Annotated in this window: 332 protein-coding genes, 2 tRNA genes, 1 other RNA gene and 1 pseudogene; 184 read left to right on the forward strand and 152 right to left on the reverse strand. The window is 42.2% G+C overall.

Annotated features, from left to right (window positions below; all coding sequences use genetic code 11):
- The first annotated feature begins 55 nt into the window (after positions 1 to 55).
- Positions 56 to 307 (forward strand): 30S ribosomal protein S20, encoded by a 252-nt coding sequence (gene rpsT / locus DCK90_RS11960; RefSeq protein ID WP_108246453.1) that lies wholly within the window; start codon positions 56 to 58, stop codon positions 305 to 307.
- A gap of 64 nt (positions 308 to 371) precedes the next feature.
- Here the strand turns inward: rpsT and DCK90_RS11965 are convergent, their stop codons facing one another.
- The 4 genes from DCK90_RS11965 to rho all read right to left on the reverse strand — a co-directional run bounded on the left by DCK90_RS11965 (position 372) and on the right by rho (position 4,263).
- Positions 372 to 1,058 (reverse strand): hypothetical protein, encoded by a 687-nt coding sequence (locus DCK90_RS11965; RefSeq protein WP_159075829.1) that lies wholly within the window; start codon positions 1,056 to 1,058, stop codon positions 372 to 374.
- A gap of 113 nt (positions 1,059 to 1,171) precedes the next feature.
- A complete protein-coding gene (locus DCK90_RS11970; RefSeq protein ID WP_159075830.1) occupies positions 1,172 to 1,738 on the reverse strand; it encodes a hypothetical protein in 567 nt (188 codons plus the stop codon).
- A gap of 129 nt (positions 1,739 to 1,867) precedes the next feature.
- Positions 1,868 to 2,521 (reverse strand): hypothetical protein, encoded by a 654-nt coding sequence (locus DCK90_RS11975; protein WP_108246456.1) that lies wholly within the window; start codon positions 2,519 to 2,521, stop codon positions 1,868 to 1,870.
- A gap of 128 nt (positions 2,522 to 2,649) precedes the next feature.
- On the reverse strand, positions 2,650 to 4,263 hold the full coding sequence (gene rho, locus DCK90_RS11980) for a transcription termination factor Rho (RefSeq protein WP_108246457.1): 1,614 nt from the start codon (positions 4,261 to 4,263) through the stop codon (positions 2,650 to 2,652).
- Between the two features lie 190 nt (positions 4,264 to 4,453).
- Between rho and DCK90_RS11985 the strand changes: the two genes are divergently transcribed.
- Positions 4,454 to 4,864, forward strand: a complete 411-nt coding sequence (locus DCK90_RS11985) for a DUF4293 domain-containing protein (protein ID WP_108246458.1) — start codon at positions 4,454 to 4,456, stop codon at positions 4,862 to 4,864.
- A 70-nt stretch (positions 4,865 to 4,934) separates the two neighbouring features.
- Here DCK90_RS11985 and DCK90_RS11990 read toward each other — a convergent pair whose 3' ends face one another.
- A complete protein-coding gene (locus tag DCK90_RS11990; protein ID WP_108246459.1) occupies positions 4,935 to 5,429 on the reverse strand; it encodes a metallophosphoesterase family protein in 495 nt (164 codons plus the stop codon).
- A gap of 88 nt (positions 5,430 to 5,517) precedes the next feature.
- On the opposite strand from DCK90_RS11990, the gene truA reads away from it, so the two are divergent.
- Both truA and DCK90_RS12000 read left to right on the forward strand, forming a co-directional pair.
- Positions 5,518 to 6,273, forward strand: a complete 756-nt coding sequence (truA, locus tag DCK90_RS11995) for a tRNA pseudouridine(38-40) synthase TruA (protein WP_108246460.1) — start codon at positions 5,518 to 5,520, stop codon at positions 6,271 to 6,273.
- On the forward strand, positions 6,257 to 8,029 hold the full coding sequence (locus tag DCK90_RS12000) for an ABC transporter ATP-binding protein (RefSeq protein ID WP_108246461.1): 1,773 nt from the start codon (positions 6,257 to 6,259) through the stop codon (positions 8,027 to 8,029). The genes truA and DCK90_RS12000 overlap by 17 nt, the downstream gene beginning before the upstream one ends.
- Here DCK90_RS12000 and DCK90_RS12005 read toward each other — a convergent pair.
- The 3 genes from DCK90_RS12005 to folP are packed head-to-tail and all read right to left on the reverse strand — an operon-like array spanning position 8,026 to position 10,471.
- The gene (locus DCK90_RS12005) at positions 8,026 to 8,808 is read right to left on the reverse strand and encodes a DUF3667 domain-containing protein (protein ID WP_108246462.1); all 783 of its coding nucleotides are present in this window, start codon (positions 8,806 to 8,808) and stop codon (positions 8,026 to 8,028) included. The two genes, DCK90_RS12000 and DCK90_RS12005, sit on opposite strands and share 4 nt — an antisense overlap.
- A complete protein-coding gene (gene cdaA / locus DCK90_RS12010) occupies positions 8,805 to 9,593 on the reverse strand; it encodes a diadenylate cyclase CdaA (RefSeq protein WP_108246463.1) in 789 nt (262 codons plus the stop codon). The genes DCK90_RS12005 and cdaA overlap by 4 nt, the downstream gene beginning before the upstream one ends.
- Before the next feature lie 44 nt (positions 9,594 to 9,637).
- Positions 9,638 to 10,471, reverse strand: a complete 834-nt coding sequence (gene folP, locus DCK90_RS12015) for a dihydropteroate synthase (protein WP_108246464.1) — start codon at positions 10,469 to 10,471, stop codon at positions 9,638 to 9,640.
- A 95-nt stretch (positions 10,472 to 10,566) separates the two neighbouring features.
- On the opposite strand from folP, the gene DCK90_RS12020 reads away from it, so the two are divergent.
- From DCK90_RS12020 to DCK90_RS12050, 7 genes are all read left to right on the forward strand, one after another.
- Entirely contained in the window at positions 10,567 to 11,109 is a 543-nt protein-coding gene (locus DCK90_RS12020) for a DUF1599 domain-containing protein (RefSeq protein WP_108246465.1), read from the forward strand.
- Positions 11,106 to 12,200, forward strand: a complete 1,095-nt coding sequence (locus tag DCK90_RS12025; RefSeq protein WP_108246466.1) for a BT_3928 family protein — start codon at positions 11,106 to 11,108, stop codon at positions 12,198 to 12,200. Before DCK90_RS12020 ends, DCK90_RS12025 begins: the two co-directional genes overlap by 4 nt.
- Positions 12,201 to 12,260: 60 nt before the next feature.
- Complete coding sequence (tpiA, locus tag DCK90_RS12030; RefSeq protein ID WP_108246467.1) at positions 12,261 to 13,010, forward strand: triose-phosphate isomerase; 750 nt, start codon at positions 12,261 to 12,263, stop codon at positions 13,008 to 13,010.
- Between the two features lie 3 nt (positions 13,011 to 13,013).
- Positions 13,014 to 13,847, forward strand: a complete 834-nt coding sequence (gene prmA, locus DCK90_RS12035; RefSeq protein ID WP_108246468.1) for a 50S ribosomal protein L11 methyltransferase — start codon at positions 13,014 to 13,016, stop codon at positions 13,845 to 13,847.
- Positions 13,848 to 13,871: 24 nt separating this feature from the next.
- A complete protein-coding gene (locus DCK90_RS12040; protein ID WP_108246469.1) occupies positions 13,872 to 14,147 on the forward strand; it encodes an ATP-dependent Clp protease adaptor ClpS in 276 nt (91 codons plus the stop codon).
- 152 nt (positions 14,148 to 14,299) lie between these two features.
- Positions 14,300 to 14,902 (forward strand): hypothetical protein, encoded by a 603-nt coding sequence (locus tag DCK90_RS12045; RefSeq protein ID WP_108246470.1) that lies wholly within the window; start codon positions 14,300 to 14,302, stop codon positions 14,900 to 14,902.
- 53 nt (positions 14,903 to 14,955) lie between these two features.
- Complete coding sequence (locus tag DCK90_RS12050; RefSeq protein ID WP_108246471.1) at positions 14,956 to 15,396, forward strand: DsrE family protein; 441 nt, start codon at positions 14,956 to 14,958, stop codon at positions 15,394 to 15,396.
- A 68-nt stretch (positions 15,397 to 15,464) separates the two neighbouring features.
- On the opposite strand, the gene DCK90_RS12055 is transcribed toward DCK90_RS12050, so the two are convergent.
- A tRNA-Arg gene (locus tag DCK90_RS12055) sits at positions 15,465 to 15,538 on the reverse strand.
- 62 nt (positions 15,539 to 15,600) lie between these two features.
- On the opposite strand from DCK90_RS12055, the gene DCK90_RS12060 reads away from it, so the two are divergent.
- Positions 15,601 to 16,113 carry an adenine phosphoribosyltransferase gene (locus DCK90_RS12060; RefSeq protein ID WP_108246472.1) on the forward strand — a complete coding sequence of 171 codons (513 nt, stop codon included), beginning with the start codon at positions 15,601 to 15,603 and terminating at the stop codon, positions 16,111 to 16,113.
- Here DCK90_RS12060 and DCK90_RS12065 read toward each other — a convergent pair.
- The 3 genes from DCK90_RS12065 to DCK90_RS12075 form a co-directional block, all read right to left on the reverse strand.
- A complete protein-coding gene (locus DCK90_RS12065; RefSeq protein WP_108246473.1) occupies positions 16,110 to 16,253 on the reverse strand; it encodes an SsrA-binding protein in 144 nt (47 codons plus the stop codon). The two genes, DCK90_RS12060 and DCK90_RS12065, sit on opposite strands and share 4 nt — an antisense overlap.
- A 524-nt stretch (positions 16,254 to 16,777) precedes the next feature.
- Positions 16,778 to 18,493, reverse strand: a complete 1,716-nt coding sequence (locus DCK90_RS12070) for a M56 family metallopeptidase (RefSeq protein ID WP_108246474.1) — start codon at positions 18,491 to 18,493, stop codon at positions 16,778 to 16,780.
- Positions 18,493 to 18,852 (reverse strand): BlaI/MecI/CopY family transcriptional regulator, encoded by a 360-nt coding sequence (locus DCK90_RS12075; protein WP_108246475.1) that lies wholly within the window; start codon positions 18,850 to 18,852, stop codon positions 18,493 to 18,495. Before DCK90_RS12075 ends, DCK90_RS12070 begins: the two co-directional genes overlap by 1 nt.
- Positions 18,853 to 19,003: 151 nt before the next feature.
- Here DCK90_RS12075 and DCK90_RS12080 point away from each other — a divergent pair, with 151 nt between their 5' ends.
- Positions 19,004 to 19,942, forward strand: a complete 939-nt coding sequence (locus tag DCK90_RS12080) for a calcium/sodium antiporter (protein ID WP_108246476.1) — start codon at positions 19,004 to 19,006, stop codon at positions 19,940 to 19,942.
- A gap of 64 nt (positions 19,943 to 20,006) precedes the next feature.
- Here the strand turns inward: DCK90_RS12080 and DCK90_RS12085 are convergent, their stop codons facing one another.
- The gene (locus DCK90_RS12085) at positions 20,007 to 21,017 is read right to left on the reverse strand and encodes a glutamine synthetase beta-grasp domain-containing protein (RefSeq protein WP_108246477.1); all 1,011 of its coding nucleotides are present in this window, start codon (positions 21,015 to 21,017) and stop codon (positions 20,007 to 20,009) included.
- 211 nt (positions 21,018 to 21,228) lie between these two features.
- Between DCK90_RS12085 and DCK90_RS12090 the strand changes: the two genes are divergently transcribed.
- The 9 genes from DCK90_RS12090 (at position 21,229) to pyrF (ending at position 30,175) form a co-directional block, all read left to right on the forward strand.
- Positions 21,229 to 23,415, forward strand: coding sequence for a glutamine synthetase III family protein (locus DCK90_RS12090; protein WP_108246478.1), 2,187 nt, complete (start codon positions 21,229 to 21,231; stop codon positions 23,413 to 23,415).
- Between the two features lie 80 nt (positions 23,416 to 23,495).
- Positions 23,496 to 24,674, forward strand: a complete 1,179-nt coding sequence (locus tag DCK90_RS12095; RefSeq protein WP_108246479.1) for an AIR synthase related protein — start codon at positions 23,496 to 23,498, stop codon at positions 24,672 to 24,674.
- Positions 24,675 to 24,722: 48 nt separating this feature from the next.
- The gene (locus DCK90_RS12100; RefSeq protein WP_108246480.1) at positions 24,723 to 25,163 is read left to right on the forward strand and encodes a QcrA and Rieske domain-containing protein; all 441 of its coding nucleotides are present in this window, start codon (positions 24,723 to 24,725) and stop codon (positions 25,161 to 25,163) included.
- A gap of 20 nt (positions 25,164 to 25,183) precedes the next feature.
- Positions 25,184 to 25,621 (forward strand): thioredoxin family protein, encoded by a 438-nt coding sequence (locus DCK90_RS12105; RefSeq protein ID WP_108246481.1) that lies wholly within the window; start codon positions 25,184 to 25,186, stop codon positions 25,619 to 25,621.
- The gene (locus DCK90_RS12110; protein ID WP_108246482.1) at positions 25,618 to 26,613 is read left to right on the forward strand and encodes an FAD:protein FMN transferase; all 996 of its coding nucleotides are present in this window, start codon (positions 25,618 to 25,620) and stop codon (positions 26,611 to 26,613) included. Before DCK90_RS12105 ends, DCK90_RS12110 begins: the two co-directional genes overlap by 4 nt.
- Before the next feature lie 12 nt (positions 26,614 to 26,625).
- Positions 26,626 to 26,835, forward strand: coding sequence for a DUF4266 domain-containing protein (locus DCK90_RS12115; protein WP_108246483.1), 210 nt, complete (start codon positions 26,626 to 26,628; stop codon positions 26,833 to 26,835).
- 34 nt (positions 26,836 to 26,869) lie between these two features.
- A complete protein-coding gene (locus DCK90_RS12120) occupies positions 26,870 to 28,165 on the forward strand; it encodes a DUF3570 domain-containing protein (protein ID WP_108246484.1) in 1,296 nt (431 codons plus the stop codon).
- A 69-nt stretch (positions 28,166 to 28,234) separates the two neighbouring features.
- The gene (prfA, locus tag DCK90_RS12125) at positions 28,235 to 29,311 is read left to right on the forward strand and encodes a peptide chain release factor 1 (RefSeq protein ID WP_108246485.1); all 1,077 of its coding nucleotides are present in this window, start codon (positions 28,235 to 28,237) and stop codon (positions 29,309 to 29,311) included.
- 42 nt (positions 29,312 to 29,353) lie between these two features.
- A complete protein-coding gene (gene pyrF / locus DCK90_RS12130; RefSeq protein ID WP_108246486.1) occupies positions 29,354 to 30,175 on the forward strand; it encodes an orotidine-5'-phosphate decarboxylase in 822 nt (273 codons plus the stop codon).
- 16 nt (positions 30,176 to 30,191) lie between these two features.
- Here the strand turns inward: pyrF and DCK90_RS12135 are convergent, their stop codons facing one another.
- From DCK90_RS12135 to purU, 4 genes are all read right to left on the reverse strand, one after another.
- Positions 30,192 to 30,383, reverse strand: a complete 192-nt coding sequence (locus DCK90_RS12135) for a hypothetical protein (protein ID WP_108246487.1) — start codon at positions 30,381 to 30,383, stop codon at positions 30,192 to 30,194.
- A gap of 531 nt (positions 30,384 to 30,914) precedes the next feature.
- Positions 30,915 to 31,619: a DUF4197 domain-containing protein gene (locus DCK90_RS12140; RefSeq protein ID WP_108246488.1), complete on the reverse strand. Its 705-nt coding sequence runs from the start codon at positions 31,617 to 31,619 to the stop codon at positions 30,915 to 30,917.
- Positions 31,620 to 31,737: 118 nt separating this feature from the next.
- Positions 31,738 to 34,026 (reverse strand): glycoside hydrolase family 65 protein, encoded by a 2,289-nt coding sequence (locus tag DCK90_RS12145; protein WP_108246489.1) that lies wholly within the window; start codon positions 34,024 to 34,026, stop codon positions 31,738 to 31,740.
- Positions 34,027 to 34,091: 65 nt separating this feature from the next.
- A complete protein-coding gene (gene purU, locus DCK90_RS12150; protein ID WP_108246490.1) occupies positions 34,092 to 34,940 on the reverse strand; it encodes a formyltetrahydrofolate deformylase in 849 nt (282 codons plus the stop codon).
- A gap of 142 nt (positions 34,941 to 35,082) precedes the next feature.
- Between purU and DCK90_RS12155 the strand changes: the two genes are divergently transcribed.
- Positions 35,083 to 38,541, forward strand: coding sequence for a methylmalonyl-CoA mutase family protein (locus DCK90_RS12155; protein ID WP_108246491.1), 3,459 nt, complete (start codon positions 35,083 to 35,085; stop codon positions 38,539 to 38,541).
- 5 nt (positions 38,542 to 38,546) lie between these two features.
- On the opposite strand, the gene DCK90_RS12160 is transcribed toward DCK90_RS12155, so the two are convergent.
- Positions 38,547 to 38,948: a hypothetical protein gene (locus DCK90_RS12160; protein ID WP_108246492.1), complete on the reverse strand. Its 402-nt coding sequence runs from the start codon at positions 38,946 to 38,948 to the stop codon at positions 38,547 to 38,549.
- A 122-nt stretch (positions 38,949 to 39,070) separates the two neighbouring features.
- Between DCK90_RS12160 and DCK90_RS12165 the strand changes: the two genes are divergently transcribed.
- The 3 genes from DCK90_RS12165 to DCK90_RS12175 all read left to right on the forward strand — a co-directional run bounded on the left by DCK90_RS12165 (position 39,071) and on the right by DCK90_RS12175 (position 41,707).
- Entirely contained in the window at positions 39,071 to 39,523 is a 453-nt protein-coding gene (locus tag DCK90_RS12165; protein WP_108246493.1) for an Lrp/AsnC family transcriptional regulator, read from the forward strand.
- Positions 39,524 to 39,584: 61 nt separating this feature from the next.
- Positions 39,585 to 41,012 carry an alpha/beta hydrolase gene (locus DCK90_RS12170; protein WP_108246494.1) on the forward strand — a complete coding sequence of 476 codons (1,428 nt, stop codon included), beginning with the start codon at positions 39,585 to 39,587 and terminating at the stop codon, positions 41,010 to 41,012.
- 56 nt (positions 41,013 to 41,068) lie between these two features.
- Positions 41,069 to 41,707 carry a DUF1684 domain-containing protein gene (locus DCK90_RS12175; RefSeq protein ID WP_108246495.1) on the forward strand — a complete coding sequence of 213 codons (639 nt, stop codon included), beginning with the start codon at positions 41,069 to 41,071 and terminating at the stop codon, positions 41,705 to 41,707.
- Between the two features lie 55 nt (positions 41,708 to 41,762).
- On the opposite strand, the gene DCK90_RS12180 is transcribed toward DCK90_RS12175, so the two are convergent.
- The 4 genes from DCK90_RS12180 to crcB form a co-directional block, all read right to left on the reverse strand.
- Positions 41,763 to 42,821, reverse strand: a complete 1,059-nt coding sequence (locus tag DCK90_RS12180) for an outer membrane beta-barrel protein (RefSeq protein WP_108246496.1) — start codon at positions 42,819 to 42,821, stop codon at positions 41,763 to 41,765.
- 155 nt (positions 42,822 to 42,976) lie between these two features.
- Positions 42,977 to 44,257: an ammonium transporter gene (locus tag DCK90_RS12185; RefSeq protein ID WP_108246497.1), complete on the reverse strand. Its 1,281-nt coding sequence runs from the start codon at positions 44,255 to 44,257 to the stop codon at positions 42,977 to 42,979.
- A 34-nt stretch (positions 44,258 to 44,291) separates the two neighbouring features.
- The gene (locus DCK90_RS12190; RefSeq protein ID WP_108246498.1) at positions 44,292 to 44,630 is read right to left on the reverse strand and encodes a P-II family nitrogen regulator; all 339 of its coding nucleotides are present in this window, start codon (positions 44,628 to 44,630) and stop codon (positions 44,292 to 44,294) included.
- A 272-nt stretch (positions 44,631 to 44,902) separates the two neighbouring features.
- On the reverse strand, positions 44,903 to 45,274 hold the full coding sequence (gene crcB / locus DCK90_RS12195) for a fluoride efflux transporter CrcB (RefSeq protein WP_108246499.1): 372 nt from the start codon (positions 45,272 to 45,274) through the stop codon (positions 44,903 to 44,905).
- Positions 45,275 to 45,817: 543 nt separating this feature from the next.
- On the opposite strand from crcB, the gene DCK90_RS12210 reads away from it, so the two are divergent.
- Entirely contained in the window at positions 45,818 to 46,204 is a 387-nt protein-coding gene (locus tag DCK90_RS12210; RefSeq protein ID WP_108246502.1) for a pyrophosphohydrolase domain-containing protein, read from the forward strand.
- Between the two features lie 32 nt (positions 46,205 to 46,236).
- Here DCK90_RS12210 and DCK90_RS12215 read toward each other — a convergent pair whose 3' ends face one another.
- Positions 46,237 to 47,304 carry a branched-chain amino acid aminotransferase gene (locus DCK90_RS12215; protein WP_108246503.1) on the reverse strand — a complete coding sequence of 356 codons (1,068 nt, stop codon included), beginning with the start codon at positions 47,302 to 47,304 and terminating at the stop codon, positions 46,237 to 46,239.
- A 106-nt stretch (positions 47,305 to 47,410) separates the two neighbouring features.
- Between DCK90_RS12215 and DCK90_RS12220 the strand changes: the two genes are divergently transcribed.
- The 10 genes from DCK90_RS12220 to DCK90_RS12265 all read left to right on the forward strand — a co-directional run bounded on the left by DCK90_RS12220 (position 47,411) and on the right by DCK90_RS12265 (position 56,877).
- On the forward strand, positions 47,411 to 47,887 hold the full coding sequence (locus DCK90_RS12220; protein ID WP_108246504.1) for a DUF4920 domain-containing protein: 477 nt from the start codon (positions 47,411 to 47,413) through the stop codon (positions 47,885 to 47,887).
- A complete protein-coding gene (gene mnmD, locus DCK90_RS12225) occupies positions 47,884 to 48,549 on the forward strand; it encodes a tRNA (5-methylaminomethyl-2-thiouridine)(34)-methyltransferase MnmD (RefSeq protein WP_108246505.1) in 666 nt (221 codons plus the stop codon). Before DCK90_RS12220 ends, mnmD begins: the two co-directional genes overlap by 4 nt.
- Positions 48,550 to 48,682: 133 nt before the next feature.
- Positions 48,683 to 49,627, forward strand: coding sequence for a TIGR01777 family oxidoreductase (locus tag DCK90_RS12230; RefSeq protein WP_108246506.1), 945 nt, complete (start codon positions 48,683 to 48,685; stop codon positions 49,625 to 49,627).
- 136 nt (positions 49,628 to 49,763) lie between these two features.
- Positions 49,764 to 50,339 (forward strand): nucleotide exchange factor GrpE, encoded by a 576-nt coding sequence (locus DCK90_RS12235; protein WP_108246507.1) that lies wholly within the window; start codon positions 49,764 to 49,766, stop codon positions 50,337 to 50,339.
- A gap of 6 nt (positions 50,340 to 50,345) precedes the next feature.
- Positions 50,346 to 51,461: a molecular chaperone DnaJ gene (gene dnaJ / locus DCK90_RS12240; RefSeq protein WP_108246508.1), complete on the forward strand. Its 1,116-nt coding sequence runs from the start codon at positions 50,346 to 50,348 to the stop codon at positions 51,459 to 51,461.
- Positions 51,462 to 51,642: 181 nt separating this feature from the next.
- Positions 51,643 to 52,581, forward strand: coding sequence for an ABC transporter ATP-binding protein (locus DCK90_RS12245; protein ID WP_108246509.1), 939 nt, complete (start codon positions 51,643 to 51,645; stop codon positions 52,579 to 52,581).
- On the forward strand, positions 52,571 to 53,905 hold the full coding sequence (locus tag DCK90_RS12250) for an ABC transporter permease (RefSeq protein ID WP_108246510.1): 1,335 nt from the start codon (positions 52,571 to 52,573) through the stop codon (positions 53,903 to 53,905). Before DCK90_RS12245 ends, DCK90_RS12250 begins: the two co-directional genes overlap by 11 nt.
- A 6-nt stretch (positions 53,906 to 53,911) precedes the next feature.
- Positions 53,912 to 54,799, forward strand: coding sequence for a mechanosensitive ion channel family protein (locus DCK90_RS12255; RefSeq protein WP_108246511.1), 888 nt, complete (start codon positions 53,912 to 53,914; stop codon positions 54,797 to 54,799).
- 81 nt (positions 54,800 to 54,880) lie between these two features.
- Positions 54,881 to 55,702, forward strand: coding sequence for a DUF6268 family outer membrane beta-barrel protein (locus tag DCK90_RS12260; RefSeq protein WP_218109544.1), 822 nt, complete (start codon positions 54,881 to 54,883; stop codon positions 55,700 to 55,702).
- An 11-nt stretch (positions 55,703 to 55,713) separates the two neighbouring features.
- Positions 55,714 to 56,877 (forward strand): sigma-54-dependent transcriptional regulator, encoded by a 1,164-nt coding sequence (locus DCK90_RS12265; RefSeq protein ID WP_108246513.1) that lies wholly within the window; start codon positions 55,714 to 55,716, stop codon positions 56,875 to 56,877.
- On the opposite strand, the gene DCK90_RS12270 is transcribed toward DCK90_RS12265, so the two are convergent.
- Positions 56,878 to 57,588 carry a hypothetical protein gene (locus DCK90_RS12270; RefSeq protein ID WP_159075831.1) on the reverse strand — a complete coding sequence of 237 codons (711 nt, stop codon included), beginning with the start codon at positions 57,586 to 57,588 and terminating at the stop codon, positions 56,878 to 56,880. It abuts the gene before it with no gap.
- Between the two features lie 183 nt (positions 57,589 to 57,771).
- Here DCK90_RS12270 and DCK90_RS12275 point away from each other — a divergent pair, with 183 nt between their 5' ends.
- Complete coding sequence (locus DCK90_RS12275) at positions 57,772 to 58,656, forward strand: PPK2 family polyphosphate kinase (RefSeq protein WP_108246515.1); 885 nt, start codon at positions 57,772 to 57,774, stop codon at positions 58,654 to 58,656.
- Positions 58,653 to 60,050 carry a M20/M25/M40 family metallo-hydrolase gene (locus DCK90_RS12280; RefSeq protein ID WP_108246516.1) on the forward strand — a complete coding sequence of 466 codons (1,398 nt, stop codon included), beginning with the start codon at positions 58,653 to 58,655 and terminating at the stop codon, positions 60,048 to 60,050. Before DCK90_RS12275 ends, DCK90_RS12280 begins: the two co-directional genes overlap by 4 nt.
- 63 nt (positions 60,051 to 60,113) lie before the next feature.
- On the opposite strand, the gene DCK90_RS12285 is transcribed toward DCK90_RS12280, so the two are convergent.
- From DCK90_RS12285 to mnmE, 3 genes are all read right to left on the reverse strand, one after another.
- Entirely contained in the window at positions 60,114 to 60,674 is a 561-nt protein-coding gene (locus DCK90_RS12285) for a PepSY domain-containing protein (protein ID WP_199912689.1), read from the reverse strand.
- Between the two features lie 234 nt (positions 60,675 to 60,908).
- Positions 60,909 to 61,241 carry a DUF3291 domain-containing protein gene (locus tag DCK90_RS12290; RefSeq protein WP_108246518.1) on the reverse strand — a complete coding sequence of 111 codons (333 nt, stop codon included), beginning with the start codon at positions 61,239 to 61,241 and terminating at the stop codon, positions 60,909 to 60,911.
- A gap of 131 nt (positions 61,242 to 61,372) precedes the next feature.
- Entirely contained in the window at positions 61,373 to 62,743 is a 1,371-nt protein-coding gene (gene mnmE / locus DCK90_RS12295; protein WP_108246519.1) for a tRNA uridine-5-carboxymethylaminomethyl(34) synthesis GTPase MnmE, read from the reverse strand.
- An 86-nt stretch (positions 62,744 to 62,829) separates the two neighbouring features.
- Between mnmE and DCK90_RS12300 the strand changes: the two genes are divergently transcribed.
- Complete coding sequence (locus DCK90_RS12300; protein ID WP_108246750.1) at positions 62,830 to 63,192, forward strand: DUF4870 domain-containing protein; 363 nt, start codon at positions 62,830 to 62,832, stop codon at positions 63,190 to 63,192.
- A gap of 53 nt (positions 63,193 to 63,245) precedes the next feature.
- Here DCK90_RS12300 and dnaN read toward each other — a convergent pair whose 3' ends face one another.
- The 5 genes from dnaN to DCK90_RS12325 form a co-directional block, all read right to left on the reverse strand.
- The gene (gene dnaN, locus DCK90_RS12305) at positions 63,246 to 64,364 is read right to left on the reverse strand and encodes a DNA polymerase III subunit beta (RefSeq protein ID WP_108246520.1); all 1,119 of its coding nucleotides are present in this window, start codon (positions 64,362 to 64,364) and stop codon (positions 63,246 to 63,248) included.
- Positions 64,365 to 64,484: 120 nt separating this feature from the next.
- Positions 64,485 to 66,149: a gliding motility-associated ABC transporter substrate-binding protein GldG gene (gene gldG, locus DCK90_RS12310; RefSeq protein WP_108246521.1), complete on the reverse strand. Its 1,665-nt coding sequence runs from the start codon at positions 66,147 to 66,149 to the stop codon at positions 64,485 to 64,487.
- Positions 66,149 to 66,880, reverse strand: coding sequence for a gliding motility-associated ABC transporter permease subunit GldF (gene gldF, locus DCK90_RS12315; protein ID WP_108246522.1), 732 nt, complete (start codon positions 66,878 to 66,880; stop codon positions 66,149 to 66,151). The genes gldG and gldF overlap by 1 nt, the downstream gene beginning before the upstream one ends.
- On the reverse strand, positions 66,880 to 67,182 hold the full coding sequence (locus DCK90_RS12320; protein WP_108246523.1) for a putative quinol monooxygenase: 303 nt from the start codon (positions 67,180 to 67,182) through the stop codon (positions 66,880 to 66,882). The genes gldF and DCK90_RS12320 overlap by 1 nt, the downstream gene beginning before the upstream one ends.
- Positions 67,183 to 68,013: an SAM hydrolase/SAM-dependent halogenase family protein gene (locus DCK90_RS12325; protein WP_108246524.1), complete on the reverse strand. Its 831-nt coding sequence runs from the start codon at positions 68,011 to 68,013 to the stop codon at positions 67,183 to 67,185.
- A gap of 119 nt (positions 68,014 to 68,132) precedes the next feature.
- Here DCK90_RS12325 and DCK90_RS12330 point away from each other — a divergent pair, with 119 nt between their 5' ends.
- The 5 genes from DCK90_RS12330 (at position 68,133) to acs (ending at position 74,165) form a co-directional block, all read left to right on the forward strand.
- A complete protein-coding gene (locus DCK90_RS12330; protein ID WP_108246751.1) occupies positions 68,133 to 69,092 on the forward strand; it encodes a PhoH family protein in 960 nt (319 codons plus the stop codon).
- A gap of 12 nt (positions 69,093 to 69,104) precedes the next feature.
- The gene (locus DCK90_RS12335; protein ID WP_108246525.1) at positions 69,105 to 70,052 is read left to right on the forward strand and encodes a phosphoribosylaminoimidazolesuccinocarboxamide synthase; all 948 of its coding nucleotides are present in this window, start codon (positions 69,105 to 69,107) and stop codon (positions 70,050 to 70,052) included.
- A 142-nt stretch (positions 70,053 to 70,194) separates the two neighbouring features.
- Positions 70,195 to 70,458 (forward strand): DUF4212 domain-containing protein, encoded by a 264-nt coding sequence (locus DCK90_RS12340; protein ID WP_108246526.1) that lies wholly within the window; start codon positions 70,195 to 70,197, stop codon positions 70,456 to 70,458.
- Positions 70,459 to 70,477: 19 nt separating this feature from the next.
- Complete coding sequence (locus tag DCK90_RS12345) at positions 70,478 to 72,193, forward strand: sodium:solute symporter family protein (protein WP_108246527.1); 1,716 nt, start codon at positions 70,478 to 70,480, stop codon at positions 72,191 to 72,193.
- A gap of 64 nt (positions 72,194 to 72,257) precedes the next feature.
- Positions 72,258 to 74,165: an acetate--CoA ligase gene (gene acs, locus DCK90_RS12350; RefSeq protein WP_108246528.1), complete on the forward strand. Its 1,908-nt coding sequence runs from the start codon at positions 72,258 to 72,260 to the stop codon at positions 74,163 to 74,165.
- Between the two features lie 30 nt (positions 74,166 to 74,195).
- Here acs and DCK90_RS12355 read toward each other — a convergent pair whose 3' ends face one another.
- Positions 74,196 to 74,846, reverse strand: coding sequence for a 3'-5' exonuclease (locus tag DCK90_RS12355; RefSeq protein ID WP_108246529.1), 651 nt, complete (start codon positions 74,844 to 74,846; stop codon positions 74,196 to 74,198).
- Entirely contained in the window at positions 74,846 to 76,765 is a 1,920-nt protein-coding gene (locus DCK90_RS12360; RefSeq protein ID WP_108246530.1) for a DUF294 nucleotidyltransferase-like domain-containing protein, read from the reverse strand. The genes DCK90_RS12355 and DCK90_RS12360 overlap by 1 nt, the downstream gene beginning before the upstream one ends.
- A gap of 188 nt (positions 76,766 to 76,953) precedes the next feature.
- Between DCK90_RS12360 and DCK90_RS12365 the strand changes: the two genes are divergently transcribed.
- On the forward strand, positions 76,954 to 77,886 hold the full coding sequence (locus tag DCK90_RS12365) for a peptidylprolyl isomerase (RefSeq protein WP_108246531.1): 933 nt from the start codon (positions 76,954 to 76,956) through the stop codon (positions 77,884 to 77,886).
- Positions 77,887 to 78,327: 441 nt separating this feature from the next.
- Here the strand turns inward: DCK90_RS12365 and DCK90_RS12370 are convergent, their stop codons facing one another.
- Positions 78,328 to 78,522 (reverse strand): cold-shock protein, encoded by a 195-nt coding sequence (locus DCK90_RS12370; RefSeq protein ID WP_108246532.1) that lies wholly within the window; start codon positions 78,520 to 78,522, stop codon positions 78,328 to 78,330.
- Positions 78,523 to 78,604: 82 nt separating this feature from the next.
- Positions 78,605 to 79,243, reverse strand: coding sequence for a peroxiredoxin (locus tag DCK90_RS12375; RefSeq protein WP_108246533.1), 639 nt, complete (start codon positions 79,241 to 79,243; stop codon positions 78,605 to 78,607).
- 145 nt (positions 79,244 to 79,388) lie between these two features.
- Here DCK90_RS12375 and DCK90_RS12380 point away from each other — a divergent pair, with 145 nt between their 5' ends.
- Positions 79,389 to 79,931, forward strand: coding sequence for a YfiT family bacillithiol transferase (locus DCK90_RS12380; protein WP_108246534.1), 543 nt, complete (start codon positions 79,389 to 79,391; stop codon positions 79,929 to 79,931).
- Position 79,932: 1 nt separating this feature from the next.
- Here the strand turns inward: DCK90_RS12380 and DCK90_RS12385 are convergent, their stop codons facing one another.
- The 4 genes from DCK90_RS12385 to DCK90_RS12400 form a co-directional block, all read right to left on the reverse strand.
- Positions 79,933 to 80,475 carry a GNAT family N-acetyltransferase gene (locus DCK90_RS12385; RefSeq protein ID WP_108246535.1) on the reverse strand — a complete coding sequence of 181 codons (543 nt, stop codon included), beginning with the start codon at positions 80,473 to 80,475 and terminating at the stop codon, positions 79,933 to 79,935.
- A 6-nt stretch (positions 80,476 to 80,481) separates the two neighbouring features.
- The gene (locus tag DCK90_RS12390) at positions 80,482 to 81,042 is read right to left on the reverse strand and encodes a thioredoxin family protein (RefSeq protein WP_108246536.1); all 561 of its coding nucleotides are present in this window, start codon (positions 81,040 to 81,042) and stop codon (positions 80,482 to 80,484) included.
- 92 nt (positions 81,043 to 81,134) lie between these two features.
- A complete protein-coding gene (locus DCK90_RS12395) occupies positions 81,135 to 81,515 on the reverse strand; it encodes a PUR family DNA/RNA-binding protein (RefSeq protein ID WP_108246537.1) in 381 nt (126 codons plus the stop codon).
- A gap of 75 nt (positions 81,516 to 81,590) precedes the next feature.
- Positions 81,591 to 83,345, reverse strand: coding sequence for an ABC transporter ATP-binding protein (locus tag DCK90_RS12400; RefSeq protein ID WP_108246538.1), 1,755 nt, complete (start codon positions 83,343 to 83,345; stop codon positions 81,591 to 81,593).
- A gap of 181 nt (positions 83,346 to 83,526) precedes the next feature.
- On the opposite strand from DCK90_RS12400, the gene nusB reads away from it, so the two are divergent.
- From nusB to DCK90_RS12420, 4 genes are all read left to right on the forward strand, one after another.
- The gene (gene nusB / locus DCK90_RS12405; RefSeq protein WP_108246539.1) at positions 83,527 to 84,474 is read left to right on the forward strand and encodes a transcription antitermination factor NusB; all 948 of its coding nucleotides are present in this window, start codon (positions 83,527 to 83,529) and stop codon (positions 84,472 to 84,474) included.
- A gap of 38 nt (positions 84,475 to 84,512) precedes the next feature.
- The gene (locus tag DCK90_RS12410) at positions 84,513 to 84,989 is read left to right on the forward strand and encodes a DUF1573 domain-containing protein (RefSeq protein WP_108246540.1); all 477 of its coding nucleotides are present in this window, start codon (positions 84,513 to 84,515) and stop codon (positions 84,987 to 84,989) included.
- 14 nt (positions 84,990 to 85,003) lie between these two features.
- A complete protein-coding gene (gene yajC, locus DCK90_RS12415; protein ID WP_108246541.1) occupies positions 85,004 to 85,294 on the forward strand; it encodes a preprotein translocase subunit YajC in 291 nt (96 codons plus the stop codon).
- Between the two features lie 92 nt (positions 85,295 to 85,386).
- Positions 85,387 to 86,736 carry a Gfo/Idh/MocA family protein gene (locus tag DCK90_RS12420; RefSeq protein ID WP_108246542.1) on the forward strand — a complete coding sequence of 450 codons (1,350 nt, stop codon included), beginning with the start codon at positions 85,387 to 85,389 and terminating at the stop codon, positions 86,734 to 86,736.
- Positions 86,737 to 86,782: 46 nt separating this feature from the next.
- Here DCK90_RS12420 and DCK90_RS12425 read toward each other — a convergent pair whose 3' ends face one another.
- The 5 genes from DCK90_RS12425 to pepT all read right to left on the reverse strand — a co-directional run bounded on the left by DCK90_RS12425 (position 86,783) and on the right by pepT (position 92,458).
- A complete protein-coding gene (locus DCK90_RS12425) occupies positions 86,783 to 87,769 on the reverse strand; it encodes a hypothetical protein (RefSeq protein WP_108246543.1) in 987 nt (328 codons plus the stop codon).
- Positions 87,770 to 87,973: 204 nt separating this feature from the next.
- The gene (locus tag DCK90_RS12430; protein WP_108246544.1) at positions 87,974 to 89,689 is read right to left on the reverse strand and encodes a serine hydrolase domain-containing protein; all 1,716 of its coding nucleotides are present in this window, start codon (positions 89,687 to 89,689) and stop codon (positions 87,974 to 87,976) included.
- Positions 89,690 to 89,753: 64 nt separating this feature from the next.
- Positions 89,754 to 90,566: a helix-turn-helix transcriptional regulator gene (locus tag DCK90_RS12435; RefSeq protein WP_108246545.1), complete on the reverse strand. Its 813-nt coding sequence runs from the start codon at positions 90,564 to 90,566 to the stop codon at positions 89,754 to 89,756.
- 69 nt (positions 90,567 to 90,635) lie between these two features.
- Positions 90,636 to 91,226, reverse strand: a complete 591-nt coding sequence (locus DCK90_RS12440; RefSeq protein WP_108246546.1) for a YdeI/OmpD-associated family protein — start codon at positions 91,224 to 91,226, stop codon at positions 90,636 to 90,638.
- Between the two features lie 2 nt (positions 91,227 to 91,228).
- On the reverse strand, positions 91,229 to 92,458 hold the full coding sequence (gene pepT / locus DCK90_RS12445) for a peptidase T (protein WP_108246547.1): 1,230 nt from the start codon (positions 92,456 to 92,458) through the stop codon (positions 91,229 to 91,231).
- 160 nt (positions 92,459 to 92,618) lie between these two features.
- On the opposite strand from pepT, the gene DCK90_RS12450 reads away from it, so the two are divergent.
- The 5 genes from DCK90_RS12450 to DCK90_RS12470 all read left to right on the forward strand — a co-directional run bounded on the left by DCK90_RS12450 (position 92,619) and on the right by DCK90_RS12470 (position 96,228).
- The gene (locus DCK90_RS12450) at positions 92,619 to 92,981 is read left to right on the forward strand and encodes a hypothetical protein (RefSeq protein ID WP_159075832.1); all 363 of its coding nucleotides are present in this window, start codon (positions 92,619 to 92,621) and stop codon (positions 92,979 to 92,981) included.
- Positions 92,982 to 93,037: 56 nt separating this feature from the next.
- On the forward strand, positions 93,038 to 94,078 hold the full coding sequence (locus DCK90_RS12455) for a quinone-dependent dihydroorotate dehydrogenase (RefSeq protein ID WP_108246549.1): 1,041 nt from the start codon (positions 93,038 to 93,040) through the stop codon (positions 94,076 to 94,078).
- Between the two features lie 6 nt (positions 94,079 to 94,084).
- The gene (locus tag DCK90_RS12460) at positions 94,085 to 94,741 is read left to right on the forward strand and encodes a LysE family translocator (RefSeq protein WP_108246550.1); all 657 of its coding nucleotides are present in this window, start codon (positions 94,085 to 94,087) and stop codon (positions 94,739 to 94,741) included.
- A gap of 21 nt (positions 94,742 to 94,762) precedes the next feature.
- Positions 94,763 to 95,626 (forward strand): hydroxymethylglutaryl-CoA lyase, encoded by an 864-nt coding sequence (locus DCK90_RS12465; RefSeq protein WP_108246551.1) that lies wholly within the window; start codon positions 94,763 to 94,765, stop codon positions 95,624 to 95,626.
- 83 nt (positions 95,627 to 95,709) lie between these two features.
- Positions 95,710 to 96,228 carry a hypothetical protein gene (locus DCK90_RS12470; protein ID WP_108246552.1) on the forward strand — a complete coding sequence of 173 codons (519 nt, stop codon included), beginning with the start codon at positions 95,710 to 95,712 and terminating at the stop codon, positions 96,226 to 96,228.
- Here DCK90_RS12470 and DCK90_RS12475 read toward each other — a convergent pair.
- On the reverse strand, positions 96,215 to 96,565 hold the full coding sequence (locus DCK90_RS12475; RefSeq protein WP_108246752.1) for a DUF6686 family protein: 351 nt from the start codon (positions 96,563 to 96,565) through the stop codon (positions 96,215 to 96,217). The two genes, DCK90_RS12470 and DCK90_RS12475, sit on opposite strands and share 14 nt — an antisense overlap.
- 152 nt (positions 96,566 to 96,717) lie before the next feature.
- Between DCK90_RS12475 and guaB the strand changes: the two genes are divergently transcribed.
- A complete protein-coding gene (gene guaB, locus DCK90_RS12480) occupies positions 96,718 to 98,190 on the forward strand; it encodes an IMP dehydrogenase (RefSeq protein ID WP_108246553.1) in 1,473 nt (490 codons plus the stop codon).
- Between the two features lie 30 nt (positions 98,191 to 98,220).
- On the opposite strand, the gene DCK90_RS12485 is transcribed toward guaB, so the two are convergent.
- Both DCK90_RS12485 and lysA read right to left on the reverse strand, forming a co-directional pair.
- Positions 98,221 to 98,736: a thioredoxin family protein gene (locus tag DCK90_RS12485; RefSeq protein WP_108246554.1), complete on the reverse strand. Its 516-nt coding sequence runs from the start codon at positions 98,734 to 98,736 to the stop codon at positions 98,221 to 98,223.
- Positions 98,737 to 98,836: 100 nt separating this feature from the next.
- Entirely contained in the window at positions 98,837 to 100,075 is a 1,239-nt protein-coding gene (gene lysA, locus DCK90_RS12490) for a diaminopimelate decarboxylase (RefSeq protein ID WP_108246555.1), read from the reverse strand.
- 161 nt (positions 100,076 to 100,236) lie between these two features.
- Between lysA and DCK90_RS12495 the strand changes: the two genes are divergently transcribed.
- The 6 genes from DCK90_RS12495 (at position 100,237) to DCK90_RS12520 (ending at position 104,859) form a co-directional block, all read left to right on the forward strand.
- Positions 100,237 to 100,875 carry an LON peptidase substrate-binding domain-containing protein gene (locus DCK90_RS12495; protein WP_108246556.1) on the forward strand — a complete coding sequence of 213 codons (639 nt, stop codon included), beginning with the start codon at positions 100,237 to 100,239 and terminating at the stop codon, positions 100,873 to 100,875.
- A 118-nt stretch (positions 100,876 to 100,993) separates the two neighbouring features.
- Positions 100,994 to 102,187 (forward strand): ADP-forming succinate--CoA ligase subunit beta, encoded by a 1,194-nt coding sequence (gene sucC, locus DCK90_RS12500; RefSeq protein WP_108246557.1) that lies wholly within the window; start codon positions 100,994 to 100,996, stop codon positions 102,185 to 102,187.
- Between the two features lie 346 nt (positions 102,188 to 102,533).
- Positions 102,534 to 102,869, forward strand: a complete 336-nt coding sequence (locus tag DCK90_RS12505; RefSeq protein ID WP_108246558.1) for a hypothetical protein — start codon at positions 102,534 to 102,536, stop codon at positions 102,867 to 102,869.
- Positions 102,870 to 102,986: 117 nt separating this feature from the next.
- Positions 102,987 to 103,388 carry a hypothetical protein gene (locus tag DCK90_RS12510; protein WP_108246559.1) on the forward strand — a complete coding sequence of 134 codons (402 nt, stop codon included), beginning with the start codon at positions 102,987 to 102,989 and terminating at the stop codon, positions 103,386 to 103,388.
- Positions 103,389 to 103,504: 116 nt separating this feature from the next.
- Positions 103,505 to 103,930: an Hsp20/alpha crystallin family protein gene (locus DCK90_RS12515; protein WP_108246560.1), complete on the forward strand. Its 426-nt coding sequence runs from the start codon at positions 103,505 to 103,507 to the stop codon at positions 103,928 to 103,930.
- A gap of 158 nt (positions 103,931 to 104,088) precedes the next feature.
- Positions 104,089 to 104,859 carry a hypothetical protein gene (locus DCK90_RS12520; RefSeq protein ID WP_108246561.1) on the forward strand — a complete coding sequence of 257 codons (771 nt, stop codon included), beginning with the start codon at positions 104,089 to 104,091 and terminating at the stop codon, positions 104,857 to 104,859.
- Between the two features lie 42 nt (positions 104,860 to 104,901).
- On the opposite strand, the gene uvrB is transcribed toward DCK90_RS12520, so the two are convergent.
- The 3 genes from uvrB to DCK90_RS12535 all read right to left on the reverse strand — a co-directional run bounded on the left by uvrB (position 104,902) and on the right by DCK90_RS12535 (position 108,697).
- Positions 104,902 to 106,890, reverse strand: coding sequence for an excinuclease ABC subunit UvrB (gene uvrB, locus DCK90_RS12525; protein WP_108246562.1), 1,989 nt, complete (start codon positions 106,888 to 106,890; stop codon positions 104,902 to 104,904).
- Positions 106,891 to 106,955: 65 nt separating this feature from the next.
- Positions 106,956 to 107,789 carry an ABC transporter permease gene (locus DCK90_RS12530; RefSeq protein WP_108246563.1) on the reverse strand — a complete coding sequence of 278 codons (834 nt, stop codon included), beginning with the start codon at positions 107,787 to 107,789 and terminating at the stop codon, positions 106,956 to 106,958.
- 11 nt (positions 107,790 to 107,800) lie between these two features.
- Positions 107,801 to 108,697 (reverse strand): ABC transporter ATP-binding protein, encoded by an 897-nt coding sequence (locus DCK90_RS12535; protein WP_108246564.1) that lies wholly within the window; start codon positions 108,695 to 108,697, stop codon positions 107,801 to 107,803.
- Between the two features lie 77 nt (positions 108,698 to 108,774).
- On the opposite strand from DCK90_RS12535, the gene DCK90_RS12540 reads away from it, so the two are divergent.
- Positions 108,775 to 109,851: a hypothetical protein gene (locus DCK90_RS12540; protein WP_108246565.1), complete on the forward strand. Its 1,077-nt coding sequence runs from the start codon at positions 108,775 to 108,777 to the stop codon at positions 109,849 to 109,851.
- Here DCK90_RS12540 and DCK90_RS12545 read toward each other — a convergent pair.
- From DCK90_RS12545 to DCK90_RS12570, 6 genes are read right to left on the reverse strand one after another with little or no spacing between them, the layout of a single operon-like run.
- Positions 109,848 to 110,906, reverse strand: a complete 1,059-nt coding sequence (locus DCK90_RS12545; protein WP_108246566.1) for a nucleoid-associated protein — start codon at positions 110,904 to 110,906, stop codon at positions 109,848 to 109,850. The two genes, DCK90_RS12540 and DCK90_RS12545, sit on opposite strands and share 4 nt — an antisense overlap.
- Before the next feature lie 46 nt (positions 110,907 to 110,952).
- Complete coding sequence (locus tag DCK90_RS12550; RefSeq protein WP_108246567.1) at positions 110,953 to 111,459, reverse strand: IS1096 element passenger TnpR family protein; 507 nt, start codon at positions 111,457 to 111,459, stop codon at positions 110,953 to 110,955.
- A 43-nt stretch (positions 111,460 to 111,502) separates the two neighbouring features.
- Entirely contained in the window at positions 111,503 to 112,516 is a 1,014-nt protein-coding gene (locus DCK90_RS12555) for a COX15/CtaA family protein (RefSeq protein ID WP_108246568.1), read from the reverse strand.
- On the reverse strand, positions 112,513 to 113,943 hold the full coding sequence (locus DCK90_RS12560; protein ID WP_108246569.1) for a CCA tRNA nucleotidyltransferase: 1,431 nt from the start codon (positions 113,941 to 113,943) through the stop codon (positions 112,513 to 112,515). The genes DCK90_RS12555 and DCK90_RS12560 overlap by 4 nt, the downstream gene beginning before the upstream one ends.
- Before the next feature lie 2 nt (positions 113,944 to 113,945).
- The gene (locus DCK90_RS12565) at positions 113,946 to 114,506 is read right to left on the reverse strand and encodes an L-threonylcarbamoyladenylate synthase (protein ID WP_108246570.1); all 561 of its coding nucleotides are present in this window, start codon (positions 114,504 to 114,506) and stop codon (positions 113,946 to 113,948) included.
- Between the two features lie 4 nt (positions 114,507 to 114,510).
- Positions 114,511 to 115,326, reverse strand: coding sequence for a glycosyltransferase (locus DCK90_RS12570; protein ID WP_108246571.1), 816 nt, complete (start codon positions 115,324 to 115,326; stop codon positions 114,511 to 114,513).
- Positions 115,327 to 115,392: 66 nt separating this feature from the next.
- Here DCK90_RS12570 and DCK90_RS12575 point away from each other — a divergent pair, with 66 nt between their 5' ends.
- Positions 115,393 to 116,226 carry a glycosyltransferase family 2 protein gene (locus tag DCK90_RS12575; protein ID WP_108246572.1) on the forward strand — a complete coding sequence of 278 codons (834 nt, stop codon included), beginning with the start codon at positions 115,393 to 115,395 and terminating at the stop codon, positions 116,224 to 116,226.
- On the opposite strand, the gene DCK90_RS12580 is transcribed toward DCK90_RS12575, so the two are convergent.
- Both DCK90_RS12580 and glf read right to left on the reverse strand, forming a co-directional pair.
- Entirely contained in the window at positions 116,208 to 117,011 is an 804-nt protein-coding gene (locus tag DCK90_RS12580; RefSeq protein ID WP_108246573.1) for a glycosyltransferase family 2 protein, read from the reverse strand. The genes DCK90_RS12575 and DCK90_RS12580 overlap by 19 nt on opposite strands.
- A gap of 187 nt (positions 117,012 to 117,198) precedes the next feature.
- Positions 117,199 to 118,317, reverse strand: a complete 1,119-nt coding sequence (glf, locus tag DCK90_RS12585) for a UDP-galactopyranose mutase (protein ID WP_108246574.1) — start codon at positions 118,315 to 118,317, stop codon at positions 117,199 to 117,201.
- A 97-nt stretch (positions 118,318 to 118,414) separates the two neighbouring features.
- Between glf and DCK90_RS12590 the strand changes: the two genes are divergently transcribed.
- A complete protein-coding gene (locus tag DCK90_RS12590; protein ID WP_108246753.1) occupies positions 118,415 to 119,449 on the forward strand; it encodes a beta-1,6-galactofuranosyltransferase in 1,035 nt (344 codons plus the stop codon).
- A gap of 12 nt (positions 119,450 to 119,461) precedes the next feature.
- Here the strand turns inward: DCK90_RS12590 and DCK90_RS12595 are convergent, their stop codons facing one another.
- Positions 119,462 to 120,277 carry a 2,3,4,5-tetrahydropyridine-2,6-dicarboxylate N-succinyltransferase gene (locus tag DCK90_RS12595; protein ID WP_108246575.1) on the reverse strand — a complete coding sequence of 272 codons (816 nt, stop codon included), beginning with the start codon at positions 120,275 to 120,277 and terminating at the stop codon, positions 119,462 to 119,464.
- Between the two features lie 100 nt (positions 120,278 to 120,377).
- Here DCK90_RS12595 and ruvX point away from each other — a divergent pair, with 100 nt between their 5' ends.
- The 3 genes from ruvX to DCK90_RS12610 are packed head-to-tail and all read left to right on the forward strand — an operon-like array spanning position 120,378 to position 121,884.
- The gene (gene ruvX / locus DCK90_RS12600; protein ID WP_108246576.1) at positions 120,378 to 120,788 is read left to right on the forward strand and encodes a Holliday junction resolvase RuvX; all 411 of its coding nucleotides are present in this window, start codon (positions 120,378 to 120,380) and stop codon (positions 120,786 to 120,788) included.
- Between the two features lie 3 nt (positions 120,789 to 120,791).
- Positions 120,792 to 121,382: a peptide deformylase gene (gene def / locus DCK90_RS12605; RefSeq protein WP_108246577.1), complete on the forward strand. Its 591-nt coding sequence runs from the start codon at positions 120,792 to 120,794 to the stop codon at positions 121,380 to 121,382.
- A 55-nt stretch (positions 121,383 to 121,437) separates the two neighbouring features.
- A complete protein-coding gene (locus DCK90_RS12610) occupies positions 121,438 to 121,884 on the forward strand; it encodes a DUF5606 family protein (protein ID WP_108246578.1) in 447 nt (148 codons plus the stop codon).
- A 3-nt stretch (positions 121,885 to 121,887) separates the two neighbouring features.
- Here the strand turns inward: DCK90_RS12610 and DCK90_RS12615 are convergent, their stop codons facing one another.
- Together DCK90_RS12615 and DCK90_RS12620 are read right to left on the reverse strand one after the other, a co-directional pair.
- Positions 121,888 to 123,423, reverse strand: a complete 1,536-nt coding sequence (locus tag DCK90_RS12615) for a beta-N-acetylhexosaminidase (protein ID WP_199912693.1) — start codon at positions 123,421 to 123,423, stop codon at positions 121,888 to 121,890.
- A gap of 55 nt (positions 123,424 to 123,478) precedes the next feature.
- Positions 123,479 to 124,123, reverse strand: a complete 645-nt coding sequence (locus DCK90_RS12620) for a GDSL-type esterase/lipase family protein (RefSeq protein WP_108246580.1) — start codon at positions 124,121 to 124,123, stop codon at positions 123,479 to 123,481.
- 153 nt (positions 124,124 to 124,276) lie between these two features.
- Between DCK90_RS12620 and mazG the strand changes: the two genes are divergently transcribed.
- The 5 genes from mazG (at position 124,277) to DCK90_RS12645 (ending at position 128,988) form a co-directional block, all read left to right on the forward strand.
- Positions 124,277 to 125,050, forward strand: a complete 774-nt coding sequence (gene mazG / locus DCK90_RS12625) for a nucleoside triphosphate pyrophosphohydrolase (RefSeq protein WP_108246581.1) — start codon at positions 124,277 to 124,279, stop codon at positions 125,048 to 125,050.
- A gap of 83 nt (positions 125,051 to 125,133) precedes the next feature.
- Positions 125,134 to 126,501: an MATE family efflux transporter gene (locus DCK90_RS12630; RefSeq protein WP_108246582.1), complete on the forward strand. Its 1,368-nt coding sequence runs from the start codon at positions 125,134 to 125,136 to the stop codon at positions 126,499 to 126,501.
- 35 nt (positions 126,502 to 126,536) lie between these two features.
- Positions 126,537 to 126,764: a hypothetical protein gene (locus tag DCK90_RS12635; RefSeq protein ID WP_108246583.1), complete on the forward strand. Its 228-nt coding sequence runs from the start codon at positions 126,537 to 126,539 to the stop codon at positions 126,762 to 126,764.
- Entirely contained in the window at positions 126,764 to 127,333 is a 570-nt protein-coding gene (locus tag DCK90_RS12640; protein WP_108246584.1) for a phosphatase PAP2 family protein, read from the forward strand. Before DCK90_RS12635 ends, DCK90_RS12640 begins: the two co-directional genes overlap by 1 nt.
- Positions 127,330 to 128,988: an ArnT family glycosyltransferase gene (locus DCK90_RS12645; RefSeq protein WP_108246585.1), complete on the forward strand. Its 1,659-nt coding sequence runs from the start codon at positions 127,330 to 127,332 to the stop codon at positions 128,986 to 128,988. The genes DCK90_RS12640 and DCK90_RS12645 overlap by 4 nt, the downstream gene beginning before the upstream one ends.
- Here the strand turns inward: DCK90_RS12645 and DCK90_RS12650 are convergent.
- Genes DCK90_RS12650 through meaB form a run of 3 tightly spaced genes read right to left on the reverse strand, consistent with a single transcriptional unit; the run spans position 128,985 to position 131,879 of the window.
- Positions 128,985 to 129,857, reverse strand: coding sequence for a lysylphosphatidylglycerol synthase transmembrane domain-containing protein (locus DCK90_RS12650; RefSeq protein WP_108246586.1), 873 nt, complete (start codon positions 129,855 to 129,857; stop codon positions 128,985 to 128,987). The two genes, DCK90_RS12645 and DCK90_RS12650, sit on opposite strands and share 4 nt — an antisense overlap.
- Positions 129,838 to 130,800: a glycosyltransferase family 2 protein gene (locus DCK90_RS12655; protein WP_108246587.1), complete on the reverse strand. Its 963-nt coding sequence runs from the start codon at positions 130,798 to 130,800 to the stop codon at positions 129,838 to 129,840. The genes DCK90_RS12650 and DCK90_RS12655 overlap by 20 nt, the downstream gene beginning before the upstream one ends.
- A 35-nt stretch (positions 130,801 to 130,835) precedes the next feature.
- Positions 130,836 to 131,879 carry a methylmalonyl Co-A mutase-associated GTPase MeaB gene (gene meaB / locus DCK90_RS12660; RefSeq protein WP_108246588.1) on the reverse strand — a complete coding sequence of 348 codons (1,044 nt, stop codon included), beginning with the start codon at positions 131,877 to 131,879 and terminating at the stop codon, positions 130,836 to 130,838.
- Between the two features lie 210 nt (positions 131,880 to 132,089).
- Between meaB and DCK90_RS12665 the strand changes: the two genes are divergently transcribed.
- The 4 genes from DCK90_RS12665 to DCK90_RS12680 all read left to right on the forward strand — a co-directional run bounded on the left by DCK90_RS12665 (position 132,090) and on the right by DCK90_RS12680 (position 135,224).
- Complete coding sequence (locus tag DCK90_RS12665; protein ID WP_108246589.1) at positions 132,090 to 132,515, forward strand: Ohr family peroxiredoxin; 426 nt, start codon at positions 132,090 to 132,092, stop codon at positions 132,513 to 132,515.
- 151 nt (positions 132,516 to 132,666) lie between these two features.
- Positions 132,667 to 133,203, forward strand: coding sequence for an RNA polymerase sigma factor (locus DCK90_RS12670; protein WP_108246590.1), 537 nt, complete (start codon positions 132,667 to 132,669; stop codon positions 133,201 to 133,203).
- Positions 133,193 to 133,795: a hypothetical protein gene (locus DCK90_RS12675; RefSeq protein ID WP_108246591.1), complete on the forward strand. Its 603-nt coding sequence runs from the start codon at positions 133,193 to 133,195 to the stop codon at positions 133,793 to 133,795. The genes DCK90_RS12670 and DCK90_RS12675 overlap by 11 nt, the downstream gene beginning before the upstream one ends.
- Positions 133,767 to 135,224: a DUF4097 family beta strand repeat-containing protein gene (locus DCK90_RS12680; RefSeq protein WP_108246592.1), complete on the forward strand. Its 1,458-nt coding sequence runs from the start codon at positions 133,767 to 133,769 to the stop codon at positions 135,222 to 135,224. Before DCK90_RS12675 ends, DCK90_RS12680 begins: the two co-directional genes overlap by 29 nt.
- A gap of 82 nt (positions 135,225 to 135,306) precedes the next feature.
- On the opposite strand, the gene msrA is transcribed toward DCK90_RS12680, so the two are convergent.
- Positions 135,307 to 136,002, reverse strand: coding sequence for a peptide-methionine (S)-S-oxide reductase MsrA (msrA, locus tag DCK90_RS12685; protein WP_108246593.1), 696 nt, complete (start codon positions 136,000 to 136,002; stop codon positions 135,307 to 135,309).
- 404 nt (positions 136,003 to 136,406) lie between these two features.
- On the opposite strand from msrA, the gene DCK90_RS12690 reads away from it, so the two are divergent.
- A complete protein-coding gene (locus tag DCK90_RS12690) occupies positions 136,407 to 136,643 on the forward strand; it encodes a hypothetical protein (RefSeq protein WP_108246594.1) in 237 nt (78 codons plus the stop codon).
- A 184-nt stretch (positions 136,644 to 136,827) separates the two neighbouring features.
- Here DCK90_RS12690 and DCK90_RS12695 read toward each other — a convergent pair whose 3' ends face one another.
- The 8 genes from DCK90_RS12695 to DCK90_RS12725 form a co-directional block, all read right to left on the reverse strand.
- The gene (locus tag DCK90_RS12695; protein ID WP_108246595.1) at positions 136,828 to 138,048 is read right to left on the reverse strand and encodes a sensor histidine kinase; all 1,221 of its coding nucleotides are present in this window, start codon (positions 138,046 to 138,048) and stop codon (positions 136,828 to 136,830) included.
- Positions 138,049 to 138,204: 156 nt separating this feature from the next.
- Positions 138,205 to 141,567: a preprotein translocase subunit SecA gene (gene secA / locus DCK90_RS12700; protein WP_108246596.1), complete on the reverse strand. Its 3,363-nt coding sequence runs from the start codon at positions 141,565 to 141,567 to the stop codon at positions 138,205 to 138,207.
- 134 nt (positions 141,568 to 141,701) lie between these two features.
- Entirely contained in the window at positions 141,702 to 141,926 is a 225-nt protein-coding gene (locus DCK90_RS12705) for a DUF2795 domain-containing protein (RefSeq protein ID WP_013551418.1), read from the reverse strand.
- 125 nt (positions 141,927 to 142,051) lie between these two features.
- Complete coding sequence (locus DCK90_RS12710; RefSeq protein ID WP_108246597.1) at positions 142,052 to 142,609, reverse strand: cob(I)yrinic acid a,c-diamide adenosyltransferase; 558 nt, start codon at positions 142,607 to 142,609, stop codon at positions 142,052 to 142,054.
- A 58-nt stretch (positions 142,610 to 142,667) separates the two neighbouring features.
- The gene (locus DCK90_RS17070) at positions 142,668 to 142,829 is read right to left on the reverse strand and encodes a hypothetical protein (RefSeq protein ID WP_199912690.1); all 162 of its coding nucleotides are present in this window, start codon (positions 142,827 to 142,829) and stop codon (positions 142,668 to 142,670) included.
- A gap of 17 nt (positions 142,830 to 142,846) precedes the next feature.
- On the reverse strand, positions 142,847 to 143,347 hold the full coding sequence (locus tag DCK90_RS12715; RefSeq protein WP_108246598.1) for a hypothetical protein: 501 nt from the start codon (positions 143,345 to 143,347) through the stop codon (positions 142,847 to 142,849).
- 2 nt (positions 143,348 to 143,349) lie between these two features.
- A complete protein-coding gene (locus DCK90_RS12720; protein WP_108246599.1) occupies positions 143,350 to 145,221 on the reverse strand; it encodes an ABC-F family ATP-binding cassette domain-containing protein in 1,872 nt (623 codons plus the stop codon).
- A gap of 21 nt (positions 145,222 to 145,242) precedes the next feature.
- Positions 145,243 to 146,412, reverse strand: a complete 1,170-nt coding sequence (locus DCK90_RS12725; RefSeq protein WP_234414753.1) for a lipoprotein N-acyltransferase Lnb domain-containing protein — start codon at positions 146,410 to 146,412, stop codon at positions 145,243 to 145,245.
- A 101-nt stretch (positions 146,413 to 146,513) separates the two neighbouring features.
- Here DCK90_RS12725 and DCK90_RS12730 point away from each other — a divergent pair, with 101 nt between their 5' ends.
- The gene (locus tag DCK90_RS12730) at positions 146,514 to 147,239 is read left to right on the forward strand and encodes a CDP-alcohol phosphatidyltransferase family protein (RefSeq protein ID WP_108246601.1); all 726 of its coding nucleotides are present in this window, start codon (positions 146,514 to 146,516) and stop codon (positions 147,237 to 147,239) included.
- 2 nt (positions 147,240 to 147,241) lie between these two features.
- On the opposite strand, the gene lptB is transcribed toward DCK90_RS12730, so the two are convergent.
- The 4 genes from lptB to DCK90_RS12750 are packed head-to-tail and all read right to left on the reverse strand — an operon-like array spanning position 147,242 to position 150,187.
- On the reverse strand, positions 147,242 to 147,982 hold the full coding sequence (gene lptB, locus DCK90_RS12735; protein ID WP_108246602.1) for an LPS export ABC transporter ATP-binding protein: 741 nt from the start codon (positions 147,980 to 147,982) through the stop codon (positions 147,242 to 147,244).
- Positions 147,983 to 148,039: 57 nt separating this feature from the next.
- Positions 148,040 to 148,390: a carboxymuconolactone decarboxylase family protein gene (locus tag DCK90_RS12740; RefSeq protein ID WP_108246754.1), complete on the reverse strand. Its 351-nt coding sequence runs from the start codon at positions 148,388 to 148,390 to the stop codon at positions 148,040 to 148,042.
- A complete protein-coding gene (gene tatC / locus DCK90_RS12745) occupies positions 148,380 to 149,222 on the reverse strand; it encodes a twin-arginine translocase subunit TatC (RefSeq protein WP_108246603.1) in 843 nt (280 codons plus the stop codon). The genes DCK90_RS12740 and tatC overlap by 11 nt, the downstream gene beginning before the upstream one ends.
- The gene (locus DCK90_RS12750; protein ID WP_108246604.1) at positions 149,222 to 150,187 is read right to left on the reverse strand and encodes a KpsF/GutQ family sugar-phosphate isomerase; all 966 of its coding nucleotides are present in this window, start codon (positions 150,185 to 150,187) and stop codon (positions 149,222 to 149,224) included. Before DCK90_RS12750 ends, tatC begins: the two co-directional genes overlap by 1 nt.
- Before the next feature lie 196 nt (positions 150,188 to 150,383).
- Here DCK90_RS12750 and recQ point away from each other — a divergent pair, with 196 nt between their 5' ends.
- Positions 150,384 to 152,585 (forward strand): DNA helicase RecQ, encoded by a 2,202-nt coding sequence (gene recQ / locus DCK90_RS12755; RefSeq protein WP_108246755.1) that lies wholly within the window; start codon positions 150,384 to 150,386, stop codon positions 152,583 to 152,585.
- Here recQ and DCK90_RS12760 read toward each other — a convergent pair.
- From DCK90_RS12760 to DCK90_RS12770, 3 genes are read right to left on the reverse strand one after another with little or no spacing between them, the layout of a single operon-like run.
- Positions 152,582 to 152,893, reverse strand: a complete 312-nt coding sequence (locus DCK90_RS12760; RefSeq protein ID WP_108246605.1) for a CCC motif membrane protein — start codon at positions 152,891 to 152,893, stop codon at positions 152,582 to 152,584. The genes recQ and DCK90_RS12760 overlap by 4 nt on opposite strands.
- A 9-nt stretch (positions 152,894 to 152,902) precedes the next feature.
- Positions 152,903 to 153,229, reverse strand: a complete 327-nt coding sequence (locus tag DCK90_RS12765) for a CCC motif membrane protein (RefSeq protein WP_108246606.1) — start codon at positions 153,227 to 153,229, stop codon at positions 152,903 to 152,905.
- Between the two features lie 11 nt (positions 153,230 to 153,240).
- Positions 153,241 to 153,561: a DUF2752 domain-containing protein gene (locus tag DCK90_RS12770; RefSeq protein WP_234414754.1), complete on the reverse strand. Its 321-nt coding sequence runs from the start codon at positions 153,559 to 153,561 to the stop codon at positions 153,241 to 153,243.
- A 79-nt stretch (positions 153,562 to 153,640) separates the two neighbouring features.
- Here DCK90_RS12770 and DCK90_RS12775 point away from each other — a divergent pair, with 79 nt between their 5' ends.
- Positions 153,641 to 154,183, forward strand: a complete 543-nt coding sequence (locus DCK90_RS12775; RefSeq protein WP_108246607.1) for a Smr/MutS family protein — start codon at positions 153,641 to 153,643, stop codon at positions 154,181 to 154,183.
- Here the strand turns inward: DCK90_RS12775 and DCK90_RS12780 are convergent.
- Positions 154,180 to 154,701 (reverse strand): hypothetical protein, encoded by a 522-nt coding sequence (locus tag DCK90_RS12780; protein ID WP_108246608.1) that lies wholly within the window; start codon positions 154,699 to 154,701, stop codon positions 154,180 to 154,182. The two genes, DCK90_RS12775 and DCK90_RS12780, sit on opposite strands and share 4 nt — an antisense overlap.
- Before the next feature lie 110 nt (positions 154,702 to 154,811).
- Between DCK90_RS12780 and DCK90_RS12785 the strand changes: the two genes are divergently transcribed.
- Positions 154,812 to 155,960 carry a cysteine desulfurase family protein gene (locus tag DCK90_RS12785; protein ID WP_108246609.1) on the forward strand — a complete coding sequence of 383 codons (1,149 nt, stop codon included), beginning with the start codon at positions 154,812 to 154,814 and terminating at the stop codon, positions 155,958 to 155,960.
- On the opposite strand, the gene DCK90_RS12790 is transcribed toward DCK90_RS12785, so the two are convergent.
- The gene (locus tag DCK90_RS12790) at positions 155,961 to 156,608 is read right to left on the reverse strand and encodes a hypothetical protein (protein WP_108246610.1); all 648 of its coding nucleotides are present in this window, start codon (positions 156,606 to 156,608) and stop codon (positions 155,961 to 155,963) included.
- Positions 156,609 to 156,729: 121 nt separating this feature from the next.
- On the reverse strand, positions 156,730 to 158,421 hold the full coding sequence (locus tag DCK90_RS12795; protein WP_108246757.1) for a M23 family metallopeptidase: 1,692 nt from the start codon (positions 158,419 to 158,421) through the stop codon (positions 156,730 to 156,732).
- A gap of 168 nt (positions 158,422 to 158,589) precedes the next feature.
- Here DCK90_RS12795 and DCK90_RS12800 point away from each other — a divergent pair, with 168 nt between their 5' ends.
- From DCK90_RS12800 to DCK90_RS12820, 5 genes are all read left to right on the forward strand, one after another.
- Positions 158,590 to 158,880 (forward strand): hypothetical protein, encoded by a 291-nt coding sequence (locus tag DCK90_RS12800; RefSeq protein WP_108246611.1) that lies wholly within the window; start codon positions 158,590 to 158,592, stop codon positions 158,878 to 158,880.
- 14 nt (positions 158,881 to 158,894) lie between these two features.
- On the forward strand, positions 158,895 to 159,188 hold the full coding sequence (locus DCK90_RS12805; protein WP_108246612.1) for a cell division protein ZapA: 294 nt from the start codon (positions 158,895 to 158,897) through the stop codon (positions 159,186 to 159,188).
- Between the two features lie 54 nt (positions 159,189 to 159,242).
- Positions 159,243 to 159,352: non-coding RNA, 6S RNA (gene ssrS, locus DCK90_RS12810), on the forward strand.
- Positions 159,353 to 159,406: 54 nt separating this feature from the next.
- Positions 159,407 to 160,978, forward strand: a complete 1,572-nt coding sequence (gene rny / locus DCK90_RS12815; RefSeq protein ID WP_108246613.1) for a ribonuclease Y — start codon at positions 159,407 to 159,409, stop codon at positions 160,976 to 160,978.
- Between the two features lie 75 nt (positions 160,979 to 161,053).
- Positions 161,054 to 161,479 (forward strand): CBS domain-containing protein, encoded by a 426-nt coding sequence (locus DCK90_RS12820; protein ID WP_108246614.1) that lies wholly within the window; start codon positions 161,054 to 161,056, stop codon positions 161,477 to 161,479.
- A 72-nt stretch (positions 161,480 to 161,551) separates the two neighbouring features.
- Here the strand turns inward: DCK90_RS12820 and DCK90_RS12825 are convergent, their stop codons facing one another.
- The 14 genes from DCK90_RS12825 to DCK90_RS12890 all read right to left on the reverse strand — a co-directional run bounded on the left by DCK90_RS12825 (position 161,552) and on the right by DCK90_RS12890 (position 178,031).
- Entirely contained in the window at positions 161,552 to 163,609 is a 2,058-nt protein-coding gene (locus DCK90_RS12825; RefSeq protein WP_108246615.1) for a DUF349 domain-containing protein, read from the reverse strand.
- A gap of 143 nt (positions 163,610 to 163,752) precedes the next feature.
- Positions 163,753 to 164,505, reverse strand: coding sequence for a shikimate dehydrogenase family protein (locus DCK90_RS12830; RefSeq protein WP_199912691.1), 753 nt, complete (start codon positions 164,503 to 164,505; stop codon positions 163,753 to 163,755).
- The gene (locus DCK90_RS12835) at positions 164,459 to 165,496 is read right to left on the reverse strand and encodes a DUF368 domain-containing protein (protein WP_108246617.1); all 1,038 of its coding nucleotides are present in this window, start codon (positions 165,494 to 165,496) and stop codon (positions 164,459 to 164,461) included. The genes DCK90_RS12830 and DCK90_RS12835 overlap by 47 nt, the downstream gene beginning before the upstream one ends.
- A 20-nt stretch (positions 165,497 to 165,516) precedes the next feature.
- Positions 165,517 to 166,434: a DUF368 domain-containing protein gene (locus tag DCK90_RS12840; protein WP_108246618.1), complete on the reverse strand. Its 918-nt coding sequence runs from the start codon at positions 166,432 to 166,434 to the stop codon at positions 165,517 to 165,519.
- A 22-nt stretch (positions 166,435 to 166,456) separates the two neighbouring features.
- A complete protein-coding gene (locus tag DCK90_RS12845) occupies positions 166,457 to 167,857 on the reverse strand; it encodes a tetratricopeptide repeat protein (RefSeq protein WP_108246619.1) in 1,401 nt (466 codons plus the stop codon).
- Between the two features lie 85 nt (positions 167,858 to 167,942).
- Positions 167,943 to 169,139 carry an aspartate aminotransferase family protein gene (locus tag DCK90_RS12850; RefSeq protein ID WP_108246620.1) on the reverse strand — a complete coding sequence of 399 codons (1,197 nt, stop codon included), beginning with the start codon at positions 169,137 to 169,139 and terminating at the stop codon, positions 167,943 to 167,945.
- Complete coding sequence (locus tag DCK90_RS12855) at positions 169,139 to 170,845, reverse strand: OstA-like protein (protein ID WP_108246758.1); 1,707 nt, start codon at positions 170,843 to 170,845, stop codon at positions 169,139 to 169,141. Before DCK90_RS12855 ends, DCK90_RS12850 begins: the two co-directional genes overlap by 1 nt.
- Before the next feature lie 95 nt (positions 170,846 to 170,940).
- Complete coding sequence (locus DCK90_RS12860) at positions 170,941 to 171,381, reverse strand: DinB family protein (RefSeq protein ID WP_108246621.1); 441 nt, start codon at positions 171,379 to 171,381, stop codon at positions 170,941 to 170,943.
- 5 nt (positions 171,382 to 171,386) lie between these two features.
- Positions 171,387 to 171,866, reverse strand: a complete 480-nt coding sequence (locus DCK90_RS12865) for a Dps family protein (protein WP_108246622.1) — start codon at positions 171,864 to 171,866, stop codon at positions 171,387 to 171,389.
- A 101-nt stretch (positions 171,867 to 171,967) separates the two neighbouring features.
- Positions 171,968 to 173,236 (reverse strand): adenylosuccinate synthase, encoded by a 1,269-nt coding sequence (locus DCK90_RS12870; RefSeq protein ID WP_108246623.1) that lies wholly within the window; start codon positions 173,234 to 173,236, stop codon positions 171,968 to 171,970.
- A 12-nt stretch (positions 173,237 to 173,248) separates the two neighbouring features.
- The gene (locus DCK90_RS12875; protein WP_108246624.1) at positions 173,249 to 173,704 is read right to left on the reverse strand and encodes a Fur family transcriptional regulator; all 456 of its coding nucleotides are present in this window, start codon (positions 173,702 to 173,704) and stop codon (positions 173,249 to 173,251) included.
- Positions 173,705 to 173,745: 41 nt separating this feature from the next.
- Positions 173,746 to 175,950 (reverse strand): RelA/SpoT family protein, encoded by a 2,205-nt coding sequence (locus DCK90_RS12880; protein ID WP_108246625.1) that lies wholly within the window; start codon positions 175,948 to 175,950, stop codon positions 173,746 to 173,748.
- 44 nt (positions 175,951 to 175,994) lie between these two features.
- On the reverse strand, positions 175,995 to 177,227 hold the full coding sequence (locus DCK90_RS12885; RefSeq protein WP_108246626.1) for a M48 family metallopeptidase: 1,233 nt from the start codon (positions 177,225 to 177,227) through the stop codon (positions 175,995 to 175,997).
- 3 nt (positions 177,228 to 177,230) lie between these two features.
- Entirely contained in the window at positions 177,231 to 178,031 is an 801-nt protein-coding gene (locus DCK90_RS12890; RefSeq protein WP_394339709.1) for a TrmH family RNA methyltransferase, read from the reverse strand.
- A 70-nt stretch (positions 178,032 to 178,101) separates the two neighbouring features.
- Between DCK90_RS12890 and DCK90_RS12895 the strand changes: the two genes are divergently transcribed.
- Positions 178,102 to 178,905, forward strand: coding sequence for a DUF6503 family protein (locus DCK90_RS12895; RefSeq protein WP_108246759.1), 804 nt, complete (start codon positions 178,102 to 178,104; stop codon positions 178,903 to 178,905).
- A 55-nt stretch (positions 178,906 to 178,960) separates the two neighbouring features.
- Here the strand turns inward: DCK90_RS12895 and DCK90_RS12900 are convergent, their stop codons facing one another.
- The 6 genes from DCK90_RS12900 to DCK90_RS12925 form a co-directional block, all read right to left on the reverse strand.
- The gene (locus DCK90_RS12900) at positions 178,961 to 180,259 is read right to left on the reverse strand and encodes an amidohydrolase family protein (RefSeq protein WP_108246628.1); all 1,299 of its coding nucleotides are present in this window, start codon (positions 180,257 to 180,259) and stop codon (positions 178,961 to 178,963) included.
- A 10-nt stretch (positions 180,260 to 180,269) separates the two neighbouring features.
- Positions 180,270 to 183,215, reverse strand: coding sequence for an amidohydrolase family protein (locus DCK90_RS12905; protein WP_108246629.1), 2,946 nt, complete (start codon positions 183,213 to 183,215; stop codon positions 180,270 to 180,272).
- Between the two features lie 59 nt (positions 183,216 to 183,274).
- Positions 183,275 to 184,348: a DUF3810 domain-containing protein gene (locus DCK90_RS12910; RefSeq protein ID WP_108246630.1), complete on the reverse strand. Its 1,074-nt coding sequence runs from the start codon at positions 184,346 to 184,348 to the stop codon at positions 183,275 to 183,277.
- An 84-nt stretch (positions 184,349 to 184,432) separates the two neighbouring features.
- On the reverse strand, positions 184,433 to 185,536 hold the full coding sequence (locus DCK90_RS12915; RefSeq protein WP_108246631.1) for a peptidylprolyl isomerase: 1,104 nt from the start codon (positions 185,534 to 185,536) through the stop codon (positions 184,433 to 184,435).
- An 11-nt stretch (positions 185,537 to 185,547) separates the two neighbouring features.
- Positions 185,548 to 186,096 carry a gliding motility-associated peptidyl-prolyl isomerase GldI gene (gldI, locus tag DCK90_RS12920; RefSeq protein ID WP_108246632.1) on the reverse strand — a complete coding sequence of 183 codons (549 nt, stop codon included), beginning with the start codon at positions 186,094 to 186,096 and terminating at the stop codon, positions 185,548 to 185,550.
- Positions 186,093 to 187,109 (reverse strand): DHH family phosphoesterase, encoded by a 1,017-nt coding sequence (locus DCK90_RS12925; RefSeq protein ID WP_108246633.1) that lies wholly within the window; start codon positions 187,107 to 187,109, stop codon positions 186,093 to 186,095. Before DCK90_RS12925 ends, gldI begins: the two co-directional genes overlap by 4 nt.
- A 74-nt stretch (positions 187,110 to 187,183) precedes the next feature.
- Between DCK90_RS12925 and DCK90_RS12930 the strand changes: the two genes are divergently transcribed.
- Positions 187,184 to 188,218 carry an alkaline phosphatase D family protein gene (locus DCK90_RS12930; RefSeq protein ID WP_108246634.1) on the forward strand — a complete coding sequence of 345 codons (1,035 nt, stop codon included), beginning with the start codon at positions 187,184 to 187,186 and terminating at the stop codon, positions 188,216 to 188,218.
- Positions 188,219 to 188,266: 48 nt separating this feature from the next.
- A complete protein-coding gene (locus tag DCK90_RS12935; protein ID WP_108246635.1) occupies positions 188,267 to 188,686 on the forward strand; it encodes a nucleoside-diphosphate kinase in 420 nt (139 codons plus the stop codon).
- A gap of 219 nt (positions 188,687 to 188,905) precedes the next feature.
- Here DCK90_RS12935 and DCK90_RS12940 read toward each other — a convergent pair whose 3' ends face one another.
- The 3 genes from DCK90_RS12940 to recF are packed head-to-tail and all read right to left on the reverse strand — an operon-like array spanning position 188,906 to position 190,708.
- Positions 188,906 to 189,202, reverse strand: coding sequence for a DUF721 domain-containing protein (locus DCK90_RS12940; protein ID WP_108246636.1), 297 nt, complete (start codon positions 189,200 to 189,202; stop codon positions 188,906 to 188,908).
- Positions 189,202 to 189,624, reverse strand: a complete 423-nt coding sequence (locus DCK90_RS12945) for a hypothetical protein (RefSeq protein WP_108246637.1) — start codon at positions 189,622 to 189,624, stop codon at positions 189,202 to 189,204. Before DCK90_RS12945 ends, DCK90_RS12940 begins: the two co-directional genes overlap by 1 nt.
- Before the next feature lie 4 nt (positions 189,625 to 189,628).
- Complete coding sequence (recF, locus tag DCK90_RS12950; RefSeq protein ID WP_108246638.1) at positions 189,629 to 190,708, reverse strand: DNA replication/repair protein RecF; 1,080 nt, start codon at positions 190,706 to 190,708, stop codon at positions 189,629 to 189,631.
- Between the two features lie 127 nt (positions 190,709 to 190,835).
- On the opposite strand from recF, the gene DCK90_RS12955 reads away from it, so the two are divergent.
- From DCK90_RS12955 to DCK90_RS12985, 7 genes are all read left to right on the forward strand, one after another.
- Positions 190,836 to 191,597, forward strand: a complete 762-nt coding sequence (locus tag DCK90_RS12955; RefSeq protein WP_108246639.1) for a tetratricopeptide repeat protein — start codon at positions 190,836 to 190,838, stop codon at positions 191,595 to 191,597.
- 3 nt (positions 191,598 to 191,600) lie between these two features.
- Complete coding sequence (ribH, locus tag DCK90_RS12960) at positions 191,601 to 192,083, forward strand: 6,7-dimethyl-8-ribityllumazine synthase (RefSeq protein WP_108246640.1); 483 nt, start codon at positions 191,601 to 191,603, stop codon at positions 192,081 to 192,083.
- 120 nt (positions 192,084 to 192,203) lie between these two features.
- Positions 192,204 to 192,488 carry a riboflavin synthase subunit beta gene (locus tag DCK90_RS12965; RefSeq protein WP_108246641.1) on the forward strand — a complete coding sequence of 95 codons (285 nt, stop codon included), beginning with the start codon at positions 192,204 to 192,206 and terminating at the stop codon, positions 192,486 to 192,488.
- Positions 192,488 to 194,338, forward strand: coding sequence for a DNA mismatch repair endonuclease MutL (gene mutL / locus DCK90_RS12970; RefSeq protein WP_108246642.1), 1,851 nt, complete (start codon positions 192,488 to 192,490; stop codon positions 194,336 to 194,338). Before DCK90_RS12965 ends, mutL begins: the two co-directional genes overlap by 1 nt.
- Positions 194,339 to 195,094, forward strand: coding sequence for a rhomboid family intramembrane serine protease (locus DCK90_RS12975; protein ID WP_108246643.1), 756 nt, complete (start codon positions 194,339 to 194,341; stop codon positions 195,092 to 195,094). It abuts the gene before it with no gap.
- 3 nt (positions 195,095 to 195,097) lie between these two features.
- Positions 195,098 to 195,961 (forward strand): rhomboid family intramembrane serine protease, encoded by an 864-nt coding sequence (locus tag DCK90_RS12980; protein WP_108246644.1) that lies wholly within the window; start codon positions 195,098 to 195,100, stop codon positions 195,959 to 195,961.
- Between the two features lie 3 nt (positions 195,962 to 195,964).
- A complete protein-coding gene (locus DCK90_RS12985; protein WP_108246645.1) occupies positions 195,965 to 197,005 on the forward strand; it encodes an endonuclease/exonuclease/phosphatase family protein in 1,041 nt (346 codons plus the stop codon).
- On the opposite strand, the gene DCK90_RS17115 is transcribed toward DCK90_RS12985, so the two are convergent.
- The 11 genes from DCK90_RS17115 to udk all read right to left on the reverse strand — a co-directional run bounded on the left by DCK90_RS17115 (position 196,994) and on the right by udk (position 207,332).
- Positions 196,994 to 197,302 (reverse strand): DUF6122 family protein, encoded by a 309-nt coding sequence (locus tag DCK90_RS17115; protein ID WP_108246646.1) that lies wholly within the window; start codon positions 197,300 to 197,302, stop codon positions 196,994 to 196,996. The two genes, DCK90_RS12985 and DCK90_RS17115, sit on opposite strands and share 12 nt — an antisense overlap.
- Complete coding sequence (locus DCK90_RS12995; RefSeq protein WP_108246760.1) at positions 197,295 to 197,927, reverse strand: WbqC family protein; 633 nt, start codon at positions 197,925 to 197,927, stop codon at positions 197,295 to 197,297. The genes DCK90_RS17115 and DCK90_RS12995 overlap by 8 nt, the downstream gene beginning before the upstream one ends.
- Positions 197,928 to 197,946: 19 nt before the next feature.
- Complete coding sequence (lepB, locus tag DCK90_RS13000; RefSeq protein WP_108246647.1) at positions 197,947 to 199,689, reverse strand: signal peptidase I; 1,743 nt, start codon at positions 199,687 to 199,689, stop codon at positions 197,947 to 197,949.
- Between the two features lie 50 nt (positions 199,690 to 199,739).
- Positions 199,740 to 200,441 (reverse strand): 4-hydroxy-tetrahydrodipicolinate reductase, encoded by a 702-nt coding sequence (gene dapB, locus DCK90_RS13005; protein ID WP_108246648.1) that lies wholly within the window; start codon positions 200,439 to 200,441, stop codon positions 199,740 to 199,742.
- A gap of 3 nt (positions 200,442 to 200,444) precedes the next feature.
- A complete protein-coding gene (locus DCK90_RS13010; protein WP_234414755.1) occupies positions 200,445 to 201,104 on the reverse strand; it encodes a DUF5683 domain-containing protein in 660 nt (219 codons plus the stop codon).
- Entirely contained in the window at positions 201,097 to 202,002 is a 906-nt protein-coding gene (locus tag DCK90_RS13015) for a ParB/RepB/Spo0J family partition protein (RefSeq protein WP_108246649.1), read from the reverse strand. Before DCK90_RS13015 ends, DCK90_RS13010 begins: the two co-directional genes overlap by 8 nt.
- The gene (locus DCK90_RS13020) at positions 202,003 to 202,776 is read right to left on the reverse strand and encodes a ParA family protein (RefSeq protein WP_108246650.1); all 774 of its coding nucleotides are present in this window, start codon (positions 202,774 to 202,776) and stop codon (positions 202,003 to 202,005) included.
- Between the two features lie 134 nt (positions 202,777 to 202,910).
- Entirely contained in the window at positions 202,911 to 205,019 is a 2,109-nt protein-coding gene (scpA, locus tag DCK90_RS13025) for a methylmalonyl-CoA mutase (RefSeq protein ID WP_108246651.1), read from the reverse strand.
- Positions 205,012 to 206,397, reverse strand: coding sequence for a methylmalonyl-CoA mutase subunit beta (locus DCK90_RS13030; protein WP_108246652.1), 1,386 nt, complete (start codon positions 206,395 to 206,397; stop codon positions 205,012 to 205,014). Before DCK90_RS13030 ends, scpA begins: the two co-directional genes overlap by 8 nt.
- The gene (locus tag DCK90_RS13035) at positions 206,390 to 206,722 is read right to left on the reverse strand and encodes an FtsB family cell division protein (protein ID WP_108246653.1); all 333 of its coding nucleotides are present in this window, start codon (positions 206,720 to 206,722) and stop codon (positions 206,390 to 206,392) included. Before DCK90_RS13035 ends, DCK90_RS13030 begins: the two co-directional genes overlap by 8 nt.
- Position 206,723: 1 nt before the next feature.
- Positions 206,724 to 207,332: a uridine kinase gene (udk, locus tag DCK90_RS13040; RefSeq protein WP_108246654.1), complete on the reverse strand. Its 609-nt coding sequence runs from the start codon at positions 207,330 to 207,332 to the stop codon at positions 206,724 to 206,726.
- A 179-nt stretch (positions 207,333 to 207,511) separates the two neighbouring features.
- On the opposite strand from udk, the gene DCK90_RS13045 reads away from it, so the two are divergent.
- The 3 genes from DCK90_RS13045 to DCK90_RS13055 are packed head-to-tail and all read left to right on the forward strand — an operon-like array spanning position 207,512 to position 211,008.
- Positions 207,512 to 208,012, forward strand: a complete 501-nt coding sequence (locus tag DCK90_RS13045) for an acetyl-CoA carboxylase biotin carboxyl carrier protein subunit (protein WP_234414756.1) — start codon at positions 207,512 to 207,514, stop codon at positions 208,010 to 208,012.
- Positions 208,013 to 208,018: 6 nt separating this feature from the next.
- A complete protein-coding gene (accC, locus tag DCK90_RS13050) occupies positions 208,019 to 209,461 on the forward strand; it encodes an acetyl-CoA carboxylase biotin carboxylase subunit (RefSeq protein ID WP_108246655.1) in 1,443 nt (480 codons plus the stop codon).
- Between the two features lie 5 nt (positions 209,462 to 209,466).
- On the forward strand, positions 209,467 to 211,008 hold the full coding sequence (locus DCK90_RS13055; RefSeq protein WP_108246656.1) for an acyl-CoA carboxylase subunit beta: 1,542 nt from the start codon (positions 209,467 to 209,469) through the stop codon (positions 211,006 to 211,008).
- Between the two features lie 57 nt (positions 211,009 to 211,065).
- Here the strand turns inward: DCK90_RS13055 and DCK90_RS13060 are convergent, their stop codons facing one another.
- Positions 211,066 to 212,127: a Gfo/Idh/MocA family protein gene (locus tag DCK90_RS13060; RefSeq protein ID WP_108246657.1), complete on the reverse strand. Its 1,062-nt coding sequence runs from the start codon at positions 212,125 to 212,127 to the stop codon at positions 211,066 to 211,068.
- Between the two features lie 186 nt (positions 212,128 to 212,313).
- On the opposite strand from DCK90_RS13060, the gene DCK90_RS13065 reads away from it, so the two are divergent.
- Entirely contained in the window at positions 212,314 to 213,528 is a 1,215-nt protein-coding gene (locus DCK90_RS13065) for a multidrug effflux MFS transporter (protein WP_108246658.1), read from the forward strand.
- On the opposite strand, the gene DCK90_RS13070 is transcribed toward DCK90_RS13065, so the two are convergent.
- The 4 genes from DCK90_RS13070 to nagB form a co-directional block, all read right to left on the reverse strand.
- Positions 213,525 to 214,616, reverse strand: coding sequence for an anhydro-N-acetylmuramic acid kinase (locus DCK90_RS13070; protein WP_108246659.1), 1,092 nt, complete (start codon positions 214,614 to 214,616; stop codon positions 213,525 to 213,527). The genes DCK90_RS13065 and DCK90_RS13070 overlap by 4 nt on opposite strands.
- Entirely contained in the window at positions 214,613 to 216,205 is a 1,593-nt protein-coding gene (locus DCK90_RS13075; protein ID WP_108246660.1) for a glycoside hydrolase family 3 protein, read from the reverse strand. Before DCK90_RS13075 ends, DCK90_RS13070 begins: the two co-directional genes overlap by 4 nt.
- A complete protein-coding gene (locus DCK90_RS13080) occupies positions 216,198 to 217,478 on the reverse strand; it encodes an MFS transporter (protein ID WP_108246661.1) in 1,281 nt (426 codons plus the stop codon). Before DCK90_RS13080 ends, DCK90_RS13075 begins: the two co-directional genes overlap by 8 nt.
- A gap of 146 nt (positions 217,479 to 217,624) precedes the next feature.
- Positions 217,625 to 219,565: a glucosamine-6-phosphate deaminase gene (nagB, locus tag DCK90_RS13085; RefSeq protein WP_108246662.1), complete on the reverse strand. Its 1,941-nt coding sequence runs from the start codon at positions 219,563 to 219,565 to the stop codon at positions 217,625 to 217,627.
- Positions 219,566 to 219,735: 170 nt separating this feature from the next.
- Between nagB and DCK90_RS13090 the strand changes: the two genes are divergently transcribed.
- Together DCK90_RS13090 and murQ are read left to right on the forward strand one after the other, a co-directional pair.
- A complete protein-coding gene (locus DCK90_RS13090; RefSeq protein ID WP_108246663.1) occupies positions 219,736 to 220,485 on the forward strand; it encodes a DeoR/GlpR family DNA-binding transcription regulator in 750 nt (249 codons plus the stop codon).
- A 4-nt stretch (positions 220,486 to 220,489) separates the two neighbouring features.
- Complete coding sequence (gene murQ / locus DCK90_RS13095; protein WP_108246664.1) at positions 220,490 to 221,308, forward strand: N-acetylmuramic acid 6-phosphate etherase; 819 nt, start codon at positions 220,490 to 220,492, stop codon at positions 221,306 to 221,308.
- Positions 221,309 to 221,313: 5 nt separating this feature from the next.
- Here the strand turns inward: murQ and DCK90_RS13100 are convergent, their stop codons facing one another.
- Positions 221,314 to 222,432 carry a PQQ-dependent sugar dehydrogenase gene (locus DCK90_RS13100; protein WP_108246665.1) on the reverse strand — a complete coding sequence of 373 codons (1,119 nt, stop codon included), beginning with the start codon at positions 222,430 to 222,432 and terminating at the stop codon, positions 221,314 to 221,316.
- Positions 222,433 to 222,584: 152 nt separating this feature from the next.
- Between DCK90_RS13100 and DCK90_RS13105 the strand changes: the two genes are divergently transcribed.
- The 3 genes from DCK90_RS13105 (at position 222,585) to DCK90_RS13115 (ending at position 232,587) form a co-directional block, all read left to right on the forward strand.
- A complete protein-coding gene (locus DCK90_RS13105; RefSeq protein ID WP_108246666.1) occupies positions 222,585 to 230,903 on the forward strand; it encodes a T9SS type B sorting domain-containing protein in 8,319 nt (2,772 codons plus the stop codon).
- Between the two features lie 113 nt (positions 230,904 to 231,016).
- Positions 231,017 to 231,090, forward strand: a tRNA-Pro gene (locus DCK90_RS13110).
- 222 nt (positions 231,091 to 231,312) lie between these two features.
- On the forward strand, positions 231,313 to 232,587 hold the full coding sequence (locus DCK90_RS13115; RefSeq protein ID WP_108246667.1) for a site-specific integrase: 1,275 nt from the start codon (positions 231,313 to 231,315) through the stop codon (positions 232,585 to 232,587).
- Between the two features lie 237 nt (positions 232,588 to 232,824).
- Here the strand turns inward: DCK90_RS13115 and DCK90_RS13120 are convergent, their stop codons facing one another.
- Both DCK90_RS13120 and DCK90_RS13125 read right to left on the reverse strand, forming a co-directional pair.
- Positions 232,825 to 233,823: a nucleotidyl transferase AbiEii/AbiGii toxin family protein gene (locus DCK90_RS13120; protein WP_108246668.1), complete on the reverse strand. Its 999-nt coding sequence runs from the start codon at positions 233,821 to 233,823 to the stop codon at positions 232,825 to 232,827.
- Positions 233,820 to 234,434 carry a DUF6088 family protein gene (locus DCK90_RS13125; RefSeq protein ID WP_067036133.1) on the reverse strand — a complete coding sequence of 205 codons (615 nt, stop codon included), beginning with the start codon at positions 234,432 to 234,434 and terminating at the stop codon, positions 233,820 to 233,822. The genes DCK90_RS13120 and DCK90_RS13125 overlap by 4 nt, the downstream gene beginning before the upstream one ends.
- Before the next feature lie 600 nt (positions 234,435 to 235,034).
- Between DCK90_RS13125 and DCK90_RS13135 the strand changes: the two genes are divergently transcribed.
- Positions 235,035 to 236,831 carry a ParB/RepB/Spo0J family partition protein gene (locus tag DCK90_RS13135; RefSeq protein ID WP_108246669.1) on the forward strand — a complete coding sequence of 599 codons (1,797 nt, stop codon included), beginning with the start codon at positions 235,035 to 235,037 and terminating at the stop codon, positions 236,829 to 236,831.
- Between the two features lie 558 nt (positions 236,832 to 237,389).
- Positions 237,390 to 238,196 (forward strand): membrane metalloprotease, encoded by an 807-nt coding sequence (locus DCK90_RS13150; RefSeq protein WP_234414757.1) that lies wholly within the window; start codon positions 237,390 to 237,392, stop codon positions 238,194 to 238,196.
- A gap of 61 nt (positions 238,197 to 238,257) precedes the next feature.
- On the opposite strand, the gene DCK90_RS13155 is transcribed toward DCK90_RS13150, so the two are convergent.
- From DCK90_RS13155 to DCK90_RS13205, 11 genes are all read right to left on the reverse strand, one after another.
- Positions 238,258 to 239,211: a DUF4382 domain-containing protein gene (locus DCK90_RS13155; protein ID WP_072882303.1), complete on the reverse strand. Its 954-nt coding sequence runs from the start codon at positions 239,209 to 239,211 to the stop codon at positions 238,258 to 238,260.
- Between the two features lie 444 nt (positions 239,212 to 239,655).
- The gene (locus DCK90_RS13160) at positions 239,656 to 240,477 is read right to left on the reverse strand and encodes an NHL repeat-containing protein (RefSeq protein WP_108246763.1); all 822 of its coding nucleotides are present in this window, start codon (positions 240,475 to 240,477) and stop codon (positions 239,656 to 239,658) included.
- Entirely contained in the window at positions 240,467 to 240,808 is a 342-nt protein-coding gene (locus DCK90_RS13165; RefSeq protein ID WP_159075833.1) for a hypothetical protein, read from the reverse strand. Before DCK90_RS13165 ends, DCK90_RS13160 begins: the two co-directional genes overlap by 11 nt.
- Before the next feature lie 5 nt (positions 240,809 to 240,813).
- The gene (locus tag DCK90_RS13170) at positions 240,814 to 241,299 is read right to left on the reverse strand and encodes a heavy-metal-associated domain-containing protein (RefSeq protein ID WP_108246671.1); all 486 of its coding nucleotides are present in this window, start codon (positions 241,297 to 241,299) and stop codon (positions 240,814 to 240,816) included.
- 28 nt (positions 241,300 to 241,327) lie between these two features.
- Positions 241,328 to 242,185 carry a hypothetical protein gene (locus tag DCK90_RS13175; protein WP_108246672.1) on the reverse strand — a complete coding sequence of 286 codons (858 nt, stop codon included), beginning with the start codon at positions 242,183 to 242,185 and terminating at the stop codon, positions 241,328 to 241,330.
- Between the two features lie 17 nt (positions 242,186 to 242,202).
- Positions 242,203 to 242,472: a thioredoxin family protein gene (locus DCK90_RS13180; RefSeq protein ID WP_108246673.1), complete on the reverse strand. Its 270-nt coding sequence runs from the start codon at positions 242,470 to 242,472 to the stop codon at positions 242,203 to 242,205.
- A gap of 159 nt (positions 242,473 to 242,631) precedes the next feature.
- Positions 242,632 to 242,994: a metal-sensing transcriptional repressor gene (locus tag DCK90_RS13185; protein WP_108246674.1), complete on the reverse strand. Its 363-nt coding sequence runs from the start codon at positions 242,992 to 242,994 to the stop codon at positions 242,632 to 242,634.
- A gap of 59 nt (positions 242,995 to 243,053) precedes the next feature.
- Positions 243,054 to 243,260, reverse strand: a complete 207-nt coding sequence (locus DCK90_RS17120) for a GDCCVxC domain-containing (seleno)protein (RefSeq protein WP_072882309.1) — start codon at positions 243,258 to 243,260, stop codon at positions 243,054 to 243,056.
- A 1-nt stretch (position 243,261) separates the two neighbouring features.
- Entirely contained in the window at positions 243,262 to 243,864 is a 603-nt protein-coding gene (merTP, locus tag DCK90_RS13195; protein WP_072882310.1) for a mercuric transport protein MerTP, read from the reverse strand.
- A gap of 1 nt (position 243,865) precedes the next feature.
- A complete protein-coding gene (locus DCK90_RS13200) occupies positions 243,866 to 244,237 on the reverse strand; it encodes an ArsR/SmtB family transcription factor (protein ID WP_108246675.1) in 372 nt (123 codons plus the stop codon).
- A gap of 246 nt (positions 244,238 to 244,483) precedes the next feature.
- Positions 244,484 to 244,837, reverse strand: a complete 354-nt coding sequence (locus DCK90_RS13205; protein ID WP_159075834.1) for a hypothetical protein — start codon at positions 244,835 to 244,837, stop codon at positions 244,484 to 244,486.
- A 23-nt stretch (positions 244,838 to 244,860) separates the two neighbouring features.
- Here DCK90_RS13205 and DCK90_RS13210 point away from each other — a divergent pair, with 23 nt between their 5' ends.
- The 14 genes from DCK90_RS13210 (at position 244,861) to DCK90_RS13270 (ending at position 259,604) form a co-directional block, all read left to right on the forward strand.
- Positions 244,861 to 245,169, forward strand: a complete 309-nt coding sequence (locus DCK90_RS13210; RefSeq protein ID WP_108246677.1) for a DUF6660 family protein — start codon at positions 244,861 to 244,863, stop codon at positions 245,167 to 245,169.
- 123 nt (positions 245,170 to 245,292) lie between these two features.
- Positions 245,293 to 249,666, forward strand: coding sequence for a CusA/CzcA family heavy metal efflux RND transporter (locus tag DCK90_RS13215; RefSeq protein ID WP_108246678.1), 4,374 nt, complete (start codon positions 245,293 to 245,295; stop codon positions 249,664 to 249,666).
- Positions 249,667 to 249,670: 4 nt separating this feature from the next.
- Entirely contained in the window at positions 249,671 to 250,870 is a 1,200-nt protein-coding gene (locus tag DCK90_RS13220) for an efflux RND transporter periplasmic adaptor subunit (protein WP_108246764.1), read from the forward strand.
- A gap of 15 nt (positions 250,871 to 250,885) precedes the next feature.
- Positions 250,886 to 251,302, forward strand: a complete 417-nt coding sequence (locus tag DCK90_RS13225; RefSeq protein WP_108246765.1) for a Fur family transcriptional regulator — start codon at positions 250,886 to 250,888, stop codon at positions 251,300 to 251,302.
- Between the two features lie 42 nt (positions 251,303 to 251,344).
- Positions 251,345 to 253,312, forward strand: coding sequence for a heavy metal translocating P-type ATPase (locus DCK90_RS13230; RefSeq protein WP_108246679.1), 1,968 nt, complete (start codon positions 251,345 to 251,347; stop codon positions 253,310 to 253,312).
- 322 nt (positions 253,313 to 253,634) lie between these two features.
- Positions 253,635 to 253,964, forward strand: a complete 330-nt coding sequence (locus DCK90_RS13235) for a hypothetical protein (protein ID WP_108246680.1) — start codon at positions 253,635 to 253,637, stop codon at positions 253,962 to 253,964.
- Positions 253,965 to 254,195: 231 nt separating this feature from the next.
- Entirely contained in the window at positions 254,196 to 254,549 is a 354-nt protein-coding gene (locus DCK90_RS13240) for a single-stranded DNA-binding protein (protein ID WP_036385938.1), read from the forward strand.
- Positions 254,550 to 254,610: 61 nt separating this feature from the next.
- Positions 254,611 to 255,060 carry a JAB domain-containing protein gene (locus tag DCK90_RS13245; protein ID WP_108246681.1) on the forward strand — a complete coding sequence of 150 codons (450 nt, stop codon included), beginning with the start codon at positions 254,611 to 254,613 and terminating at the stop codon, positions 255,058 to 255,060.
- A 150-nt stretch (positions 255,061 to 255,210) separates the two neighbouring features.
- On the forward strand, positions 255,211 to 255,432 hold the full coding sequence (locus DCK90_RS13250) for a hypothetical protein (protein ID WP_108246682.1): 222 nt from the start codon (positions 255,211 to 255,213) through the stop codon (positions 255,430 to 255,432).
- 306 nt (positions 255,433 to 255,738) lie between these two features.
- Entirely contained in the window at positions 255,739 to 255,918 is a 180-nt protein-coding gene (locus DCK90_RS13255) for a hypothetical protein (protein WP_108246683.1), read from the forward strand.
- Between the two features lie 256 nt (positions 255,919 to 256,174).
- Entirely contained in the window at positions 256,175 to 256,366 is a 192-nt protein-coding gene (locus tag DCK90_RS17015; protein WP_159075835.1) for a hypothetical protein, read from the forward strand.
- Between the two features lie 24 nt (positions 256,367 to 256,390).
- Positions 256,391 to 256,978, forward strand: coding sequence for a BfmA/BtgA family mobilization protein (locus DCK90_RS13260; RefSeq protein WP_108246684.1), 588 nt, complete (start codon positions 256,391 to 256,393; stop codon positions 256,976 to 256,978).
- 2 nt (positions 256,979 to 256,980) lie between these two features.
- Positions 256,981 to 258,000 (forward strand): MobB family relaxase, encoded by a 1,020-nt coding sequence (mobB, locus tag DCK90_RS13265; RefSeq protein WP_108246685.1) that lies wholly within the window; start codon positions 256,981 to 256,983, stop codon positions 257,998 to 258,000.
- 11 nt (positions 258,001 to 258,011) lie between these two features.
- The gene (locus DCK90_RS13270) at positions 258,012 to 259,604 is read left to right on the forward strand and encodes a type IV secretory system conjugative DNA transfer family protein (protein WP_199912692.1); all 1,593 of its coding nucleotides are present in this window, start codon (positions 258,012 to 258,014) and stop codon (positions 259,602 to 259,604) included.
- A gap of 114 nt (positions 259,605 to 259,718) precedes the next feature.
- On the opposite strand, the gene DCK90_RS13275 is transcribed toward DCK90_RS13270, so the two are convergent.
- Positions 259,719 to 260,255 (reverse strand): RNA polymerase sigma factor, encoded by a 537-nt coding sequence (locus DCK90_RS13275; RefSeq protein ID WP_159075836.1) that lies wholly within the window; start codon positions 260,253 to 260,255, stop codon positions 259,719 to 259,721.
- A 198-nt stretch (positions 260,256 to 260,453) separates the two neighbouring features.
- Here DCK90_RS13275 and DCK90_RS13280 point away from each other — a divergent pair, with 198 nt between their 5' ends.
- The 6 genes and pseudogenes from DCK90_RS13280 (at position 260,454) to DCK90_RS13305 (ending at position 269,651) form a co-directional block, all read left to right on the forward strand.
- The gene (locus DCK90_RS13280) at positions 260,454 to 261,638 is read left to right on the forward strand and encodes a FecR family protein (protein ID WP_108246687.1); all 1,185 of its coding nucleotides are present in this window, start codon (positions 260,454 to 260,456) and stop codon (positions 261,636 to 261,638) included.
- A gap of 162 nt (positions 261,639 to 261,800) precedes the next feature.
- Positions 261,801 to 265,325: a SusC/RagA family TonB-linked outer membrane protein gene (locus DCK90_RS13285; protein ID WP_108246688.1), complete on the forward strand. Its 3,525-nt coding sequence runs from the start codon at positions 261,801 to 261,803 to the stop codon at positions 265,323 to 265,325.
- 16 nt (positions 265,326 to 265,341) lie between these two features.
- Complete coding sequence (locus DCK90_RS13290) at positions 265,342 to 266,691, forward strand: RagB/SusD family nutrient uptake outer membrane protein (RefSeq protein WP_108246689.1); 1,350 nt, start codon at positions 265,342 to 265,344, stop codon at positions 266,689 to 266,691.
- 154 nt (positions 266,692 to 266,845) lie between these two features.
- A complete protein-coding gene (locus DCK90_RS13295) occupies positions 266,846 to 268,138 on the forward strand; it encodes a TlpA family protein disulfide reductase (RefSeq protein WP_108246690.1) in 1,293 nt (430 codons plus the stop codon).
- A gap of 244 nt (positions 268,139 to 268,382) precedes the next feature.
- Positions 268,383 to 269,140: pseudogene (locus DCK90_RS13300) on the forward strand (type IV secretory system conjugative DNA transfer family protein); the annotation flags it as partial.
- Positions 269,141 to 269,360: 220 nt separating this feature from the next.
- Complete coding sequence (locus tag DCK90_RS13305; protein ID WP_159075837.1) at positions 269,361 to 269,651, forward strand: hypothetical protein; 291 nt, start codon at positions 269,361 to 269,363, stop codon at positions 269,649 to 269,651.
- A gap of 64 nt (positions 269,652 to 269,715) precedes the next feature.
- Here DCK90_RS13305 and DCK90_RS13310 read toward each other — a convergent pair whose 3' ends face one another.
- The 7 genes from DCK90_RS13310 to DCK90_RS13340 form a co-directional block, all read right to left on the reverse strand.
- The gene (locus DCK90_RS13310) at positions 269,716 to 270,405 is read right to left on the reverse strand and encodes a hypothetical protein (RefSeq protein ID WP_159075838.1); all 690 of its coding nucleotides are present in this window, start codon (positions 270,403 to 270,405) and stop codon (positions 269,716 to 269,718) included.
- 139 nt (positions 270,406 to 270,544) lie between these two features.
- Positions 270,545 to 271,336: a hypothetical protein gene (locus DCK90_RS13315; protein ID WP_159075839.1), complete on the reverse strand. Its 792-nt coding sequence runs from the start codon at positions 271,334 to 271,336 to the stop codon at positions 270,545 to 270,547.
- A 75-nt stretch (positions 271,337 to 271,411) separates the two neighbouring features.
- Positions 271,412 to 272,224: a competence protein CoiA gene (locus tag DCK90_RS13320; protein ID WP_108246694.1), complete on the reverse strand. Its 813-nt coding sequence runs from the start codon at positions 272,222 to 272,224 to the stop codon at positions 271,412 to 271,414.
- Positions 272,225 to 272,310: 86 nt separating this feature from the next.
- Positions 272,311 to 273,402, reverse strand: a complete 1,092-nt coding sequence (locus DCK90_RS13325; protein WP_159075840.1) for a Shedu anti-phage system protein SduA domain-containing protein — start codon at positions 273,400 to 273,402, stop codon at positions 272,311 to 272,313.
- A 229-nt stretch (positions 273,403 to 273,631) separates the two neighbouring features.
- Positions 273,632 to 274,105: a hypothetical protein gene (locus tag DCK90_RS13330; protein ID WP_159075841.1), complete on the reverse strand. Its 474-nt coding sequence runs from the start codon at positions 274,103 to 274,105 to the stop codon at positions 273,632 to 273,634.
- A gap of 101 nt (positions 274,106 to 274,206) precedes the next feature.
- Positions 274,207 to 275,028, reverse strand: a complete 822-nt coding sequence (locus tag DCK90_RS13335) for a hypothetical protein (RefSeq protein ID WP_108246697.1) — start codon at positions 275,026 to 275,028, stop codon at positions 274,207 to 274,209.
- Positions 275,029 to 275,247: 219 nt separating this feature from the next.
- On the reverse strand, positions 275,248 to 275,679 hold the full coding sequence (locus DCK90_RS13340; RefSeq protein WP_108246698.1) for a helix-turn-helix domain-containing protein: 432 nt from the start codon (positions 275,677 to 275,679) through the stop codon (positions 275,248 to 275,250).
- 760 nt (positions 275,680 to 276,439) lie between these two features.
- Here DCK90_RS13340 and DCK90_RS13350 point away from each other — a divergent pair.
- The 3 genes from DCK90_RS13350 to DCK90_RS13360 are packed head-to-tail and all read left to right on the forward strand — an operon-like array spanning position 276,440 to position 283,279.
- Positions 276,440 to 279,472, forward strand: coding sequence for a SusC/RagA family TonB-linked outer membrane protein (locus DCK90_RS13350; RefSeq protein ID WP_108246767.1), 3,033 nt, complete (start codon positions 276,440 to 276,442; stop codon positions 279,470 to 279,472).
- A gap of 16 nt (positions 279,473 to 279,488) precedes the next feature.
- Positions 279,489 to 280,922, forward strand: a complete 1,434-nt coding sequence (locus DCK90_RS13355) for a RagB/SusD family nutrient uptake outer membrane protein (RefSeq protein ID WP_108246700.1) — start codon at positions 279,489 to 279,491, stop codon at positions 280,920 to 280,922.
- 44 nt (positions 280,923 to 280,966) lie between these two features.
- Positions 280,967 to 283,279, forward strand: a complete 2,313-nt coding sequence (locus tag DCK90_RS13360; protein ID WP_108246701.1) for a zinc-dependent metalloprotease — start codon at positions 280,967 to 280,969, stop codon at positions 283,277 to 283,279.
- A 118-nt stretch (positions 283,280 to 283,397) separates the two neighbouring features.
- Here the strand turns inward: DCK90_RS13360 and DCK90_RS13365 are convergent, their stop codons facing one another.
- The 4 genes from DCK90_RS13365 to DCK90_RS13380 all read right to left on the reverse strand — a co-directional run bounded on the left by DCK90_RS13365 (position 283,398) and on the right by DCK90_RS13380 (position 285,608).
- Complete coding sequence (locus tag DCK90_RS13365) at positions 283,398 to 283,643, reverse strand: DUF6520 family protein (protein WP_090297708.1); 246 nt, start codon at positions 283,641 to 283,643, stop codon at positions 283,398 to 283,400.
- Between the two features lie 60 nt (positions 283,644 to 283,703).
- Positions 283,704 to 284,153 (reverse strand): MauE/DoxX family redox-associated membrane protein, encoded by a 450-nt coding sequence (locus DCK90_RS13370; RefSeq protein ID WP_108246702.1) that lies wholly within the window; start codon positions 284,151 to 284,153, stop codon positions 283,704 to 283,706.
- Positions 284,154 to 284,249: 96 nt separating this feature from the next.
- Positions 284,250 to 285,176, reverse strand: a complete 927-nt coding sequence (locus tag DCK90_RS13375; RefSeq protein WP_108246703.1) for a helix-turn-helix domain-containing protein — start codon at positions 285,174 to 285,176, stop codon at positions 284,250 to 284,252.
- A gap of 57 nt (positions 285,177 to 285,233) precedes the next feature.
- On the reverse strand, positions 285,234 to 285,608 hold the full coding sequence (locus tag DCK90_RS13380) for a DUF7793 family protein (RefSeq protein WP_108246704.1): 375 nt from the start codon (positions 285,606 to 285,608) through the stop codon (positions 285,234 to 285,236).
- Positions 285,609 to 285,805: 197 nt separating this feature from the next.
- Between DCK90_RS13380 and DCK90_RS13385 the strand changes: the two genes are divergently transcribed.
- The 21 genes from DCK90_RS13385 to DCK90_RS13485 all read left to right on the forward strand — a co-directional run bounded on the left by DCK90_RS13385 (position 285,806) and on the right by DCK90_RS13485 (position 307,522).
- Complete coding sequence (locus DCK90_RS13385) at positions 285,806 to 288,211, forward strand: aminotransferase class I/II-fold pyridoxal phosphate-dependent enzyme (protein WP_108246705.1); 2,406 nt, start codon at positions 285,806 to 285,808, stop codon at positions 288,209 to 288,211.
- A gap of 12 nt (positions 288,212 to 288,223) precedes the next feature.
- A complete protein-coding gene (locus DCK90_RS13390) occupies positions 288,224 to 289,063 on the forward strand; it encodes an RteC domain-containing protein (protein ID WP_108246706.1) in 840 nt (279 codons plus the stop codon).
- A gap of 283 nt (positions 289,064 to 289,346) precedes the next feature.
- Entirely contained in the window at positions 289,347 to 289,625 is a 279-nt protein-coding gene (locus DCK90_RS13395) for a helix-turn-helix domain-containing protein (RefSeq protein WP_036379020.1), read from the forward strand.
- Positions 289,576 to 290,166 carry a hypothetical protein gene (locus tag DCK90_RS13400; protein WP_234414758.1) on the forward strand — a complete coding sequence of 197 codons (591 nt, stop codon included), beginning with the start codon at positions 289,576 to 289,578 and terminating at the stop codon, positions 290,164 to 290,166. The genes DCK90_RS13395 and DCK90_RS13400 overlap by 50 nt, the downstream gene beginning before the upstream one ends.
- Positions 290,163 to 290,825, forward strand: coding sequence for an ATPase (locus DCK90_RS13405; protein ID WP_108246707.1), 663 nt, complete (start codon positions 290,163 to 290,165; stop codon positions 290,823 to 290,825). Before DCK90_RS13400 ends, DCK90_RS13405 begins: the two co-directional genes overlap by 4 nt.
- A gap of 291 nt (positions 290,826 to 291,116) precedes the next feature.
- Positions 291,117 to 291,404, forward strand: a complete 288-nt coding sequence (locus DCK90_RS13410) for a hypothetical protein (RefSeq protein WP_108246708.1) — start codon at positions 291,117 to 291,119, stop codon at positions 291,402 to 291,404.
- A complete protein-coding gene (locus DCK90_RS13415) occupies positions 291,404 to 291,682 on the forward strand; it encodes a hypothetical protein (protein WP_108246709.1) in 279 nt (92 codons plus the stop codon). The genes DCK90_RS13410 and DCK90_RS13415 overlap by 1 nt, the downstream gene beginning before the upstream one ends.
- Positions 291,675 to 294,086 (forward strand): TraG family conjugative transposon ATPase, encoded by a 2,412-nt coding sequence (locus DCK90_RS13420; RefSeq protein WP_108246710.1) that lies wholly within the window; start codon positions 291,675 to 291,677, stop codon positions 294,084 to 294,086. The genes DCK90_RS13415 and DCK90_RS13420 overlap by 8 nt, the downstream gene beginning before the upstream one ends.
- Positions 294,083 to 294,688: a conjugal transfer protein gene (locus DCK90_RS13425; RefSeq protein ID WP_108246711.1), complete on the forward strand. Its 606-nt coding sequence runs from the start codon at positions 294,083 to 294,085 to the stop codon at positions 294,686 to 294,688. The genes DCK90_RS13420 and DCK90_RS13425 overlap by 4 nt, the downstream gene beginning before the upstream one ends.
- Positions 294,688 to 295,527 (forward strand): hypothetical protein, encoded by an 840-nt coding sequence (locus DCK90_RS13430; RefSeq protein ID WP_108246712.1) that lies wholly within the window; start codon positions 294,688 to 294,690, stop codon positions 295,525 to 295,527. Before DCK90_RS13425 ends, DCK90_RS13430 begins: the two co-directional genes overlap by 1 nt.
- Before the next feature lie 10 nt (positions 295,528 to 295,537).
- Positions 295,538 to 296,164 carry a conjugal transfer protein TraK gene (locus DCK90_RS13435; RefSeq protein ID WP_108246713.1) on the forward strand — a complete coding sequence of 209 codons (627 nt, stop codon included), beginning with the start codon at positions 295,538 to 295,540 and terminating at the stop codon, positions 296,162 to 296,164.
- The gene (gene traM / locus DCK90_RS13440) at positions 296,145 to 297,077 is read left to right on the forward strand and encodes a conjugative transposon protein TraM (protein ID WP_108246714.1); all 933 of its coding nucleotides are present in this window, start codon (positions 296,145 to 296,147) and stop codon (positions 297,075 to 297,077) included. Before DCK90_RS13435 ends, traM begins: the two co-directional genes overlap by 20 nt.
- Positions 297,074 to 297,859, forward strand: coding sequence for a DUF4138 domain-containing protein (locus DCK90_RS13445; protein ID WP_108246715.1), 786 nt, complete (start codon positions 297,074 to 297,076; stop codon positions 297,857 to 297,859). The genes traM and DCK90_RS13445 overlap by 4 nt, the downstream gene beginning before the upstream one ends.
- A gap of 339 nt (positions 297,860 to 298,198) precedes the next feature.
- Entirely contained in the window at positions 298,199 to 298,873 is a 675-nt protein-coding gene (locus DCK90_RS13450) for a response regulator transcription factor (RefSeq protein ID WP_108246716.1), read from the forward strand.
- Between the two features lie 3 nt (positions 298,874 to 298,876).
- A complete protein-coding gene (locus tag DCK90_RS13455) occupies positions 298,877 to 300,166 on the forward strand; it encodes a sensor histidine kinase (protein ID WP_108246717.1) in 1,290 nt (429 codons plus the stop codon).
- Between the two features lie 52 nt (positions 300,167 to 300,218).
- On the forward strand, positions 300,219 to 302,636 hold the full coding sequence (locus DCK90_RS13460) for an outer membrane beta-barrel protein (protein ID WP_108246718.1): 2,418 nt from the start codon (positions 300,219 to 300,221) through the stop codon (positions 302,634 to 302,636).
- Positions 302,637 to 302,733: 97 nt separating this feature from the next.
- The gene (locus DCK90_RS13465; RefSeq protein ID WP_108246719.1) at positions 302,734 to 303,207 is read left to right on the forward strand and encodes a PepSY-like domain-containing protein; all 474 of its coding nucleotides are present in this window, start codon (positions 302,734 to 302,736) and stop codon (positions 303,205 to 303,207) included.
- Positions 303,208 to 303,362: 155 nt separating this feature from the next.
- Positions 303,363 to 303,881: a hypothetical protein gene (locus DCK90_RS13470; protein WP_159075842.1), complete on the forward strand. Its 519-nt coding sequence runs from the start codon at positions 303,363 to 303,365 to the stop codon at positions 303,879 to 303,881.
- A gap of 73 nt (positions 303,882 to 303,954) precedes the next feature.
- The gene (locus tag DCK90_RS13475) at positions 303,955 to 305,931 is read left to right on the forward strand and encodes an LTA synthase family protein (protein WP_108246721.1); all 1,977 of its coding nucleotides are present in this window, start codon (positions 303,955 to 303,957) and stop codon (positions 305,929 to 305,931) included.
- Entirely contained in the window at positions 305,931 to 306,833 is a 903-nt protein-coding gene (locus DCK90_RS13480; protein WP_108246722.1) for a diacylglycerol/lipid kinase family protein, read from the forward strand. Before DCK90_RS13475 ends, DCK90_RS13480 begins: the two co-directional genes overlap by 1 nt.
- Before the next feature lie 113 nt (positions 306,834 to 306,946).
- Complete coding sequence (locus DCK90_RS13485; RefSeq protein ID WP_108246723.1) at positions 306,947 to 307,522, forward strand: phosphatase PAP2 family protein; 576 nt, start codon at positions 306,947 to 306,949, stop codon at positions 307,520 to 307,522.
- Between the two features lie 311 nt (positions 307,523 to 307,833).
- Here the strand turns inward: DCK90_RS13485 and DCK90_RS13490 are convergent, their stop codons facing one another.
- The 3 genes from DCK90_RS13490 to DCK90_RS13500 all read right to left on the reverse strand — a co-directional run bounded on the left by DCK90_RS13490 (position 307,834) and on the right by DCK90_RS13500 (position 310,829).
- Positions 307,834 to 309,921 carry a copper-translocating P-type ATPase gene (locus tag DCK90_RS13490; protein ID WP_394339713.1) on the reverse strand — a complete coding sequence of 696 codons (2,088 nt, stop codon included), beginning with the start codon at positions 309,919 to 309,921 and terminating at the stop codon, positions 307,834 to 307,836.
- 16 nt (positions 309,922 to 309,937) lie between these two features.
- Positions 309,938 to 310,231 carry a phosphoribosylpyrophosphate synthetase gene (locus tag DCK90_RS13495; protein ID WP_090294862.1) on the reverse strand — a complete coding sequence of 98 codons (294 nt, stop codon included), beginning with the start codon at positions 310,229 to 310,231 and terminating at the stop codon, positions 309,938 to 309,940.
- A 178-nt stretch (positions 310,232 to 310,409) separates the two neighbouring features.
- Complete coding sequence (locus tag DCK90_RS13500; RefSeq protein WP_108246724.1) at positions 310,410 to 310,829, reverse strand: HYC_CC_PP family protein; 420 nt, start codon at positions 310,827 to 310,829, stop codon at positions 310,410 to 310,412.
- A gap of 138 nt (positions 310,830 to 310,967) precedes the next feature.
- On the opposite strand from DCK90_RS13500, the gene DCK90_RS13505 reads away from it, so the two are divergent.
- The 31 genes from DCK90_RS13505 to DCK90_RS13665 all read left to right on the forward strand — a co-directional run.
- Entirely contained in the window at positions 310,968 to 311,207 is a 240-nt protein-coding gene (locus tag DCK90_RS13505; protein WP_159075843.1) for a hypothetical protein, read from the forward strand.
- 192 nt (positions 311,208 to 311,399) lie between these two features.
- A complete protein-coding gene (locus DCK90_RS13510) occupies positions 311,400 to 311,816 on the forward strand; it encodes an HYC_CC_PP family protein (protein ID WP_067035961.1) in 417 nt (138 codons plus the stop codon).
- 104 nt (positions 311,817 to 311,920) lie between these two features.
- Positions 311,921 to 315,757, forward strand: a complete 3,837-nt coding sequence (locus DCK90_RS13515) for an efflux RND transporter permease subunit (protein WP_108246726.1) — start codon at positions 311,921 to 311,923, stop codon at positions 315,755 to 315,757.
- Between the two features lies 1 nt (position 315,758).
- Entirely contained in the window at positions 315,759 to 316,982 is a 1,224-nt protein-coding gene (locus DCK90_RS13520) for a TolC family protein (RefSeq protein WP_108246727.1), read from the forward strand.
- A 4-nt stretch (positions 316,983 to 316,986) separates the two neighbouring features.
- On the forward strand, positions 316,987 to 318,828 hold the full coding sequence (locus tag DCK90_RS13525; RefSeq protein ID WP_108246728.1) for an efflux RND transporter periplasmic adaptor subunit: 1,842 nt from the start codon (positions 316,987 to 316,989) through the stop codon (positions 318,826 to 318,828).
- A 25-nt stretch (positions 318,829 to 318,853) separates the two neighbouring features.
- A complete protein-coding gene (locus tag DCK90_RS13530) occupies positions 318,854 to 321,310 on the forward strand; it encodes a multicopper oxidase domain-containing protein (protein WP_108246729.1) in 2,457 nt (818 codons plus the stop codon).
- Positions 321,311 to 322,618, forward strand: coding sequence for an APC family permease (locus tag DCK90_RS13535; RefSeq protein ID WP_072882339.1), 1,308 nt, complete (start codon positions 321,311 to 321,313; stop codon positions 322,616 to 322,618). It begins immediately after the preceding gene.
- Positions 322,619 to 322,749: 131 nt separating this feature from the next.
- A complete protein-coding gene (locus DCK90_RS13540; RefSeq protein ID WP_072882340.1) occupies positions 322,750 to 323,379 on the forward strand; it encodes a DUF3347 domain-containing protein in 630 nt (209 codons plus the stop codon).
- Positions 323,380 to 323,838, forward strand: a complete 459-nt coding sequence (locus tag DCK90_RS13545) for a heme-binding domain-containing protein (RefSeq protein WP_036385864.1) — start codon at positions 323,380 to 323,382, stop codon at positions 323,836 to 323,838.
- A gap of 340 nt (positions 323,839 to 324,178) precedes the next feature.
- Positions 324,179 to 324,676, forward strand: coding sequence for a YybH family protein (locus DCK90_RS13550; RefSeq protein WP_072882341.1), 498 nt, complete (start codon positions 324,179 to 324,181; stop codon positions 324,674 to 324,676).
- The gene (locus tag DCK90_RS13555; protein ID WP_108246730.1) at positions 324,676 to 325,377 is read left to right on the forward strand and encodes a PepSY domain-containing protein; all 702 of its coding nucleotides are present in this window, start codon (positions 324,676 to 324,678) and stop codon (positions 325,375 to 325,377) included. Before DCK90_RS13550 ends, DCK90_RS13555 begins: the two co-directional genes overlap by 1 nt.
- Positions 325,378 to 325,648: 271 nt before the next feature.
- Positions 325,649 to 326,236, forward strand: coding sequence for a helix-turn-helix domain-containing protein (locus DCK90_RS13565; protein WP_036383511.1), 588 nt, complete (start codon positions 325,649 to 325,651; stop codon positions 326,234 to 326,236).
- A gap of 205 nt (positions 326,237 to 326,441) precedes the next feature.
- The gene (locus DCK90_RS13570) at positions 326,442 to 326,666 is read left to right on the forward strand and encodes a heavy-metal-associated domain-containing protein (protein WP_159075844.1); all 225 of its coding nucleotides are present in this window, start codon (positions 326,442 to 326,444) and stop codon (positions 326,664 to 326,666) included.
- 336 nt (positions 326,667 to 327,002) lie between these two features.
- A complete protein-coding gene (locus DCK90_RS17125; RefSeq protein WP_234414759.1) occupies positions 327,003 to 327,341 on the forward strand; it encodes a DUF305 domain-containing protein in 339 nt (112 codons plus the stop codon).
- Positions 327,342 to 327,638: 297 nt separating this feature from the next.
- Complete coding sequence (locus tag DCK90_RS13580) at positions 327,639 to 329,897, forward strand: heavy metal translocating P-type ATPase (protein ID WP_108246733.1); 2,259 nt, start codon at positions 327,639 to 327,641, stop codon at positions 329,895 to 329,897.
- A gap of 27 nt (positions 329,898 to 329,924) precedes the next feature.
- Positions 329,925 to 330,134 carry a heavy-metal-associated domain-containing protein gene (locus DCK90_RS13585; RefSeq protein ID WP_051947607.1) on the forward strand — a complete coding sequence of 70 codons (210 nt, stop codon included), beginning with the start codon at positions 329,925 to 329,927 and terminating at the stop codon, positions 330,132 to 330,134.
- Between the two features lie 780 nt (positions 330,135 to 330,914).
- Positions 330,915 to 332,138 (forward strand): site-specific integrase, encoded by a 1,224-nt coding sequence (locus tag DCK90_RS13590; protein WP_108246734.1) that lies wholly within the window; start codon positions 330,915 to 330,917, stop codon positions 332,136 to 332,138.
- Between the two features lie 118 nt (positions 332,139 to 332,256).
- Positions 332,257 to 332,991, forward strand: a complete 735-nt coding sequence (locus tag DCK90_RS13595; protein WP_108246735.1) for a helix-turn-helix domain-containing protein — start codon at positions 332,257 to 332,259, stop codon at positions 332,989 to 332,991.
- Between the two features lie 72 nt (positions 332,992 to 333,063).
- Complete coding sequence (locus tag DCK90_RS13600) at positions 333,064 to 333,597, forward strand: dihydrofolate reductase family protein (protein ID WP_108246736.1); 534 nt, start codon at positions 333,064 to 333,066, stop codon at positions 333,595 to 333,597.
- 606 nt (positions 333,598 to 334,203) lie between these two features.
- Positions 334,204 to 334,788: a BfmA/BtgA family mobilization protein gene (locus DCK90_RS13610; RefSeq protein ID WP_159075845.1), complete on the forward strand. Its 585-nt coding sequence runs from the start codon at positions 334,204 to 334,206 to the stop codon at positions 334,786 to 334,788.
- A gap of 5 nt (positions 334,789 to 334,793) precedes the next feature.
- Positions 334,794 to 335,816, forward strand: a complete 1,023-nt coding sequence (mobB, locus tag DCK90_RS13615; RefSeq protein ID WP_108246739.1) for a MobB family relaxase — start codon at positions 334,794 to 334,796, stop codon at positions 335,814 to 335,816.
- Between the two features lie 500 nt (positions 335,817 to 336,316).
- Positions 336,317 to 337,258, forward strand: a complete 942-nt coding sequence (locus DCK90_RS13620; protein ID WP_108246740.1) for a tail fiber protein — start codon at positions 336,317 to 336,319, stop codon at positions 337,256 to 337,258.
- Complete coding sequence (locus DCK90_RS13625) at positions 337,255 to 338,325, forward strand: hypothetical protein (RefSeq protein ID WP_108246741.1); 1,071 nt, start codon at positions 337,255 to 337,257, stop codon at positions 338,323 to 338,325. Before DCK90_RS13620 ends, DCK90_RS13625 begins: the two co-directional genes overlap by 4 nt.
- Positions 338,322 to 339,302 carry a hypothetical protein gene (locus DCK90_RS13630; protein WP_108246742.1) on the forward strand — a complete coding sequence of 327 codons (981 nt, stop codon included), beginning with the start codon at positions 338,322 to 338,324 and terminating at the stop codon, positions 339,300 to 339,302. The genes DCK90_RS13625 and DCK90_RS13630 overlap by 4 nt, the downstream gene beginning before the upstream one ends.
- On the forward strand, positions 339,299 to 340,273 hold the full coding sequence (locus DCK90_RS13635; protein ID WP_108246743.1) for a tail fiber protein: 975 nt from the start codon (positions 339,299 to 339,301) through the stop codon (positions 340,271 to 340,273). The genes DCK90_RS13630 and DCK90_RS13635 overlap by 4 nt, the downstream gene beginning before the upstream one ends.
- Positions 340,263 to 341,198: a tail fiber protein gene (locus DCK90_RS13640; protein WP_108246744.1), complete on the forward strand. Its 936-nt coding sequence runs from the start codon at positions 340,263 to 340,265 to the stop codon at positions 341,196 to 341,198. The genes DCK90_RS13635 and DCK90_RS13640 overlap by 11 nt, the downstream gene beginning before the upstream one ends.
- 6 nt (positions 341,199 to 341,204) lie before the next feature.
- Positions 341,205 to 342,071, forward strand: a complete 867-nt coding sequence (locus tag DCK90_RS13645) for a tail fiber protein (RefSeq protein WP_159075846.1) — start codon at positions 341,205 to 341,207, stop codon at positions 342,069 to 342,071.
- A 2-nt stretch (positions 342,072 to 342,073) separates the two neighbouring features.
- Positions 342,074 to 342,565: a T9SS type A sorting domain-containing protein gene (locus DCK90_RS13650; protein WP_159075847.1), complete on the forward strand. Its 492-nt coding sequence runs from the start codon at positions 342,074 to 342,076 to the stop codon at positions 342,563 to 342,565.
- A gap of 5 nt (positions 342,566 to 342,570) precedes the next feature.
- The gene (locus DCK90_RS13655; protein WP_108246747.1) at positions 342,571 to 349,287 is read left to right on the forward strand and encodes an RHS repeat-associated core domain-containing protein; all 6,717 of its coding nucleotides are present in this window, start codon (positions 342,571 to 342,573) and stop codon (positions 349,285 to 349,287) included.
- Between the two features lie 11 nt (positions 349,288 to 349,298).
- On the forward strand, positions 349,299 to 350,204 hold the full coding sequence (locus DCK90_RS13660) for a pentapeptide repeat-containing protein (RefSeq protein ID WP_108246748.1): 906 nt from the start codon (positions 349,299 to 349,301) through the stop codon (positions 350,202 to 350,204).
- 451 nt (positions 350,205 to 350,655) lie between these two features.
- A partial coding sequence (locus tag DCK90_RS13665) for a site-specific integrase (protein ID WP_108246749.1) occupies positions 350,656 to 351,723 on the forward strand: 1,068 nt, incomplete at its 3' end.

Here is a 351,723-nt window from a genome sequence, read left to right on the forward strand (position 1 = left end):
TTCGATTCCCCTACGGGCTACAAAGAAAGGATTTAGAAAGAATTAATTTTAAGCAATGGCAAACCATAAGTCAGCATTAAAGAGAATCAGAAGAAACGAAGCAGTACGTTTGCGTAACAGGTATCAGCACAAAACTGTGCGTAATGCTATCAAAAAATTGCGTAACGAGGAAGACAAGAAAGCTGCTGAAGCTTTGTTGCCTACTGTAGTTGGTATGATCGATAAATTGGCGAAGAAGAGCATCATTCATAACAATAAGGCTTCAAACCTTAAAAGTAAATTGATGACTCAGGTTGCAGCAATGTAATCGTTGTCCAATCACAATATGTAGAACGCCTCCTTTTAGGGGGCGTTTTTAGTTGGAATAGTTTTTATCTAAAGGCCTTTCTTCTGTGGACAATCACTCCGACCATAAAAGTGCCGTACATGAATAGGATAAAAACCCAAAGAACGCTCCGTAAGTTATAGTTGACCCATATTTTAGGCGCTTCATACCCTATTATTATTAGAAAAGGAAAAATTGAATGGAAAATGGCAAGCCCTAAACTGGTCCAGAACATTAGATTATGTTTGTTGGGATAGGGATTAAATTCAAGTTTCTTTTCCTTATAGTACAACCATATGTTGAATAGCAGAACCATGGATGCCACCAAATCGGCATAATACAGATTGGAATAGAAGGGGTCTTGAAAAAATAGACTTATAACATAGCTCAATAGACTGCTACATGCTCCTATGACAACCCATTTCTTGTGTTTTTCATTTTTTAAAACCTGCCAATATATATGGTAGAAGAACATAAAAGTTATAACAGAGTAAATGTTATATATAATCACATTGTACCAATTGTACTTATTGTCGCTCACCACTTGAAATTCTTCATGAAATTTTATAAAATATCCCAACAACTCTGTTAGTAGTGTATACATAAGGTACATTGGGTAATATTTTAATGGTGTATCAAAATAAGTGCGGTAACAGGCCATGGACACTAACCAAACAATAAGATAAAAAGGAATAATGTAATGTTCTGTGATGAAGGTTAGAATCGTATCCATAATTCTATGGTAACCGTCTAATAGACAGTGCTCTGGTTTCAGTTTGGTTGGACGGCAAAAATAACAAAAAAAGCCTCCCAAAAAGGAAGGCTGTTATGTGTTGTTTTAAAATATCACCTGAATGCCCTCCTTTTGCCGATCAGTAGACCAAAAATGATGAATCCGTACATCAATATTATCGATGTGACCAAGATAGGTTTTAAAAATATCCAGATTCCATATACTGCCTTAATCTTATAAAATGTTAGGATTAAGGGAAATGGAATATAAAATGCCAATAGACCTATAGTTACCCAAAACATCAAATTAAACTTTAATGGATGTGCACTTTCTTCTTTAAGTTTTTCCCGTAGGTACATGAACGTGATCAAAACCATGAGAACCGATCCAAATATATGGGCATAGGTCGTCTGATAAATCAATGGATTAACTAAAATACCATTCGCCAAATATCCGAGCATGCATGCTATGATGAGATAAAAAATAAGCTTTTTGAGCTTATCGCTTTTTAATATTTTTCGATATACATCGAACATGTATACAAAAAATACAACTTGATAAATATTATAGATTACAATATTGTTAGGGGTGTATTTGCTATCCGAAAAAAATTGAAATTGATCGCTATACGTGATGAAATATCCCAAAATCTCATTAAAGAAGGTATACATAATGATCATTGGGAAAAACTTTAGAGGTGTATCAAAAAACCTCCTATACCTGTAGACCGAAATAATCCAAGTCGCCAGATACAGTATCACAAAGATCTGATCCCAAATGAGATTTAAAACTTCTTGTAGGGTCATTCTTTATTGGAAATCCGTGCCAAATGGAGGGGGATAGGAATTTCCATGATTTAAGTTCAAACTTGTACTTCCGCTCTGAAAGAAGGCGGGCGCAAAACTGGCCTGCGAAGTGTTGGGTTCACTTTTTTCTCCGGTTTCCTTGGTGCCAACAACTGCTTTTATTGGTTTGGCCTTACCATCTGAACCTATGTAAAAACCTTCCTCTTTACCGTCAATCATGGTAGTGGGTACAATAAATATGGAATTTTGTCTTGGATGTACCACTTTTTTTCCATCAGGAAAATCAGGTTTGTCCGGATAGTTTGCAAAGTAAATCCTTAAGGATGCAACCTTAACACCTGCCTCATGAGCTTCCTGCTCTACATATTTCATGTATTGTTCCATGTCGGCATAGCTAAAGGACGTAAATCGTGATGGAACAAATTTTTCATCAGTGTTCCGTTCTGCCTCAAATGTTCGTATAATGTCTATCCTGTTCTTGGTGTAATTATCATACAATGCTTTGGACTCTTCCAAAGAAATGATGCCCTCCGGCGGAGCCACTATTTCTTGTCCAGGTTCGGTCGGTTCTTCTTTTTTAGGTGCTTCTTGACAGGCTCCCAGTAGTAATAAAATTGCCCCAAAAGAAGCAATTACGGTGTTTTTGTGATTCTTCATAGTTAAGTATTTAGTTCAGTTTTGAGGAAACCGGAATAAAGATATGTCTTTTCTGTAAATTGACTCAATAAAAAACCCTTCAAAAACTTGAAGGGCTCTAGTGATATCGTAAGAAGTATTGTACGTTTTTACTCGTTCATGGTGAGCAAAAACTCTTCGTTGTTCTTCGTTTGCTTAATACGTTGTTCCATAAATTCCATGGCTTCAACAGGGTTCATGTCCGCTAAGTATTTACGCATAATCCACATACGTTGAATGGTATTTTCGTCCAACAACAAATCGTCTCTTCGAGTAGAGGAAGAAATAAGGTCGATGGCAGGGAAAATCCTCCTGTTGGAAATTCTTCTGTCCAACTGAAGCTCCATGTTGCCGGTACCCTTGAATTCCTCGAAGATAACCTCGTCCATTTTGGAGCCAGTTTCCGTTAAGGCTGTGGCGATAATGGATAAAGAACCTCCATTTTCAATGTTACGTGCCGCACCAAAGAAACGCTTTGGCTTGTGAAGCGCGTTGGCATCTACACCACCACTCAATACCTTACCAGAAGCTGGTTGCACGGTGTTGTAGGCACGAGCCAAACGGGTAATGGAATCCAAAAGGATCACAACATCGTGACCGCATTCCACCAATCTTTTTGCTTTTTCCAATACAATATTGGCAACCCTTACGTGTTCTGTGGCTTCCTTGTCAAAAGTGGAAGCAACAACTTCTCCACGTACGTTACGCTGCATGTCCGTAACCTCTTCAGGGCGTTCATCTATCAAAAGGATGATTTGGTACACTTCAGGGTGGTTGGCTGCAATTGCGTTGGCAATATCCTTCAACAACATGGTCTTACCAGTTTTGGGCTGGGACACAATCATTCCCCTTTGTCCTTTTCCGATAGGAGAGAACAAATCCATGATCCTTGTTGAAATTGTACTTTGCTTTTCCGCCAATTTGAACTTTTCCTTTGGAAACAATGGGGTAAGGTGCTCAAAAGCTACCCTGTCGCGAACCACTTGCGGGTCCAGTCCATTGATTTTGTTCACTTTGATCAGTGGGAAATATTTTTCACCTTCTTTTGGAGGTCGAATGTTTCCTAAAATGGTATCACCGGATTTTAGTCCAAACAGACGTATCTGGGACTGCGATACATAAATATCATCGGGAGAAGAAAGGTAGTTGTAGTCGGATGACCTAAGGAATCCGTAACCATCTTGCATAATGTCCAGGACACCTTCACTCTCGATAATGCTATCGAACTCGAACTCTGGCTCTTTGTACCTGTTTTTCAGGTCCTTGTCAAAGTTGCTGTTCTTTTTGTCGTGATGTGATTTGTTGTTCTGGTTGTTTCTTCTATTGTTGTTCTGATTCTTTTGAGGACTATTGTTGTTGCTATTGCTCTGTGGCTTATTGTCCTTTTTGGGTTGTGGACTTTGACTTTGTCCTTTTGAATCGTCCTTTTTATTTCTGGGTTCCCTTTTTTGAGGGGCTTTATCGCCGCTTTCGTTAACAGTGCTCTTTTCCTCGGTCTTTTTGGGACGAGGAGTTCTGGCCCTTTTTGGTTTGGGTTCAGGTTTTTCTTCGGTAGTCGCTGCTACGGTTTCCTTAACGGCTTTGGGATTGGATGCCTGTAAGTCCAATATTTGGTAGACCAGGTCCAATTTTTTCAATGACTTGAATTTGGGAACATTAAGATCCTTTGCAATTTCTTGCAACTCAGGAAGCTTTTTAGCTTTTAGATCGGAAATCTCGAACATTAAGTAATGGAATAAGTTAAACTTGTGTGATTCTAAATTTGAAGTAAAGTTATTTATGAATGCTACTGGAGAAAGAATTCCTAGGTAGGTGCTTGATAATAACGAGACAATATTACAAATAATTTTTCAAGAATAAGGCCTTAATTCTCAAAAAGACGCCTATTTTTGCCATTCGAAAGCAATTTGTACAATGATTCAACGGATACAAACGTTATTTTTGCTCATAGTAGGCCTTATTTCAGGTGTGCTGCCGTTCTTTTTGAACTTGTGGGTGGAAATAGGTGGAAAAGAGGTGTTTGCCCAAGACGAAGTGTTGGTGAGCCTTGTTTTTTATGCTGTGACCGTTTTGGCAGTTGTATCGATTGTAATGTACAAGAAAAGACAAAATCAATTTGTGGTGAACAGATTGAATATGATATTGAACCTTTTTTTACTAGGATTTTTCGTTTATCGATCGCTAAGCTTATCCGGAGAAACTGTGGTTTCTGAGAAGGGTATTGGGATGCTGATTCCTGTATTTTCTATCGTTTTTCTGGTCCTGGCCAACAGGGCTATCAAAAAGGATGAAGATCTTGTAAAATCTGTTGATCGCTTACGTTGAACCTAACATCTTAGTAGTATTAGTGCGAAAAAACCCTGGCTTTGGCCGGGGTTTTTATGTTGCTGGCTATCTATCGTTTGCCCAGCTCTACAACTTCCAAGTCTGAGATTTTGTCGCCATCAATCACAAATCGCAACATCGTCCGCACTTGATGAAAACCATGTTTGCCACAAGCTCCGGGATTCATGTGTAATAAGTTCAGTTTTTTGTCGTGCATAACTTTTAAGATATGGGAGTGTCCGCAAATAAAAAGTTTAGGTGGGTTGTTTCTGATTTCATCCCGCACCCGAATATTGTAACGGTTGGGATAACCTCCAATGTGGGTAATCCAGACATCTACGCCTTCGCACATAAATCGGTTGTTTTCGGGAAATTCTTTTTGAATCACACGGTCATCAATGTTTCCGTGCACGCCTCTAACCGGCTTTAGGGCTTCCAGTTCATCGGTAACAGATAAGCTTCCAATATCGCCCGCATGCCAAACCTCATCAGCTTGTGCAGCATATTTTAAGATGGTTGGGTCCATATGGCCATGCGTGTCGGAAAGCAACAGGATTTTCTTCATTTCGCTAAAAATATGCTAAAAACCAACAGTCGGATTTATGTTGGAAAGGATTCAATTATCTTTACGGGCTTAAAAGTAATCCATTCCATTGAGATATTTCGTCCAATTTTCTTATTTCGGCAAGGCGTATCATGGTTGGCAGAACCAGCCCAATGCCATCACCGTACAAGAGGTTTTGGAAAAAGCACTGTCCACATTGTTGCGTGAAAAGGTAGAGGTGGTTGGTGCCGGGAGGACCGATGCAGGAGTGCATGCCAAGCAAATGTTCTGCCATATGGATGTTGGTTCAATATCTGATAGCGATGAATTGGTGTATAGGTTGAATGCCTTTTTACCGGATGATATCGCCGTACAAACCATATTTCCTGTTGTTGATAAGGCCCATGCCCGTTTTGATGCTATTGAACGCACTTACGAATATTGGCTGGTCAAGGAAAAGAGTCCCTTTCTGTTTGATTATGCCCATTTGGTACAGCATCCTTTGAATTTGCCAGCGATGAACAGGACGGCTCAATTGATGTTGAATTACACCGATTTTGAATGTTTTTCTAAATCCAATACCGATGTAAAAACGTTCAAATGTGATGTTCGCGAGGCAGTTTGGACTGTAGATAAGGACAAATGGGTCTTTACCATTACGGCCGACCGTTTTTTACGGAACATGGTCCGCGCCGTAGTAGGTACGTTGTTGGATGTGGGGCAGGGTAAAATGTCCCCTGAGGACATTCATAAGGTTATAGCAAGTAAAGATAGGGGAGAGGCGGGTGTCTCCGTCCCGGCAAAAGGATTATATTTGACCAAGGTTTTATATCCAAAAGAAATTTTTGATGAGCAAAAAGGATGATGTAGGAAAAGCGTTTGATTTTCGATTGTTCAAGCGTGTTTTTTCACGGACAAGACCCTATCGAGGCATTTTTTGGCTAGTGGCCATTGTTGCCGTGCTATCTGCGGCATTCGCTATAGGAATACCCCTATTGGTAAAAAATATCATCAACCAGTCTTTGGAAAACAAGGACGCAGGGCAATTGTTGAACAATGTTATGCTCATGCTCGCTTTTTTATTGGGACAGGTGATTACCCAGCTATTGTTCAATTACTACGCAAACCTTTTGGGCGAGTCGGTAATCCGGGACATTAGGGTAGACCTCTTTAAAAAGATGACAGGTTTTAAAATGACCTACTTCGATAATTCCTCAATTGGAGTATTGGTGACAAGGGCGGTTGCGGATATGCAGCGCATTGGAGAAATATTTAGCCAAGGGTTCTTTATGATTGTGGCCGATGCCCTTAAAATGTTGTCCGCAGCTATAATCATGGTGGTGGTCAATTGGAAATTGGCATTGATTGTATTTGCTATTATGCCTATTATCCTGATTGCTACGCGGCTATTTCAACAAGCCATGAAGGTGGCATTTGTGGAAGTTAGGGCACAGGTATCCAATCTTAATTCATTTGTGCAGGAGCGGATAGCCGGAATGAAAATCGTTCAACTCTTCAACCGTGAGGAGATTGAAAAGGAGAAGTTCCGTGTAATCAACGAAAAGCATCAGAATGCCTGGTTAAAGACAGTCTGGTACAACTCCATATTTTTTCCGATTGCCGAGATTTCCAACTCCATTGGTATTGGTTTAGTGGTGTATTTCGGGGTGATTCAAAACATAGAAAACGTGGGGATGGACAACAAGGGGGCCATAGTAGCTTTCTTTTTCTTGATGGATCTATTGTTCCGTCCACTTCGACAGATTGCCGATAAGTTCAATACGCTTCAAATGGGAATGGTAGCTGCCAACCGAGTATTCAAGATTTTGGATACCGATAGCCATATTGATGATAATGGAAAAGTTGAGAAAAAGGACGTTAAGGGCGACATAGAATTCAAGGATGTACATTTTGGCTATGTGCCGGATGAAGAAGTACTCCATGGAATTTCGTTTGATGTGAAGGCAGGTGAAACCGTAGCCATTGTCGGTGCCACAGGTGCGGGAAAATCAACTATCATTAATCTGCTCAACCGATTCTACGAAATCAACTCCGGTAAAATTTTGGTGGACAATGTGTGTTTGGACGACTACACATTAAAGTCGCTCCGTTCACATATCGCTATTGTGCTGCAAGATGTATTCCTGTTTGCAGATACCATTGCGAATAACATTTCACTTCGTGATAAGGATATCACCACGGAACAGATTGAGGCGGCCGCCAAGCAAATTGGAGTGCACGAATTTATTTCGAGCCTTCCAGGTGGGTACCAATATAATGTAAAAGAGCGTGGGACCATGTTGTCCAGTGGTCAACGTCAATTGATTGCCTTTTTAAGGGCCTATGTGAGCAACCCGAGTATTCTTGTTTTGGACGAGGCCACATCATCTGTGGATACCTATTCCGAAATACTGATACAACAGGCCACCGACAAGATTACCGAGGGAAGGACTTCCATTATCATAGCGCACCGTTTGGCAACCATTAAAAAAGCCGATAAGATCATTGTAATGGATGCAGGTAAAATCATTGAGATTGGAACCCACAAACAACTTTTGGAAAAAGGTGGATATTACAGCGATCTTTACAATGCCCAGTTTTTGGCAGAGGAAGTGGCTTAATTATTTGGGGGAGGAGCAAAATCCTGCAAGGTGATTTCTCCAGTCAAGAACATGGCTATGGGGAATAACATGGACATGAATATATAAAGTATCCCAAAAACTATACAAAAGAATATTAATCTTACAATCAAGCGCAATCCTTTGGATTTTGATATTCGAGAAATTACATAACCATTGTAAATAAGCATGGCCATTATTCCTAGAAAAGAGAAGGTCATATAACTTTCCGATGCACATAGAAGTATTAAAATAGTAGGGAAAAAGATTACTGTAGTAAAATGCGACAAGGAGTACATGAAAATAATGGTTCGTTCGGCGAAATTATATTTCTTTTTGTCAAAACATCGCCAAGCGGAAACTGCCATTAGTGGAATGAACATTATGGTAATCAATGATTGAAAATCCATGACGAAAGCCGTTAGCTTCCTCTGAAATTCCATTTGCAATTGATTATCATAAACTGAAAAATCAATTGAATCTATGAACCTTGTCATCAAGAATATTTGAATACCTGAAAGGGTAAGGGCAACTCCTAAATAACTTATAGGGTTCAAGTATTTTCTTCGGAGGCCTTGGATGTAGCCTTCAATGACCACCTCGGGTTTGGTGAACAGATGTACAAAAGTGTTTACGAATGTATTGTCGAGGTTAAAATACCGTTCCAGTATATCGGTCCAGAGGTTTTTAATGGTAATTCTGTTCCGAATCACTTTTCCCCCACAGTTGGGGCAATAAAGAAAATCGGTTCTTAAGGTGTCACCGCAATTCTTGCACGTCATTGCTCCAAGTCCTTTTTAATGCGTTTTGCCAATTCTTCCTTGTTTTTAAAAGGAATAAAGTCGCCATTTTTTATGTAGGATACGGAACCTGTTTCCTCACTGACCACAAGACAGAGTGCATCTGTTTTCTCGGTAATGCCCACGGCTGCTCTGTGGCGTAGGCCAAAACGAAGGGGGATGTTACGGTCATTGGAAACAGGTAAAATCACTCTGGTAGCGGTAATGAAGTTTTCTTGGATTACAATGGCACCATCGTGCAGCGGACTATTTTTGAAAAAGATACTTTCTAAAATAGGCTGTGTTATTTTTATGTCCATCGCATCTCCAGTAGATTTTACAAAATCCAAAGAGTTGTTCCTTTCTATAACGATGAGTGCACCGGTTTTGGATGTGGCCATGCGTTCGCAGGCATTTATGATGGCATCAACATCGGTGGTTGTGGAGACCGCTTCTTGTTTTAAAAACTTAAAACGTCTTAAAAAATTTCTTTTGGAGGCAAAATTAGTGGAGCCGACCATCAACAGAAATTTTCGAATCTCTTGTTGGAATACAATGATTAGGGCGATAAGGCCTATATTCATAAAACCTCCGACCATGCTGCTGATCATTTTCATTTGAAGCAATTCGGTAAGTTTCCAAAGTGCCCAAACAATTACGATACCTATAAAAATATTAATGGCCACCGTTCCTTTTACTAGTTTGTAAATGTAATAGAGGAGTGCGGCCACTAGGACTATGTCGATGACATCCGTAATCTTGAATTCGAGAAAATTTAAAAAATCCAACCGCAGCGTTTTTGTAAAATTAGCAAAAATAGGAGAACCTCAAATTAGAGCGCATTTTCTTTTAAAGCTTCTACAAGTTTAACACATTCTGTAGCTTCATTCACATCGTGTGCCCGAATAATATTGGCGCCTTTTAACAATGCAATGGTATGCAGGGCAGTTGTGCCGTTCAACGCTTCTTTTGGGGATGATTCCAACACCTTGTAAATCATTGATTTTCTGCTCAAACCAATCAAGATGGGCAAACCAAAGGTTTGGAACATATCCAAATGATTCAAGAGCGTGTAGTTTTGTCCCGTTGTCTTGGCAAAGCCAAAACCTGGGTCTAAGATGATGTCGTTGATTTTTTTTGATGTGGTCTCTTTTATCTTTTTGGAAAAATAGAATCGGAGGTCATTGATTAAATCCTCGTACACCGCCTCTTTTTGCATGGATTGAGGAGTACCCTTCATATGCATCATAATATAAGGGACTTGATGCTTGGCTACCGTATCAAACATGGCATCATCCAAATTCCCAGCTGCGATATCGTTGATGATGGCTGCACCGTGTTCAATACTTTCTTCTGCCACTTTGCTTCGGAAGGTGTCCACGGAAATTAAGGTGTTGGGAAACTTTTTAAGGATAAGGTCGATAACGGGAACCATCCGTTTCAACTCCTCATCTTCCGAAACATGTTCCGCACCGGGTCGGGAGCTATAGGCGCCCATATCAATAAAGGTTGCGCCGTGGTTCAGCATATATTCAACTTGATGTAGTATAGATGCTTCACCCTTGTATTTGCCGCCATCAAAAAAAGAATCGGGCGTTAGGTTGAGGATACCCATCACTCTGGGCGTTTTTAAGTCTACAAGCTCACCTTTGCAGTTTATGGTCATAAAAAATATATGCTTTGTTGGGTTTCATTATCTTTGGCAAAGTGCCAATGGGCACAGATAAGTTGGACGAAATTTACGCAAATTAGCAACAATACATGCAGCAGACTTCCCAACAATACGATGAGGTGATACAAACCTGTCGTGAATTGTTTTCAAAAAAGGCCAAGGATTATGGCACGGCATGGCGAATCCTTAGGTTACCTTCCTTAACAGACCAGATTTTTATCAAGGCTCAGCGCATTAGAGGGCTACAACAGAACGATGTCCGAAAAGTGAACGAAGGCGAGCGTTCCGAGTTTATAGGGATTATCAATTATTCCATTATGGCGTTGATTCAGATTAAGAAAGGCGTGGTGGAACAGCCCGACTTGAATGCAGAGGAGGCCATTGCACTTTACGATGAGCAAGTCGCCATAACCAAAAAGCTCATGGAGGATAAAAACCATGATTATGGGGAGGCATGGCGAGATATGCGGGTAAGCTCGCTCACGGATTTGATTTTGCAAAAGGTATTGCGGGTAAAACAAATTGAGAACAATCAAGGAGCTACTTTGGTGAGCGAAGGCGTGGATGCCAACTATCAGGATATGGTTAATTATGCAGTTTTTGCATTGATTCATTTAAAAGAAGAAGAATGAAATATTTGGTCTGGATATCAAGAATTATAGTAGGAGTGTTGTTCATTATCAGCGGACTGATAAAATTGAACGACCCCATGGGTTTTTCATTCAAATTGGAAGAATATTTTAGCCCAGGTGTATTGGACCTACCATTTTTAACCCCTTTGGCTTTGGCCATCTCCATTTTTGTGGTCATTGTTGAGGTCATTTTGGGCATTTTACTTTTGATAGGATTTAAACCCAAATTCACGGTTTGGAGTCTTTTGCTCATGATAGTGTTCTTCACTTTCTTGACTTTTTATTCTGCATATTTCAATAAAGTGACGGATTGTGGCTGTTTTGGTGATGCCGTCAAACTAACGCCTTGGGAATCCTTTACAAAAGATGTGATCCTTCTCGTATTCATTTTAATATTGTTCTTCGGAAGAAAATATATTACACCATTGTTCAGTTCCAAAATTAACTGGATCGTCGGTGGAGTATCTTTATTGGCCTGTGCATTGTTTGCTAATCATGTATTGGCCCATTTGCCTTCGGTGGATTTTAGGCCCTACAAAATTGGCGCGAACATTCAAGAAGGTATGTCAGTGCCCGAAAACGCCCCAAAACCGGTTTATGAGTATGCATGGCGCTTTAAGGTGGGCGGAGAGGAAAAAATTTACGTAACGGAAGGGGACTACCCCACTGTGGATGGCGAATTTATAGATGTGGAGACCACTCAAATCCAAGCAGGGTACGAACCGCCCATTCACGATTTTACCATTGAGCAAGAAGGACAGGACTATGCTGCCGAACTGCTGGAAGAGGACAAATTGGTAATGGTGATTGCCTACGATATGGCTAAAAGTAATCTTGAAGCTTTTGAGGGAGTCGCCGAAGTAACTGCAAAGGCAAAGCAAAATGGTTACAAAGTCATTGGGATGTCTGCTTCGAGCAGCGATATGGCCCAAAAGATAATCAATACCTACGGACTGGATTTTGAATTCTATTTTACAGATGAAACAACTTTAAAGACTATTGTGCGCTCCAATCCAGCTATTTTAGTGCTCAGCAAGGGAACCATTCAACAAAAGGTCCATTACAACGATTTTGAGGAACTTGAGTTCTGATAATGGAATCTAGAACAAGAAAGGACAAACACCAAACAGTATAACATAACAATAAATAACATGAGAACAAAGATTGTGGCAGGAAACTGGAAAATGAACAACAACCTTCAGGAAACGGAGGAACTGTTGGCCGAACTTTCCGCCAAACTACCCGATACCACTGCAGATGTAATTGTGGCCCCAACGTTTGTGAACCTTCAAGCCGCAAAACAGGCATTGCAAGATTCTAAAATACAAGTTGCGGCCCAGAATATGCATTTTGCCGAAAGTGGTGCTTACACCGGTGAAATTTCTGCGGATATGTTGCTGAGCTTGGATGTGGACGTAGTTATTCTTGGACACTCCGAAAGACGCGCTTACTTTGGTGAGGACGATGAACTTTTGGCGAAAAAAGTAAAAACTGCTATTGAGAAGGGGCTAAAAGTAATATTCTGCTTTGGTGAGGAACTGGAGGATAGAAAATCTGACAACCATTTTGCCGTAGTGGAAAGTCAATTAAAGAATGCGTTGTTTGATTTGGATGCGAGCGCTTGGAACAAGATTGTTTTGGCCTACGAGCCCGTTTGGGCCATTGGAACCGGTGAAACTGCTAGTCCGGAACAAGCTCAGGAAATGCATGCTTTTATAAGAAAAACAATTGCGGACGGCTTTAACTCTTCCATTGCCGAAGATGTTTCCATCTTGTACGGAGGAAGTGTTAAGCCCGCCAATGCAGCCGAGATTTTTTCAAAACCAGACGTTGATGGAGGCCTGATTGGAGGAGCTTCATTAAAAGCTGAGGATTTCTCGGATATCATCAAGGCGATTTAAACCATGTCCTTAGTTTACCTCGAATACAATTTTAAAATAAGCCCGCTCCAGCCTGCAACCGATATTCTGATTGCAGAGTTGGGGGAAGTGGGTTTTGAAAGTTTTGTTGAAAACGAAGATGGACTTCTGGCCTATATTCTTAAATCCGATTGGAAAGAAGGTCTGTTGGATGACCTTTTTATAGTGCAGAATCCCAATTTTGACATAACATGGATCAGCAAAGAAATTGCTCAACAGAACTGGAACGAGGAATGGGAGAAAAACTTTCACCCTATTGTTGTTGTTGAAAAATGTATGGTCCGAGCGCCTTTCCATAAAGCCATAGAAGTTGAATACGATATTGTAATCGAACCCAAAATGAGTTTTGGAACAGGTCATCACGAAACCACGCACATGATGTTGCAACATATTCTTGATAATGATTTTGAAGGAAAATCAGTCTTGGATATGGGGTGTGGTACGGGGGTGCTGGCCATTCTGGCCAAAAAGCGTGGCGCCGGTGAGACCGAAGCCATTGATATTGATGAATGGTGCTTTTTAAATACGCAGGAAAATATAGAGCGCAACGACTGCTCCGATATTAAAGCTTTTCAAGGTGACAGTAGTTTGTTGAAAGACAAAAAGTTCGATATCATTCTGGCCAATATCAATCGAAATATATTGTTGGAAGACATCCCCGTTTATGTGGATTGCCTTAAAAAGGGCGGGACACTTTTTTTAAGTGGCTTTTATTTGGAGGATTTGGATGCAATTTCTTCAAAATGTGGCGCCTACGGTTTGGAATTTGAAAAAAATCTTGAGAAGAACAACTGGGTTGCGGCAAAATATGTAAATTAGAAAGAAGTAAACTCCGTTATCAAAATGAGTACTAAAGAAAAAGAGTTGGAAGATGTCCTCGTGGAAGAGGAAACAACAAATGAGCATGAAATAGTTCTTTTCAACGACGATGTCAACACCTTCGACCATGTCATCAATACCCTTATCAATGTTTGTGAGCATACGCCCGAGCAGGCAGAACAATGTTCTCTGATTGTGCATTACAAAGGAAAATGCACAGTAAAAACGGGTGAATATTCTTTTCTTGAACCCAAATGTAGTAAATTGTTACAGGCCGGATTGAGTGCAGAAATCGTTTAGCTAAGCATATTCCAACACATTTTTTTAGAAAACCAATACCTTTTAACAGCAAAGTTTATGAATTTTTTATCCTGACCTAACTCTACTGATTCCCCATTTCTTTACATTTAGCCTAACGACCAAAACCAACCATTAACCGCCCATTTTTAAAAATGAGTGAATTCTTTAAGGCTGAATTGAAAGACCGTTTTTTGGAATATGCTCTCGAGCGTAGCGATTACTTTCAAATTTATACCCTCTACGACGAATTTTTGAAACCCAATTATAGTTTAGAATATGTGCAAAAACTGGTGCGGGAGATTCTGGACTACGATTCCACTCTTTTAGATGTTATGGGAGGGAATGGGCTGGATATATTTATGTTGGCATCCACTTCTGGCACAGAGGACTTTTTGGAGGAAGGCGGATTTATGAATCTGTATGTAAGAGAAGAGGAGAAGTGGGATACTTTCCTTGAACAACTGTCAGGAATGCCAAAACTGACAAAGGAGGAAAAAAAGCAAATCAAAAAAGCTGCTCCCGACTTAAAACGTGAAAAACTGATGCTTATGGGATTGATTTCGGCGGTTGCAGTCAGTTTTTTGTTTACCCTCATCAGTATATTTAATGAAACACTTTTGAAGCCCGAGTATGTTCCTGCGGATGAATTTGAACGTAGGATGGAGCAATTGCGTGAACAGTATATATTGGAGAACCAGAAACTTCAATTCGATTTGAGAGAAGCCCAGCACATTTTGGATTCTATACAGGAATAGATTATTTAAAACAGTAATTGTATTTTTAAAGAGCAACTCAAAAACAGTATAAAATGAAACCATTTCTTTACACCATTATATTAACAATCGTGACCGTTTTTTCAGGTCCTATGCTCGTTGCACAGGAAAAGTTTGATGCAGAAATTGTATCCGACCTACGAAAAACACAGCAGTATGCTTTCGGTGTGAGCGAAGAGCGGCATTTTAAAGGGGTGTTACATTTGTATGATAAACTTTTGGCAAGCGGTGTGGAAATCACGGATTATGAAATTGTTGCAAAGGGAAAGTTCGTGAAGAACCTGGTTAAAGGTTCTGAGTTGGAAGACTTGTATGAAGAGTATAAGGGAAAAGTTCGAGTGAGTGTATGCAGTGTGGCCATGAAAAAATTGGGGGTTTCTGAAGACCAGTTAATTTCGGGTATGGAACCTGTTCCCACATGGACTTTACGGGTACTTCAGTTACAAGCGAAGGGCTATAATGTCCTAACGTACTAATTGTTGAAGTAGAAAATATAGATAACAAAAACGCCGAAGCAAAGCCTCGGCGTTTTTTTATTTGTCTGTGACCGCGGCAGGATTCAAACCTGCAACCTTCTGAGCCGTAATCAGATGCGCTATTCAGTTGCGCCACGCGGCCTTATTTAAGGGCTGCAAATATATTTCTTTTTAACTTTACCACAAAACCCTAGCATACAAAAAATGGATTTTGCACCCTACATTCGAGATATTGAGGATTTCCCCAGGCCGGGAGTCGTTTTTAAGGATATTACTCCACTATTGAAAAACCCATTCGCATTCCAAAAAGCAGGGGAGGCCTTATTGGGTTTTACAAGCAATATGAAAATTGATAAAGTGGTCGGAGTAGATAGTCGTGGATTTATCTTTGCGCCTATGCTGGCCGAAAAACTGGGGGCAGGATTTGTAACTGTTCGTAAGTCCGGAAAGCTTCCGTACAAAACCATTTCGGAGCCTTACGATTTGGAGTATGGGACAGGAACACTCGAAATACATTCGGATGCTATTGAGGCAGGGGAGAGGGTCTTGGTGCACGATGATGTGCTCGCTACCGGAGGTACTGCAAGGGCGGTTTGTAAATTGGTGGAAAAACTGGGAGGCGAAGTGGTCCAGTGCAATTTTTTGATTGAACTAACATTTTTGAACGGAGCGGAAAAAATAAAAGAATATCAGAAAGAAGTATTGCTCCAATATTAATCCAACGCATTTTTGGTAACGTAGTAGCGCCAGCCTATAATGGCCAATTGTAGTTTGGAAGCTTTGGCGAGGTCCAGTCCCTTTTTAGTGTATGAAGGGAGTAAGGCCTTATTGATTTTTGCCAATACCTTGTAAAACATAAGAATACGTTGCTTTTCACAAATATAGGTAAACCAGTTTACAAGAGGATGTGATTAATAACAATGTAGCAACTCTTTACGGCATTAAATAAATATCACCGTTAAGAGTTGCACTAAAAGTGTGATAAAAAACTTTACAATTGCTATCATTTTTTTGATTGATTTTAGGTTTGAAAAAACAGTTATTTTGTTGTTGTTTCTTCGAATATATAATGATAGATGTCATGATTCCAAGCGATTACACAATAAATAATGTAATTGAATACGAGATTGTATCTTTAAAAACGACTTGCTTCTTCAACTGAAATATATGTCCTTGAAAAAAGTTTTAAATTGTAAGGTTAAAGTAATTTTTATATTTAAAAATGTTAGATTTGTAGGGACTTTTTTAACTTTTTTTTGAAAACCTAGGGAGCTTTCATCTATAAATGGGCTGATTTTAGGGTTTTCGTTTGTCCGGATAAAAAAAGAACCGCCTTACTAAGACGGTTCTACTGACAATTCAAAATATGGTTCTAGTTTAATTATTTGCTTTTTTTGGTTGTTATCTCGATAACTCCATTTTTGGCTTTCTTGCCATATTTTTCAATCGCTTTATCGCCTTTTAGCACATTCATATGATCAATGTCTTTGGGGTCAATTTCTTTGATATCCTCTGATTTGGCCTTTTTGCCATCCACATAATATAGTGGCTCCCCTTTGCCGTCATTGTCTATAAAAAAGAAGCTAGAGTTATCGTCCCCGCTTATCACTTCAATGTCCTCATCGTCATCAGAATCCCTGATGACCATAACATGGTTCCCTTTTCCTTTTTTCTCGACTTTTCGGATAGTAACATGCTTGTTTTCCAAGTCAGAATCCTCATCAATAACATGTAAAGATGAGTTACTGCCAATATGAAGTTCTTTAACCTCTTCATCACTCAATTGTTCACCGTCCACAATCACTATTTTTTTATCATCCCTCTTCCTAATGATTATTTTGGTGCTGTCACCGGTGCTAATAGTGCCTGTTCCCTTAATTTTATGGATTTTTACGTTTTTCTTTCTTGCATTCCAAAAAGAAACTGCGTTGCTCTCATGATCAAACAAAACCGTTATGGGGTCGATAGCGTCATCGGAATTGCTACTATAATTGCCGCTAAACGTTTTCCCCTTGGAGTTTTTACCGCTCATTTGTAGGGAAATATCAATAATTTCCTTGTTATCGTTTCTAACGGTCGTGTAGCTAAAATCGATACCATCTTTGGCCAGATCCTTTTTTATTTTGTCCAGTTCGGTATCAGTAGTGTTTTTGTCGATCGTCAACTCCACCGTTTTATCTTTTGGGGCTGTTTCGTTACCGATAACACTATCTATGCTGTCCAGATCTTTATAGAGGAAATTCTCCTCAATATTAAAGCTGACCAACAGCAGCCCTAATAAAGGTGCAACCATTAAAGTTTTGAGCACATTGATTTTTTTGGATTGATTTTGATTTAACATGACTATTCGTTTTTTGATTAATGAATTATAAAATGAATTGGCTAAAGTGTATTCCTGAGTATCTACCGCTTGTTTTAGCATCAGATACTGGTAGGATTTTTTATCGCCTGCGTTTGCAATGGCAAAGTGATCGGCCAAATACTCCAGGTTTTGTTTTACGGCACTCTTGTAAAACCACAATGCAGGGTTGAACCAGAAAAATATTTTTAAAACTTCCAATAATAATATGTCCAAGGTGTGAAGCTGTCGGGCATGTACTTTTTCATGTTCTAGAACCGAGTGCAGCTCGTTGGGTTCAAAAAGACTAGGATTGTAAAAAATGTAATTGAAAAAGGAGAATGGGGAGATTCTCTTTTCCGTTTGCATGTGCAAAAATGGTCTTTCTCTTCTTCGATATGCATTTTGGGCCAGTTTTTTTAGTGAAGCCAGCTTCAAAATAAATCTTGCCATTAAGAATAAACAGACTCCTATGTATAAGGTAAGAAGAATGTTTTCTGGTGAGTACCAAACATTTTCAGAAGCTGTTTGAGCCATTTGGGATAACTGTTCTCCGGTTTCAATGAATATAGGTCGGTCAACCAGAATGTTTCTCTTGATTTTTATCAGAGGAAACAAAAAGGCCAATACCAAACCAGATAAAAGAAACAATCTATTCTCTTTGAAAAGGGTTTCACGTTTTAAGAAAATATGATACACCGCTAAAAAACCTCCAGAGATAACGATGGACTGCAAAAGGTACATGAATATCGGTTCCATTACTTCTTCTTTTCTATTAAGTCAATAATTTCTTTGAGTTCCGAAATGGAAATTTTCTCCTCTTGAGCAAAGTGGGAGACCAAACTTTTAAAAGAGTCGTTGTAATAATCGGCAATGGCAGCGTTCACATACTTTTTTCTATACTCTTCCTTTGTTACTACGGGGAAATATCTATGAGTATTACCGAACGCTTCGTAGTCAACAAACCCTTTTTCCTGTAAATTCCTGACAATGGTAGATAGTGTATTGTAATGCGGTTTTTCACCTTGAATCTCCTCTAGGATTTCCTTAACGAAAGCCTTCTTGAGCTCCCAGAGAATTTTCATGATCTCCTCTTCCTTATTGGTCAATTTTTGCATAATTCTGTACTTATATGATTCAAACCTAATACTAATAATTTAGTTGAACAACTATTTTTATAGTTTATTAACTATTTTTATAGTTTTTATTTTTTAGATAACCTTCTTGGTTGCGGGTTTCTTCCCTTATCTTTGACCGAAAAATTACTTTTTGGGAAATCTACTTTTTATTATTTTGGGGCTGGTGCTGTTGATTGCAGGCGGAAATTGGTTATTGAAATCTGCGGTGGCATTATCTCTTAGAGTGAATATTCCCAAGATTGTAATTGGTATGACGGTGGTCTCTTTTGCCACCTCTGCGCCTGAACTGATAGTTAGTATAAAAGCGGCCCTTGATGGTTTTCCCGACTTGGCACTAGGTAATGTGGTCGGTTCCAACATAGCTAATTTAGGACTGGTTTTGGCCATTACCGTTATATTGGGCAGTATAGATGTAAGAAAGAGCTTCTATACTACGGATTGGCCCGTTATGATGCTTGCTTCTTTGCTCTTTGGTGGTTTTATATATTTTGATGGAGAGCTTCAGCAATACGAAGGAATTATTTTAGTATCCTTTCTATTTGTGTTTTTGGTCTACCTTTTAAGATTTCAGAAAACAGCTGTTGTAGATGAAATGCCCGAGGATGATGTGCCTTTGCCTCTGTATAAGATTGTATTGTTTTTGGGGATAGGAGGAACGGCGCTTTGGGGAGGTTCGGAATTGTTGATAGACGGCTCCGTAGGATTGGCATCCTCATTCGGTGTGAGCGACCGTATAATTGGTATTACAATTGTATCGGTAGGTACAAGTATTCCAGAGTTGGCGGCATCCGTAATCGCAGTGATAAAAAAAGAGAAGGCAATATCTCTTGGGAACTTGATCGGGTCCAACATTTTTAACCTGTTGGCCGTTTTGGGAATAACATCCATCATTACCCCGATTACCGTAATGGACCAAGGTTTATTGTCCAGTGATATTTTTTGGATGTTGGGAATATCCTTTCTAGTTCTTCCTTTGGTTTTCTTTCCTAAAGGATTGCGTTTGGGTTGGAGAGACGGGTTGATTCTCTTGGCTTTTTACGCCACCTTTGTTTATTTTACCATAAAATAAAAACCGCCCCAAAAAGCGGGACGGTTTTCATCTATAATCAACAACTAATTTATATACGTGTTTATTATACTTTTGCGGATTTTACCGTTTTTACGATAACGGCCGCAACCTTGTAAGGATCAGCATTGGAAGCAGGTCTTCTATCTTCCAACCATCCTTTCCAGCCTCTTTCAACCGTCAAAATAGGAATTCTGATGGAAGCGCCCCTGTCGGAAACACCGTAGCTGAAATCGCTAATGGAAGCAGTTTCGTGCTTACCGGTCAATCGTTCATCATTGTACTCACCGTAAACGGCAATGTGCTCTTTGGTCACCGGACGGAAAGCTTCACATACTTTTTCATAAACTTCTTTAGATCCACAAGTTCTCAAGAGATTGTTGGAGAAGTTGGCGTGCATACCAGAACCGTTCCAGTCACCTTTGATAGGTTTTGGATGGTACTCAATATAGTAACCGTAGCTCTCGGTCAATCTTTGTAGCATATAGCGTGCAACCCAAATTTCATCACCGGCTTTCTTGGCACCTTTGGCGAACAATTGGAATTCCCACTGTCCGGCAGCAACCTCTTGGTTGATACCTTCGAACTGAAGACCAGCGTCCAAACAAAGGTCGGCGTGCTCCTCAACTAGGTCTCTGCCCCAAGTGTTTCTTCCACCAACGGAACAGTAGTATAGACCTTGTGGTCCTGGATAACCTCCAACAGGGAAGCCCAATGGCAACTGAGTAGCAGTGTCCATAATAAAGTATTCCTGCTCAAATCCAAACCAGAAGTCATCATCCTCATCATCGATAGTAGCTCTGGAGTTGCTCTCGTGTGGAGTTCCATCAGGATTCAACACCTCGGTCATTACCAAATAACCATTTCTTCTAGCTGGATCAGGGTAAATCGCAACAGGCTTCAACAGGCAGTCAGAGGAACCACCTTCGGCTTGTTTGGTAGAAGAACCATCGAAGGACCACGTAGGGCAGTCTTCCAATTTACCGCTAAAATCTTCCTCAATTCTAGTCTTGCTTCTAATGTTGGCTGTTGGCTCATAACCATCCAACCATAGATACTCTAATTTAGATTTGCTCATAATTCTGGTAGTTAATCGTTCTCAATTTTATGATTAACAAAAATAGTTTTTTCATTTAATTATCAATGTTTTAAGGGGGTAAAATCACAAACTTGCCTTTATTATTTAAATTACCCCTGTTTTTAAAAGGGATCAATGAAAAAAAAGTAATTTTTGAAGTTTAAATTATTAAATTCTTAATTGTAGATTTGAAAATTAAAAATTATTGAATATGCCGAAAACAAGATTTCAAGCTTTGGTCGAAAGCCGCAATAGGGAACATATCAATATTGATGAAACAGGCAAAAGATCGGATCTATTTGCAAAAAATGTTTTCAATGAAGAAAAGATGCTTCAATTTCTTACTGCCGAAGCATTCGAAAAGGTAAAATCAGCTATTTTCCAGGGCACAAAAATAGATAGAAAGATTGCGGACCAAGTAGCTGAGGGTATGAAGGCTTGGGCACTTTCCATGGGAGCTACGCACTATACGCATTGGTTTCAGCCGCTGACAGGTGCAACGGCAGAAAAGCATGATGCATTTTTTGATATTCTGCCCAACGGTAAGGCAATGGAGAAGTTTGGAGGAGCACAATTGGTACAGCAAGAACCTGATGCTTCCAGCTTTCCGAGCGGTGGAATCCGAAATACTTTTGAAGCACGTGGATATACCGCCTGGGACCCCACATCGCCGGCATTTATTTATAAAACTACGCTCTGTATCCCTACCATATTTGTGGCCTATACAGGTGAAGCTTTGGATAACAAAGCCCCTTTGCTTAGAGCTTTGCAGGCTGTAGACCAAGCAGCTACCGGAGTGGCGCAATATTTTGATAAGAATGTAAGAAAGGTTCACGCCACATTAGGGTGGGAGCAGGAATATTTTTTGATAGACAAAGCATTGGTCAATTCCCGATTGGACCTCTCGGTAACCGGCCGTACCTTGGTAGGAAGTTTTTCCGCTAAAGGTCAACAGTTGGATGACCATTATTTTGGTGTGATACCGGCCCGGGTACTGGGCTTTATGAGTGAACTGGAAAAAGAGTGTACCAAACTCGGAATTCCCGTAAAAACCCGCCATAACGAGGTGGCCCCTAACCAGTTTGAACTGGCCCCGGTTTTTGAAGAGGCCAACCTGTCCGTAGATCATAACCTATTGCTTATGGACGTGATGGAAGAGATTGCCGATAAATATAATTTTTCGGTGCTGTTCCATGAAAAGCCATTTGCAGGAATCAACGGTTCGGGCAAGCATAATAACTGGTCTTTGGCCACGGATACAGGGGTCAATTTGTTAAGTCCGGGCTCAACACCCATGAAGAATCTGCAGTTCTTGACGTTTTTCGTGAATACAATCAAAGCGGTGGACACGTATGAAGAATTGTTGAGGGCATCCATTGCCTCCGCAAGCAATGATCATCGGTTGGGGGCCAATGAAGCACCGCCACCGATCATTTCCATATTTATTGGTAAACAACTTAGCGATGTACTCGATGAATTGGAGGGTGTTTCCAAAGGAAAACTTTCTCCACAAGAGAAAACAGAGCTTAAACTGAACGTGGTAGGGAAGATTCCAGAAATTTTATTGGACAACACGGATAGAAACAGGACATCACCGTTCGCTTTTACGGGCAACAAGTTTGAGATGCGTGGCGTGGGCTCCAAGTTGAACTGTGCCAAACCCATGACCATGCTCAATACCATCATGGCCAAACAATTGACCGACTTTAAAAAAGAGGTCGATGTGTTGATTGACAAAAAGAACCTGAAAAAAGATGAAGCCGTTTTCAATGTGCTCCGGGAATATATCAAAACCTCTAAGCGCATCCGTTTTGAAGGCGATGGATACGGTATAGAATGGCAAGAAGAAGCAAGAAGACGAAAACTGAGCTTCAACAAAAATACGCCAGAGGCCCTTCAGGTAATCACGGCAAAGGAGAGTATCGACCTCTTCAGGCAGATGGATGTGATGAACGAAGTAGAACTCAAAGCCCACAAAGAGGTGGAACTGGGAGCATACATCTTCCATATTCAAATAGAGGGTCGGGTATTGGGTGAAATGGTCTACAACCATATCATTCCCGCAGCGGTGAAGTATCAAAATATGCTGTTGGAAAACATTAGTGGGCTTAAAGAGGTCTATGGTGCGGCACATAAAAAAGTCGCCGAGGGGCAATTGAACATTTTGGAACAGATAGGTGAGCACATTGTGGAAATCAAAAGATTGACCGATGAAATGGCCGATGCCCGAAGACGGGCCAATGGCATGTCGGCCGTTGATAAAAAAGCCCAGGCCTATTGCAATAACGTGAGACCGTATTTTGAAAAAATCAGAGAGCATTCCGATGCCTTGGAGAAATTGATTGCCGATGAGTTTTGGCCGTTCACCAAGTATCGCGAAATGCTGTTTTCCAAATAGAACAAACATGAAAAATTGAAAACACGGAAAGCATGTCAATAATTTGATGGCTTTCCGTTATTTTTGCCCAAACCTTTCATATGTCATCGGATACCAGTAAAAGATATGCGCAAAGAGGTGTTTCAGCCTCCAAAGAAGATGTGCACAGCGCCATAAAGAATATTGATAAAGGACTATTCCCGAAAGCGTTCTGCAAAATTGTACCCGATTATTTAACAGGTAGCGACGACCATTGTTTGGTGATGCATGCCGATGGTGCAGGTACCAAATCGTCTTTGGCGTATATGTACTGGAAAGAAACAGGTGATATCTCAGTTTGGAAGGGCATTGCCCAAGATGCACTTATCATGAACGTGGATGATTTGATTTGCGTTGGGGCCACTGATAATATTATGTTGTCCTCAACTATTGGGCGCAACAAGAATTTGATTCCAGGTGAAGTAATTTCGGCCATTATCAACGGTACAGAAGAATTGATTTCCGATTTGGACAAACATGGCATTACCATCCGTTCCACGGGGGGCGAAACTGCCGATGTGGGGGATTTAGTGCGGACCATTATCGTAGATTCCACAGTAACTGCGCGGATGGACCGAAAAAACGTCATCGACAATGCCAATATCAAGGCAGGCGATGTCATTGTAGGGTTGGCTTCTTTCGGACAGGCGAGTTACGAAACTGAATATAACGGAGGAATGGGCAGTAATGGCCTGACTTCCGCACGACATGACGTGTTTTCAAAATACCTCGCCGAAAAATACCCGGAAAGCTTTGATGCATCCGTTCCTGAAGAATTGGTGTATTCGGGCCATACAAAATTGACAGATGAGGTTCAAGGTGCACCCCTTGATGCAGGCAAATTAGTGTTGTCGCCTACACGGACATATGCTCCCATCATTAAAAAAATATTGGACCAATATTCTTCGAGTGAAATCCATGGCATGGTGCATTGCAGTGGTGGTGCCCAGACCAAGATTCTTCATTTTGTGGATAATCTGCACATTGTCAAAAATAACCTGTTCCCGATTCCACCTTTGTTCAAATTGATTCAAGAGCAATCAGGTACGGATTGGAAGGAAATGTACCAAGTCTTCAATTGTGGTCATCGAATGGAATTATATGTAGATGAGCAGGTTGCGGAAGATGTCATTGCTATTTCCCAAAGTTTCAACGTAGATGCACAGATCATCGGGCGAGTGGAATCATCCGAAACCAAAAAACTGACCATCCAAAGCGAGTACGGTAAGTTTGAATACTAGCATACGATTTCTCTCGAAATAGCGTTTTAATATATAAACCTTAATGCTATGGAAAGAAAAGAGTTTCTCCGAAGTTTGGGGGCTGGTGCCGCATTTGCCCTTACATTTCCCTGTTTACAAGGGTGTTCCAAGGATGAAATCGACGGTAATCTGGTCGATGAACCTACAGGAGTCGATTTTACCATTGACCTTACTTCAGCCGAAGCATCGAATCTTTCTGAAAACGGAGGTTATATTTTAAAGGACTTAGTCGTTGTTGCCAGAAACCTACAAGGGGAATATGTGGCAGCAAGCCAAGTCTGTAGTCATCAATCTTATGATCAGGTGCGTTTTGTGGACCAGAACGGAGGTATTTTTTATTGCGACGTACATGGTTCAAGGTTTGGTCAGGATGGAACCCCGCTAAATCAGGTGGATGGAACCCCGGCCAGAGCGCTAACAGTTTACAATACGGAACTCGATGGTTCCATTTTAAGGGTTTATGAATAGTTTTTTGAATCCCAAATCGAATGAAAAAATTAATCTACATTCTACTATTCGCTTGCTGTGGTATGCTTCAGGCACAACAGTGGCAAGAAAGTTTTGATGATGCACTTACCAAAGCGTCTGCAGAGAACAAACCGATTGTTCTGGTTTTCTCAGGGTCGGATTGGTGCGCCCCGTGTATCCGTTTAAAGAAACATATTTTTGATAGTGATGAGTTCAAGGCTTATGCTTTGGAACATTATGTAATGTACGATGCAGATTTTCCCAGAAAAAAGCAGAACCAACTACCCGAGGAGAAACTGAACGTGAATAAATCCCTTGCCGAAATGTATAACCCAAAGGGTTATTTTCCATTAGTGGTGGTGATGGATAAGGACCAGTATGTTCTGGGCACCACAGGTTTTGTGGCCCGGACCAGTCCTGAAAAGTATATAAAGACCCTCAATAAGTTCTTAAAATGAAGACCCTCGTAGCCTTAGCTTGCAGTCTATCTTGCCTGCTGTCGTTCGGGCAGTTAGGGCAAACAGATGTTACCGTTAAAAAGACCCTAAAATTAATGGGTACTCGGTTCGAGATAACCGTGGTGGCGCCAAACGAGGAAATTGGTTATATCAACATAGATGAAGCCGTATCGGAAATAGAACGGATAGAACGGATTATATCATCATGGGACGAAAACTCCGAAACTTCCCTCATCAACAAAAATGCAGGTGTAAAACCCATCAAAGTTAGTCAAGAGCTTTTTGGATTGATTGAGCGAGCCATCAAAATATCTGAAATTACCGATGGCGCTTTTGATATTACTTATGCTTCCATGGACAATATCTGGAAGTTTGATGGAACCATGGATAAGATCCCCAGTGAGGCGGAAATCAAAAATTCTGTGTCAAAAGTGGGATTTAAAAAAATCAAATTGGATGCGGAAAATCAGACCGTGTATCTCCCTGAAAAAGGAATGAGAATCGGATTTGGGGCCATTGGTAAGGGGTACGCTGCCGATAAGGCGAAGGATTTGCTTGTGTCCAAGGATGTAAAAGGAGGAATTATAAACGCTTCTGGGGACCTCACAACGTGGGGCACCAAAGTAACCGGGGAAAAATGGTTGGTAGGGATAGCTAACCCGCTTAGCAAGGATAAAGTTTTCAGTTGGTTGCCGGTTGTGGAATCCTCAGTGGCCACTTCGGGGAATTACGAAAAATACATTACACTCAACGGTGAAAAATATTCGCACATTATCGACCCTAGGTCTGGCTACCCTACCAAGGGCGTTAATAGTGTTTCTATTTTTGCCAAACAAGCGGAATTGTGCGATGCTTTGGCAACGGCCGTTTTTACCATGGGCCGTGATGTTGGTCTGCACATGATCAACCAAATTGATGGGGTAGAGGCTGTGATAGTGGATTTTGAGAACAAAGTTCATCGAAGTTCAGGTATTATGTTCGACACGAATTAGTACATTTATAGTATGGGAAAGCCTATTGCTCTACTGTTTCTTTTGATTTTGGCCAGTTCTTGCGTGGTTGTTCGCGAGTACGATAAAGTGTATGTGAACGCTGAAGAAATGCAACTGAGTGCCAGGCCGTGCGAAAGGTTCGAGACCAATTTTCATATTTATAGGGAGGCGTCCTCCGGTGCCAATGGTGGCAAAACAGGGGGCGGATGCGGATGCAATTGACCAGAAGATTATAGCTTAATCAACTTAAAACCTCATGACGCAGTTGTCCAGATCAGTAAAATCCGTTTGTATAGCCCTTTTCTTTTTCATGACATTATGGTGTTGGTCACAACAAGGGGACAACTCCTATCAACGTAGAGTTTTGGAGACCAGCGAAGTCGATATGCTGTTCAGTTATTACAGTCAAGATGGACAAAATGCTGCCGTAACGGGAGGTGAAGGTACCGAAGAATTGACTGATGCTACCTCCAGCATTGTTTTGCGCATGCCCATGAACGAGGATGACATTTTAACGGTGGATGTTGGTCTTTCTGCCTATACCTCTGCTTCTTCCAGTAATGTGAATCCTTTGGATGGCGGACTCAATGTGACTCCTTTTGATGCTTCTTCGGGGGAATCACGAAAGGATATGTTGGTCTATATCAATCCCTCATATCAGCATAGTTCGGAAGACCGGAATACCATCTGGAGTGCCAATGCCTACTTTTCATCGGAATATGATTATTCTTCAATAGGGTTTGGTGGCAGCTTCACCAAATTGTTCAATGAAAAAAATACGGAAATAACCTTGAGCGGTCGCGTGTTTTTAGATAAATGGAACTCACAGTATCCCATAGAACTACGCGAAGGTTTTTTTGATGACCGAATTACGGGGAACGGGACTTATAACCCGATTTTTATGGAATTTGATAATGAGAACCGAAATTCATACTCGCTATCCCTGAGCTTTTCCCAGATATTGAGCAAAAAATTACAGGGAGCACTTTTTATGGATGTGGTGTCCCAGAATGGATTGTTGAGCACGCCCTTCCAGCGGGTGTATTTTTCGGATTTTGAGGATTTTTATATTGATGAGTTTCAATTGGCGGACAATGTGGAACAATTGCCCGATAGTCGTTTTAAACTACCTGTTGGAGGTAGATTGAATTATTATTTGAACGATGTGGTGATTCTACGGTCGTATTATAGGTTTTATTGGGACGATTGGGGCATAAATTCCCATACGGCCAGTCTGGAAGCTCCTGTTAAGCTATCCGATAAGTTTACCATATATCCTAGTTACCGGTATTACACGCAGACCGCTGCGGATTATTTTTATCCCAAGGAGCAAGCATTGTCAACTTATGAATTTTATACATCGGATTATGATTTGTCCGATTACGATGCCCATCAATATGGGATAGGAGTGCAGTACAAGGATATTTTCACCAGTGCTAAATTGCTCAATTTTGGTTTAAAGACCATCAATCTTCAATTTAGCCAATACGATCGTAGCGATGGCCTTAATGCCTTCATTGTAACCTTCGGTACTACTTTTGTTGGTAATTGACCTCATTTAGTTAGAAAAGAATCCCGCTAAAAAATCGTAAATTCGCATTCCTATTAGGAGGATTGATTTATGCTAGACAAACTCAACATTGTAAAACAGCGTTTTGATGAGGTTTCGGACCTGATCATACAGCCCGATATTATTGCGGACCAAAAAAGGTACGTAAAACTCAACAAGGAGTATAAGGATCTAAAGTTGCTGAGCGACAAAAGGGATGAATACATTACCCTTACCAATAACATCGAGGAGGCAGAGGAAATTATTTCGGATGGTAGTGATGCCGAGATGGTGGAAATGGCCAAAATGCAGTTGGACGAGGCCAAAAGTGCTTTGCCCAAACTGGAAGAGGAAATCAAGTTTCTTTTGATTCCCAAAGACCCGGAGGATGCCAAGAACGTGGTCATGGAAATCCGTGCAGGTACAGGTGGTGATGAGGCCAGTATCTTTGCTGGCGATTTGTTCCGTATGTATACCAAATATTGCGAATCCAAAGGTTGGAAGACCAACGTAATCGACTTGAGCGAGGGAACCAGTGGTGGATATAAGGAGATTCACTTTGAAGTGAACGGAGAGGATGTTTATGGAACTCTAAAGTTTGAGGCAGGGGTGCACCGTGTGCAACGTGTACCGCAGACAGAAACACAAGGTAGGGTACACACCAGTGCCGCAACCGTAATGGTAATTCCCGAAGCGGAGGAATTTGATGTGCAGATAGACCCCAAAGATGTTCGAATCGACTACTTCTGTTCATCAGGACCAGGTGGGCAGTCGGTTAACACGACGTATTCAGCGGTTCGTCTAACACACGAGCCCACGGGAATTGTGGCGCAATGTCAGGATGAAAAATCCCAGCACAAGAATAAGGATAAGGCCTTCAAGGTGCTTCGTGCCCGTTTGTACGATATGGAATTGGCCAAAAAACAGGCAGAGGATGCCGCCAAACGTAATTCACAGGTAAGCAGTGGTGACCGTTCGGCGAAAATCCGTACCTATAATTATCCGCAAGGTAGGGTGACGGACCACAGAATCGGTTTGACCCTTTACGATTTACAGAATATTATAAACGGAGATGTCCAAAAAATAATCGATGAGTTGATGTTGGTGGAAAACACCGAAAAACTCAAAGAGGCATCGGAGATATTTTAATCTTTAGAATAGATTTTTCAGTACTGTCGAGAACACAATCCAATGAAGATAGAAGATTTAATTGCCCAAATTCGTCAAAAAAAATCATTTCTCTGTGTAGGTCTCGACACTGACCTGGATAAAATTCCTGGTCATCTTCTAAAAGAAGAAGACCCCATTTTTGCGTTCAATAAAGCTATTATAGATGCTACACATCAATACTGTGTGGCCTACAAGCCCAATATAGCCTTTTACGAAGCTTATGGTATCAAAGGATGGAGGTCCTTGGAGCGGACTATGGAATACTTGAATGCCAACTATCCTGAGATTTTCACCATTGCCGATGCCAAACGTGGGGATATCGGAAATACATCTACGCGCTATGCGAAGGCCTTTTTTGAGGTTATGGAGTTTGATTCCATTACCATTGCGCCTTATATGGGCAAGGATTCGGTAGAACCTTTTCTGGAATTTGAAGATAGGCATACCATATTGTTGGCATTGACCTCTAATCAGGGAGCATATGATTTTCAGACCAAAACTTTGGATGGGCAGGAATTGTACAAAGAAGTATTGTCCGTTTCCAAAACCTATAAAGGTTCCGAGCGATTGATGTATGTGGTCGGCGCCACAAAGGCCTCTTATTTGGAGGATATTCGAAAAATAGTACCGGAGAGCTTTTTATTAGTGCCTGGCGTGGGAGCGCAGGGAGGTAGTTTGCAGGACGTATGCAAGTATGGAATCACCAAAAATGTAGGTTTATTGGTGAATTCTTCCAGAGGAATTATTTATGCATCAACGGGCAATGACTTTGCTGAAGTCGCTGCGAAAAAGGCATACGAAATCCAGCAAGAAATGCAAATTGAACTGAGTAAAATCAAGTAGAGCATAGCAATGCCGATTATAGGCTCTCTAAAATCTTTTTAATACTCTGTGCCTTTCTTTTGAAAAACTCGTCCAATTGATTCTCTTTTGCGGCAACACTTGCTGCTTTTTCCATAAAATTTTGGTGCATCACCTCCAAAATGGAAGCTGCTTGGCTTAAACCTGTAATCGGTGTTACAGCCCCTACTTTACAATTTTGATTATTCATAGCTCTCAAGATTTGTTAATAACAAAGATACGTTCAAATCGTACTGGTGGACTACATTAGAAAGGGTATACGTCTATAAATCAGGTAATTTATCTAAAATTTAACGTATTTCGCTATTTTTCGCGATTTCGCTAACAATAGTTTTGGATTATATTAACGTATCCTTGTGATGGCTGCAATTTGGTTTAAAATGTAGTAACACGATGATTTTATCGGTTTAACTCTTAACTCAAAAGCGGGGCTAAAATAGTGGTCGATGGTCGTGGTTTTAAAAATGCAAAAAGATAGCTTCAGGTTTTATACTCAAGCAATTATTAGGGGTAGCTGGTAAAGAAAAAAACCGGTGAGGTACACCGGTTTTTAAACTAACTAACTCAAAAAAATGCTAACTCAGATAACTTGTACAAAATTCAAGTTTAACCTCCAGATCAAGGTTAATTTAACTTTAGGAATTTGTTATAATTATACTTAATTATTGAGTTTATAACGCCTTCTTTTTTGAGTTATTGCGTTTTTATCAAAAAATTATGATTAATCTTGAAGTGCAAAGACCTTTTTTAACAAATCTGTTGTTCTGGACGAAACTTTTGTCCTAATTTCCTTTTCCTCTACCGCTATCATAGTATAAACTCCTTCCAGCGCCTGATTGGTGGTATAATCGGTCAAATCTGGATTTACATCGTTGGTCAAGGGCAGGCTGTTGTACTTCGTAATAATATTGCTCCAGATTTGGTCGGCCCCTACTTTTTGGAACGAGTTTTTGATAACCGGATTGAATTTATTGTACAATTGTGTTTTGGTCGCTTGCTGCAAATATTGTGTCGCTGCGTTGTCGTTCCCCAGCAGAATTTGTTTGGCATCATTGAATGTAATCCCTTTAACTGCTTGAATAAAGATGGGGGTGGCTTCGCCCACGGCGTCCTCCGCTGCTCGATTGATAATTCGCAATCCTTCATCGGCCAAGCTTGATAGACCAACATCACGTAAGGTCTTATCCACTTTTTGAAGCTCTTCGGGCAGCAATATTTTTACTAGCTCATTCCTATAGAATCCATTTTCAGTGGTAAGTTTGTTCACCTGCTTTTCAATGCCCATATTGAGGGCTTCGCGCAATCCTTGGGCTATTTGGTCGTTTCCGATACCTGTTGTTCCTTGGGGCAATTGGTTTACAACCTGCTGCAGCTCTGCACAGCCTACAAGTTGAAATACCAATACACATAACAATAATCTTTTCATGGTTAAATTTTTAGATGTTATGAAAATAGCTCGAATCGACCTAAAACTGATTTGTTTTGTCAATTTTTAGCTGAAATGACTTAAATCCATTCATTATCATATTCTTTTCTTTGATGAATTAAGCGGATAATGTAATCGGTTTTTCGTTGACGAGGATTTCTAGAGGTTCGCCGGCATCAATATCAAAATTAGCCCCTTCTTGGGTTATGGTCACCTTTAAAATTCTATCCCTAAAATTAATTTTAAATGAATATTTTTCCCATTGTTCTGGGATTTTTGGGGCAAAGCAAAGTTTTCCATCCTTCACCCTCATACCTCCAAAACCTTCAACAATACTCATCCAAGTACCGGCCATCGAGGTAATGTGCAATCCTTCTTCAACCTCCTTATTGTAATCGTCCAAGTCCAATCTGGACGTACGCAAATAGAACGTATAGGCCTGCTCCATTCGGTTCAATTTAGCGGCCTGAACAGAGTGCACGCAAGGCGACAACGAAGATTCATGAACGGTAAACGGTTCATAAAAATCAAAATGCTTTTCCAATTCATCGACGGTAAAGTGGTCTTCAAAAAAATAGAATCCCTGTAATGTGTCAGCTTGCTTTATATATGGCGAGCGCAAAATCCTATCCCAACTCCAATGTTGGTTAATGGGACGTTCTTTTCTATCCAAATTGGCCACGCGAACCAAATCTTTGTCCAAGAAACCATCTTGCTGCAAATAAACCCCATGCTCTTCGGAGTAAGGGAAATACATATGGGCGGCCACTTTTTTCCAAAGCCCTGTCTCGTCATTGGTCAGCTTTGTCTTTTCAATGATTCTTTTATAGTCGGCAGGGTAGTTCTGTTGCACATGATCCAATTGCTCCAGTGCATATTCTAAACACCATTTTGCGATGTAGTTGGTGTACCAGTTATTATGAACGTTATTTTCATACTCGTTCGGGCCTGTCACACCTAGCATTACATATTTTTTTCTGTTTTCGGACCAGTTGACGCGCTGTTGCCAAAAACGGGCAATTCCGATTAAAACTTCCAATCCCATTTCAGGTACGTAACTGTAATCTTCGGTATAGCGCGTATAATTGTAAATGGCATAGGCAATGGCACCATTTCTATGGATTTCCTCAAAAGTGATTTCCCACTCGTTATGACACTCTTCACCGTTCATGGTTACCATTGGGTAGAGGGCGGCTCCGTTTTTAAAGCCTAGCTTTTCTGCATTCTCGATAGCTTTTTCTAAGTGATTGTACCTGTACTTAAGCAATTTTCTGGCTACTTCTTGATTTTTGGTTGCCATGTAAAATGGAATACAGTACGCTTCGGTGTCCCAATAGGTGCTGCCACCATATTTTTCACCCGTAAATCCTTTGGGACCAATGTTCAATCGAGAATCCGTTCCGGTATAGGTCTGGTTCAATTGAAAAATATTGAAACGTATGCCCTGTTGGGCCTTGATGTCGCCTTCAATAGCAATGTCGCTCATTTCCCAAATCTGGGCCCAAGCTTCTTTTTGTTTTTGGAGCAATCCATGGAAACCGACCATTGTGACCTTGTCCAGAACATTATTTGCTGCTTTTTGCAATTTATCGGCTGGATGGTTTCTGTCTACTGTGTAACCTCCATATTTAACTAGTGTAACTTCTTGCCCCTTTTTGACATCGACCACATAAGAATGGCCAACAGAAAGTTCATCTTTTTTTGATGTTGGGTTTATTTCTGATTTGTTTCCATCCAAAAAAAGTTCCGAATGCATGAAAGTACATACCTTAAAATTGGTCTTCATGGTGTGCGACTCGATAAATGCCCGGTTTTTTTCTGATGTTACCTTTGTAGTGTTCCAAAACTTGTCGTCCCAGTTGCTGTCTTCATTGGTGATTCCAGCATCGATATAGGGTTTAAAAACTACCGAAGCATCAGAATTAATTGGGGTAATCTCAAACTTGATAGCTCCGACTTCATCGTGCGATAAGCTTAAAAATCGTGTGGCGACCACTTCAACCTCTATATTGTTGGGTATGGTGGCCGTAAAGCTTCTTTGATACCAACCCTCTTTCATATTGAGCTCGCGCCTAAAATTTTTGATGTTGGAACAGGTGGCCAAATCCAAAGGAGTACCATTTATCTCAACATCGATACCAATCCAGTTGGGGGCGTTCAAAACCTTGGCAAAATATTCAGGGTACCCATTTTTCCACCATCCCACACGGGTCTTGTCCGGGTAATACACACCTGCGATGTAGCTTCCTTGAAAGGTTGGCCCTGAATAGGATTCTTCAAAATTGGCACGCTGTCCCATAGCTCCGTTGCCTATACTGAACAAGCTTTCGGAGGACTTTACCCGTTCCTTGCCAAACCCTTCTTCGATAAGGCTCCATGGATGTGGTTGTATATAGTCTTGGTTCATTTACTAATGATTGACGTTGTGTTTGTTTGCTTTAAATCGTTGATTAGAAGATACGTAATCTTTGATTAAGAAAAAATAACGGTCTTATTGTTGTAGACCATGGTTTTCCGTGCTACGTGAAGTTGAACGGCCCGGGAAAGTACAATACGTTCCAAATCCCTGCCTTTGGCAATAAAATCTTTTACGGCGTGGGTGTGCGAAACCGTGGTCACGTCTTGCTCTATAATTGGTCCGGCATCCAAATCTTCCGTAACATAATGGCTTGTGGCACCTATAATTTTTACTCCTCTCTCAAAAGCGGCATGATAAGGTTTTGCTCCTGCAAAGGCCGGCAAGAAAGAATGGTGAATATTAATGATTTTTTGAGGGAACACATTAATCACCTTTGGTGATACAATCTGCATATACCTCGCCAAAACAATAAAATCCACTTCATACTGTTTCAAAAGTTCTAGTTGCTTGTCTTCTGCTTCCGCCTTGGTTTCCTTGGTCACTGGAATATGAAAATAAGGGATGTCAAATTGTTTTGCCACATATTCCAAATCCGTATGGTTGCTTAAAATAAAAGGAATGTCCACCGATAGTTCACCAGAGTTGTATCGGCTCAGCAGATCATACAAACAGTGATTGTATTTGGAAACGAATATGGCCATCTTAGGTTTGTAAACGTCAGTATAGGCATCCCATTCCATGTGGAACTTCTCAGCCAATTCCTGTCCAAAGTCCTTCTTAAACTTAGAAAGGTCCAATTCCTGCTCAAATTCACTCTTTAAGCGCATAAAAAATACGCCTGCCTGTTTGTCCACATGCTGGTCCAAATAGACGACATTTCCTTTTTGTTGATGGATAAAAGTGGTAACCGAGCGTATGATTCCCGATTGATCGGGACAGTTGATAAGAATGGACAGTTTCATTAAATACATTTAGGTGGATAAAATTATGGTATTCAAAAAAGGAAGCCCAAAGATTTAATATTTTTTATACAATCTTAATCAAAATCATTTTTCAATTGCATTTTCTGTAAATTGCAGAGCAAAATATGACCCTTTATTGCAGATGGAACAAATTAAACCCTACACCCCTAAACATAAAATTAGAATTGTAACCGCAGCTTCCCTGTTCGATGGGCACGATGTGGCCATCAATATTATGAGGAGAATTATCCAAGCTACTGGGGTAGAGGTTATTCATTTAGGGCATGATAGGAGTGTGGCCGAGGTGGTTGATTGTGCCATTCAAGAGGATGCTAATGCCATTGCAATGACCTCTTATCAAGGCGGGCACAACGAATACTTCCGTTACATGTTCGATTTGTTGAAGGAAAGAGGGGCAGATCATATCAAAATATTTGGCGGCGGCGGCGGTGTCATCCTTCCAGAAGAGATAAAAGAACTGATGGATTATGGTATCGAACGAATCTATTCTCCAGATGATGGTAGGGAAATGGGGCTTCAGGGTATGATTAACGATTTGGTGGAGCGCTGCGATACGGCTGTTCCGGATTTGAATCTTTCCAAAGGAAAAACCTTGGAGAGCGAGTTAGAAGAGAAGCATCCGAACACCTTGGCCCGTTTGATTTCTTTGGCAGAGAACCGTCATGAAGAATTTGAGAAATATCAGTCTGTAATTGAAAAAACAGAAAGCAATGTTCCTGTTTTGGGAATTACTGGAACAGGCGGAGCGGGTAAATCCAGTTTGGTTGATGAGTTGGTGCGTCGATTTTTGATGGATTTCCCGGATAAACACATCGGAATTGTATCCGTAGATCCTTCCAAACGAAAAACAGGAGGTGCCCTTTTGGGGGATAGGATTCGAATGAACGCCATCAACGGCGATAGGTTGTATATGCGCTCTTTGGCCACCCGCCAATCCAATTTGGCGCTGTCCAAACATGTTTCAGAAGCGGTACAGGTCCTAAAAGCGGCCAACTACGATTTGATTATTTTGGAAACCTCTGGAATCGGTCAATCAGATACCGAAATTTTGGAGCACAGTGATGTCTCCCTATACGTGATGACGCCGGAATTTGGAGCGGCAACGCAATTGGAGAAAATCGATATGTTGGACTTTGCCGACATTGTTGCCATCAACAAGTTTGACAAACGAGGGGCTTTGGATGCTATTCGCGATGTCAAAAAGCAATACGCCCGTAACCACGGATTATGGCATACCAACGAAGATGAGCTTCCTATTTTTGGGACCATTGCTTCTCAGTTCAATGATCCAGGGATGAATAGTCTCTATAAAATGGTGATGGATACCTTGGTGGAGAAAGCAGGTTCCACTCTGAATTCAACCATCGAGATTACCCAAGAAATGGCGGATAAAATTTATGTGATACCGCCAGCAAGAACCCGATATCTTTCAGAAATAGCCGAAAACAATAGAGGTTATGATGTTAAGGCAAAGGAAGAAGCAAAAATAGCCCAGAAGCTTTATGGTATCTTTTTAACGCTGACATCAGCCATGGAAATGGAACAGGAACAGGCCGAAGATTTGTTTTTGGATAAATTAGGTTTGAATGAAGAGGAAATTGGGAAGCACATCAAAAATGAGGAATCCAAAGCACTAGTTAATTTGGTCATCAAGGAGTTTGACCGCATAAAGATGCACTTGAATCCGCATCATTGGGAGGCTATTTTAAAATGGAAGGAAAAAGTGGCCCGCTACAAAGCTGACATTTACTCCTTTAAAGTTCGGGACAAAGAAGTCAAAATAAAAACGCATACCGAATCACTTTCGCACAGTCAAATTCCAAAAGTATCCCTGCCCAAATACCAAGCTTGGGGCGATATTTTACACTGGATCTTACAAGAAAATGTACCAGGTGAATTTCCGTATACAGCCGGATTATACCCTTTCAAAAGGGAAGGGGAGGACCCGACCCGAATGTTTGCCGGTGAGGGCGGGCCAGAACGTACCAATCGCAGATTCCATTATGTGAGTATGGATATGCCCGCCAAACGCTTGTCCACTGCTTTCGATTCGGTGACTTTGTATGGAAACGACCCCGGCCACCGACCAGACATCTATGGAAAAATTGGTAATGCTGGAGTTTCTATTTGTTGCTTGGATGATGCTAAAAAGCTGTATTCAGGGTTTGACCTGAGCAGTCCGATGACCTCAGTGAGTATGACCATTAATGGTCCCGCGCCCATGCTCTTGGCCTTTTTTATGAATGCTGCCATTGACCAAAATTGCGAAAAGTATATCAAAGAAAATGGTTTGGAAAAAGAGGTCGCGGACAAAATCAAAACCATTTTTAAGGAGAAAGGGATAGCACAGCCCACGTATTATGGTGAACTTCCTGAAGGAAACAATGGTCTCGGCTTGATGCTCTTGGGAATAACAGGAGACCAAGTGCTTCCCGAAAAGGTATATCAGGAAATAAAGGTAAAGACCTTGAACCAAGTTCGCGGTACGGTACAAGCCGATATTTTAAAAGAGGATCAGGCTCAGAACACCTGTATTTTTTCTACGGAGTTTGCCTTGCGTTTAATGGGGGACGTGCAGGAATATTTTATTGAGCAACAGGTACGTAATTTCTACTCGGTGTCCATATCGGGCTACCATATTGCCGAGGCGGGTGCCAACCCTATAACACAGTTGGCCTTTACCTTATCCAACGGTTTTACTTATGTGGAGTATTATTTGAGCAGAGGCATGGACATCAATAAGTTTGGACCGAATCTCTCATTCTTCTTTTCCAATGGAGTGGACCCGGAATATGCGGTTATCGGTCGTGTTGCGCGTAGAATCTGGTCGAAAGCCTTGAAAGAAAAATATGGAGCCAATCCAAGGGCGCAAATGTTGAAGTATCATATCCAAACCTCTGGACGAAGCTTGCACGCGCAGGAGATTGATTTCAACGATATCCGTACCACGCTTCAGGCCTTGTATGCGATTTATGATAATTGTAACTCACTGCATACCAATGCGTATGACGAAGCTATTACCACCCCGACCGAGGAATCCGTCCGTAGGGCAATGGCCATACAATTGATCATCAATAAAGAATTGGGTCTTGCCAAAAATGAAAATCCAATACAAGGCTCATTCATTATTGAAGAGTTGACCGATTTGGTAGAGGAGGCCGTTTTACTGGAGTTTGATAGAATCACGGAACGAGGTGGCGTATTAGGTGCTATGGAAACGATGTACCAACGCTCCAAAATCCAAGAGGAAAGTCTTCATTATGAAACATTGAAACACTCTGGGGAATATCCGATTATTGGTGTGAATACATTTTTGAGTTCCAAAGGTTCTCCAACGATTTTGCCTGCTGAGGTGATTCGTGCCACCGAAACCGAAAAAGAAAATCAGATTAAGACTTTACAAAATCTTCACAAAAGTGAAGCTACAGAAGCTGAGAAGCAATTGAGTGAATTGCAGGAGGTTGCCATCAACAATGAAAACATTTTTGAAAAATTGATGGAAGCCACAAAATATTGTTCGTTGGGTCAGATTACCGAAGCATTGTTCCAAGTAGGAGGACAGTACCGAAGAAATATGTAGGGAATTTAGTCGTTTTTGTTGATCAAAGACTTTCTCCATTTTTTAAAAGAAACACGGAAAATTCGGATTTCTTTTCTAAGAAGATTGAGGTATTCCTTTTCCTTTACTCCATCACGCTCAAGGCCATTACAATATGCAAGAATATTGCGGGTCATAATATTTACGTAAGAAAGGCTTCTCATGCGCACAGATGGACAATTGCTCAATGCAGCCTGTTCCAGTTCTTTGGTAATCAAGTTGGCATCGGCTAAAAGGGATTGAGAGATATCGTCTCTGAACGAATCGATTTTTCGTAGGGAAAGAATCTCCCTATTTTGGGCAAAATAAGCTGCGACCGCCTCGGTCATGTCGCGAAGGGCCAAAGATCTACGGTATACACCAAGGGAGTTAAGAGAATTCCTCTCCATGTTTTTCTAGCAATTTTGAATTATAAAATTACGCACGAATCAAATTTTTTTACTTTTGTTACGAAAGCTATAATTCGATTTTACTTTCGAAAACAAAAAAATAGAAGTAAATTTCTTTCTATATGAAGATAGATGACTTGAATTGGCAAATTTTGAATCATTTGCAGCAAAATGCACGGGAATCTTTTGCGAATATTGGGAGAAAGATTGGACTGACTCCACCAGCGGTTGCTGAACGCGTAAAGAAAATGGAGGACCTTGGCATAATTGAAAGTTACCGTGCCAACATTTCCTATGTAGAGGCCGGATATCAGTTGAAGGCGATAATCATGTTGCGTGCCTTTATGGGTAAGTTGAAGCCTTTTCTGGACAAGGTGAAAACATTTCAGGAGGTAGAAAATTGCTACCGTATCACTGGTAATGAGAACATTATTATGGAGGTGGTGCTCCGTGATCAATCCCACCTGGAAAAATTTATCGACGAGCTCATTGTATACGGAGAATGTAGAACTCACATTGTGTTGTCCAACGTAGTAGCCAATTCCCCCATTAAAAAAAGTAAACTAGGTAAATAGTTTCTTGTTAAATTGATGATTTAGAAACAGACTTTGGCTAGATTTTTGTTAAAATAGAGTTATGAAAAAAACATATTTGCTATCACTTTTGACCATTATTTGTACACTGTCCGTCTTCTCGCAGCAAATGGTCTTAAAAAAAGGTGAGATTGTTGAAAATCTCCCCATAAACGATTCAACCGAAAATACCTACTCCATTTATATACCTAAGGCCTTTTCCATGGAAAAGAAATGGCCATTAATGGTGGTGTTGGACACCGAGGGTAATGAGGAGAAAGCCCTCTCTATGTTCGTGGTAGCGGCAGAAAATGAGGGGTATGTTCTGGCCGCTCCAAAATTGTTGGACACTGTTTCTTTGACAAAAAATATGGTGGTTGTAAGCCAATCTATTCAAAAGGTTACAAGTATGTTGCCCATACACGGGGATAGAATTTATGCGGCTGGCAGTGAGTCTGGAGGGCAGCTTGCCAGTTTGGTTCCAGTTTTGATTACGGGCGTTAATGGGGCAATGTCCATTGGAGCCTCTTTGGCGAATCGTGAGCTGATAAATACTAAAAACCCTTTTCATTTTATAGGCATTGTGAGTAAGGAGAATTTTAATTACCCATTTATGTTGACCGATGCCAAGTTGTTGGACAGGTATAAGTTCCGCAATCAAGTGTTGCTGTATGACGGCAGCGGGGAATGGCCTGGAGTTTCTTACTTGGAAAAAGGTATGCAACTATTCACTTTGGATGCCATGGGAAGGAAATGGATTCCAAATGACCCTACCTATGTAGAAAAGGCCTATCAAGAAGATTTGGGCAAATTGGAGCAGTTGAAAAGCATTGGTGATTTGTTGTGGGCAGAGCAATACATGACCGAAATGGTGTCCATGTACGGCGCTCTAAAAAATATGAATTCCCTCCGGTCTGTGCAGAAAGATTTGAGGAAGGATAGGGGCTTCAAAGCGATGAAAAGAGCAGAAAATGCTGCCTTTTTAAAAGAATCCTTGCTCAAGGAGGATTACCAATATTATATGGAGGAAGATGTGTACACCCATAATTTCAACAATCTGGGCTGGTGGAACCATCAAATGGGAGAGATTAGCAAGTTTATTTCAGGTTCAAAACTCTATGAAAAGCAGATGGGCCATAGGTTGAAAGGTTTTGTAAATGCCTTGGCGGAAGATAACATCCGAATAATAGCTGCTGAAAAAGTGGTGGATGAAGATGCATTGGCATTTTTGTACATGTTGAAGACTATCCTTGAGCCCGAGAATCATGAATATTACCTCAAGACCATTTCCCTCAGTTCCAAAAATGATGATTTTGGAACATCGCTCTTCTATTTGGAAGAACTTTTGAAAAAAGGGTTCAAGGATAAGGATAAGCTCTACAGTCTGGAACATACAGCCTTGTTCCGCATTACTCCTGAGTTCAACGAAATGGTTACCAAGTATCTGGACGATGCACGTTATGACATCAAACTCGATGAAAATAGACCGTAGACAAAGACTTTAGTTCTTACGGGTTTAAGCTGTATTTTTGTAAAAACAGCTTCAGGATGAAATATGCAATTATATTTTCGGTGGTTTTTTTGATGGCCTGCGGTCAGGGTAAAAAATACCATGACGAAGAGAAATCCGTTGCCGCAAAATCAGATTTGATAGCGGATATTTTGGAATATCAAAAAGAACAGAACGAGAGCTTTAAAGACCCGGATTCATCCCCCTTGCCCGATAAATACCGTAAGGATTTCGAGGGGCTTGATTTTTTTGCGCCCGATACCAACTATATCGTAAAGGCACATTTTGTGCGTACACCCGATGCTGAGCCTTTTTTAATGCCAAGTACTACAGATAGGCAAACGCAAGAAGTGGTCTACGGAATAGCACATTTTAAATTGAACGGGACCGAACACCAGTTAGAGGTATACCAAAGTTTGGATTTGATGGATGATGAGGAATATGAAGATTATTTGTTTTTGCCTTTTTTAGATAATACCAACGGTGAAGAGACGTATGGAGGAGGAAGGTATATTGATTTGACGATTCCCGAAGACGATACGTTGGTGATCGACTTTAACAAGGCATACAATCCTTACTGTGTGTATAACAAAAAGTACTCCTGCCCTCTAGTGCCAAGGCAAAATTATTTGAGAACTAAGGTGAGAGCAGGAGTGAAAAATTTTAACAAGGACTAAAAAAGCCTTAATCCTAATGGAGTAAGGCTTTTTTCGTGTCATATCAATTATATTGTTAGAAAGAGTAAATCGCAGCGAACAATACAGAAGCTAGGCTGGAAGTTGGAGCTAGGTCAGTATCAATGAAAGCATCTTCTGCTGAGCTATCCAATCTGATTTCTGGTTTAAGAATCAAGTTTCCTATTGTTGCACTTCCGGTCAAGGTCAAAGCCAGTACGCTCCCATCTCCATCAACATCGGAACCTATTCCAGATGCATCTCCAAAAAAGTCACCAGTCATAAAGTATTCACCTCTAAGGCCTAGACTAAATGTTTCGGAAACTGAGTACTGAGGATATAGTGCGGCGCCTGTAAAAGACCCACCGTCATCCTCGGCACTAAAATGTGCTGCATTTATTCCCAAGAAAAAGTCATCGGAAAGGTCGAAACCACCGGTATAATCAACTTCAAAACCACCTTGGCTGTACAAGAAGTTCAAGAACTGACCTGAGTAGCCCAATTGAGCACCTACTGCATAATCGCCTGTTGGGTTAAACTCGGTCAAATCAGTTGGGTTCATCACAGCTACCATAGCAGACCATTCATTGCCCAAATCAAAATCAGCCTTTAAACCTGTATGGCTAAACGGACCGTAGGAGAATAAGTAAGATGTACTATAGTTAAAGTTAGCTACTGGCGAAATTACTTCGTACCCTAAAAAGGTGTTGAAATTACCAAAAGTAAGGGTGACGGCATCACTCACATTCCAGTATACATACAGTTGGTTTACAATATCACCGGTTGCAGAATACATGGGAGAAGCAAAAATAGCATCTGTACCCCGTGGTCCAAAAACCAAATCGGCAACAAACCCTACTTTTTCACCTTCGTAAGCGGCAATAAGGTTGGCCATACCCAAAGAGAACCCTGGAAGGTTGGCAAAAGATGATCCAGGGGCAATGGCTTCCTCATCATTTGGAGCAGTGATATTCGCTCTATAATAAGCATCTACAGAACCGCTGAAACTAAACTTTGGAGTTGTTTCTTCTTCCTGCGCAGAGGCTGAAAATGTTACCATTGAAATAATGGCGATAGCCAAAATTTTTCCGAAATTTGTATTTATAATCGTTTTCATATCATAATCGTTTAAAGTTGTCCCATTTCGCGTTTTTAGCGGGGACAGTTAGTTGTAATAATTGTGAGTTTGATTGAAAAGGTTATTAGACGGAGCGTTTGGCAGAACGCTCCGTTCCTTTTTTTACAATCTTGTTGTGAGTTTGAAATACTTTCTTATTTGTCTTGAGAAATATGTTCAGGGTATGCTTCTACGCCATGTTCGTGTAGGTCAAGACCTTCAACTTCCTCTTTTTCAGAAACTCTAAGTCCAATAGTCTTCTTCAAGATGAAAAGTACTATGAAGGATGCAAGGGCTGCCCAAAGAATGTAGGACAATGATCCATAGGTCTGAACCCATAGTAGTTTGGCTCCACCACCGTACAACAATCCGCCATCTAGTGCAAATAGGCCGATAAGTACAGTTCCAATGAATCCACATACTCCGTGAACGGAGATGGCTCCTACTGGGTCGTCAATCTTAAGTTTTTTATCGATAAATTCAATGGAGACTACCACTATAATACCGCAGATTAAACCGATGGCAAGAGCTCCCCAAGCATTCACGGCTCCACATCCGGCAGTAATACCTACCAATCCGGCCAAAGCGCCGTTTAGGGTCATGGAAATATCAGCTTTGCCATATCTAGCCCAAGTAAAGAATAGGGCAGCTATGGCTCCTATCGCGGCGGCTAGGTTTGTATTTATGATAACACTGGTTGCTGCGATGGTATCATCGCCGCCCCAAGCTAATTGGGAGCCTCCGTTGAATCCGAACCATCCCAACCAAAGAATAAATACACCAAGTGCTCCAAAGGCCATGTTATGACCAGGGATCGCCTGTGCTTTTCCATCCACGTATTTTCCGATTCTGGGTCCTACCAAAATGGCGGCAACCAATGCAGCTGCACCTCCAACGGCGTGTACCACGGAAGAACCGGCAAAATCAACAAAGCCAGCCGTGTTCAACCAAGCATCATCATCAAATGGCCAGTACCAGCTACCTGAAATTGGGTAGATAATAGTGGTAAGGATAGCGGAAAAAATCAAATAGGTCGAAAATTTGGTCCTACCTGCAATTGCTCCCGATACAATAGTAGCTGCTGTGGCACAGAAAACTGTTTGGAAGAACAGGTTGTACCAATCATCAGCACTAAAAAAGAAATATCCTTGATCGGAGGGACTGGATCTAAAGAATCCTCCGCCTACAAGGTCGCTACCATACATGATACCGTAGCCTAATGCCCAGAACATGACCGAACCAACGGCCAAGTCCATTACGTTTTTCATAATAATGTTACCGGTGTTCTTGCTACGGGTAAAACCTATTTCCAATAAGGTGAAACCTGCCTGCATAAAAAACACCAATATAGCCGCAAGGGTGATCCAAAGAGCCCCCATGTCACCAGTAATGGCTTCAACGGCTTTGTCTATCGCTTCTTGTTCTTGTACAATCATAATCTAAGTTTTTAAAGTTTTTTGGCTATTAATGTTAGTTGATTCCTGCGCTTCCGCTTTCCTTGGTCCTAATTCTGTAAGCCTCGATAACATCGGAGACGAAAATTTTTCCATCACCTACGTTGCCGGTGCTCGCAGTGTCCAATAAAACGTTTACGGTTTTTTCCAGGAAGTCATCGCTAACTACGATAACCAAATACCTTCGTTGAATATCGCTAGTGCTGTACGATATGCCACGATAGACATGTCCTTGTTTTTCATTTCCAACTCCTGTTACATCCCAGTAACTAAAGAAGTTGACCTCAATTTGATGGAGGGCTTTTTTCACCTCATCAAATTTGGATTTTCTAATAATTGCCTCGACTTTTTTCATAATTAAGTAGTTAATTGATGTCTCAAATATATAAGATAAAAGTCAAGACCATAAAAAAGTATGGGGGGTGTCGGGTATTTTTATGGGTATAAGAAAAATACCCCTTAAATTTTAGGGGTATTTAATTTTATGTTAATATTTGTTGGGTATTTATTGATTTTAAGTTAACATTTAATGTGTTTGAGCTCAGTTTTCATAAGATTGTGCACTTAAAAAGCGATAAATGTTCGTTTTTTAACAAATTTTAACTTAAAAAATACAATTTATAACTACTAAATGTGTTTGGCGATCCATAATCCCAGAACAACGGCCAAAACGCCGATACCAATGCTGGAAATCATGTAGATAGAAAAGTTGAGTAGGTCGCCGTCCTTTAATAAAGAGTGCTTTTCAAAAGCGAAAGCGGAGAAGGTAGTAAAGCCGCCGCAGAATCCTGTGGCAAGAAATAACGTATTGTTGTAGTTCAGTATATTGCCTTTGGCGGACAACCCTAAAAAAAGACCTATCAATAAACACCCAATAATGTTTACCAAGAATGTTCCTAGAAAAAAATTATGGAAAAGAGGGTTGAGCGGTCTTGAAATCAGATAACGTAAAACGCTTCCTAATCCCCCGCCCAAAAAGACAAGTAAGGCTTGTTTCATGCCCTAAAGGTACAAACTAAACCGCTTCTTTGTACTCGGTTTCGACAGTCTCTCGGGGGAAGATTTTGGTGGTTGAGATGTCGGAAATCCGTTGAATCGGTTTTGCAAACCTTTTTTTGGCTCCATTCACGCTGAAAATCAATAGAATTGCATTAACAGCAAGCAAAACAAACAGGATGCTAAAAAATACAGTCATTATAGGTTAGGTGCTTAATTAATGGTAAGACAAAAGTACGATTTTTCTTATCTGAAAGAAATCGGAGCCTTGTTATTGTTGTGAAAGCAGTGATTTTTGTGGCAACTTCAATTAAATTGTTAATTTTTAAGGAAGTGCTTAATTAAAAAGAGGATGATTATGAAAGATATAAAGGAAACCAGTATCCAAATTACACCTCTGTAATTTTTTTTATGCAGTTTTTTGTCCTTTCGGTAGGATGAAGCGATAATGACGACAAAGACAATAAAGAATAGTGCTGCAAAAATTACCTGTCCTGTGCTGAACATATTTTATATTTTTATGCAAAGCTAAATCAAAATTAAGTAATGGAAAGTAAAATTAAGGCTGTGGAACTTTTCCACAATTCATTTGGTCTAGGGGTGTCGCAGAAACCCAAAGCCGATTTAGGAGCAGAAAAGAACAAACTCAGGTTTAATTTGATGGACGAGGAAAACCGTGAATATTTGGAAGCTGCTAACAGCAATGACTTGGTTGAGGTGGCTGACGCCCTTGGTGATATGCTCTATATCTTATGTGGGACCATATTGGAGCATGGTATGCAATATAAGATTGAAGAGGTGTTCGAGGAGATTCAGCGGAGCAATATGAGCAAACTTGGTGCTGATGGAAAACCTATTTATCGGGAAGATGGAAAGGTGTTAAAGGGGCCGAACTATTTTAAACCCGATATTCAAACTATAATTGATAAATAAAAAAGGCGCCAACAGGCGCCTTTTTGTTTGTTCTAGATGACTTCATGTCGCCATCCAAATTTATCTTCTGCTCGGTTGTACTGAATGTCTGTCATTCTTTGTTTCAATAAAGAAGCATAGCTTTCTTCCAACTCTGGCAAATCATAATCTTTTCCGTGATATCCAAAACCTGAAATTGGAGAAACTACCGCTGCGGTGCCTGCACCGAACATTTCTTTTAATGAGCCGTTTTCCGCAGCTTTCACCAATTCATGAACGGATATTTTGCGAACTTCGGTTTTAATGCCTTCATCTTTGGCGATGTCCAAAATACTTTTTCGGGTTATTCCGTCCAAAATACGATCACTGGTAGGGGCGGTCATCAAGGTGTCGTTGATACGTACAAAAACGTTCATTGCGCCAGCTTCTTCGATAAATTCATGGGTATTGTCGTCCGTCCAGATAACTTGTTGGTAACCTTTATCGGCGGCCAACTTTGTTGGATAAAACTGTCCTGCGTAGTTACCACCTGCTTTGGCATAACCAACACCTCCGTTAGCTGCTCGCGAATAGGTTTCTTCGATCAAAACTTTCACTTTTCCGGAAAAATAAGATCCAGATGGAGCACATGCGATTATAAATTTATACTCGTTTGCAGGGGAAGCATGGAATCCGTTTCCTGATGCAAAAATAAACGGTCTAATGTAGAGGGAACTTCCTGGGTTCTGGGGAATCCAATCGCTTTCCACTTGGATGAGTGCATTGAGCCCTTCCATAAAATAAGCTTCGGGAATTTGTGGAATAGCCAACCTTTCAGCAGATTTGTTCAATCTTTTGCAGTTTTCCTCGGGCCTAAAAAGCCACACCTTGCCGTTCTCGTCCTTGTAGGCCTTCATTCCTTCAAAAATAGATTGTCCGTAGTGGAAAATCTTTGCAGATGGGTCTAGGGTAATGGGCTGGTAGGGAACCACCTTGGGGGCGGACCACTCACCATTCTTATAATCACAGACCAACATATGGTCGGAATAAACACTTCCAAAGGAAAGGTTGTCAAAATCCACATCATGAATTTTTGAGCTTTTCGCTCTCTCTATAGCTATCTTATTCGCTAATGTTTCCATATCACTTACATTTACAGGGATAAAATTAGCTATTTATTGTTAGTTTTGGGTGTTTAACAAATCTAAATGTTAGACTTGACACACAATTACTTAAATGTTATCAAAAATGAGAGGTTTTAACACTTTTGCTACAATTATTTTACTGTTTACCGCGCTAGTATCGTGCAAGCAAGAAACCATACAGGGCGATTACTTTGGAGAGGAATTCAAAATCTCTGGGGAGGCTTCCAAAACATCTGCTCCGTTTAACGAAATTTCCGGAAAGGATTCCCTGCAGACCCAAATTGTTGGTGAGATCAAGGAAGTATGTCAAGCCAAAGGGTGTTGGATGAAGGTCGAACTGGAGTCCGATGATGAGGTTTTTGTCCGGTTTAAAGATTACGGTTTCTTTGTGCCCAAGGATGCCGCTGGAAAAAAAGTAGTGATGAACGGTGCAGCATTTTTTGAAGAAATGTCCGTTGAAGACCAAAGGCATTATGCCGAAGATGAAGGCGCATCCGAAGACGAATTGGCGCAAATTACCGCTCCCAAAAAAACCTTGAGGTTTGAAGCGGACGGGGTACTGATCGCCACCCAACCTTGAAGCGAAAAATAATCACCACAGGTGATGGCTCCAAGACCATCCAAATAGAAGATTGGGACGAACAGTACCATTCCAAACATGGTGCGGTTCAAGAAGCCTACCATGTTTTTATAGAGCATGGTCTGCGTTTATTTCAGAATCGAAAAGTCCATTTGCTGGAAATAGGTTTCGGAACAGGACTGAATGCCCTCATTACCCTTCACGAAGCAGTGGGACAAAACCTGCAAATCGATTATGTTGGTGTGGAAGCGTTTCCCGTTTCCATGGAAGAGGTGAATCAGTTGGACTACTGCGAGCAATTGGGTTTTGAAGGATTGGAGCAAATGTTTCAAAAAATGCATAGTTGTCCATGGGAAGAAGTGATTTCGATTACAACCGATTTTTCTCTTTTAAAACAAAAAAAGGATTTTAAGCAAATCGACCAGCAAGATTTGTTCAACCTTATCTATTTTGATGCATTTGGTGCCCGAGTACAGCCAGAACTCTGGACAGAGGAAATCTTTTTAAAAATGTACCAAGCACTTACAATCGATGGCATGTTGGTCACGTATGCTGCCAAAGGTAGTGTGCGAAGGGCTATGCAGGCCGTAGGCTTTACCGTAGAGCGATTGCCCGGACCGCCCGGCAAAAGAGAAATGCTCAGAGCGGTAAAAACCTTATAATTGTCAAAAAGCTGTTAAGTTTTATCCTTTTGGTGTCATAAATAGATCTAAAGTTTAAACAAATATGTTAAACCTAAATTAACGTCTCATAAACAGTCGATTAAACCTATAACTTTGTGCAAAAGGATGATATATGAAGGTGTTGATAACAGGAGCTACTGGACTAGTGGGGCAAGCCATAGTAAAGGTGTTGCACCAAAAAGGCATTCCAGTAAATTATTTGACCACAAGCAAAGATAAGATAGATTCTTCCGAAGATTTCCAAGGATTTTATTGGAATCCGAACAAAGAAGAGATTGATTTGGATTGTTTTCATGATGTTCAGGCCATCATTAATTTGGCCGGAGCAAGTATTGCCAAACGTTGGACTCCCCAACATAAAAAGAGAGTGCTCTCCAGTAGGATCAATAGTCTTCAAACTTTGAAAAAGGGTTTGGAAAAATCTGGTAATAAAGAGGTTGAATGTCTTGTCTCCGCATCTGCGATAGGTATTTATCCGGATTCTCCTTGTGAGTATTTTGATGAGGATACTACCAAAGTAGACGATGGTTTCTTGGGAGATGTAGTGACAAAATGGGAAGCAGAGGCTGATACTTTCAGGGTACTTGGAATCGATGTCACCAAAATAAGAATAGGCCTTGTTCTTTCTTCAGAAGGAGGAGCACTGCCCAAAATGGCCTTTCCCGTAAAAAACTTTATTGGAGCACCGATTGGTACGGGAGATCAATGGCAATCTTGGATTCATATCGAAGATTTAGCACAAATGTTTGTATTTGCCGTAGAGAACAATCTTACCGGTGTTTATAATGCTGTGGCACCAAACCCGGTAACAAACACTAAGCTGACCAAGGAATTGGCAAGAATTTTAGATCGTCCCCTGTGGTTGCCAAATATGCCCGCTTTCATTCTCAAAACATTGTTGGGCGACATGTCCACACTTTTATTGGCTAGCCAAAGGGTGAGCGGTAAAAAAATTGAAGAGGAAGGTTTTGCTTTTCAATATGGTAATATCTGTCAGTCACTTAAAAATTTATATGCTTCACAAGAGGAAGGAATTCCCGCATCCGTTGAAGCTTAGTACGTTTAAATCTCAACACATTTAAATATAGAAAGTCCGCTTAGGCGGCTTTTTTTATGTTTTGCGGTGACATTTTGACATTTTTATACAATTGGCAGTACTTTTGCCACTTCAAATCAGAATAAAACAATACAACATGAGCAATAAAAGTAAGGTTGAGGAAATGGAAGATGAGCCTAAAAAAGGGCAAACCGAAGAGAGTACTGAGCTGAACGAAGAACATATAGAGGCGGAGAACGGAGAACAAAACGAGGAGGAGCTTTCGGAAGAAGAAAAATTACGTGAAGATTTGGCCAAAGAAAAAGAGAAATTTTTGAGGCTTTTCGCGGAATTTGAAAATTATAAGCGAAGAACCTCCAAGGAGCGTATGGATTTGTTCAAGACTGCTGGACAAGAGGTCATGGTGGCCATGCTCCCCATTTTGGACGATTTTGACCGTGCCTTAAAAGAACTTTCCAAATCTGAGGACAAAGAGATGTTCAAAGGTGTGGAACTCATCAGCAATAAATTTAGGGAAACCCTTAAGAACAAGGGTCTTGAGCAGGTTGAAGTAGAGCCAGGGGATACATTTGATGCAGAAGTGCACGATGCCATTACCCAAATACCCGCGCCTGACAAGAAAATGAAAGGGAAGATCATAGATGTGGTGGAAAAGGGGTTTAAACTGGGAGACCGAATCATTAGACATCCTAAAGTTGTTGTTGGAAACTAAAGTTGTATGAAGGAAGATTATTACGAAATATTAGGAGTCTCCAAAGGAGCCTCGGCCGCAGAAATCAAGAAAGCCTACCGAAAAAAGGCCATTGAATATCACCCGGATAAAAATCCAGGAGATACAAAGGCGGAGGAAATGTTCAAGAAATCTGCAGAGGCATATGAGGTGTTGGGCAACCCTGACAAAAGGGCAAAGTATGACCAATTTGGTCATGCCGCCTTCGATGGTAGCGGAGGATTTGGTGGCGGAGGTATGAATATGGACGATATCTTCAGTCAATTCGGTGATATTTTTGGAGGAGCTTTTGGAGGTGGATTCAGCGGATTTGGTGGATTCGGCGGCGGACAGCGTAGAGCCAAGGGCAGTAACTTACGTATTCGCGTAAAGTTGACCTTGGAAGAGGTTGCCAATGGTGTTGAGAAAAAGGTAAAGGTACGTAGAAAGCTTCAAGCAGATGGCGTAACCTATAAAACTTGTCCAACCTGTAATGGAACAGGGCAGATTACAAAAATCACCAATACGATTTTGGGTAGAATGCAGACGGCGACCACTTGTACAACTTGTGGTGGAGCTGGTCAGTCTATCGATAAAAAACCTTCCGATGCCGATGCACAAGGTCTCAAGGTGGTGGAGGAGACCGTGTCCATCAAAATTCCACCAGGTGTTGAGGATGGTATGCAGCTAAAAGTTACCGGAAAGGGGAACGATGCCCCAGGGAACGGTATCGCCGGAGATTTACTTGTGGCCATAGAAACGGTGGAGCACGATACCTTAAAGCGCGAAGGGGACAATTTACATTACGACCTATATATAAGCATTCCAGAAGCGGTTCTAGGTAGCTCCAAGGAAATCGATGCCATAGGAGGAAAAGTCCGTATAAAATTGGAGCCAGGTCTGCAATCCGGAAAAATTTTAAGACTTCGAGGAAAGGGTATCAACAGTTTGAACGGTTATGGTGCCGGTGATTTGCTAGTTCATGTGAATGTATGGACACCAAAGAGCATAAACAAAGAGCAGAGAGAGTTTTTTGAGCGTATGCAGGATGATGAAAACTTTGCCCCAAAACCTGAAAAATCGGACAAATCCTTTTTTGAGAAAGTGAAAGATATGTTCTCTTAAAAGAAAAAAATCTTCTGTTTAAATAAAAAACGTATATTTGGAACTGATGTTGGGTAACCGATATCTAATTTTCTTTTTCATAGCAATTTTTTTCCCATCCTTGATTTTGTTAAGGGTGGGTTTTTGTTTTTATGGGAAAACAGGTAGCTAGCAATTACATATCTTTGAAAAAATAGATTACATGGATCATATCCTTGTTGCCAAAAATGTGACCAAAACATATGGTAATCACACTGCGTTGAGCAACATTTCACTTCAAATCCCGAAGAATTGCATTTACGGACTTTTGGGTCCGAATGGGGCGGGTAAAACCTCTTTTATCAGAATAATCAATCAAATCACGCATCAAGACTCAGGTGAGATTTTGCTTAATGGAGAGCCCTTGGCCTCAAAACATATTGCATCCATAGGATACTTGCCCGAGGAGAGAGGACTGTACAAAAGCATGAAGGTGGGTGAGCAGGCATTGTATTTGGCACAGCTAAAGGGGTTGTCCAAAAGTGAAGCAAAAACAAGGCTCAAATACTGGTTCGACCGTTTGGATATTGGTGATTGGTGGGACAAGAAGATTCAGGAGCTTTCAAAAGGGATGGCCCAGAAAATCCAGTTTATTGTTACCGTACTCCACGAACCCAAATTGTTGATTTTTGATGAACCTTTTAGTGGTTTTGACCCCATAAATGCCAACATCATCAAAGACGAGATTCTTCAATTAAAGGAAAACGGAACCTCCATTATTTTTTCCACGCACCGGATGGAATCCGTGGAGGAGCTTTGTGAGTACATTGCCCTGATTCATAAGTCCGAAAAAATCTTGGATGGGAAATTGTCGGACATCAAAAAAGCATATAAAAACAATATTTTCAATGTTGGAGTTCAGATGCAAGAAGACCCTAGAGACTTTTTGAAATCCTTGGAGGAAAAGTTCAATATCCTTTCCTCGGAAATAGACCCCATTGAAAACCAATTGAATTTTAAAGTACGGTTGACATCAATGCATACAGGTGATATTTTAACGGAACTATCCAAAGTTGCTAACATCAACAGATTTGAAGAGACCATTCCATCTGCTAACGATATATTCATTCAAACCGTAAACAACAAGGACAATGGCAAGTAAACTTGGGTTGATCATAAAAAGAGAATATTTGGCCAAGGTGCGCAACCGTTCCTTTATTGTTATGACTGTTTTGAGCCCACTTTTAATGGTGGGGATGATTGTGCTCATTGCTTTTTTGGCCAAAGTAAATGATGACGAAACTAGGGTAGTGAGTGTTTTGAACAAAAGTTCTTTTTTTCAGAGCGAATTCTATCCTTCCAAAAATATTTCCTACGTGCATATGGATAATTTGACCTTGGAACAGGCAAAAGATTCAACCAATGCATTGGAATACTACGGACTGCTATACATTCCCGAAGGGAAAACGGTGGAAGAAGTATCCCGTTCTGCCTATCTTTTTACCAAGGACAATCCCAATACATCGATTACCAAGGAGCTTGAAGATGTATTTCAAAATCAATTAAGACAAGACCGGTTACAAAAATTAGGAGTTACCTCCGAGCAGTTTTCTACTGTGGAGAAACCTTTCGAAATCAATCTTTCCACTTTTGATGGCGAAAAAAGCATGCGGGGAATCAACGAGATCAAAGCTTTTATCGGAGGTGGATTTGGCTACGCGATTATGATGTTCATTATTATCTATGGTGGGTTTGTGATGCGCAGCGTTATCGAGGAAAAAACGAGTAGAATCATTGAAGTGATAATTTCTTCAGTGAAACCGTTCCAATTAATGCTCGGTAAGATTATTGGAAACTCTTTGGCCGGAATCACCCAGTTTTCCATCTGGATCATCTCGGCTTCAGCCTTACTGTTTATAGCCGTGCTGATTTTTGGCATCGATTTGACCGCACTTTCAAACGATGGTGCAGCGCCCGGGGCAGTAGGTATGTCTCAGTTGGGTGGAATGGACAGTGATATGGTAATGTACGCCAAGGAAATCTATGATATTCCGTGGGGGTTGCTCATCGTATCGTTCTTTATCTATTTTGTGCTGGGTTACCTTATTTATAGCTCTATTTATGCTGCAATCGGAGCTGCTGTTGATAACGAAACAGATACACAACAATTTATCTTTCCTATTATATTACCTTTAATGTTGGCTATTTATGTCGGGTTCTTTTCCGTTTTTAGCAACCCTCATGGTCCAATAGCTGTAGGTTTTTCGTTGTTTCCGTTAACGTCGCCCATTGTTATGTTGATGCGTTTGCCCGGCGGAATCGGTGAAGGTGGAGTGCCTTTGTGGCAGTTTTTGTTGTCCGTTTTTCTTTTGATCGTTACCTTTTTGGGTATCGTATCCTTAGCAGCAAAAATTTACAGGACAGGTATTCTGATGTATGGTAAAAAACCAACCTACAAAGAATTGATAAAATGGTTAAGATATTAGAATAGTATGCAAGACGGTGCAGAAGAAATAAAGGAAATTATCACAGAAGATCTTTGGGGGTCCATAAAGGATTTCTTGAATCTGGGGTTCCATATTGGCCAAGGTGAAAAGTCCATAGATCTTACCATAGGGCTTTTGTTGTTGTTGACCATTACCATTGTGGTAACAAAGTTCTTGTTAAAGTGGTTGCGCCAAATATTTACGCGCAAAATGGAGCAAGAGGACAAGCATAAGTTCACCAGCGTTTTTAAGTTCATTAATTATGTAATTTACCTTATCGCTGTTTTGGTCACGCTCAGTGCGGCTGGGGTGGACATTACCTTGGTAATTACGGCATCCGCAGCACTGTTTGTTGGTTTGGGTCTTGCTTTACAGGAATTGTTCAAGGATATTCTTGGAGGTATTTTTATTATAGTTGATAAGTCCCTACAGGTTGGTGATGTAGTAGAGGTCGATGGTAAAGTAGGCAAGGTGTTCGAGATTAAGCTCCGTACCACACGCGCCATAACCCGGGATGATAAGGTGCTGATCCTTCCAAACCATAAATTTATAAGCGACATTGTTTACAACTATACCCAAAACCATAGGACCACCCGTGAAAAAGTGAGTGTGGGCGTGGCCTATGGCAGCGATGTAGACTTGGTCACCAAAATTTTGGAAGAAGTGGCCAACACACAAAAACAAGTGCTCAAAAATCCTAAGCCATTTGTGTTGTTCGAGGATTTTGGAGACTCTGCCCTAATGTTCTCCATTTACTTTTTTACCAATGATACCTTCCGCGACCCTCGGATAAAAAGTGAAATGCGCTATAAAATCAATTCCAAATTCAAGGAAAACAATGTTAGTATACCATTCCCACAACGCGATATACATATTATTCAGCCAAAACAATAGACAGATATAAAAAACTCAATTTACCATATTGCAATTTGGAAGTGGTTCGCTTTCGTTGTAATACTTTGTAGCCAAGGATTATTGGCGCAAAGCACAGATGTTTTAAGGTTGGAATACCTCAATATACCGGAAAATGAAAGCGGAGTAAAGACGCAACGCTACAAAGCGCTCCTGAATGTTCCCATAAAGCTCAACGAAAAGGATGAATATTTGGCCATAGGCGGTGAATATAACCGTTTTGATATGGGGTATACCGCCGACCTCCCTTTTGATAAGAAAGAGATGATTAGGTTCCATATCATTGATTTCAATTTGGGGTTGATAAAAAAATGGAACGAAGATTGGAACTTGGTGACAATCTTGACCCCGCGCATTGCATCCAATCTGTTGGATGGGATAATTAAGGAAGATTTCTTTATGAATGCCTCGGCTGCCTTTTGGAAAGAGAAACCGAAGGCGGACAAACCTTTCAGGATCGTTTTGGGATTAACCTATAATAGCACTGCAGGAGTTCCAGTGCCATTGCCCCTTATACATTATTATAGAAGGTTTCATCCAGATTGGTCATTTGTACTGGGGGTGCCAAAATCCAACCTAAAATATCATCTGGATAAAACGCACAGTTTTGAGTTGGCATCGTTCTTGGATGGTTATTTTATGAACCTGCAAAACGATATTGTTTTGGATAATGGATTGGTAGCCTCACGGATATCGTTCAATACGTTGGTCGGTAGTTTGGGGTATCAGTATAATGTTACGGAAAGTATTTCCTTTTATGCCATAGCGGGGACCACCCTGATACAAGCGGGAAAATTACGGAACAAAGAAAGAGGAGAAGTATTTTTGTTCAATAAGGATCCAAATTTTTATATTAGGACAGGCTTCAAAATCGGAATCTTTTAAAAAAGCAGCATATGTCAAAAATTTTGGTAATAGAAGATGAATCGGCAATTAGAAGAGTATTGGTTAAAATACTGGCCGAAGAGAACGATAGCTACAATGTGGTCGAAGCAGAGGATGGCCTAGCAGGAATAGATGTTATCAAAAAAGAAGATTTTGATCTTGTACTCTGTGACATCAAAATGCCAAAAATGGATGGGGTAGAAGTTCTCGAAGCTGCCAAAAAAATAAAGCCAGAGATACCTTTTATCATGATATCGGGCCATGGCGACCTGGATACGGCAGTGAATACCATGAGGTTGGGAGCCTACGATTACATCTCCAAACCGCCAGATTTGAACCGATTGCTTACCACCGTAAGGAATGCTTTGGACAGAAAGGAATTGGCAGTCGAGAACAAGGTGCTCAAGAAAAAGATTTCCAAGAATTACGAAATGATCGGAGAGAGCAAGGAAATCGAAGCTATAAAGGAAATGATTGAAAAAGTGGCGCCAACTGATGCACGTGTTTTGATTACAGGTTCCAACGGAACAGGTAAGGAACTGGTGGCACATTGGGTTCACGAAAAAAGCCCACGTTCGTCATCACCTTTTGTAGAGGTAAACTGTGCAGCAATTCCTTCGGAATTAATCGAAAGTGAATTGTTCGGCCATGTAAAAGGTGCATTTACTTCTGCCGTTAAAGATCGTGCAGGTAAATTTGAGGCCGCCAATAAAGGAACCATATTTTTGGACGAGATCGGGGATATGAGCCTTTCCGCACAGGCCAAGGTGCTAAGGGCATTGCAGGAGAACAAGATTTCGCGTGTGGGTTCGGATAAGGATATAAAAGTAGATGTTCGTGTATTGGCCGCGACCAACAAAGATCTAAAAAAGGAAATAGAAGAGGGGAAGTTCCGAGAAGACCTATACCATCGATTGGCAGTTATTTTGATAAAGGTTCCGGCCTTGAACGAAAGACGCAATGACATTCCTCTGCTCATAGAACATTTTTCTACAAAAATCGCTGCAGAACAGGGTACCGGACAAAAGAGTTTTTCCAAAAAAGCCGTGGAATTGCTCAAAAGTTATGATTGGACAGGTAACGTTCGTGAACTTCGTAATGTAGTGGAGCGATTAATCATATTGGGCGGAAAAGAAGTATCGGAAGAGGATGTAAAGCTCTTCGCCAGTAAATGATCAATTACAATTTCCAAGGCTATTCAATGCCTCTTTTGCCAAGATTTTTACCCTTTGGTGATATTCCTTTTTATGTTGTGACAAATTGGTGTTCAACAATGTCAAGCGTGCTTCTTCATAAATATTGGTAACAAATCGGCGGGCATCTTCGCAGTCCACATCGGAGACCACTTTGTCCAAAGAAGATTCAAAGCTCAATAAGCATTGGTGGACTTGTTTTTTTATGGATGCACCTTGGGTGAGCATCATTCCATGGTTAAAATCAAGTACATCTGTAGTGTTCATGACCAATACATTGCTTCCGTAATCGCTGGATGTTTCCTGTTCAAACTCTTTAAGAACATTGATGCCAATAATAGTGCGCTCCAAAGCTTTGTGCAAAACCAATTTCGATTTTGCAAGGACATTGGCTTTGGTAGCTGTTTTTAAGTAGTCCAGTGTTAATTCCAGGCTTTCTATTGCTCCCTCACAGCCACAATCCAAAAAATTATCTTTGGTTTTTTCAATGCCGTTCAAGGCCTTGTAAGCATGATATTTGGCCATGTTCAAATCGTCGGCCATCACCGCATCCTCAATCTTGTTTTTAATGTATTCTATGTTGGAACTTGCGTATTCACATGCATTTGCAGGGGTAGTAAAGGAAGCCATAAGCCATAGACTAAGCAAGCCGATGACAAAGACTATAAGTAGGATAATCTTATTGTTTTTCATAACGCTCTAGGATTTGGGACTTTGCGTATTGATTTCCATAAAGTTACATTTTCATGGTTTTGAAGGGCAAATAGATCGATTAAATAACCATCTTAAGGTATAAGAGGTAAAAGTATCGATGAATTACATCTTTAAGTTATGGTTGGGTTGAATGAGTAGTTAAAATGAATTATATTCAATCCTATGAAAGAAATCAATACAGAGGATTATAGAGTGACCGACACAGTAAAGTTGTCCGAAATTGATACGCACCAAGATTTTAATGAATCGGACAAGAAACTGAAAAAGGAGCTAAAAAGTATCAGAAAGGACCTTGGGGATTTTCAAGATACACTCTATGCCCATGGAAAATATGGTGTCCTCGTGTGTTTGCAGGGAATGGATACTGCGGGCAAGGATAGCTTGATTCGGGAAGTGTTCAAAGATTTCAATGTAAGGGGAGTAGTAGTACATAGCTTCAAAGTGCCATCAACTAAAGAGAAAAAGCACGATTACCTTTGGCGACACTACATTGCTTTGCCCGAAAGGGGAAAATTCTCTGTGTTTAACCGAACACACTATGAGAATGTTTTGGTGACCAAGGTACATCCTGAATATATTTTGGGCGAGAACATTCCAAAGATTGATTCGGTAGAGGATATTGATGATGGGTTTTGGGAAAAACGTTACAATCAAATCAATGATTTTGAAAAGCATATCTCCGAGAACGGCACCATTATATTTAAATTTTTCCTTCACTTATCCAAAGAAGAACAACGACAGCGTCTTTTACGAAGAATCGAATTAAAGCAAAAGAATTGGAAATTCTCTCCGGGAGACTTGGAAGAACGAAAGCTTTGGGGTAAATATCAGGCTTGCTATGAGGAAGTCCTGAACAAAACTTCAAAGGCACATGCACCATGGTTTGTAGTCCCAGCAGACAATAAAAATGCGGCCCGTTTAATTGTGGCCTCCATAATGATGGAAGCGTTAAAAAAGTACAAAGATATAGAGGAACCTGAGCTAGACGATGAAATAAAGGCTAATTTAGAAACCTTTAAACAAGAACTGGAAAAAGAAACTACATGAGAACTGTTCTGATACTGGCCTTTTTGTTGGTCAGCACACCCTTTTTTTCTCAAACTGAAGACGAAAAGCAATTAAAAGCAATCTATGATGAAGCATTGACCAATGGTAAGGCCTACGATTGGCTCAACTATTTGTCCAATCAAATTGGTGGGCGGCTTTCCGGTTCCGTGCAGGCGCAGCAGGCGGTCGACTATACCAAGGCTCAATTGGACTCTTTAGGACTTGACAAGGTTTGGTTACAGCCGGTAATGGTTCCTAAATGGGTAAGGGGAGTTCCTGAGTTTGCATATATCGAAAACAAGCCAGGTTTGACCACCAATGTGCCCATTTGCGCACTTGGAGGTTCTGTGGCAACACCTTCCGGGGGATTAAAAGCCAGTGTAATCGAGGTAAAAGGAATAGAAGACCTTGAGAAACTTGGGAGAGACAAAATCGCAGGAAAAATAGTTTTCTACAATCGCCCAATGGATCCTACCATGATCAATACCTTTTCTGCCTATTCAGGATGTGTGGACCAACGTTATTCGGGTGCAGCTGAGGCTGGAAAATATGGTGCACTTGGTGTTATTGTTCGCTCCATGAACCTTCGTTTGGACGATTATCCGCACACGGGTTCCATGGGATATGGAGATACTCCGGTAGATAAGCGTATACCAGCGGCGGCAATCAGCACCAATGGTGCGGACTTGTTGAGTGCGACCATTAAGTTGAATCCGAATGCCAAGTTTTACTTTAAACAAAACTGTAAACAGTTGGAAGATGTACAATCGTACAATGTTATCGGGGAAATTACAGGCAGTGAATATCCCAAAGAGATTATGGTTGTAGGAGGTCACTTGGATTCTTGGGATTTGGGGGATGGTTCGCACGATGATGGTGCAGGCTGTGTTCAAAGCATGGATGTTCTAAGACTGTTAAAAGAAACAGGCTATAAACCAAAACGTACTTTGCGCGTGGTTTTGTTCATGAACGAGGAAAATGGTATGCGAGGCGGAAATAAGTATGCCGAAGTGGCTCGAAATAAAGGAGAAGATCACATCTTTGCTTTGGAAAGTGATTCAGGAGGGTTTACTCCGAGAGGCTTTTCCATAGATGCCTCCGAAGAAAACCTAAAGCAAATCCAAGGATGGCGAGACTTGTTTGAGCCGTATTTGATTCATATGTTTTATGAAGGAGGTAGCGGTGCGGACATTGGTCCGTTAAAAGAAGAGGGAATGGTCTTGGCCGGACTTAGACCTGATACCCAACGCTATTTTGATCATCACCATGCGGAAAATGATACTTTTGAGCACGTGAACAAGCGCGAATTGGAACTTGGTGCTGCTACCATGGCCAGCCTTGTGTACCTTATCGATAAATACGGTACGGTTCCAGTGAAAAAAATCAAGGGATAAAGGATAAAACTAAAATTAAGCCGTTCAATCACTATGTTTGAACGGTTTTCTTTTTGGTAAGAATTACGCTTTGCTGGCTTTTCTCATTCGTTTTGGTCCGTACCAAAGCCAAAACCCGGTAACGGTAAAAATAAATAGGGAAACGCCCATTACAGTTGTATAAACCAATTTAATGTACCCATCGGTGCCTAGATAATCGTCCACAATAGAGCCATCGTGAACGTTTTCCAAAAAATCAGACCGTCTTTTTCCGATGGAGAGTACATTTCCGTTAGATCCATCCAACTGAACTTCATAGAAGGAGTTTACGAAAATAAATTTTAAGGAGCCTTTTTCTTTTCTAATATCGATACGGTCAACTTCAAAAGTTCTGTCCATAAACTCATTTTGAATTGTATTGATGGCTATGGTATGAAGACTGTCAACGGGCAGCCATTTTTTTAGGTCTGCAGTTGTGCCCTTTTGCGTTTTTGGAAGGATATAACCATTGGAGTTCTTTTTCCATCCCAGAATGAGTCCGGATATGGATATAAAAAAGAAAAAAATGAATAATAATGCTCCTGTGGTTCGGTGTACTTTTCTAAATATGCGTAATACTTTGGCTTGCTTCTTCCTTTTGCCCATTCGTCCTATTAAAAACCCTAAAGATCATTAAAATTTACGGAAAGATAATAGGTGTCTGCCCTTGAATTCAGGGAATAACTTGGTATTTAACATAAATTTTTGAATGTAATGATGCTAAGCTGGAAGAACCATTTAAAAATACTAACTGACAGCAAATGGGGTGGCGAATACACCCACGACCACTTCGGCCCATATATTAAGAAAGAGTAGTGCAAGTCACTTTCCCGTAATTTTTCAAAATTTCCACACTTTTCCTCCTTCAAGCAGTTTTTTTGCTGCAGACCAATCGGGAAGTACCTCGGCATCAATCGTAATGGTACGGATTTCTTTAGCAATCTTTCCGCTGTTTTTCATGGCTTCCAAATGAGCACCGCTACGGGCAAATTCCTTCAACTCCTCTTCTGTGTTCCAGAGCGTCATGGTGTAATGTGTGGTCCAGACCCCCTTTTTTCTGAATTCCTTGCAATGGGTCGATTTTAGTTGTTTCAGAATTTTCAATGCGGTTGCCGATAGTGCAAAGAATTTGAACGGCCCCTTTAATTCAATGGACGTAATGGTTGCTTTCATCAATAGATGTATTACTGTTTGTTAGAACATAGGGGCTACGCAACAACGGTAAATATACATTTTGTTTGAAAATAACGGGCAAACCCTTACAAAGAGGGAAGATTTACTTTTTGTAAAATTGGACGCAAATCCTATTTACCAATACAGAAATTGGAAAAAATGTTACCCAATAAGTCGTCCGTTGTAACACTTCCTGTAATTTCACCCAAATGATACAATGCTTGACGGATATCGATGGCCATCAAATCGCTGGAGAGTTCCATGTCCAAACCTTCTTTCACTTTCTGAATTTCTTCAAGTGCTTTTAATAGCGCATCGTAATGCCGGCTATTGGTGATAATTGTGGTATCCCCGCTCAATGCTCCTGAATCTACCAATGAAAGAAGTTTGTCCTCTAACTCAGAGATACCTTCTTTAAACTTAGCGGACAACAAAAGTACATTGGGAATTTCTTCTTTTATTTTTTCAACTTGTTGTGGACTTAGCAAATCCATTTTATTGCAAATGGGCAACAATTGTTTGTTAGGGTACCTGTTTTGGATTTGTTCCAATTCTGACATGTCAAAATTCATTCCATCAAACAAATAGATAATGAGTCGTGCTTTTTCAATTTTGTCGAAAGTACGCTCGATTCCTATTTTTTCCACTACGTCCACGGTTTCACGGATTCCTGCGGTATCAATAAACCTAAAATTGATGCCTTTGATACTGATATGGTCTTCGACCGTATCTCGGGTTGTACCGGCAATTTCACTTACTATGGCTCTTTCTTCATTGAGCAGAACATTGAGCAAGGTAGATTTTCCCACATTGGGTTGGCCCACAATGGCCACGGGTATTCCATTTTTGATGACATTACCAAGGGCAAAGGAATCAATCAACTTTTTAAGGACTGTACTGATTCGCGTAAGCAACTCATTGAATTGGGTTCTATCGGCAAACTCTACATCTTCTTGTGAGAAATCAAGTTCCAGTTCAATTAATGATGCAAAATTCAACAACTCTTGTCGCAATTCTTGAATTTCGTTGCTGAACCCACCACGCATTTGCTGCATGGCAATATCGTGTGCAGCTTCACTGTCGCTGGCAATAAGGTCGGCCACCGCTTCTGCCTGACTCAAATCCATTTTACCATTGAGGAATGCTCGTAGCGTAAATTCTCCTGCTGAGGCAGAACGACAACCGTTTCTCAGCAATAGTTGAATAATCTGCTGCTGGATAAACGGTGAACCGTGGCAGGATACTTCCACTACATTTTCGCCCGTATAAGAATGCGGGCCTTTAAAAATGGAAACCAAGGCCTCGTCCAAAATCTTGTCACCATCAACAATATTGCCCAAATGGATGGTGTGACTCTTTTGTTCCACCAACTTTTTATTTTTTATGGACTTGAACAATCGGTCCACTAATGTAATGGCATCCGGTCCAGAGACCCTGATTACGGCAATCGCACCTGTTCCTGAAGGTGTTGCCAAGGCTACAATGTTATCTGTATACGACATGGGCACAAAAGTACAAATTCATGCGTGTTTGTAACATTTTTAATGATTTGTATACTAATAAGATGAATCATCAAAATCAATCAAAAATGGAAGTTATAAATCAAAAAGCAGTTAGAACGGACAATACTTTGTTGGCCGTTACCCACCTAACACAACTATTATCGTATGTAACAGGCTTTGGTAGCTTGATAGTTCCCTTGATTATTTGGTTGTCTTCAAAAGATAGGGTTGAGGGCATGAACGAACATGGAAAGGCCATCATCAATTTTCAGATTAGCCTTATCCTTTACATCATTATCAGTGTCCCTGCCATTTTACTTTTGGGCTTGGGTATATTGGGCTTGATAGGGGTGGGAATCATAGGTTTCATTCTACCTATTGTAAATGCCGTAAAGGCTGCAAATGGAGAATCACCGTCGCATTTTATGACGATACGGTTTATAGCATAAAAACAAAAAGCTGGAACATATTGCTCCAGCTTTTTTATGGTTGAATAGTTAGTTTAATTATTCAGCATCACCGGCATTACCAGCATGGTCACGTGCTCGCCCTCGTCCAATCCATCGATTGGGGTAAGGATGCCCGCTCTGTTAGGTAAGCTCATTTCCAAGGAAACTTCATCGGAAGATAAATTGTTCAACATTTCCAAAAGGAACCTAGAGTTGAAACCAATCTGCATATCATCACCTTGGTAAGAACAAGACAATCTTTCTTCGGCCTTGTTGCTATAATCCACATCTTCCGCAGAAATATTAAGTTCGGCACCGGCAACTTTTAAACGTATTTGGTGCGTGGTCTTGTTGGAGAAGATGGAAACCCTGCGCACAGAACTCTGGAATTGATTTCTAGCAATCGTAAGTTTGTTCGGGTTTTCTTTTGGAATCACCGCTTCGTAGTTCGGGTATTTTCCATCAATTAAGCGACAAACCAGTTCAGTATTGTCAAAATAGAATTTGGCATTGCTATCATTGTATTCTATGGTAACTTCAGATTCGGAACCTGCTAGAATACCTTTTAACAAGGTCAACGGTTTTTTGGGCATGATGAATTCCGCCACTTCGGAAGCACTAACATCTTGACGTTGGTACTTAACCAATTTATGGGCATCTGTGGCCACAAAGGTCAAGTTTTCTGGAGAGAATTGGAAAAACACACCGCTCATTACTGGGCGAAGGTCATCGTTTCCGGCTGCGAATATGGTTTTGTTGATGGCCGTGGCCAAAATATCCCCCAATAGGGTAGTGGAGCTCGGGTTGGAGACTTCCACCGCTTTTGGGAATTCAGCGCCATCGGCATAAGCCAAGGCATATTTACCGTGGTTACTACTAATTTCCACAGTATTGTTGTCCTCGACCACAAAGGTCAATGGCTGTTCTGGGAATGTTTTTAGGGTATCCAAAAGTAAACGAGCGGGAACGGCAATGGTTCCTTCGGAATCGGAATCTACTTCTAAAACCGAGCTCATTGTAGTTTCCAAATCTGAAGCGGAAACCGTTAACTTACTTTCTTTAAGATCGAACAAAAAATTGTCCAAGATGGGCAAGGTGTTGCTATTGTTGATAACTCCTCCTAAAACCTGTAACTGTTTCAATAAATATGTGCTGGATACGATAAATTTCATCAACGTAATACTTTAGTAAAGTTGCTTTTTTTGCAATTTATCCCTCTTGGAGGGCCTTTAAAATCAATAAAAACAAATATATCCCAAATGGATTTAGCAGAGAAACAAATTTATCAACACTTAAGCGGTAAACTTGCGTTTTCTGTAGTAACCGAAGAACAGTCCGAACAGTAAGGTCAAAGCCACTGGTAATCCTATGTTTACAAGCTGCCATTTAGTTTTTTGCTCTGCAATTTTTTTCACATCCAATAACGGGATGGTTACTTTCTTGTTTCGAATGTTAATAAGCCCTGTATTATCCAAAAGATAATTTGTGCTGTTCACCAAAAATTCCTTGTTCCCATAGCGGTTATTGGTCCATTTATCGTAACCCAACTCCAACGGTCTGCCATTGCGCAATTGGTTTTTAATAACGTCTCCATCAGAGATGACAATCATCTTATTTTCGGGGCCTTCTTCCGAGGTGTTTTGAAGTTTTAATGGCTTTACCCTGTTCTTATACATTGAGGTAAAGCTTCCTTCAATTAATACGGCCAGGGGCAAACCACCATTATTGTAACTTGCTTCATCAGGTTGTTGGTTGATGATGTCCAAACTTACGATTCTGGGAATTCCATCTGTTTTGGAAAGTGGCGAACTCTGCAACAGTATGGTTTTTTGATAATCGTTTTCCAATACGTCCATCGGACTGGTAAACTGGTATCTTACCGCTTCTATGTTGGTGTTGATAGGGTGATTGTTCTGTGAAAAAACCATGGGGTAATAAAACCAAGGAAGCGGATTATACTGCGAATCGTTTCCTTCTCCGGAGGCCAAAACAATTTGGGTGAAGTAAAGGTCGTTTACTAAAACTGGATTGATGCGAACCCCATATTTAAAGAACAAATCTTTTAAGTTAAGATCTCGTGGTGTAGCGATAGCTTCTCCACCACCAGCGTAAATGCTATCCATTTCCATATTGACCTGATCTATCATCCAAATGGATTTGCCACCTTGAACCATATATTGGTCCATCACATATTTTTCTTGGTCAGTAAAGGCCTCGGTAGGCTTTGCAATTAAGGCCAAGTCAAAGTTTTTTAATTGATTCAATACATTTTGTGGATTGCTTGCTACGGAATCCAATGTTATGGCTCCAATGTTGTAGTAATCCCGAATGGTAGTGAGGTAATCAGCGATATAAATATCATCTAGTTCGCCATTTCCCTTGATAACGGCGATACTCTTTTTTTCTTCAATGCTCAATTTGGTAAATGCATCCGCAAAGGCATATTCCAGTTGTTGTACGGAGTTGTTGATGCGCTCCTCTGCTGTGGCGCCTAATCTATTTTTAAGTAAAGGTACTTTTACCGTCTGGTCGTTGTAGTTGACCATGGCCCAAGGGAATACCAGTTCGTTGGATACTTTTCCGTTTTCCTCAACCGTAACGTTGGCGGGTTGTAATCCCAAGCTTTGCAATTGAGCAACCGTTTCCTGTGGATTCTCACTATCCTCCATGGGGTCTACCAAATTATATTTGATGTTACTGTTCTTGGACCCGAAGGATTCCAATAATTGAATGGTCTCTGTTTTCAATTTGGCAAACTCTGCAGGAATATTTCCATCCAAAAGCACGTCAACAATTACAGGGGCTTCAAATTTTTGGGCTACCGCTACGGCGGGTTCGGAAAGCGTATATCTTTTATCCTCGGTAAGGTCGAACCGGGTGTACACAAAACTGGCCAATAGATTGATGACGACCACTGCCACAATCACTTTTAATATGGACACCAAAAATTTTCTCATTATCGTGGCAATTGTTTTAAACGTTGAAATGTGAGGTACAGAAACAAAAGGGTCAAGGAGATAAAATACACCAAGTCCCTAGTGTCAATCACGCCTCTTGCGATGCTATCGAAATGTGCTTTTGCTCCGAGCGATTGTATGGTTTGTTGTGTTTCTCCATTTGAAAACAAGGAAGCGGCAGCATCAAACCCGTTAAAAATCAGAAAGCAGACCAAAATTCCCACTAAAAATGCAATGATTTGATTATCCGAAAGCGTGGAGGCAAATATTCCGATGGAAACATAGCAGCCCATCAAAAACAATAATCCAAAGTAAGAGCCCAATACCACCCCGAGATCATAATTACCTCCCACCATACCTAATCCAGAGATGGCAAAAACATAAACGATTGTCGGAACTACGGCGATGACACATAGTAGAAATGCGCCCCAAAATTTACCGAGGACCAATTTCCAAACAGAGATAGGCTTGATGAGCAATAATTCCAACGTTCCCATTTTCCGCTCTTCGGAAAAACTCTTCATGGTGATTGCAGGTACCAAAAAGATGAAAATCCAAGGGGCCAGCAAAAAGAAGTTGCTCAAATCGGCAAAGCCGTAATCAAAAATGTTGTATTCGCCCTTGAATACCCAAAGAAAAAGACCGTTAAGCAGTAAAAACGAACCCACGATCAGATAACCGATGGGCGATGTAAAAAAGGACCGTACCTCTCTCTTAAATATTGCGAACATTAAGATGGGTTTGTTGATTGAATTTTATGAACACTCCATGCTTCGGGTTTATCGGCGAACAGCTTTTTAGTATTGCCCCAAACCCCTTTGAAGAAATCGGAATTCCTGTAACTGTTCAGATGTGCTTCCGTATCCCAAAAACTATAGGTGAAAAATATATTTGAATTTGCAATGTCCTGATATAATTCCACCATATTACAGCCTTCAAAAGCGAGAATACCGTTTTTACTTTCTTCAAAGATTCGCTCAAAACTAGCAATATTTTCGGGTTTAAAAGTCAGTTTTACAATGCGTATCAACATTTAGAGGAAATTTATGGTTACCGTGTCCCTATAATTTAGTCCAAGAAGGGAGGAGGCCCCTCCAACGGAGTTCAGGTCACTTTTATAAATAGCAAGTTCTATGTAGCCAGCCGAATTGAACAATGCCAAGGCATCACCAGGGCCTTTGCGCTGGTTCCGTTCCAGATTATAATTTATGATGCCGTTATAGCTCTGGTGCACTTCCCTTATTTTAGTGGTACGTGCGATAATTTCAAAATCACGACCGCTACGATAGGCCTCGAACAAACTTTTTTGGATGTTGGTTACAACGTTACCGTAGTTGTCTATATAAATCACATTACCCGTGATGGTCTTACCCTCATTGGTGATCCGTGGTTCAAAATCACGTAGCTCTTTCAAGCTTTGGAAAGGTCGGCCTATAACTTCCAGTTTTCCGCCGCGAGCAATATGGCAGGCTACCTGAACAAAAATATGGAGCACGGGAAAGGCACCAGCTTCTGCATTGGGCAAATTGATTTCCACAACTTTTTCGGGTTGAACCTCGGAAGTTATCAAGGAAATAACACCGCTGTTGGCACTAACAAAATACTGTCCGTCCACCTGCACCACGATATGCTCGTTTTCGGGTGAAATTTCGGAATCCACCCCGACAACATGTACCGTTCCCTTTGGGAACGAACGATAGGCATTCCTTAGGATATAGGCACATTCCTGAATGTTAAAAGGACTAATGGCGTGCGAAATATCAACAACGTTGCAATCAGGCAGGTTGCTCAGTATGCCCCCTTTAACAGCACCCACAAAGTGATCCTTGTATCCAAAATCGGTAGTTAGGGTTATGATTGGCATACAGTACTGTTGATATGTTTTTCCGCCTTCAAATTGATTTTTAGTTAAGTTTGTTTGTAAAATTAGTCAAAAAAGAAAGAATTAAATTCTTCAAAAACAACTGTAACACCTCACAATTTTTGAACGAACTAATAATTGAACTTACGGAAATCAGTCCTCAGGAATTTTTTGGGCAGCAAAACTCCAATATCGAGTTGCTCAAAAAATATTTTCCAAAGCTAAAAATTGTAGCGAGAGGCAACAAAATCAAGGTATTTGGTGATGAAGAACTTTTGGAAGAGTTCGACAAACGCTTTGATGAACTTACCAGTCAATTTGCCAAGTACAACAAGCTTGACGAAAACATGATCGAGCGGGTACTTACCAGCAGCAGTAAGGAGGAATATACATCTTCCAAAAGTAGCGGTGATGTTTTGGTACATGGTGTTAGCGGTAGGTTGATAAAGGCCCAGACCGCAAACCAGCGTAGATTGGTGGATGCCTGTAAAAAGGACGATATGGTTTTTGCCATAGGTCCTGCGGGTACCGGCAAAACCTATACGGGTGTTGCCTTGGCCGTAAAAGCCTTGAAAGAAAAACAGGTGAGGCGAATTATTTTGACCCGTCCCGCTGTGGAAGCAGGGGAAAATCTTGGTTTTCTTCCGGGAGATCTTAAAGAGAAGCTAGATCCGTATATGCAACCTTTGTACGATGCCCTTCGGGATATGATTCCTTCCGAGAAATTGGAAAAATATATCGAGGACGGTACCATCCAAATTGCACCTATGGCCTTTATGCGCGGTCGTACGCTGGATAATGCCTTTGTGATTTTGGACGAAGCCCAGAATACCACCCATGCCCAAATGAAAATGTTCTTGACCCGTATGGGAAAAAACGCCAAGTTTTTATTAACGGGTGATCCGGGGCAGATTGATTTACCGAGACGTGTGATATCAGGTTTGAAGGAGGCTTTGCTCATTCTGAAAAATGTTGAGGGTATCAGTATCATTTACTTGGATGATAAAGATGTGATACGGCACAAATTGGTGAAAAAGGTGATTGATGCCTATAAAAACATAGAGCACCAAAATCAATACTAGAAAATTATGGGAATGAATACGCTGATGTCCACGGATTTTAACTTTCCTGGGCAAAAATCTATTTACAAAGGTAAAGTAAGGGAAGTTTATACCCTTGAGAATGATGTTTTGGTGATGGTGGCCACAGACCGCCTTTCTGCCTTTGATGTGGTGATGCCCAAAGGAATTCCGTACAAAGGTCAAATCCTAAATCAAATTGCAACCAAAATGATGAAGGATACCGAAGATATCGTGCCCAATTGGTTAATGGCGACACCAGATCCCAATGTGGCTGTAGGTAAGGCTTGTGAGCCGTTCAAAGTAGAAATGGTGATTAGGGGCTATATGTCCGGTCATGCAGCACGCGAGTACAAATCAGGTAAAAGATTGCTCTGCGGGGTTCCTATGCCCGAAGGGATGAAGGAAAACGATAAATTTCCTGAGCCTATCATCACTCCTGCAACCAAAGCGGAAAAAGGAGATCACGACGAAGATATTTCAAAAGAAGATATTTTAAAGCGCGGTATAGTTTCCAAAGAAGATTACGAAGTATTGGAAAAATATACGAGGACCCTTTTCCAAAGAGGAACCGAAATTGCAGCCAAACGAGGATTGATTCTTGTTGATACCAAGTATGAATTTGGTAAAACAAAGGATGGTGAGATTGTATTGATCGATGAAATCCATACCCCAGACTCTTCCCGATATTTCTATGCCGACGGCTATGAAGAACGCCAAGCTAAGGGCGAAGCCCAAAAACAATTGTCCAAAGAGTTTGTGAGACAATGGTTGATTTCCAATGGATTTCAAGGCTTGAAAGGACAATCTGTGCCGGAAATGTCCGATGAATATATTGAATCGGTTTCGAACAGATATATTGAACTTTATGAAAATATCACAGGAGAAAAATTTGTAAAAAGCGATATTTCCAATCTTCAGGAACGTATCCTGTCCAATGTAACGGAGTATTTGGCAAAATAACTATCGCTTACTTGTTATCTAACTAATAATTTAAAGGGAATTCTGTGAATTCCCTTTTTTTATTGCCTCGATAGTAATAAATCTTAAAACTAATTTGATATCTTGACATGGCACAAACAAATTAACTAAACAAACCAACACCATGTCAGAAAAACAAAAAAAAGCTACTGCTTACTGGAAAGAGAACCTCAGGTATTTGGTGATACTTTTGTTCATCTGGTTCTTGGTATCCTACGGAGCGGGCATTCTTTTCAAAGATGAGTTGAACACTATTCGATTGGGTGGATTTAAACTCGGGTTTTGGTTTGCGCAGCAAGGAGCCATTTACGTATTTGTCATTCTGATTTTTGTATATGTTCGTCTGATGAACAAACTCGACAAAAAATACGGCTACAACGAAGATTAACCCACCTTAAAATCGTATCATGAGTGATGTTCAAATTTGGACCTATATATTGGTCGCGCTATCCTTTGGTCTCTACATAGGAATTGCCATTTGGTCCAGGGCAGGTTCCACTAAAGAATTTTATGTGGCAGGCGGAGGAGTTTCGCCGTTGGCCAACGGCATGGCCACAGCAGCAGACTGGATGTCGGCAGCCTCTTTTATTTCCATGGCAGGAATCATTTCGTTTGCTGGTTACGATGGTGCCGTTTACTTAATGGGCTGGACCGGAGGCTACGTACTTTTGGCCTTGTTATTGGCACCTTACCTTAGGAAATTCGGAAAGTTTACGGTACCCGATTTCATCGGAGAAAGATATTATTCCAAAACGGCTCGCGTCGTGGCCGTTATTTGTGCTCTTATCGTTTCGTTTACTTATGTTGCTGGGCAAATGCGTGGTGTGGGAATCGTGTTTTCAAGATATTTGGAAGTTGATATCAATACCGGGGTGGTCATCGGAATGGTGATTGTCTTGTTCTATGCAGTTCTTGGTGGTATGAAAGGAATTACCTATACCCAAGTCGCCCAATATTGTGTTTTGATATTTGCCTTTATGGTGCCCGCTATATTTATTTCAATCCAAATGACGGGTAATCCTGTTCCACAGTTAGGTTTTGGGGATACCTTATCCGATGGCTCCGGAACCTATCTTTTGGACAAACTGGACGGTCTGTCCGAAGAACTGGGTTTTGCCGCATATACCGATGGCTCCAAAAGTACCATTGATGTCTTTGCCATTACCCTCGCATTGATGGTGGGAACAGCTGGATTACCTCACGTGATTGTTCGATTTTTCACGGTAAAACGCGTCCGTGATGCCAGAAAATCGGCGGGATTGGCCCTGTTGTTCATCGCCATACTCTATACCACGGCACCCGCGGTGGCTGTATTTGCGAGAACCAACCTTATTGAAACGGTTAGTGAGAAAGAGTACGAGAGCATGCCGGAATGGTTTAGCCGATGGGAAAAAACCGGTTTGATCGGTCACGAAGATAAAAATGGTGATGGCAAGATTCAATATGGAGCTTCACCTGAAATAAACGAACTTACAGTTGATCGTGACATTATGGTACTGGCCAATCCGGAGATTGCCGACCTTCCTGCTTGGGTCATTGGTTTGATCGCTGCGGGAGGATTGGCTGCAGCACTGTCTACCGCTGCAGGGTTGTTGTTGGTGATATCCTCCTCGGTTTCCCATGATTTGATAAAGAACGTCCTTAAACCTGACCTTTCGGAAAAAGGAGAGCTATGGGCGGCCCGACTTTCGGCTGCAGTTGCCGTTGTAGTAGCGGGATACTTCGGAATTAATCCTCCGGGATTTGTGGCAGCGGTAGTCGCATTGGCTTTTGGCCTGGCAGCGGCATCGTTTTTTCCAGCCATCATACTTGGGATTTTTTATAAAAAAATGAACAGTAAGGGAGCCATTTCTGGAATGGTAGTGGGTCTTTGTCTAATGCTTTTCTATATGTTGAAATTCAAATTTGGCATTTTTGATGGAGGTAAGGACGCGGTGTCCGGGCTTCAGGAAAATTGGTGGTTCGGAGTATCCCCAGAAGGATTTGGGTCTATTGCAATGTTGGTCAACTTCATAGTGGCCATCGTGGTTAATATGTTTACTCCGGAACCTCCCGAAGCTGTACAGGAAATCGTGGAAAACATTCGTGTTCCAAACCAAGCAGGACAAGCAATTGAGCACTGAATCTCCTGTGAAATCACTCCGTTTTTCCGTATTTTTAAGGCAGCTTAAAATTTAATTGAACATAATGAGTAATTACCACATTAAACATCTGGAGGAATATTTTCAGGTGTATCGAAAATCTGTTAGAAACCCTGAAGAATTTTGGGAAGAAGTAGCTGAAGAACACTTTTTTTGGCGAAAAAAATGGGATTCGGTACTGGAATGGGATTTTACAAAGCCAGAGATAAGTTGGTTTAAAGGAGCCAAACTGAACATTACCGAGAATTGTATAGATCGTCATATCCGTATAAGAGGCGATAAGACCGCCATTCTTTTTGAACCTAACGATCCAAACGAAGAAGCTGAACACATCACGTATCGGCAATTACACGAGAGGGTGTGCAAATACGCCAATGTGCTAAAGGATAAAGGTGTGGAGAAAGGGGATAGGGTCGTTATTTATTTACCGATGATTCCCGATTTGGCCATAGCACTTTTGGCCTGTGCCCGCATCGGGGCAATTCACTCGGTGGTTTTTGCAGGATTTTCTTCAACAGCGTTGGCCACTCGAATAAACGACTGCGGTGCCAAAATGGTATTGACGTCCGATGGTTCTTATCGTGGTAAAAAAGAAATAGATTTAAAAGCCATTGTGGATGAGGCTCTTGAAAGTTGCCCCGATGTGGATAGTGTTTTGGTTTCGAAACGTACAGGCGGCAAGGTTACAATGAAAGAAGGCAGGGATGTTTGGGTTCAGCCGTTGTTGGACAAAGCCTATTCCGATTGTGTGCCCGAACTCATGGATGCTGAAGACCCATTGTTCATATTGTATACCTCAGGTTCAACAGGTCGCCCAAAAGGGATGGTCCATACCACGGGAGGGTATATGGTGTACACGGCCTATACTTTTAAAAATGTTTTCCAGTACCGCGAAGAGGATGTGTATTGGTGTACTGCCGATATTGGATGGATTACTGGACACTCTTATATTGTTTATGGGCCATTGGCCAACGGGGCTACAACTGTAATGTTTGAGGGTGTACCATCATACCCCGATTTTGGAAGATTTTGGGATGTGGTTCAAAAACATAAAGTAACCCAGTTCTACACGGCACCCACAGCAATTAGAGCATTGGCCAAGGAGAACTTGGATTTTATTACAGAACATGACCTTTCTAGTCTCAAGGTTTTGGGAACTGTGGGAGAGCCTATCAATGAGGAAGCATGGCACTGGTATAATGATCATGTGGGCGACAAAAAGTGTCCGATAGTAGATACATGGTGGCAAACAGAAACAGGAGGTATACTTATTTCACCAATTCCTTTTTCAACACCAACAAAACCAACTTATGCCACTTTGCCCATGCCAGGTATACAACCTGCACTGATGGATGAAAATGGTAAGGAAATCAAAGGAAACCAAGTTGATGGAAGGCTTTGCATCAAGTATCCATGGCCATCCATTGCAAGAACCATCTGGGGCAATCACCAACGTTATAAAGACACTTATTTCTCTGCATTTGAAGGTAAATATTTCACAGGTGATGGAGCACTCAGGGATGAGGTGGGCTACTATCGAATCACAGGTAGGGTAGACGATGTTATTATTGTTTCAGGACACAATCTGGGCACCGCACCAATTGAAGATGCCATAAACGAGCATCCGGCAGTGGCAGAATCGGCCATTGTAGGATTTCCGCACGATATTAAAGGAAACGCCTTGTATGGCTATGTAATTTTAAAGGAAACAGGAGAAACTCGTAACCGGGATAACCTGAAAAAGGAAATCAACCAATTGATTACGGAACATATTGGTCCGATTGCCAAGCTTGATAAGATTCAGTTTGTAGAGGGGCTTCCAAAAACGCGAAGTGGTAAGATCATGAGGCGAATCCTAAGAAAAATTGCTTCAAAAGATACCAGTAACCTTGGTGATACTTCCACATTGCTGAACCCGGAAGTAGTAGAATCAATTATGAAGGAAAGTCTTTAATTAAATTTTTTGCTTTAAGTAAGGGCCTCTTTATCTAAGGAGGTCCTTTATTTTTTGTGGCTTTAGTTTTTCAATGGTTCTTAAAAAAGCAATTGCCGTAATAAAGGCATCCCCCAAGGCTGTATGCCTATCTTTTCTGGAAATACTGAATTTTTTTGCAAGGTCGTCCAAGGCGTACCGCTCTTTTTTTTGGACCACCGATGACATTAATAAGGTTCTAATATAGAGGGATTCGGTATCCAGCGTTTTATTTTTGAGCTTGGGAAGTCCATTTCTTTTAAGTGCAGCATTCATCATATTGACGTCGAATATCACATGGTGCCCCACCAATATGTGGTTTTTGGCATATTCTAAAAACTGCTTCAGGGCTTCAAGTTCAGAAATAGTACTCTTTTTACTGTGCTTGAGTATCCCATGGATTTCGGCACTCTCCGAATCGTAATGTTCCTGTTGAATGTATACTTCAAAACTTTCTTTAACCACAATGGTGTTGTCCCTCAGTTTCAAAGCACCGATGCAGAGCATTCTGTCCTTGGTCAAACTAAAACCTGTGGTTTCCGTATCCAGTACCACAAACGTATTTTCATGAATACCCTCTGGGAGCTTTTCTTTAAAGTGCTCCTCGTATTCCCACCAAAAATCGGGAAACTCCAATGATTTATTTTTGGAAAACGGCCACATTAGCGCAACAGGTTTTTTACTTGAAACCTAACTTCTATCAAGGATTGAATTTCCTTGACCGTCTTAAAGGTTCTTTTTAGTTTGATTTTTTCTTCCTTGTTCAATTTGTCCAAAGCAATGTATCGGCCCGAATCGTTGTGCAGTAAACCTTGTCTTGTTCTAAATTTGAGCAAAGCCTTGCTTGCGTAAGAACAGGCCAAATAGAGCTCTTTATTGTTGGGTTCCAGTTCCGCAAGTTTCTCATAACGTTCGGCCGTATTATTGATGGATTTGATGGAGTGGGATAAAATAAGCACCCGAGCTGCATCGATAATGGGCATAAGGGCACGTAATTTTAAATCGAAAAAGTCTTTATGTTCACCATCTTGCTCCACCAAAAAATCCCTAAAAAACCCTGAAGGTGATGGGTTTTGCAATGCACCACTTGCCAAATGGGTAAAGAATAATGGATATCCTTGAACATTGTCAAAAATATTTTGGGATAATTCATCGGCCAACGACTTATCTCCATAAGTGACATTATAGTCGAAAAATATGGATGACAATAAGATTTCGTCGGGACCCGGATTATGTATCCAATGAGTGGTCACCTTTTTCCATTCACTTAGGCTGTGGCACCAAGATGGGTTAGAAGCCATCATATCTGCTGGACAATATTCAAAACCAATGGTATTTAGCATTTTGGAAATCCGTTCGCCCAATTTTAGGAAATAGGCTCTGGTGGCTTCCAAATTTTCCACTGGAACATCCTCAAAAATAATCGCGTTGTCTTGATCAGTATTTAATAATTGTTCGCCACGACCTTGACTTCCCATACTCAACCAAGTAAATTTTACAGGAGGTTCTTCTTCCATTTTGGACAAAGCAATTTTTACCACCTGTTTTGTAGAGGCATCATTGAGTTCGGAAATAATTTTGGAAACAAGTCCCAACGGAATATTCTGTTCCAGATAACCTTGAAGCAGATTCATGATTCCATGTCGAATGCCCCGTAACCTTTTTACTTTGGAAGCCCTTTTTATGGCGCGTAAAAGAACAGCAGGGTTGTTTCCCACGGCAACCATAATATCATGTTTGGATAAAATTCCCGCCACCCTTGTGTCCGTAGTGCCATCCTCTGTGAGCACTAAATGACTGATATCGCTCTTCATCATGGCCATTTGCGATTGCGCTAAAGTAAGTCCTTTGGGATAGGTGATAATGGGGGATGACATTATGGATTGGGCGGATGCAGTAATGGGATATAATCCTGTTGCCACTTTTTTCCGGATATCTTTGTCCGTGATGATTCCCACGGGAAGGTCTTCCCGAACCACTAGCATGCAACCTACATTGTGCTTGGTCATTTTGTTGGCAATGGTCTTTACTTGTGTGCCCTCCTTGCAGGTGATGAGCTTGGTGGAATATTTGATGGGCTGCAAATCCAGCATTTTGTCGCTGGAATATGGGTTGGAGTCGATGTTGTCTCCATAGAGCTTGCCACGGTGTTTAATGGAATAGGGGTTTCCGGTGTTGGAGGCAAAACTTTCTATCAAAAAATTCCCGATACGTTTGTTTTCGAGAGCAAGAGGTTTAAAATCTTTAATGGGAATGGCATAGAGGATGGTTTCTTCATAGGCCTTAGCTTCCAATTTATAGCTTTCGTTGGCCAGCAGGGGGCGCAGTCCGAACACATCACCTTCATCACAAATATCCAATATCTGACTCGAACCTGCTTTGGAAAGTGCCACCGCACCTTTGTTTACCACATAAAAACTCTCGTGCGGGCTTTCACCTTGGGAGAAAACAACCGTATTGGTCTCTTTATGGATTATGGTCACCTCAAGGGACAATTGCTCCAATTGTTTAACCTCCATGGCATTAAAAGGCGGGTAGTTTTTTAAAAAGTCGGCAATACGCTCGGATATGGTGTTTTTCATACTACTAATTTAAGCCTTGGTTTCATTTTCTAGAAATTATTGCTCCATAACCTTTTAATGGATGATTCTCTTATATATACTGAGTTTCTCAAAGTGATTGCCGACTTTTTACCTTGCCCATAAACACCTATCTTTGCCCATCGGAAAAACAAGAATCCAATTTTCTAATAATCTATTAATCATATACAATGCAAGACGGAATCTACGCAAAGTTCAATACTTCCAAAGGTGAAATATTGGTGAAGCTTACGCATGATAAAACACCTGGAACGGTTGGCAACTTTGTTGCACTGGCAGAAGGGAATATGGAGAACAGTGCTAAACCACAAGGAAAACCGTATTATGATGGACTAAAGTTCCACAGGGTAATTGCCGATTTTATGGTACAGGGTGGATGTCCATCCGGAACTGGAACCGGAGACCCAGGATATAAGTTCGATGATGAGTTTCATCCAGATTTGGTGCATGATGGACCAGGAGTGCTATCCATGGCCAATGCAGGGCCAGGTACCAATGGGAGTCAATTTTTTATCACCCACGTAGCCACCCCATGGTTGGATAACAAGCATACGGTATTCGGCCATGTTCAAGAAGGTCAGGATATCGTGGATGCCATTTCTCAAGGAGATGCCATCGAAACCTTGGAAATTGTTAGGGTGGGTGAAGAGGCCCAGAAATGGAACGCAATTGAGGCTTTCCGTACATTTGAAGGTGCAAGAGAAAAGCGTATCGCAGAACAAAAGGCTGCTGCAGAGGCCGAGATGGAAAAGTTGGCCGCCGGTTTTGATAAGACCGATAGTGGACTTCGTTATAAGATTATTCAAAAAGGTAGCGGTGCCAAAGCAGAAAAGGGTAAAACTGTATCCGTGCATTATGAAGGAGCTTTGACGAATGGCCAAGTATTCGATTCATCCTATAAAAGAAAGCAACCTATAGATTTTTCATTGGGTATTGGACAAGTAATTCCCGGTTGGGATGAAGGTATCAGCTTGCTGAAAGTAGGTGACAAGGCACGTTTTGTGATTCCTTCTCATTTGGCATATGGAAGTACAGGAGCTGGCGGGGTTATTCCACCAAATGCAACATTGATTTTTGATGTGGAATTGATGAACGTGAAATAAAAAAATCACGTCAAAATATAGAAAGCCTTCAGTAATGGAGGCTTTTTTTATTTGGCCCGGTTTACGCTCAAAAACAATAAACAGGCGTTAAGTGCAAGTAGTGCAACAAGAATGCTTAAAAAAGTTGTCATGGTTGTAACGTGTTTATTAGGTAACAGTTGAACGGTAAAAAACCCTACCTATTGCCCTAATCGATTTTTTTGTTACTTTTTTGAACCATTGACACTCCATACCAATAGCAGGGCATTGACAATCAATAAAAACGAAAGTACTCCGAAAAAGGTATTCATTTATTATTAGGTTTATATGGTTATTGGGGAACAGTGCTTGTTTATTGCTTAGATAGTAAACTTTGGAATGGTTGCGTAGAATTTGAAAAAAAAAGCAAAAAAAAAGTCTGGGCCGCAGCCCAGACTAGTCTAGAAAAAAAGTTTATATAACTTATTCCGCAATTTGTACATTGACGGCGTTCAATCCTTTTTTACCTTGTTGTAGTTCGAATTCTACAACGTCACCTTCTCTAATTTCATCGATTAAACCTGAAATGTGTACGAAGTGATCTGTGTTTGAACCATCTTCAGTGATAAATCCGTAACCTTTAGAATCATTGAAGAATTTTACTGTTCCTTTACTCATAATATAAATTGAAAAAATTAAATTGGCTCCAAAGGTACGTTTAATTTATTGGCAATCAGTTTTTTTCTTCAAATAAAATAAATTAAGCTGTTGGATCGGGCGTCAAACGTAGGTATGGTTTTACTTCTTCTACCCCTTTTGTAAAAATATTTTTCGCTTCTTCCGTAGGTATCGCAGGACTAACTACCACTTTTTCACCGTTTTTCCAGTTTGCGGGAGTCGCTACTTTATGGTTTGCTGTTAGCTGCAATGAATCCACAACTCTGAGCAATTCGTAAAAATTACGTCCGGTAGAGGCAGGATAGGTGAGCGTAAGTTTAATTTTTTTATCTGGATCGATAATGAATACCGAACGAACGGTCAACGTATTGTCTGCATTAGGGTGGATCATATCATAAAGGTCGGATACCTTTCGTTCCACATCAGCAACTATCGGAAAGTTGACTTCAGTGCTTTGTGTTTCGTTGATATCCTTTATCCATTCCAAGTGCGAAGCGGCACCATCGACACTCAAAGCCATCATCTTTACATTTCTTTTGTCAAACTCATCCTTGAATTTGGCCGCGGTACCCAATTCAGTTGTGCAAACGGGTGTAAAATCAGCAGGGTGGGAAAACAGAATTCCCCAACTATCCCCAAGATATTCATAAAAGTTCAAAGTTCCTTCTGAAGTTACCGCAGTAAAATCCGGAGCGGTATCTCCCAATCTTAAAGTTGCCATATATTTTAATTTTTAGGTTTATAAATTAGTACTCTACAAAATTACTAGATTATTTGGTTGTCTAGTTGTAAATCAGTTAAAAGTGTATTAAAATACGGCTTTTTGATGAAGCGTGTTATTGCCAAAAAGTTATTATTTTTAGTTTATGGAAAATGAAACCTTGGAACAACTGCGCTATCCGATAGGAAAATTTGAGATTCCTGATGCTATTACAACCGATGATATAGAAAAATGGATCACTGATTTGGAAACACTCCCTCAAAGGTTAAGCGATTTGGTTGCCCCACTTTCGGAGCAACAACTCGAAACCGCTTATCGCCCTGGAGGTTGGACTGTACGGCAGTTGGTTCATCATATTGCTGACAGCCACCATAACAGCTATATGCGTTTTAAGTGGTCGTTGACAGAGGATACTCCGACCATAAAAGCCTACGATGAAAAAGCTTGGGCGGAGTTGTTCGATACAAGAACTGCTCCAATACTCATGTCGTTGTACCATTTGAGTGCTGTACATGCCAAGTTGGTGTATTTGTTGAAGGGTCTTTCGGAAGAAGACTTGCAGCGCAGTTTTATTCATCCTGATGGAAACCAGAAAACTAGTTTAAAGGAAAATATTGGACGCTATGCGTGGCATGGCAATCATCATTACTCGCATATACAAAAATTGGTTGAACGCAAAGGGTGGTAGGCTAAAGTTTTTTGGTCAAAATATACATGGGCTTCTCTTCTGGTTTTACATGAGGAAGAGTTACTTCGCTCTCCCTTTTGATGATAAAACCATTTTTTTGATAAAATTGTACCGGCTTGCCTTTTTGCATGGCATCCAGCCAGATGATTTTTTTGTTGAGTGTTCGGGCCGTTTCTTCAATTATTTGGATTAGTTGTTTGCCAATACCTTTGCCAGAATGCTCTTTCAAAAGATAGATTTTTTCGGCTTTTAATGCCTCGGCATCCGATATTTCATCAACACCACGGTCTTTTAGCAATTTCAGAATGCCAACAGTATGATCTCCCAAGTTGATGAGAAAATTCAAAGCATTGGGGTCCTGTAGTTCGCGTTCTACAACTTCAGATGTAAAACCATTTGAAATGTAAGGTGTCGGGTCATCATTCTCCCATAAATGAAGGTAATTCTCGCGATAGGATTTTATGCCAATGGTCAAGTAGGTTGTAAGGTTATCGTGGTTGACAGGGACCAATGTTACGGTATTGTCCAAAACAGCACAGTTCATTTATAGTTAGGTGTTTTTCCATTTGATGTTACAGCCCAAGCTCGGTTTTTGGCCTTGGTCGACCTCTTTTCCCTGCAGAATAGCGTCCATTGCTTTTTTGAGATCGGTTCCGGTGAGCGGAACATCGTTTCCGGGTCTGGAGCCATCAAGTTGTCCTCTATAAACTAAGGTTAGCTGGGAATCAAAAAGATAAATATCCGGTGTACAGGCTGCATCGTAGTCTTTGGCGACCTCTTGGGTTTCATCATATAAATATGGAAATGTATACCCTTCTTCCTTTGCTTTTTGTTTCATGAGGTCTGGCGAGTCTTGCGGATAGTTTTCCACATCGTTGCTTGAGATGGCTACAAAGGCAATGCCTTTTTTTTGATACTCCTTGGCCAGTTCAACAATCAGCGGGTTTACATGGATTACAAATGGGCAGTGGTTGCATATGAACATTATAACCGTGCCTTTCTCTCCTTTTGCATTGTTCAACGATATGGATGTACCGGAAACGGTATCCAAGAGTTCAAAATTCGGAGCCTTGGTGCCCAAGGGTAGCATGTTGCTGGGTGTCCTAGCCATTGTTCTGTATTTTTTGTTGCGGAAACGCTATGTAAAAATAAAAAACGACCTGCAAAATACAGGTCGTTTTTTATTATTAAAGGAATTATTTTTTAGATGTCGTCGAAACTCACATCGGTAAAGTTGCTTCCGGTGGCAGTTCCATTCTCACTGAAAGTTTCTTCTTCATCTTCCTTTTTAAAATCTTTTTGATGTCTTTCGGAGATGACCTCGCTCCCTTTTTCGTCAATGATGTAGTCCATCATCTCTTCCATAATCTCACGGAAAGCGCTAAAATCTTCTTTGTACAAGTAAATTTTGTGCTTTTTGTAGTGGAAAGAACCATCGTCGTGAGTAAATTTTTTACTCTCTGTTATGGTAAGGTAATAGTCTCCGGCCTTGGTGCTTCTGACGTCAAAAAAGTAGGTTCTTCTTCCTGCTCTTAAGACTTTCGAATAAATCTCTTCCTGATCCATTGTATCTTTCTGGCCCATATGGTATAGTGTATTTAGTACTATGTTGAATTACGTTACCAAAAATGTAAAAAAAAAGCTAATTCAGCAACTTTTTTATGATTCTTTGCCCGAAAGCTGATTAATGTAAAGGTCTTTATAATACCCATCAGTATTATTCAGTTCTTCATGTGTGCCTTCTTGTATGATACTTCCATTGTCCAATACGATAATTTTATCGGCGTTCTTTGCAGACGATACTCTATGGCTCACAATCAATGTGGTCTTGCTTTTTGAAACTTTTTTCAAATTATTGAGAATTTCTTCCTCTGTTTCGGTATCCACGGCCGAAAGGGAATCATCGAACAAATAGATTTTTGGGTCTTTGAGCAATGCCCGGGCAATGGAGACACGCTGTTTTTGCCCTCCACTCAACGTAATCCCGCGTTCACCCAAAATAGTGTTGTATTTTTTGGCAAAGCCTTCGATGTTCTTATGGACGACTGCTTTTTTTGCGACCGCTACAATTTCATCATGGGTGGCGTTCTCATTACCAAAACGGATATTGTTCTCAATAGTGTCCGAGAATAGAAAAGCATCTTGCGGTACGGCACCGATAGAACTTCGTAAACTGTCCAAATTTAGATTTTGAACGGGTACACCATCAATCAGTACCTCACCTGAAGAGGTGTCGTATAAACGTGCCACCAAATCCAATATGGTCGATTTTCCGGAACCTGTTTTTCCTAAAATGGCTACGGTCTGTCCTGCTTTTACCGAGAACGAAACATTTTTGAGGGCCGTGATATTGGTATCCTCGTAGGTGAAAGTCACATTCTTGAATTCGATATCGCCTTTGATAGGGGTAGGCTCCTTTACCATGTTTTGGATGGAGGGTTCCTCTTTCAAAAATTCGTTGATTCGTTTTTGTGAAGCTTCCGCCCGTTGTACAATGGATGTAAGCCATCCTACAATGGCCACGGGCCATGTGAGCATATTCACATATAATATAAATTCTGCAATGATTCCAATGGTTTCAATTTCCCCATTGATGTATTGGCGACCTCCAATATATATAACGAACAGGTTGCTCACCCCGATCAGTAGTATCATCAAAGGAAAGAACCATGCATTTACTTTGGCCAAGGCCATACTGGTATCTTTTCCCTCTTGGGCCAAATCGCGTAGTTCATTATTGATACGAGGCTCAATACTGTATGCTTTGATTACAGAAATTCCCGAAAAGGATTCTTGGGTAAACGTGGAAAGGGTGGATAGAAATTCCTGCACCTTGGTGCTCCTTTTGTGGATTATCTTGCTGATTTGATAAATCAAAACAGATAAGATGGGTAACGGGAGCAGGGTGTAGGCCGCAAGAGTGGGAGCTTTTATGAACATTAGGGGAATCAAGCAGACAAAAAGGGTCAAGGTCTGTATACCGTACATAATGGCAGGTCCACCGTACAATCGCACCTGGTTGATGTCCTCGCTGATTCGGTTCATTAAATCCCCGATTCGGTTTTTCTTGTAAAAATTAAGACTGAGGAGCTGGTAATGGTCGAACACCTCATTTTTGAGGTCATATTCAATATACCGGGATACATTTATAATGGTCTGGCGCATCAGAAAAGTGAACAATCCTGATAAAAAAGCTGCTCCGACAATAATCAAAATGTACTGGAGCAGTAATCCTTTGGCATCGGACAACGTAATCACATCCGACATAAAATCCTCCACGGCCTGGATGGATTTGTTCACGTAAGAGGGCATTACAAGGGAAAAAATCCGTGCAATTATGGTAATCAATATGCCCAATAGCAGTTTAAGCCAATATTTCTTAAAATATTTATTTAAGTGCTTCAGTTCTTTCATAAGAGGGAGAAAGGTGGTTTTTTAGCTTCGATGTAAGCAGACAATCCCGCAAATATATACCATACCTCACAAAGTAAATGTTATAAAACTGATAAGAAAGTAACTTTGGTAGGTAAGAATCAAATATAAGATTACTTTTGCAGTGTGAAAGCCAAATAATGACTTTAAAAGTTCTTTAAACATGTTAACCAGAAGGCACATTAGGGTAAAAGTAATGCAATGTATTTATGCATTGGTGCAATCCAAGGACGATTCGCTTCAAAAGCAGGAAAAGTTCTTAAGAGTGAGTATAGAAAATATGTACGTTCTATATCTTTTGATTTTAAGCCTTTTGGCAGAACTGCATCGTTTGGCCGAAAAACATGTGAGCCACGCTTCCAAAAAATACGTGGCCACCGAAGAAGATAAATATCCCAATCCAGAAAAATTTATAAAAAACCGATTGCTTTTGCAACTGGTCAATAACGAGGCGTTGAAGAATGAACTCTCCAAGCGTAAACTGGACAATTGGTACTTGAACGATGAATATGTAAAGATCATCTACAAGGAAATCATGGGCAGTGATATTTATAAGCAATATATGCTGAACGGGGCCGATGATTATACTGATGACCGTGATGTGGTACTACAACTGTTCAAAGAGATTATAGCTCCCAATGAGAAAATCTACGATTACTTCGAGGATGATAAGCTTACGTGGGTCGATGATTTCCCTATTGTAAATACTTTTTTGGTCAAACGCCTTAAAAAAGCCAAGCCAGATTCTGGAGACCGTTTCTTTTTACCTGCATTGCTCAAGGATCAACAGGATTTGGATTTTGCCAATGATCTTTTGACCAAAACACTTCTTAACGATGGTAAATGGGAGAAAGAAATTGAGGGGAAAACCCCAAATTGGGACAACGACCGTATTGCTGAGATCGACTCCATTATCCTTAAAATGGCAATATGCGAGTTGCTTAACTTCCCGTCCATTCCAGAAAAAGTAACTTTGAACGAGTACTTGGAAATTGCCAAAGAGTATTCCACACCTAAGAGCAGTATATTTATAAACGGGGTGTTGGATAAGTTGGCAAAAGAGTACAAATCGGACGGAAGACTCCAAAAAATAGGTAGAGGTCTACAATAAACAATAATTCCTTAATTTTGGGAAAACAAATTTTAATCATGAAAAGAATAACAACAATTTTTAGTTTGATAGCAGTGGTTGCCCTAACCAGTGTATCATGTAAGGACAAAGCATCGGAAAAAATCGTTGCCGACAATGTGGAGAGCGCTGTTAGCAGAGATGAGGCCGACAAAAAAGTTCCTGTAATGACGTTTGAAAAAACGGAGCACGATTTCGGTACGATTCAAAGAGGAACTCCTCAAGAAACTGTATTTACTTTCACCAATACAGGTGATGCTCCATTGATCATTACAGATGCTAAAAGTAGCTGTGGTTGTACAGTGCCAAACCCTCCAAAGGAGCCTATTGCACCGGGTGAAAAAGGTGAATTGTTAGTGAAATTCAACGGTTCTGGTCAAAACCAGGTGACAAAAACCATTACGGTAACAGCAAACACCGCCAAAGGTTCTGAAATCGTAAGAATCAAAGCATTTGTACAAGCACCAGAAGCTACACCAGCTGGTCCTGTAAAATAATTTAAAAGACCTAAATGGAAAACTTACAGCAGTTTTTACCGCTGATATTGATTTTTGCCGTGGCGTATTTTTTTATGATTCGCCCGCAAATCAAACGTCAGAAGGATGAGAAAAAATTCGCTTCCGAATTAAAAAAAGGAGACAAGATTATTACCAAGAGTGGTTTGCACGGTAAGATTGTGGAATTGAACGACAAGGATTTTTCCTGTGTCATCGAGACCATGGCAGGCCGATTAAAATTCGACCGCTCCGCCATTTCCATGGAAATGAGCAAAAAATTAAATCCTCCAGCTGAAAAAAAGTAAGCGAAAACAGTATATCTTACACCAAGAGCGTCCCTTAGGAATTACATTTCGAGGGACGTTTTTTTTGTATCTTATTCCAAATTTTGAAAAGTATGGGAACCAGAAGACAGTTTGTAAAGCAAAGCAGTTTGGGCGCGGCAGCCATGGGAGCATCAATGGTATTGCCAACCGAGTTGTTGGCATCGATTAGAAAAACCATCAGTCCAAATGATAAAATTCAGGTTGGCCTTATTGGTTGTAAAGGAATGGGTTTTTCCGATTTGAGTTCCATGCTGCAGAACAGCGAGGTGGAAGTTGTAGCCCTTTGCGATGTGGATGAAAATGTGCTTCGCGAAAAAACTGCCGAGCTGGAAAAAGGAGGAATCAAAAAGCCTAAATGGTATTCTGATTATCGAAAACTGTTGGAAGATAAGGATATTCATATCGCGATTATTGGAACGCCGGACCACTGGCATTGCCTACAACTTACGGATGCCATCGATGCAGGTAAGGATGTATATTGTGAAAAGCCCATAGCCAATTCCGTGGCCGAGAGCGATGCCATGCTCGCCAAGGTAAATGCAAGCGACAGAATGGTGCAGATAGGGCAATGGCAACGCAGCGAGCCCCATTTTGTAGATGCCATCAACTATGTGCATTCCGGTAAGCTGGGACAAATAAGATTGGTGAAAACATGGGCGTACCAAGGGTGGATGTCATCCGTTCCCGTGGAGCCCAATGGCCCTGTACCTGCTGGTGTGGATTATGATATGTGGTTGGGACCTGCGGAGAACAGACCCTTCAACCCAAACAGGTTTCACTTTAATTTTAGATGGTTTTGGGACTATGCAGGAGGATTAATGACGGATTGGGGCGTACACTTGATTGATTACGCTCTTTTTGGAATGAAGGCTTCCACACCCAAATCTGTGATGGCCATGGGTGGTAAGTTTGCCTACCCCAAAGATGCGGCCGAAACTCCTGATACTTTACAAACCATTTACGATTTTGGTGATTTTTCCCTTTTGTGGGAGCATGCTACTGGAATTGACGGTGGCAATTACGGGCGTAACCATGGTATTGCTTTTATCGGGAATAATGGAACTCTAGTACTCGACCGAGGTGGCTGGGAGGTAATCCCGGAACATGATCGTCCACATTGGAGTCAAGATTTGGGGCCAAAAATAGAAGCTGTACCGTTACAGCAGGGTGTTGGCCAAGGTTTGGGATTGCATACACAAAACTTTTTGGAAGCAGTAAAGTCGAGGGACAAATCAATCTTGAAAGCCCCGATAAAAATCGGTTATGATGCCGCGGTGGTGAGCCATATGGGGAATATTGCCTACAAAACAGGAGAACGCTTATTCTGGGATGCGGAAAACCATAAGTTTAACCATTCGGAGGCTGATGCTCTAATATCCAAGCAATACCATAATGGATGGAAGTTCCCGAAGATGGGCTAAAAGACAGATTTTTAGTTGAAATTAACAGTGACTGACGGAGCTCGACTTACCGTTCTGCGTCTGTGGCAACTGTTATTTTTCCATTTTGCCACCCTTTGGGTAGGTGTAGGTTCATTCCAGTTTTATTTTCAATATCAATTAAATCATTTCTAAGGGAGATGGTTCGTAATCCGATAACATTTCTATTGTTATTTGTTGTTTCCAAAGCTGCATCATTCGGAATGACTCCAAGAAATCCATAGGATGTTGATTCATGGTTAGTTAAAGCTGCAGTTCGCCAATCTTCAATTTGGGCTAATTCGTACGGTGATATTTCACCTTGTTTCAGTGCAGCTAATAATTTTGGCCTTAAATGAGCGTAGATGGTATCTTTCGAATTGTAATTTATGGATATTGAATTATGATGACTTAAAATCACGGAGCCCCATAGGTTGTTTCCTGTAAGTCGTTCACCTGGATAACCATACTCTTTTAAAATTTGCTCCAGTTGTTCTAACTGTTGCTCGCTATGAGGGGCAAATTTTTTTTCTGAATACCTCCTTTTGGCTTTTTGTCCAATTCTGAACAATGCCCCAAGTGCTTTTTTCTGGTCCTTTTTGAACATTTCATGGACTTGTTCTTTGAGCTGAGGATTTAGTCCCGATAAGTAGGTTTGGTGGAGGGAATCATATTCGGATAAAAGCTTTGACCATTCCGAAGATTTTTTTAATGACTGTAAATTGTCATTTTTTTTTATGCTTTTCAGTGTCCAACCAGCTTTGATTCCCAGTCTGGTGAACTGTAATCCTGATTGATAATCATTTTGATATGCACTGAGCTCAGTAGCGACTTTGATGTCTCTTAAAAACGAGAAATCAAACTGTTTAAATAGAGAATCAAATGTATCAATCGCAGAAGAGTATTTTCCTTCAGCAATCAGCTGTTCACACTCAATTACTTTGGAATGGTAGTTCAGGTAGTTTTCTTGGGCTTTACTTTTGACAGAAAACAAAAGACAGCCAGTAAAAATAAGGGTCAGTGAAAATTTAGTCATAAAACAAAAGAATGTATTTTGACTGTAAATAGCTGTGAATGAATAGTTAAATGTGGCTTCAAGGTTAAACCTGCAGTTAAGATTAACCAATCCCCTTTTCAGTTGACGGATTCATTTTGGTATGTGCTTTTTTTCCAATAAAGCTATCGCGAAGGGGATATACATTTCTAAGATTTGCCCACTGGTGGACAAATGTATATAGGTCTATTGTATCAATGCAGGTAAGATATGTGTTTTGAGAACATCCCTGGATTGATTCCCTTTACCGTTCCTAAAGTTGCCCGCAGTGATTACAACTACTGTACCCAAATCGGGAAGGATAAAAATAAACTGTCCGCCCGCACCTCTGGCTTCAATAGATTTGATTTCTTTACCGTTTATCTCATAGGTGTCGTGCCACCATAGATAACCATATTCATTTTTATCCTTGGTGTCCTGTAAACGACCATACTTTTTAAAGGATTCCTTTACCCAACTTTCGGAAATAATACGTTTTCCATTCCAAGTTCCTTTATTGAGGTACAATTGACCAAACTTGAGCAGGTCACGGGAAGTCAACAGCATACCACCTCCAAAATAAGGTCTCTGTTGGGTGTCATCTGTCTGGTTGATGTAGTTTGTAATGCCCAATGGCTCAAATAGCTTTTCGTCCATATAGGTCTCCAGAGGAGTTTTTAAATGTTCACTCAAACAAATGCCCAATAAAAACGGGTTTGCGGAACCGTAGTCCAAGTAAGTGCCTGGAGCGCGTACCATCGGTGCCTCTAGGACAGTTTTTAACCAATTATCGGAATTGTTGGGGTTCTGGTAGTAATCCTCCGCAGCTTTATTGTTTACATCCAGCCCGGAGCTCATGGTAAGCAGGTGCTGTAACGTTATGTTGGCCTTCAGGGAATCTTTGGTATATTTATATGCCTCAGGTATAAAATCGTACAATTTTTCTTCTGCACTTTTGATGAGACCATCATCGATAGCAATCCCTATTATGGCAGAAGAAATACTTTTCGATGCGGATCGCAAATCGTGAGGAATATGGGCATTATAGCCTCCAAAATAACTTTCGAACACCAGGTTATTGTTTTTGGCTATAAGGATACTGTGCATATTTATCAACTCACCGGTATTGGATGCATTTATCAGCTCCGCAAGCTTACCTTGGTCAATACCGTATTCATTACTGTTAGCCACTTCCCAACCATCTTTTAATAATGGAGGGGTGTTGGTGCTCTGTGGCTCGGCCCTAGGTTCGGAGAAGTATTCCCACCCATCATCAGTATACGTTAAACGGGTAGAGGTTAACACAGACTGACTCAAAAGGATATCCAAGTCAATATGATCTCCCTGTAGATTGGCCCTAAAATTAAACCCTGTATTACTATCCTTGAAGGTGAGCAAGTTGCCATTTTGTTCAAAATTGCTTGACCATGCTCCTCTAAATCGTTGGTCGCCAAAAAATGGATAGCCCGCTAGGCCATTATCGGTTTCTTCCATGTACAACATAATGTCGGAGCTCTGTAGTCCATCGTTGAACATAAAAGGGTTCCATGTTCCTTTATAAGTATCGTCGTCAGCTTTTTTTAAGATTACATGATACAAAAACCTTCCAGTCTTCAGAAATCCGGTCAGTTCTGTTTCATTATCTTCATACTTTAGATCAAAAAAGAGTCCTTCGCCAACAGTGAAAGCCACATTATCGTGACTTTGCGATACTATTTCCTTGTCAATCAGAATATCTTCGTTAGCAATGATCAAGTTGTAACTGTTGTCTCGTAGTTTTTCCAGCGAAACTTTAAAATTGAAACTAGTTTTTTCCGGTAGATGTCCAATCCATTCGCCTGAGTAGGAATGTTCCTTTCCCTGTGCGCAGCTCAACAGCATATTGCAAAGCAGCGCTGTTGATAGAATCCATTGTTTAAGCATTATATTGATATTTTGAAGACAAATGTACCGCCCCGATTATTCCAAAACTTGTATAAAATTAACATCAGAGCTTAGTCTTCAACCTACCTCTATAGGCTTTTGGAGTCATGTTGAAATGTGATTTGAAAACGCGGTTAAAATGACTCTGGTCTGAAAAACCTGACTGGTATGCGATTTCTGTAAGCGAATAATTGGACTGTATTAACAATGGAATGGCAGCTTTTAATTTGCATTGCCTAATGTATTCTCCTAGGCTGGCATTTAGATATTTTGAAGCTGCCCTTGAAATATGCACGGGATGAACACCTAACTGTTGCGATAGGTATTCCAAGCTCAGGGTGTTTTCATCAAAATGAAGTAACTCTTTTAGTCCATCAACCCATTCGGGCCGTTTCTTTGATTCGACCGATTGCTCGGTTTTGAGGGAATCACATATTTGAATCAAGATGGATTGAATAGTAAGTTCGCTGTAGTTGTCCATCATGCTAAGTTCCCGATACAATTTTGCGAACAGAAAATGTACTTCGGGGTGCTGTACCAATTTACTTCCTTCCAGAACAGTGAAGGTAATATCATGTTTTTGCAGCCATGATTTCTCAAATTCCAGATGAAAGCCAGCTGCGTTGGTAGAGTGTTTGGACCCGTAATGGGTTTCCTGCCAATTATTGAACATTAAGCTGCCGGTAGGGCATAAAGTGGTCGCTTTTTTGTTACAATCCTTCATGTTGCCCTGCAGTACGTACATAAAATAAGGGTTTTCATGATAGTGCCAATCCGTTTGTATTCCGGTGTAACTGTATTTTGAAAGCGTTATTCCGTCATGGCGTAACTCCGAGTTTTTGTTACCATAGTATTCGCCGCTAGATAAGATTTTCATTGATGATTTTTGATTGATGATGCAAATTTACACTCAATATAAGCGAATTATAGATGTAAGCCTATGATTTTAGCGATAAGTATCATTCAACCCAACACCCACTTTAATCATGGGAAGTATTTTTTCCAATCTGCGCAGTTTGGTTTTCTCCTGTTTAGCCTCGGCAATGTACTCGCAGAATTCTTTTTGTTTGTAGGGAGTAAATTTTTCAAAAGCTGTCCTTAGTTCGCGATTTTGGTCCAATTCAGCTTGTAATAATTGGGGAATGGTAACTTTCTTGGTCTTCTCGGCTTGCACTTCCAATCCCTTTTTTTGATTTTCCAAAGCTTCATTCATATAGGCCAGTACATCCTTTTGGTTAATTTCTTCCCAATTGTGGAACTTCCAATGGCGCATACCTTTGGTTTTGCCTTCTTGTGCATTTTCTAGTACGTCTTGCGGATCCTTTAGATATACCCCGTTAAAAAACCAAACACCGAAATAGCTCTTGAACTTTCCAATGCCAAATACATTTTTGCCATCCAATGTATAAACAGGTATACTCCATTTAAAGTCCTCTACGGCTTCTGTTTTTAGGGCAATCTCTCGCAGTAGAGCAATGCCGCCCTTAAACGGATGCTCGCTTTCGTAAAAAGACTCCAGTTTTTCGATTTTATCCACAACTATCTGATTTGACTAGCGGTAAGTTCGCAAATTTTGGCGATAACCAGCACAGCTTTTTCCATGCTTTCCAAGGGAACATACTCGTATTTGCCATGGAAATTGTGCCCACCGGCAAAGATGTTGGGGCAGGGTAGCCCCATAAAACTGAGTTGGGAGCCATCGGTCCCGCCACGGATAGGTTTAATAATGGGTTCTATTTGGAGAGATTTCATGGCTTCTTCCGCTATTTCTACAATATGAAAGACTGGTTCCACCTTCTCTCTCATATTCTTATACTGATCCTCAATGGTCAGGCTGATGAACTCTCCATATTTTTTGTTGAGTTTGTCCTTGATGTCGATTAAAAGGTCTTTTCTTGCCTGAAAATGCACGGCATCGTGGTCACGGATAATCAAATCTATTTCCGCCTTTTCTATTTCGCCCTTTATTTTATGCACATGGAAAAAACCTTCCCTGCCTGTAGTGTGCTCGGGTACTTCGCTCGGAGGCAAATGGGTTAAATAGTCGTTGGCAATCCCAATGGCATTTACCATTTTGTTCTTTGCATAGCCGGGGTGCACACTTTTTCCGGTAAAGGTAATCTTGGCTTTGGCCGCATTGAAGTTTTCGTATTCCAGCTCGCCCACTTGGCTGCCATCCATGGTGTAGGCCCATTCGGCGCCAAATTTTTCCACATCGAATTTGTGGGCGCCTCGTCCAATTTCTTCATCGGGAGTAAAGGCAATCCTAATTTTTCCATGTTTGATCTCAGGATGTTGAATCAAGTATTCCATGGCGGTAATAATTTCGGCAATACCTGCTTTGTCATCGGCCCCCAGTAGGGTTGTACCATCTGTAGTAATAATGGTTTGTCCTTCGTAGGCCTTTAAATCTTCAAAATAGTCGGGAGAGAGCACAATGTTGTTCAGTTTATTGAGCACAATATCTTTTCCGTCATAATTTTCAATGATCTGTGGCTTTACATTTCTGCCCGAAAAATCCGGGGAGGTATCAAAATGTGAAACAAACCCAATGGTTGGCACTTTCTTTTCAGTATTACTGGGTAAGGTTGCCATAATGTAGGCGTTCTCGTCAATGGAGACCTCCTGCATACCGATTTGATGCAATTCCATCACTAATTTCTTCGCAAGGTCCCATTGTTTTTCTGTACTTGGAGTGGTCTTGGAATAGGGGTCGCTTTGTGTGTCAGTGGTTACGTAATCTAAAAATCGGGACAATAACTTTTCCATGGTCGGTGTTGAATTTCATCAAAAATAATGCTTATTCAGACGTAATTTTGCAAATCAAGAGCATTAATAAGTATCTTTCGCAAACGATTAAATTCAACTTCACTTGAAACCGCTAGTATATTTTCTTTTTTTGATTTCTGGGTTTTATGGAACCTCCCAAATGGATTGCATTTTAGGCGTTGGCGGTAGGGATAACGAGACCATTACCAAAGTTTTTGAACTCACGGAAGAGCAAAAGAAGGACTTGAAAAATTGGAGTGCCGAATTAAAAATCAGGAACGATATTTTTAAGGAACGGGCAGAGTACCTAATGAAACAAAATGAGGACAGCTCGCCCGAAGTTCTGATTGAAGTGTCCAAAAAGTACCAATCCTTTATTGATAGCATGGCAAAAAATGTCCATATGATGGATAAAAGACTGCTGGAAAGTTTCACTCAAACACAATATGATAGGTATTTGAAGCTGTGCAACCAAATGACCCTGCGCCCCATCTATGTAAATAGGTCTGTTGACGAAAATTGACCGAAATGTTAAGAACTGTTTTAAGAGTTTTTATTTTTGTCCAAAATCCATTCTGAATGTACAAAATCCTTATTCGTCCGGTACTTTTTTTGTTTGACCCAGAAGCCGTGCACCACTTTACTTTTAGGGCTATAAAGTTTTTTTCAAGATTGGGTTTGGGCAGTATTTTCCGAAAGATTTTTGTTGTTGATGACCCAAGATTGGAACGGGAAGTATTTGGCATGAGGTTTAAGAATCCGGTGGGATTGGCCGCTGGTTTTGATAAAGATGCCAAACTGTACAACGAGTTTTCGGATTTTGGATTTGGATTTGTTGAAATAGGTACGGTAACCCCAAAACCACAACCGGGCAACCCCAAAAAACGGTTGTTCCGATTAAAGGATGATAAGGCCATTATCAATAGGATGGGGTTCAACAATAAGGGGGTTTTTGAGGCTGTTGAGCAGTTGAAGAAAAGTCATCGCGTAATCGTGGGAGGTAATATTGGTAAAAACAAGGTTACGCCCAATGAGGATGCCTTAAAGGATTATCTCATCTGTTTTGAGGCCTTGTTCGAGCATGTGGACTATTTTGTGGTAAACGTAAGCTCGCCCAACACACCAGGTTTGAGAGAACTGCAGGATAGGGAGCCACTTACCAAATTGCTCAAAAAGTTGAAGAGTCATAATAAAAAAATGGCCAAGAACGCGTCCAAGAAAGAAAAACCGATATTATTGAAGATTGCCCCTGATTTAACGGACGACCAACTATTGGACATCATCGAAATTGTAGCCGATACAAAAATCGAAGGGGTAATAGCAACAAATACCACAATTGCACGAAATGACTTAAAATCGCATTTGACCTTATCTGAGGAAGCTGGCGGTTTAAGTGGAAAACCATTGACCAATAGGAGTACCGAGGTAATCCGATTTTTGGCTGATAACAGCAGAAAGGCATTCCCGATTATAGGTGTCGGCGGTATACACTCCGAAGCTGATGCGCTCGAAAAATTGGAGGCAGGTGCGGATTTGGTGCAGCTGTATACCGGTTTTATATACGAGGGACCGGCACTTGTCAAAAAAATCAACAAGGCCATTTTGGAAAAAATGACTTAAGGTAGTATGTACGGTTTGCTAATATTTCTGGAAACCATCAATTCACCCGTATTGATTGCATTTTTGGTGTCTTCCTTGGTTTTAGCCATTTCACCGGGACCTGATAATATTTTTGTGCTTACCCAAAGTATCAGTAACGGAACAAAATCCGGCCTGGCCACCGTATTTGGATTGGTCTCCGGTTGTTTGGTGCATACCACACTTTTGGCTTTTGGGGTGTCTGAAATCATTAAACAAAGTGATGTTTTGTTTTTTGCCATCAAATTATTTGGTGCCATATATTTATTGTACTTGGCTTATCAAGTTTATCGTAGTGATGCCTCCATTCTTCTGGATGACAAAAACAGAACTACCAAATCACCAAGAAAACTTTTTTGGACCGGTTTCACCATGAATGTGCTTAATCCTAAGGTTACCATCTTCTTTTTGGCATTTTTTCCTGGTTTTTTGTTCAGTGAGAGTCTAAGTACTGTAGTTCAATTTTACATTTTGGGATTACTTTTTATGCTTTCCGCATTCATTGTTTTCGGTACAATTGCAGTTTTGGCGGGTAAAATCACCAAGTATCTTTCGCGTCATCAAAAAACAGGATTCTATTTAAAATGGGTGCAGATAGTTGTTTTTGTGGGGATTGCTCTTTATCTGTTTCTGTCGGAGAAATAAGTGCTATTTTTACGGGAGACTATGCAAAAAGTAAAACTCATAGAATGTCCAAGGGATGCCATGCAGGGTATCAAAACCTTTATTCCTACGGATGAAAAGGTGAAGTATATTCAATCGCTTTTGGGCTGTGGTTTTGATACCATCGATTTCGGAAGTTTTGTATCTCCCAAGGCCATACCGCAAATGCAGGATACCGCTGAGGTTTTGGCAAAGTTGGATTTGTCCCGCACCCGAAGTAAACTTTTGGCCATTGTGGCCAATGTACGAGGCGCTCAAGATGCCTGTGAACACGAAGCTATAGATTATCTGGGTTTTCCATTCTCCATTTCCGAAAACTTTCAGATGCGGAACACACACAAGACGATAGACCAATCGGTGGAAACGCTAAAGGGAATCTTGGAACTAGCAGACGCAAACAACAAGGAGGTGGTCACCTACATTTCCATGGGATTCGGAAATCCATATGGTGATCCATGGAATGTGGAGATAGTAGGGGAGTGGACGGAGAAATTGGCAGATATGGGGACTAAAATCCTATCCTTGTCCGATACCATTGGAAGCTCAACACCAGAAGTAATCGATTATTTGTTCAGCAATCTGATTCCGAAATACCCAGAAATAGAGTTCGGTGCCCATTTGCACACTACGCCCGTTAAGTGGCACGAAAAGGTGGATGCGGCGTACAAGGCCGGTTGCCGCCGTTTTGATGGAGCAGTGCAAGGTTTTGGTGGTTGTCCCATGGCGAAAGACGAGCTGACCGGCAACATGCCCACAGAGAAAATGCTGTCCTACTTTACTACAGAAAAGGCAGATTCAGGTGTTAACTGGATGGTTTTTGAAGCGGCATACAACAAAGCCACTGAGTTGTTTTCCGTGTATCATTGATTCCTTAATCGATTTAAATCCTTCGCTATTTATTTAGATTGAGTCTAAATTGATATCTTTGATGCTTCCAATCATTCATCATTATGAGATATAACGGTCTTTTGCCCAGCTTCCCTAAAGAACTACGTTTTTTTATAGCAACATTCGTATTTGTTTTATCCGTAGGTTATTTCACGGGATTGCTTTTTATCCAAGAAACCGAGTCTACCACCCCGGTTGGCATTGAAGAAAATTACTTGGGCAATGAAGAGGATGAAGATGCCGAGGTGATGAAATTTAAAAAAGGAAATCGGGAAATGTTAACTGTGGTTCACACGCATGTACTCTCAATGTCTCTCATATTTTTTCTTTTGGGTGGATTGGTTTGGCTTACAAAAGCTCCCAAAAAACTAAAGCTATTTTTGACATTAGAACCATTTCTTTCTATTATCCTGACCTTCGGTGGTATCTATGTGATGTGGTCTGGGGTAAGCTGGTTTAGGTACATCGTTATTTTTTCCGGAATTTTGATGACAGTTACCTATACGGGCTCGGCAATTTTGGTGCTTTGGCAATGTCTGTTTCCGAATAAATTCAAAATATCAGGTATCAGTTCTCGATGAATTGATAGTCGATTTCATCGTGACTTAATAATGCTACGCCTTGCTTTTCAAAACACAGTAGGCTTAGTAGTTCACTGACTTCCTCCTTATTTACCAAGATGATGAAATGTTTTTTGCCCACGGAGATGGGAATTTTACGTTGATGGCTCCAATTTTTCAAGTGTTTTTCCCAATAGGGTATATCCAACTGCTCAATATATTCCCTTAAAGCGTCGAGCTCCCACTCATACAGCTCAAAACAAAGGTTGTTGTATAGTAATTGAAATAATTTGGTGTGGTCACAGAAAGTCAATACACCATTTTTCGACCGGTTCATTACATTCAAAAATCTGCACATAAAAAAGATTTGAACCCTAAAGATAACAATTATATAGAATGATTCTAAATAATTGAAGAAAATTCTGAAAGCTTCCAATAACGTAATCCGAACGAGGTGAGGTTATCCAATAAATTAGTGGTATATTTGCACGCAATTAATCCGTAATTGCAATGGAAGCTCACCAGAACAAAATTGTTGGAGAAGGTCTAACGTATGATGACGTTCTTCTTGTGCCGGCATACTCCGAAGTACTTCCCCGCGAAGTAAATATTCAATCAAAATTCACCAAAAACATTACCATAAACGTGCCCATTGTTTCTGCGGCCATGGATACGGTAACGGAATCCCGCATGGCTATAGCCATGGCAAGAGAAGGGGGTATTGGGGTCCTTCATAAAAATATGACTATTGAGCAACAAGCGCTCAAAGTAAGAAAAGTGAAGCGTGCCGAGAGTGGCATGATCATGGATCCCGTGACGCTTCCTCTCAATTCTTTTGTGCGCGATGCCAAAGCGAGCATGAAAGAGCACAGTATCGGGGGTATTCCCATTGTTGATGACAATAAAAAGCTTATCGGAATCGTAACCAATCGGGACCTTCGTTTTGAAAAGAATGATGACAGACCGATATCCGAAGTAATGACATCGGAAAATTTGGTCACTGTGGGCGAAGGAACATCTCTTCAACAAGCCGAGGTCATCCTCCAAGAAAATAAAATCGAAAAATTGCCCGTGGTCAACGATAAGGAGGAACTTATCGGATTGATTACGTTTAGGGATATTACCAAGCTTACCCAAAAACCTATAGCTAACAAAGACCAGTATGGTCGTTTGCGCGTAGCTGCTGCCATTGGTGTTACTGCTGATGCTGTTGATCGCGCTGGAGCGTTGGTGAAATCAGGTGTGGATGCCATCATTATTGATACCGCCCACGGACACACCAAAGGTGTTGTCAGTATCTTAAAAGAGGTCAAGAAATCCTTTCCGGAATTGGAAGTTGTGGTAGGTAATATTGCCACTGCCGAAGCGGCCAAGTATTTGGCAGAAGCAGGAGCCGATGCAGTAAAAGTTGGTATTGGTCCAGGTTCCATCTGTACCACCCGAGTGGTAGCAGGTGTTGGTTTTCCGCAGTTTTCCGCAGTTTTGGAGGTTTCTGCCGCATTAAAGGGTACGGGAGTTCCTGTTATTGCAGATGGAGGAATCCGTTATACCGGGGATATTCCAAAAGCCTTGGCCGCTGGTGCCGACACCGTAATGTTGGGGTCGTTACTGGCCGGAACCAAAGAATCTCCAGGAGAGACCATTATTTATGAAGGTCGTAAGTTCAAATCCTACCGTGGAATGGGTTCTGTTGAGGCCATGAAGCAAGGTAGTAAGGACCGTTACTTCCAAGATGTTGAGGACGATATCAAAAAATTGGTTCCCGAAGGTATTGTTGGGCGTGTGCCTTACAAAGGTGAGTTGGTGGAAAGTATGCACCAATTTATTGGAGGATTGCGCGCAGGTATGGGGTATTGTGGAGCCAAGGATATTGAGACCTTGAAAAACAATGCGCAATTTGTGAAGATAACATCAAGCGGAATTCACGAAAGTCACCCGCATAACGTGACCATCACCAAAGAAAGTCCTAATTATAGTAGATAAAATATCAGGTAGGTAGCTTGCTGGGGAATTTTATTTCCCAGCGTAGCTTTGCCAATCTTTATCCTTGTAAATGTTGTCGCCAAAGTATTTGGCAATCTGCATAAAAGGTTCCACCTGTTGATAACCGGGAACTGGAGACAACATATTTAGGGATTCATCCAAGAAAACAACCGTCGGATAGCTCATTTTTCCCTGTAATAGTGCCGCTGCAAGCTCATGGTAGCCTCTTCTTCCAGAAGGTATGTATTTGAATGTTTTGCCTTGGTATTCAATTGGGTCTTTTCCTTCGGCATCCATTTTTACCATATAGAAGTTGTCCTGCATGTATTTGGAAACCTCAGGGTTCTGAAAGGTGTTTTGGTCCATTTTTTTGCACCATCCACACCAGTCCGTATAAACATCTACAAAGATTTTCTTGGGCTTGGTGTCCGTTTTGGAAAGTTCAACGGCCTCTTCCCAGGATATCCAATTAATATCTTGGGCTTGAACACTAACGCTAGTGAATACTAGAAAAAGTAAGCTGATTTGGGTAAAAATTGAGCGCATAGTCTTGGTTTTTTGACGTAATCGTCGTCGTATCAATACAAAACTAACGAAAATTGTGCCAAAAAAGTATTGTCTTTAACAGTCTTGTATGACTTTGTACCTACTTTACAGTTTGCTTTTTTGATGGTTCAAAAAGTTCCTTCACGTCAACTTGATTGTTCAAGATATCATCAAAGGTTTCCCTTTTTCTAATCAAATGTGCTTTGCCTTGATACCAAAGTACTTCCGCGGGCCTGTATCTGGAGTTGTAGTTGCTTGCCATGGTGAAACAATAGGCACCTGCATTTTTAAAGCAAAGGATATCGCCTTCGGATATCTCATTGATTCTGCGGTTGCTTCCAAAGGTATCCGTTTCACAAATGTACCCCACTACGGAGTAATAACGCTCTCTGCCTTTTGGATTGGAAATATTTACAATTTGATGAGTAGATCCGTACAACATGGGGCGAATCAAATGGTTGAAACCTGAATCGATACTGGCAAAAACGGTAGAGGTGGTTTGCTTTACAACGTTTACTTTGGCCAAAAAGAAGCCAGCTTCACTAACCAAGAATTTCCCCGGTTCAAAAGCTAGGGTCAGTTCTCTGCCATATTCCTTGCAGAACTCATTGAATCTTTTGGTCAATTTTTTGCCCAACTCATCCACATTGGTCTGTATATCACCTTCTTTATATGGAACTTTAAAACCGCTGCCAAAGTCGATGAATTCCAAGTCTTTGAAGTTTTTGGCTGTTTCAAAAAGGATTTCCGAAGCATACAGGAATACATCAATGTCCAAAATATCGCTTCCGGTATGCATGTGTATTCCGTTGATGTTCATATTTGTCAACTCCACAATACGCAATAAGTGTGGAATTTGATGTACGCTGATGCCGAACTTGGAATCGATATGCCCCACAGAAATGTTGGAGTTTCCTCCCGCCATCACGTGTGGATTGATTCGGATACAAACGGGGATGTCAGGATGCTTACTTCCAAACTGTTCCAAAATAGAAAGGTTGTCAATATTCACTTGAACCCCAAGCGCTGCTGCCTCCTCGATTTCTTCTAAAGAAACTCCATTAGGCGTAAAAATGATAGATTCAGGCTTAAAACCGGCCAAAAGTCCCAATTTTACTTCTTGTATGGATACCGTATCGAGACCACTTCCAAGGCTGTTCAACAATCGTAAGATGCTAACGTTCGACAAGGCCTTGGCTGCATAGTTCAGCTTTAGACTTGGTACGCCCTTAAAAGCATTGGTGAGTTTTTTATATTGCGATGTAATCTTATCGGCATCATAAACATATAGCGGTGCACCAAATTGCTCAGTAAGCTGAAGTAAGTCCTTAGAATTCATATTGTACGGTATTTTGAGCAAAACTATATCTTGTTGCTTATACACGCAAGAAATAAAACATTTTTATCAAAATATAACAAGTTGTTTGATTTAAAACAATGATGGTTTTTTCGGAGTTGCGGTTTTAGGTTTTCCTGTGTATTTTTAGGCAAATCGCAACAATGAAACTACCCTTATTTCCATTACAGTCGGTATTTTATCCAGGAGAAACGGTGCCGCTACATATTTTTGAAGACCGTTACAAACAATTGATAAACGATTGTAGAAAGGAGGCCATGACGTTTGGTGTGCCGGTTTATATCAACAATTCTATTTCTTATGGCACCGAGGTACAATTGGTGGAGGTGGTGAATACTTATGATACAGGTGAAATGGATGTCGTTTGCGTAGCGCGTCAAGTTTTTAAGGTGCTGAGCTTTGAAAAGCAGATGGAAGGTAAGCTTTATGGTGGCGGTGAGGTCGAGTTTTTGGATGTCGAGAACGATGCCGACGAAAACTTAAGGGATGAGGTGCTTCAAAAAGTGGAAGAGCTGTATGATATTATGGACGTACCCTTTGCCAAAACATCTCCAAAGCAATTCAACAGTTATTCGCTTGCTCATAAAATGGGGCTTTCCTTTGAGCAAGAATATGAATTATTGCTGATGACCAAAGAGACGGACCGCTTGAATTTTATCAAAGCCCATCTAGAGACAACGACACATGTGCTCAACAAGGTGAACCGAACCAAAGAAGTAATTGAAATGAACGGGCATTTCAAAAATTTTGACCCTTTGGACTTCCAAGATTTTAAGTTGTAGTGATTCCATGGAACAAAAGATGCAATTTATAGGTGCTTATCTTTAATTAATCATTTAACATCTTCAATTTGTCAGCGGTGTTTTCTATTTTTGTCTTCAAACAAAAGTAAATTCACAGATGAATCTTCACGAATATCAAGGAAAAGAGATTTTAGCGAGTTTTGGAGTTAGAATCCAGAGAGGGATAGTTGCCCACAACGCCAAGGAAGCGGTAGATGCCGCAAAACAGCTTACTGAAGAAACCGGAACCGGATGGCATGTAATCAAAGCACAAGTGCATGCTGGTGGCCGTGGTAAGGGCGGTGGTGTAAAACTTGCCAAAAACTTGAAGGAAGTAGAAGAATTGGCAGGTAACATTATAGGAATGAACTTGGTTACCCCGCAAACATCTGCCGAAGGTAAAAAAGTGCACCAGGTTTTGGTGGCCGAGGATGTGTATTATCCAGGTGATAGTGAAACCAGCGAATTTTATATGTCAGTTCTTCTAAATAGAGGTACGGGAAAAAACATGATCATGTATTCTACCGAAGGAGGTATGGATATTGAGGAAGTAGCGGAAAAAACCCCACACTTGATCTTTACAGAGGAGGTAGATCCGGGATTGGGCCTATTGCCTTTCCAAGCCAGAAGGATTGCTTTTAACCTTGGACTTTCAGGAACAGCGTTCAAAGAGATGGTGAAGTTCGTGATGTCTTTGTACAAAGCGTATGTTGAGAGTGATTCCAGTCTTTTTGAAATCAACCCGGTGTTGAAGACTTCGGATGATAAAATTATGGCAGTTGATGCCAAGGTGACCATAGACGATAACGCACTTTACAGAAGAAAGGCTTATGCAGAGATGCGTGACCTTCGTGAAGAAAATCCAATCGAGGTTGAAGCTCGTGAAGTTGGTCTTAATTATGTTGATTTGGATGGAAACGTAGGGTGTATGGTGAACGGCGCCGGTTTGGCGATGGCCACTATGGACTTGATAAAAATGGCAGGTGGTGAACCAGCCAACTTTTTGGACGTAGGAGGTACTGCTGATGCGAAAAGGGTAGAAGAGGCCTTCCGTATTATCCTTAAAGATCCAAATGTAAAAGCAATCCTTATCAACATCTTCGGAGGTATCGTTCGTTGCGATCGTGTGGCCCAAGGTGTTGTGGACGCTTATAAAAACATGGGCGATGCCATCCAAGTGCCAATTATTGTAAGATTGCAAGGAACCAATGCCGAGTTGGCGAAGGAAATTATCGATAACTCAGGTTTGGCGGTACATTCAGCTGTACAGTTTAAAGAAGCAGCAGATAAGGTAGAGGAAGTTTTGAGCTAGTTCAGCCGCATAAAGAATACACAAAGGGCAATGTTTTTTTAACGTTGCCCTTTTTTTGTTCCGCAATCTTCCGTGATAAATTTTAGTGCTTTTCTAGACTGTTAACAATATTCCCTACGTATTGAATGTGTTCCTTGCCATCCTTTGAATTCTTTATAAAGAAAAGGGTTCATTTAGTGATATTGTTACAGTGGCACCTACATTAAACATTTGTTAAATCGTTAAAGAGTGTAACAATTATGTTTTTTTATCGTCTTATTTTTGAGGTGTCATTAAAAAGGGAGCTTAATCAACCCTGAATATTGACACATTGTTAATCATCAATTTTAATCAAAAAACAAAAATCATGAGAAAATTTAAAACGATTACAGTAGCGTTGGCATTTTTTGCAACTATGAGTGCTTTTGCAACAAAAGGAAAGAAAGCTACAAACGACAACAACCTTTCCGGTCAGATTTATGAAATGTTGAAGGACAATCAATTTAATGCCGACCAGAATGAGTTGACAGCAGAAGTGAAGTTCATCGTTAACGAAAAAGGTGAATTGATCGTACTTTCTGTAGAGACCAAAGATGAAGTTTTGGAAGGTTTCGTAAAAAGCCGATTGAACTATAAAAAAGTGCAATTGGACAATGTTGCTCCCGGTAGAGTTTACGAAATCCCAGTACGAATTACCGCTTAATAAACGGGAATTGTTTGAGTTAGTTAGAAAAAGCCCTGAATTTCAGGGCTTTTTTGTGTACTAAAATGAGCTGTTTTGGAGTTATCTATTTAAGATTGCTAACCAAAACCATAATTTATGGGTAGTTACGAGGAAAAACTGAGCATTCTCTCCGAGATGATCGCCTTTGCCAGGGTAGATCATTCCCTGAAACAATCGGAATATGATTTTTTACTGAAAGTAGCCCATAGTCTGGAGATAGATAAAGATGTTCTCGATGGTCTCCTCAAACAAAAATCTCCCAAAATTCGATTAAAAACCCAAGCAGAACGCATTGTACAGTTCCATAGACTTATGTTGTTGATGAACATAGATCAGGAACAACATAAAAAGGAGATTGATACACTTTATAATATTGGCTTGAAAATGGGTTTGCCTCCATCTGCTATAACTCAAGTGTTGGAGGTGATGCACCGCTACCCAGACAATATTGTTCCGCCCCATGTGCTTATAAATATCTTCAAGGCATACTATAATTAACGTCAAAATGACAGTTAATTTTGTTTGATTCATGTCAAGTAGACATGTTTTTTCTATTGGTATAGGTTTTGTCTTATACATGGTGATTTGAATGTTTAACTAAAAATTGAATCGCCATGAGTATAGTAAAAAGAAATAACCTGTTTTTTCCATCCTTGATGAACGATTTTGTAAGTCCAGATTGGTTCGGTGGAACAGAGAAGTGGAATACTTCCATTCCTGCCGTAAACATAAAGGACAATACCGAAGGATTTGAATTGGAACTTGCCGTTCCTGGTATGAAAAAAGATGATTTCAAAGTTGAAATCGACAATGATGTCCTGACCATTTCCAGTGAAATAAAATCCGAGAATGAAGAAAGCAATGATAATTATACAAGAAAGGAATTCTCATATTCTTCATTTAAAAGAGCCTTTACATTGCCAGAGACAGTAGACGGTTCCAAAATCGACGCTAAGTACGAGGATGGAGTTTTGAAATTGACCTTGCCCAAAAAGCAAGAGGCATTGCCAAAACCAAAAAGATTGATAGAAATTGCATAAGGCATTAGAACACCAACTATAGGTGTTTCATGATGGTTGGATTAGTTGGTTAGTTGAGGCGCGCTCCTGCACATGTGGGAGCGCGTTTTTTATTTCCTTAAAAAAATTAATAAAAAAAATCTTACATTTAAAGTAAGTTTAACCATTAACCATTTTTTATGAAAAATTTTATCAAAACATCAATCGTCAAAATGTTTTATGTGAGCTGTGTTGTGCTTGCATTAAGTTCATGTGCAAAGGAGGAAACCCCTGCTTTTGAAAATCAAAATCTTGAAACTTTAGAGGTGGATAGTTCGGTTATTACGAGTGGGGAAGGTTTAAATAACAAATCTTCATCTTCTACTACAGCTAAGACCACATGTGATATATTAGGGACTACTACCCCACAAGCTGGAAATCAATATTCCTTTACTTATTCCTCAAATATTTCAAATCCTACGGTTACATGGACCGTTGAGAGTGGGGCTATCACACTGATAAGTAGTTCCGGCAATTCTGCTACTTTCCAATTTGCTTCTAACTTTAATGGGGGAAGTATAAAAGCATACGGGACCAATGGCTCCCTTGAATGCTCTGACATACAGTCTTTCAGGCGTGTTCCGAGTATTAGCTGTCCTGATCAATCTTGTTTGGGTATTTCGCATGTAGAAGGATGTATTGATTTCCTTGCCTATTTACATTGCGCTAACAATGTGGTATCGGTTGACTGGGAATATACCATTGGACCCTATAATCATGTATCGTTCGGCAGCACAAATAACCCCAATGGTAATTATACGATACCGCAGGCATTATATCTTCCTACAAATAATTGGAGCAATTATGATCTATGGATTTATGCTTATATAACATTGTCCGATGGCAGTACTTGTACTATATCTAAAAAAACAGTTCTGACGAATTGTGGCCCTGGTGGAGGAAATCAATAATTAAATAAAAAATGGCCCGTAATTATAATTACGGGCCATTTTTTATTCCTTTCCCTGAAGCATTTTTATCTCGTCCCTTAGTTTGGCCGCTTGCATAAAATCGAGCTCTTTGGCCGCTTTTTCCATGGCTTTTCTTTTCTCCCTGATCAGTTTTTCCTTTTGATCTTCTGTAATATATTTTAAATCAGGTTCGGCAGCACGCATCTCCTCCTTTTGAAAATGGTAGGTAGAGACCGAATTTTTGGCCAAAGCGCTGTCCAGATTTTTTTTGAGGGCCATTGGTGTAATGTTGTTCTCCTTATTGTAGGTCATCTGTTTTTCCCTACGATAATTGGTCTCATCAATGGTCTTTTGCATGCTCTCCGTGATTTTGTCGGCATACATAATGGCCTTTCCGTTCAAGTTGCGGGCAGCGCGACCCACGGTCTGGGTCAGGGAACGGTTACTTCGTAAAAAACCTTCCTTGTCAGCATCCAAAATGGCAACTAAAGATACCTCGGGCAAATCCAAGCCTTCACGCAGCAGGTTTACACCTATCAGTACATCAAAAATTCCTTTTCGTAAGTCCTGCATAATTTCCACCCGTTCCAGTGTATCCACATCACTATGGATATAGCGACAACGTACATCTATCCGTGTGAGGTATTTGGTGAGCTCCTCCGCCATTCGTTTGGTCAGGGTGGTGACCAATGTGCGTTCATCCAGTTCTACCCGTTGTTGAATTTCCTCTACCAAATCATCTATTTGGTTTTCACTGGGCCTAACTTCAATTATTGGATCCAATAATCCTGTTGGGCGGATAATCTGTTCCACATAGACCCCTTCGCTGAGTTCCAGCTCATAATCTGCTGGTGTGGCACTCACATAAAGCACTTGATTTTGAAGGGCTTCAAACTCTTCAAACTTTAACGGACGGTTATCCATGGCCGCAGGTAAACGGAATCCGTATTCGACCAAATTCTCTTTTCTCGAACGGTCACCGCCATACATGGCATGCACTTGCGGAATGGTAACATGGCTTTCATCTATGACCATTAAATAATCATCTGGGAAATAATCCAACAAACAGAACGGTCGGGTGCCTGGTTTTCTTCCGTCCAAATACCTTGAGTAATTTTCGATTCCGGAACAATAACCCAGTTCGCGAATCATTTCAAGGTCAAAATTCGTGCGCTCCTCCAAGCGTTTGGCCTCCAGAGGCCGACCGATTTCCTTGAAATAATCTATCTGCTTCACAAGGTCGTCCTGTATCTCCTTTATGGCATTTTGAAGCACATCCGGTGAGGTAACGAACATGTTCGCCGGGTAGATGTTCAAGGTGTCATAAATCTCGATGACATTATTGTTGTACGGGTCCAATGCTTCGATTTCTTCAATTTCATCACCAAAAAAATGGATGCGAAATGCATGGTCCGCATAGCCAGGGAATACATCCACCACATCGCCTTTTACTCTAAAATTACCATTTCTGAAATCCGCGGTAGTCCGAGCATAGAGGCTTTGCACCAGTTGCTTCAAAAATTTGGTTCTTGAGATGACTTGGTCCCTATGGATAGTAATGACGTTTTTCTGAAACTCTATTGGGTTTCCGATACCGTACAAACAGGAGACGGAGGCCACCACAAGTACATCACGCCTTCCTGAAAGCAGAGAGGAGGTGGTACTCAATCGTAATTTCTCTATATCCTCGTTTATGGACAGGTCCTTTTCAATATAAAGTCCGCTTGTGGGGATATAGGCCTCTGGCTGATAGTAATCGTAGTAGGATACAAAATATTCCACCGCATTGTTGGGAAAAAATTGCTTGAACTCCGAATACAATTGCGCGGCCAAGGTCTTATTGTGCGCCAAAACCAAGGTAGGCTTCTGAACCGATTCCACCACATTGGCAACGGTAAATGTTTTTCCCGACCCGGTAACTCCGAGCAAGGTCTGATGTTGGGCTTTGGCTTCAATACCCTCTACCAATTGTCGTATGGCCTCGGGCTGATCGCCCGTTGGCTTAAAGTCGGAAACTACCTGAAATTTCATGAAGTAAAAATACTAAAGGCAGTCGCTAAATAGAAGCAAAGCTCTAATATTCTTGCTTGATGTTGCTACAAATCGCGTTTCTTCAACAAGGCGTAGGAAAAATAGATGAAAATGGCCGTCCAGATAATGACTATGAAGAACTCATACCAATAGACATGGTAATCGAACTTCATATCCTCTCCAATCTGTTGTCCTATATTTTGAACCGCAGATAGTCTTGTAAAGGGTTCTTTGATCAAATTGGACATGGATTCCAACGGAAAGAAGCGTTTTACTGCTTTAGCAGCTTCCCAGCTCATCACTTTCCATCCCAATAAGCCAAATACCACTTGCTCAAATATGGTCCAAAGAATAAGGAAACCAAGGGCAAATGCCGACCGTTTCACCAATATCCCCAAGAACAGGCAGAAGGAGAAGAACCCGACCAACTTGATAAAGAAAGCGGGCAAAAACTCCAAATCGGAGAATATAATGGACATTTCGTTGTAGTCCGAATAGGCCAAACCAAGAATCATAGACACCACAAAAACAAATATGGTGGATATAAGGGCAAAGGATATTACCGTGAGAACCTTGGAAGTAATGAATTCTTTTTTGGACAAGCCGTCTATCAAATTTTGTTTTATGGTCTTGTTGCTGTATTCATTGGACATCATCGAAACGATAACAATGGCCAAAAACAGCTTGAAAAGTGCTGTGACAAAAGTATTGAAATGCCAAATGTAGGGGAAGTTAAATATTCCCTGATCTGCAAGGTGGAACTCTACCGGGCCAATATCAAATTTAATTGCCGCAATAAGGGCGATGGAAGTCAGGAGCACAAAATAGGAGATGATCAGTACCTTGCTGGCCCTATTGTTCCACAGTTTTATAAATTCTATTTGTAGGAGACGTAACATTCGTTTTTTGATTATTGGTTTTTGGTCAGGGTTAAAAATTGTTCCTCAAGGCTTTCTTTTCGCTTTACAAGATGGGAAAGCGTAATCCCTTTTTCGAACAACATTTTGTTCAAACTTTCGGCATCCATTTCCTCTTTTAAATAGGCAGTTAGCGTTCCATTGAAGTTTTCTATTTTGCCGAAACTGGCACTTTTTTCCAATAAGGTTTGCAATTGGTCCAAGTCGGTAGATCTCAATTCAAAAAAGCCATGACTTGCCAGCATACTGTCGACAGGACCGGAGTAAAGGTTTTCTCCTTTTCTTAGAATGATAACATGGGAACATACCTTTTCCACCTCGTCCAATAAGTGAGATGCCAATAAAATCGTGGTGCCTTGGTTTGCTATAGTTTTGATGATTTCCCTGATTTGATGGATTCCCTGAGGGTCCAAGCCATTGGTTGGCTCGTCCAGAATCAGAATTTCCGGGTCGTTAAGTAGGGCAGAGGCGATGGCCATACGTTGTTTCATACCCAACGAATACGTTTTGAACTTGCTGTTACGACGGTCCCAAAGCCCGACCAATTCCAGCTTTTCCTGAATCTTGGTTTCGGGTACATCTTTTATTTTGCATACCAACCTTAAGTTTTGGATGGCGTTCATGTAAGGGTAAAAGTTGGGGCGCTCGATAATGGCCCCCACTTTTTTTAGGGCATCATGGGTGGTTGTGGAACCATCAAACCAGCTAAATTCCCCAGAAGTTCGGTTTACAACGTTCAAAATAATACCCAATGTGGTCGATTTCCCACTTCCATTGGGTCCCAAAATGCCATAAACATTTCCCTTTTCAATTGTGAAGGAGAGGTCGTTGACTGCAGTGAGATAACCAAATTTTTTGGTAAGATGGTTTACGGTAAGTATTGTTTCCAAAAGATGCTATCGTTTTTTGAATGGTTTATACTAACTTGACGAAGAATAGTGCAATTTGTTACAAATAATCGAATATAATGTCGGAAGAAAAGTTGATGTCGAAAAAGAAACCTGCTTACCCCATAAGCAAGGAACTCGATGAATATTTGGAATATTACAACCGAAAAATAGAAATCCCAATCCATTATGATGACCTTCTCAGGTTCTCGGGAAGTGTTGCGGTATATGATGCCAATGACGAGGATACCCTTTGGGTACGGGTGTTTTATCCGGAGTTTGACAGGGATGAGATAGACCTGGCTCTAAAGAGGGTCTACTCGAATTTTGTATCGGATGGTAGCGATAAGATTTTCCAATACCTGAACGTGGATTATGTGGATTACTGTACGTTTGGGAACTCTAAGCCTTTCAGAATTAAGGTGAGGAATATCTTGAACGATAACTACACCTTGTTCTATGTAAAAAAAACGGATGCTTCCCGTGTGTATGGACTGGAGTTGGAGCATATGTTATCCCCGTACAACCTCAATTTTGTTATTTATCAAAATACATTGATAGAGGAGCATATTGTAGGTATTCCCGGTGATGTGTTCTTCAAAAAAAATCTTCCCGAATGCTCAGAATTTGATAAAGCACAGATTGCCAAAGAATTCGTAAAGTTCAATGAGCGTTGTATGATTCGTTTATTGGGCGATATGCGTTCGTACAACTATGTGATTGTGCCCACACACGATTTTGATAGTGTGAACTACAAGATAAGGGCCATCGATTTTGACCAGCAATGTTACGAAGGAAAAATAAAGGTCTACCGTCCCCAATTTTTTAAAGAGAACAAAGTGATGGTGGACTTGGTGCAAAGCAAGTTGACCGTAGACTCGGTTAACCAATACATTGTGGAGGAACGCTCCATTATTGCCAAAAGAATACTCAGTTGGGGACGCAGGCTGAAACGATTGCTCGATGTTTGTGAAGTGGATACTATTGCGCCGCCAGAAAATATAGAAATGCTCAAAACGCAGCTATTGGACCTAACTGGAGATATTAACTTCCGAGACAGCAAAACTATGGGCGAAGTTCTAATACACGCCTTGGATTTTGTGAAACGAAACTACGAAGATGTAAGTATGAAACAGATTATAGATAAAAAGTTCTAGCTTTTCTGTTCTTTGTTGAAATATACCAGGTAGTAGTACATCTGTCTTTCCTCGTCCCAACCTTTTTCCACAAATTTTTCTGCGGATTCCGGGTTGATGAAATCCATTTTTATCTGAATGTTGGTGTCGAGGTTGATGACATTCTTGATTTTCTTACGGGCATCGCTCACAGCTTTGTTCGCAATATCAAAATTGGAAACATCCTCAATGCTATATTTTGGACCTTTCTCAACCTTGTAATGCTTGAATTCCGGTATAAGCTCAGGGTTTTCCATAACCTCGTTCAAGAATGAGGTCTCCTCAAAATTGTCGTTCTTGGCAAAGTGGTTCACCGCCCGGTTCATGAACATAACCTCTTGCTGCTTGTCCTCTGCGGGAAGTACAACATCCTTTGCAAAGTTCTGGCAGAACTTTAGGTAGTTTTTGGTGTAGAAATTATCATCCGTCAACGGCAACACACCTAAAAAGTTTTCGAGCCAATATTTGGCATCATAACGGTTGCTATCTACGGAAAGAACTTTAAAGCCTTCTTCCTTGTTGATGTTGAATACGATACATCCTTTGTCAAGCTTGTTGATGTTGATGCCTTGTCGAATCAAGATTTCCAAGTTGTGCTCATTTTCTTCAAATTGAAGGAAATCGTGCTTCAACTCACTTTTAAAAATACCAACGGCGTCTGTTTTTTGATTGTCGATGACCATATCGGAAAAATGGACCACGTAAACTTCCCCGCTCTTTATATGTGGATGGTTGGATTGCTCAAAAAGGTAGGTGGTGATTTTTTTTGAAAGTCTATGGTTGTCAGATGGATTTTCAAAAATACCAGTTACCGCTGCATGCACCTCATTGAACTCCAAATCTACCTCATGACCAAACTTATAGTAGTTTTCTTCTTTCTCCCTAAACGGTTTAAAAAAGTATTCCTTTAAAAGTCCGGCCATTTCATCGTTCAGTGAAAAAGGTTCTGCGGATAAAAAGGCAGACTCGTTCTTACTTTTATTGCCGACACGATGAAGTGAAATACTTTCAATTTGGGCGTTATATAGGTTTAGCATGCTAAGAGTAAATATTAATGGTTAAAAAACTTGGTCAAGAGATCGGTTAATTCCAGTTTTCGTCGAAGTCCATATCGTCGTAGCTGTCCAAAAGGTCGTCATAGTCTCCTTCTTCCTCTTCATTGGATTCTGCTTCGAATTGTTTTTCCGGCGGGGCATCCGGGAGTTCACCAAAAGTGAACAATAGGTTGGGATATACCCTTCCATCTTCTTTTTCGACGACGTCTGCCAGTTCCACAAAAAAGGTCCACATGCTAAAAAAGTCGTACACGTAAATCATTTTTGGGGTGTTTTCAGAAAGCACATCATCAATAGAGGTCTCGTTCATCAAACGGATATCGGAACCGTTCTCGCTCATATCAAAAAGAGCTATTTCCTCATCTTGGTTCCATTCCTCGTCACAAGTATAAAAAGAGGCCATTTCACTTCCCTCAAAACCAAAAGCTTGGGTAATGGCATTGTGGAAATCCTCCAAGCTACTTTGGTCTTCAATTTCGATATCTCTAAAGATATCTTCCTCAGCATCAAGTATTATCCTGATTTTATAAATCATCCATCAAATTTTAGAGTGGGCACAAAGGTACAATAAATAGACCTTATTTGGAGAACCTGTGCAGGGTAAAAGTCATGGCGGCCAAAAGGAAAAATGCACCAATTTGATGCGCTATTCCCAACCAAAGCGGCACAGCGTAAATCAACGTGAGCACACCCAATAAAAATTGCACAAATACCAAGCCCAATAGGGTTTTTAATCCTTTTTCTTGAAGAGGAGTACGTTGGATTTTACGGGTTCTATACCAAATCAATGCGATAAACGCAACTACGATGTACGCCAAATACCGGTGCACAAACTGTACGCCGCTCTTACCTTCATAAAAGTTTTTGATAACGGGTTGCTGCTCAATATAAACAGTTTCGTGAATCAACTTGCCATCGCTCATCAACGGCCAATGATTGTGAATAAAACCGGCATCCAAACCTGCTACAAAGGCGCCCCAAATAATTTGAAGCAATAGAACCACAAGTCCCGATCGAATCAGGTTTCTGATTTTTGTATTGATTTCTTTCTTGTATGGGTAGATGAGGTCCAGAGCGACCCAAAGGCTGTAAGCAAATGTGATAAACGCAGTGGTCAAGTGCGCGGCCAGTCTAAAGTGACTTACATCTGGGCGGTCCACAAGTCCACTTTTTACCATGTACCAGCCCAAAAAACCTTGGAATCCTCCTAAAAAGAGCAGAACCAAACATTTTTTCACTGTTGGACGGTCCAATTTTCTTTTCAAGAGAAACCAGAGGAACGGCAAAATAAAAACCACTCCTATAAATCGTCCAATGACCCTATGCAGCCATTCCCAGAAATAAATATCCTTGAATTCTTCAATTCCGAAATGGTTGTTGAGTTTTTGGTACTCAGGATATTGTTTGTACAGGTCAAAGGCTTCCTGCCATTCTTGTTCGTTCATGGGAGGGATGGTCCCATGAATCAGTTTATAGTCGGATATGGAAAGCCCCGAATGGGTAAGACGTGTAATTCCGCCTACCAAAACCATCACAAAAATGAGAAAACAACCAGTTAACAACCAATACACTACATATTTGTTCTTATTCATTCGGAATGGACTTTTAGGTTCAATTTTTTGCCTTTTTCCAACATAAAATTGTAGGCAGCCTCGTATTCGTTGGGAATTTCGCCTTCCAAAATCGCTTCTTTAATAGCGTCCTTAATGATGCCGATTTCTTTGGAGGGTTTCAAGTTAAAGGTCTTCATGATCTCTTCACCGGAAACTGGCGGTTGAAAGTTTCGGATATGGTCCCGTTCCTCGACTTCCACTATTTTTTGACGAACAATCTTAAAATTGTTCTTGTATTTTTTCTGTTTTCGCGGATTTTTTGTTGTGATGTCGGCCTCACAAAGCGTCATCAAGTCTTCCACAAAATCCCCTGCATCAAAAACCAATCGTCGTACGGCAGAATCCGTGACGTGGTCTTCTGATAAAATGATGGGCCTTGAACTCATCAATACCATTTTCTGTACAAACTTCATCTTCTCGTTCAATGGAAGACGAAGTCTTTTAAAAAGTTTATAGACCATTTTGGCACCGACGAATTCGTGGGCGTGAAAAGTCCAGCCGATTTTTTTATGGAATTTTTTGGTGGGCGCCTTTCCAATATCGTGCAGTAAAGCCGCCCATCGCAACCATAGGTTGTCTGTGGTTTCGGAAATATTGTCCACGACCTCCAAGGTGTGCCAAAAGTTATCTTTATGGCGTTGACCTTCTATTTCCTCTATGCCTTGCAAGGCGGTGAGTTCGGGCAAAATTATTGGCAGAAGTTCGGTTTTGTGCATCAACGAAAATCCTAGGGATGGTTTGGAACTCATCAATATTTTGTTGAGTTCGTCCACGATTCGCTCTTTGGAAACAATTTTGATGCGGTCCTTGTTCTCGGTAATGGCCTGAAGCGATTGTAGCTCAATGGTAAAATGCAGTTGTGTTGCAAACCGAATGGCACGCATCATCCGTAGCGGGTCGTCGGAATAGGTAATGCCCGGTTCCAAAGGGGTTCGAATGATTTGCCTATCCAAATCCGCTAAACCATCAAACGGGTCTAAAAGTTCTCCAAAATTGGATTGGTTCAATGCCAAAGCCATGGCATTTATGGTGAAATCGCGGCGGTTTTGGTCGTCTTCCAAAGTGCCGTCTTCCACAATGGGCTTTCGGCTGTCCCGATTATAGCTTTCTTTGCGGGCACCCACAAATTCAAGCTCTAAATCCTTGTGCTTGATCATGGCCGTACCGAAATTCTTGAATACCGAAATCTCTGGTTTCCCCTTTAGTTTGGAGGCTACTTTTTTGGCAAGGTCTATTCCACTGCCAATGGCAACGATATCAATATCTTTGGGTGTACCTCTTTTTAAAAAGTAATCACGTACAAAGCCACCGATTACATAAGCGTCTACGCCCAACTCATCTGAAGCTTCGCCAATAAGTTTAAAAATAGGATGTTGTATTGCCTTTGTATGGAATTCCTTCGCCATTGTTATTCCCGAATAACCTTCACCTGTCCGTTGTTGCTCAATTTAATGATGGAGGAGGGGGAAGGGTTTATATTTTCATCGGGCAAATTTACCACATAGTCCACTCCTTTTAAAATTTCTTCATCAATATCCTTGAATTGTTTTGGGGTAGGGTTACCCGAAATATTGGCCGATGTGGAAACAATGGGTTTTCTGAATTTATTGATGAGATACTGGCAAAATTTATCGGAAGCCACGCGGATGGCCAATGTATTGTCTTCTGCGACCAGATTCTCCGCTATCCCAATGGGTTCGTCAAAAACTATAGTCGTTGGTTTGGTTGCGAGGTCCATAATATCGTAAGCCACATCGGGGACCTCTTTTACGTGACGCTCCAACATGGCCTGATTGGCAACTAAACAAATGAGGGCTTTGGTGTCTTCGCGCTTTTTAAGGGCGTACACTTTTTTTACTGCTTCCGGGTTTGTTGCATCGCAACCAATGCCCCAGACCGTGTCGGTCGGGTAGAGGATGAGTCCACCTTCTTGCAGCACTTTAATGCAATTGTTGATTTCTTCGGTCAATGTTCTAGAATTTTAGTTGAAAATGGTCGGTCAAAGCCTGCCATTGTACTCTGTTTTTATCCATCCCGATATTTCCTTTTTTTAACGAGACTTTTTGTGAGCCCCAAATAGGAATCGATTCTTTTCCGCTGTTATAGGCTTGTATGGATTGTGTTCCTTTCAATAGCCCCATGACTTTGAACCAAAGGTCGTCCGCATTGGGTGCCAGTTTTAGAAATAAGTCTCGCTCAAACACTTGCTGGTCCATTGTATCGGGGGGATATAACGTTCCGCCTGCACCGATAGGTAAAATAAGTTTTTTGTTTTTGCATTCTGCTAAATCGGAATTCCATTGTTTGTACGGTAGTAGCTCTCCCGATTCATTGTAGGTTATACACCGTGTTTGGTTTGCAATGATTTTATCTGGGTTCTTTTGATAGGCTTCATAAAGGTTTGATAACCAGTTTTTACGATACATCATATCATCATCGCAAGTCACAATGATTTTGTTTGGATACATTTTTAGAGGCTCTACCAATTTTCTATGCGAACTGAAGTAGTCGGTAAACTCTATACTGAAGATATTTCCAACTAGGTCGTTAAGTTTTTTTGGAACTTTATCCTCTAGGTTCTCATGTAGCCACAGTAAAATTTTTTCGGGCAATATATCTTGATTCAGCAAACTCCTGATAGTTAAATGAACAATGCTTAACCGAGAAGGAATGGATGCCAAGGAAACTATAACTGGCACCTGTTTTTTGTTGGATGTCAGTTTTTCTTTGGATTGCCGTGTTAAATTGGCTTGATGAAAAAGTGAGACAGGAATTTCCTTGACCTTCATTCTAAGAGTTTAGAATCACAAAATTAAGCATATGAGATAACATTTAATATTTCTATTTTTGTCCAGATGAACCCAAACGAAACAGAATTACCTAAAATATCAGTAATCATTAGCACCTATAATGCCGAAGAGTGGCTGAAAAAGGTGTTGTGGGGGTTCAATTGCCAGCTTTTCAAGGATTTTGAGGTGGTTATTGCGGATGATGGTTCTGGTCCCAAGACCAAAGAATTATTGGAGGAAATGTCCAAGAAGGTGTTTTATAGCATTGTCCATGTGTGGCAAAAGGACGATGGCTTCCAGAAATCTAGGATTTTAAATAAAGCGGTCGAAGCCTGTAATGCTGATTACATTATTATGACGGACGGTGATTGTATTCCACGTGAGGATTTTGTAGAGGTGCATTACATTAACAAGGAGCAGGGGTATTTTATTTCGGGCGGGTATTATATGCTTCCGATGAACATTTCCAAAATGATTACTTTGGAGGATATCGAAAAGCAGAAATGTTTCAACATTCATTGGCTTAAGGAAAAAGGTATTCCTAAGACTTTCAAGAACAACAAGCTTACCGCCAGTGGAATAATATCAAAGTTATTGAATACGGTTACTCCGACCAATGCCAGTTGGAACGGGCATAATTCCTCAGGTTGGAAAAAGGATATATTAAACGTAAACGGTTTTGATGAACGCATGCAGTATGGCGGACAGGACCGTGAGTTGGGAGAGCGCTTGTTCAATTTTGGAATTAAATCCAAACAATTGCGCTATAGTGCAGTCTGTGTACACTTAGATCATAAGAGAGGTTATAAAACGCCAGAATCCATTGCTAAAAATCAAGCAATACGTAAAGAGACCAGATCAAAAAAGGTAGTGTGGACGCACTATGGCATCACCAAATAATAGGCAAGCTCGTTTTTCTTTTCCAAACGTTTTAACTCTCTGAACCTCTCCAAAACGCCAAGGGCGTTCAAGTAACAAATGGTCCATCCTTTTTTGCCGTCCAAAATCCCTAAACGGAGGATATAGTGGTTGAAGAATTTCCAAACGGGCTTCACTGTCATCAAGACATAGTTAAAATGCTTTTCCTTGTAGAAATCCTCTTTGGCCTTTAATTGGCCATACTTGAGCATTTTCCCTTTGTAGTCTTCATAGTTTTTATAGCAAAAATGAATCAATTTTTCTTTAAGGATTCCAGATTTGCCATCCACTACCAAAGTTTCATGAACAATTTTTTGATCGGTAAAATGAGCTTTGCTTTTTTGGAAAAGTCTATAATTTTTGTCCGTTTGCCAACCACTGAAATTCAAAGGTTCGTTTTGGAACATAAACTTTCGGTAGAACCAATAGGCCTCATGAGCATCTGGATTATTAATGGTTGCTACGATTTCCTTTTGAAGACTTTCTGTAACCACTTCATCGGCATCCAAGAACAAAACCCAATCGTTGGCTGCTTGTTTAAGCGTAAACGACTTTTGAGCGGTGAAATTTTCAAAAGGGTTTTGAATCACCTTTACTTTTGGATGGTTCAAAAGATATTCGTAAGTGCCGTCGGTACTGTAAGAGTCAACGACCAATATTTCGTCAGCGAAAGAAACGGAATCAATACATTTTTCAATGTAGCCCATTTCATTATAGGTAATCACAAGTGCTGATATTTTTTGCTTTGGGGTGCGCAATTCAGCCATAATTTATTGGTGTAGTGTTTAATATTTTACAAATCTATAACAAAAAAGTAGCGTTAAAATTGTTTAGGCGTTTCTTTTTCTTATAAACAATCGACTCGTCAATTTCCCTACTTCATATTTGTTAAAGCTCTAATTTGAGCTATTTATTTAGTTAGACGGTAATATGGATCTAGAGTTGCGTGTAGGATTAAGATTTTTCGATGAACAACCTCTTTGTCTCACTTAAAGCTGCCCCAATAACCTGATGCATATCGTAATATTTATACTCGGCAAGTCTTCCCCCGAATATTGTGGTTTCTTTTTTGGCCATATCTTTATAGGCTTTAAAAAGAGCAGTATTCTTTGCATCGTTGATGGGATAATACGGCTCTTTTTCTGATGAAGCTTCCAATGGGTATTCCTTTGTGATCACCGTCGTTTTTTGTTTACCAAATTCAAAATGCTTGTGCTCAATGATTCTGGTATATGGGATGTTAGATTCCGTATAGTTTACAACTGCATTGCCTTGATAGTTTTGCATATCCACTACTTCATGTTTAAAATCCAAGCTTCGGTATTCTAATTTACCATGGCAATAATCAAAGTATTCATCAATTTTTCCGGTGAAAACTATTTGTTTCGCCAAACCGGTCAAGGCTTCTTTTTCTTTGAAGAAGTCAATATTTGTTCTGCATTCTATACCTTTTAACAATCCCTCGGTAAGTTTGTTGTAGCCCCCAATGGGTATGCCTTGGTAGGCATCGTTAAAATAGTTGTTATCGTACGTAAACCGCAATGGCAACCTTTTTATAATAAAGGCAGGTAGTTCGCTGGTCTTTCGTCCCCATTGTTTTTCGGTATACCCTTTGATTAATTTTGTGTAAATATCATCTCCGACCAGTTTAAGAGCTTGTTCTTCGAGATTGGATGGTTGAATATCTTGATATTTTCTGGTCTGTTGGGCAAGAACTGCTTTCGCTTCTTCCGGGGTTTTTGTTCCCCAAAGTTGGTAAAATGTATTCATATTGAAGGGAAGGTTGTAAAGTTTGCCTTCAAAATTGGCCAAAGGTGAGTTGGTGTATCGGTTGAAGGGAACAAAGCTATTTACATAATCCCAGATGGTTTTGTCATTGGTGTGAAAAATGTGTGCGCCATATTTGTGCACATTAATTCCATTAACGTCTTCGCAATAGGTATTGCCACCAAGATGGTCCCGTTTGTCAATTACCAAACATTTTTTATTGCGCCTAGTTGCTTCATAGGCAAAAACCGCTCCATAAAGGCCAGCACCAACAATAAGATAATCATATTCCGCGGCGGGATTCATTCGGTTAGTTTTTGAAGATTTTTAAAAAAGGGGAGTTGCAATTTATGGATTAGGTAATTGAAAAATGATATTTTTAGAAAAAATTAAAATTTTGAAAATGCAAAACACTAACCAGTTCTACATTTCCAGAAATTATAAATTTTCCAAGAATGCGGCCTCCAAACCCAAAATGGATTGTGAAAATGTCTTGTCCCAACTAGGTTTTGAAAATTTAGGGTTTAAGCAGAGCAATCATCCCAGTTCGGCCATTGGGGCCATCATTAGTTTTTTGGGGATAACCAAAGGTTTGATTTTATTGCCCTTTTCATCAACATTGTGCATGCAATATCCCCTGAGCAAGTTTTTTAGCTATAAAGTTCAAGTGGCCAAGCTCAAAAGATGTAAAATTGTTTTGATTGTCCATGATGTAAAAACCTTGATGGGCAAAAACAAAAATGTGGAAAAAGAAATGAAATGCTTCAACAAAGCTGATGTTCTTGTGTTGCACAATGAGGTGATGATTGAATGGTTTGCAGAAAATGGATATAAGGGAAAAATGGTGCCGTTATATTTATTCGATTATTTGCTCGCTCAAAATCAGGAATTGCCCAAATCTCCTAAAGAAGCTGGGAGGGAGGTTGTTTTTGCTGGAGGATTGGGAATGGAAAAAAGCGCCTTCCTGTACAAGGTTGACGAGTTGGAACAAAAGGATTTTACCCTAAAGCTCTACGGAAATGGCTATCAAAAGGAAAAAGTGGATGAAAAATCCATTTTGGACTATCAAGGGGTTTTTGCCCCTGATGAGGTGTTGGATAAAATGAAAGGGAATTTTGGATTGGTGTGGAACGGAAATGCCATTAAGGAGTGTGATGGAGCATTTGGTAAATATATTCAGTACAATAATCCGCATAAAACATCTTTGTACTTATTGGCTGGTTTGCCTGTAATTGTTTGGGACAAAGCTGCAGTAGCCAAAATAATTGAGGAGGAACAGGTGGGCTTTGCGATTGGATCTTTGGATGAACTATCCGAAAAGCTGGATAATATTGATGAGGAGACCTATTCCAAAATGGTCTCCAATGTGGATAGGATAAGGCATAAAATCACGAACGGCCACTTTTTACAAGCGGCCGTCAGTAATGTATTAAATTAATTGAACAAGGGATTACACAGCAACATTGTGCTCACGCAAGGCATTGTTCAAAGAAGTTTTCTTGTCCGTGCTTTCTTTTCGCTTTCCAATGATCAAGGCACAAGGCACTTGATAATCACCTGCTGGGAATTTTTTGGTATAGCTTCCGGGAATGACAACTGACCTAGCAGGTACGCGTCCTTTCAATTCAACAGCTTCATCACCTGTCACATCAATAATTTTGGTAGAGGCGGTCAACACCACATTGGCACCTAACACGGCTTCTTTTTCCACTCGAACACCTTCCACAACAATACATCTAGAGCCGATAAAGGCGTTATCCTCTATAATTACTGGAGCCGCTTGCAAAGGTTCCAGAACACCACCAATACCAACACCACCACTTAAGTGGACGTTTTTACCGATTTGTGCACAACTTCCCACCGTGGCCCAAGTATCCACCATGGTTCCTTCATCAACGTAGGCACCGATGTTTACATAACTCGGCATTAAAATAGTGCCCTGAGAAATATAAGCTCCATGTCTTGCCACCGCATGGGGGACCACACGAACACCTTTTTCTTTGTATCCTTTTTTCAAAGGAATTTTATCATGATATTCAAAAATGCCAGCTTCGAGCACTTCCATTTTTTGGATAGGGAAGTAAAGTACTACCCCTTTTTTTACCCATTCATTTATCTGCCAACCATCTTCCGTAGGTTCTGCACAACGCAGTTCTCCCGAATCAATAAGCTTTACAACTTCGCGTATGGCGTCTTGAGTTTTTTCATCCTGCAACAACTCCCTATTGTCCCACGCTTTTTCAATTAGCGTTCTTAATTCTGTCATTTTTCTTAAAGTTTATACAAAGATAAGCCCCATGGCAGAATTATGGTTGCCATTTTTAAGCGCATAACATTTTTAAGGTTATTTTTGCCAAAAAATTATTTTGGCTAGAATTTTGGCTTTGGATTTTGGAAAGGTGCGGACCGGAATAGCGATTACCGATGAACTTAAGCTGATCGCTTCTGGATTGACCACTATTGAAACCAAGGACTTGTTATCCTTTTTGGACGAGTACACCCATAAAGAATCCGTTGAACTTTTTGTTGTGGGGCTGCCCAAGCAAATGGACAACACCGCTTCCGAGTCCGAGGAACTTATCCAGTTTTTTTTAAAAAAGCTAAAGGCCAAGTTTCCTTCCATTCCTGTGGAGCGACAAGATGAGCGGTTCACATCCAAAATGGCATTTCAATCCATGTTGGACAGCGGAATGAAAAAAAAGAAGAGAAGGGATAAGGCCCTAGTCGATGAAATAAGTGCCACGCTCATATTGCAGGCCTACTTAAACAGATTTTGATTTATGATTTTACCCATAGTAGCCTACGGAGACCCCGTTTTGCGAAAAAAGGCAAAGGATATCACATCCGAATATCCAAAACTTGACGAGTTGATAACAAATATGTGGGAGACCATGTACAATGCCCATGGTGTTGGCCTGGCTGCTCCACAGGTGGGGCTTCCCATACGTATGTTTATGGTGGATACAACACCTTTTTCTGATGATGAAGAATTGACCGAAGCCGAGCAGAAACAACTCGATGGATTCAAAAAAGTATTCATCAATGCAAAGATTCAAGAAGAAAACGGCAAGGAGTGGGACTTTAACGAAGGTTGTTTGAGTATTCCTGATGTCCGTGAAGATGTAAAGCGTAAGCCAGAAATCACCATTACATATTTAGATGAGGGTTTCAAAGAACATACGGAAACCTTTGATGGCCTTTTGGCCCGAGTTATCCAACATGAATACGACCATATTGAAGGTATTTTGTTTACCGATAAGCTTTCAACCTTAAAGAAACGACTTTTAAAAAGCCGATTGGAAAAGATTTCCAAAGGGAAAATAACCGTGGACTACCGAATGAGGTTTCCCAATATCAAAAAAGGACGTTAAAAAAATCGCAGTTTGCGATAAAAACATATTTTTGCGCCCATAAATTATTATTTGAATGGCATTAGACAAGATTTTATCCATTGGAGGTAAACCAGGACTTTACAAATTATTGACCCAAACGCGAGGAGGCTTTGTCGGCGAATCCCTTTTGGATGGCAAACGCGTAACCGTTGGTTTAAGAAGCAATGTAAGCGTGTTGTCCGAAATAGCCATTTACACTTTGGAAGAGGAAGTTCCTTTAAAGGAAGTGTTTCAAAAAATAAAGGAAAAGGAAGACGGTAAAAAAACCTCGATTAGCCACAAAGCCGAAAAAATCGAATTGGAAGAGTATTTCTTCGAAATACTTCCCAACTATGATGAAGATCGTGTTTACGCAAGTGACATTAAAAAAATCATACAGTGGTACAACATCCTTCTCGACAACAACATCACTGATTTTGTTGAAGAAGAAAAGGATGCCGAGGAACCTACTGTATCTGCTTCCGAAGAAGAGGAAGAATAAACACTATTCTTTTTTCCAGTCCACCAATTTTGATGGATAGTAATTGATCTGCATGGATTCCAGATAAGGAACCTGTGCAGCTAATCGATTTTTATAATCGTCCCAATCAAGGTGCTCGCTTGGAGACCATCCCAATTCTGCATATCCAATCAATCTAGGGAAGGCCAAATATTCCAATTCGGTTCCATTGCTGATGGTTTCGGACCAAAGAGGGGCTTCAATTCCCAGAATGTTTTTGTGGGAAAGTCCCTCAACATAGGTTTCAGGGTCCCAATTATACCCTACATCAACAGGGATGTACCCAGCCCATTTCAGGCCATATTCCGAAATGGAATCGTATTTCATGTCCAAATAGGTTTTTTTGGCTGGTGAAATAATGATTTTGGAACCATTTTCACTTGCTTTCAAGGCATTTTCAGCACTGTTCCATAGTTGAACAACCGAATTGGGATCAATGTCCGCTTGGGCAATTTCATCCCAACCGATCATTCTCTTGTTATGCTTTTGCACCAACTTCCCTACTTTTTCTACGAAAAGGATGTAATCGTTCTTCTTGGTTACGTGGCTTTCATCGCCACCAATATGGAAGTACGGACCGGGCGTTATGGATGCAATCTCGCCAATTACATCATCCAAAAAACTGTAAACCGTATCCTTTTTTGCATCAAAGGAACTGTAACCTACTTTCATATCGGTACGTACACGTGGGGTTTCAGCCCCGGCATAGTGCAAAAACGGGTAGCTCAATGATGCCGAATTGGTATGTCCGGGCATGTCAATTTCGGGTACAATAGTTATGTGCCTGTCCGCTGCATAGGCTACTATATCTTTGTATTCCTCTTGGGTGTAAAATCCACCTTGGCCACCACCAACTTCACTGGCACCTCCGACTTCGGTAAGTTTAGGCCAAGATTTGATTTCAATGCGCCAACCTTGATCATCGGATAGGTGAAGGTGCAATGTGTTGAACTTGTAGTATGCCAGGGCATCAATGTATTTTTTGACTTCATCCACGGTAAAAAAGTGACGGGCCACGTCCAGCATGGAGCTGCGGTATGCAAATTTGGGAGCATCTATGATTTTTCCTGAAGGAATAACCCACATGGGGCGGTCCGTCAAGGTATCATTGCTTTTTTCTGGAATCAATTGGTGAAGCGTCTGAATACCTCTAAAAGCACCTGCTGCTGTTTTGGCATTCAATAAAATGGAATCTTTTTTAATATAGAGTTGATAGGATTCTGGAGATTCCAAATCCACGCTATCAGATTGGTTAATGTAGATCAATCGCTCCAACTTATCTTCGGAAGCTGTGTTCACCGCAATATCAAGTCCCGTTTTGGATTTAATGTTGCTGGACAAAAAATCTCCTATTTTTTCAAACTCAGGATCTGTAGTCGAAGTATAAATGGCCGTTCCGGCATCCAATCCAAAAGCACTCCCGGTCGGAATGGTTTTAATGGGTTTCGGAATCAACGGAACACTAGCTAGGTCGGTTTTCGGAAAATTGATTTCCTCTTTTTTGGTTTGGCAAGCTGCCATGCAGATAACTGCAACGAACAGCAAAATTGATTTGTAAATCACGTTTGTTTAGTTTTTAGTCCATGTAGTCTTTAATCACATCGTACCAGATGTCGTAGCCTTTATCGTTCATGTGCAGGCCGTCTTCAATAAAAATATCTTGTTTTACTTTTTTGTTGTCCAGCATGGGATACCAAACATCCACAAAATCTATCTTTTCGTTCTCCGAGGCCAGTTTGTCAAGTTTACGATTTAACCTGCGGTATCTGCCCCTATATTTCCACCGGGAAATACTCGGTTTTGCCGAAATCAGAACAATCTCCATATTGGGGTTTCTCTGTTGTAGGTCGGCCAAGATCTGTTCGGCTCTTTCAATGATTTTTCTTGGTCTTTTCTTGGCAAAAATATCGTTGTCGCCCTCATAAATAAAAACCTTTACAGGCCTGTAGTTCAATATCAACTCATCCAAATAAAGCTCAAGGTCGGAAAATTGAGAGCCTCCAAATCCAGTGTTGAGTACTTGGTGTTCCGGGAAGCGCTCTTGAACATCTTCCCACAAACGAATACTCGAACTTCCTGTAAAAACAATCGTAGGTTTGGATGGGTCCCAAAGGGAATCATTCTTCTTTTGAATTGATTTGACTTCGTCTTTGAAAGGATTATCGGTTTGCGCAATGACCATCAAAGGAACCACGAGCAACACCACAAAAAGATGTTTCATTCTACTATTTTAGCCTTAAAATGACGTTGAAGATAGTGATATTTTTCCGTAAACCGGCTTTGTTGAAAAATACCAAAATACTTTTCATAAGTAAATTTTGACATTGGATTTTCAACCAATGGGACTTCGTATTTTTGGACAAAATCAAAAGCCATGAACACAAGACCGGAACAGTTGGCCGCTTTTGACCGCCTTTTGACCATTATGGACGAATTGCGCGAACAATGTCCGTGGGACAAAAAGCAGACGATGCAAACCCTTCGTCACTTAACCATAGAGGAAACCTACGAATTGGGTGATGCTATACTGGACAACGATTTGGAAGAAGTAAAAAAGGAACTGGGCGATATTTTACTGCACATTGTTTTTTACGCTAAAATCGGTTCCGAAACACAGGATTTTGATATTGCCGATGTGGCCAATGGTATTTGCGAAAAGCTCATTAACAGACACCCACATATTTATGGAGATGTTAAGGTGGAGAATGAAGAGCAGGTAAAACAGAATTGGGAAAACATCAAATTAAAAGAGGGCAAAAAAAGCGTGTTGGAAGGTGTTCCGAAGGGGCTTCCATCTTTGGTTAAGGCCAACCGAATTCAAGATAAAGTCTCCGGTGTGGGTTTTGATTGGGAGCATCCCGAGCAGGTTTTTGAAAAATTGAAAGAGGAGCTGGGCGAGCTTCAAGAAGAGATAGAAGCAAATAATACCGATCAAATGGAATCTGAATTCGGCGATGTGCTTTTTTCTATGGTCAATTATGCCCGGTTCCTAAAAATCAACCCAGAGAATGCACTGGAGCGCACCAATAAAAAGTTCATCAAGCGATTTCAATATTTGGAAAGAAAAGCAAAAGATGCAGGTAAATCCATGAGTGATATGACCTTGGCCGAGATGGACGTTTTCTGGGAAGAGGCGAAGCAGTTGTAATATTTAGCCAATCCATAACAGTTACATCCACTATAATTGTGGGCAAACTGACTATATTTGCCATCCTTTTTTAAATATCCGTTGTGTTTCAAAGCTACACCAAAGAATTTGCCTATAACTTAAAACTGTCCTATCCCGTAATCTTGGGGATGTTGGGTCACACTTTTGTGGCTTTTGCCGATAATATTATGGTGGGGCAATTGGGTACGGCCGAACTGGCCGCAGTTTCTTTGGGCAACAGTTTTGTGTTCATAGCGATGTCCCTTGGGATTGGATTTTCCACGGCCATAACGCCATTGGTGGCCGAAGCGGATGGTGCAAAGGATCAAGCGGCGGGCAAAAGCGCCCTGAAACACGGCTTGGTACTTTGTACCTTATTAGGGTTGTCACTTTTTGGGCTTATACAAGTTTCCAAACCTTTGATGCACCATATGGAGCAGCCCCCAGAGGTGGTGGAACTTGCCATGCCCTATTTGGATTTGGTGGCTTTTTCGCTGGTGCCTTTGATCATATTCCAGGCTTTTAAACAGTTTTCTGATGGTCTGTCGCAGACCAAATACCCCATGTATACCACCATCGTGGCGAATGTGGTCAATATCACCCTAAATTACCTTCTCATTTTTGGTTCTTTCGGATTTCCCAAAATGGGGATTGTAGGGGCAGCAATAGGCACCTTGGTCTCACGTGTAATCATGGTAGCGTTTATTTGGTATCTGCTCCAGCGAAAAAAGAAATTTGAATTCTACGTGACCCATTTCAACTTTAGAAGCATCGAAAAGAAAGTGATGAAAAAAATCATCAATCTTGGTTTTCCATCCGCGTTGCAGATGTTTTTTGAAGTTGCCATTTTTACCGCGGCCATTTGGTTGAGCGGGGTACTGGGCAAAAATGCGCAGGCCGCCAATCAGATTGCCTTGAACTTGAGCAGTATGACATTTATGGTAGGGACCGGGCTTAGCGTGGCGGCAATGGTCAGGGTCGGAAATCAAAAAGGACTTCAGAACCATAAAGAATTGAAGCGAATCGCTGAATCCGTATTTTTCTTGACCTTGCTTGTGGAAATAGCCTTTGCCGCCATTTTCCTATTGGGAAGACATTGGTTCCCTACGATTTATTTGGATGTGGATGACATAGCCAACCAGGCCGATAATAGCGAAGTGATTTTTATTGCGGCCAAACTGTTGTTGGTGGCGGCCTTTTTTCAGATTTCTGATGGTCTCCAAGTGGTGGTTTTGGGTGCCCTACGTGGTTTGCAAGATGTAAAGGTACCCACACTGATTACTTTTATTGCCTATTGGTTAATTGGTTTTCCGATCAGTTATTACCTGGGGTTGCATACCAATTTTGAAAGCACAGGGATTTGGATTGGATTGTTGTCAGGGCTTACGGCATCGGCTGTAATGTTGTATCTTCGATTCAACTTTTTGACGAAGAAACTTATAACGCAATAAGAGGCATTCCTAGCTAGGAATCAAAATAAGAACACATGGAGCTACCTAAATTTTTATTGGCCGACAATACGGATTTTCCCGAGGCCATTTTTATTGTACATACCGAATACCCACGATTCATCATCAATCTGGAGAATGATGAAGTGGAATGGATGGAAGAATTCTCCAAACAAGATGAAGCCGATTTATTGGAAGAAGCGGAAAGCCTAATTGAGGCCGCCACGGCTTTTTATGACCGGGAAGTTTCCAGATACGACCAATAATGCTGGAACAATTACTGCAACACGATAAAGAACTGTTTTTGTTCCTTAACGGATTGGGAACCGAGACTTGGGACGGTTTCTGGATGTTTATGACGACGACCAGAAACTCGGCACCACTTTATCTGTTATTGCTTTATTTATCCTATCGAACTTTTGGTTGGAAGGGAACTGGAATAATTTTGGTTTCCATTGCTTTGTTGATTACTTGTACCGATCAGCTGTCCAATTTTTTCAAGTATGGTATCGGTCGCTTGCGTCCCTGCCACGAACCTGATGTGAGCAGCGCAATGCGCTTGGTAAAAAGCTACTGTGGTGGACAATTTGGGTATTTTTCTGCGCACGCGGCCAACTCATTTGGCCCAGCGATTTTCTTTGCCGTATTGTTCAGAAATAAGGTGAAATATATTTCTTGGGTTTTGCTGCTTTGGGCCTGCATTGTGGCCTATAGCCGTATTTACATCGGCGTGCACTATCCGTTGGATGTGATTACAGGAGCCTTTGTAGGCTCACTGTTCGGATGGTTGTGGGCCAAGTTGGCTATATTTGCTTTTCAAAAAATAGGGGTATGATCTCAACCGCTAGATATTGGTTTTATATTGGATTGATTGTGTTGGTGTACATCATTGGCATGTTTGTAACCTTAATGGAGAACGATTCTGCTCAATTTGCGGTAATGGCCATGCGGATGGTTCAGGAAAATGATTTTTTGAGCCTTTTCAAAGGTCCCGAAGAGTATCTGGACAAACCGCACATGCATTATTGGTTGGCAGCACTTTCCTATAAAATTTTTGGCATTCACGATTGGGCATACCGCATTCCCGGTATTTTGTCAACTTTGTTAGGTGCCTATAGCTGCTACGGTCTTGGTAAATTGTTATACAATAAGGATGTTGGTCGATATGCCTCATTGATTTTTATGACGGCCCAAACCATGGTCTTGGCCAACATTGATGTCCGTACCGATGCTGTTTTGACTGGATTTACGATATTCTCCATTTGGCAATTGGCCACTTATATCGAAAAGAATACCTTAAAAAGTATCGCTTTGGGTGCTTTTGGAGCTGGAATGGCCTTTTCCACCAAAGGGCAGATTGCCTTAGTGGTCATTGGAATCTCGATACTTTGCCACTTGGCCTATACCCGAAAATGGGAAAGATTGCTCAATTGGAAGTTACTGGTTGCATTAGTTGTTTTTTGCTTAACTATTACGCCCATGTTATATGCCTATTACCATCAGTTTGATTTGCACCCTGAGAAAGTAATTCGCGGCAAGGATCACCGTAGTGGTATCTTCTTTATTTTCTGGGAGCAGAGCTTTGAACGGATGAGTGGCGAAGGCGTAGGGAAGAACAGTAGCGATTTTTTCTTTTTCTTCCATACCTTTTTGTGGGTGTTCCTGCCTTGGACGGTTCTTGCATTGATTGGCTACTGGACCAAAGTAAGAGCCTTTTGGGAAGCGAAGTTCGCTTATAGGCCCAATTTAGAATTTCTGACCGTGGGCGGGATTTCCATTTTGTTCCTTCTCATCAGTTTTGCGCAGTTTAAATTGCCGCACTACATGAATATCCTGATGCCGTTATATGCGATCCTATCAGCAGCTTTCCTATATGTTTTGCACCAACAGGAAAAATTGAAGATGGCAAAAATCATCTTGGGTATCCAGTATTTTATATTGGGATTGGTAGTGGTCTTTGCCCTGTTGGTAAGTCTCTATGTTTTCAAATTGGAATATTGGTATAACTATTTGTTATTGTTGTTGGCACTCGTATTGGTTACATATCTTCTTTTTCAAAAAGAAGCCGTATACACTAAAATTGTAACGGTCGCTATTTTGAGTTCAGTTCTGTTGAATGGTTTAATGAATGCCCATTTTTACCCAAAACTGCTCGAATACCAAGGCGGTTCCAATATGGCGGAAAAGGTGCGGGAGAACAATATTCCCGTGGACAATATTTATAAGGTTTCCGAAAGATATTCTTGGTCGTTGGATTTCTATAACAAAAAGCCTGTTGAAATAGTTTCAATACCGGAAATTGCCAAAAAGGACGATGTTTGGGTCTACGCCACGGATGAAGAATTAAAGCAATTGAAAGACAATGGAATTGCTTGGGACGAGCAAATTACCGTGGATCAATTTCGCATTACCCGATTGCAGATCAAATTCCTGAACCCGAATACGAGAGAAGATAAATTGAACAAAATGCATTTGGTGCATTTGGACTAATCTACCGATTCCAACTTTGGCTTATTGAAGTGGTAGATGACACCGAAGAGCGAAGTAAGTGCCGTAATCAAAAAGAAAGTAAAGCTAATGCCAATGGATGTGCTCTCATCCAATCCCAGCCATTTTGCCCCGTATAAAAAGGTGACCTCCCTACTTCCAATCCCTCCAATGGTCAATGGAATAACGGAGACAATTGAGGAGACCAGAAATACAAACAGGTATTCAATACTATTCAGGTTAACGGACAAAGATTGCAAAATAAAGAGTACACAGATTAATTGTGCCAATTGTACCAACGCCGAGAGTCCCAAAGATTTCCAAAAAACCGTTAGAGTAGTGGTAAAAAAGGTCTTGTTCGCAAACCAAAATACTGAAATGCTCAGCGGAATGGCCGCTATGAGCAACCAGTAAAAGGTTTGGAAAAATTCATTTTCTGAAAACAGTGCAAGTGCACAGGCATACACAAAAAGCAAGAGCATGCCGCTTAATCGATCTAAAAGCAAACTTGAAATCACTTTTTTGGTGCCCGGTTGAAACTCTTTTTGGATAACGAAGCCCTTATAGGCATCGCCGCCAATCCCTCCCGGTAAAAAGAGGTTGTAAAACATTCCCAACAGGTACAGTTTTAAGTTGCTCAACTGGGAAACCTTAGCCCCGACTTGATGAAAGTACAAGTTGGTACGAAAGGCGGATAAAACTTTGGACAATACAAAAAACAGTAAAGCCAAGAATAAATATAATGGGTCGCTCTTTTTTAAGGTTTGGAGAACATCTTTCAACTCTATTTTGGTGAAAATAAAGTAAATCAGTACCGCACTGATGATAATCTTCAAGGCGGTTATGAGCTTTTTACGCAGCTTTTCCGTCACCTATGCTTATTTTTTTGATGCGATATGGTCTCTTCTGCTGTGATTCGTAGTAGGTTCTAATCAAAAGTTCCATTACAATTCCGATGGTAAACAATTGGATTCCACCGACAATAAACATCATCCCGAAAATGAGCAGCGGTCTCGTACCGATATCTTGATCAAATTCTAGCTTAACGATTAGTAAATAAATGTTGATCAAAACTCCAAGGATGACCAACAAAACTCCAAAAATCCCAAACAAGTGGATGGGGCGTTGAAAGTATTTTCTAATGAAAAGTAACAGCATCATGTCCGCCACAACTTTAAAAACACGCTCTAGGCCGTATTTGGAAACCCCGGCGTGCCTTGCATGGTGCTTTACGGGAACCTGCTTTATCTGTGCGCCTTCCAAATGGGCCAAAAGCGTAATAAAACGATGCATTTCGCCATATAAATTCAGGCTTTTTGCAATATCTTTGGTAAAAACCTTGAGGGCACATCCGTTATCCTTGATGTCCAATTTAGTGACCCTTCTCACCAAAAAATTGGCGATTTTAGAGGGTATCTTTTTAACCAGTGAGTCCTTTCGCTTTTGACGAATACCCGTCACAACGTCATATTCCTCGGTAATGGCGTATTGCAACATGTTTGGAATATCGGAGGGGTCGTTTTGGAGATCTCCATCCATCGTGATGATATATTCTCCTTCGGCATAATCAATCCCGGCAGCCAGGGCCAAACTCTGGCCATAGTTTTTTTTCAATTCAATCAAATGGACTCTCTTGTCATCCATTTCCTTGACCTTGATTCGGGTTTTGTCGGTAGAAAAATCATCTACGTATACAATTTGATAATTGTACCCTTCAAGGCTTTCATTGATTTTTTGGGTCAAAAGGACCACATTGTCCTCCTCGTTGTACAAAGGAACCACTATAGATAAAAGGGAATCGGTGACGGTGCTCATTCAATATAAAATCTGTGCAAATTTATTGCTTTTATTTAAAGTTCCTTGGTAATCTTGTCCAATAGGAGTTTCGCTGCATAGAAAGGCGAAATTTTATGCTCTTCGATTTCTATCAACAATTGGGCCTGTTCTATTTTAAAAGTTTCTTTTTGATGGAAGAATTGCTTGATCTGTTCATCCACGGTCTGAAGGAACCAGTTTTTGTTCTGTTGCTGTCGGTTCTTTTCAAAAAAGCCGTTTTCCTTGTTGTGTTCCACGAATTGCTGCACCATGTCCCAGATTTCTTCAATGCCGGTTTTTTCCATGGCGGAACACTTCATCACCTTGGGTACCCAGCCATTGGCTTTGGGAGGATAAAGGTGCAAGGCTCTGGAAAATTCAGTTACGGCCAGCTTCGCATGTTCCAAATTACTTCCGTCTGCTTTGTTAATGGCTATGGCATCGGCCATTTCCATGATTCCTCTCTTAATCCCTTGGAGCTCGTCTCCGGCCCCTGATAATTTCAGCAAAAGGAAAAAATCGACCATACTGTGTACCGCAATTTCACTTTGTCCAACACCTACGGTTTCCACCAAAATAACATTGTAACCTGCAGCTTCGCATAGTATGATGCTTTCCCGTGTTTTTTGTGCCACACCACCCAATGAGCTACCAGAAGGGGAAGGGCGAATAAAGGCATTCGGGTCTTTTGCCAAGGTTTCCATTCGGGTTTTATCCCCTAAAATGCTGCCTTTACTCAATGAACTGGTCGGGTCCACGGCCAAAACGGCAACTTTGTTGCCTTTTTCCGTCAAGGTTTTGCCCAAGGTTTCTATAAATGAACTTTTACCGACTCCGGGAACCCCCGTAATTCCCAAACGAATACTGTTCGTGGGTCGGGAAAGACACTTTTCTATAACGGCATTGGCTTTTTCAAAATGGGCTGTTTTTGTACTCTCCAATAAGGTGATGGCTTTGGCAAGCATAGCTTGGTTGCCATCAAAAATTCCCTGAGCCAAAGCATCGACAGAAAGTTCTTGTTTTCTGAGTGACTTGATTTTGGAAATGGTATCGGAAGGTATCTTGTTCTCTTCTGCCAAGTGTACGGTTCATCAGTTTGTACGAATTTATAAAGATTTTACGGGTTTGTTCGGACTTTGCTCGGTTTTGCCTCTTTATTTTACCATCCATTTCACAAAAATTTAATATCTGTTAAAGCGGACTTCCGCAAGCAAAGTGGTACCTTATTCGTTAAATGATCGGTAATCATAAGAGGTGCCGATTTTTACGAACCTATAAACATTTAAAAGATGAAGACTATTTTTGAGGCCCAGGCCACTAATACAGGAGGAAGAGCAGGACATGTAAAGAGTGAAGATGGCGTTTTGGATTTTCCTATTTCAATGCCCAACTCCAAGGGTAAACCTGATCCAAAATCTACAAATCCAGAGGAGCTTTTTGCTGCCGCATATTCTACTTGCTACGCAGGTGCAGTAGAGGCTGTTGCCAAAAATCACGATATTGATGACCTTGGGGATTTTAGCGTTACCGCTATTGTTGCCTTTAATAAGGAGGACGATGGGTTTTTCTTGGAGGTTACGTTGGATACCTATTTGCCCACGGTAGATAAGGAAACAGGTGAAACTATTATCAACGAAGCACATGAAATGTGTCCGTACAGCAAGGCAACGCGTGATAACATCACAGTTCACCTAAATTTATTATTGGACGAATAAACTGTGTAACTTTTTAATAATGAGCCCCGTTGATATGTTCAACGGGGCTTTTTTTGTTAAAATTGAATAAAAAACGTCCTAATTTGCAACGTTGCATTTTTTGCATCGTCATTAGTACAGAACAACTAAAAAACCAGACATAGAACCAAGTGTGCTCCATATTGAGCTTGTAGAAAAGTGCAAGGCGAACGACCGTCAGGCACAAATGCAACTGTACCGTCAATATTGTGATGGTATGTTCTGTGTGGCCATGAGGTTCCTAAAAAATGCGGATGATGCGGAGGATGTGCTTCAAGATTCATTTATTAAAGCATTTCAGCGAATAGGACAGTTTAAGGGTGATGTTACGTTCGGGGCTTGGTTGAAAAGAATTGTAGTGAATGGCAGTATCGATTTCTTAAAATCGAAACATCAGCGAACAGTGGAGCTTAATGAAAGTTATTTGCAAGTGGCAGAGGAAGATGATTGGTCGGTGGAGGAAGGAATTTCTATTGAACAGGTGAAAGAGACGATAGAGGAACTGCCCCAAAAATATAGATACGTAGTGCAATTGTTTTTAGTGGAAGGGTATGACCATCAGGAAATTTCTGAAATACTGGGAATAACCGAAACGGCTTCGCGGACCCGATTGCTTCGAGGAAAAGCACAATTAAAAGATAAACTAAAAGATTTGGCTTATGGCACGTGATCTTAGAGAATTATTTGAAAAGGAGAGAAAGCAGAAAAGCTTTAAAATGAAGGAAGGGCATGAGGATCGCTTTTTTGCCAAGTTGGAAAAAGAGTTACCAAAAGACCCTCCCAAGCGAAAGGTGATTTCACTTTGGATGCAGATTGCCGCATCGGTTGTGGTTGCTGTGGGCTTGTCGGTCTATTACTTCAGTGGTAATGGAGGAACGGTTGAACCTGATGAAAAGATAACCGTTGTGGACAGGGATAATCCAAGTAAGGAGGCTCAAGGCATTTCCTTGGGCGACCTATCGCCAGATTTGAAAAAGATAGAGACCTATTATACCACCAATATTAACCTACAGTTGTCGGAACTGGCCGATGACCCTGGTAACAAGGAGCTTGTGGGCAGCTATATGGACCGATTGGCGGAACTGAACAAGGAATACCAAAGACTTAATCAAGAATTGAACGATTATGGTCCCAATGATCAGACGATAGGCGCACTCATCAATAACCTGCAGTTGAGATTGCAGTTGTTGCAAAAGTTAAAATCAAAGTTGAATCAATTAAAATCATCAAAAAATGAACAGGAATCATCAAATATTGTGTAGCGGATTGTTTCTGGCCTTGGTCGGCTTTACCGGCCAAGCGCAGGAGAAATCCAAAACCTACAAGGAAACCTTCGATGTCAAAAACGACACGGAATTGAGCATCAATACGAGTTATGCCGATATTGAGTTCGAGACTTGGGCAAAGGACCAAGTGGAAATCACAGCTGTAATCGAGCTGGAAGGCGTAGATCAAAAAGATGCGGATTTTTATTTTGAGCAGGATCTGGTCAAAATAATGGGCAATAGTAAGGAAATTGAGGTAAGCACAGAAGGTGCGGGACCTAGCTATGATTATGATTTTAGAACGGTGAACATCGATATTCCAGATATGCCGTCGGTGGCAGAAATTATCGCCAATGTTGAAATTCCGGAAATCCCTGAAATCATTATTCCAGAAATAGCGGTGATGCCCTCCATGCCACCGTTACCTCCTATGCCACCTATAGATTTTGATTACGATGCCTACAAAAAGGATGGTGACAAATACATGAAGGAATGGAAAAAGGAGTTTGACAAAACCTTTGATAAAGAGTATAAGGAGCGTTTTGAGAAATGGGGAGAAGAGATGGAGAAAATGGCAGAGGAACGCGAGGCCAGAAGAGAGGAGATGAGGGAAGATAGGGAGAGATTCCGTGAAGAGCAACAGGAAATACGCAGGGAGATGCAAGAACAAAGGAGAGAGCAACAAGAAGAGATACGCGCCCAGCAGGCTGAAATCCGAAAAGAGCAGGCAGAACTTAGAAAGCAGTTACGGGAAGAAATCAGAGTAAATGGAAGCCCCAATGTATTTTATTTTTCATCGGGAGGTAAGCATAAAGAGTATAAGGTCAAAAAACGAATTATCATCAAAATGCCGAAGTACATTAAGGTAAAAATGAATGTACGACACGGCGAGGTAAAATTGGCAGAAAATGCTAAAAACATCAAAGCAAGCTTGTCTTATGCAAGCTTGCTTGCCTCAACCATCGAAGGTGCCAGCACCGATATTCGGGTTTCATACTCTCCCGTAGTGGTTCAAAACTGGAACTATGGCAGCCTTAGTGCCGATTACTCGGATAGGGTCAATTTAAAAGAAGTAAAGAATTTAAAACTGAATTCTGTGTCATCCAATGTGGTGATTGGTAGGGTAGCCGGCAAGGCTTTGGTGACCAATAATTTTGGCGTATTGAATATTGATGAGGTATCCAATGGTTTCAACTCTATTGATATATCCTTGGAGAATGGTGAGTTGGATTGTAAACTGCCCGAGACGCCCTATGTTATTTCGGTAAATGAGACGACTTCAGGTTTTCAGTATCCCAAGGCGCTAAAACTAACATCGATGAAGAATCAAGGGGGTAATTTATACACAGGTTACCACATTAGCAAAAATGATGGTAAGACCATCAAAATCAATTCTAAGTACAGCGAGGTGGTTCTAAAGAACTAGCTTCAATCGCCAGTCCCAAGGAACCACCCCGAACCTATTGGTCGATATAACTCTTCAACGACCAGTGCCTACCACATTATCTTCAGTGAACATCTTCTTTCAGGTAGGACTTAAAATTTTCTTTAAAGCGATTTAATCTAGGAATAGATACATTTCTGATATAGCTGTTGTTTGGATTCCGCCTTTCGTAGTCCTGATGATACTCTTCAGCCTTGTAAAACTTTTCAAAAGGTGTGACCTCAGTAACTATACTACGGTCACCATATACATTTTCGGCTTCCAACTTGGCTATATAATCCTGAATGATTTTCTTTTCCTTATCATTCTTGTAAAACGCAATGGAACGATACTGTGCTCCACGGTCTGGACCTTGTCTGTTCAATGAAGTTGGATCATGCGAACCAAAGAAAACCTGTACCAATTGTGTGAATGATATGGTTTCTGGGTCGTAATATACTTCTACAGCTTCGGCATGATGGGTCCTGCCATAGGAAACTTCTTCGTAGGTGGGATTTTTTTCGAACCCACCGGAATAACCAGAATATACTTCCTTAACGCCCTTTACGCTTTCAAAAATGGCTTCAACACACCAAAAGCATCCACTGGCAAAATAGGCGGTCTTGTATTTTTGAAGTTCTTCTGAGCTCAACTTAGCTATAGAATGGTTTTCGGACTCATTTGTTTGAGCTACTTCTTGATTGTCGGATTTGTTCTTGGGTTGACAACTTATTGATGCCAACAGCAGCAGAATTAAAAATGGAGTTCTCACAGATTTCATTTTAGTTTCTTCTTTAGTAGTAATAAGATACCAACAATTACTTATATAGCCGTTAAAAAATGTTAATCATCGTCTATTGGACGGATTGAACGCCAGCATTGGCGGAGTATCAAAAACGTAGGAAACAACCAGTAACAACTCAAGTTGGACTACATATATATAATCTTTTTCTTACAAATAAATTATTGCCTTTCAGTGGGTTACAGATGAACTGCAAAGCGGATTATCGATGAAATGCACATGCGTTCGGTATGTTGTTTTTGGACCCAAAAACGTTCGTCGTCGATAAAAAACACTTTAACCGATAAAAATTTATTCACCGACAGAAAAATGTCATTGAGCGATGGAAATCGAGTCGGGGTTGCAGGTGAAAGTACTTTTACATCGTAAAACAAACAGAACAAATGAAAACAATTTTCACCATCATCGCAGTAACTTTTTTCGGAACAATGGCATTTGCCCAAGATATCTCAAAGGAAGCTAAAGTGGATACACTAACAATGGGTGTTGAGTTGAAAGTTGAATTCAACCAAACAATCAGAAAGGATAGAAAAACAGTTAGATTGTACAAGTTCAAAAACTCTAAAATCAAAAAGGAGCTTTCTTTTAAAACAAAGAACGATAAGTCTAAATTGGCTTAATCATGATGTTGGATATGTTGATACCTTTCTTGTTGTCGTTAAGTATTGCCTTTGTTTTAGCAAGCATAGCATTCTCTTTTAGAGAAAGAAAATTATAGAAGTTTAAGTTTATATTGGAAATAGATAGGAATGGTCGGTGTAAGCCGACCTTTTCATTTTAGCCAAATCTTGGACCTTGTTTGGTCTACTGGTCCACAGAGTTGAACTGTTCTATGACTTCTTCAAATTCAATGGTGTAGTGAGTACCTTTTTTGTCGTAGTCCCTGGTAATGGTGCCCCTAAGCTGCCTCGCCAAGTTGTAGATAAGCTTTAGCCCAAGCGAGTTGGATGTTTTCGGGTTTATTTCCTCCGAATATCCGATACCATTGTCCCCAAGGTGCATTTTGTAACGGTTATCATCAATTCTTTCTACAGAGACATGGATTTCACCATTTTGGACTTCTGCAATTCCATACTTTAGTGCGTTGGTAATGGTTTCATTGATAATCAAGCCCAAGGGAATCACCGTGTCAATGCTCAACTTGTAATTTTTGATGTCCAAATTGACTTTAACGTCATTCACACTTCCTTTGACGGACCTGACCAAATAGTCGCACAATTCTTGAACGTATGGTTTCAGTTCTATTTTGGATAGATAATCATCACGCTTGTAGAGCATTTCGTGTACCATGGCCATTGATACTACCCTGTTTTGGCTACTTTTAATGATATTACTGATTTTACTATCGTCGATAGATCTAGATTGTAGGCTCAGCAAGCTCGAAACAGTCTGTAAGTTATTTTTCACGCGATGGTGTACCTCTTTCAGAAGTATCTCTTTTTCATCTATACGTTCCTGAATTTCATTACGTGATTTGTACAACCTATGGTGGGCACTTAAAAGGTTCTTACCAAATACTCCTCCCAATAAGTAAACAGCAAACATTGCACTCAAGTAAGCAAACCAATCGCGCGATTCTAAAGGGATTGTGTTTTCAGATATCTTGAAATCACCTGTATCATACAGGAACAGGAGGGTGAGAACGGCCAAATTTAATATGAGGTACAATTGGCCAAATACTTTTGTGGTCACATAACCGGCAAACACTATTATCGCCAAAACAAAAACGAACGGGCTATCTATACCTCCGCTGTATAGGGTAATAACAATTGCACCCAACATAGACAAAATGGAGGTGAAGTTATAGGTGAGCACTAATTTTTCATGTTCCTTGTAAAGCAATGTATTTATAAGATTGATGATTGCATAGCCCCAAAAAGTATATGGAACAATACCATCTATACCCAAAAAGAAGTAGCATACCAATCCAAAGATGGCAGCAAAGAAGGAAGAATTATAATTTACCTTTAGTATCAAAGTAACTTTGTCTTGTATCCTATATGTATCCTTATCAGGACTTTTCATATGCTGCGTGTGAATATGCCTCTATCATAAAAAGGTTGAATCGGTATGATAGAGTAGCTTTATGGGGTGTTTTATGATGTAAATCTAACTATGTTTTTGATATAAAAAAAGTGGCAGCTTTAATAACTGCCACTTTAGGTTTCTATTTGAGATGGGTTAGTCGTTGACCAAGACCCATTCTCCTTTGTCTATAAGGGGTTCGGCCTGTTTATACTTTACCGTTTTACTTTCCCCTGACATCACATTTTTAATGGTGACCCTATCATTTCTACCGATTTTCGGTTTTTCCCGAACAATGGTTTCAGTTACTTGAGGACGCTGCCCTTGGGTTTGGCCTGCAGCCCTGTTCTGTGCGGCCAATTCGTCGCTGTTTGGTATTTCCTCTTTAGAAGTCTGAATGTTCTCCTTAGGTCGGCGAACATTTCTTGCCTCTTGAATCTGAGAGGTGTTCTCCGAGGGTAATTCCCCTTTGAAAAGGAAGGAAATTACTTCTCGATTCACTTTATCGATCATTTCCTTGAAGAGTTCAAAAGCTTCGAACTTATAGATCAATAATGGGTCTTTTTGCTCGTGAACCGCCAATTGCACGGACTGTTTCAATTCATCCATTTTACGCAAATGCGTTTTCCAAGAATCGTCGATGATTGCCAGTGTGATGTTCTTCTCAAAATCCGTAATCAACTGTTTTCCATCGGTATTGTAAGCCTTTTCCAAATTGGTAACAACGTTCAAGGATTTGATGCCGTCCGTAAATGGAACTACGATACGTTCAAACTTGTTGGCCTCATCTTCGTATACCTTTTTGATGACTTGGAAGGCAACCGTGGCACTACGTTCCATTTTTTCTTTGTAGTACTTGTAGGCCTCGTCGTTGACTTTATTGGCAATCTGTTGAAAGCTCAATTTTTTGAACTCTTCTTCATCAATAGGTGATGTAATGGAGAAATATTTAATGAGCTCAAATTCAAAGTTTTTGAAATCATCGGCCATTTTGTTGGTTTCCGCAATGGCTTCGGAGGTATCATAGATCATGTTGGCGATGTCCACTTTTAGACGTTCACCTTCCAATGCGTGTCTTCTTCTTTTGTAGATAACCTCCCGTTGGGCATTCATTACATCATCATACTCCAACAAACGCTTACGGATTCCAAAGTTGTTCTCCTCCACCTTTTTCTGAGCACGCTCAATGGATTTCGTCATCATGGAGTGTTGAATAACTTCTCCATCTTCCAAGCCCATACGGTCCATCATTTTGGCCACTCGGTCAGACCCGAACAAGCGCATCAGGTTGTCTTCCAAAGAAACATAGAACTGGGAACTACCGGGGTCTCCTTGACGTCCGGAACGACCTCTTAACTGTCTGTCCACACGTCTGGAATCGTGGCGTTCCGTACCAATAATGGCCAAACCACCTGCTTCTTTTACCTCTGGGGATAATTTAATATCGGTACCCCTACCGGCCATGTTGGTGGCAATGGTTACTATACCGCCCTTACCGGCTTCGGCAACAATATCGGCCTCTTTTTTATGGAGTTTCGCGTTCAATACATTGTGAGGAACCTTGCGGACGCTCAACAATTTGGATAATAATTCCGAAATCTCAACAGAGGTGGTACCAATCAATACAGGCCTGCCCGATTGAGATAGTTTCGTAACCTCGTCAATGATGGCATTGTATTTTTCCCGTTTGGTCTTGTAGATCAAATCTTGTCTGTCGTCACGGGCAATGGGTCGGTTGGTCGGGATTTCCATCACATCCAACTCATAGATTTCCCAAAATTCGCCTGCTTCTGTTACTGCTGTACCCGTCATCCCTGACAGCTTGCTGTACATTCTAAAGTAGTTTTGTAGGGTAACTGTCGCAAAAGTCTGGGTCATGGCCTCGATTTTTACGTTCTCCTTGGCCTCAATAGCTTGGTGGAGACCGTCGGAATACCTACGACCGTCCATGATACGACCTGTTTGCTCGTCCACGATCATTACCTTGTTGTTCATCACCACATACTCCACATCCTTTTCGAACAGGGTGTAGGCTTTCAACAACTGGGTCATGGTATGGATGCGCTCGCTTTTAATTGCGAAATCCTTGAAGAGTTCTTCCTTGAGTTCAGCTTCTTTTTCAATCTCGAGGTTTTGGTTCTCGATTTTGGCAATTTCACTACCGATGTCGGGCATCACAAAAAATTCTTTGTCCTGATCGGTAGAGATGCTTTCAACCCCTTTATCGGTCAATTCGATTTGATTGTTTTTTTCGTCGATAACAAATAATAGGTCTTCGTCCACTTTTGGCATTTCCCTATTATTGTCCTGCATGTAGAAGTTTTCGGTCTTTTGAAGTAATTGCTTAACCCCTTCTTCACTCAAAAACTTGATGAGTGCCTTATTTTTAGGAAGTCCACGGTGAACCCGTAGCAACAAGAAGCCACCTTCCTTAGTGTTACCTTCCTTAATCAATCTTTTGGCTTCTGCCAAAACGCCGGTTAAATGCTGACGTTGTTTTTGGACGATATCCGAAACCTGTGGTTTTAGTTCATTGAATTCGTGACGGTCTCCTTCGGGAACCGGACCGGAAATTATCAAAGGTGTACGGGCATCATCGATCAATACAGAATCCACCTCATCCACAATGGCGTAGTGGTGCGGACGTTGTACCAAATCATCTGGGGTGTGCGCCATGTTATCGCGGAGGTAGTCAAAACCAAATTCGTTGTTGGTTCCGTATGTAATGTCCGCATTGTAAGCAGCTCTTCTTCCATCGGAGTTGGGTCGGTGTTTGTCGATACAATCCACGGAAAGTCCATGAAACTCGAACAAGGGAGCCATCCAAGCACTGTCCCTTTTTGCCAAATAGTCGTTTACCGTTACCAAATGTGCGCCTTTTCCGGCCAATGCATTGAGGTAGAGTGGGAGGGTAGCTACCAAGGTTTTACCTTCACCTGTCTGCATCTCGGCAATCTTACCTTGATGTAGTGCAATACCTCCGATAAGCTGTACATCGTAGTGTACCATGTCCCAGGTAACTTCTTTTCCAGCGGCATCCCATGAGTTTTGCCAAACCGCTTTGTCGCCTTCCAAGGAGACATAATCCTTATCTCCAGAAAGCATTCTGTCGAATTCACTGGCCGTTACGGTTAAGGTTTCGTTGGCCGCAAATCGTTTTGCGGTTTCCTTTACCACGGCAAAGGCTTCGGGAAGGATATCTTCCAGTGTTTTTTCGGAAATTTTATAGGCTTCTTCGTTGAGCTTGTCGATTTCGGAATAGATTTCTTCGTTACGATCAATGTCGTTCGAATTTTCCACTTCGTCTTTTAGCTCGGCAATTTTATCGTTGATCTCTTTACAGTCTTCAGCTATTCTTGCTTTAAAAGATGTAGTTTTTTGTCTCAGTTCATCATGTGACAATCCTTCAAGTTGTTGCTCAAAGGATTTTATCTCTTTTACCAAAGGTTGTAGGGACTTTACATCCTTCTCCGATTTATCTCCTACAAAAACCTTAAGTACGGAATTAATAAAACTCATGAAATGTTTTTTCTTTTGATTGTCAAAAGCCGTTCCATTGATGGGATTACGATGGAATTCTTTGGCCAGGCTGTCAAAATTACATAAAAAAAAGCCTCAAATGAGACTTTTTAACGTGGTTTGTGCTTTCGGATCTAATATTCATCCTCATTCCAGAGGTAGTCCTCTTCGGTGGGATAATCGGGCCAAATTTCTTCTATTGACTCATATATCTCGCCTCCTTCTTCCTCCATGGATTGTAAATTTTCTACAACTTCCAACGGCGCTCCTGTTCGAATGGCGTAATCTATCAGTTCGTCTTTGGTTGCTGGCCAAGGCGCATCACTTAAATATGAGGCTAGTTCTAAAGTCCAGTACATAGTAACGGTTTGATTTTAAATTTTTTGCAAAAATAATTTTTAAACTCAATCTGCCAAGTAAAAACACCATTATTTAAAAATTATTTTATTGTTGACAAAACATTTAGGGCAAAAAAGCGATTTTGTCAGTCCAACTTCTCTGGAATCCACTTGACCTCTTGGGCATGTAAGTCTTTGGACAACTTGCGTGCCAGAACAAATAAATAATCAGAAAGTCTATTAATATAGGATAAGACGTTCTCCGGCACTGGTTCATTCTCATGCAAGTAGGAAATCATACGTTCGCCACGACGGCAAACCGTTCTGGCAATATGACAGTATGACACTGTGGTGTGCCCTCCCGGAAGAATAAAATGTGTCATTTCCGGAAGCTCCTCGTTCATTTTGTCCATTTCCTGCTCCAAAAACTCAATATCTTCTGAACTTATACGCGGAATCTTAAGTCTATTGTCCTTTTTGGGCTCTGTGGCCAATATGGAGCCTACGGTAAAAAGCTTTTCTTGGACAAAGGAAAGTGTTTTTTTGGAATGTTCATCCATATCCTGGTCCCTCAAAAGCCCTAAGTGGGAGTTGAGTTCATCAATGGTACCATAACTTTCAATGCGAACGTGATGTTTGGGTACACGGGTGCCTGTAAATAACGATGTGGTGCCCTTGTCTCCAGTTTTGGTATATATTTTCATTTTTTCAGTAGTCAGGGATGCTTACTTGTATTTCTGGATAACGCTGATTGTAAATTGATCAGTGCTCATTGTTTTTGTCGTGTTGACGTTTTCCCTCCATAAACTTGCGGGACTTTCTACGCTTGGTCGCTTTCTTGTTTCTGAACAAAATAATCAGATAGATAAGTCCCAAAACGGCCAGTATGTACCAAATGGTGTTATCTGTAGCTATATTTTCCATAACCTAAAATTACCGTTTTAAATTCGAATCGTGAAATGTTCCTTTGCCTGTTCCCTTCGAATGGAAATAAGTCCGCAATGATACATATCTATGCTTACTGTGATTTCCGGTAAGGCAATCAAATGCTTCCATTGGTCCAAGGCTTCCTTGTTTTTATACATCGAGTCGATCAATATAATACTGTCGTTATGCAATTTTCCTTCGGAATATATTTTTTGAAATAATAGCACGTCCATTTCATCTACAAAAAGAAGGTCCAAGAGTTTTTCATCAAATCGAATTTTGGGAAAAGTCTGTTTCACCACTTCTTTGACCTCGGTATTATTTTCAATGCTGATATTTTGAAAACTAAAATAACCTATGGTCTTGAGTAATGTATTGATGCTTTTGTTCTTGTGAAGTCTTTTTTTGGAATAGAGGCATTTTGTCACATATAGGAACACAAAAGGGGAGTGCACACCATGCTGATTGGTGGATTTGGATAAAAAGTCTAGATATGAAGTGAATTGGAACCACATTTTTATCCTTCTAAAATGGAAGAAAGCTCGAACCAGCGCTCTGTTTTTTCTTCGATGGCATCGGTTACTTCTTTAAGTTCAATGGAAATGTTGGCAATTTCGTCTCCATCAAGCTCTGGGTCTGTAAACTTGTTCTGGAGTACTACTTTCTTTTCTTCCAATTTTTGAATGTCCTTCTCCAACTGCTTGTATTCCTTTTGCTCGGAATAGGAAAGTTTGCCACCACTCGTATCCCGCCAATTGTTTTCCGTTTTTTCTGAAGATGTGGTCTTGTTTTCGCGCTCCTCTATAACTTTACTGCTCTCGTATGCTCGATAATCCGAGTAATTGCCAGGAAAATCTTCAATAATACCTTCTCCTCTGAACACAAATAAGTGATCTACGATTTTGTCCATAAAGTATCGGTCGTGGGAGACCACGATCAAGCATCCGGGAAAATCCAATAAGAAGCTTTCCAGTACGTTCAACGTAACAATGTCCAAATCGTTGGTAGGTTCATCCAGAATCAGGAAGTTCGGATTTTGAATGAGCACGGTGCATAAATACAGTCGTTTCCGTTCCCCGCCACTTAGTTTTTCAACAAAATCGTATTGTTTTTTACGGTCGAAAAGAAAACGCTCCAAAAGTTGCTGCGCGGAGATTTGTCTTCCCTTTTTTAAAGGGATGTAATCCCCGAACTCACGAATCACATCAATAACCTTTTGACCTTCTTTATCTGGGATTCCCTTTTGGGTGTAGTATCCAAATTTAATGGTGTCGCCAACCACAACCTTTCCGCCTTCTACATCTTCTTGTTGTGTAAGGATATTTAAGAAAGTAGATTTCCCCGTTCCGTTTTTCCCGATAATACCCACGCGTTCCCCTTTGGTGAAGTTGTAGTCAAACTTGTCCAAGATGGTTTTGTCCCCGTAGGATTTTGAAATATTGTGCAGCTCCAAAATTTTACTGCCCAAGCGCTCCATGTTGAGTTCTAGCTGTACCTCGTGCTCTTGTCGACGTTTGTGGGCACGCTGCTTTATCTCGGCAAAATCATCAATCCGGGATTTTGATTTCGTTGTACGGGCCTTGGGCTGCCTACGCATCCAATCCAACTCCTTCTTGTAGAGCATTTTGGTCTTTTGTCGCTCTACGGCTTCCCGTTCCATCCGGGCATCTTTTTCGTTCAGATAGTACGAGTAATTGCCTTTGTAGGTGTATAACTGATTGTCGTCCAGCTCCAAAATTTCATTGCAGACCCTATCCAAAAAGTAGCGGTCGTGCGTTACCATGAACAGGGTGATGCTTTCCTTGGCAAAGTAAGCTTCCAGCCATTCTATCATTTCTAGGTCCAAGTGGTTGGTAGGCTCATCCAGAATCAATAAGTCTGGTTTGTTGAGCAGCGCATTGGCAAGTGCCAGACGTTTCTTTTGTCCGCCGGATAATGTGCTGACCTTCGCATCAAGTTTGGAGAGCTGTAATTGAAAAAGTATTTGCTTATATTGAGTCTCAAAATCCCAGGCATTCAGTCGTTCCATGGCCTCGAAGGCCTTTTGGTACTGTTCTGTATTCTCTGGATTCTCTACGGCTTTTTCGTAATTGGCAATTACCTTTAGTATTTCGTTGTCGGTAGTGAAAATGGTCTCTTCAATGGTCAAGTTCGGGTTCAGGTCGGGCTCCTGCTCCAAAAAGGAAATTTTGATGCCCTTGCGCGAGGTAACTTGACCCGTTTCGGAAGTATCCTTTCCCGACATGATATTGAGAATAGAGGTTTTGCCGCTCCCGTTTTTAGCGATGAGGGCTATCTTTTGGTCTTTGTTGATTCCAAAGGAAATATCGGAGAAGAGCACCAGCTCTCCATACGATTTTGATATATTTTCGACCGTTAATAAGTTCATGGATGTTGTTTGTGGGCCAGCCTATAATTTGGAATACCTGATGATGTAAAGGTATCGAATGGCCAGCGTCAAAAGTAATGGAATAACTACAGGAGAAAAAATCTGGACCTTGATTATCCAAAGCAAAAGCACTATGCCCATTAACCCCAGAGCCGTCCACAGGTATTTTGGTGCCCATTGGGGTATCTTATCTTGAAAAACCAAGGCAAAAGCGACGATAGCGTTGGCGGGGAATGCCCATAAAATATTAAAATTATATGGGGTGGAAGTGTGGTCCGCCGCCACCCAGAGCAAAAAGAGAAAGGTTCCAACCAATCCTGTGATGAACAGCAGGGAAAAGTCCAGCCAGCGGCTTCGAGTTTTATGTTTGTAATCAAAATAGGTGATAATCGCCGTAAAAGCCATCAACATCAAAAACCAAAAAAGGGGTGAGAGCGGGAAAAAGCTCTGTTGAAGGTGTTCGCTATAGTCCAAAATGGTCCGCTCCCTTTTTATCAAAGGCTTTCCGTTAAGTGAGGTGTGCCTCAGTTGCTCCATGGCATAGTAAGGCAAAAACATGTGTTCTTGCACCGTGGCTTTTCTGTCAACAGGAGAACCAAAGGCGAGGTCAATGCCAAACATGGACCATGTATTAACGGCCATAAACTGGCGTACCAATTGCCGAAAAGTGTATTGTTTGTCAAGATATGAGCCATCAAAAACAATGGCATCTCCAAATTGTTGTTTTAAAATATCGCCTGTAATGCTGGAACAATTGTTCAAAAGCGGGTCGTACAGGTAATCCCTGTTCTCGGGCAGATAGTTTTCTTCAAAAAAGGCAAGGAGCTGATTGCGTTCCTCAAGACTGAGGTCTAGAATCTGCTCTTTTACCCATCTTTTTTCCAATTCGTACTCATACAGGAAAGCTTCAAAACTTCTGCGGGAAAGGGAGTAGATCATTCTGCCCTTGGTGAAGTTGAGGTAGAAGTTAGGTTGGTCAAAATCAAAAGTTCCGTAATTATAGACCACATCTATTCCGAGTGCCGGGTCTTGCACGCGAAAAGCGCTATGGCCAAAAGCATAGTACAATTCGTCTCCTGCGGCACAGGTGAGCAGGCTTACTTGTGCATTTTCCGTGAGTTGTGGAGCTTGGGCAAAAAGGAACTTCCCAATAATGAAGCAAAAAAATAATAGATGGAGCCTTCGTCTCATTTGTTCTGTTGTCAGAACAAATATCAGAATAAAAACGACTCGGCCTACTATCCGTTGTGTACAGTTTGATTTTTCCTTTATTTTTACGGAAATCTAATTTCATGAAGTCCTACATTCCCAATTTTTTAACGTTGCTCAATGTGTTGAGCGGTTGTATTGCCACGGTATTTGCGGTGCTCAATCACTTGGAGTGGGCGGCCCTTTTTGTGTTTATCGGGATTTTCTTTGACTTTTTTGATGGTCTAGCAGCTCGTTTGCTCAAGGTGCAAAGTGAAATAGGGTTGCAGTTGGACTCTTTGGCCGATGTGATTACCAGTGGTTTGGTGCCTGGAGTGGTTATGTTCCAGTTATTGAGCATGGCCGAACGAGGCGGTTGGAACCTTGGTTTTATTGGTCATGATGCGGAAATCACCCTGTTGCCTTTTATTGGTTTTGCCATTACACTGGCTTCGGCCTACAGATTGGCCAAGTTTAATGTGGATGAGAACCAAGTGTCTTCTTTTGTGGGGCTGCCAACACCGGCCAATGCCCTTTTGATTTTATCGATGCCCATGATTCTCCTGTACCATAATAACGAGGTATTGAGCAACATTATCTTAAATCCATGGTTTTTGGTGGTTTTGACGGTTTTGAGCTCGTATTTGCTGAACTCGCCCATCAAACTTTTTGCCCTAAAGTTTAAAAATTGGAGTTTTAAGGATAACGGTATTCGTTATTTGTTTATCATTGGCAGCTTGGTATTGCTTTTGACCTTACGATTTTTGGCTATACCGGTGATTATACTTTTTTATGTTTTGGCTTCTTTATTGACGCCTTCCGAGAAGTAGGTTTAAAAATCAAGCTTCTTTTTCCGTAGCTCGAAGTTTTGGCCCAAGTAGACTTTTCTAACCATTTCATCCATGGCAAGTTCTTCGGGCACCCCTGCTTTTAGGATACCACCTTCGAACATTAAATAGGAACGTTCGGTAATGGCCAAAGTTTCCTGAACATTGTGGTCGGTGATTAAAATGCCGATGTTTTTGTTCTTTAATTGGGCCACGATTCGCTGAATATCCTCCACCGCTACGGGGTCGACCCCTGCAAATGGTTCATCCAAAAGAATAAATTTAGGGTCGGTGGCCAAGGCACGGGCAATCTCGGTTCGTCGGCGCTCTCCCCCCGAGAGCAGGTCGCCACGGTTTTTACGGATGTGCCCCAAACCAAACTCATCAATCAGGGACTCCATCTTCATATGTTGCTCCTTTTTGCTCAATTTGGTAAGCTGCAACACGCTCAGGATATTTTTCTCGATGCTCAATTTTCGAAAAACAGAAGCTTCTTGCGCCAAATAGCCAATACCGTTCTGGGCCCTTTTGTACATGGGGAAACTGGTAATGTTCATATCATCCAGATAGATATTCCCGCCATTGGGTTTTATCAAACCAACAATCATATAGAAAGATGTGGTCTTCCCAGCTCCATTTGGACCTAACAGTCCAACAATTTCGCCTTGGTTTACTTCAAGGGAAATACCCTTAACAACTTTTCGGCCTCGGTAGGCTTTCATTATATTTTCTGCACGTAGCTTCATAGGAATTTGCCAAAACTAAACATATTCTTTGTCTACCGAATGGTCTTTTGGATTTTTTTAAGCTTCGCTTTCTTCCAATGCTTCCCAGTATTCGTATGCACGTCTTAGGTGGGGTACTACAATGGTTCCGCCGACTAAGGTGGCTATGCCCAAGGTTTCCATTACCTCTTCCTTATTGGCACCGGCTTTTTTGGAGCTCTCTAAATGGTACTTTACACAATCATCGCAACGGAGAACTGCGGAGGCTACCAAGCCTAGGAGCTCTTTGGTCTTTACGTCCAAAGCGCCGGCCATATAGGCGTTGGTGTCCAGGTTAAAGATGCGTTTGATGAGTTTGTTGTTTTCCGCAAGCAGCTTATCGTTCATTTGGGCACGATAGGCATTGAACTCTTCTACTTTATTTGGCATTTTTTCTTGCTTTCTCTTTTCGTTCTTCTTTTCTGACAACCATTCTGGAAATAAAAATACTTACCTGGTACAATATAAGTACAGGAATACAGACAATGATTTGACTTGTTATATCCGGTGGTGTAATGATCGCGGACAGTATCAAGATTATTACCAAAGCTATCTTTCTGTATTTCTTCAGGATTTCTGGAGTTACCAATCCGACCTTGGTCAAAAAGAAAATAACGATGGGCAACTCAAACATAATCCCACAAGCAATTACAGAAGCCCTTACCGTTCCAATGTAGGAGGCAAGGTCGATTTCGTTCAATACCTCTTTACTTACTTGGTAAGATCCCAAAAAGTTGATGGACAATGGTGCAACAATGTAATAACCGAAGAGTACGCCAAGAAAGAACAAGCCTGAGGCCGTAATGATGAATCCTCTGGAATGCTTTCTTTCGTTTTCGTATAGCCCTGGACTGATGAATTTCCACAATTCCCATAAAATATAAGGAAAGCCTAGAATAACCCCCGCCCAAATTGATGTCCAGATATGTGCGGAAAACTGTCCGGCCATCAATCTACTCTGAATGGTGAACGGGATGGTGTCTCCACAGAATTCGGAATCTACCCCGAAAAACTTTCCAATATTACAGAAAAATTGATAGGTCGGGAAATCCATGCTCTTGGGCCCGAACAATATTGTGTCAAAAATAAAGCCCCTGAAAACAAAGGCTACACAGGCAATGATTACAACTGCCAAAGTTGAGCGTACCAAATGCCAACGTAATTCTTCCAAATGGTCCAAAAAGGACATTTCATCTGGACTTTTTCTCTCTTTTTTAGCCATTATAGGATTCCCTCGTTTATAAGGTTATGAATGTGGACCACACCGGCATATTTGTCACCATCAAAGGCCAACAATTGCGATATGCTCTTTTCCTGTAACAGTTTCAACGCTTTCACGGCCAAAGTGTCCACATCTATCGTCTTAGGGTTCGAGGTCATAATGTCCTTCGCGGTAAGTCCACTTATATTATCGTATTTGCTCAACATTCTTCGTACATCGCCGTCAGTTACTATGCCCACAACCTTTTCTTGGTCCAATACAGCTGTAACGCCGAGCATTTTTTCGGATATTTCCACAATTACATCTTTTACCTTGGCATTGATATCTACCTGGGGTTTTTGATTGTTGGCCACAATATCGGCAACGCGCAAATATAGCTTCTTTCCCAAAGCTCCACCGGGGTGGTATTTGGCAAAATCCGAACTGCTGAACCCCTTGAGCTCCAAAAGGCAAATGGCAAGGGCATCACCCATGGACATTTGTGCCGAGGTGCTGGTGGTAGGCGCCAAATTGTTGGGGCACGCTTCTTTCTCCACGTAGGTGTTTAGCACAAAGTCAGCCTGCTTGGCCAGTACGGATTCCATATTTCCTGTAATGCCGATGAGCTTATTGCTCCCAACTTTGATCAAGGGGAGCAATGCTTTTATCTCAGGTGTATTTCCACTCTGAGATAGGCAGATAACCACATCGTTTTCTTGAATGGTTCCCAAATCACCATGAATGGCATCCGCTGCGTGCATAAAAATGGCCGGCGTTCCCGTAGAGTTTAAAGTTGCCACAATTTTGGAGGCAACAATGGCACTTTTGCCTACCCCTGAAACGATAACTCTTCCGTTGCACTGTAAAATGTGCTGTACGGCATGCGCAAACTGGTCGTCCAAAAGGCTGATCAAATTTGCTACGGCTTTGCTCTCGATTTCGAGGGTGCGTTTTGCTATGGATAATATTGACTTTATGTCGCTCAAAGTATAAAAAAGTAATAAACCGATTAACTGATTGCATTCCTAAAAGAATGTCTTATATTTAAGATTACAAAACTAATCAAACTATCTTTTACAGACTATTATGGGAGTAATAATAGATGCATCTGTACAAGAAAGGTTAAAAATGAATGCTTCAACTGCCTTTTAGGCTGCTTGTTATAAATTGAAAAATGCGGAAATGAGCCTAATGAATACTGATTTACATTCCTCGCTCAAAAAATATTTTGGTTTCTCGAAGTTCAAAGGATTACAGGAAGGTGTAATCCAGAACATTCTTAATGATAACGATACGTTTGTGATTATGCCCACAGGGGGAGGAAAGTCCCTGTGCTATCAACTGCCGGCAATAATGAAGGAGGGTACCGCGATAGTTGTATCCCCTTTGATTGCGTTAATGAAAAACCAAGTGGATGCCATTCGTGGCATATCCGAGCAGCATGGTATTGCCCATGTGTTGAACTCCTCTTTGACTAAAACCGAGGTGAAGCAGGTAAAAGAAGATATTACCAATGGCGTGACCAAATTACTTTACGTGGCGCCAGAATCCTTGACGAAGGAAGAAAATGTGGAATTTCTAAAAAATGTAAAACTTTCCTTCGTTGCTGTGGATGAAGCCCACTGTATTTCAGAATGGGGGCACGATTTTAGACCAGAATACCGAAATCTTCGAGGTATTATCAATCGCTTGGGAGACAATATCCCCATAATCGGTCTAACGGCAACAGCTACGCCAAAAGTACAGGAAGACATCATTAAAAATTTAGGGATGACGGATGCCAAGGTTTTCAAAGCATCGTTCAACAGGCCTAATTTATTTTATGAAGTACGGCCCAAGACCAAGGATGTGGATGCCGATATCATCCGTTTTGTGAAGCAAAATCAAGGAAAATCGGGAATCATCTATTGTTTGAGCCGCAAAAGAGTGGAAGAATTGGCCCAAGTGCTCCAAGTAAATGGAGTGAGTGCCGTTCCTTATCATGCAGGTTTTGATGCCAAGACCCGTTCCAAATACCAAGATATGTTTTTGATGGAGGAGGTGGATGTGGTGGTGGCCACCATTGCCTTTGGTATGGGTATAGACAAACCCGATGTCCGTTTTGTCATCCATCACGATATTCCAAAAAGTATCGAAAGTTACTATCAAGAGACCGGCCGTGCGGGACGAGATGGGGGAGAAGGACATTGTTTGGCCTATTACGCATACAAGGATGTGGAAAAGTTAGAAAAATTCATGTCAGGTAAGCCCGTTGCGGAACAAGAGATTGGAAATGCGCTCTTACAGGAAATCGTAGCCTATGCTGAAACGTCCATTTCCCGTAGAAAGTTTATACTTCATTACTTCGGTGAGGATTTTGATGAAGAGAACGGTGAGGGGGCGGATATGGACGATAATTCCAGAAACCCCAAACCTAAGGAAGAGGCCAAGGACGATGTCGTAAAGCTTTTGACGGTGGTAAGGGAAACCAAGGAAAAGTTCAAGACCAAGGAGATTGTAAGGGTGCTGGTCGGCAAGACCAATGCTATGATTTCGTCACATAAGACCGATGAGAAAAGTTTTTTTGGTATAGGAAAGGATAAGAACAAAGAATTTTGGATGGCTTTGACCAGACAGGTTTTGGTGGCCGGACTCCTGAAAAAGGAAATAGAACGCTATGGTATCTTGAACCTGACCAAAGAAGGTGAGAAATATCTCCAGAATCCTGAGTCGTTTATGATGACCAAGGACCATGTGTACTCCAAAGATGATACAGGAAATATTGTTACTGCAGAAAAATCGAATGGTGGGGTCGCAGATGAGAATTTGTTGAAATTACTCCGTGACCTTCGCAAAAGGGAAGCACAAAAACATGAAGTGCCACCATTTGTGGTTTTTCAAGACCCATCATTGGAAGATATGTCCTTAAAGTATCCAGTGACCATGAACGAGCTTCTCAATATTCAGGGTGTTGGGGAAGGAAAGGCGAAAAAATATGGTAAGGCCTTCGTGGAGCTGATTTCTAAATACGTGGATGAGAACGACATAATACGGCCGGATGATCTTGTAGTAAAAAGTACAGGGGCCAACTCCGCTTTAAAACTTTACGTAATCCAAAGCGTGGACAGAAAGTTGCCTTTGGACGATATTGCTTCTGCCAAAGGTTTGGAGCTGCCCGAACTTATCAAGGAAATGGAGCAGATTGTCTTCAGTGGAACCAAATTGAACATTGGTTATTGGATAGATGAAATACTGGATGAGGACCAACAGGAAGAAATCCACGATTACTTCTTGGAGGCCGATACGGATTCCATATCCGCTGCCATTGATGAATTTGATGGCGATTACGAAGATGAGGAACTCCGTTTATACCGTCTTAAATTTATAAGTGAAGTGGCGAATTAAAATTCGCCACTCAACTCACCTGTAGTTATTGCCGCTACTATAAATCCAAAATAAAGGATTACGAATACTAAAGAAACGAGAGCAAGGGCCAATCCTATATAAGAAAGGATCTTACCTGTTTTCACATTGCTGAAATCAGTGTAATTTTCAGGACTTTGCTCGTACAATTGGGTAGCGGTCTTAGCTTTTACCAATCCAATGATGCTAAAAATAGCACCGAATGGCCCGCAGCACACCAAAGTGAGGACAATGGAGAGTATTCCCATTGTCAACACAGTGCTTGCCCCGGGTAAGGGTTGTTGGTTCATAAAATTATATTATTGGTATTGTTCAAGGATTTCTTGCATTCTCTGTGGATCTTGTAAGGTTTCCCATCCAAAGAAAGAAAGGGCCCAGATAAAATAGGCAAGAGCCAATACGTTGAGTATAACACCAATGATGGCAAGTATTCTACCTGTTTTAACATTTTGTACGCCTTCATAAATTTCTGGGTTTTCAGCGTATAGTTTAAGGGCCTTGTTGGCCAAGATTAAAGCAATCACACCAAAAATAAGTCCGATAACCCCATAGCAACAGCAAGTTACAATAGAGATGATTCCGAAGACCAATATCAGGGTCGCATTTGGAAGTTTTTGTTGTTCCATAATTTTAAGTATTAATTAAAAAGGTTATTCATTTTTAGGATGTAACTTATGATAACGGTACCCACTGTCAATAGCGTTAAAACCATTTTGATCATATTGGCATGTTGAAACTTCACAAAAATGTTGGTGATCAAAAACAGCAATAGGAACAATATGGGGTATATGGCAGGGTACATTTGAAAAGCAGCTACAAACTCTCCATGCAGTAAAAGGTTTACCGATCTCTGCAAACCGCACCCTGGACAATCTATGCCTGTAATCCGTTTATTAAGACAGGGAAGCATATAATCTTCAAGATCAAAGGCGATTATGGTCGGTGTTAGGTACATCATTGTCTGTAGAGCCCGAAAATACTATTATTTTTGTATTCAAGTTTAATTTTCATGTCATTTTTATAGATAGAAATCGTGTATGGGGAAATTTTCGATAGGGGATAGGGCAGAGGTATTGGATGAGGCCATTTCGGGTGTCATTCAAAAAATTGATGGCAATCAGGTAACGTTAATTACCGACGATGGTTTTTCCATGCATTTTGCCAGTAGTGATCTCGTTAAAATAGGTGGCGATATATCGGTTTCCAATCATGAGGTGGCCCAAATCAAAAAAGAAAAAGAAATCCCCAAAAGAAGAAAGGCTCTTACCATTAAGCCCAAAGAAAGAAGTACCCCAAAAATTGAGGTGGACCTGCACATCCATCAACTGGTGAAATCAAGCAAGGGCATGAGTAACTATGATATGCTCAACATTCAATTGGATGCAGCCAAAAGACAATTGGACTTTGCCATTAACAAGCGAATTCAAAAGGTAGTGTTTATCCACGGGGTAGGGGAAGGCGTTCTAAAAGAGGAACTGCACTATCTTTTCAATCGGTACGATAATGTGAAATTTTACGATGCCGATTATCAAAAATATGGTTTGGGGGCTACCGAGGTCTATATTTACCAAAACACCTAGTCCGGTACTACGGTGATAACCTCTCCAAATTCATTTATGGCCAAATTAGTGATACGCTCCCCATTTCCGGTGACAAATGATATACCGCTAAGGTTTATGTTGTGTTCAAAACGTGTAGTGTCGTTTTCTACCGGCATGGTCTCAATAATTACCATACCTCCTTCGGCAACAACTTCGTCAATTACTTTAGGATCCACCGTAGGTATGTCGTTGCAAAAATAATCCTTGTTAACGGCATCTGAGAAAACCCTGTACGTTACCTGGGATTGTCCCGGAACCGTACTCTCGGTTACTACAGTATCTCCGGCAACCCCACGGTTCAAGACCCCGCTTTGAAGCTCAAGTATAAGGGCTTCGTTATCATTTATTTTGAACATCAAATTTTTGGCGTTGGCAACAGGATTGACACAATATTGTATCGAGGCACTGTCAAAGTCAATGGTCTCGATTTGAAGATCCCCATCGCTACAGGAAAGGATTGTGATTGCACCAAGAATTGAAAAGATACATTTTCTCATGCACCAAATTTAAAGCAATTCCATTTTAAAACACTAATCCTTAGGATCACTTTAAAAGAAATTAACTTTATTTCCTGTACTTTTGCACCTGTTAAAAAGTAAACCCGATCATGCAAAAAATCTATCTGGACAATGCTGCCACCACGCAGGTAAGGAAAGAGGTAATTGAACGGATGCAGGAGGCTCTTGCACAGCAATATGGCAACCCATCATCTACCCATAGCTTTGGTAGATCTGCAAAAACCGCCGTGGAGCAAGCACGTAAAACCATTGCCAAAACGTTGAACGCCCAAGCATCGGAAATCATCTTTACATCTGGAGGTACCGAGGCGGATAACATGATTTTGCGTTGTGCCGTAAGAGATTTGGGTGTTAAGACCATCATAACTTCCAAGATTGAACATCATGCGGTGCTCCATACAGTGGAGGAACTGGAAAAGGAGTATGGTGTCCATATTTGGTATGTAAACTTGGATGAATTTGGCAATCCTGACATGAAGCATTTGGAGGAATTGCTCAAAAAAGATGACTCCAAAAAATTGGTCAGTTTGATGCATGTGAACAACGAGATTGGTAATATCACCGATATCGCCGCCGTGGGTGAGCTATGCAAGGCGAACAATGCACTTTTTCATTCAGATACCGTACAATCCATTGGGCATTATCCTTGGGATGTGCAGGCCGTGAATATTGATTTTATGACAGCTGCAGCCCATAAGTTCCATGGGCCCAAGGGTGTAGGCTTTGCCTTTATCCGAAAAAATTCAGGTTTGAAACCGTTGATTGTAGGAGGTTCCCAGGAACGTGGGTTTAGGGCAGGTACAGAACCGTTCCATAACATTGTTGGTCTGGAAGAGGCATTTGTACAAGCGTATGAGCATCTGGAAGAAGAAATTGAGGGGGTAAAAGAGCTCAAGAAATATTTTGTGGATAGGATTTTGGAAGAGATTCCAGGTGCCGAATGCAATGGACTTTCCGGCGATTTAGAAAAAAGTACCTATACGTTGGCCAATATTCGCTTGCCTTTTGATAAACAGAAAGGTCTGATGCTGTTGTTCCATTTGGATATGAAAGGTATTGCCTGTTCCAAAGGAAGCGCCTGCCAATCGGGAAGCAATCAAGGTTCGCACGTACTTAACGAAATTTTGGAAGGCGAGGAGCTGGACAAGCCCAGTCTGCGCTTTTCTTTTTCTATGTACAACACCAAGGAGGAGTTGGATTATGTCGTTGGGGTCTTAAAAGAATTTGCGAATAGCTGATTAATTTCGGTTTCTTCTTTTTTCCCTGTCGTAAGGAAATTTTCTGGAAGCGGTCTTCATCATTTTGTCGATAAGCTCGGTGGTGTTCTTTCCGGTTTTTTTGGAAATCTCGTTCTCGTACTTCCAAAGTAGTTTCCCGGTCTCACCGTCACTTATTTTTACCCCGATTCTTCCATAGTTGGCATTACCACTGAAATAATCCAGAATACTGAAATCGGTCGGGACTCCTTCAGAAAGTAGAATGTTGAGGTTTAAGTTGCCGCTTATGATACCGTCTACCTCCAAAATTTTACAAAGTTCCTGTGTAGTGTAGGTATCAATATTGTTATAGTCGATATTGTTTTGCGCTAAAATAGCGTTAGTGTTCATGATGTTCTGAAAATCCACATTGAACTTTTTACGCTTTTTACGTTTGGAGAAATAGGTTTCCAAGGCATTTTGTACCGCATAGCCCTCTTTTTTGGCCAGTAGGGTCAACTCATCGGTATCCACGGCCTTTTTTAGCTCCAAATGGGCAATAAAGGGGATAATGGCTAAAATCTCATGATCCTCGGTGTATTCATCAAACCTTATGCTCTCATAAATGTTCTTTTGCGCCATTGCTAGCACGCTGGAGAAAAGAACAAAAACAAAGACAATTTTCTTCATTCATCAAATTTTAATTCAACAATCTTGATCTTTGGATGAGGTTGCTTTTAAATAGGTTGATTGTTAGCACTATAAAAACGGATTTTTTTGGTTTAGCCGCTTTCCGTGTGCAAAAATAACGCTATTTCCTGAAAAAAGAGCCTGTATAGGTGTTAGAGTTGCCGACATTGTCCGTAACGGTAACTTTAAGTTCACATTCCGTTTCGTTTGCAATGTTGTCATCAAAATTATAGGTGATGGTATTGGTTTTTGGTTCGTATTCCATCAAAATCCATTTCCCGTTCAGTGTGGCGGAATAGGAGTCAATCCCGCTGAGGTCGTCCGTAATGGTAAGGCTTAGGTAGCTGTAATTGCTCAACCATTGCTTTTCCTTAAAGTTTTTGGGGCGTATCTGTGGTGCTACGCTATCCTTTACCAATGTATAAGTACCCAAGGTCCTGGTTCGGGTGGTAAATGCCCCGTCGCGTTTGTATGTCTTCGAATACGAAGGTCTCATTCTGCTGTCCAAATGCGCAATAAACATCTGGCTCCTATCTTCCATTGCATATTTGGATGGGTCGAAACTGATGGTGAAGTTCCGGTGTGCGGCAATGCTGTTATCGTGAATGGTGATTGTATCGTTCCCTTTTTCCAAATTGATGAAGAAATCTTCATAAAACGTACTGGCAGGGAAGTAAACTTTGGCAGCACCAAGGTCAAAGTTGTTCGGTTTCTCCGCAATCAAATAATTTTCCGTGGCTTTGTCCCCTTTTGCGATTTTCTCCTCTTCTTTTTTGCCTTCAATTGGAATAACAAGTTTTGTAGTGTTGCCTGCCAAATCCGAAATGAGCAATTCAACATTGTACGACATGCCTTCTTCAATACTTATTTTTCCATCATTATAGAGCGATTTGTAAATGCTTAGGTGGTTATAAGGTTCCCTAAAACATTTTTGTATACGCTGCCGATGATCATAATAATAGGCGTAATCAATAAGTGTGTTGATGTAGCGTGTCTCGGCAAAGGAGAAGGTCTCAAAATCGAATTCTGAATGCACCCTCCCGTTCACCGTTTGTTTTATGGCATACACTCCATTTTGATTAGCGGCCATATCCAGGCGATCAAAAGTATTGAGTCCAAAACCAATAGTGCCGCTGGCGGTTACCTTGTCCGCTAAGTACGAGCCATCCGCTTGCCTTTTGTAGTTCAATTGAATTCTTTTTGCGCTTTGGTTTATGAGAGCGCCTTCCGAAATAGGATAGCCGTACAGTCCTAGGAGGGTTGGGTCGGTGGCATCACGTACCTCATAACCATACAAAAGCGGGTTGGTAGGTTTACCGCTTACACTGCTACGTATTTCAAAATGAAGATGTGGGCCTGCGGAACCGCCCGTATTGCCCGAATAGGCGATGACACTTCCCTTGTTCACTTTTAACTCGCCGTAATCAGGGAACATTTCCACCTCGTACGATTGCTTATCATATTGCATTTTTTTAACGTATTCCTCTATTTCTGGACCAAACTTTTTAAGATGCGCATACACCGAAGTGTAGCCATTGGGGTGTGCTATATAAAGAGCTTTTCCGTACCCCCAGTGCGAAACCACGATGCGGGTCACCGTACCATCTGCAATGGAAAATACCGGTAGGCCTTCGCGCTGTTGCGTTTTAATATCCATCCCCGAATGAAAATGATTGGAACGCAGTTCGCCAAAAGTCCCGGCCAAAACCAAGGGTATGTCCAACGGAGAGCCGAATACATCCTGAGGATATTCTTTTTGGGCAGATAGGTGCAATGCAATAAAAGAAGTGATAAAAAAAAGATAGAGGCGCATATAAAAACAATAATTCTTTACGAAAGTAACCAATGTTTTGATTTGATAAAAAGTTTTGGAGGAAACCACTTTTTACTTGAAGCAAAGCTTTAAGAATAAATCTTAAAAGTATTGCGAGGTTGTACGAGGATCGTTAACTTTGTGTAATACGTATTGTTGTTTGCAAATATGAGCGAACTTGTTGAGATTGTTGATTCTTTGGAGAACAAGGTGAGTAAATTGCTTCACAAAATGGAGCTGTTGCACCAACTCAACGCCAATTTAAGGCAAGAATTGGAACTCCAAAAAGAAGAAAACGGACTTCAGCAGAAAGCGCTCAACGATTGGGAAGAGAAATACGAATCCCTGAAAATGGCAAACACGATGCTGGGTAGTAATACTAGTAAAACAGAAGCTAAGCTCAAGATAAATACATTGATTCGCGAACTTGATGTTTGCATAGCCAAGTTGGCGGATTAACTGGTACCGAGATTATGGACGAGAAGCTCAAAATAAAACTTTCCATTGCTGATAGGGTGTATCCTTTAACAATTGACCCCAAGCAAGAGGAAGGGTTGCGCAAAGCGGCCAAGAACATAGAAAATCTGGCAAAAAAGTTTGAGCAAAACTATGCCGTTCGGGACAAGCAGGATGTTTTGGCCATGTGTGCCTTGCAATTTGCATCTAAAATTGAGCAAAGCGGAATAGACCGTTCGGAAAATGCCGAGGCTGCCATGCAGCGCCTCAGGGCCTTGGACGAACTGGTACATTCTAAATTGGGGGAATAAGTTCTTTTAAATAAAATATTGTTACTGCCCACATTGGTAATTTATTTTTGACAAACTCAACACTAATATAATTAGAGAGGGTGAGTTTAGGCTGTAAAAGCAGGCCCTACTTGTATAGGGATCCTTGATCAGCTTGGTAGCCCTAAACCTGTATTTTGGAGTTTGTACAAAACTTCTTCCGATGTGGGCTTTTTTTTTAAAACTAAACACAATCAAACATGGATAATATCATAGTAATTGTTGTCGCAGCTGTAGTGGGCTTGGCAATAGGGTTCGCAATAGCCAAGATGATGGAGAAAGGCAAAGCATCCAAGACCATTGCCAATGCAAAGAAGGAAGCTGCCTACATTGTGAAAGAGGCTAATAAAGAAGGAGAGAGCATTAAAAAGGATAAGATTTTCCAAGCCAAGGAAAAGTTTTTGGAGTTGAAGGCGGAGCATGAGAAAGTTATTATCAACAAGGATAAAAAAATAGCGGAGGCCGAAAAGCGAACCAGGGATAAAGAATCACAGGTAAGCAGCGAATTGGCCAAGAACAAAAAACTCAACGATCAATATCAACAAAAGATAAAGGAGGTCGAGTATAAAAGTGATATTCTGGACAAGAAGCAATCTGAAGTAGAAAAACTCCATAAAAGTCAAGTACAGCAACTAGAGGTAATCTCCGGTCTTTCCGCGGAAGATGCCAAAGCACAATTGTTGGAATCTTTAAAAGAGACCGCAAAGAGCGATGCCATGGCCTATTTGCAGAATACTCTGGAAGAAGCAAAGCTTACCGCACAGCAGGAGGCGCGAAAAATTGTGGTCAATACCATTCAGCGTATAGGTACCGAAGAGGCGGTGGAAAATTGTGTTTCCGTATTCAACTTGGAATCCGATGATGTAAAAGGACGGATCATTGGGCGTGAAGGTCGAAACATACGAGCCATTGAGGCTGCTACAGGGGTTGAAATTATAGTAGACGATACGCCGGAAGCGATTATTCTATCTTGTTTTGATTCTGTACGAAGAGAGGTGGCACGATTGTCCCTCCACCGATTGGTGACCGATGGCCGTATTCACCCTGCCCGTATTGAAGAAGTGGTGAAAAAGACCGAAAAACAAATCAACGAAGAGATAGCCGAGATAGGTAAGCGTACCGTAATCGATTTGGGAATCCATGGATTGCACCCCGAGTTGATTAAAGCAGTAGGTAGAATGAAGTATCGCTCCTCTTACGGACAAAACCTGTTACAGCACTCTCGCGAAGTTGCCAAACTTTGCGGGGTTATGGCCGCAGAACTGGGACTAAATCCAAAATTGGCCAAAAGAGCCGGTTTGTTGCACGATATAGGAAAGGTTCCCATGGCCGAGGTAGAGGTAGAAACACCGCACGCCATCTTAGGTATGCAATGGGCCCAAAAGTTTGGTGAAAAAGAAGAAGTCTGTAATGCAATAGGGGCTCACCATGATGAAATTGAGATGACCACGCTCTTATCTCCCATAGTTCAGGTGTGTGATGCCATCAGTGGTGCGCGTCCAGGGGCTAGAAGACAAGTTTTAGACTCCTATATCCAACGTTTAAAGGATTTGGAAGATATAGCCTTTGGCTTCAACGGTGTACAGAAAGCCTATGCCATTCAGGCTGGTAGGGAATTGCGTGTAATCGTAGAAAGTGAAAAGGTAAACGATGACAAAGCCGCCGAGCTGTCTTTTGAGATTTCACAGAAAATTCAAACGGACATGACTTATCCTGGACAAGTGAAGGTGACCGTGATCCGAGAAACAAGATCAGTGAACGTGGCAAAATAGTCTCCTGACAATTATCATACTTTTCCAAGGGGGATAGGACTAACTTCATTCAAGGAATTGATAAATACTTGAATGATGAAAAATAGTGTGCCTGTTTCAAAAATAATGACCAAAAAATTGGTGACACTTACCGCCAATGACGATTTGGTGACCGCTGAGCAGCTTTTTAAAAAGCATCATATTCGACATATACCTGTTGTTGAGGGCAAGGTGATTAAAGGAATGTTGAGTTATACCGACTTACTTCGCATAAGTTTTGCCGACGCTGTGGACGAGCATGAAGAATATGTGGATACCATAGTGTACAACATGTTTACCATTCCGCAGGTAATGGTCAATGATGTTGTCAGTGTAAACTCTGAAACGTCTATCCGTGATGTGGCGCGCTTTCTTTCCAAAAAAGAGTTTCATGCGTTACCGGTTGTGGACAATGGTAAACTTGTTGGTATTGTGACCACTACAGATTTAATCAATTATCTATTGGAGTATATTGAGGGCTAATACATCATCAAAAATGACAAAGGACCGCTGATTTGGCGGTCCTTTGTTGGATATCTTGGTATTTACCGAGTTCTATTCCTCTTCGTTGCTGTCGGTTTCCTCTTCTTCGGATTCCTTATTGAGCTTGTGTTCCAGGATGTTTAGGTTTTTCATTTTTTCTTTCCAAGTCTGGAGAGCTTCTTTTTGTTTGTTGAGATTGTTCACCACTTCTTTTACCAGTGGATTGTCTTCAGAATCGTTCGAGAAGAACTGTAGATTGTTCTCCAATTGACGTATTTCCGATTTTACTTCATCAACTTTACGCTTAACAAATACACGTTCGTTGCCAATAGCATAATTATCCTCTGTTTTGGCCAACTCCTGAACCTTGTTTCCATATTTAAGCAGTTCGGATTGCTGTTTGCCAACTCCTAATTTCTTGAGTAGGGCGTCTACAATTTTATTGAACTTACTATTGATATGCTTTTTATTGTACGGAATACGGCCGTACTGCTTCCATTCGGACAAAAACGTCTTGATGTCCTCAATATCTTTTTTCTTGTCGCCACTCAATTGGAATTCCTTCAAACGGTCAAGACACTCGCTCTTCTTCTTAAAGTTTTCAAACTCTTCCTGATTCGCCTCGTTCTTTTCGGAGTGCAAACGATTAAAATAATGGTTGCAGGCGTCCTTGAACTCTTTCCAGATTTTATCTGAGTATTTTCGGGGAACATGGCCTATCTTTTTCCAGTCGCTTTGTATCCGCTTCATTTGAGGTGTTACCTCGGCCCACTCATCACTATCTTTTAAAGATTTGGCCAATTCCAGCAGTTCTTTTTTCTTTTCCAGGTTTTCCTGTTGTTCCTTCTTTTGATTTTTGTAGAAAGCGTTTTTGGTTCTGTTGAACTTTCGGACACTCTGTTTAAAATGGTCCCAAGTCTCCTCGTTTACTTTTTGAGGAACCTTGCCAGCTTTAAAAAAGGAATCCCTGAGCGCTTCTACTTCCTTTATCTGCTGTTGGATACCTCGGTGGTTGTTTGCAACATTGTCCGATATAGAGGTGATTGAGGCAATAATTTCCTGCTTTTTCTCGTAATTTTTTTCGTAGACTTTTTCCAGTTCTTGAAAATGCTCCTGCCTACGCTGGTGCATCGCCTTGGTGGCGTTGCTGAACTTCTCCCAGATTTCTTCCCGATGTTCCTTGGCAACCGGACCAATGTCCTCTTTCCATATTTTGTGAAGGGTCTGGAGCTCGCGGAACGCTTTGTTTAAATCCGGTTCGTCGGCCAATGCCTCTGCACGTTCCACCAATTTTTGCTTTTCTTCCAGATTATGTTTAAAGTCCAGATCACGCAACTCACGGTTCAAGTGAAGGAAATCGTAAAAGATTTCCATGTGGTGGTGATAGGTTCGCCAAACATCATTGTAGTTGGTGCGGGGGATAGGACCGGCATTTTTCCACCGGTGCTGTAAATCTTTAAAGTTATTATAGGTAGTGTTAATGTCTTCTTCAATATCAATGAGGCCCTTCAACTCTTCAATGATCTCCAATCTGTTTTGAAGATTGGTCTTCAAGGATTGATCTAGCTGCTTGTAATATTGGTCCCTTTTTTCCCGGAAATCGGAATATACCTCGTTGAATTGCCTTTTGGCTACCGAGTTGTAGCGGAAGTCAATCTCGTTACCACCTTTTGATACAAACTCCTCCTTCTTTTCATCTAAAAAATCCTGAAACTTTTGATCGAACTCATATTTTATAGAGCTAACATGCTTATTAATGGCTTGGACCTTTTCATTTTTGACCAATCGCTGCAATTCCCCGACCAGATTTTCCATGGACATGGAGTGATAGTCCAGCATGGGAATGGTATGCCTTTTTTCGTTTTCGGTATCTTCGGCATCCTCGGCATTGGATTCATCAATTTCGTCCAAATGCTCGTTGGATTCATCACTATTGGCACTTGCTTCCTCATCCTTGGTTTCGGAAACAGTGTCCTTTTTAGGTTGTTCTTCTACTTCATTTTCCGGTACAGTCTGCTCGGACACTTTTGTTTCGGCCTCTTGGGTCTCTTCCAAATGTGTTTTTGTGCTGTCTGTATTTTCCTCTTTGCCACCTTCAGCGTGCTGAAGTTTACGATCGTTTTCCTGCATTAGTTGCGTGTTTACCTCTTTGATTGATGAAAGTTATAGCCAATTTAACAACTTAATTGTCTAATAGCAAAAGTATTGATTCTTCTTTTGCGTTAATATGATGGTTGTACGTGTCTATGAAATCGCTGTATCAATAGCCTATTTTACACGTTACTCCAGATTTTCCAAGCCTTTTCAGCTTGCTGCTCCAACATTTTTAAACCATTGCAAATAGAAGCGCCCCTGGATTCCCCCATGGATAGAAATCTGGTTTTTTCGGGGTTATAAATCAAATCGTACAACAAGTGCTGTGTTCCGATGTGATCATAGGGGATTTCAGGTTTATCATGGATATTGGGGAAAGTTCCCAGTGGCGTGCAATTAATGATCAAGGTGTTTTCTTCAATGATGTGCCGATCAAGTTCATCATAGGTATATTGCCCATCTTTCTTGCTACGGGAGACGTAGGTGTTTTTGATTCCAAGTTCGTTGAGCACATGTTGAACGGCTTTGGAGGCACCTCCTGTTCCTAATATCAATGCTTTGGTGTGATGTGGTTTTAAGTACGGTTCCAAAGATTTTTGAAAGCCGTATGCATCAGTATTGAAGCCGATTAAACCTTTTTTTGAAAACTGAATGGTGTTTACGGCACCTATTTGTTTTGCCTTTGGATCTAGCTCATCCAAAAAAGGGATGATTTCCTGCTTATACGGAATGGTAACGTTCAGGCCTCGGATATCCTCCTGTTTGAGCACATCTTTTACCTCTTCAATTTTTTGAAGGTCAAAATTCTCGTAGCTGTGGTCCATCACTCCCAAATCCTTAAATTTTTGGGTAAAATAACCTTGCGAAAAGGAGTAGGATATGTTTTTACCGAGAAGGCCGTATCTGTTCATTCTTTTTTCTGTTGTTGCCATACCAATCCAAAATTAATAATACCAGAATCCCCAGTAAAATAAAAAGTATCGCCCACCATGTTTCAGACTTTGCCATATCGGGGAAATAGCGGGTATAGTTTAGGATTATTTTGTTTCCATTGGTATCCAGAATTGGATTGTTGGTCGGGTCCAACTTGAATATGGTTTTTTTCCAAGGCCATAAAACACCTAAGGAACCGGTAATGAACCCTAGCAGGACTGCGGTAGTGGTTGATTTGTAATGTTTTAATAGATAGCTCAATAAATGTGAAAATGTGACCAGTCCGGTTATTGAACCTAAGGTAAAAACTGCTAGAATTTTTAGTGTTCTGAGGCGTTCGGCATTATTCCAAAAACTGAAATCACCTGAGAATAATTCTGAAAAGGTATCGTAAAGGGCATTGACGGAATCGACTAAAAGCAAAACGTAATTCCCCATCAAAATTAATATAAAAGAACCGGAGAGCCCTGGCAGCGTCATTCCGGAAACGCTTATTATTCCACAGAAAAAGATGAAGAATAGGTTATCGTTTTCTTTTGCAGGGTTTAAAAAACTGATGGAAATACCAATAATGAGCCCTATAAATCCAGCGGGTATGGTACGCTTGTCCCAAGGGGAGAAATCTTTTCCAATATGATAGATGGACCCAATGACCATTCCAAAAAAAGTGGCCCAAACAAATAATTCGTTGTGTTTTAAAAAGTAGTCCAGAATTCTAGACACACTAAAGTAGCTGACCAGCATTCCAAATATCAATAATCCTAAAAACTTGGCATTGATGTATCGGAAAAAACTCCTGAATCGACCGTTGAAGAATAGCTTAAGTGCCTTTGAGTTCAGTTTTTGAAGCGAATAGATGAACTCCTCATAAAAACCGGCAACAAATGCTACGATGCCTCCTGAAACACCTGGAACTTTATTGGCAGCTCCCATGCAGAGGCCTTTAATGACCAAGAAGAAGTTGTCCAGAAATGTTCTAGGTTGCTGCATGTGCCAAAAATAGGTTTTCCTTATTTTTTGGAAGCTAATCTTTCCAGGATAAAAATAAGTGAAAAACCAAGGATGGCTAATACAATGGCCAGCATTAATTTACTATCTCCCTCAAAAGCGCCGGGGAGTACGTTCATATCGTCCACAACAACGATTTTTTCACCAAAAGTTTTGGTCTCCAGGACTTTTTTCCACGGCCAGATTTTGTTCAAAGAGCCCAGAATGAATCCTGTCAATAAGGCCAATGTGATGTTTTTATAGTGGTTGAACATCCATTTTAGGAGTCGGGCAAAGCTCAATAGCCCAAAGATGGCTCCAAGACCAACGGTCAAGATAATTTTGATGTCCCTTTCGTGTACAGCGTCTAAAATGGTTTTGTAGGAACCTAACAGCACCAAGATAAAAGCTCCGGAAATACCGGGAAGAATCATGGCGCAAATGGCCAAAGCACCTGATAGGAATAGATACGGTAGGTTGTCGGTATTGTCGCTTGCGGGCAACTCCGTAATGAAAAACGCGAGAGCGGCACCCAAAATCAAAACGACTATGGAGCCTGCGGTCCACTTTGTAATTTCCTTACCGACCAAAAATATGGATGCTACGACCAATCCAAAGAAAAAGGACCAGAGTATGATGGGTTCGTTCTCCAAAAGCCAGCTCAGAAACTTTGCAAGGGAAAGTACACTGATGAAGATACCTATAAAGAGCGCCAGCAAAAAGTTGCCATTTACCTTGTTCCAAGCAGCCTTTATCCCTTCCTTTCTTAAAATCGGAACAAGGGAAAGGTTGATGTTATTGATAGAGGTAATGAGCTCTTCGTAAATCCCTGAAATGAAGGCGATGGTGCCTCCAGAGACTCCGGGAACGACATCGGCAGCGCCCATGGCCATTCCTTTTAGGGTAACAAATACGTACTGCAATATACTGCGTTCCTGCATTGATTTGGATAAAATGTACTGGCTACTTGGCTGTTTTCCTGATTTTTGAAACTAGCGCTTTCACCCAATCGACTTCAGTGAATTCTGGGAATTCTTTTTCAAACTGTCGCAATTTACCAATATCCAATTTCATGGCCTTGGATAAAATCTGTTTTGATTCGGCCAAGTCGTCATTTTTTAAATGTATGCCTGCTAATTTATAGGTGAGTTCACAATTGTCGGGGTAAAACTCCAATCCTTGAATCAGTACTTGGATGGCGGAATTGTAATCCCCGATTTTGTTGAGCACCTCGGCCCAGTTTTTCCATGTGGATAGCTCGTAGTTACCTAAATCCACAGCTTGTTTGTAGGCAAAATCGGATTCGTCCCAGTTCTTGAGGGCGGCATAGATCTTTCCGGATTTTTTCCAATACTTTGGGTTTTCACCATCAATATTTATCGCCTTGTTGATGTAGTAGAGGGCTTTCTCGTAGTTCTTTTGCCCAAAATGAAAATCGGTGATGGCCAACCATCCCTTGTCCAACAATGGGTCTTCGTGAACAGTGTGATAGTAATAGTATTTGGCCAAATCGAAGTTCCCCAATTTTTCATGGCACTTGCCGAGTCGCAGAAATGCGTAGGAAGTTGGGTCTTCGATGGATATGGTGGATTCGTAATTTTCGATGGCCTCGTTGTACCTGCCCAATTTCTCCAATACTTTTCCTTTTTCAAAATAGGCACCGATAAAGGAATCATCGGAAATCACGGCAAAATCAAAAGCCGTCAACGCTTCGATATATAGTTTTTTTGCAAGGTACATTTTGCCCAGTTGATGCCAAGCGACTTCGCAGTATGGATTTCTGTCCAAATAATCGTTCAGATAATAGATGCTTCCATCAAAATCTTCCAAAAACTCAAAGCAGTATACTACGTTGTAAAGGGATGAATAGTCTTCGTCGTCAATCTCAACACAGCGCATAAAGCTAAGCTTTGCTTGTTCGTAATTGTCCATGAACAAGTATTCCATGCCCAAAAGGGAATGGATATCGAAGGAGTGGTCCGTAATATCCAAGGCCTCCAAAAGTAGGTTTACCGCCTCTTGGTGCTTGTCCTGTTTGGACCGGATATTGGCCCGTTGGATAAAGACTTCCTCGTTTGCTGCGTTAATGTTCTGAATCTCGTCCAGAAGGGTTTCCGCGGCTTCAAATTTGTCCTCAAAAGCTAAAACTTCCACCTGTAAAAGTTTCAACTCCATGGAATTTGGATGTTGCTCCAAACCAATCTGTATGGCCTTTTTACCCAAGGAGATTTTACCGTTGTTCAGGTAGTGGTGAATGATTTCCTCAAAGTCCTCCGCATCAAAGAAATAGACGTCATCCGTCTTGAGCATGGACTCAAATTTGCTAATGGATTTGTCAGGATATTCGTTAGATTCTAACGCCATAGGAACGTTTTTGGTTGAACTATGGACTTAAAATTAACCCTTTGAGCTACTCTTAAGTCCAATTTTGGGGTATGTTATCAACAAATTAGTTAACAGTATCGGTTTTGTAGCTGTTTAAAATGGTCAGAATTTGGTCGCAACCTTCCTCAATTTCTTTCATGGAAATGGTTAGGGGAGGTGAGATTCTCACAGCTTTTGGCTCAAATAAAAGCCAAAAAAGTATGAGTCCGTTTTTTGCGGCTTCAAGGACCAAAAAGTCAGCTATTTCCTTGTTGTCCATTATCGGAGCTAGCATTAAACCTTTACCGCGTATTTCTTTTATCAATGGATGTTGCAATAGTTTTCGAAACAGTTTTTCCTTTTCCAAGGTTTGTGGGATCAGGTCTGTTTCGGTGATTTCTTTTAGGGTCGCCAAACTTGCGGCCGCAATTACGGGATTGCCGCCAAAAGTCGTGATGTGCCCAAATTTTGGGTTTTCTTTTAAATCGGCCATCAACTCATGCGAGGAAACAAAAGCACCAACAGGAAGGCCCGATGCCATGCCTTTTCCAATGACCAAGATATCTGGTGGACAATTAAAATGTTCAAAGGCGAACAATTTGCCCGTACGCCCAAAGCCCGGTTGTATTTCGTCGAGAATCAATAATGCGCCTACTTCGTTGCAGCGTTTTTGCACTTTTTCCAAATAACCGTTTTCCGGTAAAATAAAACCGGCTCCGCCCTGAATGGTTTCCAAGACCACAGCGGCTGTTTTTTCGGTAATGTTTTCAATTTCTTCCTCAGCATTAAACTGAATGGAACGGATATCTGGAATCAACGGACGGAAGGCACTTTTGCGCTCTTCCAGTCCCATAAGGCTCAAGCTTCCCATGGTGTTGCCATGATAGGCGTTTTTTGCGGCGATCACCTGTGAACGTCCCGTATGCCTTCGTGCCAATTTAATGGCTCCTTCCATTGCTTCCGTGCCCGAATTCACCAAATACGTGGTATTTAAATTATCGGGAAGATATGAGGCCAATAGTATTGAGAATTCCACCGCAGGCCGTTGAACATACTCACCATAGACCATGACGTGCATATACTGGTCCACCTGTGTTTTGATAGCGTCGACTACTTTGGGATGGCCATGTCCTAAACTGCAAGCCGATACACCTGCCACAAAATCCAAATGGGCATTGCCATCTTGATCATAGATGTAGCTCCCCTTGGCATGAGAAACCTCCAAGGCCAATGGATGAGGGGAGGTTTGGGCTTGGTATGTAAAAAAATCTGTTTTGGACATTATGGTGTCTGCGCTTTCTTTTGAACAACGGTCTTTTTGGGTTGTACCGCTTTGTTATTGGGGGCGTTGATGGGGTCGTTCTGGTTGTTTTGTCGCTCGTTTTCCTCGGCATCAATATCGATTGGGTTGTCTATGCCCCTAATTTTTACCAGTTCGATATTGTTGTCGTCTTCATCAAATATTTCTTCTTTCGACCTTATCCGTTCATCGCCCCGCCAAACAAATCCTTTTAGTTTTCTGCTCTCTACGGGCAAATCGGTCTCGGGAAAAATATCTCCATCTGGATTTACAAAGAAGGTGATGTCCTCGATATCGTTGTTGGCCATAAGTAAACGTATTTTGCTGCAAATGGTCTTGTCTATTCCTATGAGCTCTTCGTCATCATTGTATACATAGTAAATCACCTCGGTGTTCTGTACCAGGTCAATGATTTTCAATTCATTTTCTATGAACTTGCCGAAGAGGTTTTTTCCCTTTGCTTGATTGTAACCAGTTTTACTGATGGTATCCAAAGAAATAATGAAGGCATTCTCTATCACTTTGAGGGAATCCAGTTTATCGGTCTCCATATCGGAAATCAAATGGATACTGTCACCGGTAATCTGGTTGTCCACATTCCATAAAATGGGGTTGGTGATCAGTTGGGTGATTCCTGTTCTCTCCTCGAAATGAATGGAATCGCACTTGCCGCTTAAATCAGTTTTATAAAACTTGGCATTTCTAAACGCCCTTAAAACCCGCTCTTCTTCTTTACCGGTAACCATTAAGGTGTCTCCATGCATGTAAAGGGAATCTTTCTCTACCAGACTGATGGAAACCGCTCTTTTGGTCGCAAAAACGGAATCCTTGGCCTTATGCACTTCGGCATAATGTGCCCGGATAACCCCATTGTTGATGGTATCCGTAATCTGAATATTGTTCGTGGCCGAAGCAAATTCGGAAGCTTTGTCAAAATATAGGCTATCTCCCTCGATTATTTTATTGTCGTAATCAATTCGGGTGTTCTTTATGCCATACCCTTGTTCGATTGTGGTATCATAAAAACCCCGTTCGCAATAGATTTTGTATTCCTCTCCGGTAATGGTGGATGGCCCGTACATGTACGCGTTTTTTGAAGTGGTGTAATAATCCAATTGCTCAGAATCAATGATATAATCGGGATTGTCGATATGTACATTACGCTGAAACTGGTACTTTTTTGGCGTCATAAAATAAGTGCCTACTTTACTGGTAAGTACATTGGCGGAGTCTACCACCTTACCACCAGAACGGTAATAGGCCTCTTGTTTTTCCCTGTCAAAGTAAAGGGTGTCGGTGGTCAAACGCATCTGTCCATTGGTCAAGTCTACGCTCTCCCAAGCCTTTGCCAACTTGGTGTTTCCATCATAATCCATTTTACCACTGTTCATTTCGATGGAATCACCTTGTTGCATGCGAATGTTGCCTATGGCTTTTAAACGGTTCTCTTCTGCATAAAAAATGGCAATATCGCACCAAAGGTCGGCGCCTTGGTGTTCGAACTGTACCTGTCGTTCATCGTCCTTGCTGAAAATGGATGCACCCGGGAACTGAGCTTCATCCTTAGTGAAATTCGCCCCGTATACAATGTTGATCTGTCGACCACCTTGTTGGGGTTGTTGGTCCTGGGCAAAAACGCTAAAAGCGAAAAGTGATAGAATGAGAAATGAAATGCTTTTCAAGTCCATAAAATTTTGCCCAAAAGTAGGGTTTTTAACGGAAGTGGCATACATCGTTTAGAAAGCTTTGGGATTTCGCTACCAAACGGTTAACTACGTGATTTTTATTTTCCTCGTTTAAGAGTTAAGGTGATTTGTCCGCAATGATATGTTGTGTGATATAAAATATGTCCCAGCAACCTGACTCTGGATATGGGTCCGAAAAAAGGAGTGTCCAAGGTTTCCTTCCATTGATTTTCAGAAAGGTTTTTGACGAGGTCGTACAATACTTGGTAGCCATCATCAATAAGTTTTTGACTTTCTTCTTTATTGTAGACTTTTCCCTCGTCTTTCTGGCCCATGGTTGAGTTTTCAACATCGGTGGGAATCCCAAAAAATTGAGCGAGCAGGTGCATGATCTCACCAATATGACGATGAATAAATCCGACGGATGCGGTGTCGTCGTTCAACCTTAGAGCACTATTTTCCTGTGTGATTTCGTTAAAGGTGAAATCGCACGTTTTCTGATTCTGTGCGATTAGGTCATTGAGAATGTCCTTGGTCATATGAGTTATTGGTTTAAATATGCCGAGTACATCCAAATTAGTTTTTCCTGTTCACGGATGTAATCGCTCATAAGGGCGTTGGTGCCTTCGTCATTGGAGTCCCCTGACATTTCCAAAAGTTCTCTTTCTAACGGCAACAGCACTTCATATCCTTTTAATATTTTCTGAATGGCCTCTGTACCGCTTGATATATTTTTGGCGACCTTTATTTTTGAGAGCTCCAAGTAATCCCCAAAGGTGTGCAGGGGAGTAAAGCCCAAGGTCAAGATTCGTTCTGCAATTTCATCAATTTTGATCAATGAATCGTTGTAGAGTTCTTCGAACTTAAGGTGAAGTTCAAAAAACTTTTCACCTTTGATGTTCCAATGAAATCCACGGGCATTCATGTAGAAAATCTGATAATTGGCCAATAACTCATTTAGCTTATCCGCCAAATCGCTCGATGCTGTTTTATCTAGTCCTATTTGATTAAGGTTTTGAGTCATTTTGTTTTTATTTTTTAGATTAATTTAAAGGTAAAACAAACTAACATTCCTTAAAGTGACATTGGTCACATAAGGTTAACCCTATTCTTATTAAAATAGGTCTATCGATGAATGGTCTGAAGTCTATCCGGACCTACCGATACAATCTTAATGGGAACGTTCAGTTGTTCTTCCAAAAAGGCTATGTAATCATTCAAAGTAGCCGGTAAATCCTCCGCTTTGGAAAGTTTGGTCAAATCTTGCGACCATCCCTTCATTTCTTGATAGACAGGGGTAACGTATTCCTCTTCTATGCTATATGGAAGGTGTTTGATTTCCTCTCCTTTGTATTTGTAAGCGGTACATACCTTGATAGTGTCAAAACCACTGAGAACATCGGCTTTCATCATCATCAATTCTGTTACACCGTTGATTTGAACGGCATATTTCAAAGCAACCAAATCTAACCAACCACAACGTCGGGGTCTTCCTGTTGTTGCACCGAATTCGTTTCCGACTTTGGCCATGGTGGCACCGTCTTCATCAAAAAGTTCAGTAGGGAAGGGGCCGCTTCCCACTCTGGTGGTGTAAGCCTTGAAAATTCCCAAAACATTTTTGATATTGTTGGGAGCAACTCCAAGACCAGTACAGGCACCAGCGGCTGTAGTATTCGAAGAGGTTACAAACGGATAGGTTCCAAAATCAATGTCCAACAACGAACCTTGTGCTCCCTCTGCCAATATTTTCTTGCCTTCTGCCTGCGCCTTGAAAATGTATTCCTCACTGTCGATGAAGGTTAATTTTTTCAATGTTTCCACACCTTCACAGAATTCAGCTTCCAATTCGTCTAGATTGTATTGGATGTCCACGTCGTAAAAATCGATCATGGCTTCGTGCTTGTCGGCCAAAGCTCTGTATTTGGTTTTCCAATCATCGAACTCCAAATCACCAACGCGCATACCGTTTCTGCCGGTTTTGTCCATATATGTCGGTCCAATACCTTTTAAGGTGGAACCAATTTTTGCCTTCCCTTTGGAAGCCTCGGAAGCGGCATCCAACAAACGGTGGGTGGGCAAAATTAAATGTGCTTTTCTTGAGATAAAGAGCTTGGTTTCGATGTCTATATTGAATTTCTCCAAGTTATCGAGCTCCTTTTTAAATATTACGGGGTCGATTACGACTCCGTTGCCTACCACATTAATGGCATTTTTATGAAATATTCCGGATGGAATGGTATGCAAAACGTGTTTTATACCATCAAACTCCAAGGTGTGCCCTGCATTCGGACCTCCTTGAAATCTGGCGATAATATCGTATTCCTTGGTCAGTACATCAACAATTTTTCCTTTTCCTTCGTCTCCCCATTGGAGTCCAAGCAATAAATCTACCATGTAATATGTGGGTTATTCAGTTAGGTTTTTTTCTTTATTTCGGGTTCCGTAGAAGTATAAAGAGTGGTTGTTGATTTTTATATCAAATACCTCCTCGATAGTTTTTTTGATGGATTGAATGCGCGGGTCACAAAATTCTACCACCTCACCAGTGTCGGTAAGTATTACGTGATCATGCTGACGGTCAAAATAGGATTTCTCGTATTGAGCCTGATTTTTTCCGAATTGGTGTTTTCTTACCAGCTTACATTCCAATAAAAGTTCGATGGTATTGTAAAGCGTTGCTCGACTAACCCTGTAATTCTTGGTCTTCATTTTAATGTAAAGGGATTCTACATCAAAATGATCGTCACTTTCATAAATTTCCTGTAAAATGGCGTATCGTTCAGGGGTTTTGCGGTGTCCCTTTTCTTCAAGAAAGGCAGTGAACACGTTTTTTACAATTTCCTGATTTTTATTATTTCCCATGGCTTTCTACCTATGCTAATGCACAAAGGTACAGTTAAAAATTAAATTCTGGTCACTTTATCTATACCTTCCACCTGCTTTAAATTGTTCATAAGCCTTTGCAGGATATTATTGTTTTTTACCACTAGCGTAATTTTCCCTTTAAAGGTTCCACCATCTGCACTAAAGTTCAGATTACGCATGTTTACGTGCATATTTTCCGAAATGATCTTAGTGATATCCTTGACCAGCCCCATGTTATCGATTCCGGTAATTTGGATGTCGACGGAGAATTCTTCTTGGGAAGAATCTATCCATTTGGCGCTAATGATACGGTAGGCGTAGTTGGACTGTAACGAAATGGCGTTGGGGCAGTTCTTTTTATGGACCTTGATTCCATCGTTTACACTTACAAAGCCGAATACCTCATCCCCGGGAATGGGATTGCAACATTGGGATAATTTATAATTAAGTCTTTCTTCTTCCTTTCCAAAAACAAGCAAATCGTATTTGGTGGTAATCTCATTTCGGTCAACATCTTTTGGAGCAGGATTTTTACGGATTCTGTTCTTGAAGAAATTGATGAATGCATTATGATATGAAGAGGAGAAATCCTTCAGCTTATCGTTGTCGATGACCCCGATGCCCACCCGGTAGAAAAGGTCTAAACTTGTTTTTAGTTTGAAGAAGGTCACCAATTTGTTCACCGTGTCTTCGTTCAGGTTGATTTTCTGGGCCTTGAGTTTGCGGCGCAAAATTTCTTTTCCTTCTTCGGCGACTTCTTTTTTCTCCTCGCTTAGCGATGATTTTATCTTGGAACGTGCCCGTGCCGTCTCGGCATAGTCCAACCAGGTCTGGGTGGGTTTTGCACTTTCGGAGGTAATAATCTCCACTTGATCCCCACTTCGCAGTTTTGTCCCCAGCGGGACCAATTTTCCATTGACCTTGGCCCCACGGGTCTTCATCCCGATTTCCGTATGGATGTTGAAAGCGAAATCCAACGCTGTCGAACCTTTCGGCATGGATTTTAAATCTCCCTTGGGAGTGAACACAAATATTTCCTTGGCGTAGAGGTTGAGCTTGAACTCTTCTACAAAATCAACTGCATTGCCGTTCGCGCTTTCAAGCGCTTCTTGAAGCTTGTTGAGCCACTCTTCGATACCTTGTTCTTTCTGGGCGCCATGCTTGTATTTAAAGTGGGCGGCATATCCTTTCTCTGCAATCTCGTGCATCCGCTCACTCCGAATCTGTACCTCTACCCATTTGCCCTTGGGCCCCATAACGGTAATGTGAAGCGCTTCGTAACCCGTGGATTTGGGCGAGGTTATCCAGTCGCGCAAACGGATTGGGTTCGGGGTAAAGTGGTCCGTTACTATGGAGTAAATTTTCCAGGCAAGGAACTTTTCGTTTTTCTTGTCGGATTTATAGATAATACGGATGGCGAACTTATCATAGACTTCATCAAACGAGACGTTTTGCGCCTTCATTTTTCTACGGATGGAAAAGATGGACTTCATCCTACCCTTGATGAAATAGTTGAGTCCCTCTTTGTCCAAGGACGTTCTTATCACATTGGAAAAATCCTCGATATAGGCCAAGCTCTCTTCTTCCGTATCCTCAATTTTGGCATAAATGTCATTATAGACCTCGGGCTCTGTATATTTTAGTGAGAGGTCTTCCAAATGTGTCTTGATGTTGTAAAGACCTATCCGGTGTGCCAACGGTGCATAGATATAGAGCGTTTCCGAAGCAATCTTCACTTGTTTGTGCTCCGGCATGGAATCCATGGTGAGCATATTGTGATAACGGTCGGCAATCTTGATGATGATTACCCTTACGTCATCATGCAGGGTCAGTAGCATTTTTCTGAAATTCTCTGCTTGCTGACTTATATCTTTATCTTTCTTGAGATGCGCAATTTTGGTCAAACCGTCCACAATTCGTGCAACCGTCTCCCCGAACATCCGCTCAATATCTGCAAGTGTATAGGCAGTATCCTCAACGACATCGTGCAAGAGGGCAGATGCAATGGAAACGGCATCAAGGCCTATTTCCGAAGCTACGATCTTAGCAACGGCAATCGGATGGAAAATATAGGCTTCCCCGGATTTCCTTCGCTGGTCCTTATGGGCGTCCACCGCAACATCAAAGGCGGAACGAATCAATTTCTTGTCCTCGTCCGTCAATGTTTGGTAGCTTATGCGAAGTAATTCCTTGTACTGCTTCGCAATCTCCTTGTTCTCTTTTTCAATAGCAGCCTCTGTCATAGTATATTAAATTTACTATAATCTTATTATCTAAACAACAAAAACTATGCCTTTAGGTTCCGGATACGCTCCACTAAAGGGGGGTGTGAATAATGCACGAATACGTATGCTGGGTGAGGTGTTAAATTGCTCAAACTCTTTTTGGACAACTTTTTTAATGATGATACCAATGGAGTTGCAGCAAAGGTGTTTTTTGCAAAATCATCCGCTTGAAACTCAAATTTTCTGGATAAATAGTTCATAATCAATCCAGTGGCTTCGGATATTGGACTGTACAATAATGCAAACCCTACCAAAGCGGCATGGAAGCTTGGAGTGGAGACCCCAATGGCCAAAGATATTTCTGGGTGGTTGATGAACAATGAAAGAACGAACAACGTCAAACCAGTGGTTAATAATGAAACCACAAGATTCACTATAATATGGTTCCGCTTGTAATGACCTACTTCGTGGGCCAAAACGGCCACAATTTCATCTTCGCTGAGATCATTGATCAAGGTATCGAACAAAGTGATTCTTTTCTCTTTTCCGAAACCTGAGAAATAGGCGTTTGCCTTAGTGGACCTTTTTGAACCATCTATCACAAATATGTTTTGAAGCTCGAACCCTACTTTTTGTGCATAGTTTTCAATCGAACTTTTTAAGCTTCCATCTTCAAGCGGTGTTTGCTTGTTGAACATGGGCACAATTAAACGACTGTAGAATAAATTGATGAACAAAATGAAAAATCCAACGGCAATCCATGCATAGATCCAAAAATATTGCCCTGTGGACTGGTAGAACAACATGAACAATGTCAAAATACCTCCTCCAAGAACAACGGTTAGGATGCTGCCCTTAACTTTATCGGAGAAAAAGGTGGATTTGCTGGTCTTGTTGAAGCCATATTCTTCTTCAATTACAAAAGTGCGGTAGTAGGAAAACGGGAGTCCCAAAATGGCACTTCCCAGCATAATAATTCCAAAGAAAATCAATGCCATGGGTATACTGCCCTGCATGATGGAACATGTAAGTTGGTCCACCCATTCAAAACCTCCAAAAGCAAGAAAACAAATGGTCAAGACTAGTGAAAAGCCATCCGAAATGACTCCAAATTTATAGTTGATTTTCTTGTATTGTTGCGATTTTTGATATTCATTTTCATCAAAAACATCGGCAAGTTCTGGTGGTAAAGTCGATTTGAAACGCTTGGCATTTAGGTACTCCAAATACTGATGGACCAGATATTGGACCACAAGAATGGCCAGAATGATATAAAAGAGTGCATTTTTTTCCATAGCTTAAAATCCGCGCTGGCGCTTCGCCTCAAATATAAGTATTGCGGCGGATACCGAAACATTCATGGAGTCTATTTCTCCTTGCATCGGTATAATTATGTTTTGGTCGGAATTTTGAAGCCATTTTTCTGTCAATCCAGTAGCTTCTGTACCCATTACCAGGGCAGAAGCGGCTTTAAAATCGCACTCCACATAATTTTTGGAAGCGGTGAGGGCGGCACAGTAGATGTTGATTTGGTTGGTTTGTAGAAAAGCAATGATTTCGTCCGTTGTTCCTACGCCTATCTGGTTGGTAAAAAGACAGCCTACGCTGGAACGGATAATGTTTGGACTATATAGGTCGGATTTGGGGTTAGCTATTAAAACGGCATCCACGGCTGCGGCATCGGCAGTGCGTAACAATGCACCGATATTACCGGGTTTTTCAGGAGCTTCTGCAACCAACACCAAAGGGGTTTTGTTGGTGAAGGAGATGTTTTCCAAAGCATGGTTCTTGGATTGCATCAAGCCCATAAGTCCTTCTGTGGTGCCACGATGTGCAATTCTATGGTAGACGCTTTCGGAAACCTGAATAATTTCTGGGTTGGTAGTATTGGTGAAAGCCTCAATGGAAGTTGTGCCCATCAACTCTGGACAAAAAAGAAGCGTTTGTAGCACATAGCCTCCTTTTAGCGCCAATTCAATCTCCCGTTGTCCCTCTACCACAAAAAGTCCTGTCTTTCTGCGTTCACGAGATTTATCTTTTAGTAAAATGATATTTTTTACCAAAGGATTTTGGGCACTGCTGATTAGTTTAGCTTCCATATTCATGGTAAAAATAGCCATTCCTGTAATTAAAAAAAGGGCTTTTCGACCAACAGGTAAAATAGATACCATGAACAAATTAACCATCCCATTACTTTTTATTGGCCTGACCGCCTGTAAACAAAATCCGAAAGTTGAAAAAAAGGAAACACCAATTCAGCAGGAAATGCTGGAGAACGAGGCTGTTTATCCCGATGCCATGTTAAAGGTTTTTGATGCCCATGGAGGTTTGAAACAATGGAAGGCACAACGAACATTGTCCTTTGTGCTGTCCAAACCCGAACTCTCCGAAACCCATACTATTGATTTGCGTTCACGAAAGGATAGAATTGACACCGAACAATTTTCGATGGGTTTTGACGGCGAACAAGCATGGTTGTTAAATGAAGCGGGCAATTACGAAGGCGACGTTGGCTTTTATCACAATTTGATGTTTTATTTCTATGCCATGCCCTTTGTGTTGGCCGATGATGGCATCATGTATACTGCTACCGAAGATTTGGAATATGAAGGTGAAAAATACCCCGGTCTGCAAATAGCCTATGAATCAGGTGTGGGGGCTTCATCCAAAGATGAGTATTACATTCACTTTGATGCCGATACCCACCAGATGGCTTGGTTGGGCTATACCGTGACCTATCGCTCCGGGGAAAGTTCTGACAATATTAAATGGATTCACTATGATAATTGGCAAGAGGTGAATGGACTGGTAATGCCAAAATCCATCACATGGCATAAGTATGAGGGGAGAACGATAATGGAACCGGCAAGCACGGTCAATTTCGAAGAAGTACTACTGAATGCGGATGGCAAATCGGACAGTTTTTATGAAAAACCGGAAAATGGGGAGTACGTTCCCATTAAAATGAATTAATTCGCGAATACAAAAACGGCGCTCCAATGAGCGCCGTTTATTATTTTAGAGGAATCTATTGTCCTTCTTTTTCTCTTTCGTATTTGCCCATATACCGTTTCCAAAGTTCGGTCTGATGCGTTTCCAACGAAACGTCCCTACCATCAATATATGCTTTTGATAGTTGGTTGGTCCTCATATCCAAAGCGTCGCCTTCGGAAATAAACAATGTGGCACTTTTACCTTCTTCCAAGGTTCCGTACATGTCATCAATCCCAAGAATTTTGGCCGTATTTCCGGTTATCAATTGGAGTGCGGTTTCTTTGTCCAATCCCTGAGCTACGGTCTGTCCTGCATAAAAAGCAAGGTTCCTTACCTGGAAATTGGCTGCTTCCTCATTTTGCAATCCAACCAAAAGGCCGGCATCGACCAATAATTTTGGCAATTTATAGGTGATATCGTAATCATCGTCCTCAAAACTTGGCAATGCGTGTGTACGCTCGACCAAAACAGGAATATTATGTTCCTTTAGAAGATCTACAATTTTGTTGGCCCTATATCCACCAACGATTACTACGTTTTTAACCCCCATTTCCTTGGCCATTGTAATGGCATCGGTCATTTCTTTTTCGCCGTCCGCATGGATGTATAGGCGCTGGGAACCATCGAACAAGCCCTGCATGGCGGCAAATGGTAAGTTCTTTTCATCTTCACTGGCTTTTCCGTAGGCAATGGAATTTTGGAAGAACATTTCAATGTCGGCCATTTCCTTGCCATACTCTTTGTTTGGAATGAAACCTCTTTCTTCGCCAGCCCACCAACGGCCTCTCCTAAAAAAGTTGGGCCAGTTCATATGGATGCCGTCATCTGTTTTGACCGCTGCATCTTCCCAGTTCCAAGCATCGAACTGAACAATACTGGAAGTTCCGGAAATGGTACCTCCAACAGGGGTTACCTGTCCGATAAGTACCCCGTTTGGCCGCATGCTTTCCACAACTTTGGATTCTGCATTATAAGCGATTAAACTGCGTACATGAGGAATCATTTCCCCGATTTCGTCTTGGTCGTCACTCGCCCTAACGGCATCTACCTCTACCAAACCAAGGGATTTGGACGGAGCGATAAATCCGGGGTACACATGTTTGCCTTCGGCATTGATCATGGTACCAATGGTCGGCACCATTAAATCGGCACCAATGGCGGTAATTTTCCCATCTTTAAAAACAATGGTACAGTTCTCTATCACCTCTCCGTTACCAATGTGTGCCGTAGCGCCAATTATGGCTATTTGTTCGGATTGGGGTGGGGCAGGGGTCTGTTGAGCGTTCAATGAAACCCCCAAAACAATTGCTATGATTAAAAATATTTTTTTCATGGTCTACTTTTTAAAGGGTGTCACAGTTAAACTCTTCTTTCTTGCTCTGCACAGGAGTTCTTGATTTTCCTCCTTTTTTGTTCTCGTTCAGCATCATTCCAATCAACTGGTTACGTTCCTTTTTGATGGATTCTCTTAGTGCTTTGTCTTTTTCCAAGTCGAAATACACTTTTCCTTCAATCAATGTTTTTTCCGCTTTTGCGTAAACGGATAACGGATGGTCGGTCCAAAGAACCACATCGGCATCCTTGCCTTCCTCGATACTTCCAACACGGTCGTCCAAGTGAAGCAATTTGGCAGGGTTCAGGGTTACCATTTTCCAAGCTTCCAATTCTGACATGCCACCGTATTTAACAGTTTTGCCAGCTTCTTGGTTCAATCTTCTGGACATTTCAGCATCATCACTATTGATGGCAACCGTAACGCCTTGGCTTGTCATGATAGCGGCATTGTAGGGAATGGCATCGTTTACCTCGTACTTGTAGGCCCACCAGTCGCTGAACGTCCCGCCGCCAACACCATGCTCGGCCATCTTATCGGCAACTTTGTAACCTTCCAAGATGTGGGTAAAGGTGTTTACACGGAAATCAAATTTCTCGGCTACTTTCATCATCATATTGATTTCGCTCTGTACGTAGGAGTGACAAGAAATGAAACGCTCTCCGTTCAATATTTCGGCCAAGGTTTCCATTTCTTCATCATAGCGGTAAGGTTCGCCGCTTTTTTTCTTTTGGTCATATTCCTTGGCGCGCTGGAAGTAGTCGGTATACACCTGTTCAACACCCATCCTTGTTTGCGGGAATCTGGAATAACTGCCCCAGTTGGATTGTTTGACGTTCTCTCCCAAGGCGAACTTGATGAACTTGGGTGAATTGTCAAATACCATATCCTTGGCACTTTCTCCCCATTTCATTCGTATAATGGCTGATTGCCCACCAATCGGGTTGGCTGAACCGTGCAACAACTGAGCAGTAGTAACGCCTCCGGCCAAATCACGGTAAATGGCAACGTCTTTTGGATCTATTACGTCTTCCATGCGTACTTCTGCTGAGGAATTGTGTCCCCCTTCGTTAATGGCCAATGCTGCAATGTGGGTGTGCTCGTCAATAATTCCAGCCGTTAAGTGTTTTCCGGTGGCATCAACAACTGTAGCTCCTCCAGCTCTTAGGTCTTTTCCAACTTTGGAGATTTTCCCGTTTTTGATCAGCACATCTGTATTTTCCAAAATGCTCTCCCCGGTCCAGACTGTGGCGTTTTTGAATAAAATACTTTCCTGTTTGGGTTTTTCTTTAAAGCCATATCCTACATTTGGATAGGTAACGGCCATAAGCTGTGGCTTTTCCGCGGTTTCATCTTCTTCCGCTTTTTCTTCGAAAGGAGCTGTCCTCGTCATCGTAGCGGTAGTTTCATCTCCATTGGGAAGCACTACGGAACCTTTAATGCTACTGGCATCTGGCATAACTTGCGCTACCCATCGGTAAGAACCGATATTGTCGTCACTAAAGGATATATTGAGCCAGTCTGCAGAATAGTCGATTTTTGAGTCAACTTTTTCTTCTCCTTTTTTGATTTCAGCTTTTGGCTTATCAGCATCGCCGGTTAAGGAAACTTTATATGTACTTCCATTAACCGCAAGGTCGTAATCACCTCTAATATCGATTACGTCCATACTCTCCACAATATTCTTGATTCCTTGTACCCAGTTCTCATACAGGGTGGTCCCTTTGCCAAAAATATCACCGGAGGTAATCAGGAAATTGGCTTGGCTACCTGGTTGCAAGGACCCAATCTCATTGGATTTGCCCAATATTGAAGCAGGAATCGTAGTAAGGGCCTCTAGTGCTTTGGTTTTTGAAAGACCATAAGTAATGGCTTTCATTATTTTGTCTTTTAGGTCTTTTGGAGACTTAAGGCCATGTAGGGTAATGGAAAACTCGACTCCATTGTCCGCCAATACTTTTGGGTTGGAGGGCGCCAAGTTCCAATGTCTCATATCTTTTAAGGCAATATATTTTGCCTGATAAGGGTTAGATACGTCAAACGCATCCGGGAAATTAACGGGTAGAATCAATTTGGCATTGGTGGCTTTGATTTCCTCAATGCGCTCGTATTCATCACCACCGCCTAAAATGGTGTACTGTATTCCAAAAAGGTCACCAATTTTATCAGCTCTCAATACGTTGCCATTATCACCGGCAACATATATTTGGGTCAATCCTTTATTGGCAATAAGTGCTTCCAAAGAACGATCTTTGGTGTCCACATTGCCTTTGCTGTACCAATCCATATCGTAATATACCTGTCTCATCAGGGCCATGGCGCCCATCAAGGAACCTGGGTATGATTGTCTGGATGCTTGGCTTTTCTCAAAAGAGAAGTATTGGGCGGATTTATCGGAAAGGATACGCTGTGCTTCGGATGCTTCGTCGTTCAACGCGACCAAAACACCTGTTCCTCGGGCAATACCATCCTCAATATGGGCATTGATGGTTCCAAAACCGGCATTTCTGAGTTCCTCGGCCTGTTTTTTATCATACTCAAAACTGCCAATGGCATCGTTTTCCGGCATAATGTGGTCGTTCCAATAAAACCCTTCCCTGGACGGACCGTATTGTGCGGACCTTCCACCACCACTGGCTTCTTTGGGAAGTTTTACCCCAAAACCGGAAAGCACGTCGATAAATGAAGGATAAATGGATTTACCGCTCATATCCTCGACCACTGCATTTTTTGGAATGTTTACGGATTTACCAACTTGTACTACTTTGCCATTCCGGATCAGCAAAGTACCCTTGTTGATAACTTGGGTCGGGGTTACGTAGATCTTGGCATTGGTAAATGCCGTGTAATTGTTGTTTTTCTTTGCCTTTACACCATCATTGATTGGAAAGTAATCCTGTGCAAACAAAGAAACGCTGCCTACAAAGAATAGCAACGCTAAAAGTTTAAGTTTCATAAGGTTTGAATTGAATTAGTCGGTTTAAATATAACGTAACTCAAAGGACTCTACAAGTCTTATTGGATGGCCATCTGCTGTTTTCTGTAGTTGATGATGAGACCTACAACGGCATTATAACTTTTGATGCCTTCTTTTTGGTTGTTCGCCTTTAGAAAAGTGTTGAATACGGATTTGAATACGGGCTCCATCGGATTCTCATATTTTTCCCAAAAATCTCGTAATTCATTGAAATTTTCCTTTACCCCCATGTTGATGGTGCCCACAATCTCATTATACTTTTCTTCATCCTTATGAAAAAGATCGGTGAGGCAATATCCTAAGGCATGGTTGTAGGCGGAATATTTAAAATAAGTATCATTGCTTTGCGATGTCACCAAATAACCAATAAAATTGGTAGCTCCCTCAGCAGAGTACCCTAGTTGATGGCCTACTTCGTGACAGCTTACGGTGGGCAGTCTAAATTTTGGGGTAACGCCATTCACCTGAGCTTCGTTAGTAAAAGGGTTCAGGTAGCCGCCATATCCCATAAAAGTTAAGGGTATGCTATAAATGGATGATTTTAGACTGAGATGTTGATATCCAAAATGGGGATATTGCTCTGCAAAGTTGGCATAGGCTTCTTCGGTTTTGGCAAAGATTTCCTTTTTGGAGTAGGGGATATGGACAGGAGAGATAGTATCTCCGGTAAGTTCCATTTGATATTGATTCGTTTGTTTTACGATGAACCGTGTCAGATCAACCAATTCATCAATCGTATATTCATGTTCAATGCTGAGCTTCCAAGTGATGGGTTGGCGGTGGTAGTTCATGCCCCAAAGCAGATGAAAAAGAAAGAATACTACGGAAAGTGACACTGTAATATCCTTTAGGAAAAAAAGAGGTCTTTGCTTAATGCTTCTCCAGTTTTTATAGATATACCGGATGGCCAACAGTACAATTAGGGTATAGAGTATGTCCCCAAATGAAAATGGAATCCAACCAAACAGTATTCTTAAAAAACGTGAGATGTAAGGATATATGCCATTACTGTAATACGTTTCAACAAGGTTGGGATAACTGCCTATCCATTTGACCAAAATGATTTGAACCGGGAGTGCAATCGCAATAATTGTCTTGGTTTTTTGTCTCATCAAAATTGAGCAATTTGTTTTTAAGGCAAATAAAAAGCCGCACGGAAAAGTACGGCTTTTTTAAGTTATGCTTTTGGAATTTTATTATTGGATTCCAACTATTTCTATATCAAAAACTAAGGTCGAACCACCAGGAATAGGACCGTAGTCGTTGTCGCCATACCCTAGATGCGGAGGGATGAACAAACGAACTTTGTCCCCAACTTTCATGGTCAACAATCCTTCGCGGAAGCCTGCAGCCAATTGGGCATCTGGGCTGTAGTCCATAGGAAATGGACGATATCCGCCCTGATCTCTCCTACCAGGGTTCAGTTGGTTGAATTGTTCAGCAATTTCTTGAATATTGCTGTCGAACAAATCTCCGTTAAACAACCAACCTGCATAGTTTACAAGTACTTTTTGGCCTACTTTTGGCTGTTCACCATCACCCTCGTTCAAGGTTAAAATGCGAAGTCCACTAGGAGTTTCTTCGGCTTGGTCGATTTGTTCTGCAAATTGGGCGGCCAAATCTTCCTTCATTTTTTTGAATGCTGCTTCGGCTAGTTTTGCTTCTTCAAAGTAGTCGCTCATTATTTTAACAGCGTCAAATTGTTTGGCATCCTTGCCGTTACGTACAATTTCTACGTGATTCATCACAACATCTGTTTTTGGTCTGTCCTGAGCACCGGTTTCAACACTGGCAATGGTGTCCACAACGTCCATTCCCATAACCACTTCACCAAAAACGGTGTGCTTGTCATCTAACCAAGGTGTAGCCTTGTGCGTGATAAAAAATTGACTGCTATTGGTTTTAGGGCCTCTGTTGGCCATGGAAAGAATACCTTTTTTTGAGTGTCGCAATGAATCATTGAATTCATCTTTAAAGGTGTAGCCGATGTTTCCGCTTCCGCTACCTGTTGGGTCTCCTCCTTGAATCATAAAATCTTTGATCACTCGGTGGAAAACAATCCCGTCATAGAATTTTTTATCCTTGTACTCATCGTTTACAAATGGATTTTTTCCTTCTGCCAAGGATACAAAGTTGGCCACGGTAACAGGCGTTTTTTTGTATTCCAATTGGATAATGATGTCTCCTTTAGTAGTTTGGATGTCGGCAAAGATACCATCGCCCAAATCGGCATATTTACTCGATTTACATCCCATGATAACTAGGAGAAACAAAGGTATGATGTAAAATAATTTCTTCATTGTTTATGAATTTAATTTAAACTGTCGTTGTCTATAATGATTGTATGTAATTCCACTGATGATTTAAGAGGTGTTTTTGGTCCAATGGACTTATTGTCACCTTGATAGCCAAAAGCTAGGGGGGAAGGGAACAAAAATGTAGCCTTCTCGTTTATTTTTAACAGCTTCACGGCATTTTGAAGCCCAGGGAACAATTGTTGCTTGTCAATGACATGCGATTGCGGCCCAATTTCCTCTGCTGTATAAATGGTGTCACCTTCCAGGTTCATCAAATTATAAGAAAACAAAATCTGGTCGCCCGACTTTAATTGATAGGTGGCAGTGTCGTTCTCGGTCTCATAATAATACCAAAACCCATTTGGGTTGGACATGTACTCGTGGGCTGTATCCTTGGAAATGATTTCCTGAATGGCTTTTTCCTCTTGGGCCAACAATTTTTTGGTACGTTCAATGGATTCCTTGAAGAAACTACCGGATTTGACCTCTACAGGTCTTCTGGGTTCCGGTCCTCCGCAACTTACAACAGACACAATGAACAGAACAGCTAGAAAAAATCTCATGGATTCAATTTGTATTTATACGTTTTTAAAACATCGTTGAATCTGGAAATGGTATCCTCCATACTGGTTTCGCTTCTTCCCCCGGCCGCATTGGTATGTCCACCTCCATTAAAATGAGCCCGTGCAAATTCGTTCACGGAAAAATCACCTATGGAACGCAAGGAAATTTTAATAATGCCTTCTTCCCGATTTTCTATAAAAATGAGGGCAAAAATAATGCCTTCCAAAGTTAGGCCGTAATTTACAAAACCTTCTGTATCACCTTTTTTAAAGTCGTACTGGTCCAGTTCGTCTTGGGTTAGGGTAATGTAAGCGGTTCTGTATTCGGGAAGAATCACCATATTGCTCAGCGCAACACCCAGCAAATGTAGGCGAGAAGGAGAGTTCGTGTCAAAAACCTCTTGGTGAATGGCCATGTTGTCAGCTCCCTTGTCAATAAGTTCCGCAACAACGCGGTGCGTTTTGCTGGATGTGGAACGGTACTTAAATGAGCCTGTGTCCGTCATAATGCCCGTGTAGAGATTTGTGGCCATATCGGCATCAATTTGGTCGGTTTCACCTAAAAATTCAATAAAGTTGTACACCATCTCGCAGGTAGAGCTCATCGTTACATCGGAATAGGTCACCATTGCATAATCGCTCGGTTGTTGGTGGTGGTCTATCATTATAAAATCGGCGCTCGCCTCTTTCAAGACCTGTTCCATTTGCCCAACACGGGAAAGGTCGTTAAAATCCAAGGTAAAAATGATAGAAGCCTCATTGATGACTTCTTTTGCCTTTGGGTTTTCCCTCTCAAAATTGATTACGGCATCATTCTCTGGCATCCATTTAAGGAATTTTGGATAGTCATTTGGAGCGACCACATGTACGGTATGCCCTTTTTTCTTTAAAAATCCATATAACGCTAAGCAGGAGCCCATGGCATCCCCATCAGGATTTCTGTGGGGTATGATCGCTATCTTTTGAGGTTGGGAAAGAATCGACTTTACTGTCGTGATATCCGCTGAATTCATGCGGCCAAATATACAATAATATAATATAGAGGTAACTTGGTTTATCCGTATTTTTGGTTCCGTAAAATCATATCATGAAGCAATCCTACATAATTTTAGCGGCATTGGTTTTGTTCGCTGCCTGCAAAAAGAAGGCGGAGCAAACATCTGAGACCGAAGAGCAGTCAACCTCTGATTTTGTTGTAGCCTTCGGCTCCTGCAATATGTCACAAGAACCGAATCCTTTTTGGGACGACATTTTGGCCGAAGATCCAGATGTTTGGATTTGGGGAGGGGATATAGTTTATGCGGATACGGACGATGTTGAACGATTACGCGCTATCTATGCCATGCAGGATACCGTGGCGGGATACGCGAAGTTGAGGAACGAAGTTCCGATTATTGGTACTTGGGACGATCATGATTTTGGTGTGAACGACGGAGGGTCCGATTTTGCGATAAAGGCAGAAAGTCAGCAAGTGTTCTTGGACTTTATGGATGTGCCGCAAGATAGCGAGAGGAGAACTCAAGAAGGCGTGTATGCTTCGCATGATTACGAAGTACCGGCCGGCAAGGTAAAGGTAATCGTGTTGGATACCCGTTATTTTAGAAGTGAACTTATTGATGATACGGATTCCAGGAAACGCTACAAACCTACAATGGATTCAACGGCAACCGTGTTGGGTGATACCCAATGGAAATGGTTAGAAAATGAGCTTAACGGTTCGGATGCCGATTTCAATTTGATTATGTCCAGCATTCAAGTGCTTTCGGGCGAACATGGTTTTGAAACTTGGGGCAATTTTCCATTGGAGGTAGAGAAATTGAAGAACATTATAACACAATCAAGAGCAAATGGAGTTATTATTTTGTCGGGAGACCGACATATTTCCGAGTTCTCCAGAACCGATATTGATGGCTTAACATATCCCTTGGTTGATTTTACCAGTAGTGGCCTTACCCATTCGTATTCTAGCTTTAGCGGAGAGCCCAACCCATATCGTGTAGGTGAGGTGGTTTCCGATAAAAGTTATGGAATCATCAACCTTAATATTAAAGAGAAAAGGGCCGAATTTAAGATTATGGGGGATAATGGTACTGTCTTCCAAGAGTTAAAACAAAGCTATTGAGCCTTGTACCTTGCTTGAAAAAGCTTAAGTTTGCGCAAAATTTAAAAAATGACTGGAAATAGAACATTTACCATGATTAAGCCTGATGCCGTTGAAAATGGGTATATCGGGGCAATTTTGGATAAAATTACGGCTGCTGGATTTAGAATTGTGGCCATGAAGTACACACAATTGAGCACTAGGGATGCCGAAATATTCTATGCCATCCACAAAGAGCGTCCGTTTTTTGGCGAATTGGTGGAGTTTATGACAAGAGGCCCCATCGTTGCCGCCATTTTGGAAAAGGACAATGCAGTGGATGATTTCCGTGCTTTGATCGGGGCTACCAATCCAGAAGAAGCTGCCGAAGGAACCATTAGAAAGCTGTATGCTGCCAGTATCGGTGAAAATGCGGTTCACGGTTCCGATAGTGATGAAAACGCTGCTATCGAAGGTACTTTCCACTTTTCAGGAAGAGAGATCTACTAATCGATTTACAAGATAATTTTAGTGAAGCCACCTTTTCGGGTGGCTTTTTTTATTTATTCCGTGCTTGACACGGAATCTCATAAATCAAAGAATAGGATTTAAATTAGATTTCTCGTCGCTCTGCTCTGTCGAAATGACATTACGATTATACTTGTCATTTCGAACGAAGGTGAGAAATCTCTAGCCAACTAAGCAGCCAATAGTTTGTACTAACATTAATTACCGCAAAACCAATTTTTTCACCAGTTCCTTGCCCAATTCCTCATTGATCATTTTAACGATCTTGGACTTGCCCAAACTCAATTCCTCCCGCAATACCGAAGAGGAGAGCGATACGTAGAGCGTCTCGTTTTTCAGCTCGACCGCCGATGTGTAGTTATTTACCCCATTGCCCATTAATTTGACCCAAGCCTCTCTAGCATCCACTTTGTCCATGCCTTTTTGTAGCTTGTTTTCTTGGATGAACTCACTAAGCGCTTCACTCAATGGAATATGGGAGCTATGTCGTTTGGCCATTATTGCGGGATTTTGATGGGTTCAAACCGTTTGTATTTGTAGGTGATACCTTCTTGGTTGATTACCGAAAATGAAACCGAATCCAATTGCACCAGTTTTTCTTCCCATTCGCTGAACTCGTTTTTATAACGCAATGTGAATGTTTCGTTGATGTGGGATATCTCAAAATCTTCAACATCTTTGGAGGTATCGTACGAACCATCAAACTGGGGTTTCATCTTTTTTCGATACCCTTTATCTTCTTTCAGTTGAATAAAGTCAATGCTGGTGTTCATTCCATATTCCTTGATGGAGCCATCAGGAAACTCAACTTCTGAAATCTCCCAATAGCCGTTCAAATAATGAAGGTCGTCCTTGTTTACAGATGACTCATCACAGCTCCATAAAAATAAAATCAGTACTAGGGAAAGGATGCGTTTCATGATGCTACAAGGTAAATATTTTATAACTCTGATGAATGTTTTTAACTACATTTTCGGTGCGGTCCGCATGCGTGTCACTGATAAAAATCTGACCAAAATTTTCATCCTTTACCAATCCCACAATGTGCGATACCCTGTTCTCGTCCAACTTGTCAAAAATATCATCCAATAATAAAATCGGTGTGGTATCCGCCAGTTGTTTGATGAAATGAAACTGGGCCAGCTTCAAGGCGATCAAAAATGATTTTTGTTGACCTTGGCTTCCGAATTTTTTAATAGGGTGCCCGGCAATGGTAAAGCTCAAATCGTCCTTGTGCACCCCCACCGAGGTATATTGTAGGGCCCTGTCTTTATCGATGTTGTTCTGCAAAAGATGTAAAAGGCTATCATCGCTCAACTGGCTTTCGTAAGAGAGGTCGATTTGTTCTTCTTTTTCGGCAATATGTTGGTACTGCTCCTTGAAAATAGGCAGAAAAGAATCAATGAACTCTACCCTTTTTTGATGGATTGCCGTTCCCAAGGAATGCATTTGTTCGTTGTAAATGCTCAAAGTATCTTGGTCAAAGGTTCGGTTGGCGGCAAAATACTTGAGTAGGGAGTTTCGCTGCGTTACAACTTTACCGTATTTGATGAGGTTTTGCAAGTACACTCTATCCGATTGGGATATAACACCGTCCATAAACTTTCTTCGGGTTTCGCTGCCTTCCAAAATCAAATCCCGGTCAGATGGGGAAATAATCACTAAGGGTAAAAAACCTATGTGTTCGGAAAACTTTTCATAGGGCTTTCCGTTGCGCTTTATCACCTTTTTAGTGCCTTTTTTAAAAGAGCAGAGTATTTTTTCGGTTCTTTCGTTTTTCTCAAACTCCCCTTCAACGACAAAAAAATCGGTGCCATGTTTTATATTTTGTGTGGACACGGGGTTAAAGTAGCTTTTGCCAAAGCACAAGTGGTAAATGGAGTCCAGAACATTGGTCTTTCCGACTCCGTTATCACCCACCAAACAGTTGATGACAGGGTCGAATTCCAGTGTCTTGGAGTCGAAATTTTTGTAATTGACTAAAGATAAATGTCTTAAAAACATAAAAAATCAGAGAAACGGTTTGGAATTAAAAGGTGGCCCTTTTAAAAAGGGAATCCAAAAATAACGAATAAATTACCTTTTGGTTTTGGATAAAAACTTTATTTTTGCGCGACCAATTAAATGACGGATGGCAACATACAAGAAGAGAGGCTTTAAGCCAAAAAATAAAGAGGAAGAAGCTCAGATAGAGGAACACGACAGCACAACGGCTGAAGTTTTCAATACTTTGGACGAGGGTGCCTCCAAGACCGAAGCATGGGTTCAAAAGAACCAAAACTATATTTTGGGCGTTATCGGCGTTATCGCGGTAGGTGTTTTGGCCTATTTGGGATACCATCAATTCATCCAAAATCCAAAAGAAGCAACAGCCGCAAACGAGCTTTTCTACCCGCAACAATACTTTGACCAAGCCTTGGCAAGTGAAACCGAAAAGGATTCCTTGTTCACTATGGCTTTGAACGGTGCTCAAGGTAAGTATGGTTTCTTGGACATTATTGAGGAATATAGTGGTACCAAAGCAGCCAATTTGGCAAAATACTCCGCTGGTATGACGTACTTGAACCTTAAGCAATATGATCAGGCCATCGAGTATTTGGAAGGTTTTTCTTCCGATGACGATATTATGGGCGCTATGGCAAAAGGAGGAATCGGTGATGCTTTTTCTCAATTGAACCAGAATGATGATGCCTTGGATTATTATGAAAAGGCAATTTCTCATAGCGATAACGAATTTACAGCTCCTCGTTTTTTACATAAGGCCGGTGTTGTAGCATTGGAATTGGGTGAAAAAAGCAAAGCTTTGGGATATTTTGAAAGAATCAAGGAAGAATATCCAAACTCTCAAGAAGCCAACGGTGTAGACGCTTTAATTGGATTGGCGCAAAATTAAAAGATGGCCACAGAGAACAAAAACTTATCCGTTTACGATAAAAATAAAATCCCAAACGCGAAGGACCTTCGGTTTGGGATTGTTGTTTCTGAATGGAACGATGAAATTACCGAAGCCCTCTATCTAGGAGCAATGGAAGCTCTTGTGGATTGTGGGGCGCTTCCTGAAAACGTACTACGTTGGAGTGTGCCAGGAAGTTTTGAATTGACTTTCGGTTGCAAAAAAATGATTCAAACGGAAAAGGTCGACGCCGTAATTGCCATTGGTAGTGTTATTCGGGGAGAGACCAGTCATTTCGATTTTGTATGCAGCGCAACGGCCCAAGGCGTAAAAGACCTGAACGTTGCTTACGATGTGCCCGTTATTTTTTGTGTGTTGACCGATGATAATATTGAGCAGTCCAGAGCAAGAAGCGGTGGCAAGCATGGAAACAAGGGAACTGAAGCCGCTATTGCCGCCATTCAAATGGCTGTATTGGGCAAGTAAGTTTTATTTTCAACAACCCAATAATCCAAGCATCTAGGGACTGTTAACATTTTTTGGGACGATCGTCCAACCCCTTTTTTCTATTTTAAGTACCTTTGAGGTTACAGCGATAAGGATACTATGCGAAACCCTTTAAAACTTAGAAAAAATAAGAGCTTCGATTACTCCCCCAGATATTATAAGGGAGAGGGGAATCCTTATAAAATTGAGCATAAGCTTGATAAGTTCAGAACCACGGCACATTCCACCAGAGGACTTAAAAACAAAGTCACCTCTGCAATGGACGATTTGCAGACCGAAGGGGATAAAAATTTAAAACTTCGTTTTTGGATTATCGTTGCCGTTCTGGTGCTGCTGTTTCTGTTTATCATCGATTTTGACCTATCAATATTCCTGAATCCATAATGGCGGACATCATTAAACTTTTACCGGACCATGTTGCTAACCAGATAGCAGCAGGGGAAGTGGTGCAACGCCCCGCTTCTGTTGTAAAAGAGCTTATGGAGAATGCCATTGATGCAGGCGCATCATGTATTAAGCTGATTATTAAGGATGGTGGAAAAACCCTAATTCAGGTGGTTGACGACGGAAGCGGTATGAGCGAGACAGATGCCCGTTTGTCTTTTGAGCGCCATGCCACTTCCAAGATATCATCTGCGCAAGACCTTTTTAATTTGGCTACCAAAGGTTTTAGGGGCGAAGCGCTGGCATCTATTGCGGCCATCGCCCATGTGGATATGCAAACGCGTACCGAAACCAATGAGGTTGGTACACACCTTAAAATTGAGGGAAGCAAAATTGTGTCCCAAGAGGTAGTGGCTACCCCAAAGGGAACATCCATATCGGTAAAGAACCTATTTTTCAATATTCCGGCAAGACGAAATTTTTTGAAATCGACGCAGGTAGAGTTGCGCCATATCACCGATGAGTTCCATCGGGTGGCATTGGTTCATCCTAATATCGAATTTCATTTCTACAATAATGGGTCGGAGATTTTTAACCTTCCCATCGGAAAGCCTCGTCAACGCATTGTGCACATCTTCGGTAGTAAAATGGATAGCCGTTTGGTTCCTGTTTCCGAGGAAACCGAAGTTTTAAAAGTGTCCGGATTTATTTGTAAACCAGAGTTTGCCAAAAAGAGCAGGGGAGAACAGTTCTTTTTTGCCAATAATCGTTATATCAAAAGCCCCTATTTGCACCATGCTGTGGTAGCCGCTTTTGAAGGTTTGATAAAATCAGACACCCATCCCGGCTATTTCTTGTTTTTGGAGGTAAATCCTTCATCCATCGATATCAATATTCACCCTACTAAAACAGAGGTGAAGTTTGATGATGAAAATACTTTGTACGCGATTTTACGGTCGACGATCAAACATAGTTTGGGACAATTCAATGTGGCCCCTGTTCTGGATTTTGACCATGACCCCAATCTAGATACACCTTATTCCTATAAAGAGAAAGGAGCCGTAATCCCCAAGGTGACCGTTGATGCCAGTTTTAATCCGTTTCAGGATACAGTGGCCAAAAAAGGCGGGTCAGGGAGTGGTTTTCGTAAACAGAGCACCAAAGGTTGGGAGGATTTGTATGAGGGCCTTGGAAATCAGAACGAGCACAATCAGTTCAGTAGTGTTGTAATTGAATCTGAAAGTGAGGAGCAGGGTACTTTGTATTCGGGAGAAGGAGTAGAGGAGCATTTGGCCGCTACTTTTCAACTGCGAAGAAAATATGTGGTCAGCACCGTTAAGTCGGGAATGTTGGTCATCCATCAGAACAGGGCCCATGAACGGATTCTTTTCGAAAAGTTTTTAGGTGAGATTACGGTAAAAGAAGGGGTGAGCCAACAGTTACTTTTTCCTTTGGAACTAAGCTTTAGCAAGCAGGAGTTGGCCGTGATTAGAGAAATCCAAGAAAGCCTGACAAACATTGGGTTTATATTTGATAGCTTGGAGCACGAGACTGTAAAAGTGACAGGTGTTCCCATGATGGTGCCCGAAAGCGGGATTGGCACGGTATTGGATCGCTTGATTGCTGATTATATGGAGGGTTACTCCGACGGTTCCATTTCGCAGGCCGAAATGTTGGCCAAGGCGCTAAGTAAGAACCTGGCGGTACGTACAGGTGACGTATTGGATTCTGAATCGCAATTAATGTTGGTGAACAACCTTTTTGCATGCAAGGAACCTAGTTTGAGTCCTTTTCAAAAAATAACATATACCATTATCTCCGAAGGGGATATTGATAAAAAATTCAACTAGATGGGTAGAATGACCGAGGCAGTAAAGCATATTTTGATCATTAACGTGATCTTGTTTTTTGCCACTCAATTATATGGAGACCAAATGTATCAATGGCTGGCACTTTGGTTTCCCAAGAATGAAAACTTCCAAATTTGGCAAATAATTACCCACATGTTCATGCATGGAGGCTTTATGCACATCGCCTTTAATATGTTTGCCCTTTGGATGTTCGGTACGCCCGTAGAACGTGTTCTGGGAAAAAATCGGTTTCTATTCGTCTACTTTTCTGCGGGATTGGGGGCAGTTTTGTTTCAATTAGGATTTTACTACTTTAATTTTTTGCCTGCCCAATCGGAATTGCTGAGTACGGGGCTTTCAAATCAACAAATCTTGGATATGTTGGCTTCGAACCGACTCCAAGAAGGATTGTCGCAAGTTCAGATTTCGACCTTAAGGGCGGTAATGCCGGAGTATGCGCAGATATACAATGCGAGTATGGTGGGTGCCTCTGGGTGTATTATGGGAGTTTTGGCCGCTTTTGGAATGATGAACCCCGAAGCACGACTTATGTTAATATTTTTACCCATTCCCATTAAGGCCAAATATTTTATTCCTGGTATCATATTGCTGGATGTGATTTCGGCGATTACCGGACAGTCCTTTTTTAGTCCGAGCAATACGGCGTATATGGCCCACGTTGGAGGAGCTATTACAGGGTTCATAATCATGTGGTACTGGAAAAGAAATCAGTTCAATCAAAATAGATGGGATTAACGCATGATGAACGGTGGACTACGATATCAATTTGCAAGGCTTAGCATAGCCGAAAAGCTCATTGCCATCAATGTGCTTATATTTTTATTGGACGGACTCTCGGGGGCATTGTTGGGCCATTCGTTTTCACGTTGGTTCCATTTGCCAAAAGATTTTTTTGAATTTTTGACCCAACCTTGGTCTTTAGTGACCTATTCCTTTTTTCATGCAGGGTTTGGACATATTTTTTGGAACATGATAGTCCTTTATTTTGCGGGAAGGATTTTTCTCAACCTTTTTGATGCACAACGGTTTATCAACGTATATTTTTTAGGTTTAATGTTGGGCGGCTTGGTATTTCTGCTGAGTTATAACGTATTTCCGACCCTTGTCAACTCCAATACCGCATTGATAGGGGCATCTGCTGGAGTAAATGCAGTGCTTATTTTTGTCTGTGCCTATATTCCAAATCAAGAGGTACGCGTAATTTTCTTCAATATAAAATTATGGTATATCGGCCTTGCTTTGGTGATAAAGGATCTGGTTTTGATAGGAATGGGGGATAACATTGGTGGTGGTATGGCCCATTTGGGGGGTGCCTTTTTAGGATATATGTATGCCAGGCAATTGTTCAAGGGAAATGATATCGGTTCTGGTTTTACCACAATGAGGGTTGCCATTGCAAATATGTTCAAACCAAAAGAGAAAAAGGCGCCGTTAAAGACGGTTTATAAGAAAAAAGCAGCCGCTAACATCAAAGAAGATTACGACAAACAGGCCAAGCAAAAAAGGATTGATTCGATTTTGGATAAAATCAGTAAATCCGGTTATGAAAGCTTGTCCAAAGAGGAGAAAGACTTTTTGTTTAAGGCAGGTAAGGAAGACTAAACAGTGAAAAGATCTACCTCAATATGGGATAGGGTGGTGTTTGCAATCAATATTTTGATTGCATTTCTATTGTTGTTTACTGGATTCACCTCTTATGTGCCATTACGGTTTTTCTCTGCCATCTCGGTACTGAGTTTGGTAGTACCTTTTCTATTCGCAATCAACGTACTGTTTCTATTGTACTGGGCGGCAAAAATGAAACGAAAGTTTTTGCTTTCGTTCACTGCTATCGTTCTCGGTTATTTTATGTTTGGACCTTTTTACGGTTTTGGAGGCAATAACGTTCATCAAGAAGGAGTGTCATCGAATATAAAAATTATGTCCTTCAATGCATGGGGATTTAATAAGAATGGTTGGATAAAACAACCAGGAGTGGGGGATAGTATAGTCAAATTTGTGAAAGATCAGGACCCTGCCATTCTCTGTGTCCAAGAGCATAGTAGGGAGCGCCACAGGCAGTTAGGTCAATACAAATATAAAAGCGAAACACCTAATGCTGTGCCAAGGACAACACAAGCCATATTCTCCAAGTACCCCATTGTGGGAGAGGGGTCGTTGGATTTGCCAAGTACCATTAACAATATTATTTATGCGGATATTGCTTTTGGAAAGGATACCCTTAGGGTTTACAATGTTCATTTGCAATCGTTCAAAATAGTGCCAAGTAGGGATAACTTTTCTGATGGTGAAAAATCGGAAAGGACTTATAAGAAATTGGTCGATACCTTTTCAAAACAATTGGAGCAGGCAGAAATTCTCAAGAATCATTTGGAGAAGAGCCCTTATGTCAACATTGTTTGTGGAGATTTTAATAACACTCAATTTTCCAATGTCTATAAAATTGCAAAAGGTGATTTACAAGATACTTTTTTGGAGGAGGGAAAGGGTTTTGGACGCACGTACGATTTGTGGAAGATGCCACTTCGCATTGATTATATTTTAGCCGACCCAAGGTTTGAAGTGCTCTCGCATCAAAATTTTGACGAACGCCTTTCCGACCATTATCCGGTAATGGCGACTGTACGTTTAAATTCACATCAATAAACAATCCACGGAATCTGCAATAATGTGGATGGTTAATGCCAAGCCGATTAGTCGGGTAGGTTTAAAGAACAGCAGCGAAATATAAATTGCAATTACCCAATAGCTATGAAAGGTATGAAAACCTATGCTGCAACGGTCGGGATCATATAAAGGAATTGCCCAAAGGTGATCTATATCTATTAGGATTCCAGCTAGAAGTATCAAAATAACCCTAAAACTATCTCCTTTGAAGAACCAAAGCCCAACTAAAACGGGAACCAAAAAATGTATGCCGTAGTGGATGAGGTGCCTAGTCATTTGTAAAATCCAAGGATAGATTTTTTAAGCAACTGAGTGTATTGGTTCCCTCATTGAACAAGAGGTCCAGAATGCTCAAATTGGGTATAAAACCATGGCGCTCCTCAAAAACCTGCGTATAAGGTGCTATGTTCCAATCGTTTTCCTTTTTTGCATCCACCAAAAATCGGGCGTCAAAATAGGTGGTTGGTTCAATCTGGTACGTTTCGGTTTTAGCTGTTGGAATTTTTATTCCAATACAATCAGCAATCGCTTCAATGGTCTTTAGGTTAAGATTGTATAGCGAATCATCATCTCCTTCATAGATAGGCCGAATTTCGTCTTCGTAAAACTCGAAAAAGGGTGAGGTCCGGTACGCAGTTTCCAAAGTGCGCCAATGCTCTTTTTTCCAATTGTAACTATTTTCGGTGCATACATCAATGTACTTTTGACGTCCCTCATTGCCCCCAACGTGTTTTATAGGGATATTGAGCATATGTTTGCCCTTGTCTGTTGAAATATAACAACGGTTACGGTAGGTCTGTTTCTGAAAATTATCATGCGCCTCCCAAATTACCTCATGCTGAACTATGGCGGCAAATGTGGCAATACTCGGAAAATAGGAAGGGTGGATAAGAATTTTCAAAGAACGGGCTTTAGAATAGTTATGCGTTTTTCTTCTTTCTCTTGCGGAAGAAATCAAAAATAAACCAAGCAGCTAAAAGAGCTATGAAATACCAGAAATAGGATACGGGTTCCCCGCTACCGCCAACGGTAGTGAAAACTCGGTCCCAGCGAACTCTCCAATTGGCGATTCCCTGTCTAAAGTTGTCAAAGCTCATCCAAAGGAAAACAGGTTTGCCCACAATATGGTCGGCAGGTACATATCCCCAAGTTCTACTATCTTCAGAATTGTCGCGGTTATCGCCCATCATCCAATAGTAATCTTGTTTAAAGGTATAGGAATTGGCTTCACTGCCATTGATTAATACTTTGCCACCTGTAACTTCGACCTCATTGTGTTCGTAATCCCTGATTATCTTTTTATAGAACGGAATTGTCTTGGAGTTGATTTCTACCGTGACACCTTCTTTGGGAATGTAGATAGGTCCAAAATTGTCGTTGTTCCAAGGGTACAGATTAGGTTTTTGTGGAAATATGTTTCCACCATACATTCCTTTAGGGTCAATTGTTTTTACCACCGAATCGATACCTGGGTTTTGTTCCAGGGCAGCGACCATCTCATCGGTGAGATTGGCCGTTTTTGAACGAGGTTTTTCTTCGGATAATGAGAGTCTTAATTGACGGATTACATCTGTGGGTATTCCATCTTCCCTGGTATATAGCTCAATTTTTCCATCTTCTGTGGGCCGTCCACCAGAAATATAAGGAGCGACCGCATTATATTGGGCCTCGCTGATATTGTTGGCAATATATTTCCTAACATAATCAGAAGCGTCAACATCTTCTAGATATTTGCTGGATACTCCGTTGTTAGCATAGATGTCATATATGTACATGGGTTTGGCACGGTCCGATAGTTTGAGCTGCTCACCGTTTATATATACAAAACCATCAATAACGGCCAGTGAATCCCCAGGAGTTCCCACGCAGCGCTTTACGTAGTTGGATTTTTTATCGATAGGTTTTATGACAGCTTTTTGTGCCTTAAAAAATTGGTAGAGCGTGTCAGAAGGCAAACTGAAAACCACAATGTCATTTTTTTCCACTTTCTCAAACCCGGGCAAACGCATATAAGGCAATTGCAATTTGTTGATCCAGGATGTTTTGTGCGTTTCCGGATTTACATCTGCCAAATAAGACCTTGTTTTTACCACCGGGAGAGTATCATGGACCATAGGTGCGGCCAAGGTTGTCATGGGAACCCTAGCGCCATAATGGAACTTGCTCACGAACAAGAAGTCACCAACGCGCAGCGTGCGTTCCAGTGATCCTGTCGGAATTACGTAAGGCTGAATAAAATACGTGTGTACAAAAGTCGCTGCAACAATGGCAAAAACAATGGAACTGACCCATTCTCCCAAACCTGTTGTTGGTTTTAGGCTGCGGTCTTCAATATATGTTACGTCCTCTGCGTAGTTGATGTAATAGATGTAAAAGCCAAGGGTAAGGATGACCAACCATGTATCTACAAGGGAATTTTTTCCAAAACTACGGATGGTTTCCACCCAAACTACGGGGAACATCAACAAATTGATGATAGGAATAAATAATAAAAGTACCCACCACGAAGGCCTGTTGATGATTTTCATTAAAACTATACCGTTGTATACCGGTATAGCGGCTTCCCAAGCTTTTCTGCCAGCCTTAACGTAGAGTTTCCAAGTTCCCAAGAAATGGATGACCTGAATAATCAGGATAAAAATAATCCATTGTATACCGTCCATATAAATAAATTTCTTTGTTAGACTCTAGGTCTAAGTTCCTGTTACGTTTTTTAGCTTAGGTTTAACACATCTTTCATGGAGAAAACACCTGTTTTTCCCTGAATCCATTCTGAAGCTATTACGGCTCCAAGAGCAAACCCTTCCCTGTTGTGTGCTTCGTGTTTTATTTCGATAGTGTCCACGGAACTTGCATAAGCAATGCTGTGTGTTCCGGGCACCATGCCTTCCCTTATGGATTTTATCGAAATCGTTTTATTGTCCGATTCATCCAGCTTCCAGTTTTCGTATGCGGTGTTTTCAATAATTCCTTCGGCCAGTGTAATAGCTGTTCCGCTGGGCGCATCCAATTTCTGGGTGTGATGAATCTCTTCCATGGATACATTGTACTGGGCCAATCCGGCCATCATCTTGGCTAGTTGTTTGTTCAGTTCAAAAAAGATATTCACTCCCAAACTAAAGTTTGATGCATAGATGAACGCACTTTTGTTGTCTTCACAAATTTTGATGGCGTCGGAATACTTGTCCAACCATCCGGTAGTGCCACTGATAACGGGAACGTTGTTTTTAAAGCACTTGGTGATATTCTCAAAAGCAGCTTCGGGCGTACTGAAATCAATGGCGACATCCATTGAGACGTAATCCACATCCTGCGAAGGGTCATCGATTTTTGCTACGATGGAATGGCCTCTATCCTGAGCGATTTCCTCGATCATCTTTCCCATTTTGCCATATCCAAACAGACCAATCTTCATACATTAAAATTTTATCACCATAGCCATTCCGTAGTTTGGCCTGTTGGTAAACGGATTTATATCTAAATAAGGGTTAAAATCAACCGCAAGGTCGTCGCTTACATTGTATTGCTTCAAGTGGGAATCCACATTGGCGTCTATGATATTAAGGGCGTACAGAGCTATCGTAATGACCAAGGCGAGATCTCGGTCCCGTTGGGTGTTTTCTTGAGCTTCTTGCAGGGCTTCGGATGTTAGGTCCGGACCATTGCCATCTCCGTTCAAATCCCAGAACTCATCATCCTCAAAACCTGCAAGTCGTCGTTTATACGCATTCCTTGCACTTCGATATTGGGTGTTATTGTAGGAATAAACATAAATTCCCGTTCCAATAGCACCCCAAACTATGGGTGCTTTCCAGTAACGTTTGTTATAGATTTGCCCTAGACCCGGAAGAACAGCTGAATAAAACGCAGCTTTACTGGGAGCAAGGGGGTTGATGCTCTTTTGCTTTGTTACCTCTTCAAAAGTAACGCCTTCGCCTTCCATGCTTTGGGTAATGGAATCCACCTCTTTGGTTTGCTGAGGCTGTTCCTTTTTCGTGTTTTCCTCTTCTTCTTCTTGGGAAAAACCTGAATGAAACAACAAAAAGGCAAAGAGCAATAAAAGGAGGTTTTTATTCACCTGTCAACAATTTTTTGATACGCTTAAAATCTTCCTCTGAGTGGAAGGGTATCACAATTTTTCCTTTTCCGTTTTTGGATGTTGTAATGTCCACTTTGGTCGCTAGACGCTCTTTAATGGAGTCCAAGCTATTGGAAACAAAGTCGGGAACATTGGAAGTGCTCTTTTTCTTTTCGGAGCCTGAACTTTTAGGTTCTTTGTGGTCTTTCACCAACTGTTCGGTAGCTCTAACGGAGAGACCATCGGAAACCACTTTTTCATAAATGGCGATTTGGTCTTTCTTCTTATCAATGTTGATAAGTGCCCTACCGTGACCCATGCTGATGAATCCATCCCGCATTCCCGTTTGGATAATGGGGTCCAATTTCAACAACCTAAGGTAATTGGTGATGGTGGAACGTTTTTTTCCAACACGGTCGCTCAATTTTTCTTGGGTAATCTCGATTTCATCAATAAGTCTTTGATAAGATAGTGCAATTTCGATGGGGTCGAGGTCCTGTCTTTGAATGTTTTCCACCAAAGCCATCTCTAAGGACTCTTGGTCGTTGGCAATACGGATATAGGCCGGAATGGTTTCCAACCCCACCAATTTTGATGCACGGAACCTACGCTCTCCGGAAACTAATTGGAATTTGTTGAAATCCAGTTTCCTTACCGTAATGGGTTGTATAATGCCCAATTCACGAATGGAACTGGCCAGTTCTTCAAGGGTTTCATCGTTAAAATTGGAACGTGGCTGAAAAGGGTTGACCTCGATGGAATTGATATCCAATTCTACTACATTACCGATAACCTTGTCCGCATTTTTGTCCGAAACTGATTTGATATCATTCTCTGGATCATTCAAAAGAGCGGACAGGCCTCTTCCCAACGCCTGTTTTTTTGTTGCTTTCGCCATCTAAACTTTCTCCTTGTTTTTCTTCAAAATTTCGTTGGCTAAGTTAAGGTAATTGGAGGCACCTTTGCTGCTTGCATCGTATTTTATGATGCTCTCGCCATAACTTGGTGCTTCGCTCAGCCTAACGTTTCTCTGGATAATAGTATCAAAAACCATATCCGCGAAGTGTTTTTTCACTTCTTCAACAACTTGGTTGGAAAGTCGCAACCTAGAATCGTACATCGTCAGTAGCATTCCTTCGATGTCCAAATCGTTGTTGTGTATTTTTTGAACACTTTTTACAGTATTCAACAACTTGCCCAGACCTTCCAATGCAAAATATTCACATTGGATGGGAATCATTACCGAGTCCGCCGCTGTTAGGGCGTTCAAGGTCAATAATCCCAAAGATGGGGCGCAGTCAATCAGTATAAAATCGTATTTGTCGCCTAGGTTCTTTAAAGCTTCTTTGAGCATATACTCCCTATTGTCCTTGTCCACCAATTCAATCTCGATGGCGACCAAGTCAATATGAGCAGGTACTAAATCAACATTGGGGGAATCTGTGGATATGGTGACCTCTTCTACGCTCATGGTATGTTCCAAGAGCTGATAGGTACCATTTTCTACAGAATCGACATCAATACCCAATCCAGATGTTGCATTGGCCTGAGGGTCGGCATCAATCAATAATACCTTTTTTTCCAATACACCTAAGGAGGCTGCAAGGTTCACCGTTGTAGTAGTTTTTCCTACACCACCCTTTTGGTTTGCTATAGCAATAATCTTGCCCATTTCATAGTAAGTTAGGTGCTAAAAATACGATTATTTAGGATGCGATAAAATGTAATTTGTTAACAGGGGGTGAATAAACCTGCTATTCAGCGTTAAATAAAGTTAAACTTATATTTATTAGGCCGTTATAATAATCAATCCAAAAGAATGTTCAAGATTTGAGTGGCAGCATCTGCAATTTTAGTACCCGGTCCGAAAACAGCTACAGCCCCATTGTTAAGCAGGTGTTTATAATCTTGTTTTGGAATTACACCTCCCACGATGACCATAATATCTTCTCGACCTTGTTTTTTTAGCTCTTGTACCACCTCGGGAACCAAGGTTTTGTGACCTCCGGCTAAGGAAGAGATTCCCAAAATGTGCACATCATTTTCAACGGCTTGTTTGGCAACCTCGGCAGGAGTCTGGAACAGTGGGCCTATATCTACATCAAAGCCAAGGTCGGCATATCCGGTGGCCACTACTTTGGCGCCACGGTCGTGTCCATCCTGACCCATTTTGGCAACCATAATACGTGGTCTGCGCCCTTCTTGTTCCGCAAAGGCATCTGCTAATTTACGGGCATTTTCGAAGCTTTCGTCGTTTTTGATTTCTTTGGAATACACACCGGTAAAGGATTGGATTTTTGCTCTGTAGCGCCCGAACGCACTTACCATGGCATCGCTAATTTCACCCAAGGTAGCACGCTCTTTTGCTGCTTCTACTGCTAAAGCTAATAAATTTTCACGGTCGGAATTATGTTCCATGGCTTTTTTAGCGGCGATGCGGATAGCTTCAAGTGCTTTTTCCACTTTTTGGGAATCCCTGCTGTTTCGTATTTGGTCCAAACGGGCCATTTGCTGTTTACGCACCTTTGCGTTGTCTACTTCCAAAATTTGAAGGTCATCCTCGCTTTCCAATCGGTATTTGTTCACCCCAACGATAATATCTTGTCCACTATCGATACGGGCCTGCTTTTTTGCTGCGGCCTCTTCAATCCGCATTTTTGGGATGCCCTTTTCGATGGCCTTCGTCATTCCGCCTAACTTTTCTACTTCTTGAATCAGTTCCCAAGCATTTTCAGCAATCTCATGTGTCAATTGCTCCACTTTGTGGCTGCCTGCCCATGGGTCTACCGTTTTGGTGATATGGGTTTCTTGCTGCAGATAGATTTGTGTGTTTCTTGCAATACGCGCGGAGAAATCCGTTGGCAATGCAATGGCCTCGTCCAAGGCGTTGGTGTGAAGGCTTTGCGTACCTCCAAATGCTGCTGCCATGGCTTCGATAGTTGTTCTGGCCACGTTGTTGAATGGGTCTTGTTCTGTTAAGCTCCATCCACTGGTCTGACTGTGGGTGCGGAGAATGGAGGATTTTGGGTTCGAAGGGTTGAATTGCTCTACCAGTTTGGCCCAAAGCATTCTACCTGCCCGCATTTTGGCAATCTCGGTAAAATGATTCATGCCAATGCCCCAGAAAAAGGATAACCGTGGGGCAAATTCATCAATTTTAAGCCCTGCCTTAATTCCTGTTCGGATGTACTCGATACCATCGGCCAGGGTATAGGCCAATTCCATGGATGCAGGAGCTCCAGCTTCGTGCATGTGGTAACCAGAAATACTGATGCTGTTGAATTTCGGCATGTTTTTACTGGTGAACTCAAAAATATCGGCCACGAGCTGCATGGACGGAGTGGGTGGGTAGATGTAGGTATTCCGAACCATGAACTCTTTCAAAATATCATTTTGGATTGTTCCCGAAAGTTGTTCCATGGAAACGCCTTGCTCCAAACCTGCCACAATGTAAAATGCCATAATGGGAATCACTGCTCCGTTCATAGTCATTGAAACGGACATTTTGTCCAAGGGAATTCCGTTGAACAAAATCTTCATATCTTCAATGGAATCTATAGCAACGCCTGCTTTTCCTACATCTCCAACCACCCGGTCATTGTCCGAGTCGTAACCACGGTGTGTGGGTAGGTCGAAGGCCACGGAAAGCCCTTTTTGGCCCGCTTCCAGATTTCTGCGATAAAATGCATTACTTTCTTCAGCAGTTGAAAAACCTGCATATTGGCGGATGGTCCAAGGCCTGCTCACGTACATGGTGGAGTAGGGGCCTCGAAGGAAAGGGGAAATGCCCGCAGCAAAGTTGGTATGGCTATAGTTATGAGTTATGAGTTTTGGGTTATGGGTATTCTCCAACTCTGAATTCTGAACTCCGAACTCTGAACTTAATTCTATATGTTGAAGGTCTTTTCTACTCATCGTTCAATCTTTTTTGTTCGGATGCTTCGGCTAGTCTTTTTTCTATGATGGGTTCAATGATGGTTTTTCTTGCTTTTTGCTTCACGAAAGGGTAAAGCTCAAGGTCCTCCTTCATCCGGTCTTGTGGATTTTGATACTTGTTGGTGCCAAGAGAAACTATTTTGCCTACATCAAAAAGGTGCTGTTCGTTTTCGGCACTTTCCTTTATTTTTTGTTGGATGGTGCCTTTTTTCAAAGCATCCAAGAACCCACCAGCTTTTTCTATTTGTTTGAATAGAACCAATGCCTTTTCTGCCAACTGATTGGTGAGCGATTCAATGTAATACGCACCTTCCGCCATTTGAGAGGCCCTGGAGAAATATCCTTCCTCTTTTAAAAGTAATAGTTGATTGCGTGCAATGCGCTCCCCAAACTCATTGTCCTTGTGGTAAATTGCATCATAAGCCAGGTTGCAAACAGCGTCCGCGCCACCCAAAACCGCTGACATAGATTCGGATGTAGTTCGCAACATGTTCACATTGTAATCGTAAAGCGTTTTGTTGCGTTTGGACGGAATGGCCAAGATGTTGCACTCGCTTTGTATTCCATATGCTGATGCCAGACTTTTCCAAAGCCACCGCAATGCTCGTATTTTTGCAATTTCAAAGAAATAATTGCTACCGACGGCTATCTTAAAGGTAACGGGAAAAGAATTATCGACTGCGCTCGTAGTGACAATGTGGTTTAGATATTCGTTGGCGTGAGCTAAACTGTATGCCAATTGCTGTACCATATTGGCACCGGCATTTTGATACCGAGAAGCATCCACTCCGATTATTGAAATATCGGAAGTTCCCAGTGAAACCAGTTCTGTGAATATTTTATGGTCTTCTTCAAGATTGTGATACCAATTACCGTCTTCGGTCAAGTGCCCAATGATATCAATATTCAAATGGGCCTTGACCTTTTTGCTGCGAAGAAGGCTTACCAATTTTTTGATGGGCTCCACGCTTAAAAAATCAAAATAAAAATAGAGTTCAATTTTCTCCACGTCCAAACCTGAAAGAAGGGCTTCAAAATCCGTAGTGGCGTTGGGAATGGTAAAAATCAAGCTCTCCACACCTTTTTCAAGAATTGTGAGGGCTTTGGTGTTTGATTTTTTCTCGTCACCCACATAAATGGTTTGGGCTACGGACCAATCATGGTTTTTTGGTAACGAAAAGGTGAGTATGGTTTTTAGGTCCTCTTGATTGTAAAATGGTTTTACGTTTATACCCTCCAGAGATTCCCATACCAAGGTGTCGTTATAGTCCGCACCTTTAAGGTCCACTTGGATTTTTTGTTTCCATTGCTTTGCGGATACTCCAGGGAATTCACTAAATAGGCCGGTTTTACTCATCCTGTTTGTTTTTTAGACTGTCTTCATATTCGATAAGGAATATTTCTTCGTTGTCCTTCTTCATGTAGTATTTTTCGCGGGCAACCTTCTCAAGTTCTTTCTCATCGGACATCTTCTTTAGGATTTCCTTATCCTTTGCAATTTCGCTTTTCAAGAAATCTTTTTCTTTTTCCAACTTATCGATTTCGTTCTCGAGCTCCAAATGAATCATGAGGGAATTGGTATCGAAAAAAGCCATCCATATCACAAAAATGGTCAGCACCAGAATGTAGGTGTTGGTCATAATCTTAAACCATTTCTTCTTTCTCAATTCCTTTAGGCCCATTTTATGCAAGTTTGTTGTTGATAATGGTCCTTACAATATCCACTGCAACGGTGTTGTAATGGTTGTTAGGGATAATGATATCCGCAAATTCCTTCGAAGGCTCTATAAATTGAAGGTGCATTGGCTTTACGGCCGTTTGATAACGGGTCAGCACCTTTTTTAGGTCATGCCCGCGCTCTTGGGTATCTCTTTGCAACCTCCGTATCAAGCGTTCGTCCGAATCGGCATGTACAAATATTTTTATATCGAACAGCTCCCTTAATTTAGGATTGCTCAACACCAAGATTCCTTCCACGATCATAACTTTTCTCGGTGCGGTAGGCACGGTCTCTTTCATCCGTGTTTCTTCTACAAAGGAATAAATGGGGGTCTCTACGGTCTTTCCTTCCCTTAACTGATTGATGTGATCAATCATGAGGTCAAAATCTATCGAATTGGGGTGGTCGAAATTAATTTTTGTTCGTTCCTCCCTGCTCATGTGAGAGAGGTCGTTGTAGTAGGAATCTTGGGATATTACCCCCACTTCATCCGTCGGTAGTTGTTCCACTATTTGGTTCACAACCGTAGTTTTTCCGCACCCCGTGCCGCCAGCAATCCCTAAGATCAGCATAGTTTGAATTTTGGCATCAAAAATACACAAATGATAATATCTCGTGCCTATCCGAGATACAACATAATTAATGATTAATAATACAGAAATTAATGATCATTGTCATAATTAATCCTTCGGGCGGCTCATAACTTTGTATGATTTCTAATGTATTACCCGTATATTTATCAACCTAACCCATGGAAAATTCTAATATGGATGACTCTTATTCCGTCAAGGTTGGAGAAGACTTTGACTTTAAACTTTCCAAGGACACTATTTCTTCGTTGGATTTGATCAAAACAGGTGAGAACAGCTATCATTTGCTTAAGAACGGTATATCGTATCATCTAAAAATATTGGATTCCGATTTTAACAGGGGCACATATACCCTCAGCGTTAACGGTACTGAATTCGAGACCTCGATACAGACCCCATTGGATGACCTGATCCAAAAAATGGGATTCGCTGTCAATGCAGGGAAGAATATCGATTCTATTTCGGCACCCATGCCCGGTTTAATTCTGGATATTTTAGTGGAAGAAGGCCAAGAGGTTAACGAAGAAGACCAATTATTGATTTTGGAAGCCATGAAAATGGAAAACATCATCACCTCTCCCAGAAGCGGAGTGATCAAAACAGTTAGTGTATCAAAAGGTGAAGCTGTGGACAAAAAGCAATTGTTGATTGAATTTCAATAAAGGATCATGAAAAAAATATTGATCGCCAATAGGGGCGAAATTGCGGTCCGGGTGATGAAGACCGTCAAAAAAATGGGCATTCAAACCGTTGCCGTCTTCTCGGAAGCGGACAGAAATGCTCCACATGTCTTGCTAGCAGATGAAGCTGTTTGCATCGGAGAGGCGCCGTCCAACAAATCATATCTGAGAGGTGATAAAATCATTGAAGTTGCAAAGGAACTTAATGTTGACGGCATTCATCCAGGGTATGGATTCTTGAGCGAGAATGCTGAATTTGCCGAAGCCGTTGAAAATAGCGGAATCACATTTATTGGGCCAAAATCCAAGGCCATCAAGATTATGGGCAGCAAGTTAGCGGCCAAGGAAACGGTAAAAGAATACGACATTCCAATGGTTCCCGGTATTGATGAGGCCATAACCGATGTGGACAAGGCCAAAGAAATCGCAAGAGAGGTAGGGTATCCTATTTTGATCAAGGCTTCTGCCGGTGGTGGAGGAAAGGGGATGCGTATAGTTGAGAAAGAAGAAGATTTAGAATCCGGTATGAAACGGGCCATAAGTGAGGCGACATCTGCCTTTGGCGATGGTTCTGTTTTTGTGGAAAAATACGTAAAGTCGCCGCGACATATTGAGGTGCAGGTGATGTCAGATACCCATGGCAATGTGCTTCACTTTTTTGAACGGGAGTGTAGTGTCCAGCGCCGCCACCAAAAAGTGGTAGAAGAAGCGCCATCCTCCATTTTAACTCCCGAATTGCGAAAAAAAATGGGCGAGGCCGCCTGTAAAGTCGCCAAATCCTGTGATTATGTTGGAGCCGGTACGGTTGAATTTTTGATGGATGCCGACCACAATTTCTATTTTCTAGAGATGAATACCCGTTTACAAGTGGAACACCCGGTGACCGAATTGATTACCGGAGTTGACTTGGTAGAGCTACAGATAAAAGTGGCACGAGGAGAAGCACTCCCCATGAAACAGGAAGATCTTGCCATTAATGGACATGCCGTAGAACTACGGGTGTATGCAGAAGACCCGTTAAATGATTTCTTGCCCAGTGTGGGAAATCTGGAGACCTATCAATTGCCAACCGGCGAAGGAGTTCGGGTGGACAACGGATTTCGGGAAGGAATGGATATCCCAATCTATTATGACCCCATGTTGTCAAAGCTTATAACTTATGGAAAAACACGTGAAGAGGCCATTGAACTCATGCTGGAGGCCATTCAGAATTACAAAATAAAGGGAGTACAGACCACTTTACCGTTCGGAAGTTTTGTATTTGCCCACGAAGCGTTCCGGTCAGGAAACTTTGACACACATTTTGTAAAAACATATTATTCTCCGGAAAAAATCAAGGAGCAAACCGCGGCCGAAGCCGAGGTTGCGGCCATGATGGCTCTCTACCAATATCTGGAGGACAAAAAAATAGTAAGATTACCATCAAATTGAATCCTATGGATCCCATGATAAAAGCACTACAGGAAAAAATTGCCGAAGCCCATTTGGGGGGAGGTCAAAAACGGATAGATAAACAACATCAAAAGAAAAAATTGACAGCACGTGAAAGGGTACTGTACTTTTTGGATGATGGTTCTTTCGAGGAAATGGGTATTTTGGTGACCCACCGTACCACCGATTTTGGTATGGACAAAGAAATGTACTATGGCGATGGTGTGGTAACCGGTTATGGAACCGTGAACGGAAGGTTGGTGTATGTGTATGCGCAGGATTTTACAGTGTTCGGAGGGGCCCTTTCAGAGACCCATGCGGAGAAAATCTGTAAAGTGATGGATTTGGCGATGAAGGTGGGTGCCCCAATAATTGGACTTAATGATTCCGGTGGAGCACGTATACAGGAAGGCGTACGTTCACTCGGTGGTTATGCCGATATTTTTTATCGTAACGTGCAAGCTTCGGGAGTAATACCACAAATTTCTGCCATTATGGGACCTTGTGCCGGTGGGGCTGTTTATTCGCCCGCTATGACCGATTTTATAGTAATGGTCGAAGAGACCAGTTATATGTTCGTGACGGGTCCAAATGTGGTAAAAACAGTGACCAACGAAAATGTGACCTCCGAGGAATTGGGAGGGGCAAGCACACATGCCGTTAAATCTGGGGTTGCGCACAAAACATCCGCAAACGATGCAACCTGTTTGAACGATATCCGCAAGTTGTTGGACTACCTTCCTCAGAACAATAAAGAAATCACCCCCAAAATTCCATACGAGCTTAAGGATGAGATTAGGGAAGAACTATCGGGAATAGTGCCTGACAATGCCAACAAACCCTACGATATGCACGATGTGATTTCGGGTATTATTGACAGTGATTCGTTTTATGAGATCCATAAGGATTATGCGGAGAACATCATTACCGGTTTTGCCCGTTTGGGCGGAAGAAGTATCGGTATCATTGCGAACCAGCCCATGTTTTTAGCTGGGGTTTTGGATGTGAACAGTTCTACCAAAGCGGCCCGATTCACCCGTTTTTGTGACTCCTTCAATATCCCGTTGCTAGTTTTGGTCGATGTGCCAGGTTTTTTGCCCGGAACGGACCAAGAATGGAGCGGTATTATTATGCACGGGGCAAAATTACTCTATGCCTTGAGTGAAGCCACGGTACCAAGGGTAACCGTGATAACCCGTAAAGCCTACGGTGGCGCCTACGATGTGATGAACTCCAAGCATATTGGTGCGGATTTCAACTTTGCTTGGCCCAGCGCCGAGATTGCGGTAATGGGAGCAAAGGGTGCTAGTGAAATCATTTTTAGACGTGAAATTGCAGCAGCCGATGACCCAGAAGCCAAATTAAAGGAAAAGGAAGCCGAGTATGCCGATAAGTTCGCCAACCCTTACCGCGCCGCCAAACGTGGTTTTATTGATGAGGTGATAATGCCAAAGGATACCAGACGTAAATTATTGAAGACGTTTGCCATGCTGGAGAACAAAGAGGTTCAGACCCCTTGGAAAAAACACGGTAATATTCCGTTGTAAGGTTGATGATTAAGGGGTAAGCGGTCAACGGTCAATGGTCAATGGTTGTCACTTTATCTACAACATCACAGTTTTCCCCGTTTTTACGGATTCATCTGCGGCGAGTACAATTTTTAAGCTGTTGACGGCGTCGTTTAAGTGATGAGTGAGGTCACGGTCGTTACGAATGGCATCCAACAGATATTCTTGTTCCAACAAGCAAAGTCCATCATGGTCAGGTTCATCGGCCGTGTCAATGATCTCATCTTTTTTGGTGAAGTGTCCTTTTTCACCCAGTTCGCTGTGGTGCAATTTTAAGCTTCCTGTTTTGGAATGTCCATCAACATCGTCCGAAGCCCCTTTATCTTGGTCACTTATGGATACACATCCCTTTGGGCCGATAACATCCTTGATGAAAAAAGCGGTTTCGCTCATCATGGGCCCCCAGCCGGCCTCGTACCAGCCTACCGAGCCATCTTCAAACCGAACCTGCAATTGACCATAATTGTACATTTCGGAAGCTATTTCGTCTGATAAATTCGCACCGATTGCTGAAACACTGATGGGTTTGGAGCGAGTCATCGAACACATCACATCCACGTAATGCACGCCACAATCCACAATAGGCGACATGGAATTCATCAATTGTTTGTGGGTGTGCCAATGGTCTCCAGAGCTTTGCTGGTTAAGGTTCATACGCATGACCAGAGGTTTGCCCAGTTCTTGAGCCATTTCCGTGAATTTGGCCCATGTGGGGTGAACTCTAAGGATGTATCCCACTACCATTTTGAGTTCTAGTTTTTGAGCTAGGTCGACCACTGTTTGGGCTTCCTCAACCGTTAAGGCCAAGGGTTTTTCCACAAAAACATGGGCTCCCGCTTTCAAGGCCATTTTTACATAATCGTAGTGTGTATCCGGGTAAGTGTTGATGGAGACTACATCTGGTTTCGCGGTTGTAAGGGCTTCAGCATAATCGGAAAACATAGGGGTACCACCCAATTCGTTGGAAAGTCGTTCCCTGCTTTTTGCTCCTCTGCTGACCAAACCCACGATTTCAAACCCATTTAATTTGTGGTATGCTCGAGCATGGGATGTACCCATGTTCCCGCATCCGACCACCAATACCTTTAAACTTGCCATGATGATAAAAATTTGATTTAAATATAAGGTTCTCGAAGCGATTTGGCTGCTTCATCGAAGTTCGGATATAGAAAAATATCATGCTATTCCCCAACAATTTTCAACTACAACGTTGGATATGTTTCTTTATCATTAAACCTTTCTTAAATGCTTTACCGATCCATTGGGTATGACTAATTTTGCCTGATGGAAAAGTTAAATCAAAAACCCAACTTTGAATTTGTGGCCATGATGGCCGCTCTGATGTCGATTGTAGCCTTGGCGATTGATGCGATCTTGCCCGCAATTTCCAACATTGGCGAGGCAATCAACAGTACCGATTCTACAGACCATCAGTTATTGGTAACCATGATTTTCTTGGGATTGGGCGTTGGACAGCTTTTCTTTGGTCCCATTTCCGATAGCTTTGGAAGAAAACCCGTAGTTTACATGGGTTTTTCTATCTTTTTGGTGGCCAGTGTCATATGTTTGATGGCGCCTTCATTGGAGGTTATGGTGGTGGGAAGGATTTTACAGGGAATCGGACTGTCTGCACCAAGAACCATTTCAATTTCCATTATCCGCGATACTTATGAAGGTGACTATATGGCAAAAATCATGTCTTTTGTTACCGCTTTTTTCATTTTGGTACCTGTTGTAGCTCCGGCAATCGGAAAATTAATTTTGGACGCAACTGGATGGCAGGGCATTTTTTATGTGCAAATGTTCTTTGTGTTGATCGTTGCTTTCTGGTTCTGGAAGCGTCAGGAGGAAACATTGCATCCTGAATATAAGATTCCATTTACCCGGCATGTGTTTATCGATGGTGTAAAAGAATTTGTAAAATATAGGGAGACCGTAGCCTTTACGTTGATTTCCGGATTGGTCACTGGTGCATTTTTAGTGTATTTAAGCTCAGCGCAGCACATTTTTGAAGATCAATACGCGCTTAAGGAAGTGTTTCCATACATCTTTGCAGGTTTGGCCGTATCTATTGGATTATCAACCTTCATGAATGGTACTTTGGTGATGCGCTTCGGGATGAGGAAATTATCCTTAATGGCCACGATTGTATTCTGTATGGTGGCGTTGACCTATTCTTTTTTGTTTTTGAATTCGCCAAACCCAAGTATATATGTGTTGGTCGGATTTTTATCGGTTCAATTCTTTTGCCTTGGATTTATGTGGGGTAATTTCCGTTCCATTGCCATGGAGCCTATTGGCCACATTGCTGGAATTGGAGCGGCAATAAATGGATTTGTGTCAACCGTACTTTCCATTCCGATTGCTACCTTTATTGGTGATTTTGTAAAGGATAGTGTATGGCCACTTTTTGCAGGTTTGGCTATCTGCGGTATGGTTGCTTTGGCACTGTTTCTTTTGACGCATTTGCCCAAACGGAAGAGAATCGCTGCTTCCTAAACCAAATCCTTAGGAACAAACACTTCCCCACTACAGGAATCTGAAGTTGCGCCGGTAACTGATTTGAGCACATTAGTGTTGCCCTCCAGGCGGAGTACGCCCATTAAGGCAAAGACCAATGCTTCTTTGTATGCAATCAGCGTTCTATTGGGAACCACCACCTCAATGCTGTTTCCCAATTTGCTTTGCAGTGTATCCATAAAGAATTGATTGAGCGCTCCGCCACCGGTTGCCAAAAGTTTACTGTTGGATTTGCCATTGTTTTTATGCTTGAGCGCAGCAAATGCTATTTGTTCGCAGTTATGATGAATGAACGTATGCAGTAAGTCTTCATTTGAAAGCTTGGACCCCTCGATTAAGGGCATTATTTCAGAAGAAAACCATTCGTATCCAGTGGATTTTGGATAGGGGAGCGTGTAATACTTTAAACTGTTCAGTTTTTGTAATAAAGAATTGTCCAGCTTACCTGAACGCGCAATTTTTCCATCGGCATCGTATGCCAGGCCCATTTTATGTGTAATGTAGTTAAGGGGCATGTTCGCCAAACCGATATCGTAGGCAATCCGTTCACCGTCCTTATCAAAAGAAATATTACTGATGCCCCCCAGGTTGAGGCAAAAATCATATTCATGAAAAAGTAATTTATCCCCAATAGGAACCAGTGGAGCTCCTTGGCCTTTCAGCGTTACGTCCTTGGTTCTAAAATCACAGACTACCTGTTTTACCGATGTATTTGCCAGTAGTTGCCCATCTCCCAACTGAAAAGTGACTCCTTCTTCGGGTCGGTGATGCGAAGTATGGCCATGACTGGCAATAAAATCGACTTCTTCCTCCAATTCGTCAATAAATAACTTGGATTGCTGCCCCAGCCAAATGCCATAATCCTTATGGAGCTGGTCGTGGTCCTCCTCCGAAAGATGGATGGCATTTTTCAAATACTCCCTCATCTCATCGGAATAGTTGATTTCTGCTGTATTTTCTATGGAAAAGTTCCATTTGTTATCCTCTTCCCAAATATGGCAATAGGCAATGTCCAATCCATCCAAGGATGTTCCGGACATTAACCCTAAAACTTTATAAACACTCATAGTCGAAAGGTTTTTAATTGTATGGAAAGTTTTCCCCGAGCTTCAATTTTACCGGAGAAATGTTCAAATGCAACTTCTTGGAACTCCGGAAAATCTTGATATACCAACACCACATTGGACGATGGTTGCAATTTTAAAATGTCCAGTACATACGGATTGCCAAACAGATAGATGAAAGTGTTTCTTTTTTCCAATAATCTATGAATGTTGGCTAACGTTTTTTTATCAAACCCAAATTGGTCTTTAGGCTTTACCGCAGGAGGAAATACGCTCAGGAGGACACATTCTTTTTCTGATAGAAGAGCTTCATCCAAATTCATGCTTTTTGAACCAAAATTGGATGAAATCAGCTCAGAAAAGCGATTTTTTTTATCAAAACTGACCGAAACATTCAAAAAATCGTTGTTTTTTAACTCATTGAACAGAGTTGGATTACCACACAATTCCGTGATACTGTTGATTGCGATTTCTTGGTTCAAATTGGAGCTTTTTTTCTGTTCAGTAGGATGGACTTCCGAATGATTTTCTTTATTGAAAACCGTATTCTTCAACTCCCAGACCCTATCAAAACTTTCTTGGATTCGATGCTCGCTAGCCTGCGTGATGATTTCATCGATACCCTCTTTCACATTTTCGCTAAAACAGAGCACATCCATGCCCGCTGTAAAAGCGGCGTATTCCAGTTTTCCTTTTTCAGGGTACCTTTTGGAAACGGCATGCATATTCAAAGCATCGGAAATTATGACCCCGTCGAACGCCAATCGTTTTCTCAGCAAACCAGAAATAATTTTGGACGATGTGGTAGATGGACTATCGGAATCCAGTTGGGGCAGGAGCAAATGGCCAACCATCACGGAGTCTACACCGGATGCAATCAATTTTTTAAAAGGATACAGTTCATTCTCCATAAGCTCATCCATGGATTTGTCTATAACGGGCAGTCCCAAATGGGAGTCGGTTGCCGTATCGCCATGGCCGGGAAAATGTTTAATGGAATTCAGTGTTCCGCTCGAGGTCATCCCCTTGATAAAAGCGGCTGCTTTTTCGTAAACACTGTTTTTATCATCCCCAAAGGACCGATACCCGATTACCGGATTTTCTGGATTATTGTTGATGTCCACAACCGGGGCGAGATTCCATTGTATGCCTGCTGCCCTACAATCCTGGCCAATAGCTTCACCTACCTTAAAAACAAGCTCATGGTTATCTTTTAAGGCTCCTAGCGTAATGGCATACGGATATTGCGGTGTGTTTTCAATACGCATGGCAAGACCCCATTCGGCATCAATGGCAATCAATAACGGAACGCTTGCCGCATTTTGATAACGGTCGATAAGTTCCAATAACCGGTCGTAGCTTTTTTCGTTGTGAACAATCTTTTTCTTCCCTTCAAAATTAGTGGCAGCACTCGCCCTACTATGGAAAAAACAAATGGAACCTACATACTGTTCCTTGATAAGTTTTTCCATTTGTTGTATCTCTTCTTCGGTATCGTTGATGAAAACAGCGGGCATAAACAATTGACCAACTTTTTGTTTTAAGGTCAATGGTTCAGTGGGAAGGGCATATGTTTTCGATATGTTAGTCATTGGATTCAGTCGTTTTTTTACCGTAATCGGCAGGATATTTTAAATAGCGTAGCACTATAAACGCGGGAATGGCAGCAATTACCACCCAAATAAAGAAACCATCGTACCCCAACCATTCCTGAATATACCCGCTCAGCATACCGGGAAGCATCATGCCCAATGCCATAAAACCAGTGGCAATGGCATAGTGGGAGGTTTTTGAGGCGCCTTCGGCCACATATATCAGGTACATCATAAAAGCAGCGAAACCAAAACCGTAACCGAATTGCTCCAACACTACGGTGCCGACAACTGCATAAATGCTTGTTGCTTGTGTTATGGCCAGTATGGCGTAGAGTGCGTTGGGCAGGTTAAGGGCCAAAAGCATGGGGAGCATCCATTTTTTAAGACCGTCACGTGAAATCAGGATACCACCAAGTATACCGCCAAGTGATAACATGATGACACCGACCGTGCCGTAAATGGTTCCGACGGCTTCGGTGGAGTAGGCCAATCCACCCACTTCCAAATCATCCAATAAAAAAGGCGACGCCATTTTCACTAATTGTGATTCGCCCAATCGATATGTCAAAACAAATAAAAGGGCCACTCCGATTTGATGCTTTTTGAAGAATGTGGCGAATACCTCAAAGAATCCTGCTGGTTTTTCCTTGAGCTCGGTTGTGGTCTCTTCAAATTTTGGAGCAGTGAAAAAGTTGGAAACAGTCAATATGATCATTAAAACGGCAGCACTTATCATAGTAGCGGACCATGCTTTGGTATTATCACCATACTTGTTCTCCAAAAAACCTGCGAAAATCACTAAAAGTCCTTGCCCGGTTACCATGGCCAACCGATAAAATGTACTTCTAAGTCCAATAAAAAAGGATTGCTTTTTCTGAGTAAGTCCAATCATGTAATACCCATCGGAAGCAATATCATTGGTGGCGGAGGCAAAAGCAGCCATCCAAAAGAACGCTAACGTTATTATAAAAAATGAATTGGAGGGAAGAAACAGTCCAATTCCTAAAAATGCCATTGAAATTACCAATTGCATGGCCAAAAACCATTTGCGCTTGGTACCGTTCAAATCCACAATTGGGCTCCAAAGAGGTTTTATTACCCATGGGAGGTACAACCAACTGGTGTACAATCCTATTTCGGCATTTCCAATACCTAAACGTTTGTACATAATTACGGAAACGGTGACCACTAGAATGTATGGTATTCCTTGTGTAAAATATAAAAACGGAATCCACAGCCAAGCATTTTTGTCTTTCGGAGCTACATTCATTTGGGTTGTTTTTTAATGGTATGGAAAGGGAAAATCAATTGTAATTATCAAGTGTTATAAACATAAAAAAGGCCTACGTGTGCATTAAATGTAGGCCTTTTTGCTAGATTAAATTAAACAACTAACAACTTAAATGATGTATTGTTTTATTGAAAGTGGTATCGTACAAAGCCTTCCATTGCTTCGTATTCTGCCATTCCAAGTTGGTTGTAACGTCTTGCAGTATCCTTGTTTCTTTGCTCGGCACGTTCCCAGAATTCCCTTTTGTCGTTTCCAGGGAACATAGCACTGTCCTTTTGGGATTGGTGCTTAAAAATGGCATTGATTTTTCTTGACATATCTTTTGGACCGATAGGTACGGCCATTTCCATATCGGCAATGTCCCATTCTTGCCATGCACCTCTGTACAGCCAAACATAACAGTTACGAATCCAATTGGAACCTTCGTCCACCAAACGTTGAATAGCTTTGAAAATCACATCCAAGCATACCCTGTGGGTTCCGTGTGGATCGGAAAGATCCCCTGCTGCAAATATTTGATGAGGTTTGAGCTTATTGAGCAAGTCATAGGTAATCTGTACATCTTCTTCGGAAAGAGGTTTCTTTCTTACGGCACCAGTTTCATAGAAGGGTAGGTTTTGGAAATGCGCATTTTTTTCAGAAACCCCGCAATAGCGACAGGCGGCCAAGGCTTCCCCTTTTCTGATGAGTCCTTTGAACTCTTGAATTTCTGGGCTATCCAATTCTCCCGGTTTCTTACTGGCTAGGAACTTGCGTACTTCTTTAAATTTCTTGCGAAGATCTTTGTTGTCTTTTTGTACATCGGTAGCAAAATCTAAAAAACGTATGACTTCATCATCAAATACGGCAATGTTTCCAGAAGTTTGATAAGCTACATGTACATCGTGACCTTGGTCAACCAATCGTAGCAAGGTACCGCCCATGGAAATTACATCATCATCGGGGTGTGGACTAAAAATCAACGATGTTTTGGGGTAAGGCTGTGCTCTTTCGGGTCTTTGACTATCGTCCGCATTAGGCTTCCCTCCAGGCCAGCCTGTAATGGTGCGTTGCAGTTGATTGAATACAGAAAGGTTAATGTTTTCAGCAGATCCCACTTCGGCAATTAGATTGCCCATCCCGTGTTCGTTGTAGTCCTCATTGGTTAATTTTAGTATGGCTTTGTCCAATTTTCCAGAGAGCCAAATGGATGCCGTTTTTATAAGTTTTTCGTCCCACTCGCATTCGCTTACCAACCAAGGTGTTTTAACTCTGGTCAAGTAGGAAGAAGCAGCATCATCCAGTACAAAATCACAATTTTTATGATGTTGCAAGAAAGTAGCGGGAACAGACTCTTTTATTTCGCCTTCAACGGCTTGCTGTACAATGGGGGCTTTTCCTTCTCCCCATGCCATGATTATGATTCTTTTGGCCTCCATAATGGTACCGACCCCCATGGTTATGGCTCTGCGGGGAACATTTTCCTCTCCAAAAAAATCACTTGCGGCATCGAGTCGGGTTACGCGATCTAACCGTACGAGTCGGGTTTTACTTTTTAGCGATGAGCCGGGCTCGTTAAATCCAATATGCCCCGTTCTACCTATACCCAATACTTGAATATCGATTCCTCCTACGTTTTGAATTTTTTCCTCGTAATCCAAACAATATTTCCTGATTTCTTCTTTGGATAGACTTCCATCTGGTATATGCACATTGTGGGGTTCTATGTCTATATGGTCGAACAAGTGTTCATTCATAAAACGAACATAGCTGTGTATGGAGTCTGGTTCCATGGGAAAGTATTCATCCAAATTGAAAGTGACCACATTTTTAAAGCTCAACCTTCCTTCTTTGTGAAATTGGACCAAGTAGTCATAAACTTTCGTGGGGGTGGATCCTGTTGCCAGCCCAAGAACAGCTTTTTGGCCCTGATCTTGTTTTTGCTTGATAAGGCTTGCAATTTCATTGGCTACGTACCAAGATGCGCTTTGCGAATCTTGATAAATCTGGGTGTTAATCTTTTCGAACTTCACGGTTTCGGCATCGAGAGGTTCGTTTTTTAATGAGTTGTCAGCTAATTCTTGCATGTTTTAATGGGTTTTGACCAATTTTATGTTGCAAATATAATTAAAAATCGAAAAAAACTGCAATCAAATTGCAGTTTTTTGCAAGTTTAAAAAAATATTGTAGTTGATTTAAAAGATATGTTGCAATTGTTTTCTACTTTTGAATTTATTAGATGTCAAGGATTTATTAGATGCTAAAGGAAGAAAGGCAACACTCCATTCTGAATGAGGTGGAATTGCACAATAGGGTACTGCTAACGGATTTGGCGGATAAACTCAATGTATCCGTGGATACCGTAAGAAGGGATGTCAAGGAACTTGATGAGGAAAATATGCTTATCAAGGTGCATGGTGGTGCGGTTTCATTGGGGTTTACAAATCATGCCCCTCAACGGAACAATGTTTACGCTTTGGACAAGAAAATTATCATAGCAAAAAAGGCCATAAGTTTGCTGAGGAACAACAGTGTAATTCTTATTGATGGAGGAACCACATGTTTGGAGCTGGCAAAATTATTGCCGACAAACCTGAAGCTTACCTGCTTTACCTTAAGTTTGCCTGTGGCCATGGAATTGTTGCGTAAACCCAATGTTGAAACTATTTTTATAGGGGGAGCGCTTTCCAAGGATTCACAAATGGCTATGGGGCCCAGTACAATCCATGCCTTATCCGATATAAAAGTAGATTACAGTTTTATTGGAACGGGTTATGTGGATCCTGAATTTGGGTTAACGGAGTTTGATTGGGATGTGGTGCAGACCAAAAAGGCAGTGATCAATGCATCAAAGAAAACAGTGCTTTTATGCATCTCGGAGAAGCTAAATTCCCAACATCGGTTTAAAACTTGCCACCTAAATGTCATCAATACTATGATTACAGAGCTGGAACCTTGGGACGCAAAATTAGAAGCATTCAAAAATTTGAACATACAAATACTATAAAGTAGTGGTAGAGAAACATATCAAGATCACTGAGGAACCATCCAATTATGATCGATTGGATGAAATGGATACTTTGGATATCGTGACCAATATCAACAATGAAGACAAGAAAATAGCGGATGCTGTTGAGTTGGTGCTCCCTCAAGTGGCTAAAGTGGTTGATGAAATGGCCAAACGTTTTGAAAAAGGAGGCAGGCTATTTTATATTGGTGCGGGTACCAGTGGTAGACTTGGAATACTTGATGCCTCTGAGATTCCGCCGACCTTTGGAATGCCCTACGATAAGGTGATTGGACTTATTGCAGGAGGGGACCAGGCCATTCGCAAAGCAGTGGAAAATGCAGAAGATGACACGGCACAAGCATGGAAAGACCTCCAAGAATACAGTATCAATGAAAATGATGTATTGGTCGGGATTGCCGCTTCGGGTACAACCCCCTACGTCTTGGGAGGCGTGGCAGATGCCAAAGCACACGGTATTCTGACGGTAGGTATAACCAACAATCCTGGTTCACCATTGGCTCAATCCACCGATATTCCCATTGAAGTGAACGTGGGGCCCGAGTTCTTGACCGGTAGTACCCGAATGAAAAGTGGGACCAGCCAAAAATTGGTGCTCAACATGATTTCCACTGCTCTGATGATTCGAGTAGGTAGGGTAAAAGGGAATAAAATGGTGAATATGCAGTTGAGCAATACCAAACTAGTTGACAGGGGTACGAGATATATTATGGAAGAACTTGGCCTTGATTATGATGATGCTGAAAAAGCCCTCAAAAAATATGGCTCGGTAAAGTTGGCGGTAGATGCACTCAAAAAGTAGCCCATTTACTTGGGAACCAAACGATAAATACCTTGACCCTCTACACTAACGTAGATAAAACCGTCGGGAGCTTGGCGTACATTGCGGACCCTTCCTATACCATCCAGTAGCTTTTCACGGTATATCACTTTGTTGTTCTTTAGCTCTAATCGTTCCAAATATTGAAATGCCAAAGAGCCGACCAGTAAGCTGCCTTTCCATTTTGGATACTTATCCGATGTAACGAATGTCATTCCCGATGGAGCAATGGAAGGTGTCCATTGATATAAGGGTTGTTCCATGCCCGGTTTGGACGTTTCATCAGTGATTTTTGTACCACTATAATTGATTCCGTAAGTAACAATGGGCCATCCGTAATTTTTTCCTTTTTGAATAATATTAATTTCATCCCCGCCCCTTGGACCATGCTCGTGTTCCCACAAGGCCCCTGTTTCCGGATGCAATGCCAGGCCCTGAGGATTTCGGTGTCCATAGCTCCATATGGCTTTTTTGGCGCCTGATTGGTTAACAAACGGATTATCTTTGGGAATGCTGCCATCATCATGTAACCGATAAATTTTACCGCCATCCCGGGTAATATCTTGTGGATTCACATCTCTGTTCCCTCTTTCTCCAATGGAAAAGCACAGGTATCCATTTTGGTCAAATTCAATTCTTGATCCAAAGTGTTGTCCTCTGGTTGAGTTGGGGCTCGCTTTGTAAAGTTGCTGAATGTCTACCAGCTTGGTATTGGCTAATTTCGCCCTCATTATGGCTGTATGGCCTCCCTTATCATCACCTTCGGTTGAGGCATAGGAGAAATATATCCAGCCATTCTTACCGTAATTTGGATGCAACTCAATATCCATTAATCCACCCTGTCCTCTGTTGTAAACTTTAGGCGGGTTTTCAATCTCTTTGGTATTGCCTGATGTATGGAGAAGGAGTCTTCCGGCTTTGTCAGATGTTAAAATGGCGCCATCGGGCAAGAAAACCATGCCCCATCCGTTCTGAATACCATCAACCACCAACTCCTTAGTAAAATCAATGGTTTTGGGGGTATTTATGTCTTTATCGCGGGTTTGTGCGCAAGATGTACTAAGCAGTACAACGAAAAAAATGGGAAATAAGAGACTATTTTGCATAATTTTACGTTGAAATAACAGATTTTATGGATAAACGGCATTTTTGACATCGTTCCACAAAAGATAAAGAGAAATTTTATAAGAACAGAAAATTACTATTAAAGAATATTGAGATCCCAAATCTAAATGTTCTTCTTAACAAGACTTAACCTATGCTCCCACAAAAAACAAGGCATTTTATATATGCCGTGTTGTTGGTGTTCATTTCAATCTTCGGTTCCACAGTATTAGCAAAAACTCATGTTGCTCGGGCTATAGTAAATATGGTTTCCAAAACAACAGAGGCCGATACCCAAGAAAAGAATCTAGATGCAACCTCAAAAAATGCGTCCAACGAAGAAAGAGAGCTGTTCGCAACGACCGCAATGTTTGCCACCATTATCAATGGCGCCAATCAAGAGGTTACCTGTCCCAATGATGGGAGCACGGTGGCCAAATTCTTTTTGTGCGGTACCAGCGATACCAGAACACTCACCCTGAGTCAATCAGGGAGTTCCTACCAGTGGCAGCAGTTAGACCCCAATAGTTGTGCGCCAACAGTGGTGGACGATTGTCCTACGATTAATAATGCCTGTACTTGGAATACGGTCGGTACGGGAGCCACATATAATTTGTCCTCGGCAGGAGAGTTTAGGGTACGTGTAAATTCTGGTCAATATTATTACTTTAAATCAACGCTTAACCCGTTGAATCCTCAACTTATCAAAGAAGATATTATTTGCGGAAACCCTGGAAGGGTAGAGGTTACAAATGTTCCTGCAGGTTACGAATACAGTTTGAACAGTACCGGAGGGCCTTACCAAGATGACCCGTTTTTTGATATAACAACTCCAGGCGATTATCGCGTATATGTGCGTTTAAAAAATGTATCGGAAACAGCATGTGTTTTTCCATCAAATATGTTGAGGGTTGATGATTTAGATATCAATGTAGATGTGACCACCCATGATATCTTATGTAGTGGGGAATTGGGAAGTATTGACGTGGACGTTTCCGGAGTGCCCGGTTTTTATACATACCGACTGGTGAAAAATGGGGTGACAGTGGATACATTTGGCCCAAATGGGGCTGACTCATACACCTTTGCCAACGTAAGTCCCGGTACCTACAACATTCGTGTAGAAACCAATAACTGTTCGGAAACCGTTACTACTGATATTGATGGAGACCCTATCGTTATAGGTGGGGGAATAAGTTCTTTGGCAGTTTCAGCTACTGCATCCGACAGTTTTGGATGTGGCGCTACATCAGTAAATGTGAATGTGTCCACCAGTGGGGGAACTGCACCTTATCGATTTAGTGTGGATGGAGGACCTTTTGGTTCAACTTATTCCAGTACTTCGAGTTTTTCCGTCTCAACTGCCGGAACCTACAATATTTTGGTCGAGGATGCAAACGGCTGTCAGCGAACTGCAGCGGTGGATGTTGAAGATATTCCGCCCCCGATATTCACTTTTACTGAAGAAGATGCCAATTGTGGAGGGGCTAACGATGGAAGGGTAACTGTAAACGTAACCAGCGGTTTTGGCTATGAGATTACATACAGTATCAATAATGGAGGTAGCTTTCAAGTAAGTAATGTGTTTTCCAACTTGGCACCGGGTACCTACGATTTGGTGCTTAGGTATGAGCAAGATTCTTTCACTTGTACAACTGCACCTCAAACAGTAACTATAGGAACACCATCAACCATTACCGCCACAGCTAATCCAGATAGTTTCCCGGATTGTTCCGATGAAAGCGGAGGACAGATAACCATTTCTGGCGTTTCTGGGGGAACTGCACCTTATGAATATAGCATTGGTGCCGGTTTTGGAACCAACAATGTATTTTCCAACTTAGGGGTTGGTACCTACACTCCGATGGTGCGTGACGCCAACGGTTGTGTGCAGACCTTGCCCGACATTCCTTTTAACAGTTTGAACAAACCAACGGATATCGATTTCAGTATTTCTAGCTTGGATTGTATAACCACTACGGCCTCTTTGGATTTAAGCGTAACAGGTGGTTCGGGCACTTATACCTATGAAATTATTGCACCGTCGGCCAGTGCCGTGAACAATGGGAACAACAATACGTTTACAGGGCTGGGATTGGGTACCTATACATTTAGGGTAACCGATGATGAAGGCTGTTCTTACGAAGAAAACTATGCCATTACCGATATCAGCTCCATAGGCGTGCAAGCCCAGCAGACCCGAGTGGTTACCTGTGTGGGAGATTCCGACGGCCAAGGGCGATTTTTGGTGGATGGATTCAACTCAACATATAGCTATAGTGTTGATGGTGGCCCAGTATCCACAGGTCAGAGTAATAGTATCATTGCTTTGACCTCTCTATCCGCCGGAAGCTACGTGATTTCCGTGACCGATGAAGAAACAAATTGCACGGATACAGCGACATTGGTGATAGAAGAGCCATCAACAGCTTTCAATATATCTAGTCTGGATGTAACCGACATGAGCTGTCAGAATGGAAATACCGGGGCTGTTCGAGTTAATACCGTCGGAGGATGGGGAGGTAACCGATATACCTTGACGCAGCCCGATGGTTCTACAAGAGGACCAAAGAACGGAAGTACCTTCTCCAATCTTTCTCAAGAAGGAACGTACCAAGTGAGCGTGAGTGATGCCAACGGTTGTACCGTTACGGATAGTTTTACCTTGACACGTTTAGATGCTCCGACGCTTACTTTGGATATGGCAGCTTCCGATTTTTGTTACGATAACTTTACGGCAGCTACCCTTGTGGTAAATGCTTCGGGCGGATTGGCACCTTATCAATACCGAATTAATGGTGGGGTATTAGGAGGTAGCAACAGTTTTAACGGTCTTACGCCAGGTACATATACTATTGAAGTTGTGGATGCCAATGATTGTAGGGATACCGTGTCCTTCACTATCGAACCTCAATTAATGGCAAACGCCACTACTATTCAAGAGTTGGATTGTGCAGGACCTCCGGGTCAAATTCAGGTGAACATTAGCAATGGGTATACATCATCTGGTGATTACGGCACTTATGAAGTGAGCATCAACGGTGCTCCCTTTACTACGGATAATAACAACATTACAGGGAATTCCTTTGTGTATAGTGTCCCTAACGATGGTTCCATTATTACGGATACTACCTTCCAGTTCAGTATAACCGATGCACGGGGATGTGTTACACAGACCAATACGGTGACCATTTCCCCTCCAGAGACCATCGCCGGTAGTGTGGTGGGAACAGACACCCAATGTGGGGACGATACAAGTGGTATTGTAGAACTGATTCCAGATACCACCCAAGGAATACCTCCTTACGAATACAGTAATGATGGGGGAACAACCTTTGGTGGCCAAAATATATTTTCGGGATATGGAGCGGGAACCCATACTGGTTTCGTTATCCGTGATAGTAGAGGTTGTATAAGCCCGATATACGATGTAACCATAGGTGCCAGTGACCCATTGGAAGCAACTGCCACGCCTACGGATGCCGTTTGCTCATCAATTTTTAATCAGGTATATGGATCTATTGAAGCAAATATAGCTTCTGGTGGTGCTTCACCTTATGATTATGTGTTGGTGGATGAATTTGGAGGAACCGTAGGTTCATCTACAGGAACCACAAGTACAACTGTGAATTTCCCTAACCTACCACTAGGAAACTATACCGTGGTAGTAACCAATGCTCTTGGGTGCGAGGATCGCGTTCAGGTAGTAATAGACCAAAATCAATTGGATTTGACACCTATTGATGCGGAACCAACAGTATGTTCTGATACTTCATTTTCGTATCGTGTTCAAGCCAGTGGGGGAGCCGAACCTTATGAATTTAGACTTGTGGGAGATTCCACATGGACACTTGGAGAGGGCCCTAACAACGATATTTTTGATGTAACCGGTCAAGTCGTTCCCGGTGTCACTTACTTTGTTGAAGTAAGGGATGCTAACGGCTGTACCTATATTGAAGAAATTGACCCCATCGGTCCAACTAATCCTGTTGCGGTTAGCGCAACATCCTTGGCAGCTTCTTGTAATGTGGCTGGCAGTGGTTCCATTGATTATGAGGTTTCTGGAATTTCGCCAGCTGGCAATTTTACGGTAACTGTTCAAAATACGGATACTGGAGCGACCATTTCATCACAACCTTTTACTGGCGAAACAATACCTTTCAATGGAACAATTACAGGATTGGCGCCCGGAAACTATCAAATAATCGTCACGGACAATACCACGGGATGTAGTGGAAGTACTTTGGCGTTTATCGATATCAGTTCAGTTTCCATAGCCATAGACAATTTTGTGGAAGCTACATGTAATGCTGGAGCTTTGGTTACTTTAAGAGGTTTTGGAAGTACAGAGCCTTACAGTTATGCCTATGTACCCGCAGGAAGTGCAGCACCATCAACATTTATATCAGAAACTACTTTTGAAGTACCAGGGCCTTATCCAGCAGACTACGACTTCTATGTACAGGATGCCAATGGCTGTACTGCTATGACGACACTGACGGTGACCCAAGAAGCAGGCGTTCCTGACCCCGTAATCGATGTGGTAAACCAGTGTACGGCCACCAGCGGATATCAAATCAACATAGTTTCTCCACTTTCCACAGGTTCCGGATTGCCGGAAGAAACGTTCCAGTACGATTTAGGTAGTGGTTTCCAGTCAAGTACTTCGTTTGTCGTTCCTAATCCAGGAAGCTATGTAATCACCGTTCGGGATGGGAATGGATGTACCAACACGGTAACTGCGGAGGTATTTGACTTCTTCGCGATTTCAGCGGATGCTACATCTTACCCGACCTGTAATGCAGGTGACGGTGTAATTACCGTAAATACCACTGGAGGTAGTGGTAATTTCAGGTACCAATTAAGGGATGCCGCTACCTTAACGGATATAGGACTGCCCCAGTCCAGCAATGTTTTTAACAATGTTAACCCCGGGGATTACAATATTTTGGTAACGGATTTGGATTCAAATACAAGTCCTTTGTGTTCCGATGAGGCCGAGGTGATTGTTTCCACGGTGGATACTCCAGCGATTACGGCTACACCAAAAAGCGATATTACCTGTTTTGGAGCTGATGATGGAACAATTTCTGTGGAATTGGACCCGTTAACTGCCACTGATACTCCAATAAATTATGTACTGTACCAAGGCTCTTCATCAACAATAGTGGCAGGACCACAATTGACCAATCTTTTCGATAATTTACCGCAGGGAACCTATCAAGTTGAGGCGGTTTCCGATAGGGGATGTGCAGATCGTTCAGGCGATATCATAATTGACGAACCTACGCAAGTTCAAATCAATGCCGTGAACACAGAGTTTAGCTGTAATCCATCGAGCAATCAATTTAGTACAGCTACGATTACCGTTTATACTGATACCAATGGTGACGGAACAGGAGCAGCTACTGGTTCTGGGTCGTTCACGTACAGTATGAATGATGGAACCCCACAATTTGATGGAACCAATTTCCAAACCAGCAACACTTTTGAAGTAATCGATAATGGAACCAATCAGTCCATTGTTTTGACAGCGAGGGATCAAAATGGTTGTGAAATTACCGATACAGTTACTATCAACACCCCAACGGACATCACTTTTAGTTATAATGTGAATCCAATTACCTGTGATGCTACCGGAAGCGGGGTAAGTGCAGGCTCCATTGATATCATAATCAATGAGGGCGCTGGAGATTATGAGGTGCAAATATTGCCTTTGGGCTCGGAACCTGCTCGTAGCTCGGGAGGAAGCGATAGGGTCACTTGGGATATTGCCACCCCAGGGAACTACATTTTTGCAGTTACCGATGTGGGAAGTGGCGGATGTAGCTACTTGACCACAACCATCAATATGCCAGAGTACAATACTATTGAAGCTGTTATCGCCGAATTGGAGCCCGTGACCTGTTTCAACGGTTCGGATGGTGTTATCAGTTTAGAAATCAATAATTATAGCGGTCAATACAATTATGAGGTCTTTGCGCGCGATAACGCAGGAGTAGAGACGAGCACAGGTATAACCGGTACGTTTGATACCAATTCACCTATCAACACTCCAGAGCGTATTGAAAATGTTCCTGCAGGCAACTTAGTGGTTCGTATAGAAGCTTTGGATTCTCCGTTTTGTGATGCCGTCAGCAATGTTACCACGGTGCGCTCTCCGGATAGGGTCCTCACCGTTGACTTATTGCAAACTTCCCCGGTAACCTGTAATGTGCCCGGTTTGGGAGAGATCACAGCTTCAGGAGATGGAGGATGGGGAACCTACGAATACCAATTGGTGGCATCTGATGGAACTATAGTAGTAGATTATCCAAATACCAATCCAGTATTCGAAAATCTATCAACCGATACCTACACGGTAAACATCAGAGACATTGAAGGATGTGAGTCAAGCGGAAATTTATTCTTGCCACCTCCAACAGATATTACGGCGGATATCCGTATTGTGAGCCCATTGGCCTGTAACAATGATAATGACGCTATAATTGAGGCTTATAACGAAGCAGGTGGTCAAGGCCCAGGGAACTATCTGTATCAATTAAACAGAATTACGGATGGGACCAATAGCGGTTTACAAACTACGCCGCGATTTGGAAACCTTTCCGCAGGAGACTATAGAATTACCATTTTTGATGGTTGGAATTGTAGTGCCCAAACAGATGTGATTACCATTTCGGACCCGGAAATAGTGATAGCTGAATTAAGGGAGATTCAACCACCGGGTTGTGGGGATTTGGGTATCATGGAACTTACGGTGACCAACCCAGAACCTGGGGTCAATTATTCCTACAGAAGAGCGGGAACAGGTGGTACATTTATCGATTTCGGAGTTGGGATGACAAGTGTTCAAATTTCTGCGGATATTAGCGTTGACGCCGGACCGTTTCAATACGAAGTGCAAAATTCAAATGGATGTCCTTATGAAACCTCTAACCAGGTTTCCTTGGACCCTGCAGCTCCGTTGGTCATCAATCTCGATTTGACCAATGCAACTATCAACTGTGCAGGTGAAGCTACGGGAATTATCCGTTCTGAAGCATTCGGTGGAATTGGAAACTACACCTATACTTTGGTTAACTCCAATACGTTGCCTGTAACGGCTGCATCTATAGTGCGCCCGACCCAGAATTCAGGAATATTCAGGGAACTTAACCCCGGAAGATACTTTGTGTATGCTCAGAGTGGTGGATGTGAAGTGATGTCGACCCCGATTGATATTGAACCAAAAGACCCATTGGTGTTGGATTATTTAGAAGCAGTACCTGTATTGTGTGCCGGGGATATGAACGGACAAATCATTATCGAAGCAAGCGGGGGAACCGGTCAGATTAGATACTCGATTTCCGATACCTTAAGCGAATTCTTTGAAGGAGATGATCCTGCCAATCCAAATAGGAAAACCTTCAATGATTTAGCTCCAAGAACTTACGACATTATCATTCAGGATGACTTAGGATGTACCATTACAAGAACCGTAGAGATTACCCAGCCCATGGAGTTGTTAGCCGGAGTTGTGGAGACCACCCCCGAAACCTGCATGGGAGATGGTGATGGTAGTATGACTCTTGAGATTACGGGAGGAACTGCACCATATTACACTAGTGTAAATTCTGCGGACGATGCGGACTTTGTACAAAATGATGGTCTTTTCTTCGATAATCTTCAAGGTGGTGAAACCTATGTGGTTTTTGTTCGTGATGCCAATGGTTGCCAGACGAATGTAATAGCTGAAATCGGAATAGGCGTCGATATTGTTGCCGAACCGGTTGTGGAGTATGGTTGTGAGGGCATATTCCCTAATAGTACGGTCACCATAAATATTGCGGATGGTTCACAATTGTCGAATCTATTGTTCTCTTTGGACGTGGATGATATTCAGATGGCTACAAATCAGCGGACCTTTGGTGATTTACCGGCAGGGGAGCACACCGTGTATATTTATCATGCCAATGGGTGTGTAACCTTTACAGAGTTCGAAGTTGAAGCTTATGAGCCTTTGACCTTGGAAGCATCTAAAACAGGTCCGAATGAAGTTACCGCAGTTGCGACGGGAGGTTTTGGTGGATACGAATACTTCTTTCAAGGGGATTCTTATGGCGAGGAGAACATATTCAATATTACACAAGACTCCAATATTACCATTATGGTTCGTGATCAAAACGGTTGTGAAGCTACTTTGGTTATGCCGTTCAATTTTGAGGGAATGCCGGAAATGCCAAACTTCTTTACTCCTGATGGTGACAACATGAATGATTATTGGTATCCTGGAAACCGTGAATACTTCCCGAATATTGATGTAATCATTTATGATCGCTACGGTAGGGTAGTGGCCCGTTTGGACCAAGTGAAAAAATGGGACGGAAACTATGATGGAAAACCACTTCCAACTGGTGACTACTGGTATGTGGTCAATGCAAACGATACTGAAAAACAACGTTTTGTAGGGCACTTTACGCTATATCGAGAGTAAATTGAGGTTTTGCTTTAGAAAAATGATTTGAACAGAGACTAATGTAGTGCCAAAAAGTTTTCGTGGCAGTCGGTTGTAGTATCACCAAAATTTATATTTTTGCAATCCCTTTTCGGGATGTGGCGCAGTCTGGTAGCGTACACGCATGGGGTGCGTGTGGTCGCTGGTTCGAATCCAGTCATCCCGACGAACCATGGTTTTATGACACTAAGTAAAACCTTAATTAATTGAAAACCAGAAAATTAATTTTTTCTGGTTTTTTTTATTTCCATCTGAAACCATCGATGAGGATGTCCTATAGAGTGTCCTATTTTTGTCGGGAAAAATTCCCTAAATTGTACTTCCGTAATTGATTTTTCGTGTGATTTGACTTTCGCTTAATCCAAAGTTTAACTTAAAGCGAGAACACATGAATACCTCTAACGCCTTCAGTATCAGTTTTTGGCTGAAAAAATCAGGAAGAAAAAAAGATGGACGTTTTCCAATTTATGTCCGAATCAGATGTAAAGGAAAAAATGCAGATCTCAGTGTCCATCGATCAACTTTTGAAGAACGATGGTGTCCTATTTTGGGAAAAATGGACCATAGGGCCAGTGAATCCGTTGTTGTCAACAAATATTTGGACGACGTCCGGGCAAAATTGCTGGAATGCCACCGACAACTCTGTGCGGAGAGCAACTTTATAACGGCACAATCCATCAAGCTTCGATATCTGGGGAAGGACAAGGTGATGCTCACCCTATTGGACCTTTTGGAGTATAACCGAACCTATGAGTTGCCCAAACTGGCCAAAGGGACAGTCAAGAACTATTCTTCTACAGAGACCTACCTGAAACGTTTCATTGCCAAAAAATATCGGGTGCCCGATATTGGGTTGGCCTCCATTGACTATGCCTTTTTGATTGAATTTGAAAACTTCCTGCGGAACTGCGAACCCATCAAGTCGTTCCAAACATTGAACAACAATGGCATCATGAAACATATGCTACGGTTCAAGAAATTGGTGACCATGGCCTATAAATTTGATTGCATCCCCAAGAATCCCTTCAACCTCTATAAAGTGAAAATGGAGGATTATGACAGTGCTTTTCTGGAAGAGGAGGAAATCCTGGCACTGGGCCAATTGAAATTCGAGGAAAAGGGAATGGAACTGGTCCGCGATATTTTCCTTTTTGCATGCTATACTGGACTCAGCTACATTGAGATCAAACTTCTCAAACCCAACGGTATCGTATCCGGCATCGATGGGGAACTATGGATCGATGTAAAGCGCCAAAAGACCAAGACCGAAGTCAAGGTCCCCCTATTGACCAAAGCCAAGAAAATCTTGGAGAAGTATGCGGATTTTCCCAAAAATGAAGATACCGTTCTTCCTGTGTACTCAAATCAAAAGGTGAACCAATACCTAAAGATCATTGCACAAAGGGCAAATATTGATAAGCACCTAACGTTCCATGTGGCCAGACATACCTTTGCAACAACAATCACCCTTATGAACGACGTACCCATAGAGACCGTTTCCAAGCTCTTGGGGCATACCAAGCTTTCCACGACCCAAAAGTATGCAAGGGTGGTGGAAAAGAAAATCAGTAAGGACATGGCCCAATTGAAAAACATATTGGATGAGAGCAGCCATAAAATTCAAGATAACAGTGGGGTTCCCAATTTGAGAATTGTACGGTAGAGCTGTAGGGGTATTGTTATTTCTATTTAGAATACCTTTCAGGAAAGCAGTTTTTGCTGATGAGCGGGTTGTTTTATGCGCAATATCGAATGCAGTTCGACTTCAACAGATAAGACAGGACACTTAGTTTCAAGGGGTCAAAAGTCAGCTGTCGCGGAAAGGGACTCTACTTCAACGCTACTTTAACATTTGAGTCCTGTTTCTGGGCTATTTGAGAACAATTGGAATCAAAATGAACTAGGCTGAATTAAACCTATCTCTCAAGCCGGTCAGCTTGTTGATTAAATCTTTAAAGCTTTCCGTTTTACCATAGAACATGCTCTCTTTCATCTCTGCATAATCTTCTTCCCATTCTGCCATAACTTCTTCAGGTGGAATGAAATTCAAAGTTTCATAACCATGCTTTGAATAATCGATCCAAGATATTCGTGCATATACTTCTCGGTGTGCCACAATTTTGTCGTACAATGCTTTGTCCTTTATTGCCGATTCCCCAAATCCTGTATCCATCATTCTGGATACATCATATAAATGCCTTGTCATTCGATGACCTCTTATTGGTCCCCGTTCTTTTGGTTTCTGAAATTCCTCATGCAATAGGAACAGTTTTTCCAAAAATGTACGTTGAGGCAAAACTGTGGGTATATTAACGGCTTTATCAGCAAAGGATAGGCCTCTGTACATTTCCCCAATAAACGATATAACCTCTCTATTTTCAAAGGGTCCCCGAAGTGACCTGGAGCTTATTTCAACCAGTATTCTTGGTTCTAAATAGGGAACCTTGTCGACCAATGACTTATAGCGGATTTCAATGGCCAAGGGATCAGTATCTGATTCTTCAAAATCGCGGACATGGATGGTAAAATCCTTGATGCCCATTTCATGAAGCTTATCCTCTAAATCTTGAGGCAGTATCTCGCTCACAAACTTGCATGATGCCTTTCTAAGTCTTTTAACCTGTTTTCGGGAAAGATCTCCCTCAAATTCAAAAAAGGATTTATCCATTCCCAGATCTATGTCCTCCGAAAAGCGCTCAATAAGTCTCCATGCCTTGCTCAAGGATGTACCTCCTTTGAAAACCAGATGGTTTGAATATTTGGTTTCGAATAGGGTGCGAAGGACAGCGACCACCCACCAATCCTTTTCTATGGCCGCCTGTGGAAGGCCTTTTAAAATACTTGTTTGAACAATCACTTCTCTTCTGTCCTGTTCGGATAAATCAAACCATTCCTTCATGTCGGTTCCCTTTTTGATAGTGAATTTTGCATAATTTCAGAAATCCAAACAGGAGCTAGCTTCATATCATGAACTATTGATTCTCTATCAACCTTTTGGAGTATCATATTTATTTTCTCCAAGGTTTTGTCATCTATATTGTGTTTGCCCAATTGGCGCAGGGCTTGCATGATAAGAATATTGGTCTCACTCTTGACGGCTAGAATTTTAGGGGAAGCCTTTTTAAACTTTATTGTATTTTCCCCAACGGATATGGTACGGGAAGTTCCGTCCGTTAAGTAAACTAAATTCAAAGGTACCTGTGTGGAAAGCCCCAGTTGGTTGAGTGCCTGAATCCCAGTGGGAATAATTCTGGCCTTATCCCTTTTAGAGATTGCTTTGGCAATTTCTTCCAAAGACGGATATAACGTCCCAAGTAGCTTGTGTTCTTTGGGATATAGATAAATGCCTTGGGCCAATCGGATCAAAAAACCTTTGTCCTCTAACCTTTTCAATGCTTGCCTTATCGCTTCAGATGTACCGAATTTGGAAAAGTTTTTCGGGAAAAAAATTTTTCCACGCTTATGGTTCGAAATTGAATTTTTTATAAGTTTTTCAGTGGGTATGGGCATTTTGTCACTTGTTTTTCGTCACAAATTTAGTAAAAAAATGTGACGAATAAATTTTTGGGGAGACAAGAGTGAAAATTACAAAAGATGGAGGGTGTAAACCTAGTGCTGTTGGTCAAGACCAACAGCACTAGGCAAATTTTCCACATGGTAAACATCGGTGTTCACGAGCTATTTTGATATTTCAAGTGAATTGTGAACACCGATGTTTACCATGTAGTGAAGTTAGTTTTTTCCAGGAAGAAAGTCAATGGGGTAGGGGCTTTGTCGACGGTGTGTTATAAACAAATTAATGAACAGTGTGCTCTTGGGCCAAAATTCTTAAACTTGTCTATATGCATGGTAAGGGCAACCATTGGGTTCCCAAGGAGCGCTTTTGAAACCATTATAAATCACATCAGGTACCAACGCTTGAATTTTGCCTTATAACTTTTATTTTCTTACCAATATTCCCGAAAGTTAAGCTCGCACTATTTTCTCGGACAAGGGACGGCATAAAACCGTTCCGATGGTCACTGTTTATTCCGTTTCCTTGCCGCTCCAAAATTTTGTCTTCCGCTTGGTTTCCGCTCAAATATTGTTTAACCAAAAATCCAAAAAATCATGGAAACACAAACAAAACAAAGGGCGACAAGCAAAAGGAATGCGGACCAATCATCAAAAGCAGAGCGACCCACACCGCAGAAGGAACGGAACTCTGTTCCACAGATCCAGATGTTGGAAATCGGTTTGGTTTCGCCAGATCCGACACAACCCAGAAAAACCTTGGATGAACAAAGTCTCAATCATTTGGCACAGAGTATTGCCGAGCATGGTGTATTGCAGCCCATCACTGTGAGAAAATCTGATGACGGCTATATCATCATCATGGGTGAAAGGCGATTTCGAGCCAGTAAATTGGCAGGATTGCCTACTATTCCAGCCATGATAAGGGAATATGCGGGGTCTGAAATTTTGGAAGTCCAGATCATCGAAAACCTGCAACGAAAAGATGTGGAACCTACTGAGGAGGCCGAGGCCATCCAATTTTTGTTGGACCGTTACGAACCCGTTGAGATTGCCAAACGATTGGGCCGTTCAGAGAACTATGTCCGACAGCGTATCAAACTGGCAGGTTTGATCGAAGGATTCAGGGGCTTTGTCCGTACTGGGGAAATGACTTTGGGTCTGGCAATTGCAGTGGCTCTTTTTGAACCTGAAGAGCAACGGATGATGCTCGATAGTCTGGAAGGGGAGTATCAAGAACGTCGTGTCAAACGAATGGTCGATAGCAGGACCTATGATTTGACCCAAGCTCCTTTTAATGTAGCGGACAAAACCTTGGTTCCCAAGGCAGGGGCATGTAATGTATGTCCCTTTAACGCAGCCAATCAGGGCAATCTGTTCGGTGATGGGAAGATGGTCTGCACTAGGACCGTCTGTTTTGAGAACAAAAAGACCAAGACCTTTATGCAGCTCTTGAAAAGAGTAAAAAAGGAAGGATTGAAACTGGTGCCCAACATCAACAAATATTGGGTGGACGAGGAACGCAACCAGTGGGTCATGGCCCAAATGGAAAAAGAAGGTCTAGAAGTACATTTGACCAATGAATTCGAAATTTTAAAGGAGCCTGTTGAGCCTACCATGAAAAGCATTAAAGAAGAGCACCGGCACTATGAATACACCGAGGAAGAATTGGCTGAATTCCTTGACGAAGCTTTGGAATCCTTCACCGAGGAAAAGGAGGCATGGGACAAGGCCGTGGAAAATGGATTTGAAAAGGGTATTCTACTGGAAACGGATACCTACTTGACACAGTCCATTTTTGTAAAGGTCAGGGAAGAAACCAATAATGGAAGTTCAGGTGCCAAGTCCTTGGAGAAACGGAAGATGGCTGAATGTTCCCCAGAGGAACAGATCATCAAGATTCATACACGGGAACTTCGAAAAAAACAGATCGAGAACAACCACCAGTTCAAGGAAGTGGTGGATATGATCCGGGAAACGGATTACATCAATAGGGACAAACCTTTGACCACGGATGAAATGGTGGCCATCTCCATCTCACTGTTCGAGAACAACATTGGATATTATAGTCAAAGGGAACATTTTGAGGGGTTCATTGGGGAGGATTCCAAATTGTCCCGAGAGGAGCTGGTGGCCCGGTTCAAACAAAACTTCAAGAAAGAGACCTTCTATAAACTGATACGGTTTTTGTTGACCCGGCAGGTACACCTTGGGGAAAGCAACCATACCAATGACATGACCAACCAATCCTTCTATGTGGCGATGCTATCCTTTTACAAGGACAAGATCTCGGCCATTGAAGAAACCTATGTCGAAAGTCGGCAAAAGCGAGAAGCACGGATCAAGGAAAGGATTATAGTTCTGGAACGGCAGGCCAAGGCAATTGAGGATTAACAAAGATTGATGGAAGGGGCCTGTCACCAGGTCTCTTTTTTTTGGACATCCATTGTTTATCTACATCGTTATGTAAGCTATAATGTCCAACTGATTATTGTGCTCCCAGGGTTCTACTGAATGGACCAATGTAATGGGATAGCTTCCTTTATCCCTTCCCTTAATTAAACCTATGGTTCCATTATGGGCATGGACACCAAAAAAAGAGTGGGGAACATGTTTTTTATCTAGGGTATTACTTTTAAAATTCTTTTTTGCCAAACTCACTATCAATGAACCGCGATTTGTTCTTTGCGTTACTGAAGGTATAGGATAGACTTGGGATAATTATGTCCACCACAATGATATATTTGATGGTGGTAAAAAATTCCCCTTCCCCAAAGGTCGTGAAAGCTACTCTTTGCTGCCCAAAAGCAAAAGATCGATATTTTGCCACCGCAAGGTGGTGCTCAGGCGATTGTCCAAAAAGGTCTTTCGAAACGTTAGGTCGAGGGAATATGGTTTAAAAATAAACGGGACAAGGGCATACTATCCTTTTTTATCTGCCGTTGGGTAAATATGGAATTACATGTAAGAAAAAGATTTTGTTCCATTTGTTTAATGGGATTGCTTGGTATTTTGGGTCTTGGCTGCAGTGCCGACTCTGGACAAGCGGATGATGGAAATGGATTGAACGACACAATGGATGTTTCACAGAACCGTAAGTCCGTCGGGGATTCGGCCGCAGATCTGTTGGATGGATCCCGTTTTCCAGCACTGCACCTTGAAATATTCTATGTGGAAGGCCTGAAGCCCAGTGCAACAACCTTGGACAATTTTGAGTCCTTCTTGATGGAACGGCTCCATAAACCCGATGGGGTTACCATTGCGCTTACAGAGATTTCATCCCCGGGGCAGGCCGTTTATTCCATTACGGATATCAGGAACTTGGAGGACGATATACGTACAGCCTATAACCAAGAGGGTATCCTAAAGGTTTTTGGCCTTTTTATTGATGGGGAATATTCCGAGAACACGGAAAACGGTTCCGTATTGGGGGTAGCCTACAGGAACACCTCCTTTGTCATCTTTGCGGATACCATCCGGGAATTTAGCGGACAACCCTTGGCCCCGAGCACTGCGGTTCTGGAGACCACGGTCCTTGACCATGAGTTTGGACATCTATTGGGATTGGTAAATGCCGGTACCCCATTGCAAAGTACGCATCAGGATGAGCCACACGGAAAGCATTGTACCACTGAGGATTGTCTGATGTATTGGACAGCGGAAACCGGTGAGGGGCTCATCAATATGATCAGTGGCGGCACCATTCCAGGATTGGATGCCGCCTGTTTGGCAGATTTACAGGCCAATGGTGGCAAATAAAACCTTGACCATAAAAAAAGCCCCGTTCTGGGGCTTTTCTTGTTATAATCGATGGGATTGCCTATAGCGAAGCGGTCCCGGTCACGGTGACATTGGCGCTCAACTGTAGGGCCGATGTGATATTGATGGCCCCCAGGTCGAGACCTGTGGTGGACTCCACTTCCAATTGTGAGTTGAAATAAAACTCAGTACCATCTTGGGTATAGGAAGCAAAGATGAGTTCATACTCCCCTTCGGCCAAAAAGTTAAGGCTATAGGAGTTGTTGATTCCGCCCACTTCAGCACTGGTCACGGCATTGGCGAACCTGATACTGCTCTCACCCTGGCCCTGGGTCTCCACTTCGGCATTGTATGTGCCCTTTTCATAGGCATACACCACAATTTTATCGGAAGTATCTTGGGAATCGTTGACCGTACCCGAAATCTCTCCCGTCGCTTCTTTGTTTACGGTCCGAATACCTGCGGAAAGCTCAGAAAGCGTCACGAAATCAAAGTCCGATTCCAAGGTCCCCTGTTCTTCCTTTATGGTCTTTCGCAGGTCGAAATCGATGATGATCTCATTGGTATTGGTGGCAAAGACCTCAAAGGAATCCGTGATGTCCACAGTATTGGAAGAGGCCTCTATCCTGTCCTTGGTCCCATCGGCCATTTCCACATAACATCCGGGACTGTTGCCGTTCATGTCATTGGCATAGTCCAGGACCAATTCAATGTTGGAATAGGTCCCTGCCTCCATTTGGAGATTGCCCAAGGTCTTCGTCTGGCCGTTGACCAAGGCCGAAAGGTCAAAAGTGGTCTTGGAGAACCCCTCAATGGAGTTTCCGTCCACCTTTACATCGGAGACCGTGATGAACACCGCTTCCACGTTCGCATTGTCAATGGGTGCATCGGTCATTTTAAGGGTTGTTTGATAAGATTCCTTCTCTACATTGTCATTTTCATTGTTGTCACTACAGGATACTATCAAAAGCATTGTTCCAAAGATAATTCCCAAGTTTTTCAAAAGGGTCTTCATAAAAATTAAGATTTAAGGATTTATTATTTGTTTCAGTAATATAACAATTGGCATACGTCAAACCCTACTTGGGTCAAACAGGCCCAATACAATGCCGACTACATGGAATGATGGTTCGGACTCCCTACGATAGGGCTCACAGATGATACGGCATACTTAGAAACACATTGGATTTTTTTGATTAAAGAGGTCAAGGATCCTGGTCTGTATACGTAGAACATTGGTTCTGAAATTTTAAATCAATGAAGGTTCAATCATTTACGTTTTTCGATTGGATTGTTCAAACAACAAGCGGGAATGTGAACCTTGAAATTTGGGACAAAAACATGATTCTGGGAATCTTGTTTTCAGTAATGGCTTAATCGGTTTCCCGCTCAGTTTAAAGGATGGTCGTTTTGTAAAGCGAACTTTTTAAGGAACAAGTGAATTGTCCAATGTCACCCACTATTTTCTGGACCAGATTAAAATTGCGTTCTCCTTAAAATTCGTGCTGTATAGGTATTCCCCGTCGAATTGCACATCCGTTGGATACTTGATGCTTTCGGTCAAGACTTGCCGCAATGATCCATCAAAGCTGTAAATCAACACCCGGCCATTTTCTTGGTCGGTAATTGCCAACTCCCTTTCCCCCATTGCAATACCGGAAGCGACGTTCATTCTTTCATTTCCACCAATGGTTTTTAGGTGTGTTCCATCGAACCCGAAGACCTGTATTCTGCTGTTGTAGGCATCGGCCACATATATCCTGTTATCCTTCATCTTTACGTCTATCGGATAGTACAGCTCCCCATCTTTGTGCCCCTGCCTGCCAATAGTGAAGCATTCATTCGGTGTCTGTACGATGATTCGGTGGTTATAAAAATCGGCTACAAGAACTGTATCTCCGTAAATGGAAACCCCTGCTGGGGCCTGTGGTCTTTTGGATAGTTTCAAAGGCCATCTTTTGTCATCTCTATATTGCCAGATGGTGTCCGTCAAAAATTCGGGAATAAACAGGGTGCCATTGTCAGTATGGATGTTCATTGGTCGCTGGATACCAGTAATCGAATCCAACAGCTCTCCGTCCCGGTCGATCTTGTAAAGCCTAAAATAATCAGGGTCGGAAAACCATATCGCATCACCATCTTTGGCCAAAGCCAAGGGTCGGGCTTCCTCGGGCAGCATGATCTTCCGTTCGAACTGCCATTGTTTCTCGGGCTGCTCACAACTTGACATAAGGGACAGTAAAAAAACAACCTGAATAATATGTGCGGGTCTAATATTCATATCCATAGTTTACTATCGTAAGTATTAAAACCAGAAATGTAACGGTCCAAAGCGTCCACGAATTAATGAGGTGCTTTTGTCCATGGTTTTGACAAGGACCCGCATTCCCACATTTCCTTTCATTTTTGATGTTTTTAAAATGGGCGAACCCAAGCGTTCCTGCCGAAATAGTGGTCAGATAGGGCTGCACGGGATGCACCCATTCAAAATTCCCGCCCAAGAAACCCAGTCCCGCCACGACCGACAACAAGGTCGGGGCCAAACAGCACATTATCGGAAGAAGGGCCGCTACCAAGCTGGTGCCCAATACCATTTTGAGAATTACTTTCATAAGGCCTATTCTATTTTGGACAGTATGATCTCCCATTGGTCCGAGAGATTATCATCATCTTCATCCTGTACCATGCCACTTAGCGTTGTCCTGCCCACCGCCAATTTTTGAACCAATTCGATAGATGTATCCTGCGATACCGCAAACCGTTCGTTATCGGTCTCGATGTACCATTGGCCATCCTCTTTCGTTGCGTTCCCCATGAGTACCACTTCGGCTTTCTTTGCCGAAAAACCGTTCTTTTTGACCTCTTCCTGAATGCTACGTAAGGTAAGGTCATTTTTTTCGGCCAATCCCAAATACGCTTTTCCATCGTTCAGGCTGACGCGAACCTCCTGAAGCCCGTCCATCTTTTTCAACCCGCGTTCCAATCCATAGGCACAGGGCGCGCAGTCCATTCCATAGACTTCTTGGTCAACCCTGGCGATTTGGCCGCTTATCGTGCCTATTCCAAGAATACCGATCAGGGCCATCATTTTGATGTTTTTCATTATATGTGCTTTTTAATTTATACTGTGTTTACAACCAATAACTTAAATTTACGGCAATCCGATACCTTTCTTTTACCGAACCGGGTGTCAAATCCTGTACTACTGGAACCATCGCACCAAAGGATATGCCCCAAGCACCGTAAAGTCCTAGGAAAGAAGGTCCCACCAAAACCTTTGTACTGCGCGTATCGCTAAAATCCAGTTGTCCATCAATTTTATTGCCTCCAGGGAATTCGGCCAATGATTCGATAAAGATGCGCCAATCGGGTTTTGGGTAATCCCCCATAAAGATATTGGGCCGGTACCCCACAACGGCACTCGCATAGGGCAGGTCGCCCAATCGTTCGTCATCTCTTTCAAAATAATATTGGTAACCGCCACCGATCCATGCATACCAAGTGCGTGAGGCATAGCCCGTGGAAATGGCCGCATGTATAGCGTTGCCGACATTGACCTGTCCCCTGACATTATCGGTAGGAGCGGAAACACCCACGATGGCAGTGGACTCAAACCGCTTTCCCACACCAAAGGCGTTCGAGAAAAAACGGTACCAAAGGGAAGCCTCGATATCCCCATTGGCGGGCATATTGCTATTGCCCCGTGTCCTTGGCGTCTCACCCAACCGTTCTATCAGTGTGGGCGTGGTAAGGTTTACCTGTAGATCTTCTGTAATGCCATAGGAAAATAGGTAGCGCAACATATAGGAGGTTTCGGTTTCTGTGCCTAGGCTCATGCCGGCCACGTTCAAATCCACCCCGCCTTTGGCAAGGGTCGGTGTCTGTAGCCCATAGAGGGGGCCGTGGCCCTGGGCCATCACCGATCCTGATATGGCCAATAGCAATATCAATTTGACATAGCGAATGTCCAGGAATATTCTGCAAATCATATGCAAACACTTTTCAATTATGACTGCCCAATTCCTGCTTCCACCAATTTCATTTCGGTAATGGCCGAATCCTTACAGCATTCCAAGAGCTCACCGTTCACGACCACAGCAGGCACTTTCTTGATGCCGTATTCATCCAACTTATCAAGACAGGTCTTGTCCTCACATTGCCTGATCAGATCATAGGTCATTACCTCACATGTATCGCAGGCCAGTTCCTTTATCATTTTGACCACTGGGTCACAGACCGGACAATTGGCCGTAAATACTTCTACTTGACGTTTCATGTTTCTGTTTTTTAAATAGTTTAAAATTTCCTGTACGCGACATGGAATTCAAACAATGCATCAAAGGTAGAATGGTGGGTAGGGTGGTCTCCAAATAAAATTTCAAAAAAAAAAGCCCGCATCGTGCAGGCCATCAAATCGGTTCTGATTATGGGGAGGTCAGGCATTTTTGTGGTTTTCGAGTTTGGCCTTGAGCGCATCTATCTCCTTCATCTTTTCCGTTAGGCTGTCCAATTCCAAATCTGGAAATTGCTTTCGTATAAATTCGATACGTTCTTCATTGCCGCAATTTCTTGGACAGGCCTCGACAGTCTCGGATATCTTGATGGCGAGGGTCTTTCGATAGGTCTCATCGAGGAGCAGGTGATGTGCCTTGTCCAAGGCGTTCTTCACTGCTTTGAACTGTACCAAAATCTTCTCGGGGTCGGAACTTTCGTCCAATAACCTGACCAAACCGTTTACCTGTCCATTGATGCTTTGAAGTCTCGTTTTGATGTCCTGGCTTAAATCTTTTGGTATCATAAATTTATATTTTATCTGCAATATATGGTTGTGAAAAGGGTGGTCTACCACTATTCTCGTCAACAACAGGAAGATTTATTCTGTATGGGTGGACAGGCGACAGAGCCATAGGAACAAAAAACACAGCAATCGCCTTCTTTAGGTCGAATTACTTCGTGACAGTTTTTACATTCATAAAAGTACTGGCAAGCATCGGTTGGCATTTCTTCCTCTTCTTGGTACCCACATTTGGGACAGGTAATGGTAGATAATATTTTTGTATCCATATTATTCGGAAACGTTATAGCCCGTATTGTTGATGGCCTTTATGATTCGTTGCTCCGTAACTTTGGTACGGTCATATTTAACTGTAGTATTGCTTTTTTCATAGCTTGCTTTTACTGAAACGATACCGTCCAATTTGTTGACCTCGCTCTCAATGTGGTTTTCGCAGCCGGAACAGGTCATTCCTTCCACTGTAAAGGTTATATCTACCATGTTGTCCTGCTGCACATATATGATTTCCTTGGTCGGTTGGGCATAAAAAAGCCCTGAGAAATATGGAAATGCCAGCATCAGTCCCGCAAAGAGGGTAACAAATAGCAGGAACCTTTTTGATTGTAGAAAGGAAGGTTTTACATCATTTTCACAGGCACAATCAATTTCTTGCTGCGATTTTGACTTTAGCTTCTGGTACCAGGCAAATCCAAGTACCAATACGGTCAGGCCTATAAAAAATGGTCTGAAAGCTTCCAGCCATGCAAAGGTAGATGCCATTCCGCTGGTGCCCGCAATCAATGCAAGCACAGGTGTGATGCAGCATAATGAGGCTGTGATCGCTGTAAAAACTCCAGTGAACATTGCTGAATATGATGATCTTTCTATGTTCATTCTATGCAACTTTTTTGTTTTCCTGAAGCCTGCTGAAGATGCCTTCCAACACCTCGCTTTGGCCTTTTACCAGTGAGTAATACAAGGTTTGACCTTCCCGTCTGGAGGTAATTAGACCAGCATCCTTCATCTTACGGATATGCTGCGAAATTGCGGGTACGGTCATTTCCAGTATATCTGAAAAATCACAAGGGCAGAGCTCACCTTCCTTGTTCAGCAGGAAAAGAATCTTCAATCTGGTCTCATTTCCTGCTAGGGCCAGTACCTTACCAATAGTGTTGATTGAATTCGAACTCATCCGTAGTGTCTCGCGACAGCGCGTCAACTGCTTTTGGTCCGCCTCGGCGCGGGTGCAACTTAATTCAAGGGCCATGATAAAAATTTTATTAAAGATAAGGTTATATCATTATATAAGCAAATGCTTAAATAAATTGTGTTTTTTTATGACCGGTTTATGGAACGACTGGCTTATCCTTCAAGGAAGCATCCCATTACAGGTCAATTTGCCCCTTTTGAATAGGACTTTTATACATCCGATGTGGCCTTTAGTACTGCCCGCTACATAAATTGAATCTTTTAGGCCACCATTTTGTACTATGATTAAGACCGTTTATTACGGTCAGTTGGACACCTGTCCATTACAAGGAACGTTTGCTTGTTCCATTGGCCAACTGTACTTTGTTTCGTGTTGCATGGCAGTTGTAGAGGCTTGTTCCAGCAGTGATTTATTTTTTCGGTTATCATGAGCGTTCTTGGATACTTTGATTTTTTCCAGACGAATTGGGATTGGGACGTACTCTGGTAAAGCCATAGCCTTTTGGGGGTCGGTATGGATTGGAAATTTCCTGTCTTGAATTTTGGATGGTCCGGATTGCCCCATTTGATCATCCCTTGAAATTTGAAATGGAATGCTCTTGTTTCCATACACTAAATCTTCAATAGGTCCTTTCCGGATTTTGCAATGCAGTTGCACCAAAGTTCTGTTATCTTTGCAAAGTGAAATTTTTTACCGTCATATTATCCATCTACATGTTGGCACTCAATGTGGTTCCTTGCAGTGATGCGGGTAACGTAACAGAAGACTCCCAAGGTGTTTATCTGGTTCAATTTGATGGTGAACACAGCGAGAATTGTGAACTATGCTCACCATTTTGCCACTGCCATTGCTGCCATGTGCACACGGTGGATTTTGGTATAGCTCGATTCCAGCCGCTTCAAGAGACTTACCTTGAAGATGATTTCACCCATTTTGAAGGATTGGGCAAGGAATTTACCGACCCACTATTTCAACCTCCACAGGTTTAATTCAGTTTTACAGGATAGCTCTATCCGATTATGAGGTTTATGGACTTTGAACTTTTCAAAGACCTGTTCCCTCATACTTGCAACCCTATTGCATTGGTTCAACTGAATTAAAACACATTTTATATGATCAACAGAATCATTGATTTTTCAATCAATAACAAATTTATTATAGGTCTGCTGACCCTCGCATTGATTGGTGCGGGCGTTTATAGCATGACCCAAGTTCCCATCGATGCCGTACCGGATATCACCAATAATCAAGTACAGGTCATTACCCAATCACCCAACCTGGGAACGGAGGATATAGAACAATTTGTAACCTATCCCGTGGAAGTTGCGATGAGCAACCTGCCCAATGTCAAGGAAATCCGCTCTGTTTCCCGTTTTGGGCTTTCTGTGGTGACCATTGTATTTGACGATGAGGTGGGCACTTATTTGCCCAGACAACTTGTAGCCGAAAAACTGCCCGAGGTTCAGGAACAGATCCCTTCTGGCTTTGGCAAACCCGTTATGGGGCCAATTTCAACGGGATTGGGCGAAATCTACCAATATACCCTTGAAGTAGATGATGAACATCAAGGTGAATATTCGGCAACGGAACTGCGAACGATGCAGGACTGGATTGTACGGAGACAGATGGCCATGGTACCCGGCGTGGTCGAGGTAAACGCCTTTGGCGGAAACAAAAAGCAATACGAAGTGGCGGTTGACCCGGACGAACTTCGCGCCATTGGTATAACCATTACAGAAGTGTTCTCGGCCCTAGAGAACAACAACCAGAATACAGGTGGGGCCTACATCGAGCGTAACCACCAAGCCAACTTCATTCGTGGTGAGGGGCTGGCCAGGACCATATCGGATATTGAAAACATGGTGGTCAAGGCCGTTAATGGCATTCCCATCAAAGTGAAGGATATAGGTAAGGTAAGCATGGGAAGTGCGGTACGCTACGGTGCACTTACCAAAGATGGAAAGGGCGAAGCCGTGGGCGGAATGATCTTGATGCTCAAAGGGGCAAATTCCAACGAGGTGATCGAGAACGTGACCCGACGTGTGGAACAGATACAACGGTCCCTTCCTGAAGGAGTGTCCATCAAACCTTTCCTTGACCGTAGCGAATTGATCGCCGAGACAACAGGCACGGTAACGGGGAACCTTTTGGAAGGTGGGCTTATCGTGATCTTCGTGTTGGTCTTGTTGTTGGGAAATTCGCGTGGCGGACTCATTGTGGCTTCGACCATACCCTTATCCCTATTGTTTGCCTTTATTCTGATGAATGTTTTTGACGTATGGGCAAACTTGATGAGCTTGGGGGCAATCGATTTTGGAATCATTGTGGATGGTGCGGTGATCATCGTAGAGGGCACCGTTTTTTTAATGTACTCCTATGTGGTCAAAAAGAATGGCGTTAGTGCAGAAACACGGGATGACATCGCCGCTAAGGCCTCCAAAAAAATGATGAACGCCGCTTTCTTTGGCCAGCTGATCATTCTGATCGTGTTCCTGCCCATTTTGGCCTTGGAGGGCGTCGAAGGGAAAATGTTCCGGCCCATGGCCCTCACCTTCATTTTCGCCATGATCGGGGCCATGCTATTGTGTCTTACCTATGTGCCCATGGTTTCGGCATTGTTCCTACGGCCGCCAAAATCCAAAAAACAATCCTATGGCGATAGGTTCGTGCATTGGATTGAGCAGAAATATGAACCGTTGTTGACCAAATCACTTTCCAAGGCCAAAATGGTCGTAAGCATTGCCCTTGGCCTTTTTGCCATTGCCATTTTCGCCTTTACGAGAATGGGTGGTGAGTTTATCCCGCAATTGGACGAAGGTGATATTGCCTTTCACGCGATCTTGAAACCCGGCAGTTCCCTGTCGGAAACCATCGAAACCACGACAAAGATTGAACGTATCGTGAAGGCCGAATTTCCCGAAGCGGAAACCGTTCTCAGCCGTATCGGTGTCGCCGATGTACCAACGGACCCGATGCCCATGGATATCGCCGATATCTTCGTTATCCTCAAACCAACGGATGAATGGACATCTGCAGAAAGCAAGGATGAATTGGTGGAAAAAATGAAGGAGGCCATCAGTATCGTTCCCGGTGTGAATTTTGAGTTTACCCAACCTATAGAAATGCGCTTCAACGAATTGCTTACGGGTGTTCGTGAGGATGTGGCCATTAAATTGTTCGGGGAAGACCTCGGCATATTGGCAAGCAAGGCCGAGGAAATGGGGGAAATCATTGCCACCGTTCCCGGTGTGGCAGATATGAAAGTTGAGGCCACGGACGGCCTGCCACAAATCACCATTGACTATAATCGCAATAAATTGGCACAGTACGGTCTAAAGATCGAACAGCTCAATAAAGTGGTACAGGCCGCCTTTGCAGGAGGAAAGGCGGGCGTAATCTTCGAGGGTGAAAAACGGTTTGACCTGGTCGTAAGACTTCAAAAGGAAAACCGGCAAGGCATCGAGGACATCCAGAACCTGTTCATCAACCTGCCCAATGGTTCGCAAATCCCATTACGGGAAATTGCCGAGGTAAGTTATGAACCCGGCCCGATGCAGATAAGCCGTGACAATACCAATAGGCGGACCTATGTGGGCATCAATATTCGCGACCGTGATGTAAAATCCGTTGTAGAGGATATCCAAGAAAAATTGGATGCCCAGTTTGACCTGCCCACAGGATATTACATTCGGTATGGTGGTGCTTTCGAAAATCTGGAACGCGCCAGCAATAGATTGCAAACTGTGGTCCCTATTGCCTTGTTCCTGATTTTCATATTGATTTATTTTGCGCTAAAGTCCTTTCCACAGACCTTGATGATCTACCTCGCCATCCCGATGGCCACCATTGGCGGTGTGTTTGCCCTGTGGTTAAGGGATATGCCCTTTAGTATTTCCGCGGGGGTCGGCTTTATCGTGCTTTTTGGCGTGGCCGTTCTGAACGGACTCGTCATGATAAGTGGTCTCAATGAACTGAAGGAAGAAGGCGTGACCAATCTTAAAGGTAGAATTATAGAAGGCACCAAAAGACGGATTCGTCCCATTATGCTCACGGCCTTTACGGATATTTTAGGGTTTCTTCCCATGGCCGTTTCGGCTTCGGCCGGGGCAGAGGTACAGCGACCTTTGGCCACCGTGGTCATTGGTGGCTTGATAACTTCGACCCTCTTGACCCTCTTTATCCTACCCATCTTTTACCAATGGGTCGAGGGACGTTCGGAACGGATGAGTAAACCCGACCCGAAATGGGTTACCCCTGTGGTCATGGTCCTTCTTTTGTTCGCCACCGCACTGCCTGCCAAAATGCATGCGCAAGAAGGTTTTGAAAATGCACGGCAGATCCAGCCTAAAGATTCACTGCCCGCTATTTCATTGGAAGAGGCGGTGGAAGTTTCCAGGAAAAACTACCCGCTGTTGAAAGCGAAACAATGGGAGGTCCAAAAACAAACCGCCTTAAAAGGTATGGCTTACGACCTTGGCAATACCCAAGTCTTCACAGGTGGCGAAGAAATTGCGGACGGACAAGGAATTTATACCTTGGTTGGGGTTGGACAACAGAATATCGACCTGTTGGGCATCAGTGCAAAAAGGCGTTTGCAGAGACAACGCATCGCTTTGGCCGAGACAGCTCTTGACCTTTCCGAACTGCAAGTGGAACAGGAGGTCAAAAAGGCGTGGTCAGAAGCCTATCGACAACGACAGAAATTTGAACTGTACCGTGAACTGGATTCCATTTATTCACAGTTTAAAAAAGCAATAGAACTCAACTTCAAGGTAGAAGCCATTTCCCGGCTGGAATATTCATCGGCCACAAATCAGGCCTTACAAATCAACAATCAACTGCAACAGGCCGAAAGTGATTATGCCATTGCCCTGCAAAAGCTCAATCTTTGGTTGGTTTCGGACATCTACTATTCCGTTCCAGAAAAGCTTGATGAAAGTGCGGTAACGGTTTTGGGATGGGACGGGGATTTGGGAAAACACCCAGAGCTGGAACTTTCACAAAGGCGCATCGAGGAGGCCGAGGCGACATATGATGCGGCACGGGCTGACCTGCTACCTAAGTTCAACCTTCAGGGCGGACTGCAACAGGTCAATGGCAATAGCGGGTTCTACACTTATCAAGCCGGCATTTCGGTTCCTTTGTTTTCAGGTGGACAGCGTAGTCAAGCCAAGGCCGCCAAAATTGAAAGTGAAATCGCAAAGACCAATGCGGATTATACCAAACGCCAGCTGCAATCCGAATATCGGCAGGCGGTGGAAGCCTATCAGAAATGGAGCGCATCGTGGCAATTTTATAGGGACAAGGCCTTGCCGCTTGCCCAAGAGCAGCGCAGGGGAGCGTTGTTGGCCTACGAGGAGGGTGCGGTGGACTATGCAGCGTTCACACAGATTATTCGGGATGCCATAAACACGGAAATCGATGCACTTGACGCTCTTGACAACTATCTAGAATCAGTATTTGAATTACAATATTTTAAACAATAGACAAATGAACAATCTTTTTAAATATAACGTTATTGGGCTTGTGACGATGCTCTTGGTACTTGCTTCCTGTGGGAATTCCAAAGCCGATACTGAGGAAGCAAAGCAAAAAAAACCTGAAATGGGCGAAATGCACAAAGAAAGTGAAGCCAAAGAAGCCATGCTTACGGAGGCGCAGTGCCGGAATCTTAACATGAGAATCGATACCGTCGCCCAACGTGTTATGAAGCAGTATGTGGAAGCCAATGGCCAACTGGAGGTCCCACCTCAGAATGAAGCGACCATTACGACGGTCGTGGGTGCCAATGTGGTGTCCATAGAGGTCATTGAAGGCGACAAAGTAAAAAAGGGACAAACGGTCGCCTATTTGTCCCACCCCAATATCATCCAGAAACAGACCGATTACCTGAACGCCTACAGTAACAGCCAGTTTCTGCAAAAGGAATTTGAAAGACAAAAAACCCTGTATGATGCCGGGGTGGGCAGCGGGGCCAACTTTCAAAAGGCCGAAGCGGAATACCGGGCATCCCAAAGCCTGGCAAAGGGATTGGAAGCACAGTTGCAACAATTGAACATTGGTGCGTCCGGGGTGAGAAACGGTACGATTTACCAACGGGTGGCATTGCAAAGTCCCATTGATGGATTTGTCCAAAACGTAGCGGTGAAGACCGGGCAGTATGTAGAACCGCAGACCGACCTATTTGAAATCGTTGACACCCATCACGTCCATGCCGATTTAATGGTGTTTGAAAAGGATGTGTACAAAGTAAAGGTAGGGCAGCAAGTATCCTTCAATGTACAATCCATTCCCGGAAAGGAACTTACTGCGAAAATTTATTCCGTAGGGAAAACTTTCGAGCAAAATCCCAAAGCGATACACGTCCATGCTGAAATCGAGAACAAGGAAGGGCAGCTGATTCCAGGGATGTATGTTGAAGGACGGATTGAAATCCAAAAATCCGAGACCGTTGCGGTGCCTGAAAGTGCAATAAGTTCGAACGAGGGAAAGAAGTATATTTTTAAAGCGGAGCGTGAAGGCAATGACTGGAGCTTCAAACCTGTCGAAATTAACACAGGCTCAAATGACGGGGATTGGGTCGCCATCGATTTTGTAGATTCCGTTGGGCCAAATACTACATTTGCATACAACAATGCCTACTATTTAATGGCCCAAATGAAAAAAGGGGATGCGGGACATAGCCATTAATAAAATTACAATATGATGACAGACATTGAAAAAACATTGGAAAATAAAGGTGTACGCCCAACGGCGATGCGTATTTTGATCTATAAATATTTGGCTGAAAAGGAAGTGGCCATTGCCCTGACCGATATGGAGAACGCTTTCTCAAAAGCGGACAGAACCACATTGTACCGGACCCTGAAGACCTTTGAGGAAAAACGCATTGTGCACCAAATAGATGATGGCACCAATATTTCAAAGTATGCCCTGTGCGAACCAGGTTGCAATTGTGAAATGGAGCAAGATCTGCACCTCCACTTTCATTGTGATAACTGTGATGAAACGGTCTGTCTCACTGAGCATAAGATTCCCCATATCAATCTACCTGATGGGTATGTGGCAGAAAATGCCAATTTGGTCATTAAGGGAATCTGCGACAAGTGCAGCGGGCAATAATTGCACTTCCGTTGCATGAAACAAATAACGACCTTACCGTCTATGAAAAAGAAAAAAGTAAAACTACGTGATCTAGGTTCAAAGGAACGCCAGGGCGAACACGGACACGAAAGTGGCCATAACCATGACGGTCCTGAAGGTGTATCTAAATTCAAGACCTATTTACCGGCCATTTTCAGTTTTGTAATGCTCATCATCGGCATAGCGGTGGACTATTTTGATGCTTCCCCGTTTTTCAAGGGCTGGATAAGGATCGCATGGTACACCCTTGCCTATTTGCCTGTTGGTTTTCCTGTCATCAAAGAAGGTTGGAACAGTATAAAGCATGGTGATCTCTTTACTGAATTTTTCCTGATGTCCATTGCCACTCTAGGGGCCTTTGCCATAGGCGAATACCCAGAGGGCGTGGCGGTAATGTTGTTTTACGCCGTGGGCGAACTGTTTCAAAATGCAGCAGTCAATCGGGCAAAGGGAAATATTAAGGCCCTTTTGGATGCGCGACCGGACGAAGCTTTGGTGCTTCGTAACGGGAATTTCGTTACCGTAAACCCCGAAACCGTCGAGATTGGCGAAAGGATACAAGTGCGTGTGGGGGAGAAAATCCCCTTGGACGGCATTCTCTTATCCGAAAGAGCTTCCCTCAATACGGCGGCAATTACTGGCGAAAGTAAGCCCGATACGATAAATAGAGACGAAAAAGTCTATGCCGGAAGTATTAATCTCGAGGGTGTTATCGATGTAGAAACCTCCAAAGAATTCAAGGACAGTTCCATCACTCGAATCTTGGATATGGTACAAAACGCTACAGCCAGAAAATCAAAGACAGAACTGTTCATTAGAAGATTTGCAAGAATTTATACGCCCATTGTGGTTTTCCTTGCCATTGGATTAACGTTCTTGCCCTACTTTTTTCTAAATGACTATGTATTTAGGGATTGGCTCTATCGCGCATTAATATTCCTAGTGGTTTCCTGTCCCTGTGCCTTGGTCATTTCCATTCCGCTCGGCTATTTTGGTGGTCTGGGAGCGGCATCCCGAAATGGGATCCTCTTCAAAGGTGCATCTTTTTTGGAAGCAGTCACCAAAGTGAACACGGTAGTTATGGACAAAACGGGAACCGTTACCAAAGGGGTTTTTAAAATCAAGGAGATCAAGACTGCCCAATTTGAGGAAGCCAAGTTTATGAAATACTTGATGGCCATGGAGGAACAATCTACCCATCCCATAGCAAAAGCAATTTTGGAATACAAAGCCGAAGGCACAGATATAAAGGCAACCGATGTATCGGAAGTTGCCGGAAAGGGATTAAGGGGAACGGTCAATGGGAAAATAGTGCTGGTGGGCAATAAAGCCCTAATGGCCTCAAACAACATTGATGTACCTTCAGAAACCGATGATATTGTGGATTCTATTGTAATGTTGGCCATTGATGAAAAATTTGCAGGCTATGTTACCATTGCAGATGAACTCAAGGAAGATGCCCATCAAGCCATCCAACAAATCAGGGATGCCGGGATTTCGAAAATCATAATGCTTTCGGGTGACAAAGATTCCATAACGCAACAAGTCTCGAAAAAGTTGAACTTTGATTGGGCAAAGGGCGGCCTATTACCAGAAGATAAGCTCGGCGAAGTCGAAGAACTCAAAAAACAATCAGATACCAAAGTGGCCTTTATGGGCGATGGTATTAATGATGCGCCCGTTCTGGCCATCAGCGATGTGGGCATTGCCATGGGAGGCTTGGGTAGTGATGTGGCCATTGAAACAGCAGATGTCATCATTCAGACCGACCAACCGAGCAAGATGGCACGAGCCATTAAAATAGGACGCTCCACCCGAAAGATAGTTTGGCAAAATATTGGGCTCGCTTTTGGCGTGAAGGCATTTGTGCTCATCCTTGGAGCGGGAGGCCTAGCCACGATGTGGGAAGCAGTTTTTGCTGATGTGGGGGTTGCCTTATTGGCAATATTGAATGCTGTTCGACTTCAGCGGATGAAGTGGAACACTTAGTTTCAAAGAGGAACTATTTTTTGGGCTAACTTATATTTCAGCCGTTGTTGGCAGCCCCATGGTTGGCCAAGACCTTCAATAAAATTGTACATGAGACGCTTCGCAGGTTGTGTCACCCAAACAACTGTCCTTGTTTTGGAGGGGACTTCAGAATGGTTAGGGGTCTGATTCTTCGAGAAACGGCGACAGGACTTATGAGACAATATGAAAGCTTCCGGGCATAAAGAATCTTATCCGAACAATTACGAAATGCTTATCACTGTAGATGAAAAATAATCCGGTCGTAGGGTAACTCCAATACTTTTGTTCCCTTATTGTCGTAATGTTTGATGAAACTTCATTTGGTCAAAACGGAAGTCGCCCAAACGGATTTTTGGTGCGTCCTTCCTTTGCAAACCCTTCTTGGGGTTTTGCCTATAAGGCCGCAAATCCGCTTGTCCGCCCAACAAATTTTAAGGGTCCCGTAATAAAAGAAGCCCTGATTGTTTTTCGGGGCATCGAAAAACAGGGCAGGGCCCAAGGACTTCCAATCAGGACACCATCGCCTGCAGTCGCTCAACTTCCCGTACGCTCCCTTGCCAATGGGTCGGATGGAATTCCTAGGGCCCTCATCGAACCTGTCAAGGCCAAGGCAGGTTTTGTCCATAAATAGGGTTTCCACTTCCTTGAAAACCTTAAGGTTTTACTACGTCGCGGAGCCTCCCGATTTCTGTCCAAAAGCCTTGACAGAACCCCCTTCTTTTATTGTGCTACGCACGTAAGAAGCAAACAAACGCCCCTTAAAATTTGGGAGACAAAAACCAAAAAAATAGAGGGGAAATTTTTAACCCTGTTTGCTGATTTATCCATACTGGAAGATAGCAGGCCTTTAAAACTTTTTACCATGAGTACATTGAGAAACAAAGTGCAGTTGATCGGAAACGTGGGGCAAGACCCTACCATTACAGACCTTGACAAAGGCAAACGTGTGGCACGCTTCACCATGGCCACCAATGAACACTACAAGAACTCCGAAGGGGAACGGGTGACCAATACCGAATGGCACACCATCATCGCATGGGGGAAACTGGCCGACATCATCGAGGGCTTCGTGACCAAGGGCAAGGAAGTTGCCATCGAAGGGAAATTGACCTCTCGATCCTATGAGGACAAAGAGGGCAATAAGAAGTATGTGACCGAAGTGGTGGCCAGTGAGATTCTATTGTTGGGTGGTGGTGATAACAATACCACCGAATAGATGGATTGGGGGTGTCCAGTCTTTGGGCATCCCTTTCTTTTTCATCCTTAATACTATTGAAATGGAACACCGTGTCAATGAAATACAGATCAGTTATCGGGAAAAGCTCAGTACCCTGAAATCCCTGTCCGTGACGAACTCCAATGAGGTGGCGAATCTATTGTTCAAAAATTGGGACAACAAGACCATAGGACTGCACGAGACCTTTAAGATCGTGCTGCTCAACCAGTCCAACAAGGTAAAGGGTATCTATCCACTATCCCATGGGGGCATCACAGGTACCTTGGTAGATCTGCGCATCCTTTTTGCCATTACCCTAAAGACCCTTTCCGTTGGGATCATCCTCGCCCATAACCATCCTTCTGGACAACTCAAGGCCAGTTATCAGGACAAACAATTGACCCAAAAGATCAAAGAGGCGGCACAGCTTTTTGATGTCAAGATTTTGGACCATATCATCCTTGCGCCCGATGGTAGGTATTACAGTTTTGCCGATAATGGAATTCTTTAATCCAATGGTCATGGAAGCGAATACAGCGAATACAGAAATGACGGAATTTGAAAAATGGTTGGAAGAACAATATGACCCAAGGTATTACCCCGATGGGTTCGATCCAAGCCTTTATGATCTGTGAGCAATGAACTATCAAAGTTTTGAATAATGGTCTATTTGAACTTTACCAACCTTGATAGCGAGACCCAGGAACGTTTGCTTTCCGTATCCAAAGAAGATGTGGAAAGCCGTTCCGGGACCGAATTGCGCCAATTTGCAGAAACCCACGATAAGGACTATGATATCCTCTTGGAAGATGCCTGCCCTGAGCGGAGTCGAAGGGAAGCTTTGCGAAACCTATACCATTATGATTCCGTATTCAATATGTGAATGCCAAAACACACCATCGAAGCCCATCCATCACGATGGGCTTTTTTTATGGGTTCATGGTTGGTTTTTAGGTGGGTCGAACACCCAAAAACCAATTTGGGAAATTCTTGTTTGTAAAGTGCTGGGCAACCCCAAAGAATACCTATCCCTTATTTGACCGCAAGTTCGCCCTTCAAAAATGTTCCCATCAAAAGACTACGGCATAAACCGTTCGTACCTCACTATTTATTCCGTTTCCTTTTGAGCTGAAATTTTTGGGAAGTGCGGGGATGCCCTCAAATAATTAATAATCTAAAATCATGTATTATGAAAGCAATTGTAAAAAAGTCATTGGAGATCCCAGCGAAGAAACACCCAAAGAAAAGTGTAGTCAAAAAGACAGCGGATGCCTCGGTGGACAAAACCTACTCCCTGGTGGTCAATCTCTGGATATTCCGGTATGAGTATTACAGGGAACAGACCACTTCTGTCCCATCGGAGGACTGATTGGAACAAGACCCTTGAAAAAGGGTCTTTTTTTTTGGCGTTCCCGTGGAACTCCTGACGTTGTGGAAACCCAAAAATGACCGTTTCATATATGTTGCGGGCAAATGATGCCATTTGCCCGCAGAACGCATTTTTGTGGCTGGAGGAATGTGGGTATATTTAAGATGCTACATCATAGCAAAGTTTGCACGGCATCCCAACTTGATTTGACTTTCCAAAAGTCCGTGCTCCATTAGGTAAAATATGATAAGGGACAATGGTCTTTTTAAGATGGTTTGTGCGATGCTTTTTGGGCCCCTGGCGCAAAAAGGAGAAGCAAGAGGATAGCGTGCTGGCGCAGCGCTACCGATCATGGTTGCTCCGCAAGGCCCTGTTTATGGGGGTTTCGGGGAATCTTGAAGATTTTGGGTATTCGGTTTTTGTTGAAAAAATGGGCCGGACCCAGTAAAACCAAGGAATTTTTGTTGAAAAAATGGATAAAGGATACGAAAAAGAGACGTTTGCGGGACTGAGGATCAAAATCTCGGTGGCCCTGAAATTTCGGAGCTTTTCCAAACGGCAAGGAAAGTCCCATTCCATGACCTTGTTGGCCATGGTGGAGTTCTTTGACCATAATGGCATATCGCCCGATGAACGAATGCACGAGACCATTGCAAGCCTTAAATATTTGATCAAAAGGCGATTCAATGCCATGGTGGCCATTATGCGCAGTATCGAAAAAGAGCAGACCCTGCCCACGGTCAGTATGATACAGGCCCTTTTCCAGCAGGAACTGGAGTCTGAAGAAGGCGAGGAATGGGAAGGGGACTTTGAGTTTTTTGAAAAACAACTCACCGAGATCAATTCCCCTACCAACCCAGAACTCTTGGACAAGGAGACCACGGTCCCCAAGATCGTGCATGAACGACTGAAGGAACAGTTGGAAGAAGTGAAAGCTGATTTTAACCATGTGCTGGACCATGTGTCCCTGACCAAGAACCGCTTTGGAAAGGACCACCTCAAAGTGGACCTCAAACCCGGGGCCATTGAACAGTACCGCACCAAACTCAAAAATCTATAATCATGTACATCGCCATCACAAGACAACATTTGGGAGATAACTATCGCGGCAGTGCCAGTGATTTTATCAAGTATCTCGAAAAGGAGAACGAAGGTAAGGCCTTGGAAGAGCAAGAACTTTTTTTCAACCAAACGGAAAATGACATCGATGCCCAAAGGGTCATTGCCGAGATCGATGCCAATACGGCCAAACTTTCGAAACGGGATCCCAAGTTCTATTCCATCATGGTCAGTCCATCCCAAGCGGAGCTCAAGCATATCGGGAACAACCCCGAAAAGCTGAAAGAGTACACCCGGGAGATCATGAAGACCTATGCAGCTTCCTTTTACCGGGACAAGGAGGTTTTAGTGAAGGATGTGTTGTATTTCGCGAAGTTGGAGCGGGAAAGGGTCTATTCCGAAAAGGACAAGAAAGTCAAGGAGAACCAGGCCTATGCCAGTAAGATCCTGGAACTGCAACACCAGATCAGGGCCATCAAGGAAGGGCGGGAGCAAGGGAATATCGCCAAACTTCAGGAAAAGATACAGGTCTTGGAAACGGAGGCGCCCCATAAACAGAACGGTAAGCGGATTGTTCCCGGAATGGCCAAGGAAGGTCACCAGAGCCATATCCATATCATCGTCAGCCGAAAGGATATCACCAATGCCCATAGCCTCTCCCCGGGGTCCAAGTTCCGTACCTCGGAGACCACCCTCAACGGGGAGAAGGTCAAACAGGGATTTGACCGGGACAAATTCTATCGAGCGGCGGAAAAGAGCTTTGATAAACAATTTGGTTATCGCAGGAACTTTGTGGAGACCTACCATGCCCGAAACTTGTTGGATAAAAATCCCAAGCAATTCTTTGTGGCCCTTTTGGGACTGCCGACCAATGAAAAACAGGCCGCAAAACAATTGTTGTTCAAGGCTGGCATCAAAGTGCCGAGCATCCCCACCAATAAAGCGCAGTTGGCCTATAAAGCGTTGATGCAACTTAAAAAAGGCATCGGAAAGGCCATGGAATCAGGATCCATTGGAATTTAAATAGTGTAGATATGGAAAATTTAGGATGGATTGAAATAGTATCTGGGATTGTAATCGGGGGAGGAATCTCGGTTGCAGTAAATCGATTTCTCAAATATGGGTTTGTGATTTGGGTTTTGGGAATAGTTCTTTTGGCTGTGGCCAATGGTTTACTTTGGGGGTGGGATGATTTTATAAAGGGATCATTGACCCTTTGGTTGCCGCTGTTTTTTGTCCATGTGTTGATCTATGGCCTAGTGGACCACCACAGAGACGATAAGAAACCCTCCAAGGTTTTTGAAGTGAAAATGAAGGTCAAGGGGAGGCCGTTGGTGTTGGGGAACATTCGGCGAGGTGTTTCTGTTATGGCCTCTGCTGGGAGTGGAAAGACGGAGAGCGTTATCTATAACTTTTTAAAGCATTTTCAAAAGGAGCATTTCTCAGGGGTCATCCATGATTACAAGGATTTTGAGATCACCGAAATGGCCTATCCTTTGTGGAATGGTGAAGAGATCCCCTTTAAGATTGTTTCCTTCGGTCCGATTTATAATCGGGTCAATCCAATAGCTCCCCGATACCTGCCCGATGAGGAAAGTGTGCATGAGGTGTCAAGGGTGCTATTGGAGAATTTGATGGAACATCGGGACTCGGACGAGAACAGTACCTCCCGCTTTTTTAAGGATGCAGCCGAGGGCTTGATCAGTGGATTGATTTGGCGATTAAAGACCGATTATCCACACTATTGCACCTTGCCCCATCTCATGGCCGTTTTTCAGCAATTGGGTACTAAGAGTTTGATCAAATTCTTAAAAGGAAACATCACTTCACGGGCCATGGCGGATGCCTTTATCAGTGGTATTGGGTCCGAGCGGCAAACGGCAGGGGTACTCAGTACCCTGGCCAATGGTTTTAAAAAAATCAGTACCCGGAAAATCTTTATGGTGCTTTCCAAGGATGAGATTTCCTTGGATATCAATAATGAAGACCACCCATCCGTCATTGCCTTGGTGAACAACCCCCAAAAGGATGCTTCCCTTTCCCCGGTGATCGCTACCATCATCCATACGATATCCAAGCAGATGAGTCAACGGAATCGAAGACCCTCGTTTATGATGTTGGAAGAGGCCTCGACCTTACGCTTGCTCAACATGCACCGGATACCGGCCACATTGAGGAGTTATGACATCGTTAGTGTCTATGTCCTTCAGGACAAGATCCAAAATGATATGATGTATGGGGAGAAAGCGAGTAAAGCGATACTCTCCAATCTCTCTTACCAGTTCTTTGGAAAGGTCAATGACCCGGATACGGCTAGATATTATGAGCGGTTCTTTGAGTTGGTCAAGATACCGACACGGAGTGTGAGCAAAAGTTCAGGGTTGAACCTGGAACGACGTATCACCGAAGGGGAGAAGGAAGTGTCCAAACGGAGGGCCGAGGTGTTTTTTCGGTTGAAACAAGGGGAGTTTGTGGTGTTCGCGGATGGGAAGGACCGAAAGGTGCAGTTTCAGAAACCAACAATTGAAAGGGGATTGCCCAAGCCTTTGGGGATTTCAGAATTGGAATTGGAGCAGCATTATCTCAAGGTTTTCCAAGAAATCGGTTTGTTGTTCAAGGCCGATTAAAGGAAGGATATGGAAGAAGGAAGGAATTCGTGGGACCATGGTGGAAATCCTGAAAAGAACATGTTTGAGGGCTAGGCCTTGGCGGATGGAGTGGTGAACAGGATCAGGCCAAGCCTATATAAAAAGAAGTAGATAATAATTTTCTTTCAATAATTCCCGCAGCTTTCTAAAGGCATTCCGCTTACTGGTCTTTACCGTGTTTTCCGTAATCTGCAATTGCAATGCGATTTCAGGGTTCCTGATACCCTTCAAGGTTAGTTCGATGATCACCCTTTGGCGATCTGGTAGCTCGGAAACCACCTTGTGTACCAGGTGGAAAGTCTCTTGATCCAACAGGGTCTCTTGAAGGAAGGAATTGCTCTCCAACATATTGATTTCGTCCAGGTCCTTGTCCCTTTTGGATTGTTTCAACAGGTTCAGGCAATGGTTTCGGGTGACCACATACAAAAAGTTCTTCACCGATTTGATATCCTCAAAATCGTCCCTGCGTTCCCAATACTTTACCAAGGCCTCCTGGGCCACATCCTCACTTTTGTCAGTTGTCTTTAAAAACTTGAAGGCAAAGGAGCAAAGTATGGGATAGAAATCCTCAAAGAACTCCTTAAAGGATTCCTTGTTACCGGATTTGATTTCTTGGATTAACTGTTTCAATGCTGGATTCGCAACTTTTAAGGGGTAAATATATAAAAAGCACAGTATTGGGATATCCATAGACCATCTACAGCCCTTAATTGATACAGTATGGTATCTTTAAGTAACTAACAGTTAATAGTTTTTTTTAGTTGTGGATACTACCAATCGATATTTGGATTGTTCCTATATCAAACCCATCCATTAAATCGGTTTGTCATGGACATCAATGATAGAAATCATACCTTATCAAGGATTCTTTCCAAGGAACTGATTGGAAGCATCAGTGATGCAGATAAGGCATATCTGGAAAATTGGTTGAGGGAATCCAAGGACCACCAAGATAGCTATCAAAGAATCACAGGGGCTGGTTGGTACCAATCCAATCAAAGGGTGTTCAATGGGTTTGATGTGGAAAGGGCATGGTCCAAGGTGGAACCCAAGATTACAAGAGCTCCCAAGGTAGTAAGGTTGCGTATATCCGTCTTCAAGTATGTTGCGGCAGCGGCAAGTTTGCTTCTATTGCTGACCGGATATCTGTACCGTGAACAGCTAGAGAACTATTTTGGTACAGACCAGGTTGTCTCGATCATTACCAACAACCAAATTAAACCGGGCACCGATAAGGCTATTTTGACCTTGGCCAATGGAACCGCATTGACCTTGGGGGATAAGGATTCCTTGCAGTTGGGTAACGCCAAGAGTACCAGAAAGGAAATTGTTTACCAAGATAAGGGTGGTGGAAAGGGAGAAATCGAATACAATACATTGACAGTGCCCAGGGGTGGCCAGTTTGGCCTTGAGCTATCAGATGGAACCAGGGTCTGGCTGAATTCACAATCGCAGGTACGCTATCCCACCCATTTCATTAAGGGAGATACCCGGAGAATTGAACTGGTGTATGGGGAAATCTATTTGAAAGTGACATCCAGTAAATTGAACGGAGGCGCACGTTTTACCGTGGATCAAAAAAGGCAAAGTGTCGAGGTGTTGGGAACAGAATTCAATATTAAGGCCTATCCGAACGATCCCGTCATTACCACAACCCTTGTCGAGGGCAGGGTCCAAGTGTCCCAACAAGGGAATAGGCATGTTTTATTGCCCGGGCAGCAAAGTATTTTGACCACCGGGTCCGGTAATGTCCGGATTCAGGATGCGGATGTCTTCCGGGAAGTTTCCTGGAAGGACGGTATTTTCTCCTTTAAGGACAAATCCCTTGCGGATATCATGAAGGTGTTCTCACGTTGGTACGATATGGAAGTACAATTTGCCTCCGAGGACATCAAGGAATTGACCTTTGACGGAACCCTCCACAAGGACCAGTCCATAGAAGATATTCTCCATTTTTTGCAGGGTACCATCAATTCGTATGAAATAGAGGACAAGACCATAACTTTAAAATAATGGCATCATCAAATCAAAGTTTAACCCAAAAAACCAGCAACGTATGTGATAGGAACGAATAAAAAAGGGAATAAAGGTTCAATCTCGCTAAAAATCCAACCGTTTATTCCCTGTGACATCATTAGGAATTATTGAATAACCCACTAACAATTACTCAAATTTATGAAAATCAAACCAACTGGGAGTAGGGGCGATGTTTTATCGCGACCACTTCATTTGCTTATGAGGATATTTATTCTTTTATGCTGTACCACGGTGTTCAGTCTGACACCGAAAGACCTGTTCTCCCAAGGCACCAAGATCAAGGTGGAAAGGGATCAAGAGGTGACCGTAGAGGAGGTCTTTGAAATGATTACCCGGCAGACCAAGTATTCCTTTATGTATCCCTCCGATATGTTCAAGGAGTATCCAAGGGTTTCCTTGAAAAAGGGAACGGTGCGGATGGATAAATTGATCAACGAAAGCTTGGCGTACGGAGATATAAACATTGTTCTTACCGCTAACAATGGAATCATCATCCAAGAACAGGACCAAGTGGTGCAATTCAGCGTTACAGGTACGATAACGGATATGGAAGGGGTGCCGATTCCGGGGGCCACTATACTGATAAAGGGTACACGGAGGGGGGTGTCCTCTGATTTTGAGGGGAACTTCAGCATTCAAGTGAATGACGAGGCCAATGTCCTTGTTATTTCTTCCTTGGGGCATGAGCCGCAGGAAATAATCGTAGGCCAAAAGCGCACTTTTGTTGTACAACTGAAAGAGGCATTGAATGAACTCGATGAAGTGGTCCTTGAATATGCAACAGGCTATCAGAAAGTTTCCCCGGAAAGGGCAACGGGTTCCTTTGTACAGATAGACAATGAATTGTTGAACCGGACGGTGGGCACGGAGGTGATCGGCAGATTGGAGAACGTGACACCGGGCCTGTTGTTCGACAAACGGCAGGTGGGCGACACACAGGGCCAGGATTATAGATCTCTTCGGATCAGGGGGATTAATAGCATCGAATCGGACAACAGTCCCCTGGTCGTCGTGGACAATTTCCCCTATGAGGGAGACATCAACAGTATCAATCCAAACGATGTTGAGAGTATCACGGTCCTGAAGGATGCCGCTTCCGCTTCCATATGGGGTGCACAGGCAGCAAACGGGGTCATAGTGATTACCATGAAAAAAGGAAAAAGGAACCAGCCTTTGACCGTTTCATTCAACAATAACATAACCATTGGCGAAAGACCGGACCTTCACTATTCACCAAATTTCATTCCATCCAAGGATTTTATCGGGTTGGAGCGGGAACTGTTCAACCGGGGATACTATGACAGTGATCTCTCCAGTACAAGGTACCCTGCCATTACCCCGGTCGTTGAATTTTTGGCCCAACACAGGGATGGTGCCATTTCAGACTCCGAATTGGATAGTGCCCTTGATCGGATGTCCGGGTATGATGTCCGGGACGAGGCCGAAAAATATTTCTACCGCAGCAGTTTCAACCAACAAACCTCCTTGAGCCTCCGGGGCGGGAGCGAAAAGATGGACCATTACCTCTCCGGTGGCTATGACCGTAACCTGGAGAACGGGGACGGCAATGAATTGAACCGAATCACCTTGGTGTCCAACAACACCTTTAGGCCCGCGAAAGGACTTTCCTTGAGCCTGGGCATCAATATGACCCAACGGAAACGGCAGAACAATGCTTCCCGATGGGGCACTGTCGATACCGAGCTGCCCTATAATAGGTTCGCCGACGAATCAGGGAATTGGCTACCAGTGACCAACATTCTGCGATCGACTTATGTGGATCAGGCGGAAGCAAATGGACTGTTGGACTGGCATTACCGTCCGTTGCAGGAAAAAGCATTGCGGGATGCGGTGACAAGAACAACGGATTATCGGATAGATACCGGGGTGCAATATGATTTTTTGGACCATTTCAGCATAAGTGTCAATTACCAATACCAACAAACCATTTCCAAAGAAAGAAACTTGCAGGACAAGGATGGTTTTGCCGTTAGGCACCAGGTCAATAGGTATACCCAAGATGATGGTACAAGAGTTTTTCCCTATGGCGGGATATTGTCGCAGGAATTTTACGAAGACAGGGCACATTCGGGTAGGATACAGTTGAGCCATCATCAAAGCTTCAATGCCGATCATCATGTCAATACCATGGTTGGCATGGATGTCAGAGAGACGAATGGCCATGGAAGTGCAACACAGTTATACGGCTATGATGACAATGTACTGACCTATAACAACGATTTGGATTTTACGACGCGATACCCACTAAGGCCCGCAGGGTCATTATGGTTGCCCCCACCCAATCAGGAAGTTACCGATTTGACCGACCGATATGTCTCCTATTATGGGAATACTTCCTATTCGTTCAAGGATAGATATGTTGTTTCCGGAAGTATCAGGTACGATGCTTCGAACCTTTTTGGTGTCAAAACAAACCAAAAGGGAGTTCCGTTGTGGTCCGTGGGGGCAAGCTGGGATCTTTCCAAAGAAACGTTTTATGGATCGAAGGCTGTACCATACCTCCGTTTGAGGGCCACATATGGATATAACGGGAACATTAATAAATCAGTGACCGCCTTTCCCACGGCGAGGTATTCCGTGGATAGCAGGACGGATTTGGTCTATCTCGATCTTAGAAGCGCTGGCAATCCTGCACTTAAGTGGGAGAAGATCGGCATGGTGAACCTCGGATTGGATTTTGCACTGAAGAACCAACGGGTTTCCGGGACCTTGGAATACTTTGCCAAGAAGGGGGAGGATATTATAGGCGAACAGTCGCTGGACCCAAGTACCGGGGTGTATAACCAAAATCTGTTGAACTATGTGAACTACGCCTCTACGAAAACCTCAGGGATGGACGTCCAGATCAATACCATCAATATGGATAAAACCTTTCGCTGGACTTCCAATATCCTTTTCAGTTATACCAAGAATGAAATCACCGATTTCAATGATGAAGCCATCACAAGCAGTAATATTCTGGCAGGGATCACCAATAACTTTTCCAACCTGCCGCAAAGTGGAAAACCGATAGATGGGGTATATAGCCTGCCTTGGTATGGACTGGACCCGGATACCGGGAACCCCCTGCTTGAAATTGATGGGGAACCCAGTACCGCCTATGGGGACTATTTGCGCAATATTGATATGGATGGGTTAAAATATCATGGGGTGAACGTTGCACCCATTTTTGGGTCCATAAGAAACAACTTTACGTGGAAAGGATTGACATTGAGTGCGAACATTAGTTGGAAGGCGGGCTATTACTTTAGAAAGAGCTCCTTGAACTACTATAGCTTACTAAACAACTATGACCTGCATAGGGATTATTTAAGTCGTTGGCAAGCCACTGGGGATGAATTGATTACAGATGTGCCATCCATCCCTGAAACCAGTGATTCCTACAGGGATTATCTCTATCAAGGTGCTGAACTCCATGTGGAAAAGGGCGATCATATACGTTGGGAGGACGTAAATCTCAGTTATACCTTTGATAAACATGACCATGCGTGGCTTCCTTTTCGGGAACTACGGATATATGCAAATGCCAAAAACTTGGGAATTTTATGGCAGGCCAGTGATTCTGGATTGGATCCGGACTATCCCCGAACCACATATCTAATGCCCAAAATGTACTCCCTTGGCGTCCATCTAACTTTTTAATTAAAATCTGAAAAAAATGAAAAACATATACGGTATAGTACTACTTACAATGCTGCTGTTCGGGTGTGACAAAGAATGGTTGGAGATCAAGCAGGACAAACAACTTGTGGTTCCGGAAACCTTGACGGACCTACAGGCGCTATTGGACGATTCTGCCAATATCAATTTTGGGAGATTTCCCTACCTAGGGGTTGTCGGGGCCGATAATTTTTACCTTTTGGATGAAGATTGGGAAGGGATGGACCCTGAACAGCACAATGCCTATATCTGGGCTGAAGATATCTATGAAGGTAACACCAGTTACAATTATAATACCCTCCATTTGGCGATTCTATATACCAATATAGTGCTGGAAAGAATAGAAGATATAAATCCTTCCGTTGAAGAACAGGAAATGTGGGACAATGTTAAGGGGAGTGCCCTATTCTATAGGAGCTGGATGTTTTATCAATTGGTCCAAATCTATGCCAAACAGTATGATCCCACAACGGCCGATAGCGATTTGGGCATAGCCCTGAGGTTGGAATCCGATGTAAACATCAAGTCAAAAAGGGCATCGGTACAGGAAACCTATGATCAGATCATCAAAGATACAGAAGCGGCCATTGGACTCTTGCCGAGCACACCACTGGTACAGACCCGTCCAAGCAAGCTAGCGGCCAATGGCCTGTTGGCCAAAACTTATTTGCAGATGGGGGACTATGCGGAGGCTTTGCGATATGCCACTGCATATTTGGCCATTGACAATACCTTAATGGATTATGACAGTTTGGATGCCACGGACAATTATCCCTTTGAACTCTTTAATGTCGAAACAGCCTTTTGCAGCACGATCTATCCATTTTCGACCATCTTGAATACCCATCATATAGATTCAACTTTATATAACTCCTATGACGGAAATGATTTAAGGAAGACCCTCTATTATTTTGATGATAACGGGAGAATGGCTTTTAAGGGGACGTATGCTGGATCGTCCCGACAATTTAGCGGGATGGCCAATGACGAGTTCTATTTGATAGCTGCAGAATGTGAGGCTAGATTGGGGAATCAAAGTGGATCCATGCAATATTTGAATGCTTTGTTGTCAACTCGTTGGGCCGAGGGTACTTACCAGCCCTATGTCGCCAATGATGCCAATGATGCCCTTGGGATCGTACTCAGAGAAAGGCGGAAATCCCTTGTGTTCCGGGGAATTAGATGGCATGATTTAAAACGGCTGAACATGGAGGCCGACTTTGCCATTACATTGGAGCGACATATTAATGGAGAGATCTATACCCTACCTCCCAATGATTTGAGATATGTACTGCCTTTTCCTGATGAGGTAATTGAATTGTCTGATATCGAGCAGAACCCGAGATAATCTGTAGAAGTTAGATTGGCCTGGAATTGCCTATCACGGTGAAAGAAGCTTTTCCGATCCTTGATTCGGTTTTGGGCCAATAAATTGATAATGGCCTGCCCTGAAATGACCATGGTATGGTACGGGCCGAATTTTACTGTTGAAAACATTCATTATGAAAAAAATACAAGATTTACTGTTTTTTTGCATCGTTCTTTTGATGGTACTGATGCAGCTGTGCTGTCAATCTGAAAAAGAATCCATCGAACCACTTTCGGTTGGGGATGTATATTCCTTAGGATACCTGAAGGAACAATTGACCAAAATAGACAAGTCCTTATTGGTTGACATAGAGGAAAAGCTTGTGATATTGGAGTTTGTTTCCGCCACTTGTTCAACCTGTGCTGAATCAGTGCCTCATTTGCAAAGACTACAAACCAATCATTTGGAAGACGTTTTGATTGTTTTGGTGACTAGGCAGGATGGTTCCAAGTGGAAAAAATTGGCTGCAAAACATCAATGGGAGTTACCGATCATTGCCGGGGATACCGTTCTGAACAAATATTTTCCCTATGCTGCGGTGCCCCATCAAGTATGGATCAAAGGCCAAAAGGTATTGGCCATAACGGGATGGAAATCTGCCAATGAATCCAACATTGCCACCGTATTGGCCGGGAAAGAGCTGAAGTCTTATTTAAAAGAAGATACCAAGGTAGATTTTGATGAGATCATACCAAATCAACATTTGGCGCTCTATCAATCCGTTATCTCCTCCCGAACAGGTGTAGGTTCAAGGTTCAGATTTAAGAAAGACGAAATTCTGGTACAGAATGCCAATATAGTATTTTTGTACAACTGCGCCTTTGAAATGCCCAATTTCCCGAACAACGCCTATGTCAAGCTGGAAGTGAATGATTCATTGCGGTACCTTATCCAAGGCCCAATGGATGGTATCACCGGAACTTATGAACAGGATACCACCTATTTGTCTTGGCGTGACCGATATACTTTCCTTTATAATCTTAGGATTGCAAAGAAGATCATGGCCCAAAAGCCCAAAATTTCAGAATTCATGGTCCAGGATCTGAATCGGTTTTTTAAGGGGTATCTGGGAATTGAAGGACAGAAGAGGAAACGAACCGTAAAATGCCTTGCACTGGTTGAAACGGATACCTTGGGAAGATATAAGATGAATAGAAACCCTGAGAAGAGTGGGGACAGTGGTATGGACATTGAATTATTTGTGCGAAAAATAGCGTATCGGAACCACGATTGTGGGATTCCGATTGTAAATGAGACCGGATACTCAGGAGATACTTCGATTGAAGTAAAGGAACATATGGCTGATTTTCCAAATATCAACAAAGAGCTGGAAAGGTACGGTCTTCAATTTGTGGAAAAGGATGTGGAAATTGACATGGTAGTCATTACGGAAACAAACAGTGGGAAAGATAGCCCTGCTTTTTAGGACTCAATGACCTGGTCCTTTTAAATTGGGGAGCAAAATTATGGATTGACCACTCTCTGGGTGATGCCCACGACCAGGATTCTTGAAAGCATCAAGTCAACGTTTAGCGGTTTTTATTTTTTGAATTAGTCAATCGGGCCCTGTCCATAGTTATGGATGGGGCTTTTTTTATTGGTGTGTGAAGACTCGTTTCAGATTGCGTAAAGAAGAGATTGCTGTCATTATCAGCGGCCGTGTATTGTAGCGGCAGACCGCCGGGGTCATGAGTACCCTGACCAATGGTTTTATAAAATCAGTACCAGGAAGATTTTTATGGTGCTCTCCGCAGATGAGATTTCCTTGGATATCAATAATGAAGACCACCCTTCCGTCATTGCCTTAGTGAATAACCCCCAAAAGGATGCTTCCCTTTCCCCTGTGATCGCCACGATCATCCATACTATATCCAAACAGATGAGCCAACGTAACCGGAAACCTTCCTTTATGTTGTTGGAAGAGGCTTCGACTTTACGGCTGTTGAACATGCATCGGATTCCAGCCACGTTGCGGAGTTATGACATCGTTAGTGTCTACGTGCTGCAGGACAAGATCCAAAATGATATGATGTACGGGGAGAAGGCGAGCAAGGCGATACTTTCCAATCTATCCTATCAGTTCTTTGGAAAAGTGAACGACCCGGATACCGCAAGATACTATGAACGCTTTTTTGAGTTGGTCAAGATACCGACTCGAAGTGTAAGTAAGAGTTCAGGGTTGAACTTGGAACGACGGATCACGGAAGGGGAGAAGGAAGTGTCCAAACGAAGGGCCGAGGTGTTCTTTCGGTTGAAACAAGGGGAGTTTGTAGTGTTTGCTGATGGTAAGGACCGTAAGGTCCAGTTCCCAAGGCCGGATATTCCAAAAGGGCTACCCAAGGCATTGGAGATATCAGAACTGGAACTGGGACAGCATTATTTGAAAGTGCACCATGATATTGGTACGATATTCGAGCCCCCAAAATAGTGATCACAATGCCATTGTCATATCCTCTTTTCTAGGGTTACCGTTATGCTGCCCATGGTTTATAGGAAATGGATTTCATTGGAGTGCCTTTATTTTAATAGGTTTCCGACAGCAATCCCTTTCCTGTACGAAATTGTTCTTGCAAGTAAGCCCATAACTCCCTAGTTTTGGAAAAGGTCCCATATTCCATGGATTTCAAAAACTTCTGTCAAAAATGGATATGATGAAAAAAGTGTTGCTGGTGGGTGTAGGGTTGATGGTGTTCTCCTGCACATCCCCAAAGGATGGGGGCGACCGGTTCACCGTTACCCATATCGAGCCTGGAAAAGATTGTCAGACCCTGTTCTTGATAGATGCAGAGGGGGATGAATACACGACGGTCATCAGTATTCCCAATGGCAATTTTGTAGAGGTCCATAAAGGGGATTCGGTCAAACTGGACATCGCCGAGGTTCTTGACACGAATCCGGTGACCCTCATTTCGAAATCCGTAGAGGTTATGCTAAAGTAATAACGGTCAAGGAATCCATGGTCAGCAATGACCCAAAGGACGGGGTGGCAGCCAAAGCAGCTTATTAACCGGACTTATTCTTCTTTTTGAATTCTTCTAGTTCAGTTTGGAGCTTATTGATTTCTTCCCGTTGACTTTTATTTTCTTCCATGAGTTTTTTGAACGTTGCCATGGCATTAACCGGCACATCCTTTTTATCGAGATTCTCCATAAACGAGGTGAAGTCCTCCCAAGAAACCTCTTCTCTAAAGGTGGATATCCGGGCCACCAAAAAGCCAAATGCAGCTGTCAATAGAAGTATGCCGTTAAAGGATTGAAACATTTGTAACTTTTGTAAATCTGGTAATTCCGAGGGAAAGGGGGTATGTGAGAAAGAGGTGATTGCCATAACGCTTCTATAGAATGCTTCTTCGGTGGTAGGGTTGCCCAATCCTTTGGCGTGCAGTATGATCTCTGAAAAGGAAAAGATCACGGATAGGTATAGGAAGGTAAACACGAACACACCGCCCACCCGGTTTGGAATCCCTAGCCCACGCTTCCAATCATCGGGTTTATATACATCACTTTTCCGGGCGGCATAGAAGATGACATAGATGAAGTATAGATCAACGATTACGATAATGGGCCATGAGAAATTGAGCCAGGGACAATAAAGTGATTCTATCGACATCACCAGGATGAAGGTCGATAGGACGACCAAGCGCACATCCATTTTCCCCATGACAACTTCGGGACGTCGTTTTATTTTATCCAATGCACAGCTGATTTTTAGGGTTATGCAGCAGTTTAAATATAAGATTTTTCATATCAATATCATAGGGGTGGTTCGTCGGTTCCGAGGCATATTTTTTGTGGATGGATCTATCCGCCAAGAACGGTTTTATGCCCCCATCCTAATTAAATTTTATTTGAATCGTCCTGACCTGTAATCTCTCCTTGGTTCTTTTCAAGGAAGCGTTCAGGTCTTCTTCGTGCACCAATACACAATCAACGGGCCGGGAAAGATTGTTCAGGATATCCTCGGATTTTAAGATGGCCCTATACTTAATGCACTGAAAAATGCCGCGGAGGTGGTCATCCGGTCCCGACCTTTTGGATTTGACCTCCACCCCTAAGACCTGGGTGCCACTTAAAAACAAAACATCCACACAATCCTTTGATTTCAAGGGAAATTCCTTGAACCCGATTATTGCAGGGTCAAAACCTACCTTCTCCGGATGTTCGGAAATATATTGGACCAGGTTTCTGTGTTCCGGGGAACCTTCACTGCCATAGGGATTGTAGAGCCCTCCTTTTCCAGTAAGTCTGTTTGGTGAGGGGTTGCCAATGCCCAACTGTTCCAGAATGAAATCCCACCGGTCACCGAACCTAAAAATTTCTTGGTATTCCAGGTACAGCAGGTCTTTCTTTTTTTCAGTCGATAAATTCGGATAGTCAACGATGAACTCCTTTAGCCCATCACTGGGCAGTTTGGTGTTCTGGGCGACCACCATAGCCTGAATATAAGGGATGCGGTCCTCCCAAGAAGGTGCGGTGATAGTGTCGAGTAAATGGCCCATCGTGCCCAATGTCTTCCCGATCCGCTTGCCAAATAAGCTGCCCTTATAGGGTTGGGGGTAATCGATGTTCCGGGCGAGGTTGCCGTAGGTTATGAATTTGTCCCCACCATCATAGTGCTTTATCATCTGAACCAAATTTGCCAGACATTTTTTGGCTTCCCGGCGATGTTCGTCCTCTGTCATCGGTATGGGTATTAATGGTTATCTGAATCGCTGTTTCCTTTTCAATTTTCCTCCCCTTATTTCGAATAGGGAGTTCTTCGTAGGTCTATTCATGGGACGTTGTCTTGGTTTGAGAAGATCCGAAAAGAATCGGATCAGCTCATCAGTGGCCATTAGCTCTTTTTGGCTTTGTGAAGTAGTAATAAAGTTTTCACTGGAAATGGCCATTATCACGGCATATTTGTCCGCTTTTTTTGGGAGCAGGCACCATAGGGTGTTGTCATGAGAGGTAATGGACTCGGATTCTTCGGGGCTTCCCCTGAAATCAAAAATAACTGGGACAGTACTGTCGAGCCACTGCACTGGAAAGGTTTCCTTGGGGGAATCCACCAAGAAGTACCCTTTCAATCGAGCGTCCTTGAAGTATAAAAAACGTTTTTGACTTTGTTGGAACCTGGAAAAGTCCCTTTTCAAGCGTCTGCCATCTACCACCCATACCATGTTCTTATAAAAGTTCTCCCGTGAAGTCCGTTCTTCCGAATGGATATGGGAATGTTGAAACTCGATCACCAGCCCATGGCCTGTACGAATGTCTGCGATGTGTCTTTCATTGGTGCAATCATCCATCATGGGGGTCTCCTGCCATTCGATGGGAAAGTTGTTTTTCCATGCCCGGTGCCATTCCGTTTCATTTTCCCACCATGGGTCACAGTTCCGTATTCCCTTGTGGGCCCAATGGTTGATCTTGATAGGGCCACATTTGGAGATCACCTCCGATCCACAACCTTGGCATGTCCCCCTGACCCCTTCAGTGGCTTCTGTTTTGATTCCGTTGACAAGTGCGAGTTTCATTGGTTTATTTTAAATTTTATTTCTTCAGTCGTGAGACGGCTATTGTAAGTTTTTCGAGGAAAAACTGAAATTAGTGACTAGTTACACTAGCTAATTTCAATACTTAGCCTATTGAATTTGTCATAATAGTCAATGTTCAACTCTTCCAGTTCTTCATAGGTTATTACCTCCACTCCGTTAAACATCCTATCGAGGTCATTGGAGAATTTTTCCTTCATTTCGAGTTTTTCTTCTTTTCTCCCAGCTAGTAATATGTGTTCAAAGTTTTGAGTTTTATATCCCAATTTCTCTTTCAGTTCCGAATCGTTGATTACATTTTCAGAGTAATCCTTATATCTCCATACCTGTTCTAGATGGGATAAATAATTGCTGCTTAATTGGGGTCTTTTTGTCTTTTTTTTCACATAAAATGTAACATCTTCTTTTTTAACCTCAAAAAAAGTTGTTTTTAGAAATTCAGGAAACTCTGTTTTTAAAATATAGTCGCATTCTTCATTTGTCTTTCCATTTAAATCAAATAAGTTTTTTTCATATTCTAAATCTATATAAGCGTCCCTTAGTAAGATCATTTTGTTGTTGTTGAAAAAATCGTGTAAAATAGTTCGCTCATTATTTTTTCTATCATATTTAACATGATGATTGTAGGTGGAATTAAACGCCATGATAGTATTTTCAATTTCCTTTCTCCCAATAATTAACCAATCATAAATTAGTGGGGCTGGAAGTTTTACAAATTCTTGTGAAACTATTCTGGTTTTAAGTAAAAAGTAGCTTTCAGAATTATTGCCAATTTGATTTTTGTAATAATTTTTATAGAAATTGGTTTCATGAAAGTGTTGAAGATTCCTGTTTAGAATTTTCAAGTTATCTAAGTCTTGAATTAGCTGTTTTCTCCAAGTTTTAATGGTGGATTCGAATGCGTGCATGAAGCCGTCGTGCTGTCCCTCTTTATTCTTTTTTAAAATGGCTTGCCAATTATCTGGAGCGATAGTTCCATTGACTTCTATGTCCGTATATAGAATTACAGGAATGGAACTTATTCTAAAATTGCCATTTGAGTAGGAAGTGTCAAACTGGTTCCTGAAGTTCAATATTTTTGAAGCCTTTAAGCTGTCCACTATTTCAGAGGATGATTCATTGGTGATCAGCGCATCGATATGAAGTTTTTTCTTTTCCAAGTGTTCTATAAAGAAAGACTTGGTACTATCTAATGAATTGAAAAAGATTAGTTCATTTTCTTCATAACCATAATTACCAAAAATGTTCTTATAGGTTTCCTCTGAAGATTTAAAGTCGTTAATAAGTATCTTCATTGCTTAGGTTTCTGTTTCTAACAGTTTGGAAGATTAAGTTGGCAACATATATTTTTTAAATCAAGAGTAAGGCTGGTACTTTTCGAGGAGGATTTTATTTTATGCTCATTATCAATCTTACTTCCTCCTTATTAAAAGGCCTCCATTCTTGTTTTTTATGATGCCATGAATACGTTTTGTCGTCTATTGGTTTTTTATAAAGTCTGTTTAGATTTTTATATATCAATTCAGAAGTCTGTCCAAGATTTGTATTGGAACTGATTATTAGACCAATTTCATTTTTTGCATTTAGCAATTTAACATCTTTTAAATAGGATTTATGATATTGGTTTCTTTCTTCCACTGCGACCACGTGTTGATGAATAGCTGTACACTTTTGAATGACAGGATATTTGTCAATGCGATTTTTGAGTATTTCCTCAAGTAAATCGATAATGTCTTCAAAAGGGTTGCCAAGTAATTCATAGGCGCCAAAAATATACGGTATAGTCAAGCCGGTGTTTATTAGACCTTCCTTTTTTAAAAGTTTGGTCAATTTATACCAATCTGGATTCTGACTTCTTTTCATAGCTTTTGGTTTGTTAGCTATCGTACTTATCTTTAATATCATATCAAACTCATACTTCCAAACAAAGCCTTTATGGATTATATAGTTGAGTGCAACTGTTTTTAATGCTTGGCTTTCTTGTTCAAGCTTGATTTCTCAAAAAAAAACTCCATTTTTTCCGTATAAACAGACATGTCAAGATTAGGAAGATAATGTTGTATGTTAAAATACATGTTCCCGGTATCATAGAATTCCTTAATACCATAAAGAGTGTTAAATGTATCCGGGACTTTATCTTTTAATTTTTTTAAAGTATAATAAAACTTTTCATCCCTGTTTTGTGTTATTGCTAGGTAGATGTCCAATGAATCTCTAAATCTTTTGGCTATTTTCAGGCTTTGTGATTTTGTTATAAGAGTACCTATTTCGTCCATTAAATTGACGGTTACATGTCCGTTAATTGATTTGATTTTATAGGGAGTTGATAGTTTGTTGTCAAATAATGCTTGTGAACTTGGCAAGGCAATTGACTTCAATTTAAAGGTGTTACTTTGATATTTATCGGAGGGAATTCCCAGATCTATATGATCAACATAAATCTCATTTGGTTTTTGTGTTTCAATAGGATGAAGTAAATCAATATTATATATGAATTTTTTCCCTTGGACGGTTATTTCTTTGAATAATTGGAAATCATGTTTTGCAGAGAGTAAAAATCCAGAATTAATAAACTTTAATATTATATCGCCTAATTCTTTTTTTCTATAACCATATTCGAATAATATGTCGATGTCTTTTGTGCCAGGATGGGTTATTGGCTTACTATTTAGCAGTAATGGGCTCCAGCCTCCAACTATTATATACTTAACGTTATTGCTATTTAAGATGTCAACTGTTTCAACCAGTAATCCATAAGCACCATCTTGTAGATTGTTGTGATTCATTTTTTAAGTTTGACACAAATTGTTTATTTGGGATAGAATTTGGCACTTTGTGCCGTAGGTACTCTATTGATTCCCACGGTTACCATTGCTGATGATTTTTCAAATTAAGTTCAATGGGGAGCTAGAAATTAAATGTAAGAATTTTCTAATAAAGATAAGTGTGGGATTCCGCAAGAATATAAAAAGGGGAAAAGGGAATAAGGGAATAAGGGAATAAGTTTATTCTTCAATTATAGTCAAATATTCTATTTCGCCGTTGTCCCATTGAAGAAGTTCATCATTGTTCAACGTTTTGATTGAAAGTACTTCAAACCGCTTTTTTACATTACCGTTTTTATCAACTTCATGTTTTTTGGTGTCAGGTTTTAGTAATTTCAATCTGATTCTTACCAAATCGTCTTTTAAAATCTCCTGAGGAAAAATATCTTGATATGATTTTAAATTTAATGCTTTTGCAGCCCTTGCCATCATTCTCATATTGTATTTAGCTCTGCTCTTCGGGTTTTCTATTTGTCCAACGTAACCCTCAGAAACTCCTATGCGTTGTGCCAATTCTACTTGATCTATATATGGTTTTGACTTTACCCTCAGTTCTCGTAAGCTTTCAATCACATGGAAGTCGATATGCGACATTATTATTTCTATTATCATTTTGCATATATATAAGTATGTGAAAGACACGATTTGAAAAACAAGATTCACATATACATGACTGTGTAATATTTTTTTATATATTAGCTTTGATTATTTATTTTTGCGATTCTTCGTATAGACAATATTTGAAGCTTTCGCTTAGAATCTCATAGTAGAAAACTGGTAATTTTATGCAGATGAGAGGATAAGTAGATTGCTCACGACCCGGGGCGTGGGCTTTCTTATCATCTGCAAGGTATACCAGTACCTCTACTATGGTAAGTTGAGTTCCGCGCCTTTTTTTGGTAATTGGTTTTTCTTCAGCTTTTTTCTTAGCGTTTGGTTTCTTTGGTCCTTTCGGGGCATCGCTCAACTATTTGGGTTATGGGAAACATTTGGCAACTTTTTCATGTAGGGTTCACTTTGTGTGATTGTCCTGTTTTTGGGACTTCACATTCGGTGTTCGATATCCTGTTTAAAAAGAAGCCAAAGAACCCTGTATAATCGCAAGACTAGGGTTGTGGGATACCCGTTACACTGATTTTTCGGTTTACGATATCCTTTAGTCCCACAACTAACGACTACACTTTTTGGGTAACCGACCCAGCACGAAATCTTAGTCATATTTGGTTAAGGAATCCTATTTCCAAGAGCCTTTGTTGCTTGGACAGGGTGGCCTTTGTCTGAACCTAAATGTCCTTCTGGAAGTTACCATTTTTTGGTGAGTTCTAGGGCGGTCTGGAGAATAACTAACAAAGTAATCAAACGAACTCAATTTATGCAACATTCAATACTATGCATGCGCAGGGGAATCCTGTCGATGCTCTTCTATGTCTTTTTAATGCCCTTTTTTTTATTTACTGTGCAGGCGGGCACTGTCTTGGAACTACAACAGGCCACCGTTTCCGGCACCGTGACCGATACTTCGGGGAATCCCCTGGTAGGAGTGAACCTTGTGGTGGAGTCCAAGAATGTTGGGGCCATCACCAATATGAATGGCTCTTTTAGTATTCAAGCTAGTCCGACCGATGTCCTATTGTTCTCCATGGTGGGATTTAAAACATTATCCGTTCCTGTGTCTGGAAGGGGTGAAATGATTGTCCAAATGGAGGAGGATGTTACAGCATTGGGAGAAGTGGTACTCAATGCGGGTTACTATACGGTTTCTGAGAAAGAGCGGACCGGAAGTATTGCCACAATCAAAGCAAGTGTTATTGACAAGCAACCAGTGGCCAATCCATTGGCAGCAATGCAAGGGCATATGTCCGGGGTGAACATCGTTCAGTCCACAGGGGTGCCAGGTGGCGGATTTACTGTAGAGGTGCGAGGTCGTAACTTTCTTTCCGGGGTGTCCGATCCATTGTTTATTGTGGATGGTGTGCCCTTTGGTTCCCAGTCCCTTGGTGCATTAAGGGTCTCCAACGAAATATTGGGTGCCAATGTCAGTCCCTTGAATGCCATCAATCCCAGTGATATAGAGAGTATAGAGGTGCTGAAGGATGCCGATGCCACCGCCATTTATGGGTCACGCGGTGCCAATGGAGTGGTCCTCATAACTACCAAAAAAGGAAAGGAAGGGAATACCAAATTCGATGCCCACGTGAGTACTGCCCTGGGTAAGGTGTCTCACTTTTTGGAACTGATGAATACCCAACAATATCTTGAAGTCAGACGAGAGGGGGTCATAAATGATGGGTATGGTTCATTTTTGGACAACCCGGCCTTGGATTATGTTTGGCCAGATATAAAATCATGGGACAATAGTAGATATACCGATTGGCAAGATGAATTGATCGGTGGAACGGCCTATCGGAACAATGCCCAGCTATCCATTTCCGGCGGGAGCCAGAACACCCATTTTTTGATCAGTGGGGCCTATCAGAAGGAAACCACTGTTTTCCCAGGGGATTCCAATTATAAGAGAGGAACCCTTCGAAGCCAGTTAGATCATAGTTCAGAGAATGGCAAGTTCAAGGTGAACCTGTCGATGGGCTATTCCAATGAGAAAAACAAGATGCCGGGTTCGGACTTCACCTCCAAGGCCTATTCCTTGGAGCCTAATGCACCAGCACTATATGACGATGAAGGGAACATCAATTGGGAGAACAATACATGGGATAACCCCATTGCGTCCTTGGAGGAAAATTATGTGGCCAGATCCAATACTATGATTGCCAATGCTGTTGTTTCCTATTCCATTCTGAAAGACCTTGTATTCCGGTCCAGTATGGGATTTACCGACTACCGATTGGATAGCTACCGGACCATGCCAAGTTCTGCAAGGAACCCAAGTTTGGGCTATACATCCCAAAGCTATTCGAATCTCATCACTAATGGATCTCAAAGGCAATCCTGGATCGTGGAGCCACAGTTGCAGTGGAAAAAAGGGTTGGGGGCCTTTTCTTTGGATATGCTCATGGGAGCCACCTTTCAATGGGAAACTTCGGATCAAGAGGTCATACGGGGATTGGGTTTTCCAAGTAATGAATTGATACAAAACTTGGCAGCGGCCAGAACTTTGGAGGTCATCACGGATTTGGATTCCGAATATAGGTACAATGCTGTATTTGGCCGTATCAATCTAAAGGTGTTGGATCGCTATATCCTCAACCTAACAGGCCGTAGGGATGGATCCTCCCGTTTTGGGCCAGGTAAACAGTTTGGAAACTTTGGTGCCTTGGGTGTGGCCTGGATCTTTTCTGAAGAAAACATATTTGGGGAACACGCGATATTGAGTTATGGCAAACTGCGCGCCAGTTATGGAACAACGGGAAGTGATAATATTGGGGATTACCAATACTTGGATACCTATTCGGTATCAGGTAACGATTATGATGGGGTCACTGCATTGGAACCGACCGGGATTTTTAATCCACAGTTCGGTTGGGAGGAAAACAAGAAATTGGAAACTGCTTTGGAATTGGGGTTCCTCGATGACCGAGTTTTACTGAATACGGCATGGTACCGAAACCGATCTTCCAACCAATTGGTCGGCATTCCCTTAGCTGCTACAACAGGGTTTACTGAACTGACAGGAAATTTTGATGCCCTTGTTGAGAATTCAGGCCTTGAAGTAGATCTTCGAACCATTAACATCCAATCCTCGAAGGTAAGCTGGTCCACGACCTTTAACCTGACCATCCCTAAAAATAGGTTGGTGGCATTTGATGGTCTGGAATCATCCACCTTTGTGAACCAATACATCGTAGGGGAACCCTTGACCATCGTTAAGTTGTACCACGCCATGGGTGTTGATTCGGAAACTGGTTTATATCAGTTTGAAGATTATAATGGGGATGAGGCGATTAGCAGCACTGAGGATCGCCAATGGATTGAAGACCTTGCCCCAAAGTTTTATGGTGGTTTGGGTAATACACTTCGCCTTGGAAACTTTACACTGGATGCTTTTTTTCAATTCAAAAAGCAAAGGGCATTCAATACCACACGATTTAGAGCCACTCCCGGTTTTAAAGAAAATGGACCGGTGGCACTATTTGATCGTTGGCAAAATCCAGGTGATATGGTGTCCGTTCAAAGGGCATTCAGTGGTTTGGCACCTACAGGTGGTTTGGACGGATTTCAAAAGGAAAGCAATACAGCCGTATCGGATGCTTCCTTTATCCGTTTGAGAAATATTTCCTTAAACTACAATGTCCCTTCCTTAAAGGATGGTCTGGATATCAATGTCTACTTACAGGGCCAAAACCTTTGGACCATCACGGGCTACAATGGCCCCGATCCCGAACAGCCTTCCGAGCTGCGTCTTCCCCCCTTAAGACAGATTTCACTAGGCCTTCAAGTAAGTTTTTAATGTAAAAAAAAGCAGTATGAAAATCTTTAGAAAATATACAGATAATCAAATGATCATAATGGGTTCCAGTTTACTCCTTAAATCCATTTTCTTCAACTCGGTCCTATTATGGTTGGGATTGTTAGTGTTGGCCTGTTCGGATTTTTTGGAAGTGGATCCACCAAGGAACACCTTGGTTTCGGAGACCGTTTTTAGGGACCCCGCTACGGTGGAGTCCGCTTTGGCCAACATTTATTATAGCATTAGGGAAGATCAGGGTTTGGTATCTGGAATAACAGGCTTGACACCTGCAATGGGCATCTATGGTGATGAGTTGGATTATTATGGGTTCAGTGCCGATTACCTCCAAATGTACAATCATAACCTGATGGCAGAAAATGACGTCGTTCTTGCGTGGTGGAGACAGGCATATAATGTGATATACAGTGCCAATGCCATTATTGAAGGTGTTGAAAAATCATCCGACCTGACGACAGTGGAAATAAACAGTGCCAAGGGGCAGGCCTTATTTGTCCGGGCCTATTTCCATAGTTTATTGGTTTTGCTTTATGGGGATGTCCCATTTATTGCGGACACTGATTATTTGGAGAATAATAAGGTATCGCGCATGCCCGAAGCGGAGGTATACAGAAGGATCATAGCTGACCTTGAGGAGGCCATTATATTATTGGAGGGTTTTGAGCCTTCCTCCAATGAAAGGGTAGTGCCGGATCTGCATGCGGCGATGGCTCTATTATCTCGAATGTACCTGTATGTTGAAAATTGGGAGATGGCGGATGAAATGGCCACAGAACTTATCGCTGTCTTCCCCTTGGAGACTGATCTGGACCAAGTTTTCCTGAAGGATTCCCCTGAAACCATTTGGCAACTCAAGCCAGAGGAGGGCAGAAATACTTATGAAGCTACTCAGTTGATCATTCCATCGGTTCCAGGCCAAACGTATGCTTTGACGGATGACTTATTGGATTCCTTTGAGGTTGGGGATTTAAGACTGGATCAATGGGTAGGAAGTGTGTCCGATGTGGATGAAACCATCACATTGCATTATGCCAACAAGTATAGGGCCGATGCCAATGAAACCACTTCCGAGGAATATTCCATTCTGTTTCGTTGCTCGGAACAATACTTGATCCGGGCAGAGGCCAGGGTGCATTTGGAGAATAATGTTGGCGCACGGACCGATCTTAATTCCATTAGAAACCGTGCGGGTTTACAGGACATAGTTGCAAATACACAAAGTGAACTTTTGGAGGCTATACTGCAGGAGCGAAGGGTCGAACTCTTTACGGAACAAGGGCACCGATGGTTTGATCTAAAGCGGACGGGAAGAGTGAATGAAGTAATGGGCGCCAAAAAGGACAATTGGAGGTCTACCGATGTTTTACTTCCCATTCCGGAAACTGAACTGGATACAAACCCGAATCTTTTACCTCAAAATCCAGGCTATTAGTTTCTTATAAAAAACACTTTTTGAATTTGAATCAATAGAGAACTATGAGGAATTTCTTGCTATTTATATTGCTATCCCTGCATCTGTCGGCAAAATCTTTTGCCACCGTATCGGATATGCCGAAGTATGAACCAATCAATGTCATTGGAAACAAGACTTCTTTTTTGAATGCTTTTATGGAGGGTGATCAATTGTACCTTAACATTCCAACTGAAGTATTGGACCAACCCATGTTGTTTGTATGCTATGATACCATGAGACGCAGTTATATGCAGGTGGTCTGGTCATTGCACAAGGACAAAATGCTCTTGAAACAACAGCGCATTTCATCTTCGGCAGGAATAAACCTTCCCATTGTTGACCGACTTCCACTAAAGGAGAATGTCTTAGCCATTCTGCCCTTGGAGAAGTCCTGTGGGGAAGCTGATTGGTTTTGTGTCAATATTACGGATGTCATATTGCAACAGGATATCGAATGGCCTCAAGCTTTTGGGGTTTCCATAGGAAATGCCATATCCCACATGTCGTTGGTTCTGGATTCGAAAAATGGTGATGATGAAGTCCTCTTCAAGGTCTTAAGGGGGATGGTAAAGTCAAAATCCAAGGTTTCGGTTCCCTTGTTCTATGGCTTTTGCGCTTTGGGAAAACCTATGGAGGGAAGACGGTTCGATTATCGGATGGGTTTTTTTAATGAGCAGCAGGACGGGGACTTCCATTTTGGATTGAAGAATCGGCCAGCCAATATCCTTCGTTGGAACCTTAAAAAGAAATTCAAGAACCAGAAGATAAGTGTTCCCGTAAAGCCCATTGGTTTTTTGATTTCATCAGAGGTGCCCAAGAAATGGCGACCCTATATCAAGGCAGGGATAGAGGAGTGGTTACCCGCTTTTGAATCTGCAGGTTTTAAGGATGCTTTGGTGGTCAAGGAGATGGATAGCTTGGACGAATGGCAGGCCCATAGTATCCATTCCAATATAGTGTATTGGTCCCAGAAGAAATATACAAGAGGAATGGAAGACGAGGATTTTGGGGCCGCGATAGGCTATATCGTTGATGAGCGTTCAGGGGAGATATTACGTGGGGACATCTTTATGGGTGCTTCGGTGCAGACGGTATCTGAAAAGTACTTTGTACGGGCCGCCCCATTGGATAAACGGGCACAACGCTTTCCTTTCCCCGATGATCTGGTAGGGGCTTTGTACCAACAGATTGCTTCCCATGAAGCAGGACATATCTTCGGAATGTTGGATGGTAATTTTGGGGAGGGTGCCTATCCTTGGGACAAGATGAATGACAGTCTTTGGTTGCGGACCATGGGGCATACCCCCAGTGTGATGAACTATACAAGGGCCAACAATCTCCCACAGCCTGAAGACAGCATACCCCCATCCCTGTTGATACAAGGTGTGGGCCCGACAGATATATATAATATCAAATGGGCCTATACGGAGTTTCCAGTAGAGGAATCAAAGGCAATGAGGCAAGCTGAGTTGGAACAGATGATTCTGTGGCAGGATGCAATCCCTTGGTATCGGTTCAATGTTAATCAATTGGAGGATTTGGGACCTTCATTTACCAATGAAGTAGTGGAGACCAATAATCCAGTTCGCAGTACAGCAATGGCCTTGAACAATATGAAACGGGTCATTGCACTCATACCCAAGGCGACAGAAGACCAAACCGATAATGCAAGGTTGTTGAGGCTTTACCAAAGAACGGTTGAGTTGTGGAGCAATCATATGAAACAGGTTATGACCCTTATCGGGGGGTATGAGGTTCAGTACCAATCCATGCAACAACTCGGAGAACCCTATGTGCCCATTCCGTGGGAGGATCAGTTGGAAGGATTGGATTTTCTATTGACCAATGCTTTTGATACTACGGAATGGTTGACCCATCCAGTATTTTTTAATGGTTTGAAGTACACGACCCATTCTGATGAGGTACTCCGGTACCAGCAGTACTTGGTGATGGATTTAATCATTGCCAATAGGTTAAAACGAATGGAGCATATGGAAATCCGTATGGGTCAAGAAGGATTGGTCGAGGAGTTTCTGATTAGGTTGCAATCAGGCCTTTTCAAGGAAATCCATGAGGATGTTGCCCATGTGGACCGAAGGAGGCAAGAGCTTCAGATGACGTATATAGATGGGGTGGTCGGTCAATTGGGAAAAAAGAATACGGGATTCAATGCAAATGAAAAGTTTACATCCCAATCGGACTATTCTAAGGGGATTTTCATCCAACTACTGTTGGATTTGAAAGCAGATATCGAAATGGGTTTAAAAAGGAAGGGAAATATGACGGCTATTGGCCATTGGAAATTGTGCTTGAAAAAAATTAATGGAGCGCTTTAGGGGTATTGAAAATATTTCATGGATATAGAGTCTTTTATTTCATGGAAGTTGTTTGAATTAGTCAAAAAGGTGCCTGTTTAAAAGGCACCTTTTTTTAAAATGGACAAATATCAATTGCTTAATTTTTGTAAAGCGCTTGACTGGACTCTGATTCCTCAGCATACAACTGGTAAATGTCATACTTACAAGCCATATTGCTTCCAGTAAAACATGCATCTTCAACATTGACAGTTTGCCAACCATTGATTGGATGTAAATAATGGGCTTGTTGCACAACTGGTTTTTCATCAGTGGCAAAGGCAAGGCCAACCGCCAACAAAATGGCGAAGGCCGGTAAAACAAGTTTTAAAAATTTAGATTTCATAATACTTCATATTTATTCTTGAATGCCTACTCTTTTCTAGGTTTTCGGCTTCCCCTTTCCCTACGTAGTATTTTGATGTGATTGTATATTGTAGTGTTTATTTGACCAAATGATTCCTAACAAACTCATGAGCATAAAAGCAGTATTGAATAGTATATGGTCCCTCCATCCCAAGGTTGAAATGATTCCACCACAAGTACAAGGAATGGAGTCGCTGAATTTTAGGACAATGAGGATATAGATCGTGAAAACTCCCAAAAGGATCAGGCTACCATAAAAGGCTACTCTTCGGTATTTCTGGAACCAAAGTAGACCGGCAATCACCAATTCCAAAAAAGGCACGATCCATGAAATTAAATAGGCGTAACCTGAAATGTAAGGCATCCGCTCCAACCTAGTTTGGAAGGTGTCCAAGTAAATCAATTTGCTTACAGCCGTATACACGAAAAGGAAAGTCAACAAAAGGCTGAATAGGTTAATGAGCTTCGGGTATATTCCTTGGTTTGACATATCTTTTGGATTGATATGACAAAGTTCGGGAGTCCGATTTACTTGAAACGGAGCATTCCTTGACGCAAACGGAGTAATTTGCCCATTTTGAGGGTGTTACCCCCTCAAATCACTGGGTGATTTGCCATACTTGTCCCGAAAGGCCCTGGAGAAATGGGCCGCACTCTTGAAGCCGGTCAAATGCGCAATTTCTTTCAAGGATAAGTTGCTGTGTTGGATCAAGGTCTTTGTCTTTCTTAAACGTTCATGGGTCAGGAACCGAAAAATGGTAGTGCCATAGAGTTGCTTGAACCCATACTTCAATTTGTATTCGTTGGTGCCCATTTGTAGGGCAAGATCTTTTAGCAAGGGTAGATCCTTGTCCAAGTTGTTGATGATCATATCATGGACATCCCTGATCATTTCGATATCATCAGGGGTCAACGTGATTTTAGGCTCTTTTATGCCCTTGGTCACTTTTAGCGTCTTTTTGGGCAACTCCGTCCCAAAGGGCTCTCCCTTGGAGAAGAAGACCGTGTCCAAGAGTATTTTCTGCCCACTCCCATCCAAGGATTGGAATACGGATATATGGCAATCCTTGCCCAACAAGAGTCCTTCTTTGGTAATGAACTCCAAGAAATGGACAGTTTCAGAACGTTCCCTTTTCAAATGTTTGACCATCTTCTTTGCCCATACCTTTTGGGAACCCTCGGTCATAAAATCGGTAATTGGTTTTCCAATGATTTCTTTTGGCAATGTGGACAATAGCGAGCAGGTACTGTTGGTGACCATTTCGATAGTGCCATCGTGATCCATAAGGAAGGAGAGTTGGATGATGCATTGTGGGGTGTTGTGTGCGTTGGCAAACCCTTGATGGATAAAGGAGGCCCTGATCTCCTCGTTGACCATATTGAGCATTACGACCAAGGATGCGACATTATCATTTTTATTCGTGGGTTCCAAGCTGTAGAAGAAATTGCCACGGGCCATTTCCAGAAGCATCCGTTGGATGCGCTTTACCCTAAAATCGTCATTGTTCGGCATGGTTGTCAGGTTTTGTATTTAATAGCTGGAGTCTCTTTATATGTATAGAAGCAGCGTTTATTTTATGGATTTTAAAAAGGCCAAGGCCTCTGATTTTTTGACAAAGGCCCGGGTGGGGACCGACTGAGCATGGGTCCATAGATAAATGGAGCTGATCACATCGGTTACCGGGGGATCGATCAAGAAGGCCAAGGCCTTAACCCATTGTGAACCCTCCAAGGCCAAATAGTCCCGGGCCGGTTTATTGACCCTTCTTACTTCACGAATATCACAGAGAACGGGCATTTCACGGCCATTTTGGAGCATCATCCGGTCCCTGACGATAAGTTGCGCTGCCTTTAGGTCGATACAATGGTCTTTTTTGTAAATGATGTGCAGCAACTCATCGGTCATTAAATAAATGGCGTATTTGTTTTCATGTGATTTTTTCATGTGGTGAAAACTGGTAAAACCTTGAATTTACAAAATTAATGGAACTCGATTCGGTCATTAGATTCATTACCCTTAAATAAAGGTATTTGACTTGACTTAAACGGAATATTGCTTGATTGAAACGGAGTATATCGATAGTACATAGCATCTAATCTTACAAATGCCATTACTTTTTAGTACAATTTAAATCAAACAAAATGGCAAAGATCAAACACCACAACTTTTTGAACACCGTACATGAGGTATTTACCGATGCCAAGAACGCCGGGGTATTACACCTATATGCAGGGGGAACATCTTTTTCGGGCAGGACCATTGAGGTAGAGGGGAAGGAACTGTACCACTTTGGTACTACGGGTTACTTGGGATTGGAACAGGATCCCAGATTAAAAAGGGCCGCCAAAGAGGCCATTGATAGATATGGGACACAATTTCCCTTATCCAAATCTTATATCTCCAATCCATTGTATGAGGAACTGGAAAACTCGATTTCCGAAATGTATGGCTATCCCATTGTCATTACCAAAAACAGTACCCTCGGGCACTTAGGGGTCATCCCCAGTGCTGTGGACGATGAAGACGTAATCATTCTGGACCACCAGGTCCATTGGAGTGTACAGAATGCGGCCAAAATGCTAAAGACTCGGAGTGTGCCCATCGAGATGATACGACATAACCAATTGGAGATGTTGGAGGACAAGATCAAAAAATACCGGCATTCCAAAGGCAGGATTTGGTATATGGCCGATGGCATTTATTCCATGTATGGGGACTATGCACCAGTTAAGGAACTGATGGGGTTGGCAAAGAAATATCCACAGTTACATTTTTATTTTGATGACGTACATGGTATGAGTTGGGTGGGAAGGAATGGTACCGGATATGTGTTGGACCAGCTGGGAGAATTGCCCGAGAATGTATTGTTGTTCGGGACATTGAGCAAGACCTTTGGTGCGAGTGGGGCTGTTCTGGCCTGTTCCAATGCTTCGATGTACGATAAGATCAAGACCTTTGGAGGGCCCTTGACCTTCTCCGCCCAATTGGAACCTGCTTCGGTAGCTGCCGCTATGGCCTCGGCACAGATCCATCTATCCCCGGAGATTTATGGGTTACAACAAGAATTGAGGGAACGCATCGATTATTTCAATGATTGCCTTTCGATAACGGAACTTCCCTTGATTGATCGGAATGAATCCCCAGTGTTCTATATCGGGACCGGTATGCCCAAAACCGGATACAATTTTGTGAACCGTTTGATGGGGGAGGGCTTCTTTGTCAATCTCGGTATCTTTCCTGCAGTACCTGTTAAGAATACAGGTGTAAGGATTACGATTTCAAGGCATAACCAAAAAGAGGAAATCAAAGCATTGGTGGAAGCCATGGAATATCATTTTCCAAAGGCATTGGAAGATACCCAAACCGATGCCCAAAGGGTATTCCACGCCTTTAAAATGGAACCAAAGACCCTAAGTGGCCCGAAGGTATCTTCTGAGCTTACCGTTGATGTATTCGATACCATTGACCAAGTTGAAAAAGAGGCATGGAACCAAAGTCTAGGTGGGCAAGGGGTCTATGATTGGGAGGGCCTGAAGTTTTTGGAGAAAGTGTTTCATGGTAATCCTAGGAAAGAACATAATTGGTTGTTCCGATATGTGGTCATCAAGGATGCTGATGGGATACCCGTATTGATGACTTTTGTGACGCTTTCCCTTTGGAAGGATGATATGCTGGCCCAAGCACAAATTTCTGCTGCCATTGAGGAGGAAAGGAAAACCGATCCCTACCATTTGTCATCCATGGTCCTGTCCCTCGGTTGTCTGTTCACGGAAGGAGATCACCTGTATTGGAATGCATCACATGCCTTGGGCAAGGAAGCAAGGGACACCCTATTGGAAACCATGGAAAAACTGGAACACCAATTTGAGGCCAAAATGACCGTCCTACGGGACTTTGGAGAACATACACCATGGAACGAACCGCTTTACGGTCAGGGATTTTTAAGGGTGCAGATGCCCAACGCCTGTTATGTTGTCCTGGACGAGGTGGTTTCCATGGAAGATTATCTGCAAAGATTGTCCTCCAGAAACAGAAGACATTTTCGAAAGGATGTCCAACCCTATCTCGATAGGGTAAAGACCAAAGTTTTTCACAAGCTATCCAAATCTGAACTTGAACAGGTCAAATACCTGTTTGGGGAAGTTCAGTCCAGAAATTTGGGCCTCAATACCTTTTCCTTTCCGGACTCCCTGATTGAAAAGATGAACGAAAACCATTTGTGGGAGTTTATTGTCCTTTGTTCATTGGATAAACCTGAAAAGATAGTGGGTGTCATGTTCTGCTATACCAATTCGGACCAGGTCTATGTGCCTGCCTTTGTGGGTATGGATTATGACGGTCTGGAAGAGTTTGCCATTTATCGCCAGTTGCTCTACCGGACCATTGAACGGGCCATTGGATTGGGCATTCCCAAAATTGATTTTGGGTTGACCGCAGCCTTTGAGAAACGGAAACTCGGTGCAACGGTTGAGAAAAAATATGCCTATCTCCAGGCCAATGACAATTTCATCCTGGAATTGCTCGGAATCATGGAAGGCCAGCATTAATGGAAAATCGTCATGAAATACCAAAAGCTGCTATCGGAATTTGAAGGCCAATTGGATTCGTTGGAAAGCGGGAACGGGGATATCCTTTTCAAAGCGGAAAAGGGAATCGTTCTCGTAGAGAAAAGTATCCGTAAACTCCAAAAACAGATTACGGGCAAGACCTTTGATACCCAAGCAGACGAAATCTACTTCTTTAAGCATGTCAAACCCCAAATTTTTAGTAAGCTGATCTATTATGTAAAATTGTTCAATATCGAGAGCAAGCGGCCTAGGGGAAATGATACGGCACAGATCAAATACCTCCAGCACCAGATCGATAAGTTCCAGACCTTCTTCAATGATAACCTTGAATTTTATAATTATTACCGTCGTGGGGCGATGTCCCTGGACGAACAATATTTTGTTAGGGGGAACCGAGATCTAAGGCTTCCCCTTGAATCCTTCCACTTTTTGATCGATGACCAGTTTTCCACCTGTCAGGATGGTACCGTGGCCACGATTATGGCCTATGACATGCTCATTGTATACCTGAGAAAGGAGGTGGATGACTTAACCAATGCTTTGGAACCCCAAAAAAACACACCTATGGAAAAACCTTCAAAACTGTTCTGGACCGGGAGCAAGACGGACCTTATAGAACTTTTATATGCCTTACATGCCAGTAATTCCATCAACAGCGGAACAGTTGATATCAAGGAAATGGCATCCCACTTTGAACACTTTTACAATGTGGACCTAGGCAATTACTATCACACCTTTATTGATATTCGATCAAGAAAGACCAGTAAGACCCGCTTTTTGGATAAGTTGATCGAGATGCTGAACCAGCGTATGGAATCTTTGGATGAATGAAACGTTTTTTTCCCAAGTTGGTACCAACTTGGGAATTTGCATTTTGATGGGTCATAGGGGTATAAACTTGAGATTTATGAGCCCATTATTGGATGTACATTGTTTAAATTGAACCAAATACCATCAAATCCTATGCATTGAAAAAAACACCCACCTTGGTACCAACTTGGGAAGTTTTTTCAATTTTGTTTTTGAGTTTTGTCCCTGAAAGTCAAATCAGTGGATGGGTCACCAAATGACCTAAAAATCATGCAGTGGCCCTTCCTATTAAAACACAAAACACATGGGAGCGACCATCATTACCACCGAAGATTTAAGGGAGTTCAAGATCGAACTGTTGGAGGACATCAAGGACCTTTTGCAGAACGAAAAGGGACAACGCAACAAAAAATGGCTCAAATCAAATGAGGTGCGGGACCTCTTGGGCATATCCCCGGGCACCCTTCAAAACCTAAGGATCAATGGGACCCTGCCCTATACAAAGATAGGAGGGGTGCTCTACTATGAATACCATGAGATCATGGAAGTACTGGAGCAGAACAAGGTTCATAACCGCATCTAAGATGGAGGACATCAATTATATCAAACACCTGAACGGGGTGTTTGCCCAGTTTGCCAAGGACAACCGTTTGAACCCGACCCATATCAGCCTGTATATCGGACTCTTCCAATTATGGAACCAAAACTATTTTGTAGCCGAGTTCTATATCAGTAGGGAAGAGGCCATGGCTTATGCCAAAATAGGATCCAAATCGACCTATCACCGCTGCATCCGAGAGCTCAGCCATTGGAACTATATCCTGTACTCCCCGTCCCACAATCCCTACAAGGGCAGCCGGATCAAGATGTTCGATTTTGGGACAAGTACTGGACAAGCCCTGGACCAGTACCGTACCAAATTCGGGACAAGCAGTGGACAAGCGTTGGTACCTATAAACAAACTTATACAAACAACTAAAAACATTACAAACGGGAAGAAACGGAAAAAAATGAAAAAGAAAGTTTTTGAGATCGAAGAAAACAATGCCAAACGCACCCCCACTGTCCCATATCTGGACAACTTGCGGACTAGCAAGGACAAGGACTACAACGAACCGCTATGAATTTTAAGGCCCCACATATCATCACCGAAGGTGCCATAAGCTATGAACTGGGCTCCTTGAAGGGCAGGGAGATCAAATACGATTTCGATAAGATCCTGGTCTACCTCGATGCCAAGGGAAAACTCCTGTTCGGCAAGAAGTTCAGGATGCACAGGGAGGACCGGGAGATGCTGTACAAGCTCAGTCTCTACTTTATCAGGGACAGGGAACGTTGCAAACAGTTCGGGATCGATGTGGATAAGGGCCTTCTCCTTTCAGGTCCGGTAGGCTGTGGGAAGACCAGTTTGATGAAACTGTTCAAGTTCATGGTGCCCCACCAAAGGCCTTATGAAGTCATTCCCTCCAGGAACATTGTCTTTGGCTTCAACCATTTGGGCTATAAGATCATAGGGGACTATGGAAACACCCAATCCTTTTGTTTTGACGACCTGGGTGTGGAACCTGATGGGGTCCATTTTGGAAAGGAGTGCAATGTCATGGGGGAGATCTTGCTGTCCCGCTATGAGCTGTTCACGGACCATAAGATCAAGACCCATGCCACCACCAATCTCAATGCACAGGAACTCGAATCAAGGTATGGGAACCGAGTAAGGTCAAGAATGCGGGAACTCTTTAACCTAGTGGGATTCGATAAGGACAGTAAGGACAAAAGAAAATAAGGTTTTGTGGCGGTGTAGCATGTAGCTTTGAATTTTGGCGAATTGCAACACTTTTTGATGGGCCGATCAGCCACTTTTGACGTTTTTCTGCTTTTGTGATGGGAACCAGATGGCACTTATGAACAAGGACTGGTCAAGGAACAATTAAATCTGTACGGATTCCTGACCAATTGAGCTTCTTTCTATGCAGCTAAAATGATATTCACAAATAATTGATAATCAGTTATTTGAATATATATCTATAATACTTTTCACATATCAATAATCGTCTAACCCTTAAACGTTTACGATATGCGAAAATCTTTCTTCATCACCTTAGTATTGCTTTTTACCTCCAGTGCCCTTTTGGCCCAGATCGGGGGTATTGAGGATTCGGTCAACGATATTTCAGACACCATTCGGGCCATATTTCCCATCATATTGGGGGTCATCTTTTTAGTGGGCTTCCTTTTTAATGCCGGACATTTCTTTGGAGAGAATGCTGACCTAAAAAGGGGCATTACCCGGGTCTTGGTCTTTGTGTTGATTGCCGGGGCCGTTGTGGGCATCTTTACCTATCTCATCGGAATTGTGGTCTGATGAAACAGTTCGAGGTCTATAGGAATATACGAAAACGGGCCATGATCATGGGACTGTCCATTTCCCTGTTTGCCCTGATGATGGTTGCTGTCATCGGTTCGCTTTTGATCATCATTTTTTCTTTTCATTTTGGTGTCATCGTGTGCCTACTGCTCTTCAATGCCCTGCTCTATGGGGCATTGTTGCAGTGGGTGAAGAAACCCCTCCAATTCAAGGTAGTGCAAACCTTTCCCAAGACCATTAGCCTAAAACAAGTGAATCCCTTTGAATATGTCTAAGCTCAATTTCAATTCATATCATCCATTACTGGATATCCAGAACCATGTGGTCTTTGGGAGCAATGGCAATGTGGTATTGTGTTATCAGGTGGAACTGCCAGAGATTTATTCCCTTTCTGAAACGGATTTTGAGGAGCTGCACGGGATGTGGTTCCAAGCCTTTAAATCCTTGCCCGTGGGTACGGTTATCCATAAACAGGATATTTATCAAAAGAAGGGCTATGATGCTTTTAACCTTCCAAAGGAAACTTTTCTGGCCAAGGCCACCCATGATTATTTTGTGGGTAGGGAGCATTTGGACCATCAGAGTTATCTCTTTTTTGTACTTCCTCTTGACAAGGCCCTTAATGCCACCAAGTATGTCAATCCCTTTCGAAAAGTGGAGAAAGGGTTGCACCGGAAACTGGATGTGCAGGTAGCTGAATTTGTGACCGCCATCAACGATGCGGTATCCTATGTCAACAATTCCAAAAGCGTGTCCATGGTTCCTATGGAACCTGAAGACATATTGGAGCATACCCATGCTTATTTCAATGGATTCAATCAAGGTTTTGATACGGATATCCAGCTAGGAAAAGGCCCATTGGAAATTGGTGACCATTATTTCGATGCGATGGCCATCAACAATGAAGAATGTTTTGGAGAAATCGTGCAAAGCAGTGTGCCCAATGGGAAATTCAGTTCGGACGGGTTCAGTTTTCATAAAGGTTTTTTGGACGGTCTCGGGTTGGAGTTGGGGGAGAACCATATCATCAACCAAATCCTTTATCTGGACGATACCCATCAATGGCGTAAACTATTGGACAAAAAAATTGAGGAACTCTCCAAGAGCTCCAATTTTGGCTCCCAGAACAAAGTGGTTCGCAACAAGGTCCAACATATCTTGGATCGGATCAATGGGGATGATACCGCACGGATTGTTCGCGGGCATGTGAACATTGCTTATTGGCATACGGAAGTTGGGGTGTTGAAGCGGATTGCTTCTGGCATCAAGGCGCAATTGAAGGAACTGGATATACGACCCTATCAACCCCATGGGGAGGAGCGCACCCATTATTTTTTGAACTCCTATCCCAGTCATGCCTCCAACTTTTCCAATGAAGATCTTTTTGTGATGGACCTAAAGGCAGCCCTTTGTCTGTATATCAACAATACGAATTATCGATCTGATGAAACAGGAATCGTTTTTAATGATAGACAGTACAATATTCCTGTGGTCAAGGATGTATGGGACGAGGGGAAAAGGCGTATCAAGGCGCGGAACTTTGCCATTTTTGCCCCGACAGGGGAAGGGAAATCCTTCTTGGCCAATAATATCCTACGTCAATACTTTGAGGCCGATGTACGACTGGTCATTATCGATTTAGGGGGTTCTTATGCCAAATTTGCCCAATTGTATCCCGATGATCACGTGGTCCTTCGCTATGAGCAAGGCAAGAACTTGGGTATTAATCCCTTTTATATTTCTGATCCGTCCGATTTGACCCCTGAACGATTGGAAGATCTGGCCCTGTTCCTTTTGGAGCTCTTGGCGGAAAGCCATGTGACCAAATCCAAGGAAGTGGCCTTGAAAAAAGTGTTGTTGCACTATTATAATAAGATCATGGAGGGGCATTCCTTGGCTTCCCTATATCAATTCGTGGACAAGCACAAGGATACCTTGATCGAGGAAACCCAAGTTCAGGAATCCGATTTCAATGTCTATGGATTTTTGCACATCCTTTCTGAATATGTGGATGGGGGCCTGTACAGTTTTCTGTTCCATGTGGCAGAAGACCAGACCTATAAGATCGAGGACAAGCGTTTAATTGTCTTTGAGTTGGACGAGGTGCGCGACAATAGGGAAATCCTGTCCGTAATGCTCAAATTGATCAAGTCCGCTATCCAAAGGACCATTTGGCGAAACCGTTCGGAAAGGGGCATTATCCTCTTTGATGAGTTTGCCAAGCAGCTCAAGTTTCCCCATGTATTGGAGAGTGTGGAGTTCTATTACCAGGCCATCCGAAAACAAAACGGGGCCATTGGCATCATCCTGCAATCCATCAACCAATTACCTGAAAATGCCACTTCGGCAAGTATCTTGGAGAATACCCAAGTCGTGTACAGTTTACGGAACGAAAAGGGCTATGATGAACTGGTAAGGCGATTGAACCTGTCCAACCATGATCTCAATCAATTGAAGTCCCTTAGAAACAATCTCACTGGGGAACGCAAATACACAGAAATCTTTATCAAGATCGGAAAGGAGAGCAATGTCTTTCGCTTGGAGGTGCCCCCAGAGGTCTATGCCGCTTATCTCACCGATGGGATGGAACATGGTCAGCTCATGGAACTCTTTGCACATTCCGGGGATATGGAACGGGCCATTTCGGAATTTATTAATCAACAAAAGAAAATGATATGAGAATAGATTGGAAACAAACCTTATGGAAAAATCCCCGGTTATGGATGTTGGCGCTGTCCTTGACCCTGTTATTGCCTGCAGGCGCTGCCTGCCAAGGGATGCCGGTGTATGACAATACGAACTTTATCAGCATGACCAAATCCCTGTTGGAATCGGCCAAGCAGACGGCAGAGCTGTTGAAGACCGTGGAGTTCCTAAAAGAACAGAAAGACAATATTGTCAAGGTGAACAACACCATCCGGCAGTTGAAGGCAGTAAGGGAACTGGCCCGGAACAATGAGATTTTGTTCCGTACCGTCCAGACCGATCTGCGGGATATTTTGAACTCCCCTTATATAAAGGCAAGTGAGGTGGAACAGGTGTCCCTTGCCTTTGAGCAGATTATGGAGACTGCTATTGATGATCTGGATTTTGTCAACCAGATTCTGTCGAGTGATTTCTTGAAGATGACCGATGCGGAGCGTACGGCCATTTTGATGGAAAAGAAGGTCCAGTCCCAGGAAATGGTGGCCGAATTGGAGGTCAAGACACGAAGGTACCGGGAGATCATCTCCTTCCGTCGGATGCAGGACATCATCAATAACCGGGAAACAGAATACTGATGGCTGGTTTCTTTTTGGGTATCGGATTGGAATATGTGGATGCGGTCTTCCAGACCATCAAGGACAGTGATTTCTCCCAATACACTATTGTGGGGATGAAGGCCTTGGCCGTACTGTTCTTTCTGATCAATATTTTGAAGAAATACAATGAGGGCATTGCCACGACCGATGGCCATACCTGGGGGTTGACCCCAACGGAACTGGCCAAGAATTTCTTGGTGGTGCTCCTGGTCATTTTCTCCACCGAGATATTGGGAGTCTTCGATGGGATCCTGGTGGCCATCGAGACCCAATACCGGGACACGGCTCCGGCACTCCTCCCGTTACAGCTGCGGGATGTGGACCTGGAACGGGATGTGGGTGCCTTGGAAGCCGCCAAGAAAGCCATGGCGCTCTTGTACGAGGCCTTGGTTACTCCCTTGTACGGATTAAAGGTCTTGGCCTTTATCATCGGGGTCTTGCTTTGGTTGATGGACCTGTTCATCTATCCTTTGTTCCTTGCAGAACGGTATTTCCTATTGGGGATCCTACAGGCCTTTTTTCCCTTGGTCATCAGTTTGGCCGTCTTTGAGAAGTTTCGACCCTTGGCCTATCAGTTTTTTAAGTTGTACGCAGCGGTGTATATGCTGGTGCCCGCCTTCTTTTTGGTCAATGTGTTCGTCAACAACCTCTACACGGAGATCAGTACCAACTTTTGGGGCAACCTCTTTGGTTTCGACTTTGGGAGTGAATTCTTTGCCTCCATCATTGAACTCGGGACCATTGGCTTTATCGTGCTGCTCAAATTTAAATTGTACCGAAGGGCGACCAGTTTTACCCTTCGATTGTTCACCGGTTAAATTGAAGTCTATGAAAACGCCTTTTAAAAATATAGTGCAGGTATTGCGGTTGAACCGCTGGGTGGTTCTTTCCGTGGTCATCGTCTCGGGGTTGATATGTTCGGTTTCCATTATGGTGGTAGCCAAAATACACCAGAATAGTTTGGACCATGCCTTTGTGGTCAATGGGGAAGGGGAGGTCATCCCATTGCATTGGGTGAATCAACGGGAGCACTTGGAAGTTGAGGCCCTGGCCCATTTGGAACAGTTCCATAGATGGTTTTATGGGGTGGATGCCGGAAGTTATGAAACCCATATGGAAAAGGCCCTTTGGTTGGGCAATGCCTCCGTTGGTGCTGTCTTTCAACAGAAAAAGGCAGACGGTTTCTATAACCGGTTGTTGCAATATTCCCTTGTGCAAGAGGTCATCCGAATCGATACAGAGCTGGATTGGGATGGGTCTTCCTTTGCGTTTAGGACCCAATTGCATATACAGATCAATCGGGGAACCGTCACCGATACCTATGAACTGGTGACCTCGGGACATTTGATCCAGGTGGAACGGAATTTTCCCCATAATCCTCATGGATTGTTGATCACTGATTTTTTTGAAAACTCACTTCGTAAACTAGAAACTCATGAAAACACAGAAGAATAAAATAGTTTTTGTGCTGGTACTGGCATGTATGGTACTCTTTATCACCATATATAGCATCGTCACTTTTGGTAGGCCAAAAAAGGAAAGCCTTGATGTAGGGAGGATCCCAATGCCGGATCTGGAGGACACTTCGGTGGAGTTTGAAACCAAACTGGAAGCCGTGGAAGCCATCAAGGTGGAAAAACAATCCACGGCACCCCAAGTGTATCCCGACCACATGGTGGATGATAAAGGGTATTTCAATCCCGATTATATGGAATATGAAAAGCAGCGTATCATAGACAGTGTCTTTGATACCAATGCCTTTACTGCGAAAAAAATTTCTGTATCGGATGCAGGTGTAATGCCCAAGTTGGGGACTGTAAAGAAGGTAAAGGTAGACGATGAAAAGTTGACAATGGGTTCCCCAAGGACGGAAACGGAGCTAGGATTGGTACATCAACTGTTCTTTGCCTCCAATCCAAAAAGGAACCGTTCCGATGGAAATTTACCAACTACTGCTGTGGCCAAGGTGTATGTGGATGGGGACCAGACCCTTCGGGATGGACAACGATTGGACTTGCGACTCGCCCATGACTATGTTGTGGAAGGGAAAAGGATGCCAGGAGGTACCCGCCTCTATGGCTTTGTAAAGATAAGGCCCAACCGGGTGATGGTGGAACTTACCCGATTGGGGACAACCCTTATGGATATGCAAGCCTATGATGCCCAGGATGGGCAGGAAGGGATTTATGTGAAGAACCATCTCCGGGGTGAAGTGGTGGATCGGTCTTTGGATGAGGGCCTTGGAGAGATCAATGTGCCGGGTGTGCCCCAGTTCAATGGGATCAAACGCATATTTCAGCGTGATCAACGTACTGTTAAAGTTCAGATTTCCGACCATTATCAATTTTTCTTAATACCTAGATTATGAAAACACTAAACGTCATCATTGCAGTAATGCTAATGGCCTATGGGCACACCGTATCGGGCCAAAAGGTTTTGGACACCATCCAAGCCAATTCACAAATGAACGTGGCCCTCTTTTTTCCCAGTCCCATCAAACAGGCTATAACGGGAAACACTAAAGCGATCTTTACCTATAATCGGGAAGAAGCTCAATATTTTGGGCTATTGCAGGCCACAGCCAACACCATTACCAACCTTTTGGTGGTCACCATGGACGGACAAGCATATGAATTTAAGGTGGCCTATAGGGAAAACGTTGCCCAAACCCATTTTTTTGTGGACAAGGCGCACAGCATTGGTCCAGTACAGCCATTACCTGGTAAAAAAGGGGATTCCTTGGCTTCCCACACAGCTCGATTTGCTTTTTTAAGTGGATTGCTATCAAGTGATGGAAATGGTGCCTTGGCATCGGTGCGAAGAAAGGGAATCCGATTGCGGTTGAAAAGGTTGGTCTACCGAAACGCTCAAGTATTTATGGTCGTAGAGGTGCGCAACCGATCAGGCATTGATTTTGAAGTAGGCACCCTTGAGGCCCTAAGGATAAATGGCAGCTTGAAACGGAGATCCTCGTATCAAGAAACCAGGTTGGTACCCCATTATATCTTTGAACGACCCAAAATTATTAAAACCGGGACTTCCCAACGATTTGTACTTGTGCTACCCAAATTTGTCCTATCCCATAAGGAGCATCTAAGACTGATTCTCTTGGAAAGCCGTGGAGGCAGAAGGTTGGAGCTCAACTATTGACCTATCGATAAAGAGAAGTGGAATCCCTTATAGGATATATAATTTAACATGAAAACAAAATTTTGCCATAACAAAGGTTATAGTGTTGGCCAAGAAAGGAAATGAAATAGGAATGGTACACCTCAGGAAAAATGGAACTGGCTTCCAGCTGTATTAAAAGCATTGGCACATCAGCATATCATTGTCATCCAACCGTCCGATTCAAGTCATGGATAGTTTGTTAGTGAAGGAATGAAAGGGACATCAGTCGCAACAACCTGATCCATTGCTGGAAGTGTAGATGGCGACTTTAGAATTCCTAAAGATTTGAGATCTTTATTTATACCTTAAATTTAAGGTATGAAGATTCTTATTGCAGAAGATGAGACCGAACTCCAGAAATCCATTGCCACCTATTTGGAAAGGGATGGCAATGTCTGTGAAATGGCTTCAGACTACCACGAGGCCCTCTATAAGATTGACCTCTATGAATACGATCTGTTGGTCCTGGACATCAACCTGATCACCGGTAGTGGATTGGATATCCTAAAACTGTTGAAGCGCAACCGTTCGGAGACCCCGACCATCATCATCTCCGCCAACAATTCCTTGGACGATAAACTGGAAGGATTGGATCTGGGTGCGGATGATTACCTGACCAAACCCTTTCATTTGGCCGAACTCAATTCACGGATAAAGGCGGTTTTGCGAAGAGGTAAGTTTGGTGGCAATGACCGTTTGGAGTTCCACGAGATTTCCATTGATACACGCTCTAGGACCGCTTATGTCAATGCCCAAGCCCTTTCCTTGACCCGTAAGGAATTCGATCTCCTGCTTTTTTTTATTACCAATAAGGGACGGGTGCTTTCCAAAGAGATCATCGCCGAACATTTATGGGGTGACCATAGCGATCTTGCGGATAATTTTGATTTTATTTATGTCCATATCAACAACCTGCGTAAAAAATTGACCGAAGCCGGGGCCAAGTATATCAAAACGGCCTACGGAAGTGGATATAAGTTCGTGGAAGAGTGACCTATGGGGGATACCTTGAAAAAAATACGATTGATCCGAAAGACTTCCAAAACTTTTTTGGGAATCAGTGCCCTGTTGATGTTGGTCAGTACGGTGGCCCTTTATTTCTATCTGAGGAACCTGCTCCAGGCTGAAGTGGAGGAAGAACTTCGTTCCACCGAGGCACGGATCGAAAGTTCCCTGATCGAAAACCCAGAGCCGTTTCAATTGTCCCCTGTGGTCGAGATCCAAAAGGTATCCCTGTTGGGCAGGGAGGTGCTAAAGGATACCATCATCTATGACCCCTCCCAAGATGAAATGGAGGAGTTCAGGGAACTGTCCACCTTTTCCGAGATCAATGGCGAAAATTATAGGATCACCGTCCGCGCACTCGTGGTGGAATCGGAGAATATCTTGATCGCCGTGGTCATTTCCTATTTGGTGATCATCCTGTTGGTATTCCTGTTCCTGTTTTATGTGAATCGTTCGAGGAACCAAAAACTGTGGACCCCTTTTTTCCACAACCTGGAGCAAATGAAACGGTTTTCGCTCAGCTCCGATGCTCCCATCGCCCTGATGGACAGTGAAATTCTGGAGTTCTCCGAATTGAATACAGAGATCAAGATCTTGACCAATAAGGTCCGTTCGGATTATCGGAACCTAAAACAATATACGGAGGATGTATCCCATGAGATGCAGACCCCCTTGGCCATCATACAGGCAAAGATCGAGAACGTGATCAATATGGAGGAACCATTGGACGACCAGCAGTTCGAACAACTCACCTCCATCCAAAGGGATATACAACGACTCTCCCAAATGACCAAGCGCTTGACCTTGTTGACCAAGATCGAGAACAACCAGTTCGCCAATATCGAGCAATTGGATATCACGAGGCTCATGGCGGAAACGGTCCAGGACTTTTGTGAGATTTCCAACAATGTTATCAAGGTCGATTTCGAACATCCCATTAAGGTGGATATGGACCGCTATCTGGCATCGGTGCTCTGTAACAATTTGGTCTCCAATGCCATCAAATACAATCTCGCCCAACAAAATATTGTAGTGGCATCGACTGTGGATGATATTTCCATTTCAAATGCGGGTACAACACCCCTGAAACATCCCGACCATCTTTATAACCGATTCTATAGGGAGTCCGATGGGATCAAGGCAACGGGGCTCGGCCTGGCCATTGTAAAACGGATCTGTGACCTTTATGGTTTTGGGATCGATTATCGGTTTTCGGGGGACAGACATGTGTTCACCATCCATTTTGGGAAGAAATCAATCAGGGAAAATGTAAAACTTTAAATTCCCTTAAGGTTTCGATCCTAGATTTGACATTTAACTTAAAACGTTTTCCATGCGAAGCCTATATGCCCTGTTATTTTCCTTTATCTTTTCTTGCCCCTTGTTTTCCCAAGAGACCATTACCATTTCCGGTCAGATCTTGGATGCCGAATCCAAGGAACCCCTGGCCTTTGCCAATGTGGCCGTGCATGAGTTGGATACCAATGCCCTGGTGACCGGGGCGATCAGTGATGAGCAGGGAAGGTTTACCATTGATGGCGTAGCGTTGGGGGAATATAGACTCTATTTTTCCTTTATCGGATTTGCCACTTTGGAGCGGACCTTGGTGGCAGGGGGATTGAACAACGTGTTCGACCTCGGTAAAGTGGAATTGCTGCCCAGTGCCCAAAGTTTGGGGGAAGTGGAGGTAGTGGGCCAACAGGCCACCACCAATGCCGATCTCAACACAAAGACCTTTAGCCTTGAGGACAATATAGCCCAATCCGGGGGGTCGGTCATGGATGCCATGAAAACGCTGCCTGGGGTCACCTTTGACCAAGAGGGGAAGGTCGTCCTCAGGGGCAGTGACAAGGTGGTGGTCCTTATCGATGGGAAACAGAGCAGCCTTACAGGGTTTGGAAACCAAAAAGGGCTGGCTAATATCCCCGCGTCCAACATTGAAAAGATCGAAATCATCAACAACCCTTCGGCAAAATATGATGCCAATGGGTTTGCGGGTATCGTGAACATCATCTATAAAAAGGAACGACAGGCGGGGCTCAACGGGGACGTGGGGCTATCGTTTGGTCTCGGTGCCCTGGGCAAACGACGGGCCGATACCCCAACGGATCTGGGCAGCTACTCGGTCAATCCCAAATTGATTCCCAGCCTCAATCTCAACTATAAAAAAGGAAAACTGAATTATTTCCTGCAATCGGAGTTTATCCTTCAGGAAGCCTTGCCGAACAATGAGTTCACCACGAGGAATTATGATGACGGCCGCAATATCCTTTCCCAGGTGCCCGAAAACCGGAGACAATTTCGATCCATCGTCAACGGAGGGGTCGATTATGATTTGGATGACCGCAACAGTTTAACCTTTTCCGGTCTATATGATCGCGAAAAACACATTGATACCGCCCAGGTGGCCTTTGTGGACATGGATGCCAACCAACGCAACCGATTTTATAGTTGGCAGGAAGAGGAGATCACCCGCTTCATCAATGCCACGGTGAACTATAGGCATTCCTTTGCACAACTGGGACATACCCTCAGTGCCAGTGCCCAATACACCCAGGGGCTGGAGGATGAGACCTATTCCCTGAACGATAGTTCTGCAGTGCGCATCGGTACGGACAAAACCAATATCAGGGCCATTGAGAACACCACCAGTATATCCACGGACTATGTGAGGCCCTTACGGTCGGGCCGGATGGAATTGGGGGCCAAACTGCGGATAAGGCGATTGCCCGTGGACTATACCATCACACCGGGGAACCAGTCCATCATCTATCCCGGTCTGGGCAGCTTTTCGGATTGGGGGGAGAACCTTTATGCCGGATATGCAAATTATGTCCTTGAAAAGGAAACGTTCGATATCGAGACGGGGCTCCGCGCCGAACTGACCGATGTTTTCTACGACCTGGACCCGGTCAATAGTTATTATCCCAACAATGACAAGTACGATTATTTCGAACTGTTCCCCAGTGCACGGTTTACCTATAAATTGGGGGGGCACAACAAATTGTCGGTGTTCTACAACCGCAGGATCGACCGTCCGGGGGAACCGGAACTCCGGATTTTTCCTAAGTATGACGATCCCGAACTGCTCAAAGTGGGCAATCCCTATTTGCGGCCACAGTTCACCAATGCCGTGGAGTTGGCCCATAAATATAGCTGGTCCACAGGATCCATTTTTACGGCAGTGTACCACAGGATGATCAAGGACCAGTATATGAGGGTCTACAGCATTGATGCTTCCAATCCGGACTATGACATTGTCAACCGCATTTACCAGAACACGGGAAGGGCTACCAACACAGGGGTCGAGCTGTTGTTGGCCCAGGATATTTCCAACAAGGTAAAGGTATCGGGTACTTTTAATTGGTACTCCAATGCCATTGATGCCTATCAGGGAACTTTGCTATTCCCCTATGAAAGGACTTTTACGGTGGAGGAATCCACAGCGGATGCCTGGAATGCCAAGTTGAATGCGGAGCTTCAATTGGAACATAATCTGGCCATCCAATTGACAGGCATCTATTATTCGGACAAGAACATCCCCCAAGGCAAGGAACTCTCAAGATCTTCAGTGGACCTAGGCCTCAAAAAGGGTTTTTGGGACAAAAAAGCGGAACTGACCTTCTCCGCCACCGATATCTTCAATCGGTTCGGGATCCGCCAAGAAGTAACGGACCAAGGATTTACGGCCCTGTACCAAAACTATTTCGAGACCCAGATTTTCCGGTTGGGACTTCGGTACAAGCTATAGGGAGGTAAATGAATGGCGATGGGGCCATCTTTAGATTTGCTTTAAACCATCTTTAGAATTGGAGTGTAGTTTTAGGTCAGATATAAAAATTGGAACCATGAAAAACAAAAGATTTATTATTGGACTACCCCTTGCTGCCCTTTTGGGTCTTGCACTCTTTGCCTTTGCAAGTAACCGTTCTGTTCCCCTAAAAGTAAAGGCGGCCTTTGTCAAAAAGTTTCCCCAAGGAAAGAAAGTGAAATGGGACAAGGAATCGGATGCTGAATGGGAAGCTGAATTCAAAATGGACGGGATTGAATATTCAGCGAATTTCCTGGAAGATGGGACTTGGAAGGAGACGGAACATGAAATTGAACAAAAGGATATTCCAGATACCGTCAAGGCTACCTTGGACAATGAGTTGCCCGGGTATGAAATCGAAGAGGCGGAAATTTCCGAGACCGTTGATGGCCTGACCTATGAATTTGAAATGGAAAAAGGGGAGGAAGAACTGGAAGTAAGTATCGATGTCCATGGAAAATTGATCCATAAACAGGTCGTCGATGAAGAAGGGGAAAAGAATCAAGACTAAAGTTTAGGTTTGAGTTTGAGTTGGTTTTTGATGGAGGTCGGGAGTTCATGCTTCCCGACCTTTTTCAACTTGTGGAATCCCATGGGTACTGTCGGTTTTCCTAAAATACGTTGAAGACCATGGAGTGGAAGATTCAATTTTATAAAATGTAAGGAATGAGGATTTTTTGGATGACAGGGTCAAGAGGTAAGCGTTGGCTTGACCAAGTGACTTTGGGTTCGGGAAGGCTCCTGGGATGTTTGCTGCTGCAGGCCGTAGCTTGTACCACAAAGCTGCCCGATACCATCGATAGTGCCTTTACCTCCAAGTTCTTGAATGCAAGGGATGTCGAATGGCACTATACTCCTGATGGCCATTGGCTGGTATCCTTCTATATGGAAAGATTCGACTATATGAGCGCGAGCTATACCTTGGATGGCCTGTTGGAATATGTTGAATTGGAGCTGCATGGGGAGGAAGTTCCCAAGCAGCTGATGGATAGGGTCAAAAAGACCTATCCTGAAGGTGACGTATACGAGGTCTATGAGCGGAACCGGGAAAATTCGGCAGAGTACATCTTTGAACTTGTGGACCACGGAAGCCTTTTTGGCGTCGATTTTTTTGAGGATGGCCACAGCCAAATCATACCCCCCGATGACTATCGCTTTACTTCTAGGGTTTTGGTCGGGGACTGATCTCGAATTTACAAGGGGATAACTTTAAGTTTCCTTAAGAATTGGATCCTACCTTCGATTTTCAAAAAGTACCATGTTGACCAAAATCTTTCCGGCCCGGTATGCATTGTTGAGGGCTTTTGTTCTTATTTTTTTGTCCATTTCCCTTGTGGTTCGGGGCATATTGTTGGTTTGGGACTTTCAGGAGACCGATACCGGTCCCTTGTCCCTTATTTGGACGTTTGTAGTCGGTTTTGTGTTCGACTTGGCGACACTTTCCTTTTTTGTGATTCCCTATCTGGTTTATCTTGTGTTGGTGCCCTCCAAATGGTCCGGTTCCCTCTTGGATCGGGTCCTGACCTTCTTTGGGTTCTTTTTGGGCATCTTTATCCTATATTTTTCGTTTCTGGGGGAATTTACTTTTTGGGATGAGTTCCATAGAAGGTACAATTTTATTGCCGTGGATTATTTGATCTATACCTATGAGGTCGTGCAGAACATCAATGAATCCTATCCCTTGCCCTTGTTGATCGGAACCCTTCTGGGGCTGGTGGCGGTGACCTTTTGGTTGTTGTTCAGGTTTGGGGTCTTTCAAAGGACTTTTACCCCTGGCACCCATTTCGCACAACGGTCCTTATCAGCTGTACCATGGTTGGTGGTCTTGGTGCTCTCGGTATTTTTATTGACCAATGAACAGGCGGAATGGTCAAGCAATCGCTATAACAACGAAATTTCCAAAGCGGGCATCTATTCCTTTTTTGCGGCCTTTCGGAACAATGAACTTTCGTTCCCGGATTTCTATATGACCGTTGAAGATAAAGAGGCATTTGCCCGTGTGAAAAATGAACTGGCCAAGGATGGGGCAACTTTTGTGCACCCTGATGCGGAAGAAATCCTTCGAACCGTAACAACCACGGACAGTATTGTGTTGGACGTCAGGCCCAATGTGGTCTTTATCTGTGTGGAAAGCCTTAGTGGAAAGTTCCTGAAATCGTTCGGGAACGAACTGGATCTGACCCCAAATCTGGATTCCTTGGCAGGGGAAAGCCTCTTCTTTACCCAACTGTATGCCACAGGTACACGCACCGTAAGGGGCATGGAGGCCATCACTTTGAGCATTCCCCCTACACCGGGGAGAAGTATTGTCAAACGGGTGGACAATGCAGGGCTGTTCACCATCGGGGAGGTGTTCGAACAAAAAGGGTATGAACGGAACTTTTTCTATGGAGGGGATGGCTATTTTGATAATATGAACTCCTTTTTTGGGGGCAATGGTTTCAACATTGTGGACCGTGGCCGTGGATTTCTAATGGATAAGAGCATCCGGACCAAAAGGACCAATATCGATGATGACGAGGTCACCTTTGAAAATGCATGGGGTGTCTGTGATGAGGACATCTACAATAAAGTTTTGAAAGAAGCGGACCGGGCCTACGGTGCAGGGCAGCCTTTTTTTGATTTTGTGATGACCACTTCCAATCACAAACCTTATACCTATCCCGAGGGGAAAATAGACATTCCCTCCGGTACGGGACGGAATGGGGCGGTAAAATATACGGATTATGCCATCGGGGAGTTCCTTCGTAAGGCCAAGGGAAGACCATGGTTTGCCAATACGGTCTTTGTGATCATGGCTGATCATTGTGCCAGCAGCGCAGGCAGGTGGGAATTGGATGTGCAGAATTACCAGATACCCGCACTGATCTATAACCTGCCTCAAAAAAATACAGGAAAGATCAATAACCTTTGCTCACAGATCGATATGTTTCCGACCCTGTTCGGCTTATTGGGCTGGGACTATACCTCCAACCTTTTTGGAAAGGATGTACTACAGATGGCACCAGAAGAAGATAGGGCCTTCATCGGTAACTACAGAAAGTTGGGGTTGTTGAAAGGGAACCAGGTCATGGTACTTGGAGACCAAAAGAATGCCAATTTCTATGATTGGGATCCTTCCGACAACAGTCTGAAAAGTATCCCTACGGACCGGGCTTTTCTCGATGAGACCATTTCGTGGTACCAGGTGGCTGATTTCCTCTATTCCAATGGAGGGCTTAAACTTCAGGATTGATGGGGCATCAGAGAATTCATTTTATTGTCAATCCCATTGCGGGCAAGGGGGAAAGGGTGCTCAATGAGGCCTATTTAGATCAGTTTTTTATCAAGAGCTTTCATCGGTTGACCGTAAAATATTCCCAATACAAGACCCACGCCACCGGTCTGACCAAGGAATCGATAGCTGAGGGTGTGGATATCATCGTGGCCTGTGGTGGGGATGGGACCATCAACGAAGTGGCCTCCTGTCTCGTGGGGACCGGCATCCCTTTGGGCATCATTCCCTTTGGTTCGGGAAATGGCTTGGCATCCAACCTCCATATTCCCAAAAACCTGCATGGGGCCCTCGGACTTTTGCGGAATGCACATACCATCCGCATTGATGCTGGGCGGATGAACGATTGTTATTTTTTCAGTAACACCGGGGTAGGTTTTGATGCCAGTGTCATCAAGAATTATGAATCTTCCAATAGGCGCACTTTATCCGGATATCTGGGAGCATGTATGACCTCATTCAAGGAATTGAAGAAACCTCAGGAAATCGGGATCAAGGCCAATGGGATGCAATGGAGGACAAACCCCTTTCTGGTGTTTGTTTCCAATATCAATGTGATGGGGTATCACCTGAGCCTTACGCCACAGGCATCTTTACAGGATGGGCTTTTGGATGTATTGGTCATTACCAAGATCAACAGGTTCAAAATGTTGGTATTGGGCGTTCTGCTCTTAATCAACAGGCCCTATTTGCTCAAGGAAGCAACACATTTTCAAACCACAGGTCTTGATCTATCAGGACTACCCGGTGCCCATTTCGATTCCCAGATCGATGGGGAGTTCCATCCCATGGAGGACAATACCATTTCCATCGGCATTGAAAAGAAAGCCTTGACCGTCATTGTACCCAGACCAAAAGGATGATGGATAGTATTTCGGGCGCAACTTAAAATTGTCTTTAGATTTCAGTACTACTTTGGTTCCATAATGTTAGGGGAGGATCTTTGGTCCCAATCCCACAAACGAATTATACCATCATGGAAGTACTGTTTTTTGTAGCCACTGGAATCAAGAAAAACATGTCGGCCTTAGGGTTGTCCTTGCTTTTAACCTGTACGGTTTGGGGCATCCATGCCCAGGACAAAACCCTCCAAACGGCAGGGGACGTCTTGCTGGTTTCCCTGCCCGTGGCCAGTCTTACCGGGACATTACTCATCGGGGACCAAGAGGGGAGTTGGCAGTTTACCAAAGGGTTTGTGTTGAACCAGGCCTTGACCCTTGGGATGAAATACGCCATCAACAAACCAAGGCCCTCTGACAATGGGTACCGTGCCTTTCCATCGGCCCATACCTCCACTACCTTTCAAAGTGCTGCCTTTTTACAAAAACGTTACGGTTGGAAATTCGGGGCGCCTGCCTATGCCTTGGCGGCATTTACGGGCTATAGCCGTATTCAGGCCCACAAACATGATGGTTGGGATGTCCTTGCGGGAGCCGTGGTGGGTATCGGAAGTTCCTATCTGTTCACAAGACCCTATAAGGAAGATCGCATGGAGCTTACTTTTTCAAGTGATGGACAAGGGGTCGTCCTTGGATTTAATTATGTCTTTTAAACAATTAAATTAATGAACAGTTGCACGATGAATGAGTAGGAGATTGCCTTTGGGCTCTTAATGGTGAACAACTTGTTCTTGGCCTGAAAACATGTTTAAGCCTTAATATGAGGGTGGATAAAAGATTTTGTATGTATTCCTTCGGTCCCAAAGTTTAATTGTTATAGTCATGTTATGTCAAAATCCAGCACCGGACATACCAGAATCCAGTATTCTCTTCGTAGTGGCCTAATAGGATTTCGGGAACACTGAAAATCCGTATTGCTATTGGGAATGCACCCTTTTATATGCAAAATTGCTCTATTTGCCTATCATCCTTTGATCTGATTACTTCCTATCTTACGTTTTAACAACTGCGCATTGATGGCCACAATGATGGTGCTCAGGCTCATGAACACCGCACCAACGGCAGGGCCCATGACAAACCCTGAGGAATACAGTACACCGGCGGCCAACGGAATGGCGACTACATTGTAGGCCGTTGCCCAAATCAGGTTCTGGATCATTTTGTTGTAGGTGGCCTTACCGAACAGGATGAGATTGGCAATATCCTTGGGGTTACTGTTGACTAAGATGATGTCGGCGGTTTCCGCCGCAACGTCCGTACCGGAACCAACGGCAATGCCCACATTGGCCTTTGCAAGGGCCGGGGCATCGTTCACACCGTCCCCGGTCATGGCCACGAACTCGCCCTTACGTTGGAGTTCTTCCACTATTTCCACTTTTTGGTGGGGCAACACTTCGGCATAATAGCCATCCAAACCGAGTTTTTCGCTAACGGCCCTGGCCGTTTTTTCATTGTCCCCGGTGGCCATCAATACCTTGATGTCGTTCTTCTTGAATACCTGGATGGCATCTTGGGATTCCGATCGTATCTCATCGGCCAGTGCAATGTATCCGGCCAGTTTTTCCTCGATCAACACAAATACCACGGTTTCGGCGGCATCGCTATAGGCGTCTTTGGGAATGGGAATGTTGTTGTCCCTTAAAAAACCGGGACTGACCACTTTTACCGGTTTGTCCTCCACGGTTGCCTCGACCCCTTTTCCAGTGATCGCATGAAAGTTCAAGGGATTGGGAATGGTGACCTTTTCCTCTTGGGCCCTTTTGATGATACCCACGGCAATGGGGTGTTCCGAGCTTTGTTCCAAGGCACTTGCCAGGCGAAGGACTTCATCCGGGGAATAGTTGTCATCGACCGATTGGATTCGGGTAACGCCAAAATCACCTTTGGTCAGGGTCCCTGTTTTATCAAACAACAAGGCCGATATCTTCCGGGATTCCTCAAAGGCGGTCCTGTTGCGGATCAATAGGCCGTTTTGGGCGGATACCGCGGTGGAAATGGCCACCACCAAAGGGATGGCAAGACCCAGGGCATGGGGACAGGCAATGACCATAACGGTCACCATGCGTTCCAGGGCATAAACAAAGGGGAAACCCAGGGCCAACCATACCGCCAGGGTCCCAAAACCAATGGCCAAGGCGATATAGGTCAACCATTTGGCGGCCCTATCGGAAAGGTTCTGCATTTTGGACTTGGTCTTTTGGGCCTCTTCCACCATCGTGATCACTTTGTTGAGGTAACTATCCTTGCCCGTGTGCTCCACTTTGATCTTTAAGGTGCTGTTGCCATTGACGGAACCGCCGATCACCTTGTCCTTTTTCTCTTTCTTTACAGGTTTCGATTCCCCCGTGAGCATGGATTCGTTCAGGTAACTGCTGCCTTCGACGATGGTACCGTCGGCTGGGACCTTTTCCCCCGGCTTGACCAATATGATGTCATCTTTCAATACCGCTTCCAATGGTATGTCCTCTATGGTTTCCCCTTTGACACGGTGTGCTTCGGCTGGCATCATGCTGACCAACAACTGTAAGGCTTTTGAGGCACCAAGGACGCTCTTCATCTCTATCCAATGCCCGAGTAGCATGATGGCTATAAGGGTGGACAGTTCCCAGAAAAAGTCTTGGCCCTTCAGTCCGAATACGGTGGCCGTGCTATAGAAATAGGCTACGGAAATGGCCATGGAGATCAAGGTCATCATTCCCGGTGCACCCTGTTTTATTTCTGACCAAAAACCTTTCAAAAAAGGCCATCCCCCATAGAAATATACAATGGTGGAAAGCCCGAAAAGAAAGTAGGGGTTGCCCGGAAGCAGGAATTCATATCCAAAAAAATCCTGGATCATGGGTGATAGGAACAAAATGGGTATGGTGAGTACCAGTGTTGTCCAAAATCGCTTTCGAAAGTCGGCGATCATCATTTTGTGGTGGTCGTGGCCCATTTGGCCATGTGCGGGGTTGTGCCCCGAATGGTCCCCGGGGCCATGGTCCATTTTGGAGTGGTCGGTCTTATCGTGGTTCATCCGTGAATGGTCGTGGTGTTGGTGCTTTTCCATCATCGGTCCTTTTTAAGGGTTATCGTAATTTTTTTCTCATTTTTTCAGAAATGTTTTCGGCATAGACGCCATAGGCATCCACTAGGATGCCCCTAATGCCATCCTTGGAGGATATGGCGTACAGCACGCTGTTGTCATCGGTGCTGCTCATCCCCTCAAAACGATGGGTCTGGTCGACCTTAAAGTCTTCCGGTCGAATTTCGATTTTAAGGGAAGCGCATTCCAGACAATGGGGCTTGAGATTAAAATCATAGGTATAGCCCTTTGCCTGTAAATCGGATATGGCTTCTGAAAGGGTATCATAATTTTTCATAGGGTTTCGATTTTGGGTTATTGTGATATAACCATTTGTTGTTACAATCTCCATTGATAAATCGTCGTTTTTACAACAGATCAGAATGTATTGTCCTGAAAATGCCCCAGCCATTTAAAGGACGAATGTCCTTACAAAGGGACAAACCAGGGCATAGTGCCCAAGGTGGAAAAAAAAATCAAATCAATAAAGTCCTGTGGAGGATAGGGAGGTTTCGTTCGACCCAAGGGGGGATATAGTCTTTAAAAGGAACAATGCTTTCCTGTAGACCACCAAAGCGATCGGTATGGTAAAAAATGGAGGTATATGGAACTAAGAGTGTATCGAAATCAAGGTCAAAAAATCGAACCATCAGGTCATCCTTGCCAAAATTGGCATAAGTAGCGGTGCTACAGCAATTCTTTTGCTCCAAAGAACACTTCCTTAAGGGGCTTTTGGGGCTTTGAAGCTTTTGGTCGCAGGGTTTTGCCTTTCCTGTCACGGAAAAACTGACCAATTTGTTACAACAAAAATGGGCGTTGGAAGCAAAGGAAGTCGTACTGACCAATACGGAACAGGCTAGAAACAGGGATAATATTTTCGATATGGTTTGCTTCACCTATTAAAATTAAAAAAAATAGTACACCGATCATAAAACATATTGAAATCAATTCGATCTTAACTCACTCATACATTAATAGTTTTTTGTATTCTGATAATGTGGATTGTTCCTGTTTCAAAAGTATGGGAACTACTTATGAAAAAACATGATGGACATCATGTTTTGGATTGGGTGGAACAACTTCATATGCCCATTCGATTTCTGTTGCTTGGGCAACAGGTGAAGCTAAAGGTCAATGTGCCCGATCCACCGACAGGATGTGGTATGGGACAACCTTTGTGGCCCGGCCTAAGAAATTGGTATACCATTATTCCCTTTGGAAGACAAAATAGCATAGCCCGTCCTTCCTTCATTTCTGACATAAGGCCGACCTGAAAAAGCCGTTATGTCATTGCTGGCCAGGGAACGTTGTGTCACACTATATGTAATTGAAAATCAAACCGATGATTTTGTGGGACCTGCTTAGGGTCAGGGCTGTGGAATAGCCAGGATTTTACATGAAATCGCCATAAAAAATATGTTAAATAAAATAGGGTTGTTAAAATTATTGTAGTTTTGTAATCGCATATGAAACTATTTTGGTTCAAAATATTATCTTGTTTCATGGCACTGAATGTGCTGGCCTCCACATTTTCCTTTGCGGTGGGGCAACACTATTGTGGTGAGGATCTTGTTGATTTTTCCTTCTTCGGTAAAGCGGAATCCTGTGGAATGGATGTGCAACAAGCTTCCGATTCGCATGAACATAATCTGCAAAAAAATGGATGCTGTGAAGATGAGACACTTTCTGTCCTCGGGCAGGAAGATCTTCTACTTTCAGTTGAAAATGTAAGTATAGGGGAGCATCAGTTCCTAATTGCCTTCACCTACAGTTACATCAATCTTTTTGAGGGATCACAGGAAAATATAGTTCCTGTCGTACATTACCCTCCGCCCCTTTTGGTCAAGGATATTCAGATTCTTGATCAAACTTTCCTTATTTAAGAGCATATCGATGACGTTTGGCCGTGCTATGGTTTTTGGCATGGCCCTAGGTATTTATTGCCTTTGGAACAATTTCACTATTTCCAACACAATAAACTCATGATATGCTCAATAAAATCATAAAATACTTTTTAGAGAACAAACTGGTGACCGTTCTCGTTTTAATAATGTTGGTTACCTGGGGGATTGTCACTTCCCCCTTCAATTGGAATACGGGCTTTTTGCCCAAAGATCCGGTGCCCGTGGATGCCATTCCCGATATTGGGGAAAACCAGCAAATTGTTTTCACGCAATGGCCCGGACGTTCGCCACAAGATATCGAGGATCAGATTTCTTATCCAATGACGACCTATTTACTGGGGATTCCAGGAGTGAAAACAATCCGTAGTTCATCCATCTTTGGATTTTCCAGTATCTATATCATTTTTGATGATGATGTGGAATTTTATTGGTCGCGTTCCCGGATCCTGGAAAAATTGAATTCACTTCCCACGGGTCTGCTGCCCGATGGTGTTACCCCGACTTTGGGTCCCGACGCCACGGCATTGGGACAGGTATATTGGTATACCTTGGAAGGAAGGGACAAGGATGGCAATCCTACGGGAGGATGGGATCTGCACGAGATACGGACCGCCCAGGATTTTTATGTGAAATATGGATTGAATGCCGTGGACGGGGTGTCCGAAGTGGCTTCGATCGGGGGTTATGTCCAAGAATATCAAGTGGATGTAAATCCGGATGCCCTAAAGGCCTATAATATCCCCTTATACAAGGTCATGGAGGCCGTACGGAAGTCGAACAGGGATGTGGGCGCCAAGACCATTGAAGTCAATCAAGCAGAATATTTGGTCAGGGGCTTGGGATATGTCAAAAATACGGAAGACATAGAAAAGGCCGTGGTTGCCGTCTTTGACAATGTCCCGGTTCGGATCAAGGATATTGGGGTGGTCAGCTTGGGACCGGCCACACGAAGGGGCGTGCTCGATAAAGGGGGCGCCGAAGTGGTAGGTGGCGTCGTGGTCGCCCGTTATGGTTCCAATCCCTTGGCGGTCATCAACAATGTGAAGGACAAGATCAAGGAAATCGCGCCCGGCTTACCTAAAAAGACCTTGGCCAATGGTGTGGAAAGCCAATTGACCGTGGTCCCGTTTTATGACCGGACACAGCTCATCCACGAGACCATAGGCACTTTGGAAAATGCCCTGTCCCACGAAATACTGATCAGCATCATCGTTGTACTGGTACTTGTCCTCAACTTGAGGGCCTCTGTGATCATATCCAGTCTATTGCCCGTCGGGGTGCTAATGACCTTTATTGTCATGCAATATGCCGGGGTAGATGCCAATGTGGTCGCGCTTTCCGGAATAGCCATTGCCATAGGGGTGATGGTGGACGTGGGGATCGTGTTCGTCGAGAACATTATCCGACATTTGGAAATGCCCGAGAACCATGGTGCCAAGGGCAAGGAACTCATTCAGGTAATATATAGGGCCACCGTGGAAGTGGCCTCGGCAATTACCACCGCATTGGCGACCACTGTCGTGAGCTTTGTGCCTGTCTTTGCCATGCAATCGGCAGAAGGCAAGTTATTTAGGCCCTTGGCCTTTACCAAGACCTTCGCCCTGTTGAGCGCCTTTGTACTGGGAATCGTTGTACTGCCTGCCTTGGCCCATTTTGTACTGGGGGTGGATTATGACAAGAAACGGGTGCGACGATTTTGGTCCATTCTATTGATATCCACTGGGCTTATCTTTGCATTCTATGCCCAGATGTGGTTGCCATTGGTCATTTCACTCATTGGGTTGAACAATTTGATGGAACCCAAATGGCCGGAGCACTATAAATCGTTTCCCAACTATATCAATTTGGGATTGACCGTTTTTATCGCCTCGTTCTTCCTGACCGAGGAATGGATGCCCTTGGGACCCCAAAACGGTATTGTGGTCAACTACTTTTTTGTGTTGTTCCTAGTGGGCATTATCCTGGCCGCTTTGATGGGAATCGTACATTTCTATACCCCGGTCCTAAAGTGGTGTCTGGAAAACAAGGGAAAGTTCATGCTCATCCCATTCGTGACCCTGTTTTTTGGGGTATTGGTTTGGCTGGGGTTCGATAGCACCTTTGGAATCGTGGCCAAAGGCTTTGAATCGGTAGGTTGGAAAAGTGTCAGACAGACCTCGGGATGGCAGGCAGCTTCCAAGAGATTCCCGGGAATAGGGTCCGAGTTCATGCCATCGCTCAATGAAGGTTCGTTCCTGTTGATGCCGACATCCATGCCGCATTCAGGGGTGGAATACAACAAAAGGGTGGTTGGACAGTTGGATATGCTCTTGGGAAGCATACCCGAAGTGGACTTGGTTGTCGGTAAACTCGGTCGCGTTGAATCCGCACTGGACCCTGCACCCATTTCCATGTATGAGAACATCATCAACTATAAACCTGAATTCATTGTGAATGAAGACGGACATAGGGTCCGTTATAAAGTAGATCGAAAGGACAGGTTCATTACCCAGCATAAAGACACTTTGACCAATGAGGAGGCCTTGCAGCGAGGGATTGCCGAGAAGGACCTGATCGTGGATGAGGACGGTGAGTTTTTCCGAAACTGGAGGCCCCATATCAAATCCCCCAACGATATCTGGGATGAGATCGTAAAGGTCACCAAGATCCCGGGCATAACCTCTGCTCCCAAATTACAGCCCATTGAAACCCGGTTGGTGATGCTGCAGACCGGAATGCGCGCTCCCATGGGGATCAAGGTTTTTGGGCCCGATTTGAAGACCATCGAGGATTTTGGGATGCAATTGGAAGGTATCTTGAAGGAAGTGCCCTCGGTCAAGGCAGAAGCCGCATTCGCCGATAGAATAGTCGGCAAACCTTATTTGCACCTCAATATCAACAGGGACGGGATATCCCGATATGGTTTGAACATTGAAGATGTGCAGCAAAGCATCGAAACAGCGATCGGTGGGATGAAGATCACCTCCACCGTTGAGGGAAGGGAACGTTTTCCCGTGCGGGTGCGCTACCCGAGGGAATTGAGGGACGACCCGGAATCGTTGAAGAAAATTTTGATTCCCACACCGGTAGGGGCGCAAATTCCCTTATCCCAAGTGGTGGATTTTGAATATGTCCGCGGGCCTCAGGCCATCAAGAGCGAAAACACCTTTTTGGTGGGCTATGTGCTTTTTGATAAACGGGACGGTTTTGCGGAAGTCGATGTGGTGAACGATGCCCAGGAAGCCATCCAGAAAAAAATCGATGCAGGGGAATTAACGGTTCCCGCCGGAATAAGCTATAAGTTTTCTGGGAGTTATGAGAACCAAATCAGGGCAGTGAAAAGACTGTCCATTGTCATACCGATCAGTTTGATCGTGATTTTCTTGCTCCTGTTTTTTCAGTTCAAGACGGTCATCGCATCCTCCATCCATTTTTCAGGCGTTTTTGTTGCTTTTGCGGGAGGTTTCATAATGCTCTGGCTCTATGGTCAGGATTGGTTCATGAATTTTGCCATTGCAGGGGTCAACATGCGCGATCTGTTCCAAATGCACACGATCAACTTAAGCGTTGCGGTTTGGGTAGGATTTATCGCGCTTTTCGGTATTGCCACCGATGACGGTGTCATCATGGGTACGTACATCCACCAGGTTTTCGAGGAAAAGAACCCTCAAACCGTACCGGATGTGAGAGCGGCGGTTCTGGAGGCAGGGAAAAAAAGGGTTCGTCCCGCCATGATGACGGCCGCAGTGGCCATTATCGCCCTTTTACCAATACTCACCTCGACCGGAAAAGGGGCCGATATCATGATTCCCATGGCCATCCCGACTTTTGGGGGAATGACCATACAGATCATGACCATGTTCGTGGTCCCGGTACTCCAAGCCTATTGGAGGGAAACAGTCATTAAAAATCGCAACAAAGCATTGAAAAAAATACAGTAAAATGAAAAAGGTAGTGACCATTATATTTATCTTGACAAGTATCCTATCCAATGGCCAGACCTTGGAGGACTACTTTGAGATTGCTGCTGGGAACAACCCGGGGCTGCTTTCACAGTACAAAGATTTTGAGGCGGCGTTACAAAAGGTACCGCAGGTGAAGGCTTTACCAGATCCAAACCTGTCCTTTGGGTACTTCATCTCCCCGGTCGAAACCCGGGTAGGGCCCCAAAAGGCAAGGTTTTCACTGACCCAGATGTTTCCTTGGTTTGGAACCTTAAAGGCCCAAGGTGATGCCGCTGCACTTATGGCAGAGGCCAAGTACCAGTCTTTTTTGGATGCCAGGAACAAACTTTATTACGAGGTTTCGGCAGCTTATTTTCCATTGTACGAACTTAAGGAGTGGGTACGGATCGAAGAGGACAACATCGCCATCCTGGAATCCTACAAGACGGTTTCCAATACGAAATTTAAAAACGGCCTGGGATCATTGGTCGATGTCTTAAGGGTGGACGTGCTTTTAAAGGAAGCCCGGACGAATCTGGGTATCCTTAAACATAAGGAAATCCCCCTTCTGGCGTCCTTCAATAAACTATTGGATCGTAAGGAAGATGAACAAATAAACATCCCTGAGGCCTTTGGGGTCAATGTACTGCCCATTGATTACACAAAAGATTCCTTGGTGGTGGACCATCCGCTCTTGAATTCCCTGGAATTAAAGGTCAAGGCAGCAGAGGCCTCTGAAAGGGCAGCCCTTAAACAAGGCTTGCCAAAAGTCGGGATCGGACTGGACTATGTAATGGTCGATGAGCGAACGGACATGGTGGTTCCCGATAACGGCAAGGATGTATTGATGCCCATGCTTACGTTGAGCCTGCCCCTATTCAGGGGTAAGTACAGGGCAGCCGAAAAAGAGGCCCAATTGATGCAGGAAAGTTATTCCCTGCAAAAAAAGGAAATCACCAATACATTGAAGACCAATTATGAAATGGCCGTTTTTGACATAAGGCAACAGACCGATCTGATTTCCCTCTTTGATGAACAGATCATGGAATCGGAACAAGCACTCAATCTGTTGTTCACAGCCTATGGGAATTCCGGGAAGGACTTCGAGGAGGTGTTGCGAATGCAGCAACAGTTGTTGAAGTATACTAAATTGAAAATAAGCGCATTGACGCAGTATGAAATAGCGTTGGCCAAGTTTAACTATATCACGGCAAAAAAATAATAAGATGAAATCAGAAACACAAAAAATAGTAAAAATAGCCTTGTCCACCCTGGTTCTTGGACTTTTGCTGGGTTGGCTATTGTTCGGAGGCTCGAAGGGCAATGCCACGGAGGAACACCAACATGCTTCGGAAGTATCGGAAGAAACCACTTGGACCTGCTCGATGCATCCGCAGATCAGACAGCCGGAACCAGGAGATTGCCCCATTTGTGGGATGGACTTGATCCCTTTGGAAAGTGATAACGGTTCGGAACTGGACCCTATGGCCGTAAGCATGTCGAAAACTGCCATGCAGCTTGCCAATGTCTCTACGGAAATCGTGGGCAAGACCGCCCCGGTCAAATTGATCGATCTTAATGGCAAGGTGGAAGCGGATGAACGATCGATCTATTCCCAATCTTCCCATATTCCCGGGAGGGTGGAACGGCTAATGGTCAATTTTACAGGGGAGTACATCAAGCAGGGGCAGATCATCGCCTATATTTATTCCCCTGACCTGGTCACTGCCCAAGAGGAACTTTTTGAAGCAAGAAAGGTGGCGGACACCCAACCGCAGTTTTTTAATGCCGCCAAGGAAAAATTAAAAAATTGGAAGCTTTCCGACAACCAAATCGCACAGATACTTCAATCCGGAACCGTTAAGGAGGAATTGCCGATACATGCCGATGTTTCAGGCTACGTTACCGAAAAAATGGTAAACCTTGGCGACTATGTCAACAAGGGCAAGGCATTATATCAAATTGCCAACCTGAACAGCGTTTGGGTACTGTTCGATATTTATGAGTCCGACATGCCCTGGGTAAGAAAAGGCGACGAAGTGGTCTTTACCATACCCTCCCTCCCGGGCGAAAACTTCAAAGGCAGGATTTCCTATATCGACCCGGTGATCAATCCCATGACTAGGGTTGCCAAGGCCAGAATCGAGATCGGGAACGCCGGTTTAAGGTTAAAGCCGGAAATGTTCGCTTCCGGAACCGTGAAAGCAAAACAGCCCATTGCATCAGAAGCGATAACCATTCCTAAGTCGGCAGTGATGTGGACCGGGGAACGTTCTGTGGTATACATCAAGAATACCACATCCAATGGGGTGAATTTTGTGTTGCGCGATGTCACCTTGGGACCATCATTGGGAAATGGGTTCATTGTGAAGGAGGGGCTGCAGGAAGGGGATGAGATCGCGGTAAACGGGACCTTCAGTATTGACGCGGCGGCCCAATTGGCCGGGAAACCGAGCATGATGAATCCTGAGGGCGGGCCCGCCATGACGGGACATAACCACGGAGGCATGAAGATGGGGGATGACAAGGGTACTGGCGGTAGCGATCATTCGGAAATGGATATGGGGGATCCCGGCTTGGAAAACAAAATAGACCATTCCGATATGAACCAGCGAATGACGGCGACAGCGACTTTTAAAAACCAATTGAAACAGGTGTTGAGCGCCTACTTGGAGTTAAAGGATGCCCTTGTCAATGATAATGGTACCAAGGCAAATGCCGCTGCAAAAAAAGTGTTGTCGGCCTTGGAACATGTGGATATGAAACAATTGACGGACAAGAAGGCGCACGGCCATTGGATGACGATATCGAAGGAAATCTCCAGTTCGGCGAATTCCATTTCAAAGATATCGGATGTCAAGGTGCAACGCAACCATTTTAAACAGCTGTCCGCCCATTTATCCAATGGTATCAAGCTTTTTGGGGTGGATCAAAAGATATACGAACAGTTTTGCCCGATGGCCGATAACAACAAAGGTGCCTATTGGTTGAGTACGACCAAAGAGATCAAAAACCCCTATTTCGGAGAGGCTATGTTGACCTGCGGTGAAATCACCGATGAAATGTAATTGAACAAATGTAAATGAATGAATGATGAAAATATTGAAATCTAAAATCTTGTTTTTTGTCCTAACTGCCTTGACGACCCATGTTTTTGGGCAAGTGGGGACAAATGGTGAGGACAGAAAAGAGGAAGGTAGACCCGTTCGGGAATACAATCTTGTACTGGAACAGAACAAATTGACCCTCGGTGGGGTCACTGCCGATGCAATGACCATCAACGGAAGTATTCCGGGACCGGTCTTGGAATTCAACGAGGGTGACCTCGCCCTGATCAACGTGACCAATAAGATGGATGTGGAAACCTCCGTACACTGGCATGGATTGATCTTGCCCAATTTTTATGACGGGGTCCCCTATTTGACCACACCGCCCATAGAACCTGGCACAACTTTCCAATATCGGATTCCGATCAACCAATCAGGTACCTATTGGTACCATTCCCACACCATGCTACAAGAGCAAAAGGGGGTGTATGGCTCGATATTGATCCATCCCAAGGAAAAGACGTTGGACTACGATAAGGATTTGGTCGTGGTGCTTTCCGATTGGACGAACGAAAAGGCCATGAACGTGCTCCGAAACCTTAAACGGGGAAACGAGTGGTACCAGGTCAAAAAAGGGACCGCGGTGCCCTTGAGCAGGGTCATCAAGGAAGGTGCACTAGGTGCACAGCTCAAATTTTGGCGAGATCGTATGGAGGGAGCGGATATTGCGGATATCTACTACCCCGCATTTTTGACCAATGGGAAAACATTGGCCGAATACCCTGATTTCAAACCAGGGGAAAAAGTGCGGCTCCGGTTCATCAATGCCTCTGCCTCCACCTATTATTGGATGGATTTCGGTGGCGGTAACCCCATGGTGGTTTCCGGGGATGGTGTCGATGTGGAGCCTGTTTCCAAAAGTCGTTTTCTTTTTGGCATTGCCGAGACCTATGATGTCATCGTGACCGTTCCTGAAGGCACTTTGGAGGTAACGGCCACGGCACAGGACGGCTCCGGGCATACCTCGTTGCATTTAGGGCAGGGAACGCTTTTTCCCGCAACGATCATCGATAGGCCCGACAAAGTGGCGATGATGAAACAAATGGCCCAAATGGACATGAAAATGGGAGCTCCGGCAATGGCCGGCAACAAGAAGAAAAATACACCCGAATATTTGATGCAAAAGTATGGGATGCAGATGGACATGAAGGATGGCAGCATGGATATGGGTATGCACAATGGGATGTCGATGGATAAGACCGAAATGAGCGGTCAAAAGGATAAACCCATTGCGAAGATGGATGATAAAAGGCCTATGAATGCGAATGAAGATCATAGGCACATGGAGATGGATAAAAAGATGGGGGATATGGCAGGAATGGAAAAGGATTCAACGTCAATGAAATCCACCGGACATAAGGATAAGATGGAAGACCCTATGGTTCAGAATATGCCAATGATGCAGAAAGACACTTCAGCTTTTGATTACGATACCCGTAAAACATATTTCAACTATGATTTCTTAAAAGCAAAGGAAAGTACTACCTATAATGCCGATCTGCCCGTCAATGACATTCTGTTGAACCTGACGGGAAATATGCAACGGTATATCTGGAGTATGAACGGTGTGCCACTTTCAGAAACCGATAAGATCAAGATCAAAGGTGGGGAAGTAACCCGGATCACCCTCAACAACCTGACCATGATGCACCATCCGATGCACCTCCATGGGCATTATTTCAGGGTCATCAATGAGAATGGTGAAAAGTCACCCTTGAAACATACGGTCAATGTGCCGCCCATGCAGAAAGTGGTCATCGAATTTTATAATGAAGAGTACGGGGATTGGTTTTTCCACTGTCATATCCTCTATCACATGATGGGGGGCATGGCCCGGGTTTTCAGTTATGATACCCCAAGGGATGTGAGGATGAAGGATTTTCCTGTTCAAAAGTTGGTAGATGAAACTGACCATTATTATGCTTGGGGTGCTGCCAGATTGGGTTCCAATTTTAATGAACTCTTCCTTGTTTCAAGTAATATCAGGAATGAATTTGGGGTACGGGCAGAATTTGACTACGACCAAAATACCGAGGTGGAATTCAATTATAACAGGTATCTCAATGACTGGGTACGGGTCTATGCAGGGGTGAACACGGAAACCTCCATCCCTGATTCCTATGACCGCTTCAATACAGTGGGACTGATAGGGGTCAAGTATTTTACCCCATACCGCTTTAATATGGATGTGAGTATGGACCACCAGCTGCGTCCAAGAATAAGGTTGGATAGGGAACTATTGCTTTTTCCAAGGATTTTCCTCGAGGGGGAATATGAATTTCGGGCCGATTTTGGATGGGTCAACGATTTGGGGAATTCATCCTATGAAAGTGAGACCCAATGGCTGGTAGGGGCCTCCTATATCCTTTCACGTAATTTTTCAATCCAGGCCAACTATAACAACCGATATGGTTGGGGCGGAGGCCTGCTAGCCCGTTTTTAAATGGCAGAATACAAAAAAAATAGCCTGAGTCTGACCAATACCGTTGCTTTGGGAACTGGTGTGATGATCGGTGCGGGAATTTTTGCGCTCTTGGGTCAGGTTGCCGAACTCTCCGGCCAATGGTTTCCCTTTGCTTTTTTAATCGGGGCAGTCATCTCAGGTTTCAGTTCCTATACCTATGTCAAAATGTCCAACACCTACCCCTCTGCCGGGGGCATTGGCATGTACCTCAAAAAGGTATACGGTAAAACGGCCTGGACCGCTACCGGTGCACTGCTGATGGCTCTTTCCATGGTCATCAATGAGAGTTTGGTGGCCCGGACGTTCGGTACCTACGTATTGGAGCTTTTTGATGTGGAGTCCAAAGCATTCTGGCCCCCGATCCTTGGGGTATTGTTGTTGATCACAGCCTTTATTGTCAATGTGATGGGAAACAAAGCGATCGGGAGGTCGTCCTTGGTCATGGCCATACTAAAAATCGGCGGGATAGCGGTTTTTGCCATTGGTGGCCTTTGGGCAGCTGGATTTACCTTTGATCAGGTCGTTCCTTCCCAGTCCTTGACCGAGCATTCCCTGGTGGATTATTTGGGGGCATTGGCACTGTCGATATTGGCCTATAAGGGTTTTACCACCATTACCAATAGCGGGGATGAGATCGTCGATCCCAAACGTAACGTGGGACGGGCCATTGTCATTTCTTTGGTGATATGTACCCTGGTCTATCTCATGGTGGCATTTGCGGTCTCTTCCAATCTTTCCATCCAGGAAATCATTGCGGCCAAGGACTATTCGCTGGCCGAGGCATCCAGACCCGCTTTTGGAAAATATGGGGTCTGGTTCACCGTTGGTCTGGCGATCATATCCACCGTTTCCGGGGTCGTTGCCAGCATTTTTGCCGTTTCCCGGATGACCACCATGCTCACTGAAAAGGAATTGATACCACATCGACATTTTGGGATGCCCGGGGACATACAGAAACATATGTTGGTGTATACCGTGGTGATTGCCATAGGGCTCACCGTGTTGTTCGATCTGAGCCGGATCGCTGCATTGGGGGCCATCTTTTATTTGATCATGGATATCGGGATCCATTGGGGGGTCCTAAACAATCTACGAAAGGAAATCGGTGCAAATCCCATTATCCTCATTACGGCCCTTGTGCTGGATGTACTGGTGTTGGGCGCCTTTATTTGGTCAAAGGCCGGTAGTGATCTTTTGGTGGTCATTGTTGCCCTGGTATTGATGGTGCTTATTTTTTTCGGGGAACGATTGTTTTTGGGGAAAAAGCGTACGGTCGAGGAAGAATAAGGGTAGAGTGCCTGCGTGAGAGAAATGGAAAATTAGATGAAAAAATTAAAATAGTAACAATAATGGGGGATAATACAAATATGCCGACCCCGGGCAATCAAAATGAGGAATTAATCTTAAAATCAATTACAATGAAAAGAACAACAGTTACATTAAGTACAATTGCCATTGCGCTATTGACCGTTACCGTGATTTCCTGTAAGGACGGTAAGAAGGAAACAAATGACAAGGAAGGAGCCCATATGGAGATGGGAACGGAAGAGGGCCATCACCATGAGAGCTCTGCGGGGGAAATGGACCACGGGACCATGGACCATGATATGGGTTCGTCCGATGCACAGGGCACATCTGTGATCGATAGCTACCTCCAACTGAAGGATGCCCTGGTGGCGGACAATAAGGATGAAGCGGCCAAATCGGGCCAAGCCTTGGCCAGTGCCTTGGGCAGCTTTGATATCAGCGGATACGATGAACAGCAACAGAAGGAGCTGTCCGATATCATTGAAGTGGCCAAGGAACATGGGGAGCATATCGCCAAAAGTGATATCGGTCACCAACGGGAACACTTTGAGGGACTGGGCAAGGATATGGTCGATTTTATTGCCATAACCGGGACTTCCAAAACCTTGTACCAACAATTCTGCCCCATGTACAACAACAACCAAGGAGGAACGTGGCTCAGCGCAAGCAGCGAAATCCAGAATCCATTTTTTGGAAGTAAGATGTTGACCTGTGGTAAGGTGCAAAAGGAAATCAATTAAATGAAAGTACTGAAAATCATAGTATTGGTAGTGCTGTTGGGATTTGTGGGCATCCAGTTTGTGCCCACAGATCCCAACTTGAGCGATGTGGTTCCCGATACGGACTTCATGTCGGTGAACCAGGTTGCCAAGGATATCGAACACGATTTGCGGGTATCTTGCTATGATTGCCACAGTAACAACACCCAATACCCGTGGTACAATAAGGTCCAACCCATCGCCTGGTTTTTGGAAGAACACATCAAAGAGGGAAAGGAAGAACTCAATTTCAATGAATGGGGCGACTATTCGGATCGAAGAAAAAGGAGCAAACTAAAGTCCATCGCAAGTCAGATCGAAGACGATAAGATGCCCCTATCTTCCTATACCCTGATCCATAAGGATGCAAAATTATCGGTGGAAGAGAAAGAACGGATATTGACCTTGGTAAATGATCTAATGGAAGAATTGGATAATTGAAAATGACATGGAAATTACCCTAAAACCGGGACAAACGATATTGCTATTGTTGTTGGTCATGTCCGGTTACTATGAATGAGGAAATAAAGTCCTGAAAGGGAGGGGAACACCCAAAGTTGATTGGTTGGTGAGTTAGTTAGTTAATCGTTCCCTTCCCTTGTCAGGCACTAATGGAAAAAAAGGATGAAAGATTGTTGTCGTGACAATGGACCTGTGCAGCCGAAAAAGGCCATTTTAAAAAAATGGTTGGCCCATATCCTGTATGGGATCGTCATTTCGATTGTCCTGGGAGCCTTTATCATACAATATATACTAACCTAAACAATGCTAAAACAAACCAATGAAACGTATTACTTTACAGATTTTTCTAATGGCCGTATTTCTCACAGGGACAAGCTTTGGCCAAACAAACCCTAACAAGGAAAACCTAGACCAGGACAGGGCCGCTGTGCTGAGGATTTTGGAAAGCTATAAAGAAGCACTGCAAAACTTGACCACGGAAGGTACCTTGGAGCTTTTTGCGGAAGATTCCGAAGTTTTTGAATCCGGGGGCGTGGAAGGCACCTATCAACATTATCACGACCATCATATAGGTCCAGAACTTGGACATTTCAACAGTTTTAGGTTCTCGGATTATACCATTGAAGTGAAGGTGGAGCTACCCTTTGCCTTTACTACGGAAAGCTATGTCTATACCATTGGCCTAAAATCGGAAAATGGAGGTGAGGGCAAAACGATCAGCAGAAAAGGGGTTGCCACCACCATCCTTAAAAAAACGGATGGGGATTGGAAAATTGTAAAGATGCATAACTCCTCACGGAACAACGGGAAGAACTAATGGTCGGAAGAAAAACATCGATGAAGGTCAGAAAGATACATAGATATCTTGGCCTATTTATTGGGATCCAGTTCCTAATGTGGACCATCAGTGGACTATATTTTAGTTGGACGGACATTGACGAGATCCATGGAGATCAATTCATCAAGGAGCATCCGGACCAGTCAGAATTTGGGAATTTAATTGCTCCCAATGGACACGGGAACGTTAAAATCAAATCTTTGGAAATGAGAAATATAGGGGGGAGTCCCTATTATTGGATCAATGGTGGGGTTTTGATGGATGCACAAACGGGGGAGATCAAAAAGGGTATCGATGAACAACAGGCCTTGGCCGTTGCTTCACAGTATATGTTGCCCGAACTTAAGGTCAAAAGTGTTGAAAGACTCACCCAAACAGGTGGGCAGCACGAGTATCGTGGACGTCCATTACCTGCCTATGTGATCACCTATGAAACGGATGAAAACCTTAAAGCGTATGTCTCAGAGACCGATGGGTCGTTTCAACGTGTAAGGCATCGGTCCTGGAGATGGTTCGATTTTTTGTGGATGACCCATACCATGGACTATCAGGGACGGGACGATTTTAACACCATGGTTTTACGGATTTTTTCCCTGATGGGATTGATTACCGTTTTGAGCGGATTCTTGTTGTGGTATGTCAGCTCACCAACGATCAGAAAATTATGGAAAAGGCGATAGTTCAAACACATTGACATACTTATTTGGCAAAGGACTCCTTAGGAGCAAATAGTTGACTATTGTGCCAGTTGAACCATTTTGGGAAAAATGAGCGAACTTAGGAGGCAAAGACGAAAGAAAAAAAGGGGGCTGGCGAAAAGGAAACGGGATCCGGCCAAGAAAAGAAAGGAAAAAAGAATGAAAATCCTTGGCATATTGGCCTTGATATTGATCGTTATATTGGCAGTGGTCGTCATTTTTTTGAAGGCCCTGTGGAAATTCACTGCATGATATGGAAGTTGGGTCCAGTAAATCGAAAGATGTGTTGTACATCAAAAACATGGTCTGTCCGAGATGCATCATGGCCGTCAAAGGTATTTTGGACGATGAGGGCATTCCCTATATGAATGTGTCGTTGGGTGAAATAACCCTCAATGGGAAAATCACGCCTGAAAAACGGGAAGGTCTCAACGAACGACTTGAGAAAATTGGATTTACGATCATCAACGATCGTAAAGGTCAGTTGATAGAACAGATCAAAAACCTAGTGATTGAGGCGATACACTACACCGGGCCCATGGAAAAGGTCAAATGGCCCGAATACCTTTCCGATGGATTGCATCTTGACTATAAGTATCTTAGTTCGCTGTTTTCCGCGGTGGAAAGCATTACCCTGGAGCAATATATCATCAACCAAAAGATTGAAAAGATCAAAGAGTTTCTTGTTTATGACGAATTGGGCTTAAAGGAAATAGCGTTTCAATTGGACTATAGCAGCGTTGCCTATTTAAGCAACCAATTTAAAAAAGTTACTGGAATGACACCTACACAATTTAAGAAAAGTGCCATACAAAATAGAATATCGCTTGATGATATTTAACCTCTACCATTAAAGGCGCAATACCTTTCCAAGGAACCAGCCTCCTAAACGCTATTTAAAAAACACCTTTCTTCGCAAATGGGTCAAGGTTTGTTTTTTTTCAAACAACGCCCTTATACAGAAAGTGTTACTTTTCCCATACGTGTTGGAACCAACATTGTTGATTCTAGGGTGTAAAATTGTTAAAATAAAAAATGATTACAACATGAAAAGAAGATACCAAATAGAAGGAATGACTTGTGATGGCTGTAGGGGGCACGTTGAAGAAGCTCTTTTCAATGTGGCCGGTGTAGCCGATGTAGCGGTCGATCTTAAAAACGCAGAAGCTACAGTGGAGTCGCAATTTGAGGTCCCCCTTGAAAATCTACAAAAGGCATTGGAAAATAAGGGGGGTCAATATAGAATACAAGCGATGAACAAAGCCAATTGAACCGATATACGATCACTGGGACAGGTAAATTGTCAGGCCTACAATTGGAATGGAACAATACAATACTCGAAAGTCAAGGAATAATCACAATAACCAGATAAAATTTGCACAATGGAAGATAGTCAAAGGAAATCCAATAATTATTTAAAGTTTTTTGCGATGATTGGTACTTCAATGGTCGCCATGTTTTTTTTAATGTACACCCACTCATATCAAATCATTGATCACTTTTGGTATAGTGAGACTAGATTTTTCATGACTTTGATCATGGGGGGATCGATGATCATTATTATGCTGCTATATATGCTACAGATGTATAAAGACCGACGCAAGAACATGTCAATATTAGCCTTGGGTGTTTTGTTGATTGCAGGTGGGATATGGCTGGTCAGGAGTCAGGTTACCGTATCAGGAGTCGACTACATGGAAGGAATGATACCCCATCATTCCATTGCTATTTTGACCAGTGAACGTTCTCAAATAAAAGATGTCAGGGTACGGGAGCTTGCCAATGAAATTATCAAGGCACAACGCAGGGAGATAATGGAAATGCAGTGGTTGATAAACGACATCAAGGAAAATGGAATAGTGGAAACCGAAGCAGGAAAAGAAAAGCGGCCTATTCCTAAATTCGAGGGATCGCTTAGCGAAGAAACAAAGAATCTGGCCGAATGAGAGGCGATTACCTACAACCAATGTTCTTGTTTTGCCCCAAGTTCACTACAATGGCTTGTACTATCGAATATATTCTAAACTGATCGGGGCAAATTCTCCAAAAAAGATTGACGTGGGCGAACCTGATCTCATAGATGTTGCCGAATTCTATAAACCACTCACCAATTAAGGTTAAGTACTTGACGAGGAAAGATAAAAGGTGATTTTTCGGAAAATTCTACAACTCTTTCAGTAAATAACGTAACAGTCCATTTTAGGTCTATTCTGAAATTTGTACCATACAAATCGGAGTAGAAAATGGATGCAATCGATATTATTGAGGACACCGAAAGGAAAGCGAAGACGGTGTCAAAAAAATCTTTCCCGGTCACTGGAATGACCTGTGCTGCCTGTGCATCCAGCGTGGAATCCATGCTGGGCCATACGGAAGGGGTCTACAATGCCAGTGTCAACTTTGCCAACAGTACGGTCCTTGTGGAGTATGACAGTGCTATGGACCTAAGCGATCTTCAAAATGCGGTACGTCAAATCGGTTATGATATAATTGTGGATGCCGAGGATCCTACCGAAGTACAGGAAGAGCTTTCGAAAAAGCATTATGTATCCATAAAAAAGCGAACCCTTTGGTCCGCTATTTTGACACTTCCCATTTTCCTTCTGGGGATGTTTTTTATGGATTGGGTCCCGGGTAGGTGGATTTCGTTGGTACTTGCCGTTCCTATCCTGTTCTGGTTTGGCCGAAGCTTTTTCATAAATGCCTTCAAACAGGCCAGATTCGGTAAGGCCAATATGGATACCTTGGTCGCACTTAGTACGGGCATTGCCTTTTTGTTCAGTGCATTCAATACCTTTTTTCCTGAATTTTGGCTCAGTAAAGGCATGGAACCCCATGTATATTATGAGGCGGCCACAGTGATCATCACCTTTATTTCATTGGGGAAATTATTGGAAGAAAAGGCAAAATCAAATACATCCTCCGCCATAAAGAAATTGATAGGGTTGCAGCCCAAGACCTTAAAGGTGATAGCAGATGGGGAGGAAAGGGAAATCCCTATTTCTTCGGTCAAGGTAGGTCAAACGATATTGGTCAGACCGGGAGAGAAAATCCCTGTGGATGGAACGGTGTCCAAAGGAAGTTCCTATGTTGATGAAAGTATGATCACAGGCGAACCCGTCCCTGTAGAAAAGACAAAGGATGAAAAAGTTTTTGCCGGTACCGTAAACCAAAAAGGAAGCTTTCAGTTTGTAGCTGACCGGGTGGGAGGGGAGACCCTTTTGTCCCAGATCATCAAGATGGTGCAGGAAGCACAGGGGAGCAAAGCGCCCGTACAAAAATTGGTGGACAGGATTGCCGGTATTTTTGTTCTCGTGGTAATGACGATTTCACTGGTGACATTTATCACCTGGATGTTCCTGGGAGGTGAGGACGCTTTTACCCATGCACTGTTGACCGCAGTTGCCGTATTGGTAATAGCTTGTCCCTGTGCGCTGGGTTTGGCAACCCCCACGGCCATCATGGTGGGAATCGGCAAGGGGGCCGAACACAATATTCTCATCAAAGATGCGGAAAGCCTGGAGTTGGGTTACAAAGTGAATGCCATTGTCCTGGATAAAACGGGTACCATAACTGAAGGAAAGCCTGTGGTGACCGATATGGTCTTTGCGGACCATGTGACCGATCACAGGGCCCTGGAGCAAATTTTATATGCCATGGAAGGACAGTCCGAACATCCCTTGGCTGAAGCCGTGGTCTCCTTTTTAAAAAATAGAAAGGTAAATCCGGTCGAAATTTTGAACTTCAATAGTATTACAGGAAAAGGTGTTCGCGCTGAGGCATTGGATGGAACCCAATACCTTGTGGGCAATCATAAGTTGATGGTCGAAAAAGGAATCGCCATGGATGACAACCTGGGGCACATGGTCGAAGGGTTAGAGCAGGAGGCCAAAACGGTCATATACTTTGGCGGTGGAGGCAAGGTGAAGGCGATTTTGGCCATTATGGATAGTATAAAGGAATCCTCAAAGGAAGCCATACGGGAAATGCAGGGGAATGGTATGGAAGTTTACATGATGACCGGTGATAACAAGATGACCGCCGAAGCCGTATCACAACAGGTGGGTATCAAAAGCTATGAAGCCGAAGTACTCCCATCAGAGAAAGCTGATTTTGTGAAAAGGCTTCAAGAAAGTGGAAAGGTGGTCGCCATGGTGGGCGATGGTATCAATGATTCGCAGGCACTTGCCCAAGCAGATGTCAGTATCGCGATGGGCAAAGGGTCCGACATTGCCATGGATGTCGCGAAAATGACCTTGATCACCTCTGATTTAAATGCCATTCCCAAAGCGTTGAAGCTCTCCCATAAGACCGTTATAGGTATAAGGCAAAATCTTTTTTGGGCCTTTATATACAATATCATTGGAATTCCTATAGCTGCAGGGCTGCTGTATCCGATCAATGGATTTTTGTTAGATCCGATGATCGCTGGTGCCGCTATGGCTTTTAGCAGTGTATCGGTCGTATTGAACAGTTTGAGGCTTAAAACGATTAAACTATAGTAATTTTCTAATTTAAAATCGATGAACATGAGTACATTACAATTCAAATCAAATATTAAGTGCAGTGGGTGTGCCAATACCGTAAAACCATTTTTGGATAAGGTGGATGGCGTGACCGATTGGTCTGTTGACTTTGCCTCCCAAGACAAATTGTTGACCGTACAGACTACAAGTGCTACGGAAGAGGAAATCACTTCTGCTGTTGAATCGGCTGGATATCATTTGACCAAGAAATAAAGGAATGTCCAGAAGAATATATTAAATGGTTCGAATAGGGTTGGGGGTTACCTTAATCCTATTCGGGTTGTATAAGTTTATTGGATTTTTCTACACAACTTCGGTATAGGCATGGTCATTGGTAGTATTGAAAACATCGCAAGATTCAGGTATCACTGCAATCAAAACCTCTAAACTTGATTGTGTCCATCATGTAAGGTGGACCAGTAATGGCTTGGCTGGAACACCGGTGGCAAAAATCTAAATCTTGTAATTTATACAGCTAGTTTAAAAATGACAATCAAAGTTCTTATTATATCTGCTTGTCGATAGGGCGAATAGATACTCATCCTGTTTGTGATGAGATTTTGAACTCACAAAAATTCCTTTGTCTATTTTGATTTAAAATTAAATAAAACAAGATGGTGTGGTTTGATTTTAAATATCGATATTTACGTTGTGAAAATCATTATTTCACACGAAGATGTCCTATGGGATGTCCTATTTTGGGAAAATCGACATAATATTCTGGATATTAATGGGTTAGCGCCTCTTCAAGAGGTCAGTCATCCCGACTTACCTTATTTAAGTAAAATCAAAACACTGTTAATCTTATGATTTTCAGTGTTTTGTGTTTTTAGGCATATCATCTAAAATCAATTAAAACCATCTAAAATCATATCAAGCGTGTTCCCATCGGGAGCAAACACTTACAGTTCTTGTTGTAACTTTAAATGACTTTTAGAACCATCTTTCTTGTGTTTTGACTTTCACAGTATTCACACTCTAAAAGGTTACAAAATGCAGAAAAACAATCGCTTAACAATCAATTTCTTTACAAGAAAGCACAAGGTTCAATCCGAGAACCTAATTGTCTATTGTAGGATCACCATCGATGGTGAGCGCACCGATTTTAGCATAAATCGGGAGATAAAAGCCAATTTATGGGACAATAACCGGAAAAGGGGCAAGGGTTTTTCCAGTTATGTGATTTCCCTGAACAAGTACCTAGACCAAATTTATACAGGACTACATGAGGCCCATAGATTGATTATGGCAGAAGAAAAAGTAATCACTCCACTATCTATCAAAGCAAGATTTTTTGGGGAAGATGAGGGCGGAAAAACATTGAAACAATTGATTGCCTATCACAATGGAACCATGCACACCTCGTTGCGCCCGGGAACAAGAAAGAACTATCACATCACAGAAAGATGTGTAGGTTTATTTTTAAAGGAAGAATATGGGATGGAGGATATAAAGCTCAAAAAATTGAACTACCGTTTTATATCCGACTTTGAGCAATACCTTAGAAAGTACAGGCCATCCACCCGTACCAAGTGTACCAATAATGGTGCTATGAAGCACATGGAGAGGTTAAAGAAAATGTCAAGGTTGGCGGTGAGGTTGGATTGGATAGCGAAAGACCCTTTTGAAAACTATAAGCTTCGCTTTGAGAAAACGGAACGGGAATATTTAACAAAGCGGGAAATGAGTTTGCTTGAGGAAACCATATTTAAAAGGGAAGGGGTTGAGAAATGCAAGGATGTTTTCCTCTTTTCGTGCTATACAGGCCTATCATATATTGACCTTAAGGCATTGACACCAGACCATGTTCTTAAGGGTATAGATGGAAATGATTGGTTGTTCACCAAAAGAATTAAGACGGACGAAAAACTCAAGATCCCCTTACTTCCACAGGCAAAGGAAATCATCAAGAAATATAAAGATTCGCAGGAAAGAAAAGTGATGAAAGTTCTATTGCCTGTTTATAGCAATCAAAAGGTCAATTATTACCTAAAGGAAATCTGCAAGGCTTGTAATATTTATAAGAAAGTTACCTTCCACACAGCAAGGCATACTTTTGCCACCACGGTTACCTTGTCCAATGGCGTTCCAATTGAAACAGTTTCAAAGATGCTAGGGCATACTAAATTGTCAACTACTCAGATATATGCAAGGGTCTTGGAAAAGAAAGTCGGTGAAGATATGAGGATATTGGTTGAAAAAATGGAAGGTAAATAAACATTCCAATAAAAGACAATCAAATGCATTCGATTGATTTCATTTTGAGAATATCAATGTATTTAATATTCTTATAGTCTATTTGATAGGCATTGTAAAGAAGGATGCTAAAGTATAAATGAAGTACAAAAAAATAAAGCCGAACAAAGAATTAGAGCCATTTATTCATTTCTATTGGGAACTGAAAGGAAACGAACAAGAAGGGTTATGGGAACGGGTTTTTCCAGACGGATGTGCTGGTATATATATGAATTTAGGTAATAGTTGTTTGACAGATAATGGTGCTCTTTCATTGGAGTTTGGTAAAACTTATGTGGTCGGTGCAATGACTTCATTCAAAGACAGCTTTATTGATTATGATACTCACTTGATAGGTGTGTGTTTAAAACCAGGCGCCTTTACAAATTTTTATAATTACACCTCACAAAATGAATTAATCAATAACACTGTGGTATTTGAAAAATCCAAATCCTTCAATATTGATAAAATGCTTGAAGCCCCATTCAATTATTTCGACCATTTTTTCTCAGGGAGAATAAAAAATAAAAGCAATCCACTCCAATCTGTTATCAGCGACATTCATCTAACAAACGGACAGATTGGCATTTACAAACTATCCAAACGAAATTTCACTTCTGTAAGACAATTGGAACGTAATTTTAAAAAGTTCATTGGTCTATCCCCAAAGGAATATTCAAACATTATTCGATTTCAATATGCTTTGAGTTTAATTAAAAATTCAGAGAAAAAACGTAGTTTGTTGGAGATTGCCTTTGAATGTGGCTATTACGATCATTCACATCTTACCAATGAAATCAAGAGAAACACAGGACTTGCACCATCACAACTTTAATTTGTCGCATTTTTACAAAGTACGGGTGGTTGTCCAAAAGTAGTTTTGTGAAAATATTAAAATTTAAGAAGAATGCGAAAAATATCACTTTTCATTGCAACTAGTTTAGATGGTTATATTGCAAAGCCCAATGATGATCTTAGTTTCTTAAAACTTGTTGAAAAAGAAGGAGAAGACTATGGTTATACGAATTTTACGGACAAGGTTGATACCATAATCATTGGTAGAAAAACCTATGAATATGTAATCAGGGAAATTGGCATTGGCCATTATGATAATGGACAACGTGATGTTTATGTCATCACCCGGACTGAAAGACCGCAGAAAGGCAGAACAATTTTTTATACGGGGAACATAGCAGAATTAGTGAAGGAACTAAGGTCTAAGGAAGGAAAAAATATTTATTGTGACGGTGGTGCAGAAATCATAAATGAGCTATTGAGGCACGATTTGATCGATGAATTCGTAATTTCAATTATACCTGTTTTGTTAGGCAGTGGCACGAGACTATTTGATGATGGAAGACCTGAACAAATACTTGAATTTGTCGAAGTCAAAACATTTGACACTGGATTAACCCAATTGCATTATAGGCGGAAAGAATAAACCAGGAGCAGACAACAAATATTACTGCCCTTTCCATTTGGAAAAGCGGTAGAGTAAGAGGGCTACATTTTAAAGAGGTGTTGTCTTTCATTAAAATACTAATGGATAGGAGAATGTATTTTCTGAAAAGGGAGTTTTTAGAAAGTAATGGTGGCAGTTACTTGGATAAACTTGAATTGCATATTCATTTATCACTCGATAACAGTGTAACCTTTGCTCGTACCAAAAAATGTATCTTTGAATTGTCGAAGAACGATAGTTTATGTTACGGTCTTTCATATTTGATTTGACTTTCCTTAAGCCCGTACAAACCAAAAATTATTTATGTGACAGCTGATTTTAAATCAGCATGTATTTATTCGGTCCCGCTTGCGGGACGAAGGAATAGCAAGAGGGTGATGCGCAGATTGCGCCATCACGGTTGTTTTCTGGTATTCAACAAGTTGAAAACCAGTGAATTGAATGGATTTTGGAATACTGAGCAAAAACAGGGGCTACAGTAGACTTTTTCGAAATCTACAGTAAACCCTTTGGGAAGCCCAATAAACATTGGAAATTTTTGACGAAAAAATTGACGCAATTTCACTAAAAAATAGAATTCGGCTCATGGAAAAGCAATCAACAAACGGTAGAACAAAGAAAGGAAGCGGTGGTTATTCCAACATCACCATAAACAAAGAAACGGCCACACGCTTTCGCAATTATTCCAAAAAGTTCAGCAAATCGCATAGTGAGGTTTTGGATGGAATGATGCAATACTTCAAGGAGAACAATCTTGACCCTTTTGGGGAGGGAACAAAGATCATCCTTGACAGTATCAAAAAGATGGAGCGTCAGATGATGAAAAAATTCGATAGGCTCATCGCCATTATCAAGAACATGGAGAAGACCAGTATCCGGCCCACCTATGAAATGATGCTCATTCTTTACGAAGCCTATGTAAAGGACGGAAGGAAACCGAAACGTGAACCTGTCAAGATACAGGAAGAACGAATGGATTTTTTGGAGCCTCGGAACACCGTTCCGAAAGTGGAACATGATAGAATGCTTCAAGAATTCAATGAATATAAAAAACGTTGCAACGAAATCCTCAACAGCGTGGAGAAGGTTGAGCCAATGATGGGAAAACCCTATCTCAAGATCAATTTGGGCATCGGGGATTTTGAAAGCCTCAAATACCAATTAAAATAACACTCATGTACCTTACCATCTCAGGACAGAAAATGGGCAGTACCTATAACTCCAGTGTGGGGAACTATGTGGACTATCTGGAAAAGGAAAATGAGGACAGATTGCCCGAACAAAGGGAGGAATTCTTTGACCAAGAGAACGATAGCGTAAGCCCTCAAACGGTCATCGAGGAAATAGATGCCAATACGGCCAAATTAAGGCAGAAAGACCCAAAATTCTACTCCATAGTGGTCAGTCCCAACCAAAGGGAACTGAGGGCCATTGGCAATGACCCAAATCTGCTAAGGGAATACATAAGGAAGCTGATGGAAGACTATGCCAAGAGTTTCCATCGCAACCAAGAGGTAAAGGCGGAGAACTTGAAATATTACGCCAAGATAGAGCATGAACGCACCTATCGGGGATTTGACAAACAGGTTCAGGAGAATGCGCCCTACCGTGGTGAAATAGCAAGGCTAAGGAACGAGATAAGGAAAGTGGAACGGGGCGAGTCCATCGGGAGTGTCAATGAGCTTCAAAAGAGAATCAAAGAGCAGGAAAGATTGGCCCCACACAAACAGAACGGACAATTGGTGGCCGCAGGGATGAAAAAGGAGGGGCCACAGACCCATATCCATATCATAGTCAGTAGAAGGGACGTTACGAACACCTATACACTTTCCCCCATGGCCAAGCACAAGGCATCCGAAGTGGAACTGAACGGAAAAACGGTCAAGAGAGGCTTTGATCGGGACAGTTTTTACCAATCGGCCGAAAAGACCTTTGACAGGACAACAGGGTTTAAGAGGAACTATGTGGACTCCTATGTAGGGAGAAAGGCCCACACCAAGGAACCAGGGAAGTTCTTTGCCAAAGTCATGGGACTGCCCACCAAGGAAAAGGACATGGCCTTTAAACTACTTAAAACCATGGGGGTCAAAGTTCCAAGTATACCGACCAATAAAGTACAAATGGCGGCCAAGATCATCAAGGCATTAGGGAGGGGTATTGATAAGGCTAGGGGCACAGGTGGGGATATGGGCTACTGAAATCCAAGAAGTAGGTTGCGCCCTTTCGGGTTTTTGCTTCACGCTTATCTATCGGACCGCTACAAAAACCCGACAGGATCCATGCGCAAAAGTTGGGGGTAAGATTTGGGTAACATAAATCTTGTAAGGTACCTAGGAATCACTATGGTCAAATGAATTAAGAAACTGTAAATAACAACTTAAAAAATACTAAACACAAAAATAAAATGACTTGATAATCAGAGGCATATAAATCAATGTAAACTATATTGAGGAAAAACCCTACTTTTTTTAAGGTTTTCCTGTAATAATTTTTGCGTATTAATTGGTATTTTACCAATCACTAACCATTAAATATTAGATTATTGACAACCTCTACCCTAATTGGGCTCATGGATTCTTCCTTGTTCCCGTTCTTCTTCAGACCCTCTTCGGAATGCCTCTTCCAAAATAAAGACTCAAAAACCCAGCCTTTCAGTTATGGTTAGAGTGTATTTTATTATTAAGTAAAGTTTAATAAAATGAATTTACGATTAACAGGAAAAAAGAGTTGGACATTATTTGTTCTTGTATTATCATTTTTGATTACTACCAATGTACTTTCCCAGTGGCAAGCCAATGGTTCAGATATATTCTATAACGACGGTAAAATTGGCGTAGGTTTTTCAAATCCTATAGAAAGATTTGAAGTAAACGGAAACTTAAAATTACAAAATTCAAATGGACAGGAATTAATATTTCAAAGATTTAGTGATAAGTCACCGGCTACCATCGCTGGTCTGCCTGGCGAATTTACAACTAGACAAGGCTTGACTATCAATACATCTTTGGTTCCAAACGCAGTTAATGTTTTGTGGAATGGGAATATGGGTATAGGAACATTGAATCCGGAAGAGCGATTTGATATAAATGGGAATGTTAGGGTTAATAGAATGGTAAAGATTGATGGTCACGGTTCAGTTGGATCTCTGCAAATAATGGATAATTCGGACACACAGACCCTTGATGTGCTTTTAAGAGGTGATGAAGGTAACTCGTATATTTTATCGGGGAATTTCGGTTTGGGAACTACCAATCCAGATGCCAGACTTACCGTGAAAGGCAAGGTCCATGCCGAAGAAGTCAAAGTGGACCTTTCCGTTCCCGGACCAGATTATGTTTTTAAGGAGGGGTATGACCTGATGTCCCTTGAAGAAGTCCAAACATACATAGCAGAACATGGCCATTTGCCCAACATCCCATCGGCAGAAGAAATGCAAGCTAACGGAATACAACTGGGAGAAATGAACATGAAGCTTTTGGAAAAAATTGAGGAGTTGGTTCTGTATACTATAAAACAAGAAATAAAGATTGAAAGGCTGGAAGCTTCAAACGATAAAATATCTGAATTGGAAGAAAGCTCTAAAAAGCAGAATAGAGAGATTGAAAAATTAAAGGAAATGATCAAAATCATAAATAAATGAGAGCAGGAATGACTTTTTTGATGTTTTGTTTATCCAATATGTTATCGGCCCAGACCAATACTTTTCCTAGTTCAGGGAATGTCGGAATAGGAACTGTAAGCCCAATTTCGAAGGTTCATTTATATAAGGGACCTTCCGGGGGAAGTCCGCATTCCTTTTCAGATTTAACAGTGGAGGACAATGAAAATGGGATGGTGTCAATTTTAACACCTAACACTGCTATAGGATACTTTGGTTTTTCGGACCCAGAGGATAACTATGTTGGTGGTATGCATTATGAACACGCTTTAGATAGAATGGTGCTCCGTGTTAATAATTATAGCAATAATTTAATAATCGATAGCGATGGTAATTTTTCCTTAGGTGCGAATTCCACAAATAGCCCAAATTCACAGTTGGTTATTATTGATAATTTCGGTGCGAATATTTCTGGCTCATCTGGGGGTAATGCCATATTTGGCTCGAATATGGCAGTAGTGCAAGGAGGAACAAACCATAATAAGTTGATGATTCCGACCACTCATGCAAGTTATGGGTATTCTGGAATGCGGAGCAGTTGGGGCAAACTCTATTTCTACACAAAGTACGGAAGTACTGCTGCTGGGGAGATTATTTCCGAGGCCCCAAGAATGCTGATAGATCACTATGGCAATGTGGGAATAGGAACAACTAACCCTGGAACATATAAGCTTGCCGTAAAGGGAAAGATACGGGCAGAGGAAATCAAAGTGGAAACAGGCTGGGCCGACTATGTATTTATGAAAGGATATGACCTGCCAACACTGGAAGAAGTTGAAAAACATATAAGAGAAAAAGGGCATTTGATCAATATTCCATCGGCAAAGGAGGTGGAGCAGCATGGGATTGAGTTGGGAGAGATGAACAAGTTGCTCTTGGAGAAGATCGAGGAACTTACATTATATATCCTTCAACTTAAAACAAAAAACAGACTCCAACAAAATGAACTTGATAGTAACAAAAATCTGATAAAGAAGATTGAGGAAAGATATGTCATTCAAGAGGAGCGCTTACAAAATCTTGAAAAAACTTTAATCCAGAACAAATGAAAAAACTAAAAATAAGTATAGTTCTAGGTATAGCGTTCTCATCATGTTTTTTAGGTGTAGGACAAGTTACTAATTCATTTCCTGAAGATGGAAAAGTAGGAATTGGGACCTTGTCTCCCCAAGCTAAATTACAAGTAAACAGCACGGGAACCTTAGGTGGTTCTTGGAATCCTTCTGCTAGCTATTTCACGATATTTGATGGGTCGGGACAAAAAATAATAATGGACAGTAATGAGATATATGGTTCACATACCTTGCATTTGGGATCCAACACAGGGGATGTGGCAAAGTTTCGCTCAGTGTTCACTGGTTCCGCCAAAGATTGGATGATTATCAAGGAGGATGGAAAAGTAGGTATTGGCACAACGTCACCCCAAGGGTTGCTGGATATAAGTTCCAGTGGTACTGGAGATGCCATTTTGAGGCTTGAGGCAGATACCGATAATAATAATGAGACTTACAATCCAATGATTCAAATGAGGCAGGATGGCGGCATCATTGGTGCGGATATTGGATTTTCGAAAAACTTTGGTGATAACAGATTTGGTATTTCACCGTGGCACTCCCAAAATGGTGGGAACATATGGGATGTCTTCGTAATCGATATTGCCACTGGGAACATTGGTATGGGAACTCAGAGTCCCGGTACATGGAAATTGGCTGTAAAGGGAAAAATAAGAGCGGAGGAAATCAAAGTGGAGACAGGATGGGCGGACTATGTATTTAATGAAGATTATAATCTCCCCACCTTGGAAGAGGTTGAAAAACATATCAAGGAAAAGGGCCATCTCATCAATATTCCATCGGAAAAGGAAGTAGAGGAGAATGGAATCGAACTTGGCGAAATGAACAAACTATTCCTAGAGAAAATTGAGGAGTTGACACTATATATCATTGAACTTAAAAAGGGACAGACCGATCTTGAAAACCAGAACAGGGAGCTTTTGGAAAAACATAAAACCCATACCAAAGAATGAGACCATTTTTACCAATGACCTTTTTGTTGTTACCATGGCTTGCTATGGCCCAGCAACAGTACGAAGAAACAGAGAACCCGAGCAATATGGCATCGGGAGTGTATTATCAGGTAGGACCAGGAAGCAACAACACCTTGGACTGGACCTATCCTTATGGAACAAAGCTTACGGTGATGGCCGCGGGCACCAGTACCAGGAATTTTGAACTTACCACAACAAAATACCCTGATGGAGAGCTAAGGATTAGACAATGGGATCCTTCGCAAAATGAATGGACTTTATGGAGACAGGTACTTACGGAGAACCAGGATGGGAAGTTTATGGCTTTGGGAGAGTTTGGGATAGGTAATCCGGATGAGGCAAGGGAGAATTCATTTTTAAAAATTTCCAGAGGGAGTGAGGGAAAGGACAGAGCACTTGTCTCCTATGGTGATGACGACAGTTACAAATGGCATGTAGGACTACTCTATGGAGGTGGTTGGGAAACACCGGATTTTTATATCAGCACAAAAGACAGTTTCAGAAATGAAGGTGTTATTGTACATGAGCCTGAATTTACAATAACTACCAGTGGCGATGTGGGAATAGGCATACGGATTCCCGATGCGAAACTGGCCGTAAACGGAAATATCCACGCCAAAGAGGTAAAAGTGGATTTAACTGGTTGGCCCGATTATGTTTTTAAGGAGGGATACGACCTCCCCACGCTGGAAGAAGTGGAAAAGCATATTAGAGAAAAAGGACATCTCATTAATATTCCGTCCGCCAAAGAAGTGGAAGAAAATGGGATTGAACTAGGTGAAATGAATAAGCTGCTCTTGGAGAAAATCGAAGAGTTGATGATTTACACTCTGGATCAGGAAAAGCGATTGGAGCTGCAGGACGATGAAATACGTTTTCTAAAGCGCAAGCTCAAAAGAATCAGCAAGTTGGAGGATGAAATCAAAACATTAAAAAGTAATGGGTCATAGGAAGATAATAATATTGGTTGTATTGTATTGTTTTATTGGACCAAGGTCACTATTTGGCCAAGCCGTTTACGATGGATCGACCAAGCATACGTTTACAACAGATTACGGGGTTTTTGAAATTGGACCAATGAATGCGGCATACGGGCATATTTACACGGATAGGCCAAGAATAATATTCAACAGACCCATTTGGACCTCGGCAAATATTTTTAGCTCCTATGATGGTGATCTTGTTTTGCAGACTGAGGGAAATGAGCGATTAAGAATCGATGATAATTCGGGCAATATAGGGATTGGGACAGCAAACCCACAACATAAGCTAGAGCTCAAAGGCAAGCTATATCTCAATTCAGGGCCCGATGATGATGGTATTCTCTGGGCAAGGCACAATATGACACTGGGAACCATTTCGGGTAGTTATAATCATAATGTCCTCATGTTAAAGCCTGGTGGTGCGTCCAATGGTTTTCTACACTCACAATTACAAATGTATGTTGCTCACTCTGAGGCGGATCATGAGAAAAAGGTGCAAATCCATACTTTTGGGAATTCCTATTTCAATGGTGGAAATGTGGGTATAGGTACAGCGAACCCGGATGCAAAATTGGCTGTAAAAGGAGACATCCACGCGCAGGAGGTCAAAGTGGACCTTTCTGTTCCAGGGCCTGACTATGTTTTTAAGGAAGGGTATGCGCTAAAATCTTTGGAGGAAGTCGAAAACTACATCAAATTAAATGGCCACTTGCCCAATATCCCTTCTGCCAAGGATATGGAAGAGAATGGTGTCCAATTGGGGGAGATGAACATGAGATTGTTAGAGAAGATTGAGGAATTGACCTTATACATTCTTCAACTGGAGAAAAAAACCAATAGGTTGAATGATATTGAAAAACGTTTGGTAATGCTTGAAAAAACTCAAAGGTAAAGTTATATGAACATAAAAAAACTTTTTATACCCATACTCCTAATAATGATGTATGGCGGTACGGTAAAGGGACAGAATTTTGAGCCCTTGTCTTATTATTTTAATGGTACACCGAGTAACGGCATCAAGATAAAGACGAATTTACCTTTTCAGAATGGTACTGGAATGCCAACGGTAATGTTGGAAGGTTTCCAGTATGGAAGTGCTAACACAATTGATATTAAGATTAATTGGTATATCTACAATGGAGTTTTTCATATAGCCAATGGCAGTTCATCAGGTTCTTACAGTCCTCCGGTTAAGTTGGCAAATGAAAACGGTAAGGTGGTCATTTTTATTGATGATCGTCAATACTTCACACGTTTTAATATCAGAGTGTATGCCGAAGGTAAAGGTGAAACAAGCAATATGTTTGAAGGATGGACAGCTGTTGATGAGGGTATTAATGGCACCAATATTAAGGATGTTATCTATAAAGCAAACTTCCCTGGAAAAGTAGGAATAGGAACCATTGCACCTGGAGCATATCAGCTTGCCGTAAAGGGAAAGATCAGGGCCGAGGAAATCAAGGTTGAAACGGGGTGGGCCGATTATGTTTTTAAAGAAGGGTATAATCTTCCAACCCTTGAAGAAGTGGAAAGGCACATTAAAGAAAAAGGGCACCTCATCAATATACCCTCGGCCGAAGAGGTTAGCCAGAATGGCGTTGAATTGGGAGAAATGAACAAGCTGCTTTTGGAGAAAATCGAGGAGCTGACGCTATATACACTTCAGCAAGAGAAGGAAATACAACAATATCAAAAGGATATGTTGCTGTTGAATAAGAAACTGGAAGCGATACAGCAACAGATGAACAACCTAAAAAAACTATAACTGTGAAACAAAAACTACTTCTTTTCGGCCTGTTATGGGCATTTATGGGAACTGCCCTTCTGGCGCAGGACGAATATAGGGTGCAATTCAGCTATGATAGTGCAGGTAACCAGACATTAAGGGACTGGGTGTGTATCAATTGTGGCACTTCAAAAGAAGCAGTGGTCGACTCCACCAAAGTGGAAGAGGTAGCGCTAGAGAACGATATCTTGGAAGGAATCTTAGATAAAAAAAACATCACGGGCACTTCCACCATTGTTGCTTATCCAAATCCTGTGACCGAGCAGCTTACGGTTGAATGGGTTGACAATGAAAAACAAGTTGCACAAGTAATCCTCTTTTCGGGGATAGGCCAACAACTGTTCCAACGGACCATTAAAAGCAGGCAGGGAAATACCAACATAGATTTTGGCATCTATGCCCCGGGAAGGTATATCCTTTCGGTTTATTATACAGACAATACCAACCAAACCTTTCATATCCTTAAAAAATAACCCAGATGAAGAACCTGACCATTATTTTTTGTGCCCTATTTTCTTTTATGGTCTTTTCCCAAGAAAGACCGATTAAAATGCACAAAGCAAAAGAAGTAAAGAAAACAGTTTATGGAGAGGGTACAACTAACATCTCTAGTAGGTCATTTTCCACAAGTAGTATGTCAGGGGCAATAGGTGGAGGAACAGTCAATGGCAGTATAGTTGCAGACTTATCGGTCTCATCTTCCGGTGCGGTAAATTATACTGTACCTATAGATATTCCCCCTGGGCTAAACGGGATACAACCCGAAGTTTCATTGGACTTTGATAGCCAAACTGGGAATGGGTTGGCCGGTTGGGGGTGGAATTTATCTGGGATCTCGGTAATCACCAGAATCCCATCTACCAAATTTCACGATAATCAGATAGATCCGGTGGATTTTGATTTGGATGATCGTTTTGCTTTGGATGGACAACGTTTGATAGTTAAAAAAGGAACCTATGGTGTTGCAGGCAGTGAGTATCAAACGGAACAATATTCCAATCTTAAAATTGTGGCCTACGGTTCAAACCCCATTTCTCAAGTGGAAGGACCTGAATATTTTAAGGTGTTTTATCCGGATGGTTCTATTGGATATTATGGAAATAATGCAAACTCAAGGAGCGCTACGGATTATGCGATTACCTATTGGGAAAATCCTCAAGGCAACCGTATAAGTTATGAATACCTTTCTTCCAACAACACTTTGCGAATATCCAAGATTAAGTATGGTAGCATTGGGGAATCAGCTCCAATAAACGAAATTGAATTTAAATATACCTGGAGAAAGTTTAATGAAATGGCCTATGTAGGTGGGGTGCAATTTGCTAGAACACATTTGTTGAGGACAATAAATGTTTTTGGTAATGGACGAAAACAATATCGAAAATATTACCTGGGACATGCAGACTACACTCATTTGAGGTACCAAAGATTGAGCAGTATTTATCAATATAATTCAGATGATTCTGAAAACAGACATATAAATTTTACATATGACGGTATATCCATATCGACAGGTGGTGGTGATTATGATTTAAAAACTTCCTATTTTAATGAAAATGGTGGAGTTGCTCAAATAGACATTAGCGATATTGAACAGAGAAACGCAGAGGTGGTTTCCTTGGACTTTACGGGCAACGGAAAGATGGATTTCTTTGTTTATCCCACTATGGGTTCAGATGCAAAGAAAAAATTATGGTTATATGACAATATACAATCTTCCATTAACTTTTCCGATGCTATTAATGTGGGTAGTTTTCTGGAGGTTTTTCCAGTTAACTGGTTAAACCAAAATAATCAATTAATGAATTCCCAAGGTTTGGCCATTGTCAAGAATTCGGGAAATGACCAAGTTGACTTCGAGGTTCGTACAACTATATCTACAGGGCCGATAACAACGGCGTACACGAAAACTTGGAGTGCCCCAACCTATAAACCTGAAAACTATCAACTTAATGGAAATCCCAGTGTAAATAGGGTGCCGTTAAGATATGTTTCAGGTGATTTTGACGGCGACGGTCTATCGGATATAATTGCCTTGGAACGTACTTATACAACGACAAGTTGTTTTGAACAGCCTGCTGCGTCTAATCCTTCTTGTGAGGACAAGGTGTACCGGGACGGGGTAGGATACTGTTGCTATGGTTGCACTACGAGCACGAATAATTTAAGTAGCTCTCGAGCCCACCTTATTAAACTTGATCGAAGAATCACAAATGGATTCGTATCAAATATAGGTTCCTTAAGCGAGCAATTGGGAGTAACGGATAAGTTGCTTAGTATTGATGCCAATGGAGATGGACGGACAAATATTGTGCAGGTCAAATCCGGTAAGGTTATTGTTTATGGATTGAACAAAACAAATTCTTATTTAGTAAAGCTATGGGAAACTACCGATTCTGATATAGATTTGTCCTTTCCTTTACTTCCAGGGGACTATAATGGAGATGGAAAGGGAGACTTCCTACTTCCAAAGGCAAACAATAGTGGAGGCCATCTTATGTTTATTTCTACTGGCAAAGGTTATTATGTCCTTGATCAAGGCTGGTCCTTTACATTCAGGTTCTCGGAAGATACCGGAGGAACTTATTATGGTTATAACTTGATTCCTGCTGATATCAATGGGGATGGAAAAACTGATATTATTGAATACAATACTCAAGTAGACCATAACAGTACTACGGGAACACAATCGATCAAAATTCATCAGAATGTAGTAATTACCAATACTCCTTCTTCAAATTTGAATCCTGTTTTTTTCGCATCCAATAGTACCAACAGTACTGTAAATATGTCGGCCTTTCCAATTCCCATATTTCTTTCCTCTAATAAGCCAAATGGCAATTTGGAATTTGCGTCTATAAGCAATAAATGGGTCAAATCTTTTGAATTTCTAAAGGACCATAGGGATGATGTCTCTCTGGTTGAAATTGAAAATAACGGAGTTGTCACCGACATAAAATATGACCAGGTAAATGCCGCATACTGGGATACCGATGACACTACATTTGAAAAGGCATATACTTCTCCAAATACTTATAGATCGCAAACATATCCTTTTGTCAATATCAATTCGGACCCATCGTTTAAAGTGGTCAGGGAACTGGAACAGACAGGGGCAGGTATGGCAAGAAAGAAGCAGTTTTATTATGAAGGGGCGGTTTCCCATGCCAATGGTCTCGGCTTTTTAGGGTTTGAGGTCATGAAACAATCGAATTGGTATGGCGACAATGTGCCTGCAGTATGGAGTATATCAAAATATGATCCGTTGCTGCGGGGAGCCATAAAGGAAATGATTGTTTCCAATACCTATATTAACAACCCTGCAAGTTATATGAGCAAGGTGAATTATCATTATGATTACAAATTGATCGCAAATCCAGGGTCTCCGATTGCCCCGGAGTATCTTGAGAATATTACACGTGGTAACTCTCTTACCAGTGTACAGACGGATGTTGCAGAACAGTCCATAACCCTTGAACCTGGGTTTCATTCAATAGGAGGCAGTACGGATTATTGGGGCTACATTTTTCCACCGGAAGAGCAACCGGGGGATGCTGGGTATGCCGGGGCAGTGGATATTCGTTTAAATAAAATGGAAACTGACAATGGGCTTACGGGTGTTTTCACTACGGAAACTTATACCTATGACCAGTACAATAATCCCTTGGTAACCACTACCACCTATCCTGGAGGAAGCAAAACGATTACCAATCAATACTTGAACAATCCGACGGCGGCCAATAGTACCTATCACATCGGTAGACTCAAAAAAATGACTGAAAGGGTCGTCCTTAATGGTAATTCATTCAGTACTGAAACACAATATACATATAACAATAATCAGGTAACACAGATCAAGAAAAAAGGCAATGGCACAGGTTGGCTTACAGAGGATTTTACGCATCATGCTAATGGAAATATACATACAAAGACTTTGAGCGGTGATGGGGTGGGTACCCGCACTGAGATTTATGAATATAGTCTTGATTTTGATAGTAGGTTTTTGACTAAGTCCACTGATATGGAAGGGTTGATTACTACCTTCTCTTATGATGATGTAACCGGGAGTATATTATCCACCATAGATCCTTATGGCCTAACAACTGATTATGAATATGATAAGTGGGGCAGAATAAAAAAAGAGACTGATTATCTGAATAATGCAACCGATCATACCTATACTATTTTAAGTGGGGGCGCATTGAGACATAATGTGGATTATGCAACTGGAGCTAAAGAGCAGACCACCTATAATGCCTTTGGATGGACCGTCCAGAAGGGTGTAATGAGTTTAAATAATCAATGGGTATATACTGACTATGAATATTATGTGGATGGAAAGTTGAAACGGGAAAGTGAACCCCATAACAGCTCTCCCAGCCAATGGAATACAACGGTCTATGAGGTTTACGGAAGGCCGATAAACCAAACGCTGGCCACAGGCAGGAACATCTCTTATACCTATACGGACCCAGGATTGTCCTATACGGTTAATGATGGATCAAAGACAACTACGATTACCTCGGATGCCTTGGGCAATACTGTAAAGGTTTCGAACTTGGGAGGTACCGTGGATTATACCTATTATGCCAATGGAACAATGAAAACCGCCGACCATGACGGGGGCAATCTTATCTCCGTTGGAATTGATGGGTGGGGTAGGAAGACCAGTTTAAACGACCCTTCTGCTGGAAGCTACAGTTACACCTATAATGCTTTTGGGGAGTTGTTGACCGAAACCGGTCCCAAAGGTGTTACCACGTATATTTATGATAATTACGGCAAAATTGTATCAAAAACAGTAGAAGGGGATTTAACCGACCTGTCTTTATCCTATATATATGACCCTGTAACCAAACTTTTGACAGATATTGATGGAACAGACAATACGAACAGTGGTAGGGCATATTCCTATGATTATGAATATGATATTTATGAAAGACCAGATAAAATAATTGAAAACACAGGATTGGCAAGTTTTGAATATGAAATGGTCTATGACACCTATGGGCGAGTAGAAAAGGAATTTCAAACTTCTACTTTGGGAGGGACTTCCAAAATTGTCAAAACAAAGAATGTATATGATACCACTTCTGGTCTTTTAAAAGAAATATGGAGCGATTCGAGCACCCCTGAAAAATTATGGGAACTAAACAGTATCAATGCACGCGGTCAGGCCTTGACCGTTACCTTGGGCAATGGCATGGTAAAGAATAGTACCTATGATGCCTATGGTTACGTTACCAAGATTGAGGACAAAGAAAGTGGAACAAATCCAACAGTGGCCCTTCATACTGAATATGATTTTAATGCTCAGGAGGGTACACTAAATAATAGGGAGAATTTCGGTTTCGGCTGGGAAGAGACATTTGGCTATGACAATCTAGATCGATTGACCACTATTTCTGGTGATGTATCCCATACCATGAATTACCAAAGCAATGGGAATATAAATATTAATTCATCATTGGGAACCTATGGATATGGAGACACGAGCAAGAAACATCGATTGACGGAGATTGACCCCAATCCAGCCGGGGAAACGTATTTCCAACAACATCCCACCCAACAGGTAAGCTACAACGCATTTAAGAAACCGGTGGATATTCACCAGTCTGGGCATGGAAGGGTCAGTTTTGAATATGGACCATTGATGAACCGAAGTACGGCCTACTATGGCGGGGAGCAATCGGACAGGTCACAGCGTAGGTACAAAAAACACTATTCTGCAATTTTCCCGGCAGAGATTGTGGAGGATACCCAAGCAGGTACCACAAAGTTTATTGCTTATGTGGGAGGCGATGCCTATTCCGCACCCATAGCCCACATCAAAATTACTGGAGGTGGCAGTACGTTGGATGAGTATCACTATTTACACAGGGACTATCTGGGCAGTATATTGGCCATTACAGATGCCGATGGGGACGTTAAGGAAGAGCGCCAATTTGGGGCCTGGGGCAAGGTAGACCAATTTTTGGACAGTGGAGGCGGAACCACATTTGGCCATAATGCATTGTTGGGTAGGGGATTTACAGGTCATGAACACTTTTTCGAGATTGGGTTGATACATATGAATGGACGTATGTATGACCCACAATTAGGAAGGTTTCTTAGTCCCGATAATAATATCCAAGATCCTTTTAATACGCAGAATTACAATCGATATGGCTATGTTTTGAACAACCCGTTGATGTACACCGACCCAAGTGGGGAACGCTTTTTGGGCTTTCTCGGTGATTTTTGGGGAGGCATTGGGAGTTTTATCGGAAATATTGCAGGAACCATTGCTCGTTGGTTGGGTTGGGACGGTAGTTATGATGATTATGTGATGGGTACCATCTATGAAAACCCGGCCCCAACGCCATCAAATAATACTGGGAACTCTCAAATGGCCTCAAGTGTTAGTACGAACCGTATGCGACAATCTACCGGTGGGCCTGGTCCTTGGTCTGGTATTAATGTAGCATGGAATAAACTCAAGAAAAGTTCTTTAGAATTTATGGTAGGAACCAATATTGGTCATCAAATGTTTATTGAGAATACAATAAATGGTATAACCAAAGGGCTTCCTGCTTTTGCCAACTCAACTTTATTAGCTAACGGGTTTATAGTAAATGGAGCTTTTGAGGATGGTTTTGATATCTATTTTGACAATGGAATCGCCATTATTGAAGGGGTACTTACCCCAATTGACCAAGGTATTAGGGGGATAAATCAATTGATGGATGGGAATTTTTTTGAAGCAGGTGTTAATCTATCCCAGGCTAGTGATGCTGTTGCTCTGGCATTGGCTACAGAAGGAGCTGGAGCTGGAGTAAATTTTGCATCTAGAGGATTGTCAGGTATATCAAAATTAAGTAGAACTACAAGAGGACTACAGCGTTATGTGACAAGGGCCGCGAGGGAAGTGGATGCACTCGGCGATGCTGCATTTACCGCCAAACAATTACAGGCAATTAAAAGAAACCCTAATTTAAGACCGGCATTCCGAGGGAATAGAATAGATGTAAGAGCTCGTCAGTTAATCAAGAAAGATTCAGAATTTAACAATTTAATAAAAAATTATTCAAGAGGACCTGATTTTGTTGATCCAAGTAATGGTACATGGTGGGACATAACTACACCTGGAGCGTGGGAACGTCATGTTAGGAAATATGGACCAGGAGGAATACTTTTGAGAACTCAGGCAAAATAAAATAATGATAAATGAATATTAAAAATAGGTGGATCGAAGATTCATTAGGCATAATAGCTATCACTAAAATATTTAAAGTTATCAAAAAAGGAGGTGAATTAAAAAAATCACTTTCTCCATATAACGATATAGATAATTTGACAGATTTTAGGGGATTAGACCTTAATCAAATCAAGATTAATAGATTAAGAGTAACAGATGCAGATTTTACAGAATCAAGTTTTAGTTCATCTTTTATTAATAAGTCAGTTTTTCAAAATAGTATTTTTGGCAAGGTAGATTTTACAGATTTTTCTGATAGTGGAAATGAATATAAAGCATGCTTATTTTCAAGATGTAGGTTCCAAAAATCGGCAATAGGTTACAAAGGTTCTAATTATGTTAATTGCACATTCGAAAGTTGTAATTTCTCCGGGGCAGTTTTTATACGTGGTGAATTTGATAATTGTAAGTTTCTTAATTGTAATTTAAAAAATATAGATTTTAATGGATCATCATTCACCAATTGTACTTTTGAGGGTAAATTAGAAGGGGTTTGGTTTCGAGGAGGTTATGGTTTTGAACAAGACATTAAGGAATTTGGTAAACCAAGAAAAAACAAAATGAGTAATGTTTCATTTGAGAATGCTACACTAATTGGGGTTAATTTTAGTAATGATTGTGAACTATCAAGTGTTAAATTACCATTGGTCGGAAAATACAAACTTTTTGATGACTGGAACTACAGATTAGAAAAGTTAAGTAAAGAAATTGAAAATTGGCCTGAACAAAAAAGAAATGAGGCGAATATTTTTGTAAGCTCACATTTGGTTCATTCCAAGAAACAGAAATGGTTCATACTAAATATTGAGGAGGTAATAGATGATTTTGGAAAAGAAGTGACTAATGAGATGATTTATATACTTGCCAAGGACTGATTAATGTTGGTTTTACTCGAACCAATAATTATTGAAACTAACATTTATTATATACTGACTGGTTTTATTAGATAAATATTATTACTATTTTTATTGTTAGTTAGACACATAAAGCTTGTGTTCAAAAGTTGTTTTTTGCTTTCCGTGTTCTTAACGGGATAGTCTTGAAGATTTCAGTGGTAAAACAATGATTTTCAATAACATAAAATTTCGTTGATGATTCAGTCATCCCGACGAACCACTAAATAGGTGGTATCAAAGCACTGTCAATTGACTGATTGACAGTGCTTTTTGTTTTTATTGCATTCAATTGAATTCATTTAAAACCATATAAAAGGTGTAGAGTTCGGTGAATGGTTCGGTACGTTCATTGTGCATAATTTAGATAGCGTTTGACGCTGTTCATAGGTGTTTTGCAAACCTGTTTTGTCAAACCCGAAAATTATGTATTATGCGCAATTCCAACACTTTAAAAGTACTTCTCTTCACGCGGGACATTTCAAATAATCCCCAAAAGTTGACCATTTATGCCCGTATTACCGTCAATGGGAAAAGGGCGGAAATCAGTCTGAAACGGTATGTTTCGGTGAATGAATGGGACGAAAACAAGGGAAGGCTCCATGGACTTACCCATAAGGCCCGTTTATTGAACAGCTATCTTGATGAGGTGTATGCTACAATAATGGACACCCATAAGGTATTGTTGCGGGAGGAAAAGATGATCACGGCACAGGCAATCAAAGCCCGTTATCTAGGGCAGGACGAGCAACATAGTACCCTTCATGAACTTATCGAGTACCATAATAAAACACAAAAGAGTGTACTCCGCCCCGGAACGATGAAGAACTATTATGGGACCAAAAAGTATCTACTACGTTTTTTGGAATCCAAATACAAACTCCCCGACATCCGATTGAAACAATTGAACTATAAGTTCATTACCGATTTTGAACACTATCTATTGAACGGCCCGCAGCTCCAAAAGGGAAAAAAATGTACCAATAATGGGGCGATGAAACATTTGGAGCGTTTGATGAAAATGGTCAAGCTGGGCGTTAAGTTGGAATGGTTGGACAAAGACCCCTTCATTAACTATAAGCTCAGGTTTCATAAAACTGAACGAAGTTACCTTACGGAAAGGGAACTTAAGCGCATTGAAGAAACGGACTTTACTGGGGCAGGCTATGAAAAAGTCAAGGATGGTTTTCTTTTCGCCTGTTATACCGGCCTATCCTATATCGATGTCAAGGAACTTGAAAAGAATCAACTGGTACTTGGCATTGATGGAAATCAATGGATCTATACCAAAAGGGAAAAAACATCGGAAAGTGTAAAACTTCCCCTATTGCCCAAAGCAAAAGAAATCATCGAAAAGTATTGGGACAGTCCAGAGACCGATACAAAAATTCTACCTGTGCTTTCCAACCAGAAGACAAACAAATATCTAAAGGAAATTGCAAAGGCTTGTGGTATTTACAAGACCATATCCTTTCATTCGGCCAGGCACACTTTTGCGACC

Origin of the sequence: Muricauda brasiliensis (assembly GCF_003057865.1) — a bacterium.
Lineage (GTDB): Bacteria > Bacteroidota > Bacteroidia > Flavobacteriales > Flavobacteriaceae > Flagellimonas > Flagellimonas chongwuensis.

What these genes read in the sequence shown, in the direction of transcription:
- dnaN (WP_108246520.1), bottom strand. Translation starts at nt 64,364, where the DNA reads ATGAAATTTATCGTATCCAGCACATATTTATTGAAACAGTTACAGGTT.
- purU (WP_108246490.1), bottom strand. Translation starts at nt 34,940, where the DNA reads ATGAAACTGTCCATTCTTATCAACTGTCCCGATCAATCGGGAATCATA.
- secA (WP_108246596.1), bottom strand. Translation starts at nt 141,567, where the DNA reads ATGAGTTTTATTAATTCCGTACTTAAGGTTTTTGTAGGAGATAAATCG.
- DCK90_RS12730 (WP_108246601.1), top strand. Translation starts at nt 146,514, where the DNA reads ATGAAGTCCTACATTCCCAATTTTTTAACGTTGCTCAATGTGTTGAGC.
- DCK90_RS13450 (WP_108246716.1), top strand. Translation starts at nt 298,199, where the DNA reads ATGAAGATTCTTATTGCAGAAGATGAGACCGAACTCCAGAAATCCATT.
- tpiA (WP_108246467.1), top strand. Translation starts at nt 12,261, where the DNA reads ATGAGAACAAAGATTGTGGCAGGAAACTGGAAAATGAACAACAACCTT.
- DCK90_RS12720 (WP_108246599.1), bottom strand. Translation starts at nt 145,221, where the DNA reads ATGAACTTATTAACGGTCGAAAATATATCAAAATCGTATGGAGAGCTG.
- DCK90_RS12785 (WP_108246609.1), top strand. Translation starts at nt 154,812, where the DNA reads ATGCAAAAAATCTATCTGGACAATGCTGCCACCACGCAGGTAAGGAAA.
- DCK90_RS13170 (WP_108246671.1), bottom strand. Translation starts at nt 241,299, where the DNA reads ATGAAAAACATCAAAATGATGGCCCTGATCGGTATTCTTGGAATAGGC.
- DCK90_RS13175 (WP_108246672.1), bottom strand. Translation starts at nt 242,185, where the DNA reads ATGATTTGCAGAATATTCCTGGACATTCGCTATGTCAAATTGATATTG.
- DCK90_RS13260 (WP_108246684.1), top strand. Translation starts at nt 256,391, where the DNA reads ATGGATAAAGGATACGAAAAAGAGACGTTTGCGGGACTGAGGATCAAA.
- DCK90_RS13160 (WP_108246763.1), bottom strand. Translation starts at nt 240,477, where the DNA reads ATGAATATTAGACCCGCACATATTATTCAGGTTGTTTTTTTACTGTCC.
- DCK90_RS12120 (WP_108246484.1), top strand. Translation starts at nt 26,870, where the DNA reads ATGACGCAGTTGTCCAGATCAGTAAAATCCGTTTGTATAGCCCTTTTC.
- DCK90_RS12550 (WP_108246567.1), bottom strand. Translation starts at nt 111,459, where the DNA reads ATGATTTATAAAATCAGGATAATACTTGATGCTGAGGAAGATATCTTT.
- DCK90_RS12300 (WP_108246750.1), top strand. Translation starts at nt 62,830, where the DNA reads ATGGAAGTTATAAATCAAAAAGCAGTTAGAACGGACAATACTTTGTTG.
- DCK90_RS13445 (WP_108246715.1), top strand. Translation starts at nt 297,074, where the DNA reads ATGAAAACACTAAACGTCATCATTGCAGTAATGCTAATGGCCTATGGG.
- DCK90_RS12285 (WP_199912689.1), bottom strand. Translation starts at nt 60,674, where the DNA reads ATGGGCAAAAGGAAGAAGCAAGCCAAAGTATTACGCATATTTAGAAAA.
- DCK90_RS12025 (WP_108246466.1), top strand. Translation starts at nt 11,106, where the DNA reads ATGAAATATTTGGTCTGGATATCAAGAATTATAGTAGGAGTGTTGTTC.
- DCK90_RS17070 (WP_199912690.1), bottom strand. Translation starts at nt 142,829, where the DNA reads ATGGAAAATATAGCTACAGATAACACCATTTGGTACATACTGGCCGTT.
- DCK90_RS12930 (WP_108246634.1), top strand. Translation starts at nt 187,184, where the DNA reads ATGAAGCAATCCTACATAATTTTAGCGGCATTGGTTTTGTTCGCTGCC.
- rny (WP_108246613.1), top strand. Translation starts at nt 159,407, where the DNA reads ATGGATAATATCATAGTAATTGTTGTCGCAGCTGTAGTGGGCTTGGCA.
- DCK90_RS13015 (WP_108246649.1), bottom strand. Translation starts at nt 202,002, where the DNA reads ATGGCGAAAGCAACAAAAAAACAGGCGTTGGGAAGAGGCCTGTCCGCT.
- DCK90_RS12360 (WP_108246530.1), bottom strand. Translation starts at nt 76,765, where the DNA reads ATGAAAAACACCATATCCGAGCGTATTGCCGACTTTTTAAAAAACTAC.
- DCK90_RS13245 (WP_108246681.1), top strand. Translation starts at nt 254,611, where the DNA reads ATGGAACACCGTGTCAATGAAATACAGATCAGTTATCGGGAAAAGCTC.
- DCK90_RS12165 (WP_108246493.1), top strand. Translation starts at nt 39,071, where the DNA reads ATGAAGATAGATGACTTGAATTGGCAAATTTTGAATCATTTGCAGCAA.
- DCK90_RS13635 (WP_108246743.1), top strand. Translation starts at nt 339,299, where the DNA reads ATGAGACCATTTTTACCAATGACCTTTTTGTTGTTACCATGGCTTGCT.
- DCK90_RS12905 (WP_108246629.1), bottom strand. Translation starts at nt 183,215, where the DNA reads ATGAAACTTAAACTTTTAGCGTTGCTATTCTTTGTAGGCAGCGTTTCT.
- DCK90_RS13135 (WP_108246669.1), top strand. Translation starts at nt 235,035, where the DNA reads ATGGAAACACAAACAAAACAAAGGGCGACAAGCAAAAGGAATGCGGAC.
- DCK90_RS13360 (WP_108246701.1), top strand. Translation starts at nt 280,967, where the DNA reads ATGAGGAATTTCTTGCTATTTATATTGCTATCCCTGCATCTGTCGGCA.
- DCK90_RS13595 (WP_108246735.1), top strand. Translation starts at nt 332,257, where the DNA reads ATGAAGTACAAAAAAATAAAGCCGAACAAAGAATTAGAGCCATTTATT.
- DCK90_RS12140 (WP_108246488.1), bottom strand. Translation starts at nt 31,619, where the DNA reads ATGAAAAGATTATTGTTATGTGTATTGGTATTTCAACTTGTAGGCTGT.
- DCK90_RS13455 (WP_108246717.1), top strand. Translation starts at nt 298,877, where the DNA reads ATGGGGGATACCTTGAAAAAAATACGATTGATCCGAAAGACTTCCAAA.
- DCK90_RS12915 (WP_108246631.1), bottom strand. Translation starts at nt 185,536, where the DNA reads ATGAAGAAATTATTTTACATCATACCTTTGTTTCTCCTAGTTATCATG.
- mobB (WP_108246685.1), top strand. Translation starts at nt 256,981, where the DNA reads ATGTACATCGCCATCACAAGACAACATTTGGGAGATAACTATCGCGGC.
- pepT (WP_108246547.1), bottom strand. Translation starts at nt 92,458, where the DNA reads ATGGAAAAGTTATTGTCCCGATTTTTAGATTACGTAACCACTGACACA.
- DCK90_RS12560 (WP_108246569.1), bottom strand. Translation starts at nt 113,943, where the DNA reads ATGGCGAAGGAATTCCATACAAAGGCAATACAACATCCTATTTTTAAA.
- DCK90_RS13100 (WP_108246665.1), bottom strand. Translation starts at nt 222,432, where the DNA reads ATGCAAAATAGTCTCTTATTTCCCATTTTTTTCGTTGTACTGCTTAGT.
- DCK90_RS12715 (WP_108246598.1), bottom strand. Translation starts at nt 143,347, where the DNA reads ATGTGGTTCCAATTCACTTCATATCTAGACTTTTTATCCAAATCCACC.
- DCK90_RS13395 (WP_036379020.1), top strand. Translation starts at nt 289,347, where the DNA reads ATGGGAGCGACCATCATTACCACCGAAGATTTAAGGGAGTTCAAGATC.
- DCK90_RS12075 (WP_108246475.1), bottom strand. Translation starts at nt 18,852, where the DNA reads ATGCAAAAATTGACCAATAAGGAAGAGGAGATCATGAAAATTCTCTGG.
- lysA (WP_108246555.1), bottom strand. Translation starts at nt 100,075, where the DNA reads ATGAATTCTAAGGACTTACTTCAGCTTACTGAGCAATTTGGTGCACCG.
- DCK90_RS13520 (WP_108246727.1), top strand. Translation starts at nt 315,759, where the DNA reads ATGAAAAAGGTAGTGACCATTATATTTATCTTGACAAGTATCCTATCC.
- DCK90_RS13235 (WP_108246680.1), top strand. Translation starts at nt 253,635, where the DNA reads ATGTTTGATGAAACTTCATTTGGTCAAAACGGAAGTCGCCCAAACGGA.
- DCK90_RS13640 (WP_108246744.1), top strand. Translation starts at nt 340,263, where the DNA reads ATGGGTCATAGGAAGATAATAATATTGGTTGTATTGTATTGTTTTATT.
- DCK90_RS12220 (WP_108246504.1), top strand. Translation starts at nt 47,411, where the DNA reads ATGAGAGGTTTTAACACTTTTGCTACAATTATTTTACTGTTTACCGCG.
- DCK90_RS13515 (WP_108246726.1), top strand. Translation starts at nt 311,921, where the DNA reads ATGCTCAATAAAATCATAAAATACTTTTTAGAGAACAAACTGGTGACC.
- DCK90_RS12855 (WP_108246758.1), bottom strand. Translation starts at nt 170,845, where the DNA reads ATGGACTTGAAAAGCATTTCATTTCTCATTCTATCACTTTTCGCTTTT.
- DCK90_RS12655 (WP_108246587.1), bottom strand. Translation starts at nt 130,800, where the DNA reads ATGAGCACCGTCACCGATTCCCTTTTATCTATAGTGGTTCCTTTGTAC.
- DCK90_RS12400 (WP_108246538.1), bottom strand. Translation starts at nt 83,345, where the DNA reads ATGAAAGAACTGAAGCACTTAAATAAATATTTTAAGAAATATTGGCTT.
- DCK90_RS12610 (WP_108246578.1), top strand. Translation starts at nt 121,438, where the DNA reads ATGGCATTAGACAAGATTTTATCCATTGGAGGTAAACCAGGACTTTAC.
- DCK90_RS11975 (WP_108246456.1), bottom strand. Translation starts at nt 2,521, where the DNA reads ATGAAGAATCACAAAAACACCGTAATTGCTTCTTTTGGGGCAATTTTA.
- DCK90_RS13330 (WP_159075841.1), bottom strand. Translation starts at nt 274,105, where the DNA reads ATGAAAAGAAGTCAGAATCCAGATTGGTATAAATTGACCAAACTTTTA.
- DCK90_RS12835 (WP_108246617.1), bottom strand. Translation starts at nt 165,496, where the DNA reads ATGCAGCAACCTAGAACATTTCTGGACAACTTCTTCTTGGTCATTAAA.
- DCK90_RS12665 (WP_108246589.1), top strand. Translation starts at nt 132,090, where the DNA reads ATGAAGACTATTTTTGAGGCCCAGGCCACTAATACAGGAGGAAGAGCA.
- DCK90_RS13030 (WP_108246652.1), bottom strand. Translation starts at nt 206,397, where the DNA reads ATGAGTAAAACCGGCCTATTTAGTGAATTCCCTGGAGTATCCGCAAAG.
- DCK90_RS12115 (WP_108246483.1), top strand. Translation starts at nt 26,626, where the DNA reads ATGGGAAAGCCTATTGCTCTACTGTTTCTTTTGATTTTGGCCAGTTCT.
- DCK90_RS12800 (WP_108246611.1), top strand. Translation starts at nt 158,590, where the DNA reads ATGAGCGAACTTGTTGAGATTGTTGATTCTTTGGAGAACAAGGTGAGT.
- scpA (WP_108246651.1), bottom strand. Translation starts at nt 205,019, where the DNA reads ATGAGTAGAAAAGACCTTCAACATATAGAATTAAGTTCAGAGTTCGGA.
- DCK90_RS12070 (WP_108246474.1), bottom strand. Translation starts at nt 18,493, where the DNA reads ATGGAACCGATATTCATGTACCTTTTGCAGTCCATCGTTATCTCTGGA.
- DCK90_RS12230 (WP_108246506.1), top strand. Translation starts at nt 48,683, where the DNA reads ATGAAGGTGTTGATAACAGGAGCTACTGGACTAGTGGGGCAAGCCATA.
- DCK90_RS13525 (WP_108246728.1), top strand. Translation starts at nt 316,987, where the DNA reads ATGAAATCAGAAACACAAAAAATAGTAAAAATAGCCTTGTCCACCCTG.
- DCK90_RS13090 (WP_108246663.1), top strand. Translation starts at nt 219,736, where the DNA reads ATGCTAAAGGAAGAAAGGCAACACTCCATTCTGAATGAGGTGGAATTG.
- DCK90_RS12255 (WP_108246511.1), top strand. Translation starts at nt 53,912, where the DNA reads ATGCAAGACGGTGCAGAAGAAATAAAGGAAATTATCACAGAAGATCTT.
- DCK90_RS12645 (WP_108246585.1), top strand. Translation starts at nt 127,330, where the DNA reads ATGATCTCAACCGCTAGATATTGGTTTTATATTGGATTGATTGTGTTG.
- DCK90_RS13045 (WP_234414756.1), top strand. Translation starts at nt 207,512, where the DNA reads ATGGAAAATTCTAATATGGATGACTCTTATTCCGTCAAGGTTGGAGAA.
- DCK90_RS11985 (WP_108246458.1), top strand. Translation starts at nt 4,454, where the DNA reads ATGATTCAACGGATACAAACGTTATTTTTGCTCATAGTAGGCCTTATT.
- DCK90_RS13535 (WP_072882339.1), top strand. Translation starts at nt 321,311, where the DNA reads ATGGCAGAATACAAAAAAAATAGCCTGAGTCTGACCAATACCGTTGCT.
- DCK90_RS13075 (WP_108246660.1), bottom strand. Translation starts at nt 216,205, where the DNA reads ATGACTAACATATCGAAAACATATGCCCTTCCCACTGAACCATTGACC.
- DCK90_RS13105 (WP_108246666.1), top strand. Translation starts at nt 222,585, where the DNA reads ATGCTCCCACAAAAAACAAGGCATTTTATATATGCCGTGTTGTTGGTG.
- DCK90_RS17120 (WP_072882309.1), bottom strand. Translation starts at nt 243,260, where the DNA reads ATGGATACAAAAATATTATCTACCATTACCTGTCCCAAATGTGGGTAC.
- DCK90_RS13270 (WP_199912692.1), top strand. Translation starts at nt 258,012, where the DNA reads ATGGAAAATTTAGGATGGATTGAAATAGTATCTGGGATTGTAATCGGG.
- DCK90_RS13305 (WP_159075837.1), top strand. Translation starts at nt 269,361, where the DNA reads ATGATGAAAAAAGTGTTGCTGGTGGGTGTAGGGTTGATGGTGTTCTCC.
- glf (WP_108246574.1), bottom strand. Translation starts at nt 118,317, where the DNA reads ATGAATCCCGCCGCGGAATATGATTATCTTATTGTTGGTGCTGGCCTT.
- DCK90_RS17115 (WP_108246646.1), bottom strand. Translation starts at nt 197,302, where the DNA reads ATGACTAGGCACCTCATCCACTACGGCATACATTTTTTGGTTCCCGTT.
- DCK90_RS12385 (WP_108246535.1), bottom strand. Translation starts at nt 80,475, where the DNA reads ATGAACTGTGCTGTTTTGGACAATACCGTAACATTGGTCCCTGTCAAC.
- DCK90_RS12885 (WP_108246626.1), bottom strand. Translation starts at nt 177,227, where the DNA reads ATGGAAAAAAATGCACTCTTTTATATCATTCTGGCCATTCTTGTGGTC.
- nagB (WP_108246662.1), bottom strand. Translation starts at nt 219,565, where the DNA reads ATGCAAGAATTAGCTGACAACTCATTAAAAAACGAACCTCTCGATGCC.
- acs (WP_108246528.1), top strand. Translation starts at nt 72,258, where the DNA reads ATGAGTAATTACCACATTAAACATCTGGAGGAATATTTTCAGGTGTAT.
- DCK90_RS13610 (WP_159075845.1), top strand. Translation starts at nt 334,204, where the DNA reads ATGGAAAAGCAATCAACAAACGGTAGAACAAAGAAAGGAAGCGGTGGT.
- DCK90_RS12860 (WP_108246621.1), bottom strand. Translation starts at nt 171,381, where the DNA reads ATGACCAAGGACATTCTCAATGACCTAATCGCACAGAATCAGAAAACG.
- DCK90_RS12455 (WP_108246549.1), top strand. Translation starts at nt 93,038, where the DNA reads ATGTACAAAATCCTTATTCGTCCGGTACTTTTTTTGTTTGACCCAGAA.
- DCK90_RS12395 (WP_108246537.1), bottom strand. Translation starts at nt 81,515, where the DNA reads ATGGGCCAGAAAGATACAATGGATCAGGAAGAGATTTATTCGAAAGTC.
- DCK90_RS13570 (WP_159075844.1), top strand. Translation starts at nt 326,442, where the DNA reads ATGAAAAGAAGATACCAAATAGAAGGAATGACTTGTGATGGCTGTAGG.
- DCK90_RS13035 (WP_108246653.1), bottom strand. Translation starts at nt 206,722, where the DNA reads ATGGGCCTAAAGGAATTGAGAAAGAAGAAATGGTTTAAGATTATGACC.
- DCK90_RS13225 (WP_108246765.1), top strand. Translation starts at nt 250,886, where the DNA reads ATGACAGACATTGAAAAAACATTGGAAAATAAAGGTGTACGCCCAACG.
- DCK90_RS13625 (WP_108246741.1), top strand. Translation starts at nt 337,255, where the DNA reads ATGAGAGCAGGAATGACTTTTTTGATGTTTTGTTTATCCAATATGTTA.
- DCK90_RS13365 (WP_090297708.1), bottom strand. Translation starts at nt 283,643, where the DNA reads ATGAAATCTAAATTTTTAAAACTTGTTTTACCGGCCTTCGCCATTTTG.
- guaB (WP_108246553.1), top strand. Translation starts at nt 96,718, where the DNA reads ATGGAAGCTCACCAGAACAAAATTGTTGGAGAAGGTCTAACGTATGAT.
- DCK90_RS12980 (WP_108246644.1), top strand. Translation starts at nt 195,098, where the DNA reads ATGATGAACGGTGGACTACGATATCAATTTGCAAGGCTTAGCATAGCC.
- DCK90_RS13510 (WP_067035961.1), top strand. Translation starts at nt 311,400, where the DNA reads ATGAAACTATTTTGGTTCAAAATATTATCTTGTTTCATGGCACTGAAT.
- DCK90_RS12105 (WP_108246481.1), top strand. Translation starts at nt 25,184, where the DNA reads ATGAAAAAATTAATCTACATTCTACTATTCGCTTGCTGTGGTATGCTT.
- DCK90_RS13060 (WP_108246657.1), bottom strand. Translation starts at nt 212,127, where the DNA reads ATGGCAAGTTTAAAGGTATTGGTGGTCGGATGCGGGAACATGGGTACA.
- gldG (WP_108246521.1), bottom strand. Translation starts at nt 66,149, where the DNA reads ATGAGAAAATTTTTGGTGTCCATATTAAAAGTGATTGTGGCAGTGGTC.
- DCK90_RS13280 (WP_108246687.1), top strand. Translation starts at nt 260,454, where the DNA reads ATGGACATCAATGATAGAAATCATACCTTATCAAGGATTCTTTCCAAG.
- DCK90_RS12085 (WP_108246477.1), bottom strand. Translation starts at nt 21,017, where the DNA reads ATGAGCAAATCTAAATTAGAGTATCTATGGTTGGATGGTTATGAGCCA.
- DCK90_RS11965 (WP_159075829.1), bottom strand. Translation starts at nt 1,058, where the DNA reads ATGGATACGATTCTAACCTTCATCACAGAACATTACATTATTCCTTTT.
- DCK90_RS13080 (WP_108246661.1), bottom strand. Translation starts at nt 217,478, where the DNA reads ATGAATGTAGCTCCGAAAGACAAAAATGCTTGGCTGTGGATTCCGTTT.
- DCK90_RS12710 (WP_108246597.1), bottom strand. Translation starts at nt 142,609, where the DNA reads ATGAAAATATATACCAAAACTGGAGACAAGGGCACCACATCGTTATTT.
- ribH (WP_108246640.1), top strand. Translation starts at nt 191,601, where the DNA reads ATGGCCACAGAGAACAAAAACTTATCCGTTTACGATAAAAATAAAATC.
- DCK90_RS12290 (WP_108246518.1), bottom strand. Translation starts at nt 61,241, where the DNA reads ATGAAAGCAACCATTACGTCCATTGAATTAAAGGGGCCGTTCAAATTC.
- udk (WP_108246654.1), bottom strand. Translation starts at nt 207,332, where the DNA reads ATGCTGATCTTAGGGATTGCTGGCGGCACGGGGTGCGGAAAAACTACG.
- DCK90_RS13555 (WP_108246730.1), top strand. Translation starts at nt 324,676, where the DNA reads ATGGTCGGAAGAAAAACATCGATGAAGGTCAGAAAGATACATAGATAT.
- DCK90_RS12540 (WP_108246565.1), top strand. Translation starts at nt 108,775, where the DNA reads ATGTCGGAAGAAAAGTTGATGTCGAAAAAGAAACCTGCTTACCCCATA.
- DCK90_RS12355 (WP_108246529.1), bottom strand. Translation starts at nt 74,846, where the DNA reads ATGTGGCCGTTTTCCAAAAATAAATCATTGGAGTTTCCCGATTTTTGG.
- DCK90_RS13185 (WP_108246674.1), bottom strand. Translation starts at nt 242,994, where the DNA reads ATGATACCAAAAGATTTAAGCCAGGACATCAAAACGAGACTTCAAAGC.
- DCK90_RS13230 (WP_108246679.1), top strand. Translation starts at nt 251,345, where the DNA reads ATGAAAAAGAAAAAAGTAAAACTACGTGATCTAGGTTCAAAGGAACGC.
- DCK90_RS12680 (WP_108246592.1), top strand. Translation starts at nt 133,767, where the DNA reads ATGAACAGGAATCATCAAATATTGTGTAGCGGATTGTTTCTGGCCTTG.
- DCK90_RS12465 (WP_108246551.1), top strand. Translation starts at nt 94,763, where the DNA reads ATGCAAAAAGTAAAACTCATAGAATGTCCAAGGGATGCCATGCAGGGT.
- yajC (WP_108246541.1), top strand. Translation starts at nt 85,004, where the DNA reads ATGGAAAACTTACAGCAGTTTTTACCGCTGATATTGATTTTTGCCGTG.
- sucC (WP_108246557.1), top strand. Translation starts at nt 100,994, where the DNA reads ATGAATCTTCACGAATATCAAGGAAAAGAGATTTTAGCGAGTTTTGGA.
- DCK90_RS12845 (WP_108246619.1), bottom strand. Translation starts at nt 167,857, where the DNA reads ATGGCGTTAGAATCTAACGAATATCCTGACAAATCCATTAGCAAATTT.
- DCK90_RS12485 (WP_108246554.1), bottom strand. Translation starts at nt 98,736, where the DNA reads ATGCGCTCAATTTTTACCCAAATCAGCTTACTTTTTCTAGTATTCACT.
- DCK90_RS12790 (WP_108246610.1), bottom strand. Translation starts at nt 156,608, where the DNA reads ATGAAGAAAATTGTCTTTGTTTTTGTTCTTTTCTCCAGCGTGCTAGCA.
- DCK90_RS13545 (WP_036385864.1), top strand. Translation starts at nt 323,380, where the DNA reads ATGAAAGTACTGAAAATCATAGTATTGGTAGTGCTGTTGGGATTTGTG.
- DCK90_RS12910 (WP_108246630.1), bottom strand. Translation starts at nt 184,348, where the DNA reads ATGAGACAAAAAACCAAGACAATTATTGCGATTGCACTCCCGGTTCAA.
- DCK90_RS11990 (WP_108246459.1), bottom strand. Translation starts at nt 5,429, where the DNA reads ATGAAGAAAATCCTGTTGCTTTCCGACACGCATGGCCATATGGACCCA.
- pyrF (WP_108246486.1), top strand. Translation starts at nt 29,354, where the DNA reads ATGAAGATAGAAGATTTAATTGCCCAAATTCGTCAAAAAAAATCATTT.
- DCK90_RS12640 (WP_108246584.1), top strand. Translation starts at nt 126,764, where the DNA reads ATGCTGGAACAATTACTGCAACACGATAAAGAACTGTTTTTGTTCCTT.
- DCK90_RS13550 (WP_072882341.1), top strand. Translation starts at nt 324,179, where the DNA reads ATGAAACGTATTACTTTACAGATTTTTCTAATGGCCGTATTTCTCACA.
- DCK90_RS12365 (WP_108246531.1), top strand. Translation starts at nt 76,954, where the DNA reads ATGCAAGACGGAATCTACGCAAAGTTCAATACTTCCAAAGGTGAAATA.
- DCK90_RS12420 (WP_108246542.1), top strand. Translation starts at nt 85,387, where the DNA reads ATGGGAACCAGAAGACAGTTTGTAAAGCAAAGCAGTTTGGGCGCGGCA.
- DCK90_RS12495 (WP_108246556.1), top strand. Translation starts at nt 100,237, where the DNA reads ATGAAACTACCCTTATTTCCATTACAGTCGGTATTTTATCCAGGAGAA.
- DCK90_RS12825 (WP_108246615.1), bottom strand. Translation starts at nt 163,609, where the DNA reads ATGCAGGAAAACGATCGTAAACTTCAGCACGCTGAAGGTGGCAAAGAG.
- DCK90_RS12590 (WP_108246753.1), top strand. Translation starts at nt 118,415, where the DNA reads ATGCAAAACACTAACCAGTTCTACATTTCCAGAAATTATAAATTTTCC.
- DCK90_RS13370 (WP_108246702.1), bottom strand. Translation starts at nt 284,153, where the DNA reads ATGTCAAACCAAGGAATATACCCGAAGCTCATTAACCTATTCAGCCTT.
- prfA (WP_108246485.1), top strand. Translation starts at nt 28,235, where the DNA reads ATGCTAGACAAACTCAACATTGTAAAACAGCGTTTTGATGAGGTTTCG.
- DCK90_RS13410 (WP_108246708.1), top strand. Translation starts at nt 291,117, where the DNA reads ATGCGAAAATCTTTCTTCATCACCTTAGTATTGCTTTTTACCTCCAGT.
- DCK90_RS13335 (WP_108246697.1), bottom strand. Translation starts at nt 275,028, where the DNA reads ATGAATCACAACAATCTACAAGATGGTGCTTATGGATTACTGGTTGAA.
- DCK90_RS12020 (WP_108246465.1), top strand. Translation starts at nt 10,567, where the DNA reads ATGCAGCAGACTTCCCAACAATACGATGAGGTGATACAAACCTGTCGT.
- DCK90_RS12675 (WP_108246591.1), top strand. Translation starts at nt 133,193, where the DNA reads ATGGCACGTGATCTTAGAGAATTATTTGAAAAGGAGAGAAAGCAGAAA.
- DCK90_RS12325 (WP_108246524.1), bottom strand. Translation starts at nt 68,013, where the DNA reads ATGCCAATCATAACCCTAACTACCGATTTTGGATACAAGGATCACTTT.
- DCK90_RS13405 (WP_108246707.1), top strand. Translation starts at nt 290,163, where the DNA reads ATGAATTTTAAGGCCCCACATATCATCACCGAAGGTGCCATAAGCTAT.
- DCK90_RS12555 (WP_108246568.1), bottom strand. Translation starts at nt 112,516, where the DNA reads ATGAATAAGAACAAATATGTAGTGTATTGGTTGTTAACTGGTTGTTTT.
- DCK90_RS12190 (WP_108246498.1), bottom strand. Translation starts at nt 44,630, where the DNA reads ATGAAAAAAGTCGAGGCAATTATTAGAAAATCCAAATTTGATGAGGTG.
- tatC (WP_108246603.1), bottom strand. Translation starts at nt 149,222, where the DNA reads ATGGCTAAAAAAGAGAGAAAAAGTCCAGATGAAATGTCCTTTTTGGAC.
- DCK90_RS12335 (WP_108246525.1), top strand. Translation starts at nt 69,105, where the DNA reads ATGAATACGCTGATGTCCACGGATTTTAACTTTCCTGGGCAAAAATCT.
- DCK90_RS12510 (WP_108246559.1), top strand. Translation starts at nt 102,987, where the DNA reads ATGGGTAGTTACGAGGAAAAACTGAGCATTCTCTCCGAGATGATCGCC.
- DCK90_RS13580 (WP_108246733.1), top strand. Translation starts at nt 327,639, where the DNA reads ATGGATGCAATCGATATTATTGAGGACACCGAAAGGAAAGCGAAGACG.
- DCK90_RS13430 (WP_108246712.1), top strand. Translation starts at nt 294,688, where the DNA reads ATGGCTGGTTTCTTTTTGGGTATCGGATTGGAATATGTGGATGCGGTC.
- DCK90_RS12515 (WP_108246560.1), top strand. Translation starts at nt 103,505, where the DNA reads ATGAGTATAGTAAAAAGAAATAACCTGTTTTTTCCATCCTTGATGAAC.
- DCK90_RS11970 (WP_159075830.1), bottom strand. Translation starts at nt 1,738, where the DNA reads ATGATCATTATGTATACCTTCTTTAATGAGATTTTGGGATATTTCATC.
- DCK90_RS12095 (WP_108246479.1), top strand. Translation starts at nt 23,496, where the DNA reads ATGTCATCGGATACCAGTAAAAGATATGCGCAAAGAGGTGTTTCAGCC.
- DCK90_RS12060 (WP_108246472.1), top strand. Translation starts at nt 15,601, where the DNA reads ATGGATTTTGCACCCTACATTCGAGATATTGAGGATTTCCCCAGGCCG.
- DCK90_RS12840 (WP_108246618.1), bottom strand. Translation starts at nt 166,434, where the DNA reads ATGCAGGAACGCAGTATATTGCAGTACGTATTTGTTACCCTAAAAGGA.
- DCK90_RS13425 (WP_108246711.1), top strand. Translation starts at nt 294,083, where the DNA reads ATGAGAATAGATTGGAAACAAACCTTATGGAAAAATCCCCGGTTATGG.
- DCK90_RS12425 (WP_108246543.1), bottom strand. Translation starts at nt 87,769, where the DNA reads ATGACTAAATTTTCACTGACCCTTATTTTTACTGGCTGTCTTTTGTTT.
- DCK90_RS13215 (WP_108246678.1), top strand. Translation starts at nt 245,293, where the DNA reads ATGATCAACAGAATCATTGATTTTTCAATCAATAACAAATTTATTATA.
- DCK90_RS13315 (WP_159075839.1), bottom strand. Translation starts at nt 271,336, where the DNA reads ATGATAAAGCACTATGATGGTGGGGACAAATTCATAACCTACGGCAAC.
- DCK90_RS13385 (WP_108246705.1), top strand. Translation starts at nt 285,806, where the DNA reads ATGGCAAAGATCAAACACCACAACTTTTTGAACACCGTACATGAGGTA.
- DCK90_RS13420 (WP_108246710.1), top strand. Translation starts at nt 291,675, where the DNA reads ATGTCTAAGCTCAATTTCAATTCATATCATCCATTACTGGATATCCAG.
- DCK90_RS13485 (WP_108246723.1), top strand. Translation starts at nt 306,947, where the DNA reads ATGGAAGTACTGTTTTTTGTAGCCACTGGAATCAAGAAAAACATGTCG.
- DCK90_RS12505 (WP_108246558.1), top strand. Translation starts at nt 102,534, where the DNA reads ATGAGAAAATTTAAAACGATTACAGTAGCGTTGGCATTTTTTGCAACT.
- DCK90_RS12570 (WP_108246571.1), bottom strand. Translation starts at nt 115,326, where the DNA reads ATGAAGGTCAAGGAAATTCCTGTCTCACTTTTTCATCAAGCCAATTTA.
- DCK90_RS13150 (WP_234414757.1), top strand. Translation starts at nt 237,390, where the DNA reads ATGGAATTACATGTAAGAAAAAGATTTTGTTCCATTTGTTTAATGGGA.
- DCK90_RS12370 (WP_108246532.1), bottom strand. Translation starts at nt 78,522, where the DNA reads ATGAGTAAAGGAACAGTAAAATTCTTCAATGATTCTAAAGGTTACGGA.
- DCK90_RS12740 (WP_108246754.1), bottom strand. Translation starts at nt 148,390, where the DNA reads ATGCCAAATAAAGTAGAAGAGTTCAATGCCTATCGTGCCCAAATGAAC.
- DCK90_RS12475 (WP_108246752.1), bottom strand. Translation starts at nt 96,565, where the DNA reads ATGTGCAGATTTTTGAATGTAATGAACCGGTCGAAAAATGGTGTATTG.
- DCK90_RS13620 (WP_108246740.1), top strand. Translation starts at nt 336,317, where the DNA reads ATGAATTTACGATTAACAGGAAAAAAGAGTTGGACATTATTTGTTCTT.
- DCK90_RS13645 (WP_159075846.1), top strand. Translation starts at nt 341,205, where the DNA reads ATGAACATAAAAAAACTTTTTATACCCATACTCCTAATAATGATGTAT.
- DCK90_RS13435 (WP_108246713.1), top strand. Translation starts at nt 295,538, where the DNA reads ATGAAAACGCCTTTTAAAAATATAGTGCAGGTATTGCGGTTGAACCGC.
- dapB (WP_108246648.1), bottom strand. Translation starts at nt 200,441, where the DNA reads ATGAAGATTGGTCTGTTTGGATATGGCAAAATGGGAAAGATGATCGAG.
- DCK90_RS13055 (WP_108246656.1), top strand. Translation starts at nt 209,467, where the DNA reads ATGGATCCCATGATAAAAGCACTACAGGAAAAAATTGCCGAAGCCCAT.
- DCK90_RS13630 (WP_108246742.1), top strand. Translation starts at nt 338,322, where the DNA reads ATGAAAAAACTAAAAATAAGTATAGTTCTAGGTATAGCGTTCTCATCA.
- DCK90_RS12185 (WP_108246497.1), bottom strand. Translation starts at nt 44,257, where the DNA reads ATGATTGTACAAGAACAAGAAGCGATAGACAAAGCCGTTGAAGCCATT.
- DCK90_RS12890 (WP_394339709.1), bottom strand. Translation starts at nt 178,031, where the DNA reads ATGGAAGCTAAACTAATCAGCAGTGCCCAAAATCCTTTGGTAAAAAAT.
- DCK90_RS13120 (WP_108246668.1), bottom strand. Translation starts at nt 233,823, where the DNA reads ATGAAGGAATGGTTTGATTTATCCGAACAGGACAGAAGAGAAGTGATT.
- DCK90_RS12870 (WP_108246623.1), bottom strand. Translation starts at nt 173,236, where the DNA reads ATGGTAGATTTATTGCTTGGACTCCAATGGGGAGACGAAGGAAAAGGA.
- DCK90_RS12000 (WP_108246461.1), top strand. Translation starts at nt 6,257, where the DNA reads ATGAGCAAAAAGGATGATGTAGGAAAAGCGTTTGATTTTCGATTGTTC.
- DCK90_RS12390 (WP_108246536.1), bottom strand. Translation starts at nt 81,042, where the DNA reads ATGGCTAGGACACCCAGCAACATGCTACCCTTGGGCACCAAGGCTCCG.
- DCK90_RS12450 (WP_159075832.1), top strand. Translation starts at nt 92,619, where the DNA reads ATGGATTGCATTTTAGGCGTTGGCGGTAGGGATAACGAGACCATTACC.
- DCK90_RS12340 (WP_108246526.1), top strand. Translation starts at nt 70,195, where the DNA reads ATGTCAGAAAAACAAAAAAAAGCTACTGCTTACTGGAAAGAGAACCTC.
- DCK90_RS12935 (WP_108246635.1), top strand. Translation starts at nt 188,267, where the DNA reads ATGACTGGAAATAGAACATTTACCATGATTAAGCCTGATGCCGTTGAA.
- DCK90_RS12925 (WP_108246633.1), bottom strand. Translation starts at nt 187,109, where the DNA reads ATGAATTCAGCGGATATCACGACAGTAAAGTCGATTCTTTCCCAACCT.
- msrA (WP_108246593.1), bottom strand. Translation starts at nt 136,002, where the DNA reads ATGAAATCTGTGAGAACTCCATTTTTAATTCTGCTGCTGTTGGCATCA.
- prmA (WP_108246468.1), top strand. Translation starts at nt 13,014, where the DNA reads ATGTCCTTAGTTTACCTCGAATACAATTTTAAAATAAGCCCGCTCCAG.
- mutL (WP_108246642.1), top strand. Translation starts at nt 192,488, where the DNA reads ATGGCGGACATCATTAAACTTTTACCGGACCATGTTGCTAACCAGATA.
- mazG (WP_108246581.1), top strand. Translation starts at nt 124,277, where the DNA reads ATGAACACAAGACCGGAACAGTTGGCCGCTTTTGACCGCCTTTTGACC.
- DCK90_RS13290 (WP_108246689.1), top strand. Translation starts at nt 265,342, where the DNA reads ATGAAAAACATATACGGTATAGTACTACTTACAATGCTGCTGTTCGGG.
- DCK90_RS13490 (WP_394339713.1), bottom strand. Translation starts at nt 309,921, where the DNA reads ATGATGGAAAAGCACCAACACCACGACCATTCACGGATGAACCACGAT.
- DCK90_RS13250 (WP_108246682.1), top strand. Translation starts at nt 255,211, where the DNA reads ATGGTCTATTTGAACTTTACCAACCTTGATAGCGAGACCCAGGAACGT.
- DCK90_RS12690 (WP_108246594.1), top strand. Translation starts at nt 136,407, where the DNA reads ATGAAAACAATTTTCACCATCATCGCAGTAACTTTTTTCGGAACAATG.
- nusB (WP_108246539.1), top strand. Translation starts at nt 83,527, where the DNA reads ATGTTAACCAGAAGGCACATTAGGGTAAAAGTAATGCAATGTATTTAT.
- dnaJ (WP_108246508.1), top strand. Translation starts at nt 50,346, where the DNA reads ATGAAGGAAGATTATTACGAAATATTAGGAGTCTCCAAAGGAGCCTCG.
- DCK90_RS12955 (WP_108246639.1), top strand. Translation starts at nt 190,836, where the DNA reads ATGGCAACATACAAGAAGAGAGGCTTTAAGCCAAAAAATAAAGAGGAA.
- DCK90_RS13350 (WP_108246767.1), top strand. Translation starts at nt 276,440, where the DNA reads ATGCAACATTCAATACTATGCATGCGCAGGGGAATCCTGTCGATGCTC.
- DCK90_RS13155 (WP_072882303.1), bottom strand. Translation starts at nt 239,211, where the DNA reads ATGAAGACCCTTTTGAAAAACTTGGGAATTATCTTTGGAACAATGCTT.
- DCK90_RS12160 (WP_108246492.1), bottom strand. Translation starts at nt 38,948, where the DNA reads ATGGAGAGGAATTCTCTTAACTCCCTTGGTGTATACCGTAGATCTTTG.
- DCK90_RS12040 (WP_108246469.1), top strand. Translation starts at nt 13,872, where the DNA reads ATGAGTACTAAAGAAAAAGAGTTGGAAGATGTCCTCGTGGAAGAGGAA.
- DCK90_RS12725 (WP_234414753.1), bottom strand. Translation starts at nt 146,412, where the DNA reads ATGAGACGAAGGCTCCATCTATTATTTTTTTGCTTCATTATTGGGAAG.
- DCK90_RS12245 (WP_108246509.1), top strand. Translation starts at nt 51,643, where the DNA reads ATGGATCATATCCTTGTTGCCAAAAATGTGACCAAAACATATGGTAAT.
- DCK90_RS13585 (WP_051947607.1), top strand. Translation starts at nt 329,925, where the DNA reads ATGAGTACATTACAATTCAAATCAAATATTAAGTGCAGTGGGTGTGCC.
- DCK90_RS12520 (WP_108246561.1), top strand. Translation starts at nt 104,089, where the DNA reads ATGAAAAATTTTATCAAAACATCAATCGTCAAAATGTTTTATGTGAGC.
- DCK90_RS17125 (WP_234414759.1), top strand. Translation starts at nt 327,003, where the DNA reads ATGTCAATATTAGCCTTGGGTGTTTTGTTGATTGCAGGTGGGATATGG.
- DCK90_RS12050 (WP_108246471.1), top strand. Translation starts at nt 14,956, where the DNA reads ATGAAACCATTTCTTTACACCATTATATTAACAATCGTGACCGTTTTT.
- DCK90_RS12965 (WP_108246641.1), top strand. Translation starts at nt 192,204, where the DNA reads ATGCGAAACCCTTTAAAACTTAGAAAAAATAAGAGCTTCGATTACTCC.
- DCK90_RS12090 (WP_108246478.1), top strand. Translation starts at nt 21,229, where the DNA reads ATGCCGAAAACAAGATTTCAAGCTTTGGTCGAAAGCCGCAATAGGGAA.
- DCK90_RS13295 (WP_108246690.1), top strand. Translation starts at nt 266,846, where the DNA reads ATGAAAAAAATACAAGATTTACTGTTTTTTTGCATCGTTCTTTTGATG.
- DCK90_RS12275 (WP_108246515.1), top strand. Translation starts at nt 57,772, where the DNA reads ATGAAAGAAATCAATACAGAGGATTATAGAGTGACCGACACAGTAAAG.
- DCK90_RS13470 (WP_159075842.1), top strand. Translation starts at nt 303,363, where the DNA reads ATGAGGATTTTTTGGATGACAGGGTCAAGAGGTAAGCGTTGGCTTGAC.
- DCK90_RS12270 (WP_159075831.1), bottom strand. Translation starts at nt 57,588, where the DNA reads ATGAAAAACAATAAGATTATCCTACTTATAGTCTTTGTCATCGGCTTG.
- DCK90_RS12975 (WP_108246643.1), top strand. Translation starts at nt 194,339, where the DNA reads ATGGGTAGAATGACCGAGGCAGTAAAGCATATTTTGATCATTAACGTG.
- DCK90_RS12345 (WP_108246527.1), top strand. Translation starts at nt 70,478, where the DNA reads ATGAGTGATGTTCAAATTTGGACCTATATATTGGTCGCGCTATCCTTT.
- DCK90_RS13400 (WP_234414758.1), top strand. Translation starts at nt 289,576, where the DNA reads ATGAGATCATGGAAGTACTGGAGCAGAACAAGGTTCATAACCGCATCT.
- DCK90_RS13530 (WP_108246729.1), top strand. Translation starts at nt 318,854, where the DNA reads ATGAAAATATTGAAATCTAAAATCTTGTTTTTTGTCCTAACTGCCTTG.
- DCK90_RS12265 (WP_108246513.1), top strand. Translation starts at nt 55,714, where the DNA reads ATGTCAAAAATTTTGGTAATAGAAGATGAATCGGCAATTAGAAGAGTA.
- DCK90_RS13565 (WP_036383511.1), top strand. Translation starts at nt 325,649, where the DNA reads ATGGAAGTTGGGTCCAGTAAATCGAAAGATGTGTTGTACATCAAAAAC.
- DCK90_RS12945 (WP_108246637.1), bottom strand. Translation starts at nt 189,624, where the DNA reads ATGAAACGCATCCTTTCCCTAGTACTGATTTTATTTTTATGGAGCTGT.
- DCK90_RS13115 (WP_108246667.1), top strand. Translation starts at nt 231,313, where the DNA reads ATGAATACCTCTAACGCCTTCAGTATCAGTTTTTGGCTGAAAAAATCA.
- DCK90_RS13540 (WP_072882340.1), top strand. Translation starts at nt 322,750, where the DNA reads ATGAAAAGAACAACAGTTACATTAAGTACAATTGCCATTGCGCTATTG.
- DCK90_RS12100 (WP_108246480.1), top strand. Translation starts at nt 24,723, where the DNA reads ATGGAAAGAAAAGAGTTTCTCCGAAGTTTGGGGGCTGGTGCCGCATTT.
- DCK90_RS13600 (WP_108246736.1), top strand. Translation starts at nt 333,064, where the DNA reads ATGCGAAAAATATCACTTTTCATTGCAACTAGTTTAGATGGTTATATT.
- DCK90_RS12580 (WP_108246573.1), bottom strand. Translation starts at nt 117,011, where the DNA reads ATGGCTGAATTGCGCACCCCAAAGCAAAAAATATCAGCACTTGTGATT.
- DCK90_RS13480 (WP_108246722.1), top strand. Translation starts at nt 305,931, where the DNA reads ATGGGGCATCAGAGAATTCATTTTATTGTCAATCCCATTGCGGGCAAG.
- DCK90_RS12695 (WP_108246595.1), bottom strand. Translation starts at nt 138,048, where the DNA reads ATGAAAAGTCCTGATAAGGATACATATAGGATACAAGACAAAGTTACT.
- DCK90_RS13200 (WP_108246675.1), bottom strand. Translation starts at nt 244,237, where the DNA reads ATGGCCCTTGAATTAAGTTGCACCCGCGCCGAGGCGGACCAAAAGCAG.
- DCK90_RS12250 (WP_108246510.1), top strand. Translation starts at nt 52,571, where the DNA reads ATGGCAAGTAAACTTGGGTTGATCATAAAAAGAGAATATTTGGCCAAG.
- DCK90_RS12135 (WP_108246487.1), bottom strand. Translation starts at nt 30,383, where the DNA reads ATGAATAATCAAAATTGTAAAGTAGGGGCTGTAACACCGATTACAGGT.
- DCK90_RS12045 (WP_108246470.1), top strand. Translation starts at nt 14,300, where the DNA reads ATGAGTGAATTCTTTAAGGCTGAATTGAAAGACCGTTTTTTGGAATAT.
- DCK90_RS13070 (WP_108246659.1), bottom strand. Translation starts at nt 214,616, where the DNA reads ATGAGTGTTTATAAAGTTTTAGGGTTAATGTCCGGAACATCCTTGGAT.
- DCK90_RS13660 (WP_108246748.1), top strand. Translation starts at nt 349,299, where the DNA reads ATGAATATTAAAAATAGGTGGATCGAAGATTCATTAGGCATAATAGCT.
- DCK90_RS12795 (WP_108246757.1), bottom strand. Translation starts at nt 158,421, where the DNA reads ATGCGCCTCTATCTTTTTTTTATCACTTCTTTTATTGCATTGCACCTA.
- DCK90_RS13460 (WP_108246718.1), top strand. Translation starts at nt 300,219, where the DNA reads ATGCGAAGCCTATATGCCCTGTTATTTTCCTTTATCTTTTCTTGCCCC.
- DCK90_RS13495 (WP_090294862.1), bottom strand. Translation starts at nt 310,231, where the DNA reads ATGAAAAATTATGATACCCTTTCAGAAGCCATATCCGATTTACAGGCA.
- DCK90_RS13380 (WP_108246704.1), bottom strand. Translation starts at nt 285,608, where the DNA reads ATGAAAAAATCACATGAAAACAAATACGCCATTTATTTAATGACCGAT.
- DCK90_RS13285 (WP_108246688.1), top strand. Translation starts at nt 261,801, where the DNA reads ATGAAAATCAAACCAACTGGGAGTAGGGGCGATGTTTTATCGCGACCA.
- DCK90_RS13065 (WP_108246658.1), top strand. Translation starts at nt 212,314, where the DNA reads ATGGAAAAGTTAAATCAAAAACCCAACTTTGAATTTGTGGCCATGATG.
- DCK90_RS12765 (WP_108246606.1), bottom strand. Translation starts at nt 153,229, where the DNA reads ATGGAACAACAAAAACTTCCAAATGCGACCCTGATATTGGTCTTCGGA.
- def (WP_108246577.1), top strand. Translation starts at nt 120,792, where the DNA reads ATGATTTTACCCATAGTAGCCTACGGAGACCCCGTTTTGCGAAAAAAG.
- DCK90_RS13475 (WP_108246721.1), top strand. Translation starts at nt 303,955, where the DNA reads ATGTTGACCAAAATCTTTCCGGCCCGGTATGCATTGTTGAGGGCTTTT.
- DCK90_RS13255 (WP_108246683.1), top strand. Translation starts at nt 255,739, where the DNA reads ATGAAAGCAATTGTAAAAAAGTCATTGGAGATCCCAGCGAAGAAACAC.
- DCK90_RS12850 (WP_108246620.1), bottom strand. Translation starts at nt 169,139, where the DNA reads ATGTCCAAAACAGATTTTTTTACATACCAAGCCCAAACCTCCCCTCAT.
- DCK90_RS13320 (WP_108246694.1), bottom strand. Translation starts at nt 272,224, where the DNA reads ATGAAACTCGCACTTGTCAACGGAATCAAAACAGAAGCCACTGAAGGG.
- uvrB (WP_108246562.1), bottom strand. Translation starts at nt 106,890, where the DNA reads ATGAAATTTCAGGTAGTTTCCGACTTTAAGCCAACGGGCGATCAGCCC.
- DCK90_RS12110 (WP_108246482.1), top strand. Translation starts at nt 25,618, where the DNA reads ATGAAGACCCTCGTAGCCTTAGCTTGCAGTCTATCTTGCCTGCTGTCG.
- DCK90_RS13375 (WP_108246703.1), bottom strand. Translation starts at nt 285,176, where the DNA reads ATGCCGAACAATGACGATTTTAGGGTAAAGCGCATCCAACGGATGCTT.
- mnmE (WP_108246519.1), bottom strand. Translation starts at nt 62,743, where the DNA reads ATGTCGTATACAGATAACATTGTAGCCTTGGCAACACCTTCAGGAACA.
- DCK90_RS12320 (WP_108246523.1), bottom strand. Translation starts at nt 67,182, where the DNA reads ATGTTGATACGCATTGTAAAACTGACTTTTAAACCCGAAAATATTGCT.
- DCK90_RS12830 (WP_199912691.1), bottom strand. Translation starts at nt 164,505, where the DNA reads ATGGCAACAACAGAAAAAAGAATGAACAGATACGGCCTTCTCGGTAAA.
- DCK90_RS12705 (WP_013551418.1), bottom strand. Translation starts at nt 141,926, where the DNA reads ATGTACTGGACTTTAGAACTAGCCTCATATTTAAGTGATGCGCCTTGG.
- DCK90_RS17015 (WP_159075835.1), top strand. Translation starts at nt 256,175, where the DNA reads ATGGTCTTTTTAAGATGGTTTGTGCGATGCTTTTTGGGCCCCTGGCGC.
- DCK90_RS13390 (WP_108246706.1), top strand. Translation starts at nt 288,224, where the DNA reads ATGAAATACCAAAAGCTGCTATCGGAATTTGAAGGCCAATTGGATTCG.
- mobB (WP_108246739.1), top strand. Translation starts at nt 334,794, where the DNA reads ATGTACCTTACCATCTCAGGACAGAAAATGGGCAGTACCTATAACTCC.
- DCK90_RS12530 (WP_108246563.1), bottom strand. Translation starts at nt 107,789, where the DNA reads ATGTTACGTCTCCTACAAATAGAATTTATAAAACTGTGGAACAATAGG.
- DCK90_RS13505 (WP_159075843.1), top strand. Translation starts at nt 310,968, where the DNA reads ATGAAAAAACATGATGGACATCATGTTTTGGATTGGGTGGAACAACTT.
- DCK90_RS12575 (WP_108246572.1), top strand. Translation starts at nt 115,393, where the DNA reads ATGAACCCAAACGAAACAGAATTACCTAAAATATCAGTAATCATTAGC.
- DCK90_RS12215 (WP_108246503.1), bottom strand. Translation starts at nt 47,304, where the DNA reads ATGGAAACATTAGCGAATAAGATAGCTATAGAGAGAGCGAAAAGCTCA.
- DCK90_RS12615 (WP_199912693.1), bottom strand. Translation starts at nt 123,423, where the DNA reads ATGGCAGCTTGCCAAACCAAAAAAGAGGAAATCAATTTTCCGAAAACC.
- DCK90_RS12895 (WP_108246759.1), top strand. Translation starts at nt 178,102, where the DNA reads ATGAACAAATTAACCATCCCATTACTTTTTATTGGCCTGACCGCCTGT.
- DCK90_RS12880 (WP_108246625.1), bottom strand. Translation starts at nt 175,950, where the DNA reads ATGACAGAGGCTGCTATTGAAAAAGAGAACAAGGAGATTGCGAAGCAG.
- DCK90_RS13240 (WP_036385938.1), top strand. Translation starts at nt 254,196, where the DNA reads ATGAGTACATTGAGAAACAAAGTGCAGTTGATCGGAAACGTGGGGCAA.
- DCK90_RS12180 (WP_108246496.1), bottom strand. Translation starts at nt 42,821, where the DNA reads ATGAAAACGATTATAAATACAAATTTCGGAAAAATTTTGGCTATCGCC.
- recF (WP_108246638.1), bottom strand. Translation starts at nt 190,708, where the DNA reads ATGTTTTTAAGACATTTATCTTTAGTCAATTACAAAAATTTCGACTCC.
- DCK90_RS12940 (WP_108246636.1), bottom strand. Translation starts at nt 189,202, where the DNA reads ATGGCCAAACGACATAGCTCCCATATTCCATTGAGTGAAGCGCTTAGT.
- DCK90_RS12635 (WP_108246583.1), top strand. Translation starts at nt 126,537, where the DNA reads ATGGAGCTACCTAAATTTTTATTGGCCGACAATACGGATTTTCCCGAG.
- gldF (WP_108246522.1), bottom strand. Translation starts at nt 66,880, where the DNA reads ATGTTCGCAATATTTAAGAGAGAGGTACGGTCCTTTTTTACATCGCCC.
- DCK90_RS12470 (WP_108246552.1), top strand. Translation starts at nt 95,710, where the DNA reads ATGAGATATAACGGTCTTTTGCCCAGCTTCCCTAAAGAACTACGTTTT.
- DCK90_RS12865 (WP_108246622.1), bottom strand. Translation starts at nt 171,866, where the DNA reads ATGACTCAAAACCTTAATCAAATAGGACTAGATAAAACAGCATCGAGC.
- DCK90_RS13165 (WP_159075833.1), bottom strand. Translation starts at nt 240,808, where the DNA reads ATGAAAGTAATTCTCAAAATGGTATTGGGCACCAGCTTGGTAGCGGCC.
- crcB (WP_108246499.1), bottom strand. Translation starts at nt 45,274, where the DNA reads ATGAAACAAGCCTTACTTGTCTTTTTGGGCGGGGGATTAGGAAGCGTT.
- DCK90_RS13465 (WP_108246719.1), top strand. Translation starts at nt 302,734, where the DNA reads ATGAAAAACAAAAGATTTATTATTGGACTACCCCTTGCTGCCCTTTTG.
- DCK90_RS13020 (WP_108246650.1), bottom strand. Translation starts at nt 202,776, where the DNA reads ATGGGCAAGATTATTGCTATAGCAAACCAAAAGGGTGGTGTAGGAAAA.
- recQ (WP_108246755.1), top strand. Translation starts at nt 150,384, where the DNA reads ATGAGCCTAATGAATACTGATTTACATTCCTCGCTCAAAAAATATTTT.
- DCK90_RS12435 (WP_108246545.1), bottom strand. Translation starts at nt 90,566, where the DNA reads ATGAAAATCTTATCTAGCGGCGAATACTATGGTAACAAAAACTCGGAG.
- DCK90_RS12545 (WP_108246566.1), bottom strand. Translation starts at nt 110,906, where the DNA reads ATGCTAAACCTATATAACGCCCAAATTGAAAGTATTTCACTTCATCGT.
- DCK90_RS12760 (WP_108246605.1), bottom strand. Translation starts at nt 152,893, where the DNA reads ATGAACCAACAACCCTTACCCGGGGCAAGCACTGTGTTGACAATGGGA.
- DCK90_RS12460 (WP_108246550.1), top strand. Translation starts at nt 94,085, where the DNA reads ATGTACGGTTTGCTAATATTTCTGGAAACCATCAATTCACCCGTATTG.
- DCK90_RS12805 (WP_108246612.1), top strand. Translation starts at nt 158,895, where the DNA reads ATGGACGAGAAGCTCAAAATAAAACTTTCCATTGCTGATAGGGTGTAT.
- rho (WP_108246457.1), bottom strand. Translation starts at nt 4,263, where the DNA reads ATGTTCGAGATTTCCGATCTAAAAGCTAAAAAGCTTCCTGAGTTGCAA.
- DCK90_RS12375 (WP_108246533.1), bottom strand. Translation starts at nt 79,243, where the DNA reads ATGGCAACTTTAAGATTGGGAGATACCGCTCCGGATTTTACTGCGGTA.
- DCK90_RS12235 (WP_108246507.1), top strand. Translation starts at nt 49,764, where the DNA reads ATGAGCAATAAAAGTAAGGTTGAGGAAATGGAAGATGAGCCTAAAAAA.
- DCK90_RS12875 (WP_108246624.1), bottom strand. Translation starts at nt 173,704, where the DNA reads ATGGGAAATAATAAAAATCAGGAAATTGTAAAAAACGTGTTCACTGCC.
- DCK90_RS13415 (WP_108246709.1), top strand. Translation starts at nt 291,404, where the DNA reads ATGAAACAGTTCGAGGTCTATAGGAATATACGAAAACGGGCCATGATC.
- DCK90_RS13180 (WP_108246673.1), bottom strand. Translation starts at nt 242,472, where the DNA reads ATGAAACGTCAAGTAGAAGTATTTACGGCCAATTGTCCGGTCTGTGAC.
- DCK90_RS12170 (WP_108246494.1), top strand. Translation starts at nt 39,585, where the DNA reads ATGAAAAAAACATATTTGCTATCACTTTTGACCATTATTTGTACACTG.
- rpsT (WP_108246453.1), top strand. Translation starts at nt 56, where the DNA reads ATGGCAAACCATAAGTCAGCATTAAAGAGAATCAGAAGAAACGAAGCA.
- DCK90_RS13355 (WP_108246700.1), top strand. Translation starts at nt 279,489, where the DNA reads ATGAAAATCTTTAGAAAATATACAGATAATCAAATGATCATAATGGGT.
- DCK90_RS12210 (WP_108246502.1), top strand. Translation starts at nt 45,818, where the DNA reads ATGGAAAGTAAAATTAAGGCTGTGGAACTTTTCCACAATTCATTTGGT.
- DCK90_RS12430 (WP_108246544.1), bottom strand. Translation starts at nt 89,689, where the DNA reads ATGCTTAAACAATGGATTCTATCAACAGCGCTGCTTTGCAATATGCTG.
- traM (WP_108246714.1), top strand. Translation starts at nt 296,145, where the DNA reads ATGAAAACACAGAAGAATAAAATAGTTTTTGTGCTGGTACTGGCATGT.
- lepB (WP_108246647.1), bottom strand. Translation starts at nt 199,689, where the DNA reads ATGGACGGTATACAATGGATTATTTTTATCCTGATTATTCAGGTCATC.
- DCK90_RS12175 (WP_108246495.1), top strand. Translation starts at nt 41,069, where the DNA reads ATGAAATATGCAATTATATTTTCGGTGGTTTTTTTGATGGCCTGCGGT.
- DCK90_RS12780 (WP_108246608.1), bottom strand. Translation starts at nt 154,701, where the DNA reads ATGAGAAAATGTATCTTTTCAATTCTTGGTGCAATCACAATCCTTTCC.
- DCK90_RS12595 (WP_108246575.1), bottom strand. Translation starts at nt 120,277, where the DNA reads ATGACAGAATTAAGAACGCTAATTGAAAAAGCGTGGGACAATAGGGAG.
- DCK90_RS12820 (WP_108246614.1), top strand. Translation starts at nt 161,054, where the DNA reads ATGAAAAATAGTGTGCCTGTTTCAAAAATAATGACCAAAAAATTGGTG.
- merTP (WP_072882310.1), bottom strand. Translation starts at nt 243,864, where the DNA reads ATGAACATAGAAAGATCATCATATTCAGCAATGTTCACTGGAGTTTTT.
- DCK90_RS12620 (WP_108246580.1), bottom strand. Translation starts at nt 124,123, where the DNA reads ATGAAACATCTTTTTGTGGTGTTGCTCGTGGTTCCTTTGATGGTCATT.
- DCK90_RS13125 (WP_067036133.1), bottom strand. Translation starts at nt 234,434, where the DNA reads ATGCCCATACCCACTGAAAAACTTATAAAAAATTCAATTTCGAACCAT.
- DCK90_RS13220 (WP_108246764.1), top strand. Translation starts at nt 249,671, where the DNA reads ATGAACAATCTTTTTAAATATAACGTTATTGGGCTTGTGACGATGCTC.
- gldI (WP_108246632.1), bottom strand. Translation starts at nt 186,096, where the DNA reads ATGAGATTTTTTCTAGCTGTTCTGTTCATTGTGTCTGTTGTAAGTTGC.
- lptB (WP_108246602.1), bottom strand. Translation starts at nt 147,982, where the DNA reads ATGAAGCTACGTGCAGAAAATATAATGAAAGCCTACCGAGGCCGAAAA.
- DCK90_RS12155 (WP_108246491.1), top strand. Translation starts at nt 35,083, where the DNA reads ATGGAACAAATTAAACCCTACACCCCTAAACATAAAATTAGAATTGTA.
- DCK90_RS12775 (WP_108246607.1), top strand. Translation starts at nt 153,641, where the DNA reads ATGGGGAAATTTTCGATAGGGGATAGGGCAGAGGTATTGGATGAGGCC.
- DCK90_RS13655 (WP_108246747.1), top strand. Translation starts at nt 342,571, where the DNA reads ATGAAGAACCTGACCATTATTTTTTGTGCCCTATTTTCTTTTATGGTC.
- DCK90_RS12065 (WP_108246473.1), bottom strand. Translation starts at nt 16,253, where the DNA reads ATGTTTTACAAGGTATTGGCAAAAATCAATAAGGCCTTACTCCCTTCA.
- DCK90_RS13590 (WP_108246734.1), top strand. Translation starts at nt 330,915, where the DNA reads ATGCAGAAAAACAATCGCTTAACAATCAATTTCTTTACAAGAAAGCAC.
- accC (WP_108246655.1), top strand. Translation starts at nt 208,019, where the DNA reads ATGAAAAAAATATTGATCGCCAATAGGGGCGAAATTGCGGTCCGGGTG.
- folP (WP_108246464.1), bottom strand. Translation starts at nt 10,471, where the DNA reads ATGACCATAAACTGCAAAGGTGAGCTTGTAGACTTAAAAACGCCCAGA.
- DCK90_RS12410 (WP_108246540.1), top strand. Translation starts at nt 84,513, where the DNA reads ATGAAAAGAATAACAACAATTTTTAGTTTGATAGCAGTGGTTGCCCTA.
- DCK90_RS12145 (WP_108246489.1), bottom strand. Translation starts at nt 34,026, where the DNA reads ATGAACCAAGACTATATACAACCACATCCATGGAGCCTTATCGAAGAA.
- DCK90_RS12900 (WP_108246628.1), bottom strand. Translation starts at nt 180,259, where the DNA reads ATGAAAAAAATATTTTTAATCATAGCAATTGTTTTGGGGGTTTCATTG.
- DCK90_RS12005 (WP_108246462.1), bottom strand. Translation starts at nt 8,808, where the DNA reads ATGACGTGCAAGAATTGCGGTGACACCTTAAGAACCGATTTTCTTTAT.
- DCK90_RS12770 (WP_234414754.1), bottom strand. Translation starts at nt 153,561, where the DNA reads ATGATGTACCTAACACCGACCATAATCGCCTTTGATCTTGAAGATTAT.
- DCK90_RS12280 (WP_108246516.1), top strand. Translation starts at nt 58,653, where the DNA reads ATGAGAACTGTTCTGATACTGGCCTTTTTGTTGGTCAGCACACCCTTT.
- DCK90_RS12380 (WP_108246534.1), top strand. Translation starts at nt 79,389, where the DNA reads ATGGAAAATGAAACCTTGGAACAACTGCGCTATCCGATAGGAAAATTT.
- DCK90_RS13340 (WP_108246698.1), bottom strand. Translation starts at nt 275,679, where the DNA reads ATGATAATAGAAATAATAATGTCGCATATCGACTTCCATGTGATTGAA.